Genomic DNA, 461,373 nt, shown 5'->3' with positions numbered 1-461,373 from the left:
GCTGTTTCCTACATGTTTGATAATACAGGTATCATTGGCTTTGCTGGTGACGATGCGGATGAAATTTTAGAATACTTAATGGAAAAAGACATTGATGTTCGCGATGTTGTTGAAGAAGACGGTCAAATTATCGTTTACACAGAACCAGAAGATTTCCACCATGCACAAGAAGCGTTAAAAGAAAAAGGCATTGAAGAATTCACGGTTACTGAGTTAGAAATGGTTCCACAAAACGAAGTAACATTAGAAGGCGACGATTTAGCGAACTTTGAAAAAATGTTAGACGTTTTAGAAGATTTAGAAGATGTTCAAAAAGTTCATCATAATGTAGATTTACCTGAATAATCCATTTGTTCGTTTGTTTTAAGATTTAGAAAGTGAGCCATCGGTCATTTTGACTGATGGCTCACTTTTTTTCATATAATACATAGAAAAAAGAAAGTTGATTGATAGGTCCATGTGACACAAAGCATTCAATGACAGGTTCAACTTTTGTCTGTTCCATAAATATTTGTCTAAACAATTGAATTAATAGTACAATAGTCTAGTAAGATAGATCATTGAACGGGGTGAATAGGCGTGAAAAAGGGAATGTTAGCGTTTTTTGTCGGGCTAGCGGTTTTATCATTAACTGCTTGTCGGGAACCAAAAGAAAAGAAAGTGACCGCTTCAACGGAGGCATCCTCTAAAGTTGAAGAGACGAATGAAAAAACCAGTGAAACAATTGATAAGACAAACGAACAAGCGAGCAGCAGTGTCGAGTCTAACGAATCAGTGAAAAATGAAGAGTCCACAGCTGATGAAGACAACAGTCAGCTAACTGTAGCTGATTTAGATACTACAGCGATTAATGCTGGCGATTTTACTACTTTAGTTGGAACATGGAAAAATGGTAAAGGAGAGAGTTTGATCATTCATCCTGATGGTAGTACAAATACCGGAGGAATGATTACGAAGGATTCACCTACTGATGAGTCGCGACCAATTACAAGCTTAAGTATTAGGTGGGGGCCTACTGGTGCTGCGTTATTATTATATAAAATTGGTGTTGAAAATCCTAACGGCGACCAATCGGATAAGACGAAACCGCGATTGTTAATTACTCAAGATAGTGGAAATTATCCTGCGGAAGAGTATTACTATCGTTCTTCTGAAGAGGAAAATCAAGACCAAAATGAAGAGGCAAAAATCATCGATACACAAGAAAAAGCAGAGACATATATTAGAAAGACACTGACTGATGCAGAAAATAATGATACGAACCTTGGATTTTTGGGTATGAATGGAAATGACTTCTTTTTTAGAGCCCAATCGAAACAGATGGTTGCAAATGGAGGGACAGGAACTGTCGGTTTTTACAGAGTATCACCACAAGGAGCAGTCAGAATAACGGATGCACGAGGCAACTAAAGATAGTCTCGTGGCAATCTATTTAATTCCTATAAAAGTAGCAAAATAAGAATGAAATGATCACAAAATCTTCACATTTAGTTTGTAAGATATAAGCATATCAACAAACAACCTTAACAACACAAAACACTTTTTCATTTTTAACTCCTTTCCCGTCCTTACCCAAAGGGCGGGTCTTTTTTTGTGTAAAACTATTCACTCAAGATACCAAAAGAGCCTAGGACAAAAATCACTTTGGATTTTTGTCCTAGGCTTAAAAATTGATAAACGGCGGGAACAGAAGCAACTCCTTCGGAAATAAGCCGAAATTCTCCAAAAGTTATAGAACAATTTTCGGAAATTCCTTCTTATTTCTCGGAGTTAAACGCTTCTGTCCCGACCTCTTTAACTCATTACATGTTGGCGCTTGTAGACACGAGATAATAATTAAGGTGTTGGAACAGTTGGTGAATAGTTCGTTTTTCGACCATAAAGTTCTTGTGTCGCCGCCGAGATATATGCAGATGAATCTTTTCCTGGGAGGTTATACATTAGATAAATACCATATTGCTCCGCTTTTGTACGTTTAGCATATTGCGCAGCTAGATTTTGATTGACACCAACTTCAACGGCAGAAGCACCTAAACGAGAAGCAGGCATCCCCGCAATTTGTGGCGGATTCCAGGTACTATAATAAGGGTTCCAAGCATAATCAATTAAAGAACTCATTTGAGGATTAGCTGAAGAGTTCGCAGCCGCTGGTCCGATATTATAAAAAGTAATTAATTTATCATTGCCTAAGCGATTTCTTAAGGCTTGAAGTAACCAAATGAACGAAGAATTATTTGGTTGAGGCGTCCCATTTTTTCCGTATTCAGCATACTCATCATCAAAATCAATACCATCTAAATGATACGTATTAACGACTTGTTCTAATTGAGCTGCAAAGGCATCCGCACTTTCGTAAGTTGGGAAGTTAGCAAAGCCAGCACCTTCATGGTTGCCTAAAATAGACAATAGGACTTTAGTGCCGCGTGCTTGAACTGGACGAATTTGTGTTTCAGCTTCGTTTAAAGTTTGTTGGACCCGTTCATTTAGATATAAGTAAGGTTTTTTATTGACCGTATCATAATTAATATTGGCTGCAAAAATAATCCCCATATCAAAAGCAGGTTGATTGGTTCCAGCTAAAGTATATTTTCCCACATTGTTAAAATCGTGGTTATTTACTTCTACATACATGACTGTTTTAGGTGTAACAGTTGATGCTGCTTGTACTTCAAATGCAGGTAGTGCAAACAGTAAACCACCGACTAAAAGGATCAAACTTAAAAAAGTTGAAATAATCCCTGTTTTCTTGTTAAAAAAATGAGTGCTCAATTGATGCCCCATAACTTTCTCCTCCTATAAAATAAATATTATTTGTAAGCGTTAACAAAGATATGTTATCATTTTTATAATTTAAACACAAGAAGAAGAGAACAAAAGTGAGCAAATCCACAGAATATAAAAGCGTCCTTCGCAAAATGCTCTTGCGAAGGACGCTCTTTTACCAATCAAAGAGTAAGGCATAGCCTAAAGAAAGCAGCTCTCGACCAAAATTTTTGATATCTTTTGGAAAAGAAGAAGCCGCAGTGATGCCTGAAACATTTGAGATGCCTGCTCGCTTGGCTAAAAGTTGCGAGCGGTACATGTGAAAGTCACTAGTAACAATCACTAGCCGTTTAAAAGAAAGGAGTTTTTGTGAATTGACAATATTTTCTTTGGTGCGTGTGGCACGATTTTCTAAGAGAATCTGTTTTTCTGGAACACCTTTATTTAGCAAGTATTGTTTCATAACCGCGGCTTCCGTAGCCGGCTCATCTGCTCCTTGCCCTCCGCTAACAATAACGGGTGTCTCGGGGTGTTGTTTAATATAGGGGATAGCCACATCTAACCGAGCTTGTAAAACACGGCTGGGCAGTGCGGTTTCTTTAGACGTCCCTAAAACACGGGCCCCTAAAATTAAAATAGCATCTGGTTTATCGGTGGGTTGCGTATTTTTGCCAGTAAAAATAAGTAGACCTAAAATCAAAAGAATACAAAAGCCAAAACTGACAATGGATAAACTTGTTATTTTTAACCAATGCATGAAACATCCCTCCTTGTAATGTTAGTGTATACGAAGTACCATAGAAAAAGCGATAGAAAACAAAAGACTTATAAAAAAATCTATGTTTTAATAGAAACTTTTGAAGAGAGGGAGCGAGTGAATGCGTACAGAAGAAGAAATGTTTCAACTTATTATGGATGTAGCAAAACAAGAAGAACACATTCGAGCCGTGGGAATGGTGGGTTCTCGCACGAATGTGAAAGCGCCAAAAGATAGTTTTCAAGATTTCGACATTGTTTATATTGTAGAACCATGTGCTGAGTTTTTTGAAACAGCAACGTGGATAGCAAAATTTGGTCAACCATTAATTATGCAACGTCCCAAGGAAATGACCTTATTTCCCACAGAACCGAAGACGCGGGAAACATTTTTAATGTTATTTGAAGATGGCCAACGTATCGATTTAACGTTGTGTCCTCTCGCAGAAAAAGATAATTGGCAAGAAGGCGATTCTTTAGCAATTATCTTGTTAGACAAAGATGAAAGTTTGCCGCCTTTACCTGTAGCATCTGATAAAAATTATACAGTAACAGTTCCGAATCAGCAGCAGTTTAACGATTGTTGCAATGAATTTTGGTGGGTTAGTACGTATGTAGTTAAGGGGCTTTGTCGGAATGAACTATTTTACGCTGTCACACATCTCTATGAATATTGTCAGCAGGAACTGTTGCGCTTGCTTTCTTGGCAAGCGGCTTGGCAGGAACCGGAGCCAATTTCTGTTGGGAAACAATTTAAGTATCTGAAAAATTATGTCACTCCTGACACGATGGATCAATTAGCATCGTTGCTGGATTTTTCTAGTAAAGAAGCTTGTTGGAACAGCTTAATAAAGACACAAGCCTTTTTTGACGTCGTCGCTCAGGATTTTGCTAAAATGGCCCAGTTTACGTATCATTTACAAGAAGCAAAAAAAGTCACAGAGTATACAAATTCTTTAAGATTAAAGGATTTACAAGGAAAATAAGCTGAAAACAACGTAAAAATAGTGTATAATTGAAAAAATTAATCTGCGAGAGAAAGGGAACCTTTTTTGATTGTAGATCACCGCAGTTGTTTGTTGCCTAGTCTCTAAGAAATAAACCTAAAATTATTGATATAAAGGATGAACAAATGAAAAAAGAAGAAATGCAAATGCGTAATACACGTCGTCAAAAATCAGGAAAAAATAATAAAAAGAAAGTAATTATTACTTCTTTGGTTGGACTAGCTCTGGTTGCTGGGGGCAGCTATGTTTATTTTCAAAGTCACTTTTTACCAACCACAAAAGTAAATGGAGTTTCTGTAGGCTGGTTAAATGTAAATGCTGCAGAAGAAAAATTAGCGCAAGTTAATCAAACCGAAGAAGTTGTGGTTCAAACGGGGACAAAAGAAGAAAAAATTCAACTTCCTAAAAAATACCAATTGGATCAAAAATTTTTAAAAGACCATTTACACAGTAGCAAGGTGAAGCTACCGTTAAACGAGGCATTCAAAAAAGAACTAGAAGCTAAATTAGCGACTTTAAGTTTTCCAGAGGGGAAACCAAGCAAAAATGCGAGTATCCGTCGAGGCAATGGCACTTTTGAAATTGTTCCCGAAGAACAAGGTACAGTAGTGGACACACAGCGCTTAAATCAGCAGATTATTGCGGATGTTGAAGCGGGAAAAGGCAACTATCAATACAATGCCAAAGATTTTTATAAAGCCCCTGAAATTACAAAAGAGGATCAAACGTTAAAGGCAACATTGACAACGCTCAATAACAAGTTAAATAAAACAATTACAGTTGATATTAATGGTGAAAAAGTAGCCTTTGATAAAACACAAATTCAAAACGTGCTGAATGCTGATGGCACAATCAACAAAGAAAAACTAACTACTTGGGTGACACAATTAGAAACAACATATGGTTCTGCTAATCAACCAGTTTTATTTACAGATGTTCACGGTACGACACGTCGTTTTAAAAACAATGGAAGTTATGGCTGGTCGATTGATGGGGCCAAAACGCAAGAACTACTAGTAAACGCGCTGAATAGCCAAGAACAAACGAATGCAATCACTGCTCCGTTGGTTGGCGATACCAAAGAAAATAGTAAAATTGCCAATAATTACATTGAAATTGATTTAAAAGATCAAAAAATGTATTGTTTCATTGATGGCAAAAAAATAGTCACCACAGATGTCATTACTGGCAGATATAACAAAGGAACCGCAACAGTACCAGGATTCCATACAATTTTATATCGGACAACCGATGTGAATTTAGAAGGTCAAATGCTTGATGGTTCTCGATACAGTGTGCCAGTAAAATATTGGATGCCGTTAGTAAGTCAAGGGGGCGTTGTCACACAAATTGGGATTCATGACTCCGACCATAAATTGGATAAGTATGGCGATAAAGAAGCCTTTAAAACCGATGCTGGTAGTAATGGCTGTATCAATACGCCAGGAACAGAAGTTTCAAAAATCTTTGATGTATCCTATGACGGAATGCCGGTAATTATTTATGGACATATCTATGATGATGCACCAGGTGAATTTGATAAACCTGTAGATTATGGCGAAGAAGTATAAATGATTATTTACAGCACCAAAAGGGCAAATGAGCAGTCTTTTTGGTGCTGTTTTAGTTGAATAGATAATTTATAAATGGACAAGCAAGGAGCAAAACCATGGCAGAAAGAATTTTATTAGTAGATGATGAACAAGAAATAGCTGATTTGCTGGAAGTATATTTAACGAGTGACGGTTATGAAGTAGAAAAATTTTATCGAGGGAAACCTGCTCTGGAATCAATGGCAAATAATCAGTTCGATTTAGCGGTACTTGATGTAATGTTACCAGATATTGATGGCTTTCAAATGGTTAAAAAAGCACGGGAAAAATATTTTTTCCCTATTATTCTTTTAACCGCTAAAATTGAGGACATTGATAAAATTACTGGGCTAACTTTAGTCGCTGATGATTATATTACAAAGCCATTTAATCCATTGGAAGTAGTCGCACGTATTAAAACACAACTAAGACGTTTTCGTAAATATAATTCACAGGCGAGTCTACAACAAGAAACAGAAGGAACAGAAATAGATATTCATGGTTTGGTGATAAATAAAATACATCATACAAGTAAACTATACGGGGAGGATATATTTTTAACGCCATTAGAATTTTCAATTCTTTGGTATTTAGCAGAACGTCAGGGAGAAGTAGTCCCAGCAGAGATATTGTTTGAAGAAATCTGGGGTGAAAAATATTTGGAAAACAATGGAAATACCGTGATGGCACATATTGGCCGTTTAAGGGAAAAATTAAAAGAACCACCAAGGAAGCCAAAGTTTATTAAAACTGTTTGGGGAGTGGGGTATAAAATTGACTGAAAAGAAAAAAACAGGAAAACAGCAATTTAAAGAACGAATGATTAAACAACTACTAACAAAGTTTTTGTTTTTTAGTTTGGGAATATTGGCGTTATCAGCAGTCTTGTATTTTTTTAGTAATTTTTTGTTTGGATTACGTAGATGGGGCATGGAAGATCCACTCTACCTTTTAGCCAAAGGAATTGAGGAGAACTACGTTTATTTAATTAGCTTAGTAATTCTAGGTGGTTCAGTAATCATTCTTTTTCGGATATGGTTGCAAAGCATCAATCAATTAACAGAAGTATTGGAGGCAACAGGGAAACTCTATCAGAATTCCGAAGAACCGATAGCCTTGTCAGCAAATTTAATGGAGTTTGACAAAGAGTTGAATCAAATCCGTCAAGAAGTTAACTTACGCCAGCAACAAGCGAAGGAAGCTGAGCAAAGAAAGAATGATTTGATTGTTTATTTAGCACATGATTTAAAAACGCCTTTAACATCAGTCATTGGTTATTTAACACTTCTTCATGATGAACTGGAAATTTCGACGCAATTACGAGAAAAATATTTAGCTATTTCATTAGAAAAAGCAGAGCATTTAGAAGAGTTGATTAATGAATTTTTTGAAATAGCTCGATTTAATCTCTCGAATATTGAATTAGAACCAACGAGTGTTCGCTTGGATCGTATGTTAAATCAAGTAAGTTATGAATTTTTACCTATGTTGAAACAAAAACAGTTAACTATTGAAACAGATTTTACTGAGGCTTTGTCTATTCATCTTGATGTCGATAAAATGCAAAGAGTTTTTGATAACTTAGTTCAAAATGCCATTAACTACAGCTATGCAGGAACAACCATCTCTCTTTCCACTAAAGTTGATAATGAAAATCAACGAGTAAATATTTATTTTACAAATCATGGCCCTACTGTTCCACCAGAAAAATTAGCCCGAATTTTTGAACAATTTTTCCGATTAGATACTGCCCGTCAAACAAACCGAGGAGGTGCAGGACTAGGTTTAGCGGTTGCTAAAAAAATTGTGGAGCTGCATGGCGGGGTGCTTTCAGCTGAAAGCGAAAATGAAAAAACTACCTTTATGATTTCTTTATCGATTTTGTAAGAAAATCGTTAGAAATTCTTGCGAAAAAAAAGAAGGCTCCTTTTTACTAGCTTGCTATACTAATTTTGTTAAGTAAGTAAAGAGGAGAGAAATAAAAATGAAATTTAAAGTTACAATTGGTGTCGCTATTTTAGGGCTTTTTATTGTGGGCATGGCTGTTAAACAAGTTGCTGAGAAAAAAATAGTTTCAATAGGAAATGAGCAAGCCCTCAGTTTAGAGGAAGAGGAAAAAATGAGTTCTCCTGAAGAAGGCGATCAATCATGGAAATTATTATTAGTAAATCAAACGCATCAGATTCCTGAAGATTATCAAATCCAATTAAAAAAATTACCTAACAAACAGGCAGTGGATAAACGAATTTATCCAGCTTTGAACAGGATGTTTAAAGATGCCAAAAGACAAGGCTTCTATCTTGAAGTCACTTCTAGTTATCGAACAAATGAAGAGCAAAAAGAAATTATGGCAGAAAAAGTACAGGCTTTTCAAGATCAAGGATTCAGCGAACAAGAAGCGATTGAAACAGCTGAAAGTTGGGTAGCAGTGCCGAGAACTAGTGAACATGAAGTAGGTTTAGCAGTGGATATAAATGCGCAAAGTAAGCGATCTACTGACGAAGAAGTCTACGCTTGGTTGGCAAAGAACGCCTATAAATATGGATTTATTCTTCGTTATCCTTCAGACAAAGTGGAAATTACGGGTGTTAGTTATGAACCTTGGCATTATCGATATGTGGGTAAAAAAGCAGCACTAGAGATTCAAAAAGCGAGTCTAACGTTAGAAGAATACTTAGCAGAAAATAATAATTAATTGTTTATCAATAAAGCTATCTTAGCTTTTACTGAACATAGGCTATTTTTTATTGACAAGCGTCATATCCCGCTCTATGATACAAACAGAACAAGCAATTTAAATTGGGGGAACGAAGATGCCATTTGTACATGTAGAATTAATTGAAGGCCGCACAGAAGAACAGTTAACTAATATGGTCAAAGATATTACAGAAGCTGTGTCAAAAAACGCTGGTGCACCAAAAGAGAATATCCATGTGATTGTCAATGAATTGAAAAAAGACCGCTATGCACAAGGCGGCGAATGGAAAAAATAAGTTTTCAGAGAATTTCTGTTGAATCACTTGCTTTTTCTGAAAATAAGTGGTTAAATAAGTGCATAAATGATTGATGAGAAAGACAACTGAACTTGCCCGCGATCTATTAGAGAGGAAAATCTTGGCTGAAAATTTTCCAGATTGGCACAAGGGATGACCACTTTCGAAACCTTTGTTGAAACAAAGGCGGTCGCACCGTTAACACGCTAGAGGAACACAGATTATTTGTGTTCAAAATTAGGTGGAACCACGATATTTTCGTCCTAGTATTCGTTAGAATACTAGGACTTTTTGTTTTTTAACAAGGGGAACAGGTGGCTGTTTCGTTTCATTGTGAAAAACAGGAACACAATGAAACGCTTCAAATCAAAAAAATTAAAAGGAGAGAATTTTATTATGTCTATTCACATTACTTTTCCAGATGGCGCTGTTAAACCGTTTGATTCTGGAATTACAACATTTGATGTTGCTAAAAGTATTAGCAACAGTTTAGCCAAAAAAGCTTTAGCTGGTAAATTCAATGGTGTTTTAATCGATTTAGATCGTCCTATTGTAGAAGATGGTTCGCTTGAAATCGTGACACCTGATCATGAAGATGCTTTAGGAATTTTACGTCACTCGGCAGCTCATTTAATGGCTAATGCCTTACGCCGTCTTTTCCCTAACATTAAATTTGGCGTAGGTCCTGCGATTGATTCTGGGTTCTACTATGATACAGATAATGGGGAATCCCCTGTGACAGCGGAAGATTTACCTGCAATTGAAGCCGAAATGATGAAAATTGTGAAGGAAAATAACCCAATCGTTCGTAAAGAAATCTCACGTGCAGAAGCGTTAGAATTATTTGCTGATGATCCTTACAAAGTTGAATTAATTACAGATTTGCCAGAAGATGAAATCATCACTGTCTATGATCAAGGCGATTTTGTTGATTTATGTCGTGGTGTTCACGTCCCTTCAACAGGACGGATTCAAGTCTTTAAATTACTTTCAGTAGCTGGTGCTTATTGGCGCGGAAACTCTGACAATCATATGATGCAACGGATTTACGGCACTGCCTTTTTCGATAAAAAAGATTTAAAAGAGTTTATCAAAATGCGCGAGGAAGCCAAAGAACGTGACCACCGTAAATTAGGAAAAGAATTAGATTTATTTATGGTTTCACAAGAAGTTGGTTCAGGGTTACCTTTCTGGTTACCAAAAGGCGCAACCATTCGTCGTACAATTGAACGTTATATTGTGGACAAAGAAATTAGCTTAGGTTACCAACATGTGTATACACCAATTATGGCAGATGTGGAATTATACAAAACATCTGGTCACTGGGATCATTACCATGAAGATATGTTCCCACCAATGGATATGGGCGATGGCGAAATGCTGGTATTACGTCCAATGAACTGTCCACACCATATGATGGTTTATAAAAATGACATTCATAGTTACCGCGAATTGCCAATTCGAATCGCTGAATTAGGGATGATGCACCGCTATGAAAAATCTGGCGCATTATCAGGGTTACAACGTGTTCGTGAAATGACTTTAAACGATGGACATACTTTTGTTCGTCCTGACCAAATTAAAGACGAATTTAAACGTACTTTGGAGTTAATGGTGGCAGTCTATGCTGACTTTAACATTACGGATTATCGTTTCCGCTTAAGCTATCGTGATCCAAATAATACAGACAAATATTTTGATGATGATGCGATGTGGGAAAAAGCGCAAGCGATGTTAAAAGCTGCCATGGATGAATTAGAATTAGATTACTTTGAAGCAGAAGGCGAAGCTGCCTTTTACGGTCCGAAGTTAGATGTTCAAGTAAAAACAGCTTTAGGAATGGAAGAAACATTATCAACCATCCAATTAGACTTCTTATTACCAGAACGTTTTGACTTAACTTATGTTGGCGAAGATGGTGAAAATACACATCGCCCAGTTGTTATCCACCGTGGTATTGTCTCAACAATGGAACGATTTGTGGCTTACTTAACAGAAGTTTACAAAGGCGCTTTCCCTACTTGGTTAGCACCAATTCAAGCAACTATTATCCCAGTTTCTGTAGAAGCGCATTCTGAGTATGCTTATGAAATCAAAGAACGTTTACAAGCACAAGGCTTACGTGTTGAAGTCGATGATCGTAACGAAAAAATGGGCTACAAAATTCGGGCCTCTCAAACACAAAAAGTACCTTATCAATTAGTGGTCGGGGACAAAGAAATGGAAGACGCAACGGTGAACGTCCGTCGTTATGGAAGCAAAGAAACGTCTGTCGAAGATTTATCAATTTTCATTGACAGCATGGCTGCTGAAGTTCACAATTACAGCCGTTAAAAAAAGAGAAAAAGTCAAAAGGACTTCTGAATTCAGAAGTCCTTTTGACTTTTTTCAACAACAAAATAATTAAATATTTCCTTAGAGCTGGGAATAATCCTGATTTTTTGACTATTTTTTGTTACAATGAGAATGCGAAACTTTTTAGTGAAGGGACTAGAGGTATGAAGAAAAACTCATTTATAGATAAAATAAAAAAAACAGATGCCGCAGCAAAGAGTCAACGAGGTAGAAAGCCACATATTCCTTTTCGATTGAACTTATTATTTTTTGTGATATTCACTTTATTTGTTTCATTAATTGTCCGTTTAGGATATTTACAGATTGTAGAAGGAGAAGAGTTTAACAAAAAAATCACTGCCAATTCTTCACTACAAATCACGACACCATCCCCTCGAGGACAAATTTATGATTCACAAGGAAAAGTCTTGGTTTCTAACAAAGCCAATTTAGCAATCACTTACACACGAGGAAAAAATATTGAAGGAAAAGATATTTTACCGATTGCGAATAAAGTTAACGAACTTATTAACGTTCCAGTTGATCCAAACTTAACGGATCGTGATAAAAAAGATTATTGGTTAGCGAATCCTGAAAATTTAAAAGCAGCCCAAGGCCGTTTAACCGATCAAGATAAAGAAGATGAAAAAGGCAACAAAATTACGGACGAAGGCACATTATATGCCAAAGCAGTTGAAAAAGTCACCCCTGAAGAAATTGCATTTGATGACCGAACCTTACAAGCAGTGACGATTTTTAAACGAATGAATGCAGCGTCACAAATGAACACGGTCTTCATCAAGAATGAAGGGGTAACAGAAGGTGAAATTGCGACAATTGGTGAACACACAGCGGAAATATCTGGTGTTTCAACAGGGACTGATTGGACGCGTGATTATTCTCAAAGTGGCGCATTACGTAGCCTGTTGGGCACCGTTTCAACTGAAAAACAAGGATTGCCAGCCGAAGAAGTCGATGAATATTTGAAAAAAGGCTATGCACGAAATGACCGTGTCGGGACTAGCTATTTAGAAAAACAATATGAAGACGTACTACAAGGTAAAAAAGCAAAATCAGAAGTCGTTTTAGACAATAACGGAAAGATTGTTTCACAAACCCCAATTTCCAAAGGGGAAAAAGGCTCCAACTTAAAATTAACGATTGATTCAAATTTCCAAAACAAAGTTGATGAAATTTTACAACGAAACTATTCACAAATAGTCAAAACCATTGGACCATACTCAGAAAATGCATATGTCGTTGCTATGAACCCTCAAACAGGTGCTATTTTAGCGATGTCCGGATTTCATCATGATTTAGCAACTGGAGAAGTCACACCTAATCCTTTAGCACCTATTTTGAATTCTGAAGTTCCTGGATCAGTTGTGAAAGCAGGTACTTTAACAGCTGGTTATGAAACAGGCGTCATTAAAGGCAATGACGTTTTAACAGATGAAGCTATTTTACTAGCAGGTAGTAATCCAAAAGCTTCTTGGTGGAATGCTTCTGGCGGAACAACCATGCAATTAACTGCGGAGCAAGCGTTAGAATATTCTTCGAATGCTTATATGATGAAATTAGTCTTTAAAATGATGGGTGTGAATTATTATCCCAATATGATTTTCCCTTATGAAGTAGGAGATGACACTGTCTTTAAAGAATTAAGAAAAGCTTTTGCAGAATATGGTATGGGAACGAAAACTGGAATTGATATACCAGGAGAAACAACAGGAATTCAAAACAAGGACTTTAAGGATTCGTCTTCTGCGCCACAAGGTGGTAATCTTCTTGACCTATCTTTTGGGCAATATGATACCTATAGCGCGTTACAATTAGCACAGTACGTTTCCACTGTCGCAAATAATGGTATCCGCGTGCAACCCCATGTGGTAGAAGGAATCTATGGCAATGATGAAAATGGAGCTTTAGGAAAAATTTTAAAAGAAATTGAACCAAAAGTTTTGAATAAGGTGAATATTTCTGAAGACCAGATAGGAATTCTTCAACAAGGTTTCTATAATGTAGTAAATGGAACTAGTCCTTTTACAACTGCACGTGGTTTAAAATCAGACAAGTTTTCGATTGCTGCTAAAACAGGGACCGCCGAAACGCAAGCAACAGATGCTAATGGAGTAAACCATACAACGGTTAATAGTAACTTGGTGGCTTATGCGCCGTACGAAAATCCTGAAATTGCAATTAGCGTTGTTTTACCACACTTAAATGATGAATCTTCCAAACCAAATCAAACGATTGCCAAAGAAGTTTTAGAAGCGTATATGGAAATGTACAAAAAATAAAATTTGTAAAGTAGAACTACTTTACAAATTTGCCCAAAAGGGTAGTCAAATGACAAAAAAAATGGTATGATATTCAAGTCTAAGAAATCTCTTGGAAAGATCAATTATTAGTAGGAGGGGAAAACATGCGCGTAAACATTACTTTAGAGTGTACTTCTTGTAAAGAACGTAACTACTTAACAAATAAAAATAAACGTAACAATCCTGATCGTTTAGAAAAACAAAAATATTGCCCACGTGAAAGAAAAGTTACTTTACACCGTGAAACTAAATAATTTAGTTAGACAGAGCCTAGAATCCTTGTTGTGTAAGGGTCTAGGCTTTTTATCTATTGATTCATTACATGTTCATTTGTAGATGGAATGTAGAGGGAGGATTACCCAAGTTTGGCTGAAGGGGACGGTCTCGAAAACCGTTAGGCGAGTAACATCGTGCAAGGGTTCGAATCCCTTATCCTCCGTACCGAGAAGCAGTTGAGTTATTAGTTGCAAATAAAACGACAGAGACGTACACTTAAAGTAGAAAAATACTTAAGAAGAGGTGTCTATTATGTCAAACTATGAAGAAAAAGAAGCGCAAGCATTAGCAAAAATTGCCGACGTTTTGAACAAATTGGATGCAAGTTTAGAAGAGTTGGACTCGCTAGATGAGGATACAAAAAAACATAGTATGAAGAAATGGATTGTTGAAAAAAAAGCCATTCATGAGATTAAAAAAATTGCACACGAAGCTGGTAAGTATGATGAAAAAGAATTAGAAAAAGAAATGGATCTGTTGGAAAAGTTTATGTAAAAAAGCGCTAGCTTTTGTTCAACAGTTATTTAAGTTTGAGTCTAGAATTAATCGTTTTGATTTTTTCTAGGCTTATTTTTTATGAAGTAAGCAAATCGTATCGGGAGAGGTATTGAATTAAGAAATAAAGCATGTATTGATTCAGAAAAAAAGTTGTAGTAAAATGTTCGTCACAACTACTTTTCTTATAATTTCATAGAAGGAAAAGTTGGAATAATGAATTGAGAAGAGTCGATTTTTAGGAGATGATTTTAGGTGACTTTTTATCAATTATTGCAGTTAGATCCATTTATTTTAAAACAAAAAATTCATCAAGCGGACACTAAAAAACAGCGGAGATATTTTTGGCGCGCCTTGTTAATAAGAGATATTTTATTAGTTTCGTTTGCGATTTTATGGGTGTCGACAATTACTTTTTTCTTTGGAAAAGCTGTAGCGCCTTTTTCAATTGTATTATTTTGTTTGCTGTTGAGTATCCGTTTCGTCTCATATGGCTACAGGGAAAAACAGGCCTTGCTTAGTTTAGGAATCGTGTTAACAATTCTAGGTGTTAGTCCACTAATTTCACTGATTTCTGTATCATTTTTACAATGGGGTCTTCATTTTATCTGCTTGCTGGCATTGTTTTTCTTAACTGGTAAAAACCCTAAAATGGGTAATCCGGGCTTGTATACGTTCTCCTACTTATATTTAGTTGGCACGGTTCACTATCAATCGTTTCAGCAATTAGAACAAACTTTCTTTGTATTAGTGTTTGCCTATTTACTTTTAGCTTTTGTTTATCATGTGAAACATAAAAAGTTGGATCAAGAGATTACTTTTATACAGATGGTTACAGAAAATGGTTTTTTTAATCAAAGAAATATTTGGTTTGGTTATTACGCTTTAGGCATTAGCTTATTACTTTTTATAGGAACGCACCTTCAGATTGACCGCTTTATGTGGGCAACATTTGCTAGTTCGTCATTATTTTCTGGGTATGAGACGTTTAAATTGTCTGAACGAGCAAAAGAACGAATAATAGGGGTCGTTATTGGTTCTCTAGTATCGGCTATCTTGTTATTTTATATACCAACGAACCTACTTGGTATTTTAGGAGGACTTTGTTTAGGCTTATGCACATCTTATAAAAGTAAAACGATTTTTAATTGTGTTGGTGCTATCATGGCAGCTTCTATGATATTTGGGCTAGAAACAAGTCTTTACTTAAGAATTTTGTTAAATATGTTGGGGCTAGCTTACGGTTTGCTTTATCATTTTGTCTTTGTAAAAACTATGTCCTATTGCAATCACAAGGAGTGGCTGAAATTGTCTGAATAAAAGGAGCCTAACATTCTTTCTTGAAAGAATGTTAGGCTCCTTAGACATTTTTGTGTATATTCCATATATGCTATTAATCAATGACCAACTGCTATATCAAATGTCGCAATTTTTGCTGAGCCAGTAGGTACAAGGTCTAGTTCCACTTCGTCAAAACTATTGCCATCAACTGGTATCCCAAAGTAAATTGTAGATGTTCCAGTTCTACCTTGAGAAACATAATCTTGACCATTTTGCTGATTAAATGATTGTAAAGCTTTTCCATCCTTAGAATATGCTTGGAAATAATTAGAGTGGGGTAAAAAGGGTTCTTCCATAGCAATATTGGTATAATCAAAAGTCACTGCCATCATTTTGCTAGTATCATAATCTTCTAGATTAATCATATAATCTGGAAATGCAGATTGATTAGTAGAAACTTTCGTAAGTTTAATTTTTCCAACTTTTTTAGAATTTGAATATAGATCAACGTCTTCATTTAAACCATATTTTTTTTCTTCCTTTTTTTGTTTGGAATCTACTTTGGATTCCTGGCTTTTTTTATTTTCATCAGTATTTCCTGTTTTTAAAGAATCATTTTCTTTTTTTAGACTAGAAATAGTTGTTTCTAGTTTTTGCACTTTAGTAGAATCATTATTAGAACAACCTGCTAAAATACCAAGAGATATTAATGTTATGCTTAACAAATACATTTTTTTCATTTGAAAACTCCTCATTTCTGTTATAATATTTTTGTAAACTAAATCTCGAAATACTTTTTTGAGTCCGTGGTCCCCACATGGACTTTTCTTTTTTTATAGACTATTATCTATTAGTATACCTAAATTTCTATTTAATTCGTAATGACTGACCAGGATAAAAAACAGAAGTTTCAATGCCTGGATTTAATGCTAATAATTCTTCTAAGGTTAAACCATTTCTTTCGGCTAACTGTCGCCCACCTTCACCACTTCGTACCGTATCGTATATAGGTTGGTCTGATTTAGAATTTTGTATTTGTTCACGAGAATCAGAGTTTTGTGGTGGTTGCTGTTCAGATTGTTCAAAAACTTGTTGAGTTTGATTATTTCTTTCAATTAATTGTTCCAACGTAATATTACCTAGATAAGTGTATATTTGTCCATTAACAGTTAAAGTACCATCATTATTTTTCGTTACTGTTCGGGGCGTATTATTCAAAAGAAACGTCATTATTTGATTACCATTCTCATCCACAGAAAAACTTACATTTTGAAGAGGAACATTCGATTGAGTTATGCTAGTGAGTGTTCCGTCAGCATTTATAAAAAATAAGTTATCACTTTGAGGAATACCCCAACCGCCTATAAAATCAGCTAAGCTAACTTGTGGTAGCGGTTCTTTAGTAGTAGATGAAGAGGTAGATTGGTTTGTTTCAGATGAGACGTTTTGATAATTAGAGCTGGTTTCTTCCGTTTTATCTTTTTGAGTAGAAGAATCAATACTTTTCTTTGTGTAAGGTTTCAAAACTAGTTTTGTTTGGTTATCAGAATTGTTTGTCTTAGTAGGAGTGAAAAGTAGATCTTGCTTTTCTTTTTTTATCTTGTAAGCTACTTCTTTTCCTTCATTTTCCCAACGAATTTGATTGTTTTTTAGATGGTATTTGACTTTGTATTCTATTTTATTTGCAATTTGTTTACCTAATTCTTCGCCTGCTTTTTCCAACTCATTTTTTGCAGTTGATGTGTGTTCATCTGTATTGATTTTGAAAGTAGCGGTATCTTCGCTGAATGATACAATCATTACTACTTCATCAACGTTGGAGTTTACGGCCCACTCGTTTGCCATCAGCTCTTTTGTGGTCACTTTATTTCTGCAAGAAGTAAGGGTCAGTAAGGATAAAAAAACAATCAACCCCAGCAAACTTTTTTTCATTTTTAACTCAATCCTCTTTTCTATTTTACTATTTTTTTGTATCTTCGAATCTCTCTCAATCCCAGCCAACCACTCGCTGATAACAAGTACCAAAACGGCATAAACTGGATTAGATAGCGAGAGCGGCCGCCTTCAAAGAGCAATAAATACAGAATAGCTCCAATGAAAGCTAATTTTAAAATCGCGTAGTTATTTTTTGAATCTTTTAGAGGGATACTGAACAATAGACCTAGTAATGTGAGTAAATAGAAAAAATGCATATAAATTCGTAGATAGTTACTTTTTTGATTTTGCGGATAATACAGTGACCGCAAGTGTTCTTGCCAACGATTTTTAGAAGGTGTTTCTGGGATTAAATCACCGCCATCCCAACCCCAGTCAAAATCACCATTGGCAGTATTATGACGATTTTTTTGAGCCAGAAAACGGAGATAACCGAAGAATCCTTTATTTTTTAAACGGTCTTGAATCATTTTTATAGTATAAGCTTTTTTGGCTTCTTGTGTAGGCAACTGATTTACTGCTTGTGTATCTGCATCATTGTAACCGCCAGTTCCAGTCAAACCCATCATTACAAAAAGTGTCCAAGGTTTGGCTTGTTCTTTATCGATTTCCGTAATCGTTTGTTTTTCCACAAAAAATTGAAAACTATAATATGCGCTGGCGAAACCAGTCAGTAAAAAGAGAGCAACCACGGTTAATTTTACGATAGACTGTTTGTTCCGATTTACTAAAAGAAGTTGCAGCACTTTGATACAACTAAATGCAATAAAAAAGATAATAGACGAAGGTTTCATTAAAAAACACCAAGCTAGGCCAATCCCAATAAACAGTAATAAACAATATTTTACGAAGGGAGGGGAAACTTGGTCAAAAAGGCTATATGCAAAAAAGACTAGGTTGATGAACAATAAGACGGCCGTATCTGTATAAGGCGTGAGTAACCATGGAGACAATCCGAAAGAAAGAAAAAATAAACTGTAAGCAACGAAGGCCGTTAATGGATTAAAGACACGCTTAGAGGCATGATAAAAGAGAAATAAACTGCTATTAATAAACAAGCAATTAACCACTTGCCAACTAAACCAAGTATTGCTCCAGCTCCCTGTTACATCAATGAAACGCAAAAATTTATTAAGGTAATACATCATGAAAAAGAAAAATTCGTTATTGGGGTTTAAAGAAAGTACGATTTTTGAATAATCCTTATTTTCAGTGGTAATACTATGAAAGTTGTCAAAAACATCCCAGCCAATCGGCACAGTAATCTGCGTCAGGAGTAAAAGTTGTAGTAAAAATAAACTGATCAAACTACCAATAATAACCACACGATCATGGGTTTTTATTAAGTGCCAGAGCGCTTGAATCTTAGTGTAAAGAAATTTTTTGTTTTTATAAATAATCAACAATAGAATAATTAATAGAGGAAGTAAAACAAGCAAGTGCTTAGGCTTTTCCCAAAGAATTTTTACCAGCGAATAGGGAGAGTTAATTGCGCCGTAAAAGACAAATAAAATAAAAAAAGTAAAAATATAATTTTCTAGATTCAGAATCCGTTTAAAAGTAGCCATATTTTCTCCTTCCATTTTTTTAGCTAGACTAGTTCTTATTTTATCATAAAGATTTTAAAATAAGAAAAAAGCCCTTCTTTTAAAAGAAAGGCTTAAAACTTTTCCTTACTTCACTTCTTTGTAACGGAAGAAGAAGCGTAAGACGCTATTTTGGCTAGTTGTTGTTAGTTTATCTGTCGGTAAGACTGTTAGTAAGAAGAAAAACAGACTAATCACAAGAGTGAAAAATAAGAAGACGGGACTGCCACCTGTTATCACAGTATCTGTTTGAACATCATATTTCAGTGTTGACATAACAGAGAAAACTTGTGTATAGCTACAGGCAATAGAAAGTAGATATAAAACAAGCACGCCCCAACCTGTCATCCCAGCATCACGATAACGACGGACACACATTGCCCACGTTGGTAATAATAAAGCTAACCATAAAACAAGTGCAAAAAGCATCAACGGTAATAAGTTCCCAAAATCATAGGTTTCAAAATATTCAGCTGCTAAAATTGCTGACACAGCTTTGCCGACAATGGCAATATAAAAAATAAGTGCTAAAATGCTTAATACCAATGTCATCCACCAATAACCAGCACGTGTGGTCCGACCTTTAAAATCAACATATCCACGAAAATAATCTTTAAAAGCTTGTCCAAATGTTACTTTACCTTTTTCCTCAATTTTAACCATAAAAACACCCCTTTGTATTTAATAAAATGATTATAACGGAAAGTAATAAAATAGGAAAATGCGAATTCGCATATTTTGTGATTTTTTTGATAAATCATATAAAGAGCAGGTTTTATCAAAAAACGGTAAAATAAGAGAAGATATTTTATAATGGAGGAATCATGAATGAAAATCAGTATTAGACATCGCTACATAGCAAAAATTCCAGCATTAGAAGTGACAACAGAAGAGCAAAAAAACGAAGCATTACCTTTAATTGTTTACTATCATGGTTGGCAATCAGCTAAAGAATTATCTTTAACACAAGCAAGAAAATTAGCACACGAGGGGTTTCGGGTCATTTTACCAGATGCCATGAACCATGGAGAAAGAAAAACAGGACCTATTTCCACGATTCCATCGATTACATTTTGGAGTAGCATTCAATATAATTTGATTGAATTTCCAGTAATTATCCATCATTTTCATAAATTAGGGTTGATTAAAGAAAATTGGATTGGCGTGGGTGGTGTATCCATGGGCGGTATTACTACTAGCGCTCTTATGACCCAACATCCTGAGATTCAAGCTGCTGCTTGCTTAATGGGAACACCCTATCCGACGCGCTATATTCAGCGAGTGATTCAACGGGCGAAAGAATTTGCTGTTTTTGTGCCTAAAGACTTGCCACTGTTGCTAAGTTGGGTGCATCAATACGATTTATCACAAACGCCAGAAAGACTGCAAGAACGACCGATGCTGTTTTGGCATGGAACGGAAGATGAAAAAATTCCCTATGAAGACATGGCTGATTTTGAACAATTAGTGTCTGGGAAAACGTATGCGAGAAATACGCAATTTATAACGGAAATCGGTGAGCGGCATTTAGTGAAAGGAGAAACAATGGATTTGGTTGTTGACTTTTTTAAAGAAGCGTCAAAAACGTTAGAAAAATAACGGGATTTTTCAAAGAGAAAAGGGGAATCAGCTTGTTTTTTAAGAACACTTTCTATAAACTTAACAGAAAAGGGGTTGAAGGTGTACATGGAGAAAAACAAGTTGAGAAAAGTGGGCTTAACTGCCCTGGAATGGCTAAAACAACATCCAGAAATTAAACAACATAAAGAATCAAGTCTCTATGAACAGTTGTTTGCTAGTCAGCAATGGCAACAAGCACAAACAATCGGAATGATTCGGTCGTTACCGCTAGAATTATCAACACAGCCAATTTTCGAACGGGCCATGCAAGAGGGCAAGCAAGTGGCGGTGCCGCGAACATTTAAAGGAGGAAAAATGCACTTTTATCAAGTCTTTCCAGAGACGGTTTATGACACCAGTGCATTTGGTGTGGAAGAACCTCCGTTAACAGCGGCAGAAATAACAGCTACAGCGATTGATTTATTGATTGTGCCAGGGATTGTTTTCAATCGTGCTGGCTATCGAATAGGCTTCGGCGGTGGTTTTTATGATCGTTATTTGGAACATTTTTTGGGCCATTCATGTAGTTTAGTTTTTAGTGAACAACTCCATGAACAATGGCAACCAGAAGCGTTTGATCAGCCAATCGAACAATTATTTATACAATAGGAGGAATGGAATGAACTATCAAACAGAAATGAAATTGAAACGGCTAAAAAATCAGCCGTTCATTACGTATGCCCTTTTAGGTATTTCAATCATTGTTTTCCTTGGATTGGAATTAACTGGAGGATCAGAAAATATTTTAAACTTAGTTAATTGGGGAGCAATGGTTCGTCCACTGGTAGCTCAAAATCATGAATACTGGCGGTTTATCACGCCAATGTTTCTTCACATTGGGTTTATGCATATTATTTTGAATATGGTTACTCTTTATTATATCGGCGCACAGGTTGAGGCAATTTATGGGCATTGGCGCTATTTGGGAATTTATTTATTGAGTGGGATTGCTGGAAATATCGCCAGTTTTGCCTTTGGGACACCCAACAGTGTCTCAGCGGGTGCTAGTACAGCGCTTTTTGGTTTGTTTGGCGCATTTGTTATTTTAGGACGCCATTTTAGAGACAATCCAGCGATTATGTATATGGTGCAACGCTATTCAATGTTTATTGTGATTAATTTGTTATTTAACTTGTTTAGTAGCTCTGTAGATATGATGGGTCATGTTGGCGGTCTAATTGGTGGACTATTAGTCGCGACGGCTTTTGCTGTTCCAAATCGTGAAGAAGCATTTAATAAGCACGAGCGAATTATGGCCACGTTAATTTTTATTTTTCTTGTCGTAATTTGTCTGTTATTGGGTTTTAAAAAATACGGTTTACCTGTATAATAAGGAAGTGTTTTCGTATGGAAACGTTATATGATGTACAACAACTTTTTAAACAGTTTGGGATGTATATTTATGTCGGTGCACGGATTTATGATATTGAGTTAATGATGATTGAATTAAAAAAATTGTATGAAGGTCAATTGGTAGACCGAGATACGTATTTACAGGCCCGGCATATTTTGCAAAGAGAGCATCGAATAGAAGAATCTAGAGGGAAGCAGAAAGGAATCGACTAAATGGATAAGAAGATTATTGGGATTGATTTAGGTGGAACGACCATCAAATTTGCTATTTTAACAACCGATGGCGTTGTTCAACAAAAATGGAGTATTGAAACGAATATTTTAGAAGATGGCAAGCATATTGTGCCATCAATTATTGAAAGTATTCGTCACCGTATAGATCTTTATAATATGAAAAAAGAAGATTTTGTGGGAATTGGTATGGGAACACCAGGAAGTGTCGACATTGAAAAAGGAACTGTTGTAGGTGCCTATAATTTAAACTGGACGACTGTACAGCCTGTCAAAGAACAAATCGAATCTGCTTTAGGAATTCCGTTTGCCTTAGATAATGATGCCAATGTTGCCGCTTTAGGTGAGCGTTGGAAGGGCGCGGGGGAAAACAATCCCGACGTGATTTTTATTACTTTAGGAACAGGTGTCGGCGGAGGCATTGTTGCAGCGGGAGAATTGCTCCACGGTGTTGCTGGCTGTGCTGGTGAAGTTGGGCATGTGACGGTTGATCCTAACGGCTTTGACTGTACCTGTGGGAAACGTGGCTGTTTAGAAACTGTTTCTAGCGCCACTGGTGTCGTTCGTGTTGCACGTCATTTATCAGAAGAGTTTGCAGGTGACTCTGAACTGAAACAAGCGATTGATGATGGACAAGATGTTTCGAGTAAAGATGTTTTTGAATTTGCTGAAAAAGGCGATCATTTTGCTTTAATGGTTGTGGATCGTGTTTGTTTCTATTTAGGCTTAGCCACAGGAAACTTAGGCAACACGTTAAATCCAGATAGCGTGGTTATCGGTGGAGGTGTTTCTGCAGCAGGAGAATTTTTACGTAGTCGTGTCGAAAAATATTTCCAAGAATTTACCTTCCCGCAAGTTCGAAATAGTACAAAAATCAAATTAGCAGAGCTAGGTAATGAGGCCGGCGTCATTGGTGCCGCTTCACTAGCATTACAATTTTCAAAAGAGAAATAGAGAGGGCTTTTTAGAATGAGTATTTTATGGGTAATCAATGGCATTTTGCTAGTTATTGTACTAGCGATGGTATTCAATGAATTATATTTGAAAATTATGGTGAAACGTTCAGCAAAAATGCTGACGGAAGAAGAATTTAAAGAAACAATGCGTAAAGCACAAGTGATTGATGTTCGTGAGAAAGATACATTTGATGCTGGGCATATTTTAGGGGCGCGCAGCATGCCATACAGCATGTTAAAAACAACAATTGGTTCTCTTCGTAAGGATCAACCTGTTTATCTTTATGATCAGAAGAAAGCTTTAAGTATCCGAGCAGCTAATTTATTACGCAAAAATGGCTATACTGATATTTATATTTTAAAAGGCGGCTATGATGGCTGGACTGGGAAAGTGAAAAAGAGAAATAGTTAATAACAAAAAGAGTTGGTCTTCATTGAGACCAACTCTTTTTGTATAGGAAAGCTTAATAGAGATGTTGCTTTTTGTCAGTCCTCACTTTTTGAGCTACAATAAAGAGAAGAGGTGAAGGCAGATGATTCAAATCAAGCGAGCATATGAAGCACCGACAGAGCAAGATGGCTACCGTGTTTTAGTTGACCGTATTTGGCCACGAGGAAAATCCAAGGAATCTGAAAAGTTAGATGAATGGCTCAAAGAAGTGGCCCCAAGTACAGAGCTACGGAAATGGTTTAATCATGAAGTAAATAAATATCCCGAGTTTAAACAAAAATACCAAGAAGAATTGAAACACGAGCCAACTGCCACAGCATTTAAGCAGTTACAGACGATTGTAAAAAATCAGCCAGTAGTCACGCTGGTCTATGGGGCGAAAGATACAGTGCATAATCAAGCGGTTGTCTTAAAAGAATTATTAGAAAAATAGAGTAGGTGATTGGATGAAAATTGCAATTGTAGGTGCTGGACCCAGAGGCTTATCAGCTGCAGAACGAGTCATTGAATGGGCTCATAAAACGGAAATAAATGTTCAGCTCACGTTGTTTGATCCATACGGTCCAGGTGGGAAAATTTGGCGAGCAGAGCAACCTAATTATTTATTAATGAACACCGTGATTAGTCAAGTCACTTTATTTACAGATGAATCTTTTAGTGGCGAAGGACCAATTGTCAAGGGCCCCACTCTCTATGAATGGACCCAAACAGAAGCTGCGCAGTACATTCAACAGCAACAACCCTATAATTATCTTGAGTTGTTGAAAGAATGTCATCGCCTTGGACCGAATGATCACTGCTCGAGGGCTTTTTATGGCATGTACCAAAAATGGTTTTATACGTATTTAGCCACGCGATGTAACGAACAAACATCGCTGACGTTTTTTAAAGAGTCAGTAACTGCTGTGCGGGCAGGAGAGGATGACTATTATGTGTACACCCAATCCATTGAGTTTACGGCAGACAAAGTAATTTTAGCTTTGGGTCACCAAGAAAATGAATTAACGACTGTTGAACAAGAGCTTGCGGACTACGCCAAGGAGCATCGTTTGTTTTATTCTTCTCCTAAAAATGCGGCGGATGCTTTATTGGCACTTGCCAATATACCTGCAAAACAACCCGTTGTGTTAAAAGGCTTAGGTTTGGCATTTTTTGACTATTTATCTGCCTTGACGATTGGCCGCGGGGGTGTTTTTTCTCGTCAAAATGGCCGCTTACGTTATAAACCTTCTGGAAGAGAGCCTATTATTATTGCTGGTTCTGGTCGCGGTTTTCCTTCTCATCCTCGAGGGATTAATCAAAAAGGCTACGGGGAAACCTATCAGCCTGTTTTTTTAACCGAAACGTATTTAGCTGAATGTCGTAAAAAAGGACAGGTTACAGGCGCAGAGTTTTTTGGGTATTTAAAAAAAGAAGTGGAATATGTGTATTACACTTGCTTAATCGAAGAAAAATATCCGCATCTTTCTAAAGAGGCCTTTCAACAGCTGTTTATTCAAACCAAGGGAGCGCCGGAAAGCTTAGCCCACTTTGAAAAACAAGATTGGTTTGATTGGCAAGCGTTAGAACATCCTGAAACAAAGAAAATCACTCATGAACGTTTTCGTTCGTTTTTACTAGAGTATTTAAAATGGGATATTCAAGAAGCAGAGAAAGGCAATCTTAGCGGTCCTTTGACCACTGCTTTAGACAGTTTAAAAGATTTAAGAGATCAGATTCGCTTTGTCTTGGATGAAGGATTATTAACGAATGACGAGAGTCAAAAGTGGTTGTGGCATTGGTTTACCCCGTTGAATACCTTTTTGTCAGTGGGACCTTCTGTTGAAAGAACAGAAGAGCTACAGGCGTTAGTTGAACTGGGATTGGTCACGATTCTGGGGCCAGAAATGCGTGTCGAAATGAAAGCGGGTCAATTTATTACTTATGCTAATTTGTTTCCGGAAAATCGGTATAATAGTCACTTTTTAATTGAAGCACGCATTCCCAAAGTTAATAATGAAAAAAGTTTGAATCCTTTAACGAGGCAGTTGTTAGCCGATAAGCTAGCTACGCTCCATCAACTGGCATTAGCTGATGGTCAAATAGTCAAAACAGGCGCACTCTTGATTGTGCCTGCCACGAATCAAGTCATCACAAAAGGTGGACAGGTGGCGACAGGCCTTTTTAGTTGTGGTATTCCAACAGAAGGTATTCATTGGTTAACAGCCGCTGCAGCTCGTCCTGGTGTGGATCCTTGGAATATGCGCGATATGGATCGGATTGCTGCTACTATTTTTAATAGTTAAGAAAAATAGTCAGCTCCTTTGGTAAAAAAGAAAGCATAACAAGTGGTCATCCATCAATGCGATGGATGACCACTTGTTATGCTTAAGAGAATCAACAGAGCCAGAAGCGCTCCTGTTGATTTCTTGGCGTTAGATTTTTTATCTCAACGTCACAGCTATTTTTTAACGTGCAATACGTTTACGCATCGCTTTTTTACGGTTTTCTTCAATCATATCTTCTTTTTCTTCAATTGGATCAATGACTGTTTTTTTAATAGTTGTAGCCACACCGGCTAAAGCAGCAACTGTGATAGCAGTACCGACTAACATACCTGATACAAATTTTTTCATCGTTCATTCCTTCTTTCAAATTGTATTTGTTTCTATTATGACGGAAAAAAGCAAAAAAATCCAATAGTTACAATGATTTTTCATAAACTCTACGACTAATTTAGAGATTTGTTAAAATTTACCAAGTCTTTTCTGTATTTTTATAGGAAAAATGAATAAGGAGAAATGGCCAAATTAAATCCTGTTTACAAAATGAAATAATTCAGAAGTAAACCTTATTTAATGGTACAATAGAAAAAGAAATTAGAGAGTAAAAGGAGCGTATTTATGTCTATTTTAGTATTAGGTGGCGCAGGCTACATTGGCTCACATGCCGTCGATCAATTAATTTCAAAAGAATATGCCGTTGTTGTTGTTGATAATTTATTAACGGGACATCGTTCAGCAGTTCATGAACAAGCGACTTTCTATGAAGGCGATATTCGTGATAAAGCTTTTTTACGTAGTGTCTTTGAAAAGGAATCAATTGAAGGGGTGTTGCACTTTGCGGCCAATTCTTTAGTAGGAGAATCCGTGGAGAAACCGTTAATGTATTTCAATAACAATGTTCACGGCACTCAAATTGCCTTGGAAGTCATGCAAGAATTCGGAGTGAAACATATTGTTTTTTCTTCCACAGCGGCCACTTATGGCGAACCAAAAGCAATGCCTATTACAGAAGAAACCCCAACGAATCCTAAAAACCCGTATGGGGAAAGTAAATTAATGATGGAAAAAATCATGAAATGGTGCGACAACGCTTATGGAATGAAATATGTTGCTTTGCGTTATTTTAATGTTGCGGGAGCAAAAAAAGATGCCTCAATTGGTGAGGATCACACGCCAGAAACGCATATTGTGCCAATTATTTTACAAGTGGCATTGGGCCAACGAGCAGAGCTAAGTATTTTTGGGGATGATTATGATACACCAGATGGCACGTGCATTCGAGATTATGTTTACATTGAAGACTTGATTGCAGCACATATTTTGGCTTTAGAATACTTGAAAAATGGCGGCGAAAGTGACGTCTTTAACCTGGGTAGCAACAACGGCTATTCTGTTAAAGAAATGTTAGATGCTGCTCGCGAAGTGACAGGTCAAGAAATTCCTGCGACAATCGCGCCACGCCGAGCAGGGGATCCTAGTACGTTAATTGCTTCTAGTGAAAAAGCCAAACGAGTTTTAGGCTGGCAACCAGAAGTAACTGAGGTCAAGGATATTATCGCCACCGCTTGGCAATGGCACCAAGCTCATCCACATGGGTATCAATAAAAGTAATAGGAGGAATGAATCGATGACCACGAGTCAAATGATTGCCGATTTTACCACACTTGCTATTCAAGCAGGTGGTTGGATGGAATTGGATCGCTTATATCTTCAGAACCGTTTATTATCAATGATTGGTGAACAAGAATTAGGCGAAGTAGACATACGGCCTGTGGCAACACCCGCCGCTGATTTGGCGGAACAATTGTGTCAAATTGCGAGTGCCAACCAACTTGTAAAAACAGAGCAACAAAAAGAACAGTTCATGGTGCAATTGATGGATTTGTTAACACCGCCACCTTCTGTGGTTAATGCTTTTTTTGCACAACATTATGCCAAAGAGCCACAAGAGTCTACCGAGTATTTTTACCAACTTTGTCAAAAAAACGGTACGGTCATTGAACAGGAAGAACCTGTTGTTTTTTCAACAGTCTATGGTGATTTTTTAGCAAATAAGGTCCACAGTGAGGCGTCAAAAGCAACGCTCTCTGCACAAAGCTATCCCCGCTGTGAATGGTGCATGGCAACAGAAGGCTACCAGGGAAGTCAGCAATTTCCTGCGACTACGAACCATCGAGTGATTCGAATGAACTTAGATGGCGAAAGCTGGGGGTTTTCCTTTGTAAAACAGGCACAATATCAGCAACAAGGTGTGATTGCGTTTGAAAAACATCAGGCAGCGAAACGTTCAGTTAAGACTTTTCAGCAATTGTTGAAAATTGTTGAGGTCTTTCCTCATTATTTTGCTGGGATTGATGCTGACTTTGAACAAAATGAGCATGTCTATTATCAAACGGGTTTGCAACAATTTCCATTAGCCGAAGCGAGCATTTCAGAATATGTTGAGTTAGCTAACTATCCTTTAATCAACGCAGGAATGGTGAATTGGCCAGTTGCGACGTTTCGCTTAGAGGGACCGAATGCGTCAGAAGTTGCCCAAGCCGCAAATGATATTTTTGAGCAATGGCAAATGCTGAAACTGCCAACGGATGAGATACAAATCGTTGCCCGACGAAAAGAACTTTTATATGTCATGGACTTAATTTTTAGTCGACCTCAAGCAAAGCCTTCGTTAACGTTAGCGGAAGTCCAAGGTTTAACGACTTGGAGCAATCAGAAAACGCAGGCGCTTGAAACTGTCGCTTCAGCGTATCAACAGCGACTAAAAGAAGCCAGTGCGTTTGCAGAAACAAGTGAAGGAAAAGCGGCTTTTTTAGCAATGGTTGCACCAGTGACTCGTTAAAAGAAAAAAGATGCCGAATGATTAAAAATCACGTATAATAGATAAGAATGAAAAATAAGGGAGGGTAAAAAATGGCTTATCAAGCACTTTATCGGGTCTGGCGTTCACAACGTTTCGATGACGTAGTAGGACAAAAAGCAATTACTCAGACACTGAAAAATGCGATAGTGCAAAAGAAAACATCTCATGCCTATTTATTTACTGGCCCTCGTGGTACAGGTAAAACCAGTGCCGCAAAAATTTTCGCTAAAGCGATTAACTGTAAACATAGTCAAGATGGTGAACCTTGTAATGTTTGTGAAACCTGTGTAGCCATTACGGAAGGTCGTTTAAATGATGTCATTGAAATTGATGCGGCGAGTAATAATGGCGTGGAAGAAATCCGTGATATTCGTGATAAAGCAAAGTATGCACCGACACAAGCCGAGTACAAAGTTTATATTATTGATGAAGTTCATATGCTATCAACAGGCGCGTTCAATGCACTTTTAAAAACCTTGGAAGAACCACCACAAAATGTTATTTTTATCTTAGCAACGACTGAACCACACAAGATTCCGTTAACGATTATCTCACGGACGCAACGCTTTGATTTTAAGCGAATTAGTACGCAAGATATCGTCGATCATATGGCCCATATCATGCAGGAAATGGCTCTCGATTATGAGGAACAAGCCCTTTATGTGATTGGACGTGCTGCGGAAGGTGGGATGCGAGATGCCTTGAGTATCTTGGATCAAACGATTTCATTTAGTGATGAAAAAGTAACACTGGAAGATGCAATGCAAGTGACAGGCAGCCTAACCTATGAAATGATGGATCATTATATTCAGTGTTGTGTCGCCGGTGATGTTGAACGAGCATTAGAAGGCTTGGAAAGTATTTTAGGCGAAGGCAAAGAAGCGCGCCGTTTCTTAGAAGATTTGTTATTATATTGTCGAGATTTACTGATGTATCAGCAAGCACCGAAGTTATTAGCAGAAAAAGCAGGAACTTTGACAGAAGCATTTAAGGAACTAGCTACACAAACACCTGCTGAAAAAATCTACCAACTAATCCAAATTTTAAGTGACACACAAAATGAGATCCGCTTTACCAACAATGCGAATATCTATCTGGAAGTAGCCACTGTCAAATTAGCTAAAACGGTGCAACCCAATAAACACAACACGCCAGAAACAGCTAATCAAGATGGTAGTGCAGAGGGAAATCCAGAATTAGCAGATTTACAAAATCAAATCGGGCAACTGAAGAAAGAACTGGCTGAATTAAAGAAACACGGTGTAGCTGCCAAAGAAGCAGATGCGCCACGTCAACAAGCACGACCACAAGCGCCAAAAAGTTCGTTCCGTGTACCCACAGAACGGGTATATCAAGTCTTAAACGAAGCGACTAGAACACATTTAATGAATGTGAAAAATGTCTGGGAAGACTTACTGCAAACATTATCTGTGACTCAACGAGCGATGCTCAAAGCTAGTGAACCTGTCGCAGCGAGTCCTAAGGGCATCGTGGTGGCATTTGACTATGAGATTGTTTGTGCTCGTGCAACAGACGATGAAGAGATGCAGTTAGCTTTCAATAATAATTTAAGCCGTTTGATGGACTATACACCAGAGATGGTCTGCATTACTAGAGAAAGCTGGCCAAAACTAAGACAAAGTTTTATTAACCAAAATCAGGGCAGTTTGAATCATTCTGAACCTGAAAATGAAATGGCTCGTCTAGCGGACGAACCGCCTGTAACAAATGAACATTCACAAGAAAATCCAGTAGTAGATGAAGCAATCGCTATGTTTGGTGAAGAGCTTGTCGAAGTACTAGATGATTAATATGAAGGAGTCGAGGAATTATGATGCGAGGAATGGGCAACATGCAAGGCATGATGAAACAAGTACAAAAAATGCAAAAAGAAATGGCCAAAGCGCAAGAAGCGCTAAATGAAAAAGAATTTATCGGTGAAGCAACCAATCAACTTGTGACAGCGACCTTTACTGGTGATCGCACAATGAAAGATTTGACCATTAAAGAAGACGTGGTTGATCCTGAAGACGTTGATATGTTACAAGATTTAGTCATTATGGCTGTCAACGATGCGTTAGTAAAAATTGAAAAAGAAACCGAAGCAACTTTAGGTAAATACACCAAAGGAATGCCAGGATTCTAAAAAATAAGACAAACGAGAGTATGAAAAACGTCATGCCCAAAAAATCGAACTTTTTGGGCATGACGTTTTTTCTGTTTTTGTGGGAAAACTCTTTGGCAATTTTAGTAGTCGCTTCCAAAAAACTATGCTATACTAAAGCCAATTGAAGAGAAACATTTGGGGTGCTATTAGCTGAGATTATACCCATGGAACCTGAAACAGTTAGGACTGGCGCAGGGAAATGTCTTGAAATTTTGACCGATTATTGCACCCAACTACGTTTATTTGTGGTTGGGTTTTTCTGTCTTTTTCAGTCGCGCCTCCTTTTGCTTCTCGCAGAAAGGAGTTTTTTTACGTGGAAAAAAATCGAATCCACAGAGTTACGTTACTAGCTTTAATGATTGCGATGGACGTCGTATTATCACCGTTAATGCGAATTGAGGGAATGGCCCCTATGTCCAGTGTCATGAACATTATTGCCGGAGTTTTATTAGGTCCTCTTTACGGAACGCTCATGGCACTTGTCTGCGGCTTAATCCGTATGACATTCTTAGGTATTCCGCCATTAGCGTTAACAGGTGCCGTCTTTGGCGCGTTTTTTGCTGGTTTATTTTATCAATGGGGACAAAAATTAGGCTGGTCGATGCTAGGGGAAATTTTTGGTACAGGCATCATTGGCTCGTTATTGTCCTATCCTGTAATGGTTTGGTTTACTGGCAGTAAGCAGAATTTTTATTGGTTCATTTATACACCACGATTTATTGGTGCCACACTGATTGGTTCAGTGATTGCTTGGCTTGTCTTAGTAAAACTGAAAGAAACTCGAGTATTTAAACAAACACAGGAATTATTTTTGGGAGGGTACTTTTATGAAAACAAGCGTTAAGTTTGAAACGATTTTTCCACTGACAACGGCACCATTAATTCAGTGCATTACGAATGAAATTACGTGTGAGTCTATGGCGAATGCATTACTTTATATTGATGCTAAGCCCATTATGGCAGATGATCCACGGGAATTTCCGCAGTTGTTTCAGCAAACCAGTGCCTTGGTTTTGAATTTAGGCCATTTATCACAAGAACGAGAGCAGAGCTTGTTAGCAGCTAGTGATTATGCTCGGCAAGTGAATAAACCGACCGTAGTCGATTTAGTTGGTTATGGCGCTAGTGATATTCGTAATGAAGTCGGGGAAAAGCTGGTGCACAATCAGCCAACCGTTGTGAAAGGGAATCTTTCAGAAATGCGGACTTTTTGCCAGTTGGTGAGTCATGGTCGAGGAGTAGATGGCAGCCCTTTGGATCAAAGTGAAGAAGCAATTGAGGAGCTGATTCAAGCTTTACGTCAACAAACACAAAAGTTTCCCCAGACGGTATTTTTAGCAACAGGGATTCAAGATGTTTTGGTTAGCCAAGAGCAAGTGATTGTCTTACAAAATGGTGTTCCTGAGTTGGATTGTTTTACTGGCACGGGCGATTTAGTCGGCGCATTAGTTGCCGCTTTATTAGGTGAAGGCAACGCGCCAATGACTGCGGCAGTAGCCGCAGTGAGCTATTTTAATCTTTGCGGAGAAAAAGCCAAGACTAAGAGCCAAGGGCTGGCCGATTTTCGCCAAAATACGTTAAATCAGTTATCTCTTTTAATGAAGGAGAAGGATTGGTTTGAGGCGGTGAAAGGACGAGTGCTATGAGAGAGCAATTGAAAGTTTATTTGGTGACAGGCCGGTATGATTTTAGTGATACTGAATTTTTAAAACGAATTGAAACTGCTTGTCGCAGTGGAGTGACATTGGTCCAATTGCGCGAAAAGGAAGTGTCAACACGGCGCTTTTACGAATTAGCAGTGAAAGTTAAAGCGGTAACAGATGCGTATCAGATTCCGTTGATTATTAATGATCGTGTCGATATTTGCTTGGCAGTGGATGCGGCAGGTGTGCATATAGGGGATGATGAATTACCGGTTGCTCTTGTGCGAAAACTGGTTGGGTCCACAAAAATCGTAGGTGTTTCAGCCAAAACGGTGGCACGAGGAGTTGAAGCGGAAAACGAGGGCGCCGATTATTTAGGCGTGGGCGCAATTTTCCCCACAACGACTAAGGACAGTCCGTTAACTTCTTTGCAGACACTTTCTGAAATTGCTGCAGCAGTCACGATTCCTGTTGTGGCGATTGGTGGGATCAAAGAAGAAAATATAGAACAACTTATGGGAACGGGAGTGGCTGGTGTTTCACTGGTCAGTGAAATTATGCTGGCTGAACAGATAACCGAGAAAGTTCAAGGGTTGATGCATGTAACGGAGCGAATGTTGGAGGCGAGAAAATGACCGAATATAATTTGACCCCACAAGTAGTCACGATTGCTGGTTCTGATTCTGGTGGGGGAGCTGGCATGCAAGCAGATTTAAAAACATTTCAAGCACGGCAGGCATTTGGCTTAAATATTGTCATTGCATTGACGGCACAAAATACGTATGGCGTGCAAGATAGCTTACCGATTCCTAGTTCATTTATTGATGCACAATTTCAATCACTGGCGGCTGATTTTAAAATTGGGGCAGCGAAAACGGGGATGTTAGCAGATAGTGAGCGTGTCGAAGCTGTTGTTCGCAATTTGCAAAAAGTTGATTTTGGTCCGTTGATTGTCGATCCTGTAATGGTGGCTAAAGGTGGACATCATTTGTTAGAAGCCGAGGCAGTTCAAACGATTAAAGAGCAACTGTTGCCATTAGCAACGGTCGTGACACCTAATTTACCAGAAGCGGAAGTTTTACTAGAGACGACCATCAAGACAGAACAAGAAATGCAGACCGCAGCAAAAAAATTACAACAATTGGGCACAAAAAATATTATTATGAAAGGCGGACATAGCACAAATCAACAAGCGGCTGATTATGTGTTAATGGAAGACGGTTCGAGCTTTTGGCTAAGTGCACCACGAATTGTAACGAAAAATACTCATGGAACAGGAGATACTTTTTCAGCGTGTATCGCAGCCGAATTAGCAAAAGGTACGCCGTTAGAAGCGGCGATTGTGATTGGCAAACAGTTTATACAAGGGGCCATTAGCCAAGCAATTTCTGTTGGACATGGTCACGGACCTACTAATCATTGGGCCCAATTAACGCAAGATATTCAAGTTATTAAAGCATAAGAAGAGCCTGGGGAAAAATCTAAAATGATTTTTCCCCAGGCTTTAAATAGCTTAAAGTTCCCTCTTAATATAGTTTATAAACGTTTTGTTCACTAATCTTCACATTTTAAATAAATTTCTTGGCCTTGTTCTTGCAAATGAGCCACGTGGGATTCTCCCCAATTACATAAATTATCTAAGACAGCAGAGAGGCTTTGACCATAATCACTTAAATAATATTCGACTTTTGGTGGAACTTGGTTGTAAACTTTCCGCTCGATAATGTTGTCTTCTTCGAGTTCCCGTAATTGTTGTGTCAGCATTTTTTGACTAATGCCAGTAATGCCGCGTTTTAAATCGCTGGGGCGCATGGCGCCGTGCCGTAAATTACACAGAATAATTGGTTTCCATTTGCCGCCAATAACATCCATCGTTGCTTCGACACCAATCGCATATGTACGAGTTTCCAAAAAACATTCCTCCTTAATAGGTTGATAATAAACAAAAGTTACTAAAAGGTACCTATGATACAAAAAAGTAGGTACTTATCAAAAATTCAATCTTAGTATATAGTAATTTTTGTTGAAATTCAAATGTTTTTTAGGAGGAAGAGAATGGAAAAGAAAATTTCACCAAATTTAACGCTCTTTGCATTAGCTATCAATGCTTTCGCAATCGGTTCAACAGAATTTATTAGTGTGGGTTTATTACCAATGATTGTTAAAAGTTTTCATATTAGTCTTTCTCAAGCGGGTTTGACTGTTTCTTTGTACGCTTTAGGTGTGACGATTGGGGCGCCGTTATTAACAATTTTGACAGGAAAATGGAATCGTCGCTCATTAATGCTGGGGATTATGCTTCTTTTCATTAGTGGGAATTTAATTGCTGCGTTTGCGCCAACGTTTATTATTTTATTGGTAGGGCGGATACTTTCTGCATTGGCGCATGGTATTTTCATGTCTGTTTCGACTGTCATCGCCGCAGATGTTGTGCCGCCGTCACGTCGAGCTAGCGCTATTGCTATTATGTTTACGGGCTTAACGGTTGCAACAGTGACTGGTGTACCTTTAGGGACGTTTATTGGGCAACAAACAGCTTGGCATATGTCCTTTCTTTTTATAGCCAGTATTGGCTTGGTGGGACTGATTGCTAGTTATTTTTTAGTTCCCAAAAATTTACCGATACCAGGGAAGGTTGACTTAAAAGGAATCACGCGGATTTTTACGAACAAACCCCTCGTTTTCTCTTTTCTAATTACTGCTTTTGGTTATGGTGGAACGTTTGCTGCATATACGTACTTGTCACCGTTATTGGAAAATTTAGGCTTTTCAGCCAATGCGGTAGTGATTATTTTAGTTGTTTATGGCGTAATGGTCGCAATTGGCAATACAGTAGGTGGTCACTGGGCAAATAAAAAACCTTTAGATTCGTTAGTAAAAATGTTTAGCTTATTAATTCTGTCCTTAGTCTTTTTATTCATTACTGTTTTAATGGATAACAGTCTTCTAGGCTTATTAGCAAGTTTGATGTTGGGTCTATTTGCCTTTATGAATGTACCTGGTTTACAACTATATGTTGTAGAATTAGCGGAAAAGTATGTTCCAGAAGATATCACTTTGGCCTCAGCTTTTAATATTGCAGCCTTTAATATTGGGATTACCGTTGGCTCAATGACAGGTGGGGTGGTCACAGATCATTTATCAGTAACATATACACCGATTTTTGGTGGTTTTATCGTGCTAATTGCTGTCTTGTTCGTACTTTATATTCGGAAGCAAGAAGAACAAAAAAACAACTATCTTTAGAAAACTAAAAAAAGCAGCTGGTCACTACGGAACGGACCAGCTGCTTTTTTTTAAGCTTTTTTGCGGAAATAATTCCAGCAAGCAATTAAAACAATTACTAATAAGGTTAACAAGAAAATCAGAGAAATGAGGGAGCCCGTCGTTGTCCCCTGAGCAAAATTATCTGCGTGGTCTTGAGCGATATTAATAATCGTCGCTACAATGGCCGTCGCAATAGCGCCAGAAAATTGTTGAAGTGTATTAAATAACGTATTGCCGTCGCCAAAATCTTTCTCCTCTAACAAGCTCATACCAGTCGTCATCATATTACTGTATGCAAAACCTAGACCAATCATATAGGTAACATGTCCAGCGACGAATCCTAATAAAACAGGCATCTCTAGTAAAATTGTTAAAGCTAGCCAACCGATTGTCGCCAAATTTAAGCCAAATAATATAGGTTTTTTAGCGCCGTATTGATCCAACACTCGTCCAGAAAGTGGTGCCAAAATGGCCCCGACTGTAGCACCTGGCAGCATGACTAGCCCAGCTACAAACGCATTTTTTCCAAGGACGATTTGAACAAAGTTTGGTAAGACAAAGGAAATACCTAACAATAAGAATTGACAAACTAAAAAGCCACATAAAAATAAAACGAAGGCGGGATTTTTTAAAATTGTCAAACGTACTAGTGGCTGTTCAGCGGTCGTTGCTCGTTTATAAAAAATAACAAAGCCAATAACGGCTGCCAGAAGTGAAAGCCAGCCAAACAATGTGCCAATTTTACTTAAAAACATCAACAAACCACTAAATAACAGGGCAATACCAATTAAACTAACCAAATCAAGAGTGGTGGTTTTTTTAACAGGTATTTCTGGAATAGCAGATAATCCCATAAACAAAGAAAGTAGTAAAACAGGAATTAAGAATAAAAAGATGGCGTGCCAAGATAGGGAAGATGTTAAGATTCCACCATACGTTGGACCAATGGCTGGAGCAATTGAAGTGGTCAATGTGCCTACCCCCATCATCGTTCCTCGTTTTTCCAGCGGGGTAAAGTTCAAAATAATATGAAACATCAGTGGCAAAGCAATCCCAGTGCTAGCCCCTTGGAAGAGTCGGCCTAATAACAAGATACTGAAAGATGGCGAATAGACATCAATCGCTAAACCAATCAAAAAGAAAAGATTCGCAACAATAAATAAGCGTCTTAATGAATAGGTTTTTAATAAATAATTGGATAAGGGCACCATGATAGAAATAACTAATAAATAAATCGTTGTCACCCACTGCACGGTACCGGTGGAAACACCAAATTCCTTTGTTAATGTCGGAAAGGTTACATTCATTGCTGTTTCAATTAATACGCCAGCAAAAGACATAATTCCTGTCGCTAAAACGGCAGGGAATAATCGTACGTTTTTTTGTTCCATTTAATCACCTCTATAGTTTTCATTTTTTCGTAAAAAAATAGAAGCAGTTTCTATAAGAATAGAAACCGCCTCTCTCTCGACACGCAACTTGCGTGTTATCTGTACGATTTGTTTACATGTTGCATTGTAAACAGTTTTTAGGCAATCGTCAAGCAGAAAATAATTAACGTTGCATGAAGAAACTAATAATTGCAAAAATAGCAATGTGAGCTGGATAGAAAATATAAAAGAAATTCCGCATGCCACGGCCTTTTTCACCATTATAAAGAACAATTGGAATCGCTGCTAAAATCATCATCCATTGGTGGTTCACCCCGAATAGTTCTTGGAAATTATAGCTGGCTGCTGAAATCAACGCAACAACGCCAATTGCTGAAATTTGTAACCACTTTTTGCCATGGAATAAATAAAAAGCCACGGCCAAGAGAACAAATAAAAACCCACCTTCTGTCATCATTAGTGATGGCACAATCAGATTGAAAAGTTGGAAACCAATTAAGATAGCAGGGTTGCTTAATATGTCTGGAGAACTAAAAACAACGAGAGGTAGAGCACTGATTAATAAAGGCACAATAAACCAAAGAAGCCCTTTACCAATTTGTTTTTGTTTAAAATAGTCCATAGACTGCATGTAGACCGTACCTAAAAATAACGTCCCAAAAATATTATTGATAATTAAGCCACCTGTTGAAAAATACGCATTTAAAATGCCGTTCAGAATCCCCATAATCCAGAAGCCTAACAATAACCGGAACATGTATTTTCGCCGATTGCTTGTGTGAATGAAGCCTTCAGAACTTTCAAATAAGAAAATAGGTGCAGCAATTCGTCCAATCCATCCGAACCAACCAGGCACGCCTAAAAAACTAAAAAATTGCAATAGATGGTCAAAGACCATTGAAATAACCCCAATGACTTTCAAATGAAAGCCAGTTAATGTTTTACCCATAGCATAAACGCCTCTCTTTCATAAAGAACAATATAACAAAGTTCAGAAAAACCAACCATTTATTTGCCTAACAGTTATCTTACAAAATTGTTTGATTTCTTCAGCTTTTGATGAAAGAAAAAAGTGCCAAGACTAGTTTTTATAATTATTCTATGCTATAGTAAAAGTACATTTTAATAAAAAACATTTGGGGTGCTGTTATGGCTGAGATGATACCCATTGAACCTGATGCAGTTAGTACTGTCGCAGGGAAATGCCGATTTACTTTGATTTTTCACGCACTCATTCTGTCCTAGGATGAGTGCGTTTTCTTTTATCAGGGTTTATTTAAGTCACTCCTTTTGCTTTTTGTTAAGAGAAAGGAGTTTTTTTATTGAAAAAATGGTCATTGCAACAAGTCGTCTTACTCGCTTTTTTAGCCTTTTTGTTTGGCGGTGTTTTTATGGGGGCAGGGTTCCTCTATGCGTTATTGAATGCTGCGCTGTTACCATTAGGACTGAGTCCATTTGCCAATGAGCTTTTATTTGGAATGTGGACCATGGTGGCACCAATTGCAGCGATGCTGATTCCACGAGCGGGGAGCGCTGTTTTGGCGGAAGTTTTAGCCGCTTTGGCAGAAATGCTTTATGGTTCGTATTTCGGACCTAGTGTATTAATTTCTGGTGTGATTCAAGGCCTAGGTAGTGAAAGTGGCTTTTTTGTGACACGCTACAAACGGTACGATACACTAACGTTATTTTATAGTGCGATTGGGACGACTATTTTTAGTTATGTGTATGAATACTTTAAGTTTGGTTATGGCAATTACGGTCTGGGGATGAACATTGCTTTAATTAGCGTTCGGTTCGTTTCTATTTGTTTCTTTGGTATTTTCTTAACGAAAGTTATTTTACGAATGTATCAGTCTGCGCAAGGGTTAGCTGTGAAGGCAAAATGAATAGTATCCAATTAAAAGCTGTGTCCTTTTCACGAGAACAACCCTTGTTTGAAAAGACAAATTTAGCAATTCCTCAAGGAACGTTTTCCTTATTAATTGGCGATAGTGGTAGTGGAAAATCAACGCTCTTACGATTAATTGCCGGATTTGCTCCGCTTGATTACCAAGGAGAAATTTTGATTGAAGGAATGGAACGCCGACAATTATCAACTCGTGAAAAGGCGCAAAAAATTGGCATGCTGTTTCAAAATCCCAGTCAACAATTTACAATGAAAACCTTGGAACGAGAACTGATTTTTGCTTTAGAAAATCTAGGAATCCCGCCTGAAGAAATGAACCGAAAAATCCAAACAGCGCTTCAACTTGTACAGACTCAAACCTTATTCACACGAGAATTAGCGACGTTATCTGGTGGTGAAAAACAAAAAGCGGCGTTGACAGTTCTGCTAGCAATGAACCCAGATATTCTTTTATTAGATGAACCTTTTGCAAGTATTGATCCAACCTCTCGAAAACAATTTATTCAAATTTTAGCAAGACTCCATCAAGCAGGCAAAACGATTTTGGTGTGCGACCACGATTTCAGCGATTACGCTGATGTTGTGGACCAAGTCGTCACGTTGAAAAATGGCCAGTTTGAAAAGCAACCGTTGACGTTTATCAAAACAAAACCGCAGACATTTCAGCTTACAACTTCTGTGGTAAAACAACCAATGCTCCAATTGAAAAATTTTCGTTTGTCTCAGGGAAAACGAGTGCTAATTGAAGAAAAAGAAGCGCTTTTTTTTAAAGGAATTACCACGTTGACGGGGCCAAATGGGGCGGGTAAATCCACCTTGTTAAAAGCCATCGTTCAGAGACAAAAATATCAAGGAAAAATGTTCTTGGCAGGCCGCCGCTTGCGGGCTTCAAAAAAATTGTATCAACACATGACATTAGCGGTGCAACAAGCCAATCGTCAGTTTGTCACGTTGACTTTACGAGAAGAGCTTTTGTTTGGTCAGAACATGACAGCAGAAAAAAGAAGAAAACAAGAGGAAGCCTTAACTTTTTTAGGTTTAAAAGAAAAACTAGAGCACAGTGTTTTTCAACTAAGTGAAGGGCAAAAAAAGATGGTGCAATTAATTAGTTTGCTGAGCTTAGATTTGGACTGTTTACTTTTAGATGAACCTTTTGCTGGATTAGATGAGCGAGCATGCAATTATTTTGTTGAATGGATCAAAGAAAAAAGTGCGCAACAAGATTTTCTAATCGTCACGCATCGGCTAGAACCTCTCTCTGGCGTGAGCAATTACCGAATAGAATTGCTGCAGCAACAACTGATTATCTGGCAGGAGGGAACCACATGCAAATAAAGCAAACAAATGCAGCAATTTATGCTTCTTTGATTCTTATTTTGACCTTTGAATTATCTTTTTCTCAGTCAATTTTGGCAAATTTGGCGGTTTTTATGGGTTGTGTCATTTTTTTAATAGGCCAGCGAAAATCCCGCTTACTGCTTTGGTTATTTTTCTTGCCACTTTTACCAGCAATCGGGACGTTTTGGTCTATTTATTTGCATGGTACGAGTAGTCAACAAGCCTGGCTTTTGTTTAGTCGAACGTATGCCTTTGCCGGTTTAGGACTAGCTTTTGCTGTAGGCGTTGATTTTGAAGAATTATTGTTGTTATTGGAACAAAAGGGGCTAGCACCAAACTTTGTTTATGGAATTTTAGTGGTGGTTCACGCCTTACCGGAAGTGAAAAGAGAAATTAATGATTTAAAAGAAGCAAGCCTACTCCGTGGCAAAACGTTTCATTTTTGGTCGCCGATGCTTTATGTTAAAACACTGCTCGTTGCTGTTTCTTGGCGAGATAAATATACGGAAGCAATGTCTGCCCATGGCTATGAAGAAGGAGCTACTAGAAGTCGAAAAGAGCATTTTGTGTCAGCAAAAGTCAGTCTTGGGCTTGCTATTTTGATCATCATTTTTACAAATTTGTTTATTTTTCTAACGTAAAGGAGAAACCTATGACATTTACAGAACAAGCCAAAGAACAAGCGCAAGCTTCTTGGCAAGGGAGTTTTCAGCATCCTTTTATCACAGAGTTACATGAAGGAACCTTGAGTCCAATGATTTTTCGCTACTATTTAATTCAAGATCATTACTATTTAAAACATTTTAGTCAACTTTATCGCTTGATTGCGGCACAAACGCAACAACCTCGATTGAAAAAATTACTCTTAACAAATGCGGAAAATCTCGCGTTGGGCGAATTAGCTATTCGTGAAACTTTTTTTGAAGAACTAGCGATTACGGAAGAAGAAGTTGCAGCGACACCGATTGCACCAACCGCGTATCACTATGTTTCTCATATGTATCGCCAACTTATTGAAGGAACGCCTAAGACGGCCGCAGCAAGTATGTTGCCTTGTTCTTGGCTCTATCAAGAAATTGGTGCACAGTTAGTCAAACAACACTCACCAGAGCCACTGTACCAACGTTGGATTGAAACCTATGCTGGGGAGGAAGCGTACCAACACGTCCAAGAGGAACGCCAACTGTTAGACCAATTATATGAAGAAAGTTCACCACAAGAACAAGCAGCTATGATCACCGCTTTTGTTATCAGCAGTGAGATGGAATACGCTTTTTGGGAAATGGCCTATACACACGAAACCTGGATTGGTTAATACAAAAGCAAGTCGTTTAGTGCTCGTAACTAACGACTTGTTTTTGTATTAGAAAGCAGTAATTGTCAGTTGCTTTTTTGACAGGGCGTGATAAGATATTCAGTGACGCAAAATCTGTTATAACTCGTTTAGTAATAACAGAAACGCCTTGCTAAGAAAGGACTGTAGAAGCCTCATGAATTATCCAGAACCGATTGCAAAATTGATTGAAAGTTATATGAAATTACCAGGAATTGGTCAAAAAACAGCGACACGGCTTGCTTTTTATACAATTGATATGAAAGAAGAAGATGCTAATGCTTTTGCAAAAGCGCTAATTAGTGTCAAGAGAGATCTCCATTTCTGTAGTATTTGCGGAAATATTACTGAAGAAGATCCTTGTGAAATTTGCCAAGATAAAAATCGTGACCGTAGTATTATTTTAGTAGTGGAAGAACCAAAAGACGTTATGGCAATGGAAAAAATGCGTGAATATCAAGGTTTGTATCACGTACTTCACGGGGTGCTTTCACCGATGGAAGGAACAGGACCAGAAGATATTAATATTGCCTCTTTGATCAAACGATTGCACGATGATGAAGTGAAAGAGGTCATTATAGCAACCAACGCTACCACTGAAGGAGAAGCGACGGCGATGTATTTATCACGGCTCATTAAACCAGCTGGAATCACCGTTACTCGTTTGGCACACGGCTTGTCTGTCGGCAGCGATATTGAATATGCAGACGAAATAACCTTGCTAAAAGCAGTCGAAGGACGTCGAGAAATTTAAAAGGAACATCATTGGAAAAAGAGGTTGAAATCGAAGTAGGTCGTTTCTGTGAGAAAATGTCGCAGTTCAAGTTTTTCCGTACTTCTTTTTCAGTTTCTTTTTTTCAGCGGATGCATCACTTTAAATAGGACATAAGGATTTCAATTAGACTGATAGAGCAAGATGAAGTATAATAGATACAAGTAAAAATTGATTGGAGTTTTCGCACGTGCAGGGTATTTTTATCACATTTGAAGGTCCAGATGGCGCTGGCAAAACCAGTGTTTTGAAGGAAGTTGCTGAAAGATTAGCTAAAGAGTCAAAACGAAAAATTGTCACTACAAGAGAACCAGGCGGCATACCGATTGCCGAAAAGATTCGAACAGTTATTTTAGATCCAAGAAATGACAGAATGGATGAGCGAACAGAAGCTTTACTTTACGCAGCTGCTCGTCGTCAACATTTAGTGGAAAAAATCTTGCCAGCTTTGGAAGCGGGTCATTTAGTCCTATGTGATCGTTTTGCTGACAGCTCATTGGCCTACCAAGGCGCTGGGCGTAGAATTGGGATTGCCCCCATTGCTTCAATTAATGCGTTTGCGACAGAAGGTGTCTCACCAGATTTTACAATTTATTTAGACGTTGACTCAGATACTGGCTTACGGCGGATTCAAGAAAATCGAACACAGCAAATTGATCGCTTAGATTCAGAAGGATTAGAATTTCATCAACGTGTTCGTCATGAATATTTGAAATTAGCAGAAGAAAATCCACAACGTATCAAAAAGATTGATGCACGGATGAGTTTAGAACTTGTCGTAGAAGCAACGTATCAGGCGATTATTGAACGTTATCCAGAAAACTTTTAATTATAGGAAGGTGTAGACCATGAAGATTATTTTAGCCATTGTACAAGACAAAGATAGTAACCGATTAGCCAACGAATTTATTGATGCCAATATTCGTGCTACAAAATTATCCTCAACAGGTGGGTTCTTAAAAGCGGGAAACAGCACATTTATTATTGGGATTGATGATGAACGTGTCGACGAAACATTAGCTTTAATTAAAGAAACATGTCAATCAAGAAAACAATATGTTTCAACACCTGTGACTTTAGATATCACAATGGATGGCCAAATTCCTTATCCTGTGGAAGTTGAAGTAGGCGGCGCTACTTGCTTCGTCTTACCAGTTGAAGGATTCCATCAATATTAAGATGAATGAAGCACAACAGCTACAGCAAATGCAACCTTTGCTGTACAAGCAACTCCAAAAAAGTTTTGAGCATGGTCGTCTTGCCCATGCTTATCTTTTTGAAGGAGATACAGGAACTGGAAAACAAGAATTTGGCTTATGGATGGCGAAACATGTCTTTTGTACGAATTTAGTAAATCAACAGCCTTGTAACGAATGCCATAATTGTGTGCGGATTAATGAAAATGAACATCCAGATGTTTTAAGAATTGCGCCAGATGGGCAAACCATCAAAGTGAACCAAATCCGTGAATTAAAAGCGGAGTTTTCTAAAAGTGGGGTCGAGACTGCTAAAAAAGTTTTCTTAATTCAAGAAGCAGATAAAATGAGTACCGGCGCAGCCAATAGTCTCTTAAAATTTTTAGAAGAACCAGAAGGACAAATTTTAGCTATTTTAGAAACCACTTCGCTTTCTCGAATTTTACCAACGATTCAATCACGATGCCAAACCTTACATTTTCAACCATTAGTCAAAAAAACATTAATTGATCGCTTAATCAAACAGGGGATTGGTGAAAAGACTGCAACCCTTTTAGCTGAGCTGACAAATAGTTTTGAGAAAGCAGTTGAAATCTCTCAAGATGAATGGTTTAATGAAGCTAGGGAAATCATTTTACAATGGTTTAATTATCTAAAAAGTAATGATTTACAAGCATTTATCTACGTTCAGAAGAAAATGGTCAAAGTATTTAAGGAAAAAGAACAACAAGCGCTTAGCTTTGACTTGCTCATGGTTTATTACCGTCAATTATTGGAAGAAAGTGTTGCGACACAGCAAGCCAAAAAAGTAACGGAAGAGCAGGCGGAACGGTTGGCGCTAATTTTGAAAGCACGCCAAAAATGGACTGCCAATGTTAGTTGGCAAAATGTTTGTGAACAATTAGTTATCCAAATGATTCACCCTAAATCATAAAGGAAAAAAGTGCCAAGTGGCATTCAGTTTCATAATATAGTAGGAACTTAGTTGTTTCAGCAAGTTCCTTAACCGATTGAAGCGACGTTCACTTGAACTAGATTAGGAGGAATAAAATGGTAGAAGTAGTAGGAGTTCGCTTCCGTGAAGCCGGTCATATCTATTATTTTGCTCCTGGAAAATCTGAGTATATTTATAATGAGAAAGTACTCGTTGAATCTCAACAGTCAAAACAATTAGCTACTGTTGCTATTCCTAAAAAAACAGTCGATTCAGACGATTTACCAGAGGACCTAAAACCCATTTTAAATAAAGCAACAGCCAATGATTTAGAAAAAGAACAAAAAAATTTGGCTGATGCAGAAGCTGCCAAAAGCATTGCCAATGAAAAAATTCGAGCTCATGACTTAAAAATGAAATTAGTGCGAGTAGAATATACCTTCGATCGTAGCAAAATGATTTTTTACTTTACGGCAGATGGGCGAATTGATTTTCGTGAATTAGTCAAAGACTTAGCGGCTATTTTCCGGACGCGAATTGAGTTACGTCAAATTGGTGTCCGAGATGAAGCGAAAATATTAGGTGGCATTGGCCCTTGTGGCAGACAACTATGTTGCTCAACATTTCTAGGAGATTTTATGCCAGTTTCAATCAAAATGGCTAAAGATCAAGGGTTATCTTTAAATCCTGTCAAAATTTCGGGATTATGTGGCCGCTTAATGTGTTGTTTGAAATATGAAAACGACGAATATGAAGCCGCTAAAAAAGAATTACCAGATTATGGAAAAGAAGTAATAACACCAGATGGCAAAGGCAAAGTCGTCGGGTTGAATCTATTAAGTCGGATTGTCAAAGTTCGTCTGCATGGTCGTGAAATCGCAGCGGATTATGATTACGAAGAAATCAAAGAAGCTACTGCGAAAGTTGCTGCTGAAAAAGGTGATCAAAATGGATAAACGTTCGCTCTATGATGGATTAAATTCGTTGGAAACTGATTTAGATAGTTCCGTGACACAATTAAGAGAAATTAAAGCAGCACTCCATGAGTTGGTAGAAAAAAATACCACGTTGGAAATCGAAAACCAACGCTTACGGGAGCATCTCCAAGAACTGAATAAGTTAGCAGGAAATACAACTGAAACTGAAAAACAAGAGCTATCAAAATCACGTATGAATTTGGAAAAACTTTATGAAGAGGGCTTCCATGTCTGCAATATTTTATATGGTTCAAGACGTGAAAATGATGAAGAATGTGCCTTTTGTCTTGATGTTATTTATGGGGAACGTACGCGTTAAGTCTAGTGGACACTGCAAATAAAAAGGAAAGGTTTGGTTTGACAGTCAATCGATTGTCAAATCAAACCTTTATCTATTTATAGAACGAAAAAGGAAAATGAGGGATGCGCTATGCAAAAACAGAAAAGTTTTGATAAGCAAACAACAAAAGGAAAATTGTATCTTGTCCCAACACCGATCGGCAATTTAGAAGATATGAGTATTCGTTGTTTAAACATATTGAAAGAAGCAACGGTGATTGCTAGTGAGGACACAAGAAACACACAAAAATTGCTAAATCATTTTGAGATTACAACACCACAAATTAGTTTACACGAACATAATTACAAAGAGCGAATTCCTCAACTGATTACACGATTGCTGAGTGGTGAAACGATTGCCCAAGTTAGCGATGCAGGTATGCCTTCAATTAGTGATCCTGGTCATGAATTGGTTACAGCATGTCTTGAAGAAGAACTGGCAGTGATTGCCTTGCCAGGACCTACGGCAGGAATGACCGCCTTGATTGCCTCGGGTCTTTTACCACAGCCATTTACGTTTTATGGTTTTTTACCAAGAAAGAAAAAAGAACAGAAAGACGTGTTATCAGCATTAAAAGAAGAACGGCCGACACAGATTTTTTATGAGTCCCCCTATCGGATTGCTAAAACGGTCGCAACGTTTGCTGAAGTCTATGGTCAAGAACGCCCCGCTGTGATTTGTCGAGAATTAACGAAACTTCATGAAGAGTATTTGCGTGGTACCTTAGGAGAACTAACAGAATATTTAGCAGAAAATACGCTAAAAGGCGAGTGTTGTTTATTAGTTAGCGGATTTACTGGTGAGAAAGAGACAATAGCAGCAATGCCAGCTATTTCCCTCAAGGAACATGTGCAAGTTTTAATGGAGGAAGAGGGACGGAGTTCAAAAGAGGCAATCAAAGAAGTGGCTAAATTGAGAAATGTAAAAAAACAAGAAGTATATAAAGAATATCATTCCATTTAAAAAAGGAGAGAAACATGAGTAATTTATTGCGAGCAGAAGGCGTGTCTTATCAAGTAAATGGTCGTAGCATTCTTTCTGATATTGATTTGTCATTTGAAACAGGCAGCAATACAACAATTGTTGGTCCTTCAGGTAGCGGGAAAAGTACATTTTTAAAAATTTTATCTTCATTATTAAGTCCTACAGAAGGCGAAATTTTTTATCAAGAAGCGCCAATTACTACAATGCCAATCGAAACATACCGCCAAAAGGTTTCTTATTGTTTTCAGCAGCCAACTTTATTTGGTGAAACCGTGTATGATAATTTATTATTTCCATTTACCGTCAGACAAGAAGCGTTTAATCAGGAAAAAGTCGTGGCATTGCTCCAACAAGTGAAATTGCCCGCTGCTTATCTTGAAAAGAAAATAGCCGAACTCTCTGGTGGTGAGCGACAACGGGTTGCTTTGCTACGAAACATTATTTTTGTACCAGATGTTTTATTATTAGACGAAGTTACAACGGGATTAGATGAAGAAAGCAAACAGATTGTCAATCAATTGTTAAACCAATTAAACAAAGAGCAAGGAGTCACGCTGGTTCGTGTCACGCATGATACCGAAGAAATTCAGCAAGCACAGCAAGTGATTCGTATTGTAGCAGGAAAGGTGGCGCCGACAGATGGATTTAGCAGTTAATAATTTATCCTTATTTTTTTCAGCCATGCTAGTGGTGGTCGCATTAATTATTAGTACTAAAGAAAAATTAGGTTTTACCAAAGATATTATTATTAGTGTGATTCGAGCAGTCATTCAATTAGTCGCAGTCGGCTATTTATTAAAATATGTTTTTCAAGTCAATAACCTGATTTTAACGCTCATCATGGTTTTGGTGATTGTTTCCAACGCAGCCTTTAATGCAAAAAAACGCAGCCAGCAATTACAAAAGGGCTTTTTGATTTCTTTCATTGCGATTGGTTGTAGTACAGGAATTACCATTGGTATTTTGATTTTTTCTGGTTCTATTAAATTTATTCCTTCTCAAATCATTCCTATCAGTGGGATGATTGCCAGCAATTCGATGGTGGCAATTGGTTTATGCTATCGCAATTTAGATACTCTTTTTCAAAACCAACGGCAAGCGGTAATGGAGAAACTAGCATTAGGTGCAACTATCAAACTCGCCTCTTTACCAATCATCCAACAAAGTGTGAAAACCGGGATGGCGCCGACGATTGATTCTGCCAAAACTGTCGGAATTGTTAGTTTGCCTGGGATGATGTCAGGCTTAATTTTTGCGGGCGTTGATCCTGTCCATGCGATAAAATATCAGATTATGGTGACTTTTATGTTGCTATCAGCAACAAGTATTGGTTCAGTGATTGCAACTTATCTTGCCTATAAAGGCTACTATAATCAACAAAAACAATTGGTCGTTTAATTAAAAAGCTGAAAATCTGTGTTTATAACTTCACGGATTTTCAGCTTTTTCTGGTTGAAATAAAGAAGTTTCAATTTGAAAAAGAACGGACGTTCGTATATAATGGAGGGAGGAGGCGAATCAAAATGATGAGCGAATTACGTTTTCCCTTAAAAAAAGATACGTCGAGAAAAATTATACATATAGATATGGACGCGTTTTTTGCTTCAGTTGAAGAACGAGATCATCCAGAGCTAGTAGGACATCCGTTAGTTATTGCGCGCCATCCAAGTGATACTGGGGGCAAAGGAGTGGTGACCACAGCGAATTATATTGCTCGACAGTACGGTATTCACTCGGCTATGAGTGCTCAAAAGGCGTATGAACTATGTCCAAGTGCCATTTTTAAGCCAGGTAATTATCAGAAATATAGTGAAATTTCTCAAGAAATCCGTGAAATTTTTCGCCGCTATACAGATGTGATTGAACCAGTATCTATTGACGAAGCGTATTTAGATGTAACTGAAAATAAGGTCAACAGTAAGTCGGCTATTAAAATTGCGAAAATGATTCAATATGATATTTGGCATGAATTGCAGTTAACTTGCTCGGCAGGTGTTAGTTACAATAAGTTTTTAGCCAAGTTAGCATCAGATTTCCAGAAACCAAAGGGCCTGACGGTTGTCTTACCAGAAGAGGCCGAAGATTTTTTGAAAGCATTACCGATTGAAGATTTCCACGGAATCGGGAAAAAAACAGTGCCCAAAATGCATGAACTAGGGATTTTTACTGGAGCAGATTTATACAAGCAAGATGAGATGACGTTGATTCGGTTATTCGGTAAAATGGGTTATTCATTGTATCGTAAAGTCCGCGGTATCCATGATGCGCCAGTTCAAGTGACTAGAGATCGTAAGTCGGTAGGTAAGGAACATACTTACGGCACCCCTTTAACGACGGAAGAGCAGGTTACGGCTCAATTGAGACAATTAGCAGCAGGGGTTGAGCGTGCATTGCAACGAGTGCAAAAGCATGGAAAAACAGTAGTCCTAAAAGTTCGTTATACTGACTATACGACGATTACGAAACGTGTGACATTACCTGAATATATTTCTAAAAAAGAAGAACTTTTCTATCAAGCGAATTTAATTTGGGAAGATATTTTAGGTTTAGAACAGGGAATCCGTTTATTAGGCATTACTTTAACGAATTTAGATCCACTAGCGTATGAAAACATTGTTTTACCTTTATGGGAAAAAAGTTAGCCCTTTAGACACATCCTCAAGAGATGGCTAAAGGGCTAACTTTTTTAAATTGATTTTTTGATTTGTTCATAAGACGTTTCGGCGTCATGACATTTTTCCCAAATAACAGCTTTGCCAGCAGCAAGTGATTTGGGTACATCAATAATCCGTTGATTACTACTGCCACGAAATTGTAAATTTAAATTACGTTTTGCCAGTTCAAAGCGCCCATCAACTAAAATGTCAATTGAATGGAGTAGTTCAAGCTTATCAGGCGTTTCTAAAAGTAGTTCTTCAAAGGTATACCCAGACCAAGACCAGATATCTTTGGCTGAGCCAAATGTTTCCCGCACACGTTTGACTACACTAAGACAAACATCTGTATTCAGAAAAGGTTCACCACCCAAAAGAGTCAAACCTTGGACATAGTCATGGGACAAATCTTCAATAATTTGATTCATTAAAGATTTTGTAAACGGCGTACCGTAATTGAAATTTTGGACAGCTTTGTTAAAACAACCTTCACAAGCAAAGAGACAGCCACTCACATATAAACTATTGCGTACACCTTCGCCATCAACAAAGTTGAACGCTTTGTAATCGGCAATCTTTTTTTGGCTGTAGTCTTCGGTTTTCCATTCTTGTGGTTTTGGATTACGCATCAGCAAAACTTCTTTCTATAGAATAATCGAGTTTAATTTTTTAAATGTTTCACACGAGAGGAAATTTCTTTGTGACGACCGTGTACCATTGGGCGAGCTTGCGGGTTACCTAAATAACCACAAGTCCGTTTAACAACATCACAAGTCTTAGGATCATGATTGCCACATTCTGGACATTCAAAGCCACGTTCAGTTGGATGGAAGTCCCCTTCAAAACCACAGGCATAACAATGATCAATTGGCGTATTGGTTCCTAAATAGCCAACTTTGTCATAAGCGTAATCCCAGACGGCTTCAAGTGCTTTGGGATTTTGCTGTAACATGGGGTATTCACAGTAGTGGATAAAACCACCAGAACAGTATTTTGGATAATCCTTTTCAAAATCAAGTTTTTCAAAAGGCGTTGGATTTTTGCGTACATCATAATGGAAACTATTTGTGTAATATTCTTTATCTGTAATATTTTCGACGATGCCAAATTTTTCAGTATCTAAACGGCAAAAACGGTCAGTCAAGCTTTCGCTCGGTGTAGAGTAGACACTAAAATGATAGCCGTATTCATTGCCCCAGTTGTCGGCATTTTTTTTCAGTTCTTTTAAAATATCCAGTGTAAAGTTTTTGGCCTCTTGATTGTCCTCCCAAGCACCGCCGTAAAAGGCAGAAGCCACTTCATACAAGCCAATATAGCCAAGTGAAACCGTGGCACGTTTGTTTTTAAACAGTTCATCTACGGCATCCTGTGTAGCTAAACGTTTTCCAAATGCACCATACATGTATAAAATCGGTGCATTCGCTGGTTTAGCTTCTTTAACACGTTCAACCCGATAAACCAAAGCATCTTTAACGATCGCTAAACGTTCATTTAAAATTTGCCAGAACTTTTCTTGGCTTCCTTGCGCTTCTAAAGCGATTCTTGGTAAGTTCAAGGTCACAACGCCTAAATTCATTCGGCCAACATTTACTTCTTCACCTTGTTCGTCTTTCCAGCCTTGTAAAAAGGAACGACAGCCCATTGGTACCTTAAAACTACCTGTTAGTTCAACGATTTTATCATAGTTTAAAACATCAGGATACATGCGTTTCGTTGCGCATTCCAGTGCCAGTTGTTTAATATCGTAATTTGGATCAGTAGGTTGCGCATTGACGCCGCGTTTAATTGTGAAAATTAGTTTTGGGAAAATAGCTGTTCGTTTTTCAATCCCTAAACCATTAATTCGGATTTGTAAAATCGCCCGTTGAATTTCTCGTTCAAACCAGTTGGTACCTAAACCAAATCCCAGAGAAGTAAAAGGGGTTTGTCCATTGGAAGTAAATAAGGTATTAATTTCATACTCAAGACTTTGCATGGCATCAAAAATATCTTTTTTCGTTTTCTTCCGAGCGAATGCTTTTTGGCGTTCTTCTCCTTCAATCCATTCTTGCGCATCTGCTAAATGTTTTTCATAATTACGTTCCGCAAAAGGCGCTAATAATTCATCAATCCGATCGGCAGAGCAACCACCATATTGACTGGAAGCTACATTGGCAATAATTTGAGAAATTTGTGCAGTGGCCGTTTGAATTGATTTTGGTGATTCGACATCAGCGTTCCCAATTTTAAAGCCATTGTTTAGCATGCCTTTAAAATCAATTAAACAGCAGTTTGTCATGGGCGTATATGGATGATAATCTAAATCGTGGTAATGAATGTCGCCTTTTTGATGGGCATTAGCCACGTGTGAAGGCAACATCTTTAAACCAATTGATTTTCCAACAATCCCAGCGGTTAGATCACGTTGCGTATTAAAAACGTCACTGTCTTTGTTGGCATTTTCGTTCACGACAGTCTGATCTTTATTAATTAATTTGCCGATAGATACATTAATATCAGTCGCTTTACTACGCTCAAAATCACGTTGGGTTCTGTAATGAATGTATTCTTCGGCTAAGGCATATTCGTTGTTGGATAGCAGAGTATGTTCCACAATATTTTGAATTTCATAAATTTTTACGTTATTGGTAAAACGTTCGGCAATTTCTCGATTGACATCGGCAACAATCGATTGGACTTTTTGATGTGTCAAAGGAGTGACTTGGTCATGTATTTTTTGTTCAGCTTTGATCAAAGCGTCGTATATTTTTTGATCATCGAAAGTCACTAAACGACCATCTCGTTTGACGACTTTAATTGTTGAGAGATTAACATCCTCGGCTTTTTCATCAGTAATCTTCATCATTTTATCCAGCTCCTTATATCTCGTTAGTAACTATCCTAATACAAAGGTCGGCTAAATTCAATCGATATATTGCGTATTTTTAGTAAAATATCACTAGACAAACACTATATATTGTGCTTGTGCTGTTTTGAAAAAATATGAAAACAAATGAAGAAAAGGATTGAGCAAATTTTTTTGTGTGAAAAAAATTCTTTGTCCAAATTAAAAAACAGCAAAGAGTTTTTTGCCAAATTGCTAAAAGCAACACTAAAAAATAACAATTATTAAATAATAATTGTTTGCGGATTTATTCACGAAATGCCAATTATTCTTTGACTACCGAACGATATTGTAAGATAAAACGATGTTCATTCAGATTTTTTCTTGGTAAAATAAGAGTAATAACAAAACGTTGGAGCGAGAAAAATGAAAAAAATTGTAGAAGTAAACCATGTCAGCAAGACATATGGTCGTTTAAATAATAAAACAGAAGTATTAGATAATATTTCGTTTACCGTTGATGAAGGCGAATTTGTGGGGATTATGGGTCCCAGCGGTGCTGGGAAATCGACACTGTTGAATGTCTTATCCTCGATTATTTTGCCAACCGCAGGAATCGTGCGCATCGCCGGACAAGATATTTTAAAAATGCGAGATAATCAATTAAGTGATTTTCGAAGAAACGAAATGGGGTTTATTTTTCAATCGTTTAACCTAATTGATACGTTAAATGTGAAGGACAATATTCTGTTGCCTTTAGCTGTAGAAAAAGTTTCATTAGAAGAAATGGATAAACGTTTGTTACATGTGACTTCGATTTTGGGGATTCAGGAGCTTTTATCTGCTTATCCACCAGAGATATCTGTGGGACAAAAACAACGGGTAGCAGCTGCTCGTGCTTTGATTACGAACCCTAAAATTATTTTTGCAGATGAACCAACTGGCTCGCTGGATTCAAAATCAGCAACAGAATTGTTGAAATATTTAGCTGAAATTAATCTACATGATGATGCCACAATTTTGATGGTGACACATGACCCGTACACGGCCAGTTTTTGCAATCGCATCTTATTCATTAAAGACGGTGCGATTTTCTCAGAAGTTGTTCGTCAAGGATCACGTAAGGAATTTTTTAATCGTGTGATAGATATGCAAGCAACGATTGGTGGAGGCGGGCGCGCAAATGATTTTTAAACTATCATTAAAAAATTTAAAAGCTCATGTACCTAACTATCTGGTTTATTACATTAGTATGACTTTTGCAGCGGTCGTTTATTATTGTTTCCGTGCGATTGCTTACAACCAGCCTCTTGTCGCAGGTGCAGGCCGTGATATCGAAATTAAGCGATCTTTAGGACTTGGTAGTACCTTAGTCACCATTATTATTTTGGGCTTTATGTTGGCAGCAAATCGTTTTTTTATAGGAAAACGTAGCCAAGAAATTGGCTTGTATCGATTAATTGGCTTGAGAAAGAGCCAAGTTTCACTAATTTTTTTAGTGGAAAATTTAGTTTTAGGCTTTGTTTCACTAATTAATGGGATTATTTTAGGAGTGATTTTCACCAAGTTGTTTTCAATGATTTTAGCCAAAGTTATGTTTTTAGAAGTGCCCAGTTTCTTCTATATTTCTTGGCGTTCCGTTATTGAAACCGGTGTAGCTTTTGCATTTATGATTTTGATTGTCTGCTTAAGAAGTATTTGGATGATTTATCGTTATCCATTGTCGCAGCTTATGCACCAAGAAAAAATTGGTCAAATTAATTATAGTCGTTTAACGAAACGGCGGCAGTTTCTAGGTATTTTAGGACCTATTTGTTTACTGGCTGGTTATTTTATTGCGTTTGATTTTCGGAATTTAGCGACAGGTATTGTGTATAAACAATTAAATGATTCATTGGATATCTCGATTCCAATGATTATTACATTGACGCCTTTTATCATTTTGGGTCTATGTGTGGTGGGAACTTATTTATTTTTCCGTTATACCATGTATTTTATCATTCGCTTATTTAATCATAGAAAAAAATGGTATTACCAAGATTTACGCATGATTACTTTAGGCAATGCCAAACGCTACTTATTTAAAAGTAGCAAAACACTCACTGGTTTGACCTTGTTAATTGCGACAGCCTTGAGTGGGATTGGCGTGATGGTTTTTGTGTATACGATTAGTATGCACACGGTCAACAGTGATGGCCCCGTGGACTTTTTAGTTTCACAGGAAAGCTATCCTAAATTGAAGAAAGTTCTCGATGAAGCGAAGGACACCAAAATAAAAAATGAAGTGACACTTTCTTATAAAATTACTGGAATTGAACGCAGTTTGCGAATTGGTCAAGCGCAAGAGGAACAAGAAACGATTGAAGCAGTTAATGTTTTATCTTTCTCCAATTACCGCAACTATCAAAAAATTAATCCTTATTTAAACGATTTACATTTAAAAAATGACCAAAGTGTTATCTATATGGATAGCTTTACCAATATTTTAAGTGGTATGTCTCGTTATGAATCGAAACTGCAATTTGTTGAAGGAGAGAAGGCACAACTGCAACAAGTGCTGCCTAACTATCTAGGCAATTTTTTATTGCAATATTCCTTACCAACGATTGTCGTTTCCGATGCCCTTTATCAGAAAGTGACAAAAAATTCCATTCAGTATCAGATTAACGCCGTAAATGTTGACACGAAAAGCCGTGAAAAACTTTATGAAGCCGTAAATAAACAGATTGCCACAGAATGGCAAGCGCCAATTTTGTATAAGTATGAAAAAAATAACCAGCAGTTGAGTGGTTTTGCCAAACAAATGCCTAACGAAGAGGTAAAGAATACGCAAGATGATGTCACAGAAACTTGGCGGCTAAATATGAATGATCGCTACGCCTCTTTACGCTATGAACGAAAAATTAACGGCTTGACTTTATATGTCTCCATGTTTGTGGCAATTTTAGCGTTGTTTATTACGGGCAGTATTTTGATGTTACGACAACTCTTTTCAGCTGTAAGTGAGCGTCAAGATTACGTGACTTTAAAACGGATGGGTGTTTCTAGTAAAGCGATAACTAAGCAAATTTATCGACAGAATAGTTTGATTTTCTTTCCGCCGATGGTCATTGGGATTTTGCATACCACCTTTGCCATTTATTTGTTAAGCCAATTTATTAAGAGTCCAGGATATTTGTTAGTATATCTTTCTTGTGGAATCTTAATAATTGTTTATCTAATTTTTTATATTTTAACGTCTGCCATTTATGCGCGGATGATTCGACACATCCATTTTTAAAAAACTGTAAAAGCCGTTGTGAAGCGGTTTTTACAGTTTCTTTATGCGAAAAAATTATGAGAGTTCCGTTTATGAAAATCATGAAAATTTAAGAAGTGACGAAATTGTTAGTTTTTTTATTAAATTGTAAGAAATTTCAATGGACTTTGCTGAAATATAGCATAAAATAATGGATAGCGATTAACCTTAGGAGGTGAATGATAATGAAAACAACTTTTCAGAAAATTCTCAATAACGAAAGTCTTAAATTCATCGGTAAAACGTTATTTTATTCTTTCATTGTCATTGCATTAATTTATCTTTATCATTACAAGAATATCAATGGAGGAACCTTCATTTATAACGAGTTTTAAGGAGGCGGCTATACATGGAAAAAGTAATTAATATGATTCAAACGATTGATGAATGGGCACGTAAAGAACCCCAACGGCCTGTTTATTTAACCGAAGAAAAAGTCTCTACGTATGGAGAGTTAAAAGAAAAGTCAGACAATCTAGCCGCTTATTTAGCTGAGCTGAAAACGGACAAGTCAGCGATTGTCGTATATGGAGAATTAGATTTTGAAATGATTGTGAGTTTTTTAGGCGCATCGAAAGCTGGTTTTAGCTATATCCCCATTGATGCACATACACCAAAAGAACGCATTGAACTAATTCTAAACGTAGCCAAACCAACCGCAGTGATTGCTGTGCATGAATGGCCTGAGTTAGCCACTGAAGTGCCAGTAATTACGGCGGAAGAATTAACAGAAATGATGATACATGCACCCCGGCATGCGCCTGCGTTAATACCTGTCACAGGAGCAAGTAATTACTATATCATTTTCACTTCAGGGACAACTGGCGTACCAAAGGGTGTGCAAATCAGCCATGATAATTTAGTTAGCTTTACGAATTGGTTGTTGCAAGATTTTGGTTTAGAAGAAGGGGCCCGCTTTTTAGCACAGGCACCTTATTCGTTTGATTTATCGGTGATGTCTATTTATCCCGCATTGGCGTTAGGCGGCTCATTAACTCCGTTACCCAATGAAATCATTAACGATTTTAAACAATTATTTACGCGTTTGCCACAATTAACAATCGACGTCTGGGTTTCAACACCGTCCTTTATTGAATTGTGTCTAATGGAACCAAGCTTCGATGGTGAACATCTACCAGCACTGCGCACGTTTTTATTCTGTGGAGAAGAATTACCAAAACCAACGGCTGAGAAATTAGCCGCTCGTTTCCCAACTGCGCATATTTATAATACGTATGGGCCGACAGAAGCGACTGTAGCGATTAGTGCCATTGAAATCACTCAAGAAGTTTTAAAAAGTGTTCAACGTTTACCAATCGGGTATGTGAAAGAGGATACGCAAATTTATATTATGGAAGGCATGTCAAAATTACCTGCAGGTGAAATTGGTGAAATCGTCATTGCTGGACCAAGTGTTTCCAAAGGCTATCTAAATAATCCTGCGAAAACAGCTGAAGCTTTTTTCCAATTAGATGGCGTACCAGCTTATCGCACAGGCGATGCTGGAAAGTTAGTCGATAACCTATTGCAGTATGAGGGACGCTTAGATTTTCAAATTAAATTGCATGGCTACCGCATTGAGTTAGAAGAAGTGGATCATCACTTAACGAATGTTTCCTACGTGAAACAAGCAGTCGTTGTGCCGAAATATCAAGGAAATAAAGTCCAACAATTAATTGCCTATGTCGTTCCGCAAGCACATGAATTTTCAAGTGATTTTCAATTAACTAAGGCAATTAAACAAGAATTAGCCACGTTGACAATGGACTATATGATTCCGCAAAAATTTGTATATGTTGAACAATTACCTTTGACAAGTAATGGTAAAATTGATCGGAAAGGGTTGATGAATGAGGTGAATGCCACATGATGAATTTTCCTCATATGATTCCCTATAATGCACCGTATTACTTTGTTCTGCTAATTGCGGCCTTGTTGCCGATGATTTTAACTTTAGCCATTAAAGGGACACGTTGGCCTTGGTACCAAACACTCGTGACACTGGTCTTTCTATATATCAGTTTTGGTGGCGAATTTTGGCAACAAGGAGTCGCTCTGATTGTATATGTTATTTATCAAACGTTACTAACGTGGGGCTATGCGGCTTATCGAAAAAATAAAAATGCAGGTTGGGTCTTTTATCTGGCTGTCTTTTTAGCTATATTACCGCTTGTTTGGGTGAAAGTTTCTCCCTTCATGACAGGCAAAACAACCTTACTTGGCTTTTTAGGGATTTCTTATTTAACCTTTAAAGCGGTCCAAGTGGTCATGGATTTACGGGATGGCGTAATGAAAGAATATCATCCGTTTCGTTACATTCAGTTTCTCTTGTTTTTCCCGACTATTTCTTCAGGACCCATCGATCGTTATCGGCGCTTTGAAAAAGATTTGAAAAACCCGCCGAGTGCGGAGAAATATTTAGACTTTTTAGAAAAAGGAATTTTTTATTTATTTCTAGGATTTTTATATAAGTTTATTATCAGTCATTATCTTGGTGGTGTCTTTTTACCACATGTGGAAAAAATGGCCTTGGCACAAGGTGGTTTATCCTGGTGGACAGTCGGCTATATGTATAATTACAGTTTGTATCTATTCTTTGATTTCGCAGGCTATAGTTTACTGGCCGTTGGCACAAGTTATTTAATGGGCTATGATACACCAATGAACTTTAACAAACCGTTTCTAAGTTGGAATATTAAAGAATTCTGGAATCGTTGGCACATGACCTTATCTTTTTGGTTCCGTGATTACATTTACATGCGCTTAATGTTTTTCTTAATGAAAAAGAAAGTCTTTAAAAGTCGGATCGTGACTTCTAATATTGGTTACTTTGCGTTGTTCTTAATCATGGGCATTTGGCATGGATTAACGTGGTTCTACATCGCTTATGGGCTCTACCATGCAACACTAATTTGTGTAACAGATGCTTGGCTACGTTTTAAGAAAAAACATAAAGACAAGATACCATCAAACAAATTTACACATGCATTTGCAGTCTTTTTAACTTTCCAAGCGGTTTGTGTCAGCTTCCTGATTTTCTCAGGATTTTTAGACAAACTATGGTTTAAATAAATAAAAATAAAAATATAAAGGGGCAATTTATAATGAACATTCAAGAAACAGTATTAAACATTTTAGAAGATATTACAGGAACAGACGAAGTTGTGAACAATCAAGACATTCAATTATTTGAAGAAGGATTATTGGACTCTTTAGCGACGGTTCAATTATTAGTAGAAATTGAAGGACAATTAGGAATCCAAGTTCCTGTATCAGACTTTGACCGTGAAGTATGGGGAACACCAAAACAAATCATTCAACAAGTGGAAGCTTTACAATAATGTCTAGAAAAAAACGACTAATCAGAATCTTAGGTCCAGTGCTTTGTTCAGCGGTCTTGGTTGCAGTGTTCTTTTTTGCACCGTTCAGAATCAATTTAACTTCCGAAAAAACGTTGAAGGAAGCATCAACGTCAATGGCACCGAACGTTTTAAAAGGCAATGTGATTAAAAACAAAGCAGTGGCTTCTGGTAAATATGTTCCTTTTTTTGGCTCTTCTGAATTAAGTCGATTTAGTGCTTTCCACCCTAGTGTGCTCTCTGAAAAGTATCAACGGAACTACCGACCGTTTTTACTAGGAGAAGCGGGCACACAGTCATTAACCCAAGCGATGGTCATTCATTCGATGGGCGATGCGATTGCCAATAAGAAAGCGGTCTTTATTTTATCTCCGCAATGGTTTGTCAAAAAGGGTGTACCTAATGATAGTTTTGGTGCACACTATTCACAATTACAAACCTATCAATGGTTAGCTAATTTAACCGAATTAACCAGCGGTGACCAATATCTAGCACAACGTTTGACCAAATTTCCAGTTGTTCAAAAAGACAAAGTCTTAATGGAAACCTTGGCAAATCTGCAGGCAGGGCAACTTCCCCAACGCTCTCAACGAGATTATTTTATAATGAATCTCCGTTTCTTGAATCGTGAAGATGAATTGTTTAGCCAAATTGGCATGGTTAGCAGAGAACCAATTGTTGAAAAAGATATGAAACAATTACCTGCTACTTATAATTTTAATGAATTAGATCAGCTAGCTGGAAAAATTGCGGCAAAAGCCATTAATAATAATAAATTTGAAATTAGTAACGGTTTTTATCGCCAACGGATTAAACCAGTTTTACCGAAATTAGCTCATTCACAAAAGAAATGGGATTATCGTTTTTCTCCAGAATATGGTGATTTCCAAGCTGCGTTAGAACAGTTAGCAGAAAAAAATGTCGATGTTTTATTTGTAATCCCACCTGTTAACAAACGTTGGTCGGACTATACGGGCTTGTCACAAGATATGTTGCAACAAGTAGCACGCAAGCTGAAATATCAACTTCAAGAGCAAGGCTTTACTAACATTGCTGACTTCTCAACATGTAGTAATGAACGCTACTTTATGGCGGACACGATTCATTTAGGTTGGCGTGGTTGGCTCGCTGTTGATCGTCAAGTAGATGAATTTATGAAACAACCTGCGTCTAAAAAGTTAGCGTATCAAATTGATGATCGTTTTTATCAGACAGATTGGCAACAACAAAATCCATTGGTCTTACCTCAATTTTAAGAAGGCAAGATGGATCAAGTACCAATTATCTGAAGCGGACTAGAAGCGCTTCGTAACAATGAAAATAGCCTGTACCTGCCGTTGAATAACGAGCGTGCAGGCTGTTTTTTCGTTTATTTTTAGTGGAGAACGTTGCTCAATTTATTTTTTGTAAGTATTTTTTTAGTTCGTGGTATAATGGATAAAATTGGTTTTTGAGGGGAGTTATTTTTATGGATGCAAAAGAAGAAAAAATGTTAATTGATTTAACAAGTGCTAAAGGGATTGCTGGGAATGAAGACGAAGTACGTTCGTTATTTAAAAAGTATGCAGCACCGTATGCGGATAAATTTTTATATGATGGCCTTGGCAGTATTATTGCAAAAAATGTTGGTGATAAAGAAGGACCAAAAGTCTACATTTCTGGGCATATGGATGAAGTCGGTTTCATGGTTACCCAAATCACAGAAAAAGGCTTTTTAAAATTTCAAACTGTTGGTGGTTGGTGGGGGCAAGTGATGTTGGCCCAACAAGTTCAGATTAAAACCACGACTGGTAAGGTTTACCATGGTGTCATTGGGTCTAAACCACCGCATGTGTTAACAGCGGAAGTTCGTAACAAACCCTATGAGATTGCAGATATGTTTATTGATATTGGTGCAAGTAGCGATCAACAAGTTGCAGAATGGGGGATTCATCCAGGGGATATGGTGACACCATATATTGACTATCGTCGCATGAATGATACAAAATTTTTATTGGCAAAAGCGTGGGATAACCGAATTGGTACGGCCGTTTCATTAAAAGTTTTAGAAAATTTAGCGACAGAAGGGCACCCCAATATTTTATTTGCAGGCAGTGATGTGCAAGAAGAAGTGGGGCTACGCGGTGCGCAAACAAGTACGCATCTTGTGAATCCAGACATAGCGTTTGCTTTAGACACAGGAACAGCTGGTGACACACCAGGAATGACACCTAAAGAAGCCGACTCTGTTTTAGGTGAAGGGCCACAAATTTTGATTTATGATGCATCAATGATTCCGCATAAAAAATTACGTGATTTTGTTATTCAAGTGGCGGAAGAAAATAACATTCCCTTCCAATATACAGTGATTACAGGGGGAGGTACGGATGCTGGCCGCATGCATTTAACGCGCAACGGGATTCCATCATTAGCCATCACGGTGCCTGTTAGATATCTGCATTCACATACCTCAGTTATTCATGAAGATGATTATTTCAACACAGTCAAATTAGTCACAGAAGTGGTGAAACGTCTAGATAAAGAAACAGTCGCTAAATTGACTAGTTATTAGTTTCAGAAAGGATGGAATGAATGAAAAGTTTAGTAACAAATTCGCAACATCGTGCCAATGCTCGCAGAGCTCTTGATGGGCAATGGGGGATCATGGCTTGGTTAACTTTCTTAGGAGTGGTTTTACAGAGCTTCTTAACATCGATTGTGCAAAATTTATTTTCTGGTGAAAATCAAGTTTTTCAAAGTAGTTTTGCCGCAGTATTACTGCAAATTTTTGTTTTATTCGCGTTAAGTTATGCGCTATATTACGCAGCCTTGAAGGTGTTGCGTGGTGAAAAGGTGCGGGTCAATATTTTAATGAGTGTTTTTCAAGGAAAATATTATGGTCCGCTATTTGTGGTCAACCTACTTCAAAAAGTACTTGAACGTGTAATTGGTTTGTTATTTTTGTTACCAATTTTATTTGGGGCAGGGACAACCTTGTATTTCAAATTGATGTTTAATACAGTTACACCAGAGGAAATCCAAGCCTTTTTCTTAAATGATTTTTCCTTTTTCCTAGCGTTTGGTGTTGCCACTATCTTGATCTTTTTAATTGGTTTATTTGTGAGTGGCGTTTTTCAATTTGCTGTGTGGCTACGTTTTGATAATCCAGAACTGCCAATTATGATGGCGTTGAAACAGGCGTTATATTTAATGAAAAATCGTTTTTGGCAATATTTATGTTTACAATTTTCTTTTATTGGTTGGTATATTGTGGGCTTTTTAGCTATTGGTATCGGTCTATTATGGGTGATTCCTTATAACTATGTAGCGTTAGCTAGTTTTTATCAAACTGCCTTAGAAGAAAAAGGTTTAGCCGAAGAATAAAAAAGAAGCTTGAATCCTTCGTTATCTCGACAAAGGGTTCAGGTTTTTTCTTTGGTCTTTTTGTGAAAATTTAAGCGTTTTAACCTCGTTTTTCCGTTATTTTATGGTAACATGGAAGTATCGTATTGAAGGAGGTTGTCCACACATGAAATTGACTGTCTTAGGCTGTTTAGGTGCTTATCCATACAAAGGAGAAGGAACGAGTTCCTATTTGTTAGAATCTGAAGGCTTTCATTTGCTTATTGATGCAGGCAGTACGACATTAGTGCGTTTAGAAAACTATCTAGATCCATTGAAATTAGATGCTGTCATTCTGTCGCATTACCATCATGACCATATCGCAGATTTAGGTGTTTTACAATATTATCGTCAGCTTTATCCAACGCTGGAACCGACGCCTATTTTGCCAATATATGGCCATACACAAGATCAAATGCATTTCAAAGAACTAACGCTTCCTAACGTTTCCGAAGGGAAAGAGTATTTTGAAGCAGAAGAGTTGGCAGTAGGACCATTTTTAATTACTTTCATGGAAACGATTCATCCTGTCACTTGTTACGCGATGCGGATTGTTGAAAAAGCGACTGGCAAAGTCTTTGTCTTTACAGGAGACTCTGGTTACTTAGCAAGTTTTGAAGACTTTGCAAAAGACGCTGATTTATTCTTAGCGGATACGTACTTATTTGAAGGTAATGAACGACATCATGCACACTTTACGTCAAGAGAAGCGGGTGAAATTGCCAAAGCAGCACAAGTCAAACAATTGATGTTGACCCATTTACCACAACATGGGTCATTGGAACAACTACGGGAAGAAGCGCAAAACTATGCTGGAACGGAAATTCCAGTGACATTAGCCCAACCAGATTTAACAGTTGAGATTTAAAAAAGTAACTATACCAAGGGAGAGAACCGATTGTGATTTTTGTACCGAATGAAAATAATGACCCACGAGTGAACTTAGCAATTGAAACATATTTGTTAACAGAAATGCCTTTAGATGAGCCCATTCTTTTATTTTACATTAACGAGCCGTCAATCATTATTGGCCGTAACCAAAATACAATTGAAGAAATTAACAAAGAATATGTAGATGAGCACGGCATTCATGTTGTTCGTCGCTTAAGTGGCGGCGGCGCCGTTTATCATGATCATGGTAATTTGAATTTTAGTTTTATTATGCCAGATGACGGCAACTCTTTCCGTGATTTCGCAAAAGTTACCCAACCAATTATCCAAGCATTGCAGGACTTAGGCGTTGAAGGTGCCGAATTAAAAGGGCGCAATGACCTAGTGATTAATGATATGAAGTTTTCAGGAAATGCGATGTACGCTACCAACGGCCGCATGTTTGCGCATGGAACCTTAATGTTTGATAGTGATATTGATGAAGTTGTAAATACATTGAAAGTACGGAAAGATAAAATCGAATCTAAAGGTATCAAGTCTGTTCGTTCACGGGTAACAAACATTAAACCATTTTTATCTGAAGATAAACAAGAGATGACAACGGAAGAATTCCGCCAAGAAATTCTTTTGAAAATTTTCGGCGTAGATTCGATCGACCAAGTTAAAACGTATGAATTAACTGATCAAGACTGGGCGGCTATTAACAAAATTTCAGAGCAATACTATCGCAATTGGGATTGGAATTATGGTAAATCACCTGCATTTAACTTAGAACGTCGCCATCGTTTTCCAATTGGTTCAATTGAAATGAAAATGAATGTGGCGGATGGTGCCATTCAAGAAATTAAAATCTTTGGGGACTTCTTTGGGCTTGGTGAAATTAAAGATGTTGAAGATATTTTAACCGGCGTGAAATATGATAAAGCTTCTTTAGAAGAAGCCATTGATCAAATTGACGTTAAAAAATACTTTGGCAATATCGAAAAAGAAGATTTGCTTGGGTTAATTTATTAAAAAAAAAAGACAGCCGTTTCAAACGGTTGTCTTTTTTCTAGCTAAAAATAATTTTTAGCTTTTAGAAAGGTAGTGCTATGTGCAAAATCGTCGAAACGATTTTTATCAGGGAGCTATCAAATAGCTCGCCTGCATATGTACTTGAACCAAGTCAAGTCCGGGAATTTGGTTATGTGCTTCACTATAAATCACTATCTGTAAAGAGTATACAAGATTTCCTTTCTTTTGTGATATCAAATTTTTACAGACAAAGTAGTAAAATTTGACGTTTCTTATTTTAGCAAGGTTACAGGCTTGTTTTGGGGCTTGAAATAGCAAGAATTAATAGTGATTTAAGGGAAAATATTAACATATGTAGAAATATTTTTATAAGAAATAACGAGAAAAAATCAATAGGTATGTTCTTGAGGGCTACTTTTTGACGTTTTCTGAATAAAACTTAATAAAAAATAGCAGAAACAAAGAAAAAATGTGCTTACAAGAAGTAATCCGCACTTAGCTAGGAAGTTAAGAATGTGCATGTTATTTTCAAACAAATACTAAGAATCCTATTTCAATCCTTTACAGAGGAACAAGGACTTCGTATAATAAAGGGACGAAAAGGAGCGAAAGTGATGAGAAACGAAATGATGCATCGACCAGTCGTTAAACCAGAATTGGTTGAGTATATGCGTACAAAACAAAAGAAACTTCCCGGAGAATTAGGTGCCGTGGAGGCAGAAGCCAATGAAGCAGGGGTACCGATTATTCCACACGAAACAGTAGTTTTTCTACAATTTTTGCTAGGACAACTAAAGCCCAAAAATATTTTAGAAATCGGGGCAGCAATTGGTTTTTCTTCAAGCTTGATGGCCCAATTTGTCGGTGAAGATGGTCACGTGACCACGATTGATCGTTTTGACGTAATGATAAAAAAAGCGAAGAAAACCTACCAACGCCTAGACTTAGAAGAAAAGGTCACTCTTTTAGAAGGACAAGCAGCTGAGATTCTGCCAACGTTGGAAGGACCTTATGACTTTATTTTTATGGATAGTGCCAAATCAAAATACATTGAATTTTTACCTGAATGTTTACGGTTGCTACCAGTTGGCGGCGTTTTGATGGTGGATGATGTATTTCAAGCTGGGACAATTTTAGACCCTGCTGAGGAAGTACCGAAAAAAAATCGAGCGATTCATCGTAAATTAAACCAATTTTTAGATGTAGTCATGGCGCACCCTGATTTAACTTCTACTTTAGTTCCTCTTGGTGATGGAGTTATTTTAATTACCAAAGAGAAAGAAACGATTATTTTAGATAGTTAAAGAATGTCTTCACAAAAAGAAAGCGAATCATTAAAAAGCAAGTTCTTTTAATGATTCGCTTTCTTTTTTATGTTATTTAAAAAGTTATCTCGCTATTTCTAATTGAGAATGATAATCATAAAATTCTCAATATGACAGTATTATGTGTTAATAAAACCTCTTTTGTTTATAATTATTCTATTGACGGAATAATTATAAACTGTTATCCTTAAAGAGTAAAAAAACAGAGGAGGAACGACAATGAATTTAATTAATCAAAAACTTTTTGACTTTGAATGTGATGCCTATCACGATGGTGAATTTACACGAGTATCAACAGAAGATATTTTAGGAAAATGGAGTATTTTCTTCTTTTATCCAGCTGATTTTTCTTTCGTGTGTCCTACGGAATTAGGGGATATGCAAGAGCATTATGCGCATTTACAGGAATTAAATTGTGAGGTTTACTCTGTTTCAGAAGATAGTCATTATGTGCATAAAGCATGGGCTGACGCTACAGAAACGATTGGAAAAATTAAATATCCAATGTTAGCCGATCCCAACGGTCAACTTGCTCGTTTCTTTGGCGTTTTAGATGAAGCTTCTGGAATGGCTTACCGTGCTTCATTTATTGTGAGTCCAGAAGGTGAGATCAAATCTTATGAAATCAACGACATGGGTATTGGTCGTAATGCTGAAGAACTTGTTCGTAAATTAGAAGCTTCTCAATTTGTAGCAGAACATGGTGATAAAGTTTGTCCAGCCAATTGGCAACCAGGAGAAGAAACGATTGCGCCAAGCTTAGATTTAGTTGGTAAAATTTAAATTCGCTTTGTAAATAGAGGTCAAAGAGTTGGATAAAACAGAGAAAATGTTTTGTTCAGCTCTTTTTCTGAAACACAGAAGAAAGAGGAGAAGCAAGTGACAGAAGAAATCTACGATTTGATTATTATTGGTGGCGGCTCAGCTGCTTTATCTGCAGGTATCTATGCAGGTCGCGCAATGATGGATACCTTAATTATTGAAAAAGACAAAATTGGTGGACAAGTAACGACGACTTCTGAAATTGTGAACTATCCAGCGATTCGTCACACAACAGGTCCAGAACTAATGGAAGAAATGCGCATTCAAGCACAAGACTTCGGTGTAGCTTTTACAAAAGACGAGATTATTGATGTTGATTTTAGTCAAACGATAAAAACTGTTCAATCGGCGAGTCAAACCTACCAAGCATATGCAGTATTGATTGCGACAGGGGCCTCTGCTCGTAAAATTGGTTTCCCTGGTGAAAGTGAATTTACAGGACGCGGCGTGGCCTATTGTTCTACTTGTGATGGGGAGTTTTTCCAAGGCCTAGATATTTTTGTGATTGGTGGCGGTTATGCAGCAGCGGAAGAGGCCGTTTATTTGACACGTTACGGTAAATCAGTAACGATGATTATCCGAGAACCTGATTTTACATGTGCAAAATTAACTGCGGAGGCGGCTAAAAATCACCCGAAAATTAAGATTGTTTATAACACAGAAGTGAAAGAAATTACGGGAGATGATTTTGTCCGAAAAGCTGTGTTTGTCAATAACCAGACGGGAGAAGAAACGGTTTATGAAGCACCAAAAGACAGTACATTTGGCCTGTTTGTTTTTGCTGGAAATAAACCAAGTACAGAAATTTTTGAAGGAAAAATTGCCTTAGACCGTGGGTATGTGCCAACAACTGAAAATATGGAAACCAATATTCCCGGAGTTTATGCAGCAGGAGATTTACGAATAAAAGAATTACGTCAAATTGTGACGGCGGTTGCAGACGGTGCAATTGCCGCCACTCATGCGCAACGTTACGTGACAGAACAAAAAACACAGGCGGGCCAACCGATTGTAACGAAGCGAATGACTGAACGATTAGCTAATCAATCTGCCCCTGAAACAAACAGTCAGCAATCAAAAGAAAAACAGCCAGCGAAAGTTACTGGTAAGCATCAGTGGTTCCCAGAAAGTATGCGCCAACAATTAAGCGTTATTTTCGCTAAACTAACCAAAAAAGTGACATTGCTTCAGTTTTTGGATGCAAGTGATGAAAAATCATTGGAACTTCAATCATTCTTAACAGAATTTGCAAGTCTGGATCAGAAGATTACTTTAGAAACGATTTTGAAAGATACTGAGCCAGCCAAAGAATTGCTGTATGGGATTGAAAAAATGCCTAGCGTTGTGCTCTTAGATACGGCAGGAAACTATACAGGAATTAAATTTAGTGGTATTCCTAGTGGCCATGAAGTAAACTCGTTGGTTTTGGCGGTTTATAATGTCGGCAGCGAGGGGCAGCCGTTAGAAGCAAGTCTGCAAAAGAACATACTTGCATTGCCAAAAAGAAAAATAGAAATCTTTGTTTCACTAACATGTCATTTCTGTCCCGATGTCGTGGCGGCTTGCCAACGTATTGCATCAATTAATCCTCATGTGGAAGCAGAAATGGTGGACATTAGTCTATTTCCAGAGTTGAAAAAAGAAAAGAAAATTATGAGCGTTCCAGCAATGCTGATTGATGGCGAACAAATGATTTTTGGTTCAAAAACAATGACCGAAATTATTGAAGCCTTGGCTTAAAAGAGGCGGAAAAAGTAATTAACCTAAAGAACCTAAGTCATTCAAAAAAGTGAGAAATACGTCGAGATGACGTATTTCTCACTTTTTTCGCATAGTTAGTCAAGTATCTCTTTTGATTAGGCGATTGAGTTTCCTAAAAAGAATTAAAAAGACACAACAGCAAATGAACAACAGGCTTCCTGTTAGTGGTAAAAAGACATCTTGCATGTAGCTATTGATATGCATTAAACCAGGTACCTCGCTGAAAAAATCATGGATAAACTGTTGAATGAGCTTATTAGCTAGAAAAGCAGCTAAAGGCAAAACAAAAATCAAATAATAGAGGGGTTGTAAGGCATAGCTAATTAAAATTTGTAATTTTGTCGTACCTAAAAGAGCTAAGATCAGTAAGTCGTTTTTTTGCTCTAAAAAAGTTAGGAAGAAAGCTCGGCAAATATAACTAATCAGGAAGAAAAAGAGTGTTCCAGCGCTGATTCCAGCCAAACCTCTGAAAATTTTCAAGGGAGGAATCACTGCATAATTATCAAGAAGAATCATTTGTGAAAGCCATCGAGAAAACAACAAAGTCAATAATAGAGCAGAAAAAGTCAGAAAACTAATAATAAAGATAAGAATCAACGTACTAAATTGGTTTTTTGAGCGCCACGTATTTTTAAGAGAGTCTGTGAATAAGTAAAGAATCGAATACATCATCGCGTCCTTTCTGAAAAATTTTTGGTCTAGAGGAAAAGTTATGTAAAAGAAAAGACGTTATCTCCTGCCAACTAGCCACTGAAAGAGATAACGCCTTCGCTGGAAACAAGAACTGGATTATTTCACCAATACTAATTTTTTTAAAGGTTCAACCCCAAATCGTTGTTCTTGCTGTAAAAGAATTTCGGCACAAGCGCGGCTATCTTCTAAAGCATCATGATGATTATTTAAAGTGATATTGAGGTTTTCACAAACGGTATTTAATTTATGATTAGGAAATTCAGGAAACAGTTTGCGACTCGTTTTGACTGTACATAAAGAAAGGTAATTAGGTTGTTCTAAGCCATAGTAATCTAAACAGCCAGCCAAAACACTACAATCGAAACTTGCATTGTGAGCGACCACTAACCGATTTGGTTGAAAACAATGCTGAATTTGTTGCCAGACTTCAGGGAATTTGGGCGCATTGGCAACATCTGATTCATGAATGCCGTGAATTTGCGTATTTCGCCAGAAAAAAGGTGTTTCTGGTTTGATTAACGTGTAAAATTCATCCACAATCCGACTATTTTCTACTTTAACAATTGCAATGGAACAGGCACTATGTTTATCATAACTAGCTGTTTCAAAGTCAAAAGCGTAAAAGTTCATTAAAAAAACTCCTTTCAACGCGTTGAGTAACACTTAAAAATCAAGTACAACTTCCACTGGACAATGATCACTACCAAGAATATCTGTATGGATTTTAGCACTGACTAAACGTTCATTCAAGGATTCTGACACAACGAAATAGTCAATCCGCCATCCTGCGTTATTTTTTCGTGCGTTAAAGCGATAACTCCACCATGAGTAGATGCCTTCAGCTTCTGGATAAAAATAACGGAATGTATCAGTGAAGCCACTGTCTAATAACTCAGTAAATTTTTGCCGTTCTTCAGGCGTGAATCCCGCATTTTTTTGATTGGTTTTCCAATTTTTTAAATCAATCTTTTGATGAGCTACGTTTAAATCACCGCAAAGAATGACGGGTTTTTCTTGATTTAATTCGTTTAAATAGGCACGAAAAGCATCTTCCCATGTCATTCGATAAGCTAAACGCTTTAGTTCAGCTTGTGAGTTTGGTGTGTAGCAAGTGACCATGAAAAATTCTGGATATTCTAAAGTGATCACGCGGCCTTCTTGATCGTGAGCCTCGATACCTAAGCCATAGCGAACACTTAACGCTTCTTCTTTAGCGAAAATTGCTGTGCCAGAATAGCCTTTTTTTTCGGCATAATTCCAATACTGATGATAGCCAGGAAGTTCTAAATCAATTTGCCCAGCTTGTAATTTTGTTTCTTGTAAACAGAAAAAATCTGCATCTAATTCATTAAAAACATCCATAAAATTCTTTTTAACAACCGCTCGTAAGCCGTTGACATTCCAAGAAATACATTTCATTGTTGAAACTCCTTTCAAATAAGAAACGCTTTTGCTCGTTTCAGTGCAAACCAGAACCAAAGAAAAGGTCGCTTGGTGCTTTCTTCTATTCTAATACTTTTTAAAGAAGTTTTAAATACTTGAAAAGAAAAAGAGAAAATGACTGATTTTTGGAAAGAAGTAGTCTATGATAAAATAGTAAAAAGAGCAGAAATGAGGACAAACGAATGAAAATTGGAGTCATTGGTTTAGGAAATATTGCACAAAAAGCGTATTTGCCAACTTATAGTGAATGCCGCCACTTGGCAGAGTTTGTATTAGCGACTAGGAACCCAGAAACACGACAAAAAATCGCTGATCAGTATGGCTTTACAGAAACCGTTGAGACCGTAGAAGAATTGATTGAAGCGAAGATTGATGCTTGTTTTGTCCATGTAGCCACAAAAGTGCATGGTGCAGTCGTTCGCCAATTATTACAGGCTGGTATTCACGTCTTTGTGGACAAACCTTTAAGTGAAGAGCTTGCTGAAGTCAAAGAATTACAAGCATTGGCAGTAGCAAAAAATCTGCGCCTGATGGTTGGTTTCAATCGTCGTTTTGCCCCTTATACGGAAGTATTGAAAAATATTCCTGAAAAACAAACAATTTTTATTAAAAAGAACCGCATCAATACAACGAGAGAAACAAGTTTTATGATGTATGATTTATTTTTACATGTCGTTGATACCGCCGTTTATTTAGCGGAAGGACCGCTCCACGTGGTGCAGTCAAAATTAGTGGAAGAAAACGGTCATTTAAAACGAGCAATTTTACAATTAGAAACCGAACAGACAACGATTGTTTGTTCCATGGATTTACACTCTGGAGCCAATACAGAAACTTTTGAAGTCACCAGCCCCACAGGTACTTATCGCTTGGAAAATTTAACGCATTTGACCATCCAAACAGAAGAAGAATACCAAGTAAAAGAGATGGGGGATTGGACGCCAACATTGGAAAAAAGAGGTTTTTACCAAATGGTTACTGCTTTCATTCAGGCCATTCAAAAACCGCAAGAGCAAGAGTTAAAGCAAGAAAAAGTCTATGAAAGTCATGCGTTATGTGAAGAAATGCTACGCCAACAACAACGGCATGTTCTTTAAAGAGGACTAGCAACTTTCTTTCTATCATGCTAGAATAAGACAGATATTTTGAAAAGAAAGGACTAACTTTCGTGAACACTAAAGCTATGTTAGAAACATTAAACGAAATTACTTTATTAGTAGATGAACCATTAAAAAACGTAACCTTTACCAAAACAGGCGGCCCAGCTGATGTGTTGGCCTTACCCAAAACAAAAAAAGAAGTCGAAGAGATTGTGGCGTATTGCCGAGAACAAGGACTTTCATGGTTAGTATTAGGCAATGCTAGCAACTTGATTGTTCGTGATGGCGGTATTCGCGATGTCGTGATTATGCTAACAGAAATGAAAGAAATCAAAGTAGCCGGTACCACCATGATTGTGGATGCTGGTGCCAAGCTGATTGATACAACCTACGAAGCCTTAGCAGCTGATTTAACTGGTTTTGAATTTGCTTGTGGCATTCCGGGAAGTGTCGGTGGTGCTGTTTATATGAATGCTGGAGCATACGGCGGGGAAATTAAAGATGTTTTCCAATCTGCAGAAGTGCTGTTGGCAGATGGAACTATCCAAACAATGACGAAAGAAGACCTGAATTTCCGTTATCGTCATAGTGAAATTCAAGAATTACATTGTATTGTCTTGCAAGCAACGTTTGCTTTAGAAAAAGGAAACCATGCAGAAATTAAAGCCCAAATGGATGAATTAACGGAACTTCGTGAACTGAAGCAACCGCTAGAGTATCCCTCTTGTGGCAGTGTCTTTAAACGCCCTGTTGGTCATTTTACAGGAAAATTAATCCAAGACGCTGGCTTACAAGGCTTAAAATGGGGCGGTGCTCAAATTTCCGAAAAGCATGCGGGATTTATTGTTAACATCGATCATGCAACCGCAACAGATTATGTGGAATTAATTGCACATATCCAAGAAGTGATTAAAGAAAAATTTGATGTTGAATTACAAACGGAAGTTCGAATTATTGGTGAAGAAGTCTAAAGACTCTTTAATTTTTCGAATGAAAATTAAGTATACTTGTATTATGATCATAGGGAGATTATAATGAATTTTATTTATAAAAAATGGCTACCTTCAGCCATAAATGGGCTTTTTTTATTTTTTATTTCGATAACATTAATAGGTGCTTTCCGCTCAGATAACTTAAAAATCAGTACTCTTACAAACCATTTTTTTTTGATACTGTTAATAGCAATACTTGCGATAGTAGTACTTCTTTTTAGTAAACATGCTAAAAAGTGGATTGATAAATATCTGTTTGGTGTAAAAAAAATATTTTTGGAAAATATAGGATTAATTACAGGCATTTATTTTATTTTTGGCTTTTGTTTACAAGTGTTTATCTTAACTAATATTTCCGCTCCTATTGGTTGGGATGTATCAGCTATTTTTAATGGTGTAAGTGCTTTGCCTGAAAATAAAGAAGTTATCAGTAATTACCTATCAATAAATCCTAATAATTCTTTTTTCTTTTTTTTGATGTATGGAATTTCTAAGGTGATGAATCTGTTTAATCATACTTGGGGATCGTCTTGGTTTGTCTGGCAGTTGTGGAATATAATTTTTATGGATATAGGATTTGTTATCTTATTTAAAGCAGCTAAGTATTTGTTTAATAAAAAAGTTGCATATTTAACTTTCTACTTGGCTTCTTTTTCATTGATGTTTTCACCATGGATTTTAGTACCATATACTGATGTAATAATGATTCCTGTTATATCAGCTGTGCTACTTTTATATGCTAAACAAATCGAGATAAAAAATAGTGGCGTATGGAATTTAATATTTATAGGTATTCTTCTAGGTATTTGTTATCTTTTAAAGCCCTCCTCTATTGTATTCTTAATAGCATGGACTATTATTATGGGAATTAAATTACTCACTACCGGAAAGCTTTATAAAAAAAATGTTTTATCATTTTTTGTAGCGATGTTTTTCTTTATAATAACTGTGGGATGTTTTTCAATTTTTCAGAAGCAGCAAACAATCGTTAATTATGATGCTGAGATGCAAAAACCGTGGACGCACTTTGTAATGATGGGTTTGACTGGATCTGGAGGATATAGTGAGAAAGATACAAGAAAAGTGAATAGCCTTCCTACATTAGAAAAGAAAAAGAAATATACAACTGAAACTATAAAGAAACGGTTGGAAGATTATGGGATGGTAGGTTACACTAAATTTCTTCTAGTAAAACATTTTAATAATACTGATCGTGGCGATTTTGGTTGGGGACGAGATGGTACACCACAAAATCCTACAAAACCTTCGAAAAGTGAATTTCAAACGAAGCTTAGAGATACCTACTATCAACAAGGAAAACGTACAAATAATCTTCGGTTTGTCATGCAAATACTGTGGATTGTAGTTTTACTAGGAATGTTGTTATCTTTTTTTGTTAAGGACATTCAAGGAGGTACACTATTAATAATAAAATTAACGATTATAGGAGCATTTCTATATTTGCTTTTATTTGAAGGTGGACGATCTAGATATTTAATTCAGTATTTACCATTCTTCTATCTTTTATCGGCAAATGGTTTGGCACGAATTAATGACATTGTTTCTATAAACGGAATAAAAAAATCATTTACATCAACGGACTATAGAGGCTCTTTGCCAATAAGGACTGATGAGTTGTAAAAAATCAATTTTAGATTCATCAGTTCTCTAAATTATAGAGATATTTTAGTAGAAAATAAAAAACAACGATACAGTTCCCATAAAAGGAACTATATTGTTGTTTTTTACTTATATTACTAATAGTTTTCGTTCGGTAATTCGTAAATTTTACTCGTCTTCTAAATTTTCCAATTCTACAACTTTAAAGTTTTTCCGCTCTAAATGCTCTACAATGGCTGTACACGTTTCGGCAGTTGTGCCGGCAGGTAAAGTAATAAGTGTGCGACGAACAAATTCTTCACTATCGACATCCAATGTAATACAGCTGGCGATGCTGCTATATTTGGCAATGATTTTTGAAATGGCTGCTAAGTCGCCTTGTTGACCAACTGAAGCAATTGTTAAAACGTAGCTCCCTTGTTTTACATTCCAAGATTGCGCTAAAATATTTAATAAGGTGCTGTGTGTTAAAATGCCGTAAAAATAATTATTTTCATCTAAAACAGCAATGTAAGGTAGTTCTTTAATAGTAAAAAATACCTTGAAAAATGAAGTGTTGACATAAATAAATTTTGTGGCATTTTTTAACAAATAGGTAACAGGTAAACTCATATCGCCACCGTTTGCTTTGTGGCGGTAAATATGCATTTTATAAATATTTCCTCGGAAAATTTTTCCAGATTCGTCTAAAATTGGGACACAACGGTAACCTGAGTCTTCTAAAATAGAAAGAGCTTCTTCTAGAGTACAAGATTCATTGACTGTTGTTAAATTATCTTTTTTAATAACTACAGATTTTAATAACATAAACAGGCCTCCTAAGGGTTCATTTTTAATAAATTTATCATATCATAACTTAGCAGAAAACAATAGCTGAGACCTCAGAATAAAAGCAATTTTGTTAAAATAAATAGAAAATAAAGAAAAATCAGATATTTTATAAAAGAAATCAAGCACGTATTCGCGATAATGGTAAAAAATTACGTAAGAATCGGCACGGCGCTTCTTTAAAAAGTAAATTAAACTTTGACAACTTTTTCGAATAATGGTACTGTTAAGAAGTAAATTTGTGAATAGAGGAGGTCGAAGAACATGGCAACAAAGAAAGCAGCTCTTGCTTGTTCCGTTTGTGGCTCTCGCAACTATTCTAAATCCGTTAGTGAAGGTAAACGTGGCGAACGCTTAGAAATCAATAAATTCTGTAAATATTGTAATCAATACACGTTACATAAAGAAACGAAATAGATTTAGAGGAGGGTATCAACATGAAATTTTTCCGCAGCGTTGCTGATGAGATGAAGCAAGTAACTTGGCCAACAAAAAAACAATTGCGTAAAGATACATTAGTTGTAATTGAAACATCTATTTTATTTGCAGCATTGTTCTTTATCATGGATACTGTTATCCAAACGGCATTTGGCTGGATTTTAAAATAATTAATTCTAGTATTTCCCGACGAGGGGTGCTATAATAGTATTCGAGAAAAAGCTTCGGGAAACTGAGCTTTTTTTATTTGCTCGAAAAAAATAAACTAAAACATTTAAAGGAGCCGAATCAGTAATGGAAACTTTTGAAAGAAATTGGTACGTATTGCACACCTATTCAGGCTATGAAAATAAAGTAAAAGCAAACATTGAATCACGTGCACAAAGCATGGGGATGGGCGATTATATTTTTCGTGTCGTTGTACCAGAAGAAACAGAAAAAGAAGTCAAAAATGGTAAAGAAAAAGAAATCGTTCATAAAACTTTCCCTGGTTATGTGTTAGTGGAAATGATTATGACCGATGATTCTTGGTATATTGTTCGTAACACGCCAGGCGTAACTGGTTTTGTAGGCTCACATGGTGCCGGTAGTAAACCCGCTCCTTTATTACAAGAAGAAATTAACCACATTTTACGTTCAATTGGCATGAGCACCCGTCAATCAGACTTAGAAGTAGCGCTAGGCGATACAGTGAAAATTATCGAAGGTGCCTTTTCTGGTCTTGAAGGTGTTGTGACAGAAATCGATGAAGAAAAACAAAAATTAAAAGTAAACATCGATATGTTTGGTCGTGAAACAAGTACAGAATTAGACTTTGAACAAGTCGATAACATTGATTAATAAACAAGCTGACAAACTATTGTTCAGCTGATTGATACAGATTGTAGGGTCTGGAAAAGCAGTCAACTGACTTCTTTTCCAAGCCCTTTTTTAGTTCATCGCAGAAAGGAATGAAAAAAATGAAACATGCCCAAAAATATCGTTATTTTTCTTTGCTAATGGGTCTTGTTCTATTATTAAGTGCTTGCCAAATTGGGGCAACCACGAAGAATGACAATCAAGCCGCCACAAAAGAAGCAACTGTTGAGTTAAACCGCACAACAACACCAACGCTTTTTTTTCATGGTTACGCAGGAACTAAAAATTCGTTTGGCTCGTTACTGCATCGCTTGGAGAAACAAGGTGCCACAACTCAAGAATTAGTGCTACTCGTTAAACCTGATGGGATCGTGGTTAAAGAGCGAGGAGCTTTAAGTGGCAAAGCGACGAATCCCAGTGTTCAAGTTCTATTTGAAGATAATAAAAACAATGAATGGAATCAAACAGAATGGATAAAAAACACATTACTCTATTTACAAAAAAATTATCAAGTGAACAAAGCCAATATTGTCGGGCACTCTATGGGCGGTGTTAGTGGCTTACGTTATTTAGGAACCTATGGGCAAGACGCATCGTTACCTAAAATTGAAAAATTCGTCAGCATTGGAGCACCTTTCAATGATTTTATTGATACGAGTCAACAGCAAACCATCGAAACGGAACTAGAGAACGGCCCCACAGAAAAAAGTAGCCGCTATTTGGATTATCAAGAGATGATTAATGTTGTTCCAGAAAAACTGCCCATTTTATTAATTGGTGGTCAATTAAGTCCAACAGATTTAAGTGATGGAACGGTACCGTTATCTAGTGCCTTAGCAGTCAACGCCTTGCTAAGACAGCGAGGAACTCAAGTCACTAGCCAGATTATTAAAGGAGAAAATGCACAACATAGCCAATTACATGAAAATCCTGAAGTAGATCAATTGCTAATCGAATTTCTATGGCCGAGTAAAAAATAGCAAAAAGGCACATGTTCCATAAAAAATGGAACATGTGCCTTTTTCTATACTTTGGCTAGCGAAATAGCTTTTTTCAGCTATAATAAATAAAATTATTTATTTTTAGGAGATATTGGAATGGAGTCCTCATGATTTAAATAAGCACAAATCAAGGCTTCAAAGGTGATTAATGTTTGGCCAAAAAACATTTGTGGCTGAGCGACACTTGTTGAAAACGGGCTGTAAGAGTCAGTTGAAAAAACGAGATCTGCCAGTCGACCAAGAGTTGAATTTTTGGCGCCAACAAAAGAAATGATAGGATGTTTTTTCTCTTTCGCAAGCAGAGCTGTTTCTTTTAAGTATTTTTCTTCACCAGAATGTGAAAGGATGATAAAAAGAAAATTCTGATTATTTTGACTATTTATCGAATGAGTATAGGCTGTTGTGATGCTGGGGATGCCATGAAAATTGAAAACTTCACTAATGTAAGCCGCCAAATGTCGTGAAAAGTCATGACCTAAAATAACAAATAAATGACTCTTGTGTTTGGCAAGCAGTCGACAAAACTCGTTGGTTGTTTCAAATGAAGGTGCTGTTTCAAAAGGGATTGGCTGAGAAAAATGGGCTTCTTTTAATTTGTAAATAAGTTCATTATAACCTGATAAATTTAATTTTTTGGCTAAACGAATGATGGAACTAGGCGAAGAAAAGCAGTGTTTTGCAACTTCCCGAATACTCAAATCGGCCGCATTCGTACTTTGTTGATCCAAATAATACAAAATCTGACTTTCTGTTTTCGTTAAATGATACGTTTCTTTTAAGTAATCTAAGTTCATGAGCAAACCTCCTTTATCAGATTATAAATAATTTTGTGGGAAAAAGGTATCAAAAAATAAAAAAATGAGGTGTTTTTATGAAAAGGGCAACAAAGCAAAGGCTGTCTTTGGCAGCAATCATGGTTCTACTTCTCTCGGGCTGTGGAAGTGTTGGGAAAGAAACCAAAAAGCAAGAACAACAGGTATTACGGGTCGGGATTGATTCGGAATTATCAACGGCAGACGTGTCGTTGGCAATGGATAATACCGCAGCAGATGTAATGAGCCAAGTAGGGGAGGGACTTTTCTCCTTTGACGAAAAAGGAGAAGCGAAACCAGCATTGGCAACTGAAAAAGTACAGCCCTCCAATGATGGTTTAAGCTATACTTTTACGATTCGAAAAGATGCAAAATGGAGTAACGGCGAGCCAATCACAGCAAATGATTTTGAATACTCTTGGAAGCGCACAGTGGACCCAAAAACAGCTTCCCCGCAAGCGTATTACTTTGAAGGGTTAAAAAATTATCGTGCTATTGTTGACGGTAGCAAATCTAAAGAAGAGTTAGGGGTAACAGCCATTGATGACCATACCTTGGAAGTAGAGCTAAGCTATCCTATGAGTTATTTTCAACAATTATTGGCGGTACCAGCTTTTTATCCTTTAAATGAAGCATTTGTCGAAAAAACGGGCAAAAACTATGGTACATCAGCTGAGTCAACACTTTACAATGGCGCCTTCACATTAGAAGGTTGGGATGGCACGAATAATACTTGGTCCTATGTGAAGAATAAAAATTATTGGGATCAAGCGAATGTTTCGCTAGATAAGGTGGATGTCCAAGTAGTTAAAGAAGTCAATACTGGGAAAAATCTTTTCGAAGGGAAAGAATTAGATGTTGTAAAAATTTCTGGAGAAATTGTTGCACAAGAACAAGGCAATGCAGCTTTGAAAATTCGTGAAATTCCTGGAACGTATTATATCCAATTAAATACGCAAAAAGATCTTTTGGCAAATAAGAATGCACGTCGAGCAATAGCATTATCATTGAATTCTGAGCGTTTAGCTAAAAATGTTTTAAATGATGGCTCAAAAAAAGCACTTGGCTTCGTGCCAACAGGTTTCACTAATCAAGAAACGCAAAAAGATTTTGCAGAGGAATTAGGAGATTTAAATCCTAGTGAACCAGAAAAAGCGAAAGAGTTATGGCAAACGGCTAAAAAAGAATTAGGAATTGAAAAAGCGGAGCTAACGATTTTAAGTTCGGATACAGAAAATGCTAAAAAAATCAGTGAGTATGTTCAAGGAGCTTTAGCAGATAATTTAGAAAATTTAACAGTCAATGTTTCACCAGTTCCTTTTAATAATCGTTTAGAAAAAAGTCGCAGCGGAGATTTCGACATTGTGGTTGGTGGCTGGACGCCAGTATATGCTGATCCAATCGATTTCTTAAACTTACTGCAATCAAAAAATTCCAATAATTTTGGTAAATGGTCTAATAAGACCTTTGATCAGTTGCTTCAAGAAGCAAACGTAACTTATGCAAATAAATATGAAGAACGTTGGAAAACATTACAAAAAGCGGATCAATTGGTTGCGGAAGAAGCCCCCCTAGTTCCTCTTTATCAATTAACAGAAGCACGCTTAGTGGCCGATTCTGTCCAAAATTTAGTCTATGGTCCATTAGGTTCAGGCTATTACAAATCAGTCTCTATCGGCGACAAGTAAAGGTTGGGAAAAAATGAAAAAAAGTCAAGCTGTTCAATTAATTCAGGAACTTTCAAATGCTAATGGTGTTTCAGGCTTTGAAACAGAAGTCGTTAGAATCCTTCAACACGCAACTGCGGATTTTACTATTCAACGGCTAGATTCCATTAAAAATTTATATCTTGAGAAGAAAAATAATCTAAGTGAAGGTCCAGTAGTGCTTTTTGATGCTCATAGTGACGAAGTGGGTTTTATGATTCAAGCAATTAAAGAAAACGGCTTGTTGCGTTTTCTTCCGTTAGGTGGCTGGGTCCCTAATACGATTTCTGCACAAAAAGTTCGGATTCGTAACCGGGAAGGTACCTATCTGCCAGGCGTAGTTACTAGTCGGCCCCCTCATTTTATGACACCAGAGGAACGTCAGCGACCGTTAACCATTGCTGATTTGACGATCGACATTGGTGCTACCTCAAAAGAAGAAGTAATTGAAACTTACAAAATCGATCTTGGTGCACCGGTCATTCCAGATGTGACGTGCTGTTACAACGAACAGACAGATCTTTTTTTAGGAAAAGCTTTTGATTGTCGCATTGGCTGTGCTTGCTTAGTGGATGTCATGGAGGAGTTGAAAGAAGAGACGCTTCCATTCAAGTTAGTTGCGACAGTAACTGCACAAGAAGAAGTTGGCGAAAGAGGAGCACTTATTGCCGCAAAACAAGTCAATCCTGATTTAGCTATTGTTTTCGAAGGCTGCCCGGCTGATGATACGGCAGAAACGCCAGAGATGATTCAATCAGCAATGGGAAAAGGACCGATGTTACGTTATTTTGATGTTTCTATGATTACGAATCCGGAATTTCAAGAGTATGCACTAGAGATTGCTAAAATACACAAAATTCCTGTTCAAGTTTCTGTTCGAAGTGGTGGTGGAACCAATGGCATGGCGATTACACAAGTTCAAGGAGCCCCGACGATTGTTGTAGGAATTCCTGTCCGTTACGCTCACACACCCCATTGCTATGTAGATTTTCAAGATTACCAAGCGGCGAAAGAATTAGTCATTCAATTAATCAAAAATTTAGATGCTGACAAAATTCAAGCACTGGTTCAGCCATTGTCAAAGGAGTGGAACAAATGAAGATTTATGTATCATGCGATATTGAAGGATTAGCAGGTATTGCGACATTTGATATGGAAAAAGAAGACACCGTTTTATTCCGAGAATTATATCACCAACATGTGGCTTGGTTAATTGAAGGGATTCAAAAGAGTGCCAAAAATGAACAAATTACAGAAATTACTATTGCCGATTCGCATAGCCGTGGATTGAATTTAGCTTATGCGCGCTTGGCAGAAATGGATGAACGAATTTCCTTAGTGAGCGGCTTTCCTCGCATGGATTATATGATGAGTGGCTTGGATAGTAGCTATGATGTGGTCTTTTTCTTAGGTTATCATGCCGGTATTGGCAAACAAAAAGGGAATATGGATCATGGGTATAGCGCTAGTGTTGCTTATGGTTTAAAAATAAACGACTTAGCGATGAATGAAACGACAATTAATGCAGCTTACGCTAGCGAATTAGGTGTCCCTGTTGGTTTAATTATCGGTGAATCAGGCTTAGAGGAACAACTTTTTCAAGAAAAAATGATGCCCGAAGTTCCCTTTGTTTCCACCAAAGACTCTCTGGGACGTTATGCAATCAAAAATAGACCCATGCAACAAGTTCGGGAAGCTATCGTAGCGACTACAAGTCAGGTGTTAACTTCCTTTGCGTTGTCTGAATTACCCCGATATACCTTGCAAACACCAGCAACCGTAAAATTGCAATGTGTGACGACAGCACAAGCAGATCGTATTGAAATGTTACCAATGATTAAACGCATTGATGGTAGAACCGTTTCATTTGTGGGTGAAACGATGAAAGATGTCATGAATGGAATTGTCGCTGTGGTTGGTTTAGGCGGAACAAGTTATTAAAGAAGAAGCTTACGGAAAAAACGAATGGACGTTTTTTTCTGTAAGCTTCTTGCAATAGTTATTTCTATTTTTGTTTCTCTAGAATTTCTTTGCTTAAACGTTGTGCAGTTGGTGTCACCGCAAGACCGCCTTCAGCTGTTTCCTTGAAAATTTGTGGCATTTGGCGACCCACTTGGTACATTGCGTGGATGACTTCATCTGGTGGAATGACACTTCGAATCCCCGCTAAAGCCATGTCAGCTGAGATGAAGGCTTGAGAAGAACCTAATGCATTTCGCTTCACGCAAGGGACTTCAACAAGTCCCGCAACAGGATCACAAATGAGGCCCATCATATTTTTTATCGTAATGGCCACAGCTTGAGCAGATTGATCAGGCGTACCGCCAGAAGCCGCAACTAAAGCGGCGCTCGCCATTGCACTAGCAGAACCGACTTCAGCTTGACAACCACCTTCGGCACCACTGATTGAGGCATTGTTGGCAATCACTAAGCCAAAAGCCCCAGCTGTAAATAGAAAATCCAATTGTTGCTGATGCGTTAACTTTAAGCGATCAATAACTGCCAACAAGACGCCAGAAACTACTCCGGCACTGCCTGCGGTTGGTGTAGCACAAATCAAGCCCATTTTTGCATTAACCTCATTAACAGCAATCGCATTTCGCACGGCTTGTAAAATGGTCTCACCGCTTAAAAAGTTGCCTGAATGTATGTAATCATTTAAGCGGGTTGCATCGCCACCAGTTAGCCCTGTTACTGAGGTAACACCAGCGATTCCTTCAGCGACAGATTGTTTCATAACGGCTAGATTTTTTTCCATTGTTTCAATAATTCGTTCACGAGAATACCCGCCATGAGCCATTTCTGTTGCAATCATTAATTCGCTCACAGAAGGGTATTCTTTCGCTTGAGCTACCAAATCTTCAATTGAATAAAACATCGTATTACTCCTTTACGTTCATTTAGTCAAAATAGTTAACGCTATATATATGAGGGATTTCAGCTAATTGCATGACAATGTCACCGACTTCGGCTTGATCAACTTCAATAATCATAATCGCTTTTTCCCCTTTAGATTCTCGGGTAACGGTCATTGTACTAATATTGATATCGCTAGCTGAAAGGATGTTGGTCACCTTAGCAATCATGCCAGGAACATCTTGATGGACAACGATAAATGTTGGCGTGCCCATACTTAAAGACAATTTGAAGCCATTTAATTCAGAAATTTGAATGTTTCCACCACCAATTGAAATTCCTGTCACAGATAGTTTTCGGTCGCCAGAAGAAACCACAATTTTAACGGAATTAGGGTGGTCTGCTTTTTCACTTTTAGGAATAAAACAAACTTCCATTCCTTGTTCATAGGCAATTTCCAAAGAATTGGCTAGTTGCTCATCATCTGGTTCCATGCCTAAAAGGCCGCCAACTAAGGCGATATCTGTTCCGTGACCACGATAAGTTTTAGCAAAAGACTCATATAAATAAATGTCAACGCTATCAGGTTGCTGTCCAAAAATACTGCGAACCACTTTTCCAATTCTTGCCGCTCCAGCTGTATGAGAACTGCTTGGACCAATCATAACGGGTCCGATAATATCAAAAACACTATTAAAGCGTAACTCTTCCATTTCAGCACCTTCTTCATTAGAATATGTTTTCATTGGAAGTCTAACACAAAAAATGGCGGGGAACTAGGCAATCGCTTGTGTTTTAGCGAATAATTTAAATTTTTATCAGAATGAAAGCAAGGGGCCTTCGTTGACAAATCAGTGAAGAGATGCTAAATTCTAGATAATAAAAGACGAAAAGAGGGATTCGTGCGTTGAAAATTTAAGTTAATTTTTTAGAGAAACTGTATAACTTTGCCTGATTATAACGGGTGGAGTGTGCGGATTTTCGGAAATTAGCTTAAAGAATTCAGCCACGGGTCTTTTTGTATACCTTGGATTGATGCCGCTGATTTCCGTAAAGCTGCATCAATTTTGCTTTATGGAGGTATATTTATGTCGAAAATTGAACTAAAACAACTATCTTTTGCCTATGATAATCAAGAAGTATTGCTTTTTGATCAGGCAAATATCACGATGGATACCAATTGGAAATTAGGATTGATTGGCCGCAATGGCCGTGGGAAAACAACCTTATTAAGATTGTTACAAAAGCAGTTGGATTACCAAGGAGAGATTCTTCATCAAGTCGATTTCGTCTATTTTCCACAAACAGTTGCAGAAGAACAACAGCTCACTTATTATGTCTTACAAGAGGTGACTTCTTTTGAACAGTGGGAATTAGAACGAGAATTAACGCTTTTAAACGTTGATCCTGAAGTTTTATGGCGGCCCTTTTCTTCTTTATCAGGCGGCGAAAAGACGAAAGTTTTATTAGGTCTTCTTTTTATTGAAGAAAATGCCTTTCCTTTAATTGACGAGCCAACAAATCACTTAGATCTAGCTGGCAGACAACAAGTGGCTGAATATTTGAAGAAAAAGAAACACGGGTTTATTTTAGTCAGCCACGATCGGGCATTTGTTGATGAAGTGGTTGATCATATTTTGGCGATTGAAAAAAGTCAATTGACGCTGTATCAAGGGAATTTTTCTATTTATGAAGAGCAAAAAAAATTAAGAGATGCTTTTGAACTAGCAGAAAATGAAAAAATCAAAAAAGAAGTCAATCGCTTGAAAGAAACCGCTCGTAAAAAAGCGGAATGGTCGATGAACCGTGAAGGTGATAAGTACGGCAACGCTAAGGAAAAAGGGAGCGGGGCGATTTTTGATACAGGAGCCATTGGTGCCCGGGCAGCGCGCGTAATGAAGCGCTCGAAACACATTCAACAACGTGCCGAAACACAATTAGCAGAAAAAGAAAAACTATTAAAAGATCTTGAGTATATTGATCCTTTGTCAATGGATTATCAGCCAACGCATCACAAAACATTATTGACGGTGGAAGAGCTTCGTCTAGGCTACGAGAAAAATTGGCTATTTACGCCAATTTCTTTTTCAATAAACGCGGGAGAAATTGTCGGAATAACAGGAAAAAATGGCTCAGGAAAATCGAGCTTGATTCAGTATTTGTTGGGGGATTTTTCTGGAGATTCAGAAGGAGAAGCCACTTTGGCTCACCAATTAACCATTTCTTATGTGCGCCAAGATTATGAAGACAATCAAGGAACTTTATCCGAATTTGCAGAGAAAAATCAGTTAGATTACACCCAATTTTTAAATAACTTACGAAAACTTGGGATGGAGCGCGCCGTTTTCACTAATCGAATTGAACAAATGAGTATGGGGCAACGGAAAAAAGTCGAAGTAGCCAAATCATTGTCTCAATCAGCTGAACTTTATATTTGGGATGAACCCCTTAATTACTTGGATGTGTTTAATCATCAACAATTAGAAGCGCTAATCTTATCTGTGAGGCCTGCAATGCTAGTGATTGAGCATGATGCGCATTTCATGAAGAAAATAACGGATAAAAAAATTGTCTTGAAATCATAAAAACATCTTGAAAAAGTAAAGGGAATCCTGTATAGTAATAGGGTATGTTTTAAATGTACGTTGAGTGGGAGGGGAAATCTCAACCCCATTAACCACGCACGAGAACTTAAGGAGGTATTTTCGTGGCTAAAAAAGTAGAAAAAATCGTTAAATTACAAATTCCTGCGGGGAAAGCAACACCAGCTCCACCAGTAGGTCCAGCGTTAGGTCAAGCAGGTATCAACATCATGGGATTCACTAAAGAATTCAATGCTCGTACAGCTGACCAAGCAGGCTTGATTATTCCAGTAGTAATCTCTGTATATGAAGATCGTTCATTTACATTCATTACTAAAACACCACCTGCTGCAGTCTTATTGAAAAAAGCTGCAAAAATCGAAAAAGGTTCAGGTGAACCAAACAAAACTAAAGTTGCAACAGTTTCAAGCGATCAAGTGAAAGAAATCGCTGAACTTAAAATGGCAGACCTAAACGCCGCTGACGTTGAAGCAGCAATGCGCATGGTTGCAGGAACTGCACGAAGCATGGGTATCATCGTAGAATAATTTTTATTCCACACTTACTCAAAGAAGTAGCTTCTCAGTTCGTTTCATATTTAAAGATATGAAAGACGTGGGAGGTACAACCGTTATAACCACAATCAAGGAGGAAACAAAATGGCTAAAAAGAGCAAAAAAATGCAAGAAGCATTGAAAAAAGTTGATGCTACAAAAGCTTACTCAGTTGAAGAAGCAGTAGCTTTAGCAAAAGATACAAACATCGCGAAATTTGACGCAACAGTTGAAGTTGCTTACAAATTGAACGTTGACCCTAAAAAAGCAGACCAACAAATCCGTGGAGCAGTTGTGCTTCCAAACGGAACTGGTAAAACACAAACTGTTTTAGTATTCGCTAAAGGCGAAAAAGCTAAAGAAGCTGAAGCTGCTGGTGCAGATTTCGTAGGCGACGACGACATGGTTGCAAAAATCCAAGGTGGATGGTTCGACTTTGACGTAGTTGTTGCGACTCCTGACATGATGGCTACAGTTGGTAAATTAGGCCGTGTCTTAGGACCAAAAGGTTTAATGCCAAACCCTAAAACTGGTACTGTAACAATGGACGTTACAAAAGCTGTTGAAGAAGTTAAAGCTGGTAAAGTAACTTACCGCGTTGACAAAGCTGGTAACATCCACGTACCAATCGGTAAAGTTTCATTTGATAACGAAAAATTGGTTGAAAACTTCAACACAATTAACGACGTATTATTGAAAGCTAAACCATCAACTGCTAAAGGTCAATACATCAAAAACATTTCAGTAACAACAACATTTGGACCTGGAATCCACGTTGACCAAGCTTCTTTCTAATTTGAAAGAAAATAATTAAAAAATTCTTGACTCACTCACTTACCCTATGGTAAAGTGAGTGAGGTTAATAATTAACTGTACCGAAGACAGTAGGTGACGCAAGTCTTAATTTCCTACCGAGGACAATTGTTGAGTTATATACAATTCGGTCCCTCTATGTCTACGGTGGCATGGAGTTTTGTTGTTTTACACGACTTTTTGAAAAAAACCGATGTAAAACAATACTTGGCGAACGAAGTGAGCGAAGCTTCATTTGATTCTTCTACTTTACATATCGTAAACCAAGTCCAACTCCACCATCAAAATCAGGAGGTGAAATAAATGAGTGAAGCAGCAATCGCTAAAAAAGAAACCCTAGTTCAAGCAGCCGCTGAGAAATTTGAATCAGCAGCATCAGTTGTAATCGTGGACTACCGTGGTTTAACAGTTGAAGAAGTCACTAACTTACGTAAACAATTACGTGATGCAGGCGTAGAAATGAAAGTCATCAAAAACTCAATCCTTTCTCGTGCAGCTAAAAAAGTTGGTTTAGACGGCTTAGACGAAGTCTTTACAGGCCCAACTGCTGTCGCATTCAGCAACGACGATGTAGTAGCACCAGCTAAAATCATCGACGAATTTGCTAAAGATGCAAAAGCATTAGAAATCAAAGGTGGCGTCATCGAAGGAAAAGTTTCTTCAGTGGAACAAATTACTGCGTTGGCAAAACTACCAAACCGCGAAGGTTTACTATCTATGCTATTATCTGTATTACAAGCGCCAGTCCGCAACGTGGCTTACGCTGTCAAAGCAGTGGCAGAGAAAAACGAAGAAGTTGCTTAATTGCAGTCTAATTCAAACAAATAAAAAACAAACAATTTTAATTTAAATGGAGGAAATTCAAAATGGCATTAAACATTGAAAACATCGTTGCTGAGTTAGAAACAGCAACTATCTTAGAACTAAGCGAATTAGTTAAAGCTATCGAAGAAAAATTTGACGTATCAGCAGCAGCTCCTGTAGCAGTAGCTGGACCAGCAGCAGGTGGAGCAGCAGAAGAACAAACTGAATTCACTGTTGAATTAACAGCAGCTGGCGATCAAAAAGTTAAAGTTATCAAAGCAGTTCGTGAAGCAACTGGCTTAGGCTTGAAAGAAGCTAAAGCTGTAGTTGATGGCGCTCCTGCACCAGTTAAAGAAGCTGTTTCTAAAGAAGAAGCAGAAGCTTTAAAAGCTGCTTTAGAAGAAGTTGGCGCTTCAGTAACAGTAAAATAATTCATTCAACTTTTGAATGTTCGAGAACCCTTGTGTGGCAAGGGTTCTTTTTATAGCAAACGGTAGTTGTCTTTTGCTAAAACAACTACCGTTAGTAAAATATCTATAAAATTTAATTGTCTACTTTGACAAATTAACAACAATACAATCATCTACCACTCGGATAGAATCTTTGCTAGGCCAGACATTCATTTCTGCTTGTAAAGCTTTGTGTTTTTCAAAATCTTCTGGGGTAGGATCATTAAAATTTAATCCAAATGTTTTCATATAGAGTAAAGTATTTAAACTAGTATGCACCGAGTTAGGCATGAATTCAAATAATGAGACACCGTTTGTTTCACCTTTTATATTTGAAACATTCCGAGGAGAACGATTTCCATTGAATAAATATTATTTGTAATCATTTCCGCAGTACGTAAATCTTCTTCCGCTGTTAGATACTCAGAATATTCTAGGTTGGTTGTTTCCCGAACTTGAATAAAAGTAAAGAGAATTACTATGCCAACTAATAAATGTTTAAGCACAAAGTTGTATCCCCAGTAAATCATAATAAAGATGAGTAATAACGCTAAAACAGCAGGGAAGTTAGGTACTTCACCTCTAATTGCCGGACGTTTTCCACCTAAAATTGTAAACATGAGTGGAGTGATTAGAATACCTAACAAGGTAATAAAGATGAAGAAAACATTTTTGCGTTTCAGATAGGACATATTAATTAATACAATGACCAGTAAAAGAACACATATCAAAAACAGCGGTGTAAAAAAAGTGTCTCCGACTGGAGGGAAGAATAGTTCTTTGGCGTAATCTTTAATATCATTGATAGAATCTATCAAGGGACGTTTACCCCAAAGAATCATATTATCTAGATAGGAGCTTTCAACGTTTAAAACTTTTTTCGCTAACATCGCCATTAGTTGAGATAGAACGAGAGATGAAATAGCTAGTAGAATAAAATGACCAATTTTGAAGGCATAGTCTTTAAAAGAAATTTTAAGATCATTTAACTGAGCAAAATACAATGTCATTAAAATCTTGAATAAAATTAAGGTACACGCAAATACAAAGAATGATTGGTACATAGTAAGTGTAAATGTCAGCAACAAAAAGCCGAATAATTTAAAAATTTTATTGGGAATATGGTAAATAGCAATGAGAGAAAGTATAACCAAACAGATACCTAATGAAAATTCAAAATTTTGTAGGACGAAGTAAAATTGTTCGCTAAATAATTGACTGGTTGGAAAAATACTTGGGATAATATATAAATACTTTTTGTTATAAATTTGCTTAGTTGAAAGATCAACATAATAGCACAACAAGATAGTGGCGATAGCAAAGAAAATAATAGCTAACAAATTTAAAAAATAAATATTTACATAGTTGTATGTTAAAAGCTTTAAAGCTACTAATCCTGGTCTACCAATGGAAACCCAATGTTTTAAGTAGCCTCTGTAGTTAGTCATTAAGTGCATAGTATCAATAGCGTAAGTATTGTTAAATAGTTTAATACCATAAGTGGCAAAGACAATTAAAAAGCTGTAGATGGCTAAACCTTTGTTTTCTTTAATAAAATGTTTCATTTTTCTCTCCAATATTGTTTATTTGCTAAAACTTGTAAATTATTTATTGATTTTGATTAGTCTATATATCACACTCCCAGCTATAATAAAACCCTAATTAATTATAAAATAGATAAATTATAAGAACTACCTAAATTTGAAAATTATTAAATAAATTGTTTTTTTCTTTAACTACAGATAAGCAACAATTTATTTTAAGTCAAAAACTGTTGACGATATTGTCGAGGTGTCATCTCTTTTTTCTGGAAGAAAAATTTTGAAAAATAAGAAGGTGAAGAAAAACCTGCTTCAAAACTGATTTCCGTGATGGTTAAGGAACTTTTTCTTAACAGAGAACAGGCTTTTTGCAATTTTAAGTTTTGTACATAAATACTAGGATTTGTTTGTTCATAACGCTGAAATAGCTTAAATAAATAGCTACGATCAATGTTATACTCAGAAGCTAATTGACTAATTGAAAGATTGTTTGAAAAATTTTCGTGAATAGCCATTTTAATTTGGTTAAATAATTGTTGGCTTTGGTTTTCGTGCTGTGTAACGGAATGATGCTCTAGATAATTCAACAATTGAAAGCTTTCACTTAAACTGCCAAAATGATTATGTTTCTTCGCTTCTTGGTAAATATTTTTAAATAAACTTTCTAATTTCTTATCAACAGTTCCTTTTAAAATACAATTTTCGGTAGTCAGGCCTATTTTTTCTAAATACTGAGACGAAAGATCTCCAACAAAACCGACCCAATGATAGGTCCAAGGATTTTGCCGATTAGGATAATAAATATTGCGACAATTGGCTGGAATCATAAACAAATCGCCAGCGGTAATGTGTTGTTTTTCCATAAAGGGTGTTGAAAAATAGCCTTCACCATCACTACAATAATGCAAAACCCAATAATTAATAGGGGCAAACTCAGTTGGTTTTGTCGGGCGGCATTTTTCATAGCCAGCTTCATAAAGATGAAATTCTTGGCTAATAGGTTGATCATTAATCAGGATGCTGACATTATTTGTAAAAACATTTTGCATGCTATCACCTCTTTATAAGAGTATGTAAAGGCTTTCTAAAAGTCAACATCTTTACAAGAAATAGGCAACATTTTTTATTTTTAAAAAACTGTAAGCGTTTTACAATGTGTGAGTACTAATTAATTTGATAAAGAGAGGATGTAGTAAAATGGCAACACATTCACGGGAACGATTAGGTTCTGTCGCATTGATGCTCATGACTTTTTCAGCGGTTTTTGCCTTTCCCAGCATTGTTAACAACAGTATTCAGATTGGCCTAGCAACTATTCCAGGCTATTTATTCGGCTCTATTTTTTACTTTTTACCATTTATTCTAATGATTGCAGAATTTGCTTCTGCTAATTCTGAAAATGAATCAGGTGTTCACAGTTGGTTGGAATCTGTGCTAGGACCTAAATGGGCATTTTTAGGTGCTTGGTCGTATTTCTTTGTCAACTTGTTTTTCTTCTGTTCATTGCTACCGAATACATTGATTTATGGTTCATACGCTTTTTTAGGTCAAAACGTTTTTCAAGGAAACCATAGTACTAAAATAATTGCAGTGATTTCTATTCTGTTATTTTGGTTAATGACATGGGTTTGTATTAAAGGGGTTTCGTGGATTTCGAAAGTGACTAGCTTAGCGGGTGGTGCTCGTTTATTTATGGGCGTAGCTTTTGTGGTTTTAGCCTTTGTCGTCGTGTTTGGTTTTGGCAATGAGCCAGCACAAGAATTTACCACGACGTCAATTATGCCAACTTTTAATTGGACTTTTTTCATGACGATGGCGTGGATTTTACAAGCTGTTGGCGGTGGTGAAAGTATCGGTGTATATATTAAGGATGTTAAAGGCGGCAATAAAACGTTTGTCCGCACGATGATTGGTGCAACGATTGCGGTCGGTATCATGTATATTCTTGGTGCCGTTGCTGTAGGTTTGGTAGTGCCAACGGACGTCTTAAAAGGAAATTTTTCAAATGGTATTTTTGATATCTTTAAAATTTTAGGTACGTATTTCCATATTCCCGCAGCAATGATGGTGCGCTTAGTAGGAATTATCTTATTTGTCGGAAGTCTTGGTTCTTTGGCTCTGTGGACAGCAGCACCAGTTAAAGTATTTTTCTCAGAAATTCCTGATGGGGTCTTCGGTAAGTGGCTAGTGAAAACGAATGAAGAGGGAAATCCAACCAATGCTTTGTTAGTTCAAGGAATTATTGTGACGATTTTAGTTGCCATTCCAGCATTAGGAATTGGAAATATGGATAGCTTTTTAGAAACGTTAATTAATATGACAGCTTCTACGTCATTAGTGCCTGTCTTGTTCTTGTTAATCGCCTATATTGGGCTTCGTTGGAAAAAAGAAACAATGCCGAGAAGTTTCCGCTTTGGTAATCGAACCTTTGGCTTAATTGCGGGAATTTTCTTATTAGCCATTTTTATCTTTGTATTCTTTATGTCAACTGTGCCGGATCCAAAATTAATCATGGAAGAAATCAATGGCACGTTACCGAAAGGAACCGCTAGTCCACTGGGCATGTTGGCGTATAACATCATTGGTTTAATTGTTTTTATGGGCTTTGCTTGGATTTGCTGGAAACGATATGAAACAAAAGAAAAAAATGAAGTTGGTAAAGGAGAAATGGATTATGAAGACTTGGGAAAATTATAAAGTAGATAGTATTAATCGGTTGCCTGGACGAGCACATTTTTCGAGCTTTCCTTCGAAAGAAACAGCCTTACTAAATGAAAATAAATATACACAAGCATACAAAAATTTAAACGGACGCTGGCATTTTCTTTTTTTAGAAGCGCCAGAATACAGCCCAGAAAACTTTTTTGCGACGGACTTTGATACAAGCCAAATGGATCAAATCACTGTTCCTGGAAATTGGCAAGTCCAAGGATATGGCAAAATGCATTACTCTGATTTATGGTACAATTTTCCCATTAATCCGCCGTATGTACCAACGGAAAACCCAACAGGTATTTACAAACGGACATTTGCTATAGATGAAACATTTCACGATAAAAAAATCATTTTACGTTTTTGTGGCGTAGATTCAGCTTATCATGTTTGGGTGAACGGCCATGAAGTTGGCTACAGTAAAGGTGCACGAAATGAAGCAGAATTTGACATTACGCCTTACGCTAAAATTGGTGAAACAAATGATTTAACGGTGCGAGTCTATCAATGGTCAGATGGTACGTATTTAGAGGATCAAGATATGTGGTGGTTAAGTGGTATTTTTCGTGATGTTGAATTACTCGGTGTACCAGAAAATGGGCTGGAAGATTTCTTTATTATTTCCGATTTAGATGATTCGTATCAAAATGGCCACTTGGCAATTACGGGTAAATTTTGGCAAGACAAAGGACAACAAGTTCAATTGGAGTTGATGGATCAGCAGGGAAAAACGGTTCTTAAAGAGACTGTCGCAGGAAATCAAGGTACGGTTGAATTTTCAGCAAGTTTACCGTCTGTCACTGCTTGGTCAGCTGAAAAACCATACTTGTATCAACTATTTATCACTGTTTTTTCTGAAGGGGAAGTCGTCGAAGTTATTCCGCAAAAAGTTGGTTTCAGAAATATTCATGTATCTGGTGAGACTTTCTTAGTCAACGGTGTGGCCATTAAACTAAAAGGAATGAATCGTCATGATTATAATCCGAAAAATGGTCGAGTGGTTAGTCGTGAAGAAATTGAAAAAGATATTCGTTTAATGAAACAATTTAATATTAATGCCATTCGAACCAGTCATTATCCAGCATCTGCTTATTTCTATGATTTATGCGATGAATATGGAATGTATGTGATTGATGAAACTGATTTGGAATGTCACGGCTTTGAATTAACAGGAGAATATGATTGGATTAGCAACGATCCAGAATGGGAAACGGCTTATGTTTCTCGGATGGTACGGATGATTCAACGGGATAAAAACCATCCATCAATTCTCTTTTGGTCGTTAGGAAATGAATCTGCGTTTGGTCATAACTTTATTGAAATGGCCCGTATTGCCAAAGAAATGGATCCAACACGTTTGGTCCATTATGAAGGTGATTTTGAGGCAGAGGTCACGGATGTCTATTCTACAATGTATACGTGGTTGGAACACCCAACTAGAGAATTACTGATGAATACGATTATTGAAAATTCAAAAAAACCGCATATTTTATGTGAATATTGTCATGCGATGGGGAATGGCCCTGGGAATTTAAAAGAATACCAAGAGCTATTTTATGCTCATGATAAATTACAAGGTGGCTTTATTTGGGAATGGTTTGACCATGGCATTGAATCTGTAACAGATAACGGTGAAGTTTATTATCGTTATGGCGGCGATTTCGGCGATGATCCAAGTAACAAAGATTTTTGTATTGATGGGATGTTGATGCCTGACCGTACGCCATCTCCTAGCTTGTATGAATACAAAAAAGTCATTGAACCCATTACAACTAGCGCTATTGACGTTCTGTCAGGTGAATTCTCATTATTGAGTCGGTTTGACTTTGAAAACTTGGCTATCTTTAAGCTGGTTTATACAATTACTGAAGATCAAACAGTGATTCAATCAGGGACAGTAGCAGTGCCAGCAATTGCTGCTAGAGCAGAAGGAAGACTGCACTTACCTTATCATTTAGATTTTCCTAAAAAGGCAGGAGCCGCCTATTATTTAACTCTTTCATATCAATTGAAAGAAACGACCGCCTATGCATCTGCTGGTCATGAATTAGCTACCGCACAGTTTGAATTGCCAATTGCAACACCAGGGATTGAGATTACACCAGTTGGCACGTTGATGGCAAAGGAAATTGGCCCTCATTTATACATTGAAGGACCAAACTTTTCAATTAATTTTGATAAAGTGAAGGGCGCCTTAACGAATGTGACACGAGATGGTAAAAAATTATTGCATAAAGGGCCGAAATTTACATTTTGGCGGGCACCGATCAGTAATGATATGGAAATTATTGATGAAATGAAGAAGAAATATTTCTTACATTTAGAGCATGAAATTGTCCGTTCTTTTGAGTGGAAAAAAGTTGATGATTTTATCCAAGTCATCGTAAAAACAATTAACGGAACGACTAACAGTGCTTGGCATTATCAATGTACCTATCAGTATTTAATTGCACCAAATGGCGAAATTTTCTTCGACTTAAAAGGTAGTCCTGCTGGTAAAATTGAAAATGCGCCAGATATGTTACCACGTTTGGGTGTGACTCTCCATTTAGACAAGTCTCTATCAGAAGTAAAATATTTCGGTAAAGGGCCGAGAGAAAACTATGTAGATTCACAAGAAGCTGGTTTACTTGGCGTTTATGATGCTACAGTGGCGGAAATGTTCACTAATTATGTTGTTCCACAAGCCAATGGTAACCACATGGCGACTAAATGGTCCGCATTCACGGATGATCGCGGCCAAGGGGTAGTAGCAACAGCGGCAGATTCATATAATTTTAGTGTTTCTTATTTTGAAGAACAAGCGCTAGATGTTGCTAAGCATACCAATGAATTACAAGAAAGTGAGTATGTTGTTTTAAATATCGATTACAAACAAAACGCCCTAGGTAGCTACTCTTGTGGCCAGTGGCAATTAGAAAAATACCGGACTACGTTTGAAGAATTCCAATTGGCATTCCGCTTAACACCTTTTAATAATAAAGAGATTCAAGCAGCGGATGTCGCACATGAACGAGTAAAACGACCAACAATTTCTTAAATAAAAGCTCAGAACAGTGCACTTCGGTCTCCTGTTCTGAGTTTTTTTAATGAAATTATCAGAAATTATTGCTTTTTTTTCATGGAAACAAGCAAACTATTTTGTTATCTAATAAAAGTAGTCCATAATAGTAACATAGCGAATTATTCGCTAGATAAAGCATTTAGGAGGAATTATTTTATGCATACTTTATGGGTTTTAATCGTTGGTGCTGTTATCGGTGCTATCGCTGGCGCGCTTACAAGCAAAGGTCAATCAATGGGTTGGATTGCGAATATCGTTGCCGGTTTAGTTGGTTCATTTATCGGAGAAAAAATCTTAGGTAGCTGGGGTCCTCACGTAGCAGGTATGGCAATTGTGCCATCAATTATTGGGGCAGTAATTTTAGTTGCTGTGGTTTCATTCTTCTTCGGACGAAAAAATAGCTAATTAAGTAAATAATTGTTTAATTAGTTAAAGGAGGTCGGGACAGAACCGTTTAGCTCCGAGAAATAAGAAGAAATTTCCGAAAATTGCTTTTTAATTTTTGGATAATTTCGGCTTATTTCCGAAGGAGTTGGTTCTGTTCCCGCCGTTTATCAGTTTTTGAGCGTGGAGCAAAAATCCAAAGTGATTTTTGTCCCACGCTCCTTTTTTTATTTTCTCGTTAATTTTACGACAACTTCACAACGAGCGGTTTGTGGAAACATATCAACAGATTGTAAATAGTCTACTTGATATACTTTGGCTAATTGAACTAAATCACGTGCTAACGTGGATACATTACAAGAAATATACACCATTTTCTTAGGTGGTTGTTTCAAAAGGGCCGTTAATAATTTACGATCCAAACCAGTCCGTGGGGGATCAACTACAATGGCATCAGGTTTAAAGCCTTCTTTGAACCATTTAGGTAATAAGTCTTCAGCTGTTCCAACAGCATAATGTGTGTTCGTAACACCAAGTCGTTTTGCATTGAATCTAGCATCGTCAATTGCGGCGGGAATGGTATCCATACCACGAACTTGATGCGCTTGTTTCGCTAAATTTAAGCCAATGGTCCCGACGCCACAATAAGCATCAACAACAGTTTCATTTGGTTGTAAATCTAAGGCCTTGATTCCTTCATTATATAAAACTTCCGTTTGTTCTGGATTCAATTGGAAAAATGCTCGCGGCGATAAATCAAAGACAACGTCGTTAATGTGTTCTTCAATGCTTTCTTTGCCCCATAAGTGAAGGGTATCATCACCCATTACTAGAGAGGTTTTTTTATTTTGGACATTTTGCATAATAGAAACAACTTCTGGTAATTGTTCATTAATTGCGCGAACCATTTTTTCTTTTTGTGGAAATTTCTTCGATTGTGTAATGAACACTACTTGGACTTCGCCAGTTTGGATGCCCACTCGAACCATTAATGTTCGAAAGATACCACTATTTTTACGTTCATCATAAATTGGTAATTGAAAGTCATTCAATAAATCAACTAATGTATTCATCACCTTGGTTGTCGCAGGCTGTTGGACCAAACAGTTATCAATCGGTACTAATTGATGTGAATCAGCTTGATAGAGACCAGCTTCTACTTGGCCATCGATTTGGCGTAATTGGAATTGGGCTTTATTTCGATAATTCCAAGGATTCTCCATCCCAATTGTTTTTCGTAGTTCATAGTTTTGATAATTGGCTGGTTTAAATTTGTTAAGTGCCTGCTTTAATAAATCTTTTTTAAAGTCTAATTGTGCTTTGTAGGCTAAATGTTGTAGTTGGCAGCCGCCACATGTTTCATAGACAGGACAAGGAGGGACCACGCGATCTTTAGCAGCTTTTTTGACAGATTGAAGGGTTCCTTCAGCAAATTTGGGTGTAACATTTGTGATCGTGGCAGTCACTTCTTCTTTCGGTAGCGCCCCAGGAACGAAAATAATTAATTTTTTATAATAGCCGATACCTTCGCCATTAATTCCTAATCGTTTAATTTTTAAAGAAATTTGTTGGCCTTTTTTTACTAGTTGTTGGGTCATATTCTTTCATCCTTTAGTCATCTCACATTTTTCACTTCCTCCCATTTTAGCACATTTTTATTTATTTGGCTTCCAAGGATTCTATGGTATAGTAGAATATATGTTCTGATTTAGAGGGGCAGGAGAATAAGATGACAACAATCACACGAATTAGTAAAGATAAAGGTGAATTTTATCTACTTTGGCTATCTTCAGGCGAAAAACTGCGTGTCTCGGAAGATATTTTAGTACGGCAGCGTCTGCTAAAAGGCCAAGAGTTATCAGATACTTTAATAGAAGAAATAAAAAAAGCCAGTTCTTATGATGTCGGGTTACAAATGGCGATGAATTATTTAAGCTATCAATTACGTTCAAAGAAAGAGATTTTTACTTATTTAAAAGAGAAAGAAATTGAACCTGAAGATCGAGTAAAAATCGTTCAACGTTTAGAAGAGCTACGGTTGTTAGATGATGCAATTTTTAGTGAAAGTTACGTACGGACAGCTATGCGAACCAGTGATAAAGGACCACGAAATGTGGCACAACAATTAAAGCAAAAAGGCATTAGTGAAGAAGATATTCAGCATGGTTTGACCTTTTATACGTTAGATGAACAACTTAATGTTGCCACAGCAACTGCAGAAAAAGCCATGAAACGCTATCGAACTAAAAGTTTTAAAGATGCACTTCAGAAAACGCGTCTGCATCTGATGCAAAAGGGCTTTACAAATGAAATCATTGATCTAGCTTTGGAATCTTTAGCTTTTGAAAAGGACGAAGAACAAGAACAACAAGCGTTAAACAAGGAAGGCGAACGTTTATGGCGTGCCAATCAGCGATTTGATTTTTCTAAAAAAGTTCAAAAAGTCAAACAAAGCTTATTCCAAAAAGGGTTTGACTATGATTTGATTCAGCAATTTATTAGCGAAAAGGAAGTAGAACATGACGAATAAAGAGCCTTGGGAGGCGTGGAGTCCCGCAAAAGTTAGTTCATTCCAGGAAGATTTTTTAGCTTGGTATGAACGAGAAAAACGCAATTTACCTTGGCGAGCGAATACAGATGCATATCGTATTTGGATTTCTGAAATTATGCTACAACAAACTCGCGTAGATACAGTCATTGATTATTTTTATCGATTTATGGAATGGTTTCCGACGATTCAAGATTTAGCGGAAGCGCCAGATGATAAGTTGTTGAAAGCTTGGGAAGGGTTAGGTTACTATTCACGAGCGCGTAATTTAAAAGTGGCAGCGCAACAGATTGTTTCAGAATTTGGTGGGAAAATGCCTGACACAATCGAAGATATTCGGAGTTTAAAAGGAATCGGCCCCTATACAGCTGGTGCGATTGGCAGTATTGCCTTTAATCTCCCCGAACCAGCAATTGACGGTAACGTCATGCGGGTAGTGAGCCGTTTATTTGAAATTGATGCAGATATTGCAAAAGCGAGTAGTCGTAAAGTATTTGAAGCGGCGATGCTTAAAATCATCGATCGTGAGCGTCCAGGGGATTTTAATCAAGCCTTAATGGATCTAGGATCAGCCGTCTGCACCCCAACTTCCCCTAAGTGTGAAAGCTGTCCGCTTCAGCAATATTGTGCGGCCTATCAGGCAGATAAAATGACCGCTTATCCAGTCAAATCAAAAAAAGTTAAGCCGAAAGATGTGTATTATGTCGGCACTATTATTGAAAATAAAAAGCAAGAATTTTTATTAGAACAACGACCTGAAACAGGTTTGTTAGCCAATATGTGGCTGTTTCCGATTGAAGAAATTAGCAAAAAACAATTTCAACAATTGCAAAAACTGGCGCAACCAGCAGAAACGGAAAAACAATTAACTTTAGAGTTAGAGCCTGTAACAGAGCCTTTGGTCGCTGAAGAACCTGTCAGCTTTTTTACGGACTATGAAACAGTTGTCTGGCAAAAACGTGCCTTAGGCGAAGTCGTTCATATTTTCAGTCATTTAAAATGGCATATCTTAGTCTTTTATGGCCGAAATACAGGCGAATTAGCCACACTAGAGTCGCAGCGATGGGTGGCAGCACAACAATTTTCAGACTATGTTTTTCCAAAACCACAGCAAAAAATGGTGGAATTGTTCAAAAAAGAACACAAAAATAAATAACAAAAAAGAGAGGCTTATAAACAAACAAGCCTCTCTTTTTTGTTTCCTCTAGGTTATACCCCTATATAAATTCTGCTATGTTTAGTTTTGAAGGGGACTGGTAAGATAGACTTGTCTCTTGTCTGTTTAGAGGAGTAGTAATGATGGTGGAGACTTTTCAAGAGAGAGGAAGTACAGCCAATGAGTAGGAAGCGAAAAATCAGCTTAATTAGTTTAGTCATCATTTTGGTTTTTGTCACAGTCGGCTCAGCATACTTTGCTGTAGCGGGTAGCTATTTAAAGAAAACAATTGATAAAGGCTATGTTCCCATAAAAAATGATTATAATGAAGCGCAAAATAAAGATAGTCAATCGTTTTTGATTATGGGGCTAGACAATACAATTGAACGGAAATTAGGCACAACTAGGACTGATGCTATGATGGTGATTACCGTGAATAACAAGACGAAGAAAATAACCTATTTAAGTTTGCCACGGGATAGTTTTGTTCAAATTGATGCGAAAAATTACCAAGGGATGCAACGAATTGAAGCTGCCTATACCTACGATGGACCAACAGCTTCTGTTAACACAGTTGAGAAATTATTGAATATTCCAATCAATCATTACGTTGTGTTTAACTTTTTATCTTTTATTAAGTTAATTGATGCAGTTGGCGGCATAGATGTCAATGTCAAGCAGGCGTTTGATGGTGTCACCAAAGACGGGCCAGGATCCATTCATTTTGATGCAGGGAAACAGCATTTAGATGGTACGAAAGCTTTATCTTATGCCCGTGAAAGACATAGCGATAACGATATTATGCGTGGATTCCGACAACAAGAAATTATTCAAGCAGTTGAAGACAAGTTGAAATCTGGTCAATCAATCATGAAAATAATGGACATTATTGATTCGTTAAATGGAAACATTCAAACTGATGTGGATTCCAATGAATTGACTCATTTAGTCAAAGAAGGTTTGACTTGGGCCAATTATGATAAACAACAGCTTTCTTTTGACTGGCGCACTTTTAGTAATGAAGGGCGCAGTATGGTTGAACTATATCCAGATAGTATTGAAAATGTCCGTCATCAATTACGTGTGTCTTTAAATTTAGAAAAGCCAGATGAACGAGATCAAGACGGCTATGTCTTCCATACGAACGGTGAATTTTTATATCAAAGTGATTATACCGTTCAAGATGAAGCAGCTGAGGAAAACGAAATGACTTCCATCAACGGCAATACGTATATTGGTGTTCCTGGCAATACACAGACCGGCCCGTTGCCATCAGTTAAAACGGAAAATGGCTTTATAAAATAATTTATTTTCCAAGTGTAGAAAATCCGAACATAACAGATTAAATAATCCGCTTACTTATTATTCTTCTAAGGAAAAAACGAAGGATTTTAGCAAGGAAACAGCGTATCATTTGATATAAACCCAACATTCCCTTTATAATGAAAGTAACAAGCAAATTTTTGTTACTTAGAAGGGGAAGGGAGCAAGGAGTTATGTTTAGTTATACAGATACCATTTTGTCAATTATGCAAAGAATTGAAGTATACAACGAAATTTTCAAAGCCATCTCTAAAGAAGTTCAAGAATACGGTTGTAATCAGGCTGCACATCGGAGAGGCCGTGACACTTATATGTTTTGCCGAAATAATGTGAATCGTTTTTTTACAGAAGAAATGATGTTTCGTAAAAATTTAGAGCCGTATTATGATAAAGAAGCAACGAAAATCTTGCTAGAAGGATTAGATACGTATAAAGAAGGAGTATTTTTCTGGTTAGAGGCATTAAGTGAATCTTGCCAAGTGACAGATGAATTGAAATATCAATTAGGAATCCGCCAAAAAGAATCCTCTTATTTATTAATTAATCAAGCTTGTAAAGAAGCCTGTGAGGGCATTCAAAGCGCTCATAGTGTTCATAAGATGTAAAAAGTTAGGGATAGCTGTCAATCTGGCAGTTATCCCTAACTTTTTTATTTCAATATCATCTGATATGCATAACGTTCGCCATCGTTAACATCTAAAATCACGTCACCTTGATAAACAAAGCCAGCTTTTTTAATCAGGTGTTGCATGGCGAAATTTTGTGGATGTGTATCGATTCGAATATCAGTAGCACCTTGCAAACGAGCGGCTGTAACCAGTGAGCGCAAAAGCACCAAAGCCAGTCCTTGACCTTGAAAGGAACTTTTTAAAGCAACACGATGAATTGCTGTATACGTAGTTTGAGAATGAGGTTGCCAAGAACCATTAAAAATCGCTTCATAAGCAGGATCAATCTCCGAACATAAAACACCAACGCCTGCCAAGGTATCCTCAACCATTAAAATATAGCAAGTTTGCTGGTCGATATCTTTTGCTAAAATTTCTTGATTCGGGCCATCACCGTTTTGCCATTGGGGAATGCCACTTTTTTGTAAGGTGCGGCGTCCATCTTCAATGATAGCAAGGATGTCAGGCAAATCAGAAGGTTCTGCTTTTCTTAAGTAAACAGTCAAAAAATATTCCCTCCTCTTAGAAACCTGTTGTTGTTTTCAATTGGTAAATTTTTGAAGGGCGGCCAATGCCAACGGGACGTTCACCTAACTCTTCAAAATATTGTGTCATGGCTTTTTTAAAATTTGAATGGTCAATGCTGCGATAATCAACGCCGAGGAACTTCGCAAAAACTTTACGGGCTTCCGTAATGGTGAAATCTTTTCCTAAGACTTGAAGCACTTGCGGTTCATGTTCCATTTTATCAACAACACGATTAAACGCCTTAATTATAATTTCACTATGGTCGAAGGCTAATGTATCTTTACCAAGAGAGGCCGCTGTTTTCAAGTCTAAAGTAATTTCCACATCTTCATGAGATAACGTGATGTGTTGACCATGCCGTTCAAGATTGAACCAGTGGACTTCTTTGGCATCGTCGCCAGCAATTAAAGGTTCTTCACCAATAAAGGCTAAATAGCTGACTGTCACGACCCAGCCACGAGGATCTCGATCTGGGCGACTAAAGCTGTGTAATTGTTCAATATTTTCTTGAGAAATCACCACACCAGTTTCCTCTTTTGTTTCTCTTAAAACACTATCTTCAGTAGATTCGTTACGATTAACAAAACCGCCAGGAAGCGCCCATGAGTTTCTAAAGGGGTGACCTTTACGTTGAATCAGTAAGACTTTTAATTGATCAGCTTCCTTGTTGTAACAAAGAAGAACCATATCAACGGTTAAAGAGGGTTTTTCATATTCAGGTAATTCTTGTTGATGATACCAAGTTAAAAACTCTTCTAAGCTAGCTTGGCGTTCATAATAATTTTTTTCTTCGGCTTTAGAAGCAAATTGTGGCACAATTGCTCCTCCTTTCAAAAAGAAACATGGTTTTCTTTTATTGTATCATTAAGTGGCTGAAATACAATATTCAAGCGTAAAAAGAAAAGCAAGCCTGGGACAAAAATCACTTTTGATTTTTGTCCCAGGCTTGTACTATAAGAAGTTTGTTCTAGACGTTATTTATTGTGTTAATTCTAATAATTTATTTTTCAAATCTTCTTCCATATGACCAAGTTCGATTTCGGCAGCTTGGCGTTTTTCTTTTCCTTCTTGTTGAATACGTAATGTTTCTTGGATAGTTTCAATTAAATCATTTTGTGTTTTTTGTAATGTTTCAATATCGACTAGGCCACGTTCGTTTTCTTTTGCTGTTTCAATTGCAGAAATTTTTAGCATTTCTGAATTTTTCTTCAGTAAGTCATTGGTGGTTTCAGAGACTTGACGTTGAGCAGTCACAGCATCTTTTTGACGGAGTAAGGTTAAGGCGATGACTACTTGGTTTTTCCATAACGGAATCGCCGTATTCACCGATGATTGAATTTTCTCAGCCAAAGCTTGGTTAGTATTTTGAATTAAACGAATTTGTGGGGCTTGTTGAATCGTAATTTGACGAGCCAAGCGTAAATCATGGGTTCTTTTTTCTAAACGGTCTAGGAATTGGTTATAATCATTAACAATTTGGACATCCATTTGATCTCCAGATTCTTCCGCTTTTTTCATGGCTTCAGGAATAATTTGCGTCCGTAGTTCTTCTGCTTTTAATTCCCCAGCGGCAATATAGATGTTTAAGGCATCAAAATAATCTTTATTTTTTTGATACAATTGATCTAACATGGCATTATCTTTTAAAAGACCATCTTTTTCATGGGTTAATTTGACAGCAATTTTGTCAATTTGCGCACCAATTTTTTGATATTTGGCGGTAATTTCGTAAACGGATTGTTTGACTTTACCTAACATTTTTTGAATAAAGTTGCCTTCGCCAGCACGTAATTCATTGGGATTGGCTTCATTTAAACGAAACATTAGATCGGTCAGTGAATCACCAACAGGACCAATGTCTTGTGCTTGAACGTGGTTTAACATCGCTTGCGAAAATTCGCCGAGTTTGATTTGGGCATTTGAACCATAGGTAATTACTGCTTGTGAATCTTGGACATCAATTTTTGAAGCTAATTCTTTTGCTTGGGCTTGACGTTCTTGTGGTAATTTATCAATTAAACGAGGAGCTGCTTGCTGTTCTTTTAACTCAGATAGTTCATTTTGTTGCGTTGGTGTTAGTTCATCCATTGATGAAAATGGATTACTTAATAAATCGTCCAATGTATTGGTTACAGATGTTGTTTCTTTGGGTTGTTGCTCAGTCATTTTTTTTCCTCCCTAATGATTATTGCTGGTCTTCGTTTACTTGAGGTGATTCCTCAGTTGCAGCTTTTTGCGACAAGCTGCTTTTAGCGATCGACATTTCGACATCTAAATCGTCTAAGTCATCGGAAACGATTTCCTCATAATCATTTTTAACTAATTTTGACAATTGGTCAATGATTTGTGCGCTTTCTTCTAATTTTTCATACGTTTGTTTGTTTTTTACTTCATGTTGTTCTATTTCTAAATGTTTACTTGTTAAGTCAACGATATTTGGTAAATGTGTATAGAGAAAGTGATTGGCTAAGTGTAACTTTTTAGGTTCTTTCACTAACTCTTTAAACAGAGCTTTAGAAACCTTCGTAGTATCATTACGTAAGTCAATCGCCCGTAATTTAGTTGAACGATTCATGTTTTCTTGTAATTGTATGATTTGTTTTTTGGCTGTGCTCATTGTACTTCTGAAAAAATCAATTTCTTGTGGAGATAACCCCAACTCACGATAATGGGCTTCTTTATCTTTCGTTAAGTAAGGCATTTGATCGCTTTTGTCGGCGGCATTTTTCTTTTTTCGATAGAGAACGAATACTAAAAAGCCTACCAGAATCACAAAAGCGAAGAAGCCATATTCTCTAGCGACAGCAATGATTAAGGCTCCTAAAAGAATATAGCCAATCAGTAATTTTGTATTTAATTTGTTCATTTATATAGTTCCTCCTATCTATCTAATCCTCGAAAGAGTCAGCTCTCGTTACAATAGTTATTTTAGCATACTCTGTGAGAGAAAAGACATACAGCGGAAGATGTATTTTATGATTTAGTGAAATCCTAAGAAAAAAAGTATAAAACGCAAAAAAAGACCCGTCCTAATTGGGGGTAGGACGGGAAAGGAGTTAAAAATGAAAAAGTGTTTTGTTAGGGTTGTTTGTTGGTATGCTTAAATAATACAAGGAAGTTGTGAATTTTTTATGTCTATTTTTTTTCGAAAATGTAATTTTTTTCTAAAGCAATAAATTTTTTTCTTTGAAAAGGGTTTAACTAGAGAAGAAGGGGTGCGATTTTTATCATTTTAGGGTATGATAAACAAGAAAGGTTGGTGAAAGATATGTTAAATTATGAGGACTTCGAAGAAAAAACACTTCAACGTCGAGAAATTTTTAAAGGAAAGATTATTGATGTTTTTTTGGATGACGTGGCTTTACCGACAGGCGGCACTGCTAAACGCGAATTGGTTTTTCATTCAGGCGCAGTAGCTATGATTCCGTTAACCGCAGAAGGAAAAATCGTCTTAGTTAAACAATTTAGAAAACCCTTGGAACAAGTGATTTTAGAAATTCCAGCGGGAAAAATTGATCCTGGAGAAGAAAATCAACTGGAAACGACGGCTATGCGGGAATTGGAAGAAGAAACTGGGTATCGTGCAGGTCAGCTCACCTACATAAATTCAATGTATCTGTCACCAGGATTTGCTAATGAAAAATTGGCTCTCTATTTGGCAACGGATTTGCAGAAAGTCGAAAATCCGCGTCCTCAAGATGAAGATGAAATCTTGGAACTTTACGAGCTAACAATAGCTGAAGCCAAAGCAGAGGTGGCAAAAGGCACGATTTGTGATGCCAAAACACTTTTTGCTATACAATACTGGGAATTGTATTTACTGCAGAGACAGTTTAAGGAGGACACGCAATGAGCAAAGGTCCGTTAGTCACTCGGACAGAGCTTCGCAAACGCAGAGAAGCAGAAGAAAAAGAAGCGGAACGTCGTCAGCAAGAAGAGCAGAAGCTGGCGGAAAAAGCGTATAAGCGAAAAGAAAAAGAAATTTCGACGTTTTATCGTAAAGAAAAGAAAAAACAAAAACCGATCAACAAGTCACGAGTAGGAGAATACTCGAAGCGTCGAGAACGGAGTACTTGGTTAAACAAGGCAATTATTATTGTAGCGATTTTATTAGCCGTTGTGGCGTATATCGTTTTGAATTTATAGAAAAGAGGAATCACTATGAAAATTGGAATTATTGGAGCAATGGATCAAGAGGTCAAAATTCTAAAAGAAAAATTGACAGACACGATGTCATGGGAACGAGCAGGCGCTTTATTTGTTTCTGGTTCGTTAGGAAGACATGAGGTGATTGTGGTTCGTTCAGGAATTGGTAAAGTGGCCTCAGCTGTGACCACGACTTTATTGATTCATCAATATGGCGTAAATATGGTGATTAATACAGGTTCTGCTGGTGGTATCGGTGAAGGACTAAAAGTCGGCGATTTAGTCATTGCAGACAAATTAGCTTACTTTGATGTTGATGTCACTGGTTTTGGTTATGCCTATGGACAATTGCCTGGTGGTGTACCTTTGTATTTTGAAACAAGTGAATACTTGCGGATGGAAATTGCGAAAGCTGCTGAAAAAACTGGTTTAGCTATTCGTAAAGGATTGATTGTTACTGGAGATACTTTTGTGGATAGCGCTGAGAAAATCGCCAAAATTAAGAAAGAGTTTCCTGAAGCCTTAGCTTGCGAAATGGAAGGCGCAGCAATTGGCCAAGCGGCTTCACAGTTCAATATTCCATTCTTAGTTGTACGGGCAATGAGTGATACAGCAGATGGCGAAGCAACTCAAAGCTTTGACGAATTCATCGATGAAGCTGGGAAAAAATCAGCCGAAATGGTTATTCATTTTGTCGAGAACTTAGTTTAAAAAGAGAAAGAAACAGCCATCATTTCATCAATGAAATGATGGCTGTTTCTTTTTGCTTATTGTCACTTAATGAAAGGTTTTTAAATACTGTTCTTTTTGTTTACGCGTTAATTTTTTAAAGGCGGCTTCGGCTTTGGTGGCCGCGCTACGTGTTTCAAATTTCTCTGTATGAATCATTTTGACTGGGCGGCGTTTGGCTAACCGTGTATATTTTGCACCAGTTCCGCTATTATGTTCGGTTAATCGACGTTCTGGCTCAGTTGTATAGCCACCGTAAAAGGAACCATCTTGGCAAAGTAAAACATAAAAATAATGGGATTTCTTATTCTCCATACAGCATAGCCTTCATTTCTGCTTCGTATTCGTTCTTCTCATTGTATGTAAAAAGAGGTGGTAACACACGAAAACCGTCTTTTTTGCCTTGCTTAATGCCTTCAATTAGTAAAACATTGGCTTCTTTGCCTGGCTTCGGATAAACAAACCGAGCTTTTTTCGGCGCAATATTGGCGTTTTCCATAGCATGTAAAATATCCAGGAAACGATCAGGTCGATGAACCATTGCGAGGCGACCATTTGTTTTTAATAAATCCGCCGACACAGTGACCACTTCTTGAAGAGACGTGTGAATTTCATGACGGGCAATCGCTAAGTGCGGGTTTGGATTTTTTTGGCTAGTTGGTCGTTCTTTAAAGTATGGGGGGTTACATAGTACTAAATCAACAGAATCTTTTTTGATGACCTCTGTCGCTTGTTTTAAATCACGTTCATACATCGTTACTTGTTTTTCTAATTTATTTAATAGAATACTTCGTTGCCCCATATCTGCCAAACGAGGTTGTAATTCGATTTGGTCGATCTTTGCAGCTGTTTTCCGACTAACGAAGAGGCCGACCGCGCCATTGCCAGCACACAAATCGACAATCTTGCCTTTTTTTGGTAGTTGCGGAAAATTAGCCAATAAGACTGCATCAATGGAAAAAGAAAAGACTTCTTTGCTTTGAATAATTTGAATATCATCCGCATATAATTGATCAATCCGTTCGCCGGATAATAACATAGATTAAGAACCTCCAACTTTTCATCTGATTGTTCATGTATTATACTACTTTTAAACCCGTATGACAAAATCTGTTCCCTAGATTAGTGGGGACATGTTATTTCTCTGATTGATAGAAGTAAAAAAAGCTTGTCAAAAGGTAGAGCTTTCGGCATACTAGAAAGCGGAGAGAAGAAAGGAAGAAAATTATGTTTTTTACATTTATGCGTGGCGTGGTTCGCGTCATTTTATTTGTGATTAATGGAAATGCACATTATGAAAATAAAGAAAAATTACCAAAAGACCAAAACTATGTCTTAGTTGCGCCGCATCGAACATGGTGGGAACCGTTGTATTTAGCTGTTGCTGGTAGTCCTAAGAAGTTTAGTTTTATGGCAAAAAAAGAGTTGTTTAAAAATCCTGTTTTACGTTTCATTTTAAAACATGCGAATGCGTTTCCAGTGGATCGTGAGAAGCCCGGTCCCAGCGCGATTAAAACACCTGTCAAAATTTTAAAAAATTCTGATTTAAGTTTGATTATGTTCCCCAGTGGCACGCGTCATTCCTCAGAATTAAAAGGTGGGGTAGCCTTGATTGCTAAAATGGGGCGAGTACCTATCGTGCCATCTGTTTATCAAGGTCCGTTAACTTTAAAAGAGTTGTTTAAACGTAAAAAAGTAACGGTTCGTTTTGGGGAGCCAATCGATATTAGCGATATTAAAAAAATGGATAAAGACGGTTTAGCTGAAGTAGAACGTCGGATGCAAGAAGCATTTGATCAGTTAGATAAAGAAATTGATCCAACTTTTAAATATGAATCAACAGAAAAAGAATAAAACAAACCGCTACAGAATAGGAATGTTACTGGCAGGTAGTCTCATCAAAAGATGATGCTCCCTGTCTTTTTTCTTGCGTTAAGAAAAAAGTTTGTTAAAAATCTAATTCTTCTGTCCGATTTTCTTAAAAAATACCAGAAATTTGTTATAATAATAAGAAGGACTTTTTTAGGCGGTGAAAAAATGAAATTTTTACATACAGCAGATTGGCATATTGGCAAAAAATTACATGGTTTTGATTTATTGGCAGAACAAAGGGAAGCCTTTAAACAAATCTTAGCAATTGCGAAAGAAGAGCAAGTGGATGCTGTTGTGATCGCTGGAGATTTGTATGATCGCTCTGTTCCAGCGGTTGAAGCAGTCGAGATTTTTAATGAAATGATGATTCAAATGAATCTCAAAGAGCATTTCCCCGTGTTAGCTATTTCGGGAAACCATGATAGCAGCACTCGTTTAGAAACAGGAGGCCCTTGGTTTAACCAAACGCAATTTCATTTGAATACGCGTTTAGAACAAGCCTTTCAACCAATTGAAATCGACAATACCCAATTTTATTTGTTGCCTTATTTTGAACCGATTGCGGCTCGCTTATATTTTGAAGATGAAACGATTCGAACGATTCAGGCGGCGATGGAAAAAGTTGTCGCGAAAATGCAAGAATCTTTTCTCCCCAACAAAAAACAAGTGTTAGTTAGTCATTTTTTTGTCGCTGGCAGTGAAAAAACTGATTCTGAAACAAAATTAACAGTGGGTGGTTTGGATGTTGTACCGACGGCTTTGTTAGAGCCTTTTGATTATGTCGCGTTGGGCCACTTACATGGAAAAAATGCGTTGCAGGCACCTAATGCTCGATACAGTGGCTCGCCTGTAAAATTTTCTTTATCAGAAATGACACAAGAAAAGGGTGTTTGGCTTGTTGAAACAGAAGCTGAAGTTCATTTTAAATTCCGTACTTTGAAACCATTGCGAGACATTCAACAATTGACGGGCTCGTTTCAGCAGTTAACGGATCCCGCTTTTTATCAAGAAGTGAATCGGGAAAATTATTTACATGTCCAATTAACCGACCGAGCGATCATTCCCAACATGATGAATCAATTGCGAAAAATTTACCCCAAAATTATTGGGTTGGAACGTTTGAATGGTCGAGAAACAAGCAACGGAAATCAGAAAAAAGTGGTACAAATAGAACAACGTTCACCAGAAGAACATCTGCATGACTTTTTTAACGATGTGACAGGAGAGGCCTTGACAGAACAACAAGCACAATGGGTCCAAGAAGAACTGAGTACACTTAATCAATTAGAAAGAGGGAAGTAACAGGATGAAACCATTATCTTTAACATTGAAAAACTTCGGACCGTATATTAATGAAACCATTGATTTTACGAAGTTTGAAGATTCTTCACTTTTTCTAATTAGTGGAAAAACAGGGTCTGGGAAAACAACGATTTTTGATGGAATGAGCTATGCTTTGTTTGGTGAAAGTTCTGGGAAATTACGTTTAGGCAAAGAAATGCGTTCCACATTTGCTGACCCCTCAGAAGCCACTGAAGTTACTTTGCTTTTTAAACATAACGAGTATCTCTATGAACTGAACCGCCTTCCCGAACAAGAACTTTTTAAAAAACGTGGCACAGGAGTCCGTAAACAAAGTGCCAAAATTTCTTTAATTGTCAAAGATGCTCAAGGGAAAGAACTACGAGCCTATTCTAAAAGACGCGAAGTGGACGAACTCATTCAAGAATTATTGCATTTGAATGCCAATCAATTTGCTCAAATTGTATTGTTACCACAAGGAGAGTTTCGGACTTTTTTAATTGCTAAAAGTGATGAAAAAGAAAAGGTTTTGCGTAATTTATTCGGAACAGAATTGTATCAGTTGTTCAGCGAAAATTTAAAAGAACGCTTAAAAATTGCCAATCAAGAGATTCAAGAAACCCAGCAAAAAATTGAACTGAAAACAGAACAGTTGCATTGGTCAGAAGAACCTGAACCGACAATGACACTTTTTGAAAAACTTCAATTATTAGAAAGCCAACAACAAGAGGCTCAGCAACAACTATTAGTTGAAAGAGAACAAATTGCAACCTTAAAACAAGCCAAACAAGCAAAAGAGCAAGTTCGTTATGCTATTGAAGAACGACAAAACTTGCAACAGCAAAAAGAAGAATTACTGAAAAAGAAAGCAAAACAAGCTGAACAGGAAACCGTCATTGAGCGGCTAAAGGAACAGATTCAGCAATTAAAATGGAGCCAAAAACAGCAATCTTTAGCTGAAAAAGTCTTTGAAAAACGAAGCGAAAAACAACAAAAAGAGCAAGAAACAAAGTCCAAACAACAAGCTCTTATGGAAACGCAACAAGCATTGACAGATTGGCAAGCAATCATGAGTGAGTTGGAAGAACAACAACCATTGATTGCTGAAAAACAAGAACGTCTTCAAACGATTCAACGTCAATTACCACAATACCAAGAATATGAACAGTTAGCCCAACAACAAATAGCAGAACAAGCCAATTATCAAGCCATTCAAAAAGAGTATGAATCTTGCCAACAGGAAAAAACAACATTAGCGGATAAAGTGGCGACAGCCAAACAATTTATTGAACAAGAAGGAACACTTGAAAAAGCAAATTTTGAATGTTCTAGTGTAGCAGATCATTGGCAAAATTTTGTAGAACGTTGGCAAAAAAATCAAAAAGCTTGGCAAAAAATTAGTCAAAACCAAGGGGAATTGCACGAGCTGACACAACGGTTTGCTGTTGAACAGCAACAAAAAAGCGCCGAAGAAGCGAAGTTGCAGACAAAGAAAAGTCAATGGGCCTCTTTACAAATCCAACGATTAAGCTTGTTACTTGAAGAGGGGGAATCTTGCCCAGTTTGTGGCTCTTTAGAACATCCAAAACAACAAACTCATCAAGAAGTTTCCTTAGAAGAGATTGATCAAGCGGAACGGGAATTAACGGAAGTTGAAAAAACGGTTCAACGATTTACTGAAACGCTCTCTGCATTAGGGGCGGAAAAGCAACAGAAAGAAAGCCAATTACAAGAACAGGAAGCTGCGTATACTGAGGAACAAGAACAATTAGCAGCGCAGTTTGCTGACTTGCAGTTGCCGTTAACAGGACTAACTTTTTCACAAGTAACACCTGCAGAAATTGCGGAAGTTGAGTCGCAATTAGCTAAAGAAAAACAACAAATAGCACAAAAACTAACGGAAATTTCAGTCGAAAAGGACCGTCTGGCGGAACTAGAAGAACAAGTAGCTGAAAATTCTCAACGCTTTGAAGTGCTCCGACAACAAGTAGAAACAATGCAACAAAGTCTGGAAAGAATCACTATCCAGCAGCAAATGATTGCTAGCCAATTATTGGATGCAACCGTCACATACGAAGAAATGACCAAACAACAAGCTTTGCTTCAAGAAGAACTCTCTGCATTTGAACGTCAAAAAGAAAATGTGACGACACAAGGAGAAACCTTGAAGAAAGAAGAAATGATCCTTGAAAGTACGTTGACGCATTTGGAGAAAGAACAACAAACACTTCAACAAACAGTCGCACAACTTGAGAGTCAGTTAAAGGCAGTTTTAACGGAACAAGGCGTGACAGAGGACCAATTGACGGAGTGGTTGAAAGAGGTACCGACACTAGAAAGTCAGCAAGAACAAATTGCTTTATTTGAACAAGAGCAAACCCAACTGACTATCCAACTCGCTGAAATTGAGAAAAAATTATCTAGTGATACGTTCCCAGAATTATCTTTAATCACCACAGAAATTGAACAAATAACACAACAAATTGAAGAACAAGAAAAAAAATACTATCAACTGCATGAAAAAATGCTGAACAACCAACAGTTGGTTCAAGAAATTAATGCGCAAAGAACAACAATTGAAGACAAGTTTGAGGAAGTTGCTGCACTACAACAATTGGCAGATACGGTGAATGGCAATAATCCTAAAAAAATTAGTTTTGAACGGTATATGTTACAAACGTATTTAGAAAGAGTGCTGACAGTCGCTAATCAGCGTTTAGACCGCCTGACCAATAGTCGTTATCAATTTGAATTGAATCACGAAGCAGGCAGTTATCGGAATCAAACGGGGCTAGAAATCAATATTTATGATGACAATTCGGGGACGGTGCGCAGTGCTCACACGTTATCAGGCGGGGAAAGTTTTATAGCAGCGTTAGCTTTGGCACTTTCTTTAGCAGAAGTGATTCAAGAACAAGCCGGCGGAGTCTTAATTGATGCGTTGTTTATTGATGAAGGCTTTGGTTCCTTAGATGAAGAAGCATTGGAAATGGCAATGGAGGCGTTAGAAACGATTGAAAATGAAGGCCGCATGATTGGGATTATTAGTCATATTGGCGAATTAAAAGCACGAATTCCACAACAATTACAAATAAAAAGCAATGGGAATGGTCAAAGTACCGTTCACTATCAGCTAGCTTAGTAGAAGAGGAGGTGAGTCGATGAAATGGAGTATTCCAGAGCGAATCGTTGAACAAGGACGCGAATATATGCAAGAAGGCCGGGTCTTATCTATCGTTCAAAATCCAGAAAAAAGGATCTGGTTGTCTGAGGTTTTAGGGGAAGAACTTTATCTTGTTGAATTGGATGGTACCGCCAAAGAACAAGATGTTTGTGAATGTCAATATTGGATGGAACATGGCTATTGCAAGCATACAGTGGCAGTTGAACTGGCACTGAAACAACGAGGCGTGTCAAGAATTATTCAAGCGAATCAAACAGTCAGTTTTGAGAAAACAAATCGATCAACAGCTGAAATGTTTACCAAAGGCTTTGCCAAATTAAGCAAAGCTTCTGCCGAAGTTCCCTTGCAGCCTTTACGTTTAGAATTTCATTTAGATGTGATTGAAACGAATAATTACTATCCAGAATTGTCAACGATTGGCCTTTCTTTAAAAATTGGTTTGGAAGGCACCAAACCTAAAACATATATTGTGAAAAATATTGGTGATTTTTTACAAGCATATGAAAAAGAAATGACCTTTATGGTGAATAAACAACACCAATTTACTTTGCTACATGATTCTTTTTCAATGGAGATTCAAGAAATTTTAACAGAACTTGCGGCAATTTATCATACCAGCCAATTATTAGGTGCAAACGGTATTCAAGTTAAAGGGAAAATCGACAAACGTTATCTATTATTACCAATTGATCGCAGTCAATCGTTAGTTGAAAAAATGAATCGAACGGGTCAGTTTATATTGACCAATCAAACTCATAAGTATCGCTATCTAACGTTCAAAGAAACCAGTTTGCCACTTACGTTTACAGTCCAAAAAACCGAGGAACAAAGCTTCAAATTAACTATTCAGAATCCTATTACAACGTTTCTAGCCCACTATCACTGGGCGATTGCGGATCAAACGGTTTATTTACTAACAGAAGAGCAGGAAGCCATCTACACCACGTTACTTCAATTAATGAAACGCTTGGAAGAGCCGTCAATTATTTATGAAAAAGAAACAGTTTCTGATTTATTTAGTGAAGTGTTACCATTATTGGAAAAAATTGGTCGAGTGTCTGTTGAAGAATCAGTTGAAGAACTAGTCGTCCATCATCCTTTAAAAGCAGTCTTTATTTTTAAGAAAATTAAAGGTCGGATTAATGCTCGAATTGACTATCACTATGGAGAAGTCATTTTCTCGACAAACCCGAAATATGCTCAATTACCTGAAGTCAATCAAGAAATCGTTCGAGATAAAGCAAAAGAAACAGCAATTAAGCAGCAATTTCAACAGTTTGCCTATCAGCAAACAACCACAGGCTTTGAAAAAGTCTTACCTGCTGGGGAGTCCTTGTATTATTTCTTTAAATCCGAAGTACCAGCTTTCCGTCAATTAGGAGAAGTTCGGATGGGACGGAAATTACGGGAATTGTATTTAGATGCCCAGCATCATCAACCAACGATTGAAGTTGCGGAAGGGGATTCTTGGTTGGATATTCGGTTTGATGTCACTGGCATTGATGAAACCGAAATCGATGCAGTATTGACTAGTCTGCTACGTAATGATGCTTTTTATACGTTAAAAAGTGGTGAAATTCTTGCTTTTGACTCAGAGGAATTTTTCCATACAAGTGCAATTTTAACGAAGCTACGAAAAAATATGCATCAAGAAGACAATGTCATTCATGTGCCCAAAAATCAAGGTCTCATGATCGAAAGTTTATTAGAAGACAACGAGCGGGCACATTTTTCAGATTCCTTTAAAAAAATGGTCACGGATTTAACACATCCAGAAAACTTTGAAGCGCAAGTCCCCAAAACCTTACAAGCAACGTTACGCCATTACCAAGAAACAGGGTATAAATGGCTGAAAATGCTTAGCCATTATCAATTTGGCGGTATTTTAGCTGATGAAATGGGTTTAGGGAAGACACTGCAAACCATTACCTATTTACTTTCGGAAAAAGAAGAAGAGCGCTTGAAAGGGACAGCTTTGATTGTCGCTCCTGCAAGTTTAACCTATAACTGGTTAGCCGAAGTCAAACGTTTTGCGCCAACCTTAAATGTTCAAGTGGTTTCTGGCAATCGCCAAGAACGAGCAGCGCTTTTACAAAATAGCACCGAAGATATTCTGATTACTTCTTATGCAAGTATGCGACAAGATGTTCAGCTTTATCAGGAAATGCGTGTCGGCTATTTGATTCTAGATGAGGCCCAAATGGTTAAAAATAGTGGGACTAAAACGGCGCAAGCCTTAAAAAGTTTAAAAGTACCACAACGTTTTGCATTAAGTGGCACACCAATTGAAAATAATTTAGATGAACTGTGGTCAATTTTCCAAATGATCTTACCGGGATTGTTCCCAGGCAAAAAAGCCTTTCGAGAAATTAAGCCGGAAGAAATTGCCAAAATGATTCAACCATTCATTTTACGACGAGACAAGAAAACGGTGCTCGCAGACTTACCAGAAAAAATTGAAAATAATATGTACAGTGTCTTAACAGAAGAACAAAAAACGGTTTATTTGGCCTATCTAAAACAAATGCAAGCAGATGTCAGTCAAATGGATCAGGCGACCTTCAAGAAAAATCGCATGAGTATTTTAGCAGGCTTGACCCGTTTACGACAAATCTGTTGCGATCCGCGTTTGTTTATTGAGGATTACACGGGAGGTTCTGGCAAAGTGGAACAAGTCAAAGACTTTTTAGTGGCTGCCAAAGAAAACAATCGTCGTGTCCTATTATTTTCTCAGTTCACAAGTATGCTTTCTATCTTAGAAAAAGAATTGAATGAATTAGGTTTAGAGACGTTCTATTTACGAGGAAGTACGAAGCCTCAAGATCGGTTAACGATGGCGAATGCCTTCAATGAAGGAGAAAAAGATGTCTTCTTAATTTCATTGAAAGCAGGGGGAACCGGACTAAATTTAACTGGTGCAGATACAGTTATTTTATACGATTTATGGTGGAATCCCGCAGTCGAAGAACAAGCGGCTGGTCGGGCGCACCGCATGGGACAAAAAAAGGTTGTTGAAGTGTGGCGGATGATTGCAGAAGGAACGGTTGAAGAAAAAATGAATTCCTTACAGCAAGAAAAACGCGAGCTGTTCCAAAAAGTGATTCAAGGAAATGAAGAGCAATTAGCGAAAATGACGGAAGAAGATATTCGCACAATTTTAAGCATTGGAGAATAGCCGTTCAACTTAGTTGCTACCTTATTTAAAGAGAAATGGAGTAATTCGTTTGAAACAAAAAGAATATATGGAATATCGGCCGCTAGGTGAAGAAATTGAACGGATTCGTAAAGGAAAAAATATTCCTCTGCGTGTCTTTGATGAAAATGGTGTTTCTAGTCGAAGTTATCAACGCTTTGTCCAAGGAAATAGTGAATTGCGTATTTCGGATTTAGCCATTATTGTCGAAATCTTGTCTATTTCGCCGATGGAAATGACAGAAAAATTAACGCCAATGTCCAAAACAGTTTTAGCTAAGGAGCAGTTTAATTAAGCAATCTTTAGTAAAAATTTTCAAGAAAGTAGTCGAATCGTTGCAGATTATCGGGCGTATTATGATAAATCGTCTTTTGCTTTAGGAAAGCAAGAAGTAATGTATTCGATGTTGGCGTTGGAATATCTTTTTAACCCTCAAACGGTTGTGACAAAAGAGGAAATTATTGCATTAGAAAATCAGATTCTGGAACGATTAATTAATGCCGATGTGTATACTATTTTTAATTTGAAATTTTTAGCATTACAAAAAAATGTTGGCTTGCAGCCGTTTCCAACTTCGTTACTTTTTCGTGTACTACAATCTGTCAATGAGCGGGAAATTATTGATATTCGCTCGCTAGAAATTATCGAGCAAGTAATTATTGATTTTTTATTTGCGGCGATTGTCAGCCAAAATGTTCCCCATATTCTTCATGTATTAAGCATGTTTAAAGAATATGAAGTGGGTGAAAATAACTGGCGAATGATCCTCTGGAAAAAAATAGCAGAAAAAATAGAAATGATTTTAACCAATGAAGAAATATTCGCAGATTGGTCAATCTTTAAAGAACAAATCCTTTTATCTATCACATTGTTTTTACCAAAAGCCAAACAAGAATTTTTTGCTGGGCAATTGGAAAAAATAGAGGATAGTTTAAAAGAAATAAAAGAAAACTAGGCATAATTGAGAATTTGTCATAATACATTCTGGTTGTGTTTAGCGACAAAGAGCGCCAAATAGGGGTAGAAAACCCTATTTGGCGCTCTTTGTCTTGTCTATACAAATTAATTTGGACAGTTTGTCGTAATTGAACCCATTTTCAGTTGATATTCACTATAATTAAGAAAATATCAGGAGGTGAAGTTTATGAAAAAAATGTGCATCTCCGCAGTTAGTGCCTTACTTTTGGCTAATAGTTTGCTACTTCCTGTAACAACTTTCGCCGAAACGTCCGAAACAATCGCATCCTCCAGTGAAGAAAATGTTTCATCTGTTTCAGAAGAAAAGATTCCAGAAACTTCATCAGCAGAAGAGCAAAATTCAGCAACCAGTAGTTCGGAGATTCCCCAAACAGAAAAGTTAACAACTGTTGAAACAAGTGAAGAACCGCCAAATGAAGCGCTAGCGATAACGGAAGCACAACTGATGATGCCCCAATTATACGCAGGTGCTGTCTTAGATAAAGCGACGCCTATCAGTACACTATTTCCTGACCCAGCCTTTGCGGAAAATATCAGAAAACAGTTAAGCAAATCTCGGACCTCTAATACTGTCACCCAAGCAGAATTGGATAAATTGAATAAAGTTATTTTAGAAAATGTCGTTGTTTCTAATGTGGAAGGAGTTCAATACCTAAGAAACTTAGAAGAATTATCTTTTCAAGATTCACTCAATGTAACAGATTTGAGTCCTTTTGCTAAAGGTGAATTTAAGCTATTACGTTTTTTATATATGAGAAACAATAAAATAGCTGATCTTAGTCCGTTAGGTCAAGCAGGATTAATTAGTTTAGAAGGCTTGTATGTTGAGAACAATCAATTAACGACATTAAATGGACTTGAAGGAATGCCTGCTTTAAAAAATTTAAGTATCCAAAATACGACAGATCATCCGTCAAAAATCACGCCGAATAATCGAGTGACTTCCTTCGACCCGCTTCGTTCTCTTCGTAATTTAGAAACCATTTGGGCTGCCAATAATCAGATTGCTACTTTAGATGGGCTTACGGAAGCAAATAACCTACTCCGTCTTTATGTGGAAAATAATCAATTAAAAACAATTGCGCCCTTGGCGAATAAGCCACGTCTAGAAGAGTTGAGTATTATGAATCAAACGATTGCTAGTCTGGAAGCTTTAAGCACTGTTCCTAATCTGCGTGTACTGTATGCAAGAAACAATCAAATTTCTTCCTTGGCACCGTTAGAGAAAACACTCAATCTAACAGTTTTAGATGTGGGAGAAAATCAAATTTCAGATATCAGTCCGTTAAAAGGCTTAACGGCCATTACAGGGCTAGATGTATCTAATCAAATGATTATCTTATCTTCTGTCGATTATATTGCTGGGAAACCACTGCAATTAAAAAATAAGGTGGTATCTCGTGATGGTCAACTATTTCCACCGCTGACGATTAGCCCTTATGGAAGTTACGATGCCACAAAAGGACTGTTTGAATGGAATTTACCCAAAGCTCATGAAGGCGTTTCTTATATCTGGGAATCAACAGATAAAGCATACTTAGGGAACTTTTCTGGAACAGTCGTCCAACCTGTCAAAGAAGTTTTCTTAAGTGAAACGAAACTATCTTGGTCAAAAGAGCGTATAGAAAAGTCGATGGAAAAAACAATCGATATTGATGACTTTCAAAAAACAGCCCTGCCTTTTTATTGGCAAGATGTCGATGCTGGGAATAGATTACAATTTATTGTCAAAAAAGAGGGCCAAGAAATCCAGAAATTAGCAGATGAAACAACCACTAATTCTAAAACATTTAAGGAAAAAGCCTTGTTATTACCAGAACTAACTTATGGAAAACAGCAGTTGGTCGTGGAAGTCTATGATAAAGGCTACAAGATTGATGAATTAGCGCTAACAGTCACTGTGGTTGGCTCTGTCAGGTTCAAAACGGTACCCACAGCGATTTCCTTTGGGAATGAGCTGCAAATCGCTAGTAGCACGACCCAATATCCAATTGTTTCCATGGATCAACCATTAGTGATACGGGATACTCGTCAAACAGGGAATAATTGGTCGCTTGCACTAACCGTTACTTCTGATTTCAAATCTGAATCAGGTGCTACGTTGCCGAATATTTTAAAATTTAGAACCAACCATCGCTTACAGGACATTCCAGAAGGCCAATCGATTCTTGTTCACAACCAAGTCAATGGACATCAAGAAACAAATATTTCTGATCAATGGAAAGAAAATGACCAAGAGTTGTTATTATCTGTTCCTGGAGGGACGGCCAAAGCAGAAGAATACGAAGCAAAACTAACTTGGCACTTGATGGACGTACCTGATGGCAGTGCAAAATAGGGGGTGAGTCTTATCAAAAAAATAGTTAGCGGTGTATTGCTATTAGGATTGATTTCATCAGTTGATGTATTTGCTGAAACAAATGCCTATCCGACAAATGCAGAAGTTTCTTTTTATGGCGAGTATGAGCCACCAGCAAACAAAGAAAAACCAGATGGTAAGATACCACAGCGTTTCCCCAAGCAGTCGGAAGCAATACCAGCAGTGAGTGGAGAATCATTGAAGCATTCAACAAGTAAAACGGTTGATCAAAAAGGCTCAGGCTTCTTACCTCGAACTGGTACTAAACAGCAACAAATGTTTAATTATCTCGGAATAATAGTCATCTTTATGGCTAGTTTTATTTTAAAAAAAAGAAAGAAGGAACAATAAAATGAAAAAAATTATCTTATCAACAATCCCCGCTATCACTTTAGGCGTGGCTATTGCACCAGAAGTGAATGCAGAAGAAAAAAACTATGAATCAAATGCCATCGTAGAATTTACGCCGGATACCTCTATCAACAAACCAGTCGATCCAGTGAATCCAGATACCGAAAAACCTGTTGAACCCTTTGACCCAACGACACCAGACACAGGCAATAAGCCAAATGAAGGAACAACTGGTCCACTAAGTATCGATTATGCTTCTAGTCTAGACTTTGGCAAAAATAAAATTTCAAATAAAGATGAAAAATATTATGCAAATCCACAATACTTTTTCTTGGCAGACGGTTCTGGTCCTGATTTGACTAATCCTAAACCAAATTATGTACAAATTTCCGACAAACGCGGAACGAATGCCGGTTGGGCCTTAACAGTTAAACAAGAAACACAATTAACAGCGACAAAAGAAACATTAAATAAAGTTTTAGACGGTTCAGAAATTAAATTAAGTCAAAACAAAGCTGTGTCTAATTCCAAAGCAGTCACACCAACTGCGCATGAAGTAACTTTAGTAGCTGGCGATTCATCAAATGTGATGTCTGCCGCTGAAGGTCAAGGTTCTGGAACTTGGCTTAGTGCGTTCGGTGGGATTGAAAAAGTGGAAGTTGACGGTGAAAGCGTAGATAAAAATACAGCAATCACATTAACTGTACCAGGAGCAACACCAAAAGATGCTGTTCAATACAAAACTGTTTTAACATGGACAATCGCTGATTTACCAAGCGTATAATTATTGAAACTATAACAATAGAAGAGAAGGAGCACTAATATGAAAAAAATGACCATCGCAAGCAGCTTAATTTTAGCAACCATCGCGGTAGGCACACTACCAGTTCAAGCAGAGGAAGTGGCTAATCGCGACACAGATGCTATTGTAAAATTTAAAGCACCAGATGAAAAAGATCCTAACAGCAAAAATCCTGTAGTGGATCCAGAAGACAAAGATGGCAAAGATCCTGTGACACCTATCGACCCAGTAAATCCTGACAAACCAGTTGATGAAGGTTCTACAGGCCCCTTAACCTTGGACTATGCTTCAAGTTTAAACTTTGGTGAAAATATCATCAGCACAAAAGATGAAATCTATTTTGCATCAGCACAAGTTTTAAAAGATAAAAATAATGTTGAAAAAACGGGTCCATTATTTGCTCAAATTACAGATAATCGTGGAACTTTAGAAGGCTGGACTTTATCTGCAAAACAAAATTCTGCATTTACTTCTGCTACAAAAGGTCAGACACTTGAAGGAACTGAAATTGTCTTTCAAAATGCTTCAGCTGTGACAGCAGGACAAAGCGCTGCACCAACAAGTTTAGCGAGCGTAACTTTTGGTACAGTTGGTGAAAGTCATAACGTGATGGTAGCCGCAACAGATCAAGGTGCTGGGAAATGGTCATACTTATACGGCAATGCTAGTTCAATTGCTGAAGTTGACGGCCGTCAAGTAATGAAAGATGTTCAATTAAAAGTTCCAGGTAAATCAGTTAAATTAAACGATGCCTACAAAACAACAATTACTTGGACATTAGCTAATACGCCAGTATAAAAAGAACCTTTTTGGAGAAAGGAAGAGGGGAACTCAGCCTTTCTCCTTTACATAGAAATGGAGTGTAGAGCGAAATGAAAAATAGATATTTTATTCTGATGATCCTAAGTTTTTATTTCTTTGCTTTTGGGATTGAAACCTCAGCAGCAGAATTACGATTTAGTGTTGAAACAGAAATTCCAGAAAACCAAATAGATAAAACAAAAACATATTTTGATTTAATGATGAAACCAGACCAAGAACAAATTTTGAAAGTTCGAGCGGCCAATAGTACAGATGAAAATTTAGTAATTGATGTTAGTGTGAAGTCGGCCACAACAAACAGCAACGGAGTGATTGAATATGGTGAGTCGTTGACAGCTTTAGATAAATCTGCACCAGCAGATTTATCAGAAATCATTCAACTGAAAGACGGCGGTGAGAGTGTTGAATTGCCTGCTAAAAGTGAAAAAGTAGTTGAATTGCGAGTGAAGATGCCTAAAGAAGAGTTTTCAGGGCAACTAGCGGGCGGGATCACGTTTAGTGAAAAAGTCGATGAAACGAAAGACAAGCAAAAAGAAAATACAAACGGCTTAGCAATTGAAAATCGCTATGCCTATACAGTAGCTGTTTTACTTCGAGAAAATGAAACAGTTGTACAACCAGAATTGTCTTTAGAGAAAGTTGAACCGACGCAAAGAAATGCGCGCAGTGTTATTTCTGCAACACTGTTAAACCATGAAGCAGCCTATCTTCAATCAATGAAAGTAACGGCAAATGTTAAAAATAAGAAAACAAATAACGTTATTTTAGAGAAAGAACAAGAAGATATGCAAATGGCGCCCAATTCAATTTTTAATTTCCCTATTCCTTATGAAGAAAATGAAATGGAAGCTGGGACGTATGTATTGGCAATGACTGTGGAAGGCTCAGGAAAAAAATGGCAATTTACGAAAGAATTTACGATCTCAAAAGAGGAAGCAAAAACATTTAATGAGAAAGATGTAACCGTCAAAAAAACGGAATCTAAACTTATTTATCTCTTAATCGGTTTATTGATCCTTTTACTGATAATCTGCCTGTTCATCATTTTACGTCTGAAAAAACAAAAAAATAAATAAAAAAAAGCCGTTCTTCTGTAGCGACCCCAAAAAGTTAGACTTTTTATAGAGTGGATTTTTCCACTCTATTTTTTATGCAGTTTTTTGATTGAATTGTCGAAATTCTACTGGGCTTTTCCAGTTAAGTTTTTCTTTGATTCGGTGATGATTGTAATAATAAATGTAGTTCTCAATTGCTTCTCTCAATTCATTTTGACTTTGATAGATTTTTCCATAGTACACTTCTTGTTTTAGGATACTGAAGAAATTCTCCATAGGAGAATTATCTAAACAGGTTCCTTTTCGAGACATACTTTGAAAGATATTGTTGTCCTTTAATGTTTGTATATAGACATTCATTTGATAAGCCCAGCCTTGATCAGAGTGAAAGGTGCGCCGATAGGGACAATCATTTGTTTGAGAAATTGCTTCTTTCAGACCTTCCATAACTGTTTTACCATTTGGTTGAGTAGAAAGGCTATAGCTTAGAATTTCACTATTATACATATCCATAAATGGATCTAAGTATAGTTTTTTCTGACGAAAGATGCCTGCGTTATCTGCTTCAAAGTACTTAAATTCAGTTGTATCAGTTGTAATTTTTTGATGAGGAACAGAGGTTTTAAATCGGCGACGAATCAAATTTTTAGCGATTTTACCAACGGTTCCTTTATAGGAATTATATTTTCTTGATTTCTTAGTAAAAGCTTTGACTTGTAACTTTAACTTTTGTATTAATCGCTGGACTTTCTTTTTATTCACTTGAAATCCACGTCGTTTCAATTCTTGGGTCATCCTTCTATAGCCATAATGTTGATGTTTTTTACGAATCGCTTGAATTTCTTCTTCAATGATTTGTGTTGAAGCTGTTCTGTCGAGGCGTTTTTGCCAGTACATGTAAGTAGATTTTGGAAACCTTAGGATTTCCAAAATATCTTTTAATCGAAAGTGTCTTCGGAGACTGTGAATGATTCGTGCGATTCGTTCATTTTTTGTTCGTCCTCTAAACGCAGTCTCCTCAATTCTTTTAAATAGGCATTCTCAATTTTTAACATTCTATTTTCTTTTTCTAGTTTCTCTACTTGAGATCGTTCACTTGGTAGTGGTTGGGGTTCATTTCGTTTCTTTTTAGACATGGTAGGTGGACGTCCTTTCTGTTTAGAGAGTCCCTCTATACCAAACTTCTGATACGTTCTAAGCCAATTCGCAATCAATGATGGATTGTTCATTTTTAGAAGATTAGCTACTTCTTGATAGGACAACTCTGTTGTTAAATATAACTCTATCGCATCTAGCTTAAATTGAACAGAGTAATTCTTATTTTTTCGACTGCGAAGTAGGCCTTCTTCACCAAGTTCTTTATAGGCATTTATCCATTTGCTTATTTGAGAACTATCTTTAAACCCATACTTCTTTGCGAGAAACCTTAGACCTCCTTGACCAGATAAGTAGTCATGAACAAGTTTAAGTTTAAATTCAAAACTGTATTTTGCCATACAAAAAAACCTCCAAAAGTTAGATTTCTAGGTCTAACTTTTGGGGGTCGGCTCACTTCAATTTGAAGAGCGGCTTTTTTTTAAAGATTAAATAATTTCTCCACAGTCGGACAAAGTTCGGTGAAACAAGTGACTTCTGCAAGGTGTGATGCAGGTTGGCAACTTGGTAGTTCACGAGAGCGGTGGTTAAACCAAAGAGAATGCCAGCCACCATTACGTGCGCCTACAATATCATTGTCATAACTATCACCAACATATAAAGTATGTTCAGGTTCCATACAAAATTGATTACAGGCTAAATCAAAAATTTCCTTTTCAGGTTTTTGAAAACCCGTACTTTGAGAAATAATGATATTTTGGCTTGGAACCCATTTTTCAAGATTCAATTGTTTAACTTTTTTAAATTGATGGTCTGTTGGACCATTTGTAATAATCCCCATCGGAATTTCTTTCTCTTGTAAAGTATCAAGAAGCTTAGTAACTTCTGGATGCATCGTAATATTATCCAATTCTTCTTCATAAACTTGTTGGAAAATTTTTCCTTCTTCTTGTGAAATTCCTGGATAGTTTAGATCCTTTAATGTTTCATTCATCCGGAAAAACCGCATGAAATCTAGGGACCATTCATTGGCTAAAACTTTCGGAAACGTTTCATCGCTGTGGTGTCTAAAACGAAGATACAATTCATGCATATCCTCTGTCGCAACGTTCGGGAAAATTTTAGTCATCGCATTTCGAAAGGGTTGTTGCTGATCGTACAGCGTGTCATCAACATCAAAAACAATGGTTCTCATTTAACAAGTGCACCTCTTAACTTTTTTACAAAACTTTTCATATGTTATATTGTAGCCGATATTTTCACAAATAAATAGAGTATTTTTCACTGTATTTCAAGGTTTTGTACAGAAATCAAAGCCTTGTGGGAAAAGACAATTATAGTTATTTTTACCGAAAAAATGGAAACGATAAATGAAAAAATATTCTGATAATGAAAAGTTTGTGAAAATGATTTTGAGTCAAAGTTACTTAAATAACACGTGTTCTGATATAAGTTAGAATTTTGCAAGAGACAGTCTTTTTCCGTATAATGAATGAGAATGAAGGGGGAGAGTTAGGGAGTTATGTTAAAGCGTTTTTTTGGGTATTATCGGCCGTATCGTCGATTATTTATTTTGGATTTTGGGTGTGCCGTTTTTGCGGGGCTGTTAGAGTTGGCTTTTCCAGTAGCAGTCAACCAAGTAATTGATAAGATTATGCCAAAAGGAGATTTTCGCCTCATTGCATTAGCTAGTGCGGGCTTATTTGCATTTTATATAATCAATACGTTTTTACAATTTATTGTGGTTTATTTTGGTCATATGTTAGGCGTGAATATTGAAACAGATATGCGTGAAGAATTATATCAACATCTGCAAACACAACCGTTTGAGTATTATGATAATCAAAAAACAGGGAAATTAATGAGCCGTTTGACCACTGATCTTTTTGAAATTTCGGAAGTGGCGCATCATGGTCCAGAAGACGTCTTTATTACGATTATGACGTTAGCAGGTTCTTTTCTATTAATGTTAACCATTCACGTGAAATTAGCCATCGCTACGTTTATTTTATTGCCATTTATCACGATTGCGCTAGGTTATTTTAATAAGAAAATGACAAAAGCGAATACGGATATTTACGATAATTTAGGTGAATTTAATGCTGGGATTGAAGCGTCAGTAAGTGGGATACGTGTCACGCAATCTTTTGCAAATGAACCATTTGAACGAAAACAGTTTAATTATTTAAATCAAATGTATCGAAAATCGAAATTATATTTTTATAAGGTGATGGGTGTCAGTTCCGCCTATAATTACTTATTAATTCGTCTGATAAATTTATTTTCATTAATTTTTGGTGCGTATTATACAATTAAAGGAGAAATTACAGAAGGCCAGTTTGTAGGGTTTATTTTATTAGCCAATATTTTTATTCGGCCGATTGAAAAAGTCAACAATATGATTGAAAGTTATCCCAAAGGATTTGCTGGTTTTAAACGTTTTACGGAAGAAATGGACAAACAACCGTCCATCAAAGATTTGCCAGGAGCTGTTGCTGTTTCGCATTTAGAAGGAACGATTGCCTATAAAGATGTTTCATTTGCTTATGAAGATGGCACAAAAGTTTTAGACCATATCAATTTAAAAATTCAACCTGGCGAAACCGTTGCTTTCGTTGGACAAAGTGGTTCAGGAAAAACGACCTTGTGTAATCTGTTGCCTCGTTTTTATGAAGTCAGTAGTGGTGAAATTACGATCGATGGTAGAAATATCCAGCAAATGACCTTGGCTTCATTACGTAAGCAGATTGGAATCGTTCAACAAGATGTGTTTTTATTCCCTGGAACATTACGAGAAAACATTGCTTATGGGAATTTAAACGCTACAGAAATGGACATTCAACAAGCGGTGAAATTAGCACATTTAGAACATGTAATTCAGCTAATGCCAGATGGCTTGGACACAATTATTGGCGAACGTGGCGTGAAATTATCGGGCGGTCAAAAGCAGCGAGTGGCAATTGCGCGAATGTTCTTGAAGAACCCGCCGATTTTAATTCTAGATGAAGCGACTTCTGCATTAGATACAGAAACAGAGCAAGTGATTCAAGAGTCATTAAACTCGTTAGCTGACGGGCGAACAACATTAATTATTGCCCACAGACTGGCAACGATTAAACATGCTGATCGAATAATCGTAGTGAGTGACCAAGGAATTTTAGAAGATGGAACACATGAAACTTTGTACGCGCAAAGAGGTCACTATCGTCGGCTGTACGATGCTCAATTTAGAACATAAAAAAACCCGCGAATAAAACTTCGCGGGTTTTTATTATGTTTAGTTAGCGCCGAACTTTTCTTCCCAAACCAACAGCATTTTTCATTCGTTGAAGTGTTTTGTTGCCTACCTGGCGAGCGTTTTCTGCGCCCTCATCTAAAATCATATCTAATTCTTCTGAAGCTAGAAGCTCTTGGTAGCGCACTTGAATAGGTTCTAATAAGGCAACTACTGCTTCTGCTAAATCTGCTTTGAAGTCTCCATAGCCTTTGCCTTCGTATGCTTGAACAAGTTCCTCAACAGTTTGACCTGTCGCAGCAGAATAAATATTTAGTAAGTTAGTAATGCCAGGCTTTTCTTCTTTATTATATTCAATTACACCAGTTGAATCAGTTACAGCAGAGCGGATTTTTTTGCGAATCACTGCTGGCTCATCAAGCATTGAAATAAAGCCCTTCACATTTGTATCGGACTTACTCATCTTTTTCGTTGGTTCTTGTAAGCTCATAATTCGACTACCTTGCTCAGCGATTTTTACTTCAGGCATCGTTAAAATTTCTTGATTTTTTTGGGCATAACGTTTATTGAAGCGTTCCACAAAATCACGTGTTAATTCTAAATGTTGTTTTTGATCATCTCCGACTGGCACTAAGTCAGCATTGTACAACACGATATCACCAACCATTAATGGAGGGTATGTTAAAAGACCAGCGCTTACGCCAGCACGACCATTTTTTTGCGATTTATCTTTAAATTGTGTCATTCGTTCTAACTCACCAATAGAAGTATTGCACTGAATGATCCAACCAGCTTCTGCATGGGCACTCACTTCAGACTGTATGAAAATTGTTGCTTTTTGTGGGTCTAAACCAACCGCTAGGTAAAGAGCTGCTAAGCTACGAATTTGTTGGCGTAGCTTTTGCGGTTCTTGGGGAACGGTAATGGCATGTTCATCCACAATACAAAAATAACAATTGTATTCATTTTGTAATTCGATAAATTGTTTCATTGCACCAATGTAATTTCCGATTGTCGGAGTACCACTGGGCTGAATACCAGAAAAAATTGTTTTCATTAAATAACCACCTGACTTTAGACTTAAGATAGTGAATAGTTCTATTATACATTTTATTAGAAAAAAATACATGGGAACTTCTTGAAAAATCACCAAGAGAAGTAAATTATAACAGCAACCATAAAAATAGAAAACTGTATTACTTTTTTACAGAATCATAACGAATATCCATAAAATTTCATAAAAATTAACCCTAATTTTACACGGATGTAATGAAGGAAAAATAAACAAAGTTAATAAAAAATGTTTAAAAACCCCTAGTATTTTTATTAGAAATTAGGTATACTGGTTTTAAATAGAGGAACAGTACAGTTCCCTGTTTCAGAAACGCGATGATTCGCGAAAAGGAGTGATGCACAATGTTGACACTTTATACTTCCCCAAGTTGCACGTCATGTCGTAAGGCTAGAGCCTGGTTGCAAGAGCACGAAATTCCTTTTAAAGAAAGAAATATTTTTTCTGAACCTTTAAATATTGAGGAATTAAAAGCAATTTTAATCATGACAGAAGATGGAACAGAAGAGATTATCTCTACTCGCTCTAAAGTTTTCCAAAAATTAAATATGGATTTGGACGAGCTTCCACTTCAAGATTTATTAGAGTTGGTTCAAGAAAACCCTGGATTGTTGCGTCGGCCAATTATGATTGATGAGAAAAGATTACAAGTCGGTTTTAACGAAGATGAAATTCGCCGATTCTTACCAAGAGATGTTCGACAACTGGAATTGCGCCAAGCACAATTAATGGCAGGTTTATAAAAAATATAAAATTTTGTTCTTTATTTGTTAATTGTAATAAAGAACGATTCATATGAATTTAGGGCCAGGGATTTTTATCTCTGGCTTTTTAATACATATTTAGAACTTGTATTCATTTGATTTGGCAGAACGTGGTCAAGGAAAAATAGTATCTTTTTTGGAGAGACTGCGTTAAGATGAAGAGGTAGAAGGAGCGAAAAACCAATCGTTAAAAAAGTTCAAAGTTTATAAAACGTTCGCTAGTTTTCGAGGATTTACAGACTTTCCACTTTACTTTTGTGTAGTTTTCGCTACAATGAACGTAAGAAGTTTCCTGATTGAAGCAAAGAGAGGTGTAGCGCTATGGAAATGGAACATATTAATGAAAATACGATTCGTGTGTTAATTGGCAACGAAGACCTGGCGGATAGAGGGATTACTTTTCTTGACTTACTAGGAAACCACAAAGATGTTGAAAATTTCTTTTATAGTATTTTAGAAGAAGTTGATGTCGAAGATGAATTCCAAGGCAGTGAAGCAGTCACTTTCCAAGTCTTGCCTAAAAATGATGGTTTAGAACTGTTTATTAGTAAAAATGTCGCTATGGACGACTTGTCTTCCTTAGAAGGTCTGAGCGAAGTCAATGCAGATGTTAGCGAATTAATTCGCAAACAAATTGAAGCAGACAAAGCAGCCGCCGATGAACTTGATGAGATGGAAGCCACAGATGAAACAAACAGAAATGTAATCTTTGAATTAGATAATTTTGAAGCGATGATCCAATTATCCAAAGAAGTCTTCATGCAATCTGTTTTGACTAACTTATACACGTACAACGATCGTTATTACTTACAAGTTTTGTTCTTAACCGATGAATTAGAAAAAACAAATGTTGACAATGAAATTGCACAAATTTTAGAATTTGCTCATAAAACAACTGTCACTCAGGATACTTTAGTCGAATATGGCACTTGTATTATGGAACGCAGTGCGTTGGAATTAACACGTTATTACTTTAATGATTAAGCAAAAAAGCAAAAACTTTCGAGTTTTTGCTTTTTTTTTGATGAAAATTAAGAAACTTTGCGTAGTTTATTTATGAGAGGTGAAAATCATGTTAACAGCTTTAACGGCAGACAACCAAGAATTATTTTCTTTAATCGATTGCTCGATTGATGAATTAACACAGATACGAAGCGAACAAGCTTTTGTGTGTCCAATGTGTCATCAATCGGTCATTTTGAAGGCAGGCCCCATTAAAATACCCCATTTTGCTCATCGTAAAAAGAATAGTTGTTGGTACGAAGCAGAAGCTGAAACAGAAGAACACCTCCGCTTGAAGCAGCTTTTTGTGGAAAAGTGTTTACGCGAAAAGCTGTCCTTTCAAGTTGAGGCATACTTACCCACCTTGAAGCAACGCCCAGATTTACTCATTGGGAAGATAGCCATTGAAATTCAATGTAGTCCATTGCCAATTAAACGTTTGGTGGAACGGACGGAGACTTATCAAACTCATGGCTATCAAGTTGTTTGGATTTTAGGTGAACGATTAGTGCCTAAAGACAAACTCACGCAATTAACGAAACAATTCCTTTATTTTTCGGAGTCCTTGGGATTTTATTTATGGTCGGCCAATAAGAAACAAGAACGAATAGAGTTACTTTGTCATATTGAAGAGAGTCAATGTCAACAATTTTATAGAAGAAAACAATCATGGGATTTTTACGAAAAACAATTACTAGAAATCTTCCGACTACCGACCGCTAATTTAAATTTACTGCCAGATAGACGGCACACTGGCCAATTGATGCATGATTATTATCAAAAATTGACGCAACAACTTGGTTACAGAAATGCTCAGTTGCTTAGAACACAAAGCTTTTTATACACGAAAGGTTGTCACCTTCTCCAGTTACCTCCTTGGTTTTACTATCCTGGATTGAAGCTAATACCTTCTTCTGAAGAAGATATTCATTTAAAAATGCTTGTTTGGGAAGCACTAAAAACCGAAGAAGAGCGTTTAGTGACCAAACAGGAACTATGGCGTATCTTGGAAGCTATTTTTTTTGAAGAAGGGAACTTTGTTTGGCAGCCACTGCCGAATATTGGCTTAAAAAAGCTTTTTAAAATTGTGGGAAATAACTTATTGAGATGGTTACAAGAATGTTATGTGTTAATTAAAGTAAACAATAAGTACCTAATAACTAGTATTTTCCTAAGAGAAGATCCTGAAAAGCTCATTCATTGGCTAAAAAAAGTGAAAAAACAACATTTTTTTAGTCACACGTGTTAAATTATGATAGTATAATGAGTAAAACGTTTCTTAAAGGAGAGTAAACTATGAGCGAAATTAAACAATTACCAACACGTGATGAAGTTCCAACTCCATTAACTTGGGATTTAACCAAAATTTTTAAAGATGATGCTGCTTTTGATGTTGCGTATAATCAGTTGACAGAAGAGCTAAATCAAGCAGAATCATTTAAAGGAACCTTAGGGAATGGTGCAGAAGCTTTTCTAGCTGCGTTAGAATACGTTTTAGATGTCTATAGAAAAGTGGAAACATTATATGTCTATTCTCATTTAAAAAATGATCAAGACACTACAAATACAGCTTACCAAGCTTTATATGCCAGAGCTAGTTCTTTATATGCACAAGTTAGTGAAGCTGTTTCTTGGTTTGATCCAGAGGTTTTAACATTAAGTGATGAACAAATTTGGGGATATTTTGAAGAGCAGCCGAAATTAGCTGTTTATCGTCACTATATTCAAAATATTTTAGATGAACGTCCCCATGTTTTATCGATGGAACAAGAAGCTTTACTGGCGGGGGCTAGTGAAATTTTTGGTGCCTCAAGTAATACATTTTCAATTTTAAATAATGCAGACTTAGAATTTCCAACTGTGCAAAATGCTGAAGGCGAAACGATTCAACTTTCTCATGGCGTTTATGGTCAATTAATGGAAAGTGTCGATCCATCTGTTCGTGAAGCAGCATTTAAAGGGTTGTACAAAGTGTACAAACAATTTAGAAATACATTAGCCTCAACTTTAGGTGCACATGTTAAAACACATAATTATAAAGCAAAAATTAGAAATTATGATTCTGCTCGGGCAGCCTCTTTAGCAAGTAATCATATCCCTGAAAGTGTTCACGAAACATTAGTAGCTGTAGTAAATAAACATTTACCTTTGCTACATCGTTATGTAAAATTAAGAAAAAAATTATTAAACGTAGAAGAATTACACATGTACGACTTGTATGCGCCTTTGCTAGGTGAAGCACCAATTCGTTACAGCTATGAAGAAGCAAAAGAAAAAGCAATTGAGGCTTTAAAACCACTAGGTGAAGACTATTTATCTATTGTTAAAGAAGCTTTTTCAAGTCGCTGGATTGATGTGATTGAAAATCAAGGAAAACGAAGCGGCGCATATTCTTCAGGAGCTTATGATACAGCCCCATACATTTTAATGAATTGGCATGATAGTTTGGATCAACTATTTACATTAGTCCATGAGATGGGCCATAGTGTTCATAGTTACTATACAAGAAATAATCAGCCGTATGTTTATGGCGACTATTCAATTTTCTTAGCTGAGATTGCTTCAACCACAAATGAAAATATTTTAACAGAATATTTATTACAAACAGAAACAGATCCTAAAGTACGTGCGTATGTCTTAAATCACTATTTAGACGGCTTTAAGGGAACCATTTTCCGTCAAACGCAATTTGCGGAATTTGAACATTTTATTCACACGGAAGATGCTAAAGGCACGCCATTAACGAGTGAATATTTGAGTGAGTATTATGGCGAGCTCAATGCTAAATATTATGGACCAGAAGTAGTTAGAGACGAAGAAATCAGTTACGAATGGGCGAGAATTCCACATTTTTATTACAATTACTATGTTTATCAATATGCAACTGGCTTCTCAGCCGCTTCGGCATTGTCTAAACATATTTTAGCTGGAGAAGAGGGAGCTTTAGAGAACTATCTTAACTACTTGAAAGCAGGAAGTAGTGACTTCCCAATTGAAGTGATGAAAAAAGCGGGCGTGGATATGACACAAGCCGCGTATATCGAAGATGCAATGAAAGTTTTTGAAGAACGTTTAACGGAATTAGAAGCTTTGGTTGAAAAATTATAAGTCGTAACTTCTTAGTAAACATAAAATATAAACCTGGTTTTACACAGAATAGTAAATATATCTGTGTAAAACCAGGTTTAGTTATATAATTAAATAGATTGTTGCTGTTATATAAAAGAAAGCAAAGATTCTTTGCTTTCTTTTATATCAAGCTTCTATTATCTTTAGAGTAATAAAAGGAGGTTTTTTTTTGAACATAGGGAATTCATTAAAAATGAGAAGAAATGAATTAGGATTGACACAATCAGAGGTTGCTGAGAAATTATACGTTACTAGGCAAACAATTTCTAACTGGGAGAATAATAAATCATATCCTAATATTGATTGTTTAATTGAACTAAGTAATCTTTATGAAATGACCTTGGATCGATTATTGAAGGAGGACAATACGATGGTGGAGAAACTTTCGAAAGATATTAGAGAGGGACAGAAGTACAAAAAATTATTTTTAATATTATTAATTATAGTACTATGTATAGGTGGATATTTTACTATTTTACAACTTCGTCTGAATAATTTTTATAGCGGTGTCAAAGAATGGAATCAAAATGGTCAAACTTATAATTTAATAGAAGATAACATTCAATATCATGTGGTTAAAATTGATAATTATAATCTGTTTACAATTCCAGAAGAATTGGAATTAATGAGTTCGTATATCTCTGAAAACGAAAAGTTTAATATGTATTATAGCGGTGATGATTCGAATATAAAAATTTACTGGACAACAGGAGCATTAAATGGGTTAGAGTTATCTTTTGATAAAGAATTCATCTTTGACAATGTAAATCAAAGAAATAAATTTTCTTATGAGATTCAGGAATTAATAAATAAAAATTTAGATAAGGATAAAAAAGAACTAACCATATTATATAAGCAGACTAAAAATAAATGGGAAGAAATAAATTAGCTTGTGTTAAACCGAATAAAATTTCCTCGATTTTTTGAGTTAGTATCGGCGAGTATTGTCTGATAGCGTTCCAAGAGGTTAGTCGATGAACTGAAATAAATATTGGTGGTCGATACAAATTTCGGTGTTAATATTTAAAAGTACATAATATATACATGGCCCCATTCCATAGCTGTCTTTTATAAGAACAAATCATCAAATGTAGCAGTATTAGACTTTATCTATTATTATAGAACATGGTGAAAATAGTAAAAGAAGGGCCAGTAAACTGGTCCTTCTTTTTTATAATAAATGTAAATGTCCATTTGGAAAATGATAATTGGAGCGGCGTTTAAATTCAAAGGTTGCGTCACCTTGGTCCAGCAACGGTTCGTTATGTGGATGGACACGACAAAGTTGTTTAATTTCATCCATGTTTTCAAAATTTTCGACTAAAATGCCGAAATCGTTCTCGCAAGTATAGTTGTAAACGACTGCGGTAGGATGTTGTTTAATCCCCATTTCTCGAGCAACTTTTTGGTCGGTTTGGAAAGATTCTTTGACAAAATCGGATTGTCGGTCTTTACGATACATATCAATATCCCCGCCGGCCGCTAGAAGTAGTTCTTCTGATAACTCAGGAGAGTAAGCTAGACCGTCTTCAGCTACTGCTTTTTGTAAGCCAATCAACAATTGTCGGCCTTTTTTTCGGCCTTGTAACTGTGCTGCTTTATAGTCAAGAGCGGCTGAGTATAAATCTTCAAAAATTCGATTCCGTCGTTTAATGTCATTAATCGGAATATGTTGACGACTCAAAAATTCATTGATCGTTTTCATGTTTAATAAAGGAATAAAGCGCAATTGTATTTTCTTCTTGTCGTTAACAGACAATTGTATAATTTCTTTTTCAATTTCTAAACAGACGCCGCCTAAAGGATTGACGAACAAATAAATTTCAACCATTCATACTTCCTCCAATGCCATGCTTTTTCAAATACAGGTGCCAGAACGTCAGTGCTTCGAATACTAAGGGGCAGTGGTCCGCATCATGCGTTGAATCTTGTTAGGTGCAAGCGTAATGGGAATGTTCAAATCAGCCATTAATGTTTGAAACGCTTGCTTGCCGCTTTCAGCTTCAGTAACTTCTAACTCTAATTCAAAATCGTGCTGTTGGTTATACCAACTTTCGTCTAACGCAAGTAGTCCTTGAGGAATTTGTTTTTCTGCACGTGCTGTTTTTAATGAACCAATTAAATGGATCGAGGCGATTTCAATACCTAATTCTTGTAATTTCTTCGCCACAGCCCCCTCAGTAGGGAGGTGATTCCTTTTGATAAAGTGGTTCGCCGTCTCAAGCGATAAAGGGTCATTGATTTCTAATAATCCTTCTGGCGCAGGAACTTTTAAGGTTAACTCACCACGATCTGCTAATACGCGAATTCTTAAGCCCATTCGTTGTGCTTTTAATTGAAAATCGTCCGTATCAAAATAATGATTTGTTTGCGTAAAAAAGTCCGTTTTTTGAATAGCAAAATGGTCGATTAATCGTTTGAAATCTTGCGGACTAACTAATGTTTTAAATTCAATTTCTAAGTGCTCACTCATGGGGTTCTCTCTCTTTCTTAAATCACTCCAATTTTCACATATTATATAGGTTTCCGTCAAGAAAAGTGGTCTTCTCTGTGAAAAATTTTTCTAATGAAAGGCGTTTGGAAATCAAATAGCGAATAACACCCTATTTTAGGGAGGACTGTGGTAAAATAATCAGTGAATGAAATTCAAGGAAATTGAGGGATCTACCATGGAACGAGAGTGGGAGCTGTTTTTAGCGCCATATGAACAGGCGGTCAGCGAATTAAAAGTAAAACTACGAGGTATTCGTAAACAATTTCGGGAGCAAGATAAACACATACCAATTGAATTCGTTACAGGACGTGTGAAACCAGTAGATAGTATTTTGACAAAGACGGCTATTCGGCATATTCCTTTAAATCGGATTGAAGAAGAAATGCAAGACATTGCTGGTTTGCGGATTATGTGCCAATTTGTGGAAGACATTTACCAGGTAGTCGCACTTTTAAGAAATCGTAAAGACTTAAAAATTGTGGAAGAACGGGACTACATTGAAAATAAAAAAGAAAGTGGCTATCGTTCGTACCATGTGGTGGTGGAATATCCTGTGCAATTAGTCACCGGGGAAAAGATTATTTTGGCCGAAATCCAAATTCGGACACTCTCCATGAATTTTTGGGCAACGATTGAACATTCTTTGAATTATAAATATCAAGGTGTCTTTCCTGAAGAAATGAAAGAACGCCTTCAGCGAGCGGCAGAGGCAGCCTATTTATTAGATGAAGAAATGTCATCTATTCGTGAAGAAATTCAAGAAGCACAACATTACTTCTCTCATGGCCGTGGATTGCTAGAAAACGAATACTATAAGCAAATTAAAAACGAAACACCAGAAAATCAGTAAAGGAGTCTGCTTATGAAAGTGGCGATTGTTCATAACTCGGAAGAAAAATCGAAACAAGTCACAAAACAACTGACAACACTATTAGAGCAAAACCAAATTCAAATAGACAATCGTCAACCTGAACTTGTGATTTCAGTCGGCGGAGATGGTACGCTTCTTTCCGCTTTTCATCGATTTAATCATCTGTTAAACGAAGTAAGTTTCTTAGGTGTACATACCGGACACTTGGGTTTCTATACAGATTGGCGTGATTATGAATTAAAAGAACTAGTTGAGAGTTTGTGTATTCATCGTGAAAAAAGTACGAGTTATCCATTATTAGATGTGCGGATTCGGTTTAGAGATGGGAAACCAGATAAACATTTTTTAGCATTAAATGAATCAACAATTAAACGAGGAAACCGGACGATGGTGGGCGATGTGTTTATTAAAGACGAACTGTTTGAACGATTTCGTGGTGATGGGTTGTCGATTTCGACCCCAACCGGCTCGACTGCGTATAATAAAAGTATTGGTGGGGCTGTTTTGCATCCTAGCATTAATGCGTTTCAGTTAACCGAAATCGCCTCCTTAAACAATCGTGTCTTTCGAACATTGGGGTCACCGATTGTAATCGCACATACGGAGTGGCTGGAGATTAAATTACAGGAAAGTGATGATTATTTTGTCACGGTGGACCAATTAGATATTTATCAAGAAAATATCGCTTCTGTCTGCTATCGAATTGCAGACGAACGGATTCATTTTGCCTCTTATCGGCACATGCATTTTTGGCATCGAGTGAAAGATGCCTTTATTGGTGAGGATTAATTAAACGATGGAATTTCAATGGACATACGACAAAGAAACAACACAACAAGTGAAATATTTTTTAAAGGAACAAGGCGTTTCAAAAGGGTTATTAGCTAAGGTGAAATTTCAGGGTGGTAAAATTCAAGTGAATGGGACCGTTCAAAATGCCATCTATCCTTTACAAACTGGCGATGTCGTTAAAATGACGATTCCAGATGAAGCGGAACATGAGACATTATTAACAGATGATGAACCGATTGAAATTGTGTTTGAAGATGATCATTTTTTAGTAGTTAATAAGCCTGCTGGCATTGCCTCGATACCTGCTCAGTATCATCCTTCAGGAACGATGGCGAATCGTGTTAAGGGGTATTACAAGCGACAAAATTACGTGAATCAAGTTATTCATGTCGTGACTCGTTTAGATCGAGATACTTCTGGGCTGATGTTATTTGCGAAACACGGCTTTGCTCATGCTTTAATTGACCAAGAATTACGAGAAAAAAAAGTGACAAAAATTTATTATGCCCTTGTTGGTGGAGCGATTGAGCAGTTAAACGAGCATCAATTGATTGAAAAGCCAATTGGGCGCGACTTGTCCTCTTTATTAAAACGCCAAGTTATCGAAACAGGTCAATTTGCTAGTACAGAATATTGGCTCGCAAAAAGAGGAGCCCAAGCAGCAGCTGTGCGCATTCAGCTCCATACAGGACGAACACATCAAATTCGGGTACATTTTGAAGCAATTGGCTGTTCATTGTTAGGGGATGAGATGTATCATGGAAAGATGGATCAAGGAATTGAGCGGCAAGCGTTGCATTGCATGGAACTAATTTTTACTCATCCTTTTACCAAAGAAACGGTTCATCTGATTTCCCCACTAGCGGAGGATATGAAAAGTGTAGATGATACGTTATAATAATAAAGAGGCAGGAGGGGAAAGTGTAAGATGAATGAAGGCCAAGAAATGGAAGAGCAATTTGCCCTTCTTTTAGAAACGCTAAAAAATCAACAAATGAACGAATTTCGTGAGCTATTTTTAGCGTTACACATTTATGAACAAGGACAATTTTACCAATCGTTAGATGAAAAAGACCGACAACATTTATACAATTACCTATCTCCGAAAGAACTAGCGGATATGTTTGATGTTATCGAAGAAGATAATGAGAATATGAAAGATTATTTAGCTGAAATGCGTCCAAGTTATGCAGCCGATATGTTAGCTGAGATGTATACCGATAATGCGGTGGATTTACTAAATATGTTAGATAAAAGTCAAAAGGCGAAATATCTTAGTTTGTTAAGTAGTGAAGAAGCAGGCGAAATTAAAGAGTTACTTCATTACGAAGATGAAACTGCTGGGGCGATTATGACCACCGAATTTGTTTCGATTGTGGCGAATCAAACAGTGCGTTCTGCGATGTACGTCTTAAAGAATCAAGCGGACATGGCGGAAACAATCTATTACGTTTACGTAGTCGACCAAGAAAATCATTTAGTCGGCGTTATTTCGTTGCGGGATTTAATTGTTAATGATGATGATACCTTGATTGCTGATATTTTGAATGAACGGGTTATTTCAGTTCATGTTGGCGATGACCAAGAAGATGTCGCGCAAACAATTCGGGACTATGACTTCTTAGCTGTGCCAGTTACAGATTATGATGATCATTTGTTGGGGATTGTAACAGTTGATGATATTATTGATGTTATCGATGATGAAGCCGCTAGCGACTACTCTGGTTTAGCCGGGGTCGACGTTGAGGAAGTTAGTGAGAACCCCTTAAAAGCCGCTTCTAAACGATTACCTTGGTTAATTACGCTGCTGTTTTTAGGGATGTCTACGGCCTCGTTAATCAGTAATTATGAGTCGTTAGTTAGCGAAGCGAGTATTTTAGCCGTTTTTATTTCTTTAATTACCGGAACAGCCGGCAATGCCGGAACACAATCATTGGCGGTCGCGGTACGCCGTTTGGCTATGAAAGATGAAAAGGATAGTAATTTTGGTCGCTTAATCTTAAGTGAAGTGCTCACGGGACTAGTGACGGGGGCTGTGACAGGTTTAACCATTATGATTGTGGTTGGCGTGTGGCAACATAATCTTCCGCTTGGATTTGTGATTGGGATGGCAATGCTCTGTGCAATTACTGTGGCGAATTTAGCAGGGAGTTTAATCCCAATGTTAATGGATAAATTAGGGTTTGATCCCGCAGTTGCCAGTGGCCCGTTTATTACTACCTTAAGTGATTTAACCAGTGTATTAATTTATTTCAATATTGCCAGCATGTTTATGCGTTATTTTGTTTAAAAAATTGCACTTATTTATCATGAGACTGAGGTAAAAGGATTCGTTGGTTTGCTTTAAATCAAAAAAGTGAGATAGCCGTTAATACGACGGCTACCTCACTTTTTTAGATACAAGAAATTAAACAATTTTTGTGCCATGGACTTCTGTGACTTTTAAAGTGTCCATCACAGTTTGAACGTTTTCTGTGGAAATACCGCCACCTGGTAAAATAAGAATCCGTTGATCTGCGTAGACAATTAATTCTTTTAAATGATCAAAGTTGTCTTCGATAGGGGTACCAGCTGGCCCGCCATGAGTTAAAATACGCGTCACACCACGCTCAGCTAACCAGTCGATCGCCTTAAATTGATTTTCTTTCGACAAGGCATCAAAAGCCATATGGAAAGTGATTTGCAAGCCTTCAGCCGTTTCAATGAATAAGTCCAAAGCTTCTTCATCTAACCAACCGTCCTCAGTTAAACAGCCAATAACAATGCCGTCGGTTCCTAATTTCTTTGCTTCGATTAAATCGGTATGCATAATTTTTAATTCAATATCATTATAGACAAAATTGCCGCCACGAGGACGAATGATTGTCATCACTGGTACAGAATGTTCGCCAGCGTATGCTAAGACTTCTTCAATAACACCAGTACTTGGCGTCGTTCCACCCACGGCTAAGTTATCGCATAATTCGATGCGATTCGCACCTTTTTGAATGGCTTGGGGAATCTTAGTGAAATTTTCGGCACAGAATTCTTTAATCATTTCTTATCGCTCCTTGCTTTTTCTTCACAGGCATTGTACCATAATTCTGCTTACTACCATAGCCCTGAAAAAAAGAGTGCAACTTTTTATAAGAGAAAATGTTCATTTAATGAACGTAAGGAGTTTTAAATGTTAAAGAAAATTGAACGAGCACAACAATTATTGAAAAAAGAAGCAGCCGTATTTCGCTGTCCAACTTGTCATGAACCAATGCATGTAGAAGGGGTTGGTCTGATTTGTCAACAGAGGCATCAATTTGATTTATCCAAGAAAGGCACGCTATACTTTCTAAATCATGGCGTCCAGACAGAATATAATAAAAAAATGTTTACTTCCCGAGGAAAAATGATTCAAAGTGGCATGTACGCGCCTGTTTTAAACAAAATTATGCACTATCTTCCTCAAAATAAAACAGTAGTCGATGTTGGTTGTGGTGAAGGGAGTTTTCTAGCTGAGTTAAGTCAAGCAGGCTTATCTGGACTGAAAATCGGGTTTGATTTATCAAAGGAAGGAATCTATTTAGCAAGTAATCAGCCAATTGATGCGTTTTGGTGTGTGGCGGATTTAACGAATTTGCCATTTGCGGATCAAGGACTTGATACGATTTTAAATATTTTTTCTCCTTCACATTATCAAGAATTTCGGCGAGTACTAAAAGCTGATGGGACTGTGATTAAAATTATTCCTGAAGAGAATTACTTAAAGGAATTACGAGCGGCTTTTTATCCCAATGACGAAAAGAAACAAAGTTATTCCAATCAAAAAGTAGTCCAACGTTTTGCCGAGGAATTAGCTGTGGAAGTAGATGAACGAATAACTTATTGCTTTGACATTCCCGAGGAAAGACGGTTGGATTTATTAGAAATGTCGCCATTAGAGTGGCAAGTTTCTCAAGAAGTTAAAGCCGAGCTACAACAGCGACCATTGGAAAAAATCACGATTGACGTCCGCTTGTTAGTAGGTCGTAAAAGATAGACTTTTTTGTGAAGAAAATCCTAAAAAAGTCTTGCAATAAAGTGACATTGGTGTTATATTACTTACAAGTTGTTTTTTCATTGGTTTTTATCAGGGTCCTGTTCTGATAAAAGTTAGTGAAGAGACCTTCACTAACGTAACGACTCGCCGTGCTAGACACCGAGACGGTACGTTTTTTTTATTGGTTAGAATAGCTGCCGCCTGACATCATCGCGTCATGCGGTTTTTTTTTTGAAAATAAGTATTGTGGGCGCTATTTATTTTGAATTTATGCTAAAATGAACACGATTGATATTTGAGGAGCTGAAGATAGTTGACGAACCATATTGTTTTATTTGAACCACAAATTCCAGCAAATACTGGAAATATTGCACGGACATGTGCAGCGACGAATACACCGTTGCATTTAATTGAACCTTTAGGATTTTCAACAGATGATAAACACTTAAAACGTGCCGGATTAGATTATTGGAATGATGTAAATATTACGTATCATAAAGATTTGGCTGCCTTTTTAGCCCATGTGGCAGGCAAACACTTGCATTTAGTAACCAAATTTGCTCATCAAACATACAGCGAGGTCAATTATAATGATGGCGAGGACCATTATTTTCTTTTTGGAAAAGAAACAACGGGCTTACCAGAAACGTTTATGCGAGAAAACGAAGAAAAGTGTATCCGAATTCCTATGAATGATGAACATGTGCGCTCATTGAATCTTTCTAACACTGCCGCACTAATTGTTTATGAAGCCTTACGTCAGCAAAATTTTCCGAACTTAGAACTGACGCATCATTATGAAAATGATAAATTGGATTAAAAAAAGTTAAGACAGTAGCGCTTTTTTCAAAAATGTCAGAAGAAAGTGGTTTTATTTTTACTGTTGGCCAATTTCCAAGCCTAGAACAAAAAACAATTTAGATTTTTGTTCTAGGCTTATTTTGCTTGGATTACTAGAAACTTCCATGGATATTTTCGCAGGGAAGTGATAAACTAGAAAGACATATGAAGAGATAAAGAAGTTTGGAGAAGTTACATGAAATTATATTTTACACGACATGGAAAAACTGAATGGAATCAACAGAAACGATTTCAAGGAATGACAGGAGATTCGCCGTTATTACCAACTAGTTATGACGAAATTAAACAATTAGGCCAATATTTACAAGATATTCCGTTTGAAAAAATTTATTCGAGTCCGCTATTACGTGCCAAAAATACTGCGCGGGGAATTCAACAAGAATTGAATCGTCCAGTTGAAATTGTTTATACAGATAGCTTAAAAGAATTAGGTTTAGGTCGTTTAGAAGGACAATATATTGAAGAAATGCGTAATTTTTATGGAGAAGAATTAGATCATTTACGGCATCGTTTAGATTTGTATGATCCAACAATTTTTGATGGTGAACCAATCGAGCAAGCGATTCAACGAATTTCAGAAACAGTTGCTGAAGCGGCGAAGCAACACGAAGGTCCAGTTCTATTTGTCGGACACGGAGCAGCCCTGACGGCGGCAATCCAAGCGATGGCTGGTAAACCATTATCAGAATTACGGACAATGGGCGGGCTGTTAAACAATAGCCTCTCAATCCTTGAAACAAAAGAGGCATCAAGGAACATGCCGTACGACTTAACGTTATGGAATGATACGTCTTTTTTAGCTAAAGAAAAAGCACAATAAGCGCACAACAGAAAGGAGGGCTTGTAGTGGTAACACTTTTTGGTGAGGACGAAGAAAAAGCCTTTATTGTTGGGACTGTACAAGCAATCTTTTTTGAAAATCCCAGTAATTTTTATAAAGTCGTTCTTGTAAATGTGACCGATACAAATACAGATTATTTAGAAAAAGAAATTGTAGTAACTGGAAGTTTTGGCCAAGTTCAAGAAGAGGAACCCTATCGTTTCTTTGGTCATTTTGTGGACCATCCTCGTTATGGCAGACAGTTTCAGGTGGATAGTTATCAGCAAGAAAGACCGACTTCGGCTAGTGGGGTGGTTAACTATTTATCAAGTGATAAATTTCCTGGCATTGGTAAACGAACCGCTGAAAAAATTGTTGAAGTATTAGGGGAAAGTGCGATTGACCGAATTATTGATGACCCGAGTGTTTTGGAAGAAGTTACTGTTTTAAATGAAAAAAAACGTCAAGTAATCGTCGAAACAATTCGCTTGAATCACGGGATGGAGCAAGTGATTGTGGGACTAAATCGATACGGCTTCGGTAGTCAGTTAGCTTTTTCAATTTATCAAACCTATCAAGAAGAAACCCTTTCTGTGATTCAAGAAAATCCTTATCAGTTAGTTGAAGATATTGAGGGAGTCGGATTTAAACGAGCGGACAATATTGCTGAACAAATCGGCATTCAGGCGGATTCTGCTGTTCGAATTCGAGCGGCGATTTTACATGAAGTGTTTGAACACTCCATTCGCTCAGGCAATACGTATGTTCAAGCAGATGTTTTATTAGAAGAAGCAATTCGGACCTTGGAAGCAAGTCGCCCAGTGGAAATCTCACCTGATCAAGTGGCCAATGAAATCATTACGTTAGTCGAACATGGAAAAATCCAACAAGAAGAGACTAAACTTTTTGAGAACAGTCTCTATTTTTCTGAATGGGGCATTGGTACTTCGATTCAGCGTTTACTTTCTCGTAAAAAAGAAATTCATTATGAGGAAGAAGAAGTCCAAAAAAATATCCGAATGATTGAGAAACGTTTAAATATTCAGTATGGCGACTCGCAACAAGCAGCGATTGAAGAAGCGATTAAATCACCGTTATTTATTTTAACTGGAGGGCCCGGAACAGGGAAAACAACTGTTATTAATGGGATTGTCTCGTTGTTTGCGGAACTAAATGGTCTTTCATTAGATCTCAAAGACTATACGCAGGAGATGTTTCCAATCTTGCTAGCGGCGCCAACTGGGCGAGCAGCGAAACGTATGAACGAAACGACAGGTTTACCTGCAAGTACCATCCACCGTTTGTTAGGCTTGACAGGTCGTGAAAAAAATCCGAGTTTAACCGCCAAAGAATTAGAAGGCGGTTTGCTAATTGTAGATGAAATGTCCATGGTGGATACTTGGTTAGCCAATACGTTATTAAAAGCTATTCCGACAAACATGCAAGTGATTTTTGTTGGTGATAAGGATCAGCTACCGTCTGTCGGTCCAGGTCAAGTCTTACATGACTTATTGCAAATTAACGAAATTCCCAAATGTGAGCTAAACGAAATTTATCGTCAAGGAGACGGTTCAAGTATTATTCCTCTTGCCCATGAAATTAAAGAAGGAAAGTTGCCTACTGATTTTCAAAAAAATCAAAAGGATCGCTCGTTCTTTGCAAGTGATATTGGTCATATTGAAGAATACATTCGACAAATCGTCACAAAGGCAAAAGCAAAAGGGTTTACGCCACAAGATATTCAAGTTTTAGCGCCAATGTATCGTGGCGCAGCTGGCATTGATGCCTTGAATAAAATGATGCAAGAAATCTTCAATCCAAATGAGGGGAAGAAAAAAGAAGTCAAGTGGAATGACACCGTCTATCGGATCGGGGACAAAGTTTTGCAACTAGTCAATACGCCAGAATTAAATGTGTTCAATGGAGATATGGGAGAAATCGTCGGAATTACTTTAGCCAAAGACTCAGAGGACAAAGTGGACGAGTTGGTTTTACAGTTTGATAATAATGAAGTAACGTATAAAAGAAATGAATGGAATAAAATTACGCTATCGTATTGTTGTTCGATTCATAAAGCGCAAGGTAGTGAATTCCGCATGGTGTTACTGCCAATGGTTCATCAGTATAGCCGAATGCTGCAACGAAATTTGCTGTATACAGCAGTGACACGTAGTAAAGAATTATTAATTCTACTAGGTGAGGTTTCTGCTTTTGAAACATGTGTCAAAAACGAATCGGCTAGTCGCATGACGATGCTAAAAGAACGAATCGTGAACGCAGAACAAATGACCTTAACGACTAGAACTCAGTTAGAAGCCTATGAAGAAGGTTTAACGGCAGACCATCCATTTACTGAAAAGGAAACAAAAGCTGTCTCTTATGAAACTGAACAGCAATCAACGAAAGCCAATCAGATCAAAGAAACAGACGATCAATTAGTTGACACAACGGTACAAGAAGTTTCGCTATTTGCTGATGAAGGAGAAGAGTCAACCCCAGAAACAGCAAAGAAAGCGACAAAAGTTGTCGAAGAACCATTACCAAAAGAACCACGACTAACAGTCGAAATTATTCAAACAAATGCTGTTGATCCAATGATTGGAATGAAGGATACGACGCCTTATCAATTTATGTGAGAAAAGGAAAGAGTGCCATAAGTCGTTTTGACTTATGGCACTCTTTTTCAACCTTAAGGGACTCAGTTAAAACCAAAACAAACGTTTTTGTGTGGTATAAACCATATCAATACTTCGTTTGCCTAAAATCTCGCCATCTGCGTGAATGGTTTGTGGAATCGTCGAAACAATTCGAATTTTACTTGATTGAAAATGATGAAAATGTTTAGATTTCCCTTGTTTTTGGCGAAGCAATAGGAAAATAAGCCACAAAATTTTAAAAATATTGATTCGTTCCACGACAACTAAGTCCACGACTGCTTTGCGAGGATTGGCCGTCGGCATAATTGATACGCCCCCGCCAAAATAAGGATGATTTGTGACCGTACATAGGAAAGCACGATTAAATGTGTATTGTTTACCATTCATTTCAACTAAAATTGGAAAGCTTTTTTGTTTAAAAAAGACATGAATGATTGAAGAAATATAGGAAAGCGAGCCAAGCTTAAATTTATTTAAGGCTTTTTTTGATGACGATTCGTTGGTTTTTTCCACGATTGCCGCATCTAACCCTAAGCCAACATTATTGGTGGCTAAGCCGATTTCTTCTTGGTTGGCTTCTACATAATGAATTGTTTGAATTTCTTTTGGTCGTCTGGTGCGCAGGATTTGATGCAATGCTTTATCAATATTTCTTGATAATCCCACCCCTCGTGCAAAATCATTTCCAGAGCCGCATGGAATATAGCTTAAAGGAATAGCTGAATCATATGGAAGTAATGAATTAATGACATTATGTAGTGTGCCATCGCCGCCTAGCACGACTAGGATTGGAAAAGTTGAAACGTCTAAGTCTTCAGACCAAGGAAGTAAAGTTGTTTCTGCAAGTTCCTTCGTCAATTCTTTTTCATGTCCAGCGTAATCAGTGTAAAGAGCCGTATATTTAAGTTCTTGTTGCTTGAGTTGTTGAATCACTTTTCTAGCGACTTTTCGGCCATTGCCGCTACTTGCCTGCTCGTTGATAATAAGATAGTAGTGAATGTTCATTGAGCTCCTCCTTTGAATCGCTATTGTCCATTATACCAGAGGGAGGAACTTCTGCGAATAAAGATTGCTTAAAAAAGTAAAAAATGACTAGAAAAAGGCACGAAACAATGCATGAGAGGTGAAAACTGCAAATAAGTGCAAAGTAAAACAGGGCTTTCATTGACTATTTTGACTTTCCATATTAGAATGTGAACTGTTGCAATTGTAACCAAGGTTCATCAACCATCCCTTGTAAAAAAACTCGGAGAAAGAAGGAAAAAGTATGCAAAATTCGTTTCAAGCCAATCGAAAGCTAAGAACAGTCTTAGCCAATGGTATCATTATGGGCTTATATATTGTCCTCTCTTTATTGGTTCGGCCAGTTTCTTCTGGTATGATTCAATTTAGAATTTCAGAAAGTTTGAATCACCTAGTCGTTTTCAATCGCAAATTGATGTGGGGTGTTTTAGGCGGCGTTATCTTTTTTAACTTATTTTTTGGTTTCGGTGTAATGGATGCTCTGTTTGGTGGAGCGCAAACATTATTTGCGTTGAGTTTAGCAGCTTTTTTACAAAAAAAGGTACCAAGTATTCCTGTTAGAATGTGTCTAAATAGTCTATTTTTCACTGTAAGTATGTTTTTTATTGCCTTTATGCTAGTACCAAGTGGCGGTCAAGCATTTTGGACAACTTATGGTTGGTTAGCATTAAGTGAAGCGATTATTATGACGATTTCAGCACCAATCATGTATTTTATCAACAAGTCATTAAAATTTGAAACACGTATTTAATTGAAAAGATGTGGATAGAAATGATTCATCCTTTGAATGGCAGTGAAGAAAAGTGTCGTTGCTATTAGTGAACTAAGTGATAGAATGAACTGTTTCTACCTCTTCTTTTTTACATAAAGAATAAGATCTACATTTTTTCTAAAAATTTTCATGTAAAACTTTACTAGTCTGTTGGAATACACTATGATAGTGTAAGATAAACGGACTATTGGAAAGTCACAGCAGAGGAGTTTGAACATGTACACATTTAAAATCGGTATTCCGGCAGAAGTACACGATACATTTGTTAAAAATCACCCATTATGTAATTTACTACAGTCATCTTCATGGGCAAAAGTCAAGGATAACTGGGGTTCTGAAATTGTTGGGGTTTATGAAAAGGATACATTAGTCGCATCAAGTTTAGTTTTAATCAAACCATTACCAGCCGGTTTTACGATGTTATATACACCAAGAGGTCCAGTAATGGACTATACAAATGAACGTCTGGTCAGCTACTTTATGGCTGAATTGAAAAAATTTGGCAAGAAAAAACGAGCTTTATTTATAAAAATGGATCCAGCGGTTCACTATCAAGATTTTCATTTAGGAGAAGAACATCAACCGCATGCTGAAGCGACAGCTATTATTGAGACCTTGAAAAAAGCAGGGGCCAAATATCAAGGATTGACAATGGATATGGGGGCCACCATCCAGCCCCGCTTCCAAGCGAATATTTATCGTGAAGATTTTAGTGAAGAACAATTGTCAAAAAGCACCAAGAAAATGATTAAAACAGCTGAAAAAAAAGGGGTCGTTGTGCAGCAAGGGCATGTTGACTTTGTTGATGAATTTGAAAAAGTCATTCAATCAACCATGGAACGCCAACATATTTCTTTACGGAATAGTGATTACTTTAAGAAGCTGTTGAACATTTACCCAGAAGACTCCTTTATTATGCTAGCGGAAGTCAATTTAAAGGAACGCTTAGATAGCACGCAACAACGCTATGACAAAAATCAAAAAGACTTGAGTAATTTGAAAGAAAATCAAGTGAAAAAGCGCCATAATTTAGAAGAATTAGATGCTTCCTTGACTCGGGAACTAAAAGAATTAGAAGAAAATATCGCAGAAGCTGGTGAAATTGTAACGGTTGCTGGCGCCTTGGCTGTGACATTTGGTCCAACAAGTGAAATCCTTTATGCTGGCTTAGATGATCGTTATAAACGCTACATGCCAACATATGTGACTTGGCGAGATGCCATTCAAGAATGTTTTAACCGTGGCTGCGAAAGCTGTAATATGGGCGGCTTAGAAGGTAGTTTAAATGATGGCTTAATTAAGTTTAAAGCGAACTTCAACCCAACGATTAATGAATTTATTGGGGAATTTGATTTACCGGTTAATAAATTATTATTTAAAGCCAGTGAATATGCTTATAAATTACGAAAACAAAAAAAATAAATAAAAAACACAGGGACTAAAAATCAAACTTGATTTTTAGTCTCTGTGTTTTTTCTATAATTTTTGCGTTGCATTCCGTTTCATTAAGCGAAGCAAAACGCTAGCAATTGCTGAAGCAGCTACACCAGCAACAAGAGCTTCTGGCACACCAGAACTGAAAATCGTCGCAATAATAGCTAGGTAAACAGCAGTTCCAGCTTTACCAATAATTTCAGCATAAGCTGAATTAAAAAGAAAATAAATCATGTTCATGACTAAAATGGTATTCGTTGCTGAGCCTAAAACACCAGCCACAAATAAGGAGACAGGTTGCGCTTTTTCCTTCGTTAATTTATTTAGCCATTTGTAAGCGAAATAAGGAACGACCCCAATTAAAATCCGCGGAATGAGCACAATTAAAAGAGCCTTCCAACTACCGTGATCGGTACCGATCACGGGAATAAATGGAGAAAAAACAAACGACAAAGGTGTTGGTGCTGTCGTATTTTTAATTAAGCTAATGATCCCAAACGTGCCGCCCAACATACTACCGATTTTTGGCCCTAAAACAATGGAACCAATAATTACAGGAATATGCATCGTGGTCGAATTTAAAGGACCTAATGTGATAAATCCTAGCGGGGTTAAAGCCAGTAAAAGTAAGATAGCTAAGAACATTGCTGTTAACGTAAATTTTTTCGTGTTATTCATAAATTACTCCTTGTTATCAGATGCTAAAATTTTCATCACTGTTTGAATGATATCTTCAACAGTGGCAAGTGCGCCACGACCATAATCGCCACAAGCTAATAGAGCTTCACGTGGGATTATTTCTTGATAGCCGACTTCTTTTAAAATGCCAATATTTCGTTGGACAATGGGGTTTTGGTACATATACGTATTCATCGCGGGCGCAATAATTTTTGGTGTTTCAGGATAAAGTGCCAAAGCAACTGTTGATAATAAGTCATCGGCAATCCCATGGGCTAATTTCCCAATTGTATTGGCCGAAGCAGGTGCTACTAAAAATAAATCCGCTTTTTTAGCTAACTCAATGTGATTAATTTTACTGGGATCAATTTCCATCATGACATCCGTATGCACTGGATTCTTAGAAAGTGATTGTAACGTCAGCGGAGTGATGAACGCCGTGCTGCTTTTAGTCATTAAAATTTCCACATTGTAGCCAAGCTTAGCTAGTTGACTTGTAATATCTGCTGCTTTATATGCAGAAATGCTGCCAGAGACGCCTAATAAAATAGTTTTCATTGTTGTTCTCTCCATTTCTTTTCAACATTTTTAACGATCATTGAACCAATCCCTTGTTTTGAACAAGCTTCTTGGACAATACCCGTTTCGTTAATTAATAATCCTTCGTGTTCTGTTTCATGAACGTTCATCAAGTCATTGGCTAAGACAAAGTCACACCGATTTTTAACCAAAGCGGCTTGTGCAACCTGGACAAGTTCTGCTTGTGCAACGTCGACAAGTAATTTAAAGCCCACTAAAACAGTTTGGGGTTGCTTGTCACGAATCATTTGGATGACTTTAGGATTTTTCTTTAGAAAAATTAATAATCGGTCCGTATCAGATGAAATTTTTGTTGCTGTTTGAGGAATATCAGCAATCTGATTCAATGTGTTTTGAACGATAGTTACCAAGGCTTCTTTGGTCTTTGGCAATGTTTGTTCGCTTAATTGTTGAGCAAAAGAATCAATAAATTGTTCTTCCGTTTGCGCGGTTTCCGTCGTAAAATCACTGACTGCCATTGCGTGAACAATCGCATCAAATTGCTTTTCAGCAAAGAGTTGTTCTAACGTAGTGGCTAATTCAACCGTTGTTTCTATTTCTTTAATTGATAAGTCCAATTGTTGGGTTGGACGTAATGCATGTTTGGTTGTTACGTAGGTTACGGTGTGTCCAGCAGCTAAAAAACTTTCAGCAATTGCTTTTCCTAGTCCGCCAGAAGAATGATTGGTAATCGAACGAACATTATCAATCGGTTCTGACGTTCCACCAGCAGTAACTAAAACATCCATAATCAAAACGCCTCCTTAAGAAATTCGGACAATGGTCCGTCCAATATGTTGGCCTGCTTGTAATGCTTCAAAAACAGGGGGAAGTTCTTCTAAAGTAATCTCTTGATACACAGCTTTTTCAGTGATGTCTAAATCAGTGGCAAGACGTTGCCAGACTATTTTTCGTTTGTCCATACCAACATTAACCGAATCAATGCCCAATAAATGAACGCCCCGTAAAATAAAGGGTAAAACGGTTGTCTCTAATGTCATTCCAGCAGCGCGGCCACAAATGGCTGAACGGCCATCATAACGAAGTTGTGGTAAAACAGCAGAAGTAATTTCCCCACCAGTGGTATCAATTGCAAAAGCAAAACGCTGTTTCATTAATGCTTTAACAGGAGTTGCTAAGAAATCTTCTACTAATAAGCATTCACTAACACCTAACTCTTTTAAAAGCTCAAAAGAACCTGGCTTTCTAGTTAATGCAGTGATTGAAGTGTAGCCTAATTGATGCAACATCGCAATAGACAATGTCGCAACACCGCCTGTCGCACCAGTTACAATGATGGGGGCTTCTTTGTCGTCGCGTAAGCCATCGTCTTCTAAAGCTGTGACAGATAATCCGGCCGTAAAGCCAGCAGTTCCGAAAATCATTGCTTCTTTGAGACTCATTTTTTCAGGAAGTGGAACTACCCAATCGCCAGGAACACGCACATATTCAGAATAACCACCAGTATGACTAACCCCTAATTGATAGCCTGTTACGATCACTTTATCGCCTTCTTTGAAACGAGGATCTTCCGATGTGACAACAGTGCCACTGACATCAATTCCTGGAATCATTGGATAATTGCGAATCACACCGCCGTCTTTTTTTGAAGCTAAAGAGTCTTTAAAGTTAACTGAGGAGTAGGCTGCTTTGATTACTACAGTGCCTTCTGATAAATCGTCTAAAGTAATGGTTTCTAGTTGACCAATAACAGATGTATCTTGTTCTCTTAACGTAAATGCTTGAAATGAATTCATATAAAAACTCTCCTTCCAATTATGTAAAAAAGCAACTCGTCTTATTTTATCATATTCTGATTTTTTCGTATCATTTTTCTTCTTATAAACAGTAAGTTATACAGAAAAGAAAGATTGTGTGACAATTAGACTAGAAAAATAAAGAAAAATGGTTGAAATTTTTCAAAAAGTTCGTATACTAAAAAAGGTAAAACTAAACTGTAAGTTTAGTATTACAAAACTTTTGTTGAAAAGATTAGTTGAAAATAGAAACGAGGTGTGCCATGGAAATTGGTGAGAAGTTGAGAAATTTACGCATTCAGAAAAATTTAACACAAGAAGAATTAGGCGAAAGAACGGATTTATCCAAAGGCTATATTTCCCAATTGGAGCGGGATTTAAGCTCACCATCAATGGAAACATTTTTCTCAATTTTAGAAGTACTAGGCGTGACGCCAGAGCAGTTTTTTAGTCAGCAACCGCTTGAACAGAAAATTGTCTACAATGAAGAAGAAAGTACCCTCTATTATGATGAAGAACATGGCTATGAACTAAAATGGTTAATTCCAGCCTCAAATGAAAAAGAAATGGAACCTGTCATTATTACTTTTGATAAAAATGGCGAATACAAAACGTTTGAACCTTCTCTATCAGAAACATTTATTTATGTGATTGATGGCTCCATTCGTTTGATATTAGGGGAAGCCACGTATATTGCTAAAAAAGGTCAAACCATGTATTACCAAGCAACAGAACCTCACCAAATTAGCAACAATGGTCGAGGAAAAAGTCGTGCGTTAATTGTGGCGACAGAATCGTATTTATAAAGGACGAAATGGAGGAGTTTATCCAGTGAGAAACCATGTGATTTCATTTGAAAATGTTGTCAAACAATTTGACGATGAACCAGTATTAAAAAATGTCAGCTTTGAAATTGAAGAAGGAAAATTTTATACGTTATTAGGACCTTCAGGATGTGGCAAAACAACGATTTTGCGTATTATTGCGGGATTCAATGACGTGACTTCTGGCGATGTTTATTTTGATGGTAAAAGAATAAATGATGTACCTGCCAATAAACGCCAAGTCAATACCGTGTTTCAGGATTATGCTTTGTTTCCTCACATGAATGTTTTTGATAATGTTGCGTTTGGTTTAAAAATCAAAAAACTATCCAAAGCAGAAATTGAAAAAAAAGTGAAAGAGGCATTACGTTTGGTTCAATTACCCGGCTACGAAACACGTGAAATTAGTGAAATGTCTGGGGGCCAACGTCAGCGGGTCGCAATTGCACGAGCGATTGTCAATGAGCCAAAAGTATTGCTTTTAGATGAGCCGTTATCCGCTTTAGATTTGAAATTACGCACAGCGATGCAATATGAACTACGTGATTTACAACAACGTTTAGGGATTACTTTTATTTTTGTGACCCATGATCAAGAAGAAGCATTAGCGATGAGCGATGAAATTTTTGTCATGAATAAAGGTCATATCGTGCAAAGTGGCACACCAGTCGATATTTATGATGAACCGATTAATCACTTTGTTGCTGACTTTGTGGGGGAAAGTAATATTGTGGACGGCGTGATGCTGGAAGATAATTTAGTTTCATTTGTGGGCAAAAAGTTTGAATGTGTCGATGGCGGCATGCGGAAAAATGAACCTGTAGAAGTCGTTTTACGTCCAGAAGACTTAACGATTACCACGCTTGAAAAAGGCAAGCTAACCGTAACGGTGGACACGCAGTTATTCCGCGGCGTTCATTATGAAATTATTTGTTTTGATGAACAAGGAAATGAATGGATGGTGCATTCCACTCGAAAAGCCAAAGAAGGCGCTCAAGTAGGGCTCTCCTTTGAGCCAGAAGATATTCACGTGATGCGCTTCAATGAATCAGAAGAAGACTTTGATGCCCGTTTAGAAAGTTACGACGAGTAAACGAAAGGGGAAAATAAAATGAAAACAATGCGTCGAATTTATTCGATTCCCTATGTAATGTGGTTACTTTTATTCGTCATTGCGCCAGTGCTAATGATTATTTATCAATCATTTTTCGATATGAATGGCCAGTTTACCTTGGCGAATTACCAAACGTATTTTACATCAGGAACGTATTTAAGTATGACCATTAATTCAGTGTGGTATGCTTTTCTGATTACCATTTTTACGTTATTGGTAAGTTATCCTACGGCTTATTTTTTGACAAAGCTCAAGCATAAACAGTTATGGTTAATGCTCGTTATTTTACCAACGTGGGTGAATTTATTATTAAAAGCTTATGCTTTTATTGGGATTTTCAGTATTCATGGGAGTATCAATCAGTTTATGAGTTTTATGGGTTTGGGTACGCACCAAATTCTGTTTACAGATTTCAGTTTTTTATTTGTCGCAACGTATATAGAAATTCCATTTATGATTATGCCGATTTTTAATGCCTTAGAAGAGATGAATCCTTCATTGATTAGTGCTAGTCGGGACTTAGGAGCTAGCAGTGCGGAAACGTTCCGCCGTGTCATTTTTCCTCTCTCCCTAAACGGTGTGAAAAGTGGCGTTCAAGCTGTCTTTATTCCTTCGCTCTCGCTCTTTATGTTAACGCGTTTAATTGGCGGCAATCGGGTGATTACGTTGGGAACGGCGATTGAGGAACACTTCTTAGTAACGCAAAACTGGGGCATGGGTTCAACAATTGGTGTGATTTTAATTGTTGCCATGTTTATTGTGATGTTGCTGACGGGTGAGAAGAAGAAAGGGCGTGGCAAATAATGCAAAAGAAAAAGTTTAAATGGTCTTATGTGTATTTATTCGTTGTCTTTGCGCTACTGTACGCACCAATCTTTTATTTGATTTTTTATTCGTTTAACGACACGCAAACGATGAATCAGTTTACTGGTTTTACGTTAGATAATTATCGGAACGTTTTTGAAGACACACGCTTGTTAACCATTGTTCTGAATACGTTTTTGTTAGCTTTCTTATCGGCTTTAATAGCAACCATCATTGGAACATTTGGCGCGATGGGGATTTATTATACAAAACGTCGTAAAAACCGGAACACGTTGCTTAGCTTTAATAACATTTTACTCGTTTCACCAGATGTTATTATTGGAGCCAGTTTCTTAATTTTCTTCACGGCAGTAGGGTTTATCAGTTTAGGTTTTACAAGTGTATTATTGTCGCATATTGCCTTTAGTATTCCAATTGTTGTTTTAATGGTTTTACCAAAACTACAAGAGATGAACGATTCTATGGTAGATGCGGCAAGGGATTTAGGGGCCAATAATGTTCAAGTGATTAAAAATATTATTTTGCCTTTTTTAGCGCCTGGAATTATTGCTGGCTACTTTATGGCCTTTACTTATTCGTTGGACGATTTTGCCGTAACATTCTTTGTGACAGGCAATGGTTTTTCAACATTATCTGTTGAAATTTATTCACGAGCACGTCAGGGAATTAGTTTAGAAATCAATGCCTTAAGTGCGTTAGTATTCCTATTCTCAATGATTCTAGTTGTCGGTTATTACTTTATCAGTAAAGACAATACGCCAAAACGTTTAAAGAAAATGCGTCGGGAACAAAGTGAGGTGGCCAAGTTAAAATGAAAAAATTACAGTCACTTTTTATTGGAATTATCGCTATTATTGTCATCTTGTTTTTTGGCGTGCGCCAATTGGAGAAAGCAAGTGGCATGGCAGGAGCAGATACCTTGACCATTTACAATTGGGGGGACTATATAGATCCGGCCTTGATTAAGAAATTTGAAAGAGAAACAGGTTATAAAGTCAATTACGAAACCTTTGATTCTAATGAAGCTATGTATACAAAAATTCAGCAAGGTGGTACAGCCTATGATATTGCCATTCCTTCTGAATATATGATTCAAAAAATGATGAAAGCGAAGATGCTTTTACCACTTGATCACAGCAAATTAAAAGGCTTAGAAAACATTGATGCACGCTTTTTAGATCAATCCTTTGATCCCAAAAATAAGTTTTCCGTTCCGTACTTCTGGGGCACGTTGGGGATTATTTATAATGATAAATTTATTGACGGCCGTCAGATCCAACATTGGGATGATTTATGGCGCCCGGAATTAAAAAATAATGTCATGCTGATTGATGGCGCTCGCGAAGTGTTAGGATTATCTTTGAATAGTTTAGGCTATTCGTTAAACAGTAAAAACGACCAACAATTACGTCAGGCTACCGATAAGTTAAACCGATTAACGAACAATGTCAAAGCAATTGTTGCCGATGAAATCAAAATGTACATGGCTAATGAAGAAAGTGCAGTTGCTGTAACTTTCTCTGGTGAAGCTGCTGAAATGCTAGAAAACAATGAACATCTACATTATGTGATTCCCAGTGAAGGCTCTAATCTCTGGTTTGATAACATTGTGATGCCTAAGACAGCCAAAAATAAAGACGGCGCCTATGCATTTATGAACTTTATGTTACGACCAGAAAATGCAGCACAAAATGCAGAATATATTGGTTATTCCACACCAAATAAAGAAGCTAAAAAACTATTACCAAAAGAAGTTGCCGAAGATAAACAATTTTATCCAGATGATGAAACCATCAAACATTTAGAAGTTTACCAAGATTTAGGTCAAGAATACTTAGGAATTTATAACGATCTGTTCTTGGAGTTTAAGATGTATCGGAAATAGGGAGTAAATTCAGTAAGAATGACTTTAAATTGACACAAATGCAGGGGAATAAACTATTATTTTTATTGCTATTTTCCAAAATTTTACCTAAAGCGACGAACATGTCGCTTTTTTGATGTTTTCTATTAGATAATTCTAACTGAAAAGTTTGATATATGTAAGTTGACACCTAAAAGTTAAATCTGAAAGTCTAACTTTTGGGTGTCATTACAATGTAAGACTAAGCATAGATACTTTTTAAGAAAATATCATCATTTGACTTTTGTTTATATCCTGATTATTTAGAAGAATTGAGGCAAACAAAATTAAAAAAATTTTTTAAAGAAAAATACCGATAAAAAAATCTCCAATCAAAAAGTTGTATACTAGTCCCAACAATTGAAACAATTACTGACAACTAAAGAACACTTAGCTAAACTGCTAGTTGAAGCAGCCGAACAAATAGAATAATTCGAAAGTATTCTAGAAATTAATGAACTCTCTGCAGGACTCATTATTGGTGTATTAGGAGACATTTGCGTTTTTCTTCTCACAAATAACTAAACGCTTCTGGCGGTGTCAACACCAGAAGATATCACTATGGAAAACATACCGTCAATGAACACATGGATAAACATGGGAATCCGAAGATATGAAAGAATTTTGTATTTTATTATTATGAACATGATTCGGTAACAAGCAGCGAGCCCCAATCATCTAGTGGGTTATTACTACAAATTAAAAACGCAACCTTCGCCCAAAAAGCATAAGGTTGCGCTCATCACTGGTATCAACAAGCTCTTGAAATGTCTCCACTCGATGGTACGGCATTCAAGTACGTATGATTACTCATACACGGACTCTAACGGCCAATAAGGAATGTATCCTTACCTAATAAGTTATAACATACTTAAATTTCTAATTTATGAGGCTTATTTTGTATACTTTTTCTTGATAAAATAAATGAAAAAAGTACTTGCCTCAGTTTCTCTTTAGTTACCTTTAATATGTTTTTTTAAAAAGTAATAAATAAAAGTAGTTCCTAAACAGATATAAGCTATGATTTGGATATATGATGCAATAACAAAGGCTAGGCTGGGTTTGTAACCAATGGTTAAGGAATTTTTACCAGCTTGGGCAGGCACAATTAAGCTACCAATTTCAGATGTTTTATATTGTTGTTTTGTTAATTTTTGACCGTTGAGCCATACTTCACTATTAGAATAAGCAGTAAGTGGTAATAACATTTGACTTGTTTTATTGCTAGCGTTTATCCAATTAAATTGTAGCTGCCCTTCAGGGGTGACTTGTTTTTTACCTTTAATTTCATTATTTGCTACTTCTTTCCAATAAATATTATAAGGTTTATTTCTGACAATGATGTCAATGTCTTCTTTGTTATGAGTAGGCAAATAATCAGAAAGCGGTTTGATTACTAGCTCGAGTCCATCACCTAAGGCATGTTTGCCATTAAAAGCTTGTTTAAGTTTATTCATATCTTTAATTTTTGTGAGTGTAGAGGTAGTGTCATTAGATAAAGGAGTAGCTGATTGCCATGCCTCTGATTGTGTTAAAAGAGCTTGATTTATTAGCAAACAAGAAAGAACGGCAACAGTGACATAAGTTACACTTATACTGGTATATTTATTTTCTTCTTTTAAAGTTATTCTTTGCAAATAAAGTGTAAAACTTAAAAATAAGAGAACATAAGAAATACTAGCAAAACGTAATGGAAATTGTATTCCTTGAAGCATCTTAAATGTTGTAGGTAAGTCATCCCAAGGTAGCAAACTTGATGAAAGAAGTAGAAAAAAAAGACCGACAAGATTGATCACTTTTTCAGTCAATACTAAGGTTTTCCAATTAAAAATAGTAAAAACAAACATGAAAGTAGCGATCAAAGAAAAAATTAGCCCTAACGATCCCCAATCTTGAACACCAAGTGTAAAACTTGTAGTATAAGGCATCATTCTTTCAATAGGATAAGGCTTTAACAAATGATTGCTTGAGAAAACTTCTAACATACCAATCAAAAGACGAGAGGTTAATAGCATCGTTATTAAAACAGCCAAGATTGCATTAATAAGCATTCTGACTTTCTTTGGTGTTAGTATGAAACCAACAATAAAGAATGGTAGCAAAGCTAGCACTGTAAGTAAAGAAGTAAAAACGTGTAAGTGCATAGTTAGTGCAACCGGAATGGCTAAAATTAAAGGTTGAATCGGTTGAGCTTTATCTTTAATCATTTTTATAGCGGGAATAAAAACCAATGGCAAAATAGCACTAGCCCAGCTGGAAGAAGTTTGTATTAAGCTAAAGGAAGCAATAACATTAGTAGACATGTAGAAAAGTGATAAGCCTACTGCCAGCTTATAAGTTATCTTATTGTAACGAGCTAAGGTAAACATTGATAATCCTGCGAGAGCAAAGCAAAGAAAGCTGGAAATAATTTGAAATCTAAACCAAGTCTTTGAAAAAGCTAATAATAAGCCCATGATGAAAGTGAAGTCAGGTGCATAGACCGTATTAATAATTCGACCAGATTGTTGAAATCCGTAAAGACTTTGGAAATAGTTATAGGTATGATTTTTTTGTTGCATGTAGCTTTCATAAACTTTATTCATAAAAAAGTTGCTGTCGGTCCCTAAAATTATAGAATGACGAAATAACTGAGCTGAGACAATAATGGCAGCTGCCAACAAAATACCAATGATTGAAAATAAAGCAGACCTATTAATTGAAAATTTTTTTAAAAACACATTGATAACTCCTTAATTATATTTTATTTCATTTTATCATAGGATGGAATAAAATAAAATGTTGATTTAATAACTATAATGAGTGAACATGGAAAAAATTTTATTTATTAATAAAATTCAAAAAGTAGACAAAAATACTAATAAAGTAGGATACTCATATTAAAAATTATATTTAATAAAAGTGTTTTTGGTGTTTGTGGCCAGACCGGTAGCTTGGGAGAAAGCGTCATTCTTTGTATGAAAATAAAGGCATATGTGAGTAAAGAAATGTTGGTTAATTTATCAAAAACAATTATATCTATGAATACACAAGTAAATAGATTCTCTAAATTGCTATTATTACTTCTATAGACAGTCAACTATATTTTAATAAGGATAAAAAAACGTAACATAAAGAGTATTTATGAAGCGACGACATTAGAAAATTATAAAAAAAGCTTGTGAGAGCAATGGCTCAGTAAGGGATATAAAACAAATTCAAGTAGTTTTTGGTACACTTGAATAGGAGTAAAATATGAGTTTCTAGGTGAGCAATTGAATATAGAAGATCCCAGAAAAAAAGCCAATCAGCTCATTTGGGATGCAAAATGAATCTTTAGGAAAGCAATGGTATTTGAACAATTTTTTTCAAAAAAGTGTCTGAGCTCAGTTAAAAATATCGATAAAATTAGTTGTGTCATTTTTAAAACTCACGTCATTAATACAAAGCTTCTAGCAATGTATTGACAAGTTTTAAAAAATACGAATAGTCATGTAATGTAGCTTAGTTATCTATAAAACAACAATAGTGGATACTCATTGACATAAGGAATAAACAACAGTTATGTTACATAAATCATAAAAAGATGCGAACAAATAAACAAAAAACGTTAAACCACGATGTTATAAATACTTTGACTTTCTAATTCAAGGATCGCCTCACCATGTACTAATTTTTATTTGTGAGGAAAAGTTTAAACTAGTTTTTTTGTGCATTTGAACAATAAATCCTGTTAAATTTACAATTTTAAAAAGAAAGGACTTTGATAGAATGAAAGCGCAAACAATTTAAGGAGCTGATTTTGAATGCCAGATATTACAATATCTTGGGTTGCTGCAATTTTAGGATTAGTTGTAGCGATAGTATTAATTTTGAAAAAATTTAATCCTGTGTATTCCTTGTTTTTTGGTGCAATTGTTGGTTGTCTTATTGGAGGCGCTTCCCTGTCAGATACAGTCGCTGTTCTATTAAACGGAACACAAAGTATTATGGGAACCGCAATCCGTGTCTTAGCAGCCGGCATGTTGGCGGGTGTGATGATGGAATCTGGTGCGGCAGAATCAATTGCCAACGCCATTGTACAAAAGCTTGGCGAGAAAAAAGCTATTTTATCTTTGGCATTATCCACAATGGTAATTACAGCAGTGGGCGTATTCATTCCTGTTGCAGTGTTGATTGTTGCCCCGATTGCTCTATCTGTTGGGAAAAGTACGGGTATCAGTAAGTTATCATTATTGATTGCCTTATCAGGTGGCGGCAAAGCGGGCAATATTATTTCGCCTAATCCAAATACTATTGCAGCGGCGAACGGCTTTGATTTACCTCTAAGTGACGTTATGATTGCTGGCTTTATTCCAGCCGTATTTGGCTTAATTACAGCTGTTGTTCTTGCAAATATCATGAGAAGCAAAGGATCAATGGTCAAAGAAACGGATCTTGTAGAGGAACAAACAAAAGAATTATTACCTTTGAAAAAGGCGTTGATCGCGCCAGTGTTAGCGATTGTCTTATTATTACTTAATCCGATTGGCGCCGTTTTAAATATTTCTTTCATCAAAAGTTTGAATATTGATGCTCTGTATATTTTGCCGTTCGCCTCAGTTGTTGGGACAATTGCGATTGGGCAAACAAAACAACTGGCCTTTTATGCATCTTCTGGCTTGAAGAGAGTAACCGATACCGTTTTAATTTTAATTGGTGCAGGTGCAATTGCTGGATTAATTTCTGTTTCTGATTTATCAACACAAATTGTCCACTTAATTTCTGTTATGGGAATTTCTGGAACCTTCTTGGCACCGATTTCTGGTATTTTAATGGGCTTAGCAGTTGGTTCAACATCCACAGCGGTTATTTTAGCGACAGGTTCTTTTGGACCAGCGATTTTAGATATGGGCACATCTTCACTTTCAGCAGCAGTCATGGTGCATACTGGTGCAACTGTGATTGATAGTGTTCCTCAAGGCAATTATTTCCATATTACGGCACAAAGTATGAATATGACGATTAAAGAAAGAATTCGAGTGATTCCTTATGAAATGTGTGTCGGTGGGGTAATGACGATTGTTGCAACCATTTTATATGGCTTTATTTTAAACTAGTTGGAAAGTAGGCGCGAAAAGATGACGAAAAAATTTGTTTTGGCTCCAGACTCATTTAAAGAAAGTATGAGTGCAAAAGAAGCCTGTCTGGCAATGGAAAAAGGGATTTTAGCTGTATTTAAAGATGCAGACATTCAACACGTCCCGATGGCAGACGGCGGGGAAGGAACGGTGGATTCCTTAGTGGATGCAACAGGAGGCACAAGAGTACCAGTGCGTGTGGCAGGACCGCTTCCTGATCAAATCGTTGAAACCTATTACGGCTTATTAGGTGACCAAGAAACGGTGGTCATTGAAATGGCGAAAGCCAACGGAATTGAATTGGTTAAAGCAGCAGAACGTAATCCCTTGATCACTTCTACTTATGGTACAGGAGAGATGATTCAACATGCGCTCAATCATGGGGCAAAAAAAATCATTATCGGCATTGGTGGTAGCGTGACAAATGATGGGGGTGCCGGTATGATTCAGGCACTTGGTGCGCGTTTGTTAGACAAGGAAGGGCAAGAATTGACACGTGGCGGTGGTGCATTAGATAAACTGGCGCAGATCGATTTAACACAGTTTGATCAACGTATTTTTGCTACCGAAGTTCTAGTAGCTAGTGATGTGAATAACCCACTAACAGGGCCAACAGGGGCGTCTCATGTCTTTGGTCCGCAAAAAGGTGCGACAGAAGAAATGGTGGCTCAATTAGATAAAAACTTAGCCCATTATGCAGCAATCATCAAAAAAGAGGTCGGCATTGATGTTGAGATGATGCCAGGCGCAGGAGCTGCTGGTGGTTTGGGTGCAGGGTTACTAGCATTCACAAAAGCTCAGTTACGCCCAGGGATTGATATTGTCGTAGAAGTGAATCAATTAGAAGAAAAAATAAAAGCTGCTGATTATGTCTTTACTGGTGAAGGCGGGATGGATTTTCAAACAAAATTCGGCAAAGCCCCTTATGGCGTCTCACGTTTGGCCAAGAAGTATCAAAAACCGGTTTTCGCTTGTGCTGGCTATATCGGCAAAGATGTGGATGTCCTCTATGAAGAAGGGATGACGGCTATTTTTGGAATTTTGGCCAAAGCCGAACCATTGGAAGCAGCATTGAAAAATGGGCCAGTTAACTTAGAAAGAACCGTTGAAAATATTGCTCGTACATTACAGCTGGTGCCTTGTGACTAAGAACTAACCATGGTATCATCAGTAATGAAAGCTGAAATAAAAATGTTCAGTCGTTGATCTGAAGAATTAAGCGTTTGGGACATAAGTCATTGCGGCTTATGTCCCAAACGCTACTCGCTTTTTAGAAAGTTGGCGATAGCAATGTTAAAATTAGACAAAATCCAAGCAAATAAAATTGTTGAAAAGTTGATGGCAGATATTCCTTATAACATCAATATTATGGATGAACGAGGAAAAATTATTGCGAGTGGAGATTCTGCTCGAATTGGGGAGCGCCATCGTGGTGCAGAAAGAGCCATCAATGAACGAAAAAATATTGAAATTTATAAAGATACTTCTTTAGAGAAAAAAGGCACCAATGAACCGATTATTTTGAATGATCACATTTTAGGTGTCGTAGGCATTTCAGGAGAACCAGACGAGGTGCGCAAATTTACCAAGCTTGTGCGCTCGATTGTTCTTTTACTGACAGAAGAATTAAATACACAACAAGAACGCGAAAAAAAGAAGAAACAAAAAAATCAGTTTATCCAGCACTTAATGCATGTTGATTCTGCTTACTCAGAAGCCTTAAAACTTGAAGCGTTGGAACTATATAACCTTCAATTAGATGACCAGAATCATTGTGTACTGACCAAGGACAAGCGCTTATTATCCAGTTATTATCCTGGCCATGAAATATTTGAATGGGAAAATTGTTATCTGGTGATTACTTCTGAACCACCTCAGATAACAAAGCCAGTAACAGAATACCTTGTGATAAGTTCGGAAAAAGCCACGATTCAACAAATGGTCCAAGAGGCACAAAACACGTATTTACTTCTATCGTTTCTCCAATTAGAAAAGGCTAAGTTTTACCAAGCAGAAGATTTTTTCATTCAAGGAATTTTTAATTTTCCTTTTCATATTGAATTGGATTTTTTTGAAACCATCCAGACGATTTATGATGAATACTATGAAACCGTTATTTTTTTCGCCAATCATAACTTAAACATCAATGAAACCTCACAAGTATTACATATCCATCGAAATACATTGAATTACCGTTTGAAACGAATTCATGAATTGACGGGGATGGATCCAAAAGTTTGGCAAGATTTTTGGAAATTGTTCTATTATTTTGCCTATTGCTTTAAAGAACGTTTTGAAAAGTAGTGAGGAGCAGGAATGCTTGTTTGTTAAGCAAGTGTCAGCATATTTTTCGCCAGAATCAAAAATATCTTTTATAATAATTGTAAGGAATCAAACGATTTAGTTATCAATGAGGAGTGGTGCCAGTGAAAAAAGCAGTTTTAATTGTTAACCCCAGTTCTGGTGGTGAAAAAGCCAAAGAATTTGAAACGTTAGCAGAAGAAAAATTAAAGCAGTTATTTGATGAAGTTGTAGTGAAACAAACAGAAAAAGGCGGCGATGCAGAACAATTTGCCCGTGAAGCTGCGGAAAGTCACTTCGACAGTGTTTTCGTAATGGGGGGAGATGGAACCGTTAATGAAGGAATTAGCGGGTTGGCAGAACAAGCTTATCGCCCAAAATTTGGCTTTTTTCCTTTAGGAACGGTGAACGATTTAGCGCGAGCCTTGAATTTACCGATGGACCCTGAAGAAGCGATTCAACAATTAGATTTAGAAAAAACCAGTGCTTTAGATGTGGGGAAAATCAATGACGACTACTTTATGAATGTCGTTGCGATTGGGACGATTCCAGAGTCAATTAACGACGTGGACGTTGAACAAAAAACGAAGTTAGGAAAACTCGCTTATTTTATTTCAGGTGCCAAACATTTAGCGAATGCTCAAACGTATCCTTTTCATTTAAGATTGGATCAAAAAGAACAAACCATTGAAAGTAGTACCGTTTTAGTTGGCTTAACGAATTCAATCGGTGGGTTTGAAACATTATTACCAGAAGCCCAAGTGGATGATGGCAAACTTCATTTAGTTTATTTAAAAGATCAATCATTGTGGGATGCAGTAAAAGCCGTTCCAGATTTGTTAAAAGGCGTCGACCAGTCCACTGATAATTTAGCTTATCTAACCTTTAAAGAAGGAACAATCTCCTTAGAAAACCAAGAAGAATTAACCACTAATGTGGATGGTGATGAAGGAGCTGCTTTACCAATTACGCTGAAGATTTTGCCTAAACACTTGACGGTTTATTGCGGTGAAGAACAAACAAAATAGCTGATTTTTTGAGAAAAGCTAGAACATTTCTATTTGTTTAAAAAACAGATAAGTTCTGGCTTTTCAAATCATCTAAAAGAGAATCAATCAGGGGCTATGCTATACTTTGTTTCTACATATTGATAGATAAAGGAGTTAATGAGATGAGAAGAAAAAAACATAAAAACAAAAAGAAACAAGAACTTTTTGAAGAGATTGAAAAACAAGAATTAGCAGAACAAGAAACTAAGCAATTGAATGAAGAAATCGAAGACCCAGAATTTCGTTCTTTTTTTCAAGATGTCTTGAAAAAATTTCCACAAAAAACGTCTACGGCCATAATGAATGCTTTCGCAACTTCTAAAGGTAAAGCAGAACAATTAGTGACGAACAGTCAAACACAACTCGACAAAGTATTTGATGAATTTTTGGCTGGTGTTTCACCTGACGTGAAAAAGAAAAGTCATCAAACGATTCATTTTGCTGCATTGTCAGCAGCAATTATTGGGTTTTCACCAATTCCATTTTCGGATGCTTTTTTACTGGTACCTGTTCAATTAACTATGATGTCACGGCTGCATAAAATTTTTGGTCAGTCTTGGTCTGAAAGCTTAGGGAAAAGTTTAACCAAAGAATTAGTAGTGGTTAGTTTAGGTAAGAGCGCAGTCGGAAATATTCTAAAAGTGATTCCTGTTGTCGGAACTGTGACTGGTGGCATGGTCAATGCTTCAGTTGCAGTAGCAATTACGGAAGCGCTTGGCTGGGTTACCGTCAAAATGTTAAACGATGGTGTTGATATCTTTGATGATGTGATGTCTTTCAAAGGACAATTTTCAACATTATTTAAAGCCATCCAAAATGCTAAAAAGAAATAATCGCTGTATTGATTAACTAGGGTGAGACACATTTAAACTTTTTTAAGTAATTCGTAGCAAATTTCCAAGGTTTTCGTCACAAATTATTCACAGGTTCTCGTTAATATATAAGCATACCAACAAAACACCCAACATAAACACTTTTCATTTTTACTCCTCAAGTAAAAATAACTCCTTTCCACTCAGTCTACCCAACTGAGTGGTTTTTTTGGCGAAAAAAGAGGGCGTTGAACAATTTGTTCAACGTCCTCTTTTAATAGATGGGGAAGTCATTTGTTAAGAATTATTTTTTCCATTCTGCTACTTGGTCTTTATGTGAATCAACCCAATCACGTGCAGCTTCTTGTGGGTCTTTGCCTTCGTTAATTTCTAACATGACAGATTCCATATCCTTAGTTGTCCAATGGAAATTATCTAACACTTTGTAAGCTTCTGGTTGATCTTCTTTTAGGCCTTGGCGAGCCATTGTGTGAATCGCTTCTTCGCCGCCCATAGTGCCTTTTGGATCAGCTAAATATTTTAAATCATATTTTGCAAACATCCAGTGAGGAGACCAGCCAGTAATAACGATGTCTTCGTTGTTTTTAATTGCTTGTCCTAAGGCGACAGTCATGGCACCTGATGAAGAAGTTTCAACAGACCAATCTTTCAAATTAGGATAAGCTTCTTTAGTTTTCTCTGCTGCTGCAACAACACCAGCACCAGGTTCAATTCCAGTAATCTTTTTCCCAGCTTGATCAGATAAATCTTCGATAGAATCAACATCCATATAAGAAGGGACGACAATTCCTAGCTTTGCACCTTTAAGGTTTTCACCAAGGTCGTCTAATTTATCTTTATATTGTTTATATTGCTCTGCGTGAGTTCCTGGCAGCCACGCACCAACCATGGCATCTGTTTCACCTTTAGCTACAGATTCCCACATAATTGCGTTATCTAAAGGGGTCGTTTTAACATCATACCCCATATCTTTTAAGACTTCGGCAACCACATGTGTGGAGGCTACTTCGGTATCCCATTCCACATAAGAAAGGGAAATTTGCTTATCATTTGTTGTTGTAAAAATTGAAGCACCAACTAAGCCAGCGACAATTACAACAACCGCTGCAATAATCCCATATTTTTTCTTTTTAGAGGTGGCACCAGCTGCTTTAGGGGCTGCTTTTTTATTATTTAAATGTTGAGTAAAACGGTCAATGATAATCGCTAAAATAACTAAAGCCACACCATTTACGAAACCGTTCCCGACTTGTGCACGTTGTAAAGCGGAAAGGACGCCACGTCCTAATCCAGGCGCACCAATCATTGAAGCAATAACTACCATTGATAGAGCTAGCATGGTTGTTTGGTTAACACCAGCCATAATCGTGTTTTTCGCTAAAGGTAATTCTAATTTGAATAATTTTTGCCAGCCAGTACTACCGTAAGAATCAGCTGCTTCAACAAGTTCATTTGGTACTTGTCGAATTCCTAAATTCGTAAAGCGCACGGTTGGTGGTAAAGCGAAGATAACAGAGGCGAAGACCCCAGGAACCATACCAATTCCGAAGAATGCAACGGCTGGAATCAAGTAAACGAAACCAGGCATTGTTTGCATGAAGTCCAAAATCGGTGTAATAATACTCTTGGCTTTTTCGCTTTTCGCCATTAAAATCCCTAGTGGCACACCAATGATAATGGAAATAACACTAGAAAGTAAAACTAACGTAACGGTACTCATTAAATCGTTCCATAAGTTTTGATTATAGATAAACATTAAGCCGATAAACGTGAATAAACTTAAGCCAATTTTTTTATTAGAAATAAAGAAAGCAGCAATCGTTAATAGCACGATCAGCACAAGTGGTGGTACGGCTGTTAGTAATGCAGTAATGTTGTCCATTACACTTTGACCAATTGTTTGTAAAAAGCTGAATAACCCAGCAAATGTTGAAGTTAACCAATCAGTAAAACTTTCAACCCAAGACGCGACAGGTAATTGATACTTATTCATGTTCGTTCACCTCTGTTTCTGCAAGTGCTTCAAGTACGCTACCACGGATGACCACGCCTAATAGTTTGCCGTTATCAGTCACGGCAAGAGGCGTTTGTGCATCATAAATCAGTGGGAAAATATCATTCACTAACATATCTTTGTCGATTGTTTGAATTTCTGGATCCACACATTCTACAAGAGAAGTCCCGTTTTTACGCGCTTCTAAAGCTTTTTCTGCGCGTACCACGCCTTTTAGTTGGCGTTTTTTATCCACGGCAAGTAACATACTCACTTCTTCTTGACGCATCCGTTTTAAAGCAACAGTTGGGCCATCAATTTCAATGTTAGTAGTTAAAGCAGGTACCATAATATTTTGGGCAGTTAAGACTTTTGAACGATCCACATCTTCCACGAAGGTTCGCACATATTCGTTGGCTGGGTTGGTTAAAATTTCTTCTCCAGTCCCAATTTGCATAATTTGACCATCTTTCATCAAAGCAATCCGGTCGCCGATTCGTAAAGCTTCATTCAAATCATGTGTGATAAAGATAATGGTTTTTTTGACATTTTCTTGTAAATCTAATAGTTCGTCTTGCATTTCACGACGAATTAACGGATCAAGAGCAGAGAACGCTTCGTCCATTAATAAAATTTCTGGATCGTTAGCCAAGGCACGAGCAAGGCCGACACGTTGTTGCATCCCACCAGATAATTGACTTGGTAATTGGTCTTTAAAAGCAATTAAGCTAGAATTTTCTAAGGCTTTTTCAGCTTTTGCTTGGCGTTCTTCTTTAGGAACACCACGAATTTCTAAACCATATTCCGTATTTTCTAAGATAGTTCGATGGGGGAAAAGACCAAAGTTTTGGAAAACCATGCTCATTTTATTTCGACGTACTTCACGTAATCCTTCTTTATCTAAAGAAGAAATATCTTGTCCATCAATATAAATATTTCCTGAAGTTGGTTCAATCAAACGATTTAATAAACGAATTAATGTTGATTTCCCACTTCCTGATAACCCCATAATAACGAAAATTTCGCCTTCTTCAACTTCGAAATTTACATCATAAACACCGACTGTGGCACCCGTTTTTTCTAAAATTTCTGTTTTGCTTTTGTTGGCACGAATCATTTCAAGTGCCGGTTTGGTTTTCTTACCAAAGATCTTGGTAAGGTGATTTACTTTTACTTTTGGCAAATCATTGTTCCTCCTCATTAAAAAAAGTGACTACATCAGACTACTATAAAGTTGTCACTTTGTCAAATTAGATGAAAATCTTTCTGAAAATGAAGAAAAACAGTATTTTAACTAGGTTTTATAGTGGTTTTTTATGAAAAATAGAAATAATAAATAAAAAAAGTGACTATTTACCGCAAGATAAGTAGTCACTTTTTTGTTTAAGGATAAAAGAAATTTTGGACACGTTGTAAGGTTGATTCGTCATGTCCAACAAAATAAAGTGTGTCGTTCAACGAAATCTTTGCATATGGACCAGGTGAGACCAAAAGCTCTTCTTTGTGTTTGATAGCGATAATCGTTGCCGAAGTGTTTTGCCAAAAATTCATTTCGCTAATCGTCGCCTCAAGATAAGCAGCTTCTTCTGTTAAAACTAATGAATAAGGATTCATTGGATTGAAAGAATCAAAACGCTTTGTTTGTTCAACAAGAGTATCTAGAATGCTAGAAAAATGAGTAAGTTCTTCTTTTTGTTTCGCTACGCTATCTAGCAATTCTTCTTTAATTTCAGCAATCGTTTGAACGTCTTGATATTGTGTCACAAAGTCCTGCGCTTTTTCTTTTGATGCCACATAGAAGCCGCTGCCGTGTTTGGCTTTAACGATTTCTAAATCAACTAAAACGATAATGGCTTTGCGAGCTGTTTCTGGCGACACTTGGTATTGGTTAGCTAGGGTGGAACGGGCATGGATTTTATCTCCAACATGTAATTTGCCTTCTGCAATTTTTTCCGCAACATCAACGGCGATTTGTTGATATTTGGGCTTCGTTAAACTGATTTTTTTGGAAGCCATAGTGAATCCCTCCGTTAATTGTTATTTTCCATTTCTTCTAATTCTAAACTGAAATTTTCCCATTGCTCAAGTAGTTCATCTTGTTGCTGACGAGCGTCATCTAATTGTTGGTTTAAAGCCAGCAATTCAACATGATTTTCTAGAATGTCTGGTTGACTCATTTGTGCTTCTAATTGTGCAATTGTCGTATCTAACTGAGCAAGATTTTCTTCGACTTGTGTTATTTTTCTTTGCAAAGTACGGAGTAATTTTTGTTGCTCCTTGTTTTGATAAAAGGTATTTTTGGCTGTAACTGGTTCGGGTTTTTTCGCCGCTTCTTCATTAGCTAAGAGGGCAGCGATTTCTTCTTCCTCTTGTTTCTTTTCTAAATAATAATCATAGTCGCCTAAATAAAGTTTGCTGCCTTTTTCAGAAAGCTCAACAACTTTTGTTGCAATTCGATTGATAAAGTAACGGTCATGGGAAACGAAGAGGATGGTTCCTTCATAATCAATCAGCGCATTTTCTAAAACTTCTTTATTATCGATATCCAAGTGGTTGGTTGGCTCATCGAGAATCAAGAAATTGTCACGATCCATCGCTAATTTTGCTAATGCCACACGGGCTTTTTCGCCACCACTTAATAAAGGAATCGTTTTTTCAACATCATCTCCACTGAAGAGAAAGCCGCCTAAAATACTTCGAATCTCTTTTTCAGGTGTGGTTGGGTGTTCATCCCATAATTCCGCTAGGACCGTTTTATTGCCATGTAAATTGGCTTGCTCTTGGTCATAGTAACCTACAGAAACATTGGTGCCAAAAGTTTTACTTCCTTTAATGAAAGGAATGCGGTCAATAATTGATTTCAAGAGAGTGGATTTACCAATTCCGTTCGGTCCGACTAAGGCAATGGCTTCTTTGCGACGAATATCCAAGTGAATAGGTTCGGATAAAATATGTTCTTGGTCGTAACCAATGGCGGCATCTTCGACTTGTAAAACAACATTTCCCGAGACTTTTTCACTATCGAAAAGAAAATGCGCCGATTTTTCATCTCCTTGAGGTCGGTCTAAACGGTCCATTTTTTCTAATACTTTTCGGCGACTTTGTGCACGTTTCGTTGTAGATGCACGAACCAGATTTTTGGCAACGAAATCTTCTAACTTATTGATTTCTTCTTGTTGCTTTTCATACGCTTTCCATTCACTGGCTAATTGTTCTGCTTTTAACTCTAAGTATTTGGAATAGTTTCCTTTGTAGTGAGTCATTTTTTTGCGGCTCAGTTCATAAACTTCATTAACTACCTTATCTAAAAAATAACGATCGTGGGAAACAATCAATAGGGCGCCGGCATAGCTTGGCAAATAAGATTCCAGCCAAGAAAGCGTCTCGATATCTAAGTGGTTTGTAGGCTCGTCCAGAATTAAAATGTCTGGTTTTTGTAAAAGCATTCTTGCTAATGCAAGCCGGGTTTTTTGACCACCAGATAAGGTTTGAATATCTTTCGTGTAAAAGGATTCATCAAAGCCAAAGCCGTGAAGGACTGAACGAATTTCATTTTCATAGCCGTAGCCATTTTTTTCAGAAAATGTATGTTGCAATTGATCGTACTCTTTTAAAATTCCTTCATAAACGGAAGTGGTTGGCTCCATTTCACTAATTTTAGTTTCTAATTCTCGCATACGCTGTTCCATTTCTAGGATGTCAGCAAAGGCTTTTGTCATTTCTTCCCAAACGGTTTTATCTGATTCTAAGCCGGTATTTTGAGCTAAATAACCTAACGTAGCAGTTTTATTTTTGGCAATGGTTCCGCTATCGGGAGCATCAATGCCTGCAATGATTTTTAAAAAAGTCGATTTTCCAGCACCATTACGACCAACTAAGGCAATCCGACTTTTTGTTGCAATTTCTAAATGTATGTTTTCAAACAATGTTTCCGAGCCAAAATGCCGGGCAACTTGATTTGCTTGTAATAAAATCATCAGTAGTCCTCATTTCTAAATTCATTGCCCTTAGTGTAGCATAAAATCTGCTAAAATAGCACGTATCAAAAAATGCTTTGTGAAGGTTTATACCTTTTATCACAAACTTTTGAAGAAAAATGCTATTTTTGAGCCATAGAATTGCTTTTTATTGTGAAAAACTGCTATTATGTTAATGGATAAGATTTAAGTGAAAGTATTGGAGGTCCAATTGTGAAAGATCAAGTTATTCCAAAAGCAACGGCGCGACGCCTTCCTTTATATTATCGCTACTTAAGAATGTTACATGATACAGGAAAAAATAAAGTCTCATCAACTGAATTAAGTGAAGCGGTACAAGTAGACAGTGCGACTATTCGTCGTGACTTTTCATATTTTGGTGAATTAGGTAAACGTGGGTACGGCTATGATGTTGAAAACTTAATGAACTTTTTTGCAAAAACATTGAATGAAGATGAGTTAACCAATGTCGCATTAATCGGGGTTGGTAATTTAGGAAGTGCTTTATTAAAGTACAAATTCCATCAAAGCAACAGTATTCGTGTAAGTTGCGCATTTGATGTGAATGAAGATATTGTGGGACGCATTGTTGACGGTATTCCGGTTTATCCAATGGAAGATATGATGGAACAAATCCGTGTTCAACAAATCGAAGTAGCTATTTTAACTATTCCAGCTCGCAAAGCGCAAGAAGTTGTGAACAAACTTGCCGAAGCAGGGGTTAAAGGAATTCTAAACTTTACGGCTGCGCGTTTAGTAGCGCCACCTGAAGTATTAATTCAAAATGTTGACTTAACCAACGAATTACAAACATTAATTTATTTCTTACATCATGACAACGAATTGATTGACGAAGAAGAATAAGCAAAAGAAAAGGGCCTAGTCGTTTAGACGAAGGCCCTTTTCTTATTGAATTGTACCATTATGCAAAAGTAGTTGAACAATAATCACAATCGTATTCATGCCGCAATGGGCAATAACTGAGGTCCAAATTTTTCCAGTTTGCTTGTACAAAAGAGCAAAGAAAAATCCCATAAAGAAATAAACAAAAAAGTGACCATCGGCATGTGCGAGTGAAAAAATCGCCGAACTAACAGTAGCCGCAATCCAGAAATTTGTAAAAGGCTGGATTAAATGGATAAATGCATAACGAAAGACGAATTCTTCCATAATCGGACCACCGATAGTAGTTGCCAAAATAAATAAAGGATTTGCCAAAATCACCGCTACAATAGCTTGTGTATTTTGAGAAGTAGCTTGTTCTCCTGTGATGGCTACTTCAATGGCAAAAGTAACCCCTTGAATCAGCATGGCAATGAAAATCCCACTAACACCTAGTAAAAAAATAAAAATAGGTGATTTCAAGGTTGCTGTTTCCTCTAAAGGAGAAGGTTCTGTTGTTTTTAAAAAGATGCCAATCATTACAAGGGCGCCAATAATGTAGAGAGCAGTTGTCACATTAATCGCTGCATTGGGGGAAATACCCGAAAAAAGTAACGGCCCGAAAAAAGCGATAATGTATGTGACTAAAATAAATAAACTTGATTTTCTTAAGGTCATGGTTAATCCTTTCTATAATTATTTTTTACGATTATTGCGATATCCTAATAAAAGAAAAACGAATAAGAAAAAGAAAAGAGATTCCCAAAGTGTCGAAACAATTCCTTCTGTGACACTGAAAACAAGATTTCCTAAATTCGCTATCACAAAATAAACGAAGGTTGCTATTAATGCTGTAAGTAAACGTTGTTTCATTTTATTCGCCTCCAATCGTAGTCAATTTATTTTACCATGAATTAAAGGATTGGAAAAACATTCCATGAAAAAAGAATACGCAATAAAAAATGCGTATCTTATAATTGACAAGAAAAAGAGAGAAAAGACTTGCATTTTTAGAGTGAAATGAGTATTATAAATAGTGTGAGTTAGCACTCTTATGTATCGAGTGCTAAAATAAGCGAAAACTTTTTATTTGGAGGGATTTATTGTGTTAAAACCATTAGGCGATCGCGTCGTAATTAGAGTCGCGAAAGAAGAAGAAAAAACTGTTGGAGGAATTGTTCTTGCATCCGTTGCAAAAGAAAAACCACAAACAGGTGAAGTTATCGCAGTAGGTGAAGGTCGTGTGCTTGAAAATGGCACAAAAGTTCCGATGGAAGTAAAAATTGGTGACACAGTAATGTTTGAAAAATATTCAGGAACAGAAGTGAAATACGAAGGCGTAGAATACTTAATTGTATCAGCCAAAGACATTATTGCCACTGTTGAATAATAAACAACTTTTACAGAATAATATAATAGAAGAAAAAATTATGAGGTGAAGAAATCATGGCAAAAGAGATTAAATTTGCAGAAGATGCACGTGCAGCAATGCTACGCGGAGTAGATGTATTAGCAGATACAGTGAAAGTGACATTAGGCCCTAAAGGTCGTAACGTTGTTTTAGAAAAATCATTTGGTTCACCATTGATTACTAACGATGGAGTAACAATTGCTAAGGAAATTGAATTGGAAGATCATTTTGAAAACATGGGCGCAAAATTAGTTTCAGAAGTTGCTTCTAAAACGAATGATATTGCTGGTGACGGAACAACAACAGCGACTGTTTTGACACAAGCCATTGTTCGTGAAGGCTTAAAAAACGTAACTGCTGGAGCTAACCCATTAGGTATTCGTCGTGGGATTGAATTAGCAACAAAAACAGCAGTAGAAGAATTACACAATATTTCATCTGTAGTTGATTCAAAAGAAGCGATTGCACAAGTCGCTGCTGTTTCATCAGGTTCTGAAAAAGTCGGCCAATTAATTGCTGATGCAATGGAAAAAGTTGGTAACGATGGCGTAATTACCATTGAAGAATCAAAAGGGATTGAAACAGAATTAGATGTGGTTGAAGGAATGCAATTCGACCGCGGTTATTTATCTCAATACATGGTTACTGACAACGATAAAATGGAAGCTGTTTTAGAAAATCCATATATCTTAATTACCGACAAAAAAATCTCAAATATTCAAGATATCTTACCTTTATTAGAACAAATTCTACAACAAAGCCGTCCACTATTGATCATTGCGGATGATGTTGATGGAGAAGCTCTACCAACATTAGTATTGAACAAAATCCGTGGTACATTTAATGTTGTCGCAGTAAAAGCGCCAGGATTTGGTGACCGCCGTAAAGCGATGCTTGAAGATATTGCTATTTTAACAGGTGGTACAGTAATCACTGACGACTTAGGATTAGAGTTAAAAGACACAACCATTGAAAACTTAGGAAATGCTAGCAAAGTAGTTGTCGACAAAGATAACACAACAATTGTCGAAGGTGCTGGTTCAAAAGAAGCCATTGATGCCCGCGTTCATTTAATTAAAAACCAAATCGGCGAAACAACGTCTGATTTTGATCGTGAAAAATTACAAGAACGTTTAGCTAAATTAGCTGGCGGGGTTGCTGTCGTTAAAGTCGGTGCTGCAACTGAAACAGAATTAAAAGAATTAAAATTACGAATTGAAGATGCGTTAAACGCAACACGTGCCGCTGTAGAAGAAGGCATGGTTTCTGGTGGTGGTACCGCACTTGTCAATGTAATTGGTAAAGTCGCTGCGCTAGAAGCTGAAGGCGATGTGGCAACAGGGATCAAGATTGTCGTTCGTGCATTAGAAGAACCAATCCGTCAAATCGCTGAAAATGCTGGTTATGAAGGATCAGTGATTGTTGACAAACTAAAAAATGTTGACTTAGGTATCGGATTCAATGCAGCTAACGGTGAATGGGTAAACATGGTTGAAGCCGGTATTGTTGACCCAACAAAAGTAACTCGTTCTGCCTTACAAAATGCAGCTTCCGTGTCAGCTTTATTATTAACAACTGAAGCAGTTGTTGCAGATAAACCAGAACCAGCTGCACCAGCTCCTATGATGGATCCATCAATGGGCATGGGCGGTATGATGTAAAAATGTAAAAGTATTGTATTCTAAAAGCTTACGATTGAAAAATCGTAAGCTTTTTTTTACATAAAGAATAAATAATCTAAATAATATCTTTGCTTATAGTATTTTCTCAAATATTTACTCATTTAACAAAAAAGATGATAATTTAAAGGCTTCGTTTTAGCTAGACAGCCTTGTTTTTATTCGATAAAATTTAGTAATAACAATCATTTTTTGAAAACTAGTAGTTGGTAATTTTTATTTATTAATAGAATATAAATAAAAATTATTATATTTTGAAGGGGAATATTAGGAAGATTGAGGTGGAAAAATGGAAAAATATACAATTGGTGTCGTTCCTTTGACAATTGAAACAAAAGAATACTGTCAAAATTGGTTTGTTAGTAATCAAGTAGAATGTCAGATTATCCAAGGAACAAATATACTTCTTCATTTGCACCATATTGATGGATTAGTGATTGAAGTTACTGATCACCAGCAAGTAAATACTTGTTGTGAGTTATTAATGACGATTCGCAAGCAGTCAGATTTACCGATTTGGTTATTTTCTCGGACAGAAGTAATTAGTAAAGTCAATCGAATTATTTATTTACAATTAGGTGCAGATGGCGTTTTTGATCATTCTTATGATCGTCAAGAATGCATGTTAAGCATGAGTAATTTATTGCAACGTGTAAAAAGACGTTTTTATCCTAAATTAGTTAGTGCAAACGAGGAACAAACCGTTACTAAGAATCTTTCTGAGAGATTGTATTTAATTGCGCCAAATTTGAGTGTTTGCTTGGGAAGTGGAGAAGAAATTCTTTTAACAAAATTGGAATTTTTCACAATAGAGTATTTATACAAACACGCAGGACAAACAATTACATATGAAGAACTCTACAAAAATGTCTGGAAAGATACTGCGAATGAACGAAAATATCGTGTCGCTAATGTGATTTTCCATTTGCGCAAAAAAATTGAACAAGATGTGAACAAACCACAATATATCAAAACAATTCGTTCAAAAGGCTATATGTTAACGGTGTAAAAGGTACGAAGGAGGAGAAAAAGATGTGGCAATTTTTGACTAAAAACAATGAAGATGAGGAGTATGAGAAGATGCCGGATTTTGAAAATGAACAATCGATGAAAGCACAACCAACGGTAACAGAAGAAGCAATCTTTGATGACGAGGTCGTTTATGCAAAAGAGCAAGCTGCAAAAGTAAAGCAGGTCCAGCAACAAGTGCCGACTGAACTGTCAGAAGAGTCATTTTCTTTTGTTGAAAAACTAGAAGAAGAAAATCAATTATATCAGCAATCCATTAAAAAGCTAACGGAGCAATTATTAATGCGAACCAATGAAGTGGAAGCATTACAAAAACAAGTAGTCGAAAAAGATGTGCAACTTAAACAGCTTAAAGAAACGTTAAGTGATAAAGAAGCAACTATTACTTCTTTACAGAAACAATTGTCTGAAGAAAAGATGCAACAGAGACAGACCAGTGAAGAGAATTTAGACACAGCCGTTACGCTTTCTCAAAAAGAAATTGGCGAAGTCTTATTAGAAGCCAAACGTCAAGCAAAAGAAACAATTGCCCAAGCTAACCAACAAGTTGCAACAGTTCATGAAGAGATGGAACAACGTTTAGCAACTTTAACACGCATGAAGCAAGTGGCAAGAGAGTACCAAGCTTATTGTGAACAAATGCTGACAATCAAGAATGAATCAACAGGAACGTACCAACAGATAGAGCAGTTATTAGCAGAAATAAAGAGGTAAATGAAGGAGAAATGCGATGAAAAAAAGAAAGGCAAGATATTTGAAGTTGGTATGTCTTGGAGTCTTAGGGACTTATGCGGGCGCCAGTTACTACAATTCGGAACCATTAATCGCTCAAGAGGAGACCAAAACGAGTCACGAAAGCCGACAGCTAATACTGGAAGAAAAAAGAGCGGACCAAGTCAATCAAGACCAAGGAACTCTTACTTCTTCAACGCTGAACGAAACAATAATAAGTTCGTCTGAACAACAAGAAAGTTCAACACAAAATGACAGCAGTGACCATCAGGAAAATAATGTGGAACCTTCAGAATCTGAAAATAGTTTACCGCCACAAGAAAAGACAATTGCTAGTACTAAACCAACCGAATCGTTACAAAATGAGCAACTAGTGTCTGAAAAGCGTAAAATACTCACTGAGAAGCCGCCTCATAATCAGGAAGCACAAAATTCTACATTAACTGAAAAGACCAAAGAGCCGTTGGTACATTCAGAGATAGACAACAGTCAAGAAAAGGAAAAGCAAGCAGGAATTCAACAACAAGCCGAGGCAAATTTTGTTGTCCAAGAGAATGCTTCTACTTCTGAGTTTATTAGAAAAATTGGTGAAGAAGCACGAGTTATTGGTCAGCGACATGATCTATACGCTTCTGTCATGATAGCTCAAGCTATTTTAGAGAGTGGCTCGGGCAATAGTGCGTTAGCGGCGCCGCCTAATTATAATTTGTTTGGCATTAAAGGCGCTTATCAAGGTCAAAGTGTCAGCTTTCCCACACAAGAAGATGATGGTAAAGGGAAGATGACCACCATTCATGCCGATTTTCGTCAGTATCCATCCTATAAAGAGTCATTAACAGACTATAGTAAATTAATCATCAATGGGCTGGCTGGTAATCCAACGTTTTATCACAGCGTTTTGAAAGCAAACACGACGAATTATCAGCAGGCAACAAAATTTTTGACAGGTCGTTATGCAACGGATACATATTACGATAAAAAATTAAACGCGTTGATTGAAACCTATCAATTAACTGAATACGATCAAGAAAAGAAGAAACCAGTAGTGACTAATTTGGCAGAAGAAAAGAAACCTTCGTTTGATAAGGAAGCAGTCAAAGAACAGCTAAAAAAAGAAGCAGTCATCTATGAAGTAAGCAAAGGAGATTCTCTCGCCACCATTAGCCAGACGTTTGGTGTGTCAGCAACAGCCATTTTAAAGCAAAATTCAAAGACTCAAGAAATGTTTTATATTGGCCAAAAGATCACGATTCCTCAGCATACAGCGGCGACTTCTCTAGAACCGAAAGAACAAGCGTTACTTCAATCACTAATAATCAGTAAATCGGTGACTAATGCTTTGGAAACAGCAGAGCAATCAAATGGTACAGCGAATGCCTCAAAAACAGAGTCTACTGAGTATTATGAAGTAAAAAGAGGAGAGACACTCGCAAAAATTGCTAAAAAAACGGGCTATTCCTTAACCGCCCTCAAGCAGGCAAATGGCTTAACGTATTCTGTATTAACCGAAGGACAAACGATAGCACTTCCTAAGCTAAAGGACTAATGCTGATTTAACTTATTGGTCGATAGAGTCAATATATTATTAGACGAAGAGTAGAGGAAAAGTTCATTCATGGATGAACTTTTCCTCTACTCTTACTATGTTTTTCATAAATACTTAATAAATAGTAAAATTAGCAAGAGAATTGTGTCTTTACACAAAATAGATAGGTTTTCTTGCCGAAGTTTGATAAAATGATTAGTTGAAAGGATGCGTGAAAATTGAAAGAATTATTTCGTAAATACCGAGAAGTACTGGCTTATTTATTTTTTGGTGGTGCAACGACTGTCGTCAACTTAGTTGTGTTTTTTGTTTGTCAAAATGTGTTAGGGTTGGATTACAAGATAAGTAACACAATTAGTTGGTTTTTATCTGTTCTATTTGCCTTTTTCACGAATAAATATTGGGTATTCGCAAGTAAGCATGAAAGCATAGCTGGTTTTTTTAAAGAAATGGGCTTATTTTATTGGTACCGAATTTTATCTTTTGTGGCTGATATGGGTTTAATGATTCTCCTAATTGATGGCATTCATTTTTCATCGTTTTGGGCGAAAATGATTACACAAGTTGTAGTAGTGATTTTAAATTATTTCTTCAGTAAATTTTTCATTTTTAAAGAAAAAGAGGTCTAAGCAGATTTTAGGCTAAAAAAAATTTTTTTGTTATAATATAAACAAGTTTTTAATACAAAGAATAGAGGTAGAAAACGATGGACTATACATATGCAGATGATAGTTTGACATTGCATACAGATATGTATCAAATCAATATGATGCAAACATACTGGGAATTAGGGAGAGCAGATTTACATGCTGTTTTTGAATGTTACTTTAGAGAGATGCCCTTTAATCATGGCTACGCAATTTTTGCAGGTTTAGAACGTTTAGTCAATTATCTCGAAAATTTAACGTTTACAGAATCTGATATTGCATATCTCCGAGAAGTTGAAGAATATCCAGAAGATTTCTTGACGTATTTAGCAAATTTTGAATTTAAATGTACTGTACGCTCTGCTTTAGAAGGGGATTTGGTTTTTAATAACGAACCGTTAATTCAAATTGAAGGTCCTTTGGCACAATGTCAATTGGTAGAAACTGCCTTGCTAAATATGGTGAATTTCCAAACATTAATTGCGACAAAAGCGGCTCGAATTAAATCCGTGATAGGCGATGATCCTTTATTGGAATTTGGAACACGCCGGGCACAAGAATTAGATGCTGCCATTTGGGGCACAAGAGCCGCCTATATTGGTGGGGCGGACGCGACAAGTAATGTTCGTGCTGGTAAAATTTTTGGTATTCCGGTTAGTGGGACTCATGCCCATTCATTGGTTCAGTCGTATGGAAATGATTATGAAGCATTCATGGCGTATGCCAAAACACATCGGGATTGCGTTTTCCTTGTTGATACGTATGATACTTTGAAAGCGGGAGTGCCAAGCGCAATTCGAGTAGCTCGAGAAATGGGGGATAAAATTAATTTCCTAGGTGTGCGGATTGATAGTGGCGATATGGCTTATATTTCTAAACGAGTTCGTGAACAACTGGACGAAGCAGGCTTTACTGAAGCAAAAATTTATGCATCGAACGATTTAGATGAAAATACGATTTTGAATCTAAAAATGCAAAAATCAAAAATTGATGTATGGGGCGTGGGTACCAAGCTGATTACCGCCTATGATCAACCGGCTTTAGGAGCGGTGTTTAAATTAGTTTCAATTGAAGGTGAAGATGGTCAAATGAAAGATACCATTAAACTATCTAGCAATGCTGAAAAAGTGACAACACCAGGGAAAAAACAAGTCTGGCGCATTACACGTAAATCTGATAAAAAGTCAGAAGGGGACTATGTGACACTTTGGAACGAAGATCCTCGCCAAGAAGAAGAAATTTATATGTTCCATCCCGTTCATACCTTTATTAATAAGTATGTCCGTGATTTTGAAGCACGGCCAGTACTCCAAGATATTTTCGTTGAAGGAAAACGTGTGTACGAATTACCAACTTTAGATGAAATTAAACAATATGCAAAAGAAAATTTAGATTCACTTTGGGAAGAATACAAGCGGGACTTGAATCCGCAGAAATATCCAGTGGACCTTTCAACAGATTGTTGGAACCACAAAATGAATTTATTGGAAAAAGTGCGTAAAGACGTTAAACATTTAACGGAAACGGTGAATAAGGAGGCCTAGAAATGACAACACTTCAAGAAAAAATCATTCAAGAGTTAGGTGTTTTACCGACAATTGATCCAAAAGAAGAAGTTCGTAAAAGTATTGATTTTCTGAAAGCTTATTTAACTAAACATCCTTTTTTAAAAACCTTTGTCTTGGGAATTAGTGGCGGACAAGATTCAACATTAGCTGGGCGCTTAGCACAATTAGCGATGACTGAAATGCGCGAAGAAACAGGAGATATGTCGTATCAATTTATTGCGATTCGCCTTCCTTACGGTGAGCAAGCAGATGAAGCTGATGCACAAGCCGCGCTAGCCTTTATCCAGCCAGATGTTTCTTTACGAGTGGATATTAAACCAGCAGTGGATGCAATGGTTGGTTCGCTAGAAAACGCTGGCGTTCAAATTAGCGATTTTAATAAAGGGAACATGAAAGCACGTCAACGTATGATTACACAATATGCAGTAGCTGGCGAAAATGCTGGCGCAGTAATTGGCACAGACCACGCAGCCGAAAATGTGACAGCTTTCTTCACCAAATATGGCGATGGCGGAGCGGATATTTTACCGTTATTTCGTTTAAATAAGCGCCAAGGAAAAGCTTTGCTGAAAGAACTTGGGGCACCAGAAGCCTTGTATCTAAAAATACCAACAGCTGATCTAGAAGATGACAAACCGTTAGTTGCAGATGAAGTTGCCTTAGGTGTCACGTATGATGCCATTGATGACTATTTGGAAGGCAAAAAAGTCTCGGAAACAGATCAACAAACAATTGAAAACTGGTATAAAAAAGGACAACACAAACGGCATTTACCCATTACAATTTTTGATGATTTTTGGAAATAAAAACACAGACCATCGGCGAATGAACGATGGTCTGTGTTTTTTTTACATAACTACTTTTCAGAAAGTAAACGTTGCTACAGCAACTATCCTATGATAATGAAAGTCGTTTTCATTTAGGCGTTTTCACTTTCTTTTTCAAAACAGAAAAGGTACGCTCAATAATGTAAAGTGAATGATGGGAGAGAAAAAGAGATGAAGCATGTAACAAAATTGGGGATTACAATTATAACAGGAGTTTTGGCATTATTATTTGAATTTATTTTACATCAGCCGAATTGGGCGTATGGTATTATTTTAATAACAGGTTCTGTAATGGCGTTAATGATGTTCTGGGAAATGATTCAAACCTTACGTGAAGGAAAATATGGTGTCGATATTTTAGCGATTACCGCTATCGTTGCAACTTTAGCTGTGGGAGAATACTGGGCCAGTTTGATGATTTTAATTATGTTGACTGGTGGGGATTCATTAGAAGACTATGCCGCTGGAAAAGCTAACCAAGAGCTGAAGTCATTATTGGATAACTCGCCACAAAAAGCTCATCGTTTGAATGGCGAAAATTTAGAAGATGTTTCTGTTGAGGAAATCAATGTTGGCGATGAATTAGTAGTAAAACCAGGGGAACTAGTTCCAGTTGATGGCTTGGTAAAAACCGGGACATCAACAGTCGATGAATCTTCATTAACAGGAGAATCAAAACCAATTGAAAAAAATCCTGGGGATGAATTAATGTCGGGTTCCGTGAATGGTGATGGCTCCTTGAAAATGGTTGCTGAAAAAACTGTAGCAGACAGTCAATATCAAACGATTGTGAACTTAGTGAAAGAATCTGCGGCACGTCCAGCTCATTTTGTACGTTTAGCAGACCGCTATGCGGTACCTTTTACACTAGTTGCCTACCTAATTGCAGGTGTTGCTTGGTTTGTTTCAAAAAGTCCGACACGTTTTGCGGAAGTCTTAGTTGTTGCTTCGCCGTGTCCTTTAATTCTATCTGCCCCAATTGCTTTAGTGGCAGGGATGGGTCGTTCAAGTCGTCATGGGGTCGTTATTAAATCGGGAACGATGGTCGAAAAATTAGCTTCTGCAAAAACGATTGCGTTTGATAAAACAGGCACGATTACGCAAGGACAACTTTCTGTTGATCAAGTCCAACCAATCGATGCGGAAATAACTGCTGCTGAATTAGTGGGATTGGCAGCAAGCGTGGAACAAGAATCAAGTCACATTTTAGCTAGATCAATTGTTGCTTATGCCAGAAAGCAAGATGTCCCATTAAAAAATATTACAGATCTAGCGGAAGTTTCTGGTGCTGGCGTGAAGGCATTTGTGGATGGTGCTGAGATACGGGTAGGTAAAAAGAATTTTGTGACACAAGAGTCTCAAACAACTGAAAAAATTGATAAAACGACTATTCATATTTCACGTAATGGCACATATTTAGGCCGAATTACTTTTACAGACACAGTACGACCAGAAGCAAAAGAGACTATGGAAAAATTACACCAATTACATCTTCAACGAATTTTAATGCTGACGGGGGATCAAGAATCCGTCGCAGAAACGATTGCTGCAGAAGTAGGAATTACCGAAGTACATGGGGAATGTTTACCACAAGATAAGTTAACTATTCTAAAAGAATTGCCCAAAGAAAACCATCCAGTCATCATGGTAGGGGATGGTGTAAATGATGCACCTTCGCTTGCTGCTGCAGACGTAGGTATTGCTATGGGCGCTCATGGAGCTACTGCGGCTAGTGAAACTGCTGACGTTGTTATTTTAAAAGATGACTTAAGTAAAGTCAGCCAAGCGGTCGAAATTGCCCAAGATACCATGAAAATTGCCAAACAATCTGTATTAATCGGAATTTTTATCTGCGTTTTACTAATGCTAATTGCTAGTACCGGGATCATTCCGGCGCTAATCGGGGCTATGCTACAAGAAGTCGTGGACACTGTGTCAATCTTATCTGCTTTGCGTGCTCGTCGAATTGGCAAGTAAGGTGGAACAATTAATTGCCTGAATGTCCAGCTTAGTGTTAAAATAAAGGTACGTTTTTAATATTAATAAGTTACAGGGGAGAGATTGTGCAATGAAAGGAAACCAAATAGATGGGCAACCAGTCACGGAAGAACAACTATTAAAAGAAGGCTACCGTAAATATACTGGGGAAGGAATTGATATCTTTTATAATAAAGATATTTGTGAACATATTGGTAATTGTGTTCGTGGAAATCCAGAAGTCTTTGAAGTTGGTCGGAAACCATGGATTATTCCAGATAACGGAAGTGTTGAAAATGACATGATTGTAGTTGATTCATGTCCAAGTGGTGCTCTAAAATATATTCGGAAAGCAGGGAACGAATATGCAAATTAAAGAAGAAAACAATCGTTTTGCTCTATATAACGATGAAAACCAAGAAATTGGTGAAATGACTTGGTCAGATGCTGGCGAAAGCATGATGATTATTGATCATACGTTTGTTGATCCAACTTATCGTGGACAAAAATTAGCTGAAAAACTTGTTTTAGCCGGTGTTGAAAAAGCGAGAAAAGAGCATAAAAAAATTATTCCGCTATGTCCATTTGCCAAAAAAGAATTTGATACTAAACCTGAATACGGAGACGTATTGAGAAAATAAAGAAGAAACTAGCAACAGCCGCAAGTAGAAATCTGATTCCTACTTGCGGCTGTTGTTATTAGAGACAAATAAGGAAAGACATTAAATTTCACTGGTGTTTACAGATAAAATATGCTACATTAAAGTAGATGAATTTCGCATATTTGTATAAAAAGGAGAATTAACGCATGTATAATCTAATCTTAACGTTGGTCATCATTTTATCTGTTTTAATCGTCATTACTGTTATGATGCAACCAAGCAAACAAAACAGTGCAGCAAGTGCCTTCACTGGCGGTGCAGATAAATTATTTGGGAAGCAAAAAGCGCGCGGTTTTGAAGCTGTTATGCAACGCTCAACAGCAGTTCTTGGCGCAATTTGGATGATTTTATTATTTGTTTTGGCGTTCTTATCTTCAAAATAAGTACGTAATCTTTTAAAATGACAAGTTTAGAACAGAGAGATGAGTGCGGACACTTATTTTTCTGTTCTTTTTCTTTCTGAAAAAGTCTTTGAAACTTATCATTTCGGAAGGTTTTCTTTTGAGAATATGATAGAATGAAGCTGAGGTGAGCGAAGTGGCAAAAAAAATCAATTTACCGAAGCCGTTATTTTCAGAAAAAGGAAAACGGGCGGTCCTTTTATTACATGCTTATTCTGGCAGCAGTAATGATGTACGGATGTTAAGCAGACGTTTAGAAAAAGAAAATTATACTGTCTATTCGCCTAATTTTTCAGGACATGGCACGCTAGTTCCTGAAGATATTTTAGATCAAACAACGGAACAATGGTGGCAAGATACACAAGAAGCAGTCGCTTTTTTGAGAGAAAGAGGTTACCAAGAAATTGCCATTTTTGGTTTATCAATGGGCGGGATTTTCAGTATGCATGCATTAACGGAACAATTAACAGGATTAATTGGTGGTGGATTTTTCTGTTCACCTATCTACCCTGTCGAAAATAAAGTCCCAGAAAATTTTGTATTATACGCAGAAAATGTGATGAAAATCGCAGAAGTTCCTGCAGAGGAACAACAAAGCCGGTTGCAATCGATTGAGCAACGAGTCAAACAACAATTAGGAGCGATTGAAACGATTGCTAGTCAGACGGCTGACAAACTAAACAAAATCCACGCACCTCTTTTCTTAGCGCAAGCTGGCAAAGATGAAATGATTGAGCCAATGGGCGTCTATCAAACGGCCCAAGCGCTAACACAAGCACGTGTGACCTTACAATGGTACCCAAACAGCGGACATGTCATTACGGTGAGTGGAGAACACAAACAATTAGAGCAAGATGTGGTGCAATTTTTAGCAACACTACCTTGGAATGAGGAGAAATAATGACAAAACAAACAATTAAAGAGCAAATTTTACATTTCATGGAAAGCCAAAAAAAGAAAAGCTTTTCAATGGAAGAAATTGCACAAGGCTTGAATTTAGAAAAAAGTTCAGATTTTAAAATTTTAGTGCAAACCATTGCACAAATGGAACGAGAAAAGTCAGTTAGTTTCAACAAAAAAGGCAAAGTCCTGTTACCAATGAAAGACTTATTAATAGAAGGAACGTTTCGTGCAAATGAACGAGGCTTTGGTTTTGTAACCATCGATCCTGAAGAACCAGATGTTTACATTCCGAAAGAGGCAACGAACTTTGCAATGGATGGGGACACGGTTTTAATCGACGTGATCCAACATGCGGATCCTTTTTCAGATCGCGGCGCAGAAGGTAAAGTCAAAGAAATTAAAGAGCGAGCAGTGAGCCAAGTTGTCGGAGAATTTGTGGCATATAGTGAAGAAGAAATGGCAGAAATGGGACTGTATGGCTACATGATTCCCAAAGATAAGAAATTGAATCAGTATACTGTATCAATTGCACCTGAAGGGATTAAGCCAGTAGATGGTAGTATTGTCATTGCTGAAATTACCTATTATCCAGATCAAGAATATCCGACAAGTATGGAAGGACTAGTCAAACAAGTGATTGGTCATAAAAATGATCCAGGAATGGATATTTTATCAATCGTGGTGGCTCATGGAATTCCCACAGCATTTCCTGATGAAGTTTTGGCTGAAGCGGACCAAGTACCAGAAACTATTGCAGAAAGTGATTTAGTCGGTCGTCGGGATTTACGTGATCAGTTGATTGTGACGATTGATGGAGAAGATGCGAAAGATTTAGATGATGCAGTAACGGTACAAAAGTTAGCAAATGGCAATTTCTTTTTAGGGGTGCATATTGCAGATGTTTCTTATTATGTAACTGAAGGAAGCCAATTGGATATGGAAGCGTATGAACGTGGCACAAGTGTCTATTTGACTGACCGAGTTGTGCCAATGATTCCGCAGCGATTATCAAATGGGATTTGTTCGCTAAACCCACATGTTCCACGTTTAACCATGAGTTGTGAGATGGAAATTACACCAGAAGGAGAAGTTATTTCGCATGAAATTTTCCAAAGTGTAATCCAAACAACGGAGCGAATGACCTATACAGCAGTCAATGAAATTTTAGAAGAGCAAAAACCTGAAACGTTAGAACGCTACAAAGAGCTAGTTCCCATGTTTAAAGAGATGGGCGAGCTGCACCATATATTAGAAGAGATGCGTATGCGCCGTGGTGCGATTTCTTTTGAAGATCGTGAAGCCAAAGTCCTAGTTGATGAAAATGGTCATCCCCAAGATATTCTTTTACGCACGCGTGGCGTGGGTGAACGATTAATTGAATCCTTTATGTTGGCAGCGAATGAAACTGTGGCACGTCATTATCATGACTTAAAACTGCCATTTATTTATCGGATTCATGAACAACCAAAAGAAGAAAAAATGCAACGTTTCTTTGATTTTGCTGCAGTACTTGGCATTCTTGTTAAAGGAACAAAAGAAAACATTTCACCGAAAGATTTACAAAAAGTTTTAGAGCAAGTTGAAAATAAGCCGGAAGAAGTGGTTATCAATACGATGTTGCTAAGAAGTATGCAACAAGCGAAATACTCAGAAGACAACTACGGACACTATGGGTTGGCTGCTGAATATTATACGCATTTCACTTCACCAATACGTCGTTATCCAGATTTAATTGTGCATCGTTTGATTCGTAGCTATAGCCAAGATCAATCTGAAAAAAATCAAGAAAAATGGAACGAAGCATTACCAGAAATTGCCAATCATAGTTCAAGTATGGAACGTCGCGCAGTTGATGCAGAGCGTGAAGTGGACGCCATGAAGAAAGCCGAATTTATGGTAGATAAAGTGGGAGAAACGTATGACGGGATTATCAGCTCAGTCACAAAATTTGGTATCTTTGTGGAACTGCCTAATACAATAGAAGGCTTGATTCACGTGAACAACTTAAAACAAGATTATTTCCACTTTATTGAAAATCATATGGCGTTAGTTGGTGAACGGACGGGAATGACTTTGAAAATTGGTCAGAAAGTTCAAATCCGTGTTGAAAAAGCTGATCCAGAAACAAGAGAAGTTGATTTTGAATTGATTTCAGCTGAGGAAGTCGCGCCAGTCGAAGGACCAAAAGGACGTAAAAAAGGTAAAGCCAATTCTTCAACTCGTTCAAATAATCAACGAAGAAATAAAAAAGATGAATCATTTGATGGTAAGAAAAAGAAAAATAAGAAAAAAGGCAAAGGTAAAAAACAACCTTTTTATAAAGAAGCAATGAAACAAAAAAATAAAAAAGGGAAAAAGAAGAAGTAGAGGAGGTCGCTTATGCCAAAAGGGGAAGGAAAATTAATCGCACAAAACCGCAAAGCTAGACATGATTATTCAATTATCGATACGGTTGAAGCAGGTCTTGTTTTACAAGGAACAGAAATCAAATCTATTCGAAATGGTCGTATCAATTTAAAAGATGGTTTTGCGCGAATTCGAAACGGAGAAGCCTTTTTGTATAACGTTCATATTAGTCCATATGAACAGGGCAATATTTTTAATCATGACCCATTACGTACCAGAAAATTATTATTACACAAAAAACAAATTAATAAGTTAATCGGCGAAACCAAAAATACAGGTATCACATTAGTACCTTTGAAGGTCTATATTAAAGACGGCTATGCCAAAGTTTTGATTGGTTTAGCTAAAGGGAAAAAGCAGTACGACAAGCGTGAAGACTTGAAACGTAAGGAAGTTGACCGACAAATCAGCCGAACATTAAAAAATAACCGACGTTAAAAATGTAAATTTATTCTTTTTCGCATATTTGCTTGCCTTTCTTCGGATTAGGTGTAAAATCTGGTAAGTGTTGAGTAAATGAATGTAAATGATTCATTTTTTAATCGCTTCGGAAAGCAGTACCACCCTGCATTAGATTGGTTTATGGAAAAGGTTTTCCAACCAATTTTCAACACATGAAATTTTAAAAGTAAACTATTTGTAAATTATCAACAAGTGGTGGTACGATAGCTTTGCCAGGGATTATCACTCAGGAGTAGGATGAAACTTCTGAAAGATTGTTGGAAAAGAGGTGAATTGATTTGGAAGAGAAGAAATTACTCTTCAATATCGGACCAATTTGGTTTGATGGAACCATTGTTTTGATGGTGCTGTTGACGTGTATCATTGTTTTCGCCTTTGTCTATGCTTGTACGAGAAATATGAAGCTACGACCTAAAGGCAAACAAACGGTCATCGAATGGTTAGTGGATTTTATTCGTGGAATCATTACAGACAATTTACCTCGTAAAGAAGTGAGCAATTTTCATTTAATGGCGTTTACCCTGTTCATGTTTGTACTTGTTTCAAACATCTTGGGTCTCGTTACAAAAATCGTTGTGGGCGACGATCTCAGCGTTTGGAAAAGTCCAACCGCCGATCCAATCGTAACCTTAACGTTAGCGATGATGATGATTGTCTTAACACACTTCTTTGGTATGAAACGCTTTGGTTTTAAAGGCTATCTAGTTAATAGTTATTTAAGACCCGTTGGTTTCTTACTACCGGTAAAATTAATGGAAGAATTCACGAATCTATTAACATTAGGCTTGCGTTTGTACGGAAACATTTTTGCCGGCGAAGTTCTCTTGGGCTTGATTGCTGGAACCGTAGCAAGCGTTGGATTATGGGTTATCCCACTAGCAATTCCGCTAGAAATGATTTGGGTAGCATTCTCAATCTTTATTGGATGTATCCAAGCGTTTATCTTTGTGACACTTTCAATGGTTTATATGTCACACAAAATTGAAACAGAAGAATAATCAAGAAATACGAAGGACAAAAATTATCTTTTAGGAGGATTTTACACAATGGAAGGATTAAATTTTATCGCAGCAGCAATTGCAATTTTCGGTTCAGCTATCGGAGCCGCTATCGGTAACGGACAAGTTATTTCAAAAACAATCGAGTCAATGACTCGTCAACCAGAAATGTCTGGTCAATTAAGAACAACAATGTTTATCGGGGTCGCTTTAATCGAAGCTGTGCCAATTTTAGGTGTCGTTGTTTCTTTATTACTTTTATTCAGATAAGCAATAAAATGGAGGCAGGACGCTGATTATTATCGGGACCGTCACTGCTTTCTTCTATCTTTAGCCTTTTCAATAGCTGGTGATAAAGCAGTTGAAGAAGCTAAATCGATTTTTGCAAGAAAGGAAGTTGAGACTTCATGCTACTTACTATATTGGTAGTCGGTGAAACGGCTCCTAGTACCACACTAGGCACGATGATTGTTGTCAGTGGTGCATTTTTAATCTTGATGCTCTTATTAAAGAAATATGCATGGGGAGCAATCGTAGATATTTTGACACAACGTGAAGAAAAAATTGCCAACGATTTAGACTCTGCAGAACAATCTCGCGTAGCAGCAGCGAAAATGGAAAAAGAACGTCAACAACAATTACTTTCTTCCAGATCAGAAGCAGCTGAAATTATTAAAAACGCGAAAGAAAGTGGAGAACAGACTCGCCAAAAAACATTAAAAGAAACAACTGCGGAAGTTACTCGCTTACGCGAAAAAGCTCGGACAGATATTTCTCAAGAACGTGAAGAAGCATTGTCTTCAGTAAAAAATGAAGTGGCAGATCTTTCTCTTCAAATTGCAGCCAAAATTTTAAATAAAGAATTAACACCAGATGCACATGAAGCATTGATTGATTCTTATATTGAAAGTTTAGGTAAAGCAAATGAAACTAGATAAATATACAGTTGGTAAACGCTACGGCAAGGCTTTGTTTGAGTTGGCAGTTGAAAAGAACCAAGCTGAAGCAATTTATCAAGAATTATTGACGCTTCGCGAAGTCTATCACCAAGTACCTGGTATCGGCGATATTTTAAGTGATGATCGCTTAGAACCTTATGAAAAAGACAGCATCATGGAAAAACTAGTAACAGGTTTTAGTGAAATGATGCAAAACTTTTTGCGAGTGGTTTACGAATATCGTCGCATGTACGATCTGCTCTTGATGATTGATGAATATGAACGACGTTATGATGAGCACCAAGGACTAATTTTGGGTTCAGTGACAACAGCCATTCCTTTATCAAAAGAACAACATCAAGCAATGGAAGAAAAAGCTGCCCAATTATTAGGGTATGAACAAGCGCATTTAGTCAATTTAATTGACCCGTCAATTGTCGGCGGAGTGGTTATTGAAGCAAACCATCAAGTAATCGATGGCAGCATCCGCAAACAATTAGAACATATGCAGCAGAAGTTATTAAAATAATCTTTAGGACTACAAAGAGGTGAATTGAATGGCTATCAAAGCAGAAGAAATCAGTGCCTTGATTAAAGAACAAATCGAAAACTATCAACAACAGCTTGCTGTTGAAGAAGTTGGAACAGTCACTTACGTCGGTGACGGAATTGCCCGCGCCCACGGTTTAGAAAATGCCATGAGTGGAGAACTTGTTGAGTTTTCAAACGGTTCATACGGAATGGCACAAAACTTAGAAACAAATGATGTAGGGATTATTATCCTTGGCGATTTTGAAACCATTCGTGAAGGAGATAAAGTACAACGCACAGGCAAAATCATGGAAGTACCCGTTGGGGAAGCTTTGATTGGCCGTGTTGTTAATCCATTAGGTCAACCATTAGATGGTTTAGGCGAAATTAAAACAGACAAAACACGTCCTGTGGAAGCAACAGCTCCAGGTGTTATGCAACGTCAATCTGTTGCTGAACCAATGCAAACTGGCTTAAAAGCCATTGATGCCCTAGTACCAATTGGTCGTGGACAACGGGAATTAGTTATTGGAGACCGTAAAACAGGGAAAACATCGATTGCAATTGATACAATTATTAACCAAAAAGGACAAGATGTAATTTGTATTTATGTAGCGATTGGTCAAAAAGAATCTACTGTTCGTAACCAAGTAGAAACACTTCGTAAATTTGGTGCCTTAGATTATACAATCGTTGTGACTGCAGGGGCTTCACAACCAGCACCATTACTTTACATTGCACCATATGCAGGAACTGCAATGGGTGAAGAATTCATGTATAACGGCAAACATGTCTTAATTATTTTTGATGACTTATCAAAACAAGCCGTGGCTTATCGTGAACTTTCTCTACTATTACGCCGTCCACCAGGTCGTGAAGCTTATCCAGGGGATGTCTTCTATTTACACTCACGTTTGTTAGAACGTGCAGCTAAATTAAGTGATGAATTAGGTGGCGGTTCAATGACAGCTTTACCATTCGTTGAAACACAAGCAGGCGATATTTCTGCTTATATTCCAACAAACGTTATTTCAATCACTGATGGACAAATTTTCTTAGAAAGCGACTTGTTCTATGCAGGCACTCGTCCAGCCGTTGATGCTGGGTTATCTGTTTCTCGGGTCGGAGGATCAGCGCAAATCAAAGCAATGAAAAAAGTTGCCGGAACGCTTCGTTTAGACTTAGCTAGTTACCGTGAGTTAGAAGCCTTTACACAATTTGGCTCTGATTTAGATGCGGCAACACAAGCTAAATTAAACCGTGGTCGTCGTACGGTAGAAATTTTAAAACAAAAACTACATGCGCCACTGCCTGTAGAAAAACAAGTCTTAATTTTATATGCGTTAACACACGGCTTTTTAGATAGCGTGAGCGTAGATAAAATTTTACACTTTGAACAAGATTTATTCGATTATTTTGATGGCAAACATGCAGACTTACTGGAAACCATTCGTACAACGAAAGACTTACCAGATACTGATGCATTAGATGCAGCGATTACAGAGTTTTCTGAAATGTTTGCAGCGGCAAACAACAGCGGAGATTCAGCCAAAGAAGCTTTAGAAAAAATCGATAACGCATAAGAGAGGTGAGCGACATTGGGTGCTTCATTAAACGAAATCAAACAACGCATTGCATCAACAAAAAAGACAAGCCAAATTACCAAAGCGATGCAAATGGTTTCTGCAGCCAAATTGACCAAGTCAGAAGGCGCCTCTAAAAGCTTTCAAGAATATTCTTCAAAAATTCGTAGTGTCGTTACGCATTTAGTAGCTGCTCAGTTAAGTGAATTACGTGAAACAGAACAATCTTCTCTTAGTGAAGGGAACTATCATGTGATGTTAGCACAACGACCTGTCAAAAAAACAGGCTATATCGTTATCACTTCTGACAAAGGGTTAGTTGGTGGCTACAATAGCTCAATCTTAAAACAAACCATGAGTATGATTCAAGAAGACCACGATTCTAATAAAGAATATGCCTTAATCGCCATTGGTGGTACAGGGGCGGATTTCTTTAAAGCACGCGGAATCGATGTTTCCTATGAGCTAAGAGGCTTAACGGATCAACCAACGTTTGAAGAAGTTCGTAAGATTGTGACAACGGCAACGACTATGTACCAAAACGAAGTGTTTGATGAATTGTATGTTTGTTATAATCACCACGTTAACTCACTAACGAGTCAGTTTCGTGTGGAAAAAATGTTGCCAATTACTGATTTAGATCCATCAGAGGCAACCTCTTACGAACAAGAATATCTTTTAGAGCCTTCACCTGAAGCAATCTTGGATCAATTATTACCACAATATGCAGAAAGCTTAATTTATGGGGCGATCATTGATGCGAAAACAGCAGAACATGCTGCTGGGATGACCGCCATGAAAACAGCCACTGACAATGCGCAAAATATTATTAGCGATTTAACAATTTCTTATAACCGTGCTCGTCAAGGGGCGATTACCCAAGAAATTACAGAAATTGTTGCTGGTGCAGCTGCACTAGAATAATCTAGTCTTACGTTTGAACGTTTATAAAAACGTTCAAAGCGTGTGACTTTATGAAGACTGGAGGAAAGAAATTATGAGTTCAGGAAAGATTGTTCAAGTAATCGGTCCCGTTGTTGACGTGGAATTTTCATTAGATCAATCCTTACCCGATATTAACAACGCTTTAGTCGTTTATAAAAATGGCGAAGCAAAACAAAAAGTAGTACTTGAAGTCGCTTTAGAACTAGGTGATGGAGTGATTCGTTCTATCGCCATGGAATCGACAGATGGTTTACAACGTGGAATGGAAGTTATCGATACAGGAAAATCAATTTCAGTTCCTGTTGGTAAAGATACATTGGGTCGTGTGTTTAACGTTTTAGGAGACACAATTGACTTAGAAGCGCCATTCCCTGCAGATGCTGAACGTAGTGGGATTCATAAAAAAGCGCCAGCATTTGATGAATTAAGTACCAGTAATGAAATTTTAGAAACAGGGATTAAAGTTATTGACTTATTAGCACCTTATCTAAAAGGTGGTAAAGTCGGACTTTTCGGTGGTGCCGGTGTTGGTAAAACCGTCTTAATTCAAGAATTAATTCATAATATTGCCCAAGAACATGGGGGGATTTCCGTCTTTACTGGTGTTGGTGAACGGACACGTGAAGGGAACGACCTGTACTATGAAATGAAAGATTCAGGCGTTATTGAAAAAACAGCCATGGTTTTTGGTCAAATGAACGAACCACCAGGTGCACGGATGCGTGTGGCCTTAACTGGGTTAACGATTGCTGAATATTTCCGTGATGTGGAAGGACAAGACGTGCTATTATTTATTGATAACATTTTCCGTTTCACCCAAGCCGGTTCAGAAGTTTCTGCCCTTTTAGGTCGGATGCCGTCAGCCGTTGGTTACCAACCAACCTTAGCGACTGAAATGGGACAATTACAAGAACGGATTACTTCAACGAAAAAAGGATCAATTACCTCTATTCAAGCAATCTATGTTCCAGCCGATGACTATACCGATCCAGCGCCAGCAACAGCGTTTGCCCATTTGGATGCAACAACTAACTTGGAACGTAAATTAACCGAACAAGGGATTTATCCAGCGGTAGATCCGTTAGCTTCATCTTCTAGTGCCTTGGCTCCTGAAATTGTTGGAGAAGAACACTACGAAGTGGCTACCGAAGTGCAACATATTTTACAACGTTACCGTGAATTACAAGATATCATCGCTATTTTAGGGATGGACGAATTATCAGATGACGAAAAAGTACTTGTTGGTCGCGCACGCCGTGTTCAATTCTTCTTATCTCAAAACTTTAACGTTGCTGAACAATTTACAGGTCAACCTGGTTCTTATGTACCAGTTGCGGAAACAGTTCGTGGCTTTAAAGAAATTCTTGAAGGTAAACATGACAATCTGCCAGAAGAAGCCTTCCGTAGTGTCGGTAAAATTGAAGATGCCATCGAAAAAGCGAAACAATTAAACTACTAGAAAGGCGGCAAACACAATGGATAGTCTTACTGTGAATGTAGTAACGCCTAATGGTCTAGTTTATGACCACCATGCAAAAATCGTTGTGGCGAAAACAACAGATGGTGAAATTGGTATTTTACCAAAACATGCGCCAATCATCGTTCCGCTAGCGATTGATGAAGTCCGCATCAAACGGACCGATTCAGATACACATGTTGACTGGGTAGCTGTAAATGGTGGTATCATGGAAGTCCGTGATAATGTCGTTTCTATTATTGCCGATAGTGCCGAACGTGAACGAGATATCGATGTACCTCGTGCTGAACGAGCAAAACAACGAGCAGAACGTTTAATTGAAGAAGCCAAAGCAAAAGACGACCGCGATCAACTACGTCGTGCGACTGTTGCTTTGCATCGTGCAATCAACCGGATCAACGTATCGAAACATGGGTAAAAAAGGCTGAAGGATTCAGTCACTTTTGTAGAGTTTAAGGCGCTTGCTATTGAGTCAGGTGCCTTAAACTCTATTTCTTCGTATTTTTTAATAAATAGTGTCAAATTTTGGCATTTCAAGTGGATTAATTATCGGTTTTTATTATTTTGTGATAAAATGTTCCTACGTTAGAAAAAAGGAGGCTCCTTATGCAATACTATGGAGTAGATGCTATTGTTCGAATCGTTAGTCATCTTATGTTCATTTACATAAGTTTTTGGGCGTTGCAATCATTGCGTATTGAGCAATTTTTCAAAACCCAATTTACACCGCAAATCAGAATGTTGATGGTATTTTTCGCCATCGCTATCGGATACACAGTTAGCTCGTTTGCTTTAGAATTGATTGCGCTTTGTCGAAATCTTTTCATTGTGTATTTTCCTTAAAAATTGAAAAATAAAAAAAGGTACAATTTTTAGTTGAATAATGGTATAATAGTAAAGATTTTGAATAGGAATACCTATTCTCATTTTTTTGGGGGGAACAAAATGGAACAAATTATTGTTCATGGTGGTAATACAAAATTAGAAGGAACTGTAAAAATTGAAGGCGCCAAAAACGCTGTTTTACCAATTTTAGCAGCTACTCTTTTAGCTGAAGAAGGCGTTACTACTTTAAAAAATGTACCAATTTTATCTGATGTATTTACAATGAATCAAGTAATTAAGCATTTGAATGTAGCCATTGATTTTGATGAAGACGCGAATGAAGTAACAATAGACGCAACACAACCTTTAGGAATCGAAGCAAACTATGAGTACGTTAGTAAAATGCGTGCTTCTATCGTTGTAATGGGACCTTTATTGGCTCGTAATGGCCATGCCAAAGTGGCAATGCCAGGTGGCTGTGCCATTGGAAAACGACCAATTGATTTACACTTAAAAGGCTTCCAAGCATTAGGTGCAAAAATCATCCAAAAAAATGGTTATATTGAAGCAATTGCGGATGAACTAATCGGTAACACTATTTACTTAGACTTCCCAAGTGTCGGCGCTACGCAAAACATTATGATGGCTGCTGTTCGTGCGAAAGGAACAACCATCATTGAAAACGTTGCTCGTGAACCTGAAATCGTTGACTTAGCAAACATTTTAAACAAAATGGGTGCCAATGTTATCGGTGCTGGAACAGAAACGATGCGTATCGAAGGCGTCGATAAATTACATGCCGTAGAGCATTCAATCGTTCAAGATCGAATTGAAGCAGGTACGTTCATGGTAGCTGCAGCAATGACTGAGGGCAATGTTTTAATTGAAGAAGCAATTTCTGAACATAATCGTCCGCTAATTTCTAAATTAACTGAAATGGGTGCAATCATTGAAGAAGAAGAAAACGGCATCCGTGTAATTGGACCAAAACATCTAAAACCAACAGATGTTAAGACAATGCCGCATCCTGGTTTCCCAACAGACATGCAAGCGCAAATGACAGCGATCCAAATGTTTGCTGAAGGAACAAGCATCGTGACAGAAACAGTCTTTGAAAATCGTTACCAACACTTAGAGGAAATGCGTCGAATGAACGCTGACTTAAAAATTGACGGCAACATTGCCGTTATTAATGGTGGCAACGAGTTACAAGGAGCAGCAGTGGAAGCCACTGATTTACGGGCAGCTGCCGCATTGATTTTAGTAGGGTTACGTGCAAATGGCATTACACGTGTCTCTAATTTGAAATATTTAGATCGTGGCTATTATGAGTTCCATAAAAAACTTCAAAAATTAGGCGCGAACGTTGAACGTGTCAATGATGAAAAAATTGAAGAAAAACAAGCAACGACAGTAATCTAAAGGAGTCAAACGTATGAGTTCATTTCGTTATATTTTAGTAACATTATTGAAAATTCTAGTGGTCATTTCGTTAGTCATTATCTTATTTGTTGTGGGAACAATGATTGGTTATGGTTTGATTGGAAATGGGAATCCAATGGATGTCTTTGATGAAAAAATTTGGACTCATATTATGAACTTCTTTAAATAAAAACTTATTTTAAGGCGGTGAACAAAAGTCAATTGACGATTGTTCATCGCCTTTTCTTTTTCCTGAATATCTATTTTATTCTATGCTATAATAATAGAAGTAAGATAATGAAGGAGTGGGATGGAAGATGCAAGCAACCGTAACAGAAATAGGCAAACATGCAATCGATGATTCAGAAAAAATGATTATTCTTTTTGGAGAAACTGCTACCGATACCTTGAAGCAACATGCAGTTATTCAATCATTCCCAGAAAAAGACCAAGTTACCTTGGCAGAAGGAGATCATCTGAAAATTGGCGATACAAACTATACAATTACAAAAGTGGGTTCTTTTGCCAATAGTAACTTGCAAAGTATCGCTCACAGCACTTTAATCTTTGCTGATGCACCAACCGATGAGGATGATGTTATCCGAAATGGTGTTTATTTAACGCCCCATCAGTTACCAAAGATAACCATTGGAACAACAATTGATTATTTAGTAAATGGAGCGTGAATCAATGGATAAAAAACAAACGACTGATAAACGCCTGTCTTGGTTTTGGCGTTGGTTTTTAAATAATCAAGTAGTAACAGCCTTACTGATTGTCTTATTGGTGCTGTTAATTATTCTAACTTTTACGAAAGTTTCTTATTTATTTAAGCCCGTCTGGCAGTTTTTCGGCGTTGTCGGCTTACCAGTAATTATGGCGGGGATTTTATATTATTTATTAAATCCGATTGTCGATTATTTAGAGAAAAAACAAATCTCACGTGTCTGGAGTATTATCGGCCTATTTATTTTAATTGTGGCACTACTCATTTGGGGTGGTATTGTAATCGTTCCTAAAATTCGTGAGCAATCTGTCAGCTTTGTGAATCATTTTCCTCAATATATTGATACAATTGATCAAAAATCGCAGGAAATATTAAGTGATCCACTTTTCGCGCAATTTAGAGAACAACTTGAAGCGGCAGGCGATAAAGTTGTCAGCTCGTTAGGTACCATCATTAAAAACGTCTCAACGTTCACAGTACAAGGAATTGGTAATTTCTTTGGGGCGGTGGCTACGATCTTTGTCGCCATCATTACGATGCCCTTTATTCTATTTTATTTACTGAAAGATGGCAAAAACTTAGCGCCATATTTAATGAAGTTTTTACCAGTGAAGATGCGTAAACCAACCTTAAAAGTTCTTGCAGAAGTCAATGATCAAGTCTCTTCTTATATTAGAGGACAATTAACTGTCGCTTTCGCAGTGGCAATTATGTTTATGATTGGTTTTTCTGTCATTGGCTTAGATTATGCAGTCACTTTAGGTATTGCAGCAGGCTTTTTAAATTTAATCCCTTATTTAGGGTCATTTTTAGCCATGATTCCAGCAGTCTTTTTAGGAATTGTCAGTGGGCCAGCTTTGTTAATTAAAGTCTTGATTGTTTTTGCCATTGAGCAAACGGTCGAAGGTCGGTTTATTTCACCACTTGTCCTAGGCAGTCAGTTATCCATTCATCCAGTCACCATTTTGGTTGTTTTATTAACGTCTGGTAAACTATTTGGGATTGTCGGGGTGATTTTAGGAATTCCTGTTTATGCCGCAGCTAAGGTGATAATTACACACATTTTTGAGTGGTACCAAATTGTTTCCGGTTTGTATGATGAAGATAAGCCAGATCAACAAGAATCTACGTAACAAAAGAGACAAGCAGTGAACGAACTGCTTGTCTCTTTTTGATGTAAATCACTCGGAAAATTTAGAATGTTTTACCGTATTCAGTTGCTTTGGTCATGGCAGTATTTAAAAGTTCTTCCGCGCGATCAGGGAAATGATCGATTCCTTCGATGAATAATCCGTCAACTTGCTCAACACCAATAAAGTTTAGAATCGCTTTAATGTATTGAGAAGCAAAATCTTTTCCTTCGTAGAAGCCGCCATTTGATTGGATGTGTAAGGCTTTTTTACCACTTGTTAGAGGTTTTGGTCCTTCTGCAGTATATTGGAATGTTTTTCCAGCAACGTTGATTGTATCTACCCAAGCTTTTAAGCGTGTCGGTACGTTTAAGTTCCACATTGGATTAGCAATTACTACTTTGTCGGCAGATAAAAATTGATCAGTTAATTCATTAAAACGAGCCACTTTTTGTTGTTGGTTTTCGCTTAATGTTTCAAATGCTGCGCCAGCGCGAAGTGCACCCCAAGCAGATAATAATTCTTCATCGATTTCCGGCATGTTTGTTTCTGGTGCATAAACATCTAAAATTTCGATTTCGTCTGATGGATTTGTTTCACGGTATGAAGCTAAAAATGTTTCTAACGCACGAACTGAGCGTGATTCTTCTTTTGTTAATGGATGTGCTTTAACAACTAATAATTTTGACATTGTGTAATCTCCTTAAAATAAATAGTTTAAAAATTCAACATCTCTATTTTACTAATAAAAAGTAAGAGAAAGCAAGTCTTTTTTTTACTTTTAGTAAACTTTTTTTTAAAATGGATCAAAAGAGTAAAAAATAAATAAAAATATTTTTTTGGAAAGGCTTGCATATTAAAAAAAAGCATGCTATTATTACTTTGTAAATAAGGATTGTTACTGCTTTGCAGGCAAAACCAGAGTCTTCCATTAACACAATCAGTGGAGGGATTCTGGGCTTTTTTTATAAAAAAGTGAGGTTGCATTCATCATGAGGATTGAAAAAGTTTTAAATAATAATGTCGTGCTTTCAAGAAATGAGCAAGGCGAAGAAATTGTTTATATGGGACGCGGCTTAGCCTTTCAAAAGAAGATTGGAGACACGATCAATCCAGATTATGTTGAAAAGGAATTCGTGTTAAAGGACTCCGCTATGGCAGGGCAATTCCAGCAGCTGTTTGAAGACGTCCCCACCAAAGAAGTAGAAGTCGTCAAACAAATCGTTGATTTAGCAGAAACAACGCTAGCGATTGAGCTTTCATCAAATATTTATTTAACTTTAACGGATCATATTCACTATGCGTTACTTCGAGCCAAAGAAGGAATTGATATTCCGAATCCTCTTGTATTCGAAACACGCAAATTTTATCCTAAAGAATTTGAAATCGCAAAGCAAGCATTAGCGATTATTGCTGAAAAGCTAGAGGTTCAATTTTCAGAAAATGAAGCGGGCTTCATTGCTTTTCATATTGTGAATGCTGAACAAGGAAATGGCAATATGGAAGTTACCATGGAAGCAACCAAGATGGTTCGTGATATTTTAACGATTATTAGTCGCTACTTTGGACAGGTGTTTGATGAAGATTCATTGAACTATCAACGAATTGTTACACATCTTCAATATTTTGCGCAACGTTATTTAAAACAAGAAGCGCATGATGAGGAGGACGAATTTCTTTTTGCATTGGTCCAAGGAAAGTATCCTAAGGCGTTTCAAGCGGTCCAACGTATTAATGAGTATTTATTAAAAAGCTATGATCGACCAATTGATCAAGCGGAAATGATTTATTTAACCATTCATATCCAAAGAGTGGTCAATGATAAAAAAGCATAACAACCAATAATCGCGGATTGTTACTGATAATGCAGGCAAAACCTAGATTGAAAAAACCGATAATGATTTTCGCAGACTGCGCAGCTGTGAAGAGAAGGATCCGGCTCTTTTTCAATGTAGGTTTTTTTGATATTAAAAATTAATGGAAATGAGGATCTAGAGATGAGTAAAAATCAAGAAATTGCAGCACGTGTGTTAAAAGCTGTCGGGGGCGAAGGGAACGTTAATAGTGTTGTTCACTGTGCTACGCGCTTACGTTTTAAATTAAAAGATGAAAATAAAGCAGATACAGCTACATTGAATGCTGACCCAGATGTTATTCAGGTAGTTCAAAGTGCAGGACAATATCAAGTGGTTATTGGCAGTCACGTTAGTGATGTGTATAAGGATTTGATGGCCAACAGTGGACTAGGTAATGATTCTGATAATAGAGAAAAAGAAAGTGGCGGAAATATCTTTAACCGTTTAATTGATATTATTTCTTCTATTTTTACACCGTTTTTAGGTGCAATGGCCGGCGCTGGGGTTCTAAAAGGCTTCTTAACATTGGCTGTAACTATGGGCTGGTTAGCTGACACTTCAGGCGTATATCTTGTTCTCTTTTCGATTGCAGATGGTTTATTTACTTTCTTACCAATTATGTTAGCGTTTACGGCTGCTAAAAAATTCAATACTAATCCCTTTTTAGCGGTTGCTTTGGCGATGGCCTTAGTTCATCCCAGCATTACTGCTTTAGCAGGCAAAACAATTAGCTTTGCTGGTCTTCCAGTGATTATTGGGCCAAGTGGCTATACTTCTTCGGTTTTACCAATTATTTTGGCTGTTTTTGCACAAAGTTATGTGGAACGTTTCTTCAAAAAAGTAATTCCGAGTTTTCTACAAATTATCTGCGTTCCGTTAGCTGTGTTCCTTATTATGGCACCTGTTACCTTCTTAGCTATTGGTCCTATCGGGACGGTCATCGGCGATTGGTTGGGACAAGGATACAACGCAATTTACGCTTTTAGTCCAATTATCGCAGGGTTATTAATGGGTTCGTTGTGGCAAGTCTTGGTAATGTTTGGTATGCATTGGGGCTTTGTACCAATTATGATGTTAAACTTAACACAAGGTGGCGATACGATGGTACCAATGTTATTACCAGCCGTTATTGCACAAGGCGGGGCTGCTTTAGCTGTCTTTTTCCTAACAAAAAATGTGAAATTAAAAGGTTTGGCTTTGTCTTCAAGTATTACGACTATTTTTGGAATTACTGAACCAACTGTATATGGCGTGACTTTACCATTGAAAAAACCATTTATTGCAGCTTGTATTGGTGGCGGTATCGGTGGTGCATTTGTGGCTATGAATCACGTGAAAAACTTTACGTTTGGCTTGGTTAGTATGTTGAGCTTACCTGGGTTTATTCCTGCAGAGACAAAAGATACTGCACCGATGATTACTGGTGCAATTGGTGCCGGAATTGCTTTTATCATTGCGTTTGTCTTAACGTTTGTCTTACGTTTTGAAGATCAACCTAATCCAGAAACAGCAACTGAAAAAACAGCAACTGATAAGGTGGTGGCACCTGTAAAAACGAATCAAGAAGACAAAATTATTTTAGCAAGTCCACTTCAAGGTGAAATTTTACCGCTAGAAAAAGTACAAGACCCTGTTTTTGCTTCAGGTGCTTTAGGAAAAGGTGTTGCAATTGAGCCGACTGAAGGCAAACTGTATGCACCAGCAGATGGTGAAATCACCACATTATTTCCGACAGGACATGCTGTTGGCTTGACGACAACAGAGGGCGTTGAATTATTAATGCATATTGGCATGGATACGGTCGAATTAGATGGTAAAGGCTTTGAATTATCAGTGAAACAAGGTGATTCTGTTAAAAAAGGAGATTTGCTAGTTACTTTTGATATTGCTGCCATTAAAGAAGCTGGTTATCCGGTAGTTACACCGATTGTGGTAACGAATACGAATGATTATTTAGATGTTTTGGATATGAACCAAATAGACGTGTTACATGGTGAAGACTTTTTAGCCATTATTAAATAAAAGACAATTGGAGGAGGAACAAGTATGACAACAACGACAAAATTTCCAAAAGGATTTTTATGGGGCGGTGCGACCGCAGCCAATCAATTAGAAGGGGCTTACTTAGCCGATGGTAAAGGGTTATCTGTGGCAGATGCGATGCCGGGAGGAAAACAACGTTTCGCTATTTTAGGAGATGAAGCGTTTGATTGGACGATTGACGAAACGAAATATCGCTACCCTAATCATACAGGAATTGATCACTATGATCGCTTTAAAGAGGACATTGCGTTGTTTGCTAAAATGGGCTTCAAATGTTATCGCTTTTCAATTGCGTGGTCGCGTATTTTTCCACAAGGAGATGAAACACAACCGAATGAAGCCGGCTTGAAATTTTATGATGCGGTTATCGATGAATGTTTAAGCTATAACATTGAACCAGTAATTACGATTTCTCATTATGAAATGCCACTGCATTTAGCGAAAGAATACGGCGGGTGGAAAAATCGTCAATTAGTTGACTTTTATGAACGTTTTGCGGAAACTGTTTTAACACGTTACCACCAAAAAGTTAACTATTGGATGACATTCAATGAAATTAATTCAGCTTTTCATTTCCCAGCGCTTAGTCAAGGATTGGTAAAAAGCAATGGAGCCAATGATTATCAAAACATTTTCCAAGCATGGCATAATCAATTTGTTGCAAGTAGTAAAGCTGTAAAAATTGGCCATGAATTAAATCCAGAATTACAAATTGGATGTATGATTATTTATGCCACAACGTATGGCATTGATTCGAATCCAGTCAATCAAGTTGCTACAATGATTGAAAACCAAGAGTTTAATTATTATTGTACAGATGTTCAAGTTCGTGGTGAATATCCAGCATACGCAGAACGCATGTATCAAAAATATGCTGTGAAAGACTTAGTTATTGAAGAAGGCGATTTAGAATTATTAAAAGAATACCCAGTGGATTACATTGGCTTTAGTTATTATATGTCGACTGCTGTCGATGTTACTGGTACTACCAACGATACAGCAAATGGGAATCTTTTAGGCGGCGTTAAAAATCCCTTCTTAGAAGCAAGTGAATGGGGTTGGCAAATTGATCCCGAAGGCTTACGAATTGCCCTAAATGAATTATATAATCGTTATCAAAAACCTTTATTTATTGTGGAAAACGGCTTAGGTGCAATTGATAAAGTAGACGAAAATTTCTATGTGGCAGACGACTATCGGATTGATTATTTACGTCGTCATATTGAAGCAATGGCAGAAGCAGTTGCAGACGGCGTCGATTTAATGGGCTATACGCCGTGGGGCTGTATTGATTTAGTCAGTGCTTCCACAGGTGAAATGAGTAAACGGTATGGGTTTATTTACGTTGATTTAGACGATGAAGGAAATGGTACTAAAAACCGTTATGAAAAAAAATCGTTTAATTGGTACAAACAAGTTATTGAAACTAATGGACAAAACTTAGACTAGTTATTGTAATTAAACAAAACAAGATAAGCGTAGTAGGTTGTTGCTTCTGTTCCCGCCGTTTATTAATTTTTAAGCTTGGACCAAAAATCTAAAGTGATTTTTGGCCCAAGCTCTTTTTTGTCAATTTTTCAAAATAGTGCACAATACGTTATAATAGAAACAACTGAGAGGAGCGTTTCTAATGATTAAGCAATTACAACATCCATTTTTTGTTATTATGGGTCCGAGTGGTTCTGGCAAGACCGCAATTACAAGTAAGGTTTTTCCGAAAAACTATAAAGTTATCTCGCATACTACGAGGAAAAAACGATTGGATGAAGTGGATGGTGTGGATTACTATTTTGAAACAAAAGCAAGTTTTCAAACCTTGATTGAAACCAATCAGTTAGTGGAGTATGATTTTTACCATGGAAACTATTACGGTGTCGGTGTAGATGCCATCGTTGAAACAACGAAAGAGCATCCAGCCTATAATGCGTTAACTTTTCCAGGCTTTCAAGCGGTCTTTGAGCGTTTCGGCGAGTCCGTCATTCCAGTTTTTTTTGACGTTTCAAAAGAAAATATTTATCAACGTTTAAAGCAACGAGAATCTGATCCTAAAATTATTGAAGAACGTTTAAACCTTTATGATCAAGAAATTCTTATCAAAAACCAATTGGAACAATATCCTAATTATCAACGAATAGATGCCAATGGACCTATAAAAGAGGTCGCTGGCTTGTTACAAGAATGCATCAAACACTATTATTAATCAAGCAACTGGTGAGACAGAATCTAACATTAATTTTGTCTTGCTGGGTGCTTGATTTTTTTTGTAAAAAACTTGCATTCTGAATAGAGAGTGCTATAATGACATGGTGTCATATGACAATGTGTCATAAAAGGGAGGAACACAAATATGCCTACGAATACGTTTTTTCATTTGCCAGAAGAAAAGCAACAACGCTTATTAGATGCTGCGCAAATTGAATTTTCACGACATTCTTTACAAGAAGCGTCAATTGCAAATATTGTTAAATTAGCGGAAATTCCTCGCGGTAGCTTTTATCAATATTTTGAGAACAAAGAAGATTTATATTTTTATTACTTTGCGACATTAAGAAAAAATAGTGAACGAGATTTAGAGAAACAAATTATTGCGGAAGATGGCGATTTAATCGAAGCCATGGATGTCTATTTCTCCAAGATGATTGTCGAAGTGCTAACTGGAGAGAATGCTTCTTTCTATCGGAATTTATTTGTCAACATGGACTATCGTGCTTCACGTCGGGTGACAGATAATTTAGCGACTGGGGAAGAGGAAAAAAATAGGAAACAGCACTGTCATAAGCATAGAGGAAGAAAAGGCCATGCTGCCTATGCAGAACATCTTTATCAAATAATCGATCGTTCGAAATTAACCATTGAAACGCCAAAAGAATTCACATGGTTCATGCAGACGGCGATGCATGCCGTTTTCTCAACAATTGTTGACGGGTATCGTCAACAAAGAGAAAATACCGCCTATGATTCAACTGAAGCAGTCAAACAATTAAAAATGAAATTAAATTGGTTGAAAAATGGCGCTTATAAGTAGCAAAAAGGAGGAGAAGTTAGTTGATTAAACTAGTCAAACGGATGTCATTATGGTCGGTCTTTGCAGCGGTTTTATTTATGATCGTGCAAATTATCGCAGATTTATATCTGCCCACATTAACATCTAATATCATTAATGACGGTGTTGCTAAAGGAGATATTAACTATATTTGGAGTACAGGAGTTGTCATGTTAGGCTTTTCTTTGATTAGCATTGTCGCTTCTATTGGAAATACCTTTTTTGCCACCAAAGAATCACAAAGTTTAGGTAAAAAATTACGGACTGATATTTATCGAAAAGTTGAAAATTTTTCTAATAATGAATTTGACAAATTTGGGACAGCTTCGCTAATTACACGAACAACCAATGATGTCAATCAGATTCAAATGGTTATGCAAATGTTTTTACGTTTAATGATTAACGCACCTTTAACGTTAATTGGTGCAAGTTTTATGGCGTATAACAAGGACCCGCAATTAACGAAAATTTTTCTATATGTTTTACCAATTATGGCTGTTTTAGTGGGAGGTATCATGTTTTTAGCGGTTCCGTTATTTAAGAGTATGCAAAAGAAAACCGACCGTTTAAATTTAGTTTTTCGTGAAGGACTGACAGGGGTTCGTGTGATTCGGGCCTTTGGCAAAGCAAACTATGAAGAACAACGTTTTGATGAAGCCAATAAGGATTATACACAAACGGCGATTAAAGTGAATACGATTGTCGCTTTGATGATTCCTTTAATGACACTCATTATGAGTGGTACCAATATTGCAATCACTTGGTTTGGCGGTCATTATATTGCGGAAATGCAACTAGAAGTAGGGAACTTAATTGCTTTTATGACTTATGCCATGCAAATTCTGATGAGTTTCATGATGTTATCTATGATTTTTGTCATGGTACCGCGGGCGCAAGCTTCTGCTGATCGGATTAATGAGGTGCTAAATACTGATTCAGAAATCAAAGATGTACCCAATCCAGAACTGCTTTCTCTAAAAGGCGACGAAGCAACATTGGCGTTTGAACATGTTAATTATCGTTACCAGCATGCTGAAAACTTAGCACTGGAAGATATAGATTTTTCAGCAAAATCTGGGGAGACGGTCGCAATTATTGGTGGGACAGGTTCTGGGAAAACAACGCTGGTTAATCTTTTACCACGTTTTTATGATGTTGAATCTGGCAAGATTTTGCTAAATGGTAAAAACATTAAAGATACGTCACAGCATAATTTACGAGAAATGATTGGCTTTGTACCGCAAAAGGCTGTTTTATTTACAGGAACGATTCGTGAAAATATGCAATACGGCGCCCCAAATGCGACCGATGAAGAAATTTGGCAAGCTTTAGAAATTGCGCAGGCGAAGGCGTTTGTTTCAGAATTGGCAGAAGGTTTGGATAGTCATGTCGAACAAGGCGGCGGTAATTTTTCTGGCGGACAACGCCAGCGGTTGGCTATTGCTCGTGCTTTAGTAAAACCAGCAGATGTCTATGTTTTTGATGATTCCTTTTCTGCATTGGACTTCAAAACAGATGCTAATTTAAGAAAAGCCTTAAAAGAGCAGATGACGGATGCAATTGTCGTTTTAGTGGCCCAACGTGTAAGTACGGTTATGGAAGCATCGACAATTTTAGTATTAGACGAAGGAAAATTAGTTGGTAAAGGAACGCATGAAGAGTTATTAGCGAATAACCAAACGTATCAAGAAATTGTACATTCTCAATTGAGAGAGGAGGACCTTGCATGAGTAGTCGACCAAAAGGCGGACCAATGGGCGGGGGACCAGGACGCAACATTGGCGCAAAAGGGCCAAAACCAAAAAATTTCTGGAAAACAGTGAAACGTTTATTTCGGTACATGTCTAAACGAATGCTGTCAATTATTGCAGTCTTAGTATTAGCAATCGCAGCCGTCGTTTTCCAAATCCAAACACCAAAAGTATTAGGACAGGCAACAACTGAAATTTTTAAAGGCGTCATGAAAGGCGCTGCTGAAATGAAACAAGGCTTAAAAATAACTTCTTTTCCAATTGATTTTGACAAAATCGGTCAAATTTTATTAATTGTTATTGCCATGTATCTTATTTCTGCTGTCTTTAATTTCTTGCAGCAAGTAATTATGACACGTGTTTCACAGCGAACAGTTTATGAATTACGTCAAGAATTAGAAGCGAAAATGAACAAAGTTCCAATTTCCTATTATGATACTCATAGTAATGGGGACATTATGTCGCGGGCAATTAACGACATGGATAATATTGCGAGTACTTTACAACAAAACTTAACCCAATTAATTACCAGTATCGTGACATTTGTGGGTGTACTTTGGATGATGCTGACCATTAGCTGGCAGTTAACACTAATTGCCTTAGCAACAGTGCCATTAAGTTTAATTGTTGTGATGGTTGTGGCGCCTCGCTCGCAAAAACATTTTGCGGCTCAACAAAAAAGCTTAGGATTATTGAATAACCAAGTCGAAGAAACCTACGGTGGTCACGTAGTAGTAAAAAGTTTCAACCACGAAGAAAGTGATCAAGAAGTATTTGAAAAAGAAAATGAAAAATTATATCATGCTGGTCGAAAAGCACAATTTATTTCAGCGATCATTATGCCTTTAATGAACTTTATCAAAAATCTAGGCTATGTGTTTGTTGCAGTCCTTGGTGGCGTAAAAGTAGCGAATGGTATGATGGATTTAGGGGATGTCCAAGCATTTCTTCAATATACCAATCAATTTTCACAACCGATTACTCAAATCGCTAATTTAATGAATACAATCCAAGCTACGGTGGCTTCGGCAGAACGTGTCTTTGAAGTATTAGATGAAGAAGAAATGGTGGATGAACCTTCTGGCGTACCAGTGGAAACAGATAGTCCTTATCGTGTTTCTTTTGAACATGTTGCTTTTGGCTATTCACCAGAGAAATTATTAATGAAAGATTTCAATTTAAATGTTAAACCTGGGGAAATGGTCGCAATCGTGGGCCCAACAGGTGCTGGAAAAACAACCCTAATTAACTTATTGGAACGCTTCTATGATATTAGTAGCGGCAGCATCAAATATGATGGCGTAGATACGCGCGATTTGTCTCGCGAAGAGTTGCGAGCACACTTTTCAATGGTTCTTCAAGATACTTGGTTGTTCACTGGAAGTATCTATGACAATATTCATTATGGTAATGACCAAGCGAGCGAAGAAGAAGTGATCCGTGCGGCGAAAGCAGCCCATGTGGATGATTTTGTCAGAAAATTACCAGAAGGCTATCAAACGATTCTAAATGAAGAAGCCAGCAATATTTCTCAAGGTCAACGACAATTAATTACAATTGCTCGAGCATTCTTAGCAAATCCAGACGTTTTAATTTTGGATGAAGCCACCTCAAGTGTGGACACTCGAACAGAAATACTGATTCAAGCAGCAATGAATCGTTTATTGGAAAATCGGACCAGCTTTGTAGTTGCTCATCGCTTGTCAACTATCCGTGATGCCGATACGATTATCGTTATGGCAGAAGGTTCAATTGTAGAAACAGGAACCCACGATGAATTAATGGCGAAAAACGGTTTTTATGCTGACTTATATAACAGTCAGTTTTCAGAAGAAGTAGCCTAAAAGGCGAAGCAAAAAAATAGTAATTCATGATGAGGCGTCAGGAACCATAGTCGTAAAGACTGGTTCCTAAAGCCTTATTTTTTTGACAAAAAGTTAGCGAAATTGAAAAATTTCTATTTTCTTTTGAGAAAAACAGGATATTACTTGATGAAATAGCAAGAGATGTATAAAATGGGAGAGAAGAAAATGGAGGTAACAGAAAAAATGACTGAATTTCAATTAGAAAAAGTTGCGACATTAAAAACAATTGCCATTCGTGCGAAAAAAGTTGGCGAAATGGTCGACTTTTATAAAAAAGTAATGGGTTTTGTTTTAAAGTCAGAAGAAAATAACCTGTCTATCTGGGGTACACGTGAAGCAGGAACGCAATTATTAATTTTAGAAGAAACTAGAAAAGCCGAAGATTTTCATAATGAAGAAAAGCAAATGGCTTATTTTTCAATTAAAGTTCCTACGGAAAAAGAATTTTTACAAATTGCTCAACGAGTGCTTGAACAAGACTACCCAATTGATGAAAGTTTCCAAATTGGCACACGACAAAGCATGTTCATTACTGATCTTGAAGGCAATCAATTTGAGATTTTTCACGATGAAGCAACAGCAAATTCGACTTCTGAAAAGCAACCAATTGTGCTTAAAGATCTTATCAGTGAGGACTTAGAGCCACATCAAGGGTTAGCCGCTGGCTCATATTTAGCGCATGTGCAATTAAAAACAAACAATCAAAAAGAAATAAAAGCATACTATGAGGAAGTTCTGGGTTTAAAACGCAATGAAAAAGATCAATTTGTTTTAGAAGATGGCAAAGCAACTATTGGATTCCAAAAACCTGAAACAAGTGAAGTGGATCAATTACCTGATCCACACTTAGGTTTAGATTTCTTTACCATTAAGCTCTTTGATCAAGACCACATTTTAGCAATGGAGCAACAATTAACGGCAAAAAATCAAGAGTTCTTTATTGACCAGAAAAAAGCGATTGTCACTGTGTTTGATCCAATTGGCTTGGAATGGTGGTTTGTCTTAAAATAAACGCTCAGACAGACAAAATAAGCTTGTTTTAGCAAGTCTGGAATAAAGTCTGAATAAAAGTTTAACGCTACTTTTGTTCGGGACTTATTCTAGACTTTTCCTTTAATATTAAAAATAGAAGGTGAAAAAATGTACGAAAAAACAAAGTGGAAAATTCAAAATATGATGAAAAAAGGTGTTTTTTCGGGGGCTAGTTTTTGTTTCATTGAAGGTGAAAAAGAGGAGAGCAATTCTTGGGGACTCGCACAAATAAAACCCACCAAAGAACAATTAACCTCGGCCATGCTGTTTGATGTGGCTTCTTTAACCAAAGTAGTCGGCACCACCACCGTTATTTTACAATTAGTGGAAGAAGGAAAAATTATTCTAGATCAATCATTACAAACCTATTATCCCTCTTTTCAAGATCCTAATATTACAATCCGGCATTTGTTGACACATACGGCAGATTTACAAGGCTATATTCCTAATCGTGATCAGCTGAATGCTCAAGAATTAAAAGACGCCTACAATCATTCATTTCACGCAGGCAAAGCAATAGGTAAAAAAGTCGTCTATACAGATGCAGGGACTATTTTATTAGGCTTTATGTTAGAAGAAATGTTCCAACAATCAATGATAGAAATTTTATCTGAGCGAGTATTGCTTCCTTTAGGGATGAACGAAAGTACGTTTCTACCAAAGAATCCTTTAAACTGTGTGCCAACAGAATTACATGAACAACGAGGGTTGATTCGAGGTGCAACCCATGATCCTAAGGCATTTGTTTTACGGGAACATGCAGGGAATGCTGGCTTGTTTAGCAATGTCTATGATTTAACAAAATTTGTTCGAATGTATTTAAATCGAGGCAGTTATCACAATCTCCAATTCTTAAAAAAAGAGACGATTGATTTGTTACTAGTTAACCAAGTGCCAGCTGCAGATAAACCACGTTCTCTAGGCTGGGATTTTAAATATGATGTAGCTACGCAACGGCCATTATTATTCCATACAGGCTATACAGGCACTTTTTTGCTAATTGATGTGCAACAACAATCAGCGTTTATCTTTTTATCTAATCGAGTCCATCCAGAGGACCACCGGAACACTTATATCGAAGAAAGAGATCAGTTGTTGGCAACCTATTTAAAAGAGAAATCATCAGTTTCAGATGAAATGACTAGTTTTTAGTGATATAATGAGAGCGAATTCAATTTGGGAGGTCACAGTCAATGCAAGAACCATTATTTTTACAACCTGTTTTTCAAGAAAAAATTTGGGGCGGCAATCGTCTACACACGCTATTTGGTTTCGATTTACCGAGCGATAAAATTGGTGAAGATTGGGCAATCAGTGCACATCCACATGGCGTTAGTACTGTTTTAAATGGCGAATTTAAAGGAAAAAAATTAGATGAATTGTGGGCAGACCATCAAGAGTTATTCGGCCATGCAGGTGGCGCTGTCTTTCCATTATTAACGAAAATTTTAGATGCTGAAGATGATTTATCCGTGCAAGTTCATCCCGATGATGCATATGGCCAAAAACATGAAGGCGAGCTAGGCAAAACTGAATGTTGGTACATTATTGATGCAGAACCTGGCGCTGAAATCATTTATGGACATCACGCGAAAACAAAAGAAGAACTAGCTGAAATGATTGAAGAAGGTCGTTGGGACGATCTTTTAAGAAAAGTACCAGTGAAAAAAGGCGATTTTTATTATGTACCAAGCGGCACTATTCATGCCATCGGCTCGGGTATTTTAATTTTAGAAACGCAACAAAGCAGTGATACTACGTATCGGGTTTATGATTATGATCGAACAGATGATCAAGGAAAGACCCGGGAATTGCATATTCAACAATCCATTGATGTGACAACCGTTCCGGCAAAGGATCCTGACCTCTCTATTCAACAAGAAAATCAAGGACAATCAAGCATTGTTACTTATGTAAAAACAGATTTCTTTAATGTCTATGAGTGGCGTGTCAGTGGGATTCTAAAAGTCAAAAAACAAGCACCTTATACATTAGCAACAGTTATTGAAGGTGTGGGTCGATTGATTACAGAAGATGCTGCAAAAGCAGATGTGGCTACTTTTGATTTGAAAAAAGGCGATAGCTTTATCTTTCCAACAGATATTCCGAGCTGGCGTTTTGAAGGTGATTTAACGATTATAGCTTCAGAACCTGGCAGTCGCTAAAAAAATGAGGAGATCATCAACAGATGATTTCCTCATTTTTTGGCATTAAAACAGTTTATTTTGTTATAAAGGAACGTTTAGGTAAGGCAGCGATAACAGCTGTGACGATGATGACCGATAGCAGACGATCCCCGTAATCTGTTATCAATTGAACCAACAGGACGCTTGCTAGCTGATTTAAGCCTAAACCATATAAAAATTGGACAATTATGCTGGAGCCAGCAGAAGTAATTCCACCAAATAAACAAACTGTGATTAAGGAAGAAATCACTGTTCCTGGTATCGTTAACCACAACGTTTTAAATGGTAATTTGGTTACTTTTAACTGCTGATGAAGGAGCAAGCCTGCTAAAATTCCTGTGCAGAGTTGGACAGGTGAATAATACAGAGAAAAGATATCCGTTGTCAATCCAGTTAGTAGACTTGTTAAAATACCTGTCAGTGCGCCAAAGAGTGGGCCTAATAACGCACCTGTAAAAATAGTTCCCGCGCTATCAAGATAGATTGGTAAGCGAAGGAGCAATGCAATGGTACTGCCAAGGTAATTTAAAGCAACACTAAAAGCGATAATTGTAATGATTCGTGGTGTTATTTTTTTCATGGTTATCCCATCCTTAAATTTTTGAAATCTCTTTCGATCTCATCTATTTGTACATTTAAAAGAATGGATAGAAACTTCACGAAAAACTGTTGACTATCAACCGTAGTCAAGACATGACAATTAGCTGGTTGCTGCTGGAAATGATATTGATCGATCATTGATTGCCCCATAGCAATGCCGTCAGGAACAATTTGTCCGTAACTGGAAAAGCCTTGGCAGAGCGTAGGATCAATAAAATAAGCAACCGCTAAGGGATCGTTGATAACACACCCTAAAATACGTTCATATTTCCAATGAAAATCAAAATAAAATTGAGTAATCTCAGCGAGGTAATTCCCCATTTTGGGGTTGAGTCGTTGGCAATAATTGAGAATTGTTGGTGTAAAAACAATTTCTCGTGTGACATCTAAGCCGACCATTTCGATTTCTGCACCTAATTCCTCAAAAACCCAAGCTGCTGCATCAGGATCACACCAATAATTAAATTCTGCAACAGGAGAGCAATTGCCGTGGCTTTTAAAGGTACCACCCATTGAGACAAAACGTTGAAGATTTCGTCCCAGAAGAGGTTCTTTTTTTAAAGCCAACGCAATGTTTGTTAAAGGACCAAGGGCAATGATTGAGCAATCGGTAGCTTGTTGAAAGGTTTGTGCTAAATAGTCAGCAGCGGAAAGCGCTTGTGCTTGGATTTTGCTAGTTCTGGGGAAATATGTTTCACCTAAACCATCCATGCCATGTGTATCTTGTGCACTAACAAATGGCCGTTTTAAAGGGCTAGCAGCCCCTTGGTAGACAGGAATATCTAAGCGATTAACTTTTTCTAAACATTTAAAAACATTTTCCACGCCAATCTCCACAGGGACATTTCCGCAAACAACTGTAATCGCTTGGACATCTAGCTCTGGTGAAGCAAGTGCATACAAGAGAGCAAGCGTGTCATCAATTCCAGGATCACAATCAATAATTACTTTTTGCATTTTTTCCAATCCTCCTTTTTCATTAACTGCAAATGATAACTCTTGTTAAAAAAGCTATGACTTGAGTTAGTATTGAGAGATACTTAGTTTTTTATTCTGGGAAGTTTCCGAACCAGTCCGAGAAATTCTCGATTTTAAATGCACCTCTTTATCTTACTATATTTTGTAAAGATGTAAATAGTTGTCGGAGAAATGAAAAAGAATCTAGTCCTATATGTAGGAACTAGATTCTTCTTTTATTTATAAAGCGTTTCAGGAATAGCGATCGGTTCACCATATTTTTTCTCTAAAGCGGTCCGAATTAACCGAATCCCTAGATTTTTGTTGCGTGCTAAGATTGGACCGTGGAAGTAGGAGCCAAACACATTTTTATAGACAACGCCTTCGCCATTATCTTGACCGTTATTGCCTTTGCCTTGTTTGACTGTTCCTAAAGGTCGTTCACCTTCGCCTAAAAAAGTCATGCCGTTATGATTCTCAAAACCATAATACGTTTCATCAAATTCTTCATTATAAATTTCAATATCACCAATGAAACGATTGTTGTCTTGGCTCAAAGTGTAATGATCTAACGCACCGATTCCTTTAATTTTTTCGCCTTGTGCGCCGACATAGTAATGTCCTAGAAGTTGATAACCACCACAGATAGCTAACAAGACGCCGTCATTTTCAATATAAGAAGTCAAAGCTTCTTTTTTATTCTGAATGTCTTCTGAGATGATCAGTTGCTCGAAGTCTTGACCGCCACCAACAAAGACTAAATCATATTTTTCGGGATCAAACGGTTCGTAGATACTGATAATTTCTGATCGGAAGGTAACGCCCATTTTTTCGGTTAAATATTTAAGCATCAATAAATTTCCGTTATCTCCGTAAGTATTTAATAAGTTGCCATATAAATGACAAACGACTAATTCTTTAGACACCATTCATTCCCCCTTGAATATACCCTTGGGCTGTTAATGATTTTCTTAATTGCAAAACAGCAGTATAGGTTGCCAAAATATAGACATGATCTGTCGGCAACCTTTTAATTTCTGAAATTACTTGCTCCAAATCAGGAATTTCTAGTAATTTTTCTTCAGGAATACCCGCAACTTTTAAACGCAAGGCCATATCTTCATGGCGATCACCGCCAGCAATTACTTTTGGAATGTCCATATCAGCAAAGGCTTCATGATTACCATCCCAAATCCAACTGACATCAATTCCATCTGCATAATTGGCATTTAATAATGAAACCAGCGAGAAAGAGTAAGGGGCTAAGCCCATCATATCAATGACCTGATTTAAACCAACGGGATTTTTTACTAAAACTAACGTACATTCTTTATCGCCAACTTTAATAGTTTCTTGACGCCCAAAAACTTTTTCATCATAAGCTAAGCCTGCTCGGATTTTATCTGGTGCCACCTGATAGTATTCTGCTACCGCTGTGGCCGCTAGCGCATTATAAACATTATACATCCCACCAACAGCAATGCCATATTCTTCGCCATCAATCACAAAATCAGCAGATGTATTATCCATCCGGACCATTTCCGTTAACTGCACATCCAATTCAGGGCGTTTGAAGCCACAATTTGGGCAATAGTAATCACCTAAATTAGCATACGTAATCATTTTATAATGAAGAATATGATTACATTTTGGACATAAAACCCCATCTGTATTGTAATGAGCCAATTGCTCTTTCGGTGGTAAATGATTAAATCCATAGTATTTGCGAGGATTTACAGTTTCTTTTGAATTAAAAATTGGCGAATCACCGTTGCACAAAATAGTTGCTTCAGGAGCAGCGGCGGCGCCTTCCATAATTAAGCGATACGTCGTATAAATTTCACCATAGCGATCCATTTGGTCGCGGAAAATATTCGTAAAAACAAATAATTTTGGTTGAATATATTTAGTGACGCGGCTTAAACTTGCTTCATCAATTTCTAACACCGCAAATTTCTTTTGTCCTTTTTTCGCCTTGGCATTTAAAAAAGTAGAGACAATTCCTTGCTCCATGTTAGCACCAGTTGGATTTGTTAATACCTCATCAAATTCTTGGCGTAAAATGTTAACAGTTAAAGCAGTTGTCAATGTTTTGCCGTTCGTTCCAGTGACTACGACAATTTCATAGTCTTTTGCCAATGTATCTAAAATTTTAGGATCGATTTTTAGGGCTAATTTCCCTGGGTAGCTACTGCCGCCTTTAAAAAATGTTTGTAAAACCCATTGCGAAGTTTTTCCTGCAGCAATTGCTAAATGACTTCGAATCCCCATTTGTTGTCCCCCAATTTCTATATCTTTAATTTTTCGTTATTTTAAATTAAACTCAATCTATCATACCATAACTAAAATAAAAAATTAATTCCTTTTACTTTTTCTTACTATTATTTAAAAAGTCTTTTAGAAAAAGTAGAATAGTGAAGGAAAAAAGAGAATAGACGACTTGTCTTAACAACAAATCGTCCATCGATTTCCATTTTTATTTCGCATCAATATAACTGTATAGCGTATATTTAGAAATATTGAAGAAGTTAGAAACTTTGTCTCCAGATTTAGTGACTAAGAAGGCGCCTTTATTGTTTAAAAATTGAATACACTTGATTTTATCGTCCTTCGTCATTAATGGGACCGGCTTGCCAACTAATTTGACTGATTCATGAATTAAATCGTCTAACAACTCATTAACATCCTGAGGAATGTAATCAGGGTCTTTATCTTCTTCAGGTTCTGCAGTGGAAATCAAAGATTTTAAGTTTGACTCTGCAGCAATCAATGTAGTGATGTCGTAGTTAATAGCAAAAATACCATCGAGTTGACCATTCTCATCTTTAAAATACATTGTACTAGATTTTAAAATACGACCATCATGGGTGCGGGTCAGATAGTTAATATGATCATTCAACTCACTAGGGTCTTTTTTTAAGGCTTCTAAGACTACTTGAGAAGGTCCATCGCCCAGATGACGAGAAGAGACATGACCATTTTCAATGGAAACAATAGAATTGTTAATATTGTCTTCATTGATTTGGTGGATAACGACTTCGCAGTTTTCCCCAAATTGACCAGCTAAACCTTTAGCAATTTGTGTTAAAAAAGTAAGTTTTTCGTCGGATAACATAAATAAGCTCCTTTCTAATGTGCCTGGCACAAACAGTTTTTATAAGATTGTGTCAAATTTAACATAGTATTTTTAAATGGAATAGGCAGGGCTAAATCCTTTAATGTCGCGTACTACCTGTTCTGAAAAATAATGATAGCATGATAAAAATAATAATACAAGATAACGGCTGTCAAAATTCTAAAAAATATTTTTTAGGTAGCATTGTTTTTTTTAAGGTAAGGTGATATACTTTAATCAAGTTAATGAGTTCATTAGTAAAAAAATGCAAGCGCTTCAAATGCTTTTCGTAGGAAATATAGATTAGAAAAGCTAGACAAGCTATATTCGTGAATGATTGAGCGATTGATTTGTAAGCGTTTGCTACATGTGGGGAATAGGTTGGAAAATAGGAGGAGAATACATGTTATTAATTGGAAATGGGCGTTTAATCACTCGGGATGCGCAGAATCATTTTTTTGAAAATGGGTGTGTGGCGATTGATGGTCAAGTTGTGAAACAAGTCGGAACGACAGAAGATTTAAAACAAGCTTATCCAGAAGCGACATTTATTGATGCTAAAGGTGGAGTGATTATGCCAGGCTTTATTAACATGCACAATCATATTTATAGTACCTTTGCACGTGGGTTAAGTTTAACGAATTATCATCCTAAAAATTTCATGGATATTTTGGTAGATCAATGGTGGCGAATTGATCGTGCCTTGACATTAGAAGACACTTATCAAAGTGGTAAGGTTGCTTATTTAGATAGTATTCGCAACGGTGTTACAACTGTCTTTGATCATCATGCTAGTTACGGAGAAATTACAGGGAGTTTAACCCAATTATCTAATGCAGCGGACGAGTTAGGGATTCGGACCTGCCTTTGTTATGAAGTTTCTGATCGCGATGGTGAGCAGAAAATGCGGGAAGCAGTTCAAGAAAATGCCGCCTTTATTAAAGCCAGTTCCTTAAGAAATGATGATATGCAAAAAGCGATGATGGGTATGCATGCAGCCTTTACTTTATCAGATGCTTCTTTAGAATTATGTGCAGCCAATACGCCAGATGGGATTGGTTATCATATTCATATTGCAGAGGATTTAGCCGATGTTCATGATTCTTTGAAAAAATATGGGAAGCCGATTGTGAACCGATTATTTGATTTAGGAATTTTAGGAAAACAGACAATGGCAGGCCATTGCATCCATATTGGACCTCATGAGATGGAATTACTAAGAGATACAGACACAATGGTGGTCACGAATCCAGAGTCGAATATGGGGAATGCGGTCGGTTGCCCACCTGCAATGCGCATGTTTAATGAGTATGGTATTTTGATGGGTCTTGGCACAGATGGTTATACGAATGATGTGACGGAATCTTATAAGGTAGGAAATGTTATCCACAAGCATCATTTAGCTGATCCAAATGCTGCTTGGGCAGAAATTCCCGCAATGCTGTTTGATAATAATCCGCAAATGGCTAATCGCTATTTTAAAACAAAGCTAGGCGTTTTAGAACCTAATGGAGCAGCAGACGTCATTATTGTTGATTATCATGGCCCGACGCCAATGACAAAAGAGAATTATAACATGCACATTTTATTCGGCATGAATGGTGGGATGGTCACTGACACGGTGATTAATGGAGAAATTCGGATGCGTAATCGTGAAGTTCAAGGAATTGATGAAGAGAAAGTTTGGCATGATGCGCAAACGCAAGCACAATCTTTCTGGAAACGAGTAAATCAATAGCTTTCATTATAAATAAAAGGAGTGACGTTAATGAGTGATATTATGCATCCCATCTCAATTGAGGCTTTATTAAATTGGATTTTTAGTGAGTATCAACAAGATGGCACAATTTTTGGCATTCGTAAATTTTATCATGCGGATCCTACAAAAACGATTCCGTTATTTGGAGAAAAAATGGAAACCCCTTGTGGTCCAGCAGCAGGTCCTCATACACAATTAGCACAAAATATTATTGCGGCCTATTTAACAGGTTCTCGTTTTTTTGAAGTTAAGACAGTCCAGATACTGGATGGAGAAGATTTACCAGTGAGTAAACCATGTATCGCAGCAGCGGATGAATGTTACAACGTTGAGTGGTCCACAGAACTGCGTGTTCCCCAAGCTTATGATGAATACGTCAAAGCATGGTTCGTTTTGAAGTTACTGAGTAAAGAGTTCGAGCTAGGTGACCCGAATGGTTTCATTTTTAACATGAGTGTTGGCTATGATTTGGCAGGGATTCAATCGCCAAAAATTGATCGTTATATTAACGAAATGCAGAACGCAGAAGGAACGCCGATTTGGGCGGAATGCCAAGCAGCTGCCAAAAAATATCTATCTTATTTTAAAAAAGTAGATGACTTATATATCGAAGCAATTAGTCCTAAAGTCTGTCATTCTATTACGCTGTCGACTTTACACGGCTGTCCATCAGATGAAATTGAACGAATTGCGGCCTATTTATTAAGTGAAAAAGGGCTCCATTCCTTTATTAAATGTAATCCAACCATGTTAGGTTATGAATATGCGCGTCAAACGATGGATGAGCTAGGGTTTGATTATATGGTTTTTGACGATCACCATTTTAAAGAAGATTTACAATTTGAAGAAGCAGTACCGATGTTACAACGTCTGCAATTATTAGCCAATAGTAAAAATCTAAGCTTCGGAGTTAAAATTACGAACACTTTCCCGGTAACGATTGCAGCAAATGAATTACCTGGTGATGAAATGTACATGTCAGGACGTTCGCTATTTCCTCTTAGTATTTCATTGGCACAAAAATTATCAGAAGCATTTGATGGGAAACTACAAATTTCTTATTCTGGCGGTGCAGATATTTTCAATAGTAAAGAAATATTTGATGCTGGTATTTGGCCAATCACTATGGCAACGACGCTGTTGAAACCTGGTGGCTATCAACGAATGAATCAAGTTGCTAATGTATTGGGCACAGCAGAATATCCTCAGATGGTTCATGTCAACTTGGATAAATTAGCCCAAGTTGTTGAGAAAGCTAAAACACAAGCACGTTACCAAAAATCAATTAAATTACCAGAAAGTACCAAACTAAGAAAAACAGTTCCGTTAACAGATTGTTATATTGCTCCTTGTCGAAGTGACGGTGGTTGTCCAATCAATCAGGATATTCCTGCTTACCTTCGTTATGTCAGTGAAGGTAATTATTTAAAGGCCTTGCAAGTAATTGTCGATAAAAATCCATTGCCTTTTATTACTGGAACCATTTGTGCACATCCTTGTATGACTAAATGTACACGTCAATTTTATGAAGAATCTATTCATATTCGGGAAGTGAAGTTAGAAGCAGCTGAACATGCTTATGATGAATTATTGACGACACTAGAAAAGCCACAGCCAAAAGAAAATGCACCTAAAACAGCTGTTGTGGGTGGAGGTCCTGCAGGGATCTCTGCTGGGTATTTATTAGCACGTGAAGGCATGCCTGTTACTGTGTTTGAAAAATCCAAGACAATTGGGGGCGTTTGTAGCCAGATTGTACCAGAATTTCGAATTTCTATGGAATCTGTTCAAAAAGACGTTCAGTTAGCGGAATTTATGGGAGCTGAATTCCTTACAGGACAAGAGGCGCCATCATTGGCGGAATTGAAAAACCAAGGCTATACGAATGTTATTTATGCCATTGGTGCATGGAAACATGGGGTCCTTCGTTTAGAATCTGGTCGGGCATTGAACTCGTTAGAATTTTTAAAAGCAAACCGAGAAAATCCAACGATTAATCCTTACGGAGAACAGATTGTCGTCGTTGGTGGCGGAAATACAGCTATGGACTGTGCTCGTGCAGCCACAACATTACCTGGTGTTAAAAAAGTCTCAGTGGTTTATCGTCGGAATAAACGCAATATGCCAGCAGATGAAGAAGAACTTTATTTAGCCTTAGAAGATGGCGTTGACTTTTTAGAATTACTTTCGCCAATTAAACATGAAAATCAACAATTAACTTGTGAAAAAATGGTCCTAGGTGAACGAGATGCTTCTGGACGCCGTCGTCCAATTGGTACAGGAGAAATAATTGATATTCCTGCTGATACAGTGATTGCCGCTGTTGGTGAAAAAGTAGATACAGAATTTTACCAAGCATTAGGCATTCACACAGACAACTATGGGAAAGTCGTTTCAAATCAAGAAACATTGGAAACAAATATACCAGGCGTCTATGTCATTGGTGACGCTAATTTAGGACCAGCCACAATTGTTGAAGCAATCGCTGATGCAACCAAAGCGGCCAATAATATTTGTCTTGTCCACAATCATCACTATGAAAAAGATAATTTAAATAGTGATGTCGCATTTGTTAGAAACAAACGGGGTATCCTTGTGACAGACGAGATGTCTTGTAGTCAAGCTAGTCGTTGCTTAGAATGCTCCACAATTTGTGAATCTTGTATGGATGTCTGTCCAAACCGAGCAAATATTGTTGTGTACGTCGAAGGAAAACCACAAATTGTCCATGTTGATCGGATGTGTAACGAATGTGGCAACTGTGAAACATTTTGCCCTTATGCAAGTGCCCCTTACAAAGACAAATTTACCTTATTTAACAGTGAATCTGATTTTTATGACAGTACTAATTCAGGTTTCTATGTTCAAAATCCTGTGGATAAAATTTGTTTACTGCGTTTATGGGGAACGGTGTCAACAATTCAATTAACGGATCAAGGATTAGATGTACCAGAAGATTTAATCGCATTAATGGTAACTATGATTGAAGAATATGCTTATTGTATGCAAGCATAAAAGGAAATTTACGACTGGGGGATAAATAGATGTCTATTCTGCTCAAAGGTGGAACCGTCGTATCTGCATATAATCGTCGTCAATTGGATATTCGAATTGACGGCGAGCAAATTGTAGAGATGGGGGCAAATTTACCAGTAGAAAATTCTCAGATTGAGGATGTTACGGGGTGTTATGTATTACCAGGCTTTATTGATGCGCACACGCATCTGGAATTAAATAATGGCAAAGGTTCGTTAAGTACGGCGGATAACTTTACTACTGGAAGCCAAGCGGCGGTGGCCAAAGGTACGACTACGGTTATTGATATGGCTACACCTAATAAAGGTGGCTCATTGAAAGACTGTTTAGCTACTTGGAATCAATTGGCTGAAGGCAAGAGTTCATGTGATTATACTTACCATATGTCCATGATCGAATGGAACCCAACGATAGCTGCTGAAATTCAGGAAATGATTGCTGCAGGTATTACTTCCTTCAAAATGTATATGGCTTATGATAACTTACGGACCACAGATGCGGAAATTTTTGAATCGATGAAGGAAATAAAAAAAGTTAATGGAATGTTAGGCGTTCATTGTGAAAATGGTGATTTAGTAGATGAATTAATCCAATCATATGTTTCTCAAGGAAAGCTAACCCCGCACTATCATCCGTTATCAAGACCGGCGGCTGTTGAAGCAGAAGCGGTAGCAAGATATTTGATGATAGCGGAAATGGCTGATTTGCCGGTTAATATTGTGCATTTAAGCACAAAGCGATCGTTAGAAGCGGTGGAACGGGCTCGTCAAAGAGGACAATCAGTCTATGTAGAAACTTGCCCTCAATATCTTTTACTAGATGATCACTTGTATGATGCGCCTAATTTTGAAGCAGCAAAATATGTCTGCTCACCGCCACTACGCAAACGAGAGGATCAACAGGCTTTGTGGCAAGGGATTAAAGAGGGGGCAATCAATACAATATCGACAGATCACTGCAGTTTTAATTTTCACGGACAAAAAACAGTTGGCAAAGATGATTTTAGTAAAATTCCAAATGGGATGCCAGGTGTTGAAACGAGACCAGAATTAATTTACACGGAAGGTGTGGCGAAGGGCCGAATCACCTTGGAAAAAATGGTTGCTCTGCTTTCTGAAAATATTGCTAAACAATTCTCGATGTATCCACAAAAAGGTGTGGTGCAAGAAGGCAGTGATGCCGATTTAGTTGTTTGGGATCCTAGAACAACCGGCGTGATTGCTGCGAGAACGCAGTTACAAAATGTCGATTATACACCGTATGAAGGATTTGAAACACAAGGACAGGCTCGAATGGTTTATTTAAGAGGTCAAAAAGTTGCTGAAGCTGGGCAAGTCATCTTGGCAAATCAAGGAAAATTTGTTTTTCGTAAAGCAACTTAAAAATAGAAGGAGGAGAAGTATTTTTGGAAAAAATTAAATGGACAGCAAATGAAATGCCGAAGACGGAGGATAAGTACTTACCTCTGATGTCTAAAGAAAAAATTGAGAAAGCTTTGGCTTTTCACAAAAGTTTTCCACAGTATTCAGAAACACCATTAGCAGAATTGAATCATATGGCCGCTTATCTGGGGTTAAATGATTTCTTTGTTAAAGATGAATCTTATCGCTTTGGTTTAAATGCTTTTAAAGTCTTAGGTGGTTCATTTGCCATGGCTAACTATATTGCCGAAAAATTAAAGAAAGATGTTTCGGAACTAACATATGATGAATTAACTTCTGATCAATTACGATCAGCTTTTGGACAAGCTACGTTTTTTACAGCAACTGATGGTAACCATGGACGAGGAGTCGCTTGGGCTGCGAATAAATTAGGCCAAAAATCAGTTGTACTCATGCCGAAGGGTTCAACACAGACGAGAAAAGAAAATATTGAAAAAGAAGGCGCAACCGTCACAATTGAAGAAGTTAATTACGATGAATGTGTACGAATGGCTAATAAAATGGCCGAAGAAACTGAAAACGGTGTCATGGTTCAAGACACCGCTTGGGACGGATATGAAAAAATTCCAACTTGGATTATGCAAGGATACGGAACGATGGCGTTAGAAGCCTCTCAACAATTAAGAAAATTTGGATCTGAACGACCTAGTCATGTTTTTGTTCAAGCTGGTGTCGGCAGTTTAGCTGGTGCGGTGATTGGTTATTTTGCTAATGCTTTTCCAGAAAACCCACCGATTATGGTCGTAGTTGAGGCACAGGCGGCTGACTGTTTATATCAATCAGCAATTAAAAAAGACGGAGAAATTCGCTTTGTCGATGGTGATTTACAGACAATTATGGCTGGCTTAGCATGTGGAGAACCTAATACGATTTCTTTTGATATTCTAAAAAATCATACATCCTTCTTTGTTTCAGCACCAGATTGGGTTTCTGAAAAAGGAATGCGTATGTTGGGCGCGCCATTAAAAGGGGATCCGCAAGTTGTATCAGGCGAATCTGGGGCAGTAGCAATGGGCTTAGTAGCTACAGTGATGCAAGATCCCGACTATCAAGAATTACGTGAGGCATTGCAACTGGATGAGACGTCAAACGTTTTAATGTTTTCTACCGAAGGGGACACTGATCCAGACAATTATAAAAAAATTTTATGGAGGTAAAAGGAATGGATTTTAATGCAGTAAATGCAGCAGCAGAAGGTTACAGAGAAGATATGGTCAAATTTTTAAGAGACCTTGTCAAAATTCCAGGAGAAAGTACAGAAGAAGGCAACAAAATTGCGCGAGCAAAAGCCGAAATGGAAAAATTAGGTTTCGATAAAATTGACATTGATCCTCAAGGAAATTTACTTGGTTATATGGGGTCTGGTGAAAAATTAATTGCTTTTGATGGGCACATGGATACTGTCGGAATTGGTGAAATGAGTAACTGGAAATTTGATCCTTACGATGGTTATGAAACAGAAACTGAGATCGGTGGTCGCGGTACATCTGACCAAGAAGGCGGGATTGTTTCGGCTATTTATGGCGCTAAAATCATGAAAGATTTAGGTCTATTATCAGAAAAATATACTGCTTTAGTAACAGTTACTGTCCAAGAAGAAGACTGTGACGGCTTATGTTGGCAGTACATTATCAAAGAAGACGGTATCCGTCCAGAATTTGTTGTTTCAACAGAGCCAACAGATGGTGGGATTTATCGTGGTCAACGAGGCCGAATGGAAATTAAAGTTGATGTCAAAGGCGTTTCGTGTCATGGCTCAGCACCAGAACGTGGAGATAATGCCATTTACAAAATGGCGGATATCTTACAAGATGTTCGTGCCTTAAACAACAATGGAGATACAGAAAGCACAGCGATTCGTGGTTTAGTTCGTATGTTAGATCCTAAGTACAATCCAGAGTGGCAAGAAGCCCGTTTCTTAGGACGTGGTACGGTGACTGTTTCGCAAATTTTCCATTCTTCACCAAGTCGGTGTGCTGTTGCGGATGGCTGTACCGTTTCACTAGACCGTCGAATGACTGCTGGAGAAACTTGGGAAAGTTGTTTAGAAGAAATTCGCAATTTACCAGCTGTTAAAAAATATGGAGATGATGTGACGGTTTCAATGTACAACTATGATCGTCCTTCTTATACTGATTTAACTTATGAAATTGAATGTTATTTCCCAACGTGGGTAATTCCAGAAAATCATGATGTAACAAAAGCCTTGATGGAAACGCACAAAAATCTCTATGGGGAAACACGGAAAGGCTCTGTAGAAACAGTGGAAATGCGTGAAGAACGCCCATTGCTAGATAAGTGGACCTTCTCAACAAATGGCGTTTCAATTATGGGACGTAATGGCATTCCTTGTATTGGTTTCGGACCAGGCGCCGAAGCACAAGCACATGCACCAAATGAAAAAACTTGGAAAGATGATTTGGTTCGTTGTGCAGCCGTTTATGCGGCATTACCAACGGTCTATTGTGGTTAAGTAAAGGATTATTAGACAAGCAAAAAGGAGCAGATGGAATGGAAACGTTTAAAGAATATATTGAGAAATTAGATAAATTAGAATTTGAAAAAATGTACGAAAATGACTTTTTCCTAACTTGGGAAAAAACAAGAGATGAATTAGAAGCTGTTTTCACAGTTGCCGATACATTACGCTATTTAAGAGAAAATAATATTTCAACTAAAATCTTTGATAGTGGCTTGGGGATTTCTTTATTCCGCGACAACTCTACAAGAACACGTTTTAGTTTCGCTTCAGCGTGTAATCTTTTGGGCTTAGAAGTTCAAGATTTAGACGAAGGAAAAAGTCAAATTTCTCACGGAGAAACTGTTCGTGAGACAGCAAACATGATTTCTTTTATGGCTGATATCATTGGTATTCGTGATGACATGTACATTGGTAAAGGCAATGCTTACATGCACGAAGTATCAGAATCTGTCCAAGAAGGATATAAAGATGGGGTATTAGAACAACGCCCAACGTTAGTGAATTTACAATGTGATATTGACCATCCGACGCAAGCAATGGCGGATGCGTTGCATTTAATTCATGAATTTGGTGGTATTGAAAACCTGAAAGGGAAAAAAGTTGCCATGACTTGGGCGTATTCACCATCTTATGGAAAACCATTATCTGTTCCTCAAGGAATTGTTGGTCTAATGACCCGTTTAGGAATGGATGTCGTCTTAGCACATCCAGAAGGTTATGAAATTATGCCAGAAGTAGAAGAAGTTGCGAAGAAAAATGCGGCAGAATTTGGTGGAAACTTTACTAAAACGAATAGTATGGCAGAAGCATTCAAAGATGCGGATGTTGTTTATCCGAAAAGCTGGGCACCTTTTGCGGCAATGGAAAAGCGAACTGAATTATATGGCAATGGTGACCAAGCAGGAATTGATCAATTAGAACAAGAATTACTTTCTCAAAATAAAAAGCACAAAGATTGGGAATGTACAGAAGAATTGATGAAAACAACAAAAGACGGCAAAGCTTTGTATATGCATTGTCTACCAGCTGATATTACTGGCGTTAGTTGTGAAGAAGGCGAAGTGGAAGCTTCTGTTTTCGATCGTTATCGGGTCGAACTTTACAAAGAAGCTAGCTACAAACCGTATGTTATTGCGGCTATGATTTTCTTAAGTAAAGTAAAAAATCCGCAAAAAACCTTAACAGACTTAGCGGATAAAGCGACACCAAGAGAAGTAAAATAATGAATTTGGCATGAAGACAGATGCTTTTTCTTTACACAATGAATCATTAGAAGTTGCCTCTTCAACATGAACAAATAAGACCTTCCCAAGTCTATTCATGAATGTGTGATTGTCTCGAGTCAAGAACGCTTAGTCATGTGCGTTGACTTCATGCAACGACAACAGACAGTTAATACGAAAACTCGTTGTGAAAAAGAAAAAGCATCGTCCTTTTTATAAAACAGAAAATGAGGTGAAGCAATGGGCAAACGCGTCGTAGTAGCTTTAGGTGGCAATGCTTTAGGAAATAATTTGACGGAGCAGATGACTGCCGTAAAACAGACCTCCAAAGCGATTGCAGATTTGATTGAAGCAGGATATGAAGTTATTTTATCTCATGGCAATGGTCCTCAAGTGGGGATGATTCAATTAGCTATGGAAGAATTTTCCTTTAATAATCCACAATATCCAGTTGTTCCGTTATCCATGTGCGTAGCCATGAGTCAAAGTTACATTGGCTATGATTTAGAGAATGCGCTACAAGAAGAGTTGCGTCAGCGAAATATAAGTAAAGCCGTCACCACCATAGTCACTCAAGTGGTCGTGGATGAAAATGATCCGGCGTTCAAAAAACCAACGAAACCAATTGGCCGCTTCATGACAAAAGAAGAAGCAGAACAATTAGTCAAAGAAAAAAATATACAAGTGATGGAAGATGCTGGCCGTGGTTATCGCCAAGTCGTCGCTTCTCCTAAACCAAAAAATATTGTCGAACTTCTCACGATTCAAACATTGGTTGATGCTGGCCAAACAGTCATTGCTGGCGGCGGTGGTGGCATCCCAGTCATTCAAGAAGGGAACCGACTAAAAGGTGTAAATGCAGTCATCGACAAAGATTTTTGTAGTGAACGACTGGCTGAACAAGTGGATGCTGATCTGCTCGTGATTTTAACAGCAGTTGAAAAAGTTTGTATTAATTTTGGTAAAGAAAATCAAGAAGCCTTAGGGAATGTTTCAACAGAAAAAATGAAACAATATGCGCAAGAAGGTCAGTTTGCTCCAGGTTCAATGTTACCAAAAGTTGAAGCAGCGATTAAGTTTGCTGAATCTAAGCCAGGTCGAAAAACATTGATTACGTTATTAGAAAAAGCCAAAGAAGGATTATCTGGAAAAACAGGGACTTTAATTGAAAATAAAGAATCATAGAATGGAGGAAAACGATGACAAACAAAATGATTAATTCTGCACAGGCACCAGCTGCTGTAGGGCCTTATTCACATTCTGTCTTAGCGGGAAATACGTTGTACATTTCTGGACAACTAGGATTAGATCCGCAATCGGGCGAAATGAAGACTACAGTGGAAGAACAAGCAAAACAAGCTTTTATCAATTTAGGTTCGATTTTAAAAGAGGTCGAGATGACCTATGATAATGTTGTGAAAACAACGGTGTTTTTACAACATATGTCTGATTTTAGCAAAATTAACGAAATCTATGGGAATTACTTTTCAGAAGTTTTGCCTGCACGTTCTTGTGTAGAAGTAGCCAAGTTGCCAAAAGATGGTTTATTTGAAATTGAAGCAGTTGCTGTCAAAGGATAATTTTTAAGATGTTTCTGAGGGAAAAAGGATTGCATTCTTTATTGATTAAGGGGAACAATCCTTTTAGAATAAAAAGAAGAAGGAAACGATCCTATGAATGAAAAAAAAGAGCAAGCATTATTTGAATATGATGCGAAACTATCAATTTCTGAAGCAATTCCGATGGGATTGCAACACGTTGTCGCAGCAGTAGTAGGGATTGTCACACCGGGAATCATGATTGCCAAAGTTTGCCAATTAAGTCCTAGTGATACGACTATTTTGATTCAAACATCATTGATTTTTTCAGCAGTTGCAACGTTAATTCAACTTTTCCCTATTTTTGGAAAAGTGGGTTCACGGTTACCAGTTATGATGGGGGCAAGTTTTGCGTATGTACCGATTTTGATGGCCATCGGAGCTGATTTTGGGATTGCAGCAATTTTTGGTTCCCAATTAGTTGGCAGTATTCTTGTTATTATTGTTGGTTTGTTCATTAAAAAAATCCGTGTGTTGTTTCCGCCTTTAGTAACAGGAACGGTTATTTTAAGCATTGGACTATCCTTGTTTCCAGTTGCGATTAAGTATATGGCAGGAGGAGCTGGTAGTGCTGATTTTGGTTCAGCCCGGAATTGGTTAGTTGCATTATTAACCTTTGCGATTGTCTTTTACTTCAATTATTTTGCAAAAGGATTTTTGAAGTTATCAGCAATTTTAAACGGAATGGTTATTGGCTATTTGATTTCTTTAGCTTTAGGGATGGTTAGTTTTGAGCCAGTTCAAAATGCTAAAATCGTTCAGGTAATTACCCCGTTTCACTTTGGACTGGATTTTCAATTGGTACCAATCTTTACGCTTGTGGTGATGTTTATTGTTGATGCTGTTCAAGCCATCGGCCAATTTACAGCAACAACGGTTGGGGCAATGGATCGGGATGCAACGGATGAAGAATTATCTGGCGGAATTATGGGGAGTGGTTTCACTAACTTTATTGGCAGTTTATTTGGATCAATCCCAGTGGCAACTTTTGGACAAAATGTTGGTCTGGTTACGGTAACAAAAGTGATTAATAAGTATGTTCTGGTTTTCGCTTCAGTTATATTATTAATTGCTGGTTTTGTTCCGAAAGTAGCTGCGTTATTAACTACGATTCCTTACGCGGTAATTGGTGGCGCAACGATTTCAGTTTTTGCTTCTATTTCTATGACAGGTATTCGGATGATTGCTTCGCAGGAAATGACTCCTCGAAATACTGGGGTTGTCGGAACAGCTCTAGCATTTGGAATTGGTGTCACATTGTCTACTGGAAGCTTAGCTGGTTTTCCAACTTGGGTAACAACGATTTTCGGTAATTCGGAAGTTATCTTAACCACTTTGGTAGCAGTCCTTTTAAATGTCATTTTAAAACCAAAAAAGCGTGTAGCACTTGAGTGAAGATTGCTTTTTTTGATACGAAAGTGAGTAAGCTTTCGTATCCTTTTTCCCTTACGTTATCTATAAAAAAATGAACGAATAAAGGAGGAGAAGATGTTTACGTATTCCCTAAACTTAAAATTAAAAACAGATCGGAACTTTTTTGGTCCTGGCGTTGTCGAAGTTTTACAAAAAATTCAGCAAACTGGGTCACTAAACTTAGCGGCAAAAGAGATGAAAATGTCTTATAATAAGGCATGGCGGATTGTGCGGGTAGCTGAAGAAGAGCTATCTTTTCCATTAATTATCAAAAGCGTTGGCGGTTGTAATGGTGGCGGGTCAATTGTTACGGATCAAGGAAAAGAGTTGATTGATCAATATCTTTTATTTGAGAAAAAAGTGTATCAACAGGTAGAGGCATGCTTTGAAGAAATATTTAAAGAACAGGATGTAGTATCGGAGGAACTGAAATGAGAGAAGTATTTCAGCGTTTGAAACAGGCAATATTGGAAAAGCAAGACACGATGTTATTAACGATTGGTACAAGTTCAGGATCTACACCACGAAGTCAAGGGGCTAGAATGCTGGTTTCCGCCGAAGGTAGAATAGCCGGAACTGTTGGTGGTGGCGCGGTTGAATTTCAGGCTGAACAAGTGGCAAAAAAGCTACTTATTGAGAAAGAAAATGCACAACGTCAATTTATTTTAGCACCGAATAATATTGCTGATTTAGGCATGGTCTGTGGCGGAAATGTCACGATTTTTTTCCATTATCTTTCATGGGAAACGCCATTTTTAAAAGAGTTGTGTGAGTCCATAGAAACGCATTTTCAAAATAATCAACAAGGTTGGTTAATGACTGAACTAGATCAAAACAATTTAGGAAAAGTATCCTTTTATAGTGAAACAGGCGAATTGATTGGTTCCACTTCTTGGGAGGGGGAATTAAGTTTGCTACCTAAAGGTATCCATTGTGAGCAAAAAGAGGACATAATTTTTTTAACAGAAGCGATCCTCCAAGTAGGGAAAGTGTATATTTTTGGAAGTGGTCATGTCGCACGCGCATTGGTACCTATTTTAAACTATTTATCGTTTTATTGCGTTGTAGTGGACGATCGTCCAGAATTTTTGACGGCACAAGCTTTTCCACAAGCTGAAGAACTACGGGTGATTCCTTTAGAAAATTTAGCTGCGTTTATTGAAATAACGGCGGACGATTATGGTATAGTGATTACCAGAGGACACAATTTTGATTTCATCGTTGCCAAACAGTTATTGGAAACACCAGCCAAATATATTGGTGTGATGGGGAGCAAACACAAAATTGCTTCACAAGTTCGACGGTTAAAAGAGGTCGGTTATACAATGACTGAAATTGAAAGAATTTTCATGCCAATTGGCTTAGACATTGCAGCCGAAACACCAGAAGAGTTAGCGATTAGCATCGCGGGAGAATTAATTCAACAGCGCTATCAATAATGCGAACCTTTAAATTAAATAAAAAACTTTTTTTGCTAAAAAATAATTTTTAGAACGGAGATTTGTGGTATAATCTAGGTGATTGAACACTAAACTATATCAGAAATCGAGGTGCAAGAAATGTATTCAATTATTGTAAATGGTCAAAGTGAAACCTGTGAAACAAACAAAAAATTAATGGACTTTTTGCGGGAGGATCTGGGCCTAACTGGAACAAAAGATGGCTGTAACCAAGGCTCTTGCGGTGCATGTACGGTGTTAGTAAATGGAAAGGCTTCCAAAGCATGTTTGTTTACTCTAGAAAAATTAGCTGGTAAAGAAGTCACGACAATCGAAGGTTTAAGCCAACGGCAAAAAGATGTCTATGCCTATGCGTTTGCAAAAACGGGTGCAGTTCAGTGCGGGTATTGCATCCCTGGGATGGTTATTTCGGCACAAGGATTATTGAACAAGAAACCCGAACCCACAAAAGAAGACATTCAGAAAGCTATACGAGGAAACATTTGTCGTTGTACAGGATATGTGAAAATAATAGAAGCCATTCAGTTAGCTGCTAAAATGTTTTGTGAAGAAACGAGCATTCCAGAAGAACATTCAAATGGTAAATTAGGGGAAGACTTCCAACGGGTCGATGCAGTGGAGAAAACCTTAGGAACAGGGATTTATGTAGATGACATTGACATAGAAGGAATGCTTCATGCATCTGCTTTGCGGAGTGCCTATCCTCGCGCAAAAGTTCTATCAATCGATAGTACCCAAGCATTGGCGCATCCTGACTGTGTGGCTGTGTTCACAGCTAAAGACGTTCCAGGAAATAATAAAATTGGTCATTTAGAATTTATTTCCGATTGGGATGTAATGATTCCAGAAGGAGAAATAACACGGTATGTTGGGGATGCAGTAGCACTCGTTGTTTCAAAAAGAAAAGAAACCTTACCAGAGATAAAAAATTTAGTGGAAGTTGATTACGAAGAAATGATACCGCTTACTTCTTGTGAAGCTGCTTTAGCAGAAGGTGCACCAGCTATTCATGAAAAGGGCAATATCTTGTCTCATGAACACTTGGTACGTGGCAATGCAGAGGAAGTATTAGCAAATTCTGCGTTTGTAGTGACAGAACATTATTCCGTACCAATTAACGAACATGCCTTTATGGAACCCGAGTGTGCGATTGCACAGCCTGAAGGTGAGGGCATTTTACTCTTTAGTGCGGGTCAAAGTATCTATGATGAACAACGGGAAGTGGCTCGGATGTTAGGACTGGACAAGGAAAAAATTCATGTTCAATCAAAACTTGTTGGTGGCGGTTTTGGTGGAAAAGAAGACATGAGTGTTCAGCATCATGCATCCTTAGCCGCTTGGTTATTGAAGAAACCAGTAAAAGTACTGCTAAGCCGTGAAGAAAGTTTGATGGTTCATCCCAAACGCCATGGCATGGAAATGGACTTTACGACCGGCTGTGATGAAGAAGGCAATTTAACTGCAATGAAAGCAGTGATTTATGCGGATACTGGGGCCTATGCTTCTTTAGGAGGACCGGTATTGCAACGGGCTTGTACACATGCGGCAGGTCCCTACAAGTATCAAACGATTGATGTGGAAGGGTTTGCTGTATATACTAATAATCCGCCAGCAGGTGCATTTCGTGGATTTGGTGTTTGCCAAACGGCTTTTGCAATTGAAAGTAATTTAAACTTGTTAGCAGAAAAAGTCGGACTATCACCATGGGAAATACGCTTTAAAAATGCCGTCGCCCCAGGAGATACTTTACCGAATGGACAATTGGTCTCGAAAAATGCGGCGTTAAAAGAAGCCTTGTTAGCAGTTAAAGACGTCTATGAACAAGCGGAAGTTGCTGGAATTTCTAGTTTCTTTAAAAACAGTGGCGTGGGTGTGGGGCTACCTGATACAGGGCGTTGTATTATTTCTGTTGAAGAAGGAAAAATACATGTCCGCACAAGTGCTGCTTGTATCGGTCAAGGGATGGCAACCGTTACGACGCAAATTGCCTGTGAAACATTAAATTTACCACCAGAAATGATTGTTGCGGAAGCACCTGATACGAGAAGAACGCCGAATTCAGGAACAACAACGGCTTCGAGGCAGTCACTCTTCACAGGAGAAGCAACTAGAAGAGCGGCAATGCAATTACGGTATGAACTTGATATGGGACGTGCTTTAAGTGATTTGGAAGGCGAAGAATTTTATGGGGAATATTCAGCGAAAACGGATCCATTAATCAATGATAAAAAAAGTCCAGTTAGTCATGCTGGTTATGGTTATGCTGCTGAAGTAGCTATTCTAGATGACAAAGGAAAAGTAGCTAAATTTGTGGCTGCGTATGATATGGGGCAAGTGGTGAATCCACGAGCTGCTGAAGGTCAAATTGAAGGTGGGATTGCGATGGGCATGGGGTATGCTTTAACTGAAAAATTTGCCTTAGAAGAAGGCTATGTTAAAGCAAAATATGCAACGCTAGGATTAGTGAACGCCACTCAAGTACCACCAATTGAAACAATTTTGGTTCATGCTGACAATCTTCACGAAGGTTTAGCTTATGGAATTAAAGGCGTAGGTGAGTTAGCAACGATCCCTACCGCACCAGCTTTAGCAGGCGCATATTTTGCCTTGGATGGTCAGCTCCGACCAAGTCTGCCTTTAGAAAATACCCCTTATCAAAAGAAAAAAAGATAAAAGGAGACAACTCATGTCACTCGTTAGTGTCATTATTCTAGCATCGGGCAATTCACAACGGATGGGCCAAAATAAATTGTTCTTAAAATATCAAGGAAAAACATTTTTAGAGCACACGTTAACCTTAGTGAATCAATTAGACGTATTAGAACGGATTTTAGTTGTTTCGCCTGAGAATCAGCCAGCGTTTCCTTTACCTAAGAACATTCAGTTGATTCTCAATCATCAATGGCAAGAAGGGCAAAGTAGCAGTATTCGTTTAGGAACTGAACAAGCTCGGGGAGCTGGCTATTTATACTTACCTAGTGATCAACCATTGTTAACACCTAAAATGCTACAACCCGTGTTAGATAAATGTCAGAGAAATAAAATTATAGTGCCATTACAAAAAGATGGCTGTCCTAGTAGTCCAGTATTATTCGGTAATCAATTTCGACAAGAACTATTAACATTGACTGGTGAAAAAGGCGGACGCATGATTTATGAACGCTTTCCAGAAGCAGTTCAGATGTTGAAAATAGCGACTCCTGGCCGTTTAAAAGATATCGACACGCCAGAAGAGTACAGAAAATTAATTCAAGAAACCAATAGTTAGAGAGGAAAAACGTATGAAGGACTTGGTTTATTTAAATTATGCAGCGACTTCCTATAAAAAATTTCCAGCAACCATTGAGGCTTTGACTGCCTATTTAGCAGAAAATCAGTTCATGAATTACGGAAGAAATGCCCCTTTGCTTAGAGAGGGGCTTCCTCTTTTAGAGACACGTCAATTGTTAGCAGACTTTTTTCAGGCACCCAGTGCGGCTCAGATTACGTTTACGAATAACGCAACAACTTCCTTAAATCTTGCATTAGCGGGGATTTTACAACCTGGCGACCATGTAATTACGACTATGTTAGAACATCATGCAGTAGCCAGACCGCTTCACTTACTTGAGAAAGAACGAGGCATTTCAGTGACATATGTTGCTTGTCAAAAAACGGGTCTGTTAGATGTAGAAGATATTCAGCGAGCTTGGCGAACGAATACAAAAGCCTTGGTGATGACACACGCATCCAATGTCTTAGGCACCATTTTACCCATTGAAGAATGTTTTCAATGGGCTCAACAGAAAGGATTATTAACCGTTTTGGATGCGGCTCAAACGGCGGGCTTTCTACCAATAAAAATGACCCAGATGGCCATTGATGTGTTAGCCTTTACTGGACATAAAAGCTTATATGGATTAGTAGGTATTGGTGGGTTAGCTTTTAGTGAGCGAGGGGCTGAAGCGGTCAAACCACTGATGGCGGGCGGCACTGGTAGCCATTCTAATTCCTTTGATCAACCCTCTTTTTTACCAGATAAATTTGAAGCTGGTACGTTAAACAGTTTAGGTATTCTAAGCTTAAATAGTTCTATTAAAGAGTTGAATAAAATTGGTTTAGCAGCGATTCAAAAGCATGAACGAACCTTAATGCAGAATTTTTTAAATGGTTTATCAGGGTTACCTGTCACAATTTTAGGAACCAAGGACGTGGCACAAACTGTCCCTGTTGTTTCTATCACACTGTGGAATCAGGAAGAAACAATAGTGGCACAGCAACTAGCAGAACAATATGGCATTATGACGCGCGCAGGTTTGCATTGTGCACCATTAGCCCATCAAACAGCTGGGACTTTAGCAACTGGCACCTTACGTTTTAGCTTTGGTTGGCAGACAACGCCTGAAGAAATTACTTGGACAATTCACGCTTTACAAGAACTACTAATTTGAGAAGGAGCGGACAGCATGGATTTTTTATCACAATGTACATCAGGTGGCTGTGGGGCAAAAATTGAATCCCGTGTACTGAACCAATTGTTGCAACACTTACCCGAAACACCAGCAAATGAGCGGCTACTCGTCGGATTTGAACATGCCGACGACGCCGCTGTTTACCAAATAACGTCTGAAAAAGCTTTGATTTCAACGGTAGATTTTTTTTCACCAATGGTCAATGATCCGTTATCATTTGGAAAAATTGCGGTCGCTAATGCTTTAAGTGATGTCTATGCCATGGGCGGAACAGTCCTTTATGCGCTAAATCTTGTTTGTTTTCCACAAAAGATGTCAAAAGAATGGTTGGAACAAATGCTCTTGGGTGGCAGCTTAAAATTAAAGGAAGCGGGTGCTTTACTGGCGGGAGGCCATTCGATTTATGATCATGAACCCAAGTATGGTCTAGCGGTAACCGGAGAAGTTCATCCAGAAAATTTGTGGCATAATAATACGCCACAGGTGGGGGATGTCTTGATTTTAACTAAAGCATTAGGTGTAGGAATTATTCAAGCGGCTGTTCGGGGGCAATTGGCGAAGCAGACGGAACAAAAAATCGCACAAGATTCGATGGAACGTTTAAATAAATATGCCGCTGCGAATGCTCGATCCTACGCAGTACATGCTTGTACTGATGTGACTGGGTTTGGTCTATTAATTCATGCAAAAGAAATGGCTGATAATCAGGTAACATTACTGATTGATACAGAAGCATTACCAACCATTACAGGAGCGTTGGCCTACGCCGCAGAATGTTTAGTCACTGCAGCTGGGCAAAGAAACCGCCAAACAATCGGAACGACAATCGATTATTCAAAAATTTCTATGGAAATGCAAGAACTTTTGTTTGATCCACAAACTTCTGGCGGACTGTTAATTAGTGTCGCTGCTGACGAAGCGGCAGCCTGTTTAGCAGCTATTCAAAAAGAGGACCCTGTTGCCAAAATTATTGGCGAGGTTCTGCCAAAAGAACAACAAGCAGTAGTACTTTTATAGAGAGAAGGGCCAAATATGAAATTAGTAGATGCATTGGGGAAACCTTGCCCAATACCTGTGATTGAAACGAAAAAAGCTTTGGCGGAGTTAGGTTTAGCTGGAGGCACTATCGAGGTTTTAGTCGATAACGAAGTAGCTGTTGAAAATTTGAAAAAATTAGCTACTAAAAAACAGGCCACTTTGACTGCGAAGCAGATAGAAGCCACGGTTTTCTCTGTCAAAATTACGGTATCTGAAGAAGCGACTCAACAAACAAGTCAGTCAGCAACAGATTTAGTAATTACGATTGGCTCCGATCAATTAGGTACTGGAGACGAGCAGCTAGGACGACTATTAATGAAAAGTTATCTTCAATCATTATCAGAAGCAGAAACTGTTCCTACACAGCTATTATTCTTTAATCGAGGGGCGTTTTTAACGAATCAAGCAGCGAATACCTTAGCTGATTTGCAACAATTAGCGGAGAAGGGAACCACGATTCAAACGTGTGGGGCCTGTTTAGATTTTTATCATTTAACAGACACCTTAGCTATCGGCTCTATTACTAATATGTACGAAATTGTTGAAACAATGAATCAAGCGGCTAAAGTAATTACGCTTTAACAAAAAAAGAAGGTGAAAAGATGGAGTATTTGCTAACCTTTCCGAATACACATTATGCTGTTCTGGCAGAACAAGTACTGTTGGCAAGAAAGGTGGCTGTTCGCGTCTTTACTTTGCCACCATCATTGACGGATGGCTGTGGGATCGGTTTACTCATTAATGAAGCGGAAATAACTCACAGTGTATGTTTTTTAGAAGAAGCAAAAGTACGCGTAGCCTCTATTTTTTCTGTGAAAAATGACCTTGGGGAAAGGAGGTACCAACTGTGGAGTCCTTAAAAAAGTGTTTTGATTTACAAGGAAAGGAGATTGTGTCAATTGTTGGTAGTGGTGGGAAAACAAGCTTAATGTGGGCGCTAGCAAAAACATATCGAAAAGAAGCTGTTCTGGTTAGTACAACCACAAAAATTGGGTTTCCCCAACGTCAATTGTATGATTATTTTTATACAAACCATTTTGAAAAAATAACGCCGAATATCTGCGGAATCACTTTAGCAGGAACCGCTATCAACAACCAAACAAAACTAACGATGCCTGCAATGACCTCGTTTCAAACATTGTTTCAGCACTTCACGAAAGTTTTTTTAGAAGCGGATGGGTCCAAACAACGACCTTTGAAAGGCTGGTCCTCTTATGAACCCGTGATATTAAAAGAAACAACCACCACAATTGGTGTGCTTCCGATTTCTGTAATTGGTCAAAAGATAGATGAAACGACCATTCATCGGTTGCCGCTTTTTTTGGAATTAACCGATGCGCAACTACAAGAACCAATCACAGAAACATTGTTAGCTCAACTGATTGATCATCCAAAAGGATTGTTTAAAGAGAGCCAAGGCCAACGAATTTTATGTTTAAATCAAACCCATACGCGAAGAGAGTTCGTTCAAGCGATGAATGTCTGTCTTCAATTACCCAAAAGCTGTTTTGAAAAATTAGACAAGATTATTGCTTGCAATATGGAATTAGAGAAAGGACTTATTTTATGGGAGAAATCAGTCAAAACATCCAAGAAAAATTAGTGATTGTTCGCGGAGGGGGCGATCTAGCGACAGGTGTTATCCAAAAATTATGGCACGTTGGCTTTAAAATACTAGTATTAGAAACAGAATGTCCTCTGGCCATTCGGCGGACTGTTTCAGTTTGTGATGCTATTTTTCAGAAAGAACAAAGAGTGGAAGATTTGGTTGCTGTTCGAATTACTTCATTAAAGGATTGCGCGAAATGTTGGCAGCAAAATAAGCTGCCTGTTTTTGTCGATCAAACAGCAAGTGCTATTCAACAATTGAAACCACTGATTGTTATCGATGCGATTTTGGCTAAGAAAAATTTAGGTACGCATCGAGGAATGGCACCGATTACGATTGCTTTAGGACCAGGCTTTTCAGCACCGCAAGATGTCGATGTTGTGATTGAGACAATGCGTGGCCATAGGTTGGGACGTTTATACTTTGAAGGAACAGCTTTACCTAATACAGGTATTCCAGGTGAAATTGGCGGAAAAAGTGCGGAACGAGTTGTCCATGCCCCTGCTTCAGGACAAGTTACCCACCTTAAAAACATAGGGGATCTCGTGTTGAAAGGGGAAGCATTATTTTTAATCGATCAGGTTCCAGTTTATTCGCCTCTGACAGGGACTTTGAGAGGATTGATTTCAGAAAAGGTAACATGTTATCAAGGGTTGAAGTGTGCAGATGTGGATCCTCGACCAGTTGAGAAAGTCGATTGCTTGACGATCTCCGACAAAGCTCGTGCATTAGGGGGAGCGGTTTTAGAAGCAATTTTTATGATTGGAAGAAGGAAAAACGTTTTATAAAAAAGAACCTAAATAATATTTTTTTTACCTTAAAAATATTGTTAAAAAGGTTTGGAATGTGGTATAGTAAAGACGTAGTAAAAAATACTCTATCTCGAAAGGGGAAGAGTACATACTTAGTTAGATTAGTTTGTGAATAAAATCATTTGTAAAAGTTATTTTTTTAAGAATTAATGTAAGGGGTTACAATTGCATTTGAATGCATTGAAATATTTAGGAAAAAGAAAGGAAATGAATGAAGATGGCACTAGTAAAAATTGTTTATGCAAGTATGACTGGAAACACAGAAGAAATTTCCGAGATTTTGGAAGAACAGTTTCAAGAAGCTGGAGTTGAAGTAGAACGTGAAGAATGTTCAGAAGTTGATGTAGACTTCTTTGATGATGCAGATGCTTGTATTATCGCAACGTATACTTATGGTGATGGGGAACTGCCTTTTGAATTTGAAGATTTCTTTGATGAATTAACTGAGAAGGATTTAGCAGGTAAGCCATTTGGTGTTGTTGGCTCCGGTGATCGTGAATATGGTGAATTTTTCTGTAAATCAGCGCATGATTTTGTAGGAGCTTTTGAAAAAGCTGGTGCTAAAAAAGTAGCTGAAACAGTTGAAATTGAAAACAATGCAGAAGAAGAAGACATCGAAATGCTAAAAACATTTGTTAAAAGTGTCGCCACAACTTTATCTGATAGCGTTGCCTAAGGGTTTAAGAAAGTAGGAGTCAGAATGAAAAGGAACGATGAAGGTAGGTATTTCAATGTTTAATATTCTTCAATCGACTCAATTATCTAGTAATACATTTGATTTTTGGCTGGAAGCGCCAAGAATAGCGACACATGCCCAGGCTGGACAGTTTGTTATTTTAAGAATTGACGAAAAGGGAGAACGGATCCCCTTAACGATTGCGGAGACAAATCCACAAGCAGGCAGTATTCGAATTATTTTCCAAGTAATTGGTAAGACAACAGCTGCACTTTCCCAACTTAAAACTTCCGACTCTTTGTTAGATGTCACTGGACCTTTAGGTATGCCCACAGAAGTGAAGCAATATGGAACGGTGATGGTTGTCGGTGGCGGGGTTGGTATCGCGGCTATTTATCCAATTATCAAGGCTTTAAAAGAAGCAGGCAACCGAGTGATTACGATTTTGGGAGCACGAACAGCTGAGTTAGTTCTGTTACAAGAAGAATGCCGTCGTTATTCAGATGAGCTAATCATTACAACGGATGATGGTTCATTAGGTAAAAAGGGCTTAGTAACAGAAGCGATGGAAGAAGTTATTGCACGTGAATCTGTAGCGTGCAGTTGGGCGATTGGGCCCAGCATCATGATGAAATTTTGTACCTTGACAGCTGAAAAACATCAATTACCAATTTATGTTTCCTTGAATCCTATTATGATTGACGGAACAGGCATGTGTGGCGGTTGTCGGGTCACTGTTGATGGCACCATGAAATTTGCCTGTGTTGATGGACCTGAGTTTAAAGGCAATGAAGTAAATTGGGATGAATTCATTAATCGAATGAAGCAATATCAGGAAGAAGAAGCAGTTTGCTTTACAGATCGTTTGAAAGAGCAGGTGGAGAAAAATGGCTAGAAAAAGTCGTATAAAAACACCGATTGCGGAACAAGCACCTACTATCAGAAAGAATAATTTTGAAGAGGTTTGCTTAGGCTATACATTAGCAGAAGGGCAAGAAGAAGCGATTCGCTGTTTACAATGTAAAAATGCACCTTGTATTGCTAAATGCCCCGTGATGATTGATATTCCTGGATTTATTTTAGCTATTCGTGAAGGAAACATGGAACAAGCAGCCGATATTTTAAGTAAATATACGAATTTACCTGCTATTTGTGGACGCGTTTGTCCGCAAGAGAAACAATGTGAACAAGTTTGTAAATTAGGGAAAGCCAAAAACTTTGAACCAGTGGCAATTGGCAAATTAGAACGTTTAGTTGCCGATTGGGCATTAGAAAATCACATGTTTCCTAAAAAAACAGCGGAACCAACAAAAGGGAAAATCGCAGTGGTCGGTTCTGGTCCTTCTGGGTTAACAGTTGCGGGGGATTTGGCAAAGCTCGGCTACGAAGTAATTATTTTTGAAGCGCTTCATGAAGCTGGCGGCGTATTAACCTATGGCATACCTGAATTTCGATTACCGAAAAAAATTGTTAAACAAGAAATTGCGAGTATTGAAGCCTTAGGTGTAACAATAGAAACCAATGTGGTAGTAGGTAAAACGATTACGATGGAAGAAATAATGTCAGAGTTTGATGCCTGTTATCTATCGGTTGGTGCAGGGGCACCAAACTTTATGGGAATCCCAGGAACTAGTTTAAATGGGGTTTATTCTTCTAGTGAATTTTTAACACGAATCAATTTAATGCATAGCTATGAGTTTCCAGAATATGATACACCGATTAAACGTGCTAAAAATGTTGTTGTGATTGGCGGCGGGAATGTTGCAATGGATGCCGCTCGTTCAGCCAAACGATTAGGCGCTGAAAATGTGAACATTGTGTATCGTCGTTCGTTAGAAGAATTACCAGCAAGAATTGAAGAATACCACCATTCCCTTGAAGAAGGAATTAACTATTATTGGTTAACGAATCCAATTGCTTATTTAGATGACCAACAAGGAAATCTAGCTGGTGTTGAATGTATCAAAATGGTTTTAGGTGAACCAGATGTGTCTGGAAGACGACGGCCAGAACCGGTTCCAGACAGCACGTTTACCATTCCTGCTGATGCAGTAATCGAGGCAATTGGCCAAGGGGCAAATCGAGTCTTGTTATCAACATATCCAGAAATAGAACTAAACCAATGGGGTTACATTCAAGCTGATCCTAAAACAGGAGCAACCTCAATACCTGGCGTTTTTGCTGGGGGCGATATAGTCACAGGTGCTGCCACCGTTATTTTAGCGATGGGCGCTGGGAAAATCGCAGCTAATGCAATTGATCAGTATGTCAAAACACAAAAAACAACAGTCACAAGCAATGTTTAGGAAAGATAAAAGGTGAAAAAATGAAAAAAACAATGGATGGAAACACCGCAGCGGCTTATATTTCATATGCGTTTACAGAAGTTGCCGCTATTTATCCTATCACACCAAGTTCAACAATGGCTGAGTTGGTAGATGAATGGGCGGAAAGTGGTTTAAAAAATATTTATGGTCAAAAAGTTCAAGTTATTGAAATGCAATCAGAAGCTGGGGCAGCGGGAGTAGTTCATGGTTCGTTAAAAACAGGTGCGTTAACCACTACTTATACTGCTTCACAAGGTTTACTGTTGATGATTCCCAATATGTATAAAATCGCAGGAGAATTGCTGCCTTCTGTGTTCCACGTGGCGGCTCGGGCAGTAACGACAAGTGCGTTGAGTATTTTTGGTGACCATGGCGATGTGATGGCTACCCGCCAAACAGGTTTTTGTATGTTAGCAGAATCGAGTGTCCAAGAAGTAATGGATTTGTCGGCAGTTGCTCATTTAGCTAGCTTAGAAGGTAGTTTACCTTTTGTAAACTTTTTTGATGGTTTTAGAACGAGCCATGAACTACAAAAAATCGAAGTGATTGATTATGATGACCTGAAAGAAATGGTGAATCAGGAAGCTGTAACTCGTTTTAGAATGGGAGGCATGAATCCTAATCATCCCACTGTTTCAGGGACCGCTCAAAATCCTGACATTCATTTTCAACAAAGAGAAACAGTCAATAAAAATTACGAAGAAATGCCAAAAATTGTTCAAAAATACATGAAAAAAATTAACAATCTTCGTGGAACAACGTATGATTTAACCGATTATTACGGGGTTGAAGATGCAACAGAAGTCATTATTTCAATGGGGTCGGCTTCGCCAGTAATCAAACAAACAGTCGACTATCTCAATCAACAAGGACGCAAAGTTGGTTTTATCAATATTCATTTATATCGTCCATTTCCTACCGAAAACCTTCTTGAAAAATTACCAGCTACAGTAGAAAAGGTTGCGGTTTTAGATCGAACAAAAGAATCAGGAGCCGAAGGGGAACCGTTATTGCTAGATGTTCAAAGCGCTCTTTATCAACATGAAAATCGACCAATTGTGATTGGTGGACGTTATGGGTTAGGCTCTAAAGACGTAGCGCCTAATCAAATTAAAGCGGTCTATGATCATTTGTTATTGCCATTTAAAGAATTAAAACAACGTTTTACGGTAGGGATCGTTGATGATGTAACCTATCAATCATTGCCAGAAGAACCTACTTTAGATTTAACGCCAGATACTACCTTCCAAGCAAAATTTTGGGGCTTTGGTTCTGACGGAACTGTGGGAGCAAACAAGCAAGCGATTAAAATTATCGGAGATCATACCGACCTTTATGCACAAGCTTACTTTAGTTATGATTCTAAAAAATCAGGCGGTTTAACCGTTTCGCATCTGCGTTTTGGTAAAGAGCCAATTACTTCCACGTATTTAATTGAACAAGCAGATTTCATCGCTTGTCATAATGCTTCCTATTTGCATAAATACGACCTGTTAAAAGGCTTAAAAGATGGCGGAACGTTTTTACTGAATACTATTTGGGATCAAGAAAAGGTTCACCGTTTATTACCGGCTAAGTTAAAAAAATATATTGGGGAGCACCAAATCAAATTTTACATTATCAATGCGGTTGAGTTAGCTCGCAAAGTAGGCTTAGGTCGTCGGATCAATACAGTGATGTCTACTGCCTTTTTTGAAGTAACAGATATTTTAACGAAAGAGCAATATTTACCGTTACTTAAAGAAGAAGTGAAAAAGACTTATGGAAAAAAATCAATGGAAATTGTTGAAAAAAATTACCAAGCGATTGATGCTACCTTTGAATCGCTGCAAGAAATTGTAGTTCCAGAAGATTGGGCAACCATTGTTTTAGAGCCAGAAAATCAAGAGTCGGAAGTTCCAGCTTTTGTGACAAATATTTTAGAACCGATCAATCGTCAAGAAGGGGATCAGCTGACCGTTTCAGATTTGATTGAAAACGGAATGAAGGGCGGTGCCATTCCAATGGGCACTGCGGCTTATGAAAAACGTGGCATTGCGTTAGAAGTGCCTGAGTGGCAAATGGATAAGTGTACGATGTGTAATGAATGTGCCTTTGTTTGTCCACATGCGGCTATTCGACCATTTTTAGCGGATGAAGAAGAACTGAAAGAAGCACCTGCAGGTTTTGCCATGCGCGAAATGCGTGGCACAGATGGATTGATGTATCGTATCCAAGTTTCTTTAGAAGATTGTACAGGTTGTGGTCTTTGTGTTCAGGCTTGCCCTGTGAAAGACAAGGCGATTTTAATGAAACCTTATGAAACTCAGAAAGAGCAAGCGATGAATTGGGCCTTTGCGATGACTCTTAAACAAAAAGCCAACCCAGTCAAAAAACTTTCTGTTAAAGGTTCCCAATTTAACCAGCCATTGATGGAATTTTCAGGTGCTTGTGAAGGCTGTGGCGAAACACCTTATATTAAGTTGTTGACGCAATTATTTGGTGATCGAATGATGATTGCTAACGCAACAGGCTGTTCATCAATTTGGGGTGGTTCGTCACCGGTGACGCCTTATACAACGAACGAATGTGGCCAAGGACCAGCTTGGAGTAATTCGCTGTTTGAAGATAATGCTGAATATGGTTATGGTATGTATATTGCCAATCGAACGAAACGTCAACATTTAGCTAGTCTGGTTGAAGAAAGTCTTGCTAAAAATGTCGGATCAGATTCACTTCAAGCCTTGTTAAATGATTGGCTGGAACACATGGCTGAAGGGGAAGGAACACAACAGCGAGCAACCAAACTAGCGGCGGCATTAAGTGAAGAAGCCGATGAAGATCCACTTTTAACAAAAATTTACGAACAAAAAGATTTACTAGTGAAAACGAGTCAATGGATTGTCGGCGGCGATGGTTGGGCCTATGATATCGGGTTTAGCGGCATCGATCATGTTCTTGCCAGTGGGGAAGATGTTAATATTTTTGTTATGGATAACGAAGTGTATGCCAACACAGGTGGGCAAACATCTAAAGCTACACCAGCTTCAGCCATTGCCAAATTCTCAGCGGGTGGGAAACATACCTCTAAAAAAGATTTAGGGATGATGGCAATCACTTATGGGAATGTCTACGTTGCACAAGTAGCTTTAGGCGCAAACTCAATGCAAACGATTAAAGCAATTGACGAAGCGGAGCGGTACCCAGGCCCATCAATTATCATCGGTTATACTCCATGTATTAATCACGGGGTCAAAGGCGGAATGGTTCGGACGTTAGATCAAGCCAAAGAAGCCGTTGAATCTGGCTATTGGCCACTTTATCGCTATAATCCAGAGTTAGTTAAGAAAGGCAAAGATCCGATGGTCATTGACTACAAGAAAACAGATTTTGACAAAATGCGTGATTTCCTTGAAAAACAAACACGTTACTCTGCGTTGCATACAATTAAACAGAATCAAGAAGTAGTCGAACATTTACTTGATAAAACTAAAGAAGATGCAATTGAACGCTCTGAAAGTTATAACAAACTAGTCACACATATGAAAAAATAAAAAAACAAAGCCTCTTACTTGAGAGGCTTTGTTTTTTTATCCAATAATAATTTTTTCTGAAGGGTATTCGTAGCCTAAGTCACGTGTTTCTTTTGGTACAAAAATCATTAAGGTATAAAGCATACCAATACGTCCAATAAACATTAATAAGGCAATCATTAATTTACCTACTGTTGTTAAATCGTCTGTAATGCCCAAAGAAAGACCGGTTGTCCCAAAGGCAGAAGCGACTTCCACAATGATTGAAATCAAGGGCAGATTTTCAGTTGCTGACAAAAAGACGACAGCGAAAAAGCACATAATCAAAGACAACATGAAGACGACAATCGATTTTTTGACATCATCGTCATCTATTTTACGGCTAAAGACGCTAATATCATCTTCACTTTTTAAAAAGGCTAACAAATACAAGCCAATAATCGCAACAGTCGTTGTTCGAACACCACCACCAACAGAGCTAGGACTACAACCAATAAACATTAACACAGAGAAAATAATCAATGTTGTAATTTGGAAGTCCCCTAAATCATTAATTTGGAGGCCAGCGTTTCGTGTAGTCATCGAATAAAACATCGAACTTACCCAACGGCCACTTTCATTCATTGTCAAAAATAGGTGATCTTTTTCTAATAAGTAAATCAAAATAGTCCCACCAATAAACAGAACAATAAACGCTAGCAAAGCAATTTTACTAAACAATGAAAAGCGGAAAGGCAAGCCTCGTTTCTTCTTGCGAAAGTTCTTTTTCTTAAAATGTAACCACTCATGAATTTCCAGTAAAACGGGAAATCCAATTCCGCCGATAAAAATTAAGAACATAATTGCCAGTAAAAAGAGATAATCATGAGCAAAAGGGATAATTGAATCACCTGAAATATCAAAGCCTGAATTAGTCACTGCAGAAATAGCTTGATAAAAGCCATAAAATATCGCATCTCGCCAGTTCGTATAATAACCACTTATATAAAAATAAATCGAAAAGAGCGAGCCGAAGATTACTTGGAACCAAATTAAAATCAAAAAAGTAGTGCGGATCAGTCGAACAATTCCGCTCAGTCGCGGCTGATTCATGTCAGTCATAATTAACTGACGTTGCTTTAATGTGATTCGCCGTTTTGATAAAATAAAAAAGACCGTTGAAATCATCATAATCCCTAAGCCACCAACTTGGAAAAGAACCTCCAATAAGACGATCCCACGATCATTAAAAACCGAATTAATATCGACTGTGGTGAGTCCAGTAACACTGACTGTACTGATTGCTAAGAAAAATAAATCAATAAAAGGAACATGCGAGTCAGGTTCTCTGAAAATAGGGAGGCAAAACAATAAATAAGAAATAACCGTCATTAATATGTAATAAGCGACGATGATTTGAATAGATGAAAAATTTTTGCGAATAAATCGATCGCTTTTTCGCTGTGCCAGCCACAGCAAACGTGTATGGTTCACTAGATAACCTCCCAATTCTAATTAAACTAAGTATACCAAAACTTTTCGCCTCAAACGAATAATTCTGCCAGAAAATCCTTGAAATGACAAATAAAAATAAGAAATTCGTTAGAAATAATTGGAAAACATCCACAAACAAGCGAGAACATGATATTTTATGAAAGAATAGAAAAATAGGTTGTTCCCCAAACAACTTATTGCTAATTGGTCAGTTTGTCTAACGATACAACTTTAAAAAGTAGTGGTAGCTTTTTTATTTCGGTTGATATGTGAATGTGTTCACTTTATGTAACAAACTGTTATTTTTATTCAAATGAAAAATAAGAAATTGTGTTGGTAGAAATCAATAGTTTATAAGGTGGGAAAACAATGAAAAAAGTGTTAATGGGAGTTCTTTCCCTAGGGTTATTATTAGGTGCAGCAACAGGTTGTACAAGCGATCAAGAAAAAGCCGCTGGTAAAACAAAAGCATCTTCTGAAAAAACAGAAGCAACATCTGGTGCCTCTGCTAATGGTTATACAGATCCAAGTGAACTAAAAGACAGTTATGATGTTGTTATTGTTGGTTCAGGTGGTGCGGGGATGACCGCTGCATTACAAGCCAAAGAAGCTGGCATGAATCCAGTTATTTTAGAAAAAATGCCTGTTGCAGGTGGGAATACAATTAAATCGTCTTCAGGAATGAATGCTTCACAAACAAAATTCCAAGAAAAAGAAGGCATTAAAGATAGCAACGATAAATTCTTTGAAGAAACACTAAAAGGCGGTAAAGGAACCAACGATCAAGAATTACTACGTTATTTTGTTGATCATTCAGCTGAAGCAATTGATTGGTTAGATACAAAAGGAATTACATTGAGCAATTTAACGATTACAGGTGGAATGAGCGAAAAACGCACACACCGTCCTGCTGACGGATCAGCAATTGGGGGCTATCTAGTTGACGGTTTAGTACGTAACGTTCGCGAAGAAAAAATTCCATTGTTTGTTGATGCTGACGTCACAGACTTAGTTGAAGAAAACGGTCAAATCGATGGCGTAAAAGTGAAAATGAAAGATGATAAAGAAAAAACAGTTAAAGCAAAAGCAGTCGTTGTCACAACAGGTGGTTTCGGTGCCAACGAAAAATTAATTACACAATACAAACCAGAATTGAAAAACTATGTTACAACGAACCAAGAAGGAACAACAGGTGACGGCATCCAAATGATTCAAAAAGTTGGCGGTGCGTTAGTAGATATGAAAGAAATTCAAATTCACCCAACTGTTCAACAAAGCGATGCTTTCTTAATTGGTGAAGCAGTTCGTGGAGAAGGCGCAATCTTGGCTTCTCAAAAAGGAGAACGTTTTGTTAATGAGTTAGATACACGCGACAAAGTTTCCGCAGCAATCAATGCCTTACCAGAAAAATCAGCTTATTTAGTCTTTGACCAAGGCGTACGCGACCGTGCAAAAGCCATTGATTTCTATGATCAAAAAGGCTTCGTGGAAAAAGGTGAAACGATTGAAGAATTAGCTGAAAAAATTGGCATGCCTGCCGATACATTGAAAGCAACGATTGATACTTGGAACCAAGATGTTAATGCCAAAGATGACAAACAATTTGGCCGGACAACTGGCATGGAAGCTGACTTAAGCACAGCGCCTTACTACGCAATTAAAATTGCCCCAGGGATTCACCACACAATGGGTGGCGTGAAAATCAACACGAAAACAGAAGTTTTACGTGAAGATGGCACACCAATTAAAGGTCTATATGCTGCTGGTGAATTAACAGGTGGCTTACATGGTCAAAACCGTATCGGAGGCAATGCCATCGCCGATATTATCATTTATGGTCGTCAAGCAGGTACGCAATCAGCAGAATTTGCCTCTGCTCAAAAATAACTAGCATTAAAAAGTCTGAAATTGTAGTCAAATAACTACAATTTCGGGCTTTTTTATTGCATACTAGCAGGATCATTAGTTGGAGCATAAAAAGCCCTGCTAAAATGACTTTGGCGTAGATTCTGTTTTTTTCAGAAAAATGCACGACCATTTTAGCTAAAAATACTGCTTTTTTGCTGAAAATATAGTAAAATACGTAAGGAACTAACGGAAAGGTGTAGTGAACATGGCTCAATTATTTTTCAAGTATGGCGCAATGAACAGTGGTAAAACCATTGAAATCTTAAAAGTAGCACACAATTACGAAGAACAAGACAAACCAGTTGTTTTGATGACCAGTGGACTAGATACACGTGATGGTGTCGGGAAAGTATCCAGTCGCATCGGATTACGCAGAGATGCTATTCCAATTTTTGAAGAAACCAATGTCTTTGACTTGATTAATGATTTGTCTTACAAACCTTTTTGCGTATTAGTCGATGAATGTCAATTTTTAAACAAGCATCATGTCATTGAATTTGCACGAATTGTTGACGAATTAGATATTCCAGTAATGGCATTTGGGCTAAAGAATGATTTTAGAAATGAATTATTTGAAGGCTCAAAGTATTTACTTTTATATGCAGACAAATTAGAAGAATTAAAAACGATTTGCTGGTTCTGTCATAAAAAAGCAACTATGAACTTGCACTATATTGATGGCAAACCCGTTTATGAAGGGGATCAAGTCCAAATTGGTGGGAATGAAGCCTACTATCCTGTTTGTCGCAAACATTATTTTCATCCAAAAACAGTGAATGAAGAACAGTAAGGAGAGACACTATGTACGATCAATTACAATCTATTGAAGATCGCTATGAGGAATTGGGCGAATTATTAAGTGACCCAGCAGTCATTAGTGATACAAAACGTTTCATGGAATTATCGAAGGAAGAAGCTAATACACGTGAGACGGTTGAGGTTTATCGCCGATATAAACAAGTTGTTGAAGGGATTAGCGATGCCGAAGAACTTTTAAGTGAAAACTTAGATGCGGAAATGGCCGAAATGGCGAAAGAAGAACTTTCTGATTTGAAAAAAGAAAAAGAAGTGTTAGAAGACCGCATTAAAATTTTATTATTACCAAAAGACCCAAATGATGATAAAAATATCATCATGGAAATCCGTGGTGCAGCCGGTGGCGATGAAGCCGCACTTTTTGCTGGCGACTTATTTAATATGTACCAGAAATATGCAGAAGCACAAGGGTGGAAAGTGGAAGTTTTAGAAGCGAACGTCACTGGAATCGGTGGATATAAAGAAGTAATTATGATGATTTCAGGAGATAACGTCTTTTCAAAATTAAAATATGAAAGTGGCGCTCACCGCGTGCAACGAGTTCCTTCAACAGAATCACAAGGACGGATTCATACATCGACAGCAACCGTTGTAGTTATGCCAGAAGCCGAAGAAGTCGAAATCGAATTAGCTGATAAAGATATCCGTGTCGATATTTATCATGCAAGTGGCGCTGGTGGACAGCACGTCAATAAAACCGCTTCGGCTGTTCGTTTAACCCATTTACCAACAGGAATCGTGGTCGCAATGCAAGATGAACGTTCACAGCTAAAAAACCGTGAAAAAGCAATGAAAGTTTTGCGTGCTCGTGTGTATGACCAAATTCAACAAGAAGCACAAAGTGAATATGATGCTAACCGTAAATCGGCGGTGGGGACCGGAGATCGTTCAGAACGAATCAGAACGTATAACTTCCCACAAAATCGAGTAACGGATCATCGTATTGGTTTAACCATCCAAAAACTAGACCAGATTCTTGCTGGTAAATTAGATGAAATCATTGATGCATTAGTCTTATATGATCAAACATCGAAATTAGAAGAGATGCAAAATGGCTAAACGTTACTTTGAAGTCCTTAACTGGGCTTCTTCTTTTTTAGAGGCGCAAGGCAAAGAAGGCTATGCTATTCACTATGTTTTTTTAGAACGTAAAGGTTGGGATAAAACGCAGTGGCTCCTGCATATGCAAGAAGAAATGCCTAAAGAAGAAGAGGAACAATTAAAAACGGATTTAGCCCAATTATTGACAGATTACCCAGCACAATATTTACTAGGACAAGCTGAATTTTATGGACATTCCTTTATTGTTAATGAACATACTTTGATTCCTAGGCCAGAAACAGAAGAATTAGTCGAGCGTTGCTTAAAAGCCAACCCAGATACTCCTTTGACGGTCGTGGATGTCGGAACAGGGACAGGTGTCATTGCGATTAGCTTGAAACTGGCACGGCCCAACTGGCGAGTTATTGCCATTGATCTTTCAGAGGAAGCGTTGACTGTCGCTAAACAAAACGCGAAAGTATTAGGTGCTGACATCGAATTTTATCATGGGAATGGCTTACAGCCAGTTGCTTCTGAAAAAATTGATCTGCTTATTTCTAATCCGCCCTATATTAGTGAACAAGAATGGCATTTAATGGATGCAAGTGTCCGAACGTATGAACCTAAAACCGCTTTATTCGCTGAAAATAACGGTTTGGCTTTATACCAACAATTAATTCATGAAAGTCAAACGATGCTTAAAGCAGACGGTAAAATTTATTTTGAAATAGGGTTTCAACAAGGCGCGGCCCTCCAAGAATTATTGAGCGCCGCCTATCCACAAAAAACAATTAAAATTGAAAAAGATTTATCTGGCAACGATCGCCTCGCGATAGCCGAGTAACTAAGGTTCTTCGTCGCCACTTTTCTAGAAGGAGCGATTTGCAATGGAAACAAAAAAATTAACCAAACAAGAAATAGCCCAAGCAGCAGCAGCCATTCAAGCAGGCGAGCTAGTGGCTTTTCCAACAGAAACTGTTTATGGCTTAGGTGCCGATGCCTTAAATGAAGCGGCAGTAAAAAAAGTTTACCAAGTAAAAGGCCGCCCCAGTGATAATCCATTGATTGTTCATGTGAACAACGTTGAGATGGTCAAAAAATACGTGGCGACCTTACCAGAAGTCGCTACAAAATTGGTGTCTGCCTTTTGGCCGGGACCATTAACTTTAATTTTTAATGTGCCTAGCGATACATTTTCTAAAACAGTAACAGGTGGTTTAGAGACAGTCGCTTTTCGTATGCCAGATAACCAAGCGACCTTAGCTTTGATTGAACAAGCCAATGTTCCATTGGTCGGACCAAGTGCGAACACTTCTGGTAAGCCTAGTCCAACATCTGCAGAGCATGTTTATCATGATTTGCAGGGGAAAATTGCTGCCATATTAGATGATGGCCCAACGCAGATTGGGGTGGAGTCAACGGTCTTAGATTTAACGGCGGAAGATGGTGTGCCAGTTATTTTACGACCAGGAGCAATTACCAAAGAGCAGTTGGAAAGCATTATTCCTCAAGTGAAAATCGATACACATTTGATTAGTGAAACTGCAGCACCCAAAGCGCCAGGGATGAAATACAAACACTATTCTCCTGATGCGGAAGTTTGGATTATAAGCGGTCAAACAGCAGAATGGCAAGCGGCGATTCAGCAAGCAACAGAACAACAGGAAAAAATCGGCTTATTTTTAAGTGATAAACAGGCAGCACAACTAGATACAGAAAATGTATTTGTTTATTCTTATGGTGCAGAAACGGTTGAAAATGCCACAAAAGAACTATTTGCAGGGTTAAGAGCGTTAGATGAGCAAGGAGCTACCACGATTTTTGCGCAAGGATTTGCAGAAACTGGTTTAGGCACTGCTTACATGAATCGCTTGAAAAAATCAGCTAATCAAAAATTTTTTGAAAAATAAGAGGTATTTGTAACGAAGCTGACACAGAAGTATGATACAATCAGACAAAAGAAAACAAAATGGAGTGTTGTTTGAATGGATTACAAAACGTATGACCCAGATTTATGGAATGCAATTGCAAGAGAAGAAGAGCGCCAAGAAAATAACTTGGAACTAATCGCATCTGAGAATGTTGTGTCAAAAGCAGTTATGGCTGCCCAAGGAAGTATTTTAACGAATAAATACGCAGAAGGTTACCCTGGCAAACGGTACTATGGTGGTTGTGAATTTATCGATATCGTAGAAAATTTAGCTATCGATCGTGCCAAAGAATTATTTGGTGCAAAATTCGCGAATGTACAAGCCCATTCAGGTTCTCAAGCCAATACAGCGGCATACCTTTCATTGGTTGAACCAGGTGATACCATTTTGGGGATGGATTTATCAGCTGGTGGTCACTTAACACATGGTTCGCCCGTTAACTTTAGTGGCAAAACCTATAATTTTGTCAGTTATGGAGTGGATCCTTCAACAGAAGTAATCGATTACGATGTCGTGCGAATTTTAGCAAGAGAACATCGTCCAAAACTAATCGTTGCAGGCGCAAGTGCGTATTCACGAACGATTGACTTCAAACGTTTCCGTGAAATCGCTGATGAAGTAGATGCCAAGTTAATGGTTGATATGGCGCATATTGCAGGCTTGGTAGCTTCAGGGTTGCACCCAAATCCAGTTCCGTATGCTGATATCGTAACAAGTACGACCCATAAAACATTGCGTGGTCCTCGTGGCGGTTTAATTTTGACAAATAGCGAAGAATTGGCGAAAAAAGTAAATAGTAGTATTTTCCCAGGCATTCAAGGTGGCCCGTTGGAACATGTGATTGCCGGAAAAGCCGCAGCTTTTAAAGAAGCATTGGATCCAAGTTTTGCTGAATATAGTCAGCAAGTGATTGCAAATGCGCAAGCGATGACGAAAGTTTTCAATCAAGCGCCAGAAGCTCGTTTAATTAGTGGGGCAACAGACAACCACTTATTACTGATTGAAGTGACAGGTTTTGGTTTAAATGGAAAAGAAGCAGAAGCTATTTTAGATAGTGTAAATATTACTGTCAATAAAAATTCAATTCCGTTTGAACAATTAAGTCCATTTAAAACAAGTGGTATCCGTATTGGAACGCCTGCGATTACTTCACGTGGTTTTAAAGAAGAAGATGCGGTAGAAGTTGCTAAATTAATCGTTCAAGTCTTAAAAGATCCAGAAAATACAGCAGTTCATGATGAAGTCAAAGCAGCTGTAGCAGCGCTAACTAAAAAATATCCATTATATAACTAACATCAGGGATAGCTGAAGCGCGATTCTCTGTACAAATAAGAGTCGGAGCTTAGGATTTAAGGAATTCAACTTGTGTCCTAGGCTCTTTTGTTTTACAATAAGAAAGAATAAAATAATGAAGGAGAATAGATATGGGAAAATTTCAAGTAATTGATCATCCGCTAATTCAACACAAACTAACAATGATTCGCGAAAAGAACTGTGGGACAAAGGTTTTCCGCGAAGTTGTCAACGAAATTGCTATGTTAATGGCTTATGAAGTATCACGGGATATGCCTTTAGAGGATGTTGTCATCGAAACACCGATGGGTAAATCAACACAAAAAACACTTTCAGGGAAAAAAGTAGCAATCATTCCTATTTTACGTGCCGGCATTGGCATGGTTGATGGGATTTTAGAATTAATTCCAGCAGCGAAAGTTGGACACGTTGGACTTTACCGTGATGAAGAAACGTTGCAACCACATGAATACTTCGTGAAATTACCTGAAGACATTGCAAGTCGTCAATTATTTGTTGTTGACCCAATGCTAGCAACAGGTGGTTCCGCAATTATGGCCATCGATTCATTAAAAGAACGTGGTGCTAGCAACATTAAATTTGTATGTCTAGTGGCCGTTCCAGAAGGTGTGAAAGCTTTACAAGAAGCGCACCCAGATGTAGATATTTATACAGCAGCTTTAGATGAGCGCTTAAACGAAGACGGCTATATCGTTCCTGGTTTAGGGGATGCTGGTGACCGTTTATTCGGAACAAAATAATAACAAAAAACCGTTAGATAACCGATTATGGTTACTAACGGTTTTCTTTTGCTTAAAGAACTTTTCTAGGTGTATAATAAAAAATAAAAAAACAAAGGAGGAGCTATGAAAAAGAATAAAAAAGTCTTACACGCTATCGCTGTGATTGCTAGTGTGATGTCAGTTTTGATGTATGTTTCATATATTCCACAAATTTATGGAAATTTACATGGGGAAAAAGGCAATCCGACGCAACCATTAGTGGCAATGATTAATTGTATTTTTTGGACGATTCATGGGTTATATGGAGACGATGGAGAAACACGAGATAAGTCCATTATTTTTGCTAATGTTCCCGGAATTATTTTTGGTTTTTTTGCTTTTATTACAGCATTATAGTTTCCGACGAATTGGAAAGTATTCCAATTCTGTACATAAAAAAGAGCGGGGGAAATTTCCCACGCTTGAAGAATTAAATCTTTTTCAATTGTTTGTAATTAATAACAATCACACCATTGCTATGCACCATTAAGTGATTGTTTTTTTGCGTTTCGTCAATTTCGACGACAGCGGCATTTTTTAATTGTTTCGTAACAACGCCTGTTTGTGGCTGTCCGTGAACAAGAAAAGTAACATGGGTGTCAACGGCGAAATCCTTACCAGCATCCGATGGAACAACAGGAGTAACCATACCATTAAAATTTGACATACAAAAAACCATCCTTTCTTGATATCTCTATTATACCACATTTTCAGAAAAAAGTTTGTAAAGTCGCTATTTGGCTTATTTTAAAGAGATTTTGTATAAATAAATAACAAACAGACTTTACAAATAAAGTAGAAAGTCCTATAATAGATTTGTTTCAGGCCAGCTTAGCTCAGTTGGTAGAGCAACGCACTCGTAACGCGTAGGTCACAGGTTCGATCCCTGCAGCTGGCATCTAAAAAACAGACAGGCACTACCATCTGGTAGTGCCTGTCTGTTTTTTTAGATGAAATTTTGGATTAGTGCAAATGAAGCAATGCCTACCAGTACAATAATCAATAAGTTTTTAGAGAGTATTGCGGCTAAAATGGTAGGAAATGAAGCGAATAAATAAGGAAGATTGAGGCTTGGTAAATGCCCTATTCTTTGTTCAAATAAGCTACTAAACCATAAGGCGGACATAATCACAATGGGAACAAAACTTAGATATTCTAATAATTTCTGCGGCAGACTGATTTTTTTTAAAAGTAAAAATGGCAGTATTCTTGAAAGCCAGGTTGCAACGGTACAGCCTAAAATTGTTAAAAAGAGATACTCAGAAGAAGGCATGTTTTATCATCACTCCTATTCCACAACCGATTAACGTGACAACTAAGACAATTAAATTACTGGGAATAAAAATTAGACCAATAGACATCAACCCAAAAGTAATCAGGACCATGATGAGTTGTAAAGCAATTTTCATGGAACGATCACTAATTATCTGCAGATAGAGTAAACCAATGAACATAGCCACGACCGCAAACTCAAGACCTAATGCTTGAGGATTTGCAATAAAGCGCCCTAGATAGGCACCGATGATCGTCGAAAAAAACCAAGTCGCATAGGAAATCAAATTGGCAGCATTAAACCACTCAAAACTTAAACGTCCTTTGGTGTGGTTTAATTTATTCATTCCTAGTGCAAAACTTTCATCCGTCAGTAAGGTTCCCAACCAGAGATTTTTACCGAGAGATTCGGCTTTAAAGTAAGGCGCAATGGTCATTCCCATAAGAATCATACGCGCATTTACTAAGAAAGTCGCTAACACAATAGATAAGATAGGGCTGCCACCAGTCAACATACTAACTGTTACAAACTGAGCAGATCCTGCAAAAATAAAAAACGACATCGCACTAACAATAAGAGGGGAAAAACCTGCTGCTTGTCCTACGATACCAAAAGCAATGCCAATACCAATATAGCCAAAAACCGTTGGCAAGGCTTCACGAATGCCAGTGCGTGCATCTAATTGGTGGTTCATTCTCTTTTTTTCCTTCTTTCTGTATAAAATTTAAACACGTGTGTCTGAAAATCTAGACCTTCGATAATGAGACACAACGAGCGAATGAGCGTTTTCATTATTAACCACTCCTTTTGAACAACTAAGATATATATTGTATAATACAATAAAGAATACTTTTGTTCAATATATTAAACTTTTAGATAATAAAAAGAAACAGAAGGAGCAACTATTTTGGAGATTAATACAATTATTGGCAATAATTTAAAAAAAATTAGACAAGAAAAAAAACTTACGTTAGATGAACTAGCTGGGATAACCGGAGTGAGTAAAGGGATGCTTTCGCAGATTGAAAAAGGAACCACCAATCCTACCATAAATACAATTTGGAAAATAAGTAATGGACTCAATGTTCCATATACGTATTTATTAGAAGGTGACTATGTTAAAGAAAATCCCGTGGTAAAAAAAACTGAGACGGTAACACAACATTCTGAAGATCACTCCTATCGAGTCTTTAATTACTACTCAGACAACCAGGAAAGAAACTTTGAACTCTTTCAGTTTGAATTAGATCCAGGGAAAAAGTATCAAGCTGTTGGGCATTCAAAACGTTCGACAGAATATGTCATGGTTATTCAAGGAACATTAGCTATTGAAGTGGGCGGTCAGAGATACCTTCTTCCAAAAGACGCCGCTATGTATTTTGATGCTAATCAAGTACACACGTATATAAATGACGGAACAGAGAAAGTCCAAGCAGTCGTCATTAACTATTATACGTAATAGTGGAAAATAGACATTAGGAAATTGCTACATCTGTTATTTTATGGACAAAAAAAGTAAACAATGCTACCCTAAAAATAATAGAAAATGAAAGATAAAAGAAGAGGTCAAAATGAATAAAAAAATTGAAAGTCTTGGTAATACAGCATTAAGTTTACTAAGTAATACGATTATTGTTGTGCCTTATTTACTTTACATTCAATTGAGTGATGGACACAACCTTCTAACAATTTTACCATTTGTCTTATTTTATACATTGCGTATGACAGGCATTTTTCTGGTTCGAGGAATTAATTTGTCTTTAACTAGTCTAGGTCTACTAAAGATTTCTCTATTGTTAGGCTTGGCAGGCTCCTTAATTGGGATCGCCGGCGCTTATTCTTTCCCACTTTATAGTATTTCAGGAATGTTATTAGGACTTAGTGGGGCGTTGTTGCCACCAAGTAATCAAACAATTCGCTTTTTCTTGAAAGAAGAAGGTCAAAAAATCAGTCATAGTAATCTTTTAACGACAGTCTTATTGACCGCTGTTTTATTTGGCGCTTTATTTTTTAAAGCGACTGAGATTGGACTGGCGTTATTGGTGTACGCGCTCTATTTTCTGGTTGCTTTAGTAGCAATCAAGAGCTATCCTGTTTCATTAAACGAGCTAGAAGAAGAATCAGCAGAAGTTTCACGAAAAGAATTAATTCTGTTTGTTATCTTTTTTGTGTTATTACTTTTATTAAGAAGTGGTCGCTTATTAACGAATGCGGTGGAATTTGATTATGCGATTGTTGGCGCCTGCTGTTTCTTTGTGGTGGCTGTCCTTTTCGTTAGTCATTATGGCAAACGCGGTGCGTATAAAGTATCATTAGAAATGAATCTTGCGACCTTGATTAACGGGATTGTCGGGAACTATTTATTTTTATTTGGTTCCATTTATGTTGCAGGGGTTTACGGCAGAGCTCATATGGGCATCTATCTCTATTTACCTTATGTTTTAGGGATGATTTTTGCAATGATTGTAGCTAGTAAAACGAAACAATGGTCAAACAACATACCAATGATTGGTCTGGCGGGAAGTTTGGGAATATTACTTCTTACCTCGTGGACTATTTTAGGCCTGTTTCTCTTGAGTTTTTTCAAAAGCACATTGAATAGCTTTTTAGCTAGGCGATATTATCAAGAGACAGATTTGCCAAAAGATAGCCGCATCCTTATCAAATATACAACACAAACAAAAGGGAGTTTATTCCATCAATTTATTTTGATGGCGCTTATGTTAGTCACTGTAGTAGGCAAAGGTGGCACGACACAATTTTTATTAGAATTGACTGGCGGCAAAGGTATTTCAACGCAAACAAGTCAATTTTTAACTTTCATTAAAAATAGTAACTCGCTCTTAGTGTTATTGTTTATTGCAGTTTATTTCGTGGTCGTTTTTCGTCAAAAGAAACGATAATTTACAAATATTAATAAAAAAATACTTGGAAAAACAGTGATTGTGGCTGATTTTCCAAGTATTTTTTTATGAAAAGCTGTTTTTTTTTTTCGAAGATTCAAAAAAAATTAATCAATTGTTTCATTTTTAACAAGCTATTATTAGGTTATATGAATTTTATTGAAAGGGGATTAGTATGAAGAAAAAAACTTTTTCTTTTGTGATGTTGAGTATACTTCTCGCACAAAATTTCGGGTTTGCCGCAAATGCCTATGCTGTAACAACGACAGAAGCACAAACAGAGACCACTGATACAGTAAAAAAAGAGGCAGAGTTATCGAACTCAACACCATCTTTACCTTTAGCAACAACGACTACTTCAGAAATGAATCAACCAACTGCAACAACTGAATCGCAAACCACAGAGGCGAGCACAACAGCTTCCAGTGATGCTGCTACACCATCTGAACAACAAACAACGGAGGACAAGGACACCTCACTTAATGAAAAAGCCCTACCAGATGTTCAAGCGCCAATTACAGATGAACTACTTGACAGTATGAGTCTTGCGCCGATTGGTGGAACAGAATACAGCCAAACAGAGGTTCACCGCGAATTAAATACAACACCGGTAACCGCTACGTTCCAATTTGCTGTTGGAAACACAGGTTATGCACCTGGATCAGTTTATACAGTTCAATTACCAGAACATTTAGGTTATTCAACTGTTAGCGGAGATGTGACAGGCATTGGCGCAACTTGGGCAGTCGATGCGGCAACCAAAACATTAAGTATTACGTTTAATCAGCGAGTTTCGGATACCTCCTTTAAAGTAGAACTAAAAAGTTATCTAACAACAGAGGCGGAACCATTAATCAAAATTGAAACTCCAGGAAAAAATAAAAAAACCTACTCGTTTGATTTATATGAACAAGTAGAACCAATTCAATATAACGAACGAACCAGAACGACAGGGTTAGATGGCGAAATTTTTTATAATTTAGACCGGACGTTAACTGGCAATCAAACATTAGAATTATTGACAACAGAGACACCAGGCGCTGTCTTTGGAAAACAAGATAACTTGGAACCTCAAGTTTTCAGTTACGATGTCGACATTAATGGTCAAATTTTACCAGAAACGCAAACCCTGTTAACACCTGGCAAAGATTATACATTAAGCGATAATTCACTCGGGCGGATTGCTGTAACTGTTCCAAACATGAATCAACAAAAATCCTATTCTTTATCGATTAATCGGACAATTTATTTAGAGAGTGTTTCGGACTACAGTTATTCATTTTATCAGCAATATCCAACAACCAAGTTAGGTTCTCTTTCGTTAAAAAGTACGACAGGAACTAAACAAACAACCGATTTTACTGCTAAGACGAGTCAAACAAGTAAAGTAATTGCTGATCGTGAAATGCGTAGTATGTCCTATATCAGTTTTCAAAGCAAAGGGAAATATTATGTAACAATTTATGGCACGTTAACAGAAACAAAAGTGGGTCAACAAATCGTATTAGAGAGTACAAACGGTCAAGAAATTAAGAATCCTAAATTTACGGCGTATGGTCCTTTATATGAAAATGTAAAATTGGAAGACTATTTTGATATTAAAACTGAAGGTGGCAAGCTTATCTTAACGGCCACAAAAGATAGCTATTTAAGAATAAATATTTCTGATTTAACAATGGATTTTGACAAGAAAGATATTAATCTATCATTAAGTACACCTGTAATTGGTCCCAATAAAGCCATTCAGTTACTATCTGATCAATACGTGGAGCCAATCGCTATGTTAAATCCTACGAATGCGGAAGCGACATGGGGAAATTATGATCGAAACGGTGCTTATATGAGTGATACCGAAATTGCTGTAGCAGGTAGTAAGGCCAACCCCATTGAAAATTTAGAGATTAAAATAAAACATCCGCAATATCTATCTGTTAGAGCCACAAAAGATATTTATTTTTCATATTATGTTTTAGGGAAAGATTATACAGTCACACCAACCTCAGATGGTTCGATCATTAAGTTCACTACGCCAATTACAAATGAGATTGAAATTCCAATTGGCTTTAATTACGTGCCAGATAGTTTACCAAAAGATAAAAGTATTCCTTTTGATAAAATTCCTGTGACAATGAGTGCTGATGGCATTTCCCCTATCGAAACAGAAGTAAATACCAATCGACACATTGGTTCAGAACGAACACTTCAAAGTAGTAAAAATCAATTCCTTGTCAATGCACGAAATGATTCTTTTGACTCACTAAGCGTCCGTACAAAAATTCCAGCTGGCGCCGATGTTCTTTTTGACATTTATGATGTTTCAAACGATCAGGTAGATTCAATTTATCCACAATACTGGGACCGCGGTCAATACTTTGATAAACCAATGACGCCAAACAGCCCTGGATATCCAACGATTACTTTTGACGAAAATACCAATAGTTACACGTTTGATTTTGGAAAAACCAACAAACGTTACATTATTGAGTATAAAAACGCCAATGGCTGGATCGACGTGCCAACTCTTTCTATAACAGGGACAGCGAAAGAACCACAATCGAATAATAATGAAGGGTCTGCTTCGGTTTCTGTTCAAAATGAAGCGTTAGACATTTTGAGTGCAACACAAGCGGCGAATCCAACATTAAAAAATGTAACAAAAACAACAGTAACAACAAAAAATATTGATAATAAAACACATCGTGTGAAAAATCCAACGATTGAATTAACACCAAAAGGCACAACCAATGCTCAAATTGATTTGAATTCTATTACCGTGAAAGGCGTGCCAGAAGATGCTTATTCATTAGAGAAGACTACAAACGGTGCGAAAGTCATTTTTAAAGACTATACATTGACAGAAAACATTACGATTGAATACAATACTGTCTCTGCAAACGCTGGCCAAATCTATACAGAAACAACAATCGACTCTGAAACATTGGACCAGATGTCTGCTAACAAGAAAAAAGTCACCACTGCACCAATCACATTGAAATTCTCAGAAGGCGATGCGGAAGGTATTGTTTATTTAGCAACTGCCACATTCTATACGCATAACATAGAGGATGAAAACCAAGCAATTGCGAAGGTTTCTTTTGAACTAATTGATAATGTCACGCATACAGCAACCGAATTTACAACAGATGAAAAAGGTCAATACTTCTTTGATGCCATCATGACAGGTGATTATACTTTGCGAGTAACGAATGTACCGCAGGAATATTCCGTGGATGAAGAGTATTTGACAGGAAAAGCCATTAAGCTGGTCAAAGGAGACAACCAACTAAAAATTCCATTAACGAAAACAATTGATCACAGTCGTTTACAAGTCAAAGATTCAACGATTTATGTGGGTGATTCATGGAAACCAGAAGAGAACTTTGTTTCAGCGACAGATAAAACAGGTCAAGACGTTCCCTTCGAAAAAATCACTGTTTCAGGTCAAGTTGATAACACCAAAGCAGGCGTTTATCCAATCGTATACAGTTACGAAGGTAAAGAAGAAACAGCTAATGTGACCGTCAAAGCCGACCAGTCTAAGTTAGAGGTAAAAGATTCAACGATTTATGTCGGCGATAAATGGAAACCTGAAGATAATTTCGTTTCAGCAACAGATAAAACAGGTCAAGACGTTCCTTTTGAAAAAATTGACGTTCAGGGAACAGTGAATGTTGATAAAATAGGCGATTATGAAATTGTCTATAAAAATGGCACAAAAGAAGCGAAAGCAATCGTTCATGTCCGTGATGACAGTCAGTTAGAGGTCAAAGATACAACAATTTATGTGGGTGATAAATGGGAAGCAGAAGATAACTTCGTTTCCGCGACAGACAAAACAGGTCAAGACGTTCCGTTTGAAAAAATTGATGTTCAGGGAACAGTGAATGTTGATAAAATAGGCGATTATGAAATTGTCTATAAAAATGGCACAAAAGAAGCGAAAGCAATCGTTCATGTCCGTGATGATAGTCGTTTACAAGTCAAGGATACAACGATTTATGTCGGCGATTCATGGAAACCAGAAGAGAACTTTGTTTCAGCAACAGATAAAACTGGTCAAGACGTTCCCTTCGAAAAAATCACTGTTTCAGGTCAAGTTGATAACACCAAAGCGGGCATTTACCCAATCATTTACAGTTACGAAGGTAAAGAAGAAACAGCTAATGTGACTGTCAAACCCGACCAATCTAAGTTAGAGGTCAAAGATTCAACGATTTATGTTGGTGATTCGTGGAAACCAGAAGATAATTTCGTTTCAGCGACAGATCGTGACGGTCATGCTATATCCTTTGATAAGGTTCAAGTAAAAGGGGAAGTTGATACAAAGAAAACAGGAGAGTACCAGATTTCCTATACCACTGAGCCAGTTAATGAAACCAAACCAGCTGTGCAGTCACGACTTTTCTCAATGTTTTCAAACGAAACACCTCGTCAATTGACGACAGTAGCAACTGTTCATGTGATTGATCGTAATCCTACACCACTACCAGATAAAAATGAGAACAACCAGACTAGTTCCTCAACGAATCAAACCACGATAAAAAGTAGTCAGTATGTCACACATATTGTGAAACCTGACAAGCAAGGACGTTATCCCAAAACGGGAGAACAAACTAATGGTCTATATCGTGTGCTAGGACTTGTTGTGTTACTTATTGTGATTATTAGTGGTATAGTCATCAAGAAGAAACGAAAATAATTAAATGAGCGTGGGGCAAAAGTTTAAAGTAACTTTTGTTCCACGCTTAAAAGATGAATAAGTGCATGAATGAGGGTAGCTGTTTCCTTGGAAAATAGGAAGTTTTACAAGTGACTTTTATTTTAAGAACACCTATTAGCAGGTTTTTCTGTTAAGATAGTTATTTTTATGAAATAGTTTGGAGGAATAATAAACGAGATGAACCAGCGAACTATTTATTATGGTAGTATCGGCACAGCCTTATTTCTTTCTTCAGGAATGTTGATTGCTTCAGTGAATAGCTATGCAAACGAAGCGACAACGCCAGGCAAATACACCGTGACTTATGAAGTGGATGGCAAAATTGAAACAGCAACCATTACGGTCAAAGAAAATCAAACGGAACTTAAATTAAAAGACACGTTTTTAGGAGTTAATCAAGCATGGTCACCATTAGACAATGTCGTTTTTCTAAAAGATAAAGAGGGTCGCCCTTTAAATTTAGAAAATGTAATTATAGAAAATAATGTAAATACTCAAAAAGTAGGCCTTTATTTTGTAACCTTCCGTTACGAGTCATACCTTTCTATTGCGAAGGTGTATGTCAACCCTACTAATTTTGCTGCAGAGGGGAATATGCTTGCAGAGCTTCCTTATAGTCAAGCAATGATTGGCCCAGAAAGACCAATTATTGCCTCGAGACAGGACAAGGAGCAACAAACAAAACAGGAGAAAAAGAAAAATAAAATTGAACAGGAACGAGTAAATAAAAAGGTGCTGTTAAATGATGAGTTGTTGAAAAAAATAGATACGATAGCCCCAGTGGAAATTACTGGAGGAGCGGCAAGTGGGTCCTCTCAATTTGGCACCACTTTAAGCTTCCTGTCAGGCTCACTTTTGTATGGAACAAGGAGAGTTTAAATGGAATTCTTGTTATTAGATGATCGGGAAAATTTAAAATTAGCGATTATTAGAAAGTTAGAGCAACAATATTCATTTTCTGAACGAAAAGATCGTTTATGTAAGCAATTAGCTATTTCTCCTTATTTGCTAGAACGGAACATAACAGAAATCAATGCAGATTTGCAACGCTTTGGTCTGATTAATGAGATGGAAATCAGTGAAAAAAATAATGAAATTTTGTTATCTCAAAGCCTTCGTATTTCTTCAAGTATTATTGAAGAATATTATTTAAAAGACTCGTTAGAATTTAATCTATTAAAAACGATTTTCTTTCATCAGTTTACCTCAATCAAAAAATACGGTGAAAAGCACGGGATGAGTCGAACGGTTGTATACAAAATTGTTGACCATATCCGGAAAGAATTAGGTCAATACGGTATTAAGTTATCCAAAAATTTACAACTTAGCGGCAATGAAATGGCGATTAGACAATATTTTACTATGCTTTATTACCGAATTTACAAAGATTCTGAAGAATTATATAATCAAACAGATCTTCGCGCAGTTAACCAATTATTGGCTCAATTGAAAGGCTCTTATGAAAATATCACTAATTTTCATTTATTTAAACATTATGTATTGGTGGCGTTAGAACGAACGCAGAGAAAAGCTAATTATTTTTTATCCCAAGAAGAAAATCCATTCGCTTTTGATGAAGAAAGTTCGATTTATCAAGAAATTCAAAGTTGGATCAACGAAGTGATGAAGGCGACTCATGCAGAGAAAAACGCAGAAATTCAAGGAATTATCGGCAATTTATCGGTCTATCAAAGTGAACTTATTTCGGAACATTTGCTGAGTTCTCACAATGAGGCAATTACGGCTACGAAAACATTATTCTTTTCTTATATGCCGTTTACAATTTCGGACGAAGAATTTTATCAAGAAATTGTTCCGATTATTTATCAACATCGTTTTATTACGCCGTTCATCGATATCACCTTACGAATTATGGATTTAGAATTTTTTCAGGAACGCTACCCAATTGTTTTTAATAGCTGTCGTCAGTTTTTATTTGCGTTGGATTGCTCGGCGTTTGAGTTTAGTAAGCTTTCTTTATTTTTTGATTTGCTATTAGTGTTATCCCGTCTTTATGACCAAAGGAATGAAAAAAGCACGATCAATCTTTATGTGAATTTTACGCAAGGAGAAAAATATACTCAGTTTATCAAAGAACAAATCAAAATATTCGAATCTTTCAGCATTCACTTTCATTCAGCGATTCGACCAGATACTGATTTAGTAGTTTCGGATTATTTACCAAAAACGTTATTTTCAGTAAAATGTTTAATTTGGTTAGCGCCCCCGCGAGCCAGTGACTGGCAAAATTTTGGCAACGAAATTGTCCGAATTAATAAAGAGCTACAACAAACGAAACAAAGAAAAAGCGAATAAAAACAGTCGCAACGTGTTTTAGTTGCGACTGTTTTTTGTTACTGAATGTTTATAGTAAACTTTCTCATTATCACTGATGTAAAAAATTTTAAATAAAAGCCAAATAGGATTGAAGAAAAAGAAAAAATTGCTAGTGAAGGACCAATTCTCTAAAGTTTTTCTCAAATATAGTAGAATTCCTTTCTTTTCTTCTGTGAGAAAGATATAATAAAAAACGTATGAACAAAGGAAAAGGGATGACGAATGAATAGAAAAGAGAAAACAAATTTAGATAGTCGAATTGATTACGGCGTGATATTACCAGTTTTTCTTTTATCACTAATTGGTATGCTATCGCTTTACGTAGCGCTTTACAATGATCCAAGCAAACCTAAAATTGGTAGCTTGTTAATGAAACAAGGACTGTGGTATTTAGTCGGAGGATTAAGTATTGTCATTATTATGCATTTTAGCTCAAAATTACTCTGGCGGTTAACGCCCGTTTTTTATGCACTTGGATTAGTATTAATGGGATTACTACTGAAATTCTATGACCCCGTGCTAGCAGAGCAAACAGGTTCTAAAAACTGGATTCGCTTTGGTGGCACCACATTCCAACCATCGGAATTGATGAAGATTGCGTTTATTTTGATGTTGGCCTATATAGTGACCATGCATAATGTTAAATATGTGGACCGAACACTCAAAAGCGACTTTTGGCTAATCGCTAAAATGCTATTAGTGGCGATTCCGGTAATTGTTTTAGTACTTTTACAAAAAGACTTCGGGACGATGTTAGTTTTCTTAGCCATTTTTGGGGGAGTTTTCTTAATGTCTGGCATTACTTGGAAAATTATTGTGCCAGTTTTTATTTTAGCTGCTCTAGTGGGGGCAGGAACTATTTACTTGATTACAACAGAAACAGGTAGAGATTTATTGTCTAAGTTAGGGGTCGAAGCCTATAAATTTGATCGGATTGATTTATGGCTAAATCCTTTCCATACAGATCCAGATCGCTCATTCCAACCAGCGCTAGCATTAACAGCAATTGGTTCTGGGGGCCTTTTCGGAAAAGGCTTTAACGTGAGTGATGTGTATGTCCCTGTTCGTGAGTCAGATATGATTTTTACAGTTGTTGGTGAAAACTTTGGCTTTATTGGTGGCTGTTTCATTATTTTGTTGTATTTTATTTTAATCTACCGCATGATTCGCGTTTGTTTTGATACAAATAATGAATTCTATGCCTACATTGCCACAGGAATTATCATGATGATTTTGTTCCATGTTTTTGAAAACATTGGAGCGAATATTGGTTTACTACCATTAACTGGGATTCCATTACCGTTTATTAGTCAAGGTGGTTCTTCCATTTTAGGTAACATGATTGGGGTGGGCTTAATTATGTCCATGCGTTACCAACAAGAAACGGTTCGTACCAGAAGTGGTCGTTAAAGAAAGAAGAAAGAAGGGGTAGAAATGTACACACTTTATGAATATCCTAAATGCTCAACTTGTAAAAAAGCGAAAGCTTGGTTAGACCAACAAGGCGTTAAATACCAAGCAATTGATATTAAAGCAACACCGCCTAGTAGTGAACAATTAGCAAAATGGATGAAAGAGACCGGCTTGCCTGTTCGTCGTTTTTTTAACACAAGCGGGGTTTTATATAGAGAACAAGGCTTAAAAGATCTTGTTGACAGTTTTTCTATTGAAGAAGCAAGTCAGCGTTTAGCTGCGGATGGCATGTTGATTAAGCGTCCAATTCTCTTAAAAGACAATACATTTCTAACGAATGGTTTTAAAGAAGCAGATTACGAAGGAGTGCTTGGAAAATGAGTGAAATGAAACAAATCGATCAATTATGGATCTTACCAACAGAAGCAGGTTATAAAATTGGTTTAACCGCCGAAGCCCAAGAGGATTTAGGGAAGATTACTTTTGCGACATTTCCCAAAGTCGGACAAACATTAGCTAAAGGTGACTCTTTAATTGAATTAGAAGCAGAAAAAGCAGTCAGTGAATTCAGTAGTCCATTATCTGGTAAGGTAGTTGCGATTAATGAAGCGGCTGATCAAGAGCCAAGTGCATTAGATGAAGAAAATGCCTGGATTGCTGTTTTAGCAGATGTTGAACCAACAGAATTTGAAAATCTTTAGTCTTACGTTGACAAGGCCAATGATTATTGCTATAATTTTCTCAATCTAATCAAAAGAAAGCTTTGAAAAGAAGAGTACATGTTAAGGACGTTTGAAGAGAGCCCTGTTTGCTGAGAATGGGTAACAGATTTAAGATGGAAGATGGTCTTTGAGCAGAGTAAGTGAGCGAAGCAGTGAACTTACTACGGGGCGCCCGTTACAGCCAACGGTATGCGAAGAATCAAGTACCGTATGAGGTTATTATTGAGAAATAATAGCGAATTAAGGTGGTATCACGAAATGACAAACTTTCGTCCTTTTTGCTGTAATAGCAAAAGGATGGAAGTTTTTTTGTTTTTATTAAGCAAATTCGTTTCATAAAAAGTGCGAAACCTTCAAAATAAGAAAGTAGAACAGAAAGAAGAGGAGAACAAAATGGCATTAATTGAATTACGTCATGTAAAAAAAGAGTTTTCCGGTAAAGCGGGTAAAGTCACGGCTTTAAAAGATATTGATTTAACAGTTGAATCAGGTGATATTTATGGCATTATTGGCTATTCAGGTGCAGGAAAAAGTACGTTGGTTCGCCTATTGAATGGACTTGAAACACCTACAGAAGGTGAAGTAGAAATTCAAGGACAAGATATTGCATTGTTGCCAAATAAAGAACTACGAAACTTCCGTAAAAAAATTGGGATGATCTTTCAACATTTTAATTTATTATGGTCACGGACGGTCCTAGAAAATATCATGCTCCCATTGGAAATTGCTGGCGTTCCAAAACAAAATCGGAAAAGCCGCGCAGAAGAGTTAATCAAGTTGGTTGGTTTAGAAGGACGGGAAACCGCCTACCCAAGTCAACTCTCTGGTGGGCAAAAGCAACGAGTGGGGATTGCCCGTGCCTTAGCTAACAATCCTGACATTTTGCTTTGTGATGAAGCAACGAGTGCTTTGGATCCGCAGACAACTGATGAAGTGCTAGAATTACTACTAAAAATCAACCAAGAATTAAATTTAACGGTTGTATTAATTACCCACGAAATGCACGTGATTCGTAAAATTTGTAATCGCGTAGCTGTGATGGAATATGGTGAAATTGTTGAAGAAGGTAAAGTGATCGATATTTTCAAAAAGCCTCAAACAGAAATTGCGAAACGCTTTATCCAACAAGAAGCGGATAAAAACATTGAAGAAACGGAACTGGTTGTTGAAGAAATGTTGGAACAATATCCGAATGGAAAAATTGTTCGCCTGCTTTTCCACGGCGAACAAGCGAAATTGCCAATTATCTCGCATATTGTCCAAGAATATCAAGTAGAAGTCAGTATTATTCAAGGGAACATTCAGCAAACAAAGCAGGGTGCAGTGGGTTCTCTTTATATTCAATTATTAGGCGAAGAGCAAAATATTCTAGCAGCCATTGAAGGATTACGTAAACTTCGTGTAGAAACAGAGGTGATTGGAAATGAATAATCGTGGCTTAGCAAGTTTCTTTGATTTTTCGCAAATTGATATAAGTAAACTACAAGAAAAAACGATTGAAACACTTTATATGACAGGGATTTCAATCATAGTGGTCGCCATTTTAGGGTTGATTTTAGGACTATTACTTTTTGAAACGTCAGGCAGAAAAGGGATTTTGAGCCGATTACTGTATTGGCTAGTGGCCATTTTTGTAAATATTTTCCGTTCGATTCCGTTTATTATCTTAATCGTTCTGTTAATTCCTTTTACAAAAATTATTTTAGGGAGTATGTCTGGTGTCAAAGGTTCCTTACCAGCATTGATTATTTCCGCAGCACCTTTTTATGCTCGCATGGTCGAAATTGCTTTTCGTGAAGTCGATAAAGGCGTGATTGAAGCAGCCAAAGCAATGGGGGCCAATCGTTTCCAAATAATTTGGAAAGTTCTATTACCAGAAAGTCTGCCAGCGCTTGTTTCTGGCTTAACCGTTACAACCATTTCCTTAGTGGGATATACTGCAATGGCAGCTGCTATTGGAGCGGGCGGTTTAGGAAGTTTGGCGTATCAAGATGGCTTCCAACGTGGTCAAAATACAGTTACCTTAGTAGCAACGATTTGTATCTTAATTATTGTCTTTGCGATTCAATGGCTTGGGGATACAGTCGCTAAAAAAATAGATAAACGATAAATGGAGGGAATAAGATGAAAAAACGTACATTATGGTCAGTAATTACTGTAGCAGTAGCTGTCTTAGTTTTAGGGGCTTGCGGCAATAAAAAGAGTGATGACTCGGTCTTGAAAGTTGGAGCTTCACCGGTTCCGCATGCAGAGATTTTAGAACATGTAAAACCTTTATTAGAAAAAGAAGGCGTAAAACTAGAAGTGACGACTTATACAGATTACGTGCTACCTAACAAGGCGTTGGAAAGTGGCGATATCGATGCCAACTATTTCCAACATGTGCCGTTCTTTAATGAAGCGGTTAAAGAAAATGATTATGACTTTGTGAATGCAGGTGCGATTCATTTAGAACCAGTTGGGCTTTACTCGAAAAAATACAAATCGTTACAAGAAATTCCTGATGGTTCAACGATTTACGTTAGCTCTTCCGTTTCAGATTGGCCACGTGTTTTAACGATTTTAGAAGATGCTGGTTTAATCACGCTGAAAGAAGGGGTAGACCGGACAACTGCTACTTTCGATGATATTGATAAAAATACTAAAAAGTTGAAATTCAATCATGAAAGTGATCCAGCAATCATGACCACTCTTTATGACAATGAAGAAGGGGCTGCGGTTTTAATTAACTCAAACTTTGCCGTGGATCAAGGATTAAATCCGAAAAAAGATGCGATTGCCTTAGAAAAAGAAAGTTCACCTTATGCCAATATTATTGCGGTTCGTAAAGAAGACGAAAACAACGAAAATGTAAAAAAATTAGTCAAAGTGTTACGTAGCAAAGAAGTCCAAGATTGGATTACGAAAAAATGGAACGGTGCCATTGTTCCAGTCAATGAATAAAGAGAAAAAGACAATAGAATAAAAACTTGAGGTCGGGACAGGCGTGTTAAGCTTCAAGAAATAAGAAGAAAGTTCTGAAAGATGCTTTTTGTCTCTCAAGGACGTTCAGCTTATTTCCGAAGAAGCTGCTCCTGTCCCGTTGTTTATTTAAAATTTTAGAGCTAGGCAGATACATCATGTTGATTTACCTGCCAAGTCTAAGTTTTTTTCTTTTAAAAAAGGACCATAAATGATAAAGTTACAAGGAATTTCTTAATTATCAGGAAAATTCAGGGACTATGCATAGGCATTTGCATTAGTTATTGTTATAATAATTAAGATAGATTTTTTGGAATGGAGGGAAAAAGATGTTACGTTTTTTTCCGCAAAAAAATAAATATGTAGAAGAAGCAAGCCAGTACGCCTTTGATAAAGAAGGCCAAATTCCGCAGCACATTGCCATTATTATGGACGGAAATGGCCGGTGGGCACAGAATCGAAGACTGCCGAGAATTGCTGGACATAAAGAAGGCATGGATACGGTTAAAAAAATAACGAAGCATGCTAGTCATTTAGGCGTTAAAGTTTTAACACTTTATGCATTTTCAACGGAAAATTGGAAGAGACCAACAGATGAAGTCAATTTCTTAATGCAATTGCCTGTTGATTTTTTTGATACATTCGTGCCTGAATTAATTAAGGAAAATGTTAAAGTCAATGTAATGGGCTACCAAGAGTTTCTACCAAGCCATACGCAAGATGCTGTTAAGCGCGCCATTGAGCAAACCAAGGACAATACGGGCATGGTTTTGAACTTTGCTTTAAATTATGGGGCGCGTGCGGAGCTACTAACTGCCATGAAACAGATTGCTGCAGAGGTTTCAGAAAAAACATATACGGCAGATGAGATTACAGAAGAAACGATCGCAGATCACTTAATGACTGGCTTTTTACCCACGGAACTTCGTGATCCAGAATTGTTGATTCGAACAAGTGGGGAAGAGAGAATTAGTAATTTCTTGCTATGGCAAATTGCTTATAGCGAGTTGTTTTTTACAAAAGCATTATGGCCTGATTTTTCAGGAGACACTTTAGAAACCGCGATTGCTTCTTTCCAAAATCGTAATCGTCGTTTTGGTGGTCTAAAAGAAACTACAGAAACAGAAGGGAGCGATCCGCAGTGAGACAACGTGTCATCACAGCTATCGTCGCATTAATCATCTTTATTCCAATTATCTGGTATGGTGGTTTTGCAATTGAGATTGCCGCTGTTGCTTTGGCAGTAGTCGGCGTGTACGAGTTATTCCGTATGAAAGGATTAACGTTATTAAGTTTTGAAGGTGTTTTATCAGCATTAGGGGCCGTTTTTTTAGTTATCCCGACAATTAAATGGTTAAACTTTTTGCCGGAAATGCAAACAAATTTCATTTTATTTTATGTCACTGTAATGTTGTTGTTAGGTGCTTCGGTAATTTCTAAAAATACATATACGATTGAAGAAGCTGGCTTTCCAGTTATTGTCAGTTTATATGTAGGGATGGGGTTCCAGAACTTTATTAGTGCCCGTTCCGCAGGTTTTGAAGTCTTGTTATTTGCTTTATTCATTGTCTGGGCAACGGATATTGGTGCATATCTATTTGGACGCCGATTTGGTCGTCATAAATTGATGCCAGATGTTTCACCCAACAAGACAATAGAAGGTGCACTTGGTGGTATTTTATCAGCCGTCGTTGTAGCAGCGTTGTTTTTAGTTTTCACAGCTAATAAAGGGCTATTTCCTTATCCAATGCCGGTGATGCTTGTATTGACGGTTCTATTTTCTATAGTAGGGCAATTCGGTGATTTGGTTGAATCTTCTATCAAACGTCATTATGGCGTGAAAGACTCTGGTAACATCTTGCCAGGTCATGGTGGTATTTTAGATCGTTTTGATAGTTTATTATTTGTTTTCCCAATTATGCACTTATGTGGATTATTTTAAATTGATTAACAAAATTTAAAAAAGTATCGTTAAATAAGCAAAAATCCAGAAGAGTCTCTCTTCTGGATTTTTGCTGTTTATTGAGATAATGCGTGAAACACTGACAGGGTATGTTTGAGATAAGTTTAATTTTAAACATTCGGTGGTTTTACTCTTTAATTGACAATAGCCTTCTCTTTAAAGAGAAGGCTATCTAACGAATCAATATTATTATTTTAAAGTTGGATCAGACTATTTCTAGTATTCAAGTATTTTTCATTTAAGCGATGTATTCCCTACCTCTAATACATCCTTGTATCTCTCTAGACACGCCAGTTTTGAATAAAATCATCAAAACAATTGAATGGTTCGTTTAAAAATATTTTTCGTGTTCTAATTATTATAACATAAAACTCGTCAACTGACCACTAGCTGACGAGTTCATAATTTTTCCAGATAAATAGACAGCCGTTTTCCGCCGACTGTCTAAGATTAAGATAGATTTGTAAAGAAGTGAATAAATGCTTCCTACTATCTCTTTATAACATGAGGAAAAGAAAACTGCAAAAGATAGCTGTGTTTTTTGAAAAAAAGATCAGCTGGTTTCCGCCAGCTGATCATCCGTTGAAAAGAGATATAAAGAAGTGAATAAAGCTTGCTTTACCTCTATTTTATACCATGTTTTGATTCAAATAACTATTCAGTATTAGTTATACTTAAATAATAAATATGTATACGGATGTATTGTTTTGAGGTATAGTCATAGAGAAAAGAGGGAACGTTTATGAAAAAATTTTGTTTAAGTTATAGCTCTGGTAAAGATTGTTTATTGGCGATGGATCGATTGGTACAAGCAGGAAATCAGCCAGTTGCGTTAGTGACAACATTAAGTGATGAAATTAATCGTTCTTGGTTTCACGGCATACCAATCTCCGTCTTAGAAGCAGCAGCCGAAGCGTTAGATTTACCACTTGTTATATCACATAACAATGAAACAAATTACACAGAAAAAGTGGTTGAGGCACTGCAGGAAACCAAAAAATTAGGTGCAGAAACGGTTTGTTTTGGCGATATAGATATTGAACAAAATGGTGCTTGGGATCGCCAAGTTGCGTTAAGTGCTGGACTTGAACCACAATTACCTCTTTGGCAGGAAAATCGCGAAGCACTTGTGAAAGAATTCTTGGCAAAAGGGTACACAGCAATTATCAAAACGGTCAGCAAAGAGGCAGGCATTCCAATAAAATTTTTAGGAGAACCGTTAAATGAAACATTTATCACGTACCTTAAAGAGCATCAATTAGATATTTGCGGAGAAAACGGGGAGTACCATACGTTGGTAATTGACGGCCCGCTATTTAAAAAGAGGCTCAATTATTATACTTCAGGAATTTATGAAAGTCCTTATGCTTATTCTTTGATTATTGATGCTTAAATGAAAGTAAAAGGACACAAGCTGCCACTTTTTCTAGGGATATGCTATAATTGACTTAAGAAAAGTAGAGAAAGTGAGTGGTTAATTATGGAAGAAACTGTCTTTTTTAATTTAGGAAATGCCCTTGCTTCAAAAAGAGATCAAAAAGAATTAATTAAAGAAGCCCAAATTGCGAAAGATACTCGAAAGATTCCAGGAAAACTGATTATCGTTGAAGATGAAGAAAATGGTACCCATATTTTATTTGAATTAGCTGATCAAACAGAACCGTCTACTGAAACAAAAGAATTCAAAGTGAAAAAAGTGATTGATTAATAAAAAAGCAACGAATTTTTCTAAATTCGTTGCTTTTTGATATTTTTTTACACAAATGATACAAAAAGAATATCAAAATCAAATAAATGATTAGTATACTTGAAGAAACAAATAGGAAGCAAAGCAAACGTTTTGAGGTGTTCTTTCATGGAAAATCGAGGAATTTTATTTGATAAAGATGGTACGTGTATTCGTTTTGACACTCTTTGGCAAGCAGGTTTGCAAGCTTGTTTTGAAACACTAAGTATGTTAGCCCCTCATCATTCAGCAGAAATAAAAAAGATATTAGCTATTCAGGAGCAACGTTTTTTGCAAAAACATTTACTTGATGAAGTCCTTTATCAGGAACTTTATCAGGAATTGGCGCAATTTGAGGAATTAGTCGAACAGGGAATCAGCAGTCGATGGCTGGAGCAATTTTTTTATGATTATTTACGAAAAAATCTGAAAAAGATTGAACCAATTGGTGATTTAAAACAGTTATTTCTTGAGCTAAAACGGAAGAACTATAAAATTGGATTAGCAACTTCAGATACTTTGCCAGCGACTATGTTGATTATGGAATATCTTGGTTTAACAGAAATGTTTGATTTTATTGCGACAGGAGATCGTTACTTACCGAAACCAGATGCGGACATGCTCCAAGCCTTTTGTCAGTCATGTCAATTGAAGGCGACAGAAGTAATTATGGTAGGTGATTCGCTCGTGGATGTTTTCATGGGAACGTGTCATGGCAAAGCAGGAATTGGTGTTTTAACCGGCAACTGCCAGTCAACTGATTTTGAAAAGTTTGAAGTAGCTTATTTTCGTGATATCCATGAAATACCTTATCAAGAATTATGGGAAAATACCAAGAAGAAAAAAATCCTGAAAAGATGACGAGTCTTTTCAGGATTTTTTTATTAATCTAATTGAAGCAATTGCCGTTTCTTTTGTTGAAATTCTTCTTCTGTTAGAATTCCTTCATCAACTAACAGTTTTAAATTTCTTAACTAAGCCATTACGTCTTCAATAGTGCTAGGTGAGTTTTTTTGTGAATCAAATAGTTTTGGTTCAATCGGTTGGTTTTTATCACTCTTTATAGGAGTTGGTATTTCTACGAAAAATCTAAAAACTTCGACCGCCGCCACCGAATGTGCCGCCGCCAGTTGAGTGGGTGGTGCTACCACCACCGCCCATTCCGCCACTGCCGCCATTGTTTTTAGGAATACGACGCGTAGTGATGAAAGAGTTGGTTAACTGATCTGTGCGGGAGGTTAAGTTTAACGTTGTTTTTTCCCTAAAAGGATATTGATAACTTGAAAATTTTAATTGGTATTTAGAAATATTGATGCCTAAGAAGACCAAGCTGAGTATTAGCGCAGCAGCAAAAGCAATTACCATTTCCAGCGGGGTAATGGCTTTATAACGGGTGATTTTACCTGTTTCGCTGTCCACACGATAGTGACCCCCAGGAACCCCTTTGTCAACAAATGCTTGAGTTTCCTGAACAAAGGTTTGAGCAGCCGCGAAATAATTTCCTTGACTCATCCCATCCATTACTTTATCTAAGGTATCATCAATTCGTGCATCCGTCATATAATCAATCATGTTTCCAGAAGTAGAGATGTAGACTTTCCGTAAGTCCATATCAATGAGAAAAAGAATCGCATTTTGATCCTTGCCAACTTTATTTAAAAGATAATGATCTGCATATTCTTGTTCATCGCCATAGGTATTATTATTTGTGGTCACAATAAAGACAGAGGCTTTTGTTTTTTCTTCTAAAGGTTGTATCTCTTGTTTTAGTTGGTTGATTTGATCAGGTGTCAGTAATTGTGCGTCATCATCAATTGAATTTTCAGCCGCCGAAACGGGTAGGGCAAGGCCAAAGGTAAGAAGTATTAGGAAAAAAATAGGTAAAAGTCGTTTTTTCATAGGAAATAACCTCCTAATAAAAAGAGTGCTAAGAGTCCAGCGAAAATGCCTAACGTTACTAATCCTAAACGAGTGTAACTAATTGGAAGTACACCGCTTACTTTACCTGTTTGTCCATTCATGGCATAATAATAAACTTTTTTTGATTGTTCCTGACTGCGATAGGTGACTAACCAAATTGGCAAAAGCATATAGTGATTATTTTCTTGGTTTAGAGAAATATCCGTGCGAACATTTGTCAACGTAGTATAACCAGAAGCAGAGTCCCGTAACAATGATTCCGAATAATCTTGTAATTCTTGTTGGACGTGTTTTTTGATTGCTTCATATTCAATATCGCGTTTTTCTGCTTGGAAACCTGCTAGGTATTGGCTTTTGAAAGGCACCGCTTGATCAATTAAAAATGGTTGAACGCCTTCCACCATTTTTTGTTGGACGTTTTTTGACAAGGCATTTTTAACTAATTCTTTAAACGATAATTTTCCTGAACGTCCCACATTGAAACGTTTTGTTTCGGTGTATTCAATATCACCTACGCGCCAAATGCGAATACTTGTGCCAGTAGCTTGCAGTTGTCCGTCGACTTCTGCATCAACGACCCAATAGGGGAAGTAAACCCCAGTTAATTTATCGATTTGATTTTTGCTGAAAAAATCTCGGGGAATGAACCATTTTTTCTTGGTCCAAGCGAGAAATTTTTCAATCGCTTCGTCTTTTTCAATTGTAAAGGGTAAGACGTTTTCTGGTAAAAATTCGCCACTTAATCGACCAGCCAAGACAACTGGATTATGGCAATAATAACAGTATGTGGCAGCCGTTGTTGCATCGGTGACAATTTGAGCGCCACAGCTTGGACAATTAAAAATTTCCATTGTGCCTGCATCTGCAGTTGCTTCATTCTCAGTGGTCTCTGTTTGTTGCGTAGCGGAGGATTCTTCTTCCGCCGTGAAAGTCAAATTTTCCTCGGCAGTCGTTGTTGAGGGATTCTCTAAATGCGCCTCATGTTGCTGTTGCTCATAACGAGTCACTTCTTCTTCCGTGTAAATATTTAAACAATATTCACAATGAAATTTTTGATCTTTGGGATTAAATAAGAGCGGGCCGCCACAGTTGGGGCATTTATGGGTAAATGTTGTTTCCATTGCAACCGTCCTTTCTAATAGAGTGAGTAAATAACAGGAATCTGATTCAAAGAAAAAGGGTAGACTTGTGCCTGACCCTTTTCTTTAATTGTTCACTACTTGCTTATAAAGGAACCCCTTGGAATGGTTTACCACAATGTGGACAGAACTTAGGAATACCATTACTTAAGTCAACAATTTCGCTACATTCACTACATTTCATTTCTAATTTTGGTTTCTCGTTTGTTGGTTTTGGTGTCCCACAGTTTGAGCAAAACTTCCCAGTGTTTTCAGTCCCACATTGTGGGCAAGTCCAAGTGTCTGTAGCCCCTTGTGCGTTTTGCTGGTTTTGTTTTTCTTGCATTTGTTGTTGGTTTGTTTGAGACGCTTGCGCAAAGTAGTTGCCATTCGCATTCATGCCCATACCAACGCCCATAAAGCCGCTCATAGCGCCACCTTCATTTTTACCAGCAGCCTCCATACCACGAGCCAAGGAACCTTGAACATAGCCTTCGCGAACACCTGGATCGCTGAGCATAGCACCTTCATTTCGCATGTTGATTAATTTAGTTGAATCATCTGTATAAGAAATGCTCGCAACTGCTACAGAAACAATTTCCATACCGCGATTGGTGCGCCAATCCTCATCAAGCGCAGTTTGCATATATTTGCTTAATTCAACACTTTTTGAGGGAACATAAGAAATACGTTGCCCATCAGCAGACATTTGATTGATTGCTGCTTGCAATGCTGTAATGAACTCCGCCAAATATTGTTCATTAATATCATTAATATCTACTTGCGTTTGGTTTTTAGGAATCGCATTAGTATAAAATAGCAAAGGATCTGTAATTTTAATTGAGTAATTTCCGTGTGCACGTAAGAAAAGTTCGGCATTATAAAAATTATCAAAATAGTTTAATGGCGCAGGTGTTCCAAATTTAATGCCTTTAATTTCTTGCAAATTAATATAAAAAACTTGTTGTTTTTGTGGAGTTACGCCACCAAATTTGAAACGACTGAAGGTCTCTGCAATCGCATCTTTTAAAGAACCGTTAAACATTGAAGGCGCAGAATCATTTTTGACTGTATAATAGCCTTCTTCAGCAGTGTAATCGATGATTTTGCCCCCATCGACAAGAAGCATCATCATGTTGGGATAGACATGTACAACAGAACCATCTGTTAAAACATCGTCCGTTCCTTTACGATTAGAACCACGTTTATCATCTTTACGCACAAAAACACCTTTTGTCATGACGGTTGTGTCCCCCATATTATCAGGTTCAATAACCTCTAGCCATTGATCGGCCAAGCCACCGCCAACTGAACTTGTTGCTGCTTTAATAAGTCCCATGTTCATTCCTCCTAATAAAAAACTAATTGTTAAAGCTAGTATACCACACAATGAATGCAGAGAAATCCAACGAAAGCCTGATGAAATGGAAAAAATTGATCAAACTTTATTAAGAAATTAAAAAAAGTATAGGTGAAACACAAGCATTTTAAAAAAAGTTACGTATAATAGAAGAAAAGACATATTATATAGTTAGGGGATTATTGAATGGAACGAAGCAATCGTAATAAAAAATCTTCAAAAAAACCACTTATTCTTGGTGTTTCTGCCTTGGTTCTAATCGCTGCTGCCGGTGGCGGGTATTATGCTTATAGTCAATGGCAAGCCAAACAAGAGTTAGCCGAAGCGAAGAAAACAGCTACTACATTTTTAAACGTATTGTCAAAACAGGAATTTGATAAGTTACCGTCCGTTGTTCAAGAAGCTAGCTTAAAGAAAAATGGCTATGATACTAAATCTGTTGTTGAAAAATACCAAGCAATTTATTCAGGGATTCAAGCAGAAGGAGTCAAAGCTAGTGATGTTCAAGTCAAAAAGGCGAAAGACAATCAATACACATTTACCTATAAATTATCGATGAGCACTCCTTTAGGCGAAATGAAAGATTTGTCTTATCAATCAAGTATCGCCAAGAAAGGCGATATCTACCAAATCGCTTGGAAGCCGTCTTTAATTTTTCCAGATATGTCAGGAAATGATAAAATTTCGATTCAAGTAGATAATGCCAAACGTGGAGAAATTGTCGATCGTAATGGTAGTGGGCTAGCAATTAACAAAGTGTTTGACGAAGTGGGCGTAGTGCCTGGCAAACTTGGTTCTGGCGCAGAAAAAACAGCCAATATCAAAGCTTTTAGTGATAAGTTCGGCGTTTCTGTTGATGAAATCAATCAAAAGTTAAGCCAAGGATGGGTCCAAGCAGACTCCTTTGTACCAATCACAGTCGCTTCTGAACCAGTGACAGAATTACCAACAGGGGCTGCGACAAAAGATACAGAGTCACGTTATTATCCGCTGGGGGAAGCAGCTGCGCAATTAATCGGGTATACGGGCACCATTACTGCAGAAGATATTGAAAAAAATCCAGAGTTAAGTAGTACGGGCGTAATTGGTAAAACTGGCTTAGAACGAGCGTTTGATAAAGAATTAAGAGGGCAAGATGGTGGCTCACTAGTTATTTTAGATGACAAAGAGAATGTCAAAAAAGCTTTACAAACCAAAGAGAAAAAAGATGGTCAAACGATTAAATTAACGATTGACAGTGGCGTACAACAACAAGCCTTCGCTATATTTGACAAACGTCCTGGTAGTGCGGTCATTACCGATCCTCAAAAAGGCGATTTATTAGCAACGGTTAGTTCACCTTCGTATGATCCTAATAAAATGGCCAATGGTATTTCTCAAAAAGAATATGATGCTTACAATAACAACAAAGATTTACCATTCACAGCACGTTTTGCGACAGGCTATGCACCAGGCTCTACCTTTAAAACAATTACCGGTGCCATTGGTTTAGATGCAGGGACATTGAAGCCAGATGAAGAGCTAGAAATTAATGGCTTGAAATGGCAAAAAGATAAATCTTGGGGCGGCTATTTTGCGACACGTGTAAAAGAAGCAAGTCCAGTCAATCTGCGTACCGCTTTAGTTAATTCAGATAATATTTATTTTGCCCAACAAACATTACGGATGGGAGAAGACAAATTTAGAGCGGGTCTTAATAAATTCATTTTCGGTGAGGAACTAGATTTACCAATTGCCATGACGCCTGCTCAAATTTCAAATGAAGATAAATTTAATTCTGAAATTCTTTTAGCAGATACGGGCTACGGTCAAGGCCAATTGTTAATTTCACCAATCCAGCAAGCTACCATGTATAGTGTTTTCCAAAATAATGGAACATTAGTCTATCCAAAATTAGTTTTAGACAAAGAAACGAAGAAAAAAGACAATGTAATCAGCGCCAACGCAGCGAATACAATTGCCACAGATCTTTTAGGTAGTGTGGAAGATCCTTCAGGTTATGTTTATAATATGTACAATCCGAACTTCTCATTGGCTGCTAAAACAGGAACAGCTGAAATAAAAGATAAACAAGATACAGATGGCAAAGAAAACAGTTTCCTTCTAACGTTAGATCGTAGTAACAATAAATTCTTAACAATGATTATGGTTGAAAATTCAGGAGAAAATGGTTCTGCAACAGATATCAGTAAACCATTAATTGATTACTTAGAAGCAACCATTAAATAAAAAGAGAAAATGAACGAAACGAGGTTTCTTTAAAAAGAAACCTCGTTTTCCCTTTTTAGAAAAAGGAAAGTGTGCTACAATGAAGCGACTAAATTGTAGAAGGAAAGGGATTCGTGTGCGAATTTTAGCAATAGATACATCTAACCAAACATTGAGTATTGCTGTGTGTGAAAATCAAAAAATTCTGGGAAGTTATACAGCAACGGTTAAAAGAAATCATAGCTTAACATTAATGCCGGCAATTGACTATTTGATGAGCCAATTGAACTTGGCGCCAACGGCAATTGATCGTTTTGTCGTAGCAGAAGGACCTGGATCATACACTGGCTTACGTTTAGGCGTGACGACTGCCAAAACATTGGCCTATACTTTAAAGAAAGAGCTAGTAGGCATTTCCAGTCTACAAACGTTAGCTGCCAATTGTGTTGGACAAACCGGTTTAATTGTACCTCTTTTTGATGCGCGTCGTAAAAACGTCTATGCTGGTGCTTATCGGTTTGTCGATGGCGTGTGGCAAAATGAGTTACCGGACCAACATATTTCCCTGCGGGAGTTATTAGAACAACTAAAAAATGAACCAAATCTTTTTTTTGTTGGTGAAGATGTTGAAAAATTCACTGAAGAAATAACTCAAATCATTCCTCATGGGGAAATTTGTGATGTCCCGCAATGGCAAATTCCTAATGCCGCAGTTTTGGCTGCGTTAGGTAGTGTGGCTGAACCTGTTGAAAATGTTCATGGGTTCTTACCTGCGTATTTGAAAAAAGTAGAAGCGGAAGAAAATTGGTTGAAGACACACACGCCTAATGGAGAAAGCTATGTGGAAAAACTTTAATTTTGTGACAAAATACTTTACAAAAAGACGGCAACGGTATATAACTAAAACCATTGCAATGAACCAGCAAGAATTTCAATTGCGTGAAATCACCTACCAAGATATTAAGGATTTACTAGCAATTGAACGTGAAGTTTATGCTGGGGAACTTCCTTGGACGATGTCTGCTTTCATGGCAGAACTTGGCTCAAAAGCGCCGCATCTCTATTTGTTAGCGGCAATTAACGGGAAAACAGTTGGCTTTATTGGCTGTCGGATTCAAGGAACGGATGCACACATTACGAATGTCGCTGTCCATACAGCATACCAAGGCTTAGGTTTAGGTCGTTCTTTAATAGAAGAAACGCGAATTTTTGCCAAGAAAAATCGTTGTGAAACCTTATCGCTAGAAGTACGAATGAGTAATGTTAAAGCCCAACGTTTGTATCGAAAAATTGGCTTTGTCTCACAAACGGTGAAAAAAGGCTATTATGACGAAAATAATGAAGACGCACTAGAAATGATAATTGATTTAAAAGAAGAGTGAAGAAAAAATGTTAGTAACAAAAAAAGAAATATCTGTAGCAAATATTGGTGAAGAATTATGGCGTTTTAGTAATTCTTCTTATACAACTGGCTCCCCTTGGACAGAAACACAATTCGCGGAAGATTTTGCTCAGGAAAATAGCGAATATCTTTTTTTAGTTGAAAATGGCCAGTGGTTAGGCTATATTGCCTATCATTTTATTTTAGATGAAGCAGAAATTAGTCACGTTGTTGTGAATGGTCAGAAACAACACCAAGGAATTGGTTGTCAATTAATGAAAGCTTTTAAAGAATATGTTAAAAGTCGTAACATTACACAAATTTTCTTAGAGGTCAGAGAATCGAATACATTAGCTCAAAAACTTTATGAGAAAACAGGTTTTCGGAAAGTAGCTGTTCGAAAAAATTATTATAAAGAACCTCAAGAAAATGCCTTTGTAATGTGTGCGAAATTAAGGAAGGAAGCCCAATGACAATTTTTACAAAAGAACGTAAATTATTATTAGCTGTGGAAAGTAGCTGTGATGAAACAAGTGTGGCTGTCATTGAAGATGGCGACAAAATTCTTTCCAATATCGTAGCTTCGCAAATTAAGAGCCATCAACGTTTTGGCGGAGTCGTTCCGGAAGTTGCGAGTCGTCATCATGTTGAACAAGTGACGATCTGTATTGAAGAAGCATTAACAGAAGCAAAAGTCACACCAGAAGAGCTTAGTGGCGTTGCTGTGACCTATGGGCCTGGGTTAGTCGGTGCTTTATTAATAGGACTTTCTGCAGCAAAAGCATTTGCTTGGGCGCACCAATTACCACTTATTCCAGTCAATCATATGGCTGGACACATTTATGCTGCCCGTTTTGTGGCACCGCTCGAATTTCCATTGATGGCCTTACTCGTTAGTGGAGGACATACGGAATTGGTCTACATGAAAGAAGATGGCTCTTTCGAAATTGTTGGTGAAACACGCGATGATGCAGCTGGTGAAGCGTATGATAAAGTCGGACGTGTGTTAGGGTTGCCTTATCCTAGTGGCAAAGAGATTGATGTTTTGGCCCATGAAGGCACAGATACCTACCAATTTCCACGGGCGATGCTAAAAGAGGATAACTATGACTTTAGCTTTAGTGGTTTGAAAAGTGCGTTTATTAACACGGTTCATAATGCAGAGCAACGTGGTGAAGTACTGTCTACAAAGGATTTAGCCGCAAGTTTTCAGGCGAGTGTGGTAGAAGTATTAGTGACTAAAACCATTCGTGCTTGTCAAGAATATCCTGTTAAGCAATTGCTAATCGCTGGGGGCGTTGCTGCGAATCAGGGATTACGAGAAGCAATGAGACATGCAATCAGTGAACAATTACCAGAAGTGACATTACTTATTCCGCCATTAAAACTTTGTGGGGATAACGCGGCGATGATTGGCGCTGCCGCCTTTATCGAAGCTGAAAAGAATCATTTTGCTTCGTATAACTTAAATGCAGAACCTGGCGTTAGTTTTATGACAATTAGTGAAGAAGGCTAGCCAGCTAGACAAAAATTTGCTATAATGAAGCCAGTTTAACAATGACATTCGATGATAAAGAGAGTACTTATTTCAACGTCAGCTTAGCGATCTTGGGAAGGTGGGAGCCAAGAGTGATCGGAATGAGGAAGCGCACTTTTAGAATTCTGCTGAAAGCAGACGGCAATCACCGTTATCGATGAAGCAGGTCTATCCAAGTAGTATAGACAATTAGAGTGGTACCGCGGGTAAATTCTCGTCTCTGACAAAACAAATCATTTTGTTTTGTCAGAGACGTTTTTGTTTTTTTATACTTACAAATTAATCAGGAGGGTTCTTATGAACAACAAAGAAATCGTAGCAAAAGCGTTACATGATGTTTTAAATGAAGAATTAACGATGGATCAAATCGAACAATTATTGGAAAATCCTAAATCTGTTGATCATGGAGATGTTGCTTTTCCAGCCTTTTCATTAGCTAAGATTTATCGTAAAGCACCACAACAAATTGCAGCAGAATTAGCAGAAAAAATTGATGGCACAAATTTTGAAAAAATTGAAGTGGTGGGACCTTATTTAAACTTCTTCATGAATAAAGAAGCAGTCAGTCAAGCTGTCATTGGCGCAGTAGTCAAAGAAAAAAACAACTACGGAAACAGTACCTTTGGTAATAATGGCAATGTTCCTATTGATATGTCTTCACCAAACATTGCTAAACCAATTTCTATGGGGCACTTACGTTCTACGGTAATCGGGAATTCAATTGCCTTTATTTTAGAAAAAATTGGGTATCAGCCAATTCGGATTAACCACTTAGGTGACTGGGGTACACAGTTTGGTAAGTTAATTGTAGCTTATAAAAAATGGGGTTCTGAAGAAGCAGTTCGTCAACAACCAATTAATGAATTATTGCGCTTATATGTGCAATTTCATGAAGAAGCAGAAGAAAAACCAGAATTAGAAGACGAAGCACGTGCCTGGTTTAAAAAATTAGAAGAAGGAGACCAAGAAGCTAATGAATTATGGAAATGGTTCCGTAGCGAGTCTCTAAAAGAATTTGATAAAATCTATTCCATGTTAGAAGTTGAATTTGATTCTTATAATGGCGAAGCCTTTTATAATGATAAAATGGATGAAATTGTTACTTTATTAGAAGAAAAACATTTATTAACAGAAAATCAAGGTGCAGAAATTGTTGATTTGACAGAATATAATTTAAATCCAGCACTTATTCGTAAATCAGATGGTGCGACGTTATATATCACACGGGATTTAGCTGCTGCGCTTTACCGTAAACGGACGTATGATTTTGCCAAATCACTTTATGTAGTCGGTAACGAACAAAGCAATCACTTCAAACAACTAAAAGCAGTCTTGAAAGAACTAGGGTTTGACTGGTCAGATGATATGGAACACATTCCGTTTGGTTTAATTACTCAAGGCGGTAAAAAATTATCCACACGTAAAGGGAAAATCGTTTTATTAGAAGAAGTATTGAATGAAGCCGTTACTTTAGCAGGAAATCAAATTAACGAGAAAAATCCAGACTTAGCAAATCGTGAAGAAGTGGCGAAACAAGTAGGTGTAGGTGCAGTTATTTTCCATGACCTTAAAAATGATCGTCTAAATAATTTCGATTTTGTATTAGATGAAGTTGTTCGTTTTGAAGGCGAAACTGGGCCATATGTTCAATATACACATGCTCGTGCGATGAGTATTTTACGTAAAGCAAACTTTACACCAGACGCTACACAACGTTATGCACTAAATGACAAGGATAGCTGGGAAGTCGTGAAGTTGTTACAAAAATTCCCTGAAACTGTGATGCAAGCTGCTGAAAAATATGAACCATCTGTTATTGCGAAACATAGCATTCATTTAGCACAAGCGTTCAATAAATATTATGCCCATGTTCGGATTTTGGATGAAGATGCTCAAAAAGAGGCACGCTTAGCGTTAGTTTATGCAGTAGCTACTGTTCTAAAAGAAGATTTACGTTTACTAGGGTTACATGCACCAGAAGAAATGTAGAAGTTTTTGTGAAAATTTTACTGCGCTGAACGCTAAACTTATTAAGCAAATATTAAAGTTAAGTTACAGATTGAGAAATTCATAGTAATTAAATAGCTGGGGTGCTATACTCGAGTCAAGTTATAAAAGGATTAGAAAAGGTGGCACCCAATTATATGACAGAAAAATGGCGTGAAGACGAAGAATATCTTTCTTATGTAGAAGATTTATTAGCAACCGAAGAAGTCCAAAAATTAGCAGAATACACACAACATATGCATTCAACTCGTTTAGAACATTCAATTAGTGTTTCCTATCATAGCTATAAATTAGCAAAGCGTTGGAACGGCAATGCTCGTGCAACAGCTCGTGCTGGTTTATTACATGATTTGTTTTACTATGATTGGCGCACAACAAAGTTTGACGAAGGCTCTCATGCCTATGTTCATCCACGAATTGCAGCCAAAAATGCTGAAAAAATTACAGAGTTGTCTGATTTAGAACGAGACATTATTATTAAACATATGTGGGGCGCAACTATTGCACCACCAAAATACAAAGAAAGTTACATTGTAACCTTTGTTGACAAATATTGTGCTGTGAAAGAAGCGGCGTTGCCGATGACGACAGCCATGAAAACCAAATGGCGTCAGTATTTTGGCCAACAGTCAATCTAATAAAAAGCTTATCCGTAAGGATAAGCTTTTTTTGTTTGACGTTGACTAAAAAGTCTAGCATTCATCTATTTAAAATAAATATTAAAAGTAATTTTGTTCTGTTAATTTCTTTTGAGCATATCGATAGACTGCTTCTTGATTTTCAGTTGTTAACTGTTTGTATATGTTCATAATATTGGTTGGGACAACAAATGGCGTTTCTTCCGTTTCAGGAATACCTAAGATTTCAAGAGGTGATACATCTAAAATTTTAGATAAGGCGACAATTTTATCCCTCCCCATATTTTCAATCATTCCAGTTTCCCATTTCCTGACGGTACTTTTTCCAACACCAACAAAATTTCCAACTTGTTCTAATGTAAGATTTTTCTCCATCCGTTTTTGCTTCAAAAAATTTTCTTTCAAAAAAACCACCTCCGTAAAAACATTCTAGCACAAAAAGTGTCGCAAAAGAAACATGTTTTACTCTATACATAGAGTGATAAATAACTATTGAATCGGCATATATTGACGGTTTTTTCACAAAATGATATACTTCCAGTGTCTAATAAGACACTAAAAAGGGGTGAAAAGGGGGAGTAAAATGGAATCAAATTTAATTCATTCAAAATTGAAATTAAAAGGGAAAAATGTTGAATGGTTAGCAAGTGAAATGACCGCTGCAGGTCAACCAATCTCAGCTTCAACAATTTATAAGAAATTAAAAGGAGAGGTTGTATTTAAAGCTTCAGATATTAAATTGATTTCTAAGTTGTTAGATTTGGAAAGCGAAGAAATCATGGTTATTTTTTTTAATGAGCTAGTGTCTAAAAAGACACGTAAAGGTTGTTAAAGGTAATGAGTTATTCTTCTATTGCACTTTCCAGAGTTGCGTGGTATTATTTTTAATAGTTTAATAGCAACATGGTGATGGTGTTCACCACGAACTATTTATTGGACGAATAAATTAATGACGCCTACCAAACGGGAGAAGTGTACCCTTTGGTAGGCTTTTTCTGTACGCTAGGATTGGCGATAAGAAAATTGTAAAGGAGCATGTAAAGTGAAAAAAGAAACAAAGCAACTACTATCAATCAGCGGTTATATGGCAAAATGGTTGCTCATTACCGCAATTATTGGTTTATTTATGGGGGCGTTATCCGCCTTTTTCTTAAAGAGTCTTACCTATGTAACAGATGTTCGTTTAGCAAATCCTTGGTTACTCTTTATCCTCCCCATTAGCGGTGTCGTTTTTACGTATTTCTATACGCGTTTTGGGAAAAATGCTAGCCGAGGAAATAACTTAGTGATTGAACAAGGCAATGGCGGGGAAGAAGATATTCCCTTACGCTTAATTCCTTTAACATTGTTTGGCACGATTACTACGCACTTATTTGGTGGTTCTGTTGGTCGTGAAGGGACGGCGGTGCAAATGGGGGGCGCAATCGCAAATGCTGTAGGAAAAGTCTTTAAACTGTCCGCTTTGGAACGACAAGTAATTATTATTAGCGGAATTAGTGCAGGTTTTAGTTCTGTTTTTGGCACACCATTAGCGGGAACGGTTTTCGGATTAGAAGTTTTGGCGATTGGAAAAGTTCGTGCAGAGGCACTTTTCCCAAGTTTTTTTGCAGGCTTATTTGCTAATTTTGTGACTGAAAGTTTTGGTGTAACACATACGCATTATCCGATGGGCAAAATTCCGACTTGGTCGGTTGATCTATTCGTAAAATTATTTTTGGCATCGATTTGTTTTGGCTTGGCAGGTTGGGTTTTTAGTCGTTCCATTGTCTTTTTAAAAAAGGCCTACGCAAATTGGTTTGCTAATGTCTACCTTCGTGCGTTTCTTGGCGCTGCCATTGTCGTTCTGTTTGTGCTCGTCTTAAACAACCAACGTTATTTAGGCTTGAGTTTACCTTTACTAGAAGATGCTTTTGCAGGCAATGCGCAGCCTTTTGATTTTGTTGGGAAATTATTCTTTACGGTGTTATCCTTGGGTGCCGGATTCCAAGGAGGAGAAGTGACGCCATTGTTTGAAATTGGGGCTACGTTAGGGAGTTCTTTGGCCCCTTTGTTACATCTGTCAATTCCTTTTTTAGCAGGTTTAGGATTTATTGGTGTTTTTTCTGGCGCCACGAATACGCCGATTGCTTGTTTCATTATGGGCATTGAACTATTTGGTAGTGAAGCGGCAGTCTATTTTTTCATGGTCTGCTTAATCAGTTTTATGTGTTCAGGAAATAGCGGTATTTATGCTTCGCAACAAAGTTTGTATCGCAAAGGAACAGCAGAATATCCTCTCTTTAATGCATTAAAAAATCGACGTAAATAAGATGTTTTTTTATGAAAATATGCTAAACTAGAGAAGATGAGGTGAAGACATGAAAGACTATCAATATCCATTAGATTTAGATTGGACGACAGAGGAAATGGTGATTGTCACTAATATGTGGACAGCAGTTGAGCAAGCCAACGAAACAGGCTTGCCTGTTGACAAATTTTTAACAACTTATCAACAATTTAAAACGGTCGTTAAAAGTATCGGCGAAGAAAAACGCTTAGGTCGTGAATTTGAAAATGCTTCAGGATATTCGTTATATTGTACGCTTCAACAAGCTAAAAAACAGGGAAGCGGTAAATTAAAGCTGGGGGATGATTAGATGACTGAAACGCAAAAATTTGTTCAAACAATTCAAAGTTGGCTTTTTGAAGCAGCCGATGTGATTCGAATGAACTTGGAATCAGAGTTAACCGTTCAACAGAAAAATGGCCGCACCGATTTAGTGACAAATATGGATGAACAAACCCAAGAATTTTTAATGAATAAAATTCAAACAAATTTTCCCGAAGATCAAATTTTAGGGGAAGAAAAAGGCTACAATACTTTAAAAAGTTTTGCTGGTCGCGTGTGGATCATCGATCCGATTGATGGCACAATGAATTTCGTGATGGAAAGAGAAAATTTTTGTATTATGTTAGCTGTTTATGAAGACGGCATTGGTAAATTAGGTTTTATCTATGATGTGATGCGAGAAGAACTTTATTGGGGCGGCAAAGGGCTTGGCGTTTATCGGAATAATCAATTATTAAAAGCGCCTACTATGAAAGCCTTGGCAGATGGATTATGGGGCATGAATGCTTACATGCATGGAAAAAATATTCATTACGCAACGGAAATCGGACAAGCAAGTATGGGCGTGCGTATTAGCGGTTGTGCAGGTTTGGAAATTATTGCTATGTTAAAAGGCAACCATCATGGCTATTTATCTAATCTAAGTCCTTGGGATTATGCAGCAGGCTTAGTACTTTTGGAAGAATTTGGGTTTAAATACTCTGGTATTACAGGAAAACCATTAACTTTTGCGGGTCGTGAATACTTTATTGCAGCAACTCCTGAAACCTATGATGAAGTATTTACCCGATATTTAAATGAATCGGAATAATCAAAGAAGAGCGTTGCTGAAAGGTAAGGCTCTTCCTCTTTTAAAAGAGAAAAATTTGTAAAAAAATGTCCTTGTTTTCAGAAAAAGCCGAATAATTTCTAAAACTTTCATTATTTTTGCAGGCGAAAGCCTTTTTTTAATGAAAAAAGTTTGCTATAATAAGCAGTCGGCTTTTATGGACTTAAGTAACATAAGCGTATATAGATAAGGAGCAATTAAATTGAAATACAGAGATGATATTCGTAACGTGGCAATTATCGCCCACGTTGACCATGGTAAAACAACCTTAGTAGATGAACTTTTAAAACAATCTGACACTTTAGATGGACACACACAATTACAAGAACGTGCAATGGATTCCAATGCACTTGAAAGTGAACGTGGAATTACTATCTTAGCAAAAAATACAGCCGTAGATTATAACGGTACACGTATCAACATTCTAGATACACCAGGACACGCGGACTTCGGTGGTGAAGTAGAACGTATCATGAAAATGGTAGACGGTGTTGTTTTAGTTGTCGATGCGTATGAAGGAACAATGCCTCAAACACGTTTCGTATTGAAAAAAGCATTAGAACAAAAAGTAACACCAATCGTGGTTGTTAATAAAATTGACAAACCTTCTGCTCGTCCTGAACACGTAGTAGATGAAGTTTTAGAGTTATTCATCGAATTAGGCGCAGACGACGATCAATTAGATTTCCCAGTTGTTTATGCTTCTGCTTTAAACGGAACTTCAAGTGAATCAGATGATCCAGCAGATCAAGAGCCAACAATGGCCCCAATTTTTGATAAAATTATTGAACATGTGCCAGCTCCAGTTGATAATTCAGACGAACCACTTCAATTCCAAGTCTCATTACTAGACTACAACGATTACGTTGGACGTATTGGGATTGGCCGTGTGTTCCGTGGCACAATGAAAGTCGGCGACCAAGTTGCGTTGATGAAATTAGATGGCAGCGTGAAAAATTTCCGTGTAACGAAAATTTTAGGTTTCTTTGGCTTACAACGTGTGGAAATTGATGAAGCAAAAGCGGGAGATTTAATTGCCGTTTCTGGAATGGAAGACATTTTCGTTGGGGAAACAGTTGTAGATGTTCACAATCAAGAAGCATTACCAATTCTACACATTGATGAGCCAACCTTACAAATGACTTTCTTAGTTAACAATTCTCCATTTGCGGGACGTGAAGGAAAATACATTACCGCTCGTAAAATCGAAGAACGTTTAATGGCTGAATTACAAACAGACGTATCTTTACGTGTGGATCCAATTGGCCCAGATTCTTGGACTGTATCAGGCCGTGGCGAATTGCATTTATCAATTTTAATTGAAAACATGCGTCGTGAAGGCTATGAATTACAAGTTTCTCGTCCAGAAGTTATTGAACGTGAAATTGATGGAGTTAAATGTGAACCATTTGAACGTGTTCAAATTGACACACCTGAAGAATACATGGGTAGCGTGATTGAATCACTAAGTTTACGTAAAGGCGAAATGCAAGATATGATTAATGCCGGTAACGGACAAATGCGTTTAATCTTCTTAGCACCAGCTCGTGGCTTAATTGGTTATTCAACAGAATTCTTATCAATGACTCGTGGTTATGGTATTATGAACCACACCTTCGATCAATACTTACCAATGATTCAAGGAACGATTGGTGGCCGTCATCAAGGTGCACTAGTTTCAATCGATACTGGTAAAGCAACGACTTACTCAATCATGAGTATTGAAGAACGTGGTACAGTTTTCGTTGAACCAACGACAGAAGTTTACGAAGGAATGATTGTTGGGGAAAACAACCGCGACAACGATTTAACTGTGAACATCACAAAAGCTAAACAAATGACTAACGTTCGTTCGGCAACGAAAGACCAAACATCAGTCATTAAAAAACCGAAAAAATTAACGTTAGAAGAATCATTAGAATTCTTGAATGAAGATGAATACTGTGAAGTAACACCAGAAAGCATCCGTTTAAGAAAACAAATTCTTAACAAAAACGAACGCGAAAAAGCAAGCAAGAAAAAGAAAAAAGCTGAATAATTTTTCGACAAATAAACATTTAAACCAACTATGCTCGTTTTACTACGAAAATAGTTGGTTTTTTTGATGGCAAAAACGAATTAATGCGTATTTTAAGATAAGGTTATTTTTTTATGTGTGGATAACTACTCGTTATCCACAACAAGCAAATGCCGCTATTTTTGAAAGCTTTTGATAGCAAGCTTTCACAATTTTTCATTCTTTTTGATGTTTCACGTTAACTGGTGTTTCACGATTGTGTCTTGTTTTAACACACCTTGTTCCTGTTAGATTAGCGTGTTAAAATGACTTGTAGAACAAAGATTGGAGCGCAATAAATGAGTGCATTACAAGAATTATTAAAAGATACATTTGGCTATGATGATTTTCGGCCAGGACAAGAAACGATTATTCGTCATGTATTGCGACAAGAAAATGTCTTAGGCATTATGCCAACAGGTGGAGGCAAATCGATTTGTTATCAGTTGCCAGCCTTACTTCTGGATAATTTAACATTGGTGATTTCACCATTAATTTCTTTAATGAAAGATCAAGTAGACGCCCTGAATTTAATGGGGATTCCAGCTACATATATCAATAGTACCATTTCCTATCAAGAGATGAATCATCGTATTCAATTAGCGGTTAACAAAGAAGTCAAGCTATTGTATGTTGCGCCAGAGCGATTAGAATCTTATGATTTTCAACAGATGCTGACACATGTACCGATTGATTTATTGGCAGTAGATGAGGCACACTGTATTTCACAATGGGGGCATGATTTTCGTCCAAGCTATTTGCGTTTAGCAGAGATTATAGATCAATTTCAACAGCAACCAACTGTGATTGCACTAACAGCAACAGCAACGCCACAAGTAGCGGAGGATATTGTCAAGCAATTAAGAATTCCATCAGAAAATGAAATCAAAACAGGATTCGCTCGAGAAAATTTATCTTTTCAAGTCGTGAAAGATCAAAATAGAGACGTTTTTCTTTTGGAATATTTAAAGATGAATACTGGACAATCAGGTATTATTTATGCAAGCACGCGGAAGGAAGTTGAACGAATTTATCATTTATTAGAAAGTAAAAAAATTGCAGCTGGGATGTATCATGGGGGCATGAGTGAACAGTTACGTAGTGAAAATCAAGAAGCATTCTTGTATGATCAAGTGCAAGTGATGGTAGCAACAAATGCCTTTGGTATGGGGATTAATAAGAGCAATGTTCGTTTTGTCATTCACGCACAAGTACCAGGGAATATTGAATCTTATTACCAAGAAGCCGGCCGAGCTGGTCGTGACGGTCTGCCTAGTGATGCTGTGTTAATGTTTGCTCCACAAGACTTGCAAATTCAACAATACTTTATTGAACAATCTGAAATGACCATTGATTATAAGCAGAAAGAGTACTTGAAATTACGGGAAATGTCACAATATGCGAATGCACAAATGTGTTTACAAAAATATATTTTACGCTATTTTGGTGAAGAAGGGACGGACTGCGGTCGCTGCTCGAATTGTCTGGATAATCGAGAATTAGTCGATATTACGGTCGATGCCCAAAAAGTCTTGTCTTGTGTAAAACGTATGGGAGAACGTTTCGGTAAGGGCTTAGTTGGTAAAGTCTTGACTGGCTCAAACGATCAAAAAATTGATCAATGGCATTTTGATCGTTTGCCAACATACGGACTAATGAAAGGCCGCACCCAAAAAGAAGTCACACAGCTGATTGATTATTTGACAGCAGAACGTTATTTAATTCCTTCTGATGGGCAATTTCCGTTGTTATCAGTCTCGACAGAAGGTGTTCAGGTGCTTTTAAGGGAACGGAAAGTCTTCCGAAAAGAAGACCAAAAAGTACGAAAAGTAGCAGTGGATGATGCCTTGTTTGAACGATTACGCGAATTACGTATGGACATGGCTCAAGAGGCAGGCGTGCCGCCATATGTAGTCTTTTCCGATAGTACACTTAAAGAAATGTGTGAAAAATTACCGCAAACAACGATTCAATTATTGCAAATAAAAGGGGTCGGCCAAAATAAATTAGATAAATATGGCACCGCCTTTTTAGAAGTAATTAAAGAATATCAAGAGACAAAAAAATGATATAGTTTGTTATTTTATTTAAAATTAAAAGCAGAAAATAAGAAAAAAGTCTTTTAATGTATTTGTTGTTGTATTGATAAAATAAGCTTGTTATATAAAGAGATTTCTTACTTAATATATCGCTTGGTTTTAGAAAATTTCTTAAAGGAAATTTTCTGAAATCATCATGTATCTAACTGAGAATTATGTTATAATTATTTAATTAAGATAGGGAGGTTCTGTACAAATGGACGAAGGAATTTCAAAGAAATTTGCCATTCAATTATTAGAAGACGATGCAGAACGCATTAAAATGCTTATTCGTAATCAAAAAAACAGTTTGTGCATTTCTCAATGTAAAGCATTTGAAGAAGTGGTGGATACACAAATGTATGGTTTTTCAAGACAAGTGACCTATGCGACCCGTTTGGGGATTTTAACTAATGATGAAGGACATCGCTTACTAAGTGATTTAGAGCGCGAATTGAATCAATTATATACAGATGTTTATGAAGAAACACAAGAAAAAAACGAGATTGGCAAGGAGGGCTAAGCTTTGCCAAACAAAGTAAAGAAACGGCATTTGCTAGACTATAGTATTTTTATTCCATATTTAATTTTAAGTATCGTGGGATTGATTATGGTATATAGTTCCACATCCGCATTACAAGTAATGAAAGGTTTTTCACCTACGTCATTCGTTATTAACCAGGTTGCCTTTTGGGTAGTAGGGTTAGTTGCAATGTTTTTTATTTATAAGATGAAAACATCCGTTTTCCAGAATCGAAGTTTTATCATGTTTGCCATTGCAGTAATTACGGTTATGGTTTTAGCCGTTCGGATTCCTGGTATCGGGAAAGAAATTAACGGCGCACGTGGTTGGATTGAGATTGGTGGATTTTCGATGCAACCAGCTGAGTATTTAAAAATTATGGTTGTCTGGTATCTGTCTTATATTTTAGCACGGCGACAAAAGACAATTAATGGAGGCATGGATCAATTTAAACAAGCTGCCGGGCGCCCGTTGATGCTCGTTTTTGTATTAATTGCTCTAGTTGCAATCCAGCCTGACTTCGGGAATGCGGCCATTCTAACATTAATTACCATCGTGATGGTTTTAGCAAGTGGGATTAATTATATGTATACCTACTTGGTTGGTGGCTTGGGCATTTTAGGTAGTATCACGGCTATTCAGTTATTAATTATGTCGAAAGGAAAAATTTTCCCAGCGCGTTATCAATATATTTATAATCGTTTTGCTGTTTTTAAAAATCCATTTTTAGATGAACGGAACTTAGGCCATCAGTTAGCTAATTCTTATTATGCAATCAGTAATGGCGGCTGGTTTGGCAAAGGTCTAGGGAATAGTGTTCAGAAAAAAGGCTTTTTACCAGAAGCACATACGGACTTTATCTTTGCGATTACTTTAGAAGAGTTGGGCATTATCGGCGGTCTAGCGATTTTAGGATTGTTAATGTTTATGATTGCGCGAATTATTTTAGTCGGTGTACGCTCGAAGAAACCTTTTAATTCACTAATGTGTATTGGAATTGGTACAATGTTATTAATTCAAGTCTTTATTAATGTTGGTGGGATTACTGGGATTATTCCATTAACAGGAATTACTTTCCCGTTCTTGAGTCAAGGTGGGAATAGTTTGCTGATTATTTCGATTGCTGTGGCCTTTGTCCTGAATATCAGTGCAGATGAAACACGTCAGAAATTAGAAAAGGAGTACTATTTATCTTTAGAACAGAACCAATAAATTTGAAGGAAATTGATGGTAGGAGTGACGTTATGAAAAAGGTATTAGTTGCCAATCGTGGCGAAATTGCGATTCGAATTTTTAGAGCTTGTACAGAATTAGATATCCAGACAGTAGCGATTTATGCTGCAGAAGATGAGTATTCTGTTCATCGTTTCAAAGCAGATGAAGCGTATTTAGTTGGTAAGGGGAAAAAACCAATTGAAGCCTATTTAGACATTGAAAATATTATCCAAATTGCCAAAAAATCGGGAGCAGATGCCATTCATCCTGGTTATGGCTTTTTATCTGAGAACTTACGCTTCGCCGAACGTTGTGAAGAAGAAGGAATCATTTTTGTTGGACCTAAAACACACCATTTAGATATTTTTGGCGATAAAATTAAAGCGAAAGAAGCAGCTGTAGCTGCGGGGATTGCTTCGATTCCAGGCTCAGATGGGCCAGTAGCAACGGTGGAAGAGGTCGTAGCCTTTGGTGAAACGCATGGCTTTCCTATCATGATTAAAGCTGCTTTAGGTGGCGGCGGTCGCGGGATGCGGGTTGCCCACGATGCCAAGGAAGCACGAGAAGGTTACGAAAGAGCAAAAAGTGAAGCGAAAGCAGCCTTTGGTTCTGACGAGGTTTATGTTGAAAAGTATATTTCTAATCCTAAACATATCGAAGTACAAATTTTAGGCGATCATCATGGGAATGTCTTGCATTTATTTGAACGTGATTGTTCTGTTCAACGGCGCCACCAAAAAGTGGTAGAAGTCGCACCATGTGTATCAATGAATGAAGAACAACGAGCAGCCATTTGTTCGGCTGCTGTGCAGTTAATGGCGCATGTCGGCTACGTGAATGCGGGAACGGTTGAGTTTTTAGTAGAAGGGGATCAGTTTTATTTTATTGAAGTGAATCCTCGTGTTCAGGTAGAACATACTATCACAGAAATGATTACAGATATTGATATTGTGATCTCTCAATTACAAATTGCGCAAGGGCTTGATTTGCATAAAGATATGCATTTGCCAAAACAAAACGAATTGACATTAAAAGGCGCGGCTATTCAATGTCGGATTACGACTGAAGATCCCCTGAACCAGTTTATGCCAGACACAGGGAAAATTGATACGTATCGTTCACCAGGTGGTTTTGGTGTGCGTTTAGATGTAGGGAATGCTTATTCTGGCTACGCTGTGACGCCATATTTTGATTCTTTATTGGTTAAAGTCTGTACGCATGGTTTCTCTTTTGAACAGGCAATCAGTAAAATGCAACGCTGCTTAAAAGAATTTCGGATTCGTGGCGTGAAAACAAATATTCCGTTTTTACAAAATGTTGTGAGCTATCCAGCGTTTCAATCTGGCGAAGCCAAAACAACCTTTATTGATAATACACCTGAATTATTTGAATTTCCTCGTATGCGCGATCGTGGCAATAAAACGATGAAATACATTGGAGAAGTAACGGTCAATGGGTTCCCTGGCATTGAACGAACGGAGAAAAAATATTTTGAAGCCCCGCGCGTGCCGACAGATATTGAAGTTCCAGAAAAAGTGATCACAGCTAAAAATATTCTAGACGCTCAAGGAGCAACCGCCGTCATCGATTGGGTTAAGAATCAAGAAAGTGTGTTAATGACAGATACCACGTTCCGTGATGCGCACCAAAGTTTATTAGCTACTCGTGTGAGAACACAAGATTTTAAAGCAATTGCTGGTCTAACTGATGCAGCCCTGCCTGAGCTGTTTTCTAGTGAAATGTGGGGTGGCGCTACGTTCGATGTTGCCTATCGCTTCTTAACCGAAGACCCATGGCAACGTTTAAGAAAAATTCGTCAGTTGATGCCAAACACACTTTTACAAATGCTGTTCAGAGGATCTAATGCGGTAGGCTATCAAAATTATCCTGATAATGTTATTGAAGAATTTATTAAAGAATCCGCTCGCCAAGGAGTCGATGTTTTCCGAATTTTTGATAGCTTAAACTGGATTCCTCAAATGGAAAAAAGTATTCAAGTCGTTCGGGATACCGGAAAAATTGCGGAAGCAGCAATTTGTTATACTGGGGACATCAATGATCCAGCCCGAGCAAAATATAATGTTCAATATTACCTTGATATGGCTAAAGAATTGGAAAATTTAGGTGCACAAATCATTGCGATTAAAGATATGGCTGGCTTATTGAAACCACAAGCTGCTTATCGTTTAATTAGTGAATTAAAGGCAGCCACGGATTTACCGATTCATCTCCACACTCACGACACTAGTGGCAATGGGATCATCACATATTCAGCAGCTACTAAAGCGGGCGTTGATATTGTTGACGTCGCAATGAGTGCGATGAGTGGCGCAACTAGCCAGCCAAGTATGAACAGTCTATATTATGCTTTAGTCAATGGTGAACGGACGCCAACTATTAACATTGATAATGCACAGAAAATCAATCATTATTGGGAAGATGTGCGCATGTATTATCAACCATTTGAAAATGGCTTAAATGCCCCGCAAACAGAAGTCTATATGCATGAAATGCCTGGTGGTCAATACTCTAATCTGCAGCAGCAAGCAAAAGCGGTAGGCTTAGGGCACCGTTGGGATGAAATCAAAAAAATGTATCACACAGTGAATTTGATGTTTGGTGATATTGTAAAAGTGACGCCATCTTCAAAAGTCGTGGGGGACATGGCACTCTTCATGGTTCAAAATCATCTGACAGAACAAGATGTTTATGCGCGTGGTGAAGAACTAAGTTTTCCTGAATCCGTTGTGACTTTTTTCCAAGGTGATTTAGGTCAACCAGTTGGTGGGTTCCCGAAAGAGCTGCAACGAATTATTCTAAAAGGTCGACCAGCCTTCACAGAGCGGCCAGGTGACTTAGCAGCACCTGTTGATTTTGCGAAAGTACAAGAAGAATTAGCCGAAAAAATTGGGTATCAACCTAAATTGGAAGAAGTTTTAAGTTATTTAATGTATCCACAAGTATTTTTAGAGTATCGTCAAAAATACGAAACCTTTGGAGATATAACCTTATTAGATACGCCAACATTCTTTAATGGTATTCGTCAAGGAGAGACATTGGAAGTTCAAATTGAACGAGGAAAAACGTTAATTATTCGTTTAGATGAAATTGGCGAACCTGATATTGACGGAAACCGTGTCTTGTTCTTCAATTTGAATGGGCAACGTCGTGAGGTTTTAGTTAAAGATGCCTCCATTAAGTCTGCTGTTCAAGTAAAACAAAAGGCGGAACCAACTAATAAAGAACAAATCGGCGCAACGATGTCTGGTTCTGTTCTACAAGTATTGGTCAAACGTGGCGATAAAGTAGAAAAAGGTCAGCCGTTGCTGATTACAGAAGCCATGAAAATGGAAACGACTATCGAAGCACGTTTTGCGGGCACGGTAGATCACATTTATGTTGAAGAAGGCGAAGCAATCAGCTCAGGTGATTTGTTATTAGAAGTGAAAGAAAAATAAGATGAGAGGGGAAAAAATGAAGCGATTTTGGGCCTTTACTGCTGTTTTTTTAACAGTTCTACTCATCGGATATTTAGAGCCAGTTTTTTTCCCTGCTGAAAAACCAACCGAAACAGCTCAAAGTGGGCGCTTATCCAGCGCTCACACCGCTGTTCCTCATGAAGAATTGCCAGCTTCTGGCTACGCAGCATACATAGGGAAAGATGTGGAAACCTTTATCCGCCAGTTTGGCAATCCTAAAGAAAAAATTAAAACAGGTCGTACGTATGAATTATGGACGTTCGGTTTGACGATGAATGATTACTTAGAAGTCAACGTTCGAGAAAATAAAGTCATCGCAATTAAGGCCTTTAACAATGACAAAATGATAGAACCGTTTAAAATAGATATGAAGCTTGCTGACTTGTCTGATTTAATGACGATTTATTCGAATTTTGCATTTAATTTTCATCATGAAGCTTACGATGTCGAGCTGATGGAAGAAGATATGAACTATCGACCACTGGTTGCTTTTGATAATGGCAGTTTTGCGGTGTTATTTTTTAATCAGCGGACGGGCGGTTTAATGGCAGTTAATTATGTCAATAAAGAAACGTTGCTCACGGAAATGCCGTATCAATTAAATGAAGGTTCTCCTTTGCCAGTTGATATAACGCAGTCAATGACCTTCGATCCTGTTCAAAGTAACCAAGCGATTTATGTCATGAATCTGGTTAAACAGCAAGAAAATCAAGCTGCTTTTTCAGTTTCTACACAAAGCCAAAAAGATGCCCAAACATTGTATCAAACGCTGGCTAATCATACACCAACAATTTTGTCGGCAAATCGACAAGCAGAATTGTTACAAACGAGAGAGGAACATACAGCCATCCATCCCTTTCAGTTGACTAAGGACGAATTTTCTTTATTAGTTAAAACGAGCAAACTTTCGTTGAGAGAACCAGCAGGTATTTTCCAAGAACCTGTTTATGATAGTACCTTTACTATTTTGTCATGGTTTTCGGACCCGCAATATGATAGCTATTTTGCTGAGTCAGAAACGACAGAATTGGGCGTTGCCTTTTCCAATGAAGGTGTGTTAGTCTTATTAGAGAAACGACCAGAAAATAGGCAAATCACGGAGAGTAGTGAAAAGTTATGATTGTAACAGAACATTTATTTGCAATTGAAGATCAAACAGAATGCTTAATTTCAGCACTTTTAGAAAGTGATGCTGTTCAAAACTATAAAGAAACAAAAAAAGCTATGTATGCTTCGGCGGAAGTTGCTCAGTTACAAAAAGCATTTTTAGAAGCTAAGTCAGCCTTTGAACGAGTAGAGGCTTATGGAATTCATGCACCCGATTTTCGGGAGAAACAACGAGCTCTACGTAAAGCAAAGCGGGCGCTTGATTTAAACGAAATCGTTGCAAATTATCGTTTTGCTGAGACAAACGTTCAAACGTTGCTAGATACAATTGGTTTAAAGATTGCGCAACTAATTTCTGAAGATATTAAAGTAGATGCTGGAAATCCTTTCTTTGAACGAGGAAAGAAACATTCAGGTTGTGGAGGAAGCTGCCATGCAAGCTAAAGAAGGAAAAGAATTTACGCTTCAAGAGCGTCGTTGCCTAATTGTTTGGGTATACACATTAAAACCGTTAAAACAGTTACGCCGATATGGACTGATTCACTATGTTTCACGAAAAATGAAATATGTGGTGATTTACATGAATGAAGAAAATATTGAAAGTAACATGGAAAAAATTAATCAGTTACATTTTGTTCGTAGTGTCGATAAATCGTATCGACCAGATGTCGAAATGAATTTTGCTGAAAAAATTGGTACTAAAGCGGCTTATCAAGAACAAGAAGACGATGGCTATGTAGTAGAGGAATTATCTACAGAGATTCGCTTAGCAGAGAATGTCTAATGCAAAAGAGTGAGAAATGTTATGAGAAATTTCAAACATTTTTCACTCTTTTTGTTATAATGAATTATAAAAGAATGATTGATAAAGGAGTCGAAACAATGCGTGTTATTTCTGGAGAATATGGTGGCCGGCGCCTGAAAGCGTTAGATGGCGACAATACTAGGCCTACAACAGATAAAGTAAAAGAATCTATTTTTAATATGATTGGTCCATATTTCGATGGTGGAATGGCGCTGGATTTATATTCAGGAAGTGGCGGGTTAGCGATTGAAGCCGTTTCTCGTGGAATGGACAAAAGTATTTGTATTGAAAAGAATTTTGCTGCACTAAAAGTAATTAAAGAAAATATTGCGATTACAAAAGAACCAGAAAAATTTGAAGTTAGAAAAATGGATGCTAATCGTGCCTTAGAACAGTTTTATGAAGAGAAGCTACAATTTGATTTGGTCTTATTGGATCCGCCCTATGCCAAACAAGAAATTGTTTCACAATTAGAAAAGATGTTAGAACGGCAGTTATTAACAAACGAAGCCGTTATCGTTTGTGAAACAGATAAAACTGTCAAGTTACCAGAAACGATTGGTACACTAGAAAAAACAAGAGAAACCGTTTACGGAATCACTCAAGTAACGATTTATCGTCAGGAGGCGTAAGATGCGTAAAATTGCTCTATTTCCCGGAAGTTTTGATCCGATGACAAATGGTCATTTAAATTTGATTGAACGCAGTGCGAAGTTATTTGACGAAGTCATTATTGGCGTTTTTATAAATACAAGTAAGCAAACATTATTTACGCCAGAAGAGAAAAAATATTTAATTGAAGAAGCAACTAAAGAAATGCCAAATGTGCGTGTTATTATGCAAGAAACCCAGTTAACTGTGGAAAGTGCAAAATCATTAGGGGCTAATTTTTTGATTCGTGGCATTAGAAACGTCAAAGACTACGAGTACGAGAAAGACATTGCTAAAATGAATCAACATCTGGCGCCAGAAATTGAAACGGTTTTTCTATTAGCAGAAGAACCATATGCACATGTAAGCTCCAGTTTACTAAAAGAAGTTTTACGTTTTGGGGGCGATGTGTCTGACTATCTTCCTCCCAATATTTATCATGCGTTAAAACAAAAGAAGAATGACTGGAGCTAAAATAATGAATAAAAAAACAGAAAAATTTTCGTTTAAATCACTCATTCCAATGGTATTGGCATTGCTGCTAATTGGTTTGTTTATCGTCCCAATTCCTTATTATATTGAAGGACCAGGAACGACAGAAAATTTAAAAGAGTTTGTAACTGTTGATGGAAAAAAAGATACGCAGTCTGGTGCTTTTTATTTAACAACGGTGGGCATTCGTTCGGCCACTATTTTTTCTGCCATAAAAGCAAACTTTTCGGATTTTCAAGAAGTTATGTCTAAAAAAGAATTAATGGGAGATAGTAGTAATAGCGAATATAATCGAATTCAACAATACTATATGGATTCCTCAAAAAACGCCGCAATTGAGCAAGCCTTAAAATTAGCGAAGGTTCCATATGAGATGAAATTTAAAGGCGTCTATGTGTTAGCGATGGAAGACAACTCAAGTTTTAAAGGAAAAATTGAAGTTGGCGATACCGTGACAGGCGTGGATGGCAAATCTTTTAAAAGCAGTGAAGAATTAATGAATTACATTAAAGCACAAAAAGTGAATCAAAAAGTCACTGTTCAATTTATTCAAGATGGCAAAGCAAAAGAAGCGACCGGCAAATTAATTGAATTGCCAACAGATAAAAAAGCGGGGATTGGTATTGGTTTGACCGATCATACAGAAATTGATTCTTCTATCCCAGTATCTATTGAAGCGGGTGATATTGGTGGGCCATCGGCTGGGTTAATGTTTACTTTGCAGACCTATGAACAATTAAGTCATAAAGATTTACGTAAAGGTCATGAAATTGCTGGAACAGGTACGATGAACAGTCAAGGAATCGTTGGTAGAATCGGTGGTATTGACAAAAAAGTTGTAACAGCCAGTGAGAACGGTGCAGAAATTTTCTTTGCACCCGATGATGAAATAACTTCAGAAATGAAAAAAGTTGAACCGAAAATCAAATCGAATTATCAAGAAGCACAAGAAGCTGCGAAAAAAATTGGGACAAAAATGAAAATTGTCCCAGTAAAAACGGTTCAAGATGCCTTGAACTATCTAGAAAAATTAAAATAAAAGTGTGCCTGGGCCAAAAATTACTAGTGATTTTTGGTCCAGGCGCATTTTTTTGTTAAAAAATGCGTAATTATATTTTGAAGGGAGGACAAACGATGGATTGGTTGAAACAGTTACCCAAAAAGTGGCTATTGCTAGGTAGTGGCGCGTCTATAGTTATTTTGATAACTCTATTAGTGGGCATTTATTTGATGGTTAATAAGGAGGCACAAGTAGACACCACAATGTGGGAGGAGACAAGTCTGACCACTATGGCAGAGGTCGCCACAGATGCCACAAAAGAAAGGGCAGAAACAATGATCTATGTTGATATTAAAGGCGCAGTGAAAGTACCAGGAATCTATCAACTAAAAAATCAGCAGCGGATTTGGGATGCTTTAGCTTTAGCTGGAGGTGTGAGCGAGGAAGCTGATACTACCCAGGTCAATTACGCTCAAAAAGTAAAAGATCAAATGATTATTTACGTGCCCAAAAAAGGAGAATCAGTGCCACAGTCATTAGAAACGCTGCAGGAATCAGCACCTGCTCAGCAAAATCAGGAGGAAAAAATCAACCTTAATACGGCAACAGAAGCAGAGCTACAAACGATTTCAGGAATCGGTGCGAAAAAAGCACAAGAGATTATTCGCTTTCGTGACGAACAAGGACCGTTTAAAACCGTCGAGGAACTGAAAAATGTTCCAGGTATTGGAGAGAAAACAGTAGAACGTTTAAAAGACATGTTGACAGTGACTGGCTAACTTTTAACAGAAAATTCCTGAGAATTCTTGACTATGGGATGCGGATAACATACTATTTGTAATAAGATTAAATGATTTGGCAAATCGAACACAGGAGTCATTAAAAATAAAGGAGGTTTATTATGGAACGAATTCCATGGGACCAATATTTTATGGGACAAAGCGTCTTATTATCATTAAGAAGTACTTGCACACGGTTAACTGTCGGAGCAACCATTGTTCGCGACAAACGAATTATTGCAGGAGGTTACAATGGTTCAGTCAGTGGCGGAACGCATTGTATTGATGAAGGATGTTATGTTGTTGATAATCATTGCGTTCGAACAATCCACGCAGAAATGAATGCAATTTTACAATGTGCGAAGTTTGGCGTCCCTACAGAAGGGGCAGAAATTTATGTGACACATTTCCCTTGCCTGCAATGTACAAAGATGATTTTACAAGCAGGGATTAAAAAGATTTATTATTTAAAGGATTACCGTAATGATGCGTACGCCCTAAATTTAATTGAACAAGTAGGAGCCACGGTTGAAAAAGTGACTTTAGTACCAAAATATTTTGCCGAATTACAATGGGGAGAAGAATTTGCCACACTTGAGGACAATCCTTCCTCAGCTGAGGAATAATTGGTTCTTCATAGCTCTGCTGACTAGTTGTGGGCTGTGGTGTTTTTTCGCACCTAGTCTATTAGGAGCTCTTCTTTTTTCTATCACTGTTATCCGTATTGTCTGTACAAAAAGTTTTCCTGTTATATTGGAAGGTTTTTTGTGCAGTTTTTTAATAGTAGGGGGCATATTGATTTTCTAGTGGTTAAAGCCAGTCTCTTTGTTGCCTAAAGATGTCCGCTTGTCAGGACAGCTAACGATATTACCAGATGAAATACAAGTCGATGGCGATCAAGTGAAATTTCCTGCCAATTGGATCGTAAAAGGCAAAAGGCAGAAAGTGATGGCATTTTATCAATTAAAAAGTGTGAAAGAAAAACAGCAATGGCAACAACTAACCACAACCATTCAGGCAACTGCCGTAGGTATTTTAGACTCGCCCCAAGGTCAAACCAACAAAAATGGCTTCAATTATCAACTATTTTTGAAGAATCAAGGAATCGAAGCTATTTTATTCATTGAGGAGATAGGACAACCACGTTCCTTTTTTTCTTGGCGGTTTAAAGAAATCATTAGCGGCTGGCGGAAATGGGCGATGGTACATATTCAGAAAAATTTTGCTGAGACTAGTGCAATGTATATGAATGCGTTGCTCTTAGGTTTTCGTAATGAAGAATTTGCTGAAATAAGCGATAAATTTTCAGCATTAGGCATTTTGCATCTTTTTAGTTTGTCAGGGATGCATGTTTCTTTTTTCCTTCGTTTATTTCGCTTGCTGATGCTAAGAATTGCTCGCCGAACGCAAGAAAGTTATTTTTTGTGGCAATGCGGTTTTTCACTGATATATGCTGGTTTAACAGGATTCTCAGTCAGTGTCATGCGGGCGCTTTTACAAACAAACCTCAATACGTTCAATCGACGGTTTAATTGGCAGGTTCCGGCCCTCGATTGTTGGAGTTTAACTCTCTTAGTACACTTGATTGTTCAGCCAACCCTCTTTTTTTCAGTCGGCGGTCAATTTAGTTATTTACTTTCCTTTGTTCTGCTGTTTTTAGAGCAAACATTGGTTGGTTATTCTTCGCCTTTCATTAAAAATTGTTTAGGCTCTTTCCTATTGGCTGTGGCTTCCTTACCTATTTTAGTCCAATCATTTTATGAATGGCCCTTGTTAGGAAGTTTCTTAACATTTCTCTTGTTACCAATTTTTGAACGGTTCTTGTTACCGCTTTTGACGTTGAGCTTTTTTCTAGTGATTATTATGCCAGCACGTTATTTAGCAGCCTTGCTCGAACCACTATTTTTAACAATGAATGGCTTATTTGAGTGGGTGCTAGTTCACTTAAATCCGAAGCTGACCATCGGCTATTTAAATGCTTGGATACAAATTAGTTTGTTATTACTAATCGGACTTTCAATGATTTATTTAGCACACAAGTCTAAAAAAATTTTTTTCTCAATCGGACTACTAATTGTTTTGATAAATAGTAAATACCTTTCGCCAATTGGCATTGTTGCAATGATCGATGTAGGCCAAGGGGATAGTTTGTTTATCCAAGCGCCTTTTCACAGAAAAAATACACTGATCGATACAGGGGGGCGGTTGTCTTTTGACAAAGAAGCTTGGCGGCAACGGAAAAATAGTCGATCAGGAGCGGAATATTCAGTGATTCCTTTTCTCAAAAGTCAAGGAGTCAAACGTTTAGATGAAGTGATCATCACACACGCACATGAAGACCATTTTGGCGATTTATTAGCCATTGCGCAGAAGGTTCCAATTTCTGTTCTTTATTTTCCTAAAGGAGCAGCTGAAGCCAATTTTTCGTTTCGCCAAGTCTTGAAACAACTCCAAAAAAGCGGGACAGACTGTCGGCCGATTTTAGCGCCCAAGCGAATTAATGGGCCCGTTTCTTTTCAAATTTTATCGCCAAATAAGAGCAGTATTGGGGGCAATAATGACTCGATAGTGTTTTCCACACAATTAGGCGGACGGCATTTTTTATTTACTGGTGACTTGGAAGCCGAAGGAGAAGAACAAGTGTTGGCTCGCTATCCCCAGTTGAAAATCGACATCTTGAAAGTCGGTCATCATGGTAGTAAAACGTCGTCTACTAAAAGATTTATCAAACAGCTTAATCCGCGAGAAGCATTGATTTCAGCTGGACTGAATAATCGTTTTAAACATCCTCATCAGGAGACATTAGCGACGCTGGAGGAGAAAAAAATAAATTATTATCGGACCGATCTTCAAGGAATGATTTATTATCAATGGTTACCCTGGCAAGGGCTTTCTAAAGCCAAATTTGTTAAAGAACAAGACTAGTATTTCCAGAAGTAACATGATAGGATAAACAAGAGAAACGAGAAAAGGAGCGAGCCAATGGAGTTACAAAAAGCTTTGAAAGAAGTGCGAGAGCAAAAAATCGCTCCAGTTTATTTATTAATAGGAACAGAACTTTATTTAACTGAATTATTTAAAACAACATTGATGAAAGAATTGTTGACGGAAGAGGATGATCAATTTAACTTTTTCTCATTTGATATGGAGGAAACACCTTTAAGTGCAGCGATTGCTGAAGCGGAAACAATTCCGTTTTTTGGTGATTATCGCCTTGTCTTTGTGGAAAATCCTTACTTTTTAACTGCCGAAAGAAAAACAAACGGTGTGGAACATGATGTCAATCTTTTATTGAATTATTTGGAAAGTCCATCACCAACAACTGTTCTTGTTTTTATGGCCTCTTATGAAAAATTAGATGAACGCAAAAAAATTACCAAAGCATTGAAAAAAAATGCCACAGTGGTTGACGTCAATCCAATGGATGAAAAGGCTATTCGTCAGTACATTTCTCAAACGATTGAGAGCGAAGGGTACACTATTCGCTCCGATGCTTTTGATTTATTACTTCAATTGACAGACTTGAACTTATCAAAAATTATGGGAGAATTACAGAAGCTGTATTTATATGCCCTTGAAACGAAGACAATTACACGAGGTGCGGTTCAAGAATTAGTCCCTAAGTCTTTGGAACATAATGTTTTTGACTTAACCAACGAAGTACTTTCTGGAAACAGTGAAAAAGCTGTTCAATTGTATGAAGATTTACTTTTACAAGGAGAAGAAACCATTAAGTTAAATGCAATCTTATTGAATCAGATTCGCCTTTTTCTACAAACAAAAATTTTGGCTAAGATGGGCTATCAACAAGCGAATATCGCTGATACATTAAAGGTTCATCCTTATCGAGTCAAGTTAGCGTTACAACAAGTCCGACGATTTGAATTGTCTCGATTAGAAAGACTTTATGATGAATTAGTTGAAAATGATTATCGCATGAAAACGGGCCAAATGGATAAAGAATTACTATTCCAATTATTTATTTTAAAATTGACTGCACAAGCAAAATAAGAAAATGCCAGAGGCAATCGTTGTACAACGATTGCCTCTGGCACTTTCTTATTATTTAGCTCCTAATAGTTCTTCTTTTCCGTGAACAAGCTGTGTCAACATGGCACAGAAAGGTGTTGCTACGTTGTATTTTTGTCCTTTGCGCCAAACGGCACCATTGATGTAATCAATTTCTGTGAGACGATGATTTTTAATTAAATCTTGATACATAGACGGATAGTGCAAGCCAATACCGTTTGGATCATAAGTTTGAGCAATATGTGTATAGACTTCTGCTTGATCTAAATGAATGGCTTCTTTTTCTGCGACTGCTGCAAATTCACTGATTAATGTTTTAACAAGGGATTCACTAACAGGTAGTGCACCAAATTCGGCAATATTACAATCAAGGATTGTACACAAACCATTTAGCGTGCCATTGACACAGGCTTTCCGCCAAATAGAGTAGCGAACATTGCTACTATAGCTTGGATTTAAACCAGCTTGTTGGAAGACATCAACGACTTCTAAAGCAAATTCTTTACCAGAAGGATCAATATTTTCTAATTCAATTTCGCCATCACCTAAAAGTTTAACACGTCCCGGTCCTTCTAAACCAGCTGTCCACATGGTAATGCCAACCAAGATGTTTTCTTTTGGCACATATTTTTCTAGTACATCTTCATGACCTAAGCCATTTAATAAACATAGTACATACGTTTTTTCAGTAATCATTGGTTGAATCGCTTTAAACATTGCATCTAATTGTTGTGCTTTGGTTAAAGCAATAATTAAATCAACTTGTTCATTTTGATGGTCAATTTCTTCTGGTGAGAAGATTGGTAGGTTCGCGACAACTTCTTCTCCATTAAAATCAGCGATTAAACCATTTTTACGAATGGCTTCAATGTGCGCGGGCCATTGATCGATTAAAGTTACATCATTTCCGCCTTGATGCAACATAATTCCTAAACGGCTGCCCATAGCGCCGGCACCAGCAATTGCAATTTTCATGTGTATCCATCTCCTTAAAAGTTCTTTAACCGTTATTATTATACAGCAACTTTCCTAAAAATGAATAAATGGGACTTGCAAATTTGTTATTTTTTAAATGTTTCCTAAAAAGTAAGGATTGCATCAAATGGTAAAGTAAGCTAAAGTAAAGCGTGGAAAAGTTTATAAATGAAAGTAGAGGAATCGTTAATGACGAAAGAAAAATTTTGTCGAGAATCACGAGTGATTCAAACACATCGTGTATTTCCCTTTGATTTAAATCCCTTTGGTGCACTATTTGGTGGGAAATTAATGTCTTTAATTGATGACGCCGCATCCATTTCCGTTTCACGACATTGTCGGAGAGGGGCAGTTACAGCATCTTTAGATAACTTGAATTTTTTAAAACCTTTAAAAGAAAATCACTCAGTGTGTGTTGAAACGTTTGTTTCTGGCGTGCATCATAAATCGATGGAAGTATTTGTTAAAGTTGTAGGAGAAGATTTAACAACTGGAGAGCGTTATTTAGCGGCGACTTGTTTTACAACTTTTGTAGCCATTCCGTCTCATATGAATCCTGAAAGTGACTTCCAATTAGCGGCAGTCGTCCCAGAAACTGCAGAAGAAAAGTTGATTTGTTCCAATTATGAAACGAGACGACAACAACGTTTAGCTTTGCGAGAAGAGACTAAATTATTTAGTCAACATCTCACAACAGATTTACCGTGGATTGATTCACCTTTATAAAAAAATGTCCGAGTCTTTGTGAAAACAGACTTGGACATTTTTTGATGAAAAAAGAAGCTAACATGAATGCTAACTTCTATCTCACATTATTTAGCTAATTTGCTTAAACGAATTTTATCGCGGTTAGCTTTGTTTTTATGGATTAAACCTTTAGTTGCAGCCATATCAACAGCTTTAACAGCTTCGTTGTATAAAGCATCGACGTTATCAGCTCCAGCAGCTACAGCTTCTTCAAATTTCTTGATTGCTGTACGCATTGCGTTTGTTTGAGATGAATTTTTCGCATTCGCGTTAGCACTTGTACGTACGCGTTTGATTGCAGATTCGATATTTGGCATTTGTTTCACCTCCGATGATTTAGGTTTTACACTGGTCAGCCAATGTAATTCAACAGTAATCATTATACCTAATCCATTGTTCCATTGCAATAAAAGACGACAAGTTTTTTTCCTTAACAGACAATTTCAAGAAAAAAATAAGAAAATTTGCCAGAGCCTTAAGAAAAAAGCATACATTTTTTTTAAAACATGCTATGATAAAATAGATAAATGAAAAATGGTGGTGTCTTTGTGAGTATTGCATTATTGGTAACGATTACTTTGGTAATGGGTGTAATTTTTGTTAACGGTTGGACGGATGCGCCGAACGCAATTGCAACCGCTGTCTCGACTCGGGTGTTAAAACCGAATGTCGCAATTTGGATGGCTGTTGTGATGAACTTTTTAGGTGCATTAGTCATGACCTTTTTTAATGCCCAAGTAGCTGAAACGATTAGCAACATTGTTAGTTTTGACGCAAATGGAAACGCTTCACAGGTGGCTTTGGCTGCTTCGCTTTTTTCAATTGTGGTTTGGGCAGTTGCTGCGTGGTATTTTGGTATTCCCACAAGTGAAAGCCATGCGTTAATTGCCGGCTTGACTGGTTCGGCAATGGCATTAGGTGGTTTGGGTGCAGTCAATGGCTCGGAATGGATCAAAGTGCTTGTTGGTCTAGTTGTTTCTACCGTAATGGGCTTTGGCGGCGGATATTTGATTGCCAAACTTGTTGTGAAAGCTTTCTCGGCTGTGCCTAGAAGAAAAGCCAACAAATTTTTTACAGTTGGACAAGCCTTTGGTGCAGGAGCTAATGCTTTTTTACATGGTGCGCAAGATGGGCAAAAATTTATGGGCGTGTTCATGTTAGTGCTTTTTTATAATAATTTAGTCGAAAAAACAGGTGGCGGTTTTGTGATTCCGTTATGGGTTATGGTTCTGTGTTCCATTACAATGGGCATTGGAACTTCTGTGGGCGGCATGAGAATCATTAAATCAGTCGGGATGGATATGGTAAAACTCGAACGCTATCAAGGCTTCACTGCAGATTTAAGCACGGCTATTTGTTTATTTTTAGCATCGGCTTTTGGGATTCCAGTTTCAACTACTCATACAAAAACGACAGCGATTATGGGAGTAGGTGCTTCTAAGCGAATCTCAAGTGTTGACTGGCGTATCGTGAAAGAAATGCTGATAGCATGGATTTTAACTTTCCCAGGATGTGGGCTGATCGCTTATGTGATGTCAAAATTATTTATTGCAATTTTTTAAGGAGAGAAAAACATGGCACGTAAAAAACAATTTGATTATTTTGGAGAATTAAACCAGTTAGCAACAAATGCTTATGAAGCGGCAAAGGTTTTGCAAGAAATTGTAGACAATTATTCATTAGAAAACTTAGTAAAAAAATCAGAAGCGATTCATCAATTGGAAAAAGAGAATGATGAAATTGTTCGCAAAATTTTAAATGAACTCTATATTTCCTTTATTACGCCGATTGATCGAGAAGATATTGTCGATATTACGGATCACTTAGATAACATTATCGATAGCATTAATAGTTTGTCTTATTTACTTGATCATTTAGTTGTCGAAGAAATGATTGCGCCCGCGCTAGAATTAACTGCTTATATTGTTAAAGCGACAGAAGGCGTTAAATCAGCAACGAAGGAATTTGCAAAATTTAAGAATTCCAAAACGTTAGTTTCATTGATTGATGAAGTGAATACGATTGAATCTCAAGGCGATAAATTATACAGTAGCGCCATGAAAGATTTGATGACTAACGAAAAAGATTTATTAAAAGTTATCAAGTGGAAAGATGTTTATGATCAGCTTGAGCGCACTATTAATGATTGTGAATCAGCTGTTAATATTATTGTCGGAATTGTCATCAAAAATACGTAAAGAAAAGAGGGGGAGCTGTTGGTTAAAGTAATTGTTGATGCTGATGATTTTGGGATGTCAGAAGCGATTAATCATGGCATTATCAAAAGTTATGTCGATGGTTTAACAACGTCGACACTTTTGATGCCCAATTTACCAACAGCAGAACACGCCGTTGCGTTAGCAAAAAATTATCCAGGCTTATTTGTAGGTCAGCATACGAATTTTTTATTAGGGAAACCTTGTGCGGACCCATGTATGATTCCTTCACTGGTAGATGAACAAGGCAATTTTCATCGCTCTTCTTATTATCGTCAACAAAAGCAAGTAACCTTCGTATATGAAGAAGTACGACTTGAAACGATTGCGCAATTGACGCGCTTTAAGGAACTAACTGGACATTATCCTGAACATTTTGATTGCCACTCGATTGGGGATGAAGTGGTTGATCAAGTATTTTTAGAATTAGCAGAAGAGTACGGACTTCATACAACCCTGAAATATAGTGGGGAAAAAGAATATCCACCGCAACAAGGTTATTTCCAGGTAACACATTTGTTAGAGTCTGGCGCGTTATCTTATATTCACGAAGGCGTATCAGTGGAGAATTTTTTAGAAGATGACTTTGGTTTATTATGGATGCCGGAATCGGCAATTGCTGAGATGCATTTTGATGTTGGGTATTTGGATCAATTTGTGTTAGATAATTCTTCATATACCACTTTACGCTGCAAAGAATTAGCAACAATTTGTGATCCTCGTGTTCGTCAGTGGTTTGAAGAACAGGGGATTGAGCGAATAACGTTTGGCGATTTAAAAAAATAAAACCGTTGCTTTCAACAGTGAAAGCAACGGTTTTATTTTTATGAGAATAACCAGTAGCCAATTAAAATCGCACCTAAAATTACACGATACCAACCGAAAACTGTAAAATCGTTTTTCTTCAAGTAATTCAATAAGAATTTAATCGCAATGATGGAAACAACGAAGGCAACAATAGAGCCAGTTAATAAAATAATGATTTCTTCTGATCCAAACGTATTTCCTTTGGCCAAGAATTTAAAGATTTTTAAAAAACTTGCTCCAAACATTACTGGAATTCCTAAGAAAAATGAAAACTCTGTTGCAACGAAACGTGAGGCCCCAATTAAGATTGCCCCTAAAATGGTCGCTCCTGAACGTGAAGTTCCTGGAATTAATGCCAGTACTTGGAAAGCACCAACGATTAAAGCGGCTTTATAAGTGAAGTCTTTTAGATTAGTACACTTCGGTGCAACATTTTTATTTCGTTTTTCAATGATAATAAAAGCAATCCCATAAACAATTAACATAATCGATACTGTTAAAAAGTTATAAAAATGTGCATCTAAATAATCATCAAATTTTAGACCAATAACTGCCGCTGGTAAACAAGCGACTAAGACTTTAGACCAAAGAATCCAAGTATCTTTTTTCTCTTCGCCATTTTTCTTTGGTGAGAAAGGATTCAATTTGTGGAAGTATAAAATAACAACCGCCATAATCGCTCCCAATTGGATAACGACGTTGAACATTTCCATAAAATCTTTACTTAGATCGAGTTTAATAAACTCATCCACTAAAATTAAATGTCCGGTACTACTAATTGGAAGCCACTCGGTAATTCCTTCGATAATACCAAGAATAATTGCTTTCCATAGGTTAGCAAAAAGCATGTCACCATTCCTTTCTGAAATAAATGCAAAATACATCAAGTATAAGTATACCCGCTGACAAAGTAAATGCCAATGCAAATTCTTATTTTAAAATAAATTTTAGAATTATACAAAGGTGCCACTTGTAATTCATGAAACTTTTTTCTATACTAGTGATACTTTAAAAAATGGGGGAAGAGAAATGTTTGGATTTTTGAAGAAAAAGAATGAAGTTGTCGAAAATAATACAATGTATGCCGTTGCCAATGGAACCGTTATCCCAATTAGTGAAGTGAATGATCCTGTTTTTTCACAAAAAATGATGGGAGATGGCTATGCAGTAGTTCCAGAAAATGGTGAAATTTATGCACCTATTGAAGGAGAAGTTTTAAGCGTTTTCCAAACAAAACATGCCATTGGTTTAAAAATGACAAACGGTCTTGAAATTTTATTACACATGGGTATCGATACGGTAGAGTTAAACGGGGCACCGTTCACTATTAAAGTGAAAGAAGGCGACCAAGTGACTGCAGATACGGTGGTCGCAATTGCTGATTTAGAAGCAATTAAAGCAGCTGGTAAAGGAACTGAAATGGTTGTCATTATTACCAACATGGATAAAGTAGCACAATTTTCGTTAGAGAAAACTGGCGTGGTTACAGCTGGTACACCAGTTGGCTCTGCCACAGCCAATTAATGAATTAGACAGATATTTCTATAAAGGAATATCTGTTTTTTTTGAACATAAATAAAATTTTATTTTGGAATTAAAAAATATTTAGAAAAATAGTTGAAATTTTATTTCAAACAAGTTATAATGAAAGCGTATTAGAGAGGAGCTAAAAAGATGTATGGTATTTCAGTTTTTCTTGGTGAAGAGATTACAAACGATACAATTATTTATATCAAAAAGATGAAAGCGCTTGGATTTGATGGTATTTTCACTTCTTTACACATTCCAGAAGATGATACTTCCCTTTACCGCCAACGCTTGACTGATTTAGGGGCAATTGCTAAGGCAGAAAAAATGAAAATTATGGTAGATATTTCAGGTGAAGCGTTAAAAAGAGCGGGTTTTTCTTTCGATGAATTAGAGCCTTTAATCGAGTTGGGCGTAACTGGCCTCCGGATGGACTACGGCATTACGATAGAACAAATGGCTCATGCTTCACATAAGATTGATATAGGATTGAATGCTAGTACCATTACACTGGAAGAAGTGGCTGAGTTAAAGGCTCACCAAGCGGACTTTTCTCGCTTAGAAGCTTGGCATAATTATTATCCAAGACCTGAAACAGGCATTGGAACAACATTTTTTAATGAAAAGAACCGCTGGCTTAAAGAATTAGGCTTACAAGTTTTTACTTTTGTGCCAGGAGATGGACAAACAAGAGGCCCAATTTTTGCTGGTTTACCAACATTAGAAAAACATCGGGGGCAAAATCCTTTCGCCGCTGCCGTTGGTTTGATGGCTGATCCTTATGTCGATGCTGTTTATATTGGTGACCCCACAATTAGTGAGCGAACCATGGCTCAATTTGGTTATTATCACCAAACCAATCAATTTCTGTTAGAAGTAGCACCTAGCAAGAGCCGCTATTTGAAGCGAATACTTGGGACTCATACCAATCGTTTAGATGCTGCAAGAGATGTTTTGCGAAGTGAATTATCAAGAACGAGTGAAATGTTCAGAAAAGATGAAATTGCAACGATTGAGTCAGAGCAGACTGAAGCCCGTCCAGTGGGAACCGTAACGATTGATAATGAAAAATATGGTCGCTATATGGGAGAAATTCAAGTCACACTTGTGGACTTGCCGAAAGATGAAAAAGTCAATACGATTACACGAATTATTGAAAAAGATCAAACGATATTGCCGTTAATCAAGGCAGGCAATCAATTTACGCTAGTCACGGAAGGAACGATAGAGAATGAATTTAGAAAACTTAACAACTGAACGTAGAAATGAAAATACAATGGGCTTAGATGAGATGAGTGTCAAAGAAGCTTTACAAAAAATGAATCAAGAAGACCAAAAAGTTGCAATGGCAGTGGGTCAAGAATTAGCAGCCATTGAACCAGTGGTAGAAGCCATCATCAAAAGCTTCAATCAAGGCGGCCGCTTGATCTACATGGGCGCTGGTACGAGTGGTCGGTTAGGTGTCTTAGATGCAGCCGAATGCGTACCAACTTTTGGCGTCGAGCCAGAGATGGTTCAAGGCCTCATCGCTGGTGGTCAAAAAGCAATGACTGTCGCAGTAGAAGGTGCTGAAGATTCAAAAGAACTAGGTCGTCAAGATTTAGTTGATCTAAAATTATCAGCAAATGACATTGTTGTTGGGATTGCAGCCAGTGGTCGGACGCCTTATGTAATTGGCGGTTTAGAATATGCTACAACGGTGGGAGCAGCTACCGCAACTGTGGCATGTAATAAAGATGCTGAAATTAGTAAGTATGCACAAATGCCTATTGAAGTAGATGCAGGACCTGAATTTTTAACAGGTTCGACTCGCTTGAAATCTGGGACAGCTCAAAAATTAATTTTAAATATGTTATCAACTATTTCCATGATTGGTATTGGGAAAGTCTACAATAACTTAATGGTTGATGTAAAACCAACCAATGAAAAATTAGTGGAGCGTTCCAAACGGATTATTATGGAAGCAACGGGTTGTAGTTATGAAATTTCCGAACTAAAATTTGTAGAAGCAGAAGAAAATGTGAAGTTAGCAATTGTAATGATTTTAACTGATAGTACTAAAGAAGAAGCAACACAAAAATTAATTGACGGGAATCAATTTATCAAGAATACATTAAATTAAGGAATTAGGAGGGTGTTTTAACATGGCAGAAGAAAGAATTAAACGCATTGCTGATGGGATTTATAAAGAAGTTGGTGGTCAAGAAAACGTGGACAAAGTCATTCATTGTATGACTCGTGTTCGTATGGATATCCGCGATTATGACAAAGTGGATATTGAAGGATTGAAAAAAATTGATGGCGTTATGGGCGTCGTAGAAGATGATACGTTACAAGTAGTTGTTGGTCCAGGTACTGTTAACAAGGTTGCACAAGAAATGGTAGATCAAGCAGGTGTCAAATTGGGAGAACCATTTAATCATGACACCGCAACTGATGCTTCAGTAGGCAAATCTGGAAAAGATTTAGTAGAAGAAAAAGCCGCTCAAATGAAAGCACAACAAAAAGCGAAACAAAATAACACTTCACCATTTAAAAAAGTGTTAAAAGCCATTTCTAGTATCTTTGTTCCGATGATTCCTGCCTTTGTTGGGGCTGGTATTATTGGCGGGATTGCAGCTGTTATGTCTAACTTAGTTGTTGCTGGTGATATTTCAGCTTCATGGCAACAATATATTGATGTCTTAAATATTATTAAAAATGGGATTTTTGCTTATTTAGCTCTTTACACTGGGATTAACAGTGCCAGCGTTTTTGGTGCAACGCCAGCGTTGGGTGGTGTTATTGGGGCAGTAACAATGTTGACAGGAATGAATCCAGATGCACCAATCAGTAATATTTTCACTGGGGGAACATTATCTGCAGGACAAGGCGGAATTATCGGTGTTATTTTTGCCGTATGGTTATTATCATTGTTAGAAAAACAATTGCATAAAATTGTCCCAGAATCAATTGATATTATCGTAACGCCAACCATTTCACTTTTAGTGATTGGCTTAGCAACTATTTTCTTAATCATGCCTGTAGCCGGAGCTATTTCTAATGGCTTAGTTGGTATTATCAATGTTGTCTTAGAAAAAGGTGGCATGGTTGCTGGCTTTACTCTTGGTTTAACCTTCTTGCCAATGGTAATGTTTGGTTTACATCAAATTTTGACGCCAATCCACATTGAAATGATTAATCAAACAGGGATGACTTTGTTATTACCAATTCTGGCCATGGCTGGTGCGGGACAAGTCGGTGCAGCTTTAGCATTATGGATTCGTTGTAAATCAGATAAAAAATTAGTTGAAATGATTAAAGGTGCCTTGCCAGTTGGGATTTTAGGTATTGGTGAACCATTAATCTACGGAGTTACTTTACCATTAGGACGTCCATTCATTACTGCTTGTATCGGCGGTGGTATTGGTGGTGCAGTAATTGGTGCCTTCGGTAATGTTGGTGCGATTGCTATTGGACCAAGTGGGGTGGCTTTAATTCCATTAATTGCCAACAACCAATGGCTTGCATATGTATTAGGTTTATTGGCTGCTTACGCAGGTGGTTTTGTAGCAACGTTATTCTTTGGGATTCCTAAAGATATGCAAACAACTAAATAATAAATAGAAAAAAGGAGAACTTGGCTTCTCCCTTTTTCTTTGTTAAAATTTAATTGCGTAGGAAATGGTGTATCAGGAGGGGTGTTTATGCAACAAAATATTGTCTTATCTATCCAAGATCGTCTACAACAATTACCAAAATCAGAACGGAAAATCGCAGAATATATTTTAAAAAATACAGAAACAGTTATTTCAATGAATGCGCAAGAGCTAGCGAAACAAGCAGGATCAAGCCCAGCGGCAATTATTCGCTTTTGTCATTCTATGGATGTGAATGGCTTCACAGAGTTGAAACTTTTATTATCTGCAAATCTTGGCCAAATGAAGCAGCAAATGTATACTGAAGTTACTAAAGGGGAATCAACAGCTGACATTAAACAAAAGTTACAGGCGCGCTTTGTTCATGTGGTTGAGCGAAGCGGTCAGACATTAGAGGATGTCGCAGTTAATGAAGCCGTTGATTTGTTGGAAAAAACAGAAGTAATTTTTGTCTATGGGTTGGGTGCCTCTTCGTTGGTTGCTCAAGATATTTATCAAAAATTTACGCGACTAGGCCGAACGGTATTTACAACATTGGATCATCATTTATTTGCTTCTATGTTAGGCTCTACAGAAAAGCCTAGTGTTTTTATTGTTATTTCTAATTCTGGAACGAATAAAGAAGCAAGTACTTTAGCTGATTTAGCGAAGCAGCAAGGGATTCCTATTATTAGTATCACACAAGATGAAAAATCAGTGATTGGTGAAAAAAGTGATATCGTCCTTCAAACCTCTAGTGGGGAAGACGTGCCATTGAGAAGTGCGGCTACTGTTTCCTTGGTGGCACAATTGTATGTAGTCGATGTTTTATTTTTTGCTTATGCAGCAAAAAACTATAAGGAAACCTTAGAAAAAATTCAAATCTCAAGAAAAAATGTAGAACGTTTAAAAGAATAAATAAAAAGAGAAGGTTATCTGTCATTTTGACAGATAACCTTCTCTTTTTTTACAACAAACGGCGCTTTTCAGCGATCTTTTTTCCCTTTTCAATATAAGAAATATCATTAATTCCTTGAATGGTAAATGTTCCTTTTTCGTAAGTTAAGGTCGTCACGCTACCATTCTCCAGCGCCATCTGCATAGGCAAACTTGCATCAATTAAGGAAAGTAAAAAGGAAATTGTTAGTCCATGGGAAACCACCATGACTTTGCCGCCACCATTTTTTTCTCGATGATGAGCGATATCTTCGAAACCAGACCAAACACGATCACGAATAACTTCATAAGGCTCCGCCCAGTCAGCCGTATCGGCTTCAATAATAGCATTTGCTAGCTCACGATAGGTAATTTTCGTGGTCATCATGTCCTCATAACTTTTAAAAGCTAAAATGCGTGGCACCACACCCCAAAGTTCACCATCATAGCCACCATCTAAAGAACCAAAACACCACTCACGAATCCGTTTATCGGTTAGGTAAGGAATCTTTTGGTGGTTTTGATGTTCTTGTAAAATAATCTGAGCGGTTTGCATGGCACGACCACTATCACTACTATAAGCTTCCTTAAAGTCTATGTCTCTAAGGCCTAAGCCTAAATGATAAATGCCTTCTTCTCCTTGTTTGGTTAAGGGGGTATCTGACCAGCCTTGGGTTCGGCCAATCGTATTAAACATCGTTTTTCCGTGACGAATAATATAAAGTGTCGTTGCTTCAGTCATTGCTACTCCTCCTAAGTTTCTTTAAATAGTGAATAAATCTCTAATTAAAAAATGGGTTTGTGGCTTTTTCATGTTGAATGGTTGTGGCATCACCATGGCCTGGATAAACAGGAAATTCTTCTGGTAAAGTGAATAGATAGGTCGTAATGCTGTGTAATAATTGTTGCATATCACCAGTGTGTAAATCGGTACGACCAATACTACCTTTAAACAATGCATCCCCAACAACGACAAAATCATCAAAGACAAAGCTGACGCTACCAATTGAATGACCAGGTGTTGGGACTACGGAAAATTTCATGCCGCCAATTTCATAATCGGTTAGTTTAAATTCATGTTCGGCGGGTTGAACAATAATATTTGCTATATCATCATGTCTGCCTAATCCTGAAAGATTCAAAATAGGATTGGAAAGCCACGCTTGTTCTAATGGACTAACATAAACAGGGATTTGATAATGATGGCGCAATTCTTCTACCGCACCAATATGATCATAGTGAGTATGTGTTAATAAAATAGCGGCTGGTTTCTTCCCTAAACGGGTAATTTCTTGAATTAGTTTTGCTCCTTCTGCACCTGGATCAATAATTAATAATGCTTCTTCATTATAAACAAGATAACAGTTTTCTTGAATAACACCTGTTCTAATTTGTTCGATCTGTATCATCTCAGGACCTCCTAAAGTTCTAACGATTCTCTTCAAGTATACCGAAGAATCTTAAGAATAGAAAGTTTTCTTGTTTATCCAAAGAAAAAATAAATCATTCTCAGAATGTTCGGTTTTTGCTTGTTTGAACACGGATTTTTTTAAAAAAAATCACATTTTTATAGTTATTAAGCGAAAGTTTATGTATAATCTTCATGTGATAGTAAGGAGGAGTATTAAATGTTTCATTTTGTAATAAAAGGAACAGGTTTTTCTAGTAAAAATTTGCAAGAGATTAAAGTTTATGAAGAGACACTTTTTTGTATAGATGAGGCCGGAGTAATTCAGGAAATAATTGAACCAGATGCTGAAGCGTATGAAACTGTGCTAGCAGAACAAAAAGAGGCACAACGTTTTCAAGAATTGCCCCAAGATTCTTATCTTTTACCTGGCTTTGTTGATTTACATGTCCATGCACCTCAGTGGGCACAATCTGGGACCGCCTTGGATATTCCATTGTATGAATGGCTGAATACGTACACGTTTCCTTTGGAGTCCAAGTTTGCAGATTTAGCATTTGCCCAACAAGTCTATGATGAATTGGTAACCCAATTGTTAGCTAATGGGACAACAACAGCCCTTTATTTTGCAACCATTCATTATGAAGCTAGCCGTCGTTTGGCAGAGATTTGTGCGGAAAAAGGGCAGCGTGGCTTAATTGGTAAAGTTGTAATGGATGATCTTAATGAGAATCCTGAGTACTATCGTGATCAAACAACGCAACAAGCATTAGAAGAAACGGAACGGTTTATTCAAGAAATTCAAACATTAGCGCAGCAAACAAAACAAGGCGTATATCCCGTTGTAACTCCGCGTTTCATTCCTAGTTGTACAGAGGAAGCACTTAAAGGATTAGGAGAATTAGCAGCGAAATATCAAGTCCATGTTCAAAGTCATTGTAGTGAGAGTGATTGGGAACATCAATTTGTTCAAGAACGTTTTGGAAAAAATGATGCCCAAGCATTGGATGATTTTGGTTTATTAACAGAAAAAGCAGTGATGGCACATGCAGGCTTTTTAGAAGAAGCAGATATGAATTTATTCCATGAAACAGGGACGGCTGTGGCACACTGCCCAATCTCTAATGCTTATTTTGGCAATGCAGTAACACCGATTGCAAAATTAGTACATCAACATCAAGTAGAAGTTGGTTTAGGTAGTGATCTTTCAGGTGGTTTTTCACCAAGTCTTTTTGATAATTTAAAGCAAGCAGTTATTTCTTCTAGAATGTTAGAAGATGGTGTCGATGCTACAAAAAAACCAGAAGTACGAGGTGTTAAAACAGCACGGATTACCGTAAATGAAGCGTTTTATTTAGCTACTGCTGGTGGTGGTCAAGCGCTAAGTTTGCCAATTGGAAAATTAGAAAAAGGGTATGCTTGGGATGTTCAAATTATTAATACAAGCTTGTCACAAGCACGACTCCCTAAAAATCCAGGGGAATCATTGCTTGATATTTTCCAAAAAATCTTATATTTAGCACGACCAGAAAATATTCGAGAAGTCTGGGTACAAGGTGAAAAAGTACATGATAAAAATTTAATGTCAGCAACTAAAGGAGTATAAAAAATGAGTGAAAAGAAACAAAATAATCTTCATTTAACAGTGGGACCAGAAGATTCAGTATCTTTTGGGCAGGCCACTATGTTAGGGATTCAGCATGTCTTAGCAATGGACGTGTACGTCGTACCTGTGATCATTGCTTCAATTATTGGGATTAGCACAGCACAAACGTCTTCTTTAATCCAAGCGACATTCATAGCAGCAGGACTTGCCACGATTATTCAATCTCATTTTTGTATGAGATTACCAGTTGCGCAAGGCCCTTCATTTATTCCAATCGGGGCAATTGCAGGAATTTATTTTGCCAATAACCAACAAGGAAATGGCTGGGGCGCAGTTTTAGGTGCTAGTTTAGTGGGGGCAATTGTTGTTATTATATTAGGATTTACTGGTATTTTTAATCGTTTAATTACTAAATTTGTTCCACCAATTGTGGGAGGAACAATTATTTTTGTGGTGGGGCTTTCGTTAATGCCAGTCGCTTTATCGGATAATATTTACCACGCAAAAGGGGAATTAGGACAAAATATTTTATTAGCATTTATAGCAGCAGGTACGTTGATTTTCTTTGCACTCTTAGGTTCTGCTTTGAAAAAAGGGCGGATTTTCCGCGTTTCTTCTGTCATTTTGGCATTATTATTTGGGAGCATCGCGGCACAATTGTTAGGGGTACTTGATTTATCGGCCGTTAGTGAAGCGGCTTGGTTTAGTTTGCCTCAGTTACCATTAGTTAACTTTTCTTTCCAATTTGATTGGTCAGCCATTGCCACGATGTTAGTTATTTATCTGGTTTTAATGGCGGAAACAACAGGCACTTGGTTTGCTGTGAGTCATGTTGTTGCTGAACCTTTGACCGAAGAAAAAATTAATCGCGGCGTAATTGGTGAAGGCTTAGGTTGCTTAGTTTCTTCATTCATTGGCGGCACGCCAGTAACTAGTTACTCTACAAATGCTGGGATTATTTCAATCACTGGAGTTGCTAGTCGCAAGGTTTTTGTGGCTGCAGGTGCGTGGTTTGTCTTATTTGGCTTATCTGGAAAACTTTCCACCTTGATTTCGGCCATTCCGGCACCAGTTATCGGCGGCGTTTTTGTGGTTGTTTGCGGCATCATTTCTGTAAGTGGAATGAAAGTCATGAGTGATGTAACAATTCATGAAAAAGAGATGTATGTAATTGCCGTTCCGATTATTATGACGTTAGCGTTGACATTGTTACCAAAAGAGTTTTTGGAAACTCTACCACAATTTTTACAATATTTATTTAGTTCACCCGTGGCAACTGCCTCAATTGTTGCTATTTTATTGCAGGCCATTTTACCAAACGTTCAAGAAGGATAAAAAGATTAATTTTCGTTAAAACGCCTTTGACAAGTGGCGGTAAATAGTGTAAATTAACAATGGTGTTTGTAAACACGAACGTTAAATGACCGAATGTTCGGTTTTTACGTTATTTTTGTAAATAACTAGGAGGCAGTAAGTATGAAAGTTTTTGATTATGAAGATGTCCAATTAATTCCCAATAAATGTATCGTGAATAGTCGTTCTGAATGTGATACTACAGTAACTTTAGGAAAACATTCGTTTAAAATGCCTGTCGTTCCAGCGAACATGCAAACAATTATTGATGAAACGATTGCGGAAACCCTTGCTAAAAATGGTTATTTTTATATCATGCATCGGTTTGATGAAGAGGCGCGAGTGCCATTTATTAAAAAAATGCAACAAAAGGGCTTAATCACGTCAATTAGTGTGGGTGTGAAAGAAGGGGAATACGCTTTTGTTGAAACGTTAGCCCGAGAAGGTTTAGTTCCTGACTACGTGACAATTGATATCGCCCATGGTCATTCAAATGCGGTGATTAATATGATTCAACACTTGAAAAAATTTTTACCAGAAACGTTCGTTATTGCGGGCAATGTTGGAACGCCAGAAGCCGTTCGCGAATTAGAAAACGCTGGAGCCGATGCCACCAAAGTGGGGATTGGACCAGGAAAAGTATGTATTACTAAAATTAAGACTGGCTTTGGGACAGGTGGCTGGCAGTTAGCGGCTTTACGTTGGTGTGCCAAAGCTGCTCGGAAACCAATTATTGCAGATGGTGGGATTCGGACCCATGGAGACATTGCAAAATCTGTGCGTTTTGGGGCAACTATGGTCATGATTGGTTCATTATTTGCTGGACATGAAGAATCACCAGGTGAAACAAAAGTGGAAGATGGCGTTGTTTACAAAGAATACTTTGGTAGCGCCTCTGAATTCCAAAAAGGCGAAAAGAAAAACGTTGAAGGCAAAAAAATCTGGTTACGCCATAAAGGGAAGTTGGCAGATACTTTAGTCGAAATGCAACAAGATTTACAATCTTCCATTTCATACGCGGGAGGTCGCGATTTAGAAGCGATTCGTAAAGTTGATTATGTGATTGTAAAAAATTCTATTTTTAATGGTGATACCATTTAACATTCAACTATAGACTGAAAAGAAGACAGCACGTAGTGCAGAAATTAAAATGATTTCTGCATTACGTGCTTTTTTTACTTTACCTATCGTAGTAATCGTGTTAAGATAATTACAACGACAGACGTAGTACGATAGTTGAAGTACTTGAGGGAGGAATTTATGTGATTGGTAGTGATGCAATTCGAGGATACAACGATACCTTTATTCTCTCAATCTTACAATCCGGCGCTTCATATGGTTATGCGATTTCTAAACGCATTCGTGAAATTTCTAAAGAACAATATTCGATTAAAGAAACGACACTTTATTCTGCTTTTACACGTTTAGAGAAAAATGGCTACATTGAATCATTTCCAGGAGAAGTAACGCATGGCAAAAAGCGGACCTATTATCAAATAACCCATGCAGGAGAGCGTTATTTAGAGGAAAAGTTACTAGAATGGGAAGTAACAAAAGACGTCGTCGAAGCATTTGTAAAGGAGATGGGAAAATGAAAATTATAGAAGAATTTATTGATAGCTTATTTTCAGGCGTTGTTGAAACATCTGAAACAAAACAATTAAAGGCGGACTTATTAGCAAATGCTGAGGATCGTTATGAAGATTTGCTCAGCCAAGGAAAATCGGAAAATGAAGCAATTGGTACAATTATTTCTGAATTTGGTACTATTGATGAATTAATGGAAGAATTGAATTTAGAAAATAAACAAGTGGATGAAACAAACGATTCAATGAACGGTTTGCCAGAAATTTCAGTGGAGGAAGGACTTGACTATTTAGCTGTCCAACGTAAAGGTGCTATTCAAATTGGTCTTGGTGTTGTTGCAATCATGGTGGGTGTTGGCTTGCTGGTTGGTATGCGTGGTGTTCTTTCTAACGGTCTCGGTTTAGTTTGTCTTTTCATAGGTGTGGCAATTGGCGTTCCATTATTTATTGTTGCTGGTAATCGGTTTGTTGCAATGGACAAACAGCTGGGGCAACGATTGATTCCGATTAAGTTAAAAAAAGAAGTTGCACAAAGAGAACAAAGTTTTCAACGATCATTTATTTTTTGTATGGCAGCGGGCGTCGTTTTTTGTATTTTGGGTTTAATCCCAGTTGTTGTCTTTAGTAGTGGCCTTCATCTGATGATGCGCCGTTCCATGCATCAAATGATGGGCGGACAATATTATAATGGAACAATGGGGATTAGTTGGCTCTTCTTTTTAGTATCGGTTGGCGTCTTCTTGTTTATATTTGGTGGAGTAATTAAAGGAAGTTTTAATAAATTGTTGAATGAAACTTATTTTTATTCAGAACATGTTGGTCATCCTGATTTTGCCCCTCAGCAAACAAAAACAGAGGAAGGACCTGTGGGAAATCCTGTCGGTGCAATTATTGCATCCGTTTATTGGCCCTTAGTTGTTGCACTCTATCTATTTATTAGTTTTGTTTTAGGGGATTGGCGGTTTAGTTGGTTAATCTTTATGTTCGCAGGAATCTTTTATAACACCATCCAAGCATTTTTACACAAACATTGAGACAAACCTGTTAATAGTAAAACAGAAAAGTGGGACATTCGTCAAAACGGCTGTCCCACTTTTCTTGTATTTTTGATTGACAAAAGCATTGAACTGGATTACTTTTAACTCATCCAATTGTTGAGGTGATTGCTATGTGGCAACTTAAAAAAGAACAAAATGTTCCCATTTATCGCAGTATTATGGAAATGATTGTTCAAAAGATTCAAACAGGCGAATTATTACCAGGCGAAAAAATCCCTTCGGAACGTAAACTGGCAGAGTACTTGTCTGTCAATCGTTCAACCGTTGTTCATGCATTAGACGAACTGGTGGACTTAGGCTGGATTGTGCGAAAAAGAGGGAGTGGAACGATTGTCAACGAAGGAAAATGGGGGGTAATGATGACGCCACGAACGGATTGGCATCGTTATTTAGAACAAAATGTGTTCAAACAAGTTCATCCCTTGGTGGCAGAGATTGAGTTACGAGCTAAACAAAATTTGCCGACTGACTTAGATATGTATACAGGCGAGTTGCCGTTAGACTTAATTCCCAGTTTCGATTTTCCAGCATTAAATTGGAAACAATTTTTAAAAGAGGAAGCACAAGATGAATTAGGTTATTTTCCGTTAAGAAAAGAAATCCAAGCCATTACAGCAACGGAATATCAGCTTCATTTACCAAGTGAAAGTTTATTGCTTACTTCAGGTGCGCAACAAGCACTTTTTTTAGTTTTGCAAGTTTTATTGAGACAAGGAGATAGTGTTGCCGTAGAAGATCCATCTTTCTTCTATGCCTTACCAATTTTCCAAGCTGCTGGTGTGCGCTTATTTGGTGTGCCCATGACAGAGGAAGGGATTGATCTTGAAGCGCTAGAACAAACAATCCGACAACATCGCATCAAAATGGTTATGGTTAATCCTTCCTTTCAAAATCCCACTGGGACAGTGATGCCTTTAAGAAAAAGAGAACAGCTCGTGAAAGTTTGTCAAACGTATCAAGTTCCTATTTTAGAAGATGATGTTTTTGGGCAGCTAAGTTTTATCCCGAAAACAGAAATTCCTCCTTTAAAAAAATTAGATCCAGACAATGTCTTGTATATCGGTTCGTTGTCAAAAATTTTAGGTTCGACCACGAAAATTGGTTGGTTAAGTGCGCCCGCCTCCGTGACGAAACAAATTGCAGAAGCCAGAAAAATGATGGATGTTTCGTTGAGTATTTTTCCGCAGATGCTCGCTAAAATGGCGATTGAAGATCCTTCTTTTTCTGAAAAAATTACGTTATTAAATAAACAAGTGGAACAACGAGCAACAGATGTGTATCAAGTATTTAAATCGTTGCCAGAATGGGAAGTTTCGCCAGTAAAAGGCGGCTTTTATTTATGGGCACATTGGCGTCAAGGGGCACTTAAGCCAGAAGAGTGGCAGGTGTTTTTACGAGAAGGTGTTTTGGTAGCACCAAGTGTAGCTTTTAGTGAAAAACGTGGAAGTATTCGTTTGAACTGTTCCCGAATTTCACCAGAAGAAATTCCTCTTTTTTGTGAGCGAATGGGACGGATTACACGACAACTTTCTGAAAATAGACAAACAAAAATAGAACACTAAGTAAGATTTTTCTTATAAAAATCATTTGCTGAGAGAAAACGCTACAACTTCCCTTTTCTAAACGAATATCCAATGCTATACTTAAAAAGTAAAAACAAAAAAACAAATGAGGTGTTTTCCATGTCTTGGGAACAAGTTTACCAACAATGGTTAAATGAAGAAAATATTCCAGAAAATTTAAAAAATGAATTAAAGGACTTAAATACAGACCCTGAAAAATGTGAAGATGCATTTTACGCACCATTAGAATTTGGGACTGCCGGGATGCGCGGGATTTTAGGCGCCGGTATTAATCGGATGAATATCTTTACGGTTCGTCAAGCAACAGAAGGACTTGCACGTTTTATGGATACGCAAGATCCTGAAACAAAACGTCGCGGTGTAGCTATTGCCTATGATTCACGTCATATGTCTCCAGAATTTGCAATGGAAGCAGCTAAAACATTAGCTAAACATGATATTCCTTCTTTTGTGTTTGAAAGCTTACGACCAACACCAGAATTATCTTTTGCGGTCCGTTACTTTAAAGCTTTTGCGGGAATCATGATTACGGCTTCTCACAATCCAGCTGCCTATAATGGTTACAAAGTCTACGGTGAAGACGGTGGTCAAATGCCGCCAGCTGATGCAGATGCATTAACTAAATATGTTCGTAGTATCGAAAATCCTTTGAAAATTGATGTCTTATCAGATGAAGAAGTTGCCCACAGCGGTTTAATTAACATTGTTGGTGAAGAAGTCGATAATGCGTATTTGAAAGAAATTAAAACAGTTACGATTAATCAAGAATTAATTAACGAAATGGGTAAAGAATTAAAATTAGTTTACACTCCCTTACATGGAACTGGGAAAATGTTAGGAGAAAAGGCATTAAAACAAGCCGGTTTTGAAAAATTTGTTTTAGTACCTGAGCAAGCCGTTGCTGATCCTGACTTTACTACAGTTAAGTCACCAAACCCTGAAGAACATTCAGCTTTTGAATACGCGATTCGTTTAGGGGAAAAAGAAGGCGCTGATTTATTGATTGCAACAGATCCAGATGCTGATCGTTTAGGTGCCGCTGTGCGGATGCCAAACGGAGACTACCAAGTATTAACAGGAAATCAATTAGGTTCAATTATGATTCATTATATTTTAGAAGCCCATCAACAAGCAGGCACGTTGCCTCAAAATGCTGCGGTTCTAAAATCAATCGTTTCTAGTGAACTTGCTACAGCGATTGCTGAGAAATATAATACGAAGATGTTTAATGTTTTAACAGGTTTCAAATTTATTGCTGAAAAAATTCAACAATACGAAGAAGACCACAGTCAAACGTTTATGTTTGGTTTTGAAGAAAGTTATGGTTATTTAGTGAAACCTTTTGTTCGTGATAAAGATGCAATTCAAGCGTTAGTTTTATTAGCAGAAGTAGCGGCTTTCTATAAAAAACAAGGAAAAACATTATACGATGGCTTACAAGATATCTTTGAAGAATTTGGTTACTTTGAAGAAAAAACTATTTCCGTAACAATGAGCGGAATTGAAGGCAGCGGTAAAATCAAAGCTTTAATGGCAAAATGTCGTGAACAAGCGCCAACTGAGTTTGCCGGGATTCAAGTTGCTCAAACGGAAGATTTTAAAGAATTAACACGCACTTTTGCAGATGGTCAAACAGAACAATTACAAACGCCTCCTTCTGATGTGCTGAAATATCATTTAGAAGATGGCAGTTGGATTGCTATCCGACCATCAGGAACAGAACCAAAAATTAAATTCTATCTAGCGACAAAAGCAACAAGTAGTTCAGAAGCTTCTGAAAAAATTGCTGCGTTTGAAGCAGTCGTTAATGAATTAACAAAATAAAATAAACGAAACAGGCTGTACGGAAAAAAGTACGAATGTTAGTGTTTGTGTCAAAAGTCAATTAGCTTTTGACACAAACACTTTATTTAACTAAGGAGGGAATGCTATGAAAATTGGCTTTATCGGTGCTGGCAGTATGGGCGGTGCTATGATTAAAGGATTACTGAAAGCTGAGGCAGTCAAGAAGGAACATTTATATGTGAAGGGCGGCTCAAGTGGAACAGCAGAAGCACTTCAAAAAGAGTGGGGCTTTCAACTTGTCACAGATTATGCACTTTTCCAAGAATGTAAGGTTATTTTTATTGCGACAGGAGCAAAGGTCGTGTTACCTGTCCTTCAGGAGTTAGCCTCTCATTTTTCCAACGAAAGTCTATTGATTTCTGTTGCAACAGGTCATACCATACAAGAAGCACAAATGGCTCTTGGCAATAAAGAAGCCAAAGTTGTTCATGCCATTCCTAATACACCAGTTAGCGTGAATCAGGGCGTGATTGGCGTAGCCTTGGCACCAACAATTGAAGGCCAAACGAAGGACCTGGTAATGGAACTTCTTGCTACTTTAGGGTTAGTCAAAGAAATTCGTGAAGCACAACTGGAAACTTTTGGTACTGTGGCTGGTTGCAGTCCAGCTTTTGTTGATATCTTTATGGAAGCATTGGGAGATGCAGCAGTCTTAGAAGGGCTACCAAGGGACTTATCTTATGAAATTGTCGCTCAAATGATAAAAGGAACGGCGACCTTAGCCTTAGACACGAAAAAACACCCAGGAGCATTGAAAGATGAAGTGACTTCTCCAGGAGGAAGTACGATTCGCGGTGTCGTAGCTTTAGAAAAAAATGGCTTCCGTTATGCCGTGATGGATGCAGTTCAGCAAGCCAACCACGAATAGATGAAGAAAGTTGGAAAATCGACAAGTTTGTCATTTTTCCAACTTTCTTTGTGCCATATTTTTCGTAGGAAAGAACAATCGCAGTTCTTATTTTAAAAAACTCTGTGTTATAATGAGTGCAAAGTGAGGCGACTATAATGAAACAAATGGAAGAAATCAAACAAGTAAGTCAATTATATAAAGTATTAAGTGATCCAACACGTTTAAGAATTTTGCTACTTTTAAAAGAAGGCGAGCATAATGTAACGGCGATTAGTGAACAATTGGGAATGGAACAGTCCGCCGTTTCTCATCAACTAAAATTATTAAGAGATAGCCGGGTTGTCAAGGCACGTCGCGAAGGAAAAACGATTTTTTATACATTGGATGATCATCATGTAATAGATATTTTAAATCAGACCTTTGAGCATATTGAACATCGATAAAAAGTAGGAAAAAATAGCGTAACTAGAATAGCGCTGTTGATGGAGGTAAAAATGAAGGATACCTTAAAGATCGGGTTACTAGGATTAGGGACTGTAGGCACTGGCGTTTTAACTCTCTTGAAAGAACATCAAGAGAAAATTTCACAAGTGACAGGAATGAATGTAGTCATTGAAAAAGCATTTGTCCGAAATCTTGAAACGAAACAAGCGCAAGCGGAAGAATACGGTCTTTCTTTAACAACTTCAATTGATGATATTTTAGAAGATAAAGAGATTCAAATCGTTGTGGAATTAATGGGAACCATTGAACCAGCCAAAACGTATATCATGAAAGCTTTAGAAAAGGGCAAACATATTGTGACTGCCAATAAAGATTTACTGGCGCAACATGGGAGTGAATTAGTAGCGTTAGCCCAAAAACATCATTGTGATTTATATTACGAAGCAAGTGTTGCTGGCGGGATTCCTATTTTAAGAACAATTGCTAATAGCTTAGCGGCAGACAATATTCAACAAGTTTTAGGGATTGTGAACGGTACGACGAATTATATGCTTACGCAAATGGTTTCTGCTGATAAAAGTTATGAAGAAGCTTTAGCAGAAGCGCAAGCGTTGGGCTTTGCTGAAGCGGATCCGACAAATGATGTCGATGGAATCGATGCAGCCTATAAAATGGTTATTTTAAGTCAATTTGCTTTTGGGATGAATGTTTCATTACCACAAGTTGATATTCGTGGAATTCGCGGATTGTCTTTAGATGATGTCGCTATGGCTAAACAACTGGGGTATGAAATCAAATTGATTGGCTCTGCTGAACAAAATGAGAATAGTATCTCGGTGGAAGTGGCGCCTATGCTAGTCAATCAAAAGCACCCTATTGCATCTGTTCGGAATGAGTACAATGCAGTATTTATAAAAAGTGCAGGCGTGGGGGAATCAATGTATTACGGTCCAGGAGCTGGCGCTAAACCGACAGCAACCAGTGTGGTCAGTGATTTAATTACGATTGCTAAAAACATTCGCTTGGCAACGACTGGCCATATGTTCAATTCGTATCAACATAAAACCCAATTGACGAGTTCCGAAAATGTATTTGGGCAGTACTATTTTTCATTAGATGTTCCAGATACACCAGGACAATTTTTGCAGTTGACGCAATTAATGACTAAAGCAGAAGTCAGCTTTGATCAATTAGTTCAACAGAAATCAGATGGACAGCGAGCAAGAATTGTTGCCATTACACACCAGATATCAAAAGCACAAATGCAACAAGTTGTGACAGCTATTCAAAATACGGAAGCCTTTCAGTTATTGAATGTAATGAAGGTTATAGGAGATGAGTAAACATGTATGAAGGTTTGTTAAAACAGTATCAAGCGTATTTGCCCGTAACAGAAAAAACACCAATGATTTCTTTAGCCGAAGGAAATACGCCACTGATTCCTTTACCTAATTTATCCAAAGAATTAGGTATTCAATTATATGGAAAATACGAAGGCTTAAATCCCACTGGCTCATTCAAAGATCGCGGGATGGTGATGGCTGTAGCAAAAGCGGTAGAAGAAGGTGCCAAAGCGATTGTTTGTGCTTCTACAGGAAATACTAGTGCCGCCGCTGCTGCGTATGCCACAAGAGCAGGTATTAAAGCGTATGTAGTGATTCCAGAAGGGAAAATCGCACTGGGAAAATTGGCGCAAGCTATTATGTATGGGGCAGACATTATTTCGATTCCAGGTAACTTTGATGAAGCATTAAAAGCGGTGCGAGAGATTGCGAAAACTGAGGCAGTTGCGCTAGTTAATTCAGTGAATCCTTATCGCTTAGAAGGGCAAAAGACAGCAGCTTTTGAAGTTTGTGAACAATTAGGTCAAGCGCCCGATGTCTTAGCGATTCCAGTTGGAAATGCCGGCAATATTTCCGCTTACTGGAAAGGCTTTAAAGAATGGCATGAAAAACAAGGAACAACTTTACCAAGAATGCATGGTTTTGAAGCAGAAGGTGCCGCAGCGATCGTGAAAGGCCAAGTGATTGAGCAACCTGAAACCGTGGCAACAGCGATCCGGATTGGAAATCCTGCTAGTTGGCAACTAGCAGAACAGGCACGGGATGAATCCGGTGGTTTCATTGATGCCGTGACAGATCAAGAAATTTTAACGGCTTACCGAAAAATTGCTGCTCAAGATGGGGTTTTCATTGAACCTGGTTCGGCTGCTTCATTAGCTGGAGTTATTCAACATGTTAAAAGCGGTAAAATCAAAGCAGGTGAAACCGTCGTGGCAGTCTTTACTGGTAACGGACTGAAAGATCCTGATACAGCAATGGAGACAGAAGTAGCTATTTCAAAAATGAGTGACGTGGAAGAAATGCGTCTGCACTTACGAAAAGGAGTCGCAACACTATGAAAATAAGAGTACCTGCCACTAGTGCCAACTTAGGACCTGGCTTTGATTCATGTGGCATTGCATTATCCGCTTATTTAACAATCAACGTTTTAGGTGAAAGTGAATTTTGGGAAATTCAACATACTATGGGAGAAGAGATTCCTACTAATGAAGAGAATTTATTAATTCAAACGGCATTGAAAATTGCACCAGAATTAACACCAAAAGTTATTCGGATGGTTTCTGACATTCCCCTTGCAAGAGGACTAGGCAGTAGCTCAAGTGTGATTGTAGCAGGCATTGAATTAGCTAACCGACTAGCACATTTAAATTTGTCCCCTAAAGAAAAAGTTCGTTTGGCCACAGAGATGGAAGGACATCCTGATAATGTGGCCCCAGCTATTTTAGGAGATTTCGTGGTGGCTAGCCATGTAGAAAACCAAGTCTACCATGTCAAACATCACTTTCCAATGTGTGATGTCATTGCATTTATTCCAGAGGAACCATTATTTACCGAAAAAAGTCGCGCTGTTTTGCCCGAAAAATTGACTTATAAAGAAGCGGTCGCGGCCAGCTCAATTGCCAATGTTATGATTGCCGCAATTTTAAACGGAGATTTACCTTTAGCAGGCAAAATGATGGAACAAGATAAATGGCATGAAACGTATCGTCGTTCATTGGTTCCTCACTTAAAAGAAATTCGTCGTTTAACTCAGCAAAAAGGTGCTTATGGCTCTTTCTTAAGCGGTGCTGGTCCAACTGTGCTAATCTTGTCGCCAGAAGAACGAACCAACGAAATTGTTCAAAGTTTGGAGAAATTATCTACCAAAGCGAGCATCCAAATTTTCAATATTGATCAAGAAGGCGTTCAAGTCTTTTAAAAAAACGAGAAAAAATCACTAGTGATTTTTTCTCGTTTTTTTTAATCCTCGGATGTTTCCGTGGAATAATAACTATGATCTTCTAAGTTCAAAGCATTAAGAATCATTGAGGCAGTTTCTTCAATTGAAAGAGAAGCGACATCAATAACGATACAACCTAATTTTTGATAAAGATCATTAGCAAAAGCCAGTTCTCGCCGAATTTTTTCAATATCTGAATAAGAAGTATTTTCAGGCAATCCATATGCGCGCATTCGTTCTTTACGAATCCCGTTTAAAACATTGGGATCGTTGGTTAAGCCAACAATTTTTTTAGGGTCCATTTCGAATAATTGTTTCGGTAAATGTGCTTCAGGAATTAGTGGCAAATTAGCAACTTTTAAGTTCTTGTTGGCTAAAAAGAGACTTAGCGGTGTTTTAGAAGTTCGGGAAACACCAAGAAGTAACACATCCGCTTCTAAAAAGCCTCGTGGGTCCTTGCCATCGTCATATTTGACAGCAAATTCCATTGCTTCAATTCGTTTAAAATAATTTTCATTCAGATGATGTAAGGCACCTGGTTCCCGCATAGGTGCGACACCTGTTAATCGTTCGATTTCCGCAACAGGTGGTGTCAAAATGTCAAAATGGAACAATTGATGCTCATTGAAAAATTGATTAGCAATCGCCACGAGATGATCATTAATGATAGTATGCAGTACCATGGCCTCTGCTTTTTTGGCATCTTCTAACGCTTGCACCAGTTTATCTTCGTCTTTAACGAATGTTCGTCTAATCAAAGTAAAATCAACAGTGGGGTACTGGGCCATTGAAGCAGCCGCCAATTTTGAAGCGGTCTCGCCAGCAGAATCTGAGATGACAAAAATCGTCACACATTTTTTTTCTTCAGAAATAGTCATAGAGGGTAAGTCCTTTCTTGCATTTTTAATAATTTTATTATACCATAAGTCCAGAATCTATTTCGTAATGATTCTGATTTAGGTTGGTGAGGGAGGAAATGGCGATGGCACCAGTAAAAACCAATATTGAACAAGCCTTAGAAACCATGAAAGCCAGTGGATTAAAATATACTAAAAAACGAGAATTACTGATGAGCTATTTGATTAAGCGAAATCGGTATGTTTCTGCACGTGAAGTGTATGAATTTATGAATGAAACCTTTAAAGGAGTCAGTTATGATACGGTTTATCGTAACTTGCATGACTTTGAGCGCTTAGAATTACTGGAAAAAACAGAATTAAATGGCGAGCAAAAGTTTCGCTTCCGTTGTTGCCAAGAGGTGGAACATCATCATCACTTTATTTGTACGGTTTGTGGCAAAACGGAAGAAATTCACATGTGTCCGATGAATTTTTTTGAAGAACAGTTAAAAGGTTGTTCAATTGAAGGACATCGCTTTGAAATCCTTGGTCGTTGTGCCGATTGTTGCGAAAAATAGCGAATAAGACGAAAAATCAAACAAAAATTTCGTATTTTATCAGTAGAGTGGTTGACGGTTATTTATGCTTTAGCTATAATATAACAAGGACAGTATTTTAATTTGTGGGTTTTTCCCACAAATAAGAAAAACGGTTACTTTTTAAGCTCGGAGGGAGGGAATAACATGTCAAAAACAGTCGTTCGTAAAAACGAATCTCTTGATGATGCTCTTCGTCGCTTCAAACGTTCCGTTTCAAAAGCGGGTACTTTACAAGAATCACGTAAACGTGAATTCTACGAAAAACCAAGTGTAAAGCGTAAGAAAAAATCTGAAGCAGCTAGAAAACGTAAAAAATTCTAGTTTTGAATGAATTGGAGTTGGTGGTATGTCATTGCTAACCACATTGAATGACGACATTAAAACAGCGATGAAAGCTAAAGACAAAGAAACTTTAGCCGTACTTCGTATGTTAAAGACTGCCATTCAAAATGATCAGATTAAAGCGGGCCGTGAATTGAACGGAGAAGAAGAACTCACTGTATTGTCTCGTGAGATGAAACAGAGAAAAGATTCTTTATCAGAGTTTGAAAAGGCGGGACGCGACGATCTTGTTGAAAAAGTAAAAGTTGAAATAGCAATTGTTGAAAAATATATGCCTCAACAACTAACGGAGGAAGAAATTCGTCAACTAGTTCAAGAGGTAATGACGCAAACTGGCGCCACTTCACCAAAAGATTTTGGTAAAGTGATGGGCGCTATGATGCCGAAAGTCAAAGGCAAAGCCGATGGCAACCAAGTTAACGCAATTGTGAAAGAATTATTACAAGAAAACTAAGAGCGTTATCGAAACTAGGACAGTATCCTGTCCTAGTTTTTTTATGCAAAGAGAAAACCGGTAGCTTTTTACGGTTTTCTCTTTTTTGACTTTCAAAGTCAAATCAGGTACGACTTCTTTTTAAACAGATAAGAATGTGGTATCATTGTAAAGGACTATATAATAAAGGAGATGGACGTTTTTTGACAGATAATCAGTCAAAATCTTTGGAATTAATACTTACTGATTCTGATGATGCACACATGCTTTTAGGAACACATGATAAACATATCAAATTTTTAGAAGAGAATACCCACGTAACGATTAATAGTCGTGGCGAAGTTATTCAGTTAATTGGCGAATCATCAGAGGTAGAGTTAGTCGCTTCCGTGTTAAGAGCGCTACAAACATTAATTCAACGAGGCATCAAAGTGCATACGCCAGATGTCGTTTCTGCTTTAAAAATGGCCAAAGCTGGAAATTTAGAGGCGTTTATTGCCATGTATGAAGAAGAAATTATGAAGGACCATCATGGTCGGGCCATCCGAATTAAGAATGTTGGTCAAAAAAAATATATCGATGCAGTTAAAACTCATGACGTCATTTTCGGGGTGGGACCTGCGGGGACAGGAAAAACCTTTTTGGCCGTGGTGATGGCAGTAGCAGCTTTAAAAAAAGGCGAAGTACAAAAAATTATTTTAACTCGTCCAGCGGTGGAAGCTGGCGAAAGCTTGGGCTTTTTACCAGGTGACTTAAAAGAAAAAGTCGATCCTTATTTACGTCCAGTTTACGATGCCTTGTATCAAATTTTTGGTATGGATCATACAAATCGTTTAATGGAACGCGGCGTTATTGAAATTGCCCCGCTTGCTTATATGCGTGGTCGTACATTGGATGATGCTTTTGTCATTCTAGATGAAGCACAAAATACCACGGTTGCCCAAATGAAAATGTTTTTAACTCGTTTAGGGTTTAGTTCAAAAATGATTGTTAATGGAGATACTAGTCAGATTGACTTGCCACGTGGTGTAACAAGTGGTTTAGTTAACGCCGAGCGTACGTTAAAAGACATTGAAAAAATTGCCTTTGTAAATTTTGAAGCCAGTGACGTTGTGCGTCATCCGGTTGTAGCACAAATTATTCAAGCCTATGAAAAAGAACAACAAAAGCATTCCTAATCAGTTAGGGAAGGAGTGAAAGTACCTTTTGAAAAAAGTACTTACAAAGTTAGGGGATCGTTTAGGTAAAGCCTATTTACCTATTTTATTAGCCGTTTTTTCTCTTCTTTTATTTATGATTATGTTTGGCAGTGTCCATCAGAAAAGAGTAGAAATTAAAGAAGGTCAACTGGCCGAGAAAACCATTCGTGCAAATAAAAATATCGAGAATACCTACGAAACAGAACAAAGAAAAAAATTGGCAGCAGAAGCTGTCACCCCCGAATATATTTATCAAGAAGATACGGCATCTGTCCAACATAATCGTATTGATAAATTATTTAAATTGATTGATTCTGCGAATGAAAAAGTAGACAAAGAGTACAGCAATAAGCAAGCGAAGGCCAAAAAGGAAGAAACGATTCCTGCGCCGACCGTGGAAGAACGAGTGGCTAGCTTAAAATCATTGTTTGAATCTTTACCGCAAGATGAAGTTACGTTTTATCAAAGTTTTCCTAATGTTTTTTATCAAACAATCTTTACATTAACCTCTGAGCAATTAGATAAGGTTCGTTCAGAAAGTTTGATGTTGGTGGATGATGCGATGCAAAATCACGTTCGAGAATCTGATTTGGATAAAATTCGCCAAGAAGCTAACGGTAAAATTCAATACTTAGACATTACGAGTACCATGCAACAAGTCATTCGTTACATTGTTAACCAAGGGATTGTGGTAAACGATATTGCCAATGAAAAACGAACAGAAGAGCTACGCCAAAAAGCGATGAATGCTGTTCAACCCGCAATGATTTATCAAGGCGAAATTATTGTTCGTGAAGGTACTCAAATTGATGCAAAAGCGGTCGAAAAACTTGAGTTACTAGGAATGACTAGTCAAAATACCTCTATTTTTCCGATGGTGGCATTAGCATTAGCTATTTTACTTCAAGTTGAAGTGTTGATTTTCTTTACAAAACAAGTGACTGAGCCTTCGCGACAACGCTCGTTTATTATCTTTTACACGGGTGCTATGCTAATCAGTGTTATTTTAATGAAATTCTTCCAGATTTTCCAAACAGAGCAGTTGATGTATATTCCCTTGTTCTATCCAGCAGCCTTTGCACCGCTGATTCTAAATCATTTTGTGAATCGTCGTTCAGGGATAATCGCTGCCATTTTCCAAGTCGTTTTTGCGTTATTTATCTTTTATAATTCTATTGGTACAAACTCGTTGACGGTTATTCTGATTATGTACTTATTCTCAGGATTTCTAGCAACAGTTGTTAAACGGAAACGGATGAGTGAGCAAGTTTTCCCAGCTTTAATGTGGGTAGTGGTCTTTCCTGTTTTCATGGCGGTTGTCTTAATGATTTATCAAGGGATGAGTTTAACAGATGGTAAAACGTGGACAGCTTTAATTTGTGCAAGTGCAGGAACGGTACTTTCATTTTTAGCAACAATGGGCTTGCATCCATATATCGAATTATTAGTGACCGATGATAGTATGATTGTCTTGAATGAATTAAGTAATCCGAACCATCCGTTGTTAAAACAACTGTTAGAAGAAGCGCCAGGTACCTATCATCATAGCATGATGGTGGCTAGTTTGAGTGCTAACGCTGTTGCTGAGATTGGCGGGCGGTCGCTATTAACACGAGTTGCTTGTTATTACCATGACATTGGCAAAATTAAACACGCCAATTTCTTTGTGGAAAACTTACCTGCTGGTGCAGAAAATCCACATAACTTTTTATTACCAGAAGATAGTAAACAAATTATTTTTGGCCACGTAATTGATGGTGCCAAAATTTTAGAAGAGTACAATATGCCTCAAATGGTGATTGACATTTGTCGTCAACATCATGGCACAACATTGATGAAATTTTTCTATGTGAAAGCAAAAGAACGCAATCCTGAAATTAAAGAATCCGACTTCCGTTATCCTGGACCACGTCCACAAACACGAGAAGCAGGGATTGTGAGTATTGCTGATACTTGTGAGGCTGCTGTGCGGGCGATGGACCATCCCACCAACGAAAAAATTCAAGCCTTTGTGCATAATGTGATTCAAGACAGAATTTCAGATGGCCAATTAGATGAATGTGGGTTAACGATGAAAGAGATTCGCATCATTGAAAAATCATTAATTAATGGATTGTGCAGTACCTTCCATTCACGGATTAAGTATCCAAAAATGAAAGCTGAAGCAGAAGAAATGAAAGATGAACAAGAAAAGAGAGATGACTAATGGATATTACTTTCATTGATGAAACCGAGAAAGTACCAACAGAAGAAATCAAAGAAATCGAAAACTTGCTGCAATTTGCAGCGGGTTTTCTAGAAATTGCCGAAGATACGGAGATGTCGGTGACTTTTACAGATAACGCAGGTATCCAAGTGATTAATCGTGACTATCGGGGCAAAGATATGCCTACAGATGTCATCAGTTTTGCTTTAGAGGATGAAGGGGAAGACGAATTGCCAATTATTTTTGATGATGAAGAGTTGGCAGAGCTACCACGGAATCTAGGTGATTTAATTATTTCAACAGAGCGAGCAGCAGAACAAGCAGTTGAATATGGGCACACATTGGAACGAGAAATGGGCTTTTTGGCAGTACATGGCTTTTTACATTTGAATGGGTACGATCATATGGAACCTGAAGATGAAAAAGAAATGTTTGGTTTACAGAAAGAGATTTTAGATGCGTATGGCCTTAAAAGATGAGCAAACAGGAAAGAATAAACATTTTATTAATTCATTAGAATTTGCCTGGCAAGGAATCAAAACAGTTTTTCGAGAAGAACGTAATATGCGCAAACATGTGGCGTTTGGTGTCACGGCCATTGTGTTTGGTTTCTTGTTTTCTTTAACACTTGCTGAATGGCTGTGGTTGTTATTGGCCGTTTTTCTTGTCTGGTTGGCAGAAATTATCAACACAATTTTTGAAAATGTCGTAGATATGTTTACGGATTTTCACTTTCATCCAATCGGAAAAAAGGTTAAAGACATGGCCGCAGGAGCTGTTTTATTAACAGCCGGTTTCGCAGTGCTAGTAGGACTAATTCTATTTGTACCAAAAATTTTACAAATCATTCAAATGTGGAAATAAAAGGAGAAATACAATGACAACTGAACATAAATCTGGTTTCGTAGCCATTGTCGGCAGACCAAATGTTGGAAAATCAACATTGTTAAATCGAATTGTCGGCCAAAAAATTGCAATTATGAGTGACAAAGCACAAACAACTCGTAATAAGATTCAAGGAATTTATACAATTCCTGAAGCACAAATTGTTTTTATCGATACTCCAGGGATTCACAAACCTAAACACCGCTTAGGCGATTTCATGGTGGAAAGTGCCTATAATGCGATGCGTGAAGTAGATGCTACTTTATTTATGGTAAGTGCTGATCAAAAACGCGGGAAAGGTGACGACTTTATTATTGAACGATTGAAAAATAATAATAGTCCAGTCTACTTGATTATTAATAAAATTGACAAAGTCCATCCAGATGATTTATTGAGTATTATTGAAGACTATTCGAAACAAATGGACTTTAAAGAAATTATTCCCATTTCTGCCACTGAAGGAAATAATTTTGAGCATTTAATGGATGTTCTCGTTGAGCAAATGCCAGAAGGACCACAATATTTCCCTGATGACCAAATTACGGATCATCCAGAATATTTTATCGTTTCTGAATTAATTCGTGAAAAGGTGTTACTTTTAACAAGAGATGAGATTCCTCATTCTGTCGCTGTCGTTGTGGACTCAATGAAACGGGATGAAAACGATAAAGTCCATGTCCAAGCAACCATTATTGTAGAACGGGACAGTCAAAAAGGCATCATCATTGGCAAAGGCGGAAAAATGCTGAAACAAATTGGTACCAAGGCGCGTCAAGATATTGAATATTTATTAGATGACAAAGTGTATTTGGAGCTGTGGGTAAAAGTCCAAAAAGACTGGCGTGACAAAAAAATCTATTTACAAGATTTTGGTTATCGCAAAGAAGAATATTAAGAAAGTAGTGTTTGGGAAGTGAGTGTATAAACGAACTTTCCAAACACTACACTAATTTACATAAGAAATGGAAGTGAATTGAATGGCATTAGGGGAGACCAAAGGCATTATTTTATTTACGAAGGATTTTAAAGAGAAGGATAAACTCGTCAAAATTTTTACAGAATCCTATGGAAAATTGATGTTTTTTGTGAAAGGCGCGCATCGAAAAAATAATCCTCTTATGCCAGCGATTCTGCCATTTACAGAAGCCGTCTACATCGGAAATTTTAGAGAAGAAGGCTTATCTTTTCTCAATAGCAGCAAAGAAGTTCAACCTTTTCGAAACATTCAACAAGACATATTTATTAACGCATATGGAACATATATTTTAAACTTAGTCGATGCAGCAATTGAAGATCAGCACTATGATCCGAACTTATTTCAATTTACCCACATGGCATTATCCGCTTTAAATGAGCAAAAAGATCCGGAAATCATTACAAATATTTTTGAAATTCAATTGTTAGAACGGTTTGGTGTACGACCAGAATGGCATCATTGTGTGGCTTGTGGCGAAACACAAGGGAAATTTGACTACTCTTCAAAGTATAGCGGTGTGCTTTGTGAAAAACATTGGCATTTAGATGAACAGCGCTACCATGCAGATCCTAGAGCAATTCATTTTATTCGCTTATTTTCGCAAGTCTCCTATGAAAAAGTCCAAAACATTCAAGTAAAAGAAGAAACTAAGAAAAGTATTCGAGAAACGATTGATATGTTATACGATGAATATGTCGGGTTGCACTTAAAAAGCAAAAAATTTATTGATCAAATGAAAACGTGGGAAAATACGTTAAAAATTCCACCACGAAAGAAGGAAGAAAAATAAACATAAACAAGCAGACGTTTTTCTAAAAAAAATTTGACAACTTCCCTCAGACACCGTATTATGATAGAGAAGTTAAATACGTACGAAGAAAAAGAGAAGTAAAAAGAACCCTCTGTTAAGCGAATCTGGGAGAGTGGGAGCCAGAAACACGGAACTTTTGAAAGGCACTTTGGAGTACGACAAACGAAGCTGCCGATGAACACATCGGAAGTAGGGTGGAACCGCGATAATTATTCGTCCCTATGTCTATTAATAGGCATAGGGACTTTTTGCTGTGAATCACTACGATTGGCGCAAAAGCGACAGAGTAGATGATGAACAGTACAAGGTGACCAAAGGGAACGTTGTTTCCTCTATGTTAAAACAAACTGCTTAGCCAAAAACATGGAGTAGATGTGGAACAGCACAAGGTGACCAAAGGGAACGTTGTCTCCTCTGTGTTAAAACAAACTGCTTAGCCAAAAACATGGAGTAAATGTGGAACGTTATAACAGCATAAAAATTATCCCATTCTACAAAATTGTTTCTCTGTAGCCCTTTTTAAATTTACATTCCCGAAGCAAAGCCAATCCCTATGTCTATAAAAAATATTCCAAGGAGGAAAACAATGAAAAACAAGTTAACCGTACAAGAAATGATTTTAACCTTGCAAAAATTTTGGTCATCTAATGGCTGTATGTTAATGCAAGCCTATGATACAGAAAAGGGAGCCGGCACCATGAGTCCTTACACGTTTTTACGTGCCATTGGACCTGAACCATGGAATGCTGCCTACGTAGAACCTTCTCGTCGTCCAGCTGATGGACGCTATGGCGAAAATCCGAACCGTCTATACCAACATCATCAATTCCAAGTTGTAATGAAGCCTTCTCCTGAAAATATCCAAGAACTTTATCTAGAAAGTTTGAAATTATTAGGAATTGATCCATTAGAACATGACATTCGTTTTGTAGAAGATAACTGGGAAAATCCTTCAATGGGCTGTGCTGGTTTAGGTTGGGAAGTTTGGTTAGATGGCATGGAAATTACCCAATTTACGTATTTCCAACAAGTCGGCGGCTTACAATGTCATCCTGTCACTTCTGAAATTACTTACGGGTTAGAACGCTTGGCATCATATATCCAAGAAGTCGAAAGTGTCTATGATTTAGAATGGACACAAGGCGTTAAATATGGTGAAATTTTTGTTCAACCTGAATATGAACATTCAAAATATTCCTTTGAAATTAGTAACCAAGAAATGCTTTTAGAAAACTTTGACAAATTTGAAAAAGAAGCTAAACGCTGTATTGAAGAAAGCTTAGTTCATCCAGCCTATGATTATATTTTAAAATGTAGCCATACATTCAATTTATTAGATGCTCGCGGTGCTGTCTCTGTAACGGAACGTGCAGGATATTTAGCCCGCATTCGGAATATGGCTCGTTCCGTAGCGAAAATTTTTGTGGCTGAACGTGAAAAATTAGGGTTCCCATTATTAAATAAAGACCAACACGTATCCAAGGAGGCAGAATAACATGGCAAAAGATTTATTATTAGAAATTGGCTTAGAAGAAATGCCCGCACATGTTGTCACACCAAGCCGTATCCAACTTGAAGAAAAAGTAATCAAATTTTTAGATGAACATCATTTAGATTATGAAACAGTGCAATCCTTTGCCACACCTCGTCGCTTAGCCGTGAAAGTAACTGCGATTCCTGAAAAACAAGCGGATGTTGAAGAAGAAGTAAAAGGTCCAGCGAAAAAGATTGCTTTAGATGCTGAAGGAAATTGGTCAAAAGCTGCACAAGGTTTTGTACGCGGCCAAGGAGTTACAACTGAGGACATTGTTTTCAAAGAATTAAATGGTGTCGAATATGTCTATGTGACGAAGTTTACCAAAGGCCAAAGTGCCAAAGAGGTATTAACAAAATTAAATGACGTGATTACAAGTCTAACTTTCCCGGTAACAATGCACTGGGCAAACTATGATTTCGAATATATTCGTCCAATTCACTGGATTGTGGCACTACTTGATGATGAAGTAATTCCTTTCAAAGTGTTAGACGTGACAACAGGGCAAACTTCTCGTGGCCACCGTTTCTTGGGAGACGATGTGACGTTCCAACATGCTAATGAATATGAAGCAAAATTAAAAGAACAATTTGTAGTGGTTCAACCGAATGAACGGAAACAAATGATTGTTGATCAAGCGAACGCTCTCGCTGCAGAAAAAAATTGGCAGTTAGCTTTAGATGAAGAGTTATTGGAAGAAGTTACGAATTTAGTGGAATATCCAACTGCATTTGTAGGTAGTTTTGATGAAAAATATTTATCTGTTCCAGATGAAGTATTAGTGACTTCTATGAAAGAACACCAACGTTATTTTGACGTTCGTAACGACCAAGGCTTATTAATGCCGCATTTTATCGCTGTTCGCAATGGGGATAATGTTCACCTTGAAAACGTGATTAAAGGAAATGAAAAAGTGTTAATTGCTCGTTTAGAAGATGCAGAATTCTTTTACAATGAAGATAAAAAATTAACGATTGAAGCATGTGTTGAAAAACTAAAAAATGTGACTTTCCATGAAAAGATTGGTTCAATTTATGAAAAAATGCAACGGGTTGCTTTAATTGCACAAATCATTGGTAGAAAAGTTGGTTTATCTGAGGAGGAATTGGAAGATTTAAAACGTGCCTCTGAAATTTATAAATTTGACTTAGTAACAAATATGGTTGGTGAATTCCCAGAATTACAAGGAATTATGGGAGAAAAATATGCCTTATTGCAAGGCGAAAAACCAGCCGTAGCAACGGCGATTCGAGAACATTATCTACCAACTTCCAGTGAAGGTGAATTGCCAGAAACAGCAATCGGGGCTGTTTTAGCCTTAGCCGATAAGCTTGACAGCGTCTTTTCATTCTTCTCAGTTGGTATGATTCCAACAGGTTCTAACGATCCTTATGCACTTCGTCGTCAAACCTATGGCGTTATACGAATTATTGAAGATAAAGGCTGGACCTTCCCATTAGTTCAATTACAAACAGAAGTTGATGAAGCAGTGAATCAAGATGTTGAGAAATATGGCGTTTTACTAAACGAAGGACAAGCAGAAGTCGTTGAATTTGTGAAAGCTCGCTTACGTCAATTATTAATGACGAAAAATGTTCGCCATGACATTATCGATGCAGTGGTGTCTGCTGAGCAAGCCGATTTATCGAAATTATTTGCTTCAGCGAATATTTTAAAAAGCCGTTTTGAAGATCAAGATTTTAAACCATCAATGGAAGCCTTAACGCGTGTTATTAATTTAGCGAAAAAAGGTCAAGAACTTTTAGGTGATACTGAAGAAGGGATTGATCCAAGTCTGTTTGAAAATAAGGCAGAAAAAGAACTGTATCAAGCAGTTAACGATTTATCTGAAGCATTTGCGACACGCACGATTGCAGAAAACTATGAAGCACTAGTAAATCTACGTCCGTTAATTGATGCGTACTTCAATGAAACGATGGTTATGGTTGAGGATGAAAAAGTCAAACAAAACCGATTAAAACAATTAATGCAAATTGCTAAAATGGCGTTATCAATTGCTAGCTTAGATTTATTAATTGTAAAATAAAAAGCGCTGCTTTTCGACCGCTAAGGAGGAACCGACAGCATGCTAGAAACAACGTTTGAACAAATTTTAACACAATTATCAAAGCCAGCTGTTCGTGCGCTAACGAATGAAAAAATCGACAGTGTGGATGAACTCTACGCACGAGGCCGAAAAGCGTTACTTTCGTTGCATGGCTTTGGTCCAAAGTCTATTCGAACTATTGAAGAGATGACTGGGAAAGAATTGAAGTAAAAAAAGGATCGCCGTTTAGAGGCGATCCTTTTTTTATTTACGTTTTTGTTTTCCAGCATTGCGACCTTTATTGCCGTTTGCTTTTGGTTGGTTCGTTTTTTGCGTTACTTTGTTTGTTTCTTTTGGTGTCACATCCTTGATAGGAGTAACCACTTGTTTTGGTGGGTTATTTTTCAATTCTTCTTGTACTTGTTTTTTAATTCTTGGACGTAAGAGGATATTTGTGATGGCAGATTGAATACATGTGAAAATACCACCAACTACCCAGTAAAGCGCTACGCCTGCAGGTGAGCTAAAGGACATGAAAACAATCATTAATGGTGAAACAATCAGCATTGATTTCATTGTTTTCTTTTGTTCTTCAGGAATACCAATCATTGAAATATAACCTTGAGCTAAATAGGCTAAACCAGCTAATGCCACTAAAATCATATTTGGTTGCCCTAAATTCATTCCTAAAAAGCTTGCCGTGGCAATACCTTTTGTATAACGAGCAGCAAAGAACAGAGAAGAGAAAATAGGCATTTGAATTAATAAAGGCAAACAACCAATTCCGCCAACCATACTCACATTGTTTTCTTTATAAATCTTTTGTAGTTCTGCTTGTGCGGCCATTTGTTCTTCACGCGTACTTGCTTGTTTCATTTTTGCTTGTGCAACATCCACTTGGGGTTTGATTGCTTGCATTTTTTCCGTTTGGATAAAGCTTTTTTTCGATTGATGTAAGCCTAACGGTAAAATAATGATCCGTACAATAATGGTGATAAAAATAATCGCCCAACCATAGTTCCAATTAAAGTTATCGACAAGATAAGTAATTGCATTACTCATCGGTAAAACAAGGAAGTTATAGACAAAACCTTCACCAGTTGGTTGTCCATCTGCTCCTGTTTTCACACAGCCTGATAAAAACATTACTAAAAATAGTAAGCCAGAGCCGTAAAGCCATCGGTTTAATTTACGCATGTAATTCGGTCCTTTTCTAAAAAATTTTTACATGGTTAACTATACTTGAAACAGCGCTCTTTTTCAATCAAAATCGAAAAGAAGCTCTTACAAAAATCAATAAAAAGCAGGAACTACTTGCTGTTCAAGGCTTCTTCCCAAAGAAATCAATCGTTAGAAAGTAAGTTTATTGAATCACTTTAAATTGTTCCGTTTCTTCTAACAAAGGGTCTTCTTGAATATCAACATACGTTACACGTCCCGCTGGACTGGGGGAATCTTTGATTTTTTTGATAAATGTTTCCATTATGTCTTCAGGTGCAATTGCTGTGATTGAAACGGACCCGTCGTCTTCGTTCTTCACCGAACCAGTGACACCTAATTGATCTGCCACCATTTTTGTCATGTAGCGGAAGCCAACACCTTGGACACGTCCTTGTACATTCATTCTTAGTTTTTCCATGAGAGACACTTCCTTTGCTTTTTTCTTTATGATAGCGATTTTTCTTGGTTCTAGCAAGTATCCAAGCAAGCTAGAAGCATGCTATAATACAAAGGCGAGGTGACTTATGAAAGAAATTACATCAACGAAAAATAACCAATTAAAAGAATGGAAAAAATTACACAAAAAGAAGTACCGAGAAGAACTGAACCAATATATAATAGAAGGATTTCATTTAGTTGAAGAAGCTGTGAAGGCCAATGCCGATGTCCAGTGGATTTTGTTTAACCAAAGAGGTCAACAAGAATGGGGAACTTGGTTAGCTGAACAAGAAACAGAAAAATTAATTTTTGTTAGTGATGAGGTTTTAAATAGCTTGTCGGAGCTGCCAACTTCACAAGGAATTTTGGCAATTGTCACCTTGGAAACGCAACAAGAGCAGTCGCTTTCTTTTAAAGGTGGTTGGTTACTTTTAGATAATATCCAAGACCCTGGTAATGTTGGTACGATGATTCGCACAGCTGATGCAGCGGGTTTAGCAGGCGTGATTTTAGGTAAGGGCACAGCAGATATTTACAATACAAAAGTGTTGCGCTCAATGCAGGGAAGCCACTATCATTTACCAGTTCTCCAACGAGAGTTGACTGAAGTGGTTCAGGCATTCAAGAAGCAAGGTCTACCAGTTTTCGGTACAGAACTAAATGAAGCTGCGATTGCTTATTATGAACAAGAGGCAGTGGAAAATTATGCGTTGATTTTAGGCAATGAAGGTAGCGGGGTTTCGCCAGAATTGTTAGCAGAAACCACGAAAAATCTTTATATTCCAATGAAAGGTCAAGCAGAATCATTGAATGTCGCTATCGCAGCGGGCGTGTTAATGTTTTATTTTGAAAATAATCAATAACAGAAACGAGTGTCAAAAAATGCTGACTATCAAAAAGACAACCCAGTTAACAGAAAAAGAATTAGAAACCATTATGGCTATTTGGCTGCAAACGAATCTAGAAGCTCATCCATTTGTCGCACCAACTTATTGGCAAGAAAATAAGGCATTTGTCCGCGCTGCGTTGCCAAAAGCAACACTGATCTTAGCGGAAGAAGAGGGTCAGATAATTGGGTTTTTAGGCTTAATGGATAACTATATCGCAGGAATTTTTATAAAAAAAGCGTTTCAAGGGAAGGGCATCGGTCAGAAATTACTGCAAGTAGCAAAAGAAGAACAGGACCTCTTATCTTTGGCTGTTTACAGGAAAAATCAAGCAGCTTATGCCTTTTATCAAAAACAAGGCTTTGTCCAACAAAAGCGAACCATCGATGAAACGGGAAACGAAGAATGTCATCTTGTTTGGCAAGCGCAGTAGGAGCGACATTTCTAGTTTTAAGGCTTGCTATTTTTCTGAAAATATCTTATACTGTTAAAGGTGTGATTTTCACACACGAAATCCACATTCTTTTCCATCTGCGAAGTGGTGCTACTACGGTAGTTCTTCAAGGAGTTGACGAAAAGAAGAGGAAAATAAAAACCAAACTGGAGGAAACACAACATGGCAGTAATTTCTATGAAACAATTACTAGAAGCCGGCGTACACTTTGGTCACCAAACTCGTCGCTGGAACCCAAAAATGAAGAAATATATCTTCACAGAAAGAAACGGTATCTACATCATTGACTTACAAAAAACAGTGAAATTAGTAGATGCAGCTTACGATTACATGAAAAACGTTGCAGAAGAAGGCGGCGTTGCTTTATTCGTAGGAACTAAAAAACAAGCACAAGAAGCAATCAAAGATGAAGCAATCCGCGCTGGTCAATACTATGTAAACCATCGCTGGTTAGGTGGTACGTTAACTAACTGGGATACAATCCAAAAACGTATTGCTCGCTTGAAAAAAATCAATGCAATGGAAGAAGACGGCACTTTCGAAGTTTTACCTAAGAAAGAAGTTGCTGGCTTAAACAAAGAACGTGAACGTTTAGAAAAATTCTTAGGTGGTATCGCTGATATGCCAAGAATTCCAGATGTAATGTACATCGTTGACCCACGTAAAGAACGCATTGCTGTTCAAGAAGCACACAAATTAAACATTCCAATCGTTGCAATGGTTGATACAAACTGTGATCCTGATGAGATCGATGTTGTAATCCCTTCAAATGATGATGCAATCCGCGCCGTGAAATTAATCACTGCTAAAATGGCTGACGCTTTCATCGAAGGTAACCAAGGGGAAGACCAAGCAACTGAAGAGTTATTCGTTGAAGAAACACCAGAAGCAACTTCAATCGAAGAAATCGTTGATGTTGTTGAAGGAAATAACGAATCAGCTGAATAATAATGATTACGGAGCTGTCTCAAAGGCTAGGCGACAAAAAGCCTGATTCTCCTTTGAGATAGCTTTTTTTAAAAGAATTGATAATATCCGAGGAGGACACAAATAATGGCAGACGTTACAGCTAAAATGGTAAAAGAATTACGCGATATGACTGGCGTTGGAATGATGGACGCTAAAAAAGCATTAGTAAAAGTAGAAGGCGACATGGAAAAAGCCGTAGACTTTTTACGTGAAAATGGTATGGCTAAAGCAGCGAAGAAAAATGACCGCATTGCGGCTGAAGGTTTAGCAAACGTAGCAACTGTAGGTAACGTTGCAGCAATCGTTGAAGTAAACTCAGAAACTGACTTCGTTTCTAAAAACGAAATGTTCCAAGATTTAGTTAAAGATATTGCGACTAAAGTTGCTGAAAACAAACCAGCTACGATGGAAGAAGCAATGGCTATTAAAACTGAAAAAGGCACAATCGAATCTGATTTAATCGAAGCAACAACTGTTATCGGTGAAAAAATCAGCTTCCGTCGTTTTGAAGTTGTCGAAAAAGCTGACAATGCTGCATTTGGCGCTTACTTACACATGGGTGGCCGTATTGCTGTATTAACAGTTATCGATGGCACAACTGACGAAGAAGTAGCGAAAGATGTTGCTATGCACATCGCGGCAATCAACCCTCGCTATGTCAACGAATCTCAAATTCCTCAAGAAGAATTAGAACACGAAAAAGCTGTGTTAACTGAACAAGCATTAAACGAAGGTAAACCAGCAAATATCGTTGAAAAAATGGTTGTTGGTCGTCTACAAAAATTTAAAGCAGAAATCGCTTTGGTTGACCAACCATTTGTTAAAGATCCAGATATGACTGTCGAAAAATTTGTTGCTTCTAAAGGCGGCGAAGTGAAATCATTCGTACGTTTTGAAGTTGGCGAAGGTATCGAAAAACGTGAAGATAACTTTGCGGATGAAGTAATGAGCCAAATGAAAAACTAAGAGCATCAAACGCTCGGTTGAAAAGCCGTGAATCATAAGTATCTAAACAGACAGCGATCCCCAAAGGAAGCTGCATAATTTGATTACTGCTTGATTCAAGGCAGTCTTTCAGCCATTTGGGAACGCATAACTTTGATATGCGCTCCCTTTTTTTAGGCAAAACCAGTGGATCGCACTGCTTGGTCTAAAAAATCATTTTGGTGAAAAGTCATCTAAATGAGGAATTGAATGATTTTTAGAGAATCTTGGAGGGAATTATGATGGTTAAACCTAAGTATCAACGTGTCGTATTAAAGTTAAGTGGAGAAGCGCTAGCCGGAGAAGACGGTTTTGGCATTAAACCACCAGTCATTAAAGAAATCGTCCAAGAAATTAAAGAGGTCCATGAATTAGGTATCGAAATGGCCATCGTGGTTGGCGGCGGAAACATCTGGCGTGGACAAATTGGTGCTCAAATGGGCATGGAACGTGCACAAGCTGATTATATGGGCATGTTAGCTACTGTGATGAATGCCTTAGCATTGCAAGATACATTAGAAAATCTTGGTGTGCCTACACGTGTTCAAACATCAATTGAAATGCGTCAAATTGCAGAACCATACATTCGTCGTCGTGCAGAACGTCATTTAGAAAAAGGCCGCGTTGTTATTTTTGCCGGAGGAACAGGAAATCCTTACTTCTCGACAGATACAACGGCTGCGTTACGAGCTGCAGAAGTAGATGCGGACGTCATCTTAATGGCGAAGAACAATGTTGATGGTGTTTATTCTGCGGATCCACGTGTGGATGAAACAGCGACAAAATTTGAAGAACTAACACATTTAGATGTTATTTCTAAAGGGCTACAAGTAATGGATTCAACAGCAAGCTCATTAAGTATGGATAACGATATTCCTTTAGTTGTCTTTAACCTAAATGAAGCAGGAAATATCCGTCGTGCCATCCTTGGTGAAAATATCGGAACAACTGTAAGGGGGAAATAAAGAATGTCTAAAGAAGTTTTAGCAACAGCCAAAGAAAAAATGACAAAAGCGGAAGAAAGCTTACGCCGTGAATTAGGTCAAATTCGTGCTGGTCGTGCGAACGCAAGTCTATTAGACCGTATTCAAGTAGAATATTATGGTGCACCAACACCAGTTAACCAATTAGCAAGTATCAATATCCCAGAAGCTCGTGTATTAATGATTACACCGTTTGACAAAAATTCTATCGCTGACATTGAAAAAGCTATTCAAATGAGTGATATCGGCATTAGCCCAACCAATGATGGAAATGTCATCCGTTTAGTGATTCCACAATTAACGGAAGAACGTCGGAAAGAATTAGCCAAAGACGTGAAAAAAGAAGCGGAAAACTCAAAAATTGCTGTCCGTAACGTTCGTCGTGATGCAATGGATGAATTAAAAAAAGCTCAAAAAAATGGCGACATCACTGAAGATGAATTACGTTCATTTGAAAAAGATGTTCAAAAATTAACAGATGATAGCATCAAAAATATCGATGCAATTACTGCTGAAAAAGAACAAGAACTTTTAGAAGTATAAAACCAATCACTAATAAAAATTATTGAATCCAGAGAAGCAAATGCTCTGGATTTTTTTGTATAGATGAGGAAGGCGTATCTCAAAGCCCTCTTTGCGAAAGTCATTCTAAAGTAATTATTTAAGAAAACGCTTTCTTTAATAAATTTTTTTATTCTACCAGAATTTTTTTCTTTGTGTAGAGAGGATCACTTAAAAATATAGAGAAACTTTGAAATATCAGCCTTTTAAAATTTTCCTTCACAAATTGAATCCTAAAATTTGATGATAAGAGTTGTTATTTTTAGCAATTGTAATTTGCGATTCATTCTCAATTAGGCTAAAATGAGTGAGAACGGAAAAACGATTAAAACAAGTTGGAGGGAATTGTACATGTCTGTGTTAGAAATCAAAAATTTACACGTATCAATTGAAGATAAAAAGATTCTAAAAGGGGTCGATTTAACAATTAATACTGGAGAAATCCATGCAATTATGGGACCTAATGGAACTGGTAAATCTACTTTATCAGCAGCAATTATGGGAAATCCTAACTATGAAGTCACAGAAGGAGAAATTCTATTTGACGGCGTCAACGTTTTAGATTTAGAAGTAGACGAACGCGCTCGCTTAGGCTTATTCTTAGCAATGCAATACCCAAGTGAAATTCCAGGGATTACCAACGCTGAATTCATGCGTGCAGCAATCAATGCAAAACGTGACGAAGACAACAAAATGTCAGTCATGCAGTTCTTAAAAAAATTAGATAGCAAAATGGAATTATTAAATATGCCTGAAGAAATGGCTGAGCGTTACTTAAACGAAGGTTTTTCTGGCGGCGAGAAAAAACGAAATGAAATTTTACAATTATTGATGTTAGAGCCAACGTTTGCCATTTTAGATGAAATTGATTCAGGCTTAGATATCGATGCGTTAAAAGTAGTTTCTAAAGGGGTTAATGAAATGCGCGGCGAGAACTTTGGTGCGTTAATTATTACCCATTATCAACGCTTATTGAACTATATCACGCCAGATGTTGTTCATATCATGATGGAAGGCCGCGTTGTGAAAACCGGTGGGGCTGACTTGGCAAAACGTTTAGAAACAGAAGGCTATGCTGGTATCAGCCAAGAATTAGGTATTGATTACAAAGAAGAAGCGTAAGGAGGACAAGATAAATGAAAAAAGTAAATCTAATGGATTATCTTGACGAAGTCACCGCTTTTTCACTAGAACATGAAGAACCAGCTTGGATGACTGAATTGCGAACAACGGCTTTAAAAAACGCTGACGAAAGTGAGTTACCACATATTGATCGTGTGAAATTTCATCGTTGGCCTTTATTAAATGTTCACATGGAAAGTTATGTGCCTTCTGAAGGAAATGTCGCAAGTTTTGATCAAATGAAAGACAATCCTTTAATTGTTCAACAAGGATCTTTTCATGCTTTTGAGCAATTGCCAGCCTCATTAGCGGAACAAGGGGTAATTTTTACAGACATTTTTACTGCTTTACAAGAGCACCCAGAATTAGTTAAAGAATACTATATGACTAAAGCCGTATTACCAGAAGAAGATAAGCTGACAGCAGCTCATGCAGCTTTCATGAATAGTGGCGTTTTCTTATACGTTCCTAAAAACGTAGTGATTGAAGAGCCCATTGAATCTTTGTTTATTCAGGATTCAGATAGCAACCAACCTTTCTTTAAACATGTTTTAATCGTTGCAGATAATCATAGTGAATTCAGTTATTTAGAACGTTTTCAATCCACTGGTCATCACGCAGAGAAAGCTTCTGGAAATATTGTTGTGGAAGTGATTGCGAAAGATGGCGCAAAAGTTAAATACTCAGCCGTGGATCAATTAGGGCAAACTGTAACGACTTATATGAATCGTCGTGGCTATATTATGCGGGATGCCTCTGTTGATTGGGCTCTAGGCGTCATGAATGATGGCGATGTTGTGGCTGATTTTGATTCTGATTTAGTTGGCGAAGGCGCTCATTCAGAAGTTAAAGTTGTTGCAATTAGTGCAGGTAAACAAACACAAGGCATCGACACACGAGTGACAAATAAAGCGCCACATTCAATTGGTCATATTTTACAACATGGAGTTATTCGTGAACGTGGTACTTTAACGTTTAACGGAATTGGCCACATTTTAAAAGGAGCAAAAGGAGCCGACGCACAGCAAGAAAGTCGTGTTTTAATGCTGTCTGATAAAGCTCGTGGTGATGCCAATCCAATTCTTTTAATTGATGAAAATGAAGTGACTGCCGGACACGCAGCCAGCGTTGGTCGAGTAGATCCAGAAGAAATGTATTATTTAATGAGCCGCGGCTTGCGTAAAGAAGAAGCGGAACGTTTGGTGATTCGTGGCTTCCTAGGTTCTGTCATTACAGCAATTCCAGTTAAAGAAGTACAAAATGAATTTGTAGAAGTAATTGAAGGGAAGTTAAACGCATGATGGATGCAGCAACCATTCGTCAATCGTTCCCTATTTTATTTCAAGAAGTTAATGATGAACCGCTAGTTTATTTAGACAATGCTGCGACAACCCAAAAACCAACGGAGGTGTTAGATGTTTTACGACATTATTATGAAACCGATAATGCCAATGTTCACCGTGGGGTGCACACGTTAGCCGAACGAGCAACGAAGGACTATGAAGCCTCCCGCGAAAAGGTTCGCCAATTTATCCATGCCAAAGAAACAGCGGAAGTTTTATTTACACGAGGAACAACAACCAGTTTGAATTGGATTGCCAAAAGTTATGGTGACTTGGCAGTTACAGCCGGGGATGAAATCGTCATATCTTACATGGAACATCATTCAAACATTATTCCCTGGCAACAATTAGCCCAACGTACAGGAGCCATTTTGAAGTATATAGACGTCACTGAAGACGGCTTTTTAGACATGGCAAGTGCACGTCAACAAATTACAGAAAAAACGAAAATTGTTTCGATTGCTCATGTTTCAAATGTGTTAGGGGTCATTAATCCAATCGAAGAATTAACACAATTAGCTCATCAAAATGGCGCTGTGATGGTGGTAGACGGCGCGCAAGCAGTTCCTCATATGCCTGTGGACGTTCAAGCCATCGATGCTGATTTTTATGCATTTAGTGGTCACAAAATGTGTGGACCAACTGGAATTGGTGTCCTTTATGGCAAACGTCATTTATTGGAACAAATGGAACCTGTGGAATTTGGTGGCGAAATGATTGACTTTGTTCATCTTCAAGAAAGTACTTGGAAAGAGCTTCCATGGAAATTTGAAGCTGGCACACCTAATATTGCTGGGGCAATTGCCTTAGGTGCCGCCATTGATTATTTAACAGAAATTGGTTTGGAGGCCATTCATCAACATGAAGCAGCCCTTGTTCACTATGTTTTGCCGAAGTTGCAAGCTATCGAGGGCTTGACGATTTATGGTCCACAGAATCCAAAAGACCACACAGGTGTGATTGCTTTTAATATTGAAGGTTTACATCCACATGATGTGGCTACGGCGTTAGATATGGAAGGGGTCGCTGTCAGAGCGGGTCACCATTGCGCGCAACCGTTATTAAACTATTTGAGCGTGCCAGCAACCGCACGGGCAAGTTTTTATTTATACAATACCAAAGAAGACGCAGATCGCTTAGTTGAAGCGATTAAAGCGACAAAGGAGTTTTTCCAGCATGGCACTTTCTAAATTAGATAACTTATATCGCCAAGTCATTTTGGACCATTCTAGCCACCCACATCACCACGGAACGCTAGATGCGTCTAGCCAAACAATTGAACTGAATAATCCTACTTGTGGAGATGTGATTGAACTGGATGTGGCCATTGAAGACGGTGTGATTAAAGATATCGCCTTTCAAGGAAGTGGCTGTTCCATCAGTACCGCAAGTGCTAGTATGATGACTGATGCGGTCTTAGGAAAAACAATCGCCGAAGCAACGGCCTTAGCAGAGGATTTCTCTCAACTTGTTCAAGGAAATGAAGTGGCCGAAGATGAAAAATTAGGCGATGCAGCAATGTTAAGCGGCGTAGCTAAATTTCCAGCTCGGATCAAATGTGCAACCCTGGCTTGGAAAGCCTTAGAGCAGGCTGTTGCTAATAACGGCCAAGGCGAAGCTGGTCATTTACATTGTGAAAAATAAAGAAAGGGTGACGACGAATTGAGTACAGTACCTGAATTAGAAGAATATAAATTTGGCTTTCACGACGATGTGGAACCAGTCTTTAGTACCGGAGACGGCCTAACAGAAGACGTCGTTCGCGAAATTTCTCGCGTGAAAGGCGAACCAGAATGGATGCTTGACTTCCGTTTAAAATCGTTAGAACAATTCAATAAAATGCCCATGCAAGAATGGGGTCCAGACCTGTCAGATATTGACTTTAGTAAAATTAAATATTACCAAAAACCGAGTGACAAACCTGCACGCGATTGGGATGATGTACCTGATAAAATCAAAGAAACCTTTGAAAAAATTGGGATTCCCGAAGCTGAGCGTGCTTATCTAGCTGGGGCTTCTGCTCAATATGAATCAGAAGTTGTTTACCATAACATGAAAGAAGAATTTGAAAAATTAGGCATCATTTTTACAGATACTGACTCTGCTTTAAAAGAATATCCTGACTTATTCAAAGAGTATTTTTCAAAACTTGTGCCGCCAACAGATAATAAACTGGCCGCTTTAAACTCAGCTGTTTGGTCAGGTGGAACCTTTATTTATGTACCAAAAGGCGTTCGAGTTGATGTACCATTACAAACATATTTCCGAATCAACGCTGAAAATACCGGCCAATTTGAACGGACCTTGATTATTGTCGATGAAGGGGCCAGCGTTCACTATGTTGAAGGTTGTACGGCACCCACGTATTCAAGTAACAGCTTGCATGCGGCCATCGTAGAAATTTTCACTAGAAAAGATGCTTATTGTCGTTATACCACTATTCAAAACTGGTCAGATAACGTCTACAACTTAGTAACCAAACGTGCTAAAGCTTACGAAGGTGCCACTGTCGAATGGATTGATGGGAACTTAGGAGCTAAAACAACCATGAAATACCCAAGCGTTTACTTAGATGGCAAAGGTGCCCGTGGCACGATGTTATCGATTGCCTTTGCTGGCGCTAACCAAATCCAAGATACTGGGGCCAAAATGATTCACAATGCGCCGAATACCTCTAGCTCAATTGTTTCAAAATCAATTGCTAAAGACGGCGGCGAAGTTAACTACCGTGGCCAAGTGACTTTTGGAAAAGACAGCGCAGGCTCGATTTCCCACATCGAATGCGATACGATTATCATGGACGAAAAATCAAAATCAGATACGATTCCGTTTAATGAAATCCATAACAGCCAAGTGTCCTTAGAACACGAAGCCAAAGTTTCAAAAATTTCTGAAGAACAATTATATTATCTAATGAGTCGCGGCTTGTCTGAAGCCGAAGCGACAGAAATGATTGTTATGGGCTTTGTTGAACCATTTACGAAAGAATTACCGATGGAATATGCGGTTGAGTTGAATCGGTTGATTAGTTATGAGATGGAAGGCTCTGTCGGCTAGTTTTTACTCTACCAACAAATAATCAACCAAAACAACAACGGAAAGCCAAACAAGAAACACACTAATCATGCTTCTTCAAAGAAGCACAAATAAAAAAGCGATGACTCGAGAAGAAAATCTCTATTGAGTCATCGCTTTTTCTTATATTTTAGTTAAAAAATTATTTTACTAAAGGTTGAAGTAACTTGTTCCAGAAACTAATGAGTGGGCCAGCACCAAATGCACAAATAATTGTACCAATCCCAATTGGACCACCAGCAATAAAGCCAATTAATAGGACCAACAAATCTTGTGCTTTTCGAACAGAAGCGTAAGGTTTGTTGATTTGTTGACAGATGGTTGGTGCAATCGCATCATAGGGGGATTCGCCTTGATCTGTAGCCATGTATAAGGCGCAGCCAAATGTAAAAATCAGGACTCCGACGAATAAAGAAAGTAGTTTGCCAATTGTTGAGCCTCCTAAACTATCGGCGTAAGGTTGAAGCCAAGTAGAAATCTGTTGAATCAAAATCCCTACTAAAAGCATATTTAAAATAGTTCCTAGACCAATGGCTTTTTTGTTTTTTAAATAGACATAGAATAAAATAAACGCATTGACAATAATTTGAAAAATGCCTAATTGCATACCAAACATCGAAGAAAGTCCGATATTCATAGCAGTGAAAGGATCAACTCCTAAACCTGCCACTCTTAAAGTGGATGCGCCAATCCCGATAATAACTAAACCAATTAAAATTAAAAGAACATTTTTGACTAGTTTCATGGTAAGCCTCCTGAATAGATTTTGTGTGTGATAGTACAAAGTCTGCAACAAAAATTCATAGAGAATTTTTGTTGCAGACTACTTTTTAACCAGCTCCGTGTTGGAACGAAGGGTATAGAGACATCCCGCCATCTACAAAGAGTGTTGTTCCGGTTACGTATGAGGATTCATCAGAAGCTAACCAAGCGGCCGCAGCAGCTACTTGATTTGGTTTACCAATAATGCCCATAGGAACCATGCTCGTTGTTTGTTTTAACTGTTCGGGATCGGAAAATTTTTCAGCATTAATAGGTGTGTTAATCGCTCCAGGTGCAATACAGTTGGCACGAATACCATATTCCGCATATTCCAAAGCGATTGTTTTCGTGAACATTTCGGTTGCGCCTTTACTTGCCGCATAGTGAGCGAACGTTGGCCAAGGAATTCTTTGGTGAACGGAGGACATATTAATGATTGACCCTTTGATTTTTTGATCTCTAAATATTCGGAGTGCTTCTCTAGAACCCAAAAAGACACCGTTTAAATTGACATCAATGACACGTTGCCATTCTTTTAATGGCATATCAATTGTCGGAAAAGAAGCCTCCACACCGGCGTTATTTACCCAAATGTCAACATGACCAAACTCTTTTAAAGCGGTTTCAGCTAACGCTTTAATATCTTCTTCATTAGAGACATCAGCCTTCACGAATTTTACGCGGTCTGCGTGCTTGGCTTGGACATCTTCAAATTCTTTAGGCAGCTCACCGACATAGTCAGCAACAACATTCATGCCCTCTAAGATATAACGCAGAGTAATAAATAATCCTAAACCCGTAGCTGCACCAGTGACAACGGCCACTTTACCATGTAATTCTCCATACATTGATTCATTCCCCCTAAAATTACTATTAATACTTTCATGGTAGCACATGTCAATCAGCGTGTTGATAAAATACGACAAACTGTCGGAAAAGTTTAGGCTCTAAAGTTAGCTACTATTGTTGAAGGTCTTTAAAAAAATACTGGTCGTAGTAATCAATTCCTCTCATTTATAGAGTTTTCTAAAAAAACACAAAATATCTAGGCGAAGTGGTCAAGTCCAATGGTTATTTATGACTGAATATGCTAAAATAAAACTTGTCTTACATAAGGAAAGATTTGTTCACTAACAGTGGCGACTGTTCTCAGTAAACAGTTGCACTGGTTTATCGGGAAGGGAACAGAGCAAGTTTTACGAGACTTTCCCATGTAATAATAAAAAGCACTGAACGTCAGTGAATGAAGGAAGAAGGACATCTATGAAAACAATTATCACATTCATTATTGTCTTCGGTATTCTTGTCCTCGTACATGAATTTGGCCACTTTTATTTTGCAAAACGAGCGGGTATTTTAGTTCGTGAGTTTGCAATCGGAATGGGACCAAAGATTTTTGCGCATCGTGGAAAAGATGGCACCACTTATACGATTCGCTTATTGCCAATTGGTGGCTATGTGCGAATGGCTGGGATGGGCGAAGACATGACAGAAATCACACCAGGTATGCCTCTATCTGTTGAGTTAAATGCCGTGGGTAATGTGGTTAAAATTAATACAAGTAAAAAAGTACAATTACCTCATAGTATTCCGATGGAAGTCGTTGATTTTGATCTTGAAAAAGAATTATTCATCAAGGGCTATGTCAATGGAAACGAGGAAGAAGAAACCGTTTATAAAGTTGACCATGATGCAACGATTATTGAAAGTGATGGAACCGAGGTGCGGATTGCGCCACTTGACGTTCAATTTCAATCAGCGAAATTATCGCAACGCATTTTGACGAACTTTGCGGGACCCATGAATAACTTTATCTTAGGGTTTATTCTGTTTACGTTAGCGGTCTTTCTACAAGGAGGCGTTACTGATTTAAACACGAATCAAATTGGACAAGTGATTCCTAATGGCCCAGCCGCAGAAGCTGGGTTGAAAGAAAATGATAAAGTCTTATCGATTAATAATCAAAAAATCAAAAAATACGAAGATTTTACAACCATTGTGCAGAAGAACCCCGAAAAGCCGTTAACGTTCGTAGTTGAGCGTAACGGCAAAGAAGAGCAACTAACAGTGACACCAGAAAAACAAAAAGTGGAAAAACAAACGATTGGTAAAGTCGGCGTTTATCCTTATATGAAAACCGATTTACCGTCAAAATTGATGGGCGGTATTCAGGATACTTTAAATAGTACGACACAGATTTTTAAAGCACTCGGCTCACTATTCACAGGCTTTAGTTTAAACAAACTAGGTGGGCCAGTCATGATGTTTAAGTTATCGGAAGAAGCATCCAATGCTGGAGTAAGTACAGTTGTATTCTTAATGGCCATGTTGTCAATGAACTTAGGGATTATTAATTTGTTGCCGATCCCAGCTTTAGATGGCGGGAAAATTGTCTTAAACATTATTGAAGGTGTACGTGGAAAACCAATTAGTCCTGAAAAAGAAGGCATCATTACGTTAATTGGCTTTGGGTTTGTCATGGTGTTAATGGTGTTAGTTACTTGGAACGATATTCAACGCTTTTTCTTTTAAGGAGAAAGCTTAAGTAAAAAAGTGTGTAAAGAAATCAAAAATAGTTGATTTTAAAATAGAGGAGAGTTTTAATGAAACAGTCAAAAATGTTAATTCCAACGTTAAGAGAAGTACCAAATGATGCAGAAGTCTTAAGTCATCAAATTCTGTTGCGCGCAGGCTATATTCGTCAAGTCGCTGCAGGGATCTATTCTTATTTACCTTTAGCCAATCGTGTTTTAGAAAAATTAAAAACGATTATGCGAGAAGAATTTGAGAAAATTGATGCAGTTGAAATGTTAATGCCTGCGTTATTACCAGCAGAACTTTGGAAAGAATCAGGCCGTTATGAAACTTATGGACCTAACTTGTATCGCTTAAAAGATCGCAATGACCGTGACTATATCTTAGGCCCAACGCATGAAGAAACCTTCACAGAATTAATTCGTGATGAAATTAATTCTTACAAACGATTACCTTTGAATTTATACCAAATTCAAACAAAATATCGTGATGAAAAACGCCCACGTTCTGGCTTATTAAGAGGCCGTGAATTTATCATGAAAGATGGCTATTCTTTCCATGCCGATGAAGCTAGTTTAGATCAATCATACCGTGATTACGAAAAAGCTTACTCACGCATTTTTGAACGCTGTGGACTAGAATTCCGTGCCATTATTGGGGACGGTGGTGCCATGGGTGGTAAAGATTCTAAAGAATTTATGGCGATTTCTGAAATTGGGGAAGATACTATTTGTTATTCAACAGAAAGTGATTATGCTGCCAATTTAGAAATGGCAACAAGTCTTTATACGCCGAAAAAATCACATGAAACACAATTAGATTTAGAAAAAATTGCAACACCAGAAGTGGGTACAATTGCCGAAGTGGCAAACTTCTTTGAAGTTGAGCCACAACGAATTATTAAATCAGTACTATTTATTGCCGATGAAGAGCCAGTAATGGTCTTGGTTCGTGGCGATCATGATGTCAATGATGTCAAATTGAAAAACTTCTTAGGCGCTGATTTCTTAGATGAAGCAACAGAAGAAGATGCTCGCCGTGTCTTAGGAGCGGGCTTTGGTTCAATTGGTCCAGTCAATGTTGCCGAAGATGTTAAAATTTATGCAGATTTAGCTGTTCAAGATTTAGCCAACGCCATTGTTGGAGCTAACGAAGATGGCTATCATTTGACAAATGTAAATCCAGATCGTGATTTCCAACCAATTAGTTACGAAGATTTACGCTTTGTTCAAGAAGGCGATCCTTCTCCTGATGGCAATGGTGTCTTAGCCTTTACTAAAGGAATCGAAATTGGTCATATCTTTAAATTAGGAACGCGTTATAGTGATGCTATGGGCGCAACAGTTTTAGATGAAAACGGTCGTGAAAAATCAGTGATCATGGGTTGCTATGGCATCGGCGTTAGTCGTTTACTTTCAGCAATCGTTGAACAAAATGCAGACGAGCGCGGTATTAATTGGCCAACAGGAATTGCGCCATTTGATTTACACGTGGTCCAAATGAATGTGAAAGATGAGTACCAAACAAAACTATCACAAGAAGTTGAAGCAATGATGACCGAAGCGGGCTACGAAGTATTAGTTGATGACCGCAATGAGCGCGCAGGCGTAAAATTTGCTGATGCTGATTTAATTGGTTGTCCAATCCGTATCACAGTCGGTAAAAAAGCAGTCGATGGTGTGGTAGAAGTCAAAATCAAACGTACTGGTGAAATGTTGGAAGTACGCAAAGAAGAATTAGAAAGTACACTTTCTATTTTGATGAACACAACATCAGAAGTGGAATAATAATGAAAAGGGCGGACAGAATGATTAGGATAAACTGTTTCCGCCACTTATCAGCGTTTAAGCTTGAAGCAAAAATCTAAAGTGATTTTTGCTTCAAGCTCTTCTTAGCTCTTTTTAGAAAAGAAACAAGATTGTTTTTTTACAAAAAACGAGTATACTTAATAGAGAAGCGAATGCAGAGAAACCGAAAAAAGGCACTTGACAGATTTGTCTGAGGGCCTTTTTTCAATGATAGAAGGAGGTTCATTTTGTGACAGAAAAAGCACGCGATTTATTTGATAAACTGATGACGCAAATTCAGTTAGATGACACAGCGAAAGAACATCCCTTAATTCAAAATGGCCGGATTGACAAGGTCATTGTTCACCAACAAAGTCGCTTATGGGAATTTCATTTAAGTTTTGATGAATTGATGCCAGTGATGCTATATCAAACATTTATGCAACAATTGGAACTAGCTTTTCAACAAATTGCGCAGGTTTCCGTTCAAATAACCACAAATCAGACAACATTTACTGAGGAACAATTAACGGATTATTGGCAGTTGGCCTTGTTAAATAGTCAATGCAATACGCCGTTAGTTCAGAAAGTCTTAAAAACACAGACACCACAATTTGAAGATCGGAAAATTATCTTACCTGTTGATAATGAAGCAGTTATTCCTTATTTGAAGCAACAATATTTACCAATTATTGAGGAACTTTATTTCTCTTACGGGTTTCCTAAATTTCATATTGAACCAAAAATGGATCAACAGCAAGCTGCAGAAGTGCTGAAAAAGTTTGAAGAGCAAAAATTAGAACAAGCCGCAGCCTTTCAACAACAAGCTGCTGAATCGCTTGTTAAACATGAACAAATGAAAAAAGAAAAACAACAACAAGCGCCTGCGTTTGATGGTCCAATTCGTTTAGGTCGGAATATTCCCAATGATGAACCCATTATGCCAATGGGAAACATACTGGAAGAAGAACGTCGGATAACGATTGAAGGCTTTATTTTTGATAAAGAAGTGCGTGAATTGCGTTCTAAACGAAAAATTTTAATTTTGAAAATTACTGATTATACTTCCTCTTTCGTGGTGAAGAAATTTTCGAATGGGGAAAAAGATGAACAAGTTTTTGATGCGATTCAACCACAAAGTTGGATTCGTGTTCGTGGTAGTGTACAAGAAGATACCTTCATGCGTGATTTAGTCATGAATGCTCAAGATTTGATGGAAGTCGCCCATGCGCCAAGAAAAGACTACGCGCCAGAAGGTGAAAAACGTGTAGAATTACACATGCATAGTAACATGAGTACAATGGATGCGACCAATAAAGTCGGTGACTTGGTGGCGCAAGCGGGGAAATGGGGGCACAAGGCCATCGCAATTACGGATCATGGCGGCGCCCAAGCGTTTCCTGATGCCCATGCTGCAGGTAAAAAAGCAGGCGTTAAAATTTTATACGGCGTGGAAGCCAATATTGTTGATGATGGTGTACCTATTGCTTACAACGAAGAACATATTGAATTAACAGATGCTACCTATGTGGTCTTTGACGTGGAAACAACGGGGCTTTCCGCTGTTTATGATACAATTATTGAATTGGCCGCAGTCAAAATGCACAAAGGAAATGTCATTGAGACTTTTGAGCAGTTTATTGATCCTGGCCATCCATTATCTCAAACGACAATTAATTTAACTGGGATTACAGATGAAATGGTGCGCGGTTCAAAATCCGAAGAAGAAGTTTTACGCATGTTTAAAGAGTTTTCAGAAGGAACTATTTTAGTGGCCCACAACGCTTCTTTTGATATGGGGTTCTTAAATACAAGTTATGGCAAACATGGAATACCTGAAGCGGCTAATCCCGTCATCGATACATTAGAATTATCCAGATTCTTGTATCCACATTTCAAAAGCCATCGTCTAAATACCTTATCGAAAAAATTTGGCGTCAACTTAGAACAACATCACCGCGCCATCTATGACTCGGAATCAACAGGTCATTTGTGCTGGATTTTCTTAAAAGAAGCGAAAGAGAATCATGATATGCATTTCCATGATGATTTGAATCGTCATATTGGCGAAGGAGATTCATACAAACGAGCTCGACCTTTCCATGCAACGATTTTAGCAACAACTCAAGCAGGATTAAAAAATCTTTTTAAATTGATTTCGATGTCCAATGTAGATTATTTTTTCCGAGTACCACGGATTCCTCGTTCGCAATTATCGAAGTTAAGAGAAGGACTTTTAATCGGTTCCGCATGTTCAAACGGCGAAATTTTTGAAGCAATGATGCAAAAAGGTGTCGAAGAAGCAAAAAATCGTGCCAAATTCTACGATTATATTGAAGTTATGCCCAAACCAGTTTACGCGCCATTAATTGAACAAGAATTGGTGAAAAATGAAGCAGATTTGGAAGAAATTATTAGTAATCTGGTGAAAATCGGTGACGAACTTGGTAAGCTGGTTGTCGCCACTGGAAATGTTCATTATTTAAATGAAGAAGATGCCATCTATCGGAAAATTTTAGTCGGGTCTATGGGTGGCGCTAATCCGTTAAATCGCCATAGTTTACCAAAGGTTCATTTCAGAACCACCGATGAAATGTTAACGGAATTTCAATTTTTAGGACAAGACGTCGCTAAGCGAATTGTAGTAGAAAATCCCAACAAAGTCGCTGATTTATGTGAAGAAGTTATTCCAGTAAAAGACGATTTGTATACGCCAAAAATTCCTGGGTCTGAACAAGAGATCACTGATTTAAGCTACAATCGTGCGCGCGAATTGTATGGCGATCCTTTACCAGAAATTGTCGAAAAACGGTTAGAAAAGGAACTGAATTCGATTAACGGGAATGGTTTCTCGGTCATTTATTTAATTTCTCAAAAACTGGTGCATAAAAGTAATGAAGATGGCTATTTAGTTGGTTCACGGGGCTCTGTCGGTTCGAGTTTTGTTGCGACAATGACAGGGATTACTGAAGTAAATCCTTTAGCGCCACATTATTATTGTCCTGAGTGTCAATATTCTGAGTTCTATGAAGATGGTTCCTATGGTTCAGGGTTTGATATGCCTGAAAAAGCCTGTCCAAAATGTGGCGCTCGATTGTTTAAAGATGGTCACGATATTCCTTTTGAAACGTTCTTAGGATTCCATGGCGACAAAGTTCCTGATATCGATTTGAACTTTTCTGGCGATTATCAAGCCGAAGCCCATAACTACACGAAAGTTCTTTTTGGTGAAGAATATGTCTACCGGGCAGGAACCATTGGTACAGTAGCCGACAAAACAGCGTATGGCTTTGTTAAAGGATATGAAAGAGATCATAATTTACATTTGCGCGGCGCTGAAATTGATCGCTTAGCCAAAGGTTCAACAGGGGTTAAACGGACGACTGGGCAGCATCCCGGCGGTATTATTGTAATTCCTGATTACATGGATGTTTATGACTTTACGCCAATTCAATACCCTGCTGATGATCAAGAGGCAGAATGGAAAACGACGCACTTTGATTTCCATTCCATTCACGATAATATTTTAAAACTTGATATTCTAGGACATGATGATCCAACCGTGATTCGGATGTTACAAGATTTATCTGGGATTGAGCCAAAAACCATCCCAACAGACGATCCAGAAGTGATGCGTATTTTTGAAGGACCTGAGGTTCTAGGTGTGGATGCAGAGCAAATTTATTCTAAAACAGGAACGTTAGGAATTCCTGAATTTGGGACACGTTTCGTTCGAGGTATGTTAGAACAGACGCATCCATCAACTTTTGCAGAATTACTTCAAATTTCTGGACTGTCTCACGGAACCGATGTGTGGCTAGGGAATGCAGAAGAATTGATTCGCCGTGGCGAAGCCAATCTTGCTGAAGTAATTGGTTGTCGGGATGATATCATGGTTTATTTAATTCATGCTGGTTTGGACAGTGGGATGGCCTTTAAGATTATGGAAACGGTACGTAAAGGACAATGGAATAAGATTCCTGATGAACTACGGGATACGTATTTAAATGCGATGAAAGAAAACAACGTCCCTGACTGGTATATTGATTCTTGTTCTAAAATTAAATATATGTTCCCGAAAGCCCATGCGGCAGCATATGTATTAATGGCGTTGCGGGTCGCTTACTTTAAAGTTTATTTCCCAATCTTATATTACTGTGCATTTTTCTCCGTTCGGGCGGATGACTTCGACTTAGTGGCAATGTCACAAGGGAAAGAAGCTGTGAAAGCACGAATGAAAGAAATTACGGACAAAGGGATGGACGCCTCCACTAAAGAGAAAAACTTATTAACGGTTTTAGAATTATGTAATGAAATGCTGGAACGGGGCTATAAATTTGGCATGATTGATTTGTACAAATCAGATGCTGAAAATTTTGTGATCGAAGGGGATACCTTGATTGCACCTTTCCGAGCAGTGCCAAGTTTAGGCCTCAACGTAGCGAAAGCCATTGTCGCTGCGCGAGAAGAGCAACCGTTCTTGTCGAAAGAAGATTTGGCAACACGAGGCAAAGTTTCTAAAACGTTGATTGAATACATGAATGAAAATGGTGTCTTAAAAGACTTGCCAGATGAAAACCAATTATCATTATTTGATATGTTATAAAAGAAAAATCTTTTAGAAAAAGGCTGGTGAAGCAACTTATTCACCGGCCTTTTTTAGTCATCAAATAAATTAGAAAATCATTGCTAGAAGCGTTTTAATTACTTATTAAAAAGCCATCTTTATTTAATTATGTTGAGCTTGTGCATAAAAAGTAAAATGCTTATGATAAATGAAGAGCTTTATTTTTTTTAATAAGAAAGGAATTGGTTATATGGACAAAAAGCAATTACGATGGTTCACCGTCGGGTTAATTGCCTTTAACATGGTCTGGGGTCTTGGAAATGTTGTGAATAATTATGCACAACAAGGGATTTCAGTGGTCACTTCATGGCTTTTGATTTTAGTTTTATATTTTATTCCCTATGCGTTAATCGTAGGACAGTTAGGTTCAACATTTAAAGACAGCAATGGTGGAGTTAGTTCGTGGGTGCAAAATACCAGTACTAAACGTCTAGCCTATTATGCAGCATGGACTTATTGGGTAGTGCACATTCCTTACTTGGCACAAAAACCACAAGCAATTTTAATTGCCTTAGGTTGGGCAGTTCAAGGGAATGGAAACTTAGTCAATACGATGCCAATCGTAACGGTATCATTTATTTCATTAATAATTTTCTTGGTTTTCTTGTTATTATCAACAAAAGGGTTAACCACCTTAAAAGTTATTGGTGGTTTAGCTGGAACCGCCATGTTTGTGATGTCTATTTTATTTATTTTATTAGCGGTAGGCGCACCATTTATTAATTCAACGGTTGAATTTGCGACGCCAAACATGTCACAAGTCAGCACCTACATTCCTAAATTTGACTTTAGTTATTTTACAACCGTATCAATGTTAGTTTTTGCGGTAGGTGGCGCTGAAAAAATTTCTCCTTACGTAAATGCAACTAAAAATCCAGCCAAAGAGTTCCCTAAAGGAATGATTTTCCTAGCAGCAATGGTTGGTTTATCGGCTGTTTTAGGTTCATTTGCAATGGGAATGTTATTCTCAAGTGACAATATTCCTAAAGATTTAATGGCAAATGGTGCCTATAGTGCCTTCCAAAAATTAGGCGCGTATTATGGTGTCGGTAATCTCTTAATGATTGTTTATGCGTTAACGAATACAGTGGGTCAAGTGGCTGCGTTAGCCTTTTCAATTGATGCTCCACTGAAAATTCTTTTAGCTGAAGCAGATCCAGAATTTGTTCCAAGTTGGTTACGTAAACGTACGAAAAAAGGTACGTTAATTAATGGTTACCTATTAACAGGTATTTTAGTAAGTATTATTATCGCTTTACCGATGTTTGGGTTGAAGGACATGAACGAAGTGGTTAAATGGCTAACTAACTTAAATTCTGTAGTTATGCCAATGCGTTACTTATGGGTCTTCTTTGCCTATATGCTTCTAAACAAAGCATACAAACAATTTAATTCAGAATATAAATTTGTTAAAAATCCTAAAATTGGTTTTGTGTTTGGTCTTTGGTGTTTCCTATTTACAGCCTTTGCTTGTATCCTAGGAATGGTGCCTAAATTTGAGTATGCTTCAGACCCTCAAGGCTGGTTGTTCCAATTAGCTTCTAACATTGTGACACCAATCGTCTTAATTCTATTAGGAATGATTTTACCAGCAATTGCACGTCGCGAGAAAAAAGACACGATTTTGCCAATTGATTCAGCAGAATAATTGGTTGCATGTTTCAAGGATAAAATAGTCAGTTTAAGTATTTTGCGTGAGATAAATGGTCAATAGGACTGTTTGTCTCACGTTTTTTTTCTGTCGATTTTTCTCTAAAATTTCTATGGTCTCTTAAAAATATGAGAAAATCAGAAGAATTTCTCCTGTATACTAAAAGTATCTATCATTAAAAAATGGTTATTAACGGAGAAAAAGGAAGTGAATCTCATGACTAAAACACTTGAAACACAACCAGAAGAGAAAACGGTCTTTCTTTGTAAAGAAACGAATCCAGATTTTTTAGGACGAGAAATTTATGCGGATAATGTTGAAACACCGTATAATTTTTACTTAATTCGCAAGCTTTATTTAGCGAAAGAGTACCAAAATTTAGCAGAAGGGGAACAATTTTTTGAGGCATTATGTGAAAGTTGGGATGAATCAGAACAGTTTGAAGAGTTAATTGTTAAAAAGATTTATGTCTATGTTGAAACGGAGTTAATGTACTACACTGTTTATTTTGGAAGCTTTGAGCCGACCACTCGTGACTTACGATTCGCACTGAAACAATGGATGTATGAAATACCGACAAATAAAAATAAAAAAACAGTCCGTATGAATGAAACCAATGTGCAAGTAGTGCCGCAAGAAAATCAATTAACGGAATTAGCTGGTGAAATTGCTGTCTTACGTGAAATGTTGACACTTTTAAAAGAAAATTTAGCCTCCTTAAATGAAGCCGTTAATCAAACGAGAAATCCCATCATTTCTAGACAAATAAAAACGATCCATTTGAAAAGAGCTTCTCCTGTGATAGCCGCAGAACAGGCATCGCTGAAAGTATCAGAGGATACTAATCTGGAACAACCAGACGTCAATCTATCGCCTGATAATCTGGAAAATCAAGAAGGTGAAACAACTGTAGCAACAAGTGAAGCAGTGCTTCCCGTTAACAAACTAGTACTTGAAGAACCAGCGAAAGAACCAGTGTTATCTGAACCAGCGCCAATTAAAGAAGCACAGCCAGAAAAAAAACAAGAAAACCAGCAGAGCACTGCGGCAAAACCTTTATTTACTTTTCCACAAGAAACAGAAAAAAGCTCGCTAAATTCAGTAAATAAGTCTGCCGAAAAAGAAGAGGAGCAGAAGCCAGAAAAAGAAGCTGTCTCTATGGAAAGTGAGAAAGAAAATTCATCAAGTCGGACAATTCCTGCGGACTTTCAACGACAATTGGACGAATTAGAAGAGGAAATTTATCGTCGCTTTATGAGTCGCCAGTTAGAGGATACTGATGGAAATCAAGCAGTACCGAAAATAACGATTGAAAAAAGACAGTTAGAAGCACAAATGTTTGAAGCAAAAGCATTCTCACAATCATTTAAACAAGTTCAAAAGAAAAAGGCAGGAGACGTGCGAATTTGCAATCAGTTAAGTTGTATGAAATTAGAAAAAGGATTAGATAAATTTTTAGACGAAGTTACAGAATATGTTGAAAAGCGGACACTATTTAATAAAAAGGTTCGTTGTCCGCTACCAGTAATCAGAGAATTGGAAGGCTATGGGCAATTAAACCAGTATATGCAGAAAATCCTTGACTGTTATTAATCGTTTATTTAGGAGAAGGTAAGACAAAACCGTTCAGTTTATCAGCTTTTAAGCCTGAAACAAAAATCACTTTGGATTTTTGTTTCAGGCTCTTTCTTATTATTTCTGGAAAAGATTTCAAGAGAATTTTTGAAATACTAGTGAAAATCCTATAAATTGTAGTATAATTTTCAAAGATGAATGAAAGGCGTGAAGTCATTGAAAGACAAACAAGTGTATGCAGTAGTTGACCTTGAAACGACTGGAACAGATCCTACAAGTGATCGGATCATTCAGTTTGGATGCGTTCTCGTTCAAGATGGAAAGATTATTGCGAACTTTGCGACAGATGTGAATCCCAATCAAGTAGTACCAAAACAAATTCAAAGTTTAACGGGGATTAGTAATACGCAAGTTCAAAAAGCGCCTTATTTTGAAGATGTAGCACATACAATTTATCATTATCTGGAAGATACTATTTTTGTGGCGCATAACGTCCACTTTGATTATAATTTTTTAGCTCGTGAACTGGTACGGTGTGGCACGCCGCCACTTACTATTCCAGCCATTGATACAGTGGAATTGGCACAGATTTTTTTACCGACAGAAAAAAGTTTCCGTTTAAGTGATTTGTCGGAAAGCTTAGGTTTGTCTCATGAGAATCCCCATCAAGCAGATAGTGATGCGCAGGTTACAGCCGAACTTTTGTTATTAATTCAAGAAAAAATGAAATCTTTACCATTAGTCACTATGGAAAAAATTGCGGAATTAAGTCAACAGACAGCGCGGGAAACCAGTACTTTTATTCAACAAACGTATGAACAAATGAAAAAACAAGTCACACCATTAAATCCAGCTTATCAAGTGGTCAGTGGCATTGCTTTACGCAAAAAAGAAGTTCCTCTTTTTGAAGAAACGTTCTATCAGACTAGTACGTATCCCAAAACTAAAAAAGCCAAAGAAAAACTGTTTGGCGAACGTTTCGCTTATCGTGCGGAACAGAGTCGGATGATGAATTTAGTCTATGATCATTTTACAGAAGGAACGACAAAAGATTTATTTATTGAAGCGGCGACTGGAACGGGAAAAACATTAGGCTATCTGTTGCCGATGAGCTATTTAGCAACGCCAGAAAAACCAGTCATCATTTCAACAGTTTCGATTGTTTTACAAAATCAATTAGTGGAAAAAGATTTACCATTAGCCAATCAAATCTGCCAAGGGAAATTACGAGGCATTGTTATTAAAAGCCATCGACACTATCTTGATTTACAACGCTTTAAGGCAACGTTGAATCAGCCAACTCCGCAAAAACAATACGCTCTTTATCAAATGGGCGTTCTCGTCTGGTTGCTAGAAACAGAAACGGGCGATTTAGATGAACTACAATTGACGAATTTAAATCATTTATTCTGGAAAGAAGTTACACATCGCGGATTGGATTTTCTTTCAAAAAAAGATGAACTTTATGAAGTTGACTTTTTAAGACATCTGTATAAAAAAGTCGCTCAAAGTAACGTGTTGATTGTTAATCATGCATTTTTGGCGCAAGAGTCGCTAAGAAAACAACCGTTATTACCTGAAAGTCCGTGGCTAATTATTGATGAAGCACATCATTTACCAGACATCGCTAGTCGGATGGCGAGCGAACGAGTGAACAGCGTGATACTAAAAAAACAAGTCACGCATTTTATTGAAAAAGAACAACTTTTTGTTGCTTTACAGCAAATTTTTCAACAGTTTTCTGAAGAGCAGCGGCTTGTAAAAATTTATCAGCAAGGTTTACTGGATTTTGTGGATGAATGGCAAGATTTTCTTTTTGAACTGCATCGTTTATTTAGTAAAATGCAGAAGCGAATAGACCATCAGGAGTTGCTTTTAACCAAAGAACGTATTGATTATTTATCTGCTGCGGGAGAAAAACATAGTCAAACGCTCCAGCTTTTACTGCAGGAGCTGTTGACTATTCAAAGTAAGTTACAGCAAACAATTATGAGTCAGTTGGAAACCTTTAGTTTGGCTGATCGCATCGTTTTTGTTCGCTTGTTTCAATTTTTTGATGAAATTGAACGTATTCATCACTGTTTTACCATTTATCTTGATGATTGGCGTCCACGTTGGGTAAAAGAATATTTACCACAAAATGAAGACCATGGCTTGATTGAAATTCATGACTTAGAAGCTAGTTTGCTTCCTGAAACAAAGTGGTATCCGCGGTATGAACGAATTATTTATACAAGCGGCACATTGAAGTTTGGCAACAATAAAAAGTATTTACCGCAACGGTTAGGTTTAACAGAGGTGACGTTCAAAACCCTGCCAACGCCATATAACTATGCAGAAAATGCGCGAGTCTATGTACCGGAAGAAGCAGTAGCCATTCAAAATGCCTCTTCCTATGAAATGGGTCAATACATTTCAGATACCATTGAAAAATTGATGGCGCAAGAGGAACGTTCGATGTTGGTTCTTTTTACTTCGCATGAATTATTGTCCACCGTGTATCATCAAGTCCAGCCGAGATTATTGGAAAAAGGACAAGAGGTCCTCGCCCAAGGGATTAGCGGCAGTCGTGAAAAAATTCTTAAACGGTTCTCTAATGGAAAACCAAATGTCTTGCTAGGAGCCGATAGCTTTTGGGAAGGTGTGGACTTACCAGGAACAGCTTTACAGTTATTGATAGTCACGCGTTTACCTTTTGAAAACCCGAAACGACCACTTGTGCAAGCAAAATATGCGTATTTAGAAGCAGAAGGGATACAACCATTTGCTCAAGAAGCGGTACCGAAAGCAGCCTTACGTTTGCGACAAGCACTGGGCCGTTTAATCCGTTCTGAAGAAGACAGAGGGGCATTGCTGATTCTGGATCGTCGTTTAGTCACTGCAAAATATGGCAAACGATTAATCAAAGCGTTTCCTAAGGGACTCTCAGTAAAAGAAGCGCCCATGCCTGAAATTTTAGAAGAATTAAAGGAATTTTTAAACAAATAATCGATTATTTTTAGGTCATATTTGTGAAAGGCCGCTATTTTTCTGCTATAATAAGACCCAGTAAGTTTAGAGAGGATGGAAGGATTTTTGGAGGAATTAGAAGAAAAGAAAGAGAAGAAACGGATTACTGTCCTTTTAACCCTATTGGCAATCCTTTTAGCAATTCTTGTAACAATAATTATCTTTTTTGTACGAACCAATCAACCAATGGCTCAAGCCAAAAAAGAAGCAACCGCAATTGCCAAAACTTCTGCTAATTTAGAAACAGTTGATAAATTTTACTGGTTTACACGCAAAAATACGTATTTTACTTTAACCGGCAAAAATGATAAAGGCACAGAGATTGTCGTGATTGTCCCTAAATCGGGAGAAAAAGTCACGGTCTTAAATCAAAAAGATGGTCAAACTGAACAACAAATAACAGACATTGTTGCTAAAGCCCATCCCGATGAATCGGTGATGAAAGCTACGTTAGGGCTTTATGATAAGCGCCCTGCATGGGAAGTGGTCACCGAAAATGATCAAGGAGTACTAACATATTATCTTATGAGCTTTGATAAAGGCGAAGAGATCAACGTTGTCAAAGATATTTAATTTAGATAGGTTTTGATGAAAGTGGGAGTGAAAGGTGTATGAACGTATCAAATCGAGCACAGCAATTGACTCCTTCTGTTACATTAGCAGCTGCCGCCAAGGCGAAAGCATTAAAAGCAAAAGGTGTAGATGTTTTAAGCTTAACGGTTGGGGAACCAGATTTTGTAACCCCGAAAAATATTCAAAAAGCAGCAATTGCTTCAATTGAGGATGGAAGAGCAAGTTATTACACACCTTCTGGCGGCATTCCTGAATTAAAGCAAGCAATTGTCTCTTATGTGGAACGAGAATATCAACTTCGTTATCAACCCAAGCAAGTTATTGTGACAGATGGTGCCAAATATGCGCTGTATCTATTATTTCAAGCCATTTTGAACGTTGGGGACGAAGTGATTATCCCTGTCCCTTATTGGGTAAGTTATGGTGAACAAGTCAAATTAGCAGAAGGCAAGCCAGTATTTGTATCAAGCACGCAAGAGCAATCATTTAAAGTGTCAGTCGCACAATTAGAAGCTGTACGAACGGACAAAACAAAAGCAATCATTTTAAATTCACCATCTAACCCAACTGGTGTTATTTATACGGAAGAAGAATTACGCCAAATTGGTGAATGGGCAGTTGCTCATAATATCCTCATTATTGCAGATGATATTTATGGTCGTTTGGTGTACAATGGACATCGGTTCACACCAATTGCAACCATCTCAGAAGCAATTCGTCAACAGACAATCATTATTAATGGTGTTTCCAAAACATATGCAATGACAGGCTGGCGCATTGGTTTTGCAGTCGGTGATGAAAAAATTATTCAAGCAATGACACAACTCGCTTCACAATCCACCAGTAATCCAGTCGCAGTTAGCCAATATGCGGCAATTGAGGCTTTAACAGGTGAACAGTCGACAGTTGAAGACATGCGTCAGGCCTTTGAAAAACGCCTGAATCATATCTATCCAAAAGTAGCAGCTTTGCCAGGTGTTTCGCTAATAAAACCTGAAGGCGCCTTTTATCTATTCCCGAATGTCAAAAAAACGTTAGAAATTTGTGGGTATGATAACGTGACTAACTGGGTGGAAGATTTATTACAAGAAGCGCATGTTGCTCTGGTAACGGGAGAGGGCTTTGGTGCACCAGAACATGTGCGGATGAGCTATGCGACAGATTTAATGACGTTAGAAAAAGCGATTGAGCGAATGAATGACTTTATAGAAAAGAAACGAATTCAGCACAACGCCTAAAAGAATAAACTAAGAAATGAACGGAGAGACAAACGTGGAACAAATTCAAATTATTGATTCAAACAAACATGTTGGAGAAACAGTAAAAATTGGCGCTTGGATTGCTAACAAACGCTCAAGCGGGAAAATTGCCTTTTTACAATTACGTGACGGGACAGCCTTTTTCCAAGGTGTCGTGTTCAAACCAAACTTCATTGAAGCCTTTGGTGAAGAAGCTGGTACAGAAAAATTCCAAGAAATTAAACATTTATCACAAGAAACAGCAGTCATGGTTACTGGTGTTATCAAAGAAGATAGCCGTTCTAAATTCGGCTATGAAATGGATATCACTGATTTAGAAGTCGTTGGCGCTTCAGAAGATTACCCAATTACGCCGAAAGAACACGGCACAGATTTCTTAATGGATCATCGTCATTTATGGTTACGTTCAAGCAAACAACATGCGATCATGTTAGTTCGTAACGAAATTATTCGTGCTACTTACGAGTTCTTTAACGAACAAGGATTCATTAAAATTGATAGCCCAATTTTAACAGGCTCAGCACCAGAAGGCACAACAGAATTATTTGAAACAGATTACTTCGGACAACCAGCATTCTTATCACAAACAGGTCAATTATATGCAGAAGCTGGTGCGATGGCATTTGGAAAAGTCTTTACTTTTGGACCAACTTTCCGTGCGGAAAAATCCAAAACTCGTCGTCACTTAACGGAATTCTGGATGATTGAACCAGAAATGGCATACACAACTCATGAAGAATCACTAGATATTCAAGAAGCCTACGTAAAACATTTAATTAAATCGGTATTGAAAAATCAACAATATCCATTGGATGTTTTAGAACGTGATACAGCGTTACTGGAAAAATATGTTTCGGAGCCATTCAAACGTATTACTTACGATGATGCGATTGAGTTATTACAAAAAGAAGAAGCAAACAATGATTATGATCACATTGAATGGGGCGAAGACTTTGGTAGCCCACATGAAACCTTTATTTCAAATTACTATGGCGTTCCAACATTCATTTTAAATTATCCAAAAGCAATTAAAGCCTTCTATATGAAACCACATCCAACACGTGAAGATGTTGTAATTTGTGCCGATTTAATTGCACCAGAAGGTTATGGTGAAATTATCGGTGGTTCAGAGCGTGCAACTGATTATGATTATTTGAAAGAAAAAGTAGCTGAGTTTGGCTTATCAGAAGAAGAGTACAGCTGGTATTTAGATTTACGTAAATACGGTTCTGTGCCACATTCTGGCTTCGGATTAGGTTTAGAACGTGCTGTTACGTTCATTACTGGTAATGAACACATTCGTGAAGCGATTCCGTTCCCACGTATGTTAAACCGTATTTATCCATAGAGAACAAATAAAAAAGAGAACTTCAGCAAAAGCCGAAGTTCTTTTTTTAATTCTGCCATAATTTTTGCATCTGGTCCAAAATATCAATGACTTCTGTCGTGAAAAATAAGGAGCGGTTGGGTTGTGTACCTTTGATTGCTTCAACCATATTGTAGATTTCATAATTCATGACTTCAGCTGAGTACCCAGAAACGATGGTCTCAACCGTACCGTCATTGTAGTGAACAATCGCTTCATCTGCACGTGGATAATCTGTAATGGTAATATAGGCATCTTCAAAAGCAACAATTCCTTGCTTTGGCATTTTTGCTTGGAATGTTAATGAAATAGTAGCCAACTCATTTTCTTTATTCCGAAGCAATGTCACCGATTGTTCATCAACGCCAGTAGAGAAAGGAACCATGCTAGAAGCTAAAACGTCTGGCTGTGAGCTGAGAAACCAACGAGCAAACGAAACCGCATAAGTACCAATATCTAACAATGCGCCGCCTGCTAAGTCAGGATTAAAAAAGCGATTTTTAGGATCGGGTTCTTTGTAACTTCCAAATGGTGCTTGAATCATTTTTAACTGACCAAATTTGCCAGCATCCATCAAGCGACGTAATTCGTCGTATAGTGGCATGTTAAAAATAGTCATGGCTTCTGCTAAAATAAGGTCATTTTTTTCTGCAACTGCCAAGGCTTGTTTTAATTCTGCCGCGTTCATCGTAATAGCTTTTTCACACAACACATGTTTTCCGGCCTGGAGCGCTTTTAAAATGTGTTCAGCATGTTGTTTATTTGGCACTGCTATATAAACAACATCGATTGTTTCATCTGCTAGCAATTCTTCATAAGAACCATAGGCTTTAGGGATTGAATAATCAGCGGCAAATTGTTCTGCTTTAGACAATGTCCGTGAAGCAACAGCTACAAGTTGGCTAGTTTCTTGTTTAAACGTTGAAGCAAATTCGTGGGCAATCCCACCTAATCCTACGATGCCCCATTGATATAATTTTTTTGTCAAAAGAAGTCCTCCTAATCTATGCAATTTCTTCAAATCTTCTTCATTATTTATTATACTGTAAACAAGAGAAATTAGAAAACAAGGACAATTTTGTAAATATGATAAAATCCAGAGATAAAAAGATGCTTTTTTTAGAGAATTTCAGTAAAATAGAAAATGGAGGCGAATGATTATGCATCAAGTTTATGTAGATATTATTGTTGACGCAATTATTGAACAGTACCAAACAGAAGAAAATTTTTACTCCGCTTATCAAATTCAAGCAGCCGATTGGCAAGCTTGGAAAGAAGGAAAATTTGGTTTGGACAATGAAGTCATGCAAAAAATTAAGAATTTGTTTACGGATTATGAGTGGATGCTGACTCAAAAAATACTCCGCCAAACCATCTTATTTCCGGAAAAACGTAACCTAGCTGTTTCGGAATATAAACGGTTAAAAACAACAATTGCCAAAAAATGGCTACAATCTGATTTGGGCGTTGTAGAATTGATTCCTAACAATAAACAGGAACAAGAAATTGCTGCTGGTTATATTGATTTGAAAGTGACGCTGGCCTATGGCGAATGGGGTTTTGATGATATTATTACATTCCGGTTACCAGCTACGATTCAACGACAATTGGAAGGTTCAAAAGTTGAATTATTAGATTGGGTCAATGAAAATCTGATGGATACTTACGTAGGTGAATAACGAATAGGAAGGATGGTCTTTTGAAATACACAATTGCTGGGATTTTATCTGTGATTATTATGTTTGGTGCGGTAATTTTTGTCTTTTTTGGCAAAAAGCCAGTTGAAGAATCTGTTCACACATCAACTGAAACAACAGTGAAATCATCCACTAAAATTTCTGAAAGTAGTACAGTTTCTTCAACTGCTACCACTGAATCAAGTACTGAAATCACGAGCGTAAGCAGTGATGAAAGTTGATAATTTTCTGTGAAAATGATACAATTATTCGGTTATAGTAACAAATGAAATCAATCACGAAAGTGAAAGATAGTGAAACATTTTATCGGAAAATAAAAGATGAAGTGGGGAATTAATGAAGTGAGCAACTATCAGAAAAAAAGAAAAAAGCAGCTGAATTTGCCAAAGTTATTCTTAGGCGTAGTTGTCGTCGGTTTGGCCTTTGTCTTTTCGTTATCTGTCCTTTCTGATTCAGATAAGGGACAAAGCGAGTCAGTCAATCGCCAAAATGAAAACATCTCAAAAGAAGAATTTGTTGCTGAAATCACACCGTATGCACGTGAATTACAAGAATCTTACGGGGTATTACCAAGTATTATTATGGGGCAAGCAGTTTTAGAATCAAATTTTGGACAAAGTCAATTAGCATCGAAATATAACAATCTTTTTGGGATTAAAGCATATGGGAATCAACCAAAAGTCAATTTAGAAACAAAAGAGTATGTCAATGAGGTCTGGATTACGATTCAGGGTGATTTTCGAGTTTATGACAATTGGGAAGAATCCATGCGAGATCATACCAAGTTATTTGTTGATGGGGTCGATTGGGATCCAAATTTATATGAAAAAGTCTTGTTAGCCAAAAATTATAAAGAGGCTGCACAAGCGCTTCAAGATGCTGGATACGCAACGGATCCTACATACGCTGATAAGATCATTCATGTAATTGAAGAATACAATTTAAATAAATACGACCGTTAAGCATGGAGGAACGATGACAATGAGCGAAAAGTGGATTCCAGAAATTATGACGCCGCTGAAACAAGATATTGTAAAAATGCCAGAGATTATTCGGCAAGCCAGTGGTATTAAAATTTTTGGCCGTAAAATAAAATCAATTATTTTTACGACAGATATTGCGATTATCCGCAATACGGATGCACAGGCAGTGATTGCTGTATATCCTTTTACACCGCATCCAGCGATTACAAAAGGCATTATTGAAGCAGCGGATATTCCTGTCTTTTCAGGAGTCGGCGGCGGTTTAACGCAAGGCATGCGTTCTGCTTATATGAGTTTATTTGCAGAAGCACAAGGCTCAATGGGTGTCGTTTTGAATGGTCCTACACCAATTGAAACAATTAAAATGGTGGATGAAGCAATCGATATTCCTATTATCAGCACAGTAACTTCTATTCATACGCCAATTGATGAAAAACTTGCGGCTGGCGTGGATATGATTAATATCAGTGCAGGAAAAGACACTGCAACCACTGTACGCTATTTCCGTGGCAAGTATCCAGAATTACCGATTATTGCAACAGGAGGACCAACTGAATCGAGTATTCATGAAACCATTATCGCCGGAGCGAATGCTATTACATATACGCCCCCTAGTAACGGTGAATTATTCAGCAAAAAAATGAAAAAATATCGTGAACAAGAAAAAGCAACAGATGAAGAATAAAAAAACGCTTTGGCAGGATAGACTGCCAAAGCGTTTTTTGACTATTTAATGTTCGCTTTTACGGAACAATGGAAGAATGAACCAATTATTTGAAAATTCTAATGAAAAAAAGTTGTTAAACCATTGAAAGTTAGAGATTTTTGTACTATCCTAGAGAAACATAGAAGCTTGTATAAGGTCAAAATACGGTTGACCGTCTCTACCCAGCACCGTAAATGCTGGTCTATAAGTGAAGAAGAGCGGATAGCCCTTTTTTGCTTTGGCAAAATGGGCTTTTTTCTTTTGTTAGAACACGAATATAAATAGCACTTTGTTTTATTTCGTTCGTTTTTAACGAACCGTCCTTTCCTCAGGATGAGAACAAAGCATCTATCGAAAAATAAGTAAAGGAGTTCATATTGTGAAGGAATTAGTCGAACGTATTAAAAATGATGGCCGTGTATTAGGTGAAGGTGTTTTAAAAGTAGATAGTTTTATTACGCACCAAGTGGATCCAGAATTAATGGAGGCTATGGGTAATCGTTTTGCTGAGGTTTTCGCAGAAGCAGGCATTACCAAAGTAATTACAATTGAAGCATCAGGAATCGCTCCTGCCTTATACGCAGCGCAAAAATTAGGCGTGCCAATGATCTTCGCTCGTAAGGCAAAAAGTTTAACCATGGATGAAGAGCTCTTAACGGCTTCAGTTTATTCATTTACAAAACAAGTGACAAGTCAAATTTCCATTTCAAGAAAATTTTTATCTGATGCTGATAAAGTGTTGATTATTGATGACTTTTTAGCTAACGGACAAGCTGCCAAAGGATTGGTAGAATTATGCCAACAGGCTGGTGCAAAGGTTGAAGGAATTGGTATCGTAATTGAAAAATCATTCCAAGATGGTCGTCAGTTATTAGAAGACATGGGCTTAAATGTAGTCTCTTTAGCACGTATTGCTTCATTAAGTGAAGGAACGGTGACGTTTTTAGAGGAGGATGCATAATCTTGGAAACAAAACAATTGAATACACCACAACAGACGGAAACACCAAATGGGAAAGCCGCCGTTTTAGGATTGCAACATTTATTAGCGATGTATGCTGGAGCAGTTGCCGTACCTTTATTAATCGGAACCGGCTTGAATTTTGATTCGCAACAAATGACGTATTTGATTTCAATCGATATTTTTATGTGCGGCGTTGCGACACTTTTACAATTAACGGTGAATAAGTTTTTTGGGATTGGCTTGCCAGTCGTTTTAGGTTGTGCCATTCAAGCAGTTGCGCCTTTAATCATGATTGGTACGAACAAAGGGGTTGGTGCAATTTACGGTTCAATTATTGCTTCGGGCATTTTTGTCGTTCTTATTGCAGGATTTTTCTCAAAAATTAAACGTCTATTTCCGCCTTTAGTCACCGGCACAGTCATTACAGTTATTGGTTTGACCTTAATTCCTGTTGCTGTTGAAAAAATGGGTGGCGGCTTAGCAACGGACAAAAGTTTTGGTGATCCTAAAAACTTGCTACTCGCATTTGTAACAATTGCCTTAATCATTGTTGTGCAAGTTTGGGGACGTGGCTTTATCAAGTCAATTGCCGTGTTAATCGGCCTAGTCGGCGGCACAATTTTAGCTGCGTTTCTGGGATTAGTGGATTTGTCTCCTGTTGGTCAAGCTACGTGGTTTCATTTTCCACAGCCATTTTATTTTGGCAAACCAACGTTTGATCTTTCTTCTATTGTGTTGATGATTATTATTTCAATTGTTAGTATGGTTGAATCAACAGGTGTTTATTTTGCCTTAGGAGATATTACAGGGAAGAAAATTGGCGAAGATGATTTACGTCGTGGGTATCATGCAGAAGGTTTAGCCGTCATTTTAGGGGGGATTTTTAATACGTTTCCTTATACAGGTTTCTCTCAAAATGTCGGGTTAGTTCAATTATCTGGGATCAAAACACGTCGACCAATTTATTTTTCTGCTTTTTTCTTAATTATTTTAGGCTTATTACCAAAAATTGGTGCGATGGCCCAAATTATCCCAGAGCCAGTTTTAGGCGGCGGAATGCTGGTTATGTTTGGAATGGTGGCTGTCCAAGGAATGCGTATGTTGTCAAAAGTTGACTACTCAAATGACAAAAATTTATTAATTATTGCCATCTCAATTGGCTTTGGTTTAGGCTTTAATATTATGCCGACGCTCTTTAATAAAGTACCAGAAACTGTTAGCATGTTTACTGGTAATGGAATTGTCATGAGCAGCATTACCGCAATTATTTTAAATCTTTTATTCAATGGTTTAAAAGAAACCTCAGAAAGTAACGAATAGTTTCAAAAAAGTATGATAGATAAGGTCAGGTGGCTTTTCTTTCATACTTTTTTGACCTCATCATCGTTTAGAAAAATTTAATGTTTTCATCAATCTGAAGAGAAAAAGAGAAAAAAGCTTGGTTACAAAGAGACGAGTAGTAAGTTACCGCTGTTTTATCCTAAAGTATGTTAATAAATTCTGATGAGAAAACCTAAGGGAAACACTGCTGGCACTTGAAGTTGAGCCTTTTTCCTTGTATCATGTAAAAAGAGCACTCTTAAAGGCTAGACTGCGACGAGAAACCGCAGAAGGATTTTAAGGATAAAACTGTGATGGAAAGTTGTGATGAACTTGGATAAACCACTATTACCTGGTCAAGTGATTGGTATCATTGGTGGCGGACATTTAGCAAAAATGATGGCCCTTAGTGCAAGAGAAATGGGGTTTCGAGTGGGTGTGCTAGATCCACAAATTGATTGTCCTGCTGCACAAGTTGCCGATTGGCAATTATTAGGAGCATATAATGATCCTGAAGCGTTAGAGAAATTGGCAAAACGTGCCCAAGTGATTACGTATGAATTTGAACATGCAGATGTTGATGCGTTAACAGCGATTCAACATTTAGCGAATATACCACAAGGAACAGACATTTTAGCGATTACGCAAGATCGCTTAATGGAAAAAAGTTTCTTGGAAGATAATAATATTGTGATTGCACCTTATGCAACGATTGTTAGTCCGACTGATATTCAAGAAGCAATTGATGGCATTGGTTATCCGTGTATCTTGAAGAATACGCGAGGGGAAGGTCGTTATGTACTACATAGTACTTCAGACTTAGCGCCATCCATGAATCTTCTGAGAGAAGGAACCTGTGTCTTGGAAGCTTGGATTCCTTACGAAAAAGAATTATCTGTTCTGATTTCTGGTAATGGTCGTGGCGAATTTGCGACATTTCCAGTTGTGGAAACAATTAAAAAAGAGCGTAAGCTACATGAAACGATTGCGCCAGCCCGAATTGATGACGAAGTCAGTGGCGAGTTGCAACGAATTGCTAAGGTGATTGCTAAAGCAGTTGGTTTAGTCGGCACCCTTTCAATTGAAATGTTTTATACAGAAACAGGCGGGATTTATGTAAATAAAATTTTACCTCGTCCAGAAGATGCTGGGAATTTTTCAATAGATGCTTGTTCTTTTAGCCAATATGATACGCATATTCGTGGTTTATGTAATTGGCCAATACCAACGATTCAACTGTTGTCAGAAGCGGTTACGGTCAATGTGCTTGGGAATGAAGCCTATGAAACGATGGACATTATTAATGAACATCCAGATTGGCATTTCCACTATTATGGCCATAGTGAAGCAAAAGCGCAACGAGCGATGGGGCATATTACTATATTAACCAAAGAAATCGATGAAACACTGGAAGAAATTAAAGAAACAAAGATTTGGTCGTAATTATTTTTCAAAAATTGAGGAGTAAAGAGGGGATAAGGTACAATGATTGATCGTTATACAAGACCCGAAATGGGCGCAATTTGGACAGATGAGAACCGCTACAAGGCATGGCTAGAAGTTGAAATTTTGGCGGATGAAGCTTGGGCAGAACTTGGCGAAATTCCTAAAGAAGATGTACAAAAAATCCGAGAAAATGCATCATTTGATGTTGCACGTATTTTAGAAATTGAAGCAGAAACACGTCATGATGTTGTCGCTTTTACCCGTGCCGTTTCAGAAACGCTTGGTGAAGAGCGAAAATGGGTGCACTATGGGTTAACCAGCACAGATGTTGTGGATACTGCCTATGGTTATCTATTGAAACAGGCGAATGATATTTTACGGAAAGATTTACAAACATTTACGGAGATTGTCGGAGCCAAAGCCAAAGAGTATAAACATACGGTCATGATGGGAAGAACGCATGGTGTTCATGCAGAACCGACTACATTTGGTTTGAAATTAGCGTTGTGGTATTCTGAAATGAAACGCAACATTGAACGTTTTGAACATGCAGCCAAAGGTGTCGAAGCAGGTAAAATCAGTGGAGCCGTAGGTACCTTTGCCAATATTTCACCATTTGTTGAAGAATATGTTTGCGAACATTTGGGGATCCGTGCTCAAGAGATTTCGACACAAGTTTTACCACGTGATTTACATGCAGAATATGTTTCTGCCATGGCATTAATTGCGACAAGTATTGAAAAATTTGCAACAGAAATTCGTGGTCTACAAAAATCAGAAACACGTGAAGTAGAAGAATTTTTTGCAAAAGGACAAAAAGGATCTTCGGCAATGCCGCATAAACGGAATCCAATTGGTTCTGAAAATATGACTGGTTTGGCACGTGTGATTCGTGGTCATGTCATTACTGCCTTTGAAAATGTGAGTTTATGGCATGAACGAGATATTTCTCACTCGTCTGCTGAACGGATTATTATTCCCGATACGACGATTTTGCTAAATTACATGTTGAATCGTTTTGGTAATATTGTCAAAAACTTAACGGTCTTCCCAGAAAATATGAAGCGTAACATGGATGCGACCTATGGACTAATTTATAGCCAACGTGTCTTGTTAAAATTGATTGACCATGGCATGACACGTGAAGAAGCGTATGATCTGGTCCAACCAAAAACAGCTTACGCATGGGATCATCAAACGGCGTTCCGTCCGTTGCTAGATGCGGATGAAAAAATTACATCTGTCTTATCAAAAGAAGAGCTAGATGATGCCTTTGATTACCATTATCATTTAAAAAATGTTGACACGATTTTTGAACGTGTTGGTTTAGGATAACAAGAAAGCGAGAAGAAGGATGATTCTTCTCGCTTTTCTCTTATAATGTTATAAACTGAAGGATTAAAAAACAAACGTATTGTTAAATACGTTTGTTTTTTTCTATACTTTTTTCGATTTATCCTTTATAATGTAACTTAAATGGTTACATTAACTATTTAATGCAAACAAAGGAGGAGAAGTATGGATAAACAACAGCGAGGCATTCAAGTGATTAGAATTTGGCTAGGGGTGACGATGCTAATTCATGGAGTGATGAAAGTAACGTCATTGGAAGATACTTTAGCGTTTTTTGCTAGTATTGGTTTGCCAAGTCTTTTTGTTTATGGTGTAGCAGCAATTGAATTAATTGGTGGATTATTTATGATTATTGGCTTTTTAATTCCTTTGGTATCAGTAGGATTCATAGCAGTTTTAGTCGGAGCTATTTTTTCTTTTGGTTTGGCAAGTGGTTTTAGTGGTTATGAGTACGAATTATTTTTAGCGATAACCAGTTTGGCTATTTTGGTTAGCTATGCCGATAAAAAGTATCTTACGTTAAAACTTTATTTTTAATAAATCAAAGCAATAAAGAGTTGGTCAAACCAGGTGTTATTGCGAAAAAAGCCCTAAAACAGTGATATTTAACTGTTTTAGGTTTTTTTTATCAAAAAGGTCAAAAAAGGTCAATTTATTTATTGACCTTTACTGACCAATGGAGTATAATAAATTTATAAGGTTTACAGATACCTTAACTTTTGAAGAAATCCATCAAAAGTCGGATAATAATAATTGTAAAGAATGTTAAAATAAAAAAGGCAAAACAATAAACGGGAGGGATCGTTTATGAATATTGAAAAAATGACAACCACGCTTCAAGAGGCGATTGCTGAAGCTCAAAAAGTTGCGGTGACACGGCAACATCAAGAAATTGATATCGCACATTTATGGAAAATTTTTCTTCAACCAAACCATTTTGGACGTAATTTTTACACAGATGCTGGTTTAGATGTTGACGCATTTGAACGAGAAGTAGATAACGCGTTAGATGAATATCCAAGTGTGGCAGGCGGTAATGTACAATATGGTCAAAATTTAAGTCAAAATTTGTTCCATTTATTGCAAGAAGCTGATTCACTTCGAGAAGAATTCCAAGATGAATTTTTATCAACCGAAATTGTACTTTTAGCTTTAATGAAATTGAAAAATTATCGTTTAACAAAATATTTAATGCAACAAGGCATTACGGAAAAAGAGTTAAGAAAAAATATTGAAGAGATGAGAGGAGGAGATCGTGTGACTTCTCAAAACCAGGAAGAACAATATAAAGCACTAGAAAAATACGGTGTTGACTTAGTACAACAAGTAAAAGCAGGAAAACAAGATCCAATCATTGGTCGTGACGAAGAAATTCGTGACGTTATTCGGATTTTATCAAGAAAAACTAAAAATAATCCAGTCTTAATTGGTGAACCAGGTGTTGGTAAAACAGCGATTGTTGAAGGATTAGCACAACGAATCGTTCGTAAAGATGTTCCCGAAAACTTAAAAGATAAAACCATTTTTTCTTTAGATATGGGTGCCTTAATTGCGGGAGCAAAATTCCGTGGCGAATTTGAAGAACGGTTAAAAGCTGTTTTAAAAGAAGTGAAAAAAAGTGATGGCAAAATCATTTTATTCATTGATGAAATTCATAATATCGTCGGAGCTGGTAAAACAGAAGGCAGTATGGACGCCGGGAATTTATTAAAACCGATGCTAGCACGTGGTGAATTGCATTTAATCGGTGCCACAACGCTTGATGAATATCGCCAATATATGGAAAAAGATAAAGCCTTAGAACGTCGTTTCCAAAAAGTATTAGTCAAAGAACCAACAGTAGAAGATACAATTTCTATTTTGCGTGGCTTAAAAGAACGATTTGAAATTCACCACGGCGTGAATATTCATGACAATGCTTTAGTTGCTGCCGCTACTTTATCCGATCGCTATATTACTGATCGTTTCTTACCAGATAAAGCGATTGACTTAGTCGATGAAGCAAGCGCAACGATTCGAGTGGAAATGAATTCAATGCCAACAGAGCTCGATCAAGTAACACGTCGGTTAATGCAACTAGAAATTGAAGAAGCGGCCTTGAAAAAAGAATCGGATGATGCAAGTAAAAAACGGTTAGCCAACTTGCAAGAAGAATTAGCAGATTTGCGTGAAGAAGCCAACTCAATGAAAATGCAATGGGAAACGGAAAAAGAAGAAGTTAATGCGGTTTCCAATAAACGTGCAGAGATTGATAAAGCAAAACACGAATTAGAAGATGCTGAAAATAATTATGATTTAGAACGAGCTGCTGTTTTGCGTCATGGAACAATTCCGCAATTAGAACATGAATTGAAAGAATTGGAAGAAAAAAACGCCAAAGATAACGTTAAAATGGTACAAGAATCGGTTACTGAAAACGAAATTGCGCAAGTGGTCGGTCGTTTAACCGGCATTCCTGTGACAAAATTAGTTGAAGGCGAACGAGAAAAATTAATGAAACTGAATGAAACATTACACAAACGTGTGATTGGTCAAGATGAAGCCGTCGATGCTGTTAGTGATGCGGTGATTCGTTCAAGAGCAGGCTTACAAGATCCAAATCGCCCACTTGGTTCGTTCCTTTTCCTAGGACCAACTGGTGTTGGTAAAACAGAACTTGCTAAAGCTTTAGCTGAAGATTTGTTTGATTCTGAAGATCATATGGTGCGGATTGACATGAGTGAATACATGGAAAAACATGCCGTGTCTCGTTTGGTTGGTGCCCCTCCAGGCTATATTGGTTATGAAGAAGGTGGCCAGTTAACAGAAGCTGTTCGTCGAAACCCTTATACAATTGTCTTATTAGACGAAATTGAAAAAGCGCACCCAGATGTCTTTAATATCTTATTACAAGTTTTAGATGATGGTCGTTTGACAGATTCTAAAGGTCGGGTCGTTGATTTTAAAAATACGGTTTTAATTATGACAAGCAACATCGGCTCTCAGCTTTTATTGGAAGGTGTGACACCTGAAGGAACAATTCCAGAAGAAGTTGAAAATCAAGTCATGAATATTCTAAAAGGACACTTTAAACCAGAGTTCTTAAACAGAATTGATGATACCATTTTATTTACACCATTGAGCTTGGATAATGTGAAAGGAATCATTGGTAAAATGACCGCACAACTTGCTCATCGTTTAGAGCAACAAGAAATTGTGTTGGAAATCACTGATGAAGCTAAAACATGGATTGCTGAAAATGGGTATGAGCCAGCTTATGGAGCTCGTCCGTTAAAACGTTTCATTACTCGCGAAGTCGAAACACCATTAGCAAAAGAAATTGTTTCTGGTCGAGTAATGCCAAAAACAAAAGTCACGATTAGTCTATTAGACAATCAATTAGTTTTTGAAAATGAACCAATAGAAGAAGTATAAAAAAAGAACGAGTGAATTCGCTCGTTCTTTTTTATTATGACAATCGTTGCTTAATTTCTTCCAACAAATCCTCTTCTGAAGAAACAACCCGACCATTCAATTTAATCAAACCAACTGTGTAAAGGTTTAAATAATGGAATTGATTTTCAGCGACTTCGTTCAAAGCATCAAGCTTTTGGTGATTATCAGCACCTTGTTGGCGGCTGTCTGTGTAAAGGGCAACCACTGGGATTCCTTTGGCATAAGCAACACCAATTTCGGAAGCTACGCCCGCATCAATGGTTGGACCGTCTAATAAAGCAACCAATAAGTCGCTAGCAAGGACGTTTTCTGTATCTGCTAAGGCAATCATTTTACTATCGGCATAAGCCGATTTGTCGTTAATCGCCGCATTTTCTTGTGGTAAATAAAGATCGATTGTTTTATCCAATTGTCGAATTTGTTCGACTAAATAGGCATTATAACGTAAGTCAGCTTGCGAAAATAAAGGTCCTGCAAAATAAATTTTTGTCATTTGTCTGTCTCCAATCCAAGGGTTTAGAAATAATCACTGAAATAAGCTTCTTGGTCAGGAAAAATCCGTTCCAAAGAATTTAAAGTTTCTTTATCTGTATCAATGCGCTCAATTCGATGTAAGTACGAAGGGCGTCGGTAATTCATGACTAAACAAGTTAGTGTTTGAATATCTAAGTGAACGGCGGTGCCTAGAGGTTCATCCGTAATGGTCACTTGATCATTTTCATCCCAAATTAAGCCAAAAATACCATTATTCCACTCAGCAACAGGATCTTTAACGACAAAATGGAAGGGCTTAGCCGTACTTTCAAAAGGAAAATTTTCTAAAAAGGCTTTGACATCAACAATTCGAGCCATATAATAGGGTTCAATGCTTTCTTTAATTTGGCTGTCTTCTAAAAGAAAGGCTAGTGGTTCGTTTTTATAGATATCGCCCTTGACCCAATAAACCATCGAAAAATGCGCAGTAATAAAATTCCACAAGCCATTTCGGGCTTCTTGGTTCAAGTAAAACATTTCCTTAATATGAAATACCTCATCGGCCACCCAATAGAAAAGTACTCCTAAAGGTTCTTGATTGGCACCATAATAGACAGCAGCAGTCCGTTCTTCCTCGTTTTCGAAACGCCAATATTCTTCCCAGTTGAAGGCACTACGAATGAGCGCGCCGTGATTTTGACGAGCGAATCGCGCATAGACATCAAAGACATCTGGGTGATCGACAGCTAACCGTTCAATCATTCCTGGAACAGGAACGGTTTTTGGTAATTGCGTATCCCGAATTTTAAAAGATAACTTGTCGGACATGATTTCCCAACCTTTACGTCGGTAATAAGGAATGTTGTAAGGGAAAAGATAAGAAATCCACTGTTTATCTTGGCGCATTTCTTCTAATGCCGTTTGAATTAAGTCTTTCATTAAACCGTGGTTGGCATATTCAGGATAGGTACCGACACCAGTAACGCCGCCCATTTTATATAAAGCGCCATGGATATTGACTTCGCATGGATAGATAGCAATTTGTGAAATTAATTGATTTTCGTGAAACCAGCCAAATACTTTTGAAAGTTCTAAAATCGGTTGTTTTGATTTGATAAATGCGCGTTTATTTTCAAAACCACTTTCTTCAATATCTGCTTCAGTCACTTGAAAAACATAGGAAAGAAGTTCATTAAATTGATCAATGTGTTCTTCCTCAACAGGCTTTAAGGTCAGTTGCTTTCGAAATTCTTGTTCATCCATTTTTCCATCTCCAATAAATTTACTGTTTTTAGTATACCAAATTTTTCGAAACTCTGTTAGCCTTTCGAAACCAAAAGAATAAAAGGGAAGTGCTTTAAATCTTCTTCAAAAATTGGTATAATGAAAAGTGCTGATTATCCTAGACCTTTAAATATGATAATTTGATAAAAAAGGCAACTAAAATATAACAATTGATTAATGAAGCTAGCAGGGAGCTAGCTTTTCTTAAAAGAAATGAGGCAAAAAATGAACAATAAAGAAATGAAAGCAAGACAAGAGAAAATTCGTAATTTCTCGATCATTGCCCACATTGACCATGGGAAGTCAACTTTAGCCGACCGGATTTTGGAAAAAACAAATACAGTTAGCAGTCGAGAAATGCAAGATCAATTACTTGATTCAATGGATTTAGAGAGAGAACGCGGCATTACCATCAAATTAAACGCAATTGAATTAAACTATACAGCCAAAGATGGTGAAACCTATACTTTCCATTTGATTGACACACCAGGGCACGTCGATTTCACCTACGAAGTTTCTCGTAGCTTGGCAGCTTGTGAAGGGGCTGTTCTAGTTGTTGATGCGGCGCAAGGAATTGAAGCGCAAACGCTAGCAAATGTCTATTTGGCATTGGATAATGACTTAGAAATTTTACCTGTTATTAATAAAATTGATTTACCCGCCGCTGATCCAGAGCGTGTTCGGACAGAGATTGAAGACGTAATTGGAATTGATGCATCGGAAGCTGTTTTAGCAAGTGCAAAAGCAGGGATTGGGATTGAAGATATTTTAGAACAAGTGGTGGAGTATGTACCAGCTCCATCAGGCGATATTGAGGCTCCTTTAAAGGCTTTGATTTTTGACTCTATTTACGATAGTTATCGGGGGGTCGTTTTAAACATCCGTGTAATTGACGGTGTCGTTCGTCCTGGGGATAAAATCCAAATGATGAGTAACGGTAAAACGTTTGATGTAACAGAAGTCGGCGTTTTTTCACCGAAACCAATCGCTCGTGATTATTTAATGGTTGGTGATGTGGGCTATATCACCGCTAGCATTAAAACGGTTCAAGATACACGGGTCGGGGATACAGTGACTTTGGCCGACAATCCAGCAGCAGAAGCACTACCAGGCTATCGCAAAATGAATCCAATGGTTTATTGTGGCTTATATCCAATTGATACGTCGCGCTACAATGATTTACGGGAAGCATTAGAAAAATTACAATTAAATGATGCGGCGTTACAATTTGAACCGGAAACATCGCAAGCTTTAGGGTTTGGTTTCCGTTGTGGTTTCTTAGGTTTGCTGCACATGGATGTTGTTCAGGAACGTTTGGAACGAGAATTTAATTTAGAGTTAATTACAACAGCACCGTCCGTAATCTATCACGTTAATAAAACTGACGGAACAACCGTTGTTGTTGACAACCCAGCTGAATTTCCAGAACCAGTAACGATTGAATCTGTGGAAGAACCTTATGTTAAAGCGCAAATCATGGTGCCAAACGATTATGTAGGAGCAGTAATGGAATTATCACAACGTAAACGTGGCGAATTCATTACAATGGATTACTTAGACGATTATCGTGTAAACGTAGTTTATGAAATTCCGTTATCTGAAATCGTGTTTGACTTTTTCGATAAATTGAAATCAAGTACAAAAGGCTATGCATCCTTAGATTACGAAATGGCTGGCTATCGTACCAGCCGTCTAGTAAAAATGGATATTCTATTAAATGCTGAAAAAGTGGATGCTTTAAGCTTTATTGTTCACCGAGATTTCGCATTTGAGCGTGGTAAAGCGATTGTTGAGAAACTGAAAAAACTAATTCCACGTCAACAGTTTGAAGTCCCAGTTCAAGCGGCGATTGGTCAAAAAATTGTGGCTCGTTCAGATATTAAAGCCTTACGCAAAAACGTACTGGCTAAATGCTATGGTGGCGATGTTTCTCGTAAACGTAAATTGTTAGAGAAACAAAAAGAAGGGAAGAAACGGATGAAACAAATTGGATCCGTGGAAGTTCCTCAAGAAGCCTTTATGGCGGTTCTGAAAATGGATGAAGATGATCAGAAAAAATAACTTATCAAAAAAGTACCTCAGTCTGAGCTGAGGTGCTTTTTTTGAAAATATAAATTAAAGTAAACTACATTTTAAAATAAAACACGCAAAATTGCGTGCTTTTTTATATTGTGATAGAATATACATACGAAAGCTTATAAATAATCAAAATAATTTTGCAAATCAAGTAAATAAGGAGAGAACAAATGGCTGGAACAATAAAAGAAATTGCTGAAAAAGCAGGAGTATCTAGGGGAACTGTGGATCGAGCATTAAATAATCGCGGCCGAATCAATCCTGAGGTTGCTGAAAAAATTAAAACAATAGCGAAAGAAATGAACTATGTTCCGAAGAAAAAAAAGATGGCCAAAGAAGAACCAATCAAATTAGGTGTTGTGACACAATTGGCAAAATCTTCTTTTATGATTCCAATTCGATCAGGTTTACAAGCAGTTATAGGTGATCTAAAAAAAAGAAATATCGATTGCTTTTTAGAGGAAATAGACGGGGTCGATGAAGCGGCGCAGTTACAGGCACTTGAACGCTTGTTAGGACTTGGTGTAAAAGGAATTGCCATCATGCCAGTTGATAGCGTGGCGATTAGGGAAAAAATCAATCAGCTTACGGAACAAGGCATTAAGGTCATCACATTCAATTCGGACATTGTTGGTAGTAAACGTCAATGCTTTGTCGGAATGGATAACTTTAAAAGCGGGAAGACAGCTGCTGGATTATTAGGAATGTTGACAAAAGGAGAGGGAGATGTCCTAGCTATTACTGGATATTTTGGAAATAGTGTGAATAGTTTACGAGTTGCTGGTTTTGTTGAAGAATTGAAACAGTCATTTCCACAATTGAAATTAACAGGTGTTCAAAGCAGTTTTGATTCGAGCGATGAAGTCGAAAAGATTTTAAGTGACACATTAGAGAACTATACTAATTTAAAAGGCGTCGTTGTGTTTTCAGGAGGTCAAGCAGGAATTGCTCGTGTGTTGAAAAAAAGGGCAGGTAAAGACAGACCGTATGTGATTATCTATGATTTAACTGAGAAAAATATCGAGATGCTGAAAAAAAATCAAGTTGACTTTCTAATTGATCAAGATGGTTTTACGCAGGGTTATCGTTCTTTGCTATTATTAGCGAATCAACTACAGAATAATAAATTTATGACAGAAGAGATGTTATTTACAGATATCATTATTAAAACAAAATATAATCTTTAAAAGAAGTGTGAATCTTGCTGTAAAGCAATTCATGCTTCTTTTTTTGCGTTCTTTTAAAATGCACGCAAAAATTATGTGCTAATTTAATGTTGCACGCATTTTGAAAGCGTGCTATAATTCGTTTGTAAATAATAGAAGAACGAAGAAGAGGTGGATCTATGAGTTATATTAGCTTTGATCAATCAAAAGAATTTGATCTAGTTCTTTTAGGTAGAGTGGCTATCGATTTTAACCCTGCCTATAATGAGCAAGTTAAAGAAGAATTTAAGCCTTTAAAAAATGTTCATATGTTTGAAAAGTTTGTGGGAGGTTCTCCTGCAAATATTTCCGTGGGTATCACCAAACATGGGATGAAAGCTGGTTTCATTGGGAAAGTATCCGATGACCAGTTCGGAGAATATGTTATTGATTATTTTAATGAGCAAGGCATTGATACTTCTCAGATAAGTAAAGCGCAGCATGGCGAAAAGTTGGGTCTGACTTTTACAGAAATGCTATCGCCTAAAGAAAGTAGTATTTTAATGTATCGGAACCAAGCTGCGGATTTACAACTAAGTGTCGAAGATATCGATGAAGATTATTTGAAACGTTCAAAAGCCTTATTAATTTCAGGGACTGCTTTGGCGGAAAGCCCTTCAAGAGAAGCCGTGTTAAAAGCTGTGATGTTAGCGAAAAAAAACAACGTCAAAATTATTTTTGATATCGACTATCGAGAATACAATTGGAAAAATGTGGATGAAATCGCTATTTATTATTCAATAGTTGCGAAAGAATCAGATATTATTATGGGCTCGAGAGAAGAATTTGATTTAACCGAAAGATTGATTCAACCAAATATGACAGATAATGAAAGCGCTGTTTTTTGGCATAATTGTGGCGCTCAAATAGTCGTTATTAAACACGGAATGAAAGGCTCAACAGCTTATACAGCAGATCAACAACAGTTTTCAATTAAACCATTTCCAGTGGAGGCACGCAAGGGATTTGGTGGCGGTGATGGCTATGCAGCTGGATTTTTATATGGTTTATTTGAAGGTTGGGAAATTATCGATTGCTTGGAGTTTGGCTCAGCGGAAGCTTCGATGATGGTCAAAAGTAACAATTGCTCAGATTCTTTACCAACGACGCAAGAAGTAAAAGAGTTCATTAAACTGGAGAAGGAAATATACGGCGAAATGATCGCCAGGATTTAAGGTGGATAAAATGGAAAAGACGATTCGTTTAACGACAGCACAAGCATTATTAAAATTTTTGAATCAACAATATATCAGCATTGATGGAAAAGAAACACCTTATGTGGAAGGAATCTTTCATGTATATGGTCATGGGAATGTTTTAGGGATTGGTCAAGCGTTGGAACAAGATCCGGGACATTTAAAAAGTTACAGTGGAAAAAACGAACAAGGGATGGCTCATGCTGCTATCGCTTTTGCTAGACAAAGTTTACGTAAGAAAATATTCGCAGTTTCAGCGTCTGCTGGTCCAGGTTCAGCTAATTTATTGACTGCTGCTGGAACCGCCTTCGCTAATAATATACCTGTATTGTTTCTGCCAGCAGATACGTTTGCTACTCGGCAACCAGATCCCGTATTACAGCAGTTGGAACATGAATCAAGTGTAACTTTTTCTACCAACGATGCTTTCCAAGCGGTTTCTCGCTATTGGGATCGTATTAATCGGCCAGAACAACTGATGTCAGCATTGCTACGAGCATTTGAAGTTATGACCAATCCTGCAACTACAGGACCTGCCACCATTTGTTTGCCACAAGATGTTGAGTCAGAAGCCTATGATTATCCAGTAGAGTTTTTTAGAAAAAGAGTTCATTATATCGATCGACGGATGCCGACAATTCGTGAGCTTGAAACAGCTAGTCACTTGATAAAGGATAGTAAACACCCAGTAATTATTGTGGGGGGCGGCTGCAAGTATTCAGAAGCAGGTGAGAGCCTTCAGAAAATTTCTCAAGTTCATCAGATACCTTTGGTTGAAACACATGCTGGTAAATCAACTGTTTCATGGGAATTTGAAAATAATCTTGGAGGCTTGGGAATTTTAGGTACCTCGGCTGCTAATAAAGCTGTTCAGCAAGCGGATTTGATTATTGGAATTGGCACGCGTTATACGGATTTTACCACTGCATCAAAAAGTATTTTTAATTTTGAACAATCAAAAATGATAAATATTAACGTAAGTCGACCACAGACTTACAAAATGGAAGCGTTTCAAATTGTGGGAGATGCTCGAGCAACCTTAGAAGGAATTCTGCCAATGATTGAAGGATATCGGACGGCTTATGGTGAAAAAATCACTGAACTGAAGAACGAATGGGTGAAAGAGCGGGAGCGATTAAAAACAACTCATTTTAAACGGAAAGATTTTGATCCGGAAATCAAAAACCACTTTACACAGGATATTTTAAATGATTATGCTGATTCTTTGAATACAACTCTGACACAAACAGAGGTTTTCGTTCATCTGAATGATTTTGTCGAAGATGATGCGATTGTGATTGGTTCGGCAGGGTCATTACCAGGAGATATGCAACGATTGTGGAATCCTGTAAAGGAAAATACTTATCATTTAGAGTATGGCTATTCTTGTATGGGCTATGAAATTGCTGGTGCAATGGGGGTACGTCTTGCTAATCCTGATCAAGAGGTTTACGCATTAGTCGGTGACGGTAGTTTTTTGATGTTGCATAGCGAACTGGTCTCTGCATTACAATATGACAAAAAAATCAATATTGTTCTGTTCAATAATTCTGGGTTCGGATGCATTAATAATCTGCAAATGGAGAATGGCGGCGTAAGTCAAGGGACGGAATTTAGAAATACAAAAGGCGAAATTATGAATATCAATTATGCTAAAATCGCTGAAGGATATGGTGCCAAAGCGTATCAAGTCCATTCGATTGAAGAACTAAAACAGGCGATTGTCGACGCGAAAAACCAAACGCAATCGACATTGATTGAAATAAATGTTCTTCCTAAAACGATGACTGCTGGTTACGATGGTAGTTGGTGGAATGTCGGTGTTGCTGAAGTATCAGAAAAACCAGCGATTCAAGAAGCATACCAAGTTAAAAAAGAAAAACTTGCAACTGCTAGAAAATATTAGGTATTCGTCATACAACCAAAAAGTTAGGAGCGAATGAATTGAAAAAAACATTGAAACATCAACCGTTGATAAAAGAACTAGCTCCCGGTGTTCGACAAGTTCAAAATATTCGAAAAAACAACACTGATTTACAGTATATTGAGTTTCAAGTTCTTGAATTAGATAATGGAGCAATGTATCAAGAAGCTGGTAATGAACTGGAAGTTTGTATCGTCGTATTAACTGGCAAAATCAATGTTAAGGTGCGCGATAAATGGTACGAGAATTTAGGTAAACGAACCTCTGTTTTTGAAAAAATTCCGACAGATAGTATCTATATTCCAGCAAAAACGTCGTTTGAACTAATAGCAACTTCTGATACTGTTCGTTTGGCCCTTTGTTATTCGCCAGCTAAAAAAAAGTTGCCAGTGCATGTGATTACCGCTGAGGAAAATACGGTTGAAAAACGAGGGATATATCAGAATAAACGACTAGTGCATAACATTTTACCAGACAATGTCGATACTGCCAGTAGTTTGTTGGTGGTTGAAGTCTACACTGAAGGTGGTAACTTTTCTAGCTATCCACCACACAAACATGACCAAGAAAATTTACCTGACGAATCTTATTTAGAAGAGACGTATTATCATGAGCTGAATCCAGAGCAAGGCTTTGTTTTTCAACGAGTATATACAGAGGATGGTTCTATAGATGAAACGATGACTGTAGAGCATCAAAATGTTGTGGAGGTACCTAAGGGATATCATCCTGTCGGCGTGCCAGATGGTTACACCTCTTATTATTTAAATGTGATGGCAGGACCTGAACGAATTTGGAAGTTTCATAACGAGAAAAAACACGAGTGGATTTTAAATCGGAACGAATTGACTAACAATTAGAAACAAAAAAATAAGTAGACTTTTTTAGGAGGAAAATAAATGACTCGATTTTTAAAGAATTATATAGGTGGCCGCTGGGTAACAAGTACAGCCACTGAATTTGAAGAAGTGGTCAATCCGGCAACAGAAGAAGCATTAGTAAATGTTCCATTATCTAGTGAAGCAGAAACTGCAGAAGCAATCAGAGTAGCGGATGAGGCTTTTCAAACATGGAAAAAAGTAAGTGTTCCAGTTCGTGGCCGCTATCTTTTCAAATTGCATCATTTATTGATGACGAATAAAGAAGAGCTAGCACGATTAATTACGCTTGAAAATGGAAAATCTTTGTCAGAATCATTAGGTGAGGTTCAGCGAGGGATTGAAAATGTCGAGCACGCAGCGAGCATTACGAATTTAATAATGGGTGATTCTCTATCCACAGCGGCTACAGATATTGAAATTACCAATTACCGTTATCCCATCGGTGTTGTTGGGGGAATTACTCCTTTCAATTTTCCGATGATGGTACCGTTTTGGATTTTCCCAATGGCGTTAGCAGCAGGGAATACGGTGGTGCTGAAGCCTTCCGAAAAAACGCCATTATTGATGGAAAAAATTGTTGAATTAATAGAAGAAGCAGGATTTCCAAGTGGCGTCTTTAATGTTGTCTATGGGGCACACGATGTTGTTAATACTTTATTGCGTGATCCATTAGTAAAAGGAATTAGCTTTGTGGGCTCAAAAAATGTTGGTGAATATGTCTATAAAGAAGGAACAAAAAATCTGAAACGAGTCCAAGCACTAACTGGCGCAAAAAATCATGTTATCGTTTTAAAAGATGCCAACCTTGATCGTGCAGTAAAAGACATTATCGGTGGCTCTTTTGGATCAGCCGGTGAACGCTGTATGGCTGCTTCGGTGATCGTTGTAGAAGAAACTATTGCAGATCAATTCGTTGAAAAATTTAAGGCTGCAGCACAGACGATAAAAATTGGAAATGGTCTGGAAGAAGGAGTCTTTTTAGGCCCCGTGATTCGAAAAGAGGCGCAGCAACGAACATTTGATTACATTCAAAAAGGTATCGATGAAGGAGCGGACTTATTGTTAGATGGCCGTGAAAATATTCCTGAAAAAGGCTACTTCGTGGGACCTACGATCTTTGATCGTGTCACGATGGACATGAAGATTTGGCAAGATGAAATTTTTGCACCCGTTGCCTCAATTGTTCGAGTGAAAAATCTAGAAGTAGCAGTTACACTGACCAATCAATCAGAATTTGCTAACGGTTCATGTCTCTATACGAGTAATGCTTCAGCTATCCGTTACTTTAGAGAGAATGTTGATGCAGGAATGTTAGGCATCAACTTAGGTGTACCAGCACCAATGGCTTGGTTTGCTTTTTCCGGCTGGAAACACTCTTTCTATGGTGACTTACACGCCAATGGAAAAGACAGTGTAGAATTTTATACACATCGAAAAGTTGTGACCGCTCGATACGCTCCTAGCGAAATAAACTAGTTTTACTTCGAAGCTCTGTCAAAGGAGCTTCGAAGATTCTATGATTAAAGCGGTGAAAGTATCTTTTGTTAGTACAAATGTAAGACAGGACTTTCTGAAAATAATGATTGACTAAATTAAATTGTAAGCGTATACATAATACGCATAAAATAAAGAAATCGGAGGACAAATAATTGAAAGTAAAAGTAGGCGTAATTGGTACAGGGGCGATTGGAATCGAACATATTAACAGAATTAATCACAAGACACAAGGCGCTTTTGTAACAGCAGTATCAGATATTAATGTTGAAGCGGCAAGCAAAATTGCTGAGGAGATTGGGGCTCAATTTTTCAAAACAGGCGAAGAATTAATTGCTTCTGAAGAAGTGGAAGTTGTTGTTGTTACTTCCTGGGACCCAACACACGAAAAATATGTCTTGGAAGCAATCAAGCATGGAAAATACGTATTCTGCGAAAAACCATTAGCAATGGATGCCGCAGGATGTCGCCGAATTGTAGATGCAGAAGTCGCTTATGGTAAAAAATTGGTACAGGTGGGCTTCATGCGTCGATACGATCGTGGCTACATTGAGTTGAAAGAAGCAATTGAATCAAAACAGTATGGTGAAGCTCTGATGCTCCATTGTGCGCATAGAAATCCAAGCGCTGATGAAAATTATAAGACGCCAATGGCAATCAGTAATACTGCAATCCATGAAATTGATGTTCTTCGTTGGCTATTAGCCGAAGATTATGCCTCAGTGCAAATGATTTTACCAAAGAAAACCAGTCATACACATGCAGATTTACATGATCCTCAATTACTGATTTTCCAGACGAAATCAGGTGTAACAATTGATTTAGAAATTTTTGTTAATTGTCGTTTTGGCTACGACATTAAGTGTGACGTAGTTTTTGAAACGGCAGAAGTCGGAATGACGGATCCAGCCTATACCAAAATTAAAGCTGCGGAGAAAAATTACACACCAATTTCGCCCGACTGGCAAACGCGTTTTCTAGATGCGTATGATTACGAATTTAAGTTATGGGTTGATTCAATTAAAAACGATAAACTTGTTGGTCCAACTGCTTGGGATGGCTACGTGGCAGCAATCACAATGATGGCTTGTCATGAATCTCGTGAGTCAGGGGAAAAAGTAATGATTGAAATAGATGAACAACCAGCGTTATATACCAAATAATTCTTAAAAAAAGGAGGGGTTTTGTGGAAAATATTAGAGTAGGAATCGTAGGACTAGGTAGATTAGGCAAGGTACACGCAAAAAATTTATCTTCTGCTGTTAGTGGCTGTGAGCTTACGGCCGCCTGTAGTTTAGTTGAATCAGAATTAGCATTTGCACAGAAGGAGTTAGGTGTTAAGTATACGTTTTCTAGTTATGAAGAAATGGTTCAAAGCGCTGTAATTGATGCCGTTTTTATTGTTTCACCTTCAGGATTCCACTGTGAACAAGTCCGTTTAGCTATGGAAAATGGGAAACACGTATTTACTGAAAAACCATTGGGAATTGAAATTGAGGACATAAAAAAAACACAAGAGGTTATTGAAAAATATCCCGAGCAAGTATTTATGTTAGGTTTCATGCGCCGTTACGATGAATCTTATCAGTATGCGAAAAAAATGGTAGAAGATGGGGAAATTGGGGAAGTCACGTTAATCCGTTGTTATGGAATTGATCCGAGTGATGGACTGGAAAGCTTCGTTAAGTTTGCAATGAACAATGATAGTGGCGGTTTATTTCTAGATATGGCGATTCACGATATTGATTTGGTTCGTTGGTTTACTGGTCAAGAGGTAGAACAAGTTTGGGCAATTGGTAAAAATGCTGCATATCCAGAATTAGATCAAGTCGGTGAATTGGAAACCGGAGCAGCTATGATGAGTCTTAAAGATAAAACAATGGCTTTACTAGTTGCTGGAAGAAATGCTGCACATGGTTACCATGTCGAAACAGAAATCATGGGCACCAAAGGGATATTACGAGTAGCGCAAGTACCTGAAAAAAATTTAGTGACTGTTATGAATAATCAAGGGGTTGTGCGACCTTGCTCTCAAAACTTTCCAGAAAGATTTAGAGAAGCATTCATTCGAGAAGCACAAGAATTTATTTCCTGTATTCAAGAAAAACGTCAACCAGCAGTTAATGCAGAAGATGGGCTACAATCAACAAAAATTGCATTAGCTTGTCAAGAATCATTTGATACGAATCGTTTGGTACAACTATAAATGAAGTAGGAGAGTGACATAATGGCGAAACAAATTCAACTAGCTATTGCGCCGATTGCATGGACAAATGATGATATGCCAGAGCTAGGAAGCGAAAATACGTTTGAACAATGCGTTAGTGAGATGGCGCTAGCTGGATTCACAGGTACGGAGATTGGCAATAAGTATCCAAAAGATCCACAGGTTTTAAAACAATATTTAGATATTCGTGGACTAAAAGTAGCGAGTGCCTGGTTTAGTACATTTTTAACAACAAAACCTTTCGAAGAAACCGCGGAAGACTTCAAAAAACATCGAGATTTCTTACATGCAATGGATGCTAAGGTTATTGTTGTGGCTGAACAAGGACACAGCATACAAGGAATTATGACGGCTCCTGTTTTTAATGAGAAACCAATTTTTTCTGATGAAGAGTGGGAAAAACTAGCTGAAGGATTAGAAAAACTAGGAGACTTGGCACATGAAAAAGGTATGGAGATTGTTTACCATCACCATATGGGGACAGGAGTCCAAACGACTGAAGAAATCGATCGATTAATGAAAATGACGGATCCGACAAAAGTTAAATTATTGTTTGACACTGGCCATCTTGTCTTCTCAGGAGAAGATCCAATCGCAATCTATCAGCGCTATCAAGACCGGATTAAACACATTCACTTCAAAGATATTCGCCAACAAATGGCAGAGGAAGTCAGAACAGAAGAAGATAGCTTCTTAAAGGCCGTGAAAAAAGGCGTCTTTACAGTCCCTGGGGATGGTATGATTGATTTCAAACCAATTTGGTCAGCAATCGAAGAGAGTGGCTATAAAGGTTGGATTGTAGTTGAAGCGGAACAAGATCCTGCCAAAGCCAATCCGTTTGAATATGCCGTCAAAGCACGAAACTATATCCGAAAGGTCGCCGATCTTTAATCTAATCGAGAAGGAGCTAGACAATGAATCTATTTTCAATAATCAGTTTCCTAGTAATTGTCATCTGCGTATGGATTTTTGCCTATTCTCGATCCAGAAGTGTAGATACTTCTGGATCAGAAGGTTTCTTCATGGGTGGCCGAAGCTTAACAGCCTTACCGATTGCTGGGACAATTATTATGACCAACCTATCCACAGAGCAAATTGTTGGACAAAACGGTCAAAGCTATCATGCAGGAATGGAAGTAATGGCTTGGGAAGTAACTGCTGCAATTGCAATTGTCGCATTGGCAGTCATTTTTTTACCAAAATATTTTAAATACGGTATTAATACGGTTTCAGATTTCATTGAAATTCGTTATGATACAGTTACAAAACGAATTATTTCAATCTTGTTTATTGTTACCTATATGATTTCTTTTTTACCAGTAGTTCTTTATTCTGGGTCACTAGTATTCAATAAGATTTTTCATATTGATGAGCTGCTGGGTGTCGAACCTATTGTCGCAATCATTCTTGTGGCGATGGTGATTGGTATTGTTGGGATTCTTTATCTGCTGATTGGCGGCCTATCTTTAAGTGCCAATAGCGATTCGATTTATGGCGTTGGTTTATTGGTTTGTGGTTTGTTGGTTCCAATACTAGGTTTAATGAAACTGGGTGATGGCAGTTTTATTGGTGGGATTGAACAGGTTGTTGAAAACACACCATGGTTACTGAACTCTGTAGGTGCAATTGATTCTGCTGTTGTACCATGGCCAACATTATTTACAGGGATGTTGTTTAATAATTTGTATTTCTGGTGTACCAATCAGATGATTGTTCAAAAAGCACTTTCAGGAAAAAATTTAGCAGAAGCACAAAAAGGGGCTTTTTTAGTGGGGATTTTCAAAGTGTTTGGTGCATTATTCTTAGTATTTCCAGGAATTGTTGCAAGAAATCTTTTTGGGGATGCGTTGATGTCCAATCCTGATAACGCATATCCATATTTAGTAACTGAAGTTTTACCAAAAATGCTTTTCGGCATTTTTGCTGCAGTTATTTTTGGGGCAATTTTATCTTCCTTTGCGGGGGCTTTAAATGCAACCTCCACTCTGTTTTCGTTAGATTTTTACAAACCAATTATCAATAAGAAAGCAGATGACAAACAAATTGCTCGTGCGGGAAAAACAGTTACAGTTATTGTAGGGATTATTTCAATTATCGTTGCACCGTTTATTTCTTTTGCACCAGCTGGATTGTACCAATTTGTTCAAGAGTTTAATGGATTATACAATATGCCATTGTTAGTGATTATACTTTTTGCGTTTTATTCCAAAAAAGCAACTGCTTTTGGAGCAAAAATGACAATTGCTATCCATATTGTTTTGTATGCGCTATCAAAAGTGTTTTTGAAAGATATCCATTTTTTATATGTCTTAAGCCTGCTCTTCTTCTTAGACATTCTTATTTTAATAGTAGTTTCTAAAATAAAACCAGATGGCGAATTTGTTTTAAATTCTTTTGATACGAAAGTAAATATTGAACCTTGGAAACATACAAAACTTGTCGCAAGTATATTAGTTGTCGTGGTTATCCTAACCTATGCAGCATTTTCACCAATCGGATTTGCTAGATAAAAATATTTCATGAATGAGGAGAAGTTTATGAGCAAAAACATATTGATTATTTGTGAGACAGGAATTAGTGCATCGCTGTTAGTTTCAAAATTACTTGAAGCAATTAGGGAAAAAGAGTTATCTTATGATTTAGATTATGCGCCTGTTTGTCGGATTGAGGAAAAACTTGGTTATAAAGAGTATGATGTGTTAATGTTGACCCCACAAGTCGCTCGTGTCAAAGAAAAAGTGGAAAAATATTTAGAAGGCTGTCAGGGGCAGGTTGTTTTTATCGATCAAGAAGATTTTCGTTATATGAACACAGAGAAGATACTCGCAAGTATCGAAAAGTAAGATTTAGAGAGTGGGACATCAGTCAATTTTGGTTGATGTCCTGCTTTTTTATTGTGTTCAAAAGAGCAGAGTCAAAATCTTACGTTTCATAGTGAATATCAAATGCTTTTCTTTTATAGAAATAAAGCTAAAGTTATTATTTTAGTAAAAAATAGATTAATTTACTAAAATAATATATAATAAAGGTAAAATTAGGAGGGAAGCATATGACGTGTATTTCATTATCGATTTTAAATCAAGAACAAGAAGTTAGAAAAGCTAAGATAGATGATTCAGATTCTTTGAAAGAGTTAACTATTACAGGAAAAGATTTTGTTTGTTTAGCTGCTCGGGATTGTCAATTACAAGACGGCGATGTGATTCAAGTTTGTTTAGATACGCCCAATACTTATTTAATGGTGAAGTTAGATGCTACGCTTGATAGCAGTTTAATTTATGTTCCAGAACAAAAATGGACGTTTCCAATCAAAAAAAATGAAAACGCTATCGAAGCGCGAGCAGCGTATCGTTTTGAAACCAAGAAACCTTATATAAGTGTGCGTATTGCCACTAAAGAAGAAATTAAGAGTTATCGTAATTGGGCGTTAAATCCGCATGATTTACAACATTTTACTGGTGCGTATCCTCATGCATCTGCCAACGTGGAAACGCGAAATGATGCTACTTTTTTTGCTTGTAATGCGATTGACGGTACCTTCGCTAATCTTTATCATGGGCCGTATCCTTATCAATCATGGGGGATTAATCAGCAATTAGATGCCGCATTAAAAATTGAATTTGGGCGTGAAGTCTTGTTGGATAAAGTGATCTTAACATTACGAGCGGACTTTCCTCATGATAATTATTGGCAACAAGTGACTTTAAAATTTTCCGACGGTACACATGAAGTTTTTAAAACTGTTAAGACTGAGCAACGCCAGAGCTTTACCTTTGCGAAACGGGCAGCGGAGTGGGTGATACTAACAGAGTTAATTCAAGCAGATGAACCATCACCATTTCCAGCATTAACACAAATTGAATTATTTGGTCAAAACAAATAAAAAATAAGGACGGTTCCTTTATAGGAGCGGTCCTTATTTTTTATTTCTGGCGTGGGCTAGTTGTCGATTGGCGGACAACCAATTCTGTGTTTAACAGGACTCTACGAGGAATGCTAGGCATTTGAATTCGTTTGTGCAATAAATTAATGCCTGTCTCGCCCATTTCTTCAGTAAAGGCATGGACAGAGGATAGCGGCGGTGAGACATATTGAGAAATAGAGATATCATTGATCCCCATGACACTAATTTCTTCAGGAACCTTTATACCGTGTGCGGCTAACGTATGTATCACACCGATTGCAAAGGCGTCATTATAAGCAAGAATCGCAGTAGGTAAATCATTTCCCCATTTCTCTAACGCTTCTTCTGTCAATTGTTCCCCTGTTTTGACATCCAACATGCCATTTTCTTTTAAGATAAAATAATCTTCGTTAAACAAGTGATAATGCTGCATAATGTCAAGATAAGCGTTGGTTGTCGGTGTTTTATAGCGACGGAAACCATACATATTTTCGCTTTCTTCGGCACCAATAAAGGCAATTTTTTCGTGGCCCAATTCCAAAAGATGGGTTAAGGCAATCTCGGTTGCTTGATAAAAATCAGTATTTACAGAATCAAATTCTTCCAATGGGAAATTACTGCCAATTACACAAAGATTGGGATGCAGTTGCTGCAACTCTTGTAACGTCTTTTGAGTGAATTTACCAATTGCCAAAATGCCATCAATCCCTTGAAGGTTATGTTGTTCCAATTGAGAAACTTTTAGAATATTGTAACCTAACTCTTCGGCCCGTTTTTCAGCTCCTAAACGAATCGACATATAGTAAATATCCGTTAGTTCTTCGTCATCTGAACGCCACTGAACGACGGCAATCGAAGGCTCTTGCGGAGCTGTTTGTACGGAAAGGTTAGGTGTCAGTTGCTCCTGCTGTTTGTTTTTATTTTTAGTTTTATATTTCGTATAATTCAGGGTTTCTGCTGCTTCAAAAATTTTTCGCTTGGTTTCCTCTGTAACGGATAAGTTTGGATCATAGTTCAGAACTCGCGATACAGTTGAAATTGAAACATTCGCGACTTTTGCGATATCTGTGATAGTTGCCATTCTAAATGCCTCCTTCTCAAGTACTATTATAGCATATAGTATATTTCTTTTTAGTAAAAAAAAGCAAGAAAAAGCTTTTTTTACTTTTTTTTAGCAAAAACTATTGATTTTTTGACTAAAAAAATATACTATAAAGTCAAAGAAAGCGCTTTAATTCGATGGAGAAGGTGGTTTAGTGAAAAGATTTTCACTTTTTTTACTAATTTTACTTGCTTTAACAGGTTGTAAATCTGGTGAAAAAGAATTTGATGAAGAATCTCTTCAAAATCTAAAGGAAACGGCACAGTCTTATTCAGAAACAGAATTACAAAATGGTGACGTTCGTTTAAATGAATATATTTCTTTGAAAGGGGAGATTGTTGAGAGCGACAGTCGTTCCAGTTTAATAAAAAAAGGTGATCGTTTTATTTTGAAAAGTGGTTCTAGTAAATATCAAGTTTTTAATGAGCAAAAGAAAAAATTGAAAATTGGTGACGAAGTGACAGTTTACGGAGAATATTACGGCTTTTTGAAAGGGACATTAATTGAAAGTGAGGAGAATCATGATTCAGCCACGAATTAGACAGAATCCTTTTGAAACATACGAAGAGGTTGCAGAAGGATTTGAAGATTTATTAGCGCCACTGGAATTGTTTTTTGATCGAGAGTATCAAGGTCATCTGGATTTAGGGACACACGGGACAGTTTATTCTAAAGGGACACGTGATGCGGAGGCATTTTTACGACCGTTATGGGGACTAGGTCCTTATGTAACGCAAAATGAAAGTGAGTATTTGAATGACTTTCTAACTGGAATTATCGAAGGAACCGATCCTGAGAGTTCATCTTATTGGGGAAAAACAAAAGATTATGATCAATTGATTGTTGAGATGGCAGCATTAAGTACGTTTCTTTTGTTAAACAAAGAAAAAACGTGGGACCAATTAACAAAAGAACAGCAAAACAATTTACACAGTTGGCTGATACAAGCCAATGAAAACATTATTCCGCCAAATAATTGGCATTTCTTTAGAGTGTTGCTGAATTTAGCGATGAAACATTGTGAAATGCCGTATTCAAAAGAACAGATTGCTGTTGATTTGGCTGTAATTGATCGTTTTTATGTCGGTAATGGTTGGTATTATGACGGAGTCGAGACACAAGTTGATTATTATGTTTCTTTCGCTATTCATTATTATAGTTTATTGTATTGTCGTTTTGCCCCGGAAGATACCGCAAGAGTGGCTATTATGAAGGAACGAGCAACTTTGTTCGCGCAAGAGTTTAAATATTGGTTTACTCAGCCAGGAGAAGCGATTCCCTTTGGACGTAGCTTAACGTATCGTTTTGCTCAAGTGTCATTTTTTAGTGCTTTAGTTTTTGCAGATGTTGAAGCATTGCCGTGGGGTGAGATCAAAGGTCTAATCAGCCGACATCTTCATCAATGGATGAACAAAGATATTTTTACAACAGATGGATTATTGTCGGTAGGTTATGATTATCAAAATATGGTCTTTGCCGAAGGCTATAATGGTCCTGGTTCACCTTATTGGGCCTTTAAAACATTCATTTTGTTAGCGGTTCCAAAAGATCATCCTTATTGGCAAGCAGAAACACAGCCTATTAGCTTTCCAGAAAAACACTTACCTTCACCAGAAAGTCGGAACTACTATCAAGTAAATGATGCAGGGACACATGGTTTAATGTTTCCAGCGGGACAATTTATTAATTATCAAGCTCATGCGCATGATAAATATAGTAAATTTGTTTATTCTTCCCATTTTGGTTTCAGTACTATAAAGAGTGATTATTGGTATTACGAAGGTGCTTATGATAATTGCTTGGCTTTAGCTGAAGACGACCATTATTTCCGCACGAAAGGATTAGATGATCAGTGCGAAATTCTTGATGATCGTATCATTCATCAATGGCATCCTTGGTCCGATGTAGCAATCAAAACGACAATTGTACCATTAGAAGGCCAGCATTTACGGATCCACGAAATTGAGACACAACGTGCATTAGTGGCTTATGAAGGTGGCTTCTCAATCCCGCTCTTCGATGAAAAGGTCACTTGTGTTTCTGATCAAATGGCTGAGGTAAAAAATGCAAAAGGTGTGTCAAAAGTAGAAAATATCAACGGCTTTTCTGAAGCTGCGATTATTCGAACAGAACCGAATACAAATTTACTTTATCCGTTAACGGAGTTGCCATATTTGAAAGCAAACTTGTCGAAAGGGAAACATCTTTTAATTTCATTGGTGACAGGCGTACTACCGAATGAACAAATTGAGCCAGTTAAAGTTAGGTTAAAAGAAAATCAGCTTTTAGTTGAAGAAAAAGTTGTAATTTTGGGGAATTAGGGGGAGAAATACACAATGACAGAAAATGGACAGATTGAGTGGTTGCCGAAGCAAATCAGTTTTGCTTTAAACAAAGTTCGAGGAAATTTAGAGACATTTAAAGAATTAGTTCCACCCGCGGCAAGTTTAAATCAAATTTATTATCCTGAAGAAAATATTGACTGGACGGCCAGCTTTTGGCCAGGAATGTTATTTTTAGCAAAGGAATTAACAAATTCAACAGAGTTCGATGAAGTGATTACCACACAGATGGCTTCTTTTCAACATCGCTTGGATGAACAAATTGAGCTGGAAACACATGATATAGGCTTTTTGTATATTTTAACAGCCATTGCTGATTATCAAGTCAATGGTCATGAGGCCTCAAAAGAAATGGCCTTGCAAGCTGCGGACTTATTAATGAAACGTTATTCACCAAAAGCCAAGATTATTCAAGCTTGGGGGAATTTAGACGATCCAGAGCAACGAGGTAGAATGATTATTGATTGTTTAATGAACTTACCATTATTATACTTTGCAGCAAAAATGACTGGCAAGCAAGAGTATTATGAAGCTGCCTACAATCATGCGAAACAAACACAAAAATATATTGTGCGAGAAAATCACACTACGTTCCATACGTATTATTTTGATACGGAAACAGGCGAAGCTTTATACGGTAAGACGCAACAAGGATATTCAGACGATTCTTGTTGGGCTCGCGGCCAAGCCTGGGGAATTTACGGCTTTACGTTAAGTTATTTATATACAGGAGATAGTAGTTTTCTGGAAACAGCAAAAAATGTTGCTGATTACTTTATTCAAGAATTACCAGAAGACAAAATCTGTTACTGGGATTTAATTTTCAATGAAGGGAGTGAAGAAGAACGTGATAGCTCATCTGCTGCAATTGCTGCATGTGGCTTACTAGAATTATCTCGTCAGCTTCCATTAAATGATGAAAAACATGGCTATTATGAAAAGGTTGCGCTAGAACTATTACAAGCATTAGCGGAAAAGTATACAACGGTTTTACGACCAGAGTCGAACGGCCTATTGCTTCATGGTGTCTATGATAAAAAAACAAATACAGGAGTCGATGAATGCATGATTTGGGGCGACTACTTTTATTTGGAAGCGTTAACTCGTTTAGCGAAAAGCTGGTATTCTTTTTGGTAATTCATGGAGGAAAACTCCTAAAAAATAATAAATAGCGGAGGTAGTACAAATGAAATTTTGGAAAAAAGGCTTAACAGCGGCAGCGTTGTTAGCGGTGGCGGCAGTAACTTTAACAGCATGTGGTGGTTCAAGTGAAAAGAAAGCAACTGAAAAGAGTGAAGATGGCAAAACAAAATTAACAGTAACTACTTGGAATTATGACACGACCCCAGAATTTGAGAAATTATTCAGAGCTTTTGAAGCGGAAAATCCTGATATCACTATTGAACCGGTGGACATTGCTTCAGATGATTATGACACAAAAGTAACAACGATGCTTTCATCAGGAGATACGACGGATATTTTAACCATGAAAAACTTACTTTCATATTCTAATTACGCGCTACGCAATCAATTGGTGGATTTAACCGATCACGTTAAAGATTTAGATATCGCACCTGCCAAAGCAAGTTACGAGATGTATGAAATCGATGGTAAAACCTATGCTCAGCCTTACCGTACAGATTTCTGGGTATTGTATTACAATAAAAAAATGTTTGATGAAGCCGGAATTGCCTATCCCGATAACTTAACTTGGGACGAATATGAAGCATTAGCGAAAAAATTATCTAAACCAGAAGAACAAGTATATGGTGCCTATCAACATACTTGGCGCTCAACCGTTCAAGCGATTGCTGCTGCTCAAAATAATGCCAATTTGATTGAACCGAAATACAATTATATGGAAACTTATTATGATCGCGCATTGAGAATGCAAAAAGATCAATCACAAATGGATTTTGGAACAGCAAAATCAACAAAAGTAACGTATCAATCACAATTTGAAAATTCAAAAGCGGCGATGATGTACATGGGTAGCTGGTACATGGGGACTTTATTAACCAACATTGATGATGGCAAAACAAATGTTGAATGGGGGATTGCCGAAATACCACAACAAGAAAAAGGTAAAGCAACTACTTTTGGCTCACCGACAAGTTTTGCAATTAATAAAAACAGTAAAAAACAAAAAGCTGCTCAAAAATTCTTAGACTTTGCTTCAGGTAAAGAAGGTGCAAAACTTTTAGCAGAAGTAGGGGTGGTTCCTTCTTATAAAACAGATGAAATTGATAAAATCTACTTTGCAAGAAAAGGAATGCCTTCAGATGAAGTCTCACAAAAAGCCTTTAACCCAGATACAATTAATTTAGAATTCCCATCTGATAAAAACGGTGCCGCAATTGATAAAGTATTACAAGAAGAACATGATTTAATTATGGTCGGCGACGAAAAACCAAAAGATGGTATTGCTAACATGGAAAAACGTGTCAAAGCAGAGATAGACTAACTATTATTTCCAGCAAAAACACAAAAGATTGATGAAAAAAATAAGCTGAAATGAGTAACCTACAATGAATTTCAGCTTATTTTTTTAAATAAAGAATGTAGCTTGAGTTTGGAAGGAGGGCCTGTTAAGTTCACTTAACAGAATACAATTATGGAAATTACTTCAAAAACAAAAACAGCAAATAAATTGAGACGAAAAAATACGTGGACTGCGTTATCTTTTATCGCACCAAACTTTATTGGCTTTTTCCTCTTCACTTTAATCCCGGTTATCTGTTCACTGATTTTAGCTTTTATGAGTTGGGATTCTTTTTCAACTCCTGAATTTGTCGGAATGAAAAATTTCACCAAAATGATTCATGATGATACGTTTTGGATTTCGTTAAAACAAACATTTATCTATACGATTGGTGTTGTTCCGTTAACATTGATTTGCTCATTAGGACTAGCGATTTTGTTGAATCGTAAAATTAGAGGGATGAAATTTTTTAGAACGGCTTTTTTCTTTCCTTATGTAACGTCATTAGTTGCGATTGCGGTCGTTTGGAATATGCTATTTCATCCAACAATGGGACCAATTAATCAATTTTTGAAATTATTTATTGAAAATCCTCCTGGCTGGACATCTAGTTCTACTTGGGCTTTACCAGCAATTATCATCGTTAGTGTGTGGCGCTTTATGGGGTATTATATGATTTTGTATTTAGCTGGTTTACAAAGTGTGCCAAGAGAATTATATGAAGCAGCGTCAATGGATGGGGCGGGTAAATGGAATCAATTTTTAAATGTTACCTTACCTTCATTACGACCAACGACCTTTTTCGTGACTATCATGCTTGTAATTAACTGTTTCAAAGTGTTTGACTTAGTTCAAGTTATGACTGGTGGTGGACCAGGACGTGCAACGAATGTGTTAGTTTACGAAATTTACAATGAAGCCTTTGTCAAATTTAATTTTGGTTATGCATCAGCCATTGCGATGGTCTTATTCATCATCGTTCTAGCGATTACTGTGGCTCAATTTAAATGGAATCAACATCAAGAGAAAGTTTAGGAGGAGAAAAGATGGAAGCAACTTTTTCAAAAAAAGAAAATACTCGAAAAGCAAAAACGAAAAAAGCAGAAAAAGTCACACCTGGTGGGATCCTTGTAATCATTCTCTTAACTTTACTTGCGTTAATTACTTTGGTGCCTTTCATTTGGATGGTTTCAGCATCATTTAAAACAAACAATGAAGTTTTCACCATTCCAATTCAATGGATTCCTAAAAGTTGGCATCCAGAAAACTATTCCGTTATTTGGGAACGCATTCCATTGTTAACTTTCTTTAAAAATACGTTATTTTTAAGTATTGTGATTACGATTATTCAACTATTTACTTCAAGTTTTGCAGCATATGGCTTTTCAAAAATGAATTTTAGAGGAAGAGATACACTTTTTATTACGTACATCGCAACAATTGCTATTCCTTGGCAATCGTATATGATTCCACAATTTATTATGATGCGTCAATTAGGTTTGACTGACACGTTATGGTCACTTGTTTTATTACAAGCATTTAATGCATTTGGAGTCTTTTTACTGAAACAATATTACAGTAGTATTCCAGATTCACTATGTGAAAGTGCGCGGATTGATGGGTTAAGTGAGTGGGGAATTTATTGGAAAATTATTTTACCATTAACCAAACCAGCTTTAGCCAGTCTCACGATTATTACTTTTGTGAATACATGGAATGACTATATGGGACCTTTCATTTATTTATCTTCTACTGAGAATAAAACAATTCAGTTAGGTTTGAAAATGTTCGTCGGTTTATTTGATGCTGAATATGCCTTAATCATGGCCGCATCAGTGGTTTCTATTTTACCAGTAGGGATTGTCTTTTTAGCAATGCAAAAATACTTTGTTGAAGGTATTGCTACATCTGGAATGAAGAATTAGGAGGAAGTTTGAATGTTTACTAAGCAAACCTTTGATAATAATATCTATATGAAAATTTTTCGCTGGCTTTACATTTTATTTATCGGTAATCTAGGGCTTCTCTTAGTGAACATTCCTTTTTTCATAGCGGTGATTAGCTTAGACATTGATCCACGAAACCTCCCGCTTTTTGTAGTAACGTTGCTGCCGATGGGGGCAGGGATGATTGCACTTTTAGGCTTAATCGATACTTTTAAAGAAGAAAAGGAGCTGGATCCGTTTAAAACTTTTTTCCAAAAGTTTCGTCAGTTTGGGTTAAGAGGCTTTCTTATCAGCTTGCTTGGCTTAGGAAGTAGCATCATCAGTGTGACAGATATATTCTTTTTTGCCAAAACAACGATTGGTAAATGGTTTATTCCATTGATGGTCCTTCTGCTAATTTTTGGGTTAGCTATTATGCTGAATGCTTGGTATTTTCAAGTACGAAACCCGCAAGCTTCTTTTAAAGATGTGTTTCGGATTTCAATTTACTATGGACTGCGGAAATGGTATGTCAGCTGTCTAAATGTTTTTTTACTATTCTCAATGTTTGCAATGATGTTTTTGAAGCCACAGTTTGGGTTTGTTGTAACCCCTGTCCTGTTCCTAGGGATTATTTATTTAAATACTGGGAAATTGCATGAAAAGCAAAAAAAGAATAAATAATTTTTACATAATAAGTAATCTCGATTTTCAGGAAAATGAATGAAGGTGGGGTTGCTTATTTTGTTCTTGCCTTGTGTATTAAAGTGGAGGGAGCGAACGAATGAAGAAAAAAATAATTATTTTAAGTAGCTTTTTGATAGGTGCTATTTTTGTGCTCGTTATTTTTACTACCAGCCAGCAAAGTATGATTAATAACGAAGCAATCCAAGTCGAAGAATTAATTGTTTATGGCGATAAAAATATGAATCGTGTAGCGAAGCAATTCTCTGATCAGAATAATTTAACTTCGTTTGGGAAAAATTTCTGGCGCAAAACGTATCACGGAAAATCACCCACTCAGGAACTACTGAAGGTTGCAACGGAGGATTTAGTACAACATAAAATGATTAAACAGCTGGCGACGGAGTTAGAAATAGTCCACTCACAAACATTTGGGCAAGAAAAAAAAGAATGGCAAGACCAAAAGAGCAGTTTAACGCTCTGGCAATTTTTAGATGCAAAAGATCAACAATTACAGGACCAAATAAAAGAGAAATTAATGGAGAAAGAAAAGCCAACGCAAAAAGAATTGCGGCAGGCCTTTGAGCAATTGGATGATAAATATAAAAAGACCGATTACTTTGTTGAAGCAATTGAAATTCCAACTTTTTCAGGTAAGCAAGCAGAATTAGAAAAAATAGCCGAAGCAATCTCTCCGAATCTATCTTATGAGGAGACGTTATTGGAGTGGCAAAATAAATTACCTAATCTTGTTATTGAATCGTATCAATTGAAGAGTGCAGAAATCCAAAAAGAGGATATTTATTCGTTGTCTGTTGGGGAGATTCTTAGTGAAAAAGCTGTTGGTACCGTGGTGAAAGGATACCACGAAAACCAATACTTTTATATTTTTAATAAGGAAGGAGGGCAACTTTTACAGTTTGAAGAAGCACCACAATTTGGCAAAAATGCCTATATCAACACATGCTACAAAGAGAAATTAGCTACGTATCAACAAGCAACCAAAGTAGACTTGTTGGAGAAAGACAGAGAAAAGTTTTTCCAAAATTATCAAAATAAAAACAGTTAAGGAGCAGAAAATGAAAAAAAAAGCGTATTTTAAAAGTGTAACCATTTTCCTTTCTATTTTGCTTGTTTTTTCCCAGCTTCAATTATTTAGTCTTCCTGCTTATGGGGAAACAGTGAGTGATCAACCGTTACTTTTTCGTTCAGTAGGTGTCGCTCAAAGTGGGACGACCTACTATGTGGATGGGGAAGGAGGAAATAATGCCAATGATGGGCAGTCTCCAGCCAGTGCTTGGCGTGATTTTGAAAAAGTGAATCAGACGGAGTTTCAGCCAGGCGACCATCTTTTGCTGAATGCGCAAAGTACCTGGAATAACCAATTGTTGCATCCAAAAGGGAATGGGACAGCGGCACAAAAGATTGTCATTGATTTTTATGATACGAATGACAAAGGAGAAACCATTTTTGAAACAACACGGCGTCCGATTATTAACGGTGGTGGCACCTACAGCACAGGGACTTTCAAACGTGCAATCTCAGGGGCCGTGCAGTTAGTGAACCAAGAATATTGGGATATTTCAAATTTAGAAGTGACAAATACACCAGAGCTAGATAATCTCGAAGGCTATAAGAAACCAGGAGATGCTCAAAGAGCGGGGATATTAGTACTAGGATATGAACAAAATCGAACGTTCAATAGTGTCACGATAAGGAATAACTATGTTCATGATGTTCAAACAGAATATTATTTGAATCTAAGTGGGAATACTGCAACCAAACGATTAAAAGCGGTAGGTGGAATTATTGTTTTAGGAAGTTGGTTTGATGAGAATGGCAATGTAGTAACGGCAGCCAATGATCATCGAACAACGACTGGATTTAATGATATTTTGATTGAAAATAATGTGATTCAACGAGTGGGACTTGAAGGAATTCGAACAAAAGCTGATTCAGATACCTCAAGAGGCAACACTTTCTACAAAACGTTTTCTAATATTACGATTCGTAATAACTATTTAGAAGATATTGCTGGCGACGGGATTGTCTTGTCAGAAGCCAAAAGTGGCGGTGTCGTCGAAGGAAATGTTGCTGTCCGAATGTGCAATGCTGATTATGGTACACAAAATTACGCGGGCGTTTGGGCAATGTCTGTAGATGACGGACTGTTCCAATATAACGAAGTATACGGAATCAAATATGGATTTAACGATGCTGAAGCTTATGATGTGGACATGCAGTCAAACAATGTTATTTATCAATATAACTATTCACATCATAATACTGGCGGCTTTTTATTGCTTATGTCTGATCAAAAAAATTCGGTTATTCGGTACAATATCTCAGCTAATGACGGCGGTGGTAACCGAGGAACAGGTAAAGACAATCCAGGCGGAGCTGGTGGCTACAATTATAAAGAACAAAGCATTTTCCATTATTGGGTGAAAAATGATGGAGCGGCAATGCCAACTATCCACAATAATACGATTTATGTTGGCGACGGTATTTCAACGTCATTATTTGGTGAAGGAAATAGTTCTGACAACAGTGGTACAGTAGCCAATTTTTACAATAATATTTTATACAAAGAAGGTACCGGACAATTAAAATTCTTATCTAATTATCCAACAAATGGGACACAACCAATTGAACGTAAAATGGTCGATAATCCAGAAAAATATTTCAAAAATAATGTTATTTGGCCAAAAGAAATTGCTACAGAAAAAAGTGGTGCAACTGTTGAAAAATTAGTATCAAGTGGAAACATTTTTGAAAAACCACAATTAGAAATCACAGATAACCCTGAAAAAGTGAAAGAGTTGGCAGAGCAAGAATTTACGACATTGAAACCAACAAAAGATAATGTGGTTGAATTTACTTCCAAAGAACGATTACGTCAGCGAGCACAAATGTTCCAATTAAAAGAAACCTCTCCAGCGATTGGTAAAGGTTTGTCGGAAGTGAACAGTGCGGCAGAAGACTTCTTTGGAAATAGCTTGAAAAATAAAGTTTTAGATATTGGCGCGCAACAAGCGTCCACAATTGAAAAAAGTATTCGTTATCAAAATCAAGTGTTAGAAATTAGTTCGGCAACAGGTGTGTATCCTAATTTGCCAGAGCAAGTTGAATTAACGTACGAAGAAGTCGTGAATGAAGAAGTGGTTGCGACAGGCAAAAAAGAATTTAAGTTACAATGGGAAGCAATCCCTCAAGAAAAAATTAATACAGCAGGCACAGTTGAAGTTGCAGCAACAGTTATCGGCTTACCGATAGATGCTGTCAAAGTAACAGCCAAGGTCTCTTTTGAGGGTGAACTTGGTGAAGGAAAAGACACCGTTAAACTAAAAACAGCCCAAACTGCCTATGTTCAAAAGAGTGATGGTAACCGAGCATACTCTGCTATAGCAGGCGGTACCGCTACCATTAGTTCAGGAGACGCCTACAAATATCCTTATGGAGTAAACTATACGGGCAATTACGCATTAAAATTAAAAAATGCTAGTTCTGCGGGGTATAATCGCCGGATTTACGTTGAAATTGATACACAAGAATTGAAGAACTATCAATCACTAAAAAGTGCCAATTTAGAATTAAATGTGATGCGTTATGATGCGTGGAATGGTGCTGGCAATACAACTGATGAACGTTTGAAAAATACGCAGTTCCAAGTAGATGTTTATGGAACAGATACTAATTGGATGAGTAACACCATTACTTGGAACAATGGTCCAAATAATTTAAATGTACCAAATGAAGAATTTATTGCTCGACAATCTTTTACAAATAGTTCAATTATGAATAATCAAAATACAATCTCTATTGATATTAGTAACTATCTACGAAAGCTAATTCAAAGTGGTGAGAAAATTCCAGCCAAGTTAAGTTTCTTATTAGCGATTACAGACAGTCGTTTGCCTGGTTATGATTCTGATAATGCTGGGTTTGATGCTTTTTCAAAAGAAGGCGCACAAAAGGCCTATCAAGACTTTTTAGCAGGCAAATTGACCTTGCCAACTGGTCAACAGCTAACAGAGGATAGTTTAGCTCCTAAAATTGTTTTATCGAATGTTTTCGAAGTCAAACATGAGTCGATTGAGGTTGCGACAGAAGCGGGTCAAGCCCCTAATCTACCAGAAAAAACAACTATTTTTTATTCGGATGGTTCACAACGAGAAGTGACTGTCAATTGGTCAGAAGTTCCAGCATCTTCTTATCAAAAAGAAGGAACATTCACTGTTGTAGGACGAGCAGCAGGTGTCTCAATGCCAATTATTGCCAATGTAAAAGTCACCGCTAAACATATTGTTGGATTCAAGGAATTGCCTACGCTGGATCGACTAACAGGCACCTCGCGAGGCGAACTGAATTTGCCAACTGAAGTAATTGCAAAATTAGATGATGGTAGCGAAACGAAATTGAAGGTTATTTCTTGGGATGACGATGTTAGTAATTATTCGCCAAGTAGCCCGCCAGGTACTTACCAGTTCCCTGCTGCAGTAGAAGAAAAAATAGGAATTGCGAATCCTGATGAACGAAAAATCTTCCAAGTCGTGCAAACTCATGCGATTCCTGAAAGAATTCAATTTGCTACAGAAACAGCCACTATAAAATCAGGCGAAAATTATCAAATTCAATCTAAAGTGATTGGTCAAGCGCCGCACACAGAAACGGATGCTTGGAGCTCGCAAGTAACGTATGAGTTGGTTACACCAGATGCTGGCAATACAGTAAGTGTAGATGAAAACGGTCTGATTAGGACAGAAGCAACGACTGCTGCAGGAAATTATCAAATCAAAGTAACAAGCAAAGTTTTACCGGTAGTAACTGCACAATTTTCAATTAAAGTCACAAAATAAATAAACTGTTTGAAGAGACTGGAACAAGAATTGCTGTAGCTTGCAATCTTTCTAGTCTCTTCGATTATCTAGAATCAATAAATATTCTATTGCCTACTATTCATTCTTTTTAAAACAAGGTAAAATAATAAATGAAAGTAAACGATAAAGGTGTGTAGACAATGAATACTATCTTAACAGGTGATCGTCCAACTGGTAAATTGCACCTAGGACATTACGTAGGTTCCTTAAAAAAACGAGTAGAAATGCAAGCAGACCCTACAAATCAATTATTTGTCATGATTGCAGATTTACAGGCATTGACAGATAATGCAAAAAATCCCGAAAAAGTTTCAGCCAATGTTTTAGAAGTTGCTTTGGACTATTTAGCAGTTGGTTTAGACCCTACGAAAACAACAATTTTTATCCAATCGCAAATTCCACAGTTAGCTGAATTAACAATGTACTATCTAAATTTAGTGACCACGTCACGTGTTCGTCGGAATCCAACGGTCAAAGCAGAAATTGAGCAAAAAAAATTTGGGGAAGGTGTTCCGACAGGATTCTTTATATATCCCGTTTCACAAGCAGCTGATATTACTGCCTTTCAAGCGAATTTAGTCCCGGTTGGGGAAGATCAAAAACCAATGTTGGAACAAGCGCAAGAAATTGTGCATAGTTTTAATCAGACGTACGGTGAAGTTTTAGTTAGACCGGAAGCTGTGTTACCACCAAAAGGCATGGGACGCTTGCCAGGAATTGATGGCAACGGAAAAATGAGTAAGTCTTTAGGCAATGGTATTTATCTTTCAGATCCAGCTGAAGTGGTACAGAAAAAAGTAATGAGTATGTATACCGATCCAAATCATATTCGTATAGAGGACCCAGGACAAGTTGAAGGAAATATGGTCTTTACTTACTTGGATGTCTTTGGGAAAGAGAAAGAATATATTGAAGAATTAAAAGAGCACTATCGTCATGGCGGTTTAGGAGATGTGAAAATTAAACGTTACTTAATTGAAGTCCTAGAAGAAGAACTCGCACCGATTCGTCGACGTCGTGAAGAGCTGGCTAAAAATCCAGAAGCGATTATGGAAATGTTGCATAAAGGAAGTCTTGCTGCTGAAAAAGTGGCAGCACAAACCTTAACAGAAGTCAAAAAAGCAATGGGAATTCAATATTTCTAAGCAATAAAAGAACTGGAACGAGTCAAAAGAAGAATGACTTGTTCCAGTTCTTTTTAAGTGGTTTGAAATTGACTATTATATAAGCTGGCGTAAAGAGTCGGAGCTTGTAATAGTTCCTGATGCGTTCCTTTTTCAATAATATCGCCATTTTTCATCACTAAAATTAAATCAGCATTTTCAATCGTGGATAATCGATGAGCGATAACGAAGCTTGTTCGATTTTCTGTGACAGTTTCCATCGCTTTTTGAATATGGGCTTCTGTTCGTGTGTCCACACTCGAAGTTGCTTCATCGAGAATAACAACGGGCGGATTTGCTAAAATGATTCGGGCGATGGTTAATAACTGTTGTTGCCCTTGTGATAATGCACCATTTTCGCTAGAAATAATTGTGTCATATCCTTGAGGAAGGGTCCGAATAAAATGATCACATTGAGCAATTTTAGCCGCTTCAATTATTTCTTCACGAGAAGCGTCTTTTTTTCCATAGGCAATATTATCTGCTACGGTTCCTTCAAATAGCCAAGTGTTTTGTAATACCATGCCAAATAAATTTCTTAGATTTTGTCGAGAAAGTTTCGTAATATCAATCCCATCAAAAGTAATGGCGCCTTGATTTATTTCATAGAAACGCATCAATAAGTTGACTAATGTTGTTTTACCAGCGCCGGTGGGTCCCACAATGGCCACTGTTTTTTTCGGTTGAACAGAAAAATCAACATTCTTCATTAAAATTTTTTCTGGTGTGTAGCCAAATTGAACATTTTTAAATTCAATGGCTCCTTTAGGAGAAGAAATAGTTTCTAAATGAGTTGCTTCTGGCTGTTCATCAGCTTCATCTAAGATAACAAAAATCCGATCAATGGAAGCCATCGCTGCTTGAATTGAGTTAATGACATAAGAAGCGGTAGAAATCGGCTCAGAAATTTGGTTGATATATTGCAAATACGCTTGCAAGAAACCAATCGTAATACCACCAGATAAAACGAGCATTGCGCCTAAGATAGCACTAATAATAAAAGCCAACTGATTAATAAAACGAATAGCTGGATAAATCGCAAAATTTAGAAACTGTGCTTTTTTAAAGGCACGATAATGTTGTTGATTAACAGCAGCAATTGTTTTTTCAGCATTTTGCTGTTGATTAAAGGTTTTTGTGACCAAATTTCCTGCTAAATATTCTTCCATCTTATTATTTAATTGACCTAATTCAGCTTGACTTTGATCAGCAAACACCTTGTTTTTATTCGCGATTTTTGTCGTCATGAAAGTACTGCCGCCAATTAGGAGCAACACTAAAATGGTTAATTTTGCATCAATATAGAACAACATGATTCCTGCAAAAAGGATAGTCACGACGGAAGTGAAAAATTGGTTGATGCCTGTTAAAAGAACTTGTGACAATTGGTTTAAGCCAGTTGTTGAACGACTAATGATATCGCCCACTTGGTGATTGTCAAAGAAGGCCATTGGTAAAGTTTTAAACTTTTTTGTCACTTCTTTTCTAATTCTTAAAGTAACCCGTTCGCTTAAAGAAGCCATTGCTCGTTCCTGAATAAAAGAAGTGATACTACTAATGATTGAAAAGAGAATTAAAAGTAAGACGGGACCTAAGAGCGCTTCTTCAACTAAAGAAAGTGTCATGCCTTTGAGCCCGACATGCTTGATAGCTTCTAAGAGGTTATCAATCCCGATTGCCATAATATAGGTCATGGCAACAATTAATAAGTTTCCAATTAAACTGCAGATCATTAGACCATAAAAGATTGGATGCTCAGGTTTAATCATTTTCCAGAAACGTTTAAAGCTTTGAATATTCATTGTTTTTTTCATTGTATGGCTTGAAAAGAAAACTTTCTTTCAAGCAGTCACATCCTTTCTTTAATTATTTGGGTAAGATACCTTGCGATTTAGCAAAGTCTTGGTAATAGCTATTAGTGGTAAGTAAATCAGCGTGGGTGCCTTGACCAACAATCCTTCCTTCATCTAGGACGATAATATTGTCAGCGTTCATGATTGTACTTAACCGTTGAGCAACAATGAGCAAAGTTTTGTCCGACATTTGTGCATGTAAAGCGGCACGTAGAGCGGCGTCAGTTTTGTAATCTAATGCGGAAAAGCTGTCATCGAAAATATAAACGTCTGCCGGTTTGATTAAGGCTCGTGCAATACACATTCTTTGTTTTTGACCACCAGAATAGTTGGACCCGCCTTGTGCTACGAAACTTTCAATCCCTTGTGGTAAGGAATCGATAAATTCAGAAGATTGTGAAATTTCTAGTGCCGTTCTTATTTCTTCTGTAGTTGCTTTGGCATTTCCCATTAATAAGTTTGATAAGATTGTCCCACTGAAAAGAAAGGCTTTTTGTGGCACATAACTGATGACTTGGCGAATCGTTTGCTGAGATAATGAGCGGATATCTGTGCCAGAATAGCTAATCGTGCCGGCTGTGACCTCATTTATTCGTAAAAGTAACTTAACTAAAGTACTTTTACCAGCGCCAGTTGCACCAACAATCGCCGTTGTTTTTCCTTTAGGAATAACAAAACTAACATTTTCTAAAACAGGATCAGCTGTTTCTGTGTATTGAAACGTGACGTGATCGAAGCAAATCAAGGCTTTCTCAGGATGATAAGCAATGGTTGCTTCAGTGTGAGGATCGCTAATTTCAATTTCTTCTGACAAAACTTCTTGCAAGCGATTCAAGGAAGCAACGGACCGTGGAATGACAACTAATACCATAGCCGCGATCATTAAGTAGGCCAAAGTTAGAAGCGTATATTCAATCACAGCTGTAACGGTGCCAATTTGTAGGGTGCCTACTGCAACTAAATTACCGCCAAACCACAAAATAGAGGCGTACACAACGCCCATTAATAAAAAGGCAACGGGAGTAATCCAAGCAAAGATTTGATTCACTTTACTCATGCGTTCAGCATAATTTTTAAATGTTTGATTGGTTCGCTGCTCTTCAAAGTCTTGATTATTGAACGCACGAATCATATTAATTCCAGTAAAGAACTCTCGTAAAGTCGTAGTAATTCGATCCATTTTTGGTTGAATTTTTAAAGATAAAGGGGTACCTTTTTTCATTAAAAAATAAACAACGACTAAGTAAAATACGATGGAAGCCAATGTTACCCAAGCGAGTGAAACTGAATAAGAAAATGTCATCACTAAGGCAAATAAACTAATAATAGGCGCTGGAAAGATTAATTGGCAAAACAGCACAATCATTGTTTGAACATTATCTACATCGTTGGTCATTCTAGTTAGCAAAGAATTTGAACCAAATTTATCAACATTTTTCATCGAGAATTGTTGAAATTTTTTAAAGAACAATCCTCTAACTTGAAAACCAAATTTAGCAGCTACTAAAGCAGACAAATAGCTAGAAATAATTGCGGCAATTGTTCCAATGAATGCCACAAGAAACATTTGTATGCCAATCGTTTTAATTACTTGTTGGTCACCGCTAACGATGCCCACATCAATCAACTTGCCAACTAATTTAGGGACGCCAAGGGTTCCTGCGATTTGCAAACAGATGGTTAAAGTTGTCGCAAGAACAATCCATTTACTTTCTTTAATAAACTCTTTCATTAATTTCATGAAATTTCCTCCTTAAACAATACCGTTTTAGCTGTTACAAAGAGTCATTGTACACGTTCAAGTAACTTGAATGTCAACGGTAGAAATGCTAAACTTTTTGATGGAGGTAACAGGATGGAAAAAAATTACACAATAAAAGATGTTTCTGAGTTGTTAAATATCCCTAAGTCCACGATTCGTTATTGGGACGAGCAAGGGTTGATTAGTACAACACGCAATGAAGAAAACGGATACCGAACCTTTGATTTAGAAGATTTGTTCAAAATATATGATATTGATTTTTATCGAAAAATGGGGATTCCTATCAAAGATATGTTGAATTTATATAAAAAGACACCTACCGATCTCTATGCCACCATGGAAGCAACAGAAGAACAACTGGGGCAAGAAATAAAAAGGCTTCAACATAAATACAAAGAAATCAAGAAAAGAAAATTACATTTACATGCGTTAATTGATTTAGAAACATTGGTTTTTTCAGATGAACCAATTCCTTTTGATAAAATTGTTGTTGTTGATATTGAGGATCCAGAAGAGATGAAAGTTTACATGGAACACATTTCAACTTTAGGTATTTACGGGGATTTAAGTGAATCCAATGAACTGACGTATGGGATTTGTTTGGCAAATCATGTGAATAAAAAAAGTTTAGATAAAGTGATTTGGCTCAAAGAATCAAGTAGCCAATACAAAGGCTTTATTTTAAAAGTCAATACACAAGATACCCGTTTGAATAATATCGAAGAAGTAAAAAAGCGTTTAGCAAAACAAGGATTTGAAACAGGCATCGTTGTCGGGGAACATATCTTGACACAACTAGAAGAGGAAAATCAATATATTGAATATTATTATGGTTGGATTGAAATTTTAGGGGAAAAGTAAAACAATTAAAAAAAGGAACTAGCAATAGCAAATGTAGCTAAGCTAGTTTCTTTTTTTGGTAAATGTAATGAAAATTACATGAAAAAAGTTTTAGTTTTTAAAACAATTTAGAACGAATGTTATTAAAGGGAAAACAATAAAAAAATTACTCTTAAAGCTAGAACTTACCTATGTTTGTATTTTTTTAGGGAAAGTCAATATATTTGCTTCATATAAAACGTGTTATTTAATTCACGATTTTTTGTTGAAATATCGGGTTTTTTTCTTTTTTTAGCTAATATAATGTGTTACTTTTTGATTATAAGGAGAAACGGAAAATCGTACGTTAAAAAAAGTTGTTGTAGCTAAATAAAGAAAGAATTGAAGGTTGAAAAGTATTTTATGGAGGTGGATGTTGAGAAACAATTAGTAATTGTAAAAGTTGTTTGAAGATGATTTGTTTAAGTAAATGAAAAGAACGAAGGAGAATGTAAATGAATAAAGCAGTTAAAAATTTTGTGAGTTACCTTATGATTACCATGCTGTTTATTTTAAATTTGTTACCAATGATGAACGCGTTTGCTCAAGAAGTAACAAGTGATGCTGAGAAGACTGTTGAAAAAGACGGGCTCAAAGTAATAGGGAAAATAGAAGATACATCGTCTCAAGAAGATATTAAAACGGTCACTTACGAAGTAACAAATACACGAGATGTACCGATCAAAGATCTCATTTTAAAACAAAAAAATACCAATGATAGTCCAATCAAATTTGTTTTAGATACTTTAAGTGAAGAGCGAGGACCTACGTCTTTAGAAGAACAAGCAAAGGTTGAAACAAATGAGAAAGATCAAACAACCGATATTAAACTGCTTAACCTTCAACCAAATTCGACAAGAAAGATTACCATAAATGGGCAAATAACTACAAAAGCGTCGAGCAAGTTATTGGTCAGCGTACTAATAGAAGATAATGAAAAAGGAACACTAGTAATTGATTTACCTAGTAAAGATATGCTAGCAGATAAAGAGTCGGTTTCGAAAGAAAAACAGGAAACTTCAGAAACAAAAGTAGAAAATCAGGCAAACGAAACAGTCTCTTCTACAAATGAAATGACCGCAACTACTAGTAACGAAACAAAGCCTGAAGCAGGAAAGGCGACAGAAAGTATTCAAGAGACAGCACTAACGCAGGCTACCGAAAGTCCTGAGCAACCTCCATTAAAGGCGCAACCTACTGGTCCGTTAGTGCCACCAACACCTGGTCGGGGGTTTAATACGCCGATTTATCAAAGCGTTCATAAAGGAGAACTTTTTTCAACGGGAAATACCAACTTAAAAATTGCGAATGAAAATACGGCGGCTGCACAAACATTTTTAAACACACGAGGAGCAAGTAGTGGTTATGCAATTAACAATTTTCCTTTAGAATTTGCAGATGTTGACAATGATCCAAATACGTATAACTCTAGTCGGGCTTATATTGATTTAAATGGTGCAAAAGAGATTGCTTGGGCGGGCTTATTTTGGAGTGCATCTAGATATAAAGGCCCTGCTTACGGAACAAATCTTTCTGATGAAGAAATTAGTGCACCAGTTCAATTTACTACACCAAATGGAACCGTACAGCGTGTTTCGCCCCAAAGGTACCATCGTATCGATCAAGATGCAACAAACCCAGGACAACGTTTCGGGTACAATAACACTGGATTTTCTAATTATGCAGATGTAACTTCAATTTTACAAGGGGATAAAAGTGCGACAGGGAGTTATACGTTGGCAGATATTCCTATGACAAGTAGTTTAAATGGTCAATATCAATATTATAACTTTAGTGGTTGGAGTTTGTTTGTTGTTACAAAGGATCAGGCAAGTAAGTCAAGAGCTTTTAGTATTTACTATGGAGCACGTGGTAATGCTGCTGGAACCAATAATGAATTTACTATGAGCAACTTTTTAACAGCAAAACAAGGAAATCTTGATCCAATTGTGACCTGGTTTACTGTTCAAGGAGATAAATACTGGACTGGAGACAACGCACAAATTAAAAATAGCGCAGGAACTTGGGTAAATATTTCGAACACGCTCAATCCAGTTAATAATGCTATGAACGCAACTGTGACAGATAACGATGAACATATGGTAGATAAGTATCCAGGAAAATTTGCGCCGGATCATCCTAATTTTTTAGATATTGATATCGATCGTATGGCAATTCCCGAAGGTGTTTTAAATGCTGGACAAAACCAAATTAATTTTAGAACAACAAGTAGTGGTGACGATTATTCTACGAATGCGATTGGTTTTGCTGTAAACGCAGAAACGCCTGAATTTGAAATTAAGAAAGAAATTGTGGAACCAAAAGAAACTTACAAAGTTGGTGAAACAATCACGTATCGTGTCTCACTAAAAAATACAAAAGCTGATTCAGAAGCGATAAATTCAGTCTCGAAGGATGCACTAGATGGTCGCTTAAATTATTTGCCAGGCTCTTTAAAAATTATTAGTGGACCAAATTCTGGTGAAAAAACGGATGCTTCAGGCGATGATCAAGCTGAATATGATGAAACCAATAAACAAATTATAGTCCGTGTCGGCAATGGTGCAACTGCTACACAAGGAGGTAGCTACAAAGCTGATACAGCTGAAACAATTTACGAATTTAAAGCGCGGATAAATGAACGAGCAAAAGCAAATGAATTAGTGCCTAATAGCGCAACCGTTGAGGCAGTAGATATTTTAACATCTGCAAAAGTCAACGAAACTTCTAATATAGTAGAAGCGAAAATTGCAGACGAACAAGTAACTGGCAAACTAACCGCAACAAAAACCGTTAATAACGCTAAACCAAAACTAGGCGAAACTATCGAGTACACCATTAGCTTCCGCAACACTGTCGAAAATGGCGTCTTAAACAAAGTGGTTATCACAGACCAACTACCAAAAGGACTGACATATGTCAAAGATAGCCTAACAAGTGTTGGTGATGAACCAAAACCAACCAGCTTGAAAGAAACCAACGGCATAATCACGGCGGAATACCCAAGTATCACTGATACAAAAGAGCGGATTATTCGTTTCAAAGTGATCGTTAACGAAGAAGCCAAAGCGGGCGAAACAATTCTCAACAAAGCCAAAGTAGATGACACAGTTAATCCACCAGAAGAACCAGAGGTGCCTGTGGTACCAGAAACGAACGCAGGCAAACTAGCCGCAACAAAAACCGTTAATAACGCTAAACCAAAACTAGGCGAAACTATCGAGTACACCATTAGCTTCCGCAACACTGTCGAAAATGGCGTCTTAAACAAAGTGGTTATCACAGACCAACTACCAAAAGGACTGACATATGTCAAAGATAGCCTAACAAGTGTTGGTGATGAACCAAAACCAACCAGCTTGAAATAAACCAACGGCATAATCACGGCGGAATACCCAAGTATCACTGATACAAAAGAGCGGATTATTCGTTTCAAAGTGATCGTTAACGAAGAAGCCAAGGCGGGCGAAACAATTCTCAACAGAGCCAAAGTAGATGACACAGTTAATCCGCCCGAAGAACCAGAGGTACCCATTACACCCGAAGAACCAATCACACCTCAAGTAAAAGAAGGCAAATTAACCGCAACAAAAACTGTTAATAACGCTAAACCAAAACTAGGGGAAGCGATCGAATACACAATCAGTTTCCGCAATACCATCGAAAATGGCGTCTTAAACAAAGTAGTTATCACAGACCAACTACCCAAAGGACTGACGTATGTCAAAGATAGCCTAACAAGTGTCGGTGATGAACCAAAACCAACCAGCTTGACAGAAGCCAATGGCACAATCACAGCGGAATACCCAAGTATCACCGATACAAAAGAGCGGAGTATTCGTTTCAAAGTGATTGTTAACGAAGAAGCCAAAGCGGGCGAAACAATTCTCAACAAAGCCAAAGTAGATGACACAGTTAATCCGCCCGAAGAACCAGAGGTGCCTGTGGTACCAGAAACGAACGCAGGCAAACTAGCCGCAACAAAAACCGTTAATAACGCCAAACCAAAACTAGGCGAAACTATCGAGTACACAATTAGCTTCCGCAACACCATCGAAAATGGTGTCCTAAACAAAGTAGTTATTACAGACCAACTACCAAAAGGACTGACGTATGTCAAAGATAGCCTAACAAGTGTCGGTGATGAACCAAAGCCAACCAGCTTGAAAGAAGCTAACGGCACAATCACAGCGGAATACCCAAGTATCACTGATACAAAAGAGCGGAGTATTCGTTTCAAAGTGATCGTTAACGAAGAAGCGAAAGCGGGCGAAACAATTCTCAACAAAGCCAAAGTAGATGATGGCATCAATCCACCAGAAGAACCAGAAGTGCCCATTACGCCTGAAGAACCAGCGAAAAATAAAAAGGAAACAAAAAAAGTTGTTACAGACCAGAACAAACCTACAAAAAATAGTAAAAATGAAATTGCCATAAACAAGAAAGAAACGTCTAAATCATCCTATTTACCAAAAACAGGAGAAAAAGTCCAAAAAATATTTGCGTATCTGGGTGTAGGACTGATCTTAATTGTATTAATTCTCTATGTTATAAAGAGAAACAAAGAAAAAGAGGAGTAAACAAAATCGATTGTTTTAGAACGACTAATTAGCTGAAAATTTAAGAGTTGACGACATAAGTCAAAATGACCTATGTCGTCAACTCTTTTTGATTTATAACAAGAAATCCAACATATTGTGTGTGCATAAAGGCAAATAGAAAAATAGTAGTGAAATAGCTAGTAATAATAAAGAACCAGCTTGCATTAAAACTGCAAAAAAATAAACTACAATTAAACGAATTGCTCTAGTGTTTTTTACGGATAAAATTCAAAAATAGTCCTCCTCAAAAATAATTAGAGGATATCCTCTGTGAAACTATCAAGTTCTCATATTTTATAAAACAAATACACGCTAGCAAAATCGCTTTATGAGTGAGGTTTAGCCAATTGTTTTTAAGGTTCTTAAACAGTTGTAAAAAAAATATCAGATAAACGTTTTCACAAAGAACAGTCATTTCGGTAAATTTTTACCTTAAAATGACACAAAATCTATAATTTGTTTCTCAAATCCTATAATTTGTTCCTTAAAAAGATATTATGAAAACGCTATTATATTTATGAAAGGAGCGAAACGAATGAAGAAGAAAAACGGGTTTTTTCAAAATGTATGGCGTTATAAGGCCTTAATCCTTATGGCGTTACCAGGATTTATCTGGTTTATATTTTTCTTCTATATACCAGTCTTAGCCAATGTGGTCGCATTTAAAGATTTTCATATTTCACCAGATGGTTTCTTAGCTAGTCTAAGAGAAAGTCCTTGGGTTGGTTTTGAAAACTTTAAATTTTTATTTGCATCAAAAGATGCTTGGTTAATTACTAGAAACACCATTTTGTACAATGTCGTCTTTTTAGCCTTTAACTTATTCTTCGCGATTGCTTTTGCTATTATTATGAGTGAATTAAGAAATCGTCGCTTAGTTAAAGTTTATCACACGATGTCATTGCTACCATATTTTTTATCTTGGATGGTTATTAACTATTTTGTTTATGCCTTTTTAAGTCCAGATAAAGGGATTTTGAATCAATGGATTACTGGTAATGGCGGCACAATGATTAACTGGTATGCAGATCCACGTTGGTGGCCAGTAATTTTTGTCTTCCTAAATGTTTGGAAGAGTCTAGGCTACAACAGTATTATCTACTATGCTTCTGTGATGGGGATTGATCCGACATACTATGAAGCAGCGATGGTAGATGGTGCCAACAAATGGCAACAAATAAAAAATGTTACGATTCCACAAATTTTACCAATGATGTCTGTTTTATTAATTTTAAACATCGGCGGTATCTTCAGAGCAGACTTTGGTTTGTTCTACATCGTACCAAGAAACTCAGGTGCGCTTTACAACGTGACAAGTGTGTTAGATACCTATATTTACAATGGCTTAACGGCTACTGGTGATGTAGGCATGACGGCAGCTGCAGCGTTATATCAATCTGTCGTTGGGGCATGTTTGTTATTAATTGCGAATTTAGTTGTTCGTCGAATTGAACCAGATTCAGCACTATTTTAGGAGGAAGGATTATGAAAAAGAAAAAAGTCACTAGCGTTAACGTTCGATCCTTCAACCCGACAGCGAATTTGATTTTCAATATTGTCATTGCTATTTTTGCTATTTCCTGTGTGGTTCCGTTTTTCTTTGTTATTATGATTTCATTGACAAGTGAAGGATCATTAGCAGCAAACGGCTACCGGTTTTGGCCAAAAGAATTTTCATTGGAGGCCTATCGTTACATTTTCCAAGGGGCAATGAGTCAACGCATTATTCATGCCTTAGGGGTAACGGTCTTCATTACGGTGACAGGGACGATTGTCAATGCAACAATGACGTCATTATATGCCTATGTCATTTCTCGTTCCAACTTTCCATTTAAAAAATTCTTTACATTGTTTGCGTTAATTACAATGTTATTTTCACCAGGGATGGTTGCGAACTATTTAGTAATGACAAACTTATTGCAATTGAAAGATACAATTTGGGCGTTAATTTTGCCTTTAGCTTTAGGACCATTTAATATTTTAGTGATGCGAACGTTTTTCAAGAAAACCGTGCCTGACAGTATTATTGAATCGGCACGTATTGATGGCGCAAGTGAAATGCGCATTTTTGTCAGCATTGTGTTACCACTAGCCGTTCCAGGGATTGCCACAATTAGTTTGTTTGCGGCTTTGGGTTATTGGAACGATTGGTTCAATGCGTTACTTTACATTCAAAAAGATACCTTGGTACCATTACAGTATTTATTGATGAAAATTCAAAACAACTTAGAGTTCTTATCAAGAAGTACGGATATGGGTGCAGCAGCACAAGAAGGCTTAGGCGTTCTACCAAGTGAATCGGCTCGAATGGCGATTGTTGTCTTATCTACGTTACCAATTGCGTTAACTTACCCATTCTTCCAAAAATATTTCGTGGGTGGTTTAACAATCGGCGGCGTGAAAGAATAAAATTGTACAGGAGGAAATAAGGAATGAAAAAATGGCAAAAAGGATTAGCCGTAGCTGGCGCAGCAGCTTTAGCTGTAGGACTAAGCGCGTGCGGTAAATCTTCAAAAGATGCAGCGTCAAAAGGTGATGATAGTACACCAACGTTATTAATGTATCGTGTTGGGGACAAACCAGATAATTATGACCAATTAATCGATAATGCGAATAAAATTATCGAGAAAAAAATTGGGGCAAAATTAAAAATGGAATTTGTTGGTTGGGGCGATTGGGACCAAAAAATGTCAACAATCGTTGCTTCTGGTGAAAGCTATGATATTTCATTAGCACAAAATTATGCAACGAATGCACAAAAAGGCGCCTATGCTGATTTAACTGATTTAGCACCTAAATATGCCAAAGAAGCCTATGATCAATTACCAGATAACTATATTAAAGGAAATACGATCAATGGAAAACTGTATGCGTTCCCAATTTTAGGTAACTCTTACGGTCAACAAGTTTTAACTTTTAATAAAGAATATGTCGATAAATACAATTTAGATATTAGTAAAGTCGATGGTAGTTATGAAAGTGCAACGGAAGTTCTAAAAGAATTCCATAAAAAAGAACCAAATATTGCTGCTTTTGCTATCGGTCAAACATTCTTTGCAACAGGTAATTATGACTTCCCTATTGGTAACCAATATCCATTTGCAGTAAAAACAACTGATACTGGCTCACCAAAAATTATTAACCAATATGCCGACAAAGACATGATTAATAACTTAAAAGTCTTACATCAATGGTATAAAGATGGCTTGATTCCAACAGATGCTGCTACAAGTACAACACCATATGACTTAAATACCAATACTTGGTTCATGCGTCAAGAAACACAAGGACCTATGGATTATGGTGATACAATCTTAACACAAGCTGCTGGCAAACCACTTGTTTCTCGTCCACTAACAGAACCATTAAAAACAACAGCTCAAGCGCAAATGGCTAACTATGTTGTTGCAAACACGTCTAAAAACAAAGAAAAATCTGTTGAATTGTTAGGTTTATTGAACAGCAATCCAGAATTGTTAAACGGACTTGTTTATGGTGAAGAAGGCAAACAATATGAAAAAGTTGGCGATGATCGCGTGAAATTATTGAAAGATTACACACCAACAACTCATTTGAGTGCTTGGAACACAGGAAACAACTTAATCATTTGGCCAGAAGAATCTGTCACTGAAGAAATGGTTAAAGAACGTGATAAGAGCATCGAAGAAGCAAAAGATTCACCAATTCTTGGTTTTACTTTTGTAAATGATAAAGTGAAAACTGAAATCACTAACGTTGCTACAGTTATGAACCGTTACGCAGCAAGCTTAAATACAGGAACTGTTGATCCAGAAGAAACACTTCCAAAATTAATGGATGACCTAAAAACAGCTGGCTGGGATAAAGTTCAAAAAGAAATGCAAACACAATTAGACGAATATATCCAATCTCAAAAATAATCACAGGAGGCTGAGGCATTAGCTGAGCGCTTTTGGCTCAGCCTTTTACATAATAGAAAGGAAGAGGAAGATGGAAAGTACAGGGATTCAACGGTTGTTTTACCTTTCCTGGACAGTAATCAAACTAAATTTACTGTTTGTTTTATTTAGTTTAGCTGGAGGGATTATTTTTGGTGTTGGTCCAGCACTCCAAATGATGACTGATTTCATTTTGGAAGAGGGTATGAATTATCAAGCAATTACCGTTAAACGAGCATTTGAATCATGGAAAGCACATTTTAAAAGAAGTAACTGTTATTTTTTACTTTTTCTCTTCACTTTAGGATTTGTTTTTTATAATATTTATTTAGCCGTTCAATTTACCGGAATAATGTGGTTAATTATTACATTTATTTTATTTTTTGTTTCCCTAATACTCGTTATTTTTTACATTTATATGCTACTATATGAAGGAAGCTATTTTATCTCAACTATTGATTTAATGAAGCTTTCATTTATCAGTATCTTTTTAAACCTCGGTGTATTTTTTAAAGTCTTATTCGGTGTAATTAGTATCGTTGCTTTAACTTGGAAAATGAAAGGACTGCTACTATTTGCTTCGTTTGCCTTAATTATGATGTGGTGTGCCTATGTCACGCGTAAAAATCGCCAGTTTATTGATGGAAAGTTGGAACAAAATGAAGCGAATCTTCAAAAAACTGTTTAAAAAAAAATATTTATTAAATCGATTAGTACAAAAATACAGTCTACTGTTAACAAGTATTATTTTGTTAACGGTGGCTGCTTTGTGCGTTTATGTTACTTATACAATTAACTTATCAATTGATTCACAAAAAAATAACGCCGTTTCCCAAATTGACAGCTATGTAACGAATAAAAATAATGCGGCGACGAATATGATTAATGAATTAGCTGGCTCTGCAAGTAAAATTGAAAACATGCGAAAATATATGGAACTTTCTCCTCCTGAGTATTTTGACTATACTTACAGCCAATGGTCGGAAGATCGGGTCAGTACCCACTTTGGAAATAATTTAAGTACATTATTTAGCACCTTTCCTGACTTAGAAGAAGTGATTATTCGCTTAGATGAATTTGATCAGGTTTTGTTCGCCAATCGCACAGCTACAAATGGGAAAAAAATGGATATGTCATCAATTAAAAAACATGGCTTTCAACTAATGCGAATTATCTCCGATCCTTATACAGGACAACCGCTGGGAGAGTTGTACACTGTGTTTTCAAGTCAAGAGTTGCTAGGCAACCAAGCAGACTTATTGAAAAAATCAGGTATTAATGCGTTTATCTATGATAGTGCTGGAAATCAAATTTTTTCTGAAAAAGCACAATTTACCAAAGAAGAAGAGCGGCAACTAGATAAAAGAATGCACACCGATAGTGACATTCAACAGGTTTTTCATAATCGCTACGATATTACGGAAATAGAAAGCAGTGGCCGGAGTACCATTCTCTTATTAACAAGCCGCCGAGTCTTATTTCAACAATTGTTTATGAATTATGCGGCCATTTTAGGGATTGGGTTACTTTTGATTGTTATTTTATTAGTGGGCTTAAACCGCCTGTTTAAACGCTATTCTCAACAAGTCCAATTAATTTTAGAAGCGACACGAGCCATTGGCGATGGCAATTTAAAAGAACGAATTGACACGAATCAAGTTCAGGAAGAATTGAATGATATTGCTTCTGCGATTAATTTTATGGTAGACAGTTTAGATCAATACATTCACGATATTTATACTTTAGAAATTAAGCAACGCGATGCCCACATGAGAGCATTACAGTCGCAAATTAATCCTCATTTTCTTTATAATACGTTGGAATATATTCGCATGTATGCCTTGAGTCGGCAACAAGAAGAACTAGCTGATGTTGTCTATGCTTTTTCAACGTTACTTAGGAATAATATTAACCAAGAAAAAACCACGACCTTGGCAGAGGAAATCTCATTTTGCGAAAAATATGTGTATTTGTATCAAATGCGTTATCCCGACCAATTTGCCTATAAGTTCGAAATAGAAGAAGCAATTGCTGATGTTGAAATTCCTAAGTTTATCATTCAGCCGCTTGTCGAAAATTATTTTGTGCATGGAATTGACTATCAACGACAAGACAATGCTATCAAGGTCCACGCCTACCGAGAAGGCGAAAAAATTATTGTGGCTGTTGTGGATAATGGAAAAGGAATTACCGCCAATCGGTTAGAGGAAATTCGCGAACGTTTAAATCAAACAGAAATAGACACGGAACAATCCATTGGGTTAAGAAATGTTCATGAACGTTTACAACGCTTTTTTGGGGAGAGTTATGGTTTAACCATTGAAGGGAAAGAAGGAGAAGGGACGACAATTCGTCTTTCGTTTGTAGCATAAGGGGTGAAAAGATGTATCGAGTGATGTTTGTTGATGATGAATATATGATTTTAGAAGGCTTAAAATGGATTATTCCTTGGCAAGAGTTAGGCTTTGAAATTGTTAAAACAGCGCGTAGTGCGCAAGAAGCATTGGCTTTTTTAGAAACAGAATCCATTGATGTTTTATTAACAGATATTACGATGCCAGAAATGAGCGGGATCGAATTAATTGAGCAAGCAAAGAAAAAAGGACATCAATTTATTAGTTTAATTTTATCAGGTTATCAAGAGTTTGATTACGTCAAAAAAGGCATGGCTTTGCAGGTCCAAGATTATCTTTTGAAACCAGTCAATAAGCAAGAACTATTAGCCAATATCCAGAGAATTAAAACAGAATTGGACCAACAAAAAAAATCCCATGCCCGCGTGCGTCTATATCTAGAAAATGGCTTGATGCGTTGGCTTAATGATGAAATCAGCGAAGGGGAATACGAAGAGTTAATGCAGCAATTTGCGACTATAAAACCAGGTGATTTTACCGTTTTATTGGTTGAAGCTGAGATGCCATTTTTAGAAACAATCAAGGAACTATTTATGAAAAAAGGCCAACTGTTATTCATTGAAAGTTGGATGAGTACGTACCACCAATTGTTACTTATCTATAAAGGGGCCAGACAAGAAGCGTTCTTATTTATTCGTGAAATTGAAGCGATTCTAGCTGGTCAAGGTCAGATTTTTGTAGGGGAATCTGTGAATGAATGGGAAACGGTTTATGAAAGTTATGAGAAAGTAAAACAGTTGCAAGCAATTGAAACGTTCTATCAAGAATTTCTGCCAAATAATCAAAAAGAACAAATGAATCGTTCGGCAGAAGATTTTACTTTCCTAGCGTTTAACCAAGCCTTGATGATTGGGGATATGCAGACCATTCAACGGGAATTAGATGCCATTTTCAATCAGTTAAGTCAACAACACGCTACGCCAGAATATGTACGCTATGTAGTCTTCTTACTTTTTTCAGATATCTCCCGTCAGTATCCAACTGTGTTAGAAGAAAACTATGAAAAAATCGTGGAAGAAATTCGAGCTAGCAACAATCTTAATACACTGTATGCGTTAATGCAGCAAGTCTTGGCAGAAGTGAAAAATAAACCTAAAATAAAAAAATATTCAGAAAGTGTTAGCCAAGCTGTAGAAAGAATTGAACAAGGCTATTTAGAAGAATTAAACTTAAAAACGGTGGCGGATGAGCTTCATTTGAACCCTAGTTATTTAGGCCAAATTTTCAAAAAAGAAACCAAGCGAAGTTTTTCTCAATATTTGAATCAAGTGCGTACCAAACATGCCCAGAAATTATTATTGTACACGGATGATACAATCAACGAAATTTCAGAAAAAGTAGGATTTAACAATACCAACTATTTTTCAAAAATGTTTAAAAAATTAAATGGAATTACGCCAAAAGAATTTCGAGAGCAATACCAATCAAATTACGCAGGTGTCGAAGAATAAAAAGAAAGATGTTCAATTTTTATGAACATCTTTCTTTTTATTATTTTTCCGTACTTAATGAAAACGGTCGTTCTGCTGTGGTTTGTGGATTCGGGACGATCCCTAATTGATAATCTAAAGTCCCGCCGTTTAATAGTTCTTGATGAGTAAAGTAAGGCGCAGTATGTTTTTCTTGGTTTAACTGAATTTCATGAATAAATTGTTGTTGGACTTTGTTTGGTGATGTCTGAATGGTTAATTGTTTACCATTTGACAGTTTTACTTCCGCCGTCTGGACTAAAGGCATCCCGATTACATATTCACCAGCTCCTGGTGTGACGGGATAAAAGCCTAAGCTATTAAAAATATACCAAGCAGACATGCTGCCATTGTCTTCATCACCTGGATAACCAGTTGGTGAAGCATCAAATGTTTGCATTAGTTGTTTTAAAAGTGGTTGAGCCATCTCTGGTTTGCCGATGTAGCTGAATAGAAACGGATAATGGAAACTTGGTTGATTTGAGATGGCTAATTGACCAAAATCAATTGCCGCCATTTCACTCATTTCATGAATTTCAAAACCATAGCCTTCAACGTTAAAGTTAGGCGCTTGATTGCATAGCTGAATTAATTTTTTTTCGAAAGCTAACTCGCTACCATATAGCTTAATCAAACCTGCAAAATCTTGATAAACCGCAAAACTTGATTGCCAAGCACTTCCTTCGGCGTAATCTTTGCCCCAACGAATATCTAAAAAGTCAGGACGGAAATTGCCTTCAGTATCCTTGGCTTGCATAAAGCCAGTTTCAGGATTAAAAAGTTGTTGATAATTCAAGGCTTGTTGACGATAAAACGTTGCGGTCTCTGAATCATTCAGTGTTTTTGCAACTTGTGAAATGCAGAAATCGCTGTACGCATAATCTAAGGTATGATTTACAGATTCATGATAGGTTGAAGGAACATAGCCATATTTTAGATAATCCAGAGTTCCTTGACGTCCATAATTTTCTCGTTCGCTTTGTTGTGTAGCGCCTTTTTTCATCGCTTCTAGGAACTGAGGCATCAAGTCAGGACGAATCTTTTTCACGGCGGCATCAGCAATGACAGCGTCAATCAAGGTGCCGGGCATTAAACCACGCTCATCTGGAGATAACCATTTTGGCAAGAAACCTGTTTCGTTGTAACTATTTAAAAAGCCTTCTAGCATCTCTTCGTATTTTTCTTGAGCAATTAGTGAGAACAATGGGTAGACCGTTTTATAAGTATCCCAAAAGCCATTATTGGTATATAGTACACCAGGACGAACCGTTTGCGAGAACGTATCATAATGAATCGGCTGCTGATTTTCGTCCAATTCATAAAAGGTTTGCGGAAATAGGAATGTTCGATACAGTGTATGATAAAACGTTTTAGTATGTTCAGGGTTTTCATGCGTTACTTTAAGGCGATCGAAATAATTATGCCAATCTGCGATTCCTTGTTGCAGCATCTCAGTAGAACGCAAAGAGATTTCTCGCGCTAAATTTAACTGCGCTTGTTTTTCAGAAATAAATGAACTACTAAAATGAACAACTTGTTGAGCAATATTTCCAAAAGAAAGAAGGATTTTGCCATCTTCACCTGAAGAAGGGGCAAACCATTTGGTTAAAGGCTGTTCAAAATGAAGCACAAAATAAAAACTAAAATCTGGATCTTCACAACCAGAATAGTTGATGACTTTTACAGCCACTTGATGGTCATCTAATTGTTTTACTTGATAACGTCCAGGCAGAGTTAGTAGTAAGTGATTATCTTTTTGTTGATAATCAATGGTTAAGATACCACCATACATGCTTGGGATTAATTGAGAAGTTATTTGATAGCGTAATTGAGTTAAGTTAATTTCGACAGGAGAAAAAAGGCTTTCTTCTGGACGATAAGAACTTTGGGCATGGAATAAAGAAAGTTCCGACAATGAACCACTGACAGGGGTCATTAATAAATGGCTAAAATCACCCATCCAAGGACTTGGTTGATGCGTTACTCGATAGCCTTGAAATGTTCGATCTTCTGGATGAAACCACCAGCTGCCTTTTTGGTCAGTTGTTTGCGGGGCGTAAAAATTCATCCCAAATGGCACGCCAGTATAGGGTAGACAATTTCCATTTGAAAAACTATGTTGGTTGGCAGTTCCGTGTCGCGTATCAATCGCTTGAATATTCATGAAAGTAGCTCCTTTGTTTTAAATGATATATCATATAGGCTGATTATAGCACAAAAAACAAGAAATGAAAGCGTATTTATTCGCTTTTTTATTTATTTTTAACGAATTGGTATATTCAATTTGAAGAGGGAATTGACAAGCATGTTACAATGGATAAGGAATCGATATTGGAGTGATTGTTATTTATTTTTTTAGTACAAAAAGTCAGCAATTTTTTGCGTATGTTTGGGCCATTTTCCCAGTCATCGCCTTTTTTTTGGTTAGTTTTTATACATTGGATTTTTTATTTTCCCCAAGCTATTTAATTATGGTGCCTGTATTTACTATTATGTTTAAAATTAACTATAAAAAAGATTATTCGTTTGTAGCGCTGCTCAAAATGAGTATCAGGCAATTTGTGATCAGTTTTTTAGCATTTATAGCTAGTAGTTCCTTTAGCTGGTCTATTATTTTAAATAGTAGTGTGACATTTTTAATTGTTTATTTATTTTATTCATCTGCGACACCGATGCGGTACCATAGTTATTTGATGATGTTTACGTTTTGTCAGTTAATCCAGGTTAAAGGAAATACATTTTTGATGCAATCTCAAGTTGTGGCCTTTTTAATTGGTCTTTTTTTATTGGCTTTAACACTAAACGCTTGGTGGCAAACGGGATTAAGTCAGCTTACCAGCTTAAAGAGTAGAGGCCATGTTCGCTTTTTTAAAAGCATTCAATTAAATATGAAGCAACAAAAATTGACGGTTATTAATTTCTGGCACGACTTACAACAGACTTTTTTTGGGATTACAAGTTTCAAACAATTTTTAGAAAGTCCTGACGAAAGAGTGCAACGATTTCGTTTAGCTATTCGTATGAGTTTCACCATTACGCTGAGTTTTATTTTAATGTGGAGTGTAGGAGGCATTAAAATAATTTGGATTCCGATGAATGTTTTTCTACTCTTGCATCCAGTGAAAGCAGAAATGAACACGCGTATTAAGACACGTTTTTGGGGGACTCTTTTAGGATGTTTCCTTAGTCTGTTTGTTGTCAATTGGCTTCAATTGCCACTGACACACCTCATTGTTTCTAGTTTGATTGGCATTTTTGTTTATGCCCTAAAACCAGGAACCGTGTTACAAGTGACAATGGCAACGATTTTTGGGTTATGTTTGGCAACAATTAGTTTACGAGGGATGTACGCCGCAGAGTTGCGGGTCTCTTTTGTATTATTGGCAATTTTTGTTGTTTGCTTAATTGATTTAGGTTTATTTGTTTATCAGCGTATTTTACGTTTTTAAAAAGTGTGGCACAGAGGGTGATTTACCCGTTGTGCCACACTTTTTAATTTTCTAAATTCGTTAATTTTTCCAAGTAATGATTTTCTATTTGCGGAAAATCTATTTTTTCTGGTGCTGCATCAGGAGTTTCAACTACTTGCTTCAAGCGATTGAGAACAATTGACCAACCAGCGATATCTTTATGGCGAGGTGTTGTAAAATTTTCTGGGAGAGATTCTGAAAAGACTAACAGGGTCTGATGAGGTGCTTGTTCTTTTAAGTCAAAATAGATGATACCAGTATCCCAAGTCACGCCCAGATATTTTTCCTCTGCATAATCAGTGAAAGGCATTGTTTCTTCAAAATCGGGCAGAATAAACCGCCAAAACCCGTTAACACCTAATTCACCAATTTCTAATTCTGGAAACCATTGTTTTAGCTTGTCTGTCTCAGTCAGGTAGCGCCAAATCGTTTGAGGGCTGGCTGAAATTGCCCGTTCTGTACCAAAATAAATCGTCTGGTTTTCTAAGCGAAAGGTATCTTTCATTTTGTTTCTCTCCTTTATTTATTATTCATGAAGTTCTAAAGGTAGTCCATCTGGATCAAAAAAGAAGGTCATTTTTTCACCCGTAAAATCATCTACTCGTAGCGGTTCTGTTTCAATTCCTTGCTCATTTAAAAAAGCAATCACTTCTTCAATATGTTCAACTTTAAAAGCTAAATGACGTAATCCTAAAGCTTCAGGATAAGAGGGGCGAGCGGGAAATTGATCAGAAATAAAAATTTCCAATTCTTGGCTGCCTAATTTTAAATCTAATTTAATATCGTTTTTTTCGGGACGATGATTTTCGCGAAGAACTTCAAAGCCCAACTTTTCGACATAAAAATTTTTAGTTGCTTGATAATTTGAGGCATTGATTGCCACATGATGAATTTCTTTAAAAAACATTTTTCATACTCCTTTTCGTTTTTTCCCTCTGTAGTATAGCAATAAAGAAGCAGCTAAAAAAGCGTTCTGTTTGACTCTTTAAGAAAAGACAAGGGATTTGCAAAAAAATAAAATTATTTTTTTGAAAGAAAGCGCTTGCCAAAAAAAGAATAATCGAGTATGATGTATATACAACTTAATTGTATATACAAGTTTGAGAGGAGAATGTAAAATGGGTAAGTTTCAAAGCGATGCACAACAGTTGTTGAAAGCAGTAGGAGGCAAAGAAAATATTTCAGCTGTTTCTCATTGTGCAACTCGAATGCGTTTTGTATTAAAAGATCCAAAAAAAGCGGATGTACCTGTGATTGAAGATATTCCTTCTGTAAAAGGAACCTTTACAAATGCTGGACAGTTTCAAGTAATTATTGGGAATGAAGTCCCACAATTTTATAATGATTTTTCTGCAATTTCCGGTTTAGAAGGGGTTTCAAAAGAAGAAGGGAAAGCAGCTGCCAAAAGTAATTTGAGTCCTGTTCAACGAGTTGTTTCTGTTTTAGCTGAGATTTTTACACCATTGATTCCTGCACTTGTTATCGGGGGATTGATTTTAGGGTTCCGCAATATTTTGGAAGGGGTTCCATTTGGCTTTCTTGATGGTCAAACAATCGTGGAAGTTTCTCAATTTTGGAATGGAGTCAATTCATTCTTATGGTTAATCGGCGAAGCAATTTTCCACTTCTTGCCAGTTGGGATTACGTGGAGTATTACGAAGAAAATGGGAACCACACAAATCTTGGGGATTGTCCTAGGGATTACATTAGTCTCACCACAACTTCTGAATGCTTATTCAGTTGCGACGACTAAAGCAGCAGAAATTCCTTTCTGGGATTTTGGATTTGCTCAAGTTAACATGATTGGTTATCAAGCGCAAGTTATCCCAGCTATGTTAGCCGGCTTCTTGCTTGCCTATCTTGAAATTTTCTTTAGAAAAGTGATTCCTCAAGCAATTTCAATGATTTTTGTCCCATTGTTTGCTTTAGTACCGACAGTATTGGCTGCACATGTCATTTTAGGACCAATCGGTTGGACGATTGGTAGTTGGGTTTCTGATATTGTGAATGCAGGATTAACGTCAACATTTAATTGGTTATTTGGCGCCGTCTTTGGCTTTATGTACGCACCATTAGTTATCACTGGGTTGCATCATATGAGTAATGCTATTGATTTACAGTTGATTGCTGACTTTCAGTCAACCAACTTATGGCCAATGATTGCTTTATCAAATATTGCACAAGGTTCAGCAGTTTTAGCGGTTATCTTTATGCATCGTGGAAACAAAAAAGAAGAACAAGTTTCGATTCCAGCAATGATTTCTTGTTACCTAGGTGTGACTGAACCAGCGATGTTTGGGATCAACTTAAAATATGTTTATCCATTTGTTGCGGGCATGATTGGTTCAGCAATGGCCGGAATGTTTGCCACTTTAATGGGCGTTCGTGCGACAAGTATCGGCGTCGGTGGCTTGCCAGGAATTTTATCTATTGTGCCACAATATTACTTGCCGTTTTTAGGCGCAATGGTGATTGCCATTATCGTACCAATGGGCTTAACTTATATTTTCAGAAAGAAAGGCATCTTTAATAAAGTCGATCCAGTTGATGAAGCAACAGGGATGTTATACAGCGAAGAAGGGTAATCGCTTTTTGAAGTTAAGAAGAATTCGTAGACATTTGTCTACGAATTCTTCTTCTTTTTATAGAAACTATTGGCTTTTTTCTCTCTTTCAGTTAGACTAAAAAGGTTGAGAAAAGGAGAGCGTAAAAATGGATATTTATTTAAAAAAAGCAATTTTACACATTATTGATCGAGAAACTGGGACGCCGGTTTTTTCTGAAAAGGAACTAGATTTAACGACTGAGTATATTCGAACGTATTTAACTGCAAAAATTTCAAAACTTTCGACTGCACAAACAAAGACTGGAACATTGGCGGAAAATAGTTCCTTTGTTGACACGTTACGTGGGATTCCTAGTGATTTTGTAAAGAAAAGCCAAGAAGTTACCCAACATTGGTATGATGTTTATTCAGGAAGCGAAGATGCGCCTAGTGCTGATATTTTGTTCATTTTATATGAATTAGATACGGTGTTACATGTCGCAATGATTAAATTAAACTATAAAGAAAGTTACACGCATTACGTCGACTATGAAGAAGAATCCGTTTATAACAAACTGATTATCAATCGAGCAATTTTGTCTTCAAAATCACAAAAACCAGATGAAGGAATTACAGTTGACTTAGATACATTAGCGTTTGAATTACTAGAGAAAAGATATGAATTTTCAGGAGAAAAAATCTGGTATTTCTCTGAAAAAGTGATTGAGACGCAAGCGGCACCTTCCATGGAAGAAAATATCAAAGAAATTAAAAAAGCAGTCAAACGCATTGGAAAGAAATTTAACGAAGATGAGTTTGAACTAATGGCTTCTGTAAAAGAAGCGGTGTATGATAGCATTGAGGAAACGGGGACGATTGACAATGAGCAGATTGCTGAGCAAGTGTTTAAAGAAAATGTATCAGCTAAATTGGCTTACCAAGAAGAAGTGAATGAATCGAAGTTTGTCGACAAAACACCGCCAGTCAGAGAATCTCGCGAAATTTCTGAAAAGAAATTTGGCAAACAGAAGTTAAAAATGGATAACGGTATTGAATTAATTGTTCCGTTAGATGTTTACCGCAATGGCGATTTAATTGAATTTGTTAATAATCCAGATGGCACAGTGTCCATTATGCTAAAAAATATCGAAAAAATTAGTAATCAATTATAAAGAAAAAACCGTTGGTCGCTTGCCAACGGTTTTTTCTTTATTTTAATTTTTCTAAAGCTTTTTCAGGGACTTCTTTTTCTGTCACTTCATTCCAGCTGATCACGCCTTTACGGGGATTAACTTTCAATTTTAGATAGGCTTTCATACGCAAAGGTTGATCACGGGATTCGTTTAATTCCACGGTTTTTTCTTCACCGTTTTTATTAAACGCAGGTTGTTGATAGTAATAAATGGTCATTGCTTCACCAGAATTTGCTTTTTCATCTTTCTTTTCACCAGATGTTGTGATTTGTGTATAATAGGCTTCTCCACCGTAATAGTAATTATAAACGCCCCAGCTACCACCGGCTAAAATGACTATGGGAATTAATATTTTTAGTAATGTTTTCATTTTCCTCACCTCAAGGAATAGTATGCCTTTTTTTTAGGAAATTTGCCATATTTTTTTCCGTTAATTGAGTGACAATTTTGTTAGTTTCGGCACTTTCTTGAAAAATTCATCATTTTTTTAAACAAAAGACAACGTTTGTCGCTCCCTTTTTTTCACTATCATGCTACAATAAAGAAAAAAAGATGGAGGTAGAGGACAATGATGCCCTTTTATTTTGGAATCGATCCAACCTATATATTGGTAATTATCGGAATTGCGATTTCTGGTGCGGCCTCCGCATATGTTAACAGTACCTTTCGTAAATATGATCAAGTACGAAGCAGTAAACATGTTACAGGCACGCAGGCAGCACAATATATTTTACAAAAAGAACAAATTAATGATGTTGGAGTTCAGCAAATTGCGGGTGATTTAACCGACAATTATAATTCTGGAAACAAAATGTTGAGCTTATCCGAAGCCACTGCTCAATCGACATCGGTCGCGGCTATTGGCGTGGCGGCTCATGAATGCGGACATGCGGTACAAGATCATACGAACTATGTGCCTTTACGTCTTCGTGCAGCTATTGTTCCAGTTGCCAACATCGGTTCAACCATTTCCTTTCCACTAATTTTGCTTGGTGTTTTATTTAGTTGGAATCAAACATTAATCAACATTGGAATTTTGGCTTTTTCATTAGCCTTGATTTTTCAATTGGTGACTTTACCGGTGGAGTTTAATGCGTCTAGACGTGCATTAAGTATTCTTTCTGAAGGTGGGTTATTAACAGAAGAAGAAGTCCCAATGGCCAGAAAAGTTCTTTTTGCAGCTGCACTTACCTACGTAGCAGCGGCGCTTTCGACCTTTTTACAACTTTTACGTTTGGTTATTTTATTTGGTGGCAATAACCGACGAGACTAAGTGCTAGTAAAGGTCTTTCTATTACGCATAAAAGTAATAATATGTTATGATTAAAGTAGAAAATAACAGAGGAGCTGAAGGAAATGAAAGCATCAACAAAAATTGGTATCGGTTTAAGCATTGCTGCAGTTGCAAGTGTCTCTGTTGCAGTCATCGCTTCTGAAAAAATTATTAAGAAGGTATCTCATGTTTCCAATCGTTATAAAGTTAAAAAGTTTGTAGACGATAAATTTGATGGAAACCAAAAATTATTATCGATTGTCGATGATTTATCCGATGATGAATTAGATTCTGTTTTAAATGTTGTGGATCGTGTGAAAGATGGCGGTTCAAAATTAGCTGAATATGGAGAAAAAGTTAAAGACAATACAGATTCTTTAAAAGAACGCTTTTTCACATTTATTGAAGATGCAATGAAGTAAAAAAGATGGCCTAGGCCATCTTTTTTTTATAAAAATAATTCTTTTGTTTCAACATAATAGCCTCTGCCACCAACTAGAACTTGATCAATTGTCTTTTGGGATGTAGTGTTCAAACGCACTAAGACTTCTGAAGGAGCGTTTAAGGTATAACCTTGGGCAAAGGTGTAATTGGTTTTTTGTAAAATTTGGTGATGGTGCAGATAACAAGCTAACGCACCATTTGATGTACCAGTAGCGGCTTCTTCATCGATATCATAAAGGGGTGCAAAATTCCTACAAATGATATTTTCTTCAGACAAAGCAAAAAGATGCATCCCAATAACTCCATACTTTTGACTAAGTAACTTAATTTTTTCAAAGTTTGGTTGTAAATCCTGTAATAATTGCGCATTTTTAATGGGAACCAAAATATCTTTTAGGCCCGTTGACACAATCTGGATAGGAAAAGCAGTTGCCACTGCGTTTAAATCAAAGCAGCCGCTCAATTCTTCTAAAGTGAGCGTATCATAAAAAGTTGGGACAGTTTGTTCCATAAATAGTTGTTCACCGTTAGCCGTGATTGCGAGCAAACCGCTGTTCGTTTCGATTGTATATGCTGTTTGCAATAATTTATTTAAGTGCTTCATAATGGTGAAAGCGCCAATTGTCGCGTGGCCACATAAGTCGACTTCTTCTTTTGGTGTAAAATATTCAAGGCGGAAATCAGCAATCTTTGAGTCTGAAATAAAAGCAGTTTCTGCAAATCCTAGTTCTTTGGCGATGGCCATTTTTTGGGTTCTCGTTAAGGGCTGTGTCATAAAAACAACGCCTGCTTTGTTGCCACCTTCGTGGTTTTTACTAAATGCACTAGCGACATATGCGGTAATTTTCATTGGAACGCCTACTTTCTAATTGGGAATAAAAAACATACGAGTAAAAAATGGACGTACTACTTTCTTAATAACAAATAACAAAAGATTAAATCATCCATTTTTTTTAAAGATAAGCCAGTTTGTTCAAAAAACTTTTCCAACCGATAGTGTAAAGTATTTCGATGCATAAATAAATCTTTTGCAGTGGAGCTGATATTGCCTTGATTTTTCCATAAAGCGCTGATGATTGGCTGAATATCGGTGTCTTTATTTAATAAACGACGATAATACTCAACAAGTACATTTTGGCTCATGGCTTCCTTGGTAAAATAGTGGAGGGCAACATCAGTTAAACTAAAAACAGTCGTCCGACTAGAGGAATTAAGTTCTTCTGAAAAAATACGTTGTTCTTCATGGAAACAACGCCGGAGAATGTCTTCAGAGGAATAAAAATTGCCAACAAATACAGCACTAGTGCAATCAAAGTCTGTATCTAATGTTAAAAAGATCCCTTGAATTTCTTCTTGTTGAAAGGTATTTTTTGACTGTTCTTCAACTAAAATATACATATTATTACTTGGACTGAAACAATCAACTGTATCTGGAAACATCTTTGTTAAATTAAATTGCCATTCAGCTTGTAATTCTTTTGTGACATTCGTTTGAATTTGCAACATACGAAAGGTCCCTTCGGCAGGTAATTTTGCCTGTTGAAATAAGTAACTGAACCAAGGATGGTTACCAGTAATTGTTGGGTTTTCAGAAATCGGGAAAAGCGCTTCCAACAAATGCTGTTCTTTAATACTTAAGAAAGCTTTATTCACAATGAAAAATTGGTCGTCAACAGGAATTGAATAGGTGGCTTCGGAACCAATTGTTTTTGATAAATAGCCTTTGGGATAAAGCTGAGATAAATTTTCAATAATCATAGACACACCTCACTGATTTATTGTACCATGAAGCAAGACAGAAGTTTAGTGGGAAAAAGCCGAAAGGTGGAAATTAATTGGGAAAAAAAGAAACAACGTTAACACAAGAAGAAAAAGAATTTTTTATGCGAGAAGCCATTGCAGAAGCGAAAAAAGCAGAAGGTTTGGCTGAGGTGCCTATTGGAGCTGTAATTGTTCGGCAAGGGGAAATTATTGGCCGCGGGCATAATCTGAGAGAAGCACGGCAAGAAGCAACGGCGCATGCAGAAATGTATGCAATCCAAGAAGCGTGTCGCGGGATAGAAAATTGGCGTCTAGAAGAAACCCAATTATTTGTAACTTTAGAGCCTTGTCCAATGTGTAGTGGGGCGATGCTTTTAGCACGAATTCCAGAAGTTTATTATGGCGCAACTGATCCTAAAGCAGGCACTGCTGGCACATTGATGAATTTATTAGAAGATGAACGCTTCAATCATGTGGCCTATGTCGAAGCAGGCGTTTTAGAAGAAGAGTGTCGCTTATTGCTAGTTCAGTTCTTTAAAAAGTTACGGGCAAAGAAAAAAGAAGAGAAACTTTTAAAAAATCAAAAGAAAGACTAGTCAAAAGAATAAAAATACGTTATACTAGGTTTTGCCGAAAGGCTAGGACAATGGCGGGCTAGTGAATTGTGTCAGATCCGGAAGGAAGCAGCACTAAGCAAGTGCCGCCATGTGTCTGATTGAATAAGGAACGTATCAAGGCTGAGAAGCCTTTTTTATTTTATCTAAAATTAAAAAGACAGGAAAGTTGGTCGCTTCCCTGTCTTTTTTTGTGGATTCAAGATAACACAGCAGCTGCTAAGGCTTGTTGAATAGCAACAATATCTTTATCTTTTCTAAATTGAAGACTTACTGAAGGTAACTCAGCACTTGAAATCCATATCTTTAGTTCTGCATCTAGGTCGAAATGTCCACTAGTTTCAACAGAAAAGCGTGAAATAGATTTGTAGGGAATCGATTTATAATCAACTTTTTTACCTGTAATTCCTTGTTTATCGACTAAAATTAAGCGTTTATCTGTAAAGACAATTAAATCTCTTACTAAAGTGAAGGCCATATCTACTTTTTCGTTAGGGATTAAAACATCCCGTAATTCTTTTTCAGCTGTTTCATTGTTATTTTGTGTTGCATTCCCTAATAATCCATCAAATAATCCCATGTTAATTCTCCAATTCTACTTTTTTGAAAAAATTCTTTTATTTAAAAGTAAACTTATATCGTGTAAAAGAATCCGCTTTCAATTTAATTATAACGTTAAAGGTCCTTCGAATGCAATTGATTTTTTAGCATAAGAAAGTGAGGCCTAAATCGCTGCAACTTAGGCCTCACTTTCTAAATTTTAAAAGAACCTACTGAATAAAAGCAGTTTCTTCTTATTTCTTGGAGCTAAAAACTTTGGTTTCAACATTTGGTAGACTATGCCCAATCGCCATTTCTAAAAACTGGAACAATCGTCCCGTCTTCCTTAATGCCGTCAATATTCATTTTGTCAGATCCTACCATAAAGTCCACATGTGTTTGGCTACGATTTAAACCAGCTTCAGCTAATTCTTCTTCGCTCATCTCCGTGCCGCCTTGTAAGTTGAAGGCATAGGCTGAACCAAAGGCTAAATGATTAGAGGCATTTTCATCAAACAATGTATTATAAAAAATCAAACCGGATTGTGAAATTGGTGAAGGGTCTGGTACTAAAGCAACTTCTCCTAAGTGTTTGGCACCTTCATCAATAGCTAAGAGATTTTTCAATGCTTCTTCGCCTTGTTCAGCTGAGAAGTCAACAACTTTTCCATCTTTAAATGTAAATTTCATTCCCGAAATGATTGTGCCAGCATAACTTAGTGGTTTTGTACTAGAAACATAACCATCAACGCGGCGACTATCTGGGGCGGTGAAAACTTCTTCTGTTGGCATATTAGCCATGAATTCTTCCCCACGAGCGTTATAACTACCAGCGCCTTCCCATAAATGGTTTTTAGGCAAACCAATCGTTAAATCTGTCCCAGGAGCTGTGTAGTGTAAAGCAGTAAATTGTTGTTCGTTTAATTCAGCCGCTTTTTCTTGTAATTTTTTATCATGGATATCCCAAGCAATGACTGGGTTTTCTTCATAAATTCGTGTTGTTTTGAAAATTTCATTCCAAAGTGCATCAACTTGTTCTTCACTTGTTGCTAATTCTGGAAAGACTTTAGCTGCCCAGCCTTCACTAGCAGCAGCTACAACAGTCCAACTTACTTTGTTGGCTTGCGTTGCTTTTCGTAGGTTGACCAATGCTTTCCCATTAGCCGCTTGGAAAGCTGCTACACGTTGTGCATCCACGCCAGCTAATGCATCAGGATTAGAAGAAACCACGCTAATTCGGCTTGCGCCTTTGGCAATCCAATCATCGGTTTGATCAATTTTATATTGAGGAACATTTTCAATACGATCAGTTGCAGCATGAGCTAAAAATTCACGTTGAATGGTTTCGTCGCTCCATTGAACAATTACTTCGGCCGCGCCTAAGCGATAAGCTTCTTCCGTAATTAAGCGGGCAAGGGGGGCTTGATCGACACTGATTTGTAAAACAACCGTATGATTGTCCTGAACATTGACACCCGTTTCAGCAATTAAACGTGCATATTTCTTTAGATTTTCATTAAAATTCTCTAAGGTCATTCGTGATTCCTCCTTCATTTTCATGGGTAATGACTGCTCATATCATAACACGGAAGAGCAGGGAACTCAACGAAATAAAGCCTTTATCAACTGTTATTTTAAGTTGGGGTAAAAGTTGTCGTGCTCCCGCTCAGTGAACTTTTGTACAAAGAGTTGTTCTAATTTTGCATAATAGAAAAATCGTGTTACAATAACCATAAGCATTTATTTGGAAGCGTTGTATATGAATGAATAAAGGGGATAGGGAATTATGGCAAGAAAAAAAACCATTACGAAAGAGCAGATTTTAACAGCTGCCTATGAAGTAGTCGCCACTGAAGGATTTTCGAAGTTCACTGCACGTAATATTGCTAATAAAATGAAATGTTCCACCCAACCGATTTATTTGGAATTTAAAAACATGGATGATTTACGCGATGCTTTATTCCAAAAAATTCATAAATACTTAGCGAAAGAAGTCTTTCCAGTAAAACATACTGGGAATACAATTGTTGATTTGGCTTTAAACTATATTCATTTTGCGACAAGTGAAAGTAAGTTATACCGTGCGCTTTATTTAGAAGAATATGGTGGCGGCAAAAAAATGCAAGAATTCTCTTATCACTATTTTACTGAAGCGGTAAAAGCTGATCCTGAGTATGCTAATTTAAACGATGTTCAAATTGACTCTTTACACATGGGAACATGGGTGGTCGCTACTGGTGTGGCTGCATTGATGACTTCTGGAATTATCCATCCTTCAGAAGAACAAATCATTCATTTAATGAAAGATAGTATTGAAGCAATTCTTGAACGAGATGAACCAATTGATATTGACCTATAAAAATTAAAAAAAGTGTAACCTCATGCTGATAACTTCTGTGAGGTTACAGCAAAAGACTGTTTCTTAAAAGAACGGTCTTTTTTTGTTAAGTGTATTAATGGTAGATTATTCGCAACCATGCTACAGTAAAGAAGAGAAATAGAAAGGGGCAAAAAACATGAACCGAGTGAAAGATAAGCGTTTATGGCTAAGTATTGTAGGAATTACCGGACTAGGGCTCTTGTCGGGCTTATTTTCAGTAAATGCGAGAGAATATTATCAAGCGTTGAGATTACCAAGTTTTGCTCCGCCAGGCTGGTTATTTGGACCAGTGTGGTTGGTGTTGTATATTTTTATGGGCATTACTTTTTATTTCATCTTAGTTCATCCAAATAAACAACAGAAAAAACGGATGATTACGCTATTTATTTTACAATTTATTGCAAACTTTTTCTGGACATTTTTCTTTTTTTCTTTACAAAATAATTTATTATCTGTGATTGATATCTCATTGTTATGGCTATTATTAATAGTTCAACAGTGGGACTACTTGCGTTATAAATTAATAACGCGTGGCTGGTTGATGATTCCTTATATTCTTTGGGTTACTTTTGCGGCAGCTTTAAATTACAGTATTTTATTTTTAAATTAGGAATATCAAAACACCAGAGAAAAATGGCTAGTTCCCATTTTTCTCTGGTGTTTTTTTATTTATTTCAACGTAGTTATTCTGCGGCAGTTGCTAATTTTTTCGCAAATTCTTCTAAACGTTGGATGTCGTCTTCTTCAGCGGCTAAATCAACTTTAACGCTGTCGGCGCCTTTTTTTGCCCCAATTTGAGTAAAGACTGCTTCGAAGTCGTCCACCGATTTACAAAAATCATCATAAAACGTGTCTCCTGAACCACAAACGCCGAAGATTTTTCCTGATAAATCAATCTCTTGTAAGTCTTCATAAAAGTCGACAATTTCATCAGGTAAATCGCCATCGCCATACGTATATGTAGCTACTACACAGATATCGGCCTCTTCAAAATCAGCGGCATCGACTTGCGTACACTCATCAATTTCGACCTCTAATTCTAAATCTTCAAATGCTTCTGCAACAATGTCGGCAATTTCTTCTGTATTCCCAGTCATGCTTGCATACACAATTTTAGCTAACGTCATAAACTTTCTTCCCCCTCATACAATTCTGTCACTTATTATAGCAGATGCGCATTTCTTATAAAAGACTAGCGAGTGCTTTTATTAAGGGACTTTTTGAAAATTGGTGTTTGAACAATCTTTTTTGCAAAAAATGTGATAAAATAATTTGAATGAAACAAGTTTAGGAGAGATAGTATGATTACATTAAAATCACCACGAGAAATTGAAATGATGGATGAATCAGGGGAATTATTAGCGGATGTTCACCGTCATTTACGGACGTTTATTAAACCTGGCATTACAAGCTGGGATATTGAAGTATTTGTGAGAGACTTTATTGAAAGTCATGGTGGCGTGGCGGCTCAAATTGGCTATGAAGGTTACAAATATGCTACTTGTTGTAGTATCAACGATGAAATTTGCCACGGATTTCCTCGTAAAAAAGTATTAAAAGATGGCGACCTAATCAAAGTAGATATGTGTGTCGACTTAAAGGGCGCAATCTCTGATTCATGCTGGTCTTATGTCGTGGGTGAATCAACACCTGAAATTGATCGCTTGATGGAAGTAACCAAAAAAGCGCTATATCTTGGGATTGAACAAGCACAAGTAGGAAATAGAATTGGCGACATTGGTCATGCAATTCAAACGTATGTAGAAGGAGAAGGCTACGGGGTAGTTCGCGACTTTGTAGGTCATGGCATTGGCCCGACTATCCATGAAAGTCCAATGATCCCTCACTATGGTGAAGCAGGTAAAGGACTACGTTTAAAAGAGGGAATGGTTATTACCATTGAGCCGATGGTTAACACAGGAACTTGGCGCATGAAAATGGACCCAAATGGTTGGACTGCTTATACTGAAGATGGCGGTCTAAGTTGTCAATATGAACATTCATTAGCGATTACGAAAGAAGGTCCAAGAATCTTAACGTCACAAGGCGAAGAATTGACTTATTAATAAGGAGAGTGTGTGATGAAGTTTCTCGACAACATCAAAAAGAATCAATCTTTGATGCGTTTTATTGAGACAACGCAAAGTCACATGGTCACAGCCGAAATAGGCAACAGCTCAGTGGTTGTTGCCTATTATTTATTACTCTCGCTGTTTCCATTACTGATTGCGGTAGGTAATGTCTTACCTTATTTAAGAATCGACCCTAATTCTGTGTTGCCTTATATTGCAGAGGCGATTCCGAAAGATGTTTATAAGAACTTAGAACCAGCGATTCGTTCACTACTGACTCAACGTTCAGGCGGGTTGCTTTCTGTTTCCGCTTTAGCAGCATTTTGGAGTGCCAGTCAAAGTATTAATGCACTACAAAACGCGATGAATAAAGCTTTTGGTGTCGAACAAAGGAAAAATTTTATTCTCGTAAGAGTGGTCTCATTTTTAGTTATTTTGTTATTTATGGTAGCGATTGTTGGTGTAGTAGTAATTTTAGGTCTGGGTCAGTACATTATTGAATTACTGCAACCAATTTTCCATTACTCAACGTCTGTGATCGATACTTTCCAAGCGTTAAAATGGCCGTTAACGACCGTTGTTTTATTAGTGATTATGTGTTTGATTTATGCGGTCGTTCCTAATCGGAAATTATCGTTACGTTCTATTTTACCAGGGGCTATTTTTTCGACAGTCGGTTGGATGCTATTATCACAAATTTTTGGTTTGTACGTAAAATATTTTAGTTCTAGAATCGCAAGTTATCAAATCATTGGGAGTTTTATCATCTTGATGTTATGGTTGAATTTTGCTGCCACGATTATTATTTTAGGAGCAATTGTCAACGCTGTCGTCGATGAATACTTATCTGGAGATAAAGAAAAAAAACAACCAAGTTTTGAACAACGCTTGTTTAGATGGTTTAAAAAGAAAAAATAAATGGATTTCTTTAAAAAAGTCTAAACCGTTGCCAGAACACATGTTTCAGCTTGTAAATGCTTCAGTTTACGGTATAATATACCCTGAACGAGAAGAAAGTGGGTTCGACTATGTCACTATTTATTTATGAAGTTTTGATACGTTTATTTATGACATTTATCTTATCTTTGCTATTAACACCACTTGTTAAGCTTCTAGCGTTTCGGATTGGCGCCTATGATGCACCAGGAGAGCGACGAATCAATACCAAAAATATGCCTACAGCAGGAGGACTTGCAATCTACATTGCTTTTGCTAGTTCATGTTTATTGATTTTTCGTTCGATTATCCCACAAGATTATATTTGGCCGATTATTTTGGCTGGTGGAATGGTTGTTTTGACAGGCCTCATTGATGATATTAAAGAGATTACTCCAATGAAAAAAACAATCGGTATTTTGTTAGCAGCATTAGTTATTTATTTTGTTGCTGGAATTCGGATAGATTTTGTGACGTTGCCAGTTGTTGGAATGATTGATTTGCGCTGGTTTAGTTTACCACTAACTTTATTGTGGATTTTAGCGATTACGAATGCAGTAAATTTAATTGATGGTTTGGATGGTTTAGCATCAGGCGTATCCATTATTGGATTAACCACGATTGGTATTACAGGGTATTTTTTCCTACATGCTAAAACGGTCTATATTCCAATTGTTATTTTTATTTTAGTTGCGAGCATTGCGGGATTTTTCCCATACAATTTTTATCCGGCTAAAATATTTCTAGGAGATACCGGGGCGTTATTCCTCGGGTTTATGATTGCAGTAATGTCGTTACAGGGCTTGAAAAATGCTACGTTTATTACGGTAATTACGCCAATGGTGATTTTAGGTGTGCCAATTACGGATACGGTTTATGCAATTATTCGACGGCTATTGAACAAGAAGCCCATTTCCTCAGCAGATAAAATGCATTTGCATCACCGCTTGTTATCCTTAGGTTTTACCCATAAAGGGGCGGTCATGACTATTTATGCATTAGCGTTAGTTTTTTCCTTTGTCTCTTTATTGTTCAGCTATTCAAGTACAGTAGCATCAATTTTATTAATTGTCTTTTGTTTAATTGGCTTAGAACTATTCATTGAACTAATCGGTCTAGTTGGCGAAGGACATCAACCGTTGATGTATTTGTTACGGATTTTAGGGAATCGTGAATATCGTCAGGAGCAAATGAAAAAGCGACTTGGCAAGCATTCTAAGAGAAAGTAAAGAAATCTTTAGGTTGCTTTGCGAGAGCGTAAACCTATGATATAATTCCATTAAACTTAAAAAAGTATATGTGTGAAACATATGCTTTTTTTTTAAGACGATGTTTCAGTAGTAAGGAGAAATGAGCATGCAAGAAATGGTAACAATCTCGATTGTCACTTATAATAGTCGTTACATTTTTAATGTACTAGACCAATTAAAAGCCGAACTAGGTACTGATAGTATTTATGATATTCATATCTATGACAATCATTCTGAAACAGCGTATCTTGAAAAATTAACAACATATGAACCATTTATTACTATCCATCGAGCTGAAGAAAATCAAGGGTTTGGTCATGGTCATAATCAAGTGTTATTCAATGCTTCGACAAAGTATGCAATTATTTTTAATCCCGATGTTTTGGTTACTAAAGACGTGCTTGATCGTCTATTAGACCGTATCAAAATAGATAAGAACATTGCAGTCGTTAGCCCTAAAGTGTTAAATGAAGATGGCACGACGCAATATTTAGTTCGTCAAAAATTAGATGTTTTCGATTATATGTTACGTTTTATTCCCTTTCAATTTGTAAAGAAAATTTTTGATAAACGTTTGAGCATTTATGAATGTCGCGATTTGTCGGATACAGAAACAACGGATATTAAAATGGGCTCAGGTTGTTTTATGTTGATTGATCGTGAAAAATTCGTTGAAATTGGTGGGTTCGATGAACGTTTCTTCATGTACTTTGAAGACAACGATTTATGTTTACGCTTTGGCAAAGCAGGCTATCGGATTCTCTATACGCCTTTTGAAACGGTTGTTCACATGTATGAAAAGGGCGCCCATAAAAGTCGTAAATTGTTTAAAATCTTTATGCAATCAATGGGGAAATTTTTTAACAAATGGGGCTGGAGGTTCTTTTAATGAGTCAAAGATTAGCGGTAGTCATCGTCTTATATCAAATGAAAATGGCTGATACGCCGAATTATTTGTTATTAAAAGAAGTGGTAGATCACCCCGAATTGCACTTATTTATTTATGACAACAGCCCACTTCCTCAAGAAGATGCATTATTTTTACAACAAAATGTTACTTATCGACATAATCCTGATAATCCAGGACTAGCGACCGCTTATAATGAAGCGATTGCTTTTAGTCAAGCGAATCAATGTGAATTATTGTTGCTCCTTGACCAAGACACAGAAGTGCCAGCCTCTTATTTTGATACGTTGATCATCATGCCGTTAGATCCGACTGTGGCAGTCTATGTTCCAATTGTAGAAGCAAATGGACAACAAATTTCGCCAGTATATAGTGATCAATATGTTGGACTTAAAGGAGCAAAGCCAACAGCAGGGATAGCCAACCAACCGTTGATGGCTATCAATTCTGGTACAGTCATTACGGCAGAAACACTGCGCTGGTTGGAAGGATTTTCGGAAGAATTTCCTTTGGACTATTTAGATCATTGGTTCTTTTATCAATTGAATCAAGCCAATAAAAAGATTGAAGTCTTACCAATCCACCTAAAACAAGAATTGTCTGTTTTAGATTATCGTACAATGAGTCCTCAACGTTATCGCTCTATTATTGAAGCAGAAACGTTATTTTATCGTCGATATGATCAAGAAAAGTTTTCCCATCATCGACGCCATTTATTTTTACGCAGTAGTAAGCAATTTTTAACTGTCAAAAATCGCCAAATTTGGCGGCAAACATTGGCAGAATTTCTCAAGTTAATGAAAGGATAATCTATGATCTCAGTTTGTATTGCGACATATAATGGAGAAAAATATCTCGCGGAACAATTAGATAGTATTCTTTTACAAGTCAGTGAAGAAGATGAACTAATTATTTCAGATGATGGTTCTACTGATCATACGTTGGAAATTTTGAGAACGTATGCAGCGAATTATCCCCAAATTCAATTGTTACAAGGTCCAGGACAAGGAGTGATTGCTAATTTTGCATTTGCGCTTACGCATACGAAAGGCGAAGTGATATTTTTAGCAGATCAAGATGACGTTTGGTTGCCAAATAAAGTAACGACAGTGACAGAATATTTTGAAACGCACCCTGACATCCAAGTGGTTATTAGTGACTTGAAAATTGTTGATGCGGATTTACAAGTTACCAATCCCTCTTATTTTAAGTTTCGAAAAATCAAACCAGGGTTTTGGCGAAATGCGATAAAAAGTGGCTATATTGGGGCAGGTATGGCCTTTCGTCAAGAGATGAAAAACGTCATTTTACCCATTCCGCCAGAAGTTCCTATGCATGATATGTGGATTGGCTTATTAGCTGCACGGAAAAAGCAAACGGGTTTCATTAAAGAACCATTAGTGCTTTACCGAAGACATGGAGCGAATGTCAGCCCTATTATTACCAAAACAAGTTTCCAACAAAAATTAAATTGGCGTGTGAATTTATTAAAAGCTTTACATCAGCGTTTAAAGGAACAACGCTAAACTTTTACAGATTTGTAAAATTTACGTAAAAAACATGACAAACCCTATGCTTAATGCGATAATAGGGAAGGATATTTGGTTTTATAGAAACTAAAAATAGAAGTATTTAAGGAGATTGTTCATGAAAGGAATTATTTTAGCAGGCGGAAGCGGGACACGCTTATATCCGCTAACAAAAGCAACATCAAAACAATTAATGCCAATTTACGACAAACCAATGATTTATTACCCAATGTCAACGTTAATGTTGGCGGGAATTAATGAAATTTTGATTATCTCTACACCAGAAGATACACCACGTTTTGAAAGCTTATTCGGCGATGGCCATGATTTAGGCATTCATATCGAATACGCGGTACAAGAAAGCCCAGATGGTTTGGCGCAAGCATTTATTATTGGTGAAGAATTTATTGGTGATGATAGTGTCTGCTTAGTTTTAGGGGACAATATTTATTATGGTGGCGGCTTATCAAAAATGTTGCAACGAGCAGCTTCTAAAGAGTCAGGGGCAACAGTCTTTGGCTACCATGTAAATGATCCAGAACGTTTCGGCGTGGTAGAATTTGATGAAGAGATGCGGGCGCTTTCTATTGAAGAAAAACCAGCACAACCGAAGTCAAATTACGCAGTGACAGGTTTGTATTTTTACGACAATGAAGTGGTTGAAATTGCGAAAGGGATCAAACCGTCAGAACGTGGGGAATTAGAAATAACAGACGTTAATAAAGTCTACCTTGAAAAAAATAAACTTTCTGTTGAGGTAATGGGCCGTGGCTTTGCTTGGTTAGATACAGGCACACACGAATCCTTATTAGAAGCGTCAACATTTATTGAAACAATTGAAAAACGTCAAAATTTAAAAGTCGCTTGTTTGGAAGAAATTGCTTATCGAATGGGCTATATTACAAAAGAACAATTGGTAGAATTGGCACAACCATTGAAGAAAAATGGCTACGGCCAATACTTGCTACGTTTAGCAGCAGAATAGGAGCGAAGAAACGTGAAAGTTATTGATACAAAATTACAAGATGTCAAAATTATCGAAATGGATGTTTTCGGTGATCATCGTGGCTTTTTTACAGAAAGTTATTCCAAAGCTAAATTTGCAGAACATGGATTAGACTTTGATTTTGTCCAAGATAATCATTCATTATCAACAGAAGCAGGTGTCTTGCGTGGATTGCATTTTCAAAAAGGCGAAGCTGCGCAAACAAAACTAATTCGCGTTGTAACAGGTGCGGTATTAGATGTGATTGTTGATATTCGTAAAGGGAGTCCAACCTATGGCCAATGGGAAGGCTACATTTTATCAGAACATAATCACCGTCAGCTTTTAGTACCAAAAGGTTTTGCTCATGGTTTTGTCACTTTGACACCGAACGTGAACTTTATGTACAAATGTGACAATTACTACAATGCGGCAGCAGACGGCGGTATTGCTTTTAACGATCCAGCGTTAGCTATTGATTGGCCAATTGCGCCAGAAAAAGCGATTACGTCAGAAAAGGATCAAAAACATCCAACCTTAAAAGAATTTGAAGCGGAAAATCCGTTTATCTATGGCGAAA

Annotated in this window: 420 protein-coding genes, 2 tRNA genes, 1 other RNA gene, 7 pseudogenes, 5 riboswitches and 3 other annotated features (2 of these 438 running past the window's edge); of the genes and pseudogenes, 344 read left to right on the top strand and 86 right to left on the bottom strand. The window is 37.4% G+C overall.

What is annotated here, in order from left to right:
* Nucleotides 1-345 carry the final stretch of a YebC/PmpR family DNA-binding transcriptional regulator gene (locus IGL36_RS11110; protein WP_002356305.1) on the top strand. Its footprint begins 375 nt before the window's first position, so the window shows 345 of its 720 coding nt (coding positions 376-720); the start codon falls outside the window, past its left edge; the stop codon is at nt 343-345.
* 234 nt (nt 346-579) lie between these two features.
* Entirely contained in the window at nt 580-1,410 is an 831-nt protein-coding gene (locus IGL36_RS11105) for a DUF6287 domain-containing protein (RefSeq protein WP_002397487.1), read from the top strand.
* Between the two features lie 426 nt (nt 1,411-1,836).
* Here IGL36_RS11105 and IGL36_RS11100 read toward each other — a convergent pair whose 3' ends face one another.
* Together IGL36_RS11100 and IGL36_RS11095 are read right to left on the bottom strand one after the other, a co-directional pair.
* Nucleotides 1,837-2,781: an endo-beta-N-acetylglucosaminidase gene (locus tag IGL36_RS11100; RefSeq protein ID WP_002382461.1), complete on the bottom strand. Its 945-nt coding sequence runs from the start codon at nt 2,779-2,781 to the stop codon at nt 1,837-1,839.
* 157 nt (nt 2,782-2,938) lie between these two features.
* Nucleotides 2,939-3,520 carry a YdcF family protein gene (locus IGL36_RS11095; RefSeq protein ID WP_002359392.1) on the bottom strand — a complete coding sequence of 194 codons (582 nt, stop codon included), beginning with the start codon at nt 3,518-3,520 and terminating at the stop codon, nt 2,939-2,941.
* Between the two features lie 121 nt (nt 3,521-3,641).
* On the opposite strand from IGL36_RS11095, the gene IGL36_RS11090 reads away from it, so the two are divergent.
* From IGL36_RS11090 to IGL36_RS11035, 12 genes are all read left to right on the top strand, one after another.
* A complete protein-coding gene (locus IGL36_RS11090; RefSeq protein ID WP_002397486.1) occupies nt 3,642-4,505 on the top strand; it encodes an aminoglycoside 6-adenylyltransferase in 864 nt (287 codons plus the stop codon).
* 146 nt (nt 4,506-4,651) lie between these two features.
* A complete protein-coding gene (locus tag IGL36_RS11085) occupies nt 4,652-6,097 on the top strand; it encodes a L,D-transpeptidase family protein (RefSeq protein ID WP_002397485.1) in 1,446 nt (481 codons plus the stop codon).
* 98 nt (nt 6,098-6,195) lie between these two features.
* On the top strand, nt 6,196-6,900 hold the full coding sequence (gene vanR / locus IGL36_RS11080; protein ID WP_430609053.1) for a VanR-ABDEGLN family response regulator transcription factor: 705 nt from the start codon (nt 6,196-6,198) through the stop codon (nt 6,898-6,900).
* Nucleotides 6,893-8,005, top strand: a complete 1,113-nt coding sequence (locus IGL36_RS11075) for a sensor histidine kinase (protein WP_002365141.1) — start codon at nt 6,893-6,895, stop codon at nt 8,003-8,005. The genes vanR and IGL36_RS11075 overlap by 8 nt, the downstream gene beginning before the upstream one ends.
* Nucleotides 8,006-8,102: 97 nt before the next feature.
* On the top strand, nt 8,103-8,813 hold the full coding sequence (locus IGL36_RS11070; protein WP_002356314.1) for a M15 family metallopeptidase: 711 nt from the start codon (nt 8,103-8,105) through the stop codon (nt 8,811-8,813).
* A gap of 118 nt (nt 8,814-8,931) precedes the next feature.
* The gene (locus IGL36_RS11065) at nt 8,932-9,111 is read left to right on the top strand and encodes a 2-hydroxymuconate tautomerase (protein WP_002356318.1); all 180 of its coding nucleotides are present in this window, start codon (nt 8,932-8,934) and stop codon (nt 9,109-9,111) included.
* A 396-nt stretch (nt 9,112-9,507) separates the two neighbouring features.
* A complete protein-coding gene (gene thrS, locus IGL36_RS11060) occupies nt 9,508-11,445 on the top strand; it encodes a threonine--tRNA ligase (RefSeq protein ID WP_002381388.1) in 1,938 nt (645 codons plus the stop codon).
* A gap of 164 nt (nt 11,446-11,609) precedes the next feature.
* A complete protein-coding gene (locus IGL36_RS11055) occupies nt 11,610-13,745 on the top strand; it encodes a peptidoglycan D,D-transpeptidase FtsI family protein (protein WP_002362471.1) in 2,136 nt (711 codons plus the stop codon).
* 125 nt (nt 13,746-13,870) lie between these two features.
* Nucleotides 13,871-14,020, top strand: coding sequence for a 50S ribosomal protein L33 (gene rpmG / locus IGL36_RS11050; protein ID WP_002356321.1), 150 nt, complete (start codon nt 13,871-13,873; stop codon nt 14,018-14,020).
* A 95-nt stretch (nt 14,021-14,115) separates the two neighbouring features.
* Nucleotides 14,116-14,205: transfer RNA gene (locus tag IGL36_RS11045), tRNA-Ser, on the top strand.
* 89 nt (nt 14,206-14,294) lie between these two features.
* Complete coding sequence (locus IGL36_RS11040) at nt 14,295-14,537, top strand: hypothetical protein (protein WP_002397481.1); 243 nt, start codon at nt 14,295-14,297, stop codon at nt 14,535-14,537.
* Between the two features lie 255 nt (nt 14,538-14,792).
* Entirely contained in the window at nt 14,793-15,857 is a 1,065-nt protein-coding gene (locus IGL36_RS11035) for an FUSC family protein (RefSeq protein ID WP_002397480.1), read from the top strand.
* A 77-nt stretch (nt 15,858-15,934) separates the two neighbouring features.
* On the opposite strand, the gene IGL36_RS11030 is transcribed toward IGL36_RS11035, so the two are convergent.
* The 4 genes from IGL36_RS11030 to IGL36_RS11015 form a co-directional block, all read right to left on the bottom strand.
* On the bottom strand, nt 15,935-16,558 hold the full coding sequence (locus IGL36_RS11030; RefSeq protein WP_010708907.1) for a hypothetical protein: 624 nt from the start codon (nt 16,556-16,558) through the stop codon (nt 15,935-15,937).
* Between the two features lie 127 nt (nt 16,559-16,685).
* Complete coding sequence (locus IGL36_RS11025) at nt 16,686-17,819, bottom strand: DUF4950 domain-containing protein (protein ID WP_002397478.1); 1,134 nt, start codon at nt 17,817-17,819, stop codon at nt 16,686-16,688.
* A complete protein-coding gene (locus tag IGL36_RS11020; RefSeq protein WP_002387214.1) occupies nt 17,771-19,336 on the bottom strand; it encodes a membrane protein in 1,566 nt (521 codons plus the stop codon). Before IGL36_RS11020 ends, IGL36_RS11025 begins: the two co-directional genes overlap by 49 nt.
* A gap of 90 nt (nt 19,337-19,426) precedes the next feature.
* Nucleotides 19,427-20,002: a DUF805 domain-containing protein gene (locus tag IGL36_RS11015; RefSeq protein ID WP_002356327.1), complete on the bottom strand. Its 576-nt coding sequence runs from the start codon at nt 20,000-20,002 to the stop codon at nt 19,427-19,429.
* A 165-nt stretch (nt 20,003-20,167) separates the two neighbouring features.
* On the opposite strand from IGL36_RS11015, the gene IGL36_RS11010 reads away from it, so the two are divergent.
* From IGL36_RS11010 to IGL36_RS10975, 8 genes are all read left to right on the top strand, one after another.
* Entirely contained in the window at nt 20,168-20,938 is a 771-nt protein-coding gene (locus IGL36_RS11010) for an alpha/beta fold hydrolase (RefSeq protein ID WP_002397477.1), read from the top strand.
* A gap of 87 nt (nt 20,939-21,025) precedes the next feature.
* Nucleotides 21,026-21,568, top strand: a complete 543-nt coding sequence (locus IGL36_RS11005; RefSeq protein WP_002397476.1) for a 5-formyltetrahydrofolate cyclo-ligase — start codon at nt 21,026-21,028, stop codon at nt 21,566-21,568.
* A gap of 10 nt (nt 21,569-21,578) precedes the next feature.
* Complete coding sequence (locus IGL36_RS11000; RefSeq protein WP_002362481.1) at nt 21,579-22,289, top strand: rhomboid family intramembrane serine protease; 711 nt, start codon at nt 21,579-21,581, stop codon at nt 22,287-22,289.
* 17 nt (nt 22,290-22,306) lie between these two features.
* The gene (locus tag IGL36_RS10995) at nt 22,307-22,525 is read left to right on the top strand and encodes a YqgQ family protein (RefSeq protein ID WP_002356332.1); all 219 of its coding nucleotides are present in this window, start codon (nt 22,307-22,309) and stop codon (nt 22,523-22,525) included.
* Nucleotides 22,526-23,497, top strand: a complete 972-nt coding sequence (locus IGL36_RS10990; protein ID WP_002356333.1) for an ROK family glucokinase — start codon at nt 22,526-22,528, stop codon at nt 23,495-23,497.
* Between the two features lie 15 nt (nt 23,498-23,512).
* Nucleotides 23,513-23,911 carry a rhodanese-like domain-containing protein gene (locus IGL36_RS10985; RefSeq protein ID WP_002356334.1) on the top strand — a complete coding sequence of 133 codons (399 nt, stop codon included), beginning with the start codon at nt 23,513-23,515 and terminating at the stop codon, nt 23,909-23,911.
* A gap of 121 nt (nt 23,912-24,032) precedes the next feature.
* Nucleotides 24,033-24,383, top strand: a complete 351-nt coding sequence (locus IGL36_RS10980) for a DUF488 domain-containing protein (protein ID WP_002365077.1) — start codon at nt 24,033-24,035, stop codon at nt 24,381-24,383.
* A gap of 13 nt (nt 24,384-24,396) precedes the next feature.
* A complete protein-coding gene (locus IGL36_RS10975) occupies nt 24,397-26,235 on the top strand; it encodes an FAD/NAD(P)-binding protein (protein WP_002397475.1) in 1,839 nt (612 codons plus the stop codon).
* A gap of 162 nt (nt 26,236-26,397) precedes the next feature.
* Here IGL36_RS10975 and IGL36_RS10970 read toward each other — a convergent pair whose 3' ends face one another.
* A complete protein-coding gene (locus tag IGL36_RS10970; protein WP_002356337.1) occupies nt 26,398-26,565 on the bottom strand; it encodes a DUF3042 family protein in 168 nt (55 codons plus the stop codon).
* 267 nt (nt 26,566-26,832) lie between these two features.
* Between IGL36_RS10970 and galE the strand changes: the two genes are divergently transcribed.
* The 8 genes from galE (at nt 26,833) to thiD (ending at nt 34,349) form a co-directional block, all read left to right on the top strand.
* Entirely contained in the window at nt 26,833-27,819 is a 987-nt protein-coding gene (gene galE / locus IGL36_RS10965) for a UDP-glucose 4-epimerase GalE (RefSeq protein ID WP_010717162.1), read from the top strand.
* The gene (locus IGL36_RS10960; protein ID WP_002397897.1) at nt 27,806-29,056 is read left to right on the top strand and encodes a UDP-glucose--hexose-1-phosphate uridylyltransferase; all 1,251 of its coding nucleotides are present in this window, start codon (nt 27,806-27,808) and stop codon (nt 29,054-29,056) included. The genes galE and IGL36_RS10960 overlap by 14 nt, the downstream gene beginning before the upstream one ends.
* A gap of 71 nt (nt 29,057-29,127) precedes the next feature.
* A complete protein-coding gene (dnaX, locus tag IGL36_RS10955; protein ID WP_002356340.1) occupies nt 29,128-30,888 on the top strand; it encodes a DNA polymerase III subunit gamma/tau in 1,761 nt (586 codons plus the stop codon).
* A gap of 20 nt (nt 30,889-30,908) precedes the next feature.
* Nucleotides 30,909-31,223 carry a YbaB/EbfC family nucleoid-associated protein gene (locus IGL36_RS10950; RefSeq protein ID WP_002382484.1) on the top strand — a complete coding sequence of 105 codons (315 nt, stop codon included), beginning with the start codon at nt 30,909-30,911 and terminating at the stop codon, nt 31,221-31,223.
* Between the two features lie 147 nt (nt 31,224-31,370).
* Nucleotides 31,371-31,459: riboswitch (TPP riboswitch) on the top strand.
* Between the two features lie 140 nt (nt 31,460-31,599).
* Nucleotides 31,600-32,088, top strand: a complete 489-nt coding sequence (gene thiW / locus IGL36_RS10945) for an energy coupling factor transporter S component ThiW (RefSeq protein WP_002356342.1) — start codon at nt 31,600-31,602, stop codon at nt 32,086-32,088.
* Nucleotides 32,072-32,890, top strand: coding sequence for a hydroxyethylthiazole kinase (locus IGL36_RS10940; protein WP_002397896.1), 819 nt, complete (start codon nt 32,072-32,074; stop codon nt 32,888-32,890). Before thiW ends, IGL36_RS10940 begins: the two co-directional genes overlap by 17 nt.
* Nucleotides 32,887-33,522 (top strand): thiamine phosphate synthase, encoded by a 636-nt coding sequence (thiE, locus tag IGL36_RS10935; protein WP_002397895.1) that lies wholly within the window; start codon nt 32,887-32,889, stop codon nt 33,520-33,522. The genes IGL36_RS10940 and thiE overlap by 4 nt, the downstream gene beginning before the upstream one ends.
* A complete protein-coding gene (thiD, locus tag IGL36_RS10930) occupies nt 33,519-34,349 on the top strand; it encodes a bifunctional hydroxymethylpyrimidine kinase/phosphomethylpyrimidine kinase (RefSeq protein ID WP_002362487.1) in 831 nt (276 codons plus the stop codon). The genes thiE and thiD overlap by 4 nt, the downstream gene beginning before the upstream one ends.
* Before the next feature lie 92 nt (nt 34,350-34,441).
* Here thiD and IGL36_RS10925 read toward each other — a convergent pair whose 3' ends face one another.
* Entirely contained in the window at nt 34,442-34,798 is a 357-nt protein-coding gene (locus IGL36_RS10925) for a winged helix-turn-helix transcriptional regulator (protein ID WP_002356348.1), read from the bottom strand.
* A gap of 144 nt (nt 34,799-34,942) precedes the next feature.
* Between IGL36_RS10925 and IGL36_RS10920 the strand changes: the two genes are divergently transcribed.
* Complete coding sequence (locus IGL36_RS10920) at nt 34,943-36,133, top strand: MFS transporter (protein WP_002359426.1); 1,191 nt, start codon at nt 34,943-34,945, stop codon at nt 36,131-36,133.
* A 50-nt stretch (nt 36,134-36,183) separates the two neighbouring features.
* Here IGL36_RS10920 and IGL36_RS10915 read toward each other — a convergent pair whose 3' ends face one another.
* Both IGL36_RS10915 and IGL36_RS10910 read right to left on the bottom strand, forming a co-directional pair.
* Nucleotides 36,184-37,545: an MFS transporter gene (locus IGL36_RS10915; protein WP_002397894.1), complete on the bottom strand. Its 1,362-nt coding sequence runs from the start codon at nt 37,543-37,545 to the stop codon at nt 36,184-36,186.
* Nucleotides 37,546-37,708: 163 nt separating this feature from the next.
* Nucleotides 37,709-38,494 carry a TraX family protein gene (locus tag IGL36_RS10910; protein ID WP_002362333.1) on the bottom strand — a complete coding sequence of 262 codons (786 nt, stop codon included), beginning with the start codon at nt 38,492-38,494 and terminating at the stop codon, nt 37,709-37,711.
* Nucleotides 38,495-38,672: 178 nt separating this feature from the next.
* Nucleotides 38,673-38,763, top strand: a riboswitch (TPP riboswitch).
* A 104-nt stretch (nt 38,764-38,867) separates the two neighbouring features.
* On the opposite strand from IGL36_RS10910, the gene IGL36_RS10905 reads away from it, so the two are divergent.
* From IGL36_RS10905 to dinB, 14 genes are all read left to right on the top strand, one after another.
* Nucleotides 38,868-39,431 (top strand): ECF transporter S component, encoded by a 564-nt coding sequence (locus IGL36_RS10905; RefSeq protein ID WP_002359429.1) that lies wholly within the window; start codon nt 38,868-38,870, stop codon nt 39,429-39,431.
* Nucleotides 39,428-40,786 (top strand): ABC transporter ATP-binding protein, encoded by a 1,359-nt coding sequence (locus tag IGL36_RS10900; RefSeq protein WP_002397893.1) that lies wholly within the window; start codon nt 39,428-39,430, stop codon nt 40,784-40,786. Before IGL36_RS10905 ends, IGL36_RS10900 begins: the two co-directional genes overlap by 4 nt.
* Entirely contained in the window at nt 40,777-41,430 is a 654-nt protein-coding gene (locus IGL36_RS10895) for a CbiQ family ECF transporter T component (protein WP_002362491.1), read from the top strand. Before IGL36_RS10900 ends, IGL36_RS10895 begins: the two co-directional genes overlap by 10 nt.
* An 11-nt stretch (nt 41,431-41,441) precedes the next feature.
* A complete protein-coding gene (gene tenA, locus IGL36_RS10890; protein WP_002372337.1) occupies nt 41,442-42,104 on the top strand; it encodes a thiaminase II in 663 nt (220 codons plus the stop codon).
* 175 nt (nt 42,105-42,279) lie between these two features.
* Nucleotides 42,280-42,876: a recombination mediator RecR gene (recR, locus tag IGL36_RS10885; RefSeq protein ID WP_002356363.1), complete on the top strand. Its 597-nt coding sequence runs from the start codon at nt 42,280-42,282 to the stop codon at nt 42,874-42,876.
* Between the two features lie 208 nt (nt 42,877-43,084).
* Nucleotides 43,085-43,723, top strand: a complete 639-nt coding sequence (gene tmk, locus IGL36_RS10880; RefSeq protein ID WP_002397890.1) for a dTMP kinase — start codon at nt 43,085-43,087, stop codon at nt 43,721-43,723.
* Between the two features lie 19 nt (nt 43,724-43,742).
* Nucleotides 43,743-44,072: a cyclic-di-AMP receptor gene (locus IGL36_RS10875; RefSeq protein ID WP_002356367.1), complete on the top strand. Its 330-nt coding sequence runs from the start codon at nt 43,743-43,745 to the stop codon at nt 44,070-44,072.
* A gap of 1 nt (nt 44,073) precedes the next feature.
* On the top strand, nt 44,074-45,024 hold the full coding sequence (gene holB, locus IGL36_RS10870; RefSeq protein WP_002384059.1) for a DNA polymerase III subunit delta': 951 nt from the start codon (nt 44,074-44,076) through the stop codon (nt 45,022-45,024).
* Between the two features lie 116 nt (nt 45,025-45,140).
* The gene (locus tag IGL36_RS10865; RefSeq protein ID WP_002356371.1) at nt 45,141-45,980 is read left to right on the top strand and encodes a PSP1 domain-containing protein; all 840 of its coding nucleotides are present in this window, start codon (nt 45,141-45,143) and stop codon (nt 45,978-45,980) included.
* The gene (locus tag IGL36_RS10860) at nt 45,973-46,320 is read left to right on the top strand and encodes a DNA replication initiation control protein YabA (RefSeq protein WP_002356372.1); all 348 of its coding nucleotides are present in this window, start codon (nt 45,973-45,975) and stop codon (nt 46,318-46,320) included. The genes IGL36_RS10865 and IGL36_RS10860 overlap by 8 nt, the downstream gene beginning before the upstream one ends.
* A 111-nt stretch (nt 46,321-46,431) precedes the next feature.
* Nucleotides 46,432-47,304 (top strand): 16S rRNA (cytidine(1402)-2'-O)-methyltransferase, encoded by an 873-nt coding sequence (rsmI, locus tag IGL36_RS10855; protein ID WP_002356373.1) that lies wholly within the window; start codon nt 46,432-46,434, stop codon nt 47,302-47,304.
* 14 nt (nt 47,305-47,318) lie between these two features.
* The gene (locus tag IGL36_RS10850) at nt 47,319-47,981 is read left to right on the top strand and encodes an ABC transporter ATP-binding protein (protein ID WP_002356375.1); all 663 of its coding nucleotides are present in this window, start codon (nt 47,319-47,321) and stop codon (nt 47,979-47,981) included.
* Nucleotides 47,965-48,723 carry an ABC transporter permease gene (locus IGL36_RS10845; RefSeq protein ID WP_002356377.1) on the top strand — a complete coding sequence of 253 codons (759 nt, stop codon included), beginning with the start codon at nt 47,965-47,967 and terminating at the stop codon, nt 48,721-48,723. Before IGL36_RS10850 ends, IGL36_RS10845 begins: the two co-directional genes overlap by 17 nt.
* 128 nt (nt 48,724-48,851) lie before the next feature.
* On the top strand, nt 48,852-49,967 hold the full coding sequence (gene dinB, locus IGL36_RS10840) for a DNA polymerase IV (protein WP_023894966.1): 1,116 nt from the start codon (nt 48,852-48,854) through the stop codon (nt 49,965-49,967).
* Between the two features lie 44 nt (nt 49,968-50,011).
* Here dinB and nrdG read toward each other — a convergent pair whose 3' ends face one another.
* Both nrdG and nrdD read right to left on the bottom strand, forming a co-directional pair.
* A complete protein-coding gene (nrdG, locus tag IGL36_RS10835; RefSeq protein WP_002397887.1) occupies nt 50,012-50,608 on the bottom strand; it encodes an anaerobic ribonucleoside-triphosphate reductase activating protein in 597 nt (198 codons plus the stop codon).
* A 32-nt stretch (nt 50,609-50,640) separates the two neighbouring features.
* The gene (gene nrdD / locus IGL36_RS10830) at nt 50,641-52,824 is read right to left on the bottom strand and encodes an anaerobic ribonucleoside-triphosphate reductase (RefSeq protein ID WP_002385686.1); all 2,184 of its coding nucleotides are present in this window, start codon (nt 52,822-52,824) and stop codon (nt 50,641-50,643) included.
* A 405-nt stretch (nt 52,825-53,229) separates the two neighbouring features.
* Between nrdD and IGL36_RS10825 the strand changes: the two genes are divergently transcribed.
* The 14 genes from IGL36_RS10825 to IGL36_RS10760 all read left to right on the top strand — a co-directional run bounded on the left by IGL36_RS10825 (nt 53,230) and on the right by IGL36_RS10760 (nt 68,633).
* Complete coding sequence (locus IGL36_RS10825) at nt 53,230-53,997, top strand: ABC transporter ATP-binding protein (protein WP_002356382.1); 768 nt, start codon at nt 53,230-53,232, stop codon at nt 53,995-53,997.
* Nucleotides 53,987-56,083 carry an ABC transporter permease gene (locus IGL36_RS10820; RefSeq protein ID WP_002384061.1) on the top strand — a complete coding sequence of 699 codons (2,097 nt, stop codon included), beginning with the start codon at nt 53,987-53,989 and terminating at the stop codon, nt 56,081-56,083. The genes IGL36_RS10825 and IGL36_RS10820 overlap by 11 nt, the downstream gene beginning before the upstream one ends.
* A 203-nt stretch (nt 56,084-56,286) precedes the next feature.
* Nucleotides 56,287-56,436 (top strand): teichoic acid D-Ala incorporation-associated protein DltX, encoded by a 150-nt coding sequence (locus tag IGL36_RS10815; protein ID WP_002356384.1) that lies wholly within the window; start codon nt 56,287-56,289, stop codon nt 56,434-56,436.
* 14 nt (nt 56,437-56,450) lie between these two features.
* Nucleotides 56,451-57,971 (top strand): D-alanine--poly(phosphoribitol) ligase subunit DltA, encoded by a 1,521-nt coding sequence (gene dltA / locus IGL36_RS10810; protein ID WP_002365063.1) that lies wholly within the window; start codon nt 56,451-56,453, stop codon nt 57,969-57,971.
* Nucleotides 57,968-59,173: a D-alanyl-lipoteichoic acid biosynthesis protein DltB gene (gene dltB, locus IGL36_RS10805; RefSeq protein ID WP_002382500.1), complete on the top strand. Its 1,206-nt coding sequence runs from the start codon at nt 57,968-57,970 to the stop codon at nt 59,171-59,173. Before dltA ends, dltB begins: the two co-directional genes overlap by 4 nt.
* Before the next feature lie 32 nt (nt 59,174-59,205).
* Nucleotides 59,206-59,442, top strand: coding sequence for a D-alanine--poly(phosphoribitol) ligase subunit DltC (gene dltC / locus IGL36_RS10800; RefSeq protein WP_002356389.1), 237 nt, complete (start codon nt 59,206-59,208; stop codon nt 59,440-59,442).
* Nucleotides 59,442-60,716 (top strand): D-alanyl-lipoteichoic acid biosynthesis protein DltD, encoded by a 1,275-nt coding sequence (gene dltD, locus IGL36_RS10795; protein WP_002356390.1) that lies wholly within the window; start codon nt 59,442-59,444, stop codon nt 60,714-60,716. Before dltC ends, dltD begins: the two co-directional genes overlap by 1 nt.
* 212 nt (nt 60,717-60,928) lie before the next feature.
* Nucleotides 60,929-62,011, top strand: a complete 1,083-nt coding sequence (locus IGL36_RS10790; RefSeq protein ID WP_002367214.1) for a M42 family metallopeptidase — start codon at nt 60,929-60,931, stop codon at nt 62,009-62,011.
* 20 nt (nt 62,012-62,031) lie between these two features.
* Entirely contained in the window at nt 62,032-62,823 is a 792-nt protein-coding gene (locus IGL36_RS10785; RefSeq protein ID WP_002365061.1) for a DUF975 family protein, read from the top strand.
* A gap of 145 nt (nt 62,824-62,968) precedes the next feature.
* Nucleotides 62,969-63,709, top strand: a complete 741-nt coding sequence (locus IGL36_RS10780; protein WP_002356393.1) for an MBL fold metallo-hydrolase — start codon at nt 62,969-62,971, stop codon at nt 63,707-63,709.
* 32 nt (nt 63,710-63,741) lie between these two features.
* Complete coding sequence (locus IGL36_RS10775; protein WP_002368809.1) at nt 63,742-64,746, top strand: lipoate--protein ligase; 1,005 nt, start codon at nt 63,742-63,744, stop codon at nt 64,744-64,746.
* Nucleotides 64,747-65,360: 614 nt separating this feature from the next.
* Nucleotides 65,361-66,050 carry an O-methyltransferase gene (locus tag IGL36_RS10770; protein WP_002381418.1) on the top strand — a complete coding sequence of 230 codons (690 nt, stop codon included), beginning with the start codon at nt 65,361-65,363 and terminating at the stop codon, nt 66,048-66,050.
* Nucleotides 66,051-66,290: 240 nt separating this feature from the next.
* Nucleotides 66,291-66,854, top strand: a complete 564-nt coding sequence (ahpC, locus tag IGL36_RS10765; RefSeq protein ID WP_002356396.1) for an alkyl hydroperoxide reductase subunit C — start codon at nt 66,291-66,293, stop codon at nt 66,852-66,854.
* 96 nt (nt 66,855-66,950) lie between these two features.
* Nucleotides 66,951-68,633, top strand: a complete 1,683-nt coding sequence (locus IGL36_RS10760) for an FAD-dependent oxidoreductase (RefSeq protein WP_010717159.1) — start codon at nt 66,951-66,953, stop codon at nt 68,631-68,633.
* A gap of 99 nt (nt 68,634-68,732) precedes the next feature.
* Here IGL36_RS10760 and IGL36_RS10755 read toward each other — a convergent pair whose 3' ends face one another.
* From IGL36_RS10755 to IGL36_RS10745, 3 genes are all read right to left on the bottom strand, one after another.
* Nucleotides 68,733-69,323, bottom strand: a complete 591-nt coding sequence (locus IGL36_RS10755) for a hypothetical protein (protein ID WP_010717158.1) — start codon at nt 69,321-69,323, stop codon at nt 68,733-68,735.
* 120 nt (nt 69,324-69,443) lie between these two features.
* Nucleotides 69,444-69,977, bottom strand: a complete 534-nt coding sequence (locus IGL36_RS10750) for a 3'-5' exonuclease (protein ID WP_010713133.1) — start codon at nt 69,975-69,977, stop codon at nt 69,444-69,446.
* Nucleotides 69,978-70,010: 33 nt separating this feature from the next.
* Nucleotides 70,011-70,766: an exodeoxyribonuclease III gene (locus tag IGL36_RS10745; protein ID WP_002367205.1), complete on the bottom strand. Its 756-nt coding sequence runs from the start codon at nt 70,764-70,766 to the stop codon at nt 70,011-70,013.
* A gap of 206 nt (nt 70,767-70,972) precedes the next feature.
* Here IGL36_RS10745 and IGL36_RS10740 point away from each other — a divergent pair, with 206 nt between their 5' ends.
* From IGL36_RS10740 to IGL36_RS10730, 3 genes are all read left to right on the top strand, one after another.
* Complete coding sequence (locus tag IGL36_RS10740; RefSeq protein ID WP_002397883.1) at nt 70,973-71,887, top strand: Gfo/Idh/MocA family protein; 915 nt, start codon at nt 70,973-70,975, stop codon at nt 71,885-71,887.
* Nucleotides 71,888-71,973: 86 nt separating this feature from the next.
* Nucleotides 71,974-72,861 carry a UDP-N-acetylmuramate dehydrogenase gene (murB, locus tag IGL36_RS10735; protein ID WP_002387193.1) on the top strand — a complete coding sequence of 296 codons (888 nt, stop codon included), beginning with the start codon at nt 71,974-71,976 and terminating at the stop codon, nt 72,859-72,861.
* A 63-nt stretch (nt 72,862-72,924) separates the two neighbouring features.
* Nucleotides 72,925-74,523: a glycosyltransferase family 39 protein gene (locus IGL36_RS10730; RefSeq protein ID WP_002365058.1), complete on the top strand. Its 1,599-nt coding sequence runs from the start codon at nt 72,925-72,927 to the stop codon at nt 74,521-74,523.
* 147 nt (nt 74,524-74,670) lie between these two features.
* Here IGL36_RS10730 and cbpA read toward each other — a convergent pair whose 3' ends face one another.
* Nucleotides 74,671-75,309: a cyclic di-AMP binding protein CbpA gene (cbpA, locus tag IGL36_RS10725; protein WP_002365057.1), complete on the bottom strand. Its 639-nt coding sequence runs from the start codon at nt 75,307-75,309 to the stop codon at nt 74,671-74,673.
* 285 nt (nt 75,310-75,594) lie between these two features.
* Here cbpA and rpmG (IGL36_RS10720) point away from each other — a divergent pair, with 285 nt between their 5' ends.
* The 4 genes from rpmG (IGL36_RS10720) (at nt 75,595) to IGL36_RS10705 (ending at nt 77,606) form a co-directional block, all read left to right on the top strand.
* Nucleotides 75,595-75,747, top strand: coding sequence for a 50S ribosomal protein L33 (gene rpmG / locus IGL36_RS10720; protein WP_002356408.1), 153 nt, complete (start codon nt 75,595-75,597; stop codon nt 75,745-75,747).
* A gap of 20 nt (nt 75,748-75,767) precedes the next feature.
* A complete protein-coding gene (gene secE / locus IGL36_RS10715) occupies nt 75,768-75,938 on the top strand; it encodes a preprotein translocase subunit SecE (protein WP_002356409.1) in 171 nt (56 codons plus the stop codon).
* A gap of 124 nt (nt 75,939-76,062) precedes the next feature.
* On the top strand, nt 76,063-76,608 hold the full coding sequence (gene nusG / locus IGL36_RS10710) for a transcription termination/antitermination protein NusG (RefSeq protein WP_002384070.1): 546 nt from the start codon (nt 76,063-76,065) through the stop codon (nt 76,606-76,608).
* Nucleotides 76,609-76,718: 110 nt separating this feature from the next.
* A complete protein-coding gene (locus IGL36_RS10705; RefSeq protein ID WP_002372310.1) occupies nt 76,719-77,606 on the top strand; it encodes an alpha/beta fold hydrolase in 888 nt (295 codons plus the stop codon).
* 92 nt (nt 77,607-77,698) lie between these two features.
* On the opposite strand, the gene IGL36_RS10700 is transcribed toward IGL36_RS10705, so the two are convergent.
* A complete protein-coding gene (locus IGL36_RS10700) occupies nt 77,699-78,421 on the bottom strand; it encodes a MurR/RpiR family transcriptional regulator (RefSeq protein WP_002372307.1) in 723 nt (240 codons plus the stop codon).
* Nucleotides 78,422-78,498: 77 nt separating this feature from the next.
* Here IGL36_RS10700 and IGL36_RS10695 point away from each other — a divergent pair, with 77 nt between their 5' ends.
* The 3 genes from IGL36_RS10695 to IGL36_RS10685 are packed head-to-tail and all read left to right on the top strand — an operon-like array spanning nt 78,499 to nt 82,086.
* Nucleotides 78,499-80,127 (top strand): peptide ABC transporter substrate-binding protein, encoded by a 1,629-nt coding sequence (locus IGL36_RS10695; RefSeq protein ID WP_002387190.1) that lies wholly within the window; start codon nt 78,499-78,501, stop codon nt 80,125-80,127.
* Between the two features lie 13 nt (nt 80,128-80,140).
* Nucleotides 80,141-81,244 carry a M42 family metallopeptidase gene (locus IGL36_RS10690; protein ID WP_002397881.1) on the top strand — a complete coding sequence of 368 codons (1,104 nt, stop codon included), beginning with the start codon at nt 80,141-80,143 and terminating at the stop codon, nt 81,242-81,244.
* Nucleotides 81,241-82,086 (top strand): M55 family metallopeptidase, encoded by an 846-nt coding sequence (locus IGL36_RS10685; RefSeq protein ID WP_002397879.1) that lies wholly within the window; start codon nt 81,241-81,243, stop codon nt 82,084-82,086. Before IGL36_RS10690 ends, IGL36_RS10685 begins: the two co-directional genes overlap by 4 nt.
* Nucleotides 82,087-82,150: 64 nt before the next feature.
* On the opposite strand, the gene sdaAA is transcribed toward IGL36_RS10685, so the two are convergent.
* Both sdaAA and sdaAB read right to left on the bottom strand, forming a co-directional pair.
* Nucleotides 82,151-83,023 (bottom strand): L-serine ammonia-lyase, iron-sulfur-dependent, subunit alpha, encoded by an 873-nt coding sequence (gene sdaAA / locus IGL36_RS10680; RefSeq protein ID WP_002367199.1) that lies wholly within the window; start codon nt 83,021-83,023, stop codon nt 82,151-82,153.
* Nucleotides 83,024-83,045: 22 nt separating this feature from the next.
* A complete protein-coding gene (sdaAB, locus tag IGL36_RS10675) occupies nt 83,046-83,714 on the bottom strand; it encodes an L-serine ammonia-lyase, iron-sulfur-dependent subunit beta (RefSeq protein ID WP_002414070.1) in 669 nt (222 codons plus the stop codon).
* A gap of 375 nt (nt 83,715-84,089) precedes the next feature.
* Here sdaAB and lsa(A) point away from each other — a divergent pair, with 375 nt between their 5' ends.
* The 6 genes from lsa(A) to rplL all read left to right on the top strand — a co-directional run bounded on the left by lsa(A) (nt 84,090) and on the right by rplL (nt 88,185).
* Nucleotides 84,090-85,586 carry an ABC-F type ribosomal protection protein Lsa(A) gene (gene lsa(A), locus IGL36_RS10670; RefSeq protein ID WP_002397878.1) on the top strand — a complete coding sequence of 499 codons (1,497 nt, stop codon included), beginning with the start codon at nt 84,090-84,092 and terminating at the stop codon, nt 85,584-85,586.
* Nucleotides 85,587-85,708: 122 nt separating this feature from the next.
* Nucleotides 85,709-86,131, top strand: coding sequence for a 50S ribosomal protein L11 (rplK, locus tag IGL36_RS10665; protein ID WP_002356424.1), 423 nt, complete (start codon nt 85,709-85,711; stop codon nt 86,129-86,131).
* A gap of 111 nt (nt 86,132-86,242) precedes the next feature.
* Nucleotides 86,243-86,932, top strand: a complete 690-nt coding sequence (gene rplA / locus IGL36_RS10660) for a 50S ribosomal protein L1 (RefSeq protein ID WP_002356425.1) — start codon at nt 86,243-86,245, stop codon at nt 86,930-86,932.
* 62 nt (nt 86,933-86,994) lie between these two features.
* Nucleotides 86,995-87,124 (top strand) — a sequence feature (ribosomal protein L10 leader region).
* Entirely contained in the window at nt 87,062-87,253 is a 192-nt protein-coding gene (locus tag IGL36_RS10655) for a hypothetical protein (RefSeq protein ID WP_033606707.1), read from the top strand. It overlaps the preceding feature by 63 nt.
* The gene (rplJ, locus tag IGL36_RS10650; protein WP_002356426.1) at nt 87,254-87,754 is read left to right on the top strand and encodes a 50S ribosomal protein L10; all 501 of its coding nucleotides are present in this window, start codon (nt 87,254-87,256) and stop codon (nt 87,752-87,754) included.
* Between the two features lie 62 nt (nt 87,755-87,816).
* Nucleotides 87,817-88,185, top strand: coding sequence for a 50S ribosomal protein L7/L12 (rplL, locus tag IGL36_RS10645; RefSeq protein ID WP_002356427.1), 369 nt, complete (start codon nt 87,817-87,819; stop codon nt 88,183-88,185).
* Between the two features lie 120 nt (nt 88,186-88,305).
* Here rplL and IGL36_RS10640 read toward each other — a convergent pair.
* Together IGL36_RS10640 and IGL36_RS10635 are read right to left on the bottom strand one after the other, a co-directional pair.
* Nucleotides 88,306-89,768 (bottom strand): annotated as a pseudogene (locus IGL36_RS10640) (glucosyltransferase domain-containing protein).
* Between the two features lie 194 nt (nt 89,769-89,962).
* On the bottom strand, nt 89,963-90,793 hold the full coding sequence (locus IGL36_RS10635) for an AraC family transcriptional regulator (protein WP_002356429.1): 831 nt from the start codon (nt 90,791-90,793) through the stop codon (nt 89,963-89,965).
* 148 nt (nt 90,794-90,941) lie between these two features.
* Between IGL36_RS10635 and IGL36_RS10630 the strand changes: the two genes are divergently transcribed.
* From IGL36_RS10630 to IGL36_RS10620, 3 genes are all read left to right on the top strand, one after another.
* A complete protein-coding gene (locus IGL36_RS10630) occupies nt 90,942-92,441 on the top strand; it encodes an amino acid permease (protein WP_002359464.1) in 1,500 nt (499 codons plus the stop codon).
* Nucleotides 92,374-95,496, top strand: coding sequence for a beta-galactosidase subunit alpha (gene ebgA, locus IGL36_RS10625; protein WP_002397876.1), 3,123 nt, complete (start codon nt 92,374-92,376; stop codon nt 95,494-95,496). Before IGL36_RS10630 ends, ebgA begins: the two co-directional genes overlap by 68 nt.
* Before the next feature lie 180 nt (nt 95,497-95,676).
* The gene (locus tag IGL36_RS10620; protein WP_002356434.1) at nt 95,677-95,925 is read left to right on the top strand and encodes a GlsB/YeaQ/YmgE family stress response membrane protein; all 249 of its coding nucleotides are present in this window, start codon (nt 95,677-95,679) and stop codon (nt 95,923-95,925) included.
* A 206-nt stretch (nt 95,926-96,131) separates the two neighbouring features.
* On the opposite strand, the gene rlmD is transcribed toward IGL36_RS10620, so the two are convergent.
* On the bottom strand, nt 96,132-97,502 hold the full coding sequence (gene rlmD / locus IGL36_RS10615; protein WP_002397875.1) for a 23S rRNA (uracil(1939)-C(5))-methyltransferase RlmD: 1,371 nt from the start codon (nt 97,500-97,502) through the stop codon (nt 96,132-96,134).
* Between the two features lie 131 nt (nt 97,503-97,633).
* On the opposite strand from rlmD, the gene recX reads away from it, so the two are divergent.
* The 4 genes from recX to IGL36_RS10595 all read left to right on the top strand — a co-directional run bounded on the left by recX (nt 97,634) and on the right by IGL36_RS10595 (nt 101,536).
* Entirely contained in the window at nt 97,634-98,434 is an 801-nt protein-coding gene (gene recX, locus IGL36_RS10610; protein WP_002359467.1) for a recombination regulator RecX, read from the top strand.
* Entirely contained in the window at nt 98,424-99,608 is a 1,185-nt protein-coding gene (gene mutY, locus IGL36_RS10605; RefSeq protein ID WP_002372293.1) for an A/G-specific adenine glycosylase, read from the top strand. The genes recX and mutY overlap by 11 nt, the downstream gene beginning before the upstream one ends.
* Before the next feature lie 180 nt (nt 99,609-99,788).
* A complete protein-coding gene (locus IGL36_RS10600; RefSeq protein ID WP_002397874.1) occupies nt 99,789-100,913 on the top strand; it encodes an LCP family protein in 1,125 nt (374 codons plus the stop codon).
* A 137-nt stretch (nt 100,914-101,050) separates the two neighbouring features.
* Nucleotides 101,051-101,536, top strand: coding sequence for a hypothetical protein (locus IGL36_RS10595; protein WP_002356444.1), 486 nt, complete (start codon nt 101,051-101,053; stop codon nt 101,534-101,536).
* Between the two features lie 44 nt (nt 101,537-101,580).
* On the opposite strand, the gene IGL36_RS10590 is transcribed toward IGL36_RS10595, so the two are convergent.
* From IGL36_RS10590 to IGL36_RS10575, 4 genes are all read right to left on the bottom strand, one after another.
* Nucleotides 101,581-102,105: a GNAT family N-acetyltransferase gene (locus IGL36_RS10590; protein WP_002394127.1), complete on the bottom strand. Its 525-nt coding sequence runs from the start codon at nt 102,103-102,105 to the stop codon at nt 101,581-101,583.
* A 16-nt stretch (nt 102,106-102,121) separates the two neighbouring features.
* Nucleotides 102,122-102,943, bottom strand: coding sequence for an NUDIX domain-containing protein (locus IGL36_RS10585; protein WP_002372290.1), 822 nt, complete (start codon nt 102,941-102,943; stop codon nt 102,122-102,124).
* A 162-nt stretch (nt 102,944-103,105) separates the two neighbouring features.
* Nucleotides 103,106-104,293: a toxic anion resistance protein gene (locus tag IGL36_RS10580; RefSeq protein ID WP_002356447.1), complete on the bottom strand. Its 1,188-nt coding sequence runs from the start codon at nt 104,291-104,293 to the stop codon at nt 103,106-103,108.
* 19 nt (nt 104,294-104,312) lie between these two features.
* The gene (locus IGL36_RS10575) at nt 104,313-104,993 is read right to left on the bottom strand and encodes a 5-bromo-4-chloroindolyl phosphate hydrolysis family protein (RefSeq protein ID WP_002356448.1); all 681 of its coding nucleotides are present in this window, start codon (nt 104,991-104,993) and stop codon (nt 104,313-104,315) included.
* A 402-nt stretch (nt 104,994-105,395) separates the two neighbouring features.
* On the opposite strand from IGL36_RS10575, the gene IGL36_RS10570 reads away from it, so the two are divergent.
* The 3 genes from IGL36_RS10570 to IGL36_RS10560 are packed head-to-tail and all read left to right on the top strand — an operon-like array spanning nt 105,396 to nt 106,984.
* Complete coding sequence (locus IGL36_RS10570; RefSeq protein WP_002356449.1) at nt 105,396-105,980, top strand: NUDIX hydrolase; 585 nt, start codon at nt 105,396-105,398, stop codon at nt 105,978-105,980.
* Complete coding sequence (gene macP, locus IGL36_RS10565; RefSeq protein ID WP_002356451.1) at nt 105,977-106,273, top strand: cell wall synthase accessory phosphoprotein MacP; 297 nt, start codon at nt 105,977-105,979, stop codon at nt 106,271-106,273. The genes IGL36_RS10570 and macP overlap by 4 nt, the downstream gene beginning before the upstream one ends.
* A 15-nt stretch (nt 106,274-106,288) precedes the next feature.
* Nucleotides 106,289-106,984, top strand: a complete 696-nt coding sequence (locus IGL36_RS10560; RefSeq protein WP_002356454.1) for a 5'-methylthioadenosine/adenosylhomocysteine nucleosidase — start codon at nt 106,289-106,291, stop codon at nt 106,982-106,984.
* Between the two features lie 66 nt (nt 106,985-107,050).
* On the opposite strand, the gene IGL36_RS10555 is transcribed toward IGL36_RS10560, so the two are convergent.
* Nucleotides 107,051-107,317 (bottom strand): GIY-YIG nuclease family protein, encoded by a 267-nt coding sequence (locus IGL36_RS10555; RefSeq protein WP_002356455.1) that lies wholly within the window; start codon nt 107,315-107,317, stop codon nt 107,051-107,053.
* Nucleotides 107,307-108,041 (bottom strand): tRNA1(Val) (adenine(37)-N6)-methyltransferase, encoded by a 735-nt coding sequence (locus IGL36_RS10550; protein ID WP_002356457.1) that lies wholly within the window; start codon nt 108,039-108,041, stop codon nt 107,307-107,309. The genes IGL36_RS10555 and IGL36_RS10550 overlap by 11 nt, the downstream gene beginning before the upstream one ends.
* Nucleotides 108,042-108,229: 188 nt before the next feature.
* Between IGL36_RS10550 and IGL36_RS10545 the strand changes: the two genes are divergently transcribed.
* The 10 genes and pseudogenes from IGL36_RS10545 (at nt 108,230) to elrE (ending at nt 122,941) form a co-directional block, all read left to right on the top strand.
* Complete coding sequence (locus IGL36_RS10545) at nt 108,230-108,856, top strand: lysophospholipid acyltransferase family protein (RefSeq protein WP_002356461.1); 627 nt, start codon at nt 108,230-108,232, stop codon at nt 108,854-108,856.
* Between the two features lie 51 nt (nt 108,857-108,907).
* A complete protein-coding gene (locus IGL36_RS10540; protein ID WP_002397872.1) occupies nt 108,908-110,176 on the top strand; it encodes an exonuclease SbcCD subunit D in 1,269 nt (422 codons plus the stop codon).
* Nucleotides 110,177-110,180: 4 nt separating this feature from the next.
* On the top strand, nt 110,181-113,318 hold the full coding sequence (locus tag IGL36_RS10535) for an SbcC/MukB-like Walker B domain-containing protein (RefSeq protein ID WP_002397871.1): 3,138 nt from the start codon (nt 110,181-110,183) through the stop codon (nt 113,316-113,318).
* A gap of 19 nt (nt 113,319-113,337) precedes the next feature.
* Complete coding sequence (locus IGL36_RS10530; RefSeq protein WP_002378622.1) at nt 113,338-116,535, top strand: DEAD/DEAH box helicase; 3,198 nt, start codon at nt 113,338-113,340, stop codon at nt 116,533-116,535.
* A gap of 67 nt (nt 116,536-116,602) precedes the next feature.
* Nucleotides 116,603-117,508: pseudogene (gene elrR / locus IGL36_RS10525) on the top strand (Rgg family transcriptional regulator ElrR).
* A 189-nt stretch (nt 117,509-117,697) separates the two neighbouring features.
* Complete coding sequence (gene elrA, locus IGL36_RS10520) at nt 117,698-119,869, top strand: enterococcal leucine-rich protein ElrA (protein ID WP_002405268.1); 2,172 nt, start codon at nt 117,698-117,700, stop codon at nt 119,867-119,869.
* A 3-nt stretch (nt 119,870-119,872) separates the two neighbouring features.
* Nucleotides 119,873-120,241 carry an LPXTG anchor domain-containing protein ElrB gene (gene elrB / locus IGL36_RS10515; RefSeq protein WP_002356469.1) on the top strand — a complete coding sequence of 123 codons (369 nt, stop codon included), beginning with the start codon at nt 119,873-119,875 and terminating at the stop codon, nt 120,239-120,241.
* 1 nt (nt 120,242) lies between these two features.
* The gene (elrC, locus tag IGL36_RS10510) at nt 120,243-121,025 is read left to right on the top strand and encodes a WxL domain-containing protein ElrC (protein WP_002362540.1); all 783 of its coding nucleotides are present in this window, start codon (nt 120,243-120,245) and stop codon (nt 121,023-121,025) included.
* Nucleotides 121,026-121,064: 39 nt separating this feature from the next.
* A complete protein-coding gene (gene elrD, locus IGL36_RS10505; protein ID WP_002362542.1) occupies nt 121,065-121,841 on the top strand; it encodes a WxL domain-containing protein ElrD in 777 nt (258 codons plus the stop codon).
* A gap of 74 nt (nt 121,842-121,915) precedes the next feature.
* Nucleotides 121,916-122,941, top strand: coding sequence for a transmembrane protein ElrE (elrE, locus tag IGL36_RS10500; RefSeq protein ID WP_002376547.1), 1,026 nt, complete (start codon nt 121,916-121,918; stop codon nt 122,939-122,941).
* A gap of 72 nt (nt 122,942-123,013) precedes the next feature.
* Here elrE and IGL36_RS10495 read toward each other — a convergent pair.
* Both IGL36_RS10495 and IGL36_RS10490 read right to left on the bottom strand, forming a co-directional pair.
* Nucleotides 123,014-124,416: pseudogene (locus tag IGL36_RS10495) on the bottom strand (IS3 family transposase).
* A gap of 80 nt (nt 124,417-124,496) precedes the next feature.
* Nucleotides 124,497-125,210, bottom strand: a complete 714-nt coding sequence (locus tag IGL36_RS10490) for an HAD family hydrolase (protein ID WP_002356474.1) — start codon at nt 125,208-125,210, stop codon at nt 124,497-124,499.
* 327 nt (nt 125,211-125,537) lie between these two features.
* Between IGL36_RS10490 and IGL36_RS10485 the strand changes: the two genes are divergently transcribed.
* Entirely contained in the window at nt 125,538-127,253 is a 1,716-nt protein-coding gene (locus IGL36_RS10485; protein WP_002391491.1) for an ABC transporter ATP-binding protein, read from the top strand.
* A 43-nt stretch (nt 127,254-127,296) separates the two neighbouring features.
* Here the strand turns inward: IGL36_RS10485 and trpS (IGL36_RS10480) are convergent, their stop codons facing one another.
* Complete coding sequence (gene trpS, locus IGL36_RS10480; RefSeq protein ID WP_010717110.1) at nt 127,297-128,307, bottom strand: tryptophan--tRNA ligase; 1,011 nt, start codon at nt 128,305-128,307, stop codon at nt 127,297-127,299.
* 359 nt (nt 128,308-128,666) lie between these two features.
* Here trpS (IGL36_RS10480) and spxA point away from each other — a divergent pair, with 359 nt between their 5' ends.
* The 5 genes from spxA (at nt 128,667) to IGL36_RS10455 (ending at nt 134,106) form a co-directional block, all read left to right on the top strand.
* On the top strand, nt 128,667-129,065 hold the full coding sequence (gene spxA / locus IGL36_RS10475) for a transcriptional regulator SpxA (RefSeq protein WP_002356477.1): 399 nt from the start codon (nt 128,667-128,669) through the stop codon (nt 129,063-129,065).
* Nucleotides 129,066-129,407: 342 nt separating this feature from the next.
* On the top strand, nt 129,408-130,070 hold the full coding sequence (locus IGL36_RS10470) for an adaptor protein MecA (protein WP_002356478.1): 663 nt from the start codon (nt 129,408-129,410) through the stop codon (nt 130,068-130,070).
* A gap of 88 nt (nt 130,071-130,158) precedes the next feature.
* On the top strand, nt 130,159-131,337 hold the full coding sequence (locus IGL36_RS10465) for a competence protein CoiA (protein WP_002372272.1): 1,179 nt from the start codon (nt 130,159-130,161) through the stop codon (nt 131,335-131,337).
* A gap of 47 nt (nt 131,338-131,384) precedes the next feature.
* Complete coding sequence (pepF, locus tag IGL36_RS10460) at nt 131,385-133,196, top strand: oligoendopeptidase F (protein ID WP_002356480.1); 1,812 nt, start codon at nt 131,385-131,387, stop codon at nt 133,194-133,196.
* 190 nt (nt 133,197-133,386) lie between these two features.
* Nucleotides 133,387-134,106: a helix-turn-helix transcriptional regulator gene (locus IGL36_RS10455; RefSeq protein ID WP_002356481.1), complete on the top strand. Its 720-nt coding sequence runs from the start codon at nt 133,387-133,389 to the stop codon at nt 134,104-134,106.
* Between the two features lie 282 nt (nt 134,107-134,388).
* Here IGL36_RS10455 and IGL36_RS10450 read toward each other — a convergent pair whose 3' ends face one another.
* Together IGL36_RS10450 and IGL36_RS10445 are read right to left on the bottom strand one after the other, a co-directional pair.
* A complete protein-coding gene (locus IGL36_RS10450; RefSeq protein WP_002356482.1) occupies nt 134,389-135,048 on the bottom strand; it encodes a ClpXP adapter SpxH family protein in 660 nt (219 codons plus the stop codon).
* Between the two features lie 63 nt (nt 135,049-135,111).
* Entirely contained in the window at nt 135,112-135,690 is a 579-nt protein-coding gene (locus IGL36_RS10445; RefSeq protein ID WP_002356483.1) for a CYTH domain-containing protein, read from the bottom strand.
* A gap of 196 nt (nt 135,691-135,886) precedes the next feature.
* On the opposite strand from IGL36_RS10445, the gene IGL36_RS10440 reads away from it, so the two are divergent.
* Genes IGL36_RS10440 through mgtE form a run of 4 tightly spaced genes read left to right on the top strand, consistent with a single transcriptional unit; the run spans nt 135,887 to nt 139,664 of the window.
* Nucleotides 135,887-136,561 (top strand): GTP pyrophosphokinase, encoded by a 675-nt coding sequence (locus IGL36_RS10440; RefSeq protein WP_002356484.1) that lies wholly within the window; start codon nt 135,887-135,889, stop codon nt 136,559-136,561.
* A gap of 12 nt (nt 136,562-136,573) precedes the next feature.
* On the top strand, nt 136,574-137,371 hold the full coding sequence (locus tag IGL36_RS10435; RefSeq protein ID WP_002356486.1) for an NAD kinase: 798 nt from the start codon (nt 136,574-136,576) through the stop codon (nt 137,369-137,371).
* Between the two features lie 7 nt (nt 137,372-137,378).
* Entirely contained in the window at nt 137,379-138,272 is an 894-nt protein-coding gene (locus IGL36_RS10430; RefSeq protein WP_002362281.1) for an RluA family pseudouridine synthase, read from the top strand.
* A 30-nt stretch (nt 138,273-138,302) separates the two neighbouring features.
* On the top strand, nt 138,303-139,664 hold the full coding sequence (gene mgtE, locus IGL36_RS10425) for a magnesium transporter (protein WP_002362548.1): 1,362 nt from the start codon (nt 138,303-138,305) through the stop codon (nt 139,662-139,664).
* A gap of 117 nt (nt 139,665-139,781) precedes the next feature.
* Here mgtE and cutC read toward each other — a convergent pair whose 3' ends face one another.
* Nucleotides 139,782-140,411, bottom strand: coding sequence for a copper homeostasis protein CutC (gene cutC / locus IGL36_RS10420; protein ID WP_002356490.1), 630 nt, complete (start codon nt 140,409-140,411; stop codon nt 139,782-139,784).
* 129 nt (nt 140,412-140,540) lie between these two features.
* Between cutC and IGL36_RS10415 the strand changes: the two genes are divergently transcribed.
* From IGL36_RS10415 to recD2, 4 genes are all read left to right on the top strand, one after another.
* Nucleotides 140,541-141,386, top strand: a complete 846-nt coding sequence (locus IGL36_RS10415; RefSeq protein WP_002380669.1) for a methyltransferase domain-containing protein — start codon at nt 140,541-140,543, stop codon at nt 141,384-141,386.
* A 313-nt stretch (nt 141,387-141,699) separates the two neighbouring features.
* Nucleotides 141,700-142,206 carry a tRNA (uridine(34)/cytosine(34)/5-carboxymethylaminomethyluridine(34)-2'-O)-methyltransferase TrmL gene (gene trmL / locus IGL36_RS10410; protein WP_002356493.1) on the top strand — a complete coding sequence of 169 codons (507 nt, stop codon included), beginning with the start codon at nt 141,700-141,702 and terminating at the stop codon, nt 142,204-142,206.
* A 216-nt stretch (nt 142,207-142,422) separates the two neighbouring features.
* Nucleotides 142,423-143,067, top strand: coding sequence for a histidine phosphatase family protein (locus IGL36_RS10405; RefSeq protein ID WP_002365042.1), 645 nt, complete (start codon nt 142,423-142,425; stop codon nt 143,065-143,067).
* Nucleotides 143,068-143,093: 26 nt separating this feature from the next.
* Nucleotides 143,094-145,703, top strand: coding sequence for an SF1B family DNA helicase RecD2 (recD2, locus tag IGL36_RS10400; protein WP_002397977.1), 2,610 nt, complete (start codon nt 143,094-143,096; stop codon nt 145,701-145,703).
* 66 nt (nt 145,704-145,769) lie between these two features.
* Here recD2 and IGL36_RS10395 read toward each other — a convergent pair whose 3' ends face one another.
* Nucleotides 145,770-146,729, bottom strand: a complete 960-nt coding sequence (locus IGL36_RS10395) for a diacylglycerol/lipid kinase family protein (RefSeq protein ID WP_002397978.1) — start codon at nt 146,727-146,729, stop codon at nt 145,770-145,772.
* Between the two features lie 262 nt (nt 146,730-146,991).
* Between IGL36_RS10395 and IGL36_RS10390 the strand changes: the two genes are divergently transcribed.
* Both IGL36_RS10390 and IGL36_RS10385 read left to right on the top strand, forming a co-directional pair.
* Entirely contained in the window at nt 146,992-147,498 is a 507-nt protein-coding gene (locus IGL36_RS10390; RefSeq protein WP_002397979.1) for a QueT transporter family protein, read from the top strand.
* Nucleotides 147,499-147,735: 237 nt separating this feature from the next.
* Nucleotides 147,736-148,941, top strand: a complete 1,206-nt coding sequence (locus IGL36_RS10385) for an aminoacyltransferase (RefSeq protein ID WP_002397980.1) — start codon at nt 147,736-147,738, stop codon at nt 148,939-148,941.
* 54 nt (nt 148,942-148,995) lie between these two features.
* On the opposite strand, the gene IGL36_RS10380 is transcribed toward IGL36_RS10385, so the two are convergent.
* The 4 genes from IGL36_RS10380 to IGL36_RS10365 are packed head-to-tail and all read right to left on the bottom strand — an operon-like array spanning nt 148,996 to nt 151,967.
* Nucleotides 148,996-149,631 (bottom strand): ECF transporter S component, encoded by a 636-nt coding sequence (locus IGL36_RS10380; RefSeq protein ID WP_002356501.1) that lies wholly within the window; start codon nt 149,629-149,631, stop codon nt 148,996-148,998.
* 3 nt (nt 149,632-149,634) lie between these two features.
* Nucleotides 149,635-150,189, bottom strand: coding sequence for a phosphopantothenoylcysteine decarboxylase (gene coaC, locus IGL36_RS10375; RefSeq protein ID WP_002384108.1), 555 nt, complete (start codon nt 150,187-150,189; stop codon nt 149,635-149,637).
* Nucleotides 150,186-150,959, bottom strand: coding sequence for a phosphopantothenate--cysteine ligase (gene coaB, locus IGL36_RS10370; protein ID WP_002395493.1), 774 nt, complete (start codon nt 150,957-150,959; stop codon nt 150,186-150,188). Before coaB ends, coaC begins: the two co-directional genes overlap by 4 nt.
* Nucleotides 150,960-150,974: 15 nt before the next feature.
* Nucleotides 150,975-151,967 carry a YhdH/YhfP family quinone oxidoreductase gene (locus IGL36_RS10365; RefSeq protein ID WP_002397981.1) on the bottom strand — a complete coding sequence of 331 codons (993 nt, stop codon included), beginning with the start codon at nt 151,965-151,967 and terminating at the stop codon, nt 150,975-150,977.
* Nucleotides 151,968-152,230: 263 nt separating this feature from the next.
* Between IGL36_RS10365 and IGL36_RS10360 the strand changes: the two genes are divergently transcribed.
* Genes IGL36_RS10360 through IGL36_RS10340 form a run of 5 tightly spaced genes read left to right on the top strand, consistent with a single transcriptional unit; the run spans nt 152,231 to nt 156,615 of the window.
* The gene (locus IGL36_RS10360) at nt 152,231-152,773 is read left to right on the top strand and encodes a helix-turn-helix domain-containing protein (RefSeq protein ID WP_002384111.1); all 543 of its coding nucleotides are present in this window, start codon (nt 152,231-152,233) and stop codon (nt 152,771-152,773) included.
* A gap of 25 nt (nt 152,774-152,798) precedes the next feature.
* A complete protein-coding gene (locus tag IGL36_RS10355; protein ID WP_002356508.1) occupies nt 152,799-153,884 on the top strand; it encodes an ABC transporter ATP-binding protein in 1,086 nt (361 codons plus the stop codon).
* An 18-nt stretch (nt 153,885-153,902) separates the two neighbouring features.
* Nucleotides 153,903-154,709 (top strand): ABC transporter permease, encoded by an 807-nt coding sequence (locus IGL36_RS10350; protein WP_002356510.1) that lies wholly within the window; start codon nt 153,903-153,905, stop codon nt 154,707-154,709.
* A complete protein-coding gene (locus IGL36_RS10345) occupies nt 154,709-155,545 on the top strand; it encodes an ABC transporter permease (protein ID WP_002356512.1) in 837 nt (278 codons plus the stop codon). Before IGL36_RS10350 ends, IGL36_RS10345 begins: the two co-directional genes overlap by 1 nt.
* Nucleotides 155,542-156,615 (top strand): ABC transporter substrate-binding protein, encoded by a 1,074-nt coding sequence (locus tag IGL36_RS10340; RefSeq protein ID WP_002394111.1) that lies wholly within the window; start codon nt 155,542-155,544, stop codon nt 156,613-156,615. The genes IGL36_RS10345 and IGL36_RS10340 overlap by 4 nt, the downstream gene beginning before the upstream one ends.
* Nucleotides 156,616-157,586: 971 nt before the next feature.
* On the opposite strand, the gene IGL36_RS10335 is transcribed toward IGL36_RS10340, so the two are convergent.
* Nucleotides 157,587-159,353, bottom strand: a complete 1,767-nt coding sequence (locus tag IGL36_RS10335) for a cell division protein (RefSeq protein ID WP_002385718.1) — start codon at nt 159,351-159,353, stop codon at nt 157,587-157,589.
* Between the two features lie 1,065 nt (nt 159,354-160,418).
* Between IGL36_RS10335 and IGL36_RS10330 the strand changes: the two genes are divergently transcribed.
* The 5 genes from IGL36_RS10330 to IGL36_RS10310 all read left to right on the top strand — a co-directional run bounded on the left by IGL36_RS10330 (nt 160,419) and on the right by IGL36_RS10310 (nt 165,915).
* Nucleotides 160,419-161,711, top strand: coding sequence for a GntP family permease (locus IGL36_RS10330; protein WP_002359581.1), 1,293 nt, complete (start codon nt 160,419-160,421; stop codon nt 161,709-161,711).
* A 21-nt stretch (nt 161,712-161,732) separates the two neighbouring features.
* Nucleotides 161,733-162,881, top strand: coding sequence for a glycerate kinase (locus IGL36_RS10325; RefSeq protein ID WP_002356517.1), 1,149 nt, complete (start codon nt 161,733-161,735; stop codon nt 162,879-162,881).
* A gap of 141 nt (nt 162,882-163,022) precedes the next feature.
* Nucleotides 163,023-164,036, top strand: coding sequence for a CdaR family transcriptional regulator (locus tag IGL36_RS10320; protein WP_002356518.1), 1,014 nt, complete (start codon nt 163,023-163,025; stop codon nt 164,034-164,036).
* A gap of 122 nt (nt 164,037-164,158) precedes the next feature.
* On the top strand, nt 164,159-165,061 hold the full coding sequence (locus tag IGL36_RS10315) for a diacylglycerol/lipid kinase family protein (RefSeq protein ID WP_002372260.1): 903 nt from the start codon (nt 164,159-164,161) through the stop codon (nt 165,059-165,061).
* A 119-nt stretch (nt 165,062-165,180) separates the two neighbouring features.
* Entirely contained in the window at nt 165,181-165,915 is a 735-nt protein-coding gene (locus IGL36_RS10310; protein ID WP_002384134.1) for a YcjF family protein, read from the top strand.
* A 283-nt stretch (nt 165,916-166,198) separates the two neighbouring features.
* Here IGL36_RS10310 and IGL36_RS10305 read toward each other — a convergent pair whose 3' ends face one another.
* The 4 genes from IGL36_RS10305 to IGL36_RS10290 all read right to left on the bottom strand — a co-directional run bounded on the left by IGL36_RS10305 (nt 166,199) and on the right by IGL36_RS10290 (nt 171,885).
* On the bottom strand, nt 166,199-167,908 hold the full coding sequence (locus tag IGL36_RS10305) for an ABC transporter permease/substrate binding protein (protein ID WP_002356521.1): 1,710 nt from the start codon (nt 167,906-167,908) through the stop codon (nt 166,199-166,201).
* Nucleotides 167,901-169,091, bottom strand: a complete 1,191-nt coding sequence (locus IGL36_RS10300; protein WP_002388977.1) for a quaternary amine ABC transporter ATP-binding protein — start codon at nt 169,089-169,091, stop codon at nt 167,901-167,903. Before IGL36_RS10300 ends, IGL36_RS10305 begins: the two co-directional genes overlap by 8 nt.
* 200 nt (nt 169,092-169,291) lie before the next feature.
* On the bottom strand, nt 169,292-169,924 hold the full coding sequence (locus IGL36_RS10295) for a GntR family transcriptional regulator (RefSeq protein ID WP_002356525.1): 633 nt from the start codon (nt 169,922-169,924) through the stop codon (nt 169,292-169,294).
* 14 nt (nt 169,925-169,938) lie between these two features.
* Complete coding sequence (locus IGL36_RS10290) at nt 169,939-171,885, bottom strand: ABC-F family ATP-binding cassette domain-containing protein (protein WP_002365037.1); 1,947 nt, start codon at nt 171,883-171,885, stop codon at nt 169,939-169,941.
* Between the two features lie 213 nt (nt 171,886-172,098).
* Here IGL36_RS10290 and IGL36_RS10285 point away from each other — a divergent pair, with 213 nt between their 5' ends.
* Nucleotides 172,099-172,749 (top strand): redox-sensing transcriptional repressor Rex, encoded by a 651-nt coding sequence (locus IGL36_RS10285; protein WP_002356528.1) that lies wholly within the window; start codon nt 172,099-172,101, stop codon nt 172,747-172,749.
* A 42-nt stretch (nt 172,750-172,791) separates the two neighbouring features.
* On the opposite strand, the gene IGL36_RS10280 is transcribed toward IGL36_RS10285, so the two are convergent.
* Together IGL36_RS10280 and IGL36_RS10275 are read right to left on the bottom strand one after the other, a co-directional pair.
* On the bottom strand, nt 172,792-173,445 hold the full coding sequence (locus IGL36_RS10280) for a CPBP family intramembrane glutamic endopeptidase (RefSeq protein WP_010709849.1): 654 nt from the start codon (nt 173,443-173,445) through the stop codon (nt 172,792-172,794).
* Between the two features lie 18 nt (nt 173,446-173,463).
* The gene (locus tag IGL36_RS10275) at nt 173,464-173,640 is read right to left on the bottom strand and encodes a hypothetical protein (protein ID WP_002356530.1); all 177 of its coding nucleotides are present in this window, start codon (nt 173,638-173,640) and stop codon (nt 173,464-173,466) included.
* A 232-nt stretch (nt 173,641-173,872) separates the two neighbouring features.
* Between IGL36_RS10275 and groES the strand changes: the two genes are divergently transcribed.
* The 28 genes from groES to IGL36_RS10135 all read left to right on the top strand — a co-directional run bounded on the left by groES (nt 173,873) and on the right by IGL36_RS10135 (nt 199,596).
* Complete coding sequence (gene groES, locus IGL36_RS10270) at nt 173,873-174,157, top strand: co-chaperone GroES (RefSeq protein ID WP_002356531.1); 285 nt, start codon at nt 173,873-173,875, stop codon at nt 174,155-174,157.
* Between the two features lie 56 nt (nt 174,158-174,213).
* Complete coding sequence (gene groL, locus IGL36_RS10265; protein WP_002362559.1) at nt 174,214-175,839, top strand: chaperonin GroEL; 1,626 nt, start codon at nt 174,214-174,216, stop codon at nt 175,837-175,839.
* A gap of 307 nt (nt 175,840-176,146) precedes the next feature.
* Nucleotides 176,147-176,866 carry a response regulator transcription factor gene (locus tag IGL36_RS10260; RefSeq protein ID WP_002368880.1) on the top strand — a complete coding sequence of 240 codons (720 nt, stop codon included), beginning with the start codon at nt 176,147-176,149 and terminating at the stop codon, nt 176,864-176,866.
* Between the two features lie 23 nt (nt 176,867-176,889).
* A complete protein-coding gene (locus IGL36_RS10255) occupies nt 176,890-177,600 on the top strand; it encodes a hypothetical protein (protein ID WP_002397987.1) in 711 nt (236 codons plus the stop codon).
* 16 nt (nt 177,601-177,616) lie between these two features.
* On the top strand, nt 177,617-179,164 hold the full coding sequence (locus IGL36_RS10250; protein ID WP_002397988.1) for a glucosaminidase domain-containing protein: 1,548 nt from the start codon (nt 177,617-177,619) through the stop codon (nt 179,162-179,164).
* A gap of 218 nt (nt 179,165-179,382) precedes the next feature.
* Complete coding sequence (locus IGL36_RS10245) at nt 179,383-179,793, top strand: GtrA family protein (RefSeq protein ID WP_002356537.1); 411 nt, start codon at nt 179,383-179,385, stop codon at nt 179,791-179,793.
* A gap of 77 nt (nt 179,794-179,870) precedes the next feature.
* Entirely contained in the window at nt 179,871-181,355 is a 1,485-nt protein-coding gene (locus IGL36_RS10240) for a nicotinate phosphoribosyltransferase (protein ID WP_002356538.1), read from the top strand.
* A gap of 2 nt (nt 181,356-181,357) precedes the next feature.
* On the top strand, nt 181,358-182,185 hold the full coding sequence (gene nadE / locus IGL36_RS10235; protein WP_002356540.1) for an ammonia-dependent NAD(+) synthetase: 828 nt from the start codon (nt 181,358-181,360) through the stop codon (nt 182,183-182,185).
* Nucleotides 182,186-182,353: 168 nt separating this feature from the next.
* Nucleotides 182,354-184,183, top strand: coding sequence for a heavy metal translocating P-type ATPase (locus IGL36_RS10230; RefSeq protein WP_002397989.1), 1,830 nt, complete (start codon nt 182,354-182,356; stop codon nt 184,181-184,183).
* 91 nt (nt 184,184-184,274) lie between these two features.
* A complete protein-coding gene (locus IGL36_RS10225; protein WP_002356543.1) occupies nt 184,275-184,559 on the top strand; it encodes a (4Fe-4S)-binding protein in 285 nt (94 codons plus the stop codon).
* Entirely contained in the window at nt 184,549-184,824 is a 276-nt protein-coding gene (locus IGL36_RS10220) for a GNAT family N-acetyltransferase (RefSeq protein ID WP_002356545.1), read from the top strand. Before IGL36_RS10225 ends, IGL36_RS10220 begins: the two co-directional genes overlap by 11 nt.
* A 167-nt stretch (nt 184,825-184,991) precedes the next feature.
* A complete protein-coding gene (gene secG, locus IGL36_RS10215; RefSeq protein ID WP_002356546.1) occupies nt 184,992-185,228 on the top strand; it encodes a preprotein translocase subunit SecG in 237 nt (78 codons plus the stop codon).
* 145 nt (nt 185,229-185,373) lie between these two features.
* Nucleotides 185,374-186,147, top strand: a complete 774-nt coding sequence (locus IGL36_RS10210; RefSeq protein ID WP_002384145.1) for an alpha/beta hydrolase — start codon at nt 185,374-185,376, stop codon at nt 186,145-186,147.
* The gene (gene rnr, locus IGL36_RS10205) at nt 186,147-188,516 is read left to right on the top strand and encodes a ribonuclease R (protein ID WP_002356549.1); all 2,370 of its coding nucleotides are present in this window, start codon (nt 186,147-186,149) and stop codon (nt 188,514-188,516) included. Before IGL36_RS10210 ends, rnr begins: the two co-directional genes overlap by 1 nt.
* Before the next feature lie 12 nt (nt 188,517-188,528).
* Complete coding sequence (smpB, locus tag IGL36_RS10200; protein WP_002356550.1) at nt 188,529-188,993, top strand: SsrA-binding protein SmpB; 465 nt, start codon at nt 188,529-188,531, stop codon at nt 188,991-188,993.
* Nucleotides 188,994-189,295: 302 nt separating this feature from the next.
* A complete protein-coding gene (atpB, locus tag IGL36_RS10195; RefSeq protein ID WP_002356551.1) occupies nt 189,296-190,015 on the top strand; it encodes a F0F1 ATP synthase subunit A in 720 nt (239 codons plus the stop codon).
* Nucleotides 190,016-190,063: 48 nt separating this feature from the next.
* Nucleotides 190,064-190,285 carry an ATP synthase F0 subunit C gene (gene atpE / locus IGL36_RS10190; RefSeq protein ID WP_002356552.1) on the top strand — a complete coding sequence of 74 codons (222 nt, stop codon included), beginning with the start codon at nt 190,064-190,066 and terminating at the stop codon, nt 190,283-190,285.
* 137 nt (nt 190,286-190,422) lie between these two features.
* The gene (gene atpF / locus IGL36_RS10185; RefSeq protein ID WP_002362573.1) at nt 190,423-190,953 is read left to right on the top strand and encodes a F0F1 ATP synthase subunit B; all 531 of its coding nucleotides are present in this window, start codon (nt 190,423-190,425) and stop codon (nt 190,951-190,953) included.
* Entirely contained in the window at nt 190,940-191,482 is a 543-nt protein-coding gene (gene atpH, locus IGL36_RS10180; protein WP_002356554.1) for an ATP synthase F1 subunit delta, read from the top strand. The genes atpF and atpH overlap by 14 nt, the downstream gene beginning before the upstream one ends.
* A 28-nt stretch (nt 191,483-191,510) precedes the next feature.
* Nucleotides 191,511-193,067, top strand: a complete 1,557-nt coding sequence (atpA, locus tag IGL36_RS10175) for a F0F1 ATP synthase subunit alpha (RefSeq protein ID WP_002356555.1) — start codon at nt 191,511-191,513, stop codon at nt 193,065-193,067.
* A 15-nt stretch (nt 193,068-193,082) separates the two neighbouring features.
* On the top strand, nt 193,083-193,991 hold the full coding sequence (locus IGL36_RS10170; protein ID WP_002359606.1) for a F0F1 ATP synthase subunit gamma: 909 nt from the start codon (nt 193,083-193,085) through the stop codon (nt 193,989-193,991).
* Between the two features lie 73 nt (nt 193,992-194,064).
* Nucleotides 194,065-195,471: a F0F1 ATP synthase subunit beta gene (gene atpD / locus IGL36_RS10165; RefSeq protein WP_002356558.1), complete on the top strand. Its 1,407-nt coding sequence runs from the start codon at nt 194,065-194,067 to the stop codon at nt 195,469-195,471.
* Between the two features lie 16 nt (nt 195,472-195,487).
* Nucleotides 195,488-195,907, top strand: a complete 420-nt coding sequence (locus IGL36_RS10160; protein ID WP_002356559.1) for a F0F1 ATP synthase subunit epsilon — start codon at nt 195,488-195,490, stop codon at nt 195,905-195,907.
* A 188-nt stretch (nt 195,908-196,095) separates the two neighbouring features.
* Complete coding sequence (locus IGL36_RS10155; protein ID WP_002356560.1) at nt 196,096-196,332, top strand: DUF1146 family protein; 237 nt, start codon at nt 196,096-196,098, stop codon at nt 196,330-196,332.
* Nucleotides 196,333-196,434: 102 nt separating this feature from the next.
* Entirely contained in the window at nt 196,435-197,736 is a 1,302-nt protein-coding gene (gene murA, locus IGL36_RS10150) for a UDP-N-acetylglucosamine 1-carboxyvinyltransferase (RefSeq protein ID WP_002356562.1), read from the top strand.
* Between the two features lie 13 nt (nt 197,737-197,749).
* On the top strand, nt 197,750-197,926 hold the full coding sequence (locus IGL36_RS10145) for a DNA-directed RNA polymerase subunit beta (protein ID WP_002356564.1): 177 nt from the start codon (nt 197,750-197,752) through the stop codon (nt 197,924-197,926).
* A gap of 127 nt (nt 197,927-198,053) precedes the next feature.
* Nucleotides 198,054-198,422: a PTS glucitol/sorbitol transporter subunit IIA gene (locus tag IGL36_RS10140; RefSeq protein WP_002356567.1), complete on the top strand. Its 369-nt coding sequence runs from the start codon at nt 198,054-198,056 to the stop codon at nt 198,420-198,422.
* A 4-nt stretch (nt 198,423-198,426) separates the two neighbouring features.
* Nucleotides 198,427-199,596: an AI-2E family transporter gene (locus tag IGL36_RS10135; RefSeq protein WP_002381494.1), complete on the top strand. Its 1,170-nt coding sequence runs from the start codon at nt 198,427-198,429 to the stop codon at nt 199,594-199,596.
* A gap of 61 nt (nt 199,597-199,657) precedes the next feature.
* On the opposite strand, the gene IGL36_RS10130 is transcribed toward IGL36_RS10135, so the two are convergent.
* Entirely contained in the window at nt 199,658-200,284 is a 627-nt protein-coding gene (locus tag IGL36_RS10130) for an FMN-dependent NADH-azoreductase (RefSeq protein ID WP_002356569.1), read from the bottom strand.
* A gap of 301 nt (nt 200,285-200,585) precedes the next feature.
* On the opposite strand from IGL36_RS10130, the gene licT reads away from it, so the two are divergent.
* The 10 genes from licT (at nt 200,586) to manA (ending at nt 213,348) form a co-directional block, all read left to right on the top strand.
* The gene (gene licT / locus IGL36_RS10125; RefSeq protein ID WP_002397991.1) at nt 200,586-201,428 is read left to right on the top strand and encodes a BglG family transcription antiterminator LicT; all 843 of its coding nucleotides are present in this window, start codon (nt 200,586-200,588) and stop codon (nt 201,426-201,428) included.
* 162 nt (nt 201,429-201,590) lie between these two features.
* Entirely contained in the window at nt 201,591-203,471 is a 1,881-nt protein-coding gene (locus tag IGL36_RS10120) for a beta-glucoside-specific PTS transporter subunit IIABC (protein ID WP_010717106.1), read from the top strand.
* A 24-nt stretch (nt 203,472-203,495) separates the two neighbouring features.
* The gene (locus IGL36_RS10115) at nt 203,496-204,941 is read left to right on the top strand and encodes a glycoside hydrolase family 1 protein (RefSeq protein ID WP_002362575.1); all 1,446 of its coding nucleotides are present in this window, start codon (nt 203,496-203,498) and stop codon (nt 204,939-204,941) included.
* A 181-nt stretch (nt 204,942-205,122) separates the two neighbouring features.
* On the top strand, nt 205,123-205,692 hold the full coding sequence (locus IGL36_RS10110) for a guanylate kinase (protein WP_002384153.1): 570 nt from the start codon (nt 205,123-205,125) through the stop codon (nt 205,690-205,692).
* Between the two features lie 147 nt (nt 205,693-205,839).
* Complete coding sequence (locus IGL36_RS10105) at nt 205,840-206,517, top strand: TetR/AcrR family transcriptional regulator (protein WP_002359614.1); 678 nt, start codon at nt 205,840-205,842, stop codon at nt 206,515-206,517.
* Nucleotides 206,518-206,537: 20 nt separating this feature from the next.
* On the top strand, nt 206,538-208,265 hold the full coding sequence (locus tag IGL36_RS10100; RefSeq protein ID WP_002367144.1) for an ABC transporter ATP-binding protein: 1,728 nt from the start codon (nt 206,538-206,540) through the stop codon (nt 208,263-208,265).
* On the top strand, nt 208,262-210,130 hold the full coding sequence (locus IGL36_RS10095; RefSeq protein ID WP_002356577.1) for an ABC transporter ATP-binding protein: 1,869 nt from the start codon (nt 208,262-208,264) through the stop codon (nt 210,128-210,130). The genes IGL36_RS10100 and IGL36_RS10095 overlap by 4 nt, the downstream gene beginning before the upstream one ends.
* Before the next feature lie 162 nt (nt 210,131-210,292).
* Nucleotides 210,293-211,162 carry a VOC family protein gene (locus IGL36_RS10090; protein ID WP_002397995.1) on the top strand — a complete coding sequence of 290 codons (870 nt, stop codon included), beginning with the start codon at nt 210,293-210,295 and terminating at the stop codon, nt 211,160-211,162.
* A gap of 129 nt (nt 211,163-211,291) precedes the next feature.
* Nucleotides 211,292-212,335 carry a serine hydrolase domain-containing protein gene (locus tag IGL36_RS10085; RefSeq protein WP_002397996.1) on the top strand — a complete coding sequence of 348 codons (1,044 nt, stop codon included), beginning with the start codon at nt 211,292-211,294 and terminating at the stop codon, nt 212,333-212,335.
* A gap of 41 nt (nt 212,336-212,376) precedes the next feature.
* On the top strand, nt 212,377-213,348 hold the full coding sequence (manA, locus tag IGL36_RS10080; RefSeq protein WP_002356580.1) for a mannose-6-phosphate isomerase, class I: 972 nt from the start codon (nt 212,377-212,379) through the stop codon (nt 213,346-213,348).
* Between the two features lie 55 nt (nt 213,349-213,403).
* On the opposite strand, the gene IGL36_RS10075 is transcribed toward manA, so the two are convergent.
* The 5 genes from IGL36_RS10075 to IGL36_RS10055 all read right to left on the bottom strand — a co-directional run bounded on the left by IGL36_RS10075 (nt 213,404) and on the right by IGL36_RS10055 (nt 218,041).
* Nucleotides 213,404-213,949, bottom strand: a complete 546-nt coding sequence (locus tag IGL36_RS10075; RefSeq protein WP_002359620.1) for an ECF transporter S component — start codon at nt 213,947-213,949, stop codon at nt 213,404-213,406.
* A gap of 2 nt (nt 213,950-213,951) precedes the next feature.
* Nucleotides 213,952-214,926 (bottom strand): nucleoside hydrolase, encoded by a 975-nt coding sequence (locus IGL36_RS10070; protein WP_002397997.1) that lies wholly within the window; start codon nt 214,924-214,926, stop codon nt 213,952-213,954.
* A 77-nt stretch (nt 214,927-215,003) separates the two neighbouring features.
* Nucleotides 215,004-215,048, bottom strand: a riboswitch (PreQ1 riboswitch).
* A gap of 114 nt (nt 215,049-215,162) precedes the next feature.
* Entirely contained in the window at nt 215,163-215,855 is a 693-nt protein-coding gene (locus tag IGL36_RS10065; protein WP_002356583.1) for a type 1 glutamine amidotransferase, read from the bottom strand.
* Complete coding sequence (locus IGL36_RS10060; RefSeq protein WP_002384160.1) at nt 215,845-217,197, bottom strand: Mur ligase family protein; 1,353 nt, start codon at nt 217,195-217,197, stop codon at nt 215,845-215,847. Before IGL36_RS10060 ends, IGL36_RS10065 begins: the two co-directional genes overlap by 11 nt.
* 205 nt (nt 217,198-217,402) lie before the next feature.
* A complete protein-coding gene (locus IGL36_RS10055; RefSeq protein ID WP_002381503.1) occupies nt 217,403-218,041 on the bottom strand; it encodes a helix-turn-helix transcriptional regulator in 639 nt (212 codons plus the stop codon).
* A gap of 403 nt (nt 218,042-218,444) precedes the next feature.
* Between IGL36_RS10055 and ssnA the strand changes: the two genes are divergently transcribed.
* The 23 genes from ssnA (at nt 218,445) to nifJ (ending at nt 246,900) form a co-directional block, all read left to right on the top strand.
* Nucleotides 218,445-219,779, top strand: coding sequence for a putative aminohydrolase SsnA (gene ssnA, locus IGL36_RS10050; RefSeq protein WP_002372237.1), 1,335 nt, complete (start codon nt 218,445-218,447; stop codon nt 219,777-219,779).
* Between the two features lie 30 nt (nt 219,780-219,809).
* Entirely contained in the window at nt 219,810-222,815 is a 3,006-nt protein-coding gene (gene ygfK, locus IGL36_RS10045; protein WP_002397999.1) for a putative selenate reductase subunit YgfK, read from the top strand.
* Between the two features lie 29 nt (nt 222,816-222,844).
* On the top strand, nt 222,845-224,218 hold the full coding sequence (gene hydA, locus IGL36_RS10040; protein WP_002405134.1) for a dihydropyrimidinase: 1,374 nt from the start codon (nt 222,845-222,847) through the stop codon (nt 224,216-224,218).
* A gap of 23 nt (nt 224,219-224,241) precedes the next feature.
* Nucleotides 224,242-225,435 carry a diaminopropionate ammonia-lyase gene (dpaL, locus tag IGL36_RS10035; RefSeq protein ID WP_002356589.1) on the top strand — a complete coding sequence of 398 codons (1,194 nt, stop codon included), beginning with the start codon at nt 224,242-224,244 and terminating at the stop codon, nt 225,433-225,435.
* Nucleotides 225,426-226,751, top strand: a complete 1,326-nt coding sequence (locus IGL36_RS10030) for a YgeY family selenium metabolism-linked hydrolase (protein ID WP_002398002.1) — start codon at nt 225,426-225,428, stop codon at nt 226,749-226,751. The genes dpaL and IGL36_RS10030 overlap by 10 nt, the downstream gene beginning before the upstream one ends.
* Nucleotides 226,752-226,789: 38 nt before the next feature.
* On the top strand, nt 226,790-227,983 hold the full coding sequence (ygeW, locus tag IGL36_RS10025) for a knotted carbamoyltransferase YgeW (protein WP_002359643.1): 1,194 nt from the start codon (nt 226,790-226,792) through the stop codon (nt 227,981-227,983).
* 240 nt (nt 227,984-228,223) lie between these two features.
* Nucleotides 228,224-229,168: a carbamate kinase gene (gene arcC / locus IGL36_RS10020; protein WP_002362589.1), complete on the top strand. Its 945-nt coding sequence runs from the start codon at nt 228,224-228,226 to the stop codon at nt 229,166-229,168.
* A 14-nt stretch (nt 229,169-229,182) separates the two neighbouring features.
* Nucleotides 229,183-229,563: a RidA family protein gene (locus IGL36_RS10015; protein ID WP_002362244.1), complete on the top strand. Its 381-nt coding sequence runs from the start codon at nt 229,183-229,185 to the stop codon at nt 229,561-229,563.
* Between the two features lie 93 nt (nt 229,564-229,656).
* Nucleotides 229,657-230,976, top strand: a complete 1,320-nt coding sequence (locus IGL36_RS10010; protein WP_002356594.1) for a nucleobase:cation symporter-2 family protein — start codon at nt 229,657-229,659, stop codon at nt 230,974-230,976.
* 93 nt (nt 230,977-231,069) lie between these two features.
* Nucleotides 231,070-231,429 (top strand): winged helix-turn-helix domain-containing protein, encoded by a 360-nt coding sequence (locus IGL36_RS10005; protein ID WP_002356595.1) that lies wholly within the window; start codon nt 231,070-231,072, stop codon nt 231,427-231,429.
* Nucleotides 231,426-232,433: an XdhC family protein gene (locus IGL36_RS10000; protein WP_002398004.1), complete on the top strand. Its 1,008-nt coding sequence runs from the start codon at nt 231,426-231,428 to the stop codon at nt 232,431-232,433. Before IGL36_RS10005 ends, IGL36_RS10000 begins: the two co-directional genes overlap by 4 nt.
* Before the next feature lie 120 nt (nt 232,434-232,553).
* Nucleotides 232,554-235,127, top strand: coding sequence for a selenium-dependent xanthine dehydrogenase (xdh, locus tag IGL36_RS09995; protein WP_002405135.1), 2,574 nt, complete (start codon nt 232,554-232,556; stop codon nt 235,125-235,127).
* A gap of 13 nt (nt 235,128-235,140) precedes the next feature.
* Entirely contained in the window at nt 235,141-235,722 is a 582-nt protein-coding gene (gene mocA / locus IGL36_RS09990; RefSeq protein ID WP_002398006.1) for a molybdenum cofactor cytidylyltransferase, read from the top strand.
* A gap of 13 nt (nt 235,723-235,735) precedes the next feature.
* On the top strand, nt 235,736-236,884 hold the full coding sequence (sclA, locus tag IGL36_RS09985; protein ID WP_002398007.1) for a selenocysteine lyase SclA: 1,149 nt from the start codon (nt 235,736-235,738) through the stop codon (nt 236,882-236,884).
* Between the two features lie 15 nt (nt 236,885-236,899).
* Nucleotides 236,900-237,922, top strand: coding sequence for a selenide, water dikinase SelD (selD, locus tag IGL36_RS09980; RefSeq protein WP_002359657.1), 1,023 nt, complete (start codon nt 236,900-236,902; stop codon nt 237,920-237,922).
* Between the two features lie 15 nt (nt 237,923-237,937).
* Nucleotides 237,938-238,525 (top strand): sulfurtransferase-like selenium metabolism protein YedF, encoded by a 588-nt coding sequence (yedF, locus tag IGL36_RS09975; protein WP_002398008.1) that lies wholly within the window; start codon nt 237,938-237,940, stop codon nt 238,523-238,525.
* Between the two features lie 20 nt (nt 238,526-238,545).
* Nucleotides 238,546-238,803, top strand: a complete 258-nt coding sequence (locus IGL36_RS09970) for a DUF3343 domain-containing protein (protein WP_002356603.1) — start codon at nt 238,546-238,548, stop codon at nt 238,801-238,803.
* On the top strand, nt 238,791-239,546 hold the full coding sequence (gene yqeC / locus IGL36_RS09965; RefSeq protein ID WP_002359659.1) for a selenium cofactor biosynthesis protein YqeC: 756 nt from the start codon (nt 238,791-238,793) through the stop codon (nt 239,544-239,546). Before IGL36_RS09970 ends, yqeC begins: the two co-directional genes overlap by 13 nt.
* A complete protein-coding gene (gene yqeB / locus IGL36_RS09960; protein ID WP_002356611.1) occupies nt 239,510-240,340 on the top strand; it encodes a selenium-dependent molybdenum cofactor biosynthesis protein YqeB in 831 nt (276 codons plus the stop codon). The genes yqeC and yqeB overlap by 37 nt, the downstream gene beginning before the upstream one ends.
* Before the next feature lie 235 nt (nt 240,341-240,575).
* Nucleotides 240,576-241,040 (top strand): flavodoxin, encoded by a 465-nt coding sequence (locus IGL36_RS09955; protein WP_002382673.1) that lies wholly within the window; start codon nt 240,576-240,578, stop codon nt 241,038-241,040.
* 37 nt (nt 241,041-241,077) lie between these two features.
* Complete coding sequence (locus tag IGL36_RS09950; protein WP_002370486.1) at nt 241,078-241,935, top strand: sulfide/dihydroorotate dehydrogenase-like FAD/NAD-binding protein; 858 nt, start codon at nt 241,078-241,080, stop codon at nt 241,933-241,935.
* The gene (gene gltA, locus IGL36_RS09945) at nt 241,928-243,346 is read left to right on the top strand and encodes an NADPH-dependent glutamate synthase (RefSeq protein WP_002370484.1); all 1,419 of its coding nucleotides are present in this window, start codon (nt 241,928-241,930) and stop codon (nt 243,344-243,346) included. Before IGL36_RS09950 ends, gltA begins: the two co-directional genes overlap by 8 nt.
* Nucleotides 243,347-243,366: 20 nt before the next feature.
* Nucleotides 243,367-246,900: a pyruvate:ferredoxin (flavodoxin) oxidoreductase gene (gene nifJ, locus IGL36_RS09940; protein ID WP_002398011.1), complete on the top strand. Its 3,534-nt coding sequence runs from the start codon at nt 243,367-243,369 to the stop codon at nt 246,898-246,900.
* A gap of 36 nt (nt 246,901-246,936) precedes the next feature.
* On the opposite strand, the gene IGL36_RS09935 is transcribed toward nifJ, so the two are convergent.
* Nucleotides 246,937-248,352, bottom strand: a complete 1,416-nt coding sequence (locus IGL36_RS09935; protein ID WP_010713181.1) for a TrkH family potassium uptake protein — start codon at nt 248,350-248,352, stop codon at nt 246,937-246,939.
* A 369-nt stretch (nt 248,353-248,721) separates the two neighbouring features.
* Between IGL36_RS09935 and IGL36_RS09930 the strand changes: the two genes are divergently transcribed.
* From IGL36_RS09930 to IGL36_RS09895, 8 genes are all read left to right on the top strand, one after another.
* Nucleotides 248,722-250,239: a flavocytochrome c gene (locus tag IGL36_RS09930; protein WP_002356617.1), complete on the top strand. Its 1,518-nt coding sequence runs from the start codon at nt 248,722-248,724 to the stop codon at nt 250,237-250,239.
* A 226-nt stretch (nt 250,240-250,465) separates the two neighbouring features.
* Nucleotides 250,466-251,050, top strand: coding sequence for a thymidine kinase (locus IGL36_RS09925; protein WP_002356618.1), 585 nt, complete (start codon nt 250,466-250,468; stop codon nt 251,048-251,050).
* Nucleotides 251,051-251,061: 11 nt separating this feature from the next.
* Nucleotides 251,062-252,135 (top strand): peptide chain release factor 1, encoded by a 1,074-nt coding sequence (gene prfA, locus IGL36_RS09920; RefSeq protein ID WP_002384180.1) that lies wholly within the window; start codon nt 251,062-251,064, stop codon nt 252,133-252,135.
* Nucleotides 252,128-252,961: a peptide chain release factor N(5)-glutamine methyltransferase gene (prmC, locus tag IGL36_RS09915; RefSeq protein ID WP_002384181.1), complete on the top strand. Its 834-nt coding sequence runs from the start codon at nt 252,128-252,130 to the stop codon at nt 252,959-252,961. Before prfA ends, prmC begins: the two co-directional genes overlap by 8 nt.
* Nucleotides 252,962-253,004: 43 nt before the next feature.
* Nucleotides 253,005-254,027, top strand: a complete 1,023-nt coding sequence (locus IGL36_RS09910; RefSeq protein WP_002374278.1) for an L-threonylcarbamoyladenylate synthase — start codon at nt 253,005-253,007, stop codon at nt 254,025-254,027.
* Between the two features lie 75 nt (nt 254,028-254,102).
* A complete protein-coding gene (gene glyA, locus IGL36_RS09905) occupies nt 254,103-255,341 on the top strand; it encodes a serine hydroxymethyltransferase (protein WP_002356623.1) in 1,239 nt (412 codons plus the stop codon).
* Between the two features lie 131 nt (nt 255,342-255,472).
* Complete coding sequence (gene upp, locus IGL36_RS09900) at nt 255,473-256,102, top strand: uracil phosphoribosyltransferase (protein WP_002356624.1); 630 nt, start codon at nt 255,473-255,475, stop codon at nt 256,100-256,102.
* Nucleotides 256,103-256,207: 105 nt separating this feature from the next.
* On the top strand, nt 256,208-256,480 hold the full coding sequence (locus IGL36_RS09895; protein ID WP_002356625.1) for a membrane protein: 273 nt from the start codon (nt 256,208-256,210) through the stop codon (nt 256,478-256,480).
* A gap of 73 nt (nt 256,481-256,553) precedes the next feature.
* On the opposite strand, the gene IGL36_RS09890 is transcribed toward IGL36_RS09895, so the two are convergent.
* Nucleotides 256,554-256,790 carry a hypothetical protein gene (locus tag IGL36_RS09890; protein WP_002381528.1) on the bottom strand — a complete coding sequence of 79 codons (237 nt, stop codon included), beginning with the start codon at nt 256,788-256,790 and terminating at the stop codon, nt 256,554-256,556.
* 158 nt (nt 256,791-256,948) lie between these two features.
* Between IGL36_RS09890 and IGL36_RS09885 the strand changes: the two genes are divergently transcribed.
* Nucleotides 256,949-257,021, top strand: a tRNA-Thr gene (locus tag IGL36_RS09885).
* 48 nt (nt 257,022-257,069) lie between these two features.
* Here the strand turns inward: IGL36_RS09885 and IGL36_RS09880 are convergent.
* Complete coding sequence (locus IGL36_RS09880) at nt 257,070-257,396, bottom strand: AzlD domain-containing protein (RefSeq protein WP_002398013.1); 327 nt, start codon at nt 257,394-257,396, stop codon at nt 257,070-257,072.
* A complete protein-coding gene (locus tag IGL36_RS09875; RefSeq protein ID WP_002379698.1) occupies nt 257,383-258,090 on the bottom strand; it encodes an AzlC family ABC transporter permease in 708 nt (235 codons plus the stop codon). The genes IGL36_RS09880 and IGL36_RS09875 overlap by 14 nt, the downstream gene beginning before the upstream one ends.
* 213 nt (nt 258,091-258,303) lie before the next feature.
* On the opposite strand from IGL36_RS09875, the gene IGL36_RS09870 reads away from it, so the two are divergent.
* The 16 genes from IGL36_RS09870 (at nt 258,304) to IGL36_RS09795 (ending at nt 277,002) form a co-directional block, all read left to right on the top strand.
* A complete protein-coding gene (locus tag IGL36_RS09870) occupies nt 258,304-258,855 on the top strand; it encodes a helix-turn-helix domain-containing protein (RefSeq protein ID WP_002398014.1) in 552 nt (183 codons plus the stop codon).
* A 112-nt stretch (nt 258,856-258,967) separates the two neighbouring features.
* A complete protein-coding gene (locus IGL36_RS09865) occupies nt 258,968-260,299 on the top strand; it encodes a hypothetical protein (RefSeq protein WP_002398015.1) in 1,332 nt (443 codons plus the stop codon).
* A gap of 175 nt (nt 260,300-260,474) precedes the next feature.
* Nucleotides 260,475-264,998, top strand: coding sequence for a bacterial Ig-like domain-containing protein (locus IGL36_RS09860; protein ID WP_159154274.1), 4,524 nt, complete (start codon nt 260,475-260,477; stop codon nt 264,996-264,998).
* Nucleotides 264,999-265,196: 198 nt separating this feature from the next.
* Nucleotides 265,197-265,898: a bacterial Ig-like domain-containing protein gene (locus IGL36_RS09855; RefSeq protein WP_002356634.1), complete on the top strand. Its 702-nt coding sequence runs from the start codon at nt 265,197-265,199 to the stop codon at nt 265,896-265,898.
* Nucleotides 265,899-267,335, top strand: coding sequence for a helix-turn-helix domain-containing protein (locus tag IGL36_RS09850; protein ID WP_002356635.1), 1,437 nt, complete (start codon nt 265,899-265,901; stop codon nt 267,333-267,335).
* A gap of 243 nt (nt 267,336-267,578) precedes the next feature.
* Nucleotides 267,579-268,766 carry an FtsW/RodA/SpoVE family cell cycle protein gene (locus IGL36_RS09845; protein WP_002356636.1) on the top strand — a complete coding sequence of 396 codons (1,188 nt, stop codon included), beginning with the start codon at nt 267,579-267,581 and terminating at the stop codon, nt 268,764-268,766.
* 24 nt (nt 268,767-268,790) lie between these two features.
* Nucleotides 268,791-269,150, top strand: a complete 360-nt coding sequence (locus IGL36_RS09840) for an arsenate reductase family protein (RefSeq protein ID WP_002359675.1) — start codon at nt 268,791-268,793, stop codon at nt 269,148-269,150.
* 5 nt (nt 269,151-269,155) lie between these two features.
* Nucleotides 269,156-269,470, top strand: a complete 315-nt coding sequence (locus tag IGL36_RS09835; RefSeq protein WP_011109554.1) for a glycine cleavage system protein H — start codon at nt 269,156-269,158, stop codon at nt 269,468-269,470.
* A gap of 53 nt (nt 269,471-269,523) precedes the next feature.
* Nucleotides 269,524-269,771 (top strand) — a binding site (T-box leader).
* A 113-nt stretch (nt 269,772-269,884) separates the two neighbouring features.
* Nucleotides 269,885-270,922 carry a methionine ABC transporter ATP-binding protein gene (locus tag IGL36_RS09830; protein ID WP_002356639.1) on the top strand — a complete coding sequence of 346 codons (1,038 nt, stop codon included), beginning with the start codon at nt 269,885-269,887 and terminating at the stop codon, nt 270,920-270,922.
* On the top strand, nt 270,915-271,601 hold the full coding sequence (locus tag IGL36_RS09825; protein ID WP_002356640.1) for a methionine ABC transporter permease: 687 nt from the start codon (nt 270,915-270,917) through the stop codon (nt 271,599-271,601). The genes IGL36_RS09830 and IGL36_RS09825 overlap by 8 nt, the downstream gene beginning before the upstream one ends.
* 14 nt (nt 271,602-271,615) lie before the next feature.
* Nucleotides 271,616-272,434: a MetQ/NlpA family ABC transporter substrate-binding protein gene (locus IGL36_RS09820; protein WP_002359679.1), complete on the top strand. Its 819-nt coding sequence runs from the start codon at nt 271,616-271,618 to the stop codon at nt 272,432-272,434.
* Between the two features lie 347 nt (nt 272,435-272,781).
* On the top strand, nt 272,782-273,597 hold the full coding sequence (locus IGL36_RS09815) for an isoprenyl transferase (RefSeq protein ID WP_002356646.1): 816 nt from the start codon (nt 272,782-272,784) through the stop codon (nt 273,595-273,597).
* A complete protein-coding gene (locus IGL36_RS09810) occupies nt 273,594-274,394 on the top strand; it encodes a phosphatidate cytidylyltransferase (RefSeq protein WP_002359680.1) in 801 nt (266 codons plus the stop codon). Before IGL36_RS09815 ends, IGL36_RS09810 begins: the two co-directional genes overlap by 4 nt.
* A gap of 763 nt (nt 274,395-275,157) precedes the next feature.
* Nucleotides 275,158-275,808 carry a diphthine--ammonia ligase gene (locus IGL36_RS09805; protein WP_002372215.1) on the top strand — a complete coding sequence of 217 codons (651 nt, stop codon included), beginning with the start codon at nt 275,158-275,160 and terminating at the stop codon, nt 275,806-275,808.
* An 87-nt stretch (nt 275,809-275,895) separates the two neighbouring features.
* Entirely contained in the window at nt 275,896-276,123 is a 228-nt protein-coding gene (locus IGL36_RS09800) for a hypothetical protein (protein WP_002356649.1), read from the top strand.
* Nucleotides 276,124-276,270: 147 nt separating this feature from the next.
* Nucleotides 276,271-277,002 carry an HAD family hydrolase gene (locus IGL36_RS09795; RefSeq protein WP_002390007.1) on the top strand — a complete coding sequence of 244 codons (732 nt, stop codon included), beginning with the start codon at nt 276,271-276,273 and terminating at the stop codon, nt 277,000-277,002.
* Nucleotides 277,003-277,025: 23 nt separating this feature from the next.
* On the opposite strand, the pseudogene IGL36_RS09790 reads toward IGL36_RS09795, so the two are convergent.
* The 4 genes and pseudogenes from IGL36_RS09790 to IGL36_RS09775 all read right to left on the bottom strand — a co-directional run.
* Nucleotides 277,026-277,220, bottom strand: a pseudogene (locus tag IGL36_RS09790) (SHOCT domain-containing protein); the annotation flags it as partial.
* 10 nt (nt 277,221-277,230) lie between these two features.
* Nucleotides 277,231-278,040 carry a TPM domain-containing protein gene (locus IGL36_RS09785; protein WP_002398017.1) on the bottom strand — a complete coding sequence of 270 codons (810 nt, stop codon included), beginning with the start codon at nt 278,038-278,040 and terminating at the stop codon, nt 277,231-277,233.
* Complete coding sequence (locus IGL36_RS09780; RefSeq protein WP_002398018.1) at nt 278,037-279,182, bottom strand: hypothetical protein; 1,146 nt, start codon at nt 279,180-279,182, stop codon at nt 278,037-278,039. The genes IGL36_RS09785 and IGL36_RS09780 overlap by 4 nt, the downstream gene beginning before the upstream one ends.
* A gap of 103 nt (nt 279,183-279,285) precedes the next feature.
* The gene (locus tag IGL36_RS09775; protein ID WP_002356656.1) at nt 279,286-280,518 is read right to left on the bottom strand and encodes an SPFH domain-containing protein; all 1,233 of its coding nucleotides are present in this window, start codon (nt 280,516-280,518) and stop codon (nt 279,286-279,288) included.
* Nucleotides 280,519-280,725: 207 nt separating this feature from the next.
* Between IGL36_RS09775 and IGL36_RS09770 the strand changes: the two genes are divergently transcribed.
* The 7 genes from IGL36_RS09770 to IGL36_RS09740 all read left to right on the top strand — a co-directional run bounded on the left by IGL36_RS09770 (nt 280,726) and on the right by IGL36_RS09740 (nt 288,310).
* On the top strand, nt 280,726-282,768 hold the full coding sequence (locus IGL36_RS09770; protein WP_002398019.1) for a penicillin-binding transpeptidase domain-containing protein: 2,043 nt from the start codon (nt 280,726-280,728) through the stop codon (nt 282,766-282,768).
* Nucleotides 282,769-282,883: 115 nt separating this feature from the next.
* Nucleotides 282,884-283,603, top strand: coding sequence for a tRNA (adenosine(37)-N6)-threonylcarbamoyltransferase complex dimerization subunit type 1 TsaB (tsaB, locus tag IGL36_RS09765; RefSeq protein WP_010717099.1), 720 nt, complete (start codon nt 282,884-282,886; stop codon nt 283,601-283,603).
* Nucleotides 283,575-284,129 carry a ribosomal protein S18-alanine N-acetyltransferase gene (gene rimI, locus IGL36_RS09760; protein WP_002387121.1) on the top strand — a complete coding sequence of 185 codons (555 nt, stop codon included), beginning with the start codon at nt 283,575-283,577 and terminating at the stop codon, nt 284,127-284,129. Before tsaB ends, rimI (IGL36_RS09760) begins: the two co-directional genes overlap by 29 nt.
* Before the next feature lie 7 nt (nt 284,130-284,136).
* A complete protein-coding gene (gene rimI, locus IGL36_RS09755) occupies nt 284,137-284,601 on the top strand; it encodes a ribosomal protein S18-alanine N-acetyltransferase (protein ID WP_002356662.1) in 465 nt (154 codons plus the stop codon).
* Nucleotides 284,598-285,644, top strand: coding sequence for a tRNA (adenosine(37)-N6)-threonylcarbamoyltransferase complex transferase subunit TsaD (gene tsaD / locus IGL36_RS09750; RefSeq protein WP_002398021.1), 1,047 nt, complete (start codon nt 284,598-284,600; stop codon nt 285,642-285,644). Before rimI (IGL36_RS09755) ends, tsaD begins: the two co-directional genes overlap by 4 nt.
* A 42-nt stretch (nt 285,645-285,686) precedes the next feature.
* Nucleotides 285,687-285,890 (top strand) — a binding site (T-box leader).
* 72 nt (nt 285,891-285,962) lie between these two features.
* Complete coding sequence (gene argS / locus IGL36_RS09745; protein WP_002367081.1) at nt 285,963-287,654, top strand: arginine--tRNA ligase; 1,692 nt, start codon at nt 285,963-285,965, stop codon at nt 287,652-287,654.
* 155 nt (nt 287,655-287,809) lie between these two features.
* Nucleotides 287,810-288,310: an HD domain-containing protein gene (locus IGL36_RS09740; protein ID WP_002356666.1), complete on the top strand. Its 501-nt coding sequence runs from the start codon at nt 287,810-287,812 to the stop codon at nt 288,308-288,310.
* Between the two features lie 81 nt (nt 288,311-288,391).
* Here IGL36_RS09740 and IGL36_RS09735 read toward each other — a convergent pair whose 3' ends face one another.
* The gene (locus tag IGL36_RS09735; protein WP_002368951.1) at nt 288,392-288,724 is read right to left on the bottom strand and encodes a helix-turn-helix domain-containing protein; all 333 of its coding nucleotides are present in this window, start codon (nt 288,722-288,724) and stop codon (nt 288,392-288,394) included.
* 93 nt (nt 288,725-288,817) lie between these two features.
* On the opposite strand from IGL36_RS09735, the pseudogene IGL36_RS09730 reads away from it, so the two are divergent.
* The 19 genes and pseudogenes from IGL36_RS09730 (at nt 288,818) to holA (ending at nt 309,943) form a co-directional block, all read left to right on the top strand.
* Nucleotides 288,818-289,142: pseudogene (locus tag IGL36_RS09730) on the top strand (hypothetical protein).
* A 64-nt stretch (nt 289,143-289,206) separates the two neighbouring features.
* Nucleotides 289,207-289,276: riboswitch (Fluoride riboswitch) on the top strand.
* 76 nt (nt 289,277-289,352) lie between these two features.
* Entirely contained in the window at nt 289,353-290,618 is a 1,266-nt protein-coding gene (locus IGL36_RS09725; protein WP_002368953.1) for a voltage-gated chloride channel family protein, read from the top strand.
* A gap of 49 nt (nt 290,619-290,667) precedes the next feature.
* Complete coding sequence (locus tag IGL36_RS09720) at nt 290,668-290,946, top strand: UPF0223 family protein (protein ID WP_002395334.1); 279 nt, start codon at nt 290,668-290,670, stop codon at nt 290,944-290,946.
* A complete protein-coding gene (locus IGL36_RS09715) occupies nt 290,947-291,729 on the top strand; it encodes an inositol monophosphatase family protein (RefSeq protein ID WP_002368954.1) in 783 nt (260 codons plus the stop codon).
* Nucleotides 291,730-291,949: 220 nt separating this feature from the next.
* Nucleotides 291,950-293,785, top strand: a complete 1,836-nt coding sequence (gene typA, locus IGL36_RS09710; protein WP_002356682.1) for a translational GTPase TypA — start codon at nt 291,950-291,952, stop codon at nt 293,783-293,785.
* A gap of 317 nt (nt 293,786-294,102) precedes the next feature.
* Complete coding sequence (gene recQ, locus IGL36_RS09705; protein ID WP_430609052.1) at nt 294,103-295,872, top strand: DNA helicase RecQ; 1,770 nt, start codon at nt 294,103-294,105, stop codon at nt 295,870-295,872.
* Between the two features lie 226 nt (nt 295,873-296,098).
* Nucleotides 296,099-296,404, top strand: coding sequence for a YlaN family protein (locus IGL36_RS09700; protein ID WP_002356684.1), 306 nt, complete (start codon nt 296,099-296,101; stop codon nt 296,402-296,404).
* Nucleotides 296,405-296,407: 3 nt separating this feature from the next.
* Nucleotides 296,408-297,616 (top strand): FtsW/RodA/SpoVE family cell cycle protein, encoded by a 1,209-nt coding sequence (locus IGL36_RS09695; protein WP_010717097.1) that lies wholly within the window; start codon nt 296,408-296,410, stop codon nt 297,614-297,616.
* 32 nt (nt 297,617-297,648) lie between these two features.
* Nucleotides 297,649-301,077: a pyruvate carboxylase gene (locus IGL36_RS09690; protein ID WP_002356687.1), complete on the top strand. Its 3,429-nt coding sequence runs from the start codon at nt 297,649-297,651 to the stop codon at nt 301,075-301,077.
* 16 nt (nt 301,078-301,093) lie between these two features.
* The gene (locus tag IGL36_RS09685) at nt 301,094-302,218 is read left to right on the top strand and encodes a CAP-associated domain-containing protein (RefSeq protein WP_002356688.1); all 1,125 of its coding nucleotides are present in this window, start codon (nt 301,094-301,096) and stop codon (nt 302,216-302,218) included.
* Nucleotides 302,215-302,649 (top strand): YlbF family regulator, encoded by a 435-nt coding sequence (locus IGL36_RS09680; RefSeq protein ID WP_002356689.1) that lies wholly within the window; start codon nt 302,215-302,217, stop codon nt 302,647-302,649. Before IGL36_RS09685 ends, IGL36_RS09680 begins: the two co-directional genes overlap by 4 nt.
* On the top strand, nt 302,639-302,989 hold the full coding sequence (locus tag IGL36_RS09675; RefSeq protein WP_002356691.1) for a YlbG family protein: 351 nt from the start codon (nt 302,639-302,641) through the stop codon (nt 302,987-302,989). The genes IGL36_RS09680 and IGL36_RS09675 overlap by 11 nt, the downstream gene beginning before the upstream one ends.
* Before the next feature lie 59 nt (nt 302,990-303,048).
* Nucleotides 303,049-303,642 (top strand): 16S rRNA (guanine(966)-N(2))-methyltransferase RsmD, encoded by a 594-nt coding sequence (rsmD, locus tag IGL36_RS09670; RefSeq protein WP_002414371.1) that lies wholly within the window; start codon nt 303,049-303,051, stop codon nt 303,640-303,642.
* A gap of 1 nt (nt 303,643) precedes the next feature.
* Nucleotides 303,644-304,135, top strand: a complete 492-nt coding sequence (coaD, locus tag IGL36_RS09665) for a pantetheine-phosphate adenylyltransferase (RefSeq protein ID WP_002356693.1) — start codon at nt 303,644-303,646, stop codon at nt 304,133-304,135.
* Entirely contained in the window at nt 304,122-305,192 is a 1,071-nt protein-coding gene (locus IGL36_RS09660; protein WP_002382735.1) for a SepM family pheromone-processing serine protease, read from the top strand. The genes coaD and IGL36_RS09660 overlap by 14 nt, the downstream gene beginning before the upstream one ends.
* Nucleotides 305,193-305,254: 62 nt before the next feature.
* Nucleotides 305,255-305,932: a helix-hairpin-helix domain-containing protein gene (locus IGL36_RS09655; RefSeq protein WP_002385754.1), complete on the top strand. Its 678-nt coding sequence runs from the start codon at nt 305,255-305,257 to the stop codon at nt 305,930-305,932.
* A 122-nt stretch (nt 305,933-306,054) separates the two neighbouring features.
* Nucleotides 306,055-306,558 carry a ComE operon protein 2 gene (locus IGL36_RS09650; RefSeq protein ID WP_002356697.1) on the top strand — a complete coding sequence of 168 codons (504 nt, stop codon included), beginning with the start codon at nt 306,055-306,057 and terminating at the stop codon, nt 306,556-306,558.
* Nucleotides 306,559-306,640: 82 nt separating this feature from the next.
* Nucleotides 306,641-308,857: pseudogene (locus tag IGL36_RS09645) on the top strand (DNA internalization-related competence protein ComEC/Rec2).
* A gap of 57 nt (nt 308,858-308,914) precedes the next feature.
* Nucleotides 308,915-309,943 carry a DNA polymerase III subunit delta gene (gene holA / locus IGL36_RS09640; RefSeq protein ID WP_002362655.1) on the top strand — a complete coding sequence of 343 codons (1,029 nt, stop codon included), beginning with the start codon at nt 308,915-308,917 and terminating at the stop codon, nt 309,941-309,943.
* A 51-nt stretch (nt 309,944-309,994) separates the two neighbouring features.
* Here the strand turns inward: holA and IGL36_RS09635 are convergent, their stop codons facing one another.
* Nucleotides 309,995-310,936, bottom strand: coding sequence for a 2-dehydropantoate 2-reductase (locus IGL36_RS09635; protein WP_002385757.1), 942 nt, complete (start codon nt 310,934-310,936; stop codon nt 309,995-309,997).
* Nucleotides 310,937-311,104: 168 nt separating this feature from the next.
* Here IGL36_RS09635 and IGL36_RS09630 point away from each other — a divergent pair, with 168 nt between their 5' ends.
* A complete protein-coding gene (locus tag IGL36_RS09630) occupies nt 311,105-311,662 on the top strand; it encodes an acyl-CoA thioesterase (protein WP_002382741.1) in 558 nt (185 codons plus the stop codon).
* A gap of 86 nt (nt 311,663-311,748) precedes the next feature.
* Here IGL36_RS09630 and rpsT read toward each other — a convergent pair whose 3' ends face one another.
* Entirely contained in the window at nt 311,749-312,000 is a 252-nt protein-coding gene (gene rpsT, locus IGL36_RS09625; protein ID WP_002356703.1) for a 30S ribosomal protein S20, read from the bottom strand.
* Between the two features lie 210 nt (nt 312,001-312,210).
* On the opposite strand from rpsT, the gene IGL36_RS09620 reads away from it, so the two are divergent.
* The 3 genes from IGL36_RS09620 to IGL36_RS09610 are packed head-to-tail and all read left to right on the top strand — an operon-like array spanning nt 312,211 to nt 314,685.
* Nucleotides 312,211-313,245: an inorganic phosphate transporter gene (locus IGL36_RS09620; protein WP_002356704.1), complete on the top strand. Its 1,035-nt coding sequence runs from the start codon at nt 312,211-312,213 to the stop codon at nt 313,243-313,245.
* A gap of 12 nt (nt 313,246-313,257) precedes the next feature.
* Complete coding sequence (locus IGL36_RS09615) at nt 313,258-313,881, top strand: DUF47 domain-containing protein (RefSeq protein WP_002356705.1); 624 nt, start codon at nt 313,258-313,260, stop codon at nt 313,879-313,881.
* Between the two features lie 18 nt (nt 313,882-313,899).
* Nucleotides 313,900-314,685, top strand: coding sequence for a ChbG/HpnK family deacetylase (locus IGL36_RS09610; protein ID WP_002362199.1), 786 nt, complete (start codon nt 313,900-313,902; stop codon nt 314,683-314,685).
* A gap of 38 nt (nt 314,686-314,723) precedes the next feature.
* Here the strand turns inward: IGL36_RS09610 and IGL36_RS09605 are convergent, their stop codons facing one another.
* A complete protein-coding gene (locus IGL36_RS09605; protein ID WP_002356708.1) occupies nt 314,724-315,554 on the bottom strand; it encodes an undecaprenyl-diphosphate phosphatase in 831 nt (276 codons plus the stop codon).
* Nucleotides 315,555-315,669: 115 nt separating this feature from the next.
* Here IGL36_RS09605 and IGL36_RS09600 point away from each other — a divergent pair, with 115 nt between their 5' ends.
* The 5 genes from IGL36_RS09600 to IGL36_RS09580 all read left to right on the top strand — a co-directional run bounded on the left by IGL36_RS09600 (nt 315,670) and on the right by IGL36_RS09580 (nt 320,768).
* Entirely contained in the window at nt 315,670-316,230 is a 561-nt protein-coding gene (locus tag IGL36_RS09600; protein WP_002380597.1) for a PTS sugar transporter subunit IIA, read from the top strand.
* A 150-nt stretch (nt 316,231-316,380) separates the two neighbouring features.
* The gene (locus IGL36_RS09595; protein WP_002367067.1) at nt 316,381-317,490 is read left to right on the top strand and encodes a DUF871 domain-containing protein; all 1,110 of its coding nucleotides are present in this window, start codon (nt 316,381-316,383) and stop codon (nt 317,488-317,490) included.
* Nucleotides 317,465-318,355: an N-acetylmuramic acid 6-phosphate etherase gene (murQ, locus tag IGL36_RS09590; RefSeq protein ID WP_002384221.1), complete on the top strand. Its 891-nt coding sequence runs from the start codon at nt 317,465-317,467 to the stop codon at nt 318,353-318,355. Before IGL36_RS09595 ends, murQ begins: the two co-directional genes overlap by 26 nt.
* A gap of 22 nt (nt 318,356-318,377) precedes the next feature.
* The gene (locus IGL36_RS09585; RefSeq protein WP_002384222.1) at nt 318,378-319,832 is read left to right on the top strand and encodes a PTS transporter subunit EIIC; all 1,455 of its coding nucleotides are present in this window, start codon (nt 318,378-318,380) and stop codon (nt 319,830-319,832) included.
* Between the two features lie 87 nt (nt 319,833-319,919).
* Nucleotides 319,920-320,768: a MurR/RpiR family transcriptional regulator gene (locus IGL36_RS09580; RefSeq protein ID WP_002382748.1), complete on the top strand. Its 849-nt coding sequence runs from the start codon at nt 319,920-319,922 to the stop codon at nt 320,766-320,768.
* A gap of 49 nt (nt 320,769-320,817) precedes the next feature.
* On the opposite strand, the gene IGL36_RS09575 is transcribed toward IGL36_RS09580, so the two are convergent.
* Nucleotides 320,818-321,528 carry a histidine phosphatase family protein gene (locus tag IGL36_RS09575; RefSeq protein WP_002359733.1) on the bottom strand — a complete coding sequence of 237 codons (711 nt, stop codon included), beginning with the start codon at nt 321,526-321,528 and terminating at the stop codon, nt 320,818-320,820.
* A 40-nt stretch (nt 321,529-321,568) separates the two neighbouring features.
* Entirely contained in the window at nt 321,569-322,195 is a 627-nt protein-coding gene (locus IGL36_RS09570) for an MBL fold metallo-hydrolase (RefSeq protein WP_002356716.1), read from the bottom strand.
* A gap of 219 nt (nt 322,196-322,414) precedes the next feature.
* Here IGL36_RS09570 and guaD point away from each other — a divergent pair, with 219 nt between their 5' ends.
* The 12 genes from guaD (at nt 322,415) to thrB (ending at nt 335,780) form a co-directional block, all read left to right on the top strand.
* On the top strand, nt 322,415-323,800 hold the full coding sequence (gene guaD, locus IGL36_RS09565) for a guanine deaminase (protein WP_002398028.1): 1,386 nt from the start codon (nt 322,415-322,417) through the stop codon (nt 323,798-323,800).
* A 3-nt stretch (nt 323,801-323,803) separates the two neighbouring features.
* The gene (locus IGL36_RS09560) at nt 323,804-325,135 is read left to right on the top strand and encodes a nucleobase:cation symporter-2 family protein (RefSeq protein ID WP_002359736.1); all 1,332 of its coding nucleotides are present in this window, start codon (nt 323,804-323,806) and stop codon (nt 325,133-325,135) included.
* 141 nt (nt 325,136-325,276) lie between these two features.
* Complete coding sequence (gene guaC, locus IGL36_RS09555; protein WP_002398029.1) at nt 325,277-326,254, top strand: GMP reductase; 978 nt, start codon at nt 325,277-325,279, stop codon at nt 326,252-326,254.
* Nucleotides 326,255-326,415: 161 nt separating this feature from the next.
* Nucleotides 326,416-326,748 (top strand): PadR family transcriptional regulator, encoded by a 333-nt coding sequence (locus IGL36_RS09550; RefSeq protein WP_002356722.1) that lies wholly within the window; start codon nt 326,416-326,418, stop codon nt 326,746-326,748.
* Nucleotides 326,745-327,773 (top strand): permease prefix domain 1-containing protein, encoded by a 1,029-nt coding sequence (locus IGL36_RS09545; protein WP_002356724.1) that lies wholly within the window; start codon nt 326,745-326,747, stop codon nt 327,771-327,773. The genes IGL36_RS09550 and IGL36_RS09545 overlap by 4 nt, the downstream gene beginning before the upstream one ends.
* A gap of 134 nt (nt 327,774-327,907) precedes the next feature.
* The gene (locus IGL36_RS09540; protein WP_002398030.1) at nt 327,908-329,359 is read left to right on the top strand and encodes a PLP-dependent aminotransferase family protein; all 1,452 of its coding nucleotides are present in this window, start codon (nt 327,908-327,910) and stop codon (nt 329,357-329,359) included.
* A gap of 120 nt (nt 329,360-329,479) precedes the next feature.
* Nucleotides 329,480-331,204: a phospho-sugar mutase gene (locus IGL36_RS09535; RefSeq protein WP_002356727.1), complete on the top strand. Its 1,725-nt coding sequence runs from the start codon at nt 329,480-329,482 to the stop codon at nt 331,202-331,204.
* A 106-nt stretch (nt 331,205-331,310) separates the two neighbouring features.
* Nucleotides 331,311-332,093: a pyrroline-5-carboxylate reductase gene (gene proC, locus IGL36_RS09530; protein WP_002398031.1), complete on the top strand. Its 783-nt coding sequence runs from the start codon at nt 331,311-331,313 to the stop codon at nt 332,091-332,093.
* A gap of 116 nt (nt 332,094-332,209) precedes the next feature.
* A complete protein-coding gene (locus tag IGL36_RS09525; RefSeq protein ID WP_002356730.1) occupies nt 332,210-332,518 on the top strand; it encodes an ArsR/SmtB family transcription factor in 309 nt (102 codons plus the stop codon).
* Between the two features lie 51 nt (nt 332,519-332,569).
* Nucleotides 332,570-333,862, top strand: coding sequence for a homoserine dehydrogenase (locus IGL36_RS09520; RefSeq protein ID WP_002356731.1), 1,293 nt, complete (start codon nt 332,570-332,572; stop codon nt 333,860-333,862).
* A gap of 2 nt (nt 333,863-333,864) precedes the next feature.
* Nucleotides 333,865-334,920, top strand: coding sequence for a threonine synthase (gene thrC / locus IGL36_RS09515; RefSeq protein ID WP_002356733.1), 1,056 nt, complete (start codon nt 333,865-333,867; stop codon nt 334,918-334,920).
* Nucleotides 334,917-335,780 (top strand): homoserine kinase, encoded by an 864-nt coding sequence (gene thrB, locus IGL36_RS09510; protein ID WP_002384228.1) that lies wholly within the window; start codon nt 334,917-334,919, stop codon nt 335,778-335,780. The genes thrC and thrB overlap by 4 nt, the downstream gene beginning before the upstream one ends.
* Before the next feature lie 41 nt (nt 335,781-335,821).
* On the opposite strand, the gene IGL36_RS09505 is transcribed toward thrB, so the two are convergent.
* On the bottom strand, nt 335,822-336,679 hold the full coding sequence (locus IGL36_RS09505; RefSeq protein WP_002382760.1) for a pyruvate, water dikinase regulatory protein: 858 nt from the start codon (nt 336,677-336,679) through the stop codon (nt 335,822-335,824).
* A gap of 98 nt (nt 336,680-336,777) precedes the next feature.
* Here IGL36_RS09505 and IGL36_RS09500 point away from each other — a divergent pair, with 98 nt between their 5' ends.
* The 12 genes from IGL36_RS09500 (at nt 336,778) to IGL36_RS09445 (ending at nt 347,903) form a co-directional block, all read left to right on the top strand.
* Nucleotides 336,778-337,218: a Fur family transcriptional regulator gene (locus IGL36_RS09500; protein WP_002387080.1), complete on the top strand. Its 441-nt coding sequence runs from the start codon at nt 336,778-336,780 to the stop codon at nt 337,216-337,218.
* A gap of 165 nt (nt 337,219-337,383) precedes the next feature.
* Complete coding sequence (gene rpsU / locus IGL36_RS09495; protein ID WP_002356740.1) at nt 337,384-337,560, top strand: 30S ribosomal protein S21; 177 nt, start codon at nt 337,384-337,386, stop codon at nt 337,558-337,560.
* A 25-nt stretch (nt 337,561-337,585) separates the two neighbouring features.
* Nucleotides 337,586-338,035, top strand: a complete 450-nt coding sequence (locus IGL36_RS09490) for a GatB/YqeY domain-containing protein (RefSeq protein ID WP_002356741.1) — start codon at nt 337,586-337,588, stop codon at nt 338,033-338,035.
* Nucleotides 338,036-338,277: 242 nt separating this feature from the next.
* Nucleotides 338,278-339,192 carry a PhoH family protein gene (locus IGL36_RS09485; protein ID WP_369810298.1) on the top strand — a complete coding sequence of 305 codons (915 nt, stop codon included), beginning with the start codon at nt 338,278-338,280 and terminating at the stop codon, nt 339,190-339,192.
* 28 nt (nt 339,193-339,220) lie between these two features.
* A complete protein-coding gene (locus IGL36_RS09480; RefSeq protein ID WP_002356744.1) occupies nt 339,221-341,419 on the top strand; it encodes an HD family phosphohydrolase in 2,199 nt (732 codons plus the stop codon).
* Nucleotides 341,419-341,898, top strand: coding sequence for an rRNA maturation RNase YbeY (ybeY, locus tag IGL36_RS09475; RefSeq protein WP_002356745.1), 480 nt, complete (start codon nt 341,419-341,421; stop codon nt 341,896-341,898). The genes IGL36_RS09480 and ybeY overlap by 1 nt, the downstream gene beginning before the upstream one ends.
* A complete protein-coding gene (locus IGL36_RS09470) occupies nt 341,882-342,283 on the top strand; it encodes a diacylglycerol kinase family protein (RefSeq protein ID WP_002382764.1) in 402 nt (133 codons plus the stop codon). Before ybeY ends, IGL36_RS09470 begins: the two co-directional genes overlap by 17 nt.
* A gap of 13 nt (nt 342,284-342,296) precedes the next feature.
* Nucleotides 342,297-343,199 (top strand): GTPase Era, encoded by a 903-nt coding sequence (gene era, locus IGL36_RS09465; protein ID WP_002359745.1) that lies wholly within the window; start codon nt 342,297-342,299, stop codon nt 343,197-343,199.
* 82 nt (nt 343,200-343,281) lie between these two features.
* Nucleotides 343,282-344,070 (top strand): DNA repair protein RecO, encoded by a 789-nt coding sequence (gene recO / locus IGL36_RS09460; RefSeq protein WP_002398033.1) that lies wholly within the window; start codon nt 343,282-343,284, stop codon nt 344,068-344,070.
* A gap of 607 nt (nt 344,071-344,677) precedes the next feature.
* Complete coding sequence (gene glyQ, locus IGL36_RS09455) at nt 344,678-345,586, top strand: glycine--tRNA ligase subunit alpha (RefSeq protein ID WP_010706545.1); 909 nt, start codon at nt 344,678-344,680, stop codon at nt 345,584-345,586.
* 1 nt (nt 345,587) lies between these two features.
* Complete coding sequence (gene glyS, locus IGL36_RS09450) at nt 345,588-347,672, top strand: glycine--tRNA ligase subunit beta (protein ID WP_002376733.1); 2,085 nt, start codon at nt 345,588-345,590, stop codon at nt 347,670-347,672.
* 39 nt (nt 347,673-347,711) lie between these two features.
* Nucleotides 347,712-347,903 (top strand): DNA-directed RNA polymerase subunit alpha C-terminal domain-containing protein, encoded by a 192-nt coding sequence (locus IGL36_RS09445; RefSeq protein WP_002356753.1) that lies wholly within the window; start codon nt 347,712-347,714, stop codon nt 347,901-347,903.
* 33 nt (nt 347,904-347,936) lie between these two features.
* Here the strand turns inward: IGL36_RS09445 and yidC are convergent, their stop codons facing one another.
* Together yidC and IGL36_RS09435 are read right to left on the bottom strand one after the other, a co-directional pair.
* Nucleotides 347,937-348,869 carry a membrane protein insertase YidC gene (yidC, locus tag IGL36_RS09440; protein ID WP_002356755.1) on the bottom strand — a complete coding sequence of 311 codons (933 nt, stop codon included), beginning with the start codon at nt 348,867-348,869 and terminating at the stop codon, nt 347,937-347,939.
* Between the two features lie 166 nt (nt 348,870-349,035).
* Nucleotides 349,036-349,311 carry an acylphosphatase gene (locus IGL36_RS09435; RefSeq protein ID WP_002356756.1) on the bottom strand — a complete coding sequence of 92 codons (276 nt, stop codon included), beginning with the start codon at nt 349,309-349,311 and terminating at the stop codon, nt 349,036-349,038.
* Nucleotides 349,312-349,417: 106 nt separating this feature from the next.
* Here IGL36_RS09435 and IGL36_RS09430 point away from each other — a divergent pair, with 106 nt between their 5' ends.
* The 11 genes from IGL36_RS09430 (at nt 349,418) to sufB (ending at nt 359,691) form a co-directional block, all read left to right on the top strand.
* Complete coding sequence (locus IGL36_RS09430) at nt 349,418-350,194, top strand: TrmH family RNA methyltransferase (protein WP_002356757.1); 777 nt, start codon at nt 349,418-349,420, stop codon at nt 350,192-350,194.
* A gap of 19 nt (nt 350,195-350,213) precedes the next feature.
* The gene (locus tag IGL36_RS09425; RefSeq protein WP_002367049.1) at nt 350,214-350,651 is read left to right on the top strand and encodes a GNAT family N-acetyltransferase; all 438 of its coding nucleotides are present in this window, start codon (nt 350,214-350,216) and stop codon (nt 350,649-350,651) included.
* Between the two features lie 183 nt (nt 350,652-350,834).
* Entirely contained in the window at nt 350,835-351,620 is a 786-nt protein-coding gene (rpsB, locus tag IGL36_RS09420; RefSeq protein WP_002356759.1) for a 30S ribosomal protein S2, read from the top strand.
* A gap of 105 nt (nt 351,621-351,725) precedes the next feature.
* A complete protein-coding gene (tsf, locus tag IGL36_RS09415) occupies nt 351,726-352,607 on the top strand; it encodes a translation elongation factor Ts (RefSeq protein WP_002356760.1) in 882 nt (293 codons plus the stop codon).
* A 260-nt stretch (nt 352,608-352,867) separates the two neighbouring features.
* A complete protein-coding gene (gene pyrH / locus IGL36_RS09410) occupies nt 352,868-353,590 on the top strand; it encodes a UMP kinase (RefSeq protein WP_002356761.1) in 723 nt (240 codons plus the stop codon).
* A 3-nt stretch (nt 353,591-353,593) separates the two neighbouring features.
* Nucleotides 353,594-354,151, top strand: coding sequence for a ribosome recycling factor (gene frr, locus IGL36_RS09405; RefSeq protein WP_002376737.1), 558 nt, complete (start codon nt 353,594-353,596; stop codon nt 354,149-354,151).
* Nucleotides 354,152-354,520: 369 nt separating this feature from the next.
* Nucleotides 354,521-355,291: a Fe-S cluster assembly ATPase SufC gene (gene sufC / locus IGL36_RS09400; protein ID WP_002356763.1), complete on the top strand. Its 771-nt coding sequence runs from the start codon at nt 354,521-354,523 to the stop codon at nt 355,289-355,291.
* 14 nt (nt 355,292-355,305) lie between these two features.
* Nucleotides 355,306-356,592 carry a Fe-S cluster assembly protein SufD gene (gene sufD / locus IGL36_RS09395; RefSeq protein ID WP_002368983.1) on the top strand — a complete coding sequence of 429 codons (1,287 nt, stop codon included), beginning with the start codon at nt 355,306-355,308 and terminating at the stop codon, nt 356,590-356,592.
* Complete coding sequence (locus tag IGL36_RS09390) at nt 356,589-357,824, top strand: cysteine desulfurase (protein ID WP_002398034.1); 1,236 nt, start codon at nt 356,589-356,591, stop codon at nt 357,822-357,824. The genes sufD and IGL36_RS09390 overlap by 4 nt, the downstream gene beginning before the upstream one ends.
* Nucleotides 357,811-358,278 (top strand): Fe-S cluster assembly sulfur transfer protein SufU, encoded by a 468-nt coding sequence (gene sufU, locus IGL36_RS09385; RefSeq protein WP_002356768.1) that lies wholly within the window; start codon nt 357,811-357,813, stop codon nt 358,276-358,278. The genes IGL36_RS09390 and sufU overlap by 14 nt, the downstream gene beginning before the upstream one ends.
* 18 nt (nt 358,279-358,296) lie before the next feature.
* Nucleotides 358,297-359,691: a Fe-S cluster assembly protein SufB gene (gene sufB, locus IGL36_RS09380; RefSeq protein WP_002356769.1), complete on the top strand. Its 1,395-nt coding sequence runs from the start codon at nt 358,297-358,299 to the stop codon at nt 359,689-359,691.
* 160 nt (nt 359,692-359,851) lie between these two features.
* Here the strand turns inward: sufB and IGL36_RS09375 are convergent, their stop codons facing one another.
* Together IGL36_RS09375 and IGL36_RS09370 are read right to left on the bottom strand one after the other, a co-directional pair.
* The gene (locus IGL36_RS09375; RefSeq protein WP_002393123.1) at nt 359,852-360,454 is read right to left on the bottom strand and encodes a YczE/YyaS/YitT family protein; all 603 of its coding nucleotides are present in this window, start codon (nt 360,452-360,454) and stop codon (nt 359,852-359,854) included.
* An 85-nt stretch (nt 360,455-360,539) separates the two neighbouring features.
* Nucleotides 360,540-361,319, bottom strand: coding sequence for an SDR family oxidoreductase (locus tag IGL36_RS09370; RefSeq protein WP_002359767.1), 780 nt, complete (start codon nt 361,317-361,319; stop codon nt 360,540-360,542).
* A gap of 415 nt (nt 361,320-361,734) precedes the next feature.
* Between IGL36_RS09370 and rseP the strand changes: the two genes are divergently transcribed.
* The 9 genes from rseP to asnS all read left to right on the top strand — a co-directional run bounded on the left by rseP (nt 361,735) and on the right by asnS (nt 378,835).
* Entirely contained in the window at nt 361,735-363,003 is a 1,269-nt protein-coding gene (gene rseP, locus IGL36_RS09365) for an RIP metalloprotease RseP (RefSeq protein WP_002362168.1), read from the top strand.
* Nucleotides 363,004-363,074: 71 nt separating this feature from the next.
* Nucleotides 363,075-364,793: a proline--tRNA ligase gene (locus IGL36_RS09360; RefSeq protein WP_002372134.1), complete on the top strand. Its 1,719-nt coding sequence runs from the start codon at nt 363,075-363,077 to the stop codon at nt 364,791-364,793.
* A 250-nt stretch (nt 364,794-365,043) separates the two neighbouring features.
* On the top strand, nt 365,044-369,399 hold the full coding sequence (locus tag IGL36_RS09355; RefSeq protein WP_002400824.1) for a PolC-type DNA polymerase III: 4,356 nt from the start codon (nt 365,044-365,046) through the stop codon (nt 369,397-369,399).
* A gap of 211 nt (nt 369,400-369,610) precedes the next feature.
* A complete protein-coding gene (locus IGL36_RS09350) occupies nt 369,611-371,068 on the top strand; it encodes an amino acid permease (RefSeq protein ID WP_002356790.1) in 1,458 nt (485 codons plus the stop codon).
* A gap of 219 nt (nt 371,069-371,287) precedes the next feature.
* Nucleotides 371,288-372,664 carry a hypothetical protein gene (locus IGL36_RS09345; RefSeq protein ID WP_002398038.1) on the top strand — a complete coding sequence of 459 codons (1,377 nt, stop codon included), beginning with the start codon at nt 371,288-371,290 and terminating at the stop codon, nt 372,662-372,664.
* 180 nt (nt 372,665-372,844) lie between these two features.
* A complete protein-coding gene (locus IGL36_RS09340) occupies nt 372,845-375,634 on the top strand; it encodes an ATP-dependent DNA helicase DinG (RefSeq protein WP_002398039.1) in 2,790 nt (929 codons plus the stop codon).
* Between the two features lie 75 nt (nt 375,635-375,709).
* Nucleotides 375,710-376,228 carry a DUF5590 domain-containing protein gene (locus tag IGL36_RS09335; RefSeq protein ID WP_002382785.1) on the top strand — a complete coding sequence of 173 codons (519 nt, stop codon included), beginning with the start codon at nt 375,710-375,712 and terminating at the stop codon, nt 376,226-376,228.
* Nucleotides 376,229-376,266: 38 nt separating this feature from the next.
* Nucleotides 376,267-377,466, top strand: a complete 1,200-nt coding sequence (locus IGL36_RS09330; RefSeq protein WP_002359774.1) for a pyridoxal phosphate-dependent aminotransferase — start codon at nt 376,267-376,269, stop codon at nt 377,464-377,466.
* Nucleotides 377,467-377,482: 16 nt separating this feature from the next.
* Nucleotides 377,483-378,835: an asparagine--tRNA ligase gene (asnS, locus tag IGL36_RS09325; RefSeq protein ID WP_002376912.1), complete on the top strand. Its 1,353-nt coding sequence runs from the start codon at nt 377,483-377,485 to the stop codon at nt 378,833-378,835.
* Nucleotides 378,836-378,881: 46 nt separating this feature from the next.
* On the opposite strand, the gene IGL36_RS09320 is transcribed toward asnS, so the two are convergent.
* Nucleotides 378,882-379,841 (bottom strand): Gfo/Idh/MocA family protein, encoded by a 960-nt coding sequence (locus IGL36_RS09320; protein WP_002398041.1) that lies wholly within the window; start codon nt 379,839-379,841, stop codon nt 378,882-378,884.
* A 166-nt stretch (nt 379,842-380,007) separates the two neighbouring features.
* Here IGL36_RS09320 and IGL36_RS09315 point away from each other — a divergent pair, with 166 nt between their 5' ends.
* The 10 genes from IGL36_RS09315 (at nt 380,008) to clpB (ending at nt 390,735) form a co-directional block, all read left to right on the top strand.
* The gene (locus IGL36_RS09315; protein ID WP_002398042.1) at nt 380,008-380,532 is read left to right on the top strand and encodes a hypothetical protein; all 525 of its coding nucleotides are present in this window, start codon (nt 380,008-380,010) and stop codon (nt 380,530-380,532) included.
* 59 nt (nt 380,533-380,591) lie between these two features.
* Nucleotides 380,592-380,771, top strand: a complete 180-nt coding sequence (locus tag IGL36_RS09310) for a hypothetical protein (protein ID WP_002384259.1) — start codon at nt 380,592-380,594, stop codon at nt 380,769-380,771.
* A gap of 99 nt (nt 380,772-380,870) precedes the next feature.
* A complete protein-coding gene (locus IGL36_RS09305) occupies nt 380,871-381,512 on the top strand; it encodes a glycoside hydrolase family 73 protein (RefSeq protein ID WP_002366997.1) in 642 nt (213 codons plus the stop codon).
* Between the two features lie 19 nt (nt 381,513-381,531).
* Entirely contained in the window at nt 381,532-382,218 is a 687-nt protein-coding gene (locus IGL36_RS09300) for a hypothetical protein (protein WP_010717092.1), read from the top strand.
* Nucleotides 382,219-382,366: 148 nt separating this feature from the next.
* A riboswitch (purine riboswitch) is annotated at nt 382,367-382,464 on the top strand.
* A 154-nt stretch (nt 382,465-382,618) separates the two neighbouring features.
* Nucleotides 382,619-383,200 carry a xanthine phosphoribosyltransferase gene (locus tag IGL36_RS09295; RefSeq protein WP_002356804.1) on the top strand — a complete coding sequence of 194 codons (582 nt, stop codon included), beginning with the start codon at nt 382,619-382,621 and terminating at the stop codon, nt 383,198-383,200.
* A gap of 2 nt (nt 383,201-383,202) precedes the next feature.
* Nucleotides 383,203-384,522, top strand: coding sequence for a nucleobase:cation symporter-2 family protein (locus tag IGL36_RS09290; protein ID WP_002382793.1), 1,320 nt, complete (start codon nt 383,203-383,205; stop codon nt 384,520-384,522).
* Between the two features lie 327 nt (nt 384,523-384,849).
* Entirely contained in the window at nt 384,850-385,965 is a 1,116-nt protein-coding gene (gene purK, locus IGL36_RS09285; RefSeq protein WP_078122604.1) for a 5-(carboxyamino)imidazole ribonucleotide synthase, read from the top strand.
* Nucleotides 385,966-386,007: 42 nt separating this feature from the next.
* Nucleotides 386,008-387,303, top strand: a complete 1,296-nt coding sequence (gene purB, locus IGL36_RS09280; protein ID WP_002356808.1) for an adenylosuccinate lyase — start codon at nt 386,008-386,010, stop codon at nt 387,301-387,303.
* Between the two features lie 183 nt (nt 387,304-387,486).
* Nucleotides 387,487-387,858 (top strand): DoxX family protein, encoded by a 372-nt coding sequence (locus IGL36_RS09275; RefSeq protein ID WP_002359784.1) that lies wholly within the window; start codon nt 387,487-387,489, stop codon nt 387,856-387,858.
* Between the two features lie 270 nt (nt 387,859-388,128).
* A complete protein-coding gene (gene clpB / locus IGL36_RS09270; protein WP_002362158.1) occupies nt 388,129-390,735 on the top strand; it encodes an ATP-dependent chaperone ClpB in 2,607 nt (868 codons plus the stop codon).
* Nucleotides 390,736-390,769: 34 nt separating this feature from the next.
* Here the strand turns inward: clpB and IGL36_RS09265 are convergent, their stop codons facing one another.
* Both IGL36_RS09265 and IGL36_RS09260 read right to left on the bottom strand, forming a co-directional pair.
* Nucleotides 390,770-391,249 carry a nucleoside 2-deoxyribosyltransferase gene (locus tag IGL36_RS09265; protein ID WP_002362157.1) on the bottom strand — a complete coding sequence of 160 codons (480 nt, stop codon included), beginning with the start codon at nt 391,247-391,249 and terminating at the stop codon, nt 390,770-390,772.
* Between the two features lie 23 nt (nt 391,250-391,272).
* Nucleotides 391,273-392,493: a GNAT family N-acetyltransferase gene (locus IGL36_RS09260; RefSeq protein ID WP_002356813.1), complete on the bottom strand. Its 1,221-nt coding sequence runs from the start codon at nt 392,491-392,493 to the stop codon at nt 391,273-391,275.
* Between the two features lie 246 nt (nt 392,494-392,739).
* Here IGL36_RS09260 and lepA point away from each other — a divergent pair, with 246 nt between their 5' ends.
* From lepA to IGL36_RS09200, 12 genes are all read left to right on the top strand, one after another.
* Nucleotides 392,740-394,575: a translation elongation factor 4 gene (gene lepA, locus IGL36_RS09255; protein WP_002362155.1), complete on the top strand. Its 1,836-nt coding sequence runs from the start codon at nt 392,740-392,742 to the stop codon at nt 394,573-394,575.
* A 185-nt stretch (nt 394,576-394,760) separates the two neighbouring features.
* Nucleotides 394,761-395,777, top strand: a complete 1,017-nt coding sequence (locus tag IGL36_RS09250; RefSeq protein WP_002388286.1) for a LacI family DNA-binding transcriptional regulator — start codon at nt 394,761-394,763, stop codon at nt 395,775-395,777.
* Between the two features lie 158 nt (nt 395,778-395,935).
* On the top strand, nt 395,936-396,970 hold the full coding sequence (gene iolC, locus IGL36_RS09245; protein WP_002362153.1) for a 5-dehydro-2-deoxygluconokinase: 1,035 nt from the start codon (nt 395,936-395,938) through the stop codon (nt 396,968-396,970).
* A gap of 10 nt (nt 396,971-396,980) precedes the next feature.
* The gene (gene iolD, locus IGL36_RS09240) at nt 396,981-398,897 is read left to right on the top strand and encodes a 3D-(3,5/4)-trihydroxycyclohexane-1,2-dione acylhydrolase (decyclizing) (protein WP_002398044.1); all 1,917 of its coding nucleotides are present in this window, start codon (nt 396,981-396,983) and stop codon (nt 398,895-398,897) included.
* 38 nt (nt 398,898-398,935) lie between these two features.
* Nucleotides 398,936-399,775, top strand: coding sequence for a 5-deoxy-glucuronate isomerase (gene iolB, locus IGL36_RS09235; protein WP_002398045.1), 840 nt, complete (start codon nt 398,936-398,938; stop codon nt 399,773-399,775).
* Between the two features lie 39 nt (nt 399,776-399,814).
* Nucleotides 399,815-401,272 carry a CoA-acylating methylmalonate-semialdehyde dehydrogenase gene (locus IGL36_RS09230; protein ID WP_002398046.1) on the top strand — a complete coding sequence of 486 codons (1,458 nt, stop codon included), beginning with the start codon at nt 399,815-399,817 and terminating at the stop codon, nt 401,270-401,272.
* Nucleotides 401,273-401,445: 173 nt separating this feature from the next.
* Nucleotides 401,446-402,453 (top strand): Gfo/Idh/MocA family protein, encoded by a 1,008-nt coding sequence (locus IGL36_RS09225; RefSeq protein ID WP_002364407.1) that lies wholly within the window; start codon nt 401,446-401,448, stop codon nt 402,451-402,453.
* A gap of 23 nt (nt 402,454-402,476) precedes the next feature.
* Nucleotides 402,477-403,496 (top strand): inositol 2-dehydrogenase, encoded by a 1,020-nt coding sequence (iolG, locus tag IGL36_RS09220; RefSeq protein ID WP_002398047.1) that lies wholly within the window; start codon nt 402,477-402,479, stop codon nt 403,494-403,496.
* A 21-nt stretch (nt 403,497-403,517) separates the two neighbouring features.
* A complete protein-coding gene (iolE, locus tag IGL36_RS09215; protein ID WP_002398048.1) occupies nt 403,518-404,408 on the top strand; it encodes a myo-inosose-2 dehydratase in 891 nt (296 codons plus the stop codon).
* A 23-nt stretch (nt 404,409-404,431) separates the two neighbouring features.
* Entirely contained in the window at nt 404,432-406,027 is a 1,596-nt protein-coding gene (locus IGL36_RS09210; protein ID WP_002356828.1) for a solute:sodium symporter family transporter, read from the top strand.
* Between the two features lie 9 nt (nt 406,028-406,036).
* Complete coding sequence (locus IGL36_RS09205) at nt 406,037-406,360, top strand: PTS sugar transporter subunit IIB (RefSeq protein ID WP_002356829.1); 324 nt, start codon at nt 406,037-406,039, stop codon at nt 406,358-406,360.
* Between the two features lie 206 nt (nt 406,361-406,566).
* The gene (locus IGL36_RS09200; RefSeq protein WP_002398049.1) at nt 406,567-407,400 is read left to right on the top strand and encodes a hypothetical protein; all 834 of its coding nucleotides are present in this window, start codon (nt 406,567-406,569) and stop codon (nt 407,398-407,400) included.
* Between the two features lie 40 nt (nt 407,401-407,440).
* On the opposite strand, the gene IGL36_RS09195 is transcribed toward IGL36_RS09200, so the two are convergent.
* A complete protein-coding gene (locus tag IGL36_RS09195) occupies nt 407,441-408,502 on the bottom strand; it encodes a LacI family DNA-binding transcriptional regulator (protein ID WP_002356832.1) in 1,062 nt (353 codons plus the stop codon).
* Between the two features lie 175 nt (nt 408,503-408,677).
* On the opposite strand from IGL36_RS09195, the gene IGL36_RS09190 reads away from it, so the two are divergent.
* The 10 genes from IGL36_RS09190 (at nt 408,678) to trpS (IGL36_RS09145) (ending at nt 421,981) form a co-directional block, all read left to right on the top strand.
* A complete protein-coding gene (locus IGL36_RS09190) occupies nt 408,678-409,064 on the top strand; it encodes a hypothetical protein (protein WP_002356835.1) in 387 nt (128 codons plus the stop codon).
* Complete coding sequence (locus IGL36_RS09185; RefSeq protein WP_002398050.1) at nt 409,045-410,844, top strand: DUF2264 domain-containing protein; 1,800 nt, start codon at nt 409,045-409,047, stop codon at nt 410,842-410,844. Before IGL36_RS09190 ends, IGL36_RS09185 begins: the two co-directional genes overlap by 20 nt.
* 15 nt (nt 410,845-410,859) lie before the next feature.
* Nucleotides 410,860-412,002 carry a glycoside hydrolase family 88 protein gene (locus tag IGL36_RS09180; RefSeq protein ID WP_002356837.1) on the top strand — a complete coding sequence of 381 codons (1,143 nt, stop codon included), beginning with the start codon at nt 410,860-410,862 and terminating at the stop codon, nt 412,000-412,002.
* Nucleotides 412,003-412,051: 49 nt separating this feature from the next.
* Entirely contained in the window at nt 412,052-413,329 is a 1,278-nt protein-coding gene (locus IGL36_RS09175; protein WP_002356838.1) for an ABC transporter substrate-binding protein, read from the top strand.
* Between the two features lie 150 nt (nt 413,330-413,479).
* Nucleotides 413,480-414,382, top strand: a complete 903-nt coding sequence (locus IGL36_RS09170) for a carbohydrate ABC transporter permease (RefSeq protein ID WP_002356840.1) — start codon at nt 413,480-413,482, stop codon at nt 414,380-414,382.
* The gene (locus IGL36_RS09165; RefSeq protein ID WP_002383582.1) at nt 414,355-415,272 is read left to right on the top strand and encodes a carbohydrate ABC transporter permease; all 918 of its coding nucleotides are present in this window, start codon (nt 414,355-414,357) and stop codon (nt 415,270-415,272) included. Before IGL36_RS09170 ends, IGL36_RS09165 begins: the two co-directional genes overlap by 28 nt.
* 12 nt (nt 415,273-415,284) lie before the next feature.
* Nucleotides 415,285-415,956 carry a hypothetical protein gene (locus IGL36_RS09160; RefSeq protein ID WP_002389950.1) on the top strand — a complete coding sequence of 224 codons (672 nt, stop codon included), beginning with the start codon at nt 415,285-415,287 and terminating at the stop codon, nt 415,954-415,956.
* Nucleotides 415,957-416,056: 100 nt separating this feature from the next.
* Entirely contained in the window at nt 416,057-417,025 is a 969-nt protein-coding gene (locus tag IGL36_RS09155) for a hypothetical protein (RefSeq protein WP_002398051.1), read from the top strand.
* A gap of 10 nt (nt 417,026-417,035) precedes the next feature.
* Nucleotides 417,036-420,815, top strand: a complete 3,780-nt coding sequence (locus IGL36_RS09150) for an Ig-like domain-containing protein (protein WP_002405151.1) — start codon at nt 417,036-417,038, stop codon at nt 420,813-420,815.
* Between the two features lie 161 nt (nt 420,816-420,976).
* Nucleotides 420,977-421,981: a tryptophan--tRNA ligase gene (gene trpS, locus IGL36_RS09145; RefSeq protein ID WP_002398053.1), complete on the top strand. Its 1,005-nt coding sequence runs from the start codon at nt 420,977-420,979 to the stop codon at nt 421,979-421,981.
* Nucleotides 421,982-422,034: 53 nt separating this feature from the next.
* On the opposite strand, the gene IGL36_RS09140 is transcribed toward trpS (IGL36_RS09145), so the two are convergent.
* Together IGL36_RS09140 and IGL36_RS09135 are read right to left on the bottom strand one after the other, a co-directional pair.
* On the bottom strand, nt 422,035-423,813 hold the full coding sequence (locus tag IGL36_RS09140; protein ID WP_002398054.1) for an ABC transporter ATP-binding protein: 1,779 nt from the start codon (nt 423,811-423,813) through the stop codon (nt 422,035-422,037).
* 52 nt (nt 423,814-423,865) lie between these two features.
* A complete protein-coding gene (locus tag IGL36_RS09135) occupies nt 423,866-425,593 on the bottom strand; it encodes an ABC transporter ATP-binding protein (protein WP_002398055.1) in 1,728 nt (575 codons plus the stop codon).
* Nucleotides 425,594-425,659: 66 nt separating this feature from the next.
* On the opposite strand from IGL36_RS09135, the gene IGL36_RS09130 reads away from it, so the two are divergent.
* From IGL36_RS09130 to IGL36_RS09095, 8 genes and pseudogenes are all read left to right on the top strand, one after another.
* Nucleotides 425,660-426,475, top strand: coding sequence for a MerR family transcriptional regulator (locus IGL36_RS09130; RefSeq protein ID WP_002398056.1), 816 nt, complete (start codon nt 425,660-425,662; stop codon nt 426,473-426,475).
* 473 nt (nt 426,476-426,948) lie between these two features.
* Nucleotides 426,949-431,073: pseudogene (locus tag IGL36_RS09125) on the top strand (isopeptide-forming domain-containing fimbrial protein).
* Between the two features lie 538 nt (nt 431,074-431,611).
* Nucleotides 431,612-432,568, top strand: coding sequence for an ABC transporter permease (locus IGL36_RS09120; protein WP_002356852.1), 957 nt, complete (start codon nt 431,612-431,614; stop codon nt 432,566-432,568).
* 11 nt (nt 432,569-432,579) lie between these two features.
* Nucleotides 432,580-433,503, top strand: a complete 924-nt coding sequence (locus tag IGL36_RS09115) for a carbohydrate ABC transporter permease (RefSeq protein ID WP_002359877.1) — start codon at nt 432,580-432,582, stop codon at nt 433,501-433,503.
* A gap of 23 nt (nt 433,504-433,526) precedes the next feature.
* Nucleotides 433,527-434,993 (top strand): ABC transporter substrate-binding protein, encoded by a 1,467-nt coding sequence (locus IGL36_RS09110; RefSeq protein ID WP_002370392.1) that lies wholly within the window; start codon nt 433,527-433,529, stop codon nt 434,991-434,993.
* A 70-nt stretch (nt 434,994-435,063) separates the two neighbouring features.
* Nucleotides 435,064-435,699: a YesL family protein gene (locus tag IGL36_RS09105; protein WP_002362905.1), complete on the top strand. Its 636-nt coding sequence runs from the start codon at nt 435,064-435,066 to the stop codon at nt 435,697-435,699.
* Nucleotides 435,653-437,383 (top strand): sensor histidine kinase, encoded by a 1,731-nt coding sequence (locus IGL36_RS09100; protein ID WP_002398203.1) that lies wholly within the window; start codon nt 435,653-435,655, stop codon nt 437,381-437,383. The genes IGL36_RS09105 and IGL36_RS09100 overlap by 47 nt, the downstream gene beginning before the upstream one ends.
* An 11-nt stretch (nt 437,384-437,394) precedes the next feature.
* Nucleotides 437,395-438,876, top strand: coding sequence for a response regulator transcription factor (locus IGL36_RS09095; RefSeq protein WP_002359882.1), 1,482 nt, complete (start codon nt 437,395-437,397; stop codon nt 438,874-438,876).
* Between the two features lie 40 nt (nt 438,877-438,916).
* Here IGL36_RS09095 and IGL36_RS09090 read toward each other — a convergent pair whose 3' ends face one another.
* Nucleotides 438,917-441,058 carry a GH92 family glycosyl hydrolase gene (locus IGL36_RS09090; protein ID WP_002364393.1) on the bottom strand — a complete coding sequence of 714 codons (2,142 nt, stop codon included), beginning with the start codon at nt 441,056-441,058 and terminating at the stop codon, nt 438,917-438,919.
* Nucleotides 441,059-441,230: 172 nt separating this feature from the next.
* Between IGL36_RS09090 and IGL36_RS09085 the strand changes: the two genes are divergently transcribed.
* Nucleotides 441,231-442,343 carry an FUSC family protein gene (locus tag IGL36_RS09085; RefSeq protein WP_002364392.1) on the top strand — a complete coding sequence of 371 codons (1,113 nt, stop codon included), beginning with the start codon at nt 441,231-441,233 and terminating at the stop codon, nt 442,341-442,343.
* 43 nt (nt 442,344-442,386) lie between these two features.
* Here IGL36_RS09085 and IGL36_RS09080 read toward each other — a convergent pair whose 3' ends face one another.
* Both IGL36_RS09080 and gloA2 read right to left on the bottom strand, forming a co-directional pair.
* Complete coding sequence (locus tag IGL36_RS09080) at nt 442,387-442,869, bottom strand: SRPBCC family protein (protein ID WP_002356863.1); 483 nt, start codon at nt 442,867-442,869, stop codon at nt 442,387-442,389.
* Between the two features lie 21 nt (nt 442,870-442,890).
* Nucleotides 442,891-443,271 (bottom strand): SMU1112c/YaeR family gloxylase I-like metalloprotein, encoded by a 381-nt coding sequence (gloA2, locus tag IGL36_RS09075; RefSeq protein ID WP_002356864.1) that lies wholly within the window; start codon nt 443,269-443,271, stop codon nt 442,891-442,893.
* A 211-nt stretch (nt 443,272-443,482) separates the two neighbouring features.
* On the opposite strand from gloA2, the gene treP reads away from it, so the two are divergent.
* Together treP and IGL36_RS09065 are read left to right on the top strand one after the other, a co-directional pair.
* Nucleotides 443,483-444,949 (top strand): PTS system trehalose-specific EIIBC component, encoded by a 1,467-nt coding sequence (gene treP, locus IGL36_RS09070; RefSeq protein ID WP_002383776.1) that lies wholly within the window; start codon nt 443,483-443,485, stop codon nt 444,947-444,949.
* Nucleotides 444,950-445,076: 127 nt separating this feature from the next.
* The gene (locus IGL36_RS09065; protein ID WP_002356866.1) at nt 445,077-446,081 is read left to right on the top strand and encodes a nucleoid-associated protein; all 1,005 of its coding nucleotides are present in this window, start codon (nt 445,077-445,079) and stop codon (nt 446,079-446,081) included.
* A gap of 37 nt (nt 446,082-446,118) precedes the next feature.
* Here IGL36_RS09065 and IGL36_RS09060 read toward each other — a convergent pair whose 3' ends face one another.
* Complete coding sequence (locus IGL36_RS09060) at nt 446,119-446,472, bottom strand: YxeA family protein (RefSeq protein WP_002398205.1); 354 nt, start codon at nt 446,470-446,472, stop codon at nt 446,119-446,121.
* Between the two features lie 198 nt (nt 446,473-446,670).
* On the opposite strand from IGL36_RS09060, the gene IGL36_RS09055 reads away from it, so the two are divergent.
* Complete coding sequence (locus IGL36_RS09055) at nt 446,671-447,375, top strand: zinc metallopeptidase (protein WP_002383773.1); 705 nt, start codon at nt 446,671-446,673, stop codon at nt 447,373-447,375.
* Nucleotides 447,376-447,458: 83 nt separating this feature from the next.
* On the top strand, nt 447,459-447,797 hold the full coding sequence (locus IGL36_RS09050; protein WP_002356871.1) for a hypothetical protein: 339 nt from the start codon (nt 447,459-447,461) through the stop codon (nt 447,795-447,797).
* Nucleotides 447,798-447,823: 26 nt separating this feature from the next.
* Here the strand turns inward: IGL36_RS09050 and IGL36_RS09045 are convergent, their stop codons facing one another.
* Both IGL36_RS09045 and IGL36_RS09040 read right to left on the bottom strand, forming a co-directional pair.
* A complete protein-coding gene (locus IGL36_RS09045; protein WP_002372093.1) occupies nt 447,824-448,669 on the bottom strand; it encodes a PhzF family phenazine biosynthesis protein in 846 nt (281 codons plus the stop codon).
* Between the two features lie 56 nt (nt 448,670-448,725).
* Complete coding sequence (locus tag IGL36_RS09040; RefSeq protein WP_002383772.1) at nt 448,726-449,577, bottom strand: PucR family transcriptional regulator; 852 nt, start codon at nt 449,575-449,577, stop codon at nt 448,726-448,728.
* A 77-nt stretch (nt 449,578-449,654) separates the two neighbouring features.
* On the opposite strand from IGL36_RS09040, the gene tadA reads away from it, so the two are divergent.
* Nucleotides 449,655-450,176, top strand: coding sequence for a tRNA adenosine(34) deaminase TadA (gene tadA / locus IGL36_RS09035; RefSeq protein ID WP_002362126.1), 522 nt, complete (start codon nt 449,655-449,657; stop codon nt 450,174-450,176).
* 39 nt (nt 450,177-450,215) lie between these two features.
* An RNA gene (gene ffs / locus IGL36_RS09030) (signal recognition particle sRNA small type) lies at nt 450,216-450,302 on the top strand.
* Between the two features lie 91 nt (nt 450,303-450,393).
* On the opposite strand, the gene IGL36_RS09025 is transcribed toward ffs, so the two are convergent.
* Complete coding sequence (locus tag IGL36_RS09025; RefSeq protein ID WP_002356881.1) at nt 450,394-450,774, bottom strand: PH domain-containing protein; 381 nt, start codon at nt 450,772-450,774, stop codon at nt 450,394-450,396.
* Between the two features lie 257 nt (nt 450,775-451,031).
* Nucleotides 451,032-452,270: an aminopeptidase gene (locus tag IGL36_RS09020; RefSeq protein WP_002362125.1), complete on the bottom strand. Its 1,239-nt coding sequence runs from the start codon at nt 452,268-452,270 to the stop codon at nt 451,032-451,034.
* Nucleotides 452,271-452,520: 250 nt separating this feature from the next.
* Between IGL36_RS09020 and IGL36_RS09015 the strand changes: the two genes are divergently transcribed.
* Both IGL36_RS09015 and IGL36_RS09010 read left to right on the top strand, forming a co-directional pair.
* Nucleotides 452,521-453,093 carry a TetR/AcrR family transcriptional regulator gene (locus tag IGL36_RS09015; RefSeq protein ID WP_002356883.1) on the top strand — a complete coding sequence of 191 codons (573 nt, stop codon included), beginning with the start codon at nt 452,521-452,523 and terminating at the stop codon, nt 453,091-453,093.
* 157 nt (nt 453,094-453,250) lie between these two features.
* The gene (locus IGL36_RS09010) at nt 453,251-453,724 is read left to right on the top strand and encodes a TspO/MBR family protein (RefSeq protein WP_002356884.1); all 474 of its coding nucleotides are present in this window, start codon (nt 453,251-453,253) and stop codon (nt 453,722-453,724) included.
* 73 nt (nt 453,725-453,797) lie between these two features.
* Here the strand turns inward: IGL36_RS09010 and IGL36_RS09005 are convergent, their stop codons facing one another.
* Nucleotides 453,798-454,241: a flavodoxin gene (locus IGL36_RS09005; protein ID WP_002356885.1), complete on the bottom strand. Its 444-nt coding sequence runs from the start codon at nt 454,239-454,241 to the stop codon at nt 453,798-453,800.
* 174 nt (nt 454,242-454,415) lie between these two features.
* Between IGL36_RS09005 and map the strand changes: the two genes are divergently transcribed.
* The 8 genes from map to rfbC all read left to right on the top strand — a co-directional run.
* Nucleotides 454,416-455,180: a type I methionyl aminopeptidase gene (gene map / locus IGL36_RS09000; RefSeq protein ID WP_002356886.1), complete on the top strand. Its 765-nt coding sequence runs from the start codon at nt 454,416-454,418 to the stop codon at nt 455,178-455,180.
* 15 nt (nt 455,181-455,195) lie between these two features.
* Nucleotides 455,196-456,104, top strand: a complete 909-nt coding sequence (locus IGL36_RS08995; RefSeq protein ID WP_002383768.1) for a YihY/virulence factor BrkB family protein — start codon at nt 455,196-455,198, stop codon at nt 456,102-456,104.
* 110 nt (nt 456,105-456,214) lie between these two features.
* On the top strand, nt 456,215-457,351 hold the full coding sequence (locus tag IGL36_RS08990) for an MraY family glycosyltransferase (protein WP_002366956.1): 1,137 nt from the start codon (nt 456,215-456,217) through the stop codon (nt 457,349-457,351).
* Nucleotides 457,352-457,472: 121 nt separating this feature from the next.
* Nucleotides 457,473-458,261: a glycosyltransferase family 2 protein gene (locus tag IGL36_RS08985; RefSeq protein WP_002359892.1), complete on the top strand. Its 789-nt coding sequence runs from the start codon at nt 457,473-457,475 to the stop codon at nt 458,259-458,261.
* Complete coding sequence (locus IGL36_RS08980) at nt 458,261-459,088, top strand: glycosyltransferase (protein ID WP_002369091.1); 828 nt, start codon at nt 458,261-458,263, stop codon at nt 459,086-459,088. Before IGL36_RS08985 ends, IGL36_RS08980 begins: the two co-directional genes overlap by 1 nt.
* A gap of 3 nt (nt 459,089-459,091) precedes the next feature.
* Nucleotides 459,092-459,805, top strand: coding sequence for a glycosyltransferase family 2 protein (locus tag IGL36_RS08975; protein WP_002356891.1), 714 nt, complete (start codon nt 459,092-459,094; stop codon nt 459,803-459,805).
* Nucleotides 459,806-459,926: 121 nt separating this feature from the next.
* On the top strand, nt 459,927-460,793 hold the full coding sequence (gene rfbA, locus IGL36_RS08970) for a glucose-1-phosphate thymidylyltransferase RfbA (protein WP_002364387.1): 867 nt from the start codon (nt 459,927-459,929) through the stop codon (nt 460,791-460,793).
* 12 nt (nt 460,794-460,805) lie between these two features.
* Nucleotides 460,806-461,373 carry the 5' portion of a dTDP-4-dehydrorhamnose 3,5-epimerase gene (gene rfbC, locus IGL36_RS08965; protein WP_002356893.1) on the top strand. The gene runs 5 nt beyond the window's last position, so 568 of the gene's 573 nt are visible here — the first part of the coding sequence; it begins with the start codon at nt 460,806-460,808; the stop codon falls past the right edge of the window.

This window comes from Enterococcus sp. AZ011 (genome assembly GCF_050548355.1).
Taxonomy (GTDB): Bacteria; Bacillota; Bacilli; order Lactobacillales; family Enterococcaceae; genus Enterococcus; species Enterococcus faecalis.
This window is presented reverse-complemented; position numbering and strand designations above follow the sequence as displayed.

What these genes read in the sequence shown, in the direction of transcription:
- IGL36_RS10940 (WP_002397896.1), top strand. Translation starts at nt 32,072, where the DNA reads ATGAAAACAAGCGTTAAGTTTGAAACGATTTTTCCACTGACAACGGCA.
- IGL36_RS11020 (WP_002387214.1), bottom strand. Translation starts at nt 19,336, where the DNA reads ATGGAAGGAGAAAATATGGCTACTTTTAAACGGATTCTGAATCTAGAA.
- IGL36_RS10070 (WP_002397997.1), bottom strand. Translation starts at nt 214,926, where the DNA reads ATGCAAAAAGTAATTATTGATTGTGATCCTGGAATTGATGACACGCTT.
- IGL36_RS09265 (WP_002362157.1), bottom strand. Translation starts at nt 391,249, where the DNA reads ATGACAAAAATTTATTTTGCAGGACCTTTATTTTCGCAAGCTGACTTA.
- IGL36_RS09540 (WP_002398030.1), top strand. Translation starts at nt 327,908, where the DNA reads ATGTGGCAACTTAAAAAAGAACAAAATGTTCCCATTTATCGCAGTATT.
- IGL36_RS09360 (WP_002372134.1), top strand. Translation starts at nt 363,075, where the DNA reads ATGAAACAGTCAAAAATGTTAATTCCAACGTTAAGAGAAGTACCAAAT.
- IGL36_RS10920 (WP_002359426.1), top strand. Translation starts at nt 34,943, where the DNA reads ATGGAAAAGAAAATTTCACCAAATTTAACGCTCTTTGCATTAGCTATC.
- IGL36_RS10535 (WP_002397871.1), top strand. Translation starts at nt 110,181, where the DNA reads ATGAAACCATTATCTTTAACATTGAAAAACTTCGGACCGTATATTAAT.
- galE (WP_010717162.1), top strand. Translation starts at nt 26,833, where the DNA reads ATGTCTATTTTAGTATTAGGTGGCGCAGGCTACATTGGCTCACATGCC.
- IGL36_RS10240 (WP_002356538.1), top strand. Translation starts at nt 179,871, where the DNA reads ATGGACTATACATATGCAGATGATAGTTTGACATTGCATACAGATATG.
- IGL36_RS09615 (WP_002356705.1), top strand. Translation starts at nt 313,258, where the DNA reads ATGGCACGTAAAAAACAATTTGATTATTTTGGAGAATTAAACCAGTTA.
- IGL36_RS10860 (WP_002356372.1), top strand. Translation starts at nt 45,973, where the DNA reads ATGGATAAACGTTCGCTCTATGATGGATTAAATTCGTTGGAAACTGAT.
- IGL36_RS10910 (WP_002362333.1), bottom strand. Translation starts at nt 38,494, where the DNA reads ATGGGTAAAACATTAACTGGCTTTCATTTGAAAGTCATTGGGGTTATT.
- IGL36_RS10465 (WP_002372272.1), top strand. Translation starts at nt 130,159, where the DNA reads ATGTTAACAGCTTTAACGGCAGACAACCAAGAATTATTTTCTTTAATC.
- IGL36_RS09310 (WP_002384259.1), top strand. Translation starts at nt 380,592, where the DNA reads ATGTTTGGTGCGGTAATTTTTGTCTTTTTTGGCAAAAAGCCAGTTGAA.
- guaD (WP_002398028.1), top strand. Translation starts at nt 322,415, where the DNA reads ATGTTTCATTTTGTAATAAAAGGAACAGGTTTTTCTAGTAAAAATTTG.
- elrA (WP_002405268.1), top strand. Translation starts at nt 117,698, where the DNA reads ATGAAAAAAATGTGCATCTCCGCAGTTAGTGCCTTACTTTTGGCTAAT.
- IGL36_RS10600 (WP_002397874.1), top strand. Translation starts at nt 99,789, where the DNA reads ATGAGTAGGAAGCGAAAAATCAGCTTAATTAGTTTAGTCATCATTTTG.
- ygeW (WP_002359643.1), top strand. Translation starts at nt 226,790, where the DNA reads ATGGAAACGTTTAAAGAATATATTGAGAAATTAGATAAATTAGAATTT.
- IGL36_RS09890 (WP_002381528.1), bottom strand. Translation starts at nt 256,790, where the DNA reads ATGTCAAATTTTAATGGTATGGTTACTCCTGTTGTTCCATCGGATGCT.
- IGL36_RS09055 (WP_002383773.1), top strand. Translation starts at nt 446,671, where the DNA reads ATGATGCCCTTTTATTTTGGAATCGATCCAACCTATATATTGGTAATT.
- proC (WP_002398031.1), top strand. Translation starts at nt 331,311, where the DNA reads ATGAAAATTGGCTTTATCGGTGCTGGCAGTATGGGCGGTGCTATGATT.
- IGL36_RS09155 (WP_002398051.1), top strand. Translation starts at nt 416,057, where the DNA reads ATGAAGAAAAAAATAATTATTTTAAGTAGCTTTTTGATAGGTGCTATT.
- recX (WP_002359467.1), top strand. Translation starts at nt 97,634, where the DNA reads ATGACAACAATCACACGAATTAGTAAAGATAAAGGTGAATTTTATCTA.
- IGL36_RS09770 (WP_002398019.1), top strand. Translation starts at nt 280,726, where the DNA reads ATGGAACGAAGCAATCGTAATAAAAAATCTTCAAAAAAACCACTTATT.
- IGL36_RS09780 (WP_002398018.1), bottom strand. Translation starts at nt 279,182, where the DNA reads ATGGAAACAACATTTACCCATAAATGCCCCAACTGTGGCGGCCCGCTC.
- IGL36_RS10815 (WP_002356384.1), top strand. Translation starts at nt 56,287, where the DNA reads ATGAAAACAACTTTTCAGAAAATTCTCAATAACGAAAGTCTTAAATTC.
- arcC (WP_002362589.1), top strand. Translation starts at nt 228,224, where the DNA reads ATGGGCAAACGCGTCGTAGTAGCTTTAGGTGGCAATGCTTTAGGAAAT.
- sclA (WP_002398007.1), top strand. Translation starts at nt 235,736, where the DNA reads ATGAAGGACTTGGTTTATTTAAATTATGCAGCGACTTCCTATAAAAAA.
- IGL36_RS09830 (WP_002356639.1), top strand. Translation starts at nt 269,885, where the DNA reads ATGGCATTAATTGAATTACGTCATGTAAAAAAAGAGTTTTCCGGTAAA.
- ahpC (WP_002356396.1), top strand. Translation starts at nt 66,291, where the DNA reads ATGAATTTAATTAATCAAAAACTTTTTGACTTTGAATGTGATGCCTAT.
- IGL36_RS11010 (WP_002397477.1), top strand. Translation starts at nt 20,168, where the DNA reads ATGAAAATCAGTATTAGACATCGCTACATAGCAAAAATTCCAGCATTA.
- IGL36_RS09305 (WP_002366997.1), top strand. Translation starts at nt 380,871, where the DNA reads ATGAAGTGGGGAATTAATGAAGTGAGCAACTATCAGAAAAAAAGAAAA.
- IGL36_RS09140 (WP_002398054.1), bottom strand. Translation starts at nt 423,813, where the DNA reads ATGAAAAAAACAATGAATATTCAAAGCTTTAAACGTTTCTGGAAAATG.
- era (WP_002359745.1), top strand. Translation starts at nt 342,297, where the DNA reads ATGACAACTGAACATAAATCTGGTTTCGTAGCCATTGTCGGCAGACCA.
- IGL36_RS10485 (WP_002391491.1), top strand. Translation starts at nt 125,538, where the DNA reads ATGTTAAAGCGTTTTTTTGGGTATTATCGGCCGTATCGTCGATTATTT.
- IGL36_RS10365 (WP_002397981.1), bottom strand. Translation starts at nt 151,967, where the DNA reads ATGAATTCATTTCAAGCATTTACGTTAAGAGAACAAGATACATCTGTT.
- pyrH (WP_002356761.1), top strand. Translation starts at nt 352,868, where the DNA reads ATGGTTAAACCTAAGTATCAACGTGTCGTATTAAAGTTAAGTGGAGAA.
- IGL36_RS11015 (WP_002356327.1), bottom strand. Translation starts at nt 20,002, where the DNA reads ATGGTTAAAATTGAGGAAAAAGGTAAAGTAACATTTGGACAAGCTTTT.
- IGL36_RS09065 (WP_002356866.1), top strand. Translation starts at nt 445,077, where the DNA reads ATGGATATTTATTTAAAAAAAGCAATTTTACACATTATTGATCGAGAA.
- IGL36_RS10690 (WP_002397881.1), top strand. Translation starts at nt 80,141, where the DNA reads ATGAAAAAAAGTCAAGCTGTTCAATTAATTCAGGAACTTTCAAATGCT.
- rpmG (WP_002356321.1), top strand. Translation starts at nt 13,871, where the DNA reads ATGCGCGTAAACATTACTTTAGAGTGTACTTCTTGTAAAGAACGTAAC.
- iolD (WP_002398044.1), top strand. Translation starts at nt 396,981, where the DNA reads ATGGAAAAGACGATTCGTTTAACGACAGCACAAGCATTATTAAAATTT.
- IGL36_RS10160 (WP_002356559.1), top strand. Translation starts at nt 195,488, where the DNA reads ATGGATAGTCTTACTGTGAATGTAGTAACGCCTAATGGTCTAGTTTAT.
- dltA (WP_002365063.1), top strand. Translation starts at nt 56,451, where the DNA reads ATGGAAAAAGTAATTAATATGATTCAAACGATTGATGAATGGGCACGT.
- IGL36_RS10750 (WP_010713133.1), bottom strand. Translation starts at nt 69,977, where the DNA reads ATGAACTTTTACGCTTTTGACTTTGAAACAGCTAGTTATGATAAACAT.
- purK (WP_078122604.1), top strand. Translation starts at nt 384,850, where the DNA reads ATGAACTTGGATAAACCACTATTACCTGGTCAAGTGATTGGTATCATT.
- atpE (WP_002356552.1), top strand. Translation starts at nt 190,064, where the DNA reads ATGGAAGGATTAAATTTTATCGCAGCAGCAATTGCAATTTTCGGTTCA.
- holA (WP_002362655.1), top strand. Translation starts at nt 308,915, where the DNA reads ATGGAGTTACAAAAAGCTTTGAAAGAAGTGCGAGAGCAAAAAATCGCT.
- IGL36_RS09675 (WP_002356691.1), top strand. Translation starts at nt 302,639, where the DNA reads ATGCAAGCTAAAGAAGGAAAAGAATTTACGCTTCAAGAGCGTCGTTGC.
- IGL36_RS09630 (WP_002382741.1), top strand. Translation starts at nt 311,105, where the DNA reads ATGAAAGTAGAGGAATCGTTAATGACGAAAGAAAAATTTTGTCGAGAA.
- elrC (WP_002362540.1), top strand. Translation starts at nt 120,243, where the DNA reads ATGAAAAAAATTATCTTATCAACAATCCCCGCTATCACTTTAGGCGTG.
- IGL36_RS08990 (WP_002366956.1), top strand. Translation starts at nt 456,215, where the DNA reads ATGTCACTATTTATTTATGAAGTTTTGATACGTTTATTTATGACATTT.
- nifJ (WP_002398011.1), top strand. Translation starts at nt 243,367, where the DNA reads ATGAAAAAAACAATGGATGGAAACACCGCAGCGGCTTATATTTCATAT.
- IGL36_RS09015 (WP_002356883.1), top strand. Translation starts at nt 452,521, where the DNA reads ATGGCAAGAAAAAAAACCATTACGAAAGAGCAGATTTTAACAGCTGCC.
- IGL36_RS09490 (WP_002356741.1), top strand. Translation starts at nt 337,586, where the DNA reads ATGTCATTGCTAACCACATTGAATGACGACATTAAAACAGCGATGAAA.
- IGL36_RS10145 (WP_002356564.1), top strand. Translation starts at nt 197,750, where the DNA reads ATGAGTTCATTTCGTTATATTTTAGTAACATTATTGAAAATTCTAGTG.
- secE (WP_002356409.1), top strand. Translation starts at nt 75,768, where the DNA reads ATGAAATTTTTCCGCAGCGTTGCTGATGAGATGAAGCAAGTAACTTGG.
- recR (WP_002356363.1), top strand. Translation starts at nt 42,280, where the DNA reads ATGAATTATCCAGAACCGATTGCAAAATTGATTGAAAGTTATATGAAA.
- IGL36_RS09595 (WP_002367067.1), top strand. Translation starts at nt 316,381, where the DNA reads ATGTATGGTATTTCAGTTTTTCTTGGTGAAGAGATTACAAACGATACA.
- thrC (WP_002356733.1), top strand. Translation starts at nt 333,865, where the DNA reads ATGTATGAAGGTTTGTTAAAACAGTATCAAGCGTATTTGCCCGTAACA.
- ssnA (WP_002372237.1), top strand. Translation starts at nt 218,445, where the DNA reads ATGTTATTAATTGGAAATGGGCGTTTAATCACTCGGGATGCGCAGAAT.
- IGL36_RS10290 (WP_002365037.1), bottom strand. Translation starts at nt 171,885, where the DNA reads ATGATTTTATTACAAGCAAATCAAGTTGCCCGGCATTTTGGCTCGGAA.
- IGL36_RS10120 (WP_010717106.1), top strand. Translation starts at nt 201,591, where the DNA reads ATGAGTAAAAATCAAGAAATTGCAGCACGTGTGTTAAAAGCTGTCGGG.
- yidC (WP_002356755.1), bottom strand. Translation starts at nt 348,869, where the DNA reads ATGCGTAAATTAAACCGATGGCTTTACGGCTCTGGCTTACTATTTTTA.
- IGL36_RS10580 (WP_002356447.1), bottom strand. Translation starts at nt 104,293, where the DNA reads ATGACTGAGCAACAACCCAAAGAAACAACATCTGTAACCAATACATTG.
- selD (WP_002359657.1), top strand. Translation starts at nt 236,900, where the DNA reads ATGGATTTTTTATCACAATGTACATCAGGTGGCTGTGGGGCAAAAATT.
- IGL36_RS09180 (WP_002356837.1), top strand. Translation starts at nt 410,860, where the DNA reads ATGACAGAAAATGGACAGATTGAGTGGTTGCCGAAGCAAATCAGTTTT.
- IGL36_RS09580 (WP_002382748.1), top strand. Translation starts at nt 319,920, where the DNA reads ATGCAACAAAATATTGTCTTATCTATCCAAGATCGTCTACAACAATTA.
- IGL36_RS10550 (WP_002356457.1), bottom strand. Translation starts at nt 108,041, where the DNA reads ATGTTATTATCCGGCGAACGGATTGATCAATTATATGCGGATGATATT.
- murB (WP_002387193.1), top strand. Translation starts at nt 71,974, where the DNA reads ATGTTAGAAACATTAAACGAAATTACTTTATTAGTAGATGAACCATTA.
- IGL36_RS09090 (WP_002364393.1), bottom strand. Translation starts at nt 441,058, where the DNA reads ATGAATATTCAAGCGATTGATACGCGACACGGAACTGCCAACCAACAT.
- IGL36_RS10915 (WP_002397894.1), bottom strand. Translation starts at nt 37,545, where the DNA reads ATGGAACAAAAAAACGTACGATTATTCCCTGCCGTTTTAGCGACAGGA.
- IGL36_RS10225 (WP_002356543.1), top strand. Translation starts at nt 184,275, where the DNA reads ATGAAAGGAAACCAAATAGATGGGCAACCAGTCACGGAAGAACAACTA.
- clpB (WP_002362158.1), top strand. Translation starts at nt 388,129, where the DNA reads ATGAATATTGAAAAAATGACAACCACGCTTCAAGAGGCGATTGCTGAA.
- IGL36_RS10345 (WP_002356512.1), top strand. Translation starts at nt 154,709, where the DNA reads ATGCAAAAGAAAAAGTTTAAATGGTCTTATGTGTATTTATTCGTTGTC.
- spxA (WP_002356477.1), top strand. Translation starts at nt 128,667, where the DNA reads ATGTTGACACTTTATACTTCCCCAAGTTGCACGTCATGTCGTAAGGCT.
- IGL36_RS09570 (WP_002356716.1), bottom strand. Translation starts at nt 322,195, where the DNA reads ATGATACAGATCGAACAAATTAGAACAGGTGTTATTCAAGAAAACTGT.
- IGL36_RS09315 (WP_002398042.1), top strand. Translation starts at nt 380,008, where the DNA reads ATGATTATGCATCAAGTTTATGTAGATATTATTGTTGACGCAATTATT.
- IGL36_RS11030 (WP_010708907.1), bottom strand. Translation starts at nt 16,558, where the DNA reads ATGAAAAAAATGTATTTGTTAAGCATAACATTAATATCTCTTGGTATT.
- IGL36_RS09925 (WP_002356618.1), top strand. Translation starts at nt 250,466, where the DNA reads ATGGCTCAATTATTTTTCAAGTATGGCGCAATGAACAGTGGTAAAACC.
- IGL36_RS09970 (WP_002356603.1), top strand. Translation starts at nt 238,546, where the DNA reads ATGGAGTATTTGCTAACCTTTCCGAATACACATTATGCTGTTCTGGCA.
- IGL36_RS09605 (WP_002356708.1), bottom strand. Translation starts at nt 315,554, where the DNA reads ATGCTTTTTGCTAACCTATGGAAAGCAATTATTCTTGGTATTATCGAA.
- thrB (WP_002384228.1), top strand. Translation starts at nt 334,917, where the DNA reads ATGAAAATAAGAGTACCTGCCACTAGTGCCAACTTAGGACCTGGCTTT.
- IGL36_RS08985 (WP_002359892.1), top strand. Translation starts at nt 457,473, where the DNA reads ATGAGCATGCAAGAAATGGTAACAATCTCGATTGTCACTTATAATAGT.
- guaC (WP_002398029.1), top strand. Translation starts at nt 325,277, where the DNA reads ATGAAAGTTTTTGATTATGAAGATGTCCAATTAATTCCCAATAAATGT.
- IGL36_RS09865 (WP_002398015.1), top strand. Translation starts at nt 258,968, where the DNA reads ATGAATAAAAAAATTGAAAGTCTTGGTAATACAGCATTAAGTTTACTA.
- IGL36_RS09805 (WP_002372215.1), top strand. Translation starts at nt 275,158, where the DNA reads ATGAAAAAATTTTGTTTAAGTTATAGCTCTGGTAAAGATTGTTTATTG.
- IGL36_RS09930 (WP_002356617.1), top strand. Translation starts at nt 248,722, where the DNA reads ATGAAAAAAGTGTTAATGGGAGTTCTTTCCCTAGGGTTATTATTAGGT.
- IGL36_RS09175 (WP_002356838.1), top strand. Translation starts at nt 412,052, where the DNA reads ATGAAATTTTGGAAAAAAGGCTTAACAGCGGCAGCGTTGTTAGCGGTG.
- IGL36_RS10220 (WP_002356545.1), top strand. Translation starts at nt 184,549, where the DNA reads ATGCAAATTAAAGAAGAAAACAATCGTTTTGCTCTATATAACGATGAA.
- IGL36_RS09275 (WP_002359784.1), top strand. Translation starts at nt 387,487, where the DNA reads ATGGATAAACAACAGCGAGGCATTCAAGTGATTAGAATTTGGCTAGGG.
- treP (WP_002383776.1), top strand. Translation starts at nt 443,483, where the DNA reads ATGGGTAAGTTTCAAAGCGATGCACAACAGTTGTTGAAAGCAGTAGGA.
- nrdG (WP_002397887.1), bottom strand. Translation starts at nt 50,608, where the DNA reads ATGCGTAATCCAAAACCACAAGAATGGAAAACCGAAGACTACAGCCAA.
- IGL36_RS09135 (WP_002398055.1), bottom strand. Translation starts at nt 425,593, where the DNA reads ATGAAATTAATGAAAGAGTTTATTAAAGAAAGTAAATGGATTGTTCTT.
- IGL36_RS10330 (WP_002359581.1), top strand. Translation starts at nt 160,419, where the DNA reads ATGCCAGATATTACAATATCTTGGGTTGCTGCAATTTTAGGATTAGTT.
- rimI (WP_002356662.1), top strand. Translation starts at nt 284,137, where the DNA reads ATGTTAGTAACAAAAAAAGAAATATCTGTAGCAAATATTGGTGAAGAA.
- IGL36_RS09060 (WP_002398205.1), bottom strand. Translation starts at nt 446,472, where the DNA reads ATGAAAACATTACTAAAAATATTAATTCCCATAGTCATTTTAGCCGGT.
- dltB (WP_002382500.1), top strand. Translation starts at nt 57,968, where the DNA reads ATGATGAATTTTCCTCATATGATTCCCTATAATGCACCGTATTACTTT.
- gltA (WP_002370484.1), top strand. Translation starts at nt 241,928, where the DNA reads ATGGCTAGAAAAAGTCGTATAAAAACACCGATTGCGGAACAAGCACCT.
- glyA (WP_002356623.1), top strand. Translation starts at nt 254,103, where the DNA reads ATGGATTACAAAACGTATGACCCAGATTTATGGAATGCAATTGCAAGA.
- IGL36_RS11095 (WP_002359392.1), bottom strand. Translation starts at nt 3,520, where the DNA reads ATGCATTGGTTAAAAATAACAAGTTTATCCATTGTCAGTTTTGGCTTT.
- IGL36_RS10530 (WP_002378622.1), top strand. Translation starts at nt 113,338, where the DNA reads ATGAAATGGAGTATTCCAGAGCGAATCGTTGAACAAGGACGCGAATAT.
- prfA (WP_002384180.1), top strand. Translation starts at nt 251,062, where the DNA reads ATGTACGATCAATTACAATCTATTGAAGATCGCTATGAGGAATTGGGC.
- rfbA (WP_002364387.1), top strand. Translation starts at nt 459,927, where the DNA reads ATGAAAGGAATTATTTTAGCAGGCGGAAGCGGGACACGCTTATATCCG.
- IGL36_RS10085 (WP_002397996.1), top strand. Translation starts at nt 211,292, where the DNA reads ATGTACGAAAAAACAAAGTGGAAAATTCAAAATATGATGAAAAAAGGT.
- IGL36_RS10415 (WP_002380669.1), top strand. Translation starts at nt 140,541, where the DNA reads ATGTTAAAGAAAATTGAACGAGCACAACAATTATTGAAAAAAGAAGCA.
- IGL36_RS10785 (WP_002365061.1), top strand. Translation starts at nt 62,032, where the DNA reads ATGAAAAGTTTAGTAACAAATTCGCAACATCGTGCCAATGCTCGCAGA.
- IGL36_RS10820 (WP_002384061.1), top strand. Translation starts at nt 53,987, where the DNA reads ATGATTTTTAAACTATCATTAAAAAATTTAAAAGCTCATGTACCTAAC.
- coaD (WP_002356693.1), top strand. Translation starts at nt 303,644, where the DNA reads ATGCGTAAAATTGCTCTATTTCCCGGAAGTTTTGATCCGATGACAAAT.
- IGL36_RS10695 (WP_002387190.1), top strand. Translation starts at nt 78,499, where the DNA reads ATGAAAAGGGCAACAAAGCAAAGGCTGTCTTTGGCAGCAATCATGGTT.
- trpS (WP_010717110.1), bottom strand. Translation starts at nt 128,307, where the DNA reads ATGAAAACAATTTTTTCTGGTATTCAGCCCAGTGGTACTCCGACAATC.
- IGL36_RS10850 (WP_002356375.1), top strand. Translation starts at nt 47,319, where the DNA reads ATGAGTAATTTATTGCGAGCAGAAGGCGTGTCTTATCAAGTAAATGGT.
- IGL36_RS10250 (WP_002397988.1), top strand. Translation starts at nt 177,617, where the DNA reads ATGAAAAAAAGAAAGGCAAGATATTTGAAGTTGGTATGTCTTGGAGTC.
- IGL36_RS09660 (WP_002382735.1), top strand. Translation starts at nt 304,122, where the DNA reads ATGACTGGAGCTAAAATAATGAATAAAAAAACAGAAAAATTTTCGTTT.
- mocA (WP_002398006.1), top strand. Translation starts at nt 235,141, where the DNA reads ATGTCACTCGTTAGTGTCATTATTCTAGCATCGGGCAATTCACAACGG.
- IGL36_RS10865 (WP_002356371.1), top strand. Translation starts at nt 45,141, where the DNA reads ATGGTAGAAGTAGTAGGAGTTCGCTTCCGTGAAGCCGGTCATATCTAT.
- nrdD (WP_002385686.1), bottom strand. Translation starts at nt 52,824, where the DNA reads ATGATGAAGATTACTGATGAAAAAGCCGAGGATGTTAATCTCTCAACA.
- IGL36_RS10060 (WP_002384160.1), bottom strand. Translation starts at nt 217,197, where the DNA reads ATGGGGATTCGAAGTCATTTAGCAATTGCTGCAGGAAAAACTTCGCAA.
- IGL36_RS09040 (WP_002383772.1), bottom strand. Translation starts at nt 449,577, where the DNA reads ATGATTATTGAAAATTTATCTCAGCTTTATCCCAAAGGCTATTTATCA.
- dnaX (WP_002356340.1), top strand. Translation starts at nt 29,128, where the DNA reads ATGGCTTATCAAGCACTTTATCGGGTCTGGCGTTCACAACGTTTCGAT.
- atpF (WP_002362573.1), top strand. Translation starts at nt 190,423, where the DNA reads ATGCTACTTACTATATTGGTAGTCGGTGAAACGGCTCCTAGTACCACA.
- atpA (WP_002356555.1), top strand. Translation starts at nt 191,511, where the DNA reads ATGGCTATCAAAGCAGAAGAAATCAGTGCCTTGATTAAAGAACAAATC.
- iolE (WP_002398048.1), top strand. Translation starts at nt 403,518, where the DNA reads ATGGCGAAACAAATTCAACTAGCTATTGCGCCGATTGCATGGACAAAT.
- IGL36_RS10000 (WP_002398004.1), top strand. Translation starts at nt 231,426, where the DNA reads ATGAGAGAAGTATTTCAGCGTTTGAAACAGGCAATATTGGAAAAGCAA.
- IGL36_RS09470 (WP_002382764.1), top strand. Translation starts at nt 341,882, where the DNA reads ATGGCCTTAAAAGATGAGCAAACAGGAAAGAATAAACATTTTATTAAT.
- IGL36_RS09010 (WP_002356884.1), top strand. Translation starts at nt 453,251, where the DNA reads ATGAACCGAGTGAAAGATAAGCGTTTATGGCTAAGTATTGTAGGAATT.
- IGL36_RS09535 (WP_002356727.1), top strand. Translation starts at nt 329,480, where the DNA reads ATGTCTTGGGAACAAGTTTACCAACAATGGTTAAATGAAGAAAATATT.
- IGL36_RS10090 (WP_002397995.1), top strand. Translation starts at nt 210,293, where the DNA reads ATGTATAAAATGGGAGAGAAGAAAATGGAGGTAACAGAAAAAATGACT.
- IGL36_RS10110 (WP_002384153.1), top strand. Translation starts at nt 205,123, where the DNA reads ATGATTAAGCAATTACAACATCCATTTTTTGTTATTATGGGTCCGAGT.
- elrE (WP_002376547.1), top strand. Translation starts at nt 121,916, where the DNA reads ATGAAAAATAGATATTTTATTCTGATGATCCTAAGTTTTTATTTCTTT.
- IGL36_RS10740 (WP_002397883.1), top strand. Translation starts at nt 70,973, where the DNA reads ATGAAAATTGGAGTCATTGGTTTAGGAAATATTGCACAAAAAGCGTAT.
- IGL36_RS09545 (WP_002356724.1), top strand. Translation starts at nt 326,745, where the DNA reads ATGAAAATTATAGAAGAATTTATTGATAGCTTATTTTCAGGCGTTGTT.
- IGL36_RS09335 (WP_002382785.1), top strand. Translation starts at nt 375,710, where the DNA reads ATGGAAGGATTTTTGGAGGAATTAGAAGAAAAGAAAGAGAAGAAACGG.
- IGL36_RS10575 (WP_002356448.1), bottom strand. Translation starts at nt 104,993, where the DNA reads ATGAACAAATTAAATACAAAATTACTGATTGGCTATATTCTTTTAGGA.
- IGL36_RS10780 (WP_002356393.1), top strand. Translation starts at nt 62,969, where the DNA reads ATGAAATTGACTGTCTTAGGCTGTTTAGGTGCTTATCCATACAAAGGA.
- argS (WP_002367081.1), top strand. Translation starts at nt 285,963, where the DNA reads ATGAACAACAAAGAAATCGTAGCAAAAGCGTTACATGATGTTTTAAAT.
- IGL36_RS09160 (WP_002389950.1), top strand. Translation starts at nt 415,285, where the DNA reads ATGTTTACTAAGCAAACCTTTGATAATAATATCTATATGAAAATTTTT.
- ebgA (WP_002397876.1), top strand. Translation starts at nt 92,374, where the DNA reads ATGAAACAAAAGAAAAAAATGAAGTTGGTAAAGGAGAAATGGATTATG.
- IGL36_RS10980 (WP_002365077.1), top strand. Translation starts at nt 24,033, where the DNA reads ATGATTCAAATCAAGCGAGCATATGAAGCACCGACAGAGCAAGATGGC.
- glyS (WP_002376733.1), top strand. Translation starts at nt 345,588, where the DNA reads ATGGCAAAAGATTTATTATTAGAAATTGGCTTAGAAGAAATGCCCGCA.
- pepF (WP_002356480.1), top strand. Translation starts at nt 131,385, where the DNA reads ATGAGCGAAATTAAACAATTACCAACACGTGATGAAGTTCCAACTCCA.
- prmC (WP_002384181.1), top strand. Translation starts at nt 252,128, where the DNA reads ATGGCTAAACGTTACTTTGAAGTCCTTAACTGGGCTTCTTCTTTTTTA.
- IGL36_RS10440 (WP_002356484.1), top strand. Translation starts at nt 135,887, where the DNA reads ATGGAACGAGAGTGGGAGCTGTTTTTAGCGCCATATGAACAGGCGGTC.
- IGL36_RS10435 (WP_002356486.1), top strand. Translation starts at nt 136,574, where the DNA reads ATGAAAGTGGCGATTGTTCATAACTCGGAAGAAAAATCGAAACAAGTC.
- IGL36_RS09340 (WP_002398039.1), top strand. Translation starts at nt 372,845, where the DNA reads ATGAAAGGCGTGAAGTCATTGAAAGACAAACAAGTGTATGCAGTAGTT.
- IGL36_RS11065 (WP_002356318.1), top strand. Translation starts at nt 8,932, where the DNA reads ATGCCATTTGTACATGTAGAATTAATTGAAGGCCGCACAGAAGAACAG.
- hydA (WP_002405134.1), top strand. Translation starts at nt 222,845, where the DNA reads ATGTCTATTCTGCTCAAAGGTGGAACCGTCGTATCTGCATATAATCGT.
- IGL36_RS10360 (WP_002384111.1), top strand. Translation starts at nt 152,231, where the DNA reads ATGGAAATTGGTGAGAAGTTGAGAAATTTACGCATTCAGAAAAATTTA.
- upp (WP_002356624.1), top strand. Translation starts at nt 255,473, where the DNA reads ATGGGAAAATTTCAAGTAATTGATCATCCGCTAATTCAACACAAACTA.
- IGL36_RS10970 (WP_002356337.1), bottom strand. Translation starts at nt 26,565, where the DNA reads ATGAAAAAATTTGTATCAGGTATGTTAGTCGGTACTGCTATCACAGTT.
- rplA (WP_002356425.1), top strand. Translation starts at nt 86,243, where the DNA reads ATGGCTAAAAAGAGCAAAAAAATGCAAGAAGCATTGAAAAAAGTTGAT.
- IGL36_RS10295 (WP_002356525.1), bottom strand. Translation starts at nt 169,924, where the DNA reads ATGGCTTCCAAAAAAATCAGTTTAACGAAGCCCAAATATCAACAAATC.
- IGL36_RS09445 (WP_002356753.1), top strand. Translation starts at nt 347,712, where the DNA reads ATGCTAGAAACAACGTTTGAACAAATTTTAACACAATTATCAAAGCCA.
- IGL36_RS10700 (WP_002372307.1), bottom strand. Translation starts at nt 78,421, where the DNA reads ATGAACTTAGATTACTTAAAAGAAACGTATCATTTAACGAAAACAGAA.
- ybeY (WP_002356745.1), top strand. Translation starts at nt 341,419, where the DNA reads ATGGATATTACTTTCATTGATGAAACCGAGAAAGTACCAACAGAAGAA.
- IGL36_RS09575 (WP_002359733.1), bottom strand. Translation starts at nt 321,528, where the DNA reads ATGACTGAAGCAACGACACTTTATATTATTCGTCACGGAAAAACGATG.
- mgtE (WP_002362548.1), top strand. Translation starts at nt 138,303, where the DNA reads ATGAATGAAGGCCAAGAAATGGAAGAGCAATTTGCCCTTCTTTTAGAA.
- IGL36_RS09635 (WP_002385757.1), bottom strand. Translation starts at nt 310,936, where the DNA reads ATGAAAATTGCAATTGCTGGTGCCGGCGCTATGGGCAGCCGTTTAGGA.
- IGL36_RS10875 (WP_002356367.1), top strand. Translation starts at nt 43,743, where the DNA reads ATGAAGATTATTTTAGCCATTGTACAAGACAAAGATAGTAACCGATTA.
- IGL36_RS10075 (WP_002359620.1), bottom strand. Translation starts at nt 213,949, where the DNA reads ATGAAAAAAATAACACCACGAATCATTACAATTATCGCTTTTAGTGTT.
- rseP (WP_002362168.1), top strand. Translation starts at nt 361,735, where the DNA reads ATGAAAACAATTATCACATTCATTATTGTCTTCGGTATTCTTGTCCTC.
- IGL36_RS10540 (WP_002397872.1), top strand. Translation starts at nt 108,908, where the DNA reads ATGATGCTCCCTGTCTTTTTTCTTGCGTTAAGAAAAAAGTTTGTTAAA.
- sufU (WP_002356768.1), top strand. Translation starts at nt 357,811, where the DNA reads ATGGCACTTTCTAAATTAGATAACTTATATCGCCAAGTCATTTTGGAC.
- atpD (WP_002356558.1), top strand. Translation starts at nt 194,065, where the DNA reads ATGAGTTCAGGAAAGATTGTTCAAGTAATCGGTCCCGTTGTTGACGTG.
- recO (WP_002398033.1), top strand. Translation starts at nt 343,282, where the DNA reads ATGGCATTAGGGGAGACCAAAGGCATTATTTTATTTACGAAGGATTTT.
- IGL36_RS10015 (WP_002362244.1), top strand. Translation starts at nt 229,183, where the DNA reads ATGACAAACAAAATGATTAATTCTGCACAGGCACCAGCTGCTGTAGGG.
- IGL36_RS10685 (WP_002397879.1), top strand. Translation starts at nt 81,241, where the DNA reads ATGAAGATTTATGTATCATGCGATATTGAAGGATTAGCAGGTATTGCG.
- IGL36_RS09115 (WP_002359877.1), top strand. Translation starts at nt 432,580, where the DNA reads ATGAAAAAGAAAAAAGTCACTAGCGTTAACGTTCGATCCTTCAACCCG.
- IGL36_RS10595 (WP_002356444.1), top strand. Translation starts at nt 101,051, where the DNA reads ATGAAAGTAACAAGCAAATTTTTGTTACTTAGAAGGGGAAGGGAGCAA.
- IGL36_RS10990 (WP_002356333.1), top strand. Translation starts at nt 22,526, where the DNA reads ATGGATAAGAAGATTATTGGGATTGATTTAGGTGGAACGACCATCAAA.
- IGL36_RS10755 (WP_010717158.1), bottom strand. Translation starts at nt 69,323, where the DNA reads ATGTATTCGATTCTTTACTTATTCACAGACTCTCTTAAAAATACGTGG.
- IGL36_RS09005 (WP_002356885.1), bottom strand. Translation starts at nt 454,241, where the DNA reads ATGACGTTAGCTAAAATTGTGTATGCAAGCATGACTGGGAATACAGAA.
- murA (WP_002356562.1), top strand. Translation starts at nt 196,435, where the DNA reads ATGGAACAAATTATTGTTCATGGTGGTAATACAAAATTAGAAGGAACT.
- IGL36_RS09820 (WP_002359679.1), top strand. Translation starts at nt 271,616, where the DNA reads ATGAAAAAACGTACATTATGGTCAGTAATTACTGTAGCAGTAGCTGTC.
- IGL36_RS11100 (WP_002382461.1), bottom strand. Translation starts at nt 2,781, where the DNA reads ATGGGGCATCAATTGAGCACTCATTTTTTTAACAAGAAAACAGGGATT.
- IGL36_RS10845 (WP_002356377.1), top strand. Translation starts at nt 47,965, where the DNA reads ATGGATTTAGCAGTTAATAATTTATCCTTATTTTTTTCAGCCATGCTA.
- IGL36_RS09875 (WP_002379698.1), bottom strand. Translation starts at nt 258,090, where the DNA reads ATGAACCACCAATTAGATGCACGCACTGGCATTCGTGAAGCCTTGCCA.
- IGL36_RS10155 (WP_002356560.1), top strand. Translation starts at nt 196,096, where the DNA reads ATGCAATACTATGGAGTAGATGCTATTGTTCGAATCGTTAGTCATCTT.
- sdaAA (WP_002367199.1), bottom strand. Translation starts at nt 83,023, where the DNA reads ATGTTTTATTCAATTGAAGATTTGGTAGCTCAAGCGAAAGAATACCCT.
- IGL36_RS09720 (WP_002395334.1), top strand. Translation starts at nt 290,668, where the DNA reads ATGAAAGACTATCAATATCCATTAGATTTAGATTGGACGACAGAGGAA.
- IGL36_RS09520 (WP_002356731.1), top strand. Translation starts at nt 332,570, where the DNA reads ATGAAGGATACCTTAAAGATCGGGTTACTAGGATTAGGGACTGTAGGC.
- vanR (WP_430609053.1), top strand. Translation starts at nt 6,196, where the DNA reads ATGGCAGAAAGAATTTTATTAGTAGATGATGAACAAGAAATAGCTGAT.
- rimI (WP_002387121.1), top strand. Translation starts at nt 283,575, where the DNA reads ATGGAGAAAGCTATGTGGAAAAACTTTAATTTTGTGACAAAATACTTT.
- mutY (WP_002372293.1), top strand. Translation starts at nt 98,424, where the DNA reads ATGACGAATAAAGAGCCTTGGGAGGCGTGGAGTCCCGCAAAAGTTAGT.
- IGL36_RS10105 (WP_002359614.1), top strand. Translation starts at nt 205,840, where the DNA reads ATGCCTACGAATACGTTTTTTCATTTGCCAGAAGAAAAGCAACAACGC.
- nusG (WP_002384070.1), top strand. Translation starts at nt 76,063, where the DNA reads ATGGAAACTTTTGAAAGAAATTGGTACGTATTGCACACCTATTCAGGC.
- nadE (WP_002356540.1), top strand. Translation starts at nt 181,358, where the DNA reads ATGACAACACTTCAAGAAAAAATCATTCAAGAGTTAGGTGTTTTACCG.
- IGL36_RS10620 (WP_002356434.1), top strand. Translation starts at nt 95,677, where the DNA reads ATGCATACTTTATGGGTTTTAATCGTTGGTGCTGTTATCGGTGCTATC.
- IGL36_RS10705 (WP_002372310.1), top strand. Translation starts at nt 76,719, where the DNA reads ATGAAAAAAATGAAACATGCCCAAAAATATCGTTATTTTTCTTTGCTA.
- IGL36_RS08975 (WP_002356891.1), top strand. Translation starts at nt 459,092, where the DNA reads ATGATCTCAGTTTGTATTGCGACATATAATGGAGAAAAATATCTCGCG.
- IGL36_RS10305 (WP_002356521.1), bottom strand. Translation starts at nt 167,908, where the DNA reads ATGAATAAGTATCAATTACCTGTCGCGTCTTGGGTTGAAAGTTTTACT.
- IGL36_RS10430 (WP_002362281.1), top strand. Translation starts at nt 137,379, where the DNA reads ATGGAATTTCAATGGACATACGACAAAGAAACAACACAACAAGTGAAA.
- tsaD (WP_002398021.1), top strand. Translation starts at nt 284,598, where the DNA reads ATGACAATTTTTACAAAAGAACGTAAATTATTATTAGCTGTGGAAAGT.
- dinB (WP_023894966.1), top strand. Translation starts at nt 48,852, where the DNA reads ATGAGCGAATTACGTTTTCCCTTAAAAAAAGATACGTCGAGAAAAATT.
- IGL36_RS10790 (WP_002367214.1), top strand. Translation starts at nt 60,929, where the DNA reads ATGGATGCAAAAGAAGAAAAAATGTTAATTGATTTAACAAGTGCTAAA.
- IGL36_RS10055 (WP_002381503.1), bottom strand. Translation starts at nt 218,041, where the DNA reads ATGTTATCCGACGAAAAACTTACTTTTTTAACACAAATTGCTAAAGGT.
- IGL36_RS10135 (WP_002381494.1), top strand. Translation starts at nt 198,427, where the DNA reads ATGGATAAAAAACAAACGACTGATAAACGCCTGTCTTGGTTTTGGCGT.
- IGL36_RS09785 (WP_002398017.1), bottom strand. Translation starts at nt 278,040, where the DNA reads ATGAAAAAACGACTTTTACCTATTTTTTTCCTAATACTTCTTACCTTT.
- IGL36_RS09105 (WP_002362905.1), top strand. Translation starts at nt 435,064, where the DNA reads ATGGAAAGTACAGGGATTCAACGGTTGTTTTACCTTTCCTGGACAGTA.
- IGL36_RS11000 (WP_002362481.1), top strand. Translation starts at nt 21,579, where the DNA reads ATGAACTATCAAACAGAAATGAAATTGAAACGGCTAAAAAATCAGCCG.
- thiE (WP_002397895.1), top strand. Translation starts at nt 32,887, where the DNA reads ATGAGAGAGCAATTGAAAGTTTATTTGGTGACAGGCCGGTATGATTTT.
- IGL36_RS10130 (WP_002356569.1), bottom strand. Translation starts at nt 200,284, where the DNA reads ATGTCAAAATTATTAGTTGTTAAAGCACATCCATTAACAAAAGAAGAA.
- elrD (WP_002362542.1), top strand. Translation starts at nt 121,065, where the DNA reads ATGAAAAAAATGACCATCGCAAGCAGCTTAATTTTAGCAACCATCGCG.
- manA (WP_002356580.1), top strand. Translation starts at nt 212,377, where the DNA reads ATGCAAGAACCATTATTTTTACAACCTGTTTTTCAAGAAAAAATTTGG.
- IGL36_RS09740 (WP_002356666.1), top strand. Translation starts at nt 287,810, where the DNA reads ATGACAGAAAAATGGCGTGAAGACGAAGAATATCTTTCTTATGTAGAA.
- IGL36_RS09045 (WP_002372093.1), bottom strand. Translation starts at nt 448,669, where the DNA reads ATGAAAATTACCGCATATGTCGCTAGTGCATTTAGTAAAAACCACGAA.
- IGL36_RS10975 (WP_002397475.1), top strand. Translation starts at nt 24,397, where the DNA reads ATGAAAATTGCAATTGTAGGTGCTGGACCCAGAGGCTTATCAGCTGCA.
- tenA (WP_002372337.1), top strand. Translation starts at nt 41,442, where the DNA reads ATGACATTTACAGAACAAGCCAAAGAACAAGCGCAAGCTTCTTGGCAA.
- IGL36_RS10065 (WP_002356583.1), bottom strand. Translation starts at nt 215,855, where the DNA reads ATGGTGTCTAAAGAATTAGTCGTTTGTCATTTATATGGCAACTTATTA.
- IGL36_RS09205 (WP_002356829.1), top strand. Translation starts at nt 406,037, where the DNA reads ATGAATGAGGAGAAGTTTATGAGCAAAAACATATTGATTATTTGTGAG.
- rpmG (WP_002356408.1), top strand. Translation starts at nt 75,595, where the DNA reads ATGGCAACAAAGAAAGCAGCTCTTGCTTGTTCCGTTTGTGGCTCTCGC.
- IGL36_RS09195 (WP_002356832.1), bottom strand. Translation starts at nt 408,502, where the DNA reads ATGGCAACTATCACAGATATCGCAAAAGTCGCGAATGTTTCAATTTCA.
- IGL36_RS10275 (WP_002356530.1), bottom strand. Translation starts at nt 173,640, where the DNA reads ATGAAACAACGTTTACTTACAGCATTAATAGCAACCTTCGTTTATTTT.
- IGL36_RS10320 (WP_002356518.1), top strand. Translation starts at nt 163,023, where the DNA reads ATGTTAAAATTAGACAAAATCCAAGCAAATAAAATTGTTGAAAAGTTG.
- IGL36_RS09095 (WP_002359882.1), top strand. Translation starts at nt 437,395, where the DNA reads ATGTATCGAGTGATGTTTGTTGATGATGAATATATGATTTTAGAAGGC.
- IGL36_RS09850 (WP_002356635.1), top strand. Translation starts at nt 265,899, where the DNA reads ATGGAATTCTTGTTATTAGATGATCGGGAAAATTTAAAATTAGCGATT.
- IGL36_RS10630 (WP_002359464.1), top strand. Translation starts at nt 90,942, where the DNA reads ATGGCAACACATTCACGGGAACGATTAGGTTCTGTCGCATTGATGCTC.
- IGL36_RS09390 (WP_002398034.1), top strand. Translation starts at nt 356,589, where the DNA reads ATGATGGATGCAGCAACCATTCGTCAATCGTTCCCTATTTTATTTCAA.
- IGL36_RS11085 (WP_002397485.1), top strand. Translation starts at nt 4,652, where the DNA reads ATGAAAAAAGAAGAAATGCAAATGCGTAATACACGTCGTCAAAAATCA.
- groL (WP_002362559.1), top strand. Translation starts at nt 174,214, where the DNA reads ATGGCAAAAGAGATTAAATTTGCAGAAGATGCACGTGCAGCAATGCTA.
- IGL36_RS09795 (WP_002390007.1), top strand. Translation starts at nt 276,271, where the DNA reads ATGGAAAATCGAGGAATTTTATTTGATAAAGATGGTACGTGTATTCGT.
- IGL36_RS09620 (WP_002356704.1), top strand. Translation starts at nt 312,211, where the DNA reads ATGAAAAATGGTGGTGTCTTTGTGAGTATTGCATTATTGGTAACGATT.
- IGL36_RS09500 (WP_002387080.1), top strand. Translation starts at nt 336,778, where the DNA reads ATGGCGATGGCACCAGTAAAAACCAATATTGAACAAGCCTTAGAAACC.
- asnS (WP_002376912.1), top strand. Translation starts at nt 377,483, where the DNA reads ATGAACGGAGAGACAAACGTGGAACAAATTCAAATTATTGATTCAAAC.
- IGL36_RS09100 (WP_002398203.1), top strand. Translation starts at nt 435,653, where the DNA reads ATGGAAAGTTGGAACAAAATGAAGCGAATCTTCAAAAAACTGTTTAAA.
- coaC (WP_002384108.1), bottom strand. Translation starts at nt 150,189, where the DNA reads ATGAAAACTATTTTATTAGGCGTCTCTGGCAGCATTTCTGCATATAAA.
- IGL36_RS09650 (WP_002356697.1), top strand. Translation starts at nt 306,055, where the DNA reads ATGGAACGAATTCCATGGGACCAATATTTTATGGGACAAAGCGTCTTA.
- IGL36_RS09350 (WP_002356790.1), top strand. Translation starts at nt 369,611, where the DNA reads ATGGACAAAAAGCAATTACGATGGTTCACCGTCGGGTTAATTGCCTTT.
- yqeB (WP_002356611.1), top strand. Translation starts at nt 239,510, where the DNA reads ATGGGAGAAATCAGTCAAAACATCCAAGAAAAATTAGTGATTGTTCGC.
- IGL36_RS10005 (WP_002356595.1), top strand. Translation starts at nt 231,070, where the DNA reads ATGTTTACGTATTCCCTAAACTTAAAATTAAAAACAGATCGGAACTTT.
- IGL36_RS09880 (WP_002398013.1), bottom strand. Translation starts at nt 257,396, where the DNA reads ATGCCTTCTTCTGAGTATCTCTTTTTAACAATTTTAGGCTGTACCGTT.
- IGL36_RS09700 (WP_002356684.1), top strand. Translation starts at nt 296,099, where the DNA reads ATGGACGAAGGAATTTCAAAGAAATTTGCCATTCAATTATTAGAAGAC.
- IGL36_RS10380 (WP_002356501.1), bottom strand. Translation starts at nt 149,631, where the DNA reads ATGAATAACACGAAAAAATTTACGTTAACAGCAATGTTCTTAGCTATC.
- IGL36_RS10260 (WP_002368880.1), top strand. Translation starts at nt 176,147, where the DNA reads ATGGAAAAATATACAATTGGTGTCGTTCCTTTGACAATTGAAACAAAA.
- IGL36_RS09800 (WP_002356649.1), top strand. Translation starts at nt 275,896, where the DNA reads ATGGAAGAAACTGTCTTTTTTAATTTAGGAAATGCCCTTGCTTCAAAA.
- IGL36_RS09300 (WP_010717092.1), top strand. Translation starts at nt 381,532, where the DNA reads ATGAGCGAAAAGTGGATTCCAGAAATTATGACGCCGCTGAAACAAGAT.
- licT (WP_002397991.1), top strand. Translation starts at nt 200,586, where the DNA reads ATGAGGATTGAAAAAGTTTTAAATAATAATGTCGTGCTTTCAAGAAAT.
- IGL36_RS10545 (WP_002356461.1), top strand. Translation starts at nt 108,230, where the DNA reads ATGTTTTTTACATTTATGCGTGGCGTGGTTCGCGTCATTTTATTTGTG.
- coaB (WP_002395493.1), bottom strand. Translation starts at nt 150,959, where the DNA reads ATGGATGTTTTAGTTACTGCTGGTGGAACGTCAGAACCGATTGATAAT.
- IGL36_RS10900 (WP_002397893.1), top strand. Translation starts at nt 39,428, where the DNA reads ATGAATAGTATCCAATTAAAAGCTGTGTCCTTTTCACGAGAACAACCC.
- IGL36_RS10555 (WP_002356455.1), bottom strand. Translation starts at nt 107,317, where the DNA reads ATGGAGAATAAGAAATCCCATTATTTTTATGTTTTACTTTGCCAAGAT.
- IGL36_RS10445 (WP_002356483.1), bottom strand. Translation starts at nt 135,690, where the DNA reads ATGAGTGAGCACTTAGAAATTGAATTTAAAACATTAGTTAGTCCGCAA.
- yedF (WP_002398008.1), top strand. Translation starts at nt 237,938, where the DNA reads ATGAAATTAGTAGATGCATTGGGGAAACCTTGCCCAATACCTGTGATT.
- IGL36_RS09080 (WP_002356863.1), bottom strand. Translation starts at nt 442,869, where the DNA reads ATGAAAGATACCTTTCGCTTAGAAAACCAGACGATTTATTTTGGTACA.
- rpsB (WP_002356759.1), top strand. Translation starts at nt 350,835, where the DNA reads ATGGCAGTAATTTCTATGAAACAATTACTAGAAGCCGGCGTACACTTT.
- IGL36_RS10985 (WP_002356334.1), top strand. Translation starts at nt 23,513, where the DNA reads ATGAGTATTTTATGGGTAATCAATGGCATTTTGCTAGTTATTGTACTA.
- IGL36_RS09425 (WP_002367049.1), top strand. Translation starts at nt 350,214, where the DNA reads ATGCTGACTATCAAAAAGACAACCCAGTTAACAGAAAAAGAATTAGAA.
- IGL36_RS10115 (WP_002362575.1), top strand. Translation starts at nt 203,496, where the DNA reads ATGACAACAACGACAAAATTTCCAAAAGGATTTTTATGGGGCGGTGCG.
- IGL36_RS09855 (WP_002356634.1), top strand. Translation starts at nt 265,197, where the DNA reads ATGAACCAGCGAACTATTTATTATGGTAGTATCGGCACAGCCTTATTT.
- IGL36_RS10255 (WP_002397987.1), top strand. Translation starts at nt 176,890, where the DNA reads ATGTGGCAATTTTTGACTAAAAACAATGAAGATGAGGAGTATGAGAAG.
- IGL36_RS09435 (WP_002356756.1), bottom strand. Translation starts at nt 349,311, where the DNA reads ATGGAAAAACTAAGAATGAATGTACAAGGACGTGTCCAAGGTGTTGGC.
- IGL36_RS09250 (WP_002388286.1), top strand. Translation starts at nt 394,761, where the DNA reads ATGGCTGGAACAATAAAAGAAATTGCTGAAAAAGCAGGAGTATCTAGG.
- IGL36_RS08995 (WP_002383768.1), top strand. Translation starts at nt 455,196, where the DNA reads ATGAAGTTTCTCGACAACATCAAAAAGAATCAATCTTTGATGCGTTTT.
- iolC (WP_002362153.1), top strand. Translation starts at nt 395,936, where the DNA reads ATGAGTTATATTAGCTTTGATCAATCAAAAGAATTTGATCTAGTTCTT.
- thiD (WP_002362487.1), top strand. Translation starts at nt 33,519, where the DNA reads ATGACCGAATATAATTTGACCCCACAAGTAGTCACGATTGCTGGTTCT.
- IGL36_RS09690 (WP_002356687.1), top strand. Translation starts at nt 297,649, where the DNA reads ATGAAAAAGGTATTAGTTGCCAATCGTGGCGAAATTGCGATTCGAATT.
- IGL36_RS09860 (WP_159154274.1), top strand. Translation starts at nt 260,475, where the DNA reads ATGAAGAAAAAAACTTTTTCTTTTGTGATGTTGAGTATACTTCTCGCA.
- gloA2 (WP_002356864.1), bottom strand. Translation starts at nt 443,271, where the DNA reads ATGTTTTTTAAAGAAATTCATCATGTGGCAATCAATGCCTCAAATTAT.
- rplL (WP_002356427.1), top strand. Translation starts at nt 87,817, where the DNA reads ATGGCATTAAACATTGAAAACATCGTTGCTGAGTTAGAAACAGCAACT.
- rsmD (WP_002414371.1), top strand. Translation starts at nt 303,049, where the DNA reads ATGAATTATAAAAGAATGATTGATAAAGGAGTCGAAACAATGCGTGTT.
- sufD (WP_002368983.1), top strand. Translation starts at nt 355,306, where the DNA reads ATGAAAAAAGTAAATCTAATGGATTATCTTGACGAAGTCACCGCTTTT.
- IGL36_RS09505 (WP_002382760.1), bottom strand. Translation starts at nt 336,679, where the DNA reads ATGACTATTTCTGAAGAAAAAAAATGTGTGACGATTTTTGTCATCTCA.
- IGL36_RS09815 (WP_002356646.1), top strand. Translation starts at nt 272,782, where the DNA reads ATGTTACGTTTTTTTCCGCAAAAAAATAAATATGTAGAAGAAGCAAGC.
- IGL36_RS09685 (WP_002356688.1), top strand. Translation starts at nt 301,094, where the DNA reads ATGAAGCGATTTTGGGCCTTTACTGCTGTTTTTTTAACAGTTCTACTC.
- IGL36_RS09025 (WP_002356881.1), bottom strand. Translation starts at nt 450,774, where the DNA reads ATGGGATTATTTGATGGATTATTAGGGAATGCAACACAAAATAACAAT.
- IGL36_RS09210 (WP_002356828.1), top strand. Translation starts at nt 404,432, where the DNA reads ATGAATCTATTTTCAATAATCAGTTTCCTAGTAATTGTCATCTGCGTA.
- trpS (WP_002398053.1), top strand. Translation starts at nt 420,977, where the DNA reads ATGAATACTATCTTAACAGGTGATCGTCCAACTGGTAAATTGCACCTA.
- rnr (WP_002356549.1), top strand. Translation starts at nt 186,147, where the DNA reads ATGACAAAACAAACAATTAAAGAGCAAATTTTACATTTCATGGAAAGC.
- macP (WP_002356451.1), top strand. Translation starts at nt 105,977, where the DNA reads ATGAGCAAAGGTCCGTTAGTCACTCGGACAGAGCTTCGCAAACGCAGA.
- IGL36_RS09375 (WP_002393123.1), bottom strand. Translation starts at nt 360,454, where the DNA reads ATGAAACTAGTCAAAAATGTTCTTTTAATTTTAATTGGTTTAGTTATT.
- IGL36_RS09560 (WP_002359736.1), top strand. Translation starts at nt 323,804, where the DNA reads ATGAGTGAAAAGAAACAAAATAATCTTCATTTAACAGTGGGACCAGAA.
- IGL36_RS10395 (WP_002397978.1), bottom strand. Translation starts at nt 146,729, where the DNA reads ATGAACATTCACTACTATCTTATTATCAACGAGCAGGCAAGTAGCGGC.
- tsf (WP_002356760.1), top strand. Translation starts at nt 351,726, where the DNA reads ATGGCAGACGTTACAGCTAAAATGGTAAAAGAATTACGCGATATGACT.
- IGL36_RS10950 (WP_002382484.1), top strand. Translation starts at nt 30,909, where the DNA reads ATGATGCGAGGAATGGGCAACATGCAAGGCATGATGAAACAAGTACAA.
- cutC (WP_002356490.1), bottom strand. Translation starts at nt 140,411, where the DNA reads ATGATTAAAGAATTCTGTGCCGAAAATTTCACTAAGATTCCCCAAGCC.
- dltC (WP_002356389.1), top strand. Translation starts at nt 59,206, where the DNA reads ATGAACATTCAAGAAACAGTATTAAACATTTTAGAAGATATTACAGGA.
- IGL36_RS09715 (WP_002368954.1), top strand. Translation starts at nt 290,947, where the DNA reads ATGACTGAAACGCAAAAATTTGTTCAAACAATTCAAAGTTGGCTTTTT.
- IGL36_RS09260 (WP_002356813.1), bottom strand. Translation starts at nt 392,493, where the DNA reads ATGGATGAACAAGAATTTCGAAAGCAACTGACCTTAAAGCCTGTTGAG.
- rsmI (WP_002356373.1), top strand. Translation starts at nt 46,432, where the DNA reads ATGCAAAAACAGAAAAGTTTTGATAAGCAAACAACAAAAGGAAAATTG.
- IGL36_RS09200 (WP_002398049.1), top strand. Translation starts at nt 406,567, where the DNA reads ATGACGTGTATTTCATTATCGATTTTAAATCAAGAACAAGAAGTTAGA.
- IGL36_RS09370 (WP_002359767.1), bottom strand. Translation starts at nt 361,319, where the DNA reads ATGTATGGAGAATTACATGGTAAAGTGGCCGTTGTCACTGGTGCAGCT.
- IGL36_RS09020 (WP_002362125.1), bottom strand. Translation starts at nt 452,270, where the DNA reads ATGACCTTAGAGAATTTTAATGAAAATCTAAAGAAATATGCACGTTTA.
- IGL36_RS10405 (WP_002365042.1), top strand. Translation starts at nt 142,423, where the DNA reads ATGAAATTATATTTTACACGACATGGAAAAACTGAATGGAATCAACAG.
- IGL36_RS11070 (WP_002356314.1), top strand. Translation starts at nt 8,103, where the DNA reads ATGAAATTTAAAGTTACAATTGGTGTCGCTATTTTAGGGCTTTTTATT.
- IGL36_RS10325 (WP_002356517.1), top strand. Translation starts at nt 161,733, where the DNA reads ATGACGAAAAAATTTGTTTTGGCTCCAGACTCATTTAAAGAAAGTATG.
- IGL36_RS09950 (WP_002370486.1), top strand. Translation starts at nt 241,078, where the DNA reads ATGAAGGTAGGTATTTCAATGTTTAATATTCTTCAATCGACTCAATTA.
- IGL36_RS09330 (WP_002359774.1), top strand. Translation starts at nt 376,267, where the DNA reads ATGAACGTATCAAATCGAGCACAGCAATTGACTCCTTCTGTTACATTA.
- IGL36_RS10635 (WP_002356429.1), bottom strand. Translation starts at nt 90,793, where the DNA reads ATGCAAAATGTTTTTACAAATAATGTCAGCATCCTGATTAATGATCAA.
- IGL36_RS10140 (WP_002356567.1), top strand. Translation starts at nt 198,054, where the DNA reads ATGCAAGCAACCGTAACAGAAATAGGCAAACATGCAATCGATGATTCA.
- IGL36_RS10960 (WP_002397897.1), top strand. Translation starts at nt 27,806, where the DNA reads ATGGGTATCAATAAAAGTAATAGGAGGAATGAATCGATGACCACGAGT.
- IGL36_RS09835 (WP_011109554.1), top strand. Translation starts at nt 269,156, where the DNA reads ATGAAACAAATCGATCAATTATGGATCTTACCAACAGAAGCAGGTTAT.
- rpsU (WP_002356740.1), top strand. Translation starts at nt 337,384, where the DNA reads ATGTCAAAAACAGTCGTTCGTAAAAACGAATCTCTTGATGATGCTCTT.
- IGL36_RS08980 (WP_002369091.1), top strand. Translation starts at nt 458,261, where the DNA reads ATGAGTCAAAGATTAGCGGTAGTCATCGTCTTATATCAAATGAAAATG.
- IGL36_RS09165 (WP_002383582.1), top strand. Translation starts at nt 414,355, where the DNA reads ATGGAATCAACATCAAGAGAAAGTTTAGGAGGAGAAAAGATGGAAGCA.
- IGL36_RS10010 (WP_002356594.1), top strand. Translation starts at nt 229,657, where the DNA reads ATGAATGAAAAAAAAGAGCAAGCATTATTTGAATATGATGCGAAACTA.
- IGL36_RS09845 (WP_002356636.1), top strand. Translation starts at nt 267,579, where the DNA reads ATGAATAGAAAAGAGAAAACAAATTTAGATAGTCGAATTGATTACGGC.
- IGL36_RS09230 (WP_002398046.1), top strand. Translation starts at nt 399,815, where the DNA reads ATGACTCGATTTTTAAAGAATTATATAGGTGGCCGCTGGGTAACAAGT.
- rlmD (WP_002397875.1), bottom strand. Translation starts at nt 97,502, where the DNA reads ATGACCCAACAACTAGTAAAAAAAGGCCAACAAATTTCTTTAAAAATT.
- IGL36_RS11090 (WP_002397486.1), top strand. Translation starts at nt 3,642, where the DNA reads ATGCGTACAGAAGAAGAAATGTTTCAACTTATTATGGATGTAGCAAAA.
- IGL36_RS10340 (WP_002394111.1), top strand. Translation starts at nt 155,542, where the DNA reads ATGAAAAAATTACAGTCACTTTTTATTGGAATTATCGCTATTATTGTC.
- secG (WP_002356546.1), top strand. Translation starts at nt 184,992, where the DNA reads ATGTATAATCTAATCTTAACGTTGGTCATCATTTTATCTGTTTTAATC.
- IGL36_RS09050 (WP_002356871.1), top strand. Translation starts at nt 447,459, where the DNA reads ATGAAAGCATCAACAAAAATTGGTATCGGTTTAAGCATTGCTGCAGTT.
- IGL36_RS10385 (WP_002397980.1), top strand. Translation starts at nt 147,736, where the DNA reads ATGTACACATTTAAAATCGGTATTCCGGCAGAAGTACACGATACATTT.
- thrS (WP_002381388.1), top strand. Translation starts at nt 9,508, where the DNA reads ATGTCTATTCACATTACTTTTCCAGATGGCGCTGTTAAACCGTTTGAT.
- IGL36_RS11040 (WP_002397481.1), top strand. Translation starts at nt 14,295, where the DNA reads ATGTCAAACTATGAAGAAAAAGAAGCGCAAGCATTAGCAAAAATTGCC.
- IGL36_RS10770 (WP_002381418.1), top strand. Translation starts at nt 65,361, where the DNA reads ATGAGAAACGAAATGATGCATCGACCAGTCGTTAAACCAGAATTGGTT.
- rpsT (WP_002356703.1), bottom strand. Translation starts at nt 312,000, where the DNA reads ATGCCAAATATCGAATCTGCAATCAAACGCGTACGTACAAGTGCTAAC.
- IGL36_RS10730 (WP_002365058.1), top strand. Translation starts at nt 72,925, where the DNA reads ATGAATTTTATTTATAAAAAATGGCTACCTTCAGCCATAAATGGGCTT.
- IGL36_RS09110 (WP_002370392.1), top strand. Translation starts at nt 433,527, where the DNA reads ATGAAAAAATGGCAAAAAGGATTAGCCGTAGCTGGCGCAGCAGCTTTA.
- IGL36_RS09955 (WP_002382673.1), top strand. Translation starts at nt 240,576, where the DNA reads ATGAAGATGGCACTAGTAAAAATTGTTTATGCAAGTATGACTGGAAAC.
- IGL36_RS09840 (WP_002359675.1), top strand. Translation starts at nt 268,791, where the DNA reads ATGTACACACTTTATGAATATCCTAAATGCTCAACTTGTAAAAAAGCG.
- atpH (WP_002356554.1), top strand. Translation starts at nt 190,940, where the DNA reads ATGAAACTAGATAAATATACAGTTGGTAAACGCTACGGCAAGGCTTTG.
- IGL36_RS09775 (WP_002356656.1), bottom strand. Translation starts at nt 280,518, where the DNA reads ATGGGACTTATTAAAGCAGCAACAAGTTCAGTTGGCGGTGGCTTGGCC.
- IGL36_RS10745 (WP_002367205.1), bottom strand. Translation starts at nt 70,766, where the DNA reads ATGAAATGTATTTCTTGGAATGTCAACGGCTTACGAGCGGTTGTTAAA.
- IGL36_RS10825 (WP_002356382.1), top strand. Translation starts at nt 53,230, where the DNA reads ATGAAAAAAATTGTAGAAGTAAACCATGTCAGCAAGACATATGGTCGT.
- IGL36_RS09910 (WP_002374278.1), top strand. Translation starts at nt 253,005, where the DNA reads ATGGAAACAAAAAAATTAACCAAACAAGAAATAGCCCAAGCAGCAGCA.
- IGL36_RS11005 (WP_002397476.1), top strand. Translation starts at nt 21,026, where the DNA reads ATGGAGAAAAACAAGTTGAGAAAAGTGGGCTTAACTGCCCTGGAATGG.
- IGL36_RS09680 (WP_002356689.1), top strand. Translation starts at nt 302,215, where the DNA reads ATGATTGTAACAGAACATTTATTTGCAATTGAAGATCAAACAGAATGC.
- IGL36_RS10490 (WP_002356474.1), bottom strand. Translation starts at nt 125,210, where the DNA reads ATGAGAACCATTGTTTTTGATGTTGATGACACGCTGTACGATCAGCAA.
- IGL36_RS10570 (WP_002356449.1), top strand. Translation starts at nt 105,396, where the DNA reads ATGTTAAATTATGAGGACTTCGAAGAAAAAACACTTCAACGTCGAGAA.
- IGL36_RS09430 (WP_002356757.1), top strand. Translation starts at nt 349,418, where the DNA reads ATGAAAGAAATTACATCAACGAAAAATAACCAATTAAAAGAATGGAAA.
- IGL36_RS10995 (WP_002356332.1), top strand. Translation starts at nt 22,307, where the DNA reads ATGGAAACGTTATATGATGTACAACAACTTTTTAAACAGTTTGGGATG.
- IGL36_RS10450 (WP_002356482.1), bottom strand. Translation starts at nt 135,048, where the DNA reads ATGGTTGAAATTTATTTGTTCGTCAATCCTTTAGGCGGCGTCTGTTTA.
- glyQ (WP_010706545.1), top strand. Translation starts at nt 344,678, where the DNA reads ATGAAAAACAAGTTAACCGTACAAGAAATGATTTTAACCTTGCAAAAA.
- dltD (WP_002356390.1), top strand. Translation starts at nt 59,442, where the DNA reads ATGTCTAGAAAAAAACGACTAATCAGAATCTTAGGTCCAGTGCTTTGT.
- frr (WP_002376737.1), top strand. Translation starts at nt 353,594, where the DNA reads ATGTCTAAAGAAGTTTTAGCAACAGCCAAAGAAAAAATGACAAAAGCG.
- lepA (WP_002362155.1), top strand. Translation starts at nt 392,740, where the DNA reads ATGAACAATAAAGAAATGAAAGCAAGACAAGAGAAAATTCGTAATTTC.
- IGL36_RS10280 (WP_010709849.1), bottom strand. Translation starts at nt 173,445, where the DNA reads ATGACCTTAAGAAAATCAAGTTTATTTATTTTAGTCACATACATTATC.
- IGL36_RS09895 (WP_002356625.1), top strand. Translation starts at nt 256,208, where the DNA reads ATGAAAAAGAATAAAAAAGTCTTACACGCTATCGCTGTGATTGCTAGT.
- recQ (WP_430609052.1), top strand. Translation starts at nt 294,103, where the DNA reads ATGAGTGCATTACAAGAATTATTAAAAGATACATTTGGCTATGATGAT.
- purB (WP_002356808.1), top strand. Translation starts at nt 386,008, where the DNA reads ATGATTGATCGTTATACAAGACCCGAAATGGGCGCAATTTGGACAGAT.
- IGL36_RS10350 (WP_002356510.1), top strand. Translation starts at nt 153,903, where the DNA reads ATGAAAACAATGCGTCGAATTTATTCGATTCCCTATGTAATGTGGTTA.
- IGL36_RS09150 (WP_002405151.1), top strand. Translation starts at nt 417,036, where the DNA reads ATGAAAAAAAAAGCGTATTTTAAAAGTGTAACCATTTTCCTTTCTATT.
- smpB (WP_002356550.1), top strand. Translation starts at nt 188,529, where the DNA reads ATGCCAAAAGGGGAAGGAAAATTAATCGCACAAAACCGCAAAGCTAGA.
- ygfK (WP_002397999.1), top strand. Translation starts at nt 219,810, where the DNA reads ATGAGTGATATTATGCATCCCATCTCAATTGAGGCTTTATTAAATTGG.
- IGL36_RS09120 (WP_002356852.1), top strand. Translation starts at nt 431,612, where the DNA reads ATGAAAGGAGCGAAACGAATGAAGAAGAAAAACGGGTTTTTTCAAAAT.
- xdh (WP_002405135.1), top strand. Translation starts at nt 232,554, where the DNA reads ATGTATTCAATTATTGTAAATGGTCAAAGTGAAACCTGTGAAACAAAC.
- rplJ (WP_002356426.1), top strand. Translation starts at nt 87,254, where the DNA reads ATGAGTGAAGCAGCAATCGCTAAAAAAGAAACCCTAGTTCAAGCAGCC.
- IGL36_RS10095 (WP_002356577.1), top strand. Translation starts at nt 208,262, where the DNA reads ATGAGTAGTCGACCAAAAGGCGGACCAATGGGCGGGGGACCAGGACGC.
- IGL36_RS09585 (WP_002384222.1), top strand. Translation starts at nt 318,378, where the DNA reads ATGGCAGAAGAAAGAATTAAACGCATTGCTGATGGGATTTATAAAGAA.
- cbpA (WP_002365057.1), bottom strand. Translation starts at nt 75,309, where the DNA reads ATGTTATTAAAATCTGTAGTTATTAAAAAAGATAATTTAACAACAGTC.
- murQ (WP_002384221.1), top strand. Translation starts at nt 317,465, where the DNA reads ATGAATTTAGAAAACTTAACAACTGAACGTAGAAATGAAAATACAATG.
- IGL36_RS10895 (WP_002362491.1), top strand. Translation starts at nt 40,777, where the DNA reads ATGCAAATAAAGCAAACAAATGCAGCAATTTATGCTTCTTTGATTCTT.
- map (WP_002356886.1), top strand. Translation starts at nt 454,416, where the DNA reads ATGATTACATTAAAATCACCACGAGAAATTGAAATGATGGATGAATCA.
- thiW (WP_002356342.1), top strand. Translation starts at nt 31,600, where the DNA reads ATGATTGCGATGGACGTCGTATTATCACCGTTAATGCGAATTGAGGGA.
- IGL36_RS10560 (WP_002356454.1), top strand. Translation starts at nt 106,289, where the DNA reads ATGAAAATTGGAATTATTGGAGCAATGGATCAAGAGGTCAAAATTCTA.
- IGL36_RS09655 (WP_002385754.1), top strand. Translation starts at nt 305,255, where the DNA reads ATGCGTAATTATATTTTGAAGGGAGGACAAACGATGGATTGGTTGAAA.
- IGL36_RS10390 (WP_002397979.1), top strand. Translation starts at nt 146,992, where the DNA reads ATGCAAAATTCGTTTCAAGCCAATCGAAAGCTAAGAACAGTCTTAGCC.
- IGL36_RS09485 (WP_369810298.1), top strand. Translation starts at nt 338,278, where the DNA reads ATGCTTTTAGGAACACATGATAAACATATCAAATTTTTAGAAGAGAAT.
- IGL36_RS10470 (WP_002356478.1), top strand. Translation starts at nt 129,408, where the DNA reads ATGGAAATGGAACATATTAATGAAAATACGATTCGTGTGTTAATTGGC.
- IGL36_RS09185 (WP_002398050.1), top strand. Translation starts at nt 409,045, where the DNA reads ATGATTCAGCCACGAATTAGACAGAATCCTTTTGAAACATACGAAGAG.
- IGL36_RS09825 (WP_002356640.1), top strand. Translation starts at nt 270,915, where the DNA reads ATGAATAATCGTGGCTTAGCAAGTTTCTTTGATTTTTCGCAAATTGAT.
- sufC (WP_002356763.1), top strand. Translation starts at nt 354,521, where the DNA reads ATGTCTGTGTTAGAAATCAAAAATTTACACGTATCAATTGAAGATAAA.
- sdaAB (WP_002414070.1), bottom strand. Translation starts at nt 83,714, where the DNA reads ATGGAAGAGTTACGCTTTAATAGTGTTTTTGATATTATCGGACCCGTT.
- IGL36_RS09345 (WP_002398038.1), top strand. Translation starts at nt 371,288, where the DNA reads ATGACTAAAACACTTGAAACACAACCAGAAGAGAAAACGGTCTTTCTT.
- IGL36_RS09170 (WP_002356840.1), top strand. Translation starts at nt 413,480, where the DNA reads ATGGAAATTACTTCAAAAACAAAAACAGCAAATAAATTGAGACGAAAA.
- IGL36_RS11055 (WP_002362471.1), top strand. Translation starts at nt 11,610, where the DNA reads ATGAAGAAAAACTCATTTATAGATAAAATAAAAAAAACAGATGCCGCA.
- holB (WP_002384059.1), top strand. Translation starts at nt 44,074, where the DNA reads ATGAATGAAGCACAACAGCTACAGCAAATGCAACCTTTGCTGTACAAG.
- IGL36_RS10030 (WP_002398002.1), top strand. Translation starts at nt 225,426, where the DNA reads ATGGAGGTAAAAGGAATGGATTTTAATGCAGTAAATGCAGCAGCAGAA.